This is a genomic window from Enterobacter sp. WI-ESBL-E8 (genome assembly GCF_053364895.1).
This window is the reverse complement of record NZ_JBRWXJ010000001.1, coordinates 2,053,017-2,507,369: the sequence shown is the minus strand read 5'-3', so window position 1 is coordinate 2,507,369 and position 454,353 is coordinate 2,053,017. Positions and strand designations below refer to the sequence as shown.

Genomic DNA, 454,353 nt, shown 5'->3' with positions numbered 1-454,353 from the left:
CGTGATCACTAACGCTTCCGTTGAGGTTGGTCCGGCGCTGTTTATTAGCCTGCTGATCATCACCTTATCCTTCATTCCGATTTTTACCCTTGAGGGTCAGGAAGGGCGGCTGTTTGGCCCGCTGGCCTTCACGAAAACGTACGCCATGGCGGGCGCGGCCGCGCTGGCCATTATCGTCATTCCGATTCTGATGGGGTTCTGGATCCGGGGGAAAATCCCCGCGGAGAACAGTAACCCGCTGAACCGGCTGCTGATCGCAGCCTATCATCCGCTGCTGCTTAAGGTGCTCCAATGGCCAAAAACCACCCTGCTGGTTGCGGCCTTGTCCATCTTCACGGTTATCTGGCCGCTGAGCCAGGTGGGCGGCGAGTTCCTGCCGAAGATTAATGAGGGCGATCTGCTGTATATGCCGTCAACGCTGCCGGGCGTCTCTCCGGCAGAAGCGGCGGCGCTGCTACAGACCACGGACAAGCTCATCAAAACCGTTCCTGAAGTGGCCTCTGTGTTTGGTAAAACGGGTAAGGCCGAGACCGCAACGGATTCCGCGCCGCTTGAAATGGTGGAAACCACCATTCAGCTTAAACCTGAGAATGAGTGGCGGCCCGGCATGACGATTGACAAGATTATTGACGAACTCGACAAGACCGTTCGTTTGCCTGGACTGGCGAACCTCTGGGTACCGCCGATCCGCAACCGGATAGACATGCTTTCCACCGGGATCAAAAGCCCGATAGGCATCAAGGTATCAGGGACCGTTTTGTCGGATATCGACGCCACGGCGCAGAGCATCGAGACGGTAGCCAAAACGGTGCCGGGCGTGGTGTCGGCCCTGGCTGAACGTCTGGAGGGCGGGCGCTACATTGATGTCGATATCAATCGGGAGAAAGCCTCCCGCTACGGGATGACGGTGGGCGACGTGCAGCTGTTTGTTTCATCGGCCATCGGCGGTGCGACGGTCGGTGAAACGGTGGAAGGCGTCGCGCGATACCCGATTAACATTCGCTATCCCCAGGACTACCGGAATAGCCCGAGCGCGCTGAAGCAGATGCCGATCCTGACGCCGATGAAGCAGCAAATCACGCTGGGGGATGTGGCGGATATTCGTGTCGTTTCCGGCCCGACGATGCTGAAAACGGAAAATGCCCGACCTGCGAGCTGGATCTATATTGATGCCCGCGGCAGGGATATGGTGTCGGTGGTGAACGACATTAAGACCGCCATCAGCCAGAAGGTTAAGCTGAGGCCGGGAACCAGCGTCTCTTACTCCGGGCAGTTTGAGCTGCTTGAGCATGCCAACAGGAAGCTAAAGCTGATGGTGCCGATGACGGTGATGATCATCTTCATTCTGCTCTATCTGGCGTTCCGACGCGTGGATGAGGCGTTGCTGATCCTGATGAGCCTGCCGTTCGCGCTGGTGGGAGGGATATGGTTCCTGTACTGGCAGGGCTTCCATATGTCTGTCGCAACCGGCACCGGGTTTATCGCCCTGGCCGGGGTGGCGGCTGAGTTTGGGGTGGTCATGCTGATGTATTTACGCCATGCCATTGAAGCGCATCCCGCGCTGTCCCAGCGCGAAACCTTCACCGAGCAGGGGCTTGATGACGCCCTTTATCATGGCGCCGTGCTGCGCGTGCGGCCAAAGGCGATGACCGTCGCGGTGATCATTGCCGGTCTGATGCCCATTCTGTGGGGGACCGGTGCCGGGTCAGAGGTCATGAGCCGGATAGCGGCACCGATGATTGGCGGTATGATCACGGCGCCGCTGCTATCGCTGTTTATTGTTCCTGCGGCGTACAAGCTGATCTGGTTGCGCAGGCATAAAAAGCCATAAAAAAACCCGCCGGCAACGGCGGGTTTTCTACGGGATTAATGCTCAGCGCGCCTGGCTAATAAGCTTGCGCCAGGCTCTGTTATGCAGAGTAAACAGCAGCATCTTATAGAAAGCGGTAGAGAGGATACAGCTGCCGCTCAGCCCCAGCATGATAATACTCACCAGCGCTGCGGTCAGGCTGACGCCCGGAGCAGCGCTACCGCTCAGCGCGGCCAGCAGGTAGGCTGCCGTTAATACCAGGCTTATCGCCGCCAGCGTAAGGTGTAACCGCACGGCGCGCATGCTGCCTTTGCCCATCATAAACATCGTCACGCCGTTAATGCCGGCGAACAGCAGGGCGACCAGCACAACCCACGCGAATACGCGTTCGGCCGGCTGGCCGAGTGCGGCGAGTACGCCATACCCCAGCCACAGCTGCGGAATGGCGAAACTGACAATCACCCCAAGCGTACTGACCGCCGCGGGAATACCCATGGTGTGTAGTCCCACAGGCTTACCCATTTCGTCGGCCAGCTGCGTCTTCAACTGCTGCAGCTGTGTCGGTGCGGCATGGTTTATGCAGGCGGCCACCTCGTTACAGCGTTGCAGGCGACGGGATATTCTTTTAATCATATAAATAATCAACGTTTCAGACTGTTTCCCTGGAAGCAACAAATGATTAAATTTCACCGGCAGACTTTCTCAGCACGGTAATATCCCTCTTAGGCGACTCACCAAACATCCGCGTATATTCCCGGCTGAAATGGGATAAGCTTTCGTAACCGACAGCATAGGCCGCTGTGGTGACATCGTAATGCTCATTCAGCATGAGTCGTCTGGCTTCATTGAGGCGCAGCCATTTCTGATACTGGAGCGGACTCATTCCCGCAAGCTGCCTGAAATGTCGGTGGAAAGAGGGCGTGCTCATCTGAACCCGACTCGCCAGCTCCTCGATGCGTAAAGGCGAAGCAATATGGGTCTTTAACCAGTCGATAGCTTTACCGATACGGTAGCCATGGCCGTCTACTGCTGCAATCTGTCTGAGATGATCGGACCGATCGCTCATCAAAAGCCGGTAATGTATCTCCCGTTGAATCAGCGGGCTGAGAACAGGAATGGCTTCAGGCTCGTCAAGCAATGAAAGCAGGCGGCAGAAAGGCTCCAGCAAAACATCTGTCATGGTTCCTATACCGACACCTGTTCCCGCATCGCGTTTTTTCACTGGCGGCAGGCCGCCCTGCGTAATTAATTCCATCAGCACGCGTTGATCAAGTTTATAGGCTATGCCGACGCACGGCCGAGATGCTGATGCGTGTAACACTTCCGAACTGGCTGGTAAGTCGAGAGAGGTGATCAGGAATTTTTTCGCATTATAGGTATAAGGTTCGCCTCCAACCCACATTATCTTCTCGCCGTCAGCCACCAGAACGATACTCGGTGGAACCAGGCAGCTCACTGGAGGAGCAGGTTCGTTCCGCCGGAATAATTCCAGCCCTTCGACAGCGGTGGGAAAATCGCCGGTACCGGGCGTGCGCTGAGCAATATTCCGCGAGAGTTCGTCGAGTCGTTTCTCAACGGACTTGTTTGAAATCATCTGTAACGCCTCACATTTGTTGCGTCTATGCAACCCCGTCAACTTACCTGTTATGAATACTGAAATATACAGTTTGGCCTCAGGTTAATAGGATCGAGCAAATAATACAGAGTATTTTAATAACATATTTCATTAATGATATTCAAAATAGCAACAACGCAACCCGTATCGAATTCGGTTTCTGAAATTGAATGTAAGGTTTTGATATCATGACGCTAAATTCTTCAACTCGTTTTTTTAATGGTGCACTCCTTGCCGGTGCGATGGCTCTGATTTCAACAGAATCTGCGGTTGCCCAGCCTGCACCAGGCACAGCAGACTCTTCGGCGCGTCTGGTTCAGACGTGGGATAAAACCTTCCCAAGGAGCGACAAAGTGGATCATCAAAAAGTAACGTTTAAAAACCGTTACGGCATTACGCTTGCGGCAGATGTGTATCTTCCTAAAGATCGCGGGAATAAGAAGCTTGCTGCACTTGTTATTTCCGGGCCTTTTGGCGCGGTAAAAGAGCAGGCTTCAGGCCTTTATGCCCAGACCTTAGCCGAGCGCGGATTCGTGACGCTGGCTTTTGATCCGTCTTATACCGGTGAAAGCAGTGGGGAGCCCCGCAATATCGCGTCGCCTGATATTAATACTGAAGACTTTATGGCAGCCGTCGATTTTATTGGACTGCAACCTTACGTGGATCGCGAGCGAATCGGTGTCATCGGTATCTGTGGCATGGGGGGGATTGCCCTGAACGCAGTTGCCGTGGATAAACGCGTAAAAGCCGTTGTTGCCAGCACCATGTATGATATGAGCCGCGTGATGTCGAAAGGCTACAATGACAGCGTAACACCTGAGCAACGCGAGCAGGCTCTTGAGAAGATGAGCCTCCAGCGCTGGGAAGATGCGGCAAACGGGAAACCGGCCTACCAGCCAGCTTACAATAAACTGAAGGGTGGGGAAGCACAGTTCCTCGTGGACTATGCGGACTACTACATGACCAAACGCGGATATCATCCACGAGCCGTCAACTCAGGGAACTCATGGTCCGTGACAACGCCGATGTCCTTCATGAATTTCCCGCTGATGACTTACATTAAGGAAATTTCTCCGCGTCCAATCCTGTTTGTTCATGGCGAAAAAGCGCATTCGCTTTACTTCTCCAGAACGGCATATGAAGCGGCAAATCAGCCTAAAGAGCTTCTGATTGTTAAAGATGCCACGCATGTCGATTTGTACGATCGTATGGATAAGATTCCATTCGATAACATCACGGCATTCTTCAATAAGTATCTTAATAAGCGATAACCTTCTCAGTAACCGGTGCAGTGGCCAAAAGGCCATTGCACTTTTATTATTTTGATAAAACCGATTATTACTTTGATAAAAACGGCGCTGCTCGGGAATCATTCTCAGGCAGCGCCGTTTTCGATGGACGCTTTTCACACAACGGCGCGGTTTTTACGCGTGCGCAATCACAAAAACGAACCCTGATGTTCACCTCGTTGATCTCTGGCACAAATCTTGGATTTGTCCGTAGCGATGGGCTTTTCCCGTGGCTACTTACAGGATTGATAATAAGGGGAGCATTATGTGTGCTTTGCGTTCAGCGTCGCCAGGGCGCGTGGATGGGTTGGCGAAAGTCAAAGGAACGGCCATATATGGCGATGATATAACACTGCCGGATATGCTCTACGGCGTTTGTCGCTATGCGGATATTCCCGCAGGAAAAATCGACGAGCTGGATCTTAGCGACGCGCTGGCGGTAGACGGCGTGGTGAGGATTGCCACCTGGCAGGATATTCCCGGCACGCCGGTGGTGGGCGTTATCGTTAAAGATTACCTGCCGATAGTCAAAGACGAGGTGGTCTTTCACGGCGACGTTATCGCCGTTGTCGCCGCAACCACCTATGAAGCGGCGTGCGAAGCAGCCGATAAAATCCACGTGCGCTACACGCCGTATGCGCCGCTCACCGACGTGGAAGCGGCGCTGGCGCCCAATGCACGGCGAATTCACCCGGAGCGTGACGACAATATTGCCGCGCATCACCACACCATTAAAGGCGATATCGAAAAGGGATTTGCTGACTCCCTGCATATCCTTGAACGCGAATATGAGGTCGGCTTCCAGGAACATGCCTATATTGAACCGGAAGTGGTTCTGACCTGGCTGGATCCTACTGACGGCAGCCTGATTATTTCCGGCTCTATTCAGAACCCGCACCGGGTGCGCGGCTTTGTGGCCAAATTTATGGGCTGCCCGCAGAGCCAAATCAACGTCAAGCGCGCGGTCATGGGCGGTTCGTTTGGCGGTAAGGATGACGTTATCGATCATCTTGCCTGCCGCTCGGCGCTTCTGACGCGCCTGACCGGGAAGCTGGTCAAGTTCGCCTATACCCGCGAACAGTCCATCATTGAAAGCTGCAAACGCCACCCCTACAAAATGAAATACAAAGTAGGGCTTAACGACGCCGGACGTATCCAGGCAATGAAAATCGATATTCTGGCCGACAGCGGCGGCTATGCGGCCTCATCGCCGTTTGTCACCTGGCGATCTTCCGTACAGGCGGCTGGCCCGTACGCGATCCCCAACGTGCATATCGATGTAAAGGCGGTGTACACCAATAACAGCTATACCTCTGCGATGCGCGGTTTTGGCTCGCCGCAGGTGGTTTATGCTAATGAATCATTGATGGATGAAATCGCCGAGTATCTCAATATCTCACCGGTTGAAATTCGTGAAATCAATGCATTACGTCAGGGCGATACGTCCGTGACTGGCCAGGTTTTCGATCAGCATACGGTGTCGGCATGCGAGGTGCTGAAAAAGGCGGCCGCCTCGGCGGAATTTATGGCGAAGCGTAAGCATTACCAAGTACTGAACGAGCAAGGCGGCGTGTATCGCTACGGCATTGGGTTGGCGCTCAGCTATCGCGGTTGCTCCATTGGCGCGGAAGGGGTTGATACCTCAACGGCGCTGATTCAGGTCAACGAAGATGGCAGCGTTAATCTCTCTACGTCGGTATCGGAAAACGGTCAGGGCCTACAAACCACGATGTCGCTTATCGCGGCTGAAGCTTTCGGGATAACGATGACCGACATCCACTTCAGCGAACCGCCCACCTCAGTGATTGGCGACGGCGGCTCGACCGCCGCCACGCGCGGGACGATGGTCGGCGGCGGGGCGATTCTGGATGCCGCGGAGAAAATTAAGCGGCGCATTCTGAGCGTGGTGGGCGAGAGCATCGGCGCGACATGCCTTGAAGATACCTGCTGGCAGGACGGTTTTATCATCAATAAACAGGATGATAGCCGGCGCATAGCGTTTAAAGATGCGGTCAATAAAACCAAATGGGCCAGCGTCAGCCTTACCGAGTACGGCTGGTTTGTGCCGCCGCCGATCCACTGGGATGAAGAAAAAGGCTGCGGCAGCCCGTATTTCACCTGGGTATATGGCTGCCAGGTTGCGGAAGTGCGGGTCAACACCAGCACCGGTAAGACCGACCTGCTGCACGTGACCGCCGCGCATGACGTGGGCCAGGTGCTGAACCCGGTCGGCTTTGAGGGCCAGGTATGCGGCGGCATTGCACAGGGCTTTGGCTACGCGCTGCTGGAAGATTTTAATATTGAACACGGGCAGGTGAAGTCCGAGAACTTTGACAGCTACCTGCTGCCGACCATCAAGGACATTCCCTCCATTACGGTGATCGGGGTGGAAAACCCGGATAAAGCGGGTCCGCTGGGGGCGAAAGGCATTGGCGAACCGGCCACCGAGCTGGCGGCCGCCGCCATCAACAACGCCGTAAGCTTTGCGCTGGGCACGCGTTTTAACCACCTGCCGCTGACGCTGGAGCAGGTGATTCTCGGCTATAACCTGAAAAAACCGGCGCGCCAGAGCGAGCTGATGATTGAGCAGGAGAATAAAAAGCAGGTGCTGCGGCTTACCGACGTCACGGTGACGCGGCCGAAGAGTCTGGATGAGGCGCTGGTACTGCTGAAAAGTGACGGTGTCACCGCAATTGCGGGCGGGACAGATGTCATCGTGCAGGGGCGGCTGCAAACCAAACCGGTGAGGCTGGTTGATATCTCCCGCCTCAGCGAGCTGACCGGGATAACGGAAGATCCGCAAAGCCATGAGGTGTCCATCGGCGCAGCGGTCACCTTTAACCGTATTACCGACCATCCGCTGCTGCGCGAACGCTACCCGCTGCTGGTGCAGGCCTGCCATACGGTCGGTTCTCACCAGATCCGTAACCGCGCAACCATCGGCGGCAATATCGTCAACGCCGCGCCGTGCGGCGACTCGATTCCGCCGTCGATTCTTTACGATGCCAGCATCGAACTGCGTTCCCACACCGCCGCCCGCCGCATGTCGCTGGCCGAGTTTCTGCTCTCGGGCTACAAAACGCAACGCCAGCCGGATGAGCTGCTCACTCGCGTGATTCTCCCGGCTCCGGCGCACCCTAAAGCGAAGGGGTTTTACCATCAGTTGGGGCGGCGAAACGCGCTGAACATTACCCGTCAGAGCTTAACCGCGCTGCTGGAGTTCGCTGCTGACGGTACCGTCAGCTACTGTCGGCTGGTCGACGGCGCGTTGTTCAGCAAACCGCAGCGTCTGCTTGACGTTGAGCGCTGTCTGCTGGGGCAGCGCATCACGCCGCAAACCATTGATAGCGCCTGCGAGGTGCTGGACAAGCTGATTTATGCCGCCATCGGCAAACGCTGGTCCGCCGCCTATAAGCAGCCGGTTTTTGTCAGCATGTTCCGCGACATGATGGCGCAGGCATCCGCTCAATAATCAGTGAAAGCAGGGCACCTGGCGCCCTGTCGAGGACAAAACAATGAGTGTCATTAAAGTGAAGGTCAACGGCAAACTGGTAGAAGCCAAAGTTGAAGGCAATATGCGTCTGCTGGATTTGGTCCGCAACACGCTGAAGTTAACCGCAACGAAGGAAGGCTGCTCTATTGGTGAATGCGGCGCCTGTACGGTGATGATGGACGGCAAAGCGGTCTGTTCCTGTCTGGTGCTGGCGGAACAGTGCGATGAAGCGGAAGTCACCACCCTGGAAGGGCTAAACGACAACCCGATTACGCAAAAACTACAGCATGCTTTTGTGGAGAAAGGCGGCGTACAGTGCGGCTTCTGCACGCCGGGCGTGCTGGTCAGTACGACCGCGCTGCTGCAGGAAGTGCCACAGCCGAGTGACGAACAGTTGAAAGACGTGCTGGAAGGGAACATATGTCGCTGCACCGGCTACCAGCCGATTCTTGATTCTATCCACCACGCGTTAAAGTCATAACGCGATGATGGCGCGCCGGGGAGGTTCAGACCTCCCCAACAGCGCCGTTTACGCGTGACCCTCGCTACATTCACGCAGCCGTGCTTTAAGCTTCGCATACTCTTCTGCAACGTAGCGCTCTGCCGCCGCCTGATCGGTAATCGCCTCTACCCGTACCGCGCAGTACTTATACTCCGGGGTCTTAGTGATGGGGCTGAGGTTTTCCGTGACCAGCTCGTTACAGGCGCCAATCCACCACTGGTAGGTCATGTAAATGGCTCCTTTGTTTGGCCGTTCGCTCACGTTCGCCCGGGTAATAATCCGCCCCTTACGCGAGTTCACCCACACCAGCGCCTCATTGACAATGCCTAAACGCGCCGCGTCGGCGGTGTTGATCTGCGCATACCCCGGCTCATCCGCCAGCGCAGAGAGCGCCGAACAGTTCCCGGTCATCGAGCGGCACGAGTAGTGGCCCACTTCGCGCACCGTGGAGAGCACCATGGGAAATTCCTCGGTCAATTTGTCGATCGGCGCTACCCAGTCGCAGGTGAAAAAGTGCGCCAGCCCGTCTGGCGTGGAGAAACGATCTTTGAACAGCCATGAGGTTCCCTTATCCGCTGGAGATTCATCGCGACACGGCCACTGCACGTACCCCAGCTCGCCCATTTTCTCATAGGTGGCACCGAAGAAATCCGGACACAGATGGCGCAGTTCATCCCAGATTTCCTGCGTGTTACGGTAGTGCATCGGATAACCCATGCGGGTGGCGATTTCGCTGATAATCTGCCAGTCGGTTTTCAGATCCCACTGTGGCTCCACCGCTTTATAGAAGCGCTGGAACCCACGGTCGGCGGCGGTATAAACGCCTTCATGCTCACCCCACGATGTGGAGGGCAGGATGACGTCTGCCGCAGCCGCGGTTTTGGTCATGAAAATGTCCTGCACAATTACCAGCTCCAGCGTCTCAAACGCCTTGCGCACCGCCGACAGCTCGGCGTCGGTTTGCAGCGGGTCTTCCCCCATGATGTACGCCGCACGGACTTCGCCCTGTGCCGCGCGGTGCGGCAGCTCGCTGATGCGATAGCCGGTATGCGCCGGCAGGCTCTCAACCCCCCAGGCTTTCGCGAACTTCTCGCGGTTTTCGGCCACTTTTACGAACTGATAGCCCGGATAGGTGTCCGGTAGGGCCCCCATATCGCAGGCTCCCTGTACGTTATTTTGCCCGCGAACCGGGTTGACGCCGACGCTCGCTTTGCCAAGATTGCCGGTCAGAATCGCCAGGCTGGTCAGCGCGCGCACCGTTTCGACTCCCTGATAGAACTGGGTGACGCCCATGCCCCACAAAATCGTGGCCGTTCGCGCGCTGGCGTACAGTCGGGCGCAGGCGCGAATGTCCTGCGCGCTAATGCCGGTAATCTCTTCAACCGATTCCGGCGGATAGCCTTCGACAATGTTACGGTACTCCTCAAAGCCTTCAGAACGCCGGGCAACAAATGATTTGTCGTAAAGATCCTCCGCAATAATGACGTGGCCAATGGCATTCAACAGCGCGATATTAGAGCCGTTTTTGAGCGCCAGGTGCATATCGGCGATGCGGGCGGTTTCAATACGCCGTGGATCGCAAACGATAATTTTTGCGCCATTTCGCTTCGCATTAAGCACATGGTTGGCGACGATAGGGTGAGAATCTGCCGGGTTGTAGCCGAAGATAAACACCAGTTCGCTGTTATCAATTTCAGTGATGGCATTGCTCATTGCGCCGTTACCGACCGACTGGTGCAGACCTGCAACCGAAGGGCCGTGTCAGACGCGCGCGCAGCAGTCGACGTTATTGGTACCGATAACCGCGCGGGCGAATTTTTGCATCACATAGTTGGTTTCGTTGCCGGTACCCCGCGAAGAACCGGTGGTTTGAATGGCATCAGGGCCATATTTCGCTTTAATTTCGCTAAGCCGCGTGGCGACGTAATCCAGCGCTTCATCCCACGAGACCGCTTCCAGCTTGCCGCCGCGCTGGCGGCGTATCATCGGCGTTTGCAGGCGAGGCGTCAGAATGCGGGTATCGTGGACAAAATCCCAGCCGTAATAGCCTTTCAGGCACAGCGTACCCTGGTTGTTTTTGCCCATTGCCGCCTCGGCGCGAACGATCCGCCTGTCCTCAACCACCAGCTGCAGCTTGCAGCCAGCGGCACAGTAAGGGCAGACGGTGGTCACTTTTTTCATCATGGTTCTCCAGATAAGCGTGACATCCTAAAAAAACAGCCAAAAATCAAAGCGGCTGCGTACCCCAAAGGCAATGGCCTGCTGGACGGCGGGCAGGGTCATTAACGCCAGCACCAGCAACGCCAGTATGATTCGGTTTTGCATTATTCCCCCCCGCTGTGTTGTGGCTGTTGGCCCTTCTGGACCTTGCGCAGCAGCAGCCACATACGAACGGTGCGTACCGCCATATTTCGCGCCGCGGCGCTCGGCGGCAGCGGATCGGGTTCCGGAATATCGTGAGAGATACGCAGCGGCACGCTGCCGTTGAGCGTCAGGTTGGCGACGATTGCCGTGAGCGTCCCGATGGTGATACCGCTGTGGAGGAACAGCTGCATCATCGGCGGGAACTGGGCAAACAGGTTCGGTACCAGGACCGGCATCATGCCCAGACCCAGCGTCAGTGCTACCACCATGCCATTGTTATTGTTACGGTAGTCGACCTGGCCAAGGGTACGAATACCGGAGACGGCGACCATGCCAAACATCACGATCCCGGCGCCGCCGAGGATCGGCTTTGGGATCAGCACGACAAGCGCGGCCATTTTCGAGAACAGGCCCATCAAAATGAGAATCGCCCCAGAGACCGATACCACAAAGCGGCTGCGTACGCCGGTCAGGCCGATCAGGCCGACGTTCTGCGCAAAAGCGGCATAGGGGAAAAGGTTGAAGAAGCCGCAAATGGTGGTGGCCAGCCCGCAGGTGTTCAGGCCGTTGCGCAACATGGTGGCATCCACTTTCTTACCGACGATATCGCCGGTGGCCATAATCGAGGACATGGTTTCCACCATCACCACGACCATGACCATGGACAGCAGGGCGACGGGAACGATATGAAACTCAGGGCGGGCAAACTGCATGACCGTCGGCAGATGCAGCCACGGGGTGGCGTTCACCAGGTGAAGGTCGAGCGGCTTGAAGAAGCTCCAGAGGATTGTGCCAATAATCAGCCCGATCAGCACCGCCGTGTTTTTCACCACCCCGGTGGCGAAGGTGTACAGGTTGAGAATGATGACCAGCGTAATCGCGGCCATCAGCAGGGAAAACAGGTCGCCGAAGCCTTGCATTTCCGTGCTCCCGCCGCCTATCCACCCGCCGGCCACCGGCATGATCGACAGGCCAATCAGCGTGACAATACTGCCCATCACCACCCTGGGAAAGAAACGAATCAGGCGACTAATCCACGGCGCGCAGCAGAGGATAAAAATCCCCGAGACAATTACCGAGCCGGAAATGGCACCGATACCGTACTCTTTGCCAATCAGCACCATCGGGATCAGCGCGGCGAAGGTGCAGCCCTGAATCAGCGGCAAACGGCAGCCGAGCCAGGGACGAATCCCCATCGACTGGACGATGGTTGCCGCGCCGCAGATAAACAGATCGGCGCTAATCAATAGAATGATGTGCTCGGCGGGCAGGCCAACGGCGTTGCCGACCACCAGAGGAACGGCCACCGCGCCGGCGTACATCACCAGCACGTGCTGCAGTCCGTAGAGAATCATTTGCGTTATCGGCAAAACCTCATCGACCGGCGCCGTTGAAGCCGTCGAGCGTGAGGCAGGAATGGCAGAATCTTTCATGAGGTGGTTATCTCCTTTACGACTTTCGCTCGGTTGAGAGCGGAAGTTACGATTCGAAGGCAGTTGCCTCCCTGAACTGATGTCGCCATCAGCGTGTTGCGCGCACGGCGATAACTATGCGTAAGCTGTGCCAGAATTAACCGTTTAGCGGAGCAAAGAATATTTTTGTGAATGGAGTCACGACTTGTTGAAAATAACTACGCGGTGGCGAAACAGGAATGAAAGAGGGGATAAATACCCGGGTATCACTATGAGAGTAATGCTCTCATTTTGGTATCGAATAAGATAAAAGACGCCGCCGCGGAAAAATGAGAATAATTGTTTATTTGACCTGCATCGCAAAAAATAACCCCAGCAGACGCGCAACCCAAAATGCGCCTGAATATTGCATCGCGACCCTTGATGAAAATCTGAATAATAAAAGGGAAGCCAATGAACCGATTTATTGTGGCTGATGCCACCCGCTGTATTGGTTGTCATGCCTGTGAGGTTGCCTGCGTGACCGCCCATCATCAGGATAACTGGCCGCTGCAGCGCCGCGATTTCACCCCGCGCATTCAGGTCGTTTTCCAACGTAAAGAGAGCCGTACCGCCACTTGCCACCACTGTAACGACGCGCCCTGCGTGGCGTCCTGCCCAACGGAGGCGCTCTATTTCGCTAACAACAGCATTCAGCTGAAGCAGGAAAAATGTATTGGCTGTAAGAACTGCGTCATCAGCTGTCCGTTCGGGGCTATCGAAATGGTCGCTGCCAATGAAGACGCGCCGCAGCTGGCGCAGAAATGCGATCTGTGCAACGAACACCCCAGCGGGCAACCGGCCTGCGTGGCCACCTGCCCAACGCAGGCGCTGCGCCTGATGGATGAGCAACAGCTTGAAAATATCCGCCGCGAGCGCCAGACGCGTACCGTACTCGGGCAGCCGGTGCAGCCGCGCCAGCCGCGGCTTCGTGACATATTCCTCGCTAAACCCCCTCGCGTCGGGGCGAAAAAGGTCGACGCCGCGCTGCGCAAAACGCATTTCGAGGAGATTTACTACGGTCTGGGCTGCTCAGAAGCGGATTATGAGAGCGAACGCTGCCTGAGCTGCGCGCAGAAAGCATGGTGCAACTGGACCTGCCCACTGCATAACCACATTCCCGATTTCATTCGCCTGGTTAACGAAGGAAAAATCATTGAAGCGGCGGAGCTGTGCCATCAGAGCAGCTCATTGCCGGAAATTTGTGGCCGCGTTTGCCCGCAGGATCGCTTATGCGAAGGGGCCTGCACGCTGAAAAACGAGGGGGGCGCGGTGGCGATTGGCAATCTCGAGCGCTACATCACCGACACCGCGCTGGCGATGGGCTGGCGTCCGAAGGTGGCTGGCGTGACGCCGCGCAAGGAGCGGGTTGCCATTATTGGCGCGGGGCCTGCGGGGCTGGGCTGCGCCGATATCCTGGTGCGTGCGGGGGTGCAGGTTGATGTGTTTGATAAGCATCCGGAAATTGGTGGCCTGCTGACGTTTGGCATCCCGCCCTTCAAGCTGGATAAAGGGATCCTTGGCATGCGCCGGACGATCTTCAGCGAAATGGGTATTCAATTTCATCTCAACCACGAAGTTGGGCGTGATGTCGACTTTAACGATTTGGTCGCCAATTACGATGCGGTATTCCTCGGCGTCGGCACCTATGGCCTGATGGCCGCGGGGCTGGAAGGTGAAGACGCGCCTGGCGTGATCCAGGCGCTGCCGTTCCTGATCGCCAGCACCCGCGAGGTAATGGGGCTTGAAGAGAGCGCGGAGTACCCGCTTATTAATATTCAGGACAAGCACGTGGTGGTGCTGGGCGGCGGTGATACCGCGATGGATTGCCTGCGTACGGCGGTGCGGCGCGGGGCCGCGAGCGTGACCTGCGCCTATCGTCGCGACGAACTGAGCATGCCCGGCTCTATAAAAGAGGTGGTCAACGCGCGGGAGGAAGGTGTGGAATTCCAGTTCAACGTCCAGCCGCAGTATATCCAGCGCAACCGTAAGGGGCAGGTCAGCGCGGTCGGCATGATTCGCACCGACATGGGAGAGCCCGGGCCGGATGGACGCCGCCGGCCAAGGCCGATTGTGGGCTCCGGCTTTGAGCTACAGGCGGATGTGCTGATCATGGCATTTGGTTTCCAGGCCCACGATATGCCGTGGCTACGCGGCCACGGCGTACAGCTGGACCGCTGGGGGCAAATCCGTACCGGCGGCAGCGGTCGCGGCACCACGCAAACCAGCAACGACAAGATTTTTGCCGGCGGTGACGCGGTGCACGGCGCTGACCTGGTGGTCACGGCGATGGTGGCGGGGCGTCAGGCCGCCAGTGAAATGCTGACGCTGTTTAACAGCAAGGAGGGCGCATGACCAGCTTTATCATGGCCAACCCGGCGTCCTGCATTGGCTGTCGCACCTGCGAGATAGCCTGCGCGCTGGAACATGCCACAGAACATGCGGCGTTCGCGCCGCGCTTAACGGTGCTGCGTCTGAATACGCTTAGCGTGCCGGTAATGTGCCATCAGTGTGAAAATGCCCCCTGCGTGGGGGCGTGCCCGGTGGGAGCATTAACTATGGGGGACGAGCGGGTGGAAGCCGATGCCGCTCGCTGCATCGGCTGTCAGAGCTGCGTGGTGGCCTGTCCGTTTGGCGTGATTACCGTCGAGGTAGCCAAAAATCAGGCAGTTACGATTGTGAAGTGCGATCTCTGCTACGGTCGCGAGCGCGGCCCGGCCTGTATTGACGTCTGCCCAACGGCGGCATTAAGTAAAATCACCGGCGAGGCGCTGGCGGAAATGCAAAAGCAGCGCAAGATAACCACCGCATTCTGACGTTATAGCCGGGCGTGGCCCGGCCTGATGTTGTGGTTCAGTCTAGCCCATCCATTCGTTTCCACATCTTCGCCGCCACCTTACGCGCTTCGGCAAAAATCGGCTCGCAGTCGAAGGTGAACTGGCGGTTTTCATAGACCATTACGCCGTTGACCATCACGCTGTGCACGCTGCCCGAACTCATGCCAAAGGCGATATGCCCGGCGATGTTCTCCGCCACTAACGGGGTAGGCGGCAGATAATCGCATACGGTGAGATCCGCTTTATATCCCGCGGCAATGCGGCCAAACTGCGCATTGAAGTTGCGGCTGAGCAGGGTATTACCGTTGCTGAGCGCCCGGGCAAAGCCGTCTGGCCAGAGCGGGCCACCGGCGTCGCGGTGTTTGAAGAACGCGAACTTCAGCTCTTCAAACATATCGGAACCTATGCCGTCGGTGCCCAGCGCCAGGTTACGGTAGGCGGTGAGCTTGTGGTTGTAGCCCACGTGGTTATTCATGTTCGAACGCGCGTTATGCACCAGGAAACCATCGCGTTCGTTCAGTAAGGCGATATCGGCGTCGGAGAGATACAGGCCGTGCGCGATCAGCGTCTTCGGGCCGATCAGGTCAAACTCCGCCAGGCGAACCAGCAGATCCTTAGCGTAGTGATGATGGCTATGCGAGACGTCATAGCTGTCCTCCGCCGCGTGGATATGTAGCCCGCGACCGGTCGCCTTCACCGCTTCGCTTAGCATCGATAAACCTGCATCGGTAACGGTAAAGGGCGCATGTGCGCCGATATGCGCCTCGACCAGGTATGGCGCATTCCCCGCTTCGCGCGCGCGGTCTATTTCGCGCGCAAAGCGGATATTTTCTTCGACGCTGGCCTGGAGCTCCTGCTGGCCACCGTTACGATCGGTGGTTTCAAAGCAGGTCATGCCGCGCAGGCCCACCTTCAGGAAAGCGTTACGCAGCTGGCTCAGGGAGCCGGCAATGTAGTTCGGCGAGGCATGATGATCGATGACCGCCGTACAGCCGCTGCGAATCGCCTCCATGGCGCAGATAAGCCCGCTGTAGTACAGCGACTCTTCGTCCAGCGCCCGGTCGAGCCGCCACCATAGGTTTTTCAGCGTGGAGATAAAGTCCGGGCTCGGGGCGATATTGGCCTGAATGCCGCGCGATAATCCCGAATAGAAGTGGTTGTGGGAACAGACCATTCCCGGCATCACCAGCCTGCCGCGCATCTCCTTGATTTTTGCCTGCGGGTATTGATGGCCAAGATCGGGCCCGACCGCGACGATGTTCGTATTTTCGATTACGATGTCGACGTTTTCCTGCACCATCGCCGGATAGAGTTGGGCGATAGTGGCGTTTTTTAGCAGTAGCTGACTCATACTTCAACGGCCCCCAGAAGATAGTGATGATGGCGATAGACATGGCTGATGATGCGACACATGGCTTCCAGCTGCGGTGGTATCTGATTGAACTGCCCGCCGTCGTCGAGCGTCAGCAGCCAGGTTTGAGCGTTCTGGCGAATATGGACGCGATTCCCCTCGACCAGGAAGCCCGGATTGCTGCTGTTGCTGAAATCCTGCGGCAGGCTGAAGACGGTAATTTTGTCTTTGTACGGTTTGCCCTGCCACGGACAGAACTGGGCGCAGTTGCCGCATTCGTTGCAGTAGGCGTCGAGGTGCAGCGTCTGAAAGCGGTTTTCGAAGCCGGGGACGGCAATCGACACGTTGGCGCGGTTCGGGCAAACGTCCACGCATTTACTGCACACATAGTTGCATTCCAGGCAGCGTGCGGCTTCCTGAGCGACGAATGCATCGCGATCGTCTTTGCCTACGCTGGCGACCACAATGGCGCCTTTACGCCGGTACACTTCAGCGGGATCAACCTTGTTCCAGTGCTTGTCGCCATGATGGCTGCGGATATTTTCCCGGGCCAGAATCGTCTCCGTTGCCCGACGTGCGTTGCCGATGGCGGAAACAATTGAAGACGGTCCGCGCTGTACGTCGCCAATCAGGAATACACCCGGTTTGCGGGTTTCACCCTCGGCGTTCGCCTCCGGCCAGCCGCGCGCGTCCAGCGGAATGCCCATCGCGGCCAGCGCTTCTCCATCCTGTTGTTCACCAATGGCGGTAATCAACGTGTCGACATGTAGCGTACAGGTTTCTGCTGTCTCTACCGGGCGGCGACGGCCTTTTTCATCGATATCGCCCAGCGCCATTACGCGTACGGTTAACGTACCGTCGGCATCGAATCGCTCTGGATTATTCAGGAAGCGGAAGGTGACACCATCGTGTACGGCTTCTTCATACTCTTCACGCCAGGCTGGCATCTCCTGCTGTGAACGGCGGTAGATGACGGTCGCTTGCTCAACGCCCGGTACGCGTAAGGCCGCACGGGCGCAGTCCATTGCGGTATTCCCCGCGCCAACGATAGCCACGTGCTTACCTAACTGCAGGTTATCGCCCCGGTTATATTCACGCAGGAAGGACAACGATTTACGCACGTTCGGGTTATCACCCTGGAGCTTCACGCCGCTGTTTTTATCGGTGCCGGTGCCGACCAGAACGTAGTGGAATCCCTGCTGCTGGAGCTTTTCCACCGTCAGGTGTGGGTCGCAGCCGTAGACAATATTGACGCCGTGACTCACCACAAAGTCGATATCCTGCTGGATAAGCTCTCCGGGGATGCGGAACTGAGGAATAATGTTACGCACCACGCCGCCTGCGTTAGCTTCGCGCTCGAATAACGTGACACTGTAACCTTCGCGTGCCAGGAAATACCCCGCGGCCAGACCTGCGGGTCCCGCGCCAATCACCGCGACCGGGTGCTGGGTGCCTGAACCGGCGGGTTTATGCCAGCGACGCTGATATTCATCCCAGCCTTTTTCGAGGGCGATTTTCTTCAGTTCACGAATGTTCAGCGCGCTGTCGTAGTCGAGGCGCGTACAGTTGTACTGGCACTGATGGTCGCAAATATGGCCGGTAATCGCCGGCAGCGCGTTGCGCTGATAGATAAGCTCCAGCGCGTCAACGTAGCGCTGTTCGCCCATCAGCCGAATGTACTCGGGGATATCCTGCTTGATAGCACACGCGCTGACGCAGGGAGCGACGTAGCAGTCGGTCAACGGCAGCTTTTCACCCACATCAATCCGGTCGTCCGGTTTCCAGTGCTTCTGGGTATAGGCCATGCTGACCGCTTTTTCCGCCAGCGCGTTCAGGCGCTTAACGTCAACCTGCGTCATCTGCCAGCCGTCGGCCTGTTCCAGCTCGCGCATGCATTCGCTTAGGCGCAGGTAGCCGCCGGGTTTCAGCAGATCGGTTGCCATGGTGATCGGGCGAATGCCGGTCTCGAAAATATCGCGGATGTTGAGCTGGCTCGCGCCGCCGGAATAAGAAATCGGCAGCTTGCCGTCAAACTCTCGCGACAGCAGGGCTGCGACGTTGATCGACAGCGGGAACAGCGCGCGCCCGGACATGTACATTTCGTCGCCTGGCAGCGCGCCTTTGTTGTTCACCGTACCAAGGGTGTTGGTTAACTTCACGCCGAAGCCCAGATTCTTGCTTTTAGCGAGCGACATCAGGCGCTTGAGCATCGCCAGCGCCTGGTCGATTTTCAGGTCGTGGTCAAACGACGCTTCGTTCAGACCAATATAGCCAAAGCCGCAGGTATCGAGAATTTCACGAACCCGCTTGAAGCCCAACAGCGTCGGGTTGAGTTTCACAAAGGTATTCAGCTGCTTTTCTTCCAGCATATAGCGGCAGATCGCTTCAATTTCATCCGGGGGGCAGCCGTGCATCGTAGAGAGCGTCACGCCCTGAACCAGTTTTGCCGGAATGCGGCTCGCCAGCGCGGCTTTTTCTGGCTGATGCAGTCGCAGCCAGCGGTCCAGCGTGTCCCGATACCGGGCAAATTTCGGCTGCGAACCCGCGTTCATCATGTTGTCGATAAACTGCTGCATTGGCGGCTCTTTAATGCCCTCGAGGTTATAGCCAACGCTCATATTGAAGATAAACGACTTACCGTTTTTGACCGGCGTTAGCGGCAGGATCTCCTCCAGCAGGTGCAGAATAAACCACGCCTTCAGGTACTCATCCCAGGCTTTCAGCAGGGTAAATTCAGTGGACCATTCGGTGTTGAAGCATTCGTCTTCGGCATCAATACAGGGCTTTTCCAGCTCCAGGCGATCGAGGATTTGTACCGTTTTCAGTTCGATAAACCGCCCGCCGGTGAGCCAGGAGGTAATAATGTTTTGCGCCAGCTGGGTATGCGGACCCGCAGCCGGGCCAATCGGCGTGGCGCAGGTTTCACCAAATACGCTCACCTTATGCGGGGCGTGCGCTGAATAAAACTGCTGCTCCGGAATACCAAAGATGGAACGATGATTCTGGTATTCATCAACAATACGCGTTAAGAGTTCCTCAAACGGAACGGGACGCATGATATCGCCCATAATCCTCTCCTTAGACTTACCTGTTAAATCATAGTGGTCGGTATTGCGATAATTCCGACGGGTAAGGGGAGCTCAGCAACAATCACGCCAGAAATTGAATTCATAGACGGAATGGGCGTAAAAACGTGAGGAAAGTCTAAAGTTAAAACGACTTTAAAGAGAGAGGTTGGGGCGTTGATGCGAATTCAAATCACTCAACTGAAGGGCGTTTTTTTATTTCTCAAAAACGACAGTACCCTATCAAATTGATAATATCATTTGCGCAAATCTTTATTTTCACCCTTATTGAGTCGGCTATAATCTTCCGGCGTATCAATATCGAGAACGATCGCTGGATTATTGATCGGGATCTGTCGGCAGAGGCCGGTAAGCAGCGACTGGCGTACCGATGTCTGCTGTTCTCCGCTTAAACAGCGCCGCAAATTGCTGGTGGATGTGAGGATCGGGTGCCCCGGAATCCCTCCGTAATAGGGCATCAGCGTGCCTTCGAAGCGCTGTTCCCACAGGCCATAAAAAATAGCATCGTCAAGGCACGGCAGGTCTCCGTGGGTGATAAAACAATAATCATGACGTAATGCCTGAAGACCCGCTTTTACCGAAGAATAGAGCCCCTGGCGGAAGTCAGGATTATAAACGAGCGTCATGTTCGGGACCGATGAATAACGCGCCATTAACTCTTGATGGCGAAATCCGGTCACTAAAATAATATGCGAGCAGCAGCGTCGCGCATTTTTAATACTTGCATCAAGTATTGTGCCACCTTGCCAGGGTAACATCATTTTCCATTGCCCCATCCGGGAGGACAACCCCGCGGCGGTAATAATACAATCGACCTGCATTTTTGCTCCTGAATAGAGAGATAATGCACAACATGGAAAATATACCGCACGCTGACGAGCTGTTATGTGATTTAAACGCCACTGCCGGCCCTTTGCTGATCGCCGCCGTGGGAGCAGGCGGCAAAACCAGCACCTTGTTCTGGCTGGCAGAGCTGTTTCAGCAGGCGGGGAGGCGCGTGTTGCTGACCACCACCACCCACATGTTTGTCCCCCACACGCTGCCTGTGACCCTCTGTCGCGACCCGCAGGCGCTGCCCGCCGCGTTCTGGCAGCGGCCGCTGCAGGCGTGTTTTTCCGCCTGGCTGCCGGAAGCGGGAAAGGTCAGAGGCTTCACGCCAGCGCAGCTGGATACGCTCATGGCGAGCGGCCAGCCGGACATCGTGCTGGTAGAAGCTGACGGCGCTCACGGTTTTGCACTTAAAGCGCCGGATGTGCACGAACCTTGCATCCCTTATTCCTGCTGTTGCGTAGTTGCCGTTACCGGAGCGGGGATGCTCGGGAACCCCGTTGGTCCAGCTACTGTCCACCGCTGGCCACTTTTTTCCCGCATCACCGGCGCCACGGCGCATGACGCGCTGACGTGGCCGATGCTGCATCGCCTGGTTCAGCATCAGGAAGGGGCGTTTAAAGGCGCGCCGACGGGCTGTCGGCGTATCTGGCTGCTCAACCGGCTTTCTCAAAATGAGAATTTGCAGCCTGGCAATTTGATAATGAGAAACGACGTCGACGCTATCTGGGCCGGTTCGGTCCAGTCGCGTCCGGCGATTACGCGCAGACGAGTGAGAAAGTGACTCCATTCTGGGGTAATGAAGGGATATCCATTTGAGGTTGTTATGAATATTTTCTCAGAAGCGGCAAGACTCGAAGCACAAAACCGCCCGTTCGCGCTGGCACAGATCGTCGACAGCCGTGGTTCCACTCCCCGACATTCCGCACAGATGCTGGTTCGTGATGATGGCAGCATTGTCGGCACCATCGGCGGCGGCATGGTCGAACGCCGGGTGATTGATGAAGCGCTTGATGCCCTGCGTGAAAAGGCCTCGCGCATGTTTCATGGCCGAATGACGCGCACCGGGGCCGATGCGGTGGGCTCGGACTGCGGCGGCGCGATGTCGGTATACATCAGCGTTCATGGGCTGCGTCCCAGACTGGTGTTGATTGGTGGCGGGCATGTGAATCGCGCCGTAGCGCACAGCGCTGCGCTGCTCGGTTTTGAGCTCGCGGTAGCGGATATTTATCCGGAAAGCCTCAATCCTGAACGTTTCCCGCCGTTCACCCAGTTGGTACACGCCGAGAGCTTTGGCGCGGCCGTCGATAAGCTGGCCGTTCAGCCAGATAACTATGTCCTGATCGCCACCAATAACCAGGATCGCGAAGCGCTGGATAAGCTGGCCGTACTGCCTACCGCCTGGCTGGGGCTGCTGGCCAGCCGTCGCAAGGTACAGGTGTTTTTACGCCAGCTGCGCGAAAACGGCGTCGCGGAGGAGCATATCGCCCGGCTGCACGCGCCGGTGGGCTACAACATTGGCGCTGAGACGCCGAATGAGATCGCCATCAGCGTGCTGGCGGAGATCTTACAGGTCAAAAATAACGCGCCGGGCGGGCTGATGATGGCCAGCGACTCTCCCACGCAGCCGCTAAGGGTAGCCATTCGCGGGGCGGGGGATATTGCGACGGGCGTGGCGCTGCGGCTGTGGCACGCCGGGTTTAAAGTGGTGATGCTGGAGGTGGAGAAACCGACGGTGATCCGCCGTACCGTGGCCTTTGCCCAGGCGGTTTTTGACGGAGAAATGACGGTAGAGGGCGTGACCGCGCTCCGCGTCGATTCCGTCCAGGAGGCGATTCAGGTAGCGGATAACGGTGTGATTCCCGTGTTGGTTGATCCGCTGTGTGAATCGCTGCGCGAGCTGAATCCTGGCTGCGTGGTCGATGCCATCCTCGCGAAAGAAAACCTGGGTACCCACTGCGGGCTGGCGCCGTCGGTCATTGCGCTGGGGCCGGGCTTTTGCGCGGGTATCGACTGCCATGCGGTGATTGAAACCAACCGTGGGCACTGGCTGGGTCAGGTTATCTATCAGGGCCGCGCGCAGGACAACACTGGCGTACCGGGTAACATTATGGGGCATACTGCAAAACGGGTGATCCGCGCGCCTGGCGCGGGGGTGATGCGCTCGCGCGTGAAGTTGGGCGATATCGTCGAAGAGGGCGAGGTGATTGCCACCGTCGGCGAGACGGAGATTCGGGCACCGCTCAGCGGCATGGTGCGCGGGCTGCTGAACGACGGTCTGGTGGTGGATAGTGGTTTTAAAATCAGCGATATTGACCCACGCGGCGATAAGGCTGACTACACCAGCGTATCGGATAAGGCGAGGGCGATTGGCGGTGGCGTGCTGGAGGCGCTGATGATGCTGACAAACCAGCGTATTAAACAGCAAAATCGTCGCCCGGTTGAGGCGTAAGTCAACGGCGGGGCGGCTCAAAACCCGCCCCGGCGTCACTTGTTGCGGTCGGTCGACGTTTACCCTTCGATAATCGTGCCGGTTTTTCCTTCAATACCTTCTTTCGCTTTGCTCAATACGGTAATCAATGCTTTACGCCCCGGACGAGAGCGGGCAAAGGAGGCTGCGGCCTCCACTTTCGGCAGCATAGAGCCTTTGGCAAAGTGGCCCTCGGCAATAAAACGGTCGGCATCGCCTAAGGTGAGTTTATCCAGCCACTGTTCGTTGGGTTTACCAAAGTTAATCGCCACTTTCTCCACAGCGGTCAAAATGATGAGCATATCGGCATCAATCATCGCCGCCAGCTTCGCGCTAGCCCAGTCTTTATCAATGACCGCGCTGGCGCCGCGAAGATGATTCCCCTCGCGGATCACCGGGATCCCACCGCCGCCGGCGGCGATCACCACATGGCAGGCATCTATCAACGCCTTCACCGTCTCTTTTTCAATAATATCGACAGGCTGCGGCGAGGCGACCACGCGACGATATCCGCGCCCTGCGTCCTCTTTCAGGATATCGCCTTTCAGGGCCAGCTGTTCCGCTTCTTCTTTGCTAAAGAAGGAGCCGATAGGCTTGGTTGGGTTGCTGAACGCCGGATCGTTGGCGTCGACTTCCACCTGGGTAATCAGCGTGGCGACCGGAATATGCATATTGCGCGACAACAGTTCCTCGCGCAGCGCATTTTGCAGGTCATAACCGATATAGCCCTGGCTCAGCGCCACGCACACCGACATCGGCAGCATCGGGGTATGGGCATCGGTTTTGGCGGCCGCTTCAAACGCCAGGTTGATCATCCCTACCTGCGGACCGTTGCCGTGCGTCACCACCACCTGGTGGCCGTGAGCAATCAGGTCGACGATGGCCTGCGCGGTTTGTTTAACCGCCTGCATTTGCCCGGCCAGGTCGTCGCCCAGCGCGTTTCCGCCCAGCGCGAGTACGATTTTTTTACTCATGACATCCTCTCTTTAAGATGATATTCCGCTCATGGGGATCGGAGCGGAAGAAAAAGGGGCGCGACGAAGGAAACGGCCCTGTCCGGCGACGCCGCTAAAGGTCCCGTTGCTGAAAATCACCCGGCCGTGCGACAGCGTCTGGCGAATGGAGCCCTGACAGATAAACCCTTCCCACGGTGAATAGTCGGCGTTGTCGTGCAGCATTTCGTGACGAATGGTGGTGGTGCGGAGCGGGTCGATAATCACCACGTCGCCGTCCGCGCCCGGCGCCAGCACGCCTTTTTGCGGCCACAGGCCGAACAGCTTCGCCGGGTTGGCGCTGGTAAGCGCCACAAAATGCTCGGGCGTGATGCGTCCGGTCATTACCCCGTGGGAGAACAGCAGCAGCAGACGGTTTTCTACCCCCGGCAGGCCGTTCGGGCAGCGGCTAAAATCGCCGTTCGATAAATGCTGACGCTGGGCCATCGAAAAGGCACAGTGGTCGGTGGCCATCACGTCGATCGAACCGTCGCTCACCCCGCACCACAGCGCGTCATTGTTACTGGCGTTGCGCAGCGGCGGGCTGAGCAGGTACTTCAGCGCATCCTCGCGTTCATAGCAGCGGTCATCGAGCAGCAGATACTGCGGGCAGGTTTCAACCCATACCGGCTGATGACGTGAACGCGCCAGCTTCAGATATTCCAGCCCCAGCCCGTTCGACAGGTGCACAATGTACAGCGGCGCGTTACCGGCGAGCTGCGCGAGGTTAATCATGCGGGCGATTGCTTCCGCCTCGCACTCCAGCGGCCGACTCAGGGCGTGATAGCGGGGCGCGGTTTTTCCCTGGGCCAGAAACTCAGAGCGTTTAAGGGCAATGGCCGCGTCGTTTTCCGGGTGTACGGTGGTGAGCGCGCCCGCGGCGTGCAGATGACGCATCGCCTGCAGCACATCGTCGTCGCTCAGTTTGTACTGGTAGGTTAAATAGAGCTTAAAGCTGCTGATCCCCGCATCGACCATCATCGGAATTTCATCGAGAATGGCGTGGTTGATGTGCTGAATGACGCCGTGAAAGCTGTAGTCAATCACCGCTTTGTAGGCGGCGTAGCCGCGATAGGTTTCCAGTTGGTGACGTAATCGGCAGCCTGCCGGGCCAAATCCCATATGATCGACGATGGTGGTCGTACCGCCGCAGGCAGCCGCGCGGGTGCCGGTAAAGAAATCGTCACAGCTGCGGGCCAGGCCGGTATCAATATTGAAATGGGTATGAACATCAACGCCGCCGGGCATTACGTAGCAACCGCTGGCGTCGATCGTTTCACAGGGTTGTTCAACGGTGATGTTATCGGCCAGCTGGCTAACGAGGCCGTTTTCAATCAGCAGGTCCTGCCTGGTTCGTCCGTCGGCGTTGACGACGGTGCCGTTTTTAATCAGTACGCGCATATAAACTCCAGATTCCCGCCGCGAACGGCGGGAGGAATAGCGGACTACAGTGACTCGGTGGCCAGCCAGCTCAGCGGAATAGCGGCATACATTGCGGCGCAGGTGACCAGGTGAGACTTCCAGGTTTTTTCGTTTGGCGCGTGGGCTTCGGGCTCTTTACCTGGGCCAAAACCAATCACCGGAATGCCGTGACGGCCCATGATTGAGACGCCGTTGGTGGAGAAGGTCCACTTATCCACTACCGGAGCCTTGCCGAAGAGTCCCTCATACGCGTTGCTCAGCGCGCGCACGGTGAAGTGGTTCTCTTCCACTTTCCAGGTCGGGAAGTAGCATTCGGTTGGATACACCAGCCCGGTCCACGATGGGCGGTCATAGTTGTACATGGAGACAACCGCACCGGCTTTTTGCACCGCAGGCAGGGCGCGAATTTCGTCCAGCGCACCTTCCCAGGTTTCGCCCCAGGTCAGACGACGATCGATGGAAACGGCGCAGCTGTCGGCAACCGCACAGCGGCTTGGCGAGGTGAAGAAGATTTCCGAGACGGTGAGGGTGCCTTTACCCAGGAATTCGTCGTTGCCCAGCTTATGGGAGAGATCCTGCAGCTCGTTGAGAATCGGCCCCATTTTAAAGATGGCGTTGTCGCCGCGTTCCGGCGCGGAGCCGTGGCAGCTAACGCCAGAAACATCCACGCGAATTTCCATACGCCCGCGCTGGCCGCGGTAAATCTGACAGTCGGTGGGTTCAGTACTGACCACGAACTCCGGGCGAATACCGGACTGTTCGATAATATACTGCCAGCACAGCCCGTCGCAGTCTTCTTCCTGCACCGTACCGGTCACCAGCAGGGTGTATTCATCTTCCAGCCCCAGATCTTTGATAATTTTTCCGGCGTAGACCATGGACGCCATCCCGCCTTCCTGGTCCGACGCGCCGCGCCCGCCGATGAGTTCGTCGGTTTCCATGCCCTGGTACGGGTCGAAGCTCCAGTTTTTGATATTACCGATGCCTACGGTATCAATATGCGCATCCATCGCTACCAGGCGCGGGCCGTGGCCAATATAGCCCAGCACGTTGCCCATAGGGTCGATTTCCACTTTATCGAAGCCGACTTTCTCCATCTCTTCTTTGATGCGGTGCACCACGCGTTTTTCGTCGCAGCTTTCGCTTGGGATGGCGATCATATCGCGCAGAAAGCGGGTCATGTCCTGCTGGTAGTGGTTGGCTTTTTCAACAATCAGTTTAAAAGGAATATGCTTAGCCATGAGGATGTTCTCCAGTTCTTAATTGGTAAGGGTTATTGCGCAGCCGGATGCTTGCCTTCCCAGACGATTTCCCGGTAATGCTTCACGTCGGTATCGCCTTCTGTGCTGACGATCAGCACGACGGAGCGGCTATCCAGCTGCAGCTTGTCCATCAGCGCATCGCGCTGCGGGTGGTAGTGAACGGCGGCGAGCACGCCAAGGCCGACCGCGCCGGACTCCCCGGAAATAACGCGCGGATCGTGGCCGATCGGGTTGCCCAGCACTCGCATACCGAGTGCGGAAACCGCGTCCTGACACGAGATAAACTGGCTGGCGCAGCTGCGCAGGACGTCCCACCCGAGCGGGTTGGGTTCACCGCAGGCAAGCCCCGCCATGATGGTGGCCATGTTGCCGCCGACGTTGACGATTTGCCCCTTCACCCCGGAGCGGTAGAGACAGTCGGCTAGTTCAGGCTCAACGATAACGGAATGCAGGTTATCCGCGCCGTAAACGTCGACCAGATAACCCAGTACGCCGCCGGCCAGCGCGCCCACGCCGCCCTGTAAGAAAACGTGCGTCGGGCGGGCGATGCCCATTGCCGACATCTGTTCGACGGCTTCATCAGCCAGCGTGGCGTAGCCCTGCATAATCCAGGTGGGGATTTTGGTGTAACCCTCCCATGCGGTGTCCTGGACCACCTCCCAGCCGTTTTTCTGCGCCGTCTGCATGGTGAAGCGCACGGTGTCGTCGTAGTTCATGTCGGTGACGATGCATTCCGCGCCCAGGCGTAAAATGGCGTCCACGCGTTCCTGCGCCGAACCTTTCGGCATATAAATCACCGCGTTCTGGCCAAGCTGCTGCGCTGCCCACGCCACGCCGCGACCGTGGTTACCGTCGGTGGTGGTGGCGAAGGTCATTTTCTCTTTAATGCGTGACTTCAGGCCGTCAAGCGACAGTCCGTTGATATCCAGCTGATACTTTTCACACAGCAATTGTGCAATCGCGTAAGAACCGCCGAGCATCTTGAAGGCGTTCAGGCCAAAACGCCGCGACTCGTCCTTCACCAGAATTTTGCTCACGCCGAACAGGGCGGCCAGATCATTAAGCGCGTATAGCGGCGTCGGCTGATAGCCGCTAATTTTTTGATGAAAACGGCGCGCCTGTTTCGCAGGCTGGCGCGAAAACAGCGGCGACGTTTCGCCGGTGTAAAAACGGTTATCGGCAATATCCATTTTCAGCGAGAAAGCAGACATACTCTGTCCTTATTCGTCATTACGGGGAGAGATGCTGGCCCACAGGCCAGCAGGGAAGGCTATTTGATGCGTTTTTGCGCTTCGGCCAGCAGTTGCTCCAGCAACATGCCCGGCTTCGCGTATTTACGGCAGAGGATCATGGCGGCGATGATGTACGGCTTCCAGCTGGCCTCTTTGTAGGTGGCGATACGGTATTTTTCGAATACGGCTTCGGTGACTTCGCCTTCATTGCAGGAGACGCCGGTAATATCAGCGGGCAGGCAGTGCATATACAGCGCATCGCCGTCGTGGGTTTTTGCCATCATCTCTTCGGTGCAGTGCCAGTCTTTATGCTGGGCATTCTGCGCCAGGCAGGCTTTCTCCAGCGCCTTCAGGCCGTCGCGATCGTTAGCGCGCAGTAGCTCAGTACGCTGCTCCATGACCTGATACGGCGCCCAGGATTTCGGGTAGACGATATCGGCATCTTTAAAGGCTTCCGCCATATCCGTCACCTGGCGGAAGCTGCCGCCGGACGCTTTGGCGTTGTTTTTCGCCACTTCAATCACGTCAGGAATCAGGTCGTAGCCTTCCGGGTGGGCGAGGGTGACGTCCATACCGAAACGGGTCATCAGGCCAATAATGCCCTGCGGCACAGAAAGAGGCTTACCGTAGCTTGGGGAGTAGGCCCAGGTCATAGCAATTTTCTTGCCTTTAAGATTCTCCAGCGACCCGAAGTATTCACGTAACCACGCCAGATCGGCCATCGCCTGCGTAGGGTGGTCAATATCGCATTGCAGGTTAATCAGCGCCGGACGCTGCGGCAGCACGCCTTGCTTGTAGCCATCATCCAGCGCTTCGCCAACCTCACGCATATAAGCATTACCCGCGCCAAGATACATGTCATCGCGAATACCGATAGCATCGGCGCAGAAGGAGATCATATTTGCGGTTTCACGCACCGTTTCACCGTGGGCAATCTGCGATTTTCCTTCGTCGAGATCCTGCTGCGCCAGCCCAAGCAGATTCAGCGCCGAGGCATAGGAGAAGCGGGTACGGGTAGAGTTATCGCGGAATACCGAAATTCCCAGCCCGCTGTTGAACACGTTGGTGGCGATATTTTCCGCACGCAGCGTTTTTAACGCTTCCGCGACGTCCAGCACCTGCTTGAGTTCATCCGGCGACTGTTCCCATGTCAGCAGAAAATCCTTCTCATGCAGATTCGAATTCAGCGTGTTGATTTCCTTAATCAGTTCGTTAACAGTTTTCATATTTCAATCCTGGTCGTGAATGACGGGCTTATTGATTGCTGGTTACCGCTGCGGCAAATGCCAGCGCTGATATTTCACTAACAATAAGCATGCCAATTTCAAAACGACCTGATTAACCGCGGATGAAACAGTGGAATTATGAGAGGGCTGTCACGAAAAAGTAGCCGCTGTGGCGATGGGTAATAAAAATGACGGCGAGCGGTTTTGTTATATGTTTATTTGTACAGGCTGTGTTTTCGCGAAATAAAAGACTTTCGCGAGAAAAGTGCGCCAAATTGATAAAATCATCATCAGAATTATCACATTGATATAAAAATGTGATACCGCCTCCATAATTGACGCAAGAATTGAAAAAGAGAAGGCACCTGCATCAATTATTGCTAAGGGCTGCGGTAGTATCATTACAGAGAAATAAACGTTGTCGTTCACCCAGTTAGCTTTCAGTGAGTGATATTATGATACCTTGCAGTTCGTCATCTATTTTGATGCAGATTCAGCCAACCATTCAACGTTTTGCCCGCATGCTCTCCAGCGTACTCCAGCTTGAAGTTGAGATTGTCGATAATACCCTGTGCCGCGTGGCCGGTACGGGAAGCTACGGTAAATTCCTTGGCCGCAAATTAAATACAGACTCGCGACTTCTTCGTTACATTATTGAAACAAAAAAAGAGAAGGTGGTGACCCATTCGCGTTTCGACCCCTTATGCAAAGGGTGTGAGAGTAAAGAAACCTGCAAAGAAAAGGCCTTCCTGGGTACACCGGTGATTTATCAGGAACAGTGCGTTGGCGTTATTAGCCTGATTGCCCTGACGCGCGAGCAGCAGGAAAGAATCAATGATAACATCACCGAGTTTTCCGATTATGTTCGTCACGTCTCTTCAATATTTGTCTCCCGTTTACTTGAGGATCAGAGCGGCGGCGACAATATCCAGAAAATGTTTTTAACGATGCTTGACAATATGGACCAGGGTGTACTGGTTGTCAGTCAGGAGCAGAAAGTCAAATTTGTTAATCAGGCAGCGTTAAAAATCCTTGGTGTGAGCCAGGGGAATATGGTGGGTAAAGAGATTCACTTTCGGCCTCTGACGTTCGCGCAAAACTTTATTCGCGGTCACGTTCAGCACGTCATTTCTATTGATGATAAGAAAGAGCTTATTATCGGTCAGCTGCATGCCATTCAGGATCAGTGGCTGTTTCTGATGGCGTTTCATCAATCACACTCTTCGGCAGAGATTACCGCGCCGCAGGAAGGGCCGCAGATTGAACAGATGGTCGGCGAGTGTCGCCCAATGCGGCAGTTGAAAAAGCTGATTACCCGCGTGGCGCCCAGCCCATCAAGCGTGATGATTGCCGGGGAAAGCGGAACCGGTAAAGAGGTGGTTGCGCGTGCGGTGCACAAGCTGAGCGATCGCAAAGATAAGCCGTTTATTGCCATCAACTGTGCCGCCATTCCCGAACAGCTACTGGAAAGCGAGCTGTTTGGTTATGTGAAAGGGGCCTTCACCGGCGCGTCAGCCAACGGTAAAACGGGGCTGATTCAGGCCGCTAACCATGGGACGCTGTTTCTCGATGAAATTGGCGATATGCCGCTCACTCTGCAAGCCAAGCTGCTGCGGGCCATTGAATCGCGCGAGATCCAGCCGGTAGGGGCTAGCCATCCGGTACCGGTGGATATTCGAATTATTTCCGCCACCAATCAAAACCTCGATCGGTTTATCGCCGACGGTAAGTTTCGTGAGGATCTCTACTATCGGCTTAACGTCATTCCGTTACGCCTGCCGCCGCTGCGTGAACGTCAGGATGATATTGAACTGCTGATTCACTATTTCCTGCATCTGCATACCCGTCGGCTGGAACTGGTGTACCCGGGCGTAGCGCCGGAGGTGATTACGCTGCTGAAAAGCTACCGCTGGCCGGGTAACATTCGTGAGTTGAGCAACCTGATGGAGTATCTGGTCAACGTGGTCCCATCCGGCGAAGTGATCGATATCTCGCTGCTGCCACCAAACCTGGTGAGCAGCGGTAAAACCGGCGAACGCGAAGGAGCGGCAGGGACAACGGGAGGCAGAGTCGCAAAAGAGGAGGAGGGTGTAACCGGGCTTGAAGAGATGGAACGGCAGATGATACGCGATGCCCTAAGCCGTTATAGCAACAAGAAACAGGCGGCAGACGAATTGGGTATCGGGATTGCCACGCTGTATCGCAAGATCAAAAAATACGAGCTGACCGTTAGCTAAACTCTGGTCCTGGGCTAATGGCTGGAGACAGGAACGCTTTGTCATAATAGAGGAGGAAAGACCCCAACAGATTATACGAGGCTTATCACCTCAAATATCCAATTTAACATAATATACATTATGCGCACTGACGTCTAAGTACGCTTATTGTAGCATCTCAGTCTCACCATCCCATGGTTTCAATTAAGGACCTGCACACATCCACTAAATGCATATCGACTTTCTCACTGCTCCCCGGCATGACGTTGCAATGACCTCCCGAACGAATCACCGCAGCACCCTGTTGATATAACCCTGTAAATCCTCAGACAGAAAATCAAATACCGTTTTACAGGCCTGGCTATGGCGTAAGTCCTCATGCATCACCAGCCAGACGTCGAGATGAAACGCAAAGAATTCAGGCATTATCCTCTGCAACGGCACTGGAAAATCGGCCAGCTGTACCTGACACATCCCGATCCCGGCTCCTGCGCGTATGAGGTTTAATTGTGCAATATCACTGTCAGTTCGCACGTTAAGCCGATCGCGGTTAAGCTGCGGGAATTGCTTAAGCGACTGTAAAATAAAGGGAGTTACAGTATCGAAACCCACAAGCGTATGGGTAAATAGCTCATCAATACTTTCCGGTGCACTATGTCGCGACAGATAATCCGGCGCGGCATGCAGACCTATTTCAATCTTCCCCATCCGACGCGCAATCAGTTGATCCTGCACCGGCGTGGTCATGCGGACGGCAATATCCGCTTCCCGGTTCAGTAAATCCTGAACGCGATTAGACAGAACCAGCTCAACGGCTATCTGTGGGTATGCTTCCTTTATTCTGGCGATCGCCGAAGGCAGAACCTCCGTGCCGATAATTTCGCTGGCAGCGACGCGCACCACGCCGCGTAACCCGGTTTCGCCGGAACTGAAACTGGCAGCCGACCGCTCAATCATCATGGCGGTGTTTTCCATCGTTTGCGCATGGCCTCTCAGCTCGACGGCGGCATCCGTGGCCTGCAGCCCTGTCTGCGAACGGGTAAATAGAACAAGACCAAGGGCTGATTCCAGTGCCGCAATGTGGCGCCCGGCGGTTGGCTGGGTGATGGCAAGCACGCGTGCGGCCCCTGATAAGGACCCTTCTTTCATCACGGCCAGGAAGGTGCGATACCATTCCCACGGGATATTTAGCTTCATACAAAAATGCATACCTGTTGGCTTATATTATGCAATTACATTTAGCCCGCGCGCTCATTAAGATGTCAAGCAGATATCCAACAAGGGTCTGACGATGAAAAACACAAATAAGGTATTCATACTGGGCGCAACGGGCGGGATCGGCGGCGAAATTGCCCGTAAATTGATCCGTAACGAATGGGATGTTCGCGCATTGCGCCGCAGCGTTCCGCAAAACGACGAGCACAATAAACGTATTACATGGTTAAGCGGTGATGCGCAGAATGTAAAACAGGTTGAGGCTGCGGCGTCAGGGTGTAGCGTGATTGTCCATGCCGTTAACCCGCCGGGCTATCGGAACTGGGAACAGCTGGTTTTGCCCATGCTGCATAACACCATCAGCGCAGCGGAGCGAAACGGTGCTTTAATCGTTCTTCCGGGCACGATTTATAACTACGGTCCGGATGCGTTTCCCCTCTTACGTGAAGATTCTCTCCAGAATCCTGTTACCCGAAAAGGAGCCATACGAGTGCAAATGGAGCAGGCACTCGAAGCCTATGCTCAGCGTGGCGGCAAGGTGCTGATTTTGCGGGCTGGCGACTTTTTTGGTCCCCACGCAGGCAACAACTGGTTTTCACAGGGATTGGTCAAACCGGGGCAACCACCGAAGGTAATTAGAAACCCTGGGAAAACCGGCGCAGGCCATCAGTGGGCTTATCTGCCGGATGTCGCCGAAACGCTCGCAGCACTGCTGGCGCGTCGGGATGAGCTCGAGCCGTTTGCCAGTTTCCACATGCGTGGGCACTGGGATCCTGATGGGACAGCGATGACCGCAGCCATAAAGCGTGTCGCGGAGCGTGCCGGTATTAAGGCGAAGGTAAAGTCATTTCCCTGGTGGCTTATCTCTATGATGAGCCCTTTTAACATCACACTGCATGAAATGCGGGAGATGCGCTATCTTTGGGAGCAGAAAATAGAGATGGATAATGCAAAACTTATGGCCTTTTTAGGCCATGAACCGCATACCCCTCTTACCGAGGCCGTGCATGCCACATTAGCTGGTCTGGGCTGTATTTAACATAATCCTAACCTGCACGTTTACAAAGGGTTGAAAGATGTCTGATATACTTCAGCTTTTGAAAAAAGCAGCCCTAAGCAAATGGAAATTGAATTAAATAAAAGCATTAAAGAGAGAATCTTCCATGCTGTCATTTTTGAAGTGATAGCGAACGTTATCATCGCGCTGTCGCTTGCCTGGCTGATGAACGTGTCGATACTCCAGTCAGGCTCGCTGTCCGTGATATCTGCCCTCACCGCGACGGCCTGGAATTTTGTGTTTAATAAACTCTTTGACTCGCTGCAGAAAAAACACCGCTTTCAGCGAACCTTCCTCATTCGTGCACTCCATGCGGTTGGTTTTGAAGCGGGACTGATCGTCACCTTGATCCCTGTTGCGATGGTTATGCTGAATTTAACAATGACTGAGGCATTTTTTGTTGAGATTGGGCTGGTGCTGTTTTTCCTGCCATACACGATGTTGTTTAACTGGCTTTACGACTACCTGCGCTGGACATTTGTTGGGCGGAAACGGTCAGCCATGTAGCGGTTGTGCGCTATAACGCACAATGGTAGACTGGCCCTCTTGATTGACCCTAAGCAGTGAGGCGCCGCGTTATGAAGAAACTTCTTATACTCTTCCCCGTTCTGTGCTTAAGCGGCTGCGTGGATTTGGGTAAAATTGGAACGCATCCGGAAGTGGCTTCCTTCTATATCAATCATCCAAAAAGCCAGGTTGCAGATTGCCTCATATACGCATCAGCCAGAGAACATTTATCGCTGGAATTTGATGATACCCTTCCTGACGGTAGCGAAAGATATAATCTGCAGGATAGCAATCCTACCGATGTTGCCTGGGTCGAAGTCAGTAAATTCAGCGGAAAACAGACTTCCGTAGAATTTTATTATGCGCCTCACGATCCTGGGTTGCATAAATCAATTCTGTCTATAGTGGATCAGTGTAAAAAATGAAGAGGAAGATAAAATGCGTAATCTCCTAACTAAAGGCATTTGCCTTGCGTTAGCGTTGTCCGCAGCCGGGGCGGCTCAGGCCGTTGAGAAAGAGAGCCATGGCGACAAGTTTACCGGGATCACTATTTTCGCTCAAAAAGAGTCTCAGGGAAGCCAATGGAACAGCGTAACGGGTGAAGCGAAATACATGGTCAGCTATAAGGTGACGCTGGATAACGTGTCGGGCAAAAGTATTGAGCCGGGCAAAGATAATAAAATATGTTTCTTCCTGTTTGATAAAACCGGAAAAACATTTATGAGCACCGGCATTCAACTGGAAATGTTGAAAAAATACGAACCACGGGACAACAGAACGGGCGAGGTTTATTTTGCCAGTTCAAACCCTGACGTTTTAAATATGCCATTTGTCCGTTTCGGCATGGGTAAAGACTGCATAAATTGATGTCTGTCACATTGACGCGTTATTTGGCATGTTCGATCCCCCTCTCCTTCTATACTTTTTATTTCTCACTTTTATAAGGAAGGAACAATGTTCGATCATGTGAAATTCGGCGTCAGTGATTATGAAAAAAGTAAAACCTTTTTCCTCCAGGCACTTCGACCGCTTGGCGTGGAACTCATCGATGAAGGCACGCCAGACTACGGTGTAGAAATGAGTGCAGGCGACGTTTCGCTCTGTCTTTTTCAGACCAATGAAAAACCAGCGCCTCTGCATCTGGCGTTTGTGGCCGACACGCGCCAGCAGGTCGATGCGTTTTACCATGCCGCCCTGCGCGCCGGCGGATACGATAACGGCGCGCCGGGGTTGCGGCCATACGGTGAAAATTACTATGCCGCTTTTGTCATCTCGCCTGATGGTCATAACATCGAGGCGGTGTGCCATGCGCCGGAGAGCCCGTAGCTCAACGCTTCTTCAATCACTATCTGAGGTCAACAGGACGGATACTCCCTTTTCCGATACCGCACGGATCCAGTCCTTATCGGTATTATCTTCAACCACAATAGTGTTCACAGAGGAGACATCGCCAATCACGAACGATGACGCGGTGTTTATTTTCTCCGGAGACGCCAGGACAACCGTCTCGGCGGCTCTGCCGGAAAATGCACGTTTGATGCTTGCCTCTTCAAAATCACCGGTGGTCAGCCCTGCCTCAGGGTGGATGCCGGTCACGCCCATAAAGAACAGGTCCGCATGTATATTTTCAATGCCTTCAATGGCCGCTGCGCCGACTGCGACAATCGAGTGTTTATACAATCGACCGCCGATCAGTATCACCTCGATGGAAGGACGCTCGACAAGCCGCAGGGCAATACTCGGGCTGTGCGTCACCACCGTGATGCGTAGGTCAGCCGGTAAAAACGTAATCAGCTCCGAGGTCGTCGTGCCGCCGTCGACGATAACCACCTGGCCTGATGAGATCAGCTGTGCGCCTCTGCGGGCGACCCTTTTTTTCGCATCCATCTTCACCGATTGACGCTCGGCGAATGGCGCAATAGCGGAAGATGAAGGCAGCGCGCCGCCGTGAACGCGCTGCAAACGCCCTTCTGCCGCCAGCTCGCGTAAATCACGCCGGATAGTGTCTTCTGAGACGTCGAAAAGAATGCTGAGCGCCTTAGACTGGACCTGGCCTTCGGCTTCAAGCTTTTCGAGGATCAATTGTTTTCGCTGGCTGGTGAGCATCATGAATTCCTGATGTTGTATGTTTTATCTTGAAGTTGCACGATAATGCTGTTTATGATGATTACTCTACGTAAGGAGGAACAAACGTGCAATCAAAACGTGCAGATGTGCGCATCATTAATAGTGAAACGCTGTCAGATAACTGGTACGTCCTGAAAAAATTCACCTTCGACCTGCAGCGACGCGACGGCGAATGGCAGCGTCAGCATCGGGAAGTCTACGATCGCGGGAACGGCGCGACGATCCTGCTCTACAACCGTGATAAAAAGACGGTGATCCTGACCCGCCAGTTCCGTTTCCCCGTCTTCATCAACGGCCATGAGGACGATTTGATCGAAGCCGCTGCGGGGCTGCTGGACAATATGGATCCCGAAAGCCGCATAAAAGCAGAAGCGGAAGAAGAGACCGGGTTTCACGTTTCACGCGTTCAGAAAATCTTTGAGGCCTACATGAGCCCGGGCTCCGTCACGGAAAAACTCTACTTTTATCTTGCCGAGTACCAGCCTAAAGACAGAACCGGCGCAGGCGGCGGGATCAAGGCAGAGGGAGAAGATATCGACGTGCTGGAAATGACGCTTGAAGAGGCATTACGCGGCATTGAAACCGGCAAGATTGTTGACGGGAAGACCATCATGCTGCTTTATCATGTTGCGCTCAAAGGTATTCTCTAGCCTGCCGCTCTCCGGACACCTGCCGCCGTGCAGGTGTTTGCCTGTGCTATTCTTGCAGAAGCCTGCAAAATGGAGAACCGAAGATGGCCGACTGGAACCCCTCTCTTTACCTGCAATACGGCGCAGAAAGAACGCGACCTGCCGCTGAACTCCTCGCCAGGATCCCGCTGGATGATGTTACCACCGTCGCTGATTTAGGCTGCGGGCCAGGAAACAGCACGGCGCTGTTGAGGCATCGCTGGCCGTCGGCACACATCACCGGGGTGGATAATTCCCCCGCAATGCTCGTGGAAGCACGCGCCGCGCTACCTGACTGCCACTTTGTTGAGGTCGATATCCGACGGTACAGGCCCGAACAGCCGCTGAGCCTGATTTATGCCAACGCCTCGCTGCAGTGGGTCCCTGACCATTACGAGCTTCTGCCTCACCTTGTCTCTCTGCTTAGGCTTAACGGCGTGCTGGCGATCCAGATGCCTGACAACTGGCTTGAACCCACTCACGTGGCGATGCGTGAAGTGGCGCTGGAGCAGGACTACCCTGACCGCGGCCGCGAACCTCTCCCGGGCGTGCATGCCTATTACGATATTTTGTCCGAGGCGGGCTGTGACGTGGATATCTGGCGGACAACCTATTTCCACAAAATGAGCTCGCACCAGGCGATTATTGACTGGGTAAGCGCCACCGGTTTGCGCCCGTGGCTCCAGGAACTGAATGAGAGCGAGCAGAAACGGTTCCTGAAACGCTACCATGAACTGCTCGAAGAGCAGTATCCGCTCCAGGAAAACGGGCAGATACTGCTGGCTTTTCCGCGGCTATTTATCGTGGCGCAACGTCAGCCCTGACCCGGCTATGAGCGGGCTTCTTTGAGCAGTTGCTGAATAACCTTCTCCTGCTGCTCATAATCCCCTTCGCCAAAGGCGGTGTAGCGCAGCTGCCCTTTGGCATCAAAATAGTAATGCGCTGGCCAGTACTGGTTACCGAAAGCATTCCAGATTTGATAGTTGTTATCCGTCACAACCCGATACGGCAACTGCCATTTGGTGACCGCATTTTTTACCGACGAAAGCGGTTTTTCCCAGGGATATTCCGGAGTGTGGACCCCAATCACCACCAGACCCTGCGGCTGATACCTTGTGGCCCAATCCCGCACGTGGGGAAGCGTATGCTGGCAGTTAATACAATCCCACGTCCAGAAATCGATCAGCACAACCTTGCCGCGCAACGATTCAGACGTGACAGGGTCACCGTTTATCCACCCTGTCCCACCGCTGAGCGAAGGCAACTGGCTGCTGGGCTCCGTCATCACTACCGGCTGGAGCTTCACCGGCGCGGCTGCGGGTTTCGCCAGATTTAAGAGCGCGGTCTCCAGACGGTCAGCGACGCCGTTTGCCCCTTTCAGCAGCGAGGTCATCCCCGTCGCGTTTAAGACGACCGCCGCTAACATTGCTACTCCTGCCCCCTGACGAAGTTTCACCATCAGCGCAGACTTGGCTCTTAACGGCGCCATCAGCGTGCGGCCGCCGACAGCGAGCAGGCCCAGCATCAGCGCGCATCCGCTGCCATAGGCGGCCAGCAGTGCGCCAGTGGCGATGGCCGAATGCCCCGCAATGTTAATGCTGAAAATAGCGCCCAGAATGGGCCCCGCGCAGGGAGACCAGAGCAACCCGACCGCAAGTCCGGCCAGAAAAGCCGATGCCGTGCCGCGCGTTTGCCCGCTTCGGGCGTTAAGGACGTTCCCGGCGCCGACTGCAGGGCTCGCCATGCGCTGGGCGAAGGACGGGAAAATTAAGGCCAGCGCGGCGGTAGCCAGGATCAATAGCGCGACCCAGCGCCCGACTATGGTTGCCTCCGTTATCCACTCGCTGGCGACGGTGACGACCATCGCGACCAGGGTGAACATCACGATCATCCCCGCGAGCAGTGCCAGAATATGTCGACGCTGCCCCTGAAAACCGGCGAACAGCAGTGGAATAACCGGGAGCGTACATGGGCTGAGCAGGCTTATCATCCCGCCCAGAAAAGCGATTACCAGAAACATAGTGACCTCACAAAACAAGTCCTGCGACGCTGCAGTGAGGCTATTTCATCGTTCTGATGTGTTCAGGATGTGTGTAAAAGCGCGGGATTTGTCTGGCTCTGTATCACCCCGGCCGGTAGATACAAAGCCGTACAATTAACGGCGCGGAAGCGTAATGGAGACCTGCAGCCCGCCCCCGGCGCGGTTCGCCAGGTTCAGCTTTCCATCAAGCTGGGCGGTGAGCTGCGCGGCAATCGCCAGGCCGAGCCCGGTCCCGCCGGTATCGCGGTTGCGCGATGTTTCAACCCGATAAAACGGCTGTAATACCGCCTCTAGTTCGGCCTCGGGGATCCCCGGCCCGTCGTCCGCAATGTGAATAACCACCTCGCTGTCAGACGAATCATCAATGGCTATTACGGCGCGTTCGCCGAATTTGAGGGCGTTATCCAGCAGGTTGGTCATTACCCGGCGAAGCGCCTGCGGACGCGTGACGATCGGCAGGCGGGCATTGACTGCATGAAACTGCACGTTTTTACCGATGTCCTGATAATCGCAAGCGATGCTGTTGATCCAGGCGTTCAGCTCCAGCTTCAGCGAGGTCTCTTCCAGTGATTCGGATGACCGGGCATACGCAATCCCCTCCCGCACCAGACGCGTCATGCTGTCAAGGTCGTTCAGGAGCTTGTCGCGAAGTTCTGGTTCCCCGGCCATTTCGACGCGCAGCTTCATGCGGGTAATCGGAGTCTGGAGATCGTGCGATATGGACGCCAGGATCTGCGCCCGTTCCCGGAGGTAAGACTGAATGCGCGCCTGCATCGCATTGAAGGCGTGCGCTGCCCGCTGCACCTCAAGCGGCCCTTTCTCCGTCATTGGCGTGCTGGCTGCGGGATCCAGTGAATCCACCGCGCGGGTAAACTGTGAAAAAGGCCGCACCACCTGTCGCACGGCGAACCAGGAGCATGCCGCCAGAAGCAGCAGCTGCAGGATGAGCACAGCGGGCAGCCAGCTGGCGACAGGCGGCATGCGCGGGATCAGATCAATGGTCAGCGGCGCGCCATCGCTGAGCGTCAGATGTGCCTGAATATGCGAAATGGCACCGGGAACCGCGGTAAAGCTGAGCGGGTACTGTGCCGCCAGCGTCGCTTTCAGGGTGCGGATGGCATCCTGCGAACGCTTATCCGTCGGCGCGGATCCGGGCTCACCGGTGCCCAGGATATAGCGGTAGTTACCTCGTTCAAGTCGCGGAAGCCATGCGGCGCGTTCGCTGGCCGGTAACCGGTTTAAAATGGCGACGCTGGTTGCGACATCGTTTTCCAGATTACCGAGCATCACCGTGCGGGCGCTGTGCATTCGTTCAACCATGACCAGCGTCAGGCTCAGGGCGTTAGCCAGCAGCAGACCCGGCAGCACGACCATCAGCAAACGGGCCAGCAGCGAGCGTGGCCAGAGGGTCATTCGTTAACCTCTTTGATGATGACCGGCATCGTAAAGACGTAGCCTTCGCTGCGTACGGTTTTGATATAGGCCGGCGTGCGGGCATCTTCATTCAGACGCTGTCGAACCCGGCTTACCAGCAGGTCGATGGAGCGTTCAAACAGCTCGGCGTCGCGACCCTGCGTCAGGTTGAGCAGCTGGTCCCGGGTGAGCACGCGCTGAGGATGGTCAAGGAAAACGCGCAGCAGGCGATATTCGGCACCGCTGAGCGCCACAATCACCCCTTCCGGATCGATTAAGTGCCGGGCGACGGTATCGAGCTGCCATTCACCGAACATCACCAGCCGCCCTGCTTCCGTTACCTGTAAATTGGGCGGCATCGTGCGAAAGCGCCGTAAAATGGCCTTGATGCGCGCCAGGAGTTCGCGGGCGACGAAAGGCTTCACCACGTAGTCGTCCGCGCCCATCTCCAGGCCGAGGATCCTGTCCGTCTCCTCGCTGCGCGCCGTGAGCATCAGGACTGGCAGATCTTTATGTTTGCCGCTGCGCAGCTGTCGGCATAGCGTGAGACCGTCATCGCCGGGCATCATCACGTCCAGCACCACCAGGTCGATATGCTGTTTATCCAGCACGACGCGCATCTCCTTGCCGTTGGCCGCGCCCGTGGCGCGATAGCCAGACTTGACGAGATAGTCGACAATCAGTTCACGTATATCCCTGTCGTCATCGACGACAAGGATGTGGTCAGTATGCTCCACCGAAATCTCCAGACCGAAGGGTAACGTACTGAAAATAGCACATTTCAGAGTTTATCAGCGTCGACAACGGCCTTAACGAAATCCTGCGGATCTTCCTGAGGCGGGTTGTGCCCCACGGTTGCCCCGAAGGTCCGGTGCTCATATTTGCCGGTAAATTTACCCGCATAGGCCTGCGGTGCCGGGTGCGGCGCGCCGTTGTTTCCGCCTTCGATGGTGATGGTTGGGACGGTAATGTTCGGCAAGGCGGCCAGTTTTTGCTCGTAGCCGTCATATTTCCGCTCCCCTTTTTCCAGCCCTAAGCGCCAGCGGTAGTTGCTGAGCGTCACCGCGACGTGATCCGGGTTATCGAGCGATTTGGCGCTGGCGTTAAAGACAGCATCGCTAAATTTCCAGTCAGGCGATGCCTGCGACCAGATCAGGCGAGCGAAGTCATGCGTGTTTTTGGCATAGCCTTCTGCGCCGCGCGCGGTGGCGAAATAGAACTGATACCACCACTGCTGCTCTGCTTTTGGCGGCAGCGGCTGTTTACCAATCTGCTGGCTGCTGATGAGATACCCGCTTACCGAGACCAGTGACTTCACGCGCTCTGGCCACAATGCCGCAACGATATCCGCCGTACGAGCTCCCCAGTCGTATCCCGCGAACACCGCCTGCCTGATATTCAGGGCGTCCATCAAATTCACAATGTCTTTCGCCATGGCCGAAGGCTGGCCGTTGCGCGGCGTTTTTGCTGACAGGAAGCGCGTGGTGCCGTAGCCGCGCAGCGAAGGCACAATGACCCGGTAGCCTTTTGCCGCCAGCGCGGGTGCGACCTCGGCGTAGCTGTGAATATCGTAGGGCCAGCCGTGTAGTAAAATGACCGGTTGGCCATCTTTGGGGCCGATGTCGACATAGCCGATATTCAGATCGCCGGCATTAATCTGCTGTGGATGATCAAAGGCGGCCGCGACGTTTGTGCCGGTGGCTTCGGCCTGGCAGGACATCACGGTGGCAAGCGAAACGGTCATTGCAAGGGCTGAGTAAGCAAGTTTGCTGAACATGTTGGTATCTCCGGTTGAGTACAATTCACGGGGATATAACAACACCTCAATGTATAGCGGATATGTGCGAAAGCGGGTTTATTGCAAGCCTGTGTATGCATCAGCGACGCGGATACAGTGTGATACAAACACAGGCGTTTTAGCTTAAAGAGAGAGGCGGTAGCGGACGTAGTCGTCAGCCTCGCCGTATTTGTCATAAAGTTTACGCGCCGGGTTGTTCTCCCGGGTGACCCAATACAGTTTTGCCCACCCTTCGCGCTTGCCTTCCGCTATCAGGGCATCAATGAGCGCCTTCCCGGCACCCGCTCCCCGTTCGGAGGCATCAACGAAAAGATCCTCCAGGTAGCAAACGGGGGCCGTTGACCAGGTGCCTTCGTGGAGAATGCACATCGCGAAGCCGATGACCTTTTCGTCTTTCTCTACCACGCGGCAGAACATCGGGGAATGCGCGGAGAGCGCCCTTTCCCACGTCGATACGGTAACCGACTCATCGAGAAAGCAGTCATAAAAATGGGTGTAGCCGTCCCACAGCGGTCGCCAGTGGGAGTAATCGTCTGCGCGTAAAGGTCTTACCGTGACAGCCATGCGTTCCTCACATTACACATTGATCGCCATTTCAAAACAGCGTAAATCAGCGCCCGCCATCCGCGAGTGATGATATTTTTCGCTCAGCGTAGCAAACCCCAGCTTCTGGTAAAACGACCGGGCGTTAGGCGTTGCATCGAGCGTCAGGCGGGTTATCCCCCGGCTGCGGGCCTCCTTTTTGAGCGCCTCGATAATCCGGGTCGCCATGCCTTTACCGGATGCCGCAGGCAAGGTGAATATCGCCTCCAGGCAGTGGGTATCCAGATCCAGATAGCCGGTTGCCGCAATCTCGCCCTTTTCATCTTCCACCACGTAAAATGGGTATTCAATGACCATTTGCCGGTAGCGTTCGGGCATCAGATCGGGCGTCCAGCGCGCAATGACGTCCGCGTCGTAACTGGCTTTACAGCCGTGACGGATCGCCTGATTGCGAATATTCCAGAGTATTTCGGCTTCCTGCGGCTTCGCTTTTCGTAACGTCATATCACCTCTTTAACGGCTATTTAACCGGATTTCACGTGCCAGTCTGGCAAGCCGCTGAGTGCGACAGTAGAGGGTAAACAGCACAAAGCCGCTGCTGTTCATCACTACCCGACAAAGTAACAGCGCGAAGCATGCAATGGCCAGTGGCCAAAGGCTTCCGTCATGAGAAAACAGGAGATGCAGCGCCTGAACGAGAGTCATGACCAGCAGAATGATGAACACAGCCATAAACCCCAACAATCCCGACGTCTTCCCTCGGGCCAGAAGAACGCTGATAACAATGAGCGCGCCTGTCATTAATAATGATGGTACGAAAAAGCTCGGTGCATGGTGTAAAGGTGACAACCCCCGCAACGCGCTGAGAAAAGGCAGCAGATTTAACGCAAACGCCACTAAAAACAGAGGTAACAGCGCCGCTACCGGGTAAGGATTTTGACGCGGAAGCTCGCCGAGGGGGTCAGAAAAATACTGTTTCTCTTTGCCATGCTGAAGGAGATCCTGAAAAACCCGTCCGGTTAAAAGAGCCAAAAAACTCATCAATATTTCCCCATCAAAGAAATAATGCCCATTTTTGGTAGTGAATAAACCCAGCGTGCCTCAACTGAATGTGATAGAGATGAAAATACCAGAACGCAAACAAAATCATAACGCTTAAATATGGAGATCCGCGGATGACGATACCTACCCTCACGACAGAACGCTTGCTGCTAAAACCGCTGGTTGCCGAAGATGCCGCCCAGATACAAAAGCTGTATCCGCGCTGGGAGATCGTCCGCTATATGGTCTCTTCCGTGCCCTGGCCCTACCCGGATAACGGCGCGGAAAACTATGTTAACAACGTGGCGCTGCCGGATATGGCAAAAGGGATTGCCTGGTTCTGGAGCATCCGCCGTCGCGAGGTGCCGGACGCGCTGATGGGCATGATCTGTCTGTACGATGTGGAAGATAACAACCGCGGGTTTTGGCTGGCGCCGGAGTTTCAGGGACAGGGATATATGCGCGAGGCCAGCATTGCCGCAACGGATTACTGGTTTAATACGCTGAACAAGCCCGTACTGCGCGCGCCGAAGGCCGCTACCAACAGCCGCTCCCGTCGTATTTCAGACAGTAGCGGCATGCGGCTTATCAGAACGGAACAGAAAGCGTACGTCAGCGGCATGCTCGATTCCGAGCTGTGGGAAATCACCCGCGACGAATGGAACGCCCGTCAGGTCAGCTGATAGCGCTTATCCGGCATCAGCCTTTCCGGAATGTTCTCTTCATCGTTCATCTGCAGCAGATCGCGTTCCATCATGTTGCAGATGGCGTCCAGCGGCAGGTCGTTATTTTCTGTGCCAAACGGATCTTCCAGCTCTTCCGCCAGGGTATCCAGCGAGATAAAGGTGTAAGAGATGAGGGCCGAGACAAAGGGCGTCATGTAGTGCAGGTCCACGACCAGCGCGAACGGCAGCATGATGCAGAACAGATACACCGTGCGGTGCAAAATCAGCGTGTAGGCGAACGGCACCGGCGTTGTTGCAATACGCTCGCAGCCGGAAAGGACGATAGACATATCGTTCAGACGGTTGTTCAGGCTGTGGAACAGAATGTCTGAGAGTTGCCCGTTACGCCGCCGCACGGCCAGCCACTCCCCCATGATCAGCAAAATACGGTTCGCCGGCGAGTTGGCGTCCATGACTTTACGTAAATCATCCGCAGCAAGATAGCGAGAGAGTTGCTCAGCGCTCAGTTCCCGGCGCAGGGTCATGCGCAGGCAGTTGGCGAAAGCAATCTGCAAACGGACAAACTCGCCCAGGTGCTTATCGTCTGGCAAGGTGTTTTTTACCTCGCGAAACAGCGAGCGTGCCGCTATCATCAACTGCCCCCAAAGCAGCCGGGCTTCAACGTAGCGGGAATAACAGGCGTTGTTCCTGAAACCCAGAAAGATAGCGATCGCCACGCCGAGAATGCTAAACGGCGCCACGGTAAATTTGATGCCCAGCGAGGAATACCACGGCAGCATCAGGATAACGGCGATAGAAAGCAGGAAGTTGAGCAGCAATCGGGTATAGATCTTAGGAAATACCGAACCGTGCCAGACGAAAATCAGTTGTAGCCAGTGCTGTTTAGGACGAACAATCATAGTGAGATTCAGGAAAGAAAAGAGCGCGGCTATTAAACGTGATCCCCCTCACAGTTGCAAGCATGTTAATGGAACATTGCATTTTCTCACCTGATTAGCGAAATCTGCACGGTGCTAAGGTTCGTTTTTAAAAACAGGGTAAATAGTATGTTGTAACTAAATGATATCGTATTTAAACCCGGCCGAAGCCGGGTGAACTCACTAGCAAAGCGGTTTAACCGCGACGCGCATGCCCTTCAGCAGAATGGCATCCAGGTCCAGCGTGACCTGGTCGACAAGACCGCTCACCTGCGTCAGATCCTGCTCCCAGTGCTCGCTCACGCTCAGCACCGAGTGCACCAGCTCGCGGGTGCTCAACTGGCGATCCCGGTGCTGCGCCCAAAGCTGCTGATAACGTTCCAGCCAGGACGCATCGTCCTGCACCGGATAGCTCTCCCCGTTACGCTCCGCGCGATAAAATGCGATCAGCGCCGCTAAGGCAAACGTCAGGCGCGCAGGTAATTGTCCCGTCGCCTTCTGCCCCGCCAGCAGCTGCGGCAGGATGCGAGTGCGGTATTTGGTCATGCCGTTGAGCGCGATGGAGAGCAGCTGGTGTCTGATGTAGGGGTTACGAAAACGCCCTGTGACCGCGCTGGCAAAAGATTCCAGCTCTTCACGCGGCAGATCGAGCACCGGGATAATTTCCTGATAAATCGCTTTCTCGACGAACGCGCACACCTCTGCATCGTTCATCGCCTCGCCTACCGTGTCCAGCCCCGCCTGGAAGGCGACCGGCACCAGCGCGGTGTGTGCCCCGTTCAGGATGGCGACCTTGCGCTCTTTATAGGGTTTGATGTCATCGACAATCAGCACGTTCAGCGGGTGCTTATCCAGACGAAGCTCGCGCGCAAGGGATGCCGGGCCCTGAATCACAAACAGATAGAAATGTTCGGCCGTATCAAGGAACCCATCGTGGTAACCCAGCTCCGCTTCCAGCGTGGCCACTTCATCGCGCGGGTAGCCCGTCACGATACGGTCAACCAGCGTCGAGCAGAAGCTGTTGGCGTCGTTTAGCCAGCGGGTAAAGGCGGCAGGCAGCGCCCACTCCTGCGCATAGCGCAAGACGAGTTCGCGCAACGCATCGCCGTTGTAGTCAATCAGTTCACACGGAATGATGACCCAGCCTTTGTCCGGCGCGCCGTTGAAGTGGCTAAAGCGCTCAAACAGCAGCCGCGTCAGCTTCGCCGGATAGCTCACCGCGGGGGCATCGTCGAATTTGTCACCCGCGTGGTAGCTGATGCCGGCTTCGGTGGTGTTCGAGAAAACAAACCGCATGTCCGGATTGTGAGCCAGCTTCAGAAACGCGTCATAGTCGTCGTAGACGCTGATTTCACGGTTAACGGAGCGGATAAGTCGGGCGTCGCTCACCGCCTCGCCCTGCTCATTCAGGCCACGAATAATCGTGGTGTACAATCCATCCTGCGTGCTTAGCGACGGCGGGAAGTCGCTTTTGATCGGGCGAACGATGACCACGCCGGCGTTAAGATCGGTATGTTCGTTCAGCAGGTCGATTTGCCAGTCGATGAAGGCGCGCAGGAAATTGCCTTCACCAAACTGAATGATACGTTCCGGATAGTGCGCACCGGGAAAATCACGACGGTTGAGAGTGTCCACGTTGGGTTCCTTTTATAATTAGTCATACAGCCTGATAAGATTGGTACGATAACTTATCAAAACTTAACGACCAGAAACCCTGTTTTGATCAATCCGCGGTGCGGTTGTGCAAAATAATTATAAGAACTTATAAAACACGGACGTGGCCGTCATAGCTCCGTCCGGCATCAGCGCATAGCGCGGGATCTCACCGACCTTTTGCCAGCCGGCGCGCTGGTAGAAGGTTTCGGCCCCGCTGCCGGTGGAGGTATCAAGTACCAGAACGGAGATGTTCCGGGCACGGGCCTCAACTTCAAGCGCTTCCATCAGCGCCATCGCGGCCCCTTTCCGGCGCGCTTTCTCATGAACCAGCAGCTTCGCCACGTCCGCGCGGTGCGGCTGGTTTTCCGGCTGGTCGACGATCAGCTGCACCGTGCCAATAATGCCGTCCTGCGGGTCGACGCAGGCCAGCACGAGACGCTCGTTGCGTCCTGCGCTTTCTGCCATACCGCGCCAGAAAGAGCGGGCCTTATCGAGGCTAAAGGGAAGCATAAAACTGACGGATGCCCCGCCGTTTACGCAGTTTTCGAGGATCCCGGCCAGCGTATCAAGATGGGTAAGGATTTCTTCCCGGGTGAGGGTTTTTATTTGCAGTGAGGTATTCATTGTTTTTCCTTACGTTGAATACGCTCACTCTGCATTTAACATCTTCTTAACGCAAACGGATCTGACATAGGCTTTTATTATGTCAACGGGACCGCTGGCGCTGCTGCTTCATGGCATACATCTTGTCATCGGCATCCTTCAGCCACTGGTGAAGATCGTTACCGTTATGATCGAATTCACTCAGCCCCCATGAGAACAGCAGCGACCACGGGTGAAGCTTCCGGGCGTTGTAGTTTTCCACCTGCTCGGCAAGATACTGCATCGCAATCCAGGCGCCCTGCTCGTCGGTATCCGCAAACAGCACGGCGAACTCATCTCCGCCGTAGCGCACCAGCAGATCAGCCTCGCGGAAGGAGGCGCGCATCAGCTGCGCCATGACCTTCAGCGCCTTATCCCCTTCCTTGTGGCCGTAGCGATCGTTAATTTCCTTGAAGCGATCCAAATCCAACCAGGCGAGCGTTAGCGGCTCAGCCCGGCGTCGGGCAACGGAAAGCGTGAATCTCACGAGCTGATTAAAGCCGCGACGGTTGAATAACCCGGTTAACTCATCCGTGGTCGCCGCGCTGATTGCGGCAAATTCATCTTCGGCCAGCGCGCTAAGATCGCCCAGAACGGCAAGATCGGCCGCGGAAAATTCCCGGGGCGCGTAATCAATCAGACACAGCGAGCCCACGCTTGCGCCATCGCGCAAGCGCAGCGGGAAGCCCGCATAGAAACGCACGCGAGGTTCACCGGCCACCAGCGGATTATCCGCAAAACGATCGTCCTGCAGCATATCCCCAACCACCAGCGGTGCTTCGGTGAGGATCGTATGGCCGCAAAACGAGATGTTACGCGGAACGGTGTCGGGCGCCTGACCGTCGGCCGACTTCACGATCAGTGAATGCTCGTCAATGAGGTTGACCATCGCCAGGGGTACCTGGAAGAAGCGTTTCGCCAGGCGCGTGAGCCGGTCGAATGCCGGGGAACTGTCGATCTCAAGTAGGCCCGATTCGCGCAGTGAATTCAGTCGGTCCTTTTCATTTTCAGGGGTTGCAGGTGCTTTCATAATGTCTCCTGACGTAAAGCTTTACTAAAAGCGTAGCTTAAACAGAGACATTGTCAGTGTGTTAAGCCGCTTACTATTCACGTCAATGCCTTATGACGATTAACGCAGCTCTGTTTCGCTCCCGGCGGGCGCAGCAACGTGCTCGTCCGATACCCGGGCGCTGGTGCGGTTTCGACCCGCTTTTTTTGAACGATAAAGATGATCGTCCGCTTCGGTCATCAACGCGTTGAAGACCTCGGTCAACTGCCATGACTCAGACTTTCCGCTCCCGAGGCCAATACTCACCGTAAGATGGAGCGTTTGCTGACGCCATGTAAAAGGATGATTGGCAACGGTCGTTCTGATACGTTCAGCCAGCGCGTAGCCGCTTTGCGCATCGCCAGAGTTGACCACCACTGCGAACTCTTCTCCGCCCATGCGCGCGACCATTCCGTCTTCCCCGACCACCTGCTGAACCTGGCGGGCAAACGACGCCAGTACGCGGTCCCCACACTCGTGGCCGTAGTTATCATTAATGCTTTTGAAGTAATCGATATCCAGCAGCATGACGGTCAGAAAACGCGAATGGCGGTGCGACTCTTCATGCTTAAGCGCCTCATAAAGCCCGGAGCGCGAATAGACGTGCGTTAAGAAGTCATAATCCGCCCGCAGCGAAACCTGGCGGATAAGTGAATTAATCGCTGCCATGCTCACGGACACCATCACCGGGCAGATCGCCATCGTGGCAATACCCAGCCGGGCTGAGAACATCATGGGGGTCGTAAACGGCGTCGCCACGGCAATGTTGATTACCGAGTTGGCGACCAGAATGATTTCAACTGCTCCCGTGATAAACGTCAGCAGGCAGGTCGCAGGCAGCGAGTAGCGAACCGCACACCAGATAAGCGCGGGCAGCGGAAAGGCGAGACTCCCCGCCCCGCCAATCACCACCGACGCGGCCACCGAGACGAGCAGCGCAATAACCGGTAACAGCTGCTCCAGACGTAGCCTGAATTCACGCACGGGCATGCCTATAGTGAGCATACACGGCACCACCAGCACGCCGGTTGAGAACTGCTCGCTAAACCAGTCGGCAAACAGCGGCCAGAAGGTATGACTGTCGATCCCGACCGACCCTACCGCGCCGAGCAGCGCGCAAAGCAGCGCCGCTATCAGGCAGTAGTTAAACAGGCGTAACGCGTTAAGCGGATCGGGGGTTTTCTTCAACAGCCGCCTGTCGCGCTGAACCAGCACGGCGACCACGACGATAAAGATCATGTTAGACAGGTTAATCACCACCGAGGCCATACCCCAGTTGGTCGTCACCGCGTCGTACAACAGCATCGCGACATAGCACACCGTATAGTAATGCAGACGATTCAGGTAAACATAGCGGGCGAAGATCCCTGCCATCACGCCATTCAGCGGCCAGAACAGCGACAAGGCCTCAACCAGCCGGAGTTCCGCACCCACAAAATAGAATAAGGTGGTGAGAATAAAGATCGTCGCTGCATTACGCAGCGGCGCGTCCGGTTGAAAGAACCTGAAGGCAGTGAGAGCAGAACGCATTAAATATCATTCCATATGATAGCTTATGGCAATTATTGCGGTCGTCAGCGTTGTCGGGACTAACTTAGGATGCATCTATAACACAATTACAACAGGAGCATAACTCGTCAAATTTGGGTGTTCATCTGTAACACCAGCCAATGGTGGATCACGCCGACGATGTAATGCTGCTGTTGCGCCGTGAGTGCAACCCCCGCCGGAATGCTGTGCCACTTAGCCAGGCAGCCCCGACAGCAGGTGGCCGTAGCGTGCTGGGCGATAAACACCGGATGACCGCGCATGGGAGTCTGCTTACCGTCGTTTGCGGGGTGTGCAGGCGCAAGGCGCTTTTCGACAAAATCAGCGGCATGCTGGTCAATGGTGTCGGGGCCTTTGTCCCAGCAGTACCGGCGTTCCTTCTCGCCTAAGCGAAAGCGCGAACGAAAGGTCGATCGCGCCAGGCGGGAAAAGAGAGGATCCAAATCAGACATCAGTATACGGACCGCCCCAGACGCTGGGTCAGTTTCTCCAGAACCGCCACGCCGGCGAGTGAATTTCCCGTTTCATCCAGCTCCGGGCTCCAGACCGCAATCGCCATTTCATGCGGCACAATCGCCACGACCCCGCCGCCGACGCCCGATTTCGCCGGTAAGCCGACGCGCCAGGCAAACTCCCCGGCGTTTTGATACATCCCGCTGGTTGCCATCAGCGCGTTAACCTGGCGGGCCTGTAGCGGTGATACCACTTCCTGATCGAGATGCGGCGCGTGCCCCTGGTGCGCCAGGAACAGAAACGTTTGAGCCAGCTCAACGCAGCTCATTTTCAGGGCGCAGTAATGGAAGTAGTTTTGCAGCACGGTCGCCACGTCGTTATGGAAGTTGCCGAAGGATTTCATCAGCCACGCGATGGCCGCGTTACGGGCGGAGTGTTCAAACTCAGAGCGTGCCACCAGCGGGTCGTAGGCAATATCGTCAACGCCCGAAAGCTGGCGAACAATTTCAAGCATGCGCTGGCGCGGCGCGCTGAGGCGGCTTTGCAGCATGTCGCAGACCACCAGCGCCCCGGCGTTAATAAACGGGTTTCGCGGTTTGCCCTGTTCGATTTCGAGCTGGAGCAGTGAGTTAAAAGGCTGGCCGGAAGGATCTTTGCCCACGCGCTGCCAGATCTCGTCTTCTTCATACTGGCGCATCGCCGCAACCAGACTCAGCACCTTAGAAATGGACTGAATGGAAAAACGTTCTGCCGCATCGCCGGCCTGGAACCGCTGTCCGTCGATGGTACAGATAGCAATCCCCAGCTTATTCCCGCTGACCGAGGCAAGGGCCGGAATATAGTCGGCAACCTTCCCCTTTCCCAATAACGGACGAACCTGCGCCAGAATCTCGTCCAGCATCTCATTATGGATGACCGCAGCCACACTTTGCTCCTTGCCCTCAGGCTAAAACGGGCTGCGAGTATAACAGAGGCTTATGTATTGCGTCAGGCGCTAAGACGAAAACGCGAAACGGCCTGCAATAAAAGATCGGATTGCTTTTGCAGACGTTCCGAGGCCTCCGAGGCGTCAGAGACCAGCCTGTCCGTCTGGCGTGAGACCTGATTCAGCGCCTGAAGCTGACGCGTCATCTGATGAATACTCTCCCCCTGGCTGAGCGTGGCGGTGGAGATCTCATTCAGCAAACTGCTTAAATTGCCCACCAGACCGGTGACCTGCTGCAAATTCTCCTCCATCAGGGTAACGGCGCGGGAGCCGTCCTCAATGCCCTGCAGGGAGCGGTTGATCAACGCCTGGATGGTCTGCGTCGAGTGGCTGCTCTTTCTGGCTAACAGTCCGACCTCCCGGGCGACGACGGCAAAGCCGCGCCCCTGGTTTCCGGCATGGGCAGCCTCAATGGCGGCGTTCAGCGCCAGGATGTTCGTCTGAAACGCGACGCTGTCGATCATCGCCACGATCCCGCGCATCTCTGAAGATCGGTCGACGATCGCCTGCATCGACGCATTCACGGTAGACATCATTTGGTCGCCGCCCGCAGCAGCCTGACGCGCTTCATCCGCCCGCGAGCTGGCGAGCCGGGCATAGCCGGTGTTCCCTTCCACATGGGTTTCCAGCGCCGCGATATGCGCCGTTACGTCCTCCAGCTCTTTCGCCTGGCGCGCCGACTGCTGGTACAGCTTCTGGTTACCCTGCGCGAGGGCGCCAATGTTCTCCACCATGGTGGCGGTCGCATGGCTAACCTGGGTTACCAGCTGCTGCAGGCCGTGCTGCATGGTGGCAATACTGTCGCTAAGCTGCCCGACTTCCCGGTTAAAGCGCCTGACGTCCGGCGGCGTGGCGGAGAGATCCCCCGCCGCCAGCTGGTTAATATGCGCAATGAGCCGGCGCAGCGGCGTAATCACCCACCGGGACATGCCAAACCAGACGGCAGCGGCGATGGCCAGCAGGAGCACCGGCGCAAACATAAATAACGTTTGCAGCCCGGAGAGCTGCGCCATCAGGCTTTGACGCCCCTGCATGGCCTGCTTCTCGCTTGCCTGCTGATAGCGCGCATAGTTGTCGTTAAAATCAGTCTGAAAAGCCTGAGACGGTACGGCAAAAAAAGCGTCGATGGTGTTGGTTTTCATCAGCCCTTGCGCCTGCTCCTCGATCGCGCCGTAGAAAAGCTGATAGCTGTTCACCAGGGCATCGTCTTTCGGCGGGTTCAGCGCCAGCCAGGCCTTCCACGCCTGCTGAGAAACCGCCAGCGCCTTTTGCGCGTCATCCATCAGGCTGTGCCAGCTTCCGTCGGAGCCGGTCTCTTTATCCTGCATAAACCAGACGCCGGCGCGGTTAAGCAGATCGCTTGCGGCCAGAAGGGAGACGCGGGCCAGATCCAGCCTGCTCTGCTGCTGCCAGGCCAGCAGATTGCGCTGCTCGTTGCGCTGGGCTTCGTTCAGGGAGGCGTTAAGCAGGAATGACGAGGAAAGCTGCAGCGCGGAGAAAAGGCCAATGATACAAAAGATACCCGTCAGCAGGCCAAAACGACGAGGAGTGAGACGCTGCGCAATACGGCGAAAAATTTGCGTTAGGTTCATGATTTTCTTCATTAACAATGCGTTAGACGCGTGGGAGTCTACGAAATGAAAATGACAGAACCATTGCAGAGAAATGACAACGGCCCTCGTGATGAGGGCCGAATAAATTACACGCGATCCTTCCACACCGTCTGCACGTTGCAGAACTCGTGAAGGCCAAAGTGGGAAAGCTCGCGGCCAAAGCCGCTTTTCTTGACGCCACCGAAGGCAACGCGCGCGTCGCTGGCGCTATAGCCGTTGATAAACACGCCGCCGCACTCCAGCTCGCGCGAGAATTTATCCGCAAGGGCTGCGTCAGCGGTAAAGACGGTGGCAGACAGGCCAAAGTCGCTATCGTTGGCAAGCGTCAGGGCGTGCTCCGCGTCTTTCGCAACCGTAATGGCCGCGACCGGGCCAAACAGCTCCTGGCGGAAGGCGGTCATCTCAGGCGTCACGTTGCCGAGCACGGTCGGGGCGTAATAATTGCCCTCACCGCTGATTTTCTCCCCGCCCAGCAGCAGCGTTGCCCCTTCTGCCAGCGTGGCCTGCACCTGCTGATGCAGTTCATCCCGTAGGTCGTAACGCGCCATCGGGCCAATAAAGTGCTCTTCCCGATCCGGTGCGCCCAGCTTCAGCGCAGAAATGGCCTCGACAAAACGTTGGGTAAAGGTCTCTGCGATACCCTCCTCGACGATAAAACGCTTCGCCGCGGCGCACACCTGCCCGGTATTCTGGTAGCGCCCCGCCACCGCCGCCTTCACGGCAAGATCGAGGTCGGCATCGTTGAGAACGATAAACGGATCGGAACCCCCCAGCTCAAGCACGCATTTTTTCAGCGCAGCCCCGGCCTGCGCGCCAATTGCCGCGCCGGCACGCACGCTGCCGGTGACGGTCACCGCCGCAATACGCCGGTCGTTAATCGCCTGGCTGACGCCGTCATTGGTGGCATTCACCCAGCCAAAAACGCCGGCCGGAATACCGGCGTCAGCCGCTATCTGCGCAATCAGTTCGGCCGAGCCGAGCACGTTTGGCGCGTGCTTGAGCAGATAGCTGTTTCCCGCCAGCAGGATGGGCACCGCGCCGCGCAGCACCTGCCAGAGCGGGAAGTTCCACGGCATCACCGCGAGAATCGGCCCCAGGGGACGGTATTCAATCACCGCGTTATGGTTTTCCACCAGCGTGGGTTCCGCACGCAGCATCGCCGGGCCGTGCTCGGCATACCAGTCGCACAGCGCGGCGGATTTTGCCACTTCCGCCCGCGCCTGCAGGATGGGTTTTCCCATTTCACGGGAAATCGTCTGCGCCATCTCTTCAGCGCGGTTTCGCAGCGCGGCGCCGAGATCGCGCAGCTTCTGCGCCCTGTGGGAAACGCTTTCGCGACGCCACTGGCGATACCCCGCGTCGGCCTGAGAAATGGCGCGTTCAACCTCTTCCGGCGTCGCCCACGGATACGCGGCGAGGGTTTCACCCGTTGCCGGGTTAACAGAGAGGGCATGTGTAGCAGATGAATAAGTCATGTTGTTCTCCACGTATTTCGGTTGATTGATTGTGGTCCACTCTGCTATTTCTTAAAAATGAATAATATTAACCACCTTGTTCACGAAACGAGAATGCTATGGACTTAACCCAGCTTGAAATGTTTAACGCTGTCGCGCAGACGGGCAGCATCACTCAGGCGGCGCAGAAGGTGCATCGCGTGCCGTCCAACCTGACGACCCGCATCCGCCAGCTGGAAGCTGACCTGGGCGTTGAGCTGTTTATTCGTGAGAACCAGCGTTTGCGTTTATCCCCCGCCGGGCATAACTTCCTGCGCTACAGCAGGCAGATCCTCGCCCTGGTGGATGAGGCGCGCATGGTCGTGGCAGGCGATGAACCGCAGGGGTTATTTGCCCTCGGCGCGCTGGAGAGTACCGCCGCCGTGCGCATCCCTGAAACGCTGGCGCTGTTTAACCAGCGCTACCCGCGCATTCAGTTTGCCCTTTCTACCGGGCCATCCGGGACGATGATTGACGGGGTGCTGGAGGGAACCTTAAGCGCCGCCTTTGTGGACGGGCCTCTGTCGCACCCGGAGCTGGAGGGTATGCCGGTCTACCGGGAAGAGATGATGTTGGTCACGCCTGCCGGGCAGGCGGAAGTCTCACGCGCCGCAGAGGTCAGCGGCAGCGACGTTTACGCCTTTCGCGCGAACTGCTCGTACCGTCGACACCTGGAAAGCTGGTTTCATGCGGACAGATCCACGCCCGGCCGCATTCACGAGATGGAGTCCTATCACGGCATGCTCGCCTGCGTTATTGCGGGTGCGGGCATCGCGCTGATGCCGCGCTCGATGCTGGAAAGTATGCCGGGACACCATCAGGTTGAAGCCTGGCCGCTGGCGGAAAACTGGCGCTGGCTCACCACCTGGCTGGTGTGGCGGCGCGGGGCGATGACCCGCCAGCTGGAAGCCTTTATAGCGCTGCTAAACGAACGTCTACAACCAGCGCCTTCTCCATAAACAGGCTGAGCGGATCGTCAACGTACGGGGCAAACGCCGGGCGCATTTCGTATCCGCACTGCTCGTAAAGTCGCACCGCGGCGCGCTGTTTGATGCCCGTCTCCAGCCGTACCGTATGGCAATGACGGCTCAGGGCCTCATCTTCCAGGGCGGCCAGCAGCGTCTCGCCGAGGTGCTGCCCACGATGAGCCGGATCGATGTAGACCCGCTTCATCTCCCCCGTTCCGTCGCCGTTGAGCACGATGGCCCCGCAGCCGACCGCCTGAAGCTGCTGGTCGCGAATGACCATCAGGATAAGCGAGGCTTCCGGCAGCGCAGCCAGGTCGAGCAGATGATTGCTTTCGGCGGGATAGAGTTCGCTCTGGTAGCGGTCAAGCGCCGCGATCAGGGTGAGAATGTCCGGATGACGTGCAGATGCAGAGGAAATGGAATACATGGCAGGCTCCTTGCTAGTTTATTTTTAACATAGCGCAGGCCTGCCGGGGTGCTTCATAGTATTAACTTATGTCATGACGCCAGCGTCAGCGGGATATCCAGCGCCCGAAGCTGCGCCTGCGTCGTTTCATCCAGCCTGCCGTCGGTGACGATATCCGTGAGGGTATTGAGATGCGCCACGTTAAACAGCGACCAGGCTCCGTACTTGGAGCTGTCCGCCAGCAGCACGCGACGTTTTGCATTGGCAAGTAAATCACGCTTCAGCGCGGCCTTCTCTTCCGTTGGCGAGGTTATGCCGCGGGTGATATCCCAGCCGTTGCAGCTGACAAAAGCCACGTCCGGCCAGACGTTTTGCAGCAGGCGACGCCCGTGTTCACCGATGCAGGACTGGCTCGAGTCATCAATGCGCCCGCCGATGATCGTCACCTCAATCTGGCGGAACTCCGAGAGAAACAGCGCGATGTGCAGGTCGCTGGTGATCACGCGAAGCGGCAGATGCGTCAGCTGGCGCGCGAGTTCAATCATCGTGGTACCGGCATCAAGCACAATGGCGTCACCCGCCTTAACGAAGCTCGCGGCCGCGCTGGCGATGGCGTGTTTCTCCGCCAGGCTGCGCTGCATTTTTTCATGCGTCGTGGGCTGGGAAGGAATAAACCGGTTGAGGGTGACCCCGCCATGGGTACGGCTGATCACCCCTTCCTGATCGAGCTTGATCAAGTCCCGGCGAATCGTCGCCGGCGAGGCATCGGTAATCGCCACCAGCTGATCCACCGTCACCAGATTGTGCCCTTTCAGGTAATCCATTATCTGCTCTAACCGGTTATATCCCTTCATATCATTCCCGTGTGATTTGCATAGCCAACTGAATAGACACCGTCATGCTCTCAGACTTGGCTTTACCGGTCCATGCAATATCGAACGCGGTTCCGTGGTCTGCAGAGGTACGGATAAACGGCAAGCCGGCGGTGATGTTCACCCCGTCGTAAAAGCCGAGCAATTTTAGCGGAATATGCCCCTGATCGTGATACATCGCAACGACCATGTCATACATTCCTTCGTGGCATTGCATAAATACCGTATCCGGCGGACACGGTCCGGTGACGTTTAACCCCTGCGCTTTCATCGCCGCAACGGCCGGGGCGACAATCTTGATCTCTTCATCACCAAACAGGCCGTTCTCCCCCGCATGCGGGTTAACGCCGGCAACCGCGATGCGAGGATGCTCAAACCCGACGCGCTTGAGGAAGCTATCCGCAATGCCAATCACGGTTTTTACCCGATCCTGATTGAGCGTATCAAGGAATTTGCGCAGCGCAATGTGGGTGGTGATGTGAATCACCTTCAGCTTATCGGTATACAGCACCATGGCGTAATCTTTGCTGTTGGTCAGATGCGCCAGCAGCTCGGTATGCCCCGGATAAAGGTGACCGGCCAGGTGTAGTGCCTCTTTGTTCAGGGGCGCCGTTGCAATTGCTTTCACCTCGCCCGCCATCGCCAGCTCGGTGGCGCGCTTCACGCAGCGATAGGCCAGATCCCCTGCCGCAGCCTGCACGACGCCCGGCTGGAGCGCATCGGGTTCCGCAAGCGGTTCGTCAAGCACGTTGATCACGCCAGGGGCAAAACGCGCGTCGCTCACCGCGTCGATAATCCGCATATCCGCCTGCCCGGCGATCCCTTTCTCCAGCACCCGCTGCAGCGTTCTGGCACAGCCCACCACCACCACGGGCGCCCCTGACAGCTCGCCCCCGGTGAGGGATTTGATAATGATTTCCGGGCCAATGCCGGCCGGGTCACCCATGGTTACAGCGATGATTTTAGTCACTCAGTCTCTCCTCGATAAAATGCAAAACCTCAAGCAGCGTCTCTTCCTTTCCGAAGCCCCCTGCTTTGGTCATTACCGGCCGCTGCCAGCTACAGCCCAGAAATTGTCCGACCGGTACGCACCGTGCGATGCACCCGGTGATTTCAAACCCGCGGGCATCCAGTGCCCTTGCGACGGCCATCGCCACATCGCCACCGGAGACGTACAGCGCGTCCGGCTCGTGCACCGCAAGCACCTGTCGGGTCAGCTCGCCTAAAAACGTACAGATCTTTTCGCCCAGGCCCGCGCGGGTGACGTGATGCTGCAGGCAGAGCTGCTCCACCTGATGGCGAGCCTCGAGGCCCGCGCAGGTATGTACGATGCAGTGATGCCCAGCCTGGAGCACCCGCGCAATTTCTTCGATATAACTGGCCGCGTCGCTGCGCAAAGCGTCATTCACATCAATGAATACCGACGTGACGCCCCTCTTGCCTTTAGCCCGCGTAATTTGTCGTTGAGCGATCTCACTCATCGAGCCCACCACGGCCAGCAGCTGTTTGCGTCGCGCCGGAGCCAGATGGCGGGCCAGCGCATCGCACAGCCCGGCCGAGCCCACCAGCAGCGGGGTCTGCGCGCAGCCCAGCGCGGCGGCGATAATAGCGTCCAGCTCCTCGTCGGTCTGCGCATCAACGATGATCCACTCCGTTCCCTGCGCCAGTTCGGCTGTCAGCGTTTCCACGGTCACGTTTTTAACGCTCACGTCGGTAAACAGGTCAGCTATAGCGGCAGACGGGACGGGCGTTTTGGGATCGCTGGCAAATTCGGTTTCATTCACCGGAATGCCGTTTACCAGACACCTGCCGTGCCGCGTGATGCGCCCTGCCGCAGGGTATGCCGGGGCCACGATCGCCTGGCGCTTGCCGCTTAACGCCTTCAGGGCTTGTGCTTCCGCCCCCGCGTTGCCGCGCAGCGTGGAATCCATCTTTTTGATGAGCCAGCGGGCATCTTCGATATCCGCCCCGAGCGCGGCCACCTTTTCCGCCGCCTGCGATGCCCGCAGCGCCCGGGAATCGGTGTTGACGATCAGCGCATCGGTCGGCTGGGTAAAAGGCGTATGAAACGCCACGCTGACTTTTTTGCCGCACAGCGCCAGGCTGACGCCGGCATCGTTAGCGCCGGTAAAGTCATCCGCGACGACTACCACCTCTCTGTATAGATTGTTCACTTTCATCCCCACTCCGGGTTCGCCTTTCCTGTTAATGATTATATTCAATCATGATTGATTATATGTGAGCAAGATCAAGTTAATCAGTTTGCGAATAAATTATAAATTTAGCCACACAATGACCATGAAGCGTCTTATTTGAGCGAAATCAATCATGGACACAGAGACAGGAGAAAAGCGTGGTAACAATCAACAGCACCATTATTAGCGGCGCGAATGCCATCGCCGCCATCAGGCCGTTACTGAATGATAAAGCGCAGCTTTTGCTGGTGACGGACGGTAATATTGCGCGTCTGGAGGCGGCAAAGCAGATCCGCGCAATCCTCGAAGAGAACGGCCGCCGCGTCACGATTATCGACACGGTGCCGCCTGAACCCTCCCACCACGACGTGAGCCAGCTGCTCGCCGGGCTAACGGGAACGTTTGGGCTGGTCGTCGGGCTCGGCGGGGGTAGCGTCCTGGATGTGGCCAAGCTGCTTTCCGTGCTCTGCCATCCGCAGTCACCGGGGCTGGAGAGCCTGCTGGCGGGCACAAAACCCGTGGCGCGCATCCCCTCGCTGCTGATCCCGGCCACGGCAGGAACCGGATCGGAAGCCACGCCGAACGCCATTCTGGCTATCCCGGAGCAAAACACGAAGGTGGGCATTATCTCCCACGTCCTGTTGCCCGATTACGTCGCTCTGCTGCCGGAGCTGACGACCAGCATGCCCGCGCACATTGCCTCATCCACCGGGATTGATGCCCTGTGCCATTTGATTGAGTGTTTCACCTCAACGGTCGCCAACCCGGTCAGCGATAACGTCGCGCTGATGGGCCTGTCAAAGCTGCTCAACAACATTGAAACGGCCTGTGCCGAACCGGGCAACCTGCTGGCGAAGCTGGAGATGCTGTGGGCGTCTTACTACGGCGGAGCCGCCATTGCGCACGCCGGCACGCATCTGGTTCACGCCCTTTCCTATCCGCTCGGCGGCAAATATCACCTGCCGCACGGCGTCGCCAACGCCATTCTGCTGGCGCCCTGCATGCGAGCGGTGCGTCCACACTGCGTGACGAAATTTGCGCAGGTCTGGGATTTGGTGCCCGGCGCGGAGACGTCGCTGTCAGACGAGGAGAAATCCCACGCGCTGGTGGATTACTTTGCCGCGCTGGTGCGCAGGCTCAACCTGCCGGACAACCTGGAGACGCTGGGTGTCCCGCGCGAGGACATCGCCGCACTGAGCGATGCGGCCCTTAACGTTAAGCGGCTAATGAACAACGCCCCGTGCCAGGTGAACCATGACGAAGTGCAGGCAATTTACCGGACGCTGTTTCCCCAACATTAATATCGAAGGAGTGAGAAATGCGAAACACAATCAGGGGCGTGCTGACGGCCATCGTGACCCCCTTTGACGCGGAAGGCGCGCTGAATCTGTCGGGCCTTAAGCGGCAGATTGACCGTCAGCTCAGCGCGGGCAACGGCATCTTCTGCGGCGGCACCAACGGCGAGTTCTTCGTGCTGAACGAAGAGGAAAAAATCGCCGTCACCCGTACCTGCGTAGAAACTGTTGCCGGGCGCGCACCGGTCGTGGCGCACATTGGGGAAATCTCAACCCGCGACACCATCCGTCTGGGGAAACAGATCGCCGCCCTGGGCGTCGATGCCGTATCCGTCATTACCCCTTACTTCGTGCCTCTAAAGCAGGCAGAGCTTGTCGCGCACTACACCGCGATCGCCGACGCGCTGACCGTACCGGTATTTCTGTACAACATACCGGCCCGTACCGGCAACACCATAGAGCCCGCCACCGCACGCGCCCTGGCCGAACATCCCAACATCATCGGCATCAAGGACAGCGCCGGGAGCTACGAGAGCCTGCGCGGATTCCTCAATGCGGTAAGCGACGTTGACGGGTTCGACGTGCTCAACGGTCCGGACTCGCTGATCCACCAGGGCTTCGTTGACGGCTGTTCGGCCTGCATTTCCGGGCTGGCGAACGTGGCGCCGGCGGCCATCAACGCCATCTGGTCCCGCTTTAACGCGGGTGATATCGAGGGTTCCCGCCTGGCGCAGGAGAGCGTCACGCAGCTGCGCACCGATCTGTACAGCGTGGCGTTTTCGCCTGCCGCCGTCAAAAAAGCGCTGCAGCTCATGGGAGAAGAGGTCGGCGAAAGCCGCTATGCCGTGGCGTTTAACGATAAGCAGCTTGCAGAGATACGTCGAATAGTGACAACGTCACGCATTTAACCGGCGTGGGTTTCGTCCATAAGAATACCGGGTGCCTGAGGTGCCCAGGATTCACTCGCCCTGAAGAGAGGCAAAGATGAATAATTTTACCGCTGAAGATACCCTGATCATCGTGGGCATAGTCATTGCCTACATCCTGTTCACCACCTGGCTGACCTTTCGGATCCGCAGTAAAAACTCCGGGGACTTTATGGAAGGCTCCCGCGCGATGCCAGCGTTTATCGTCGGGATCCTGCTGATGTCCGAGTATATCGGCGCTAAATCCACCATCGGCACCGCGCAGGCGGCGTTTGAAGACGGGTTCGCCGCGTCGTGGTCCGTAATCGGGGCCGCGATTGGCTTCCCGCTCTTTGGCCTGTTGCTGGTAAAGCGCATCTACAACACCGGGAAAATCACCATCTCGGGTGCGATTGCTGAAAAATACGGTAACAGCACCAAAAACATTATCTCCATCATCATGATCTACGCCCTGCTGCTGGTTAACGTGGGAAACTACGTCAGCGGCGCGGCGGCCATTTCCACGGTACTTAAAGTGAATCTTCCCGTGGCTGCCTTTATTACGGCTATTGTCAGTACCTTCTATTTCGCCTTTGGCGGCATGAAGGGCGTGGCCTGGGTTACGGTACTGCACAGCGCGCTGAAATACTTCGGCATCCTCGCCATCATGGGCTTTGCGCTGTCGAAAACCGGCGGTTTTACGCCGATGATTGAAAACATGCCGGACTTCTACTGGACCTGGGATGGCAACATCGGCGCGACGACCATTTTCGCGTGGCTGATTGGCACCATCGGCTCCATCTTCTGTACCCAGTTTGTCATTCAGGCGATTTCCTCCACCAAAGACGTGAAATCCGCCAAACGCTCAACCTGGGTCGCCTTCTTCTTCTGCCTGCCGATTGCGCTGGCCATCGCGGTAATTGGCGTGGCGGCAAAATACCTGCACCCGGAGATCGACAGCCTCTATGCGATGCCGATTTTCCTGCAGGATATGAACCCGTGGCTGGCCGGCCTGGTGACCACCTCTCTGGTGGCGTCCATCTTCGTCAGCGTCAGTACCGTTGCGCTGGCCATCGCCTCCCTGGTGGTCAAAGACTTTTACGTGCCGATGCGCAACCCGACGCCCGAGCAGGAGTTTAAGGCCACCCGCTGGATCTCCCTGCTGATTGGTTTCCTGCCGCTGATTTTTGTGCTGCTGGTCCCTGAAGTGCTGAAGCTCTCGTTCTTTACCCGCGCCATTCGCCTGTCGATTTCCGTGGTGGCCGTGATCGCGTTTTACGCCCCGTTCTTCCGCAGCACCCGCGGTGCCAATGCGGGTCTGATTGGCGCCTGCGTTGTGACCTCGGTCTGGTATCTGCTGGGCGATCCTTTCGGCATCAACAATATGTATATCGCCCTGATAACCCCAGCCGTCATCATGGCCATCGACCGCCTCATTCCGGGAAAAGCGCAGGGTAAAGCGCCAACCCCCGCTCAAAATAATGGAGTCTGATATGTCTGTAACCGTAACCCGCGACGGGATTCTTCGCCCGCAACAGGATGCTCACGTGAAGGCCGCCATGCTGCCTTCCTCTTGCCCACAAAACCACGCGGCGAACCTGCTGCCTCTGCCGGACGGCTCGCTGATGTGCGTCTGGTTTGGCGGTACCCAGGAAGGCATTGCGGATATCTCCGTATGGGGTTCACGCCTGGCGCCGGGCAGCCAGCAGTGGAGCGAAGCGGTAAAACTGTCGGACGATGCCACGCGTTCCGAACAAAACCCGGTTCTGTTCCTGGCCCCGGACAACGTGCTGTGGCTGCTGTGGACCGCGCAGGTTTCCGGGAATCAGGACACGGCCATCGTGCGCTATCGCCAGTCCAGCGATCTGGGTAAAACCTGGGGGGATATCGCGACCCTGCTCGATAAGCCGGGCACGTTTATCCGCCAGCCGATTGTCGTGCTGGACAACGGCAGCTGGCTGCTGCCGTTGTTTTACTGCCGCACGCGGCCGGGCGAGAAATGGGTCGGCAATGACGACATCAGCGCGGTAAAAATCTCCAGAGACGGTGGCAAAACGTGGCGCGACGTCGAGGTGCCGGAGAGCCTGGGCTGCGTGCATATGAACATCACCCCGCTTCGCAACGGCACCCTGGTGGCGCTGTTCCGCAGCCGCTGGGCGGACAATATTTATTACAGCCAGTCAACGGATAACGGTGAAAGCTGGTCCGTACCGGAGCCCACGGAGCTACCCAATAACAACTCGTCTATCCAGGTGACCACGCTTGCGAGCGGTGAGCTGGCGCTGGTCTTTAACGCCATGAGCGCCGCCGGCGCGCGGGAACGTCGCGCCTCGCTATATGATGAAATAGACGATGGCGACGGGCGCAAGGAGCCGGTTGTCACCCACGGTCGGGCTGCCTTCTGGGGCGCACCGCGCGCGCCGATGACCGTCGCCATTTCGCCGGACGGCGGGAAAAGCTGGCCGTGGCAACGTCATCTGGACGAGGGGGATGGCTACTGCATGACCAACAACTCGCTGGAAAAGCTCAACCGCGAATTCTCCTATCCCAGCATCAAGCAGGGTCCTGAAGGGGATCTGCATATCGCGTACACGTACTTCCGCCAGGCCATCAAATACGTGCGGGTGACGCCAGAATGGGTCAAGGAGACAGTATGATTATCGGACATCTCAACGCCCTGCCGCTGGCAGGGCTCCCGCCGGCGCTGTACGCCCTGCTTTCGCGCCCGGACTGTACGCTTAAGGCGCTCAGCGAACGCGATGACGGGCGCTGGCAGCCAGACGATGCGCCATGGTTTTGCCACGTCGGCCCGGCGCAAACCCAGCCGCGTGCCGAGCGGCACACGGAGTATCATCATCAGTGGGCGGATATCCAAATCGTGTTAGCCGGTGAAGAATACATTTACGCTGGCGCGCTTCCCGCAGGCAGGCCGGGTGACGAAGAGCGCAAGCCGGATCTCTTTATTGCTTCATCCGCCGAACACAGCGTCAGGATACGCCTGGCCGCGGGCGACTTTGCGGTGTTTTGTCCCGGTGAACCTCACCAGGCGCTGTGCGCCGCAGAGGCACCGATGACCGTGCGCAAAGCGGTGTTTAAAATTCCGCGCGCGATGCTGGAGGTCTGACATGCGCCACGCCGTCGTTACCGGAGCCAGCTCCGGAATTGGGGAGGCCATCGTTAAGCGTTTGCTGGCGGAGGGCTGGCAGGTCACCGGGCTCAGCCGACGGGCCGTGATGCCGGATACCCCCGGATTCACCTGCCTTCGCGTTGATATCACCGACCCGGACGCGCTGAGCAGCGCCCTGCACACCATCGCTACGCCCCGGGCGGTGATCCATGCCGCCGGGATGATGGCCGCCGCGCCGCTGGGCCAGCTGGAAAGCCGCGTTAGCGCGTCACTGTGGCAGCTCCACGTTCTGGCCTGTGAGGCGTTGTTTAACCATTTTGCCCCCGCAATGGCCCCGGGTGGACGACTGGTGGCGATAGGCAGCAGAACCTCCAGCGGGGCAGCAGGACGATCGCAGTATGTTGCCACCAAAGCGGCGATGGTGGGGATGGTCAGAAGCTGGGCGGCGGAACTGGCTCCTCGCGGGATCACCGCTAACGTGGTCGCGCCGGGCGCCACCCAAACGCCGATGCTCAGCGCGCCCGGGCGGGAAACCTCGCCCCCCAAATGTCCGCCAATCGGGCGTCTCATCGCGCCTGAGGAGGTGGCGGGAGTGGTGAATTTCTTGCTTAGCGACGACGCCGCCGCCATCACCGGCCAGGAGATGGTGATATGCGGCGGCGCCTCACTCGGCTAGCGCAGATAGATGCGCCCTTTCAGATACAGCGTCGCCTGGCCGCCAATCAGCACGCGGTCGCCCTTCAGCTCGCAGCGCAGGTCCCCGCCACGGTACGACACCTGGCGGGCGTTCAGTGACGTTTTACCCAGCTTTTCGCTCCAGTAGGGGATCAGCATGCTGTGGGCAGACCCGGTGACCGGATCTTCCGGCACCCCTTCTCCCGGGCAGAAGAAGCGACTGACGAAGTCATACTGCTCTCCAGGCGCCGTCACGCAGACCATTTTATCCAGCGGAAGCATCGCACCAATATCCGGCGTTAACGCTTCCACCTGCTGCTGGCTCTCCAGTACGACCATGTAATCGCGTCCAACGCGCACCTCTTTCGCCTCTGTGATGCCCAGCGCGCTAAGCAGCACCACGGGTGGGTTTTCGACAGGCTCCGTCGTCCACGCGGGGAAGTTCAGCGTCAGCCAGTCGCCGCTGCGTTTTACGGTCAGTTCGCCGACAAAGCGCGTGGTGAAGGTGATTTCGGTATGCGGATAATCAAGGTATTCGAAAATGACGTGTGATGCGGCAAGCGTGGCATGGCCGCAGAGGTTAATTTCATCCAGCGTGGTGAACCAGCGCAGCTCAAACCCGCCGTCGGTGCGCACGAAAAAGGCAGTTTCAGACTGGTTATGCTGCTGCGCCATTTTGAGCAGCGTCTCGTCAGGCAGCCACTCTTCCAGAGGACATACCGCTGCGGCGTTGCCGCCGAAGGTTTTGTCGCTGAAGGCATCCACCAGATAAAAATCAATTTCCTGCATTGTCTCTTCCTCTCTTGTTATGGCTATTTAGCGCAGAAAAACTGTGCCTTTCAGATAAAGCGTGGCCTGCCCGCCCATCAGCACGCGCGAGCCTTTCAGTTCGCAGCGTATATCGCCGCCTCGCGCTGAAACCTGGCGGGCAAACAGCGTCGTTTTACCCAGCTTCTCGCTCCAGTAGGGGATCAGCATCGTGTGCGCGGAGCCGGTAACCGGGTCTTCCGGCACGGATACGCCCGGGGAGAAAAAGCGGCTGACAAAATCGTATTCCCCCTCACCGCGCGCCGTAACGCTCACCTTATGCTCGCCAGGCGTCATTGCCGAAAAGCGCGGCGCGAGGGCTTCAACCTGCTGGCGATTGTCCAGAACAATCAGCCAGGCGCGCCCTTTACGGGCCTCAACGTAGCGGCTGATGCCCAGCGCCGAGAGCATCTCCGGCGGGGGCGTCTCTTCCTGGGGTGGGCATGCCGGGAAGTCCAGCGTCATCCACTCCCCCTCCCGGCTGACCGTCAGGCGACCAGACGCGGTATCGAAGTGGATCCGCGAATCGGGGTAGTCCAGCTCGCTAAACAGGACATGCGCCGCCGCGAGCGTAGCGTGGCCGCAGAGGTTGACTTCGGTAAGCGTGGTAAACCAGCGTAGCTCAATGCCGCCTTTGCTGCAGACGAAAAAGGCCGTCTCTGACTGATTATGCTGCTGCGCCAGTTTCAGCAAGGTCTCGTCGGGTAACCATTCCTTGAGCGGGCAAACGGCGGCCGGATTGCCGCCAAACGAGGTCTCGCTGAACGCATCGACCAGATAAAAATCAATCTCCTGCATTGTCTTACCGCCTGTTTTTATTGTGTTGTTCTTCTATATTCAATGAAAACAGCGTCCCCGGCTACCGCTTTCATAAGGTAAATATTGAGATCTGCATCACATAATGGTTGAGTTTTCGCCGTTCAACGTTTTAAGATCGTCTCCTCTTCTTTTCAGCAACGAATCTCCGACATCCCTATGACAACGAACACAGTTTCCCGCAGGGTTGCGTGGCTACGCGTGGTCACGCTGGCCATTGCCGCGTTTATTTTTAACACCACAGAATTTGTTCCGGTTGGGCTGTTGTCTGACATCGCTGAAAGTTTCCAGATGGAAACGGCTCAGGTGGGCATTATGTTGACCATCTACGCCTGGGTGGTGGCGCTGATGTCCTTGCCGTTTATGCTGCTGACCAGCCAGATAGAGCGGCGCAGGCTGCTGATCGGTCTGTTCGTACTGTTCATCGCCAGCCATGTTTTGTCGTTTATGGCGTGGAATTTTATGGTGCTGGTCATTAGCCGAATTGGCATTGCCTTTGCCCATGCGGTGTTCTGGTCGATCACCGCGTCGCTGGCTATTCGCCTGGCGCCGGCGGGTAAACGTGCTCAGGCACTAAGCCTGCTGGCGACCGGTACCGCGCTGGCGATGGTGCTGGGTCTGCCGATTGGCCGCATCGTGGGGCAATACTTCGGCTGGCGTACCACCTTCTTCGCCATCGGCATGGGCGCTCTGATTACGCTGGTATGCCTGATAAAACTGCTGCCCGCGCTGCCCAGCGAGCATTCTGGCTCGCTGAAAAGCCTGCCGCTGCTGATGCGCCGCCCCGCGCTGCTGAGCATCTACCTGCTGACCGCCATCGTGGTGACGGCCCATTACACGGCGTACAGCTACATTGAACCGTTTGTGCAGGTTGTGGCGGGCTTTAGCGCCAGCTTTGCCACCGTTTTACTGTTGATCCTCGGCGGTGCGGGCATCATTGGCAGCGTGCTGTTCGGAAAGCTCGGCAACCGCCATGCCTCCACGCTTGTGAGCAGCGCCATCGGCCTGCTGCTGGCCTGCCTGCTGCTGCTGATGCCCGCCGCGGGCAGCGAGAGCCATCTGGCGATCCTCAGCCTGTTCTGGGGCGTGGCGATCATGGTGATTGGCCTGGGCATGCAGGTGAAAGTGCTGGCTCTGGCGCCGGATGCAACGGACGTGGCGATGTCGCTCTTTTCCGGCATTTTCAATCTGGGCATTGGCGCGGGGGCGCTGGTGGGAAATCAGGTCAGCCTGCACCTGTCAATGTCGGCGATTGGCTATCTGGGCGCCATTCCGGCACTGGTGGCGCTTGTCTGGTCAGTGCTCATCTTCCGTAAATGGCCGGTGGCGCTGGAGGAACAGGGGCAGCACGGGTGAGGGTTGTTGGTGCCGGGTGGCGGCTTCGCCTTACCCGGCCTACGAAATCCGTCTTTTTGTAGGCCGGGTAAGCGAAGCCGCCACCCGGCAATCACATCAATGATAAGTCTTAATAATTTCCAGCACGCCGTTAATAATAAACTGCACGCCCATACAGACCAGCAAGAAGCCCATCAGACGGGAAATCGCCTCAATGCCGCCCTTGCCTACCCAGCGCATAATGGCGCCGGAGCTGCGCAGCGACGCCCACACGATAACCCCGATAATCGCAAAAATCAGCGGCGGCGCAACCGTCAGCACCCAGTCCGGGAAGGTTGCGCTGTCGCGCACCGTCGACGCGGAGCTGATGATCATCGCGATGGTGCCCGGCCCCGCCGTGCTCGGCATGGCAATCGGCACAAAGGCGATATTCGCACTCGGTTCGGTTTCGAGCTCTTCGGATTTACTGGCCGCTTCGGGCGACTCATGAGCCTTTTGCGCCGGGAACAGCATGCGGAAACCGATAAAGGCCACGATCAGCCCCCCGGCGATGCGCAGGCCAGGGATGGAGATCCCGAAGGTATTCATTACCACCTGGCCGGCGTAATAGGCCACCATCATGATGGCAAACACGTACACCGAGGCCATCATCGACTGATGGTTCCGCTCGGCGCTGTTCATATTCCCTGCCAGCCCGAGGAAGAGCGCCACCGTCGTTAACGGGTTAGCCAACGGCAGCAAGACCACCAGCCCAAGGCTGATTGCTTTAATTAAATCCAACATAGTGCGTTGTTGTCCTTATCCATATTTAACTCAGCAATTATAGGGGGAAAGTGTGTCATTCAGCCACGGGCGCAACGTAAGGATTATTTTCCTTGAGAAAAGATAACTGACAGTTATCTATATGATTTGAAAGACCTCAAAAAAAGTTCATGAAACGTTTTAGCAATTCGTGGCATCGGCCGACTCATTCAGTTGACTTATACTTGCCTGAGCAATAATATCTGCCGTGACTAACTACTTGCCAGGGCAACCATTGTGAAAAGCACCAGTGATATCTTTAACGACGTTGTTCCGCTGGGTCGTCTTATTCATATGGTAAATCAGAAAAAAGATCGCCTGCTCAACGACTATCTGTCACCGCTGGATATCACCGCAACACAGTTCAAAGTGCTGTGTTCCATTCGCTGCGAAGTGTGTATCACACCGGTTGAGCTGAAAAAGGTGCTCTCTGTCGATCTGGGTGCGTTGACCCGCATGCTCGATCGTCTCGTCTGCAAAGGATGGGTAGAACGAAGCCCTAACCCCAATGACAAACGCGGCGTACTGGTGAAGCTGACCAGCGATGGCGCGGCCATGTGCGAGCAATGTCATCAATTAGTAGGACAAACACTGCATCAGGAACTAACAAAAAACTTAACGGCAGATGAAGTGGCAACCCTTGAGCTCTTGCTGAAGAAAATACTGCCGTAAACAGAAAAAGAGGTATGACGATGTCCAGACGCAATACTGACGCTATCACCATTCATAGCATTTTGGACTGGATCGAAGATAACCTGGAATCGCCGCTCTCCCTTGAAAAAGTGTCAGAGCGTTCAGGTTACTCCAAATGGCACCTGCAACGGATGTTCAAAAAAGAGACCGGCCATTCATTAGGACAATACATTCGCAGCCGCAAGCTGACGGAAATTGCCCAGAAACTGAAAGAAAGCAATGAGCCGATCCTTTACCTGGCGGAGCGTTACGGATTTGAATCGCAGCAAACCCTGACGCGTACGTTCAAGAACTATTTTGACGTGCCGCCTCATAAGTACCGAATTACCAGCGTGCCGGGCGAATCCCGATACCTGTATCCGTTAAAACACTGTAGTTAATCATCGCCTGTAACAGACGTAACCGAGGAAATCATGAAAGTTACCGCCTCCGCCGCCCTCGCCTTGCTGGTGCTGTTCTCCAGCCAGACCTTCGCGGAGCAAACCCCTCGTGCAACGCAGCAAAATAATCCTGATACGATGATTTTGCCGTCAGCACATGACCAGACGCCTTATGATTTCAACCATATGGGTGCTGGTAGCGACAAATCCGACGAATTAGGCGTGCCTTATTATAATCAGCACGGCCTCTGATTCGTTTTTGCCCCGCAGACGCGGGGCTTTTTTTATGCCTTTCTTACCCGCGTCGCCCGACGCACGCGCAGGCCAAAGACATTAATGTACAGCCCGGCCATGATCAGCACGGCGCCCAGCAGCTGCAGCGCGCTCAGCGTTTCATCCAGTAACAGTGCCGCACTGGCAAGCCCCACCACCGGAACCAGCAGGGATAACGGCGCGACGCGCCAGGTTTCATAGCGGCCCAGCAGCGAACCCCAGATCCCGTAGCCCACAATGGTGGCGACAAAGGCCAGATAGACCAGCGAAAGAATGGTGGTCAGGTCGATCTCGACCAGGCTGTTGAGCATGACCTGCGGGCCATCCAGAATCCACGCCGCGACCATAAACGGTAAGATGGGGATCAGGGCGCTCCACACCACCAGGGACATCACCTGCGGGCGCGCCTCGTGCTGCATAATTAGCTTGTTGAAGATATTCCCGCAGGCCCAGCTCAGCCCCGCCGCCAGCGTCAGCATAAAGCCCAGCAGCGCCACGTGCTGACCATTCAGGCTGGCCTCTATCAGCACCAGCACGCCAAACACCGCCAGCGTAATTCCCGCCAGCTGTTTACCCTGCAGGCGTTCGCCAAACACAAACGCGCCGAGAATAATGGTAAAGAACGCCTGTGCCTGTAAGACCAGCGAGGCGAGACCGGCCGGCATACCGAACTTGATGGCGCAGAAGAGAAACGCAAACTGGCCAAAGCTAATGGTCAAACCGTAGCCCAGCAGCAGTTTTAAGGGGATTTTGGGACGGGCGACGAAGAAGATGGCCGGGAACGCAACCAGCATAAAACGTAAACCGGCCAGCATAAGCGGAGGCATGTTGTGCAGCCCCAGCTTGATGACCACAAAATTGAGTCCCCATACTACGACCACCAGCAACGCCAGCAGCCCGTCTTTACGCGTCATACCCTGCCCCTGAATTATTAATAATTTGTTAACACTTCAAGGTAACAGAAAAAAGTACGCCACGAGAAGATCATTAATTCTGGCAGTCAGGCGAAGCACTTACGGATAAATTGGGCGCTATACAAGCCCCTTATGTCGTGATACTCCTTTTAGAACACAACATAAAAAAGCATAAGCATTTGTCGGGCAGGAATATGAAACCATCTCTCAGGCGCTCAACCGCGGCGCTGCTGGCATCGTCATTGTTATTAACCATCGGTCGGGGGGCAACGCTGCCGTTTATGACCATTTATCTCACGCGCGTCTACAGCATGAGCGTCGAGAATATCGGTTATGCCCTGACGATTGCGTTGACCATTGGCGTGGTATTCAGCCTGGGGTTTGGCATTCTGGCCGACAAATTCGATAAAAAACGCTACATGCTGATCGCCATCGTGGCCTTTATCACCGGATTTGTGGCGATCCCGCTGGTGGGTAACGTCACGCTGGTGGTGCTGTTCTTTGCGCTAATCAACTGCGCCTATTCCGTTTTTTCGACGGTGCTTAAAGCCTGGTTCTCCGACGTGCTGACCTCCAGTGAAAAAGCCCGCGTTTTTTCGCTGAACTACAGCTTCCTGAATATCGGCTGGACGATCGGGCCGCCGATTGGCACCCTGCTGGTGATGTACAGCCTTCAGCTCCCGTTCTGGCTGGCGGCCTTCTGCGCCGCGCTGCCGCTGGGGTTTATCCATTTCTTTGTGCAAAAGAGCGTGGCGTTAGATTCCGCCGAGGAGAAAATGCCGTGGCAGCCGTCGGTACTGCTGAAGGACCGCGCGCTGTTCTGGTACACGCTCTCTGGCCTGCTCGCGTCATACGTCGGCGGCTCGTTCGCCACCTGCATTTCGCAGTATGTCCTGGCCGCGCATGCGGACAGTAATTTCGCCGAAAAGGTGGTCGCCGTGGTGCTGCCCGTCAACGCCGCCGTGGTGGTGACGCTGCAGTATGCGCTGGGTCGCAAGATCTCTGCCCGCAATATTCGCCCGCTGATGACCGCAGCCACCCTGTTCTTCATCGTGGGGCTGGCCGGCTTTATGCTCTCCGGTGAAAACCTGGTTTACTGGGGCATCGCTGCCGCCATCTTTACGCTGGGTGAGATTATCTATGCGCCGGGCGAATACATGCTGATCGACAACATCGCCCCGCCGGGGATGAAAGCCAGCTACTTCTCCGCCCAGGCGCTGGGCTGGCTCGGTGCGGCGGCAAACCCGATGATCACCGGTATTATCCTGACCAACCTGCCGCACTGGTCGCTGTTCGTGATTATGATGGCCGCCATTGTGGTCGCATGGCTGATGATTTTACGCGGGATGAGCGTGAAGGCGTGGTGCGAAACGCCCAACGTGGCGTAGCGCCTGTAGGCCGGGTAAGGCGGAGCCGCCCCCCGGCAACAGCAACAGCCTAGTGGTGCAGCATCTCCTCCACAACCTGCTGTTTATACATCTCGTTCGGATAATAGGTTGGCCAGTTATCCATCTCCTTCAGCAGCGCCTCGTGGGAGGTGTTGCCCATAAAGATGTGGAAATGCGAAGAGGCCTTCGGCGCGATGGTGTGGTCGCTGAACTGAACAAACTTCGGTGCCTTGCTGCCGGCATCCTTACACTCAAACAGATAGCGAACGCCCTTTTTCCCCGATGCGTAGGTCAGGATTTTGTAGCCGCTGTAATCATAGCGACAGCTGCTGACCGTTTTGCCCTTATGAAATTCTATCACGTTATTTTCGATGCCGATGGCATCCACGTCCGTCGCGTAACCCGTGCGATAATAGGCTTTTACCTGGTCGAAGGATTTGCTTTTATCCTTCCGGGCCTTTTGTTTAAAGACCGGATCCAGCGAGCCGTCCTGCAGGAAGGGATAGACGGACTGCCAGGTACCGTCCCAGTCCGACAGCGGTCTGTCCTTAACGTCTTTGTCCTCAAAGACGCCATTCGCCGCCTTTTGTTCCGCTTCGCTCATCGCGTGCCCGTGTGAATGGGCAAACAGCTGGCCGCTGACCAGCATCGCCCCCAGAGTCATGGCAAATTTCCCAATATGTGCAGCCAAAATAACACCCTCGTTCCGTTTTATAAGAACCATAATGTTATATTATAACATTTCAGATCGCAACCAGCCCGCGAACGCCCTCCTGCTCCATGTTTTCTCCTCGCCCGCGCTGAATAATGGTGCCGCGCGACATCAGCAGGTAGCTGTCGGCCAGCTCCGCGGCAAAGTCGTAAAACTGCTCGACCAGCAGGATCGCCATATCCCCCCGGTTCGCCAGGGTGCGGATCACCTGGCCTATCTCCTTAATCACCGAAGGCTGTATGCCTTCCGTGGGCTCATCGAGGATCAGCAGCTGCGGGCGGCTCGCCAGCGCGCGGCCAATCGCCAGCTGCTGCTGCTGCCCACCGGAGAGATCGCCCCCGCGGCGGTGCTTCATCTCTTTGAGCACCGGGAACAGCTGCCAGATCTCGTCCGGCACCTGCTTCGCGTCACGGGGGGAAAAGCGCGACAGCCCCAGCAGGAGGTTCTCCTCCACGGTCAGGCGCGGAAAAATCTCCCGTCCCTGCGGGACGTACGCGACGCCAGAGTGCACCCGCTGGTGCGGCTTGCTGTGGGTGATCTTTTTGCCCTGCCAGATGACCTCCCCGGTTTTCGCCGGGATCAGCCCCATCAGACACTTCAGCAGCGTGGTTTTCCCTACGCCGTTGCGCCCCAGCAGGCAGGTGACTTCGCCGGTGACGGCCTCAAAGCTCACGCCGCGCAGGATATGGCTTCCGCCGTAATACTGATTCAGTTCGTTGACCTGTAGCATCACCTCTCCTTAACGTCCCAGATAGACCTCAATCACCTGCTCGTTGGCCTGCACCTCGCGAAGCGATCCCTCCGCCAGCACGCGCCCCTGATGCAGCACCGTCACGCGATCGGCGATGGTTTCCACAAAACCCATGTCGTGCTCCACCACCATCAGGGAATGTTTCCCCGCCAGCGTTTTGAACAGCTCTGCGGTATATTCCGTTTCCGCGTCGGTCATCCCGGCGGCGGGTTCATCCAGCAGCAGCAGGTGCGGGTCCTGCACCAGCAGCATACCAATCTCCAGGAACTGCTTTTGCCCGTGCGATAGCAGCCCGGCGCGGCGGTCCCGCTCGTTGCTTAGGCGAAGCAAAACCAGCATTTCATCGATACGGTCGCGCTGTTCACCGCTGAGCGTTGCCCGCAGGCTCGCCCAGACGGATTTATCGGTTTTCATCGCGATTTCCAGGTTTTCCCACACCGTCAGCGCTTCAAAAACCGTGGGTTTCTGGAATTTACGCCCGATGCCCTGGCGGGCGATGGCCGCAGGCTCCAGCCCGGTCAGATCGACGGACTGATCGTAAATGGCCCGCCCGCTTTTTGGCCGCGTCTTGCCGGTGATCACGTCCATCAGCGTGGTTTTACCTGCCCCGTTGGGCCCAATCACGCAGCGCAGCTCGCCCACGCCGATATTCATCGTGAGATCGGTCAGGGCCTGAAACCCATCAAAATTCACGTTAATGGATTCAAGCTGAAGCACCGGATCGGTCTGCTCGCGGTAGCGGTCGCCGGGCAGCTGGCGGGTGAATAACCCTTCGGCTGGCTGCATTATTTCTCTCCCTTACGAAACAGGCCGTAGACGCCGCGCGGTAAAAACAGCGTGACGGCGATAAAAATCAATCCCAGAAACAGCTGCCAGTACTCCGGCATCGCGACGGTGAAGAAGCTCTTCGCCCCGTTGACCAGCGCCGCGCCAATGACCGGTCCCACCAGCGTGCCGCGCCCGCCCAGCGCCACCCAGATGGCGGCTTCGATCGAGTTCGTCGGCGACATTTCGCCGGGGTTGATAATGCCCACCTGCGGAACATACAGCGCCCCGGCCAGGCCGCACAGTACCGCAGAGAGCGTCCACACCAGCAGCTTGAACCCGCGCGGATCGTACCCGCAAAAGGTCAGGCGGTTTTCGGCGTCGCGAACGGCGGTCAGGATGCGGCCAAACTTGCTCTTCGCCAGAGCAAACCCGGCGCCCAGCGCCAGGAGCAGCAGCAGCACGGTTGCCAGAAACAGCGCGACGCGCGTGGTGGTTTCCGTCACCGAAAATCCGAGCAGCGTGGTGAAGCCGGTAAAGCCGTTATTGCCGCCAAAGCCGGTTTCGTTGCGAAAGAACAGCAGCATCCCGGCATAGGTCAGCGCCTGGGTCATAATAGAGAAATAGACCCCTTTGATCTTCGAGCGGAAGGCAAACCAGCCAAACACCAGCGCCAGCAGTCCGGGGACCAGCACAATCAGCACCAGCGCCCAGGCAAAATGCTGGGTGCCCCACCAGAACCACGGCAGTTCGCTCCAGGAGAGAAACGACATAAAGGCGGGCAGACCGTCGCCGGACGCCTGGCGCATCAGGTACATGCCCATCGCGTAGCCGCCCAGGGCAAAGAAAATGCCATGCCCCAGAGAGAGCATGCCGGCATAGCCCCACACCAGATCCAGCGCCACCGCCACGATGGCGTAGCAGAGGATCTTACCGAGAAGGGTCAGCATCCAGGTCGATAGCGCCAGCGGATGCGTCGCGGGCAGTAAGGCAAAAAACGGCAGTATCAGCAGGCACACCACCAGCAGGCTGCCGGCAATCTGCGTTGTGCGCGGCGCTTTACGCGCCAGCGTTAAGGTCAGCGGCTGGCTCATCAGTCAATTACCCTCCCTTTCAGCGCAAACAGTCCCTGAGGGCGTTTCTGAATAAACAGCACGATCGCCACCAGAATCAGGATCTTACCCAGCACGGCCCCCATCTGCGGTTCAAGAATTTTGTTAAAGATCCCCAGGCCAAACGCCGCGGCGACGCTGCCTGCGAGCTGGCCAACCCCGCCAAGAACGACTACAAGGAACGAGTCGATAATGTAACCCTGGCCCAGCTCCGGCCCGACGTTACCGAGCTGGGAAAGCGCCACGCCGCCCAGGCCCGCAATGCCGGAGCCAAGCCCGAAGGCCAGCATATCGACCCGGCCCGTCGGTACCCCGCAGCAGGCGGCCATGCTGCGGTTTTGCGTTACCGCGCGCACGTTCAGGCCGAGACGGGTTTTATTCAGAATGAGCCAGGTGAAGAACAGCACCAGCAGCACGAAGCCCAGCACCACGATACGGTTCCACGGCAGGGTCAGGTTGGCAAAAACCTGCACCCCGCCGGAAAGCCAGGCCGGGTTCGCCACCTCCAGGTTCTGGGCACCAAAGGTCATGCGCACCAGCTGGATAAGCATCAGGCTAATCCCCCACGTTGCCAGCAGCGTTTCCAGCGGACGGCCATACAAATGGCGAATCACGGTTCGCTCGAGTACCATCCCGATGCCCGCCGTCAGGCAGAATGCGACCGGCAGCGCGATAACGGGATAGAGCGCCAGCCACTGGGGAGCAAGCCCGGCCATCGCCTGCTGCACCATCCACGTGGCATACGCGCCCAGCATCAGCATCTCGCCGTGCGCCATATTGATGACGCCCAGCAGGCCGTAGGTAATAGCAAGACCCAGCGCCGCCAGCAGCAGCACCGACCCCAGCGACAGCCCCATAAACGCCTGGCCCAGCAGGTCACCCCACATCAGCCGATGCTGGATTTGGCTAAGGCTCTCCTGCGCGGCTGCGCGAACCCCGGCGTCAGGCTCGGTTTGTGCCTGAGTAAACGGGGTAAGCCTGGACTCCACGTCCGGATCGTCGGACTGCCCGAGCCGTTCGACCGCCCTGCGGCGCACCTCTGCCTGCGGGCTGGCAAGCTGGAGATTCGCCACCGCCAGCAGCAGCGCCTGACGCGCCACCGCGTCCGTTTCATCCTTTAGCCGCGTTTCAAGAAATGCCAGCATCGCGGGCTGGGCATCCCGCTGGAGCTGGCGCGCCGCCGCGCGCCTTTCGATTACGCTGTCACTGACGAGCTGATGGGTGGCGATGGCCGTTGCAGCAAGCACCCGCAGGCGGTTAGTCAGGCGAACGGCTTTGGTTGGCCCCGCAGCCGCCTGGCTTTCACCGAGCGGAATGACGTCGCCATTACGCTGTGCAAAGGCGTGCTTCTGCGCGTCGACGTAGAGGTTCTCCTTTTGCAGCGCCTGGAGCAGCGGCAACCTTGCCGCATCCGGCGACGCGGCCCACTGCGTCAGCAGTTCCGCCTGCTGGCTGCGGCTGGCGGCAACAAAACGATCGGCGTCCGATGCCTGCGCCATCCCTGGCAGCAGTCCGGTAAGCCATACAAGCGCGACAAGCGTGCGTATGAGGTTCATGGCTTTCTCCCTGCGGTGATGGCTTAGTTGCTGGCGGTTTTCATCGGCTGGTCGGGTTTTTTATCATTCCCGGCAATGAACGGGCTCCATGGCTGGGCGCGTACCGGCTGTTCCGTCTGCCACACCACGTTAAACTGGCCGTTGCCTTCGATTTCGCCAATCATGACCGGCTTGTGCAGGTGGTGGTTGGTGGCATCCATGGTGAGCGTAAAGCCAGACGGCGCCTTAAAGGACTGGCCGGCCATCGCCGCGCGCACTTTATCCACGTCGGTGCTGCCCGCTTTTTCCACCGCCTGCGCCCACATATGGATACCCACGTAGGTGGCCTCCATCGGGTCGTTGGTCACCACGGTATCGGCGTTCGGCAGCTTATGCGCTTTGGCATAGGCTTTATAGTCCGCCACGAAGGCCCGGTTGGTCGGGTTATCGACGGACTCAAAGTAGTTCCACGCGGCCAGGTTGCCGACCAGCGGTTTGGTGTCGATCCCGCGCAGCTCTTCTTCACCCACGGAGAACGCAACGACCGGCACGTCCGTCGCCTTCAGCCCCTGGTTAGCCAGCTCTTTATAGAACGGAACGTTGGAATCGCCGTTGATGGTCGAGACCACGGCGGTTTTACCACCGGCGGAGAATTTCTTGATGTTGGCGACGATGGTCTGGTAGTCGCTATGGCCAAACGGGGTGTAAACCTCTTCGATGTCCTTATCCTCAACGCCTTTTGAGTGCAGGAAGGCGCGCAGGATCTTGTTGGTGGTGCGCGGGTAGACGTAGTCCGTGCCCAGCAGGAAGAAACGCTTCGCCGCGCCGCCGTCTTCGCTCATCAGGTATTCCACCGCCGGGATGGCCTGCTGGTTCGGCGCCGCGCCGGTATAGAAGACATTCGGCGACATTTCCTCGCCTTCATATTGCACCGGGTAGAATAGCAGGCCGTTCAGCTCTTCGAACACAGGCAGGACGGATTTTCGTGACACCGACGTCCAGCAGCCGAACACCACCGCCACTTTGTCCTGGCTTAACAGCTGGCGCGCCTTCTCGGCAAACAGCGGCCAGTTCGAGGCCGGGTCAACTACCACCGGCTCCAGCTTCTTGCCCAGCACGCCGCCTTTGGCGTTGATCTCGTCAATCGTCATCAGGGCAACGTCTTTCAGCGGGGTTTCGGAGATCGCCATGGTGCCGGAAAGAGAGTGCATGATCCCCACCTTGATGGTATCGGCCGCCTGCACGCCGAAACTCATTCCCATAGCAACGACAGAGGCAGACAACGCGAAGGCTTTTAATAAAGTACGACGGTGCATATTTTCACTCCTGAAAAAGAACGCTGTGCGAAGACGTCCGTTACGGCGTGGACGCGGAAAAATGTCTCAGCGAAGCAGGAGCAAAAAGGATGCCAGAATGGAGAAGGCGCTATTTCAGGACGTGAAACATGGGATGTAAAGAGAACGACTCAGAATGGCACAGCGCTGCACTTTTATAATGCAGCGCCGGGAAAGCGTGATTACCAGACTTCGCTGGCGATCTGCGTCACCAGACGGACTTTGTCCCACTGCTGGGTTTCGCTCAGGCTGTTGCCCTCTTCGGTAGAGGCAAAGCCGCACTGCGGGCTGAGGCAAATTTGATCTTTCGCCACGTACTTCGCCGCCTCTTCCAGACGGGCTTTAATCCCTTCCGGGTTCTCCAGCTCGCCGTTTTTAGTGGTGATAAGACCCAGCACCACCTGCTGCTTGCCCGGGCGAACAAAGCGTAGCGGCGCGAAATCCCCGCTGCGGTCGTTATCATATTCCAGGAAGAACGCGTCAACGTTGACCGTGCCAAACAGCACTTCCGCCACCGGCTCATAGCCGCCCTCGGAGATCCAGGTTGAGCGGAAGTTACCGCGGCAGACGTGCAGGCCGATAGTCAGATCGTCCGGCTTGCCCTCCAGGGCCTTGTTCAGCACGCGGGCATAGATGCGCGCCAGCTCGTCGGCATCATCACCGCGCTCGCGGATCTGGCGGCGCTGATCGTCCGAACAGAGGTAGGCCCAGACGGTGTCATCCAGCTGCAGGTAGCGGCAACCCGCGTCGTAGAAGGCGCGGATGGCGTCGCGCCAGGTGGTCGCCAGATCGTCGAAATAGACGTCCAGGTCCGGATACACGGTCGCATCGATGTCTTTGCGACCGCCGCGGAAATGCAGCACGCTCGGGCTTGGGATGGTCATTTTCGGCTGAGCATTACCGCTGATGCTTTTCAGATAGCGAAAGTCTTCCAGCATCGGATGCTCGCCAAAGCCCAGCTTGCCGGTCACGCGCACGCCGTGGGCTTTGGTTTGCACCCCGTTAAACTGAATGCCCTGCTGTGAATCGTAACGCTCAACGCCCTGCAGGCCGTCGAAGAAGTCGAAGTGCCACCAGGCGCGGCGGAACTCGCCGTCGGTAACCACGTTCAGCCCGCACGCGCACTGCTGCTCAACGACGTGGCGGATAGCGTCATCCTCAACCGCACGAAGCTGTCCGGCGTCAATTTCGCCGCTGGCAAACTTCTGGCGAGCCTGTTTGATCGCATCCGGGCGTAAAAAACTGCCGACTACATCGGCGCGGAACGGGGCGTGGTGTCGTTGCATGGAAATCTCCTCAGCCTGCCGGCGATAATTGCCGGCAGTGATAATTCATTATTTGAAGTTTTAGACTTCTGGATGTCTAAATGTCCAAAAAAGATGTCATACCTGTCCTTTTCCGGCAAACGAGAAAATTTCACGGGTGTTGAAAAAAATTCATGTTCACAGGGCGGCGGCGGTTTCGCTGCTGGCAAAGGTGAACTTTTCATCTTCCCAGCCGGTGATGCCCCCGAGCATGATTTTGACCGGCAGCCCCAGACGCGCCAGCTTCAGCGCGGCCCTGTCCGCGCCGTTACAGTGTGGCCCCGCGCAGTAGACGACGAACAGCGTGCCTTCAGGCCATTGTGCCATGCGCGCCGCGCTAATCTGGCTCCACGGCATATGCAGTGCGCCAGGCACGTGACGGCGGGCAAACTGCTCCGGGCTCCCCACCACGTGCAGCAGCACGAAGTCCTGCTCGTGGTTGGCGATAGCGTGATGCACGTCCGCACAGTCGGTCTCGACGCTCAGGCGACGCAGAAAATGGGTGACGGCCTCCTGCGGCTCGGCAGCCGGAAATTCAGTAACATAGCTCATGTTTCTTCCTCATCTTTGGCGTTTGTGATAACACTACTCTATCCACAAATTCAGCTCGTGAATGCGCTCGCGTATGCCAGAAAACAGCAAAAAGATGACAAACTTAAGACAAACTCCCCGCCCGAAGGTGGTCGTGCTGGCGTATGACGGCCTGTGTACCTTTGAGTTTGGCGTGGCGGTGGAGATCTTCGGCCTGCCGCGTCCCGAGCTGGGAGACGAGTGGTATCGTTTTGCGGTGGCAGGCGTAGATAGCGGTGAACTTCGGGCGACGGGCGGGATCCGCATCATTACCGACGGAGATATTTCCCTGCTTGAGTCTGCCGACCTGATCGTCGTACCGGGCTGGCGGGGTCTGGATGCACCGGTTCCGGGCGCGCTCTGCAGCGCCTTACGTCAGGCCAGCGCGCGGGGCTGTCAGCTGCTGTCCATCTGTTCGGGCGTGTTTGTTCTGGCCGCCGCGGGGCTGCTGAACGGGCGCAAAGCCACGACGCACTGGCGCTACCTTGACGCGCTTAAGGCCCGCTACCCGGACATCAACGTGGTCGAGGATGTGCTCTACCAGGACGAAGGGAATATACTGACCTCCGCAGGCAGCGCGGCGGGGATCGATCTCTGTCTGCACGTCGTGCGCCGGGACTATGGAATGGAAACCGCCAACAGCGTGGCGCGTCGGCTGGTCATTCCCCCGCACAGGGATGGCTCGCAGCCGCAGCAGCTGAGCCGCCCGGTGGCGCAGCTGCGGGAAAGCCAGCGTCTGGGCCAGCTGTTTGATTTTTTGCATACGCATCTTGTTGAGCCGCACAGCGTCGACTCGCTGGCGCGTCGGGTAGGCATGAGCCAGCGCACCTTTCTTCGTCGCTTCGAGGCGGCAACGGGAACAACGCCCGCGCGCTGGTTACTCAATGAACGCCTGCTGCGGGCCAAAGATTACCTGGAAAGCAGCCGCTTAAGCATCGACAGCATCGCTGAGCAGACCGGGTTTGGGCAAGCATCGACGCTGCGCCATCATTTCCGCCAGCAGTTCGCGCTTTCCCCGGCCCAGTATCGCAAACAATTTTCACGTCCCGACGCTGCCCGCTGAGGGGGCGGTCTGGATATCGATACGTTGATGACGCAGGAATACGAAGCACCCGATGGTCACCACACACGTTTTTATCGCGGTCAGCCTTGATGGCTACATCGCCCGGGAGAATGACGACATCGACTGGCTGCTGCAGCGCGATGACCCGACAGAAGATCATGGCTATGCGGCGTTCATCGCCGACAAAGAGTGGATCGTTATGGGTCGGGGGAGCTACGAGAAGGTGTTGACCTTTGACGCATGGCCTTATGACCGCCCCGTGCTGGTGCTCTCCCGACAGCTGGCCGACACGCCCGTGCCGGCGGCGCTAAAGGGCAAAGTGCAGTTTTCCAAACTCACGCCAAAGGAGGCTCTCGACGATCTGGCCGCGCAAAACGTCCATCGCGTCTATCTCGATGGCGGCCGGGTGATACAGTCGTTCCTGCGCGAAGGGCTGGTTGCCGATATGGTTATCACCACCGTTCCGGTTCTGCTCGGGTCGGGAAAATCGCTGTTCGGCGCCCTTCCCCGGGATATCGATTTAAAGTTGGTATCGAGCCGCAGCTTCCCTTCGGGCCTGGTGCAGTCGCACTATCGTGTAACGCCATAAAGCCACGCCAGCGCCGCTGCGGGCAAAAAAAAACCGCCATTAACTGGCGGTAAATGCTTGCATGGATAGATTTGTATTTTGGTCTCTACGTCCCGACACTCCATGGCCGGGCAGCGGATCCCTTACAACCTACCACTATTCATCTTAACGAACCCTAAACAGCGCTATTAACCTGCCTGGGTATTGATTTGCAAATAACGCATCAGGCCCTGCTCCGCACTCTCTCTGGCATCATCATTGATGGCCTCAAGATAAAACGAGCGCGAAACGCCATACGGTGCTTTTTCAGACGGATATACGGCAAACTGGAATGTTTTTCCGCGCGCTTTGTGGGTACAGCCTAATTCCCAGCGTTCGTCATTAATTTTGGTGCTATTACAGTCGACGTGACCGTAATCGCTGGTTAAATAAGACCCTACGCGAGCTTCTGCAGAGTGAATATATTCCGGTTCATCATCGTTGATATAGCGAAACCCGGCGGTTGCCCCAACAGCGACCACGAGAAGCGCAAGCATCATTATTTTTTTCATTTAACAGACCCATTCCTTAGCCAGAGGATTCCTATTATATAGGATTATTCTCTAAATCTAATGTCCAATTTTGTACCAGAAATGGCGGTTAATCATCAGTAAATTAATTTTAAGAAAAATCTCACTCCGACGTAAATTCGACAAAACCTGACAATCACTTTGCGTTAATTTGAATTACCGAATAATAACACGATGGAATTATTGGCATGATAGCTCCGCGTTCTCATTCAGCGGTGAAACCATGATAAAAAAAGGGTTATGTTTCGTCATGCTTATCTGCGCGCTGTTCTCAGGCCAGATTATGGCCGGACACAAAGGGCATGAATATATATGGGTAAAGAATGTGGAGCATCAGCTTCGTCATGAAGCCGACAGCGATGAGTTGCGAAGCGAGGCAGAAGAGTCGGCGGAGGGTTTGCGCGACCACCACCTGTGGCAGAAATCGCGCAAACCGGACACGCACGTTCGGTAATTAGCTGCCCTTGCGCTTTGGCAGGGTTTTCATCAGATCGTCGGGGCTAACGGACGCCACAATGCTGCCGGGCTGCGGCATTTTGAAGATGTGGTTTTTCATCTTGCCAATCACGTGCATTTCGCAAGGACGGCAGTCAAATTTAAGGGTCAGAACTTCGTCCCCATTCACCAGCTGCATCGGGGTGGCCTTCCAGCTTTTGATATTCCCTTTCGCCTGCTTCGGACACAGGTTAAACGCAAAGCGGAGGCAGTGCTTGGTGATCATCACCGGCACGTCGCCCTTCTCTTCGTGCGCTTCATAGGCCGCGTCGATCAGCTGCACGCCGTGACGATGATAGAACGCACGGGCCTTATGGTTGTAGACGTTGGCGAGGAAGGACAAATGCGTATCCGGGTAAACGGGCGCCGGAACGGCTTCGGCTTTACGGCTGCCGCGCGGATACTGCGCCAGGCGCGCGGCATCGAGCATCTCTGCCGTTTCGCGACGGAACTGGTTAAGCAGGCTGTTCGGCACGAACAGCGCGTCCGGCAGATTCACGTCGATAGCGCGCGCATAGTAAATCGTCTGACCCAGCTTCGCCACGCCGTCCTTCAGGCTGTTAAGCGCTTTTTCCGCGTTGTTTGCCACCTCGAACAGACCGTCAAGCGTATGCGTCACGCTGATCCCGTCCTCACAGGTCATGGTCAGAATAAGCTGCTCTTCCCAGCCGCCCAGCTCAATGTCCACCGCGATGCGGCGTTCGCTGGAGGTTTTCAGCAGCGCCTGCTGCCAGTTATGATCGAGGTTACGGTTAAGCGCCGCGTTCGGCCGCGCTTTGTAGAGATCGGCCGGCATTTCGTTCGGCCACACGCGGTAGCGGTTCTCACCGGTTTTTTCCACCGTATTGGCGCGGAAGCCCACCACCTCACGCTTGATCATCACGTTAAGGCCGTCGCCGTTCGCCAGCGGCTCCGTCACTTCAACGTCAAGGTGATCTTTCGCCACCTTCAGCACTTCGCCGACCGGTAAACCGATAAACTTCGGTGAATCAAACGCGCCGATATCCCCTTTACGGGCATTCACAAAATAGTCCGTGCTGCCGCGGTGGAACGTTTTGTCCGTTGACGGAATAAAGAAATGCTCGGTACGACCGGCCGACGCGCGCGCCAGGTCGCCGCGGTCTTCAATAATGGCGTCCAGCATCTGGCGATAGTGCGCGGTGATGTTCTTCACGTAGCTCATGTCTTTGTAGCGCCCTTCAATCTTGAAGGAACGCACGCCTGCGTCGATCAGCGCGCCCAGGTTAGCGGTCTGATCGTTATCCTTCATGGAGAGCAGGTGTTTTTCAAACGCCACGACGCGTCCCTGATCGTCTTTCAGGGTATACGGCAGGCGGCAGGCCTGAGAACAGTCGCCGCGGTTGGCGCTGCGGCCCGTCTGGGCGTGGGAAATGTTGCACTGGCCGGAATAGGCGACGCACAGCGCGCCGTGGATAAAGAACTCAATCGTCGCGTCGGTCGCCTGATGAATATCGCGGATCTGATTCAGGTTAAGCTCGCGCGCCAGAACGATCTGCGAAAAGCCAACGTCGGAGAGAAACTTAGCTTTCTCTACCGTGCGGATATCGCACTGGGTGCTGGCGTGCAGTTCAATGGGGGGAATATCCAGCTCGAGCACGCCCATGTCCTGAACAATCAGGGCATCGACGCCGGTCTGGTAGAGATCGGTAATCAGACGTTGCGCAGGCTCCAGCTCATCATCATGAAGAATGGTGTTCAGGGTCACGAACACTTTCGCCCCGAAACGGTGGGCGAACGGCACCAGTTCAGCAATATCGCTCAGGCTGTTGCTGGCGTTATGGCGGGCACCGAAGCCAGGGCCGCCAATGTAGACGGCGTCTGCCCCATGAAGGATCGCTTCACGGGCAATGGCGGCGTCGCGGGCCGGGCTTAAAAGTTCAAGATGATGGGATTGCAGGCGCATACTTCGTCGTTATCCGTTATGGTCAAAATGGCGGCTATTGTAGTCAGAAGTATGCGTCAGCGAAACAGTTTTGCGTAGCCTCAGCGGGGATAATGAATCAGGGAGTGAAAATGCACCGTCCGGTCGCTGCTGTTGCGGTAGGCGTGCGGTTTATCGCCGGCAAAACGGATGCCCGAATCGGCGGAAATTGACTGCCATTCGCCGTCAATTTTCATCTCCAGTTCGCCGCTGATGACCACCACGTGTTCGATCACTCCCGCCTCGTGCGGCGTGGACTCGCTCAGGGCACCGGGTGCCAGCGTGATGGAGAAATGATCGAACCGGAGCGTCTCATCCCACGGGAAAAGCGGTTTAACCACCATCGCCTGCTGCTGCGGGTCAAACACCGCCTGGCGGTCCGCCTCCGGCGTGATGAACGTGGAAAACGGGACGTTCAGCCCTGTAGCGATTTTCCACAGCGTCGACACCGTTGGGCTGGATTCATTGCGCTCAATTTGCCCGAGCATGGCTTTTGACACGCCGGTTTCGTCCGCCAGCTTCGACAAACTCCAACCGCGCGCCTGACGCAGCGTTTTCAGCGTTGTTGCAAGATGTAGTGTGATGTCCATGTTCCCTCCTGGTGATACGTAGCATACCACTTGTACGTTATAGCGCACAGTGTTACCTTATCTCGGACGTTATAACGCACAATGGAGTTTTCATGCGCCCTTCCTCACATTTTGTTCCCACCGTACTGGCTGGGTTTGTCGCCGTTCTGGTGGGTTACGCCAGTTCGGCAGCCATCATCTGGCAAGCCGCGGCTGCGGCAGGCGCCAGCGCGCAGCAGATAGCGGGCTGGATGACCGCGCTGGGAATTGGAATGGGCGTCAGCACGCTGGCGCTTTCCTGGTGGTATAAAGCGCCCGTGCTGACCGCCTGGTCAACGCCCGGCGCGGCGCTGCTCGCCACCAGCCTGCACGGCGTGACGCTGGCTGAAACGATCGGCGTATTCATCTTTGCCAATGCGCTCATTTTACTCTGCGGCATCACCGGCTTATTCGCCCGGCTGATGAAGCTGATCCCCCATTCCCTTGCCGCCGCCATGCTGGCAGGCGTGCTGCTGCAGTTTGGCCTGCACGCGTTTGCGCACCTGGAGGGACACTTTCTGCTGTGCGGCAGCATGATTGCGGCATGGCTGATAGCAAAAGCGCTGGCCCCGCGCTATGCCATCGTGGTCACGCTGCTGGTGGGCGGTATCGTGGCATGGGCGGGCGGTGACGTTGTCACCGATAGGCTTACCCTCTCTCTGGTAATGCCTGAATTTATTGCCCCCGCCTTCACCTTTACCAGCCTGGTGAGCATTGGCGTGCCCTTCTTCCTGGTAACCATGGCTTCGCAAAATGCGCCTGGCTTCGCCACGATGAAAGCCTCCGGTTACCCGCTGGCGGTCTCGCCGCTCATTATCGTTACCGGTGGACTGGCGCTGCTGCTTTCGCCCTTTGGCGTCTTTTCCATTTGCATTGCGGCGATTACCGCCGCCATTTGTCAAAGCCCGGACGCGCACCCGGATCCCGCAAAGCGCTGGCTGGCAGCCATCGCTGCCGGCGGTTTCTATCTGCTGGCGGGGATTTTCGGCGGGTCCATTACCGGGCTGATGGCCGCCCTGCCGCTCAGCTGGATCCAGACGCTGGCCGGTCTGGCGCTGCTGGGAACCATCAGCGGGAGCTTGTATCAGGCGCTGCATCACGAAGCGGAGCGCGACGCGGCCATCGTCACGTTTCTGATGACCGCAAGCGGCGTCACGATCCTGGGGATTGGCTCGGCATTCTGGGGGCTGGTGCTGGGCGGCGTATGCTATGCCCTGTTTTCACGCGCTCGCCGCGCGTAGCTGCGACGGCGTCATGCCCGTCACGCTGCGAAAGCGGTTGCTAAAGTGGCTGGCGGAGTTAAACCCGCAGGCCAGCGCGATGTCCGTCAGCGGCGTTGAGGTGTGCTGCACCAGGGCTTTCGCTTTTTCCATTCTCCTTTGCATCACGTACTGATGCGGCGCCAGCCCCGTCGACTGGCGGAACATGCGGGCAAAATGGTATTCGCTGAGGGCGGCCTGGGCCGCCAGTTCGGCCAGCGTCAGGGGCTGGCCCAGGTTCTCTTCGATAAACGCCAGCACGTTACGCAGAACAAACGGCGATAGCCCGCCGGTGACGACCGGCAGCTTCCACTGCACGTTTGAGTAGTTTTGCAGCAGATGGGTCAGGAGCAGCGTAGAGGCCGTGCTCAGGGTGAGCTGGTTGGCGTGCTGCTGCCAGTCGCAGCCAAGCAAAAACTGGCGATACAGCGCGGTGATCTTCGGATCGCTGCCAAAAATACGTTCGTCCAGGGTCAGCGAAAGCGGCCGCTTGTCCCAGATTTTTTCGCCCACGTCGCGCAGGTGTTCATCGGTACAGTAGAGATGCACAAACGACAGATCGTCCCGGATATCCCACGTCGATTCGCTCTCTTTGGGCATCAAACAGAAACGGTCCGGCCCCCCGCCGTTCTTCCAGCCGCCCGGCGTTTTTTGGTAGCTTTCGTAACCGTCTGCCACGTACAGGCTCAGGGTATGATGGTTACTTTTTACCGTTATCGTATCGTGCTTGTTGTACCACGCTGCCAGCTGAATACCCGAATTCAGCGAGACGGTTTCCCGCAGGACTGCATTCTGTTGGCAAAGCGTTTCAAAGGTATCGTAAGCGTGAGACATAACCATTAGCGCGTGATGGACTGGAATGTCAGTCTAAGAAGAGTTGTCTTCCGTTGCCAGTCCCCGGTAAAGAAAAAAGCGCAAGATTTTGCAAGTCCACCGCAAGCGGGTGAAAGCCCTTTATAAAATGCTGCGCCATACTGCGGGCTTCGGTGGTTTGAGAAGAGAAAAATATGAACGCATTACTTTACGGACTGGTGGTCATTATCTGGGGAACCACCTGGATTGCCATTTTCCTGCAGCAGGGCCCCGTGGCGGCGCCCGTCTCTATTTTCTGGCGCTTCGCCGTCGCCAGCCTCACGATGATGGTGGTATTACTCGCCCTGCGCCGCCTGCGCAAGCTGGCGCTGCGGGATCATCTTTTTTGCATGCTCCAGGGATGCTGCGTTTTCTGCTTTAACTTCTGGTGTTTTTACACCGCGGCCTCGCACATCAATACCGGGCTGGAATCGGTGATCTTCTCCATGGCCGTGCTCTATAACGCCATTAACAGCTTTATTTTCTTCGGGCAGCGCCCACCCGCCCGTTTCTGGACGGCGGCGGCACTGGGCCTGGTGGGGATCGTCACCCTCTTCTGGGACGATCTGCTGGCCAGCGGCTGGAGCGCGTCGCTCCTGACGGGCATTGGTCTTTCCGCGCTCGGTACCTACGGCTTCTCGCTGGGCAATATGATCAGCATGCGCCATCAGCGCAGAGGCCTTGAGACCATGACCACCAACGCCTGGGCGATGCTCTACGGTACGCTGGTGATGGGCTGCATTGCGCTCTTCAGAGGCGACAGCTTCACGCCGGAGTGGACCACCAGCTACATTGGCGCGCTGCTCTATCTGGCCCTGTTTGGTTCGGTGATTGCCTTTGGCGCGTACTTCACGCTGGTGGGACGCATTGGCCCGGGCAAAGCGGCCTACAGTACGCTGCTCTTCCCGCTGGTGGCGCTCTCCATCTCCACGGTGTATGAAGGCTACGTCTGGCATTTCAACGGAATTATTGGACTCTTGCTGATTCTGGGGGGAAATATGGTGATGTTTACCAAACCCGAAACCTGGTTCAGACGCCTGCGCACGGCGTAAATAAAACGGCCTGCAATACGCAGGCCTTTTTAGGTTATTTTGCGGTCTTTTTCACATCAAACATGGTGGCGTCGGTCGCCATATCATCAACAACCTGCTTCAGCGTTGCAAAGGTCATCGGCGTATTTGCGTTATTCAGCTCTTTACCCTCGCCTTTACGCACTACCTTCATAACCGGCTTGTTGGTGGCCGCATCGATCAGCTCACCTTCAAAGTAAAGGTGGGTATCCATGGTGCGATGTCCGGTTGCCATCTGCGTACCGGCAACCACCAGCGCAACAGGCACCACTTCATAGAACTGCAGTCCCTCTTTCTGCGAACTCACCCCGGTAATGGCACCGCGGAAAATCAGGCTGTGTTTACCCGGCGTGGTGACAATCGGCTTACGGGTACCAATAGCAGTTTTCATTTTGTTATTGGTGTAATTCAGCAGCTCATCAAGCGTTTTTTGACCAATCTGTGTTGTCGGTTTAGGCGCAGGATAATAAGTAATCGGCGTCCAGATAATACTGTCGTAATTAGCTTCGTTATAAGAAGGATCAACCCAACGCAGCGTAGGTTTACCCGTCGCAGACGTCGTCTGCTGTAATCCTGAATAGTCTTTTAAAAAGCCAGAATATTGTTCGGGAGCGGCGACTTTAGAAGAACAGCCCGCCAACGCCAACAGACCAGTAAGCACTGCAACTTTAAAAAAAGTTTGAGTACGCATGATAGTTTTCCATGTTATCTGCAAGTATGCATTTGAAGTTATAGCAAAAGACTGGTGGGTTTGTTGTGACAAAAAATGATGCCGGGAGCACAAATTGCGAAAAGACTGCCCGGCCACGTGCCGGGCAGTGAAAAATTACTGATTTATATCCAGTTGCCAGAACAGATGTTTGCCAAACGGGTCGATTTCATAGCCCTTCACTTCCTTGCGCACCGGTTCGAAAATCGTCGAATGCGCAATCATCACCGCGGGCATCTGGTCATGCATGATCTGCTGAGCCTGTTTATACAGCGCCACGCGTTTATCATGATCGGTTATCGATTTCGCTTCGGCGATAATGTTATCAAACGGCTTGTAGCACCATTTCGCCGAATTTGACCCGCCGTTTGCCGAGGTGCAGGTAAACAGCGGACCAAAGAAGTTATCGGGATCGCCCGTAGCGGTGGTCCAGCCCATCAGCGCGGCCTGATGCTCTCCGCCCTTCACGCGTTTTAAATATTCGCCCCATTCGTAGGTGACGATTTTGGCCTGTACGCCGACCTTCGCCCAGTCTGCCTGAATCATCTCCGCCATGCGTTTCGCATTCGGATTATAGGGCCGCTGGACGGGCATTGCCCATAAATCGATGCTCATGCCGTTAGCAAAACCGGCCTCTTTCAGCAGCGCTTTGGCTTTTTCTGGATCGTACTCGTAGTCCTTAAGCTCGCTGTCGGCGCTCCAGACACCCGGCGGCAGCAGGTTCTTCGCCGCGGTGCCGGTACCGTGGAACACAGCGTCAATAATCGCCGGTTTATTAATGGCCATTGCCAGCGCCTGGCGAACTTTTACGTTATCCAGCGGCGGCTTTTGGGTATTGAACGCCAGGAAGCCGGTATTCAGTCCGGGCTTGCTCATCAGATTGATGTCTTTGTTGGCCTTCATGCGCGGCAGGTCGGCCGGGTTCGGGAACGGCATCACCTGACATTCGTTCTTCTCAATTTTGGCAAACCGCACGGAGGCATCCGGCGTGATGGTAAACACCAGCCTGTCCAGCTTCGATTTCCCCTGCCAGTAGTCGGCAAACGCCGTGAACAGGATGCGGGAATCCTTCTGATACTGCGTCAGCTTAAACGGCCCGGTGCCGATCGGCGCCATATCCACCTTCTCCGGCGTGCCCGCTTTCAGCATCGCGTCGGCATACTCAGCGGAAAGGATCGAGGCAAAATACCAGGCCAGATCGGCGACAAACGGCGCCTCCGGGTGCGCCAGGGTAAAGCGTACGGTATGGTCATCCACTTTATCAATGGCGGTGATCAGGCTGCCAAACTCCAGGCTTTCGAAGTTGGAGTAGCTGCCGTTCGAGACGTTGTGGTACGGATGGTTGACGTCTTTCTGGCGCATAAACGAGAAAATGACGTCATCGGCGTTAAAGTCGCGGGTCGGCGTGAAGGATTTGTTGCTCTGGAACTTAACGCCTTTGCGCAGATGGAAGGTGTAAACCTTGCCGTCGTCGCTCACCTCCCAGCGCTCTGCCAGGCTCGGCACCAGCTCCGTGGTGCCGGGTTTGAAGTCGACCAGCCGGTTATAAACCGGCACGGCGCTGGCGTCCACGCTGGTTCCCGAGGTGTACAGCTGAGGATTGAAGTTTTCCGGCGATCCTTCGGAGCAATACACCAGCGTTTTTGCGGCGACAGCGGAACTGACCGTGAGTGCAGCAAGCGCCAGCGTGAAAGTTGCGAGTTTGCTTGTCATCATTTATTCCTGTCTTTTTAATTCGACGGCTAATTAATTCTTTTGCCATTTCATAAATAACATTAAAGTGAGATGGCAAACACCCGAAAAATAAATAAGGAACAAATCACTATGGGCTCGCCGCTTTCCAGACAATTAACGCATCGTTTTTTCCGCTATCTCGCCATCACCAGCCAGAGCGATCCTAAAGTGAAAACGCTGCCCTCAACGCCGGGCCAGCACGACATGGCGCGGGAACTGGCGCAGGAGCTGGCACAGCTGGGTTTAGACGACATCGTGATTGATGAATTCGCCACGGTGACGGCGGTCAAAAAAGGCAACGTGCCCGGCGCGCCGCGCATCGGCTTTATTACCCATATTGATACCGTCGACGTGGGTTTATCACCGGATATTCATCCACAAATATTAACGTTTACCGGTGAAGATCTCTGTCTGAATAAAGAAAAAGAGATCTGGCTGCGGGTGAAAGAGCATCCCGAAATTCTGGCTTACCCGAACGAGGAGATTATTTTCAGCGACGGGACCAGCGTATTAGGCGCCGATAATAAATCTGCGGTCACGGTGGTGATGACGGTGCTGGAAAACCTGACGGCGGAGCATCAGCATGGCGATATTGTCGTGGCGTTTGTGCCTGACGAAGAGATCGGCCTGAACGGCGCCAAGGCGCTGGACCTTAAGCGCTTCGACGTCGACTTCGCCTGGACCATCGACTGCTGCGAGCTGGGCGAAATTGTCTACGAGAATTTTAATGCGGCAGCCGCTGAGATCCGCTTTACCGGCGTGACGGCGCACCCTATGTCCGCCAAAGGCGTGCTGGTGAACCCGTTATTAATGGCAACCGACTTTATCAGCCACTTCGACCGCCAGCAGACGCCGGAGTGCACCGAGGGGCGTGAAGGCTATATCTGGTTTAACGGCATTCAGGCCGGGCAGAACGAGGCCGTTCTTAAGGCCAATATCCGGGACTTCGACAAGGACAACTTTGCTGCCCGCAAGCAGCAGATTGCCGACGTTGCCGCGCGGATTGCCGCCCAACACCCGACCGCCAGCGTGGAGTATCGCATTGAAGATACCTACAGCAATATCAGCAATGCGATTGGCGAAGACAGGCGCGCTATCGACCTGATGTTTGAGGCGATGGAATCGCTCGGCATCACGCCGAAACCGACGCCCATGCGCGGCGGTACCGACGGCGCGGCGCTCTCGGCAAAAGGGTTACTCACGCCGAACTTCTTTACCGGCGCGCATAACTTCCACTCGAGGTTTGAATTCCTGCCGCTGTCGTCGTTTGAGGCGTCTTACCGCACCGCCCTGCAGCTCTGCCTGCTGGCCGCCCGTTAGGCGGGCTTGCGCGCCAGCATCGTGGCAAAGCGCAGTTTGATGCGGTTCCCGTTTTCGTCGGTGCGGTGCAGTTCGCCGGGCTCTTCGTTGTACTTGATGAGCTCCCAGCCTTCATAGTAATTGCTCAGCTCACCGCTTTTGAACGCAAACGGGAAGCCGACGGTGCAAGGATAATCCACCGTATCCATGGCGGCGACAATCAGGTTGTAGCCGCCCGGCCGGGTGCAGCGCTGCATGTTGGCGATAAGGCCCGGGATGGTGCTGGCTTCCAGGAACATCAGCACCACGGTGGAGAGAATAAAATCGTACTCGCCGTCAAAGCTCAGGCCGTTGAGATCTTTAATTGCGGTCTGAAGATTCTTAATCCCTTCTGCCGCCTTGATGCGCTCGATATTGTCGATGCTCATCGGGTTCTTGTCCCACGCGGTCACGTCGTACCCGTTGGCCGCAAGGTACAGGCTATTACGGCCGTTGCCGCAGCCCAGGTCCAGCGTTTTGCCCGGTTTAACCTTTTCCGCACTGAACAGCACTTCTGAGTGCGTACGAGTTAAGCCATATTTCTCTGTGAAGTAATTCTCATCAACGGTCATCATTTTTCCTCAGATTGCATAAGCAGTGCTTTATCAGTGCGAACCAGCAGTTTGCCCTGAAGCAGCAGAATCAATGTACGCACCAGCAGCCAGCCAATAATGGCGTTGGTGAAGATAAACAGCGGCACGGCGATGGCGTGGAAAAAGCCCGCCGGACTGCTTTGTCCCAGATGCAGACCCGTGGTTGCCAGGGCCGAGACGCCAAAGGAGAAGCTCCAGAATGAGGCATTGAACGGCTGGGACAGGGTCCATGGGATCAGGCGCAACATGAACAGCAGCTGCAGCAGGCCATAGCCAAACAGCATTTTCGCAAACGTATCCGCCTGACCGCCATTCACGCTGAACCAGGCGCTACAGGCCACCAGCGCGGGCGCCAGCTGAATCCCGAGAGACGTGCGCAGTGCGGCGGGCAGCTCTCCGGCGCTGCGAAGGCGTTGCAGAATGACCGGCTCAAGGCTGAGCCAGGAAAAGATGCCCGCGCCGAGGAAGACCAGCCCTGCATCGTGAAACCCGAGGGCGCCGCACGCCATCGCGCTGATAAAATTGTTCGCCACCGTGGGCAGATATAATCCAGGCGTGGTCGCCTCTTGCGGATGTTTCCCGCGCCATAGCCCGGCGCTTTGCCAGGCCGAGTACGCAAGCTGCACCACTACGCCAGTGCCAAACAACACCAGCGAGACCGGGCGGAACCAGGGTACAAAACCGATGGCGACCAGCATCGTCGTGGCCGGGAAAAGGCTGACAAAACTGCTCGTCACCGGGTGCCGCATCTCTGCCAGCACGCTGCGCGGGAAACGGATCGCGCGCGTCAAAAACGCGACCGTTAACAGAAACCAACATACCACCGCAAGGGCAACCAGGCTCTCCCCCGGCCAGCGCGTCACCGGCCAGAGGGTGCTGGCATAGCGCCAGGCAAAGCCCATACCGATGATGCCAAGCACCATGCCAAAATACCCGGCGGGCAAGTTAAGCGCCTGTTGGGGAGTGTTAAATTTGCTCATTAATTTTAATTTTTAAAATGTATTTTAAATGCCATTTTAAGGGGTTTCTGCAGCGGATGCCAGTACAACGAAAGGTCAAAAGTTTGCTACGTTTAGTTGAGACGCCTATCAGAGACCGCACGATGAAAAAGTACCGACTCAGCGATGAAACCCGCCTCTGGCAGTGGAAAAACGGCGAGACCTCCCACTCCGCCACGCTGCGGCAGATTATCGCCACGGCCGATTTTAACGACGTCGTGGCCGGCACAAAGGGCGGCTGGATTGACGACGAGCGCGCCCTCTCGCAGGACGGCAATTGCTGGATCTACGACGAAAACAGCGTGGTATTCGCCGGCGCAGCCGTGTCCGGCAACGCGCGTCTTACCCTGCCTTGCATCATTAGCCATGATGCGCGTATTGGCGACAGCTGCTGGCTGGACGGTGCGGAGGTGAGCCACGGCGCGCGAATAAGTGACAACGTCACCATTCAGCAATCCTGCGTGCGCGGCGAGTGCCATATTTACGGCGAGGCTCGCGTACTGCATCACAGCGTGGTCATTGCGGCCAAAGGGCTAACGCCGGACCGTGAACAGATCCTGCAAATCTACGATAAGGCGACGGTGAGCCAGTCGCGCATTGTGCACCAGGCGCAAATCTACGGCGAGGCGATGGTCAATTTTGCCTTTGTTGAGCACCGCGCCGAAATATTCGACAACGCTATCCTCGAGGGTAACGACCTGAATAACGTCTGGGTGTGCGACTGCGCAAAAGTCTACGGCAACGCCCGGGTGATAGCCGGTTTTGACGACGATGCCATCCCGACGGTGCGCTACAGCTCGCAGATTGCGGAGAATGCCGTGGTGGAAGGCAACTGCGTCATTAAGCACCACGTCCTGATTGGCGGTCAGGCATGGCTGCGCGGCGGGCCGATCATGCTGGACGATAAGGTGGTGATCCAGGGACGCGCGCGGATCAGTGGCGATGTGCTGATTGAGCATCGGGTTGAAATCACCGACGATGCGGTCATTGAAGCCTTTGCCGGCGAGAGCATTCACCTGCGCGGCGAAAAGGTGGTTAACGGCGCTCAGCGCATCACCCGCACGCCGCTGCTGGGCGCGTTATAGGGTATAAATTTTCCCGTAGAGGTTCACGTCGTCAAAGCGGCCGTTAAGGTATTCCGCTTCCCGCAGGCACCCTTCCAGCGTAAAGCCGTTGCGCAGGGCAACGCTGTTGCTGCTCTGATTCGCGACCCGACACTTAATCACAAAACGGCGGATCTCCCCGCGCTCGGCGTAGTAGCGCATAAACGCCTGCAGCGACCGAGAGAGAATGCCCTGCCCCTGGTGGTCTTCATCCAGCCAGTAGCCGATGTACCCGGCTTTGTTGGTCGGTTCAATCGTGTTGAACGACAGCACACCGACAAGCGCGTCACCCTTGAAGATCAGAAACATTTTGGCGTAGCCGCGCTGGTGCAGCATCTGGTTACTCTGCACGTTGCGGCGGGTATCGTCCTCGCTGCCCACGTGCTGCGCCCAGTCAAAGGCGGTTTGCAGCCAGGTTCTGTTTTTTACGACGAGGTTGTGCAGATCGGCGGTATAGCGATCTTCGACGGCGCGAAGTTCGATAGCGTCAGAGACCGGGATAATTTCGGATTTTGCTGCGGTCATTGCCCCTCACCCTAACCCTCTCCCACAGGGAGAGGGAATCAATCGTTAACGCATTACCCGGTCATCAACGTACTGACGTTTGTCCGGCGCTGGCGGGAAATACTGGTACAGCCAGGTTTCGCTGATGGCATCGCCCTGGCAGCGCAGGAACAGGCGCATATCCACCGGCTCCGTTGAATCCGACGTCGGGTACCAGTCAAACAGAATACGGTATCCGTCAAACGGCTCGACGTAGAGGATCTCAACCTGCTTCGCTTCACCGCTGGAGAGCGTAATCACCGGCTCGATACCTTTCGGCGCTGCGGCCTTCAGGTCGCCGCCGACGAAGTCGATGGCAAAGCGGCGGGCCCACACTTTCGGGTAATTCTCGCCCGGCGCCCAGCCTTCCGGGAACCCGCCCATACCGGTGCGGGTGGCGAAGACGTTGGCCAGCGGAGAACGCACCGGCGGCATGGCGCTCCAGTACAGGCGATATTTGAAGTCCAGCTCGTCGCCCGCCTTGACGGCTTTTTCCGGCTGCCAGAAGCAGACCACGTTATCCAGGGTTTCACCCGTCGTCGGGATCTCCATCAGGCCAACCGAGCCTTTCCCCCAGTCGTTGCGCGGTTCAACCCACAGGCTCGGACGCTTGTTATACCAGCCCATCACGTCCTGATAGTGCGAGAAATCGCGATCGAGCTGCAGCAGGCCGAACCCTTTCGGGTTTTTATCCATGTAGGCATTAAACTGCAGCTTCTGCGGGTTGTTCAGCGGACGACAGATCCACTCTCCGTTGCCGCGCCACATCGCCAGGCGATCGGAGTCATGGATTTGCGGGTGAATGGTGTCACACATGCGGCGTTCGTTATTGCCGCAGCTGAACATGCTGGTCATCGGCGCGATGCCGAGCTGCTTAATGTCCTTACGCGCGTAGAGGTGGTTTTCGACCTCCATGATCACCTGGCTCTTCTCGCAGTGGATCACAAACTTATAGGCACCGGTGATGCTCGGGCTGTCGAGCAGCGTATAGACGGTAAACGTGGTATCACCCGGCTTGACGGTTTCAAACCAGAAAGAGGTAAAGTCCGGGAACTCTTCAGGGGTGTCGGTAAAGGTATCGACCGCCAGGCCGCGTGCGGAAAGGCCGTACTGGTAGGTGTCATCCACCGCGCGGAAGTAGCTCGCCCCCAGGAAAGAGACGATATCGCGACGCGCCAGCTCCGGCGCCTTAAAGGCGCGGAAGCCTGCAAAGCCGAGATCGCTTTGCCCCTCCAGCTGTTTGGTATCTACGCTCGTTTCACCGTAGCTGAACAGCTCAGGACGGAAGTGGATCTCGCGCGCCATCGAGGTGGATTGATCCAAAGAGAACATCCGCACGCGGCGGCGGAACCCCATCCCCATATGGAAGAACTGTACGTCCAGCTGACGCCCTTCAACGTTGTTCCACAGAGACTGTTTTTCATCGTACCGGATGGCGTTGTACGCCTGCGGCGTCATGGTTGCCAGCGTATCCGGCAGCGGGCGCGGCGCGCCACCCCATGGGGTTTTCGCCAGGTCATGCGCCATGGATTGCAGTACGGAGAAGTCAAAACGACGGCTCTGACCGTCAGCGATGTCAGAGTCAGCAGCGTATGCCGCTTTGGAAAACAGGGAAGCAAGGCCGGATGTGCCGCTCAGGGCTGCCACTGCCAGCGAGCCTTTTAGAAAACGTCTGCGATTCATGCCTGGAAAAACGTCCTTATGGTCGTGTGAATGTGTTTCGCGCGCGGCGAAATGACGGCAAGAAAGAACGCACAGCCTAAACAAAAATGGTTAAGAATCCAATTGTTGGCCGGTGATTATCTGAACAAAGTGAGAAATATTTTCTGTCGACCAGAACGGCCCGAAAGTGGTGTAAAGAAAGCCTGGAAAATGTGTATAAAAATGCCCCGGTGCGACATCACTCACCGGGGCCAATGAGGCGGTTATTTTACGCTGACATCGATACCCGGGAAGTACTTATCAGCGAGTTTAGCGATCGTGCCGTCGGCACGTACTTTATCAATCGCGGCATCAAGCTGCTTTTTGGTGGCCTCGTCCCCTTTACGCAGCCCAAAACCGATCCCACTGCCGAGGATAGTGTCGTCTGACACCGGTTTGCCGATAAAGCCAAACCCTTTACCCTGCGGCTTGCTGAGGAAACCTGCCTGCCCGGCCGCGGACATCACCAGCGAGGCGTCGATACGGCCATTCAGCAGATCGCCCCAGGCCATATTCTGATCTTTATAAGACACCACGGTGACACCCTGCTTTTCCCAGTGCTCTTTGGCATAGGTTTCCTGGATGGATCCCTGCAGCACGCCGATGGTTTTGCCCTTCAGCCCTTCTGGCGTTGCCTCGACAGCCGTGCCGGCCTTGCCAACGAGCTGCGACGGAATACGGTAAATCGGCTGGGTAAAATCAATGCTCTTGCGGCGCTGCTCGGTGATGTTCATCGCCGAGTTGATGGCGTCAAATTTCTTCGCCACCAGCCCCGGGATCAGCGCATCAAATGAGGTTTCCACCCAGCTGCACTTCAGCGCAGCCGCTTTGCAAATGGCATTCCCCAGCTCAACGTCAAACCCTTCCAGCTCGCCCGCCGCATTGCGGCTCTCAAACGGCGGATATTCCGCTTCCAGACCGTAACGCAGCTCGGTGGCCGCGAAGGAGGAAAAAGTACACAGCAATCCCATGCCGACAACTAACGCGCGTAATTTCATCTACAACTCCTCAGCGTGGTTTAACCCGACACAGGGCCTGGGCACCTGCCCGTAACGTCGCCTCATCTTTCGCAAAAGAGAGACGAATCAATTTATTGTCCGTACCGTCCGCATAAAACGCCGACAGCGGGATGGTGGCAACGCCGTACTCAACGATCAGCCTTTTCACCAGCTCGCTGTCGCGCTCGTCGCTGAACTGGCTGTAGTCCGCCAGCATGAAGAACGAACCGGCGCTCGGCAACAGCGTAAACGGCGAATCGGCCAGCAGACCGTGCAGCAGATCGCGTTTGCGCTGGTAAAACGCCGACAGCGACAGCCAGGTTTGCGGGTCGACCATATGTTCAGCAAACGCGTGCTGCATTGGCGTATCGGCAGAAAACATTAAAAATTGATGGACTTTACAAATCTCGTCCATCAGTACCGCCGGGGCAACACAGTAACCCACGCGCCACCCGGTGACGTGATAGGTTTTTCCGAAAGATGAGATAATCACGCTGCGCTCCGCCAGCTGCGGGTGCGTGGCCATCCCGTGGTGCGGCTCACCGTCAAACACCACGTGTTCGTACACTTCGTCAGACAAAATAATGATGTCGGTGTTGCGCGTCAGCGCCGCCAGCTGCTGTAGATCGTCGGTGGAGAAGACCTGGCCGCTCGGGTTGTGCGGCGTATTAATGATGATCATGCGCGTGCGCGGGGTGATCGCGGCGCGAACCTCGTCCCAGTTGACGGCAAAATCCGGCACCGTGAGCCTGATGGCGATTGGGGTTGCCCCCTGCAGGCGGACAATCGGCGCATAGCTGTCAAATGACGGCTCAAAGTAAATCACCTCATCGCCCGGATGCACCAGCCCGCTAATCGCCGAATAGAGCCCTTCGCTGGCGCTGGCGGTGACCAGCACCTCGCTGGCAGGGTTATACTGCGTGCCGTAGAGCGTGGCAATTTTATCGGCAATGCGCTCTTTGAGCGGCTGCAGGCCGGTCATCGCCGCGTACTGGTTATGCCCCGCCTCCATTGCGCGGGTGACGCCCGCGATAAGCTTCGGGTCGCAGGAAAAATTCGGTGCGCCCTGAGAAAGGTTAATGGCGTTATGCTGCGCCGAGAGCTGGCCGATAACGGTAAAAATGGTGGTTCCCACATCTGGCAGTTTGGAGCGCGTTTGCACCGGCGTTCGTAAAGTCATCCTGTTACCCTTCTCATGGTCTTTGCATAACTATTCAAACAACAAGTTCGTTGCCGGGACAATCGAATTGTTGTCATAATAGCCATGAGAAAAATGCATAGCTGAGGGTTTTCCATGTCGCGCCGTTCGCTCCCGCTCAATGCCATTGACGCATTTTTAGTCACCGCGCGTCACCTGAATCTTACCCATGCTGCCGCCGAGCTTTGTCTGACGCAGGGCGCCGTGAGCCGCAAAATTGCCTCCCTTGAGGCGTGGTTTGGCTTTCCGCTTTTTGAACGCCACGCGCGCGGCTTACGCCTCTCTTCGCAGGGCAGCGCCCTGCTGCCGGAACTGCAGTCGGCTTTCGAACGCCTGCTGACCGTGGCCGATCAGGCCCGCAGCCAGCAAACCGTGATCCGGCTCAAGGCCCCCACCTGCGCGATGCGCTGGCTGGTGCCGCGCCTGCTGGAGGTGGAGCGCGAGCAGCCGGAACTGCAAATTGCGCTGACCACCACCACCGATCACAACGTCAATTTCAAAACCGAATCCTACGACGCGGCCATCGTGTTCGGCACGCACATGAGCGCGGGCGATCTGCTGTTCGAAGAGGCGCTCACCCCGGTGATAAGCCCGGTGCGCGCGGGTGCAGCGCTGGGATCGTTAACGTTTCTTCACCCGACAAGGGACAAGACAGACTGGTCGCTGTGGCTGACAAAACAGGAAGGCCCCGGCTTTGTCATGCACAAAAATCAACACTTCGACACGATGGATCTGGCGATCACGGCCGCCATTCAGGGGCTCGGCGTCGCCATTGCCGACGAAACGCTGGTGGCCGAAGATGTCCGGGCCGGAAGGCTGATACGACCCTTTGAGACGAGCATAAAAACCGGCGCAAGCTACCGGCTGGTGCTGCGCGAAACGCCTGGCGAGGAAAACGGGCTGGCGGCGTTTCGCGCGTGTTTGCTTAATCGAGGCTGACGTGGTGTTTCATCACCCGTTTAAAGAGGCTCATGCGGGCGCGCATAAAGCGGTTTTCAAGCCTGAAACCTGCATGTTTATTCACACCAATGCGTAGCAGAACGTCCCGTCCTTTGCGACACGCGGGCCAGCGCGTCGGCCCTGGCAGGCTGTCGCGACGACCGGCGTCGCGCGCAAAGCTCACCCAGTAATCGGCCACCTGGGCAGCAAACTGAAGATCCCGCGCGTTGACATACTGGCGCGAGGGTTCCACCTGGCCAAGCGTGTCGAAGACGTAGGGAACCTCGTTGCCGTGCCAGGCGCCGTTGACATAGGTGGCGTGTTCCGCTTCGGCGACATAGTCAAACCAGTAGCGCCAGCACAATCCGCCGACGCGCTGCTGGGCCTGCATCACCACATAGCCCATCGTCGTAAACGCCATGTCGCGGCACACCTGCCTGCCCAGCTCTTCATCGCCCTTCACGCCCGGATAGAGCAACTTAATCAGCCCCAGCCCGAAGCGGCGCTCCCGGCGCAGCTTCTGGATTTGCCCCGCGAGATCGATGCCAAACACCGCCATCACGCTGGCTTCGTCGCTGTTAGAGCCAATCATCACCGGCACAGGGTGCTGGCGGGCGGCGAAAAAGACGTCCAGCATGGCCTCCGGCAGAACGCAGTCTCCGGCGATGGGCGCCGGGGCCACGTTAAGCGGCGCGGTTAACGGCCAGAACACGTCGGGTGGAATGGCGCGCAGCTCCTCGGCCGTTGCGTTCTCCAGGCCAAAATGGGCGGCCAGGGCTTCTCCTTTCCGTAGCGCCTGTTCGCGCGGCGTGTCCGGCAAGGTATAGCCGCTTTGGATAATCGCCTTATGGAACAATCCCTTTGCGAGGGGCGATGCCAGCAGCGACAGCACGCTGCGCGCGCCAGCGGATTCGCCAAACAGGGTGATATTGGCAGGATCGCCACCAAACGCGGCGATATTGTCCCGCACCCATTCAAGGGCAGCTATCTGATCCAGCAGGGCAAAATTATGCACCACGCGGTCTTCTTCCCCTTCCAGAGCAGGATGGGCGAAAAAGCCGAGGTGGCCGAGACGGTAATTGAGGGTTACGACAACCGCGCCGCGCGTGGCCAGCGCTTTGCCGTTATACGGCGGCAGGCCACCGGCGCCCAGGGTAAACCCGCCCCCGTGCAGCCAGACCATAACCGGAAGCGGCTCCGCACGCTCTGTGGGAGACCAGACGTTAAGATAGAGACAATCTTCAGAAAACTGGCCCGGATCGCCGCCGCCCAGCTCCTGACAATACTCGCTGCTTTGCCAGCTTGAGGGCGAAAAAGCCGTAGCCTCGCGAAGGCCCTCCCAGCGCACAGGCGGCCGCGGCGAGCGCCAGCGCCACTCACCCACGGGCGGCTCGGCGTAAGGGATCCCGTACCACGCATGAACGTCTTTATCAGTAAAACCAGCCAGTGCGCCGCAGCGCGTTTCAACCACAGGGGCGGAAGGATTTTGCATAACGACCTTATTTTTTCCATCACACCCCAGCAGAGTAACGATTTCAGAGCAAACCGCAACGCTGTTTGCTGCGCGTTTCAGCCTCCTCATAGAGGGTAAACTCGTCATACACCGGGCAGCCGAGCGCCGCTTCAAACGCATCGCGGCTGGCATTGCCGTGGCTGCGCGCCTGGGTTTCATTCCCGAGATTGGACTGGAATATACCGGCGGCGCTGACCGGCAGGAAATCTTCATAGGTGATAGGCTGGGCAATCACCCATCCGCGCTCGATCAGGGGCTGCGGATCGTCGCCGGGACGGAACGCATGACGATGGGCTTCTCCGGCAGGCGTCAGACGGTAGCGGAAATAGGCCAGCTCCTGACGGCGCATTAACAGCTCGCTGTCCGGGAAGGCGCTAAACATCTCCCGCAGATGCAGCTGGTGCGTCAGGTTATCTTTACCGGTGCCGGCCTGGGCGAGCAGGCTATCGTACAGCTCGCGGCCTTTCGGGGTCAGCGCCACGCCGCGCTGCTCAATCTCACCGAAGCGCGCGGTGTGGGTACCCTGATGTTCACCGGCAAACAGCACCGGCTCTTCCAGCGCCTTGAAGCTGGTTTGACGCAATAAGACGGGAACCTCGCGACGCGGCGGCCCTTCAATCAGAACTTTAGGTTCAATGCCGTACTTCGGCATCAGCTCCTGCACCCGGTCAATATCCAGCGTGCGCGGCGTCAGGTGATTAATGTGGCAACCCGGGAAGCAGACCACATCGGCAATCAGGCGGTGCTCGTTGTGCAGCGCCTGATAGGTTTCCCGATCGACGGTCGCATGACGGTGCCACCGGAAGGTTTCCAGCGCTTCCTGCACAAACTCGTGCGCCTGCGCGTCAGTGAACTGCCCTTCTGCTTCATACAGGTCGAGAAGCGCCAGACAGCGCGGGGTAAAGATGTTCCGGTGAGACAGGATCTCCGCGGCACGCTCGCGCAGCGCGACGTTCTCAATCAGTTCGAGGCGCAGCAGTGAGGTAAAGATACGAAACGGGTTACGGCACAGCGCGGCATCATCAATCGGGCGAAACGCCGTGGAGTGAACCGGCACCCCTGCCTGGGAGAGATCGTAATAGCTGACCGGGTACATGCCCATAATGGCAAATATCCGTCTCAGGGTGGAAAGTTCCTCCGCCGTACCGACGCGGATCGCCCCGTGACGCTCCACGTTCAGGCGCGCAAGCTCATCGGCGTTTGCCAGATGTTCATGTAATAGTGGGTTGTTTTCCAGAACCGCCAGGTTGACGTCTGCAACCAGTTCAAGCAAGGTGCCGTACTGCGGAACTTCCTGCTGGTACATCGCCGACATAGCCTGCGAAAAGTGTTCCCGAATGTCATCAGCCGTGATGGTGTTCGCCATGATGTCATGCCTCCAGTGAATATTACCTGGAGTGTAGAGAAACCCGTTCCTTCCGGGGGGAAGAATTTCTGAATTGTGATCTTAAGACGACAGTGGTCAAACCGTGTGCTATGGGCCCTCTGAACGGGTCGTACATCAACCAACCTTTCTTCTCGTCCGCTTCTCCAGTTTTTTATAATTATTTAGGGTTCCGCTTTCTAGCTATAAAGGAGTATTTTTTGACTGCGCGCTGTCTAAAAATTAGACGGAATGAGTACCCCTTTATTTTTATCTTCATCTTTCAGCTTTTTAGCGAAAACTTAGGATTAATCTGAGCATTTGTTTACAAGTCCTTCCCGCTCATCCATATTTCCGCCCGAAGCGAAGCGTAAATTTACAAATATTTAAAAATAACGCAGCCGTGAATGACGAGTTGCATTTGACGCACACCGCACAGCGACTAGAGTTATTACTCGAACGACGAGTGATACGGAATATTTTCGTATCGAACTGACATAACCAATATATTATTGTGAGGTTTAATATGGCAGAGCATCGTGGTGGTTCCGGTAATTTCGCTGAAGACCGTGAAAAAGCATCAGAAGCTGGACGTAAAGGTGGCCAGCATAGCGGTGGCAACTTTAAAAACGATCCGCAACGCGCTTCTGAAGCGGGTAAAAAAGGAGGACAGAACAGTCACGGCGGAGGCCGTAAATCTGATAACTCCTGATCTTATTTAAAACTCTTTTAATAAAACCTGAGAGCATGCTGCGGGCTGAAAAGCTCGCAGTACCCTTTCATTATTTTACCGGAGCGTAATTATTATGAATATGAAAAGCGTCGAGGATGTCTTTATTCATCTTCTGTCGGATACCTACAGCGCGGAAAAACAGCTTACCCGCGCGCTGAGCAAGCTTGCCCGCGCCGCGTCGAGCGAGAAGCTGAGCGCAGCCTTTACCGCACACCTTGAAGAGACGCAGGGTCAAATCGAACGTATTGACCAGATTGTCGAACAGGAAGACGGCATCAAAATCAAGCGCATGAAATGCGTAGCGATGGAAGGCTTAATAGAGGAAGCCAATGAAGTCATTGAAAGTACGGAAAAGAATGAAGTACGTGATGCCGCGTTAATTGCCGCTGCGCAAAAAGTAGAGCATTACGAAATAGCCAGCTACGGTACCCTTGCCACACTTGCTGAACAACTGGGCTATAAAAAAGCCGTTAAACTTCTCGCCGAAACTCTGGAAGAAGAAAAAGAAACCGATCTTAAACTCACCGACCTGGCCGTTGGAAATATTAACCAAAAAGCGCAAAAATGACGCTGTAACACAGGTTAAATAAAATGAGCATCAGTCCCAGGACAATTAAACGGTGCCATTTAACGGCAGCTATAATATGGTTCATTCTCGCTATCCCTTCCGTAATATGGTGGAAGAACAGCGTGCTGTGGGTCATTATTATCAGTATTTACGCTAATATTGTCGGCCACTTATCTGGCTACAGTGCCGCGCGTGCCGATCAGGCTGCTGAAAGTGAGACCAAATAAGCGAACCCATTATGAGGATACAATGATGAATCACGTAGAACACTACCATGACTGGCTACGCGATGCCCATGCGATGGAAAAGCAAGCCGAATCTATGCTGGAATCCATGGCCAGCCGTATCGATAATTATCCTGATGTTCGCGCAAGAATTGAGCAACATATTAATGAGACAAAACGGCAAATTACATTGCTGGAGGAAATCCTCGACCGTAATGATATTTCTCGTTCGGTTTTAAAAGACTCAATGAGCAAAATGGCGGCGCTGGGTCAGTCCATCGGCGGCATGTTCCCTTCTGACGAAATCGTGAAGGGTTCGATCAGCGGCTACGTGTTCGAGCAGTTTGAAATCGCCTGCTATACCTCCCTGCTGGCGGCGGCCAAAAAAGCGGGCGATCTCGCTTCGGTGCCTGCTATCGAGACCATTCTGGCGGAAGAGCGTGAAATGGCCGACTGGCTGATCCGTCATATCCCGGAAACGACGGAACAGTTCCTGCTGCGTTCAGACGCGTCAGGTGTCGAAGCGAAAAAATAATCCACAGGAGAGTGAGCATGTTTCGACACGTAAAACAGTTGCAATACACGGTTCGCGTTGCTGAACCCAACCCTGGCCTGGCCAATCTTTTACTGGAACAGTTTGGCGGGCCGCAGGGCGAGCTGGCCGCCGCCTGCCGGTACTTTACGCAAGGCCTGAGCGATGACGATCCCGGCCGTAAAGATATGCTGATGGATATCGCGACCGAGGAGTTAAGCCACCTCGAAATCATCGGTACCCTGGTCGGTATGCTGAATAAAGGCGCGAAAGGCGCGCTGGCGGAAGGGGTGGAAAATGAGGCCGAGCTGTACCGGTCGATGACCGAAAACGGTAACGACAGCCACATCACCTCCCTGCTTTACGGTGGCGGCACCCCGCTGACCAACTCTGCGGGCGTGCCGTGGACGGCGGCCTACGTCGACACCATCGGCGAACCGACGGCGGATTTGCGCTCTAACGTGGCCGCCGAGGCCCGGGCGAAAATCATCTATGAACGGCTGATCAACGTGACCGACGATCCCGGCGTCAAGGATGCGCTGGCATTTCTGATGACGCGTGAGGCGGCGCATCAACTCTCCTTCGAGAAGGCGCTGCAGTCCATACGTAATAACTTCCCACCGGGAAAACTGCCGCCAATCGAGGAATTCACCAACAAGTACTACAATATGTCTGAAGGTGGAGAGGTTCGCGGAAGCTGGAACAGCGATAAACATTTCGATTACGTTGAGTCACCCCAGCCTGCCGTGGACGGCGGAGACGGCAGCGCAAGCGTGACGCTGACGACCGAACAGGCAACCCTGGTCAAGGCCATGTCTGCCCGCACGAAGTCCGATCCACACGCCGACCCGCTGACCGGCGCCGAGCTGGGTGCCGGTAAGAAAAAACCGTAATCGGTTTTGCCGGGCAGTCCTGAGCTACCCGGCAATTCTCGTGCCCCATCGTCTCAGAGGTACGGACCATGTTCGAACTCGATGCATTTCATCTGGCCAGAATTCAGTTCGCTTTTACCGTCTCGTTCCATATCCTGTTTCCCGCCATCACTATCGGGCTCGCCAGCTATCTGGTGGTGCTGGAAGGCATGTGGCTGCGCACCAGAAACGACGTCTGGCGATCGCTGTACCACTTCTGGCTAAAGATATTCGCCGTTAACTTCGGTATGGGCGTCGTGTCCGGGCTGGTCATGGCGTACCAGTTTGGTACCAACTGGAGCGGATTCTCCCAGTTCGCGGGCAGTATTACCGGTCCCCTGCTGACGTATGAAGTGTTAACCGCCTTCTTCCTGGAAGCGGGCTTCCTCGGCGTGATGATGTTCGGCTGGAATAAGGTTGGTCCGGGCCTGCATTTCTTCTCGACCTGCATGGTGGCGCTCGGCACGCTGATGTCGACCTTCTGGATCCTCGCCTCCAACAGCTGGATGCACACGCCGCAGGGCTTCACCATTCAGAACGGCCAGGTTATCCCTGAAGACTGGCTGGCAATCATTTTCAACCCCTCCTTCCCGTACCGTCTGATCCATATGGCTATCGCAGCCTTCCTGAGCAGCGCGCTGTTTGTCGGCGCATCGGGCGCCTGGCACCTGCTGCGCGGTAACGATACCCCCGCCATCCGGACCATGTTCTCCATGGCGATGTGGATGGCGCTGCTGGTCGCCCCCATCCAGGCCGTTGTGGGCGATATGCACGGCCTGAACACGCTTGAGCATCAGCCGGCCAAAATTGCCGCCATTGAGGGGCACTGGGAAAATCCGCCCGGCGAGGCCACCCCGCTGCTGCTGTTTGGCCTGCCGGATATGGAAGAAGAGCGCACCAAATACGGGCTGGAGATCCCCGCCCTCGGCAGCCTTATCCTGACGCACAGCCTCGATAAGCAGGTCCCGGCGCTGAAGGACTTCCCGAAAGAGGATCGTCCAAACTCGACCATCGTTTTCTGGTCCTTCCGCGTTATGGTTGGTATGGGGCTGCTGATGATTACCCTGGGTCTGGTCAGCGTCTGGCTGCGCTATCGCCATCGACTTTACCACTCGCGCCCGTTCCACTGGTTTGCCCTCTGCATGGGGCCCGCCGGTCTGCTGGCGCTGCTGGCGGGCTGGGTGACCACCGAAGTGGGCCGTCAGCCGTGGGTCGTCTATGGCTATCTGCGCACGATCGACGCGGTCTCGCTGCACAGCACCCTTCAGATGAGCATTAGCCTGCTGGCGTTCTTCGTCGTCTACTCGTCGGTGTTCGGCGTGGGCTATGTTTACCTCATCCGGCTGATTAAGAAAGGCCCTCAGCCTGTTGATACGCTGACGTCAAACACCTCGGGCACGCCCGCGCGTCCGCTGTCTGCCGCCGAGTCTGTTCCGGAAGAGGAGAAAATCTGATGGGCGTCGATATCTCAGTTATCTGGTTTGCCATCATCGTGTTTGCCACGCTGATGTACATCATCATGGATGGCTTTGATTTGGGGATCGGCCTGCTGTTTAACTTCGTGGGCGATGCCAGAGAGCGTGACGTGATGGTCAACAGCGTGGCGCCCGTCTGGGACGGTAACGAAACCTGGCTGGTGCTCGGCGGCGCGGGGCTGTTCGGCGCGTTTCCGCTGGCCTATGCGGTAATTATTGATGCGCTGACCATCCCCCTCACCGCGATGCTGATCGGCCTTATCTTTCGCGGCGTCGCCTTTGAATTCCGCTTTAAAGCCACGCCCTCCCACCGCAAATTCTGGGACTACTCCTTTGCCGGCGGCTCCCTGCTCGCCACCTTCAGCCAGGGGGTGGTGGTGGGCGCCGTGATTAACGGCTTCGACGTGGAGGGGCGGCGGTTCGTCGGCTCGGCGCTTGACTGGCTCACCCCTTTCAACCTCTTCTGCGGTATCGGGTTGGTCGTCGCTTACGCGCTGCTGGGCACCACGTGGCTCATTATGAAAAGCGAAGGCGCGCTGCAGGCCCGCATGCGCGAGCTGACCCGCCACGTACTGCTGGCGCTGGTGGTGGTTATCGCCGTAGTGAGCATCTGGACCCCGCTCGGCTGGCAGTACGTGGCCGACCGCTGGTTCACCTTCCCCAACTTCTTCTGGTTCCTGCCGGTTCCTCTGCTGGTCGCGCTCTTCAGCGTGCTGATCTGGCGGCTGACGCGCAACCCGGAGAGCCACGCCCGCCCCTTCCTGCTGACGCTGGGGCTGATCTTCCTCGGGTTTAGCGGGCTCGGCATCAGCCTGTGGCCGAACATTATTCCACCGCGCATCACCCTGTGGGAAGCCGCGGCGCCGCCTGCCAGCCAGCTGTTTATGCTGGTTGGGACATTACTGATTATTCCGGTGATTCTGGTGTACACCGCCTGGAGCTACTACGTCTTTCGGGGCAAGGTTTCTGATACTGAAGGTTACCACTGAGGGATGCTATGACGGACTGGCATACGCGAGCCATTATTTATCAGATTGATACCGCACTCTTTTATGATTTGAACGGCGATGGCTGCGGGGACATCGCCGGAATAGCGGCCAAGCTGCGCTATATTCGCCGCATGGGGGCGACGGTCATCTGGATCACCCCGTTTTACCTCACCCCCTTTCTCGACGAAGGCTACGACGTCAGCGACCATCTTCAGGTGGACCCCCGCTTCGGAAAACTGGCGGATATCATCGCCTTTATCGAGCAGGCCCGGGAGCTGGGCATGCAGGTCATTATCGAGCTGCTGATCCAGCACACCTCGGACGCACATCCCTGGTTCCAGCAGGCCCGCCGCAGCCCGGCGTCACCCTATCGTGATTATTACCTGTGGTCGGATAACGACGAGGACGACACGACGCCCATGTTCCCCGGCGTGGAAAAGAGCATCTGGACCTGGGACGACGAGGCGGGACAATACTATCGGCACATGTTCTATCGTCACGAGCCGGATCTGAACCTGACCTCTCCCGCGGTGCTGAAAGAGATTGAGAACATCATTCTTTTCTGGCTCAAGCTGGGCGTGTCGGGTTTTCGCCTGGATGCCGCCTCCCACCTCACCACGCAGGCGGGAAACGGTGATGAAAAAAAAGGCCTGTGGATCCTCGAACATATACGCCGTCTTATTGAGCAGCATAATCCGGAGGCGATCCTGCTGGGTGAAGTTGACGTCGAGGTGGAAACCTATCGGGACTACTTCGGCAATAATGACCGCCTGAACCTGGTGCTGAACTTCTGGCTCAACAAGTATTTCTACGTCAGTCTGGCGAAGAAAAGCGCCCGGCCGCTGCGCAATGCGGTAAAGAAAATGATCGTCCCGCCCGACTCCTGCTGTTTTGCCAACTGGCTGCGCAACCATGACGAGCTGGACCTGGAAGGGATTAGCCAGAAGGATAAGCAGTTTGTGCTCGACACCTTCGCCCCTGATGAAGAGATGAACGTCTACCAGCGCGGGATCCGCCGCCGCCTGGCACCGATGCTGAACGGCGATCGGAAGCGGCTGGCGTTCTGCCACGCCGTGCTCTTTTCCCTGCCGGGCGTCCCGGTGATGCGCTACGGCGATGAGATAGGCATGGGGGACGATCTGGAGCTGGAGGAGCGTTATGCCGTGCGCACCCCCATGCAATGGGCAGGGTCACAGGGGGGTGGTTTTTCCGCCGCCGATCCGGATAAATTTATTGCCCCGATTATCGACCACGGCCCCTACCGCTACCAGAAAATCAACGTGGCCGATTCGCTGCTCCACCGCAACTCGCTCCTGCACCGGATTATTGATATTGCCAATACCCGCTCGGAGTTTCCCGAGATTGCCGTTGCGCCGTTTCGTCTCATCACGATCGATGATGACGCGGTGCTGGGGATCTACTACGAGACCGACGAACGCAGCATCCTGACCTTCGTTAACTTCAGCGACGAGCCGGTGCAGTTCACCGCAAAGGGGATCCGCAACGCCACCTGGACCGCCTGTCTCGCGGACAAGCGCTACGATGATGCGCTGATTTGCGGCAAAACCGTTCAGCTCACGCTTGGCGGATACGGCTATCGCTGGTTCTGGACGCACCGTAGCGCGCTGCGCTAATTATTTTCGGCGGGCGAGCAGGCGCGTTAGCATAATCCCCGCCACCGCGAGAGCCCCTAGCGCCACTTTACCCGGCATACCTGAAGTGACGGACGACGCGCGGTTTTTCGCCTCGTCGGTGAAGCGGCCATGGATTTTGTGCAGGTCGTTAACCGGCCGATCGAGATAGTCCTGGCGATCCGGCGCGTTCAGATCGTCGGTCATCTGGCCTTCCCAGGCTTTTTTCACCATCAGCCGGTCAAGAAAACCGGGGAAGAGAAACTGACCGACAATCGACTGGATGGTGCTGCTGCCCACCCACAGCTCCCGTACCGGTTTTTGCGCCACCCTGAAAATAGCGCTGGCAGCGACCTCAGGCTCAAATACCGGCGGCACCGGGCGCATCGCCCAGGCGAACTTATTCCGCGCCCATTCGAACTGCGGAGTATTGAGCCCCGGCATCTGGACCATCGAAAGCTGAACCCGGCTGTTCTCATGCATCAGCTCGGTACGCACCGCATCGGTAAACCCGCGGATCGCCGCCTTGGCCCCGCAGTAGGCGGACTGCAGCGGAATGGAACGGTAGGCCAGCGCCGAACCCACCTGGATAATCACGCCCCTGTCGCGGGGAATCATCAGCTCCAGGGCGGCGCGGGTGCCGTTCACGTAGCCGAGGTACGTCACGTCAGTGACGCGGCGAAACTCGTCCGCCGTGAGGGTACGAAACGGCGCCAGGACGGCCCCCATGGCATTATTCACCCAGACATCAATCGCGCCGAGGCGATACTCAATCTCGTTAGCGGCATCCACCACCGCCTGGCTGTCGGCGACATCCGCCTGCACGGCGCGTGCATTGACGCCAAACCGCCGTAGCTCTTCCTGCGTGGAGTGCAGGCTTGCTTCATCCCGGGCGATAAGCCCCACATCGTAACCTGCCTTTGCAAAGCGCAGCGCCGTGGCTTTTCCCACGCCCGCCGTTCCGCCAGTAATCACTATGACAGCCATACAACCTCCGCGTGCGTTTAGCCGTTATTCCCGTCCGACAGCGTTGTCACCAGTTCAGCCAGCGAAAAATGCACCGCTTTTTCCACCACGTCCTGACAGTCGCCGGAAAACAGTACGGTGCGGGTTTTCGTCTGACCACATATATTCCAGGCAAAGCAGACCGTCCCCGTCGCCGTGCCATCGTCGCCCCCTTCCGGGCCTGCGTATCCGCTGATGGCGATGCTGATATCAGCCTCGGCAATGTCGCGGATACTGGCGGCCATCTCGGTGACGGTCTGTTCGCTGACGGCGGTATACCGCGCGAGCGTCTCAGGACGAACGTTGAGGATCCGCTCTTTCGCGGCATCGCTGAACACGACCAGGCCGACGTCATAAAAATCGGCGGTGTTCTCTTCCGCACACAGCGCCACCGAGAGCTTTCCTCCCGTGCAGGATTCAGCCGTGGTTAAGCGAAGCCCGAGGTCGGTTAATTTACTCGCCAGCTTTTTTGTCAGTTCACCCACGGTATTATTGTTGTCGTGAAAAAGATTGCTCATCTTGCCGCCTCTTATTTCTCGAAAGGAATGATTGAAATATGTCCATTGCGCTCAAGTATGGCATATTTGATTTTACTCATTTCCGTAATGCCATTATTCTGACGCGCTGACACCAGAATATCATCGCAAGACACATCGACTTTTTTAAGTTTATCTGCTAAAGGGACGCCGTTCTCAACCAGAATCACGGGGGTACCATCAAGGATATTCTCTACCGGGGAGAAATATTTCTTCATCAGTCCGAATATAATATCAACCACCACCAGGGTGGTAATCGTAATCATCGCGCCGGTGACGGAAAAATCTTGTCCAAGAAGCGCCTGCTGCGTGGCCTCACTAATAATCAAGAGCAAAATGAGATCAAAACTGGTCATCTGCAGCAGGGCGCGTCTCCCGGCCACTTTAAATACCACCACGAGGAACAGATAAATAGCCAGCGCGCGTAAGACCATATCCATATCAGCCTCCTACGGGTAAATAAATTGCCAGATGGTCATTTCCGGCTCGTCGTTGATGCGGATGACGGTGTTCCATTTACCGGCGATGGAAGGCGTCGTAAAGAACAACACAGAGAAGGTGTCCGTCTTTTTCAGGTTGTTGTAGACAAAATAGAGGGTATTCCCGCGGCTGAACATGCTGTCCGGCTGCGGCCAGACGCTTCCCGGCTCATACGCTTCGCTGCTCTCGCTGGTCATGCTGAGGGTATACTTTCCCTCCGTTTGCACCGGAAACGTCAGCTGCATCCGCGTCTCTGTCTCGCGTCGTCCGAAGCGTTCGTAGTTTATGGTCAGTGAGTTAGCGGAACTCGTTTTGGCCGTGTCGCTCACCATTCCGCTTGAAAACAGACCGGCAATGGCGGCGACGATAATAACCAACAGAACAATAAATCCAACCTGACGAAATGCGTATTCAAACGTCAGCAAACGATAACTTTCATCTATCCCGGGTAACTTTTCATTTTCACGCTTCATGGCCGTCGTCACCGTTCCGCTTATTATCCGATAATTTTGATTTCTAACGCGAATGTTTTTAGGACTTATCACATTTGCCACATAAAGGAATAGCAACAATACTTAATAAGTCAAGACAACCAAAATGAAGGATATCAGATGAAATTATCGCTTATTTCCGCTTTTTTGATATTTCTGGTTCCGGCCGCATGGGCAGATAATAACGGCGGGTTACAAAAAGGTGAAGCGCCGCCGCCACCGCACGCTCTCGACAGCGGATATCGCGGAACCGACGACGCGCGAATTATGACCATCGATCAGGCAAAACAACTGCACGATGGTGCAACAATTTCACTGCGCGGTAATCTTATTGACGGTAGCGGCGATAAGTTTGTATTTCAGGATAAAACCGGAAAAATCGACGTTATTATTCCCCAGGCAGTCTTCGACGGCAGAACGGTAAAACCCGATCAGATGATTAGCATCAACGGTTCGCTTGATAAAAAATCATCCCCTGCCGTCGTCCGTGTCGATCGTTTGCAGAAATAATTCAGCGAAGCGCTAACGCTGCAACTATCCATCAAATCTCACCCCTTGGCTTAAGGAGTCAGCTATGAGTGATACACACCGTAAGAACGCTTACCCGCAGCCCCCGTTCCCGGAACAGCCGCAAACGCCGCCGGGACTGGCATCCGAAATGCAGCCTGTACCCGATCACGGAGAAACAAGTTACAAAGGGCATGGCCGTCTTGCCGGCAAAAAAGCGCTGATTACCGGTGGCGATTCCGGTATTGGTCGCGCGGTGGCGATCGCCTATGCCCGTGAAGGGGCTGACGTGGCCATCAACTATCTCCCGGAAGAAGAGAAAGACGCGGTTGAAGTCATTGACCTGATCAAAGCTGAAGGCCGTAAGGCCGTCGCGCTGCCGGGGGACATCCGGGACGAAACCTTCTGTCAGAATATTGTCGAAGAAGCCGTCTCGAAACTGGGCGGGCTGGACATTCTGGTCAATAACGCCGGTCGCCAGCAGTTCCGGGAATCGTTAGAAGAGCTGACCACCGAGGATTTTGACGCGACGTTCAAAACCAACGTGTATGCGCCTTTCTGGATCACCAAGGCGGCGCTGCGCCATCTGAAAGCGTCGTCCGTTATCATCAACACCTCCTCCGTTCAGGCGGTGAAGCCCAGCCCCGTTCTGCTGGACTATGCCCAGACGAAAGCCTGTCTCGCGGTATTTACCAAATCCTTAGCCAAACAGCTGGGTCCGAAAGGCATTCGCGTTAACGCGGTCGCCCCTGGCCCTTACTGGACGGTACTGCAATCCAGCGGCGGCCAGCCGATGGAAAAAGTGAAGGAGTTCGGAGGCGATACGCCGCTGGGACGTCCCGGTCAGCCGGTGGAGATTGCTCCGCTGTACGTCACGCTGGCCTCTGATGAATGTTCCTTTACCTCCGGTCAGGTGTGGTGTTCTGACGGCGGTGACGGCGTGATCTAAACCGCTTAGCTATTCCCCCTCCGCAATGAGCAATAAATGAACAAGGACGTTCGCTTTTATCCCCTGCCGAAAAATTTGTTGTAACTCAAACAGATCAAATGTTAAAAATATTTTGCTATCAGGTTATCAAAATTAAACAACTTAACTTGTCACCCGCATCGCTCTGTTTTTAACATCGCCTATGGAAAAAAATGGTCTGTTCAGTCAGCGCATACGCTTGCGCCATTTGCATACATTTGTGGCCGTCGCTCAACAGGGAACGCTGGGGCGTGCGGCTGAAACTCTTAACCTGAGCCAGCCCGCGCTCTCGAAAACCCTCAACGAGCTGGAACAGCTTACCGGCGCCCGGCTTTTTGACCGCGGTCGGCTGGGGGCGCAGCTAACCCTCGTCGGCGAACAGTTCCTCACCCACGCCGTCAAAGTTCTGGATGCGCTCAATACCGCAGGCCAGTCCCTGCACCGAAAAGCAGAGCAGGCCAGCGAGGTCGTGCGCGTGGGAGCTCTCCCTACCGCGGCGCTGGGCATTCTTCCACCGGTCATCGGCCAGTTCCACAAGCAGCAGCGGCATACCACCATTCAGGTTGCCACCATGAACAACACCATGCTGCTCGCGGGGCTGAAATCGGGCGAGCTGGATCTCGGTATCGGCCGAATGTCCGACCCGGAACTGATGGGCGGTCTTAATTACGAGCTGCTGTTCCTGGAATCCCTGAAGCTGGTGGTGCGTCCCGATCACCCTCTTTTGCAGGATACCGTCACGCTAAGCCGCGTCACGGAGTGGCCCGTTGTGGTTTGCCCGAAAGGGACCGTACCGCGCCAGGCCGCCGAAACATTGCTTCAGATGCAGGGATGTACGCTGCCTTCCGGCTGTATCGAAACGCTTTCGGCCTCGCTTTCACGCCAGCTCACGCTGGACTATGACTACGTCTGGTTCGTCCCCTCCGGGGCGGTGAAAGACGATTTGCGTCAGGGAACGCTGACCGCCCTGCCGGTGACCGCCCCTGGCGCCGGTGAACCTATCGGCATTTTGACCCGGGTGGATACCCCGCTTTCTGTTGGTGCGCAAACGCTGCTGAGCGCCATTCGTAAATCGATGCCGGTCTGAGATCTTTCCCCACCTGACCCTCTCCGAAAGGCTGAGGGTTCTCCAGTAATTTTTTTACCTGAAGCGATGTACGCTGTCTCAGGAAAATGAATACCTTACAGCGATATCCTGGTCCGGCTGTAAATCGCCGAAGCGTTTCCGTAAGGCCGGGGCGAGGCGCAGGGATGCGCCGAGAGGGCGTGGCCTGCAGGGATGCAGGCTCATGCCCGACCCGATAGCCTGAAGGAATAAGCTGAGGGTACCGCGAAGCGGCGATTTACCGCCGGGAGCCCGGGTCGCCAGGGTGGTGGCGATTGAGCCACCCTGGCACGTTCACCGGTCATGTCGTTACAGAGTAGCAAGGAACATAAAGTGAACGGAATGACCACCTGAGCCGTATGTCCCCCCTCACCCCAGCCCTCTCCCTCAATAGAGAGGGGGTTATTTGTGCAGGCATTATTTTATGGGAAACCCTCAGCGACAGAGGGGCAAGGGAACTGCGCCGTCCTCTAATCAAATAATGCGAAATCATTCATTAACAATTGCGTAAAACAATTTAACAGTTTTATCATAGCCGCGAATTCACCAAATGGTTCGCATGCTATTTGTTTAAGGTGATTTCAACCGCATTCAATGCGCACAACACCGTAAAAAACATTATCCCCCGACAGCTTATTACCCAAATGGTACACACCAGCACAGTTCTGATACATCGGGGGGTTTAAGGAGACAGAAATGGCATTTGGCAGCGCGCCGCGCGGGATACCTCGTATTCTGCAGTGGCTTCTTGCCGGACTGATGATACTCATCGGTCTGGCCGTCGGCGGGTTGGGCTTTAAGCTCGCCACCGTGGGCGGAAGTAGTTACTTCCTGATTATGGGCGTGGTGATGGTGATTGCCGCGATCCTGATTTTCCTCAATCGCACCAGCGGGATCGTGCTTTACGGCATCGCCTTTATTGCCTCGCTGTTCTGGGCGGTAAGCGATGCGGGCTGGGATTTCTGGCCGCTCTTCTCCCGCCTGTTTACCTTTGCCGTTCTGGCCTTCCTCTGCGCCATCGTCTGGCCTTTCCTGCGCGCCGCGAATACCGGCACCGCGGTGCACAAAGCACCAGCGTTTGGGATCGCGGCCGTGCTGGCCGTGGTCATGCTGGTCAGTCTGGGGTGGATGTTTAAGCCGCAAACCCTCGTGGCGGCAAACGAGCCCGTGCCGGTTAAACCCGTTGCGCCCGGCGAGCAGCAAAAAAACTGGAAGCACTGGGGCAACACCACGCACGGCGACCGCTTCGCAGCGCTGGACCAAATTAACAAGCAAAACGTCAACGACCTGAAGGTCGCCTGGGTTGCGCACACCGGCGATATTCCGCAGAGCAACGGCTCCGGCGCGGAAGATCAGAACACCCCGCTGCAGGTTGGCGACACGCTCTATGTCTGTACCCCGTACAGCAAAGTGCTGGCGCTGGACGTGGACTCCGGTAAAGAAAAATGGCGCTACGATTCCAAAGCCACGGCGCCTAACTGGCAGCGCTGCCGCGGTCTGGGCTATTTTGAAGATAATCAAAAGGTGACAACGTCACAGGCAGACACACAGCCTGCGGCCTGCCCTCGCCGCCTGTTCCTGCCGACCACCGACGCCCGCCTGATTGCCATCAACGCGGATACCGGCAAGGTTTGTGAAGACTTTGGCGACCATGGCACCGTTGACCTCAGCGTTGGCATGGGCGAGATCAAGCCCGGGTATTATCAGCAGACCTCCACGCCGCTGGTTGCCGGGAATGTCGTTGTGGTTGGTGGACGCGTGGCGGATAACTTCTCCACCGGCGAACCGCCGGGCGTGGTGCGCGCATATGACGTTCACACCGGCAAGCTGGCCTGGGCGTGGGATCCGGGTAACCCGAACCTGACCGGCCTGCCGCCGGAAGGCCAGACCTACACGCGCGGTACGCCGAACGTCTGGTCTGCCATGTCTTACGACGCTAAGCTGAACCTGATTTACCTGCCAACCGGCAACGCCACCCCGGATTTCTGGGCGGGCGAGCGCACCGCGCTGGACGATAAGTACAGTTCTTCCATCGTCGCCGTTGACGCGACCACCGGTCAGGTCCGCTGGCATTTCCAGACCACCCACCACGACCTGTGGGACTTCGACCTGCCTTCCCAGCCGCTGCTGTACGACCTGCCGGACGGTAAAGGCGGAACCACGCCTGTGCTGGTGCAGACCAGCAAGCAGGGCATGATCTTCATGCTTAACCGCGAAACCGGTAAGCCGGTGGCGAAGGTTGAGGAACGTCCCGTTCCGGCGGGTAACGTTGAAGGTGAACGCTACTCTCCGACCCAGCCGTATTCCGTTGGCATGCCGATGATTGGCAACCAGACGCTGACCGAGTCCGACATGTGGGGAGCGACACCTGTCGACCTGCTGCTGTGCCGCATTCAGTTCAAAGAGATGCGTCATCAGGGCATCTTCACCCCGCCGGGCCTCGACCGGTCCCTGCAGTTCCCCGGCTCTCTCGGCGGGATGAACTGGGGCAGCGTCTCCGTTGACCCGAACAACAGCCTGATGTTCGTCAACGATATGCGCCTGGGGCTGGCAAACTACATGGTGCCGCGCGCTAACGTAGCGAAAAACGCCAGCGGCATCGAGATGGGTATCGTTCCGATGGACGGCACGCCGTTCGGCGCAATGCGCGAACGCTTCCTGTCGCCGCTGGGCATTCCGTGCCAGAAGCCGCCGTTTGGCACCATGTCGGCCGTTGACCTGAAAACCGGCAAGCTGGTGTGGCAGGTTCCTGTCGGCACGGTGGAAGATACCGGCCCGCTAGGCATTCGCATGCACATGCCAATCCCTATCGGGATGCCGACGCTTGGCGCATCGCTCTCTACCCAGTCCGGCCTGCTGTTCTTCGCAGGAACCCAGGACTTCTACCTGCGCGCGTTTGATACCGCCACCGGGAAAGAGATCTGGAAAGACCGTCTGCCAGTCGGCAGCCAGTCCGGCCCGATGACCTACGTGTCGCCGAAAACCGGTAAACAGTACATCATCATTAACGCCGGTGGCGCTCGCCAGTCACCGGATCGCGGTGATTACGTTATCGCCTATGCGTTACCCGATAAGAAGTAACGGATGAAAAAAGGGACCGAAAGGTCCCTTTTTTTTGCCCGGTGGCGCTACGCCTACGCGGGCCTGCAAATACAAGTAGGTCGGGTAAGGCGAAGCCGCCACCCGACACAACACGCCGCTCAGAACGTCTCCCAGTTATCCCCGGAAACCGCAGCCGCCGGACGCAGCTGCGCGTTCTTCGCCACTGGCGCAGACGTTGCCGCGCGCCCTTGCTTCGCGCCGCTCAGACGAAACGCGCCGACCGCCTCGGTCAGACGCGCCCCCTGCTCTTCCAGAGACGCCGCCGCGGCGGAGGCCTCTTCCACCAGCGAGGCGTTTTGCTGGGTGACCTTATCCATCTCGGAAATCGCCTGGCTGACCTGCACAATACCGCGGCTCTGCTCGTCGGACGCGGCGGCAATTTCCAGCATGATGTCGGTCACGCGCTTAACCGCATCGACGATCTCATTCATGGTGTGGCCGGCGGCAACCACTTCACCGGAGCCCTGGTCGATCAGCGAAACCGATTCGTTGATCAGGCTTTCGATCTCTTTTGCGGCATTCGCACTGCGGCTTGCCAGGGTACGCACTTCACTTGCCACCACGGCAAACCCGCGCCCCTGCTCGCCCGCGCGCGCCGCTTCGACCGCCGCGTTCAGCGCCAGGATATTGGTCTGGAACGCGATGCTGTTAATTACGGCGGTAATCTCAGAGATCTTCTTCGAACTGCTGGAGATATTGCCCATGGTTTTCACCACGCCGGAGACCATCTGACCGCCGCGGCTGGCTTTGCCGGAGGCATCTTCCGCCAGCTTGCTGGCATGGTGGGCGTTATCGGCGTTCTGCTTCACCGTCGCGGTGAGTTGCTCCATGCTCGCGGCGGTTTGCTCAATCGCCGCGGCCTGCTGCTCGGTGCGCGAAGAGAGATCGGTATTACCGGCAGAAATCTCGCTGGTACCGCGGTAGATCTCCTCTGCACCCTGGCGTACGGTGCCCACGGTATTTTCAAGCGAGTGCTGCATGGTTTGCAGATCGCGCGTCAGGCGGCCAATTTCGCTGCGCCCGGCTACGTCGTCCGGCATCGTCAGGTCGCCTTTGGCGATATTTTCGATACGCTTCGCGGCGCGCTGCAGCGGATTGATCACCGTGCGGCGCAGCACAACAAAGGTCATTGCCGTCAGCACCAGCGCCAGCGCAAACGCGCCCACCATAAACATCAGGCCCAGCTGCGTGCGGCTGTGCGCCTGCGCGGTCAGCGCGCTGGCACGGTCGGTACGGATCTTAATCGCCTTCAGCAGCACGGCGTTGTACGCGTCATCCAGCGGGCGCGCCGTTTCGTTTTCGTGGTTGATGATCGCTTCGAACATGCCGTTTTTGGCGAATTTCACCATCGGCTGCATGCCCGCAACATAGGCGTCGTAGCGCGCCTTGAGATCCGCATCCAGCGCCTGGCCCTCAGCGGTACGCACGGCACGATTCATATAGGCGGTAAAGCTATCCTGGGACTGCTTAATCCGCGTTTCCGCCTCGCTGATGTTCTGCTTCATGGCATCCATCTCCGCGATACGGCTTGCCGCACCGGCGTGGATCAGGTTAATACGCGCGGTTCGCAGATGGTTTGAGCTGTTCGAGAGCCCCATACGCACCTGAATTTCGGATGTGACATCCTGCTGGTCGCGATCGGCCTGCAACAGGAAATATCCAGCCAGGCCCGAGCTCAAGCCAAAGAGCAGAATAATGCCACCGAGAATGGAGGAAAACAGCGGAACCAGCCTGATGTGATGCAAGAAGCCCAGCTTGCGCTGCGCCGGCATCGAAGTAGTGTTGTCCATGACCGTCGACTCTCTTGTAGGTAAGATGCGTAAAAACACGCCTGTCAGATAGTCATCGGCACGGTTGGGATTTAGATTACGGCTAAAAACGCCGCACTGGTCACACTTTAGAGAAGATTATTAAAGAAACGCCAGCGGCTAAAACCGCTGGCAGAAGAGTTACTTGTCGCCGAAATGAATAACGGTGCGGATGGATTTTCCTTCGTGCATCAGATCGAACGCGTCGTTGATCTGCTCCAGCGGTAAACGGTGGGTAATGAACGGATCGAGCTGAATCTTCCCGGCCATGGCATCTTCAACCATACCCGGAAGCTGGGTACGGCCCTTCACGCCGCCAAAGGCGGAACCGCGCCACACGCGCCCGGTGACCAGCTGGAAGGGACGGGTTTTAATCTCCTGGCCCGCACCGGCCACGCCAATGATGATGCTCTCGCCCCAGCCCTTGTGGCAGCACTCCAGCGCGGAACGCATCACGTTAACGTTGCCGATGCATTCGAAGCTGAAATCAACCCCGCCGTCGGTCATCTCAACGATGACATCCTGAACCGGTTTGTCGTGGTCTTTCGGGTTCACGAAGTCGGTCGCGCCCATTTCACCCGCCAGCTTGAATTTCTCCGGGTTGGTGTCGACCGCGATGATCCGACCGGCCTTCGCCTGGACCGCGCCCTGAATCACCGCCAGACCAATACCGCCGAGACCGAACACCGCCACGGTGTCGCCCTCTTTGACTTTTGCCGTATTGTGCACCGCGCCGATGCCGGTGGTTACGCCGCAGCCCAGCAGGCAGACTTTATCCAGCGGCGCCTGCGGGTTCACCTTCGCCAACGAGATCTCCGCGCAAACGGTGTATTCGCTGAAGGTGCTGGTGCCCATGTAGTGATAAACAGGCTCGCCGTTATAGGAGAAGCGGGTGGTGCCGTCCGGCATCAGCCCTTTCCCCTGAGTGGCGCGAACCGCCTGGCAGAGGTTGGTCTTGCCGGATTTACAGAACTTACACTCGCCGCATTCCGCGGTGTACAGCGGGATCACGTGATCGCCGGGTTTCAGGCTGGTCACGCCCTCGCCCACTTCCACTACAACACCGCCCCCTTCATGGCCCAGCACCGCCGGGAAGACGCCTTCCGGATCGTCACCCGACAGCGTAAACGCATCGGTATGGCATACGCCGGTATGGGTGATTTTGATCAGCACTTCGCCTTTCTTCGGCGGTGCCACGTCGATTTCAACAATTTTGAGCGGCTGGCCAGGACCAAATGCAACTGCAGCGCGAGATTTCATATTGTCTTCCCCTATTGTGAGATGTGTGGGTTTATTTTAGATAAGAGCGCAGCAAATGGCCGACTTCTGCCATGCGTACGGCCCGCTGATCCGGCGTCGTTTCCCCCGTCACCAGCTCGTCTTTGAGGTGAATTTCGACCATTTCGCCCATCAGGCCATTCGCAGCCCCGCGCACGGCGGCAATTTGCTGCAGGATGGCCAGACAGGGGTCGCCCGACTCCAGCGCGCGTTCAAGGGCATCAACCTGCCCACGAATGCGGCGGACGCGAGTAAGAATACGTTTTTTATCTTCGGGTGAATGCGGCATACGCCCTCCTGATACTATAGGGGGGTATGGTATTTTAGTTACCTCATTATGTAAACCTTCCAGGTTGAGTTGCGATAACAACAGCACATCTTCGAAAATCCATCGACCACACTAATAAAACAAAAAGAACAAATAACCAACTGAAATATATAATCTTTTAATAACATTAATTGCCTAACAGAATTAAATCTCTCGTTGTCTATTGACCCTTTTATCTACAAAAGGAGTTAGCACATGACATGGAACAAACACGCAGCCGCCGTGCATGCACGCCAGAATGCCGGCATTTCATCGCAAAAACGCTGTGGGGAATTTACTCGTAAGGCCATTCGGGCAGGTGGAATTGATATAGGAAATGCACCTTACGCTAAAGACTATGGCAATAACCTTGAACGGGCAGGATTTCGTGTCTTAGGGCAAGGCGAAACATTACAGGAAGGCGATGTGGTTATTATTCAGCCTTATGATGGAGGAAACCCTGCAGGTCACATGGCGATTTATGATGGCATTAACTGGTACTCTGATTTCAAACAACGAGATATGTGGTCTGGTCCAGGATATCGTTCTGCGCGCCCTGCTTACAAAATTTACAGGAAAAACTGATGCGTTATGTTCTTTTGATAGGTCTGTTACTGACAGGATGTACATCCCAGATGGATACGCCGGAAAAACGTACTCATGATTTCTATACTTTCTACCTCACAGCCTTTGTTACTGACAGCAAAGAAGATGAGATCAATTCACCAAAAATGCGTGAGTATATCGCGCGAGATACCCTCTCCCGACTACAGAAAATTCATTCTCTCTATGAGCAGGAAATTATCGATTCCGACTATTTTACCTATACACAGGATTATGCAGCGGAGTGGATCCCTGACCTAAACGTAAGTAAAGCGATAAATTATGCGTCGGGAAAAGTTGTTAACGTTGACCTGGGTACGGGTAATGGAGAGAAGACGCAGTTAAACGTGTTTCTGCGCAATGAAGACGGTAAATGGAAAATTTATCGCGTCACCGATGCGAGCCATCATTTCGAACAGTATATTTTTGACGAGAAGGCTATTGCGGCCGCACAACGATATGCCGCCAGTATACCCTCCCCATAATCACTCTGCCTTATGCAATGCCAGGGCATTGACCTGGCATTTGTATCCGATCGCCCTTCCTGTAATGAATTTAATTAGCAAGATCGGTCAGGATTCTGGTCGACCGGTCAGGCAAAGTGGGTCATCAGGAGGATGCTATGAACGATGCAACCAATACGGCGTACCGCGAGCGCTTCACGATGATGTGCGACTATATCGCCCTCCATCTCGATGAACCGCTCACGCTGGAGAAGCTCAGCGCGTTAGCCTGCTGTTCACCCTATCATTTTCACCGTCAGTTTCTGGCGTTCAGCGGCCTGCCGCTGTATCGCTATATCCAGTGGCTTCGCCTGCGTCGCGCTTCATGGCGACTGGCGTTTAATCCACAGGATAAGGTGATTGATATTGCGCTCGATGCTGGATTCCAGAGCCCTGAATCGTTCAGCCGTGCCTTCAGAAACGCGTTTGGAAAAAGCCCGCGTCAGTTTCGGCAGCAGCCGGACTGGCTAAGCTGGCACGAGCGCGTACCGAAAATGACCTTTCAGGAGCAAAAAACGATGGAAGTTAAGATTGTCGATTTTCCCCAAACCCGAGTAGCGATGCTGCAACACCGTGGCAGTCCCAATCGGGTTAATGACAGCGCAGCGAAATTTATCGCCTGGCGTAAAGCCACTGGCTTATCGCCAGTGCGCGAAAGCAGCACGTTTGGTATAGCGTGGGACGACCCGGCGACTACGCCTGAAGAAGCTTTTCGTTTCGATATATGCGGCAGCGTTTTTGAAGCGATACCGGAAAATACGTTCGGGGTTGGCAACGGTGTAATTGATGGGGGGCGTTACGCCGTTGGGCGTCATTCTGGCTCGCTGGATAACATATCCACCACGGTATGGGCGATGTTCCGGAACTGGCTGCCCGCAAGTGGCGAAACGCTGCGTGATGCGCCTGTATTCTTCCATTACCTCAATTTTATTCACGAGGTGCCGGAACATGCGCTACAAACGGATATCTACCTGCCGTTAGATTGATTATCCCTTGTTCACCACCCTTTCTGCCGGGTAGCGCTGCACTTGCCCGGCAGTATCCTGTGTTTCATCGAATCCAGGATCGGGCATTATCTTACATTAGTAAATCTGAATAGTTTCCCTCCGAAATGCACGCATATAAATTCGAATTCAGCCATTTTCTATAGCAAAGCTAAAAGAAGCTGCCTGTAGTAACCTTTATTCTGCTGAATCGATAAGCAACATTAATAATAATGCAAAAGCCTTATGAACCTTAAACCAGGTAACGTGTTGAAATGAAATGATTTCAGTCATGATTAAATTTTCTTTAATAATCCAGGTCTATACTTAGTCTTATTTTCCGCATTCATAATCTGCAAGCGGTCAAAATCGAACCACTCCTCGTTCAAGTCAGGTAAATAACTCAAAACAATTACCGAAGCCATATTACGCAAGCTGTTGTTATATATAGATAAAAATCATGCAACCATAAAATAACGATCAATATCAATGAGTTACATCGTTGATCAATACCTGATCCCATGCTAAACCTAAATCCAGGTAAAAATATCTTATGGAGAAAAGCATGATGTCGTGGCGAGTATTAAGTTCTGTCATTTGCCCTAACACAGGAATCGTTTATTCGCACATTGTTGGTTTAAAATTATTAAGATTAATAATTTGGTACGAAAGTGACATCTATCTTTTGCCCGGAGACAGAATACATACGACAAAAAATGGAATTTTTGTAAATGGCGTATTCAACCAAATATCCCTTTATAACGTCTCGCCTTACAATGAGAACCTGTGGAATGAGATAAAAAACAAAATGGCCTGCCCTTTTAATAAAAACCTGGATGCTGAAGGCTGCTCATATGCTGAGTATTGCAATGCGCGCAAATGCCCGCACGGATTTGAGACCACCCCTTTGATAATAAGAGTTCCGCGCGATAGCTAATCATTTAATGCATTAACGATCGCTTGCGGAAGGCGCGAAGTCATTTCTTAATACGTATACCATTAATCATTTATCGCCCTGTTGTGCCAGCACCTGCAGCTGTTCCTTAAGCCAGCGGGTCGCGCCCCGCTGGCCGCTGCGTTTATGCGAGTAAATTTTCACTTCAAACGTGCGTATCGGGAACGGTAAAGCAAATATCCTGAGATCCGCTGCTGCAATCAGCTTCTCAGCGGCATACCGGGGAATTGCCATCAGCAGATCGCTTTCCGCCACGATAAACGGCGCGCTGAGCATCGACGGCGTTTTGATCGCGATTTGTCGGGTATACCCCAGTTGCTCGAGCCGCACATCCAGAACGCCCTGCTTCTCATTCCACGGCGTCACCACCAGGTGGCGGGCCGCGAGATAATCCTCCAGCGTCAGCCTCGTCCGGCTTGCGTTGCTGATGACCACATACTCATCTTCAAACCAGCCGATCTCTTCCAGTTCCGGATGGCGGATATCATCCTCGGTGCTGAAACCCAGCGCCAGATCTACCTCGCCCGCCAGCAGCTCCGTCAGCGCCGGGCTGTGCGGCAGATAGCGAAGTTCAAAACGCAAACCCGGGGCTGCAAGCTGCAGCCTTTGCATCAGGGCCGGGAAAATGCAAAGCGCGGTAAAATCCGTAATCGCAATCTGCAAGCTCTCGGTGCTGCTGGCCGCGTCAAACTCCGGCTGCGGGGCCAGCTCGTGATTAAGGAACGCCAGTGCGGAAGCAATTGAAGGCGCAAGCTGAGAGGCATACACGCTGGGGGACATGCGATGCCCCTCCCGAAAAAACAGCGGGTCATTCAGGGTGGCGCGCAAACGCGAGAGCGCATGGCTGAGGGCGGATGTGCTCATCGCCAGCTCATCGGCGGCAAGCCGAACGGAACGGTGGCGGTAGATGGCATCGAAAACGGGCAGCAGGTTTAAATCAAGGCGTCTCAGCGCAGGATGCATAATATTCATCATTTGTTGATTTCATTGCACTTAATTCTTCGGACAATACTCCGTATGCTTAACGCCATCAATCGAAACGCACGCAAAAAAACAGGATAAACAATGAGCATCACCATTCGTCAGGCTCGCCCCGAAGATGCAGCGGCGATATACGCCATGATTTACGAACTGGCGGTATATGAAAAAGCGCCGGAAGAAGTGGTTACCACGCCGGAGGAGATCCGGGAAACGCTCTTTGGCGCAGGGACTAAAACCGAGGCGTTGATCGCGGAGTTTGACGGCAAGACTGCCGGCTATGCCGTGTTCTTTACCAGCTATTCAACCTGGCTCGGACGCAACGGTATTTATATGGAAGACCTGTACGTTTCTCCGGAGTATCGCGGTAAAGGCGCGGGCAGAGCGCTGCTGAAGCATATCGCGCAGCTGGCGGTAACGCGGCAGTGCGGTCGCCTTGAATGGAGCGTGCTCGACTGGAACCAGCCCGCCATCGACTTTTACCTGAGCATTGGCGCGCTGCCGCAGTCCGAATGGGTACGCTATCGTCTTGATGGCGAAGCGCTGCTGAAATTTGCCGAATAACAGCCTTTCACTGCGCGAAGATCCCGACCGGGCGGGATCTTCCTGCGCCGCCCCCGTCCGTGCCGCCTTAAAAGATGCTGAGTCTGTGCTACCATTCCATAAATTTCATAAACATATTGCAGAACGCCATGACGACAGCCCCCTTTATCCGCCCTCAGCTCACCCTGCCAGACGGTGCCGACAAACTGCTGCTGCACTCCTGCTGCGCCCCCTGCTCGGGTGAAGTGATGGAGGCCATCCAGGCCTCGGGAATTGACTACACTATTTTTTTCTATAACCCCAATATCCATCCACAAAAGGAATACCTCATCCGCAAGGAAGAGAATATTCGGTTTGCGGAAAAACACGGCGTGCCCTTTGTTGATGCCGATTACGACACCGATAACTGGTTTGAGCGCGCGAAAGGCATGGAGTGGGAACCCGAGCGCGGCGTCCGCTGCACCATGTGCTTCGATATGCGCTTCGAACGCACGGCGCTCTATGCGGCAGAAAATGGCTTTAGCGTCATCAGCAGCTCGCTGGGGATCTCCCGCTGGAAGAACATGCAGCAGATAAACGACTGCGGCCAGCGTGCGGCAGCGCGCTATCCGGGCATGATCTACTGGGACTACAACTGGCGCAAACAGGGCGGTTCATCCCGCATGATTGAGATCAGCAAGCGGGAGCAGTTCTACCAGCAGGAGTATTGCGGATGCGTTTACTCGCTCAGGGACAGTAACCTGCACCGCAAGTCTCAGGGCCGCCCGCTTATCCGCATTGGCACCCTGTATTACGGTCAGGATGAGAATGAGAAATAACGGGTTTGCGGCATAGAGATATATCCGAAAACAGCCGCATCGGGTACCGAAATTAGCCTTTCGTCTCTCACATCTGCAAAGAGAGGCTATCCTTTAAGTATCAACACAAGGAGGCAAAAATGTCTGATTTCGGTACCGATAAAAACACCCAGTTCGCTGAAGACAAAGCAAAAAATAAACTTGATGAACTTGCAGGCTCAGCGCAGCAGCAGTTTGGTGAATTTGTAGATTCACCAAAGCACCAGGTAAAAGGCGCGGCAAAAAAATATGCGGCCCAGGCCAGCGATGCCGTTTCTGATGTTACTGAAGCGGTCAGAAATAACCCCCTCACCGGCCTCGTTGCAGCGGGTGCTGTGGGTATTGTTCTCGGCCTGTTGCTGGGTCGAAAATAAATAAAGGCCCTTCGGGGCTTTATTTTTTTCTTAGCTGAACAAGCGCACCATGCGGTCCAGCTCTTCCTCTTTCACGGCTCGCGATAAATAATAGCCCTGAAAGTTCTTGACCCCCATCGCGACTAATTTTTCAAACTTTTCCTCACTATCAACCCCCTCGGCAATGCAGTCCGTTCCCGTCATGTCGCTATAAATCTGTATCGCTTTGATCAGATTATAGTCGTTGTCATTTGCCACAAAATGCTCGACGATGTCCCTGTCCAGCTTGAGCCCGTCAAAATGTACCTGCCGCACCGGGAACATGGTCTGGTGATTAGAGAAACAGTCATCCAGAAACAATCGACACCCCGTATTGCGTAAATGCCGCATGGTTTCCGGGATCCTCTTATCCTTCGTGACGTCAATATCCTCTGCAAATTCAAAGACCAGCTTTTCGGCCCATTGTGGTTTGAGCAACATACTGATGGCTTTACGCGCCATATCCGGCAAGGCATTTCCGGAAGCCAGTCGGGGAGGAATGTTAACCGAAAAATAATATTTTCCATTATATTTATTAATCCCAGAAACGGCAGCATGAATGACTAACGCCGTCATTTTTAGCCATATCTCATAATTGGAAACATCGGTCAAAAAACTGGCTGATTTAACAATTTTACCGTTTTTATTCCAGCGAATAAGAATTTCAAACCCTACCCCTTTCTTATCACGATCGGTAATGATCTGGTAGGCAGGAAATATCTCTTTTTTATGTAATGCTTTAAAAACCTCTACTTCTTTATCCGTAAACCCTGCATTTTGACTCTGACGCTTAATGCTACCTTCCGCTTTGAAGTTGTGAGGATCGTGCAGCCAGCGTTTAATCAAGTGTAATTTCAGCACGCCTTCCTTGCGATGGGTATATACCGTTTTATTGGAAAGTGCCATTTTGTCGCAAAGTTCTTTGACCGACATACCGCGGTAGAAATGTAATAAAACGTCTACCTCTCTTCTCGTTAACCATTTTAAATTTTCTTGTGCAGAAATATCCTTATTGTAATCGCGCAAAAGGCGCGAGCGGTCCTTAAAGCCCTTATGGTACGTGTCGAAACAGCTTATAATATCAGAAATGCTGGCAATACGAATTAATGATAATTGATGGGTGTTATTTAAAAGGCTGCCCAGCGTGCGGTATAACCAGCCATCAGGTATATCACCATACAGCGTGACGCGTCGAATAACCGGAAGCGCATTAAGTACGGAAGCCAGCCGCTTCAGGCTCTCCAGAAGACCGATGATACCCTTCCCGAGAAACGTGACGATGTGAGCATTATGATTTACAAAAATATTTTCCACATCATGTGGGGATACCTCGTCTCCGTCAAAGTGAATATGCGACGCCTGTATTCCGTACTTGTTAAGCATCAGACTATATCCCTGGAACGTGAAGCCGCAGGCTGAGATGACAAATGATTGTTCATCGCAAGCCCCATTTCTGAGAGAAAATTTGTGGGTCATAACCTGCTCCTGGGCACCAAAGCGCCATTTCTAATTTTGAATGCGTAAAATTTAATGCACCTGCTGTGAATATTGATTTTAGCGTACCAATGCCGGGTAAGAAACAGTTCCCAGCGGAACATCTTTGCGTTTATCACCCAATGCCATACCACCCGCAAATATACTTTTCTTTTCAAATAACCTCGGTAAATACGTCATTCTCAGGGTATAATGAAAATTCCGAAAAAGAAGACTGGATACTTCATCTATCGGCTCATTCAAATACGAGAAAAATGCTATGGATAATCATATCTCATCCAGGGCCTTGCTACATCGAAGGGATGTCATAAAGAACAACCCGCGTTTTAGTGAGGCAATATTAGAGCACTACACAATTAATGACGCCATCTACAAAAAACAACCATTGTTCTACAAGACGATGCTGCAGGAATCACGATTCAATATTATCCTCTCCATGTGCTGTTTTATTTTTGGCAATCAGGCCGAATCCGTTTCAGAGATTAAAGAGCTGTGTTCTCGCTATAAGATAGCCAGCCCCAACAGCGTTATTGCGATCATTACGATACTCAGAACCACCGGGCGCATCCGGACCTGGCGCTGCACGGAAGACCGACGTAAAACCCGAATCGCGCCAACCGAGAAAGGGTTGAATGAACTTAAGCGTTATATGTCCGGCGCATTTTTGCCGGTGAGTATTCTTTACCCGGCATTTAATATAAATGTTAATCTGCTGGATAATGACGCATTGAGAAATAACTTCTTCCGCCGTGCGGCTGAATATCTGTTTCGGGGTTTGACGTTCAGAAAGGTGTTACCTGAAGTGGGATTATTTATCGATAAGGACGGTGGGCGAATGATTATGCTCTATATTTACCTGCAGGCCATGAAAAACAAATCCGCTCACGGTGCCGTTATTGAATATTCCGCCAGCACGCTCGCCAAAGAATTTTTTGTTTCGCGCATCCACGTCAACCGGATTATCAAATCGGCACAGGAGGCGGGCTATCTGAAAGATCGCGGTGATGGTCGGATGTCGATATACCCGGCATTTATCGAACTGGTCGAAAACTATGCCGGATTGTATTTTGCGTACGTCACGCACTACATTAACGTTGTACCTAAAGAGCGACGCCCTGTTCATCACATGACGTCAACGGTATAAGCCAGCAGGCGTTCGGCATCCCGAACGCCGTTTCCCTATCTTTCCCGCAGCGCCTCTTTGGCCTTGTTCAGCGGTTTCAGCAGATAATCCAGGATGGTTTTACTGCCGGTTTTTATGTCAACGGTGGCAATCATGCCCGGAAAGACCGGGAAGTCTTTTCCCTGCTTATTGGTCAGATGGTTGCTGTCGGTACGGATATAAACGCGATAGTAATAAACATCTCTCTTCACCTCGTCCTGCAGGGTGTCCGGGGAAATCATGGTCACTTCTCCTTCCAGCCCGCCATAAATGGAGTAGTCATAGGCCGTAATTTTTACCAGCGCTTTCTGGCCTGGATGGATAAACGCCACGTCGCGCGGCGAAATTTTCGCTTCCACCACCATCTGGTCATCTAACGGGACCAGGCTCATCAGCTTGCCGTTCGGGGGGATCACGCCGCCCACGGTGGTGACGTCAATATCCTTCACGATGCCGCGCACCGGGGCATTGAAGGTCAGCCTGGTCAGGGAGTCTTCGCGCCCTTTCATCACCGAACGCTGGGCTTCAATCTCCGCGTTGGCTTTCGCCAGCTCTTCGCGGGCGCGAACGTAATACTGGTTTTTCATCTCGGTGATTTTATTCTCAAGCTCATTTTTTTGACGCTCAAGACGTAGCACCTCAACCTTGCTCGCCGCCCCCTGCGTCACCAGCGGACGGGTGAGCGATAGCTCGCGCTGCACCAGCTCGGCGCCCTGCCGTAAGCCGGCCAGCCCTTTTTCGAGGCTTTCGCGACGGGACTGGTAGAGCGCCGTTTCCTGTTTGACCAGTTCAACGTCGTCATCCAGCTCGTCGGGGAACGCGAGTTCCGTGTCGTTTACCTCGGCCTTCAGGCGCGCGGCGGTAGCCAGCGCGGCATTCAGACGAGACTCACTCTCCAGCACGCTTGACTCAGTTTTCGTGCGGTCAAGCTGCGCGAGCTGCTGTCCGCGTTCGACAATATCGCCTTCGCGCACCATCAGGCTGTGAATAATGCCGCCTTCAAGGGACTGAATCACCTGCTCGTGAGAAGAGGGGATCACCTTGCCGCTGCCGGTCGTGACTTCATCAAGGCTGAACAGGCTTGCCCAGGCGATAAATGCCGCCAGCAGGGCGAACAGAGACCATGCCACCAGGGTAGAGCGCGGCAGGCGCGGCTCTTTCAAACGACTATTGAAACGCGAGAAATCACTCATGCCGCGCCCTCCTCAGCAACCGCCGCAGGCTTCATGGTCACGGTGCGCTGTGCGGCTTTTTGTGGCGCCATGCCGTGCTGGTGCAGGATCGCGTCGCGCGGCCCGTCCATCACCACCCTGCCGTTTTCCAGCACAATGATGCGGTCGACCAGGTCCAGAATCGGCAGGCGATGCGTCGCCACCACCAGCGTGCGGCGTTTACCCAGCCATTTGTGAAGATGCTGAATAAACTGCTTCTCGCTCATTTCGTCCAGCCAGGCGGTAGGCTCGTCCAGCAGCAGGATAGTCGGCGAGGTAATCAGGGCGCGCGCCAGCAAAAGCGCCTGACGCTGACCGCCGGAGAGGCCAGCTCCGCCCTCGTTGATGATGTAGTTCAGCCCCATTTTCTGCTTACGCACAAACTCCAGCGCGCCGCTGTTGACCAGCGCCTGATGAATCTCGTCGTCGGTAGCGAGCGGGTTGCCCATCACAATGTTGTCGCGAACGGAGCCAAAGAACAGACGGGCCTGCTGGCTGAGCAGCTGCATGTCGCGACGCACGTCGGCCGGGTCGAGGTGATTAAGGGCAATATCGTCCAGCAGAATGCTGCCCTGCTGCGGCTCTTGCATGCCCGCCAGAAGCTGCAGCAGCGTGCTTTTACCGGAGCCATTGCGCCCGAGTACCGCCACGCGCTCTCCGGCGCGGATCTGCAGCTTGCTGATGTTAAGCACGGTGAGTTTCTCTTCCTCGTCGTAGTAAAACCCCACGTCCTCAAGGGCATAGTCGCCGCGCAGGTGGGCTTTGTGCACCTTCTTGCCGTGCTGCGGATCGTCAATCGGCCGCTGCATCAAATCGTCCAGCCCCTTGCGGGCCACTTTTGCCGACTGCCAGCGCGAGAGCACACCAGAAATCTGCGACAGCGGCGCGATGGTCCGCGACGCCAGGATCGAGGTCCCGACCAGCGCCCCGGTGGTCATATCACCGCTGATGACCAGGTAACAGCCCACCAGCAGCACCACCGCGTAGACAATCGACTGCACCTCCTGCGTCCAGGTCAGCAGCAGGCCCGTCAGCCAGCGCTGCTTCATGCCGACGCTGGCGGCCACGTCGTTGGTGTTATTCCACTGGTTCTGAAAGCGCTGCTCGGCGCGCATCAGCTTGATGTCTTCAATGCCCTGCACCGCCTCCACCAGGGTGGCGTTACGAATGGCGGATTCGCGCATCCCTTCGCTGGAGAGCTTGCCCAGCGGGCGCTGCACCAGCAGGCCGGGAATGAGCAGCAGCGGTACGGCGAGCAGGACCACCAGCACCAGCGGACCGCCAATCATCCACAGAATAAAGACGAACAGCAGGAAGAACGGCAGATCGGAGAGCGCCGCAATGGTGGTGGAGGTAATCAGCTCGCGCACCGACTCCAGCTCGCGGATCTGCGCGATAAACGATCCGGTTGATTTGGAGCGCGCGCCGTTTTTGATCCGCAGCGCGTGGGCAAACACGCGTTCAGAGATACGCAGGTCGGCGCGTTTCCCCACCACGTCAGAAATATGCACGCGCAGCATGCGCATGATGAATTCAAAAACGATGGCAATCATCACGCCGCCAAACAGCACCCACAGCGTGGCTTCCGACTGCGACGGAACCACCCTGTCGTACACCTGCATGGAGAAGACCATGCCGGAAAGCGCCAGCACGTTGGCCACCAGCGCCACCAGCATGATGTCGCTGTAACGTCGCCAGTCTTTCAGCGCCAGCTGCCAGAACCAGTTTTTCTCATACGGTTTAATGTAGTCATCCACGCGGGCATCCGGCGTGGACTCGAGCGGGCGCAGCACCATCAGCCCCTTTAGCCGTGGCCCGAGCTCGTCACGCGTCAGCGTTGTCTCCAGCCCCGCGTCGCCGCTGAACTGCAGGCTGACGTTGCCTTCGCTGTCCATGCGGTTAATGACCGCAATCTGGCCGCCGGTGAATTCCGCCAGCAGCGGCAGTCGCCACGGATCGAGGGATACCGCTTCAGGCGCCACCGCACGCATCCCCAGCCCAAGCTGGCGCGCCATCTCCTCCAGCACCAGCTGGCGCGGAGACTGGCTTTCATGGTTAATCGTGACCCGAACATGCTCCGCCGAAAAGTCCAGCCGATAGTGCTTCGCGATGATGAGCATGCCCTGCAGCCAGGGTTCGTACTGTGGATGTGTCTTCATAATTTCCGGGTTAACGCAATTCGTGTAAAGAAACGCCAAAAGGCCGCGGGGATCGCTCCCCGCGGCGTTGTTTTACGCAATTAACAGCTGATGGTTCGCCAGCAGCGTCGCCAGATCCGTCTGCACGCCGTTCAGCGTCACCAGGGTGGTTGGCGAGAACTGGCCGCCGGTGCCGTCCAGATCCACCTGGATTTCGGTATTGCTGCCGTTCTGCACCACGCGGATGTAATCGGTGATATTGCCCGCGCTGCTGTCCAGCGTAGCCACGCCGTTCACATAGCTCGCCGAGCCTGTGCCGGTATAGCCGCTGTCGGAAAGCAGATCGCGCAGGTCAATGCGGTCCGTGTCCGCGGTCCCTTCCCAGGTGCCGACCGTAAAGCCGTTCACCACGTCGTGACCGTTACCGCCCGTCGCATCCGAGGCGTTGATCAGCTTATAGAGCAACGTATCGTGACCGCCGCTGCCGATGTTGAAGGTGTCGTTCCCGCCGCGGCCTTCGAACTGGTTATCACCGCTGTTGCCGGTAATGACGTCGTCGAAGTTCGAGCCGTTAATTCCCTCAATGTTGAGCAGTCGTGACGTCCCGAACCCGGTGTCCTGCGCGGTAGAGAGGCGCAGGTCAACGGTCACGCCGGAGGTCGCATTGCGGTAATCCACCACGTCCATCCCGCCGGTGTTGCTCCAGGTGTCGTAGTCGGAATGGGTATTCCAGCCGCCGGAGCCGTTATAGGTATAGGTGCCGTCCTCTGCGATAAAGGTGTCGTTATACCCGGTGCCGGTGATGGTCCCGCTGTGTCCGCCGGTGGCCGCTTCAGCCGTCAGCACGTAGCCCTCTTTGCCGTTACCCGCCTCCAGACCGCTCCAGGTGACGTTATCCGACACGCCGTTGGTGATTTTCACGATCTCTGCCGAATAGGTTTCGTTCGGATCCAGACCGTAGAAGCTCACCAGCGCGGAGGTATCGTTCGAGCCGATACCGGACTGGGCGTTGATGATCTGCGACGCCACCAGTACGCCCGCGGCGTTATACAGGTTGACCGTGTTGCCGTAGTAGGCGTTGATGCCCTCGCTGTCGACGATGTGCAGATGCATCGCGGTACCGTCAGCAATGGTTTTGCTGTTTTGCACCAGCACCACCTTGCCGTTCTGCTGCGACACCAGCAGATCCTGCGCGCCGTCCCAGTTGTAGTCCACGGCCGCCACGCCGGTGACGTTCGCCAGCCCTGAAGCCAGCTGGCTCGATGTCCAGGTGGAGCCGTAGCCGTTGTTGGTGAACAGGGTCGCCGTCTGCGAGCCGCCGTAGGTGCTGAGCTTGACGATGTCCATCTGCCCGTCGCCGTTCCAGTCCACCGCCACCGACAGATAACCCGCCGTGGCGTTAGAGGCCTCCACCGCGCTCTTGGTGGCAGAAAGCTTTCCGGTACCGTCGTTGTAGTAGATCACTCCGCCGTTGTTGTTGTAGCTGCTGCCCAGGTACAGATCCATATAGCCATCGCCGTTGAAGTCCGCCCACGTCATGGATGCCGCCGTGGTGGTATTCGAGGCGTTCCCTACAAACACGTTGGTCAGGTTTTGGCCGATGGACAGCGTCCCGTTGCCGTTGTTGTTGATCACGGTCAGCGAGTACGCGCCGCTGCGGTTGGTGTGCTGGACAATGTCTACCGTGCCGTCGTTGTTCAGATCGACGCCGGATATTTCGCGCCCGGAATCGAACTGACCGTAGAAACCGCCTTCGCCACCGGTGCCGTCCGGCGACAAAACGCCGTTGTTGTTGACCAGGTAGGTCAGGGAGTCCATACCGGCATCGCCGTACGCCAGGTCCAGATAGCCATCCCCGGTTTTATCGTAGGCAATCACGCCGCCGTACCAGATGGTGGTCCCCATCGCCAGCTGGCTGGCGTTATAGGTGCTGCCATCGTAGGTCCACATGACCTGCGTAGAGCCCGAGTAGGTGGTCTCGGTCGCGAAAATGTCCTGCGTGCCGTTACGGTCGAAGTCGGCGGCGGTCTGGCTCACCACGTAGTAGCTACGGGTGTTGGTCAGCGTATTGCCGGCATAGGTCGAGCTATCGCTGCTGGAGTAAGACTGTCCGTTAGCAATGATATTCCACAGGCCGCTGCTGTTCATGCCGAGGGTCATGGTGGAGTTGTTGCTGTTCCCTGCCGTGGTTGCCCAGTCGGTATTCACCGAGGTGGTATCTATCACCAGGCTGCCGGTCGCCGTACCGGTGGTATTGCCATTACCCGCGCTGCTCTTCACCTGCGCCGTCACGCTGTAGCTCGACACGCCCAGCGCATCGCCGTCCGGGATCTGCAGATACCAGGTGTTGTGATCTGGGTCGACCACCACCGCGCCGCCGGTCTGGGACGTGTAGGTTTTTCCGTTCACCGTCACCACCAGGTATTCACCGTTCACCAGGTCAGCGGAGACGGTACCGCTGACAATCGGCGTGGTGTCCGACGTGGTCTGCGCGGTAATCGCCGCCGTGGTGGTCGGGATGCTGGTATCAACGTTCAGCACAAAGCCGTCGGATTCCGTGTAGTTACCGGCCCTGTCGGTGACGCGCACGATGTAGGTGTGGTTGCCGTCGCTCAGGCCGTTGTCCTGGAAGGACCAGCTTGCGCTGCCGTTCATGGTCACCTGCCCGAGCAGGATCCCGTCACGATAGAGCTGCACAATTTCACCGTCGTCCGGGGCGCGGTTAAGCGTGCCGTTGATGAGCGGCGAGTTATCGTCCGTTGCCACCGCGCTGCCAAAGGTGCCCTGACGCTCGCCTTCGCCGTCGGTATAGCTCACTACGCTGCCGACCGTGGTAGGCGGCGTGGTATCCACCGTGACGACCTGAGACGCGGTAGATCCGACGTTGCCGGCCTGGTCGATAATCCGCACCTGGTAGGTGTAGTCTCCGTCAGGCAGATCGCGGGTATCGGTGTAGCTCCAGCGCAGGTTGGTGACCGTGGTATCGAGCCAGGTATTCCCGCCGTCCAGGCTGATCTGTACGCGCTCATCGCTTGCCAGCGCGCTGCCCAGCGAACCGTTGATGGTCAGCGTGGTGTCCATGGTGATGAAGTCACTCGCGGACTGGCCGGTATCCTCGCTGATGCTGTCAACGGTGATGCCGTACTGCGGCGCCTGCGTATCCACCGTTACCGCCTGCGCGGTGGTGGCCCCGACGTTCCCCGCCTGGTCGACCACCCGCACCTGGTAGTTATGGCTGCCATCGGTCAGGGTACGCGCGTCGCTGTAGCTCCACTGCGTACCGCTTACGGTCGCGTAAACCCAGGTGCTGCCGCCGTCCATACTCACCTGTACGAATTCACCCGCGCCGAGTTCTGCGCCGAGCGTTCCGTGCAGCGTGTACGAGGTCGAACTGGTCAGGAAGTCGTTATTGTCGAAGCCGGTATCCACGGTGATGTTATCCACGGTCACCGTAATCGCCGCATCCGGGGCGACCGTATCGACGGTCACCTGCTGATGAGCGCTAGCTCCTACGTTACCGGCGGCATCCACCACGCGAACGTAGTAGTCATAGGTCTGGTTACCCAGCGTGCGGCCGTCCACGTAGTACCAGCTGTTACCGGTGACGATGACGTTCTGCCAGGTATTGCCGCCGTCGATGCTGATCTGGGCGTATTCCCCGTCGGCCAGCGTTGCGCCGAGCGAGCCGTGCAGCGTCAGGGACGTATCGTTAGTGATAAAGTCGCTGCTGCTCAGGCCGGTATCGTCACTGATGCTGTCGATGGCGATCGTTTTGCTGGCGTCAGGTGCAACCGTATCAATGGTCACCACCTGGCTGGCAGTGGCACTGATATTGCCCGCGTCATCAATCACGCGCAGCTGGTAGTTGTAATCCCCGTCGGCCAGCGTGCGGCCATCAACATACGTCCAGCTCAGGCCGCTGACGCTGACGTCGATCCAGGTCACGCCACCGTCGAGGCTGATCTGCGCGTGGTCGCCGCTGCCGAGCGCCGCGCCGAGCGTTCCTTTCAGGCTGATCTGGTTGTCGCTGGTGATAAAATCGCTGCCGGACAGGCCGGTATCCTGGGTGATGGAATCGACCGTAATCGTCGTCGCCGCAGGCTTCGTCAGGTCAATCACCACGTCCTGGCTGTCCGTTGCCCCCACGTTCCCGGCGTTATCGATCACGCGCACCTGGTACTGGTACGTACCGTCCGTCAGGGTGCGGCCATCGGTGTAGCGCCAGGTGGTACCGGTCACCGTCAGGTCAATCCAGGTGGTGCCGCCGTCGAGGCTGATCTGCGCCTTCTCGTTATTACCGAGCTGTGCGGTCAGCGAGCCGTTGACGACCACCAGGCCGTCGTTGGTGATGAAATCACTCGCGCTCAGGCCGGTGTCGTTTTGCAGTGAGTCAATGCTGATCCCCATCGACGGCGCGGTCAGATCGACGGTCACGGTGTGGTTATCGCTGGCGCTGTTGCCGATGGTGTTGCTCACCTGCGCGTTAATCACGTACGAACCGCCGTCCGCCAGCGCGGTCACGTCTGCGCTTCCGACCGTATAGCTCCAGGTGCCGTCATTCTGCACGGTCGCCGTATAGGTTTTACCGTTCAGCGTAATGGTCACCGTCTGGCCCGCCGGGGCGTCGGTGGTGCCGCTGACAGCCAGCGGCGTGCCGTGCTCGGCGGCGTTGACGATATCGTCCTGCGCAAAGGTGTTAATGGTGATGGTTGGGACATCGCCGTTCAGCGTCACGTCGTGCGTTGCGCTCCCCGGGTTGCCCGCCTTATCGCTCACCGTAGCCGTAATGGTGTAATCCCCGTCGCTCAGGCCGAGGAAGTCGCGGCCCGGCACGAAGACCGACCACGAACCGTCGGCTCCAACGGTCGCCTGATAGCTGTGCCCGTTGAAGGAAACGGTCACCGTCTGGCCCTGCTCCGCCGTGGTGGTGCCGCTGACGGTCTGGCCCGCCAGCTGCTCGGCGTTGTTGACGATATCGTCATCGGCCACGGTGCTGATGGTGACGGTCGGCGCGACGGTATCCACCGTTAAGGTATGCGTGGTCTGGCCGTTATTACCCGCCTTGTCGCTCACCGACGCGGTGACCGTCAGCGCGCCTTCCCTCAGGCTGGCAAGATCGGCGGCCGGAACGTCGAGCGTCCACGTGCCGTCGTTTGCCACGGTGGCGGTGTAGGTTTTGCCGCCCAGCGTCACGGTGACGGTCTGACCCGCCTCGGCGCTGGAGGAGCCGTGAACCGTCAGCGGCTGCTGTGCTTCCGCCGCGTTCAGGACGTCGTCGCCGGACAGCGTCGCAATGCTCACGACCGGCGCAGTGGTATCCACGCTGATGGTATGCGTTGCCGAGGCGCTGTTGCCCGCGCTGTCCTGCGCCGAAACGGCCACCTGATAGCTCGCGCCGTCGGCCAGCGCGCCCACATCAGCGGCAGGAACGGTTGTGGTCCATGAGCCGTCGCTTTGAATGGTGGCCGTGTAGCTCTTGCCGTTCAGCGTCACGGTAACCTGCGTGCCGCTGGCGAACTGCGCGCTGGAGCCGTTAATCACCAGCGAGACGCCCGCCTCTGCCGCGTTGATGACGTCATCGCCGCTGAGGGTGTTAACCGTCAGCACCACGGAGGCGGTGTTGACCACCACATCATGGGTCTGGGTGCTGCTGTTGCCCGCGCTGTCGGTAATGGTCGCGCTGAGGGTCACGGTGCCGTCGGTCAGCGCAGAAATCACGCTGGCCGGGACGCCCACGCTCCACTTACCGCTGGCGTCAACGGTAGTGGTGTACTGGTTCGAACCGATGGTGATAACCACCTTATCGCCGACGTTCGCGCCGGTTGCCGTGCCGCTGACGATCTGCGCCTGCGCGTGCTCCACGCTGTTAATGACGTTATCGCCTGCCACGACGTTAAAGCTGACGGTCGGCGGCGTGGTATCAAGCGTAATCGCTTTACCCGCGCTGCCCGGGTTACCCGCGGCGTCGCTTACGCTGACCTGCACGGTGTAACCGCTGTCCGCCAGGGCGGACAGATCGGTACCAGGAACATTGACGCTCCAGACGCCGCCCTGCTGCACCTGCGTGGTATAGCTCTTACCGCCGAGCGTCACGGTCACCGTCTGCCCGACTTCCGCCGTGGTGGTACCGGAAATGGCTACGCCCGCAGCCGCCTCGCTGCCGTTAATCACGTTGTCGCCAGCGACCGTATCAATGCTTACGGTAGGCGCGGTGGCGTCAACGCTGTACTCGCGGCCCGCCGAGGCGCTGTTGCCGTGGGCGTTGGTGACGCTCACCTGCACGCTGGCATCGCCGTCCTTCAGACCCGCAAAGTCTGCAGACGGTACGGTAGCCGTCCAGTTACCGTCGGCGTCCACTTTCGCGGTGTACGTCTTGCCGCCAAAGGTGATGGTGACGGTCTGGTTTTCCTCCACGTTCGAGGTGCTGCCGGACAGCAACAGATCCGCGCCCTTCTCCGCCGCGTTAATCACGTCGTCTGTGGCAATCGCGTCGATGCTGATAGCCACTGCTGACAGATCGACAGTCACGTCATGGCTGATGGTCACCGGATTGCCCGCGCTGCTCTGGCCTGCAACGATGACGGTCACCGTGCCCGCTGCCAGGGCCCCGACGTCTGCCGCCGGGATCGCCGCGCTCCAGGTGCCGTCTGCCAGCACGGAGGCCGCATAGGTTTTGCCGTTGACGGTCACGGTAAGCGTGGTGCCCACCGCCAGCCCGTCGCTGGAACCGGTGACGATCAGGTTCTGGCCATGCTCGATGCTGTTAATCACGTCATCGCCCGCCACGGTATCAATACGCAGGCCCGGCAGGCTGGCGTCTATAGCGATTTCGCGCTCGCCCGTTCCCGTATTGCCGTGGCCGTTGGTCACCGTCGCCGACACCGTCAGATCGCCGTTGCCCAGCGCCGTCAGGACAGACTCCGGCACGTTAACGGACCAGGTCAGATCGTTCTGTACCGTCGCGGTGTACGTATTGCCACCGAGTGTCACGGTGACGGTATTGCCCGCTTCCGCGTTCGCCACTTTGCCGCTGATGGTCTGGCCCGCCGCCACTTCCGCCGCGTTGATGACGTTGTCACCCGCCACGGTGTTGATGATGACGGTCGGCAGCGCGGTATCCACCAGCAGGTTCGCGGTGTTATTCACGCTGTTGCCCACGCCGTTGGTCGCGGTCGCACTCAGGGTGTAGCTGGCTTGGCCCAGTCCCGCCAGATCCGCTGCCGGAACGGTGAGGCTCCAGGTCCCGTCTGCGGCCGTGGTTGCAGCGTACTGCTTGCCGTTGAGGGTGACGGTCACCACGGTGCCTTCCGTCAGGTTGGCGCTGGTGCCGCTCACGCTCAGGTCCTGACCTTTTTCCACCGCGTTCAGCACGTTATCGCCGCTGATGGCGTTGAAGCCCACGGACGGCAGGCCGGTATCGACGGTCACGTTATGGCTGTCGGTACCGGTATTGCCCGCCGCGTCGGTCACTGACGCAGTGACGGTCACGGTGCCGTCCTGCAGAGCAGAAATCACGTTCGCCGGTACGCCCACGCTCCAGTTACCCGCCGCGTCCAGCACGGTGGTATAAGTCTGGCCGCCGATGGTGACGGTGACCTTATCGCCCGCTGCCGCGCCGGTGGCGTTTCCGCTGATGATGTGCGCCTGAGCGTGCTCGGTGATGTTAATCACGTCATCGCCCGCTACGGTGTTGATGGTTACCGCAGGAACGGTCACGTCCACCGTCAGGTTGTGGTCAACGGAAGACGGGTTACCCGCTTTATCGCTAACTGATGCGGTGACGGTCACGCTGCCGTCGTTCAGACCCGCAAGGTCGGCCGCCGGAACGTTCAGCGTCCAGCTGCCGTCTGCGCTTACCGTGGCGGTGTAATCCTTGCCGTTCAGAGAGACGGTCACGGTCTGGCCCGCTTCGGCGGTGCTGGTGCCGGAGACGGTCAGGTCAGACTGCGCTTCGGTGGCGTTCAGAACATCGTCAGCCGCAATCGTATTAATGGTCACGGACGGCGCGGTCGCATCCACGCTGTACTCGCGGCCCGCCGAGGCGCTGTTGCCGCTCACGTTGGTGACGCTCACCTGCACGCTGGCGTCGCCGTCCTTGAGGTGTGCCAGATCCGCAGACGGCACGGTATAGGTCCAGTTACCGCTGTCGTCTACTGTCGCGGTATAGATTTTGCCGTTCAGGCTGATGGTCACGGTTTGCCCGGCTTCCACGTTAGTGGTCGCACCGGAGAGCACCAGATCCGTGCCCTTCTCCGCCGCGTTAATCACGTCGTCGGTGGCGATGGTATTGATGCTGATAGCAACGGTCGCCAGATCGACGGTCACGTCGTGGCTGATGGTAATCGGGTTACCCGCTGAACTGTCGCCGGTAACGCTGATTTTGACGGTGCCTTCCGGCCACGCGCTCACGTCGATGGACGGAACAGCCGCGCTCCAGGTGCCGTCCGCCAGCACCGTGGCTGCATAGTCTTTACCGTTGACGGTGATGGTCAGCGTCGTGCCCGGCGCCAGCCCGTCGCTGGAGCCGGTGACGATCAGGTTCTGCGCGTGCTCGATGCTGTTGACGACATTGTCGCCCGCCACGGTATCCACGCGCAGGCCCGGCAGGTTAGCGTCGATAGCGATTTCGCGCTCGCCGGTGCCGGTGTTGCCGTGGCCGTTGGTCACGGTCGCCGTCACGCTCAGGCTGCCGTTGCCCAGCGCGGTCAGCACGTCAGACGGCACGTTCACGGACCAGGTCAGATCGTTCTGCACCGTTGCGGTGTAGCTGTTTCCGCCAATGGTGACGGTGACGGTATTGCCCGCTTCGGCATTCGCCACGGTGCCGCTCAGGATCTGGCCTGCCGCCACTTCCGCCGCGTTGATGACGTTGTCGCCCGCCACGGTATTGATGGTGACGGTTGGCAGCGCGGTGTCCACCAGCAGGTTCGCGGTGTTGCTGACGCTATTGCCCACGCCGTTGGTGGCGGTCGCGTTAAGGGTGTAGTTAGCCTGACCCAGCCCGGCCAGATCCGCCGCCGGAACCGTCAGGCTCCAGGTGCCGTCCGCCGCCGTCGTCGCCGCGTAGTTTTTGCCGTTCAGGCTCACGGTCACCACGGTGCCTTCTGCGAGGTTGGCGCTGGTGCCGCTGACGCTCAGATCCTGGCCTTTTTCAACGGCGTTCAGGATGTTGTCATCGCTGATGGCGTTGAAGTTGACCGACGGCAGGCCGGTGTCGACGGTCACGTCATGGCTGCCGGTACCGGTGTTGCCCGCCGCGTCGGTGACGGACGCCGTGACGGTCACAGTGCCGTCGCCGAGGCCGGAAATCACGCTCGCCGGTACCCCCACGCTCCAGTTGCCCGCCGCATCCAGCACGGTGGTGTATGTCTGGCCGCCGATGGTGACGGTGACCTTATCGCCCGCTGCCGCACCGGTGGCGGTGCCGCTGATGATGTGCGCCTGGCCGTGTTCTGCGATGTTAATGACATCGTCGCCCGCCACGGTGTTGATGGTCACCGCAGGCGCGGTGATATCTACCGCCAGGTTGTGATCCACGGACGCCGGGTTACCCGCTTTATCGCTAACCGACGCGGTGACGGTCACGCTGCCGTCGGTTAATCCAGCCAGATCCGCCGCCGAAACGTTCAGCGTCCAGCTGCCGTCTGCGCTGACGGTTGTGGTGTAGTCTTTGCCGTTCAGCGATACGGTTACCGTCTGGCCCGCTTCGGCGGTGCTGGTGCCGGACACGGCCAGATCGCTCTTCGCTTCGGCGGCATTCAGAATATCGTCGGTCGCCAGGGTATTGATGGTTACGGACGGTGCGGTCGCATCCACGCTGTACTCACGGCCCGCCGAGGCGCTGTTGCCGTTCACGTTGGTGACGCTCACCTGCACGCTGGCGTCGCCGTCTTTCAGGCCCGCCAGATCGGCCGCTGGCACCGTGGCGGTCCATTTACCGTCGGCATCGACCGTGGCGGTGTAATTCTTGCCGCCGAAGGTGATGGTGACGGTCTGGTTTGCTTCCACGTTCGAAGTGGTGCCGGAGAGCACCAGATCCGCGCCCTTCTCGGCCGCGTTGATCACGTCGTCTGATGCAATGGCGTCAATACTGATGGCGACGTTCGCCAGATCGACCGTCACATCATGGCTGATGGAAACCGGATTACCGGCGCTGCTCTGGCCGGCAACGGTGACGGTGACCGTGCCTGCTGCGAGAGCACTCACGTCTGCCGACGGGATCGCGGCGCTCCAGGTGCCGTCTGCCAGCACGGTCGCCGGATAAGTTTTGCCGTTTACGGTCACGGTCAGCGCCGCGCCCGCCGCCAGCCCGTCGCTGGTTCCGGTGATGATCAGGTTCTGCCCGTGTTCGATGCTGTTGATCACGTCATCACCCGCCACGGTATCCACGCGCAGGCCCGGCAGGTTCGCGTCTATAACGATTTCACGCTCGCCCGTTCCGCTATTGCCCACGCCGTTGGTGACGCTGGCTGACACGGTCAAATCGCCGTTGCCCAGCGCGGTCAGAACGGATTCCGGCACGTTCACGGACCAGGTCAGATCGCTCTGCACCGTTGCGGTGTAGCTGTTACCGCCAATGGTCACGGTCACGGTGTTGCCCGCTTCGGCATTCACCACCTTACCGCTGATAGTCTGGCCGGCTGCCAGCTCCGCCGCGTTAATGACGTCGTCACCTGCAATGGTGCTGACGATTACCCCCGGCAGAACGGATTCCACGTTCACGGTGTGTGACGTGCTGGTATTGTTGCCGACGCTGTCCGTTGCCGATGCGGTAACGGTGTACAACGCTTCACCCAACGCGCCGACCTGATCTGCAGGAACGGTAGCCGTCCATTTCCCGTTGCTGTCGACCATCGCGCTGTACGCTTTGCCGTTCAGCATCACGGTCACCACTGCGCCTGTCGCCAGGCCGGAAGCCGTACCGGAGATCGTCAGATCCTGGGTTTTCTCGGTGTTGTTGATCACATCGTCACCGGAAACGGTGTCAATGGTCAGCACCGGCGCGGTCAGGTTAACCTCCACGCCGTGCGTGGCGCTGTTGCTGTTGCCCGCTTTATCGGTCAGCGCCGCGGTGATGGTGTAATCCCCGGCGGCGAGAGCGATGACGTCCGCCGCAGGCACGCCCACGCTCCAGTTGCCGGACGCGTCCAGGGTGGCGGTGTAGGATTTGTTGTTGATGGTAACGGTGACCACGTCGCCCGCCGCCGCGCCGGTCACGGACCCGGTGACAATCAGGGCCTGAACATGCTCGGCGCTGTTGATCACGTCGTCGTCGGAAACGGTGTTAATGGTCAGCTGCGGGACGGTGGTATCGACCAGCACGTCACGATCCGCTGAGGCCGGGTTGCCCGCCTTATCAGACACGGCGGCGCTGATGGTGTAGTTGCCGTCAGTAATACCGCTCAGATCCGCAGACGGCACGATCACGCTCCAGCTGCCGTTCGCTTGGACGGTAGTGGTGTAATCCACGCCGTTCAGCGTTACGGTGACGGTCTGGCCCGCTTCGGCGTTGGTCACGCCGTTAACGACCAGATCCTGCTGCGCTTCGGCCGCATTGATGATGTTGTTGTCGCTGACAATTTCAATAGATACCGTCGGCGCGGTGGCGTCCACGCTGTACTCTCGGCCTGCCGACGCGCTGTTGCCGTTCACGTTGGTGACGCTCACCTGCACGCTGGCATCGCCGTCCTTCAGGCTGCCCAAATCGGCAGACGGTACGGTCGCCGTCCAGTTGCCGCTGGCATCGACCGTCGCGGTGTACGACTTGCCGCCGAAAGTGATGGTAACGGTCTGGTTTTCTTCCACATTGGTGGTCGAGCCGGACAGCACCAGGTCCGCGCCTTTCTCCGCCGCGTTAATCACGTCGTCGGCGGCAATTGCGTCAATGCTGATGGCGACGTTTGCCAGATCCACCTTCACGTCATGGCTGATGGAAACCGGGTTGCCCGCCGTGCTCTGGCCTTCCACGGTCACGGCGATCGTGCCCGCATTCAGCGCGCTGACGTCTGCCGCCGGAATGGCTGCGCTCCATGTCCCGTCCGCCAGCACGGTTGCCGCGTAGGTTTTGCCGTTGACGGTGACCGTCAGCGCCGAGCCGCTCGCCAGCCCGTCGCTGGAGCCGGTGATAATCAGATTTTGCGTATGTTCGATGCTGTTGATCACATCGTCGCCCGCCACGGTATCGACGCGCAGGCCCGGCAGGTTGGCATCAATAGTGATGTCGCGTTCGCCGGTGCCGGTATTGCCGTGCCCGTTGGTGACGCTCGCCGTTACGGTGAGATCGCCGTTACCGATGGCGGTTAACACCGTGGACGGCACGTTGACCGACCAGCTCAGATCGTCCTGAACCGTCGCGGTATAGGTATTGCCGCCGACTGAAATAGTGACAGTGTCACCGATCGCCGCACCGCTCACTTTGCCGCTCAGGGTCTGCCCGGCAGCCACCTCCGCGGCGTTAATGACATCGTCCGTGGCGACAGGGTTGATGGTGACCTGCGGCAGCGCGCTGTCGACCAGCACGCTGTGGCCGGTGCTCGCGCTGTTGCCTGCGGTGTCGGTTACGTTCGCCGACACCACATAGCTCGCTTCACCCAGCGCAGAGACGTTTGCCGCCGGAACGGTGACGCTCCAGCTGCCGCTGGCGTCGGTGGTGGCCATATAGCTGATACCGTTCAGGGTCACCGTAATGGTGGTTCCGTCCGGCTGGTTGCTGGTGCCGGACACCAGCAAATCCTGGCCTTTCTCGGTCGCGTTGATCACGTCGTCAATCGCCAGGGTATTAATGGCAACCACCGGCGCGGTCAGGGAGACGTCAAACTCGTGCGTCACGGTGGTGCTGTTACCGGCTTTATCGGTGAGGGTCGCAGAGATCGTCTGCTCGCCGTTTGCCAGCGCACCCACGTCCGTCGCCGGAACGCCCACGCTCCAGCTGCCGGACGCATCCAGCATGGCGGTGTAGTCTTTGCCGTTAAGGCTCAGGGTAATCACGTCGCCCGCCTGCGCGCCCGTCACCTTGCCGGAGACGATCAGCGCCTGGCCGTGCTCGGCAATATTCACGATGTCGTCGCCCGCAACGATGTTGAATGAAATCTGCGGTACGGTGGTGTCGACCAGCACGGAGGCCCCCGCGCTGGCCGGGTTGCCCGCCTTATCGGCAACCGTTGCCGTCACGGAGGCATTACCGTCCACAATGCCCGCCATGTCTGCCGCAGGGACGTCGAGCGTCCAGCTGCCGTCCGCCTGCACCTGCGCGGTGTACTGATTGCCGTTGAAGGTCACGGTGACCGTCTGGCCTGCTTCGGCAGTAGAGGTGCCGCTCAGGGTCAGATCCTGCGCCGCCTCTGCCTCGTTCAGCATATTGTCATGGCTGATGGTGTTGATGGTCACCGTCGGCGCGGTGGTATCGACGCTGAATTCCTGCGCCGAAGACGCCGCGTTGCCGTTCACGTTGGTGACGCTGACCTGCACGCTGGCGTCGCCGTCTTTCAGGCCGCTCAGATCAGCTGACGGTACGGTCCAGGTCCAGTCGCCGTTGGTATCCACCGTCGTGGTGTAGGTTTTACCCGCGAAGGTGATGGTCACAGTCTGACCCGCTTCAACGTTGGACGTGGTGCCGGAAAGCACCAGGTCCTGGCCTTTTTCCGCCGCGTTGAGCACGTTATCGTCGGTTACGCTGCTGATGGTAATGGCGACAGGCGCAAGATCGACGTCCACGACGGTGCCGATAGCTACCGGGTTGCCGGAGGCATCGTGCGCGCGGGCGCTGATGTTCAGCGAGCCGTCGGTCCACTGCGAAACGTCCGCCGCAGGCACGGCCGCCTGCCAGGTGCCGTCCGCCAGTACCGAGGCAGAATAATCCTTGCCGTTAATAGTGACGGTGACGGTGCTTCCCGCCGCCAGATCGGTACTTGAACCGGACACGATCAGGTTTTGAGTGTGTTCGATGACGTTAATCACGTTATCGCCCGCCACGGTATCAATACGCAGGCCCGGGAGCTGGGCGTCAATGGAGAAGTCGAGAGAAGACGAGCCGGTATTGCCGTGCGCGTTGGTCACGCTGGCGGATACGGTCAGGTCGCCGTTGCCGAGCGCGGTCAGCTGGCTCTCGCTTAGCGGCAGGCTCCAGGTCAGATCGTCCTGCACGGTAGCGGTATACGTCTGGCCGCCAAGAACAATAGTGACAGTGTCACCTGACACCGCTTTCGTCACCTTCCCGGTCAGGGTTTGCCCTGCGGTCACTTCCGCCGCGTTGACGATATTGTCGCCCGCCAGCGTATTAATCGTCACCACCGGCAGCGAGCTGTCCACCAGCACATCGTGTGAGGTTGAGGCGCTGTTGCCGACATTATCTGTAACGCTCGCCGTCACGGTGTAATGGGCTTCTCCCAGCGCGCTTACGGCCGAGGCCGGGACGGTCACGCTCCAGTTACCGCTGGCGTCGGTGGTGGCGGTGTAGTTGATGCCGTTCAGGTTAACGGTGATGCGTGTTCCTTCAGGCTGATTGCTGGTGCCGGAGAGCAGCAGATCTTCACCCTTCTCGGTCGCGTTAATTACGTCGTCCGCCGCCAGCGTGTTGATACCGATGGCAGGCGTCACGGTATTGACCACCACATCCAGGGAGCTGCTTCCGGTATTGCCGGAGCGGTCGGTCACGGAGACGTCGATGGTCCAGGTGCCGTCCGTCAGCCCCTGCACGACAGACGCGGGCAGGCCAAGGCTCCAGTTCCCCGCCGCATCCACCACCGTGGTGTAATCGACGCTGTTAATGGTGACGGTCACCCGATCGCCCGCTGCCGCACCGGTGACGGAGCCGCTCAGGATCTGCGCCTGTGAATGGGCGAGCTGGTTGACGGTATTGGTGTCAGTGACAAAGTCGTTAATGGCCACCTGCGGTACGGTGGCGTCCACCAGCCCAACGCGGTCGGCGCTGCTGGCATTGCCCGCCACGTCGCTCACGGTTGCGGTCACGGTAACGATGCCGTCGGCCAGGGCACCGACGTCATACGCCGGCACGCTCAGCTGCCACGTACCGTCCGCCTGAACCGTGGTCTGATACGTTTTACCGTTCAGGGTCACGGTTACCGTCTGGCCGGCTTCCGCGGTGCTGGTGCCGCTTAACGCTAAATCCTGCTGCGCTTCAGCCGCGTTGATAATGTTGTCGGCGGTCAGGTTATCGAGCGTAATCACCGGCGGCAGCGTATCGACCGTAACCACGCGGGACGCGTCGGCGCTGTTGCCGCTGACGTTTGTGACGCTGACGCTCACCTGCGCGCGTCCGTCGATCAGGGTTTCCATAGCGCTGGCGGGCACGGTCAGGCTCCAGGAGCCGTCCTGCTGCACCTGTGCGGTAAAGGTCTGGTCGGCAAATTTGACCACCACGGTTTGCCCTGCCTCCACGCCCTGCGTCTGGCCGGAAAGGGTTAAGTCCGCGCCTTTTTCCGCCGCGTTCAGCAGGTCGTCGCCGGAGACGGTATCAATGGCGACCGCCACGGCGTTCAGATCGAGTTCAATCGGGTGTTCAGCCGCAACGGCATTGCCCCAGGCATCTATCGCGCTGACGCTAACCGTCATGCCGCCCGCCGTCCAGGCCTGCAGGTCCGCCGCCGGAACGCCAATCTGCCAGTTGCCGCTGGCGTTAACCGCGGTGACGTACTCAACGTTGTTAATGGTGACGACAATCTGCGTCCCCGCGGCCAGATGGGTACTGGAGCCGGTGACGCTCAGATCCTGCTGCTGTTCAATGGCGTTGATCACGTCATCGCCGGAAATGGTGTTGACGCGCAGGCCCGGCAGCTCCGCGTTGATATTGATATCACGCTCGCCGGTGCCGGTATTGCCGTGCGCGTTGGTGACGGAGGCGGTGAAGGTCAAATCGCCGTCGCCGAACGCCTGAAGATCCGCTGACGGGATTTTCACGCTCCAGGTCAGATCGCTGCCAACCGTTGCGGTGTAGCTCTTGCCGCCGACGGTGACAGAGACGGTATCGCCCGCCGCCGCGCCGGTAACGCGTCCGCTGAGGGTTTGATCGACGCCCGCTTCGGCGTTATTGACCAGGTTGTCGCCCGCAAACGTATTGATAATCACCTGCGGCAGCACGGTGTCCACCAGCAGATTCGCCTCGGCAGAGCCGCTGTTACCCACGCTGTCGGTGCCGCTGACGCTCACGGTATAAAGGGTGTTCGCCAGATTCAGCACGTCAGAAACCGGCACCTGAACCGTCCAGATACCGTTTTCAACCGTGGCCTGATAGTTAACGTTGTTTAACGTGACGGTGATGGCGCTGCCGTTCGGCAGGTTGCTGGTGCCGCTCAGGCTCAGGGGCTGCATGGCCTCCTGCGCGTTCAGGACGTTATCCTGGCTAATGGCGTCAATCGTGAATTCCGGCGGGTTGCCGCTCAGCGTCACGCCGTGCGTCGCGCTGCCGGTGTTGCCCGCGGCATCAGTGACGGAGACAGAAATCGTGTGGCTACCCTCACCGAGCGCGGCGATGACGGAGGCTGGAACGCCAACGCTCCAGCTGCCGTCGGCAAGCACCACACCGGTGAAGGTCTGTCCGCCAACGGTCACGGTCACCACGTCGCCTGCCGCCGCGCCGCTCGCCTTCCCGGAAACGATCTGCGCCTGGCCCTGCTCGCTGGTGTTCAGAATGTCGTCACCCGCGACGGTGTTGATGGTCACAACGGGAGCGGCGGTATCAATCGTGAAATCGGCGGTGGTGGAAGAACCGTTACCCGCTTTGTCGCTGACGTTGACCGTCAGGGTGTGCCCGCCGTTAGCCATCGCCTGCACTTCACCGGCAGGAAGCGTCACGGACCAGGTGCCGTCGCTGCCCACGATAGCCGTGTGATTTTTACCGTTCAGCGTGACCGTCACAATCTGGCCCGCTTCCGCATCGGTTTTACCGCTAATCGTCAGCGGCTGATTATGTTCAGCGGCGTTAATGATATTGTCCTGCGCGATTGCGTTCACGGAGAGCGCAGGCGCAACGGTATCAACGCCAATCGTCTGGCTGCCGCTCACGGTGTTCCCCGCCGCGTCTTTGCCGCTGACGTTCACCGTCCAGGTGCCGTCTCCCAGCGCCTGCGCGTCTGCCGCAGGCACCTTCACGCTCCACGCGCCGTTTGCCCCGACTTCTGCGGTATAGGTTTTTCCGTTCAGCGTGACGGTCAGCGACGTTCCCTGCGCCAGGTTTTTGCTGGCCCCGGAAAGCGTGAAGCCCGCGGACTGTTCGCTGGCGTTGATCACGTTATCGCCCGCCGTGGTGGCGAGCGTCACGGCGGCCTCGGCCGTTGAGACGGTTACGGTGATGCTACCCGCAGAGGTGGTTTTGCTGCCGTCGATCTGTACGACCGACCAGGTGTGCTCCCCGTCGGCCTGTGTCGGGAGTTTTACCGTCCAGGTGCCGTCCTTCGCGACCATGGCGCTGGCGATGGTGCTGCCGCCGCTGTCTTTAATCTGAATGGTCGCGCCCGGCTGCCCGGTACCGCTGAAGGTTGGGGTGTTGTCGTCCGTGATCTCTTTTGCACTCAGCACGCCCTGCTTGTCACCCGCATTATCCGTCAGCAAAAAGGTCGGCGTGGCGCTCTCAACCTCTTTGGTATTATCAATAACTTTCGTTTTTGTTTCGCCGTCACCGCCGTGAGCGAGCAGCGCCCCAATGGCACCGCCGCCTAACGCCGCGCCCGCAATCCAGCCCCACGGCGCATCGCTTAAGACATTTCCCTGCTCGAGGAAAGGTTCAATACTGCTAATCGGTGTGGCCTGCGCGGTGAGCTCGGTCACCGCTGCGCCTGACGCTTCCCCGGCATCGGCAAAAGAAATATGCGTGAGTTCCTGACGATCGTTGAACACCAGCTCTGACTGATTATGCGTTTCAGGATCTTCAACAAAATAGTTATTGCAGCGAATTACGCTGCCATCTTTCATATAAATGAGGAGGTCTTTCCCCTGGCGGACATAGCGCGCAACATCCTGAGCAGAACCCTGGATTTCAATCACGCTCGGCGATGAAATGGACACCGACAGATTTCCTTCGCCGGTTAATTTCGTTTTCTCCGCCGTTTTGCGAATGATGACATCAACAACTTTTACGATACTCATATTTCTCTCCTTGCAGGTGCACGGATCCCTGTGGATATGTCCACAAGATGGATGTAGCTATCCCTGGGAAAATCACCCATTATTATCAGACTTATTTCGCGCAGAATGACGCGTCTTTTTTTAACTCAAATCAGGCAATTTTTCGGCGGCGCTTTTTTCAATTCCAATAAGCGGCATAAGATTATCTATCGCAGATGCGTAATTAATCGCCGAGCTCCAGCCATCATATTCAGCCATTATTTTCGCCGAGGTAGCTTGCCATACATCCTGCTCAACGCTGAGCAGATCGTTAATGCTCCGCTTGCTCAGGGTATATTCATTTTTATAGACAGCGCGGGCGCGTAACGCATTTTCAAGCTGTAACGTGCCGGCTTCCATTCTCCCGCGCGCGCCCACCCAGTCGGCCTGAGCTACGGAGGCTTTTTGCAAAACATCAAATCGCGCCTGGTCGACCTGAGACGATGCCATGGCCCGCGCCCCTTCGGCCTGCCGCACGCGTGCGGATACCGCGCCTCCCTGATACAGCGGCGCATCAATATTGAGCTGTATCTGGTCGTCCCAGTATGAGCGGTTGTCCGACTCATAGCGGGTACGTCCGCCTTTGAGGCTTAGCGTTGGCCAGTGCTGAGATTTGGCCGTTTCCACACCATATTGCGCCGAACGTTCCATATTCTGCGCCGCCATCACCGCCGGAATCGCGGCATAATCGATGCGATTGAGCGAATCTTGTTCGACGGCAAGCGTCTCCGGCACTGGGGCGTACCTGTCAGCCTGCATACCGGTCAACACAGCAAGCCTGGCGCGGGCGCTGCTGAGCGCGGCGTTATATTGCGCGACCGTTGCCTGCATTCCGGCGATACGCGTGCGGGTCTGGAGTTCATCAGAGGTGGAGCTCACGCCTGCATCCGCCCGGAGCATGGCCAGCTGCTCAACGTTTTTCAGCGCCTGAACGTTCTCTTTCGCCGCCTGTAGCAGATCGCTATAGCGTTTCACTTCCACATAGCTGAGGGCCGTTTTCTCCGCCACATCAGAGAGCGTGCTCATTAGCTGGAAACGGTAGCTATCACGCTCAGCCGTAGACTGACTGATACTGTTGTTGGTCTTACCAAAATCGTAGACCAGCTGGGTCAGGCTCAACCCCCAGGCCGCTGAATTTCGCAGCGATCCGCTGGAATCTGTCGTCTGACTGTGGCCCGTACTTCCGTTTAAGGATATTTGCGGCATCCAGCCACTGCGCGCTTCATCTATTTGTGCCTGACCTATTCCCAGCCGGGCAGCCTGTTGACTTACAGACGGGTCGCGATCGATAGCGAAAAGAATACTCTCCTTTAACGTAATCGAGGAAACCGGAGCAAAGCCAGACTGTTCGATATTGGCGGTAGCCATATTCATGGCCAGAGAAATTAACGCCAGCGCAGTCGGAAATCTGATCAACATATAATTTCGCAATATAGTCATTTTATCTCTTTACTCTGCGTGATGCTCAAACACGTAACCCAAAAGAGGTATAGATAATCAGACAAATATCTTTTTTATCTCCCGCGTCGAATTTCAGATATAAGCTCCCCTGCCCATTTCCACAGGAAATGAGAATCAGCCAAAGCCCTATATGAATTTAGGAATTTACTTACTTTTTAAACTGGTTTGCAGCATAACAAAATGTGGTATAGGCAACTACACCCACAATGTTAATGTGGTGTTACAAATAAGAAAAATCCTGCGGTTTCTGAACAAATCCACTTAAGATGCATTTCAAATAAAATAAATAAAGTCATTGTTATTTAAATCAAATTTAAAAACCGACAGGTGGACATATTTGCGTTAATTTCAATGCGGGTCAGACACAAAGATTTTCAAAGAACTGTCAACTTACGTAATCGCCCTCACATTTGCGACATTAAATTCCATACGGCCACATAATCATAAGTTTTAATTTCGAAATTAAATTTCAAAATGAAATCTTATGCTAAAATCAGCCAACATAATGGTTATATAGCCCAAATAGTTTAGAAAAACATAACATTAACATCGTGGTTAACATTCCAGAACGCATTAATTATATTTGATCAATATAATTTTAATAATCACTCAGGGGACATTTCCCCTGTACGCTCTGTTCTAACGACGCGTTGTGCTTCCTTCTGCGACAAAATGCTGTATTATGCAAATTATTGCGACATTTTGCAGGATTACTGCCCCATGCACAAAACCGCACGTCAACGCTACGTCCTTGACATCCTCAGTGAGCAAGGCCAGGCCAGCATCACCGAACTGGCAGAAAAGCTACAGGTTTCAGCGGATACCATCCGTCGGGATCTGACCGACCTTGAAAACCAGGGTCTGGCGCAGAAGAACCACGGCGGCGCCATTGCACTCAACCTCTCCGCCATGAATCGTCAGGGCCGCAATACGCTGCTGGCGGATGCCAAACAGCGTTTAGGAAAACAGGTCGCGCAGCAGGTTCCACCGGGCTCTACCCTGTTTCTGGATGCCGGAAGCACGGTGATGGCGGTCGCCACCTTTCTTAAGGGGCCGCTTACCGTCATTACCCCTTCCCTGGATATCGCCCAGCATTTTAGCGACCGGGAAGATATTGAGCTGATCCTGCTCGGCGGGAAATGGGACCAAAAGCAGCGCCTGTTTGCCGGAAGCGCCACCTTGTCGCTGCTGTCCCGGTATCGGGCAGATATCGCCATTCTCGGGGCGTGCGCCATTCATGCCGAGCTCGGCCTGAGTGCCGGTAAAGAAGCCGATGCCGAGGTTAAACGGGCGATGCTCGCCGCCAGCCGTGAGCGCTGGATTGTCGCCGACCATCTGAAGGTCAACCGCTGCGAACCGTATCTGGTTTCCGGGCTATCCACCCTTCAACAACTCTTTTTAGATCGTCCCTGGCCCGAGCTTGGGGACCATAGCGCACTGCAGGTCACGGTGTGCGCGCAATAACGTGGAGAAGGTCATGAGTAAAGTTCAAACAATCAACGTTGCGCTGATCGGGTACGGATTTGTGGGTAAAACCTTCCATGCTCCGCTGCTCCAGTCCGTGGACGGGCTTAAGCTGGCCGTCGTCTCTTCCCGGGATGAAGAGAAGGTTAAACGCGACCTGCCGGACGTACAGGTAGTGGCGACCCCGGAAGAGGCCATTCAGCACCCTGATATCGATTTGGTGGTGATCGCCTCCCCCAACGCCACGCACGCCCCGCTGGCGACGCTTGCCCTCAACGCAGGTAAACACGTGGTCGTGGATAAGCCTTTTACCCTCGACATGCAGGAAGCCCGCGACCTGATCGCGCTGGCGGATGAAAAGCAGCTTCTGCTTTCCGTCTTCCACAACCGCCGCTGGGACAGCGATTTCCTCGGCATTAAGCAGATAATCGAGCAAGGCACGATCGGCAAGATTAAACACCTGGAGTCGCATATTGACCGCTTCCGCCCGGAAGTGCGCGTGCGCTGGCGCGAGCAGAACGTTCCCGGGAGCGGCCTGTGGTTTGACCTCGGCCCTCACCTGATCGACCAGACGCTGCAGCTCTTTGGCCTGCCGCAGTCGGTGCAGGGGAATATCGCGACGCTGCGCGACGGCGCGGAAATTAACGACTGGGCGCACGTGGTTTTAAACTACCCGGAGCACAAGGTTATTCTTCACGCGAGCATGCTGGTGGCTGGCGGTACGGCACGCTTTACCGTTCACGGGGACAAGGGCAGCGTGGTGAAGGCCAGAATCGACCAGCAGGAAGCGCAGCTGCTCTCAGGGGTTATTCCCGGCAGTGAAGCCTGGGGCGAAGACAGCGACAGCATGGTGTTCTATGGGGCTGACGGCGCGCCGCAGACGATTGCCACACCGAAAGGGGATCAGCGCCAGTATTACATCAACGTGCGTGATGCGTTACGTGGGGAAATCACCAATCCTGTCCACCCTGTTGAGGCATTAGCGGTGATGGCCGTGCTGGAAGCGGCGGTGAAATCGTCGGAGACCGGGACAACGCAGCCGCTGGCGTTAACGGCTGAAGAGCGTGCTCTGCTGCGTTAAAAAACACGCCGGGTGGCGCTGCGCTTACCCGGCCTACCATTCAGAGCCGTTTGTAGGCCCGTGCAAGCGAAGCGCCGCCGGGCAAGAGGACTACTGACGCTTTTTCGGCATCATGCGCAGGAGGGTATTATCTTTCCAGAAGTAGTGATGCATCAGCGCCGCCGCCGCGTGCAGGCCAATCACAAAATAACCCAGGTTCGCCAGCGTTTCGTGCCACTCTTTTAGCGTATCCACCAGGTCAAAATTGGATTCCGCCGCATGCGGCATCACCAGGCCAAAAGCAAACCAGTCGCTGCCACGGTTGTACATCATCACAATGCCAATCAGCGGCAGCGCAATAAACAGCAGATACACCACCAGATGCCCCAGATGCGACATGCCCGTTACCATGGCTTTAGGCTTCGGTTGAATCGGCGGCGCGCGGAATTTCAGGCGCACCAGCAGACGCGTTACCATCAGTACCAGAATACTGATACCGCAGGAGACGTGGATCATATTGATTGCCGGACGGGCGGTGCGCGGGAAGAAACCTCTGAACTCCATGGCGCAGTAGGCGACGATGATTAACAGAAACACCAGCCAGTGGATGCCGATTTGCAGGCTTGTATATTTAGTGCGCATGAGAATTCCCGATTAAAAACAGTTATCGCGCCAACATAATCCCCTTTCCTTAAAAATTCATTAACTTTTCTGTATGGTTTTTCAAATACTTCCCCCCGCATGAAGCATCTTCAATTGCCGCCCTGCCCGTCATGGTCTAAGCCTGGATGAGTTCAAACTGTCGCATCGACACGTTTACAGGAGAACACCATGAGTAAAATTGGCATTAACGGATTTGGACGCATCGGACGCCTTGTGCTTCGTCGCCTTCTTGAAACCCAGGACAGCAACACCGTCGTCGCCATCAACGACCTCACCTCGCCCAAAGTGCTGGCCTATCTGCTCAGGCATGACTCAAACTACGGTGGCTTCCCGTGGAGCGTGGATTTCACCGAAGACGCGCTGATTGTGGATGGCAAAACGATCGCGGTATACGCCGAAAAAGAGGCCAAACATATTCCGTGGAAAACCGCAGGCGTGGATATCGTCGTTGAATGCACCGGTTTTTATACCTCTGAAGAGAAATCCAGAGCGCATCTGGACGCGGGTGCCAAAAAAGTGCTGATCTCCGCGCCTGCGGGTGAGATGAAAACCATTGTGTTTAACGTGAACGACGACACCATTGACGCCAGTGACACCATCATCTCCGTCGCCTCCTGCACCACTAACTGCCTCGCCCCGCTGGCAAAAGCCCTGCACGACGCCTTTGAAATAAAAGTCGGGACCATGACCACTATTCACGCCTATACCGGTACGCAGGCGCTGGTGGATGGCCCTCGCGGGAAAGATCTTCGTGCCTCGCGCGCGGCGGCAGAGAACATCATTCCCCACACCACGGGCGCCGCAAAAGCCATTGGCCTGGTGATCCCGGCACTCAGCGGCAAACTGAAAGGCCACGCCCAGCGCGTGCCGGTGAAAACGGGTTCGGTGACCGAGCTGGTGGCAATTCTGGGCAAGAAAGTGACCGTTGAGGAGATCAATGCCGCGTTGAAAAAAGCGACCCAGGGCAATAAATCCTTCGGCTATACCGATGAAGAGATTGTGTCGTCGGACGTCATCGGCTCGCACTATGGTTCGGTGTTTGACGCCACGCAGACGGAGGTCAGCGAAGCTGGCGAGCTGCAGCTGGTGAAGGTCGTGGCCTGGTACGACAACGAGTATGGCTTCGTGACGCAGCTGGTGCGTACCCTCGATAAATTCGCAAAACTATAATCGCCATGACGGATGGTGATGCCATCCGTCATAACATACTACGCAGAAATGACTTTTTATTTTTCACGCTGTTTTTCGGATAATATTATTCACAAAATCTTTGAATTCACCACCAATCATCATTAGAACTTCTAAAATCAACTTTTAAATATAGTTGCTTTAACTTTATAAGCCATCCCAATAATATAATCACAAGACAGGCAATCACGCCCGTCACGATAAAAACCCCTCTTTATATTGTTAAGGAACAACAATGAAAAAAGTAATTTTGGCTTCTTTAATTGCACTGGCCAGCGCTTCAGCTTTCGCAGAGCCTACCGCTGTATTAAAAGTACACGGAACGTTAACTAACTCTGCCTGCTCACCTTCTATTGGTAATGGGGGCGTTGTCGATTACGGTTATATACGTCTTGGCGAATTATCCGCCACCTCGAATAACAAACTGGGTCAGAAACAGGTTCCGGTGACCATTACCTGTACGGCGCCAACCAAAGTGGGCTTTACCGTTCTTGATAACCGCGGCGACAGCAATGCGCAGCTGCCTGTGGATATTGGTGGTAACTTAAACCAGTCGGCGAAGTATTATACCTACGGCGTGGGCACCACGACCGAAGGCGTGAAAATTGGTAACTACGGCATGTGGATGACAGACATTATGGCGGATGGCAATGCGGTAGATTCTGTTGCCAACAACCACGACTGGAGCTCAGAGATCTGGAAAAAAACCGGTATTCCACGCAGCGATGCGTTTCAGACCGTTGCCTTTGCTGCAACGGGGACAACCACACCGATGGCTATCACGACGGCTAACTTTAACTTTGTCACCAACCTGACGATTCGCGATACGTCTACGCTGGCTGTTACCGACGATACCGCTCTCGATGGTCAGGCCACCATGACGCTGGTATATCTCTAATAACGTCCTTTGCTTATACCGGTTCAGCTATCGTCTGAACCGGTACTTTTATCTAAGTTAGATTCACATAACAAATAAAAGATGCTTCTTTTATTTGTCGCTTGATCACGTCTTTATTTTTTCTACAAAGCACATTCAATTTTAATAAATATACGAAAAACACAATAATAAATATTATTTGCGCCAGCTGGGTATGGATGCTTTCGCGGCGTTCATTTACCCGCCCCACATAAATCACATTCACACAAAGGAAATCAAGGATGAAAAAAGTCATTCTGGCTACGGCTATCGCACTTAGCACCACATCAGCTTTCGCAGTCCAAACGGCCGTAATGCAAGTTAAAGGAACATTAACCAACGCGGCCTGTACGGCTGAACTGGGTAACGGTGGCGTTGTGGATTACGGTTATATTCGCCTCGGTGAGTTATCTGATACTTCAAATAATAAACTTGGTCAAAAACAGATCCCGGTGACCATTAACTGCACCATGCCAACCAAGGTCGGTTTCACCGTCACCGATAACCGTGGTGACAGCAATGCACAGCTGCCAGTGGATATTGGCGGCAACCTGAATCAGACGGCTAAATATTACACTTATGGTGTTGGCCTGACGAATGAAGGGAAAAAAATTGGTAACTACGGCATGTGGATGACGGGTACCACCGCTGACGGCAAGTCGGTTGACAGTATTGCGCAGAACCACGACTGGTCCGCGACCTCATGGAAAAAAACCGGCATCCCACGCAGCGATGGATTCCAGACCGTCGCCTTTGCTGAAACCGGCACCACCACCCCAATGGCCATCACGACGGCTAGCTTTAACTTCGTGACTAACCTGGTGATTTGGGATACTTCCACCCTGGCCATTACCGACGATACCGCGCTGGATGGTCAGAACACCATGACGCTGGTTTATCTGTAATCGTTCACGCTTTATTCATACCGGGTCAGCGGCTAACGCTGGCCCGGTATTTTTTTGTGCCCGAACTCACAGCAATGAGCGGCTCGCGAGGGCATCAGTCAACGTGGCGTCGTGACGTAAGATATGCCATGCCGCGTCAACCTCCTCAGGAAACGTCACGTGCGCAATAAAATCACGCCCCGCCGGACCGTAACCGTTAGCGTCGTCACGCAGCCGCGGCAGCTCCCCCAGCACCAGCGTTAAATAGCGTTCTACCGTCCAGAGCCCTTCGTTATCGCCGGTAAACGCCAGCCCGTCTTCACTGTTTTGCAGCACAGGCGTCACGCCGGGATGACTAATCCATTCCGGCGAAACGGCTTCATCCCGGCACTCGCGGGCAAACGTTGCCATCGTGCGGCGCTGCATGGTCGGGTCCTGCACCACCAGCACGCGCCCGGCGTTCAGCCCGTGATGCCTCAGCATCGCCCAACTGAAACGCGCATTTTCACCACAGTTGGTTGACCGATCTTCTATCCATATTTTGTCTGCCGGGATCGCCCAGAACTGCCGCGCGATGTCCGCAAGGATCGCCGCCTCGGCCCGTCCTGTAGTAGGCAGCGCGTTATAGCGCGGGTGTTGCGCGACGGCGGCATACAGGAAGGGGGTGGAGTGCCCAATTCCTCCGCTTATCAGCAGCGGGACGGCCTGTTCGGCCGCTATCTGACAGGCGGCCTCAATTGCAGGGATGACCGCATTCCCTGCAAGGATCACGGCATCAACAGTCTGATGATGACGATCGTCCTGCGCAAGCCACGTGCCTACGGTGTTGACGGCATTCAGCGTCGACTCGGGCAGAGAAGGAAAAAGTGCCAGCGTCATCGTTATCTCCTTACATCATTTACGTTCAGAGTACTGCACGCGTCACGGCTGAACAGGGGATCGCTCCTGAAGCCAAAACGCCTGTCACTCTGCATTTCCTGGCATTTTATTGAAATAACCAGAAACATCCAAAAACAATTGGGTTGCACCTGCATGTTATGCTTTTGATTATCCGACATTCAAAACATCATGCCAGTCAAACCGCGTGCCAAAGCACCAGCCGCTGCTAATTTCGCCGTGATCTGACCAGTTCAGGCCCCTCCTTGCTTGCCAAATGCCCCATCCAACCCTAAGTTGCTTAACAATTTCACAACCTTTTTATTACTGCGGGTTGCACCTGAAGCGCGCCAGGTGACACCGCGTTCATCCTCTCTGCGGCGGAGCTTCAGGTCATGACACAACATGAAAGTACAACGACGGTTTTACGCAAAAACAAAAAGGTATTAATTGCCAGCCTTACCGGCAGTTCCATTGAATGGTTTGACTATTTTCTCTATGGCACCGCCGCCGCGCTGGTGTTTAACAAGATTTTTTTCCCGATGGTCGACCCGGTTATCGGGCTGATCCTCTCTTATCTTTCGTTCTCGCTCACCTTTTTTATCCGCCCTATTGGCGGTGTCCTCTTCGCCCACATCGGGGACCGTATCGGGCGCAAAAAAACGCTGGTGCTGACGCTGTCGTTAATGGGCGGTGCAACCGTCATGATTGGACTGCTCCCCACCTATGAGATGATCGGCATGTGGGCACCCGCCCTGCTGATCCTGATGCGCATCATTCAGGGTATGGGCATTGGCGGAGAATGGGGTGGCGCACTGCTGCTGGCGTATGAATACGCGCCCGAAAAACGTAAAGGCTTTTTCGGCAGCATTCCGCAGGCGGGCGTGACCATCGGTATGCTGATGGCGACCTTCATCGTCTCGCTGATGACGCTGTTCAGCGAGGAAGATTTTCTCTCCTGGGGGTGGCGCATCCCGTTCCTGCTCAGCTCAATTCTGGTCTTGATCGGGCTGTGGATCCGCAAGGACATCGACGAAACGCCGGATTTCCAGAAAGTGAAAAAATCAGGCCAGGTGGCGAAAGCGCCCCTGCGCGATACCCTGAAACACCACTGGCGCGAAGTGCTGATTGCCGCCGGTCTGAAGGTCGTCGAAACCGCCCCGTTCTATATCTTCTCTACCTTCGTGGTGAGCTATGCCACGACGACGTTGACGTACCAGAAATCGCAGGCGCTGGAAGCCGTGACCCTGGGTGCGCTGGTCGCGACCATCATGATCCCGCTGATGGGTTTGCTCTCCGATAAGGTGGGACGCCAGCGCATGTATGCAGTCAGCGTCGCCGTGCTCGGCTTGTTTATCGTACCGTGGTTCATGCTGCTCAACACCGGCACGACCTGGGGCATTGTCCTCGCCACCGTCATCGCGTTTGGCGTGCTCTGGGCGCCGGTAACGGCGGTACTGGGCACCCTCTGTTCTGAAATTTTCAGTGCCAACGTGCGCTACACCGGCATCACCCTCGGGTATCAGCTGGGGGCCGCGCTGGCAGGCGGAACCGCCCCGCTGATCGCCACCGGTCTGCTGGCGAAATACGACGGCGACTGGGTGCCGGTAGCCTGGTATCTGGCGGTGACAGTCGTAATCTCGCTCATCGCCATTTTCTGCGCCAGCCGGGTCAAACCAACACCAGCCGTCCAGGCACAACCTGACCACATCTGACCTTTCAGCGGCCCTCCCCGGGCCGCTCTTTTTGTTCAAGCGTCCTCTCAACATTTGATTAACATGCGATAATCATATTCACTTGAATTATGTTTTGCGGCAGACGTAGAATCGCGTGCCCGTTAATTCTTCAATTTTTTCAAAGGTAAACAACGTTATGCGCCTGCCCGAACGCGATCCTTATGCTCCTCGCGAGTGGCAGCCACACGAGAAACCCGCCCTGCTGGGCTCGCCTTCCACGCCGGAGCACAGCACGCCCAAACGGATTGCCTACGGCATCGTAGGCCTGCTGGTCTGCCTGACGGGCGCGCTGGGCAACGCGGTCGTCACCGCCAATCTACAAAACCTTCAGGGCACCTTCGGCGCCTGGTCTACGGAGATTGCCTGGCTGCCCGCGGTCTATGTTATGACCAACATCTCCATTAACCTGCTGCTGGTTAAGTTCCGCCAGCAGTATGGTCTGCGCGCCTTTACGGAAGGTTTTCTGGTGCTGTACGTGCTGGTCACCTTTTTCCACCTGTTCGTTAACGACCTGAGCTCGGCGCTGATGGTACGCGCCGCGCACGGAATGGTGGCCGCCGCGCTCAGCTCGCTGGGGATTTACTATCAGATCCAGGCCTGGCCTGCGAAGCATCGCCTGAAGGCGCTGACCATTGGTATCACCGGGTCGTCGCTCGCCATTCCTCTGGCCCGCCTTTTTTCAACCGAACTGCTGCAGCTGGACGAGTGGCGCGGGCTCTATTTCTTCGAACTGGGGCTGGCGCTGATCTCCCTGGCCTGCGTGATAGCCTTAAAGCTGCCGCCGGGCGACCGGCGCAAGGTCTTTGAGAAAAAAGACTTTATCACCTTCTTTTTAATGGCCCCCGGGATGGCCCTGCTCTGCGCCGTGCTCTCTTTAGGCCGTCTTGACTGGTGGTTCGAGGCCCCGTGGATCGGCTGGTCGCTGGCGCTATCGCTGGTGCTAATTGTGGCTGCCATCGTCTTTGAGCATAACCGCACCAACCCGCTGCTGAACACCCGCTGGCTGTCGAGCGGCAGCATCGTTCGTCTGGGGCTGATCATGCTGCTGATCCGTATCGTGCTGGCGGAGCAAAACACCGGCGTCATCGGCTGGCTGCAGTACGTCGGGTTACAGAACGAACAGATGACGCATCTGGCGTGGTCCATTTTCGCCGGTATCGTCTGCGGGATCGTCACCAGCTGTCTGACCATCAAGCCGACGAAGCTGGCGTGGCCGATAATCACCTCGCTGGCGCTGATGATTGTTGCCTCGCTGCTCGACAGTCAGTCCAATAACCTGACCCGGCCGGATCAGCTGATGCTAAGCCAGTTCCTGCTGGGCTTCGGCAGCGCCTTCTTCCTGGCGCCCGCCATGCTGGCCGCCATTGGCGGGGTGATCGCCGACCCGCGCAACCTGGTCAGCTTCTCGGTGATGTTTGGCATGAGCCAGAACCTCGGCGGCCTGCTGGGCTCCGCTATCCTCGGCACCTTCCAGACCTGGCGCGAGAAGTACCACTCCAGCCTGCTGGCGGACCAGCTCACCACGCTGAATCCGCTGGTCAACGAGCGGATTCAGCTTTATACCCAGATGTACAAAAGCCTGATTGGTGACAGCGCGCTGCTGGGCACCCAGGCGATAACGCAGCTGCAAACGGTCACCGCGCTGGAGGCGAATATTCTGGCTTATAACGATACTTATCTTCTGACGGCGAGTATCGCTGCCGCCACGCTGGTCTGGATTTTATGGCGCTTGCTGCGCCTGCGCATCACTGCCCGTATGGCGCTGAAGAACGCCACCGGCAACAAATAATTGAAATAGTTCTGGAGAGTTTATGAGTCAGCAGGATGCCGCCAAAGAGCAGGCCAACACCCGCAAAAATGTGCGCATTGTTTCCGTTTTCACCGCCGCTGCCATCGGTATTGTCGGCGTACTGGCGATCCTTTATGCGTGGCAGCTCCCGCCGTTCACCCGCCACGCGCAGTTTACCGACAACGCATACGTGCGCGGTCAGACGACGTTTATCAGTCCGCAGGTCAACGGTTACATCACAGAGGTGAATGTTCAGGACTTTGCGCAGGTCAAAAAAGGCGACCTGCTGCTGCAGATTGATGACCGCATCTATCGTCAGCGGGTGCATCAGGCCGAGGCGCAGCTGGCGATGAAAATTGCCGCCCTGAATAACAACCTGCAGCAGCGTAAAAGCGCCGAGGCCGTCATCGCCAAAAATGACGCTGCGCTGAAAAATGCCCGCGCCCAGAGCCTGAAAACTCAGGCGGATTTAAAGCGGGTGAAAGAGCTGACAACTGACGGCTCGCTCTCCATTCGCGAGCGCGACGCGGCGCTGGCGAGCGCAGCCCAGGGCAGCGCGGATATCGACCAGGCGAAAGCGGCGCTGGAGATGTCGCGTCAGGATCTGCAGACGGTGATTGTGAACCGCGGTGCGCTGGAAGCGGATGTAGAAAACGCCAAAGCGGCGCTGGAGCTGGCGCAGATCGACCTGCAAAACACGCGTATTGTGGCCCCGCGCGACGGCCAGCTCGGCCAGATTGCCGTTCGTCTCGGGGCGTATGTGACCGCCGGGACCCATCTCACCACCCTTGTGCCGCCGCAGCACTGGGTGATCGCCAATATTAAAGAGACCCAGCTCGCGGAGTTGCGCGTCGGTCAGCCGGTGAAATTCACCGTCGATGCCCTCAATAACAAAGCGTATCAGGGCCGCGTGGAGAGCATCTCTCCGGCGACAGGCGTTGAATTCAGCGCCATCACGCCGGATAACGCCACCGGGAACTTTGTCAAAATCGCCCAGCGTATTCCGGTGCGTATTGAAGTGCTCGGCAAGCCAGAGGCGTCCGCGCTGCTGCGTCCGGGCATGTCGGTGCAGGTGACCATTGATACGCGGGAGGCGAAGCAATGACCCTTCGCCCGATAACCGCGCTGGTGATGGCGGTCATGCTGGCCGGATGCCAGGCCGTCGATGTCAAACCGGCGCAGCCGACGCTGCAAATCCCCACGCAGTGGCGCACCGTCTCAGGCCCTGCCAGCCCGACGGAGCAGCTCTGGTGGCGCAATTTTCATGACAACAACCTGAACCGCTACGTGGACCAGGCGCTCGGGCATAACAGCGATGTCCTGATCGCCCGCGAGCGGATAAACGAGTATCAGGCGCGGGTCTTTGCGGCCGACGGCGGCCTGTTCCCCTCGCTCGACGCGGGCGTAACGGGGACGCGAGCCCGTTCGCAATCCGCCGCGACCGGGCTGCCGGTCTACGGCACGCTGTACAGAGGAAGCCTGACGGCGAGCTATGACGTTGATATCTGGGGCGTTAACCGCAGCACCTCGCGCGCTGCCGAAGCCTCGCTGGAGGCACAAAAAGCCGCCGCCGCCGCCGCGGATTTAACCGTCGCCTCGTCCGTGGCATCCGGGTATGTCACCCTGCTTTCGCTTGATGAACAGCTGCGCGTGACCCAGTCCACGCTGAAATCGCGCGAAGAGGCATTTAACCTCGCGAAGCGTCAGTTTGAGACGGGCTACAGCTCGCGCCTGGAGCTGATGCAATCGGATTCCGAACTCCGCTCAACCCGGGCGCAGGTTCCAGTGCTCCAGCACCAGATTGCACAGCAGGAGAATGCCCTGAGCCTGCTGCTGGGAAGCAACCCGGGCGACGTGGCGCGCAGCGAAAGCTTTGCGGCGCTGACGCCGCTGAAGCTGCCGTCGCAGCTGCCCTCTACGCTTCTGAACCGCCGGCCGGATATCGTTCAGGCCGAGCGACAGCTGGTGGCCGCGGACGCCTCGCTTGCCGCGTCGCGCGCCAGCCTGCTGCCGTCGATCAACCTGACCGCAACCGGATCGATTCAGGATCGCACGCTTTCAGGCCTGCTGGACAACCCGCTTCAGCTCTGGAGCGCAGGGGGAAGTATTCTCGCCCCGCTCCTTAACCGCCAGGCGCTCAACGCGCAGGTGGATATTTCTCAGTCCCAGCGCAACCAGGCGCTGTACAGCTACGAGAAAACCGTGCGTAACGCGTTTGCCGAAGTGAACAACAGCCTTGATGCCATTGCTCGATATCAGGAACAGCTGACGGAGCTGCTTGCCCAGCAGGATGTGGCCCAGGAGACCCTGCGCATTGCGCAGAATCGCTATCGCAACGGCTATTCATCCTACCTGGACGTGCTGGACGCGCAGCGCACGCTGTTCTCGGTCCAGACCAGCGTCGTGCAGGTGAAAAATAACCTGCTGCTGGCGCAAATTGATTTGTATAAAGCGCTGGGCGGCGGCTGGGCCAGTGTCTGAAAACCTGCCCGGTGGCGCTTACCCCTCAGGAGTCAATCTATGCAACAACAGTGGTCTGCAGTCGATAATTTCATGATTTCTTCGCTTATTCCTGAAGATGACGTGCTGAGTCAGGTCCTGGAAAACAACAAGCGCGCCGGGCTCCCCGAGCACGACGTTGCGGCCAATCAGGGGCAGCTGCTGGCGCTGTTCGTGCGCATGACGCAGGCGCGGCGCGTTCTGGAGATCGGCACGCTGGGTGCTTACAGCTCCATCTGGATGGCGCGCGCGCTGCCGCCGGACGGAAAGCTGATCACGCTGGAGGCCGATCCCACGCATGCCGACGTTGCGCGTCAGAATATCCACCTCGCCGGGCTAAACGAGCGTATTGAACTGATTGAAGGCCCGGCCCTGAACTCTCTTGAGAATTTCGGTGACGTTCCGCCGTTCGACCTGATCTTTATTGATGCCGATAAGCCAAACAATCCCGGCTATCTGGAGTGGGCGCTGCACTACTCCCGTCCGGGGACGTTGATCATCGGCGATAACGTGGTGCGCGAAGGCGAAGTGGTTAACGGGCAAAGCGACGACGCGCGCGTGCAGGGCGTGCGTCGGTTTATCGAGATGATTGGGGATAACCCGCGCTTAACCGCCACCGCGCTGCAAACGGTAGGGGTTAAGGGTTGGGATGGGTTTACGCTGGCAATTGTAGAACGATAACCATCCGGGTGGCGGCTACGCCTTACCCGGCCTACATATTCTCCCGTAGGCCCGGTAAGCGCAGCGCCACCGAGCAAGGGTTTTAACCAGAAATCTGTTCCATCGCCTGCAGGATACGCTTATCCGAAATCGGATACGGCGTACCGAGCTGCTGGGCAAAGAAGCTAACGCGCAGCTCCTCAATCATCCAGCGGATCGCCTGAACGTCTTCATCGTCGCGGCGCGCTGGCGGCAGCTTGTTGAGCCACTGTTGCCACGCCTGCTGCACGCTTTCCACTTTAAGCATCTGCGCGCGATCGCGGTGTGGGTCGATGGCCATCTTCTCCAGACGTTTTTCAATTGCCTGCAGATAGCGCAGCGTATCGCCGAGACGGTTGAAGCCGTTGCCGGTGACAAAGCCGCGGTACACCAGCCCCGCCATCTGCGCCTTCACGTCCGACAGCCCCAGCGCCATGGTCATATCCACGCGCCCTTTCAGGCGCTTGTTGATATTGAACACGGCGGTGAGGATCTGCTCAACCTGTTTGGCAATCTCTACCACGGTATCGTTCAGCTCCGCGCGCACCTTTTCATGAAGCTGTGCAAAGCCCTCTTCCGTCCAGACCGGGCCGCCCGCCTCGTGAATGAGTTTGTCCACGCCGCAGGAGATGCAGTCATCGATCAGGTCCAGCACCTTGCCGTACGGGTTAAAGTACAGCCCCAGCTTGGCCTTGTTCGGCAGCTTCTCGTGCAGATACTTGATCGGCGACGGAATGTTCAGCAGCAGCAGGCGACGCAGCCCGCGCCACATCATCTGCTGCTGTTCCTGCGGGTTATCAAACAGCCTGATCGCCACGCTGTCGCGTTCGTCCACCAGCGCTGGCCAGGCTTTGACCTTATAGTTGCCGCGCTTCTGCTCGTAGCTTTCCGGAAGCTGACCAAAGCTCCAGATGTGCAGCCCGCTCTGCTCGATGCCGTCGTCCGCCACCGCAGAGAGCGTCTCCTGGACTTTGCCTTTCAGGGCTTCTTTCAGCTCGCTCAGGGAACGCCCTTCCAGCAGCTTTTTGTTTTTATCGTCCACCACGCGGAAGCTGATTTTCAGGTGATCGGGCACCTGATCCCAGTTCCAGTCGTCGCGGTCAATCGTGGTGCCGGTCATGCGGCGGAACTCACGCTCCAGCGCATCCAGCAGCGGCAGCTCCAGCGGCGTGACGCGGCCTAAAAAGGCTTCCGCATAGTTCGGCGCGGGAACGAAGTTACGGCGCACCGGTTTCGGCAGGGATTTGATCAGCGCAATCACCAGCTCGCGGCGCAGGCCTGGAATTTGCCACTCAAACCCGCTCTCATCCACCTGGTTTAGCAGCGGCAGCGGAATGTGAACGGTCACGCCATCCGCGTCTGCCCCCGGCTCAAACTGATAGGTCAAACGCAGCTTGAGGTTGCCCTGATGCCAGAAGTTCGGGTAGTCGAGCTTGCTGACCGACTCCGCCCCCTCTTTAATCAGCATGCTCTTTTCGAAGTTGAGCAGGTCCGGCGTCTCTTTGCTGGCCTTCTTCCACCAGCTGTCAAAGTGGCGGGCGGAGATGGCTTCGTGGCTGATGCGCTGGTCGTAAAACTCGAACAGCGCCTCGTCGTCCACCAGAATGTCGCGGCGGCGGGACTTGTGCTCAAGCTCTTCCACTTCGGCGCGCAGTTTGAGGTTTTCGCGGAAGAAGGCGTGACGCGTCTGCCAGTCGCCTTCCACCAGCGCATGGCGGATAAACAGCTCGCGGCTGAGCGCCGGATCGATCTGGCTATAGTTCACCTTACGCGCGGCCACAACCGGCAGGCCGTAAACCGTCACTTTCTCGGTGGCCATCACCGCGCCCTGCGCGCGCTCCCAGTGCGGCTCGCTGTACGAGCGCTTAAGCAGGTGCTGCGCCACCGGCTCAACCCACTCCGGATCGATACGCGCGGCGATGCGTCCCCACAGGCGGCTGGTTTCCACCAGCTCCGCGACCATGGTCCATTTCGGCGGCTTCTTAAATAAGCCGGAACCCGGGAAGATGGAGAAACGGGCGTTGCGCGCGCCGGTATATTCCTGCTTCTCTGCGTCCTTCATCCCAATGTGGGACAGCAGGCCGGTCAGGAGTGCGATATGCACTTCGCGGTACTCCGCCGGTTCGCTGTTGACCGGGATCCCCAGCTCTTTCACCACCTGACGGAGCTGGGTGTAGATATCCTGCCACTCGCGCACGCGCAGGTAGTTGAGGAAATCCACGCGGCACTGGCGGCGGAACTGATTCGAGGAGAGCGCTTTCTGCTGCTCGCCGAGATAGTTCCACAGGTTCACGAAGGCGAGGAAATCGGACTCTTTATCGTGGAAGCGACGGTGCTTTTCGTCAGACGCCTGCTGTTTGTCCATCGGACGCTCGCGCGGATCCTGAATGGAGAGCGCCGACGTAATAATCATAGCCTCGCGCACGCAGCCGTGCTTCTGCGCTTCCAGCACCATACGCGCCAGGCGCGGGTCGACCGGCAGCTGGCTGAGCTGGCGGCCCAGCGGCGTCAGCTTATAGACCGTCGCCTGCTCGTCGGTGGTAATCGCCCCGAGCTCTTCCAGCAGACGTACGCCGTCCTGAATGTTGCGTTTGTCCGGCGCTTCGACGAAGGGAAACGCCGCGATGTCGCCCAGCCCCAGCGCGGTCATCTGCAGGATAACGGACGCCAGGTTGGTGCGCAGAATTTCCGGGTCGGTAAACTCCGGGCGCGACAGGAAATCGTCTTCGGAATAGAGACGAATACAGATCCCTTCCGACACGCGGCCGCAGCGGCCCTTACGCTGGTTGGCGGATGCCTGAGAGACCGGCTCAATCGGCAGGCGCTGGACCTTGGTGCGGTAGCTGTAACGGCTGATGCGCGCCGTGCCCGGATCAATCACGTATTTGATGCCCGGCACGGTTAGCGAGGTTTCCGCTACGTTGGTCGCCAGAACGATGCGGCGCCCACCGTGCGGCTGGAACACGCGGTTCTGCTCGCTGTTTGACAAGCGCGCGTAAAGCGGCAGAATTTCTGTGTGGCGCAGGTCGCGCTTGCTGAGCGCGTCGGCGGTATCGCGGATTTCGCGCTCGCCGCTCATGAAGATCAGAATGTCGCCCGCGCTTTCGTTGCCCAGCTCGTCAACGGCATCAAAAATGGCCTGCAGCTGGTCGCGCTCGGTATCATCCGCCTCTTCAACAATCGGGCGATAGCGCACCTCCACGGGATACGTGCGGCCTGACACCTCGATAATCGGCGCATTGTTGAAATGCTTCGAGAAGCGTTCCGGGTCGATGGTCGCGGAGGTGATGATGATTTTCAGATCCGGACGACGCGGCAGCAGCTCTTTCAGGTAGCCGAGCAGGAAGTCGATGTTCAGGCTGCGCTCGTGCGCTTCATCGATGATGATGGTGTCGTACTGCATCAGCAGGCGATCCTGCTGGATCTCCGCCAGCAGAATACCGTCGGTCATCAGCTTGACCATCGTGTTGTCGCTAACGTGGTCGCTGAATCGCACCTTATAACCGATGCAGCCGCCCGGCTCCGTCTGCAGCTCTTCGGCAATGCGGTTCGCGACGGTACGCGCCGCCAGACGACGCGGCTGGGTGTGGCCAATCAGCCCTTTGATCCCGCGGCCGAGCTCCATGCAGATTTTCGGCAGCTGGGTGGTTTTCCCCGAACCGGTTTCGCCCGCGACAATCACCACCTGGTGGTCGCGCACGGCCTCGAGGATGTCTTGTTTTTTCTGACTGACGGGCAGGTTTTCCGGGTAGGTAATCGCCGGACGCGCGGCTTCGCGCAGCACAACTTTCCCTGCTGCCTGTTCAATCTCTTTCGCCATCTCCTGGTAAATGGCCTGTTGAGCATCAGGATTTTTAACCTTCTTCACGCCGTGCAGACGGCGGGCGAAGCGCTGTTTATCGCGCAGCGTCAGAGAATCAAGCTGTTGCAGGAGCATCGGGAAGGTTAATTTTTGTTGTTCTGTCATAGCGTTAAAGGGCAGTACACGCCCTGATAAACTCTCTTTTTAATGATTGCTATAGAGTACCACATTGACGCCTTTCGCGCCTTATTCAAAAAATTCGAACATAGGCTTCGATATATTGCGCTATCTCTGTGGCAGGATTGTGAATAGAGTGTCAACAAGCAACGGGGCAACCCCCTTCAATCAAATGCAACAACAGGAATCACCCATGAGCAAAGTATTAGTTTTGAAATCCAGTATTCTGGCAGGGTACTCTCAGTCTGGTCAGCTGTCTGATTACTTCGTTGAACAGTGGCGTGAACAGCATTCTGCTGACGAAATCACCGTGCGTGACCTGGCTGCAAACCCGATTCCTGTGCTGGATGGCGAGCTGGTTGGCGCGCTGCGTCCAGGCGATGCGCCGCTGAGCCCGCGTCAGCAGGAAGCCCTGGCCCTGTCCGACGAGCTGATTGCTGAACTGCAGGCGCACGACGTTATCGTGATCAACGCCCCAATGTACAACTTCAACATCCCTACCCAGCTGAAGAACTACTTCGACCTGGTGGCTCGCGCTGGCGTAACCTTCCGTTACACCGAGAACGGCCCTGAAGGTCTGGTAAAAGGCAAACGCGCTATCGTGCTGACCAGCCGCGGCGGTATCCATAAAGATACCCCAACCGACCTGGTTGCACCGTACCTGAGCCTGTTCCTGGGCTTCATCGGCATCACCGACGTGAACTTCGTGTTCGCGGAAGGCATCGCTTACGGTCCTGAAGTGGCGACTAAAGCGCAGACCGATGCGAAAGCCGCCATCGACAGCCTGGTAGCAGCGTAAGATTTCGCCCTCTCACCGCCCGGTGGGAGGGTTTTTCTTTTCCCCCGCATTTCGTTATCATCCGCTCCCACTCTCCAGCCGGGCGGCCTGATGTCTGCGATTATTGATTCTTTTATTGCCCCACCGTGTCACGACGACATTGAGATCCTCTGGCAGGATGAACATCTGCTGCTCATCAATAAGCCTTCCGGTCTGCTCAGCCTCTCGGGCAAAAATCCGCAAAACCTCGATTCTGTCCACTATCGTCTGGTGCAAATCTTCCCCGGCTGCACGCTGGTACATCGTCTGGATTTCGGCACGTCCGGGCTGATGGTGGTTGCGCGCAATAAGGCCATCAACGCCGCGCTATGCCAGCAGTTCAGCCAGCGCAGCGTGGAGAAAGGCTACAGCGCCCTGCTTTGCGGACATCTGGAAAACGATGAGGGAGTCATAGACGCGCCGATTGCCAAAGATCCGGCGCTGTTTCCGCTGATGTCGATCTGCGCCATCAGCGGAAAGCCGGCACGCTCTCGCTACCGGGTCGTGGAGCGGTTTTATCAGGGCGCAGATCTGCCGTTAACGCGGGTGATGCTTACCCCGGAGACCGGGCGAACCCATCAGTTGCGTATTCACTGCCAGCAGCTGGGACACCCGATTCTGGGTTGCGATCTGTATGGCGGTCTTGACGTGCCGGGGGCGGAAGACGCGCCCCGGCTGATGCTGCATGCCAGCGAGTTGAATTTTATTCATCCCGTGAGCGGAGAGCCGGTTAACGCCCGTCACGCCGCCCCGTTCTGAAGGGGATTTACCACATCAAATCGTCCGGGATTTTGAAGTCCGCGTACGGATCGTCTTCATCCTGCTCTTCCTGGCTGAGCGCGCTGTTTAATACGATGCTGTCGGCATCGCGCTGGGCAATTTTGTCCGCCACCACCGCCGGGATAATCGCGTATTCACAGTCGCCGCTGGCGTTGATGACCAGGCGGGCAATCGCCAGACGGCCGTTGATCAGCTGAGCCTGGGTTTGTTTGTCGACCTCGATTTTTTTGATCAGATTACCGTCGGTGAAGTTAAAGGTGATGTTGCCCCTTGAGACGGTGATGCGGTTCATCTCAATCAGCTGCTTCACCTGCGCCTTAAACTCTTTCGCCAGCACGGCCTGCTTCTGCTGCTCGCTCAGCAGCTTGTCGCGCTCGATCTGCGCTTTCTTATTCTCTTCTACCGCTTCCCGAGCTTCACGTGCCTGAACGCGTGATTTCTTTGCCGTGCGCTGAACCTTCGCCGCCTTTTTGCTGCTGACCAGGCCCGCTTTGAGCATCTGCTCTTGTAAGGTGAGTTTTGTCATGATCTTTCTAAACCGATTGGAAATTTTGGGGATTATAGCGGGAATTGAAAGGAAATAAAAAATCCCTCCTCCCTACAGCCGCTTAACGACGACGGAAAAGTGCATATCACAGACATATCACCAGCTTCGCCCGGCGGCGCTGTGCTTGCACGGGCCTACAAACGACGCTGAATCGTAGGCCGGGTAAGCGCAGCGCCACCCGGCAAGAAAGGCAGCAATACCTCGAGCATTACACTTCATGAACTTCCCTCATGTTGCAGTGAAATTAAGTCACTTCCCCTGCGCCACGGGCTCAGGCATAAATTATGCATCGGTAACTTCTTAGCAACATGAACTTAGGATGCATAACCACAATGAGCAAAGCTTTCACATATACCCTTAAGCGCAGTTGCTTCGATGAGAATTACAACCCGTCAGAAAATACGCGTACGACCACCAACTTTGCTAACCTGGCGCGCGGGGAAAAGCGTCAGGAAAACCTGCGCAATACGCTGGTGATGATCAACAACCGCTTTAACGCCCTGGCGCGCTGGGATAACCCAAATGCCGATCGCTACGCGGTTGAGCTTGAAATTATTTCAGTCGACCTGAATATTGGCGCGAAAAAACCGTTCCCGGCCATCGAGATACTGCAAACCTATATTGTCGACAAAAAAAACAACCAGCGTATTCCCGGCATCGTCGGGAATAACTTCTCGTCTTACGTGCGGGATTACGATTTCAGCGTGCTGCTGCTGGAGCACAACAAGAACCAGCAGCACTTCAGTATTCCGGAAAAGTTTGGCGAACTGCACGGCAATATTTTCCGCCACTTTGTGAAGTCACCTGAATACAAAGAAAACTTCAGAAAAGCGCCGGTGATCTGTCTGAGCGTTTCCAGCAAGGATACCTACCGCCGCACGGGCAATCAGCACCCCATTCTCGGGATTGAGTATCAGCCGGAGGGCGAATCCTTAACGGAACAGTACTTCGCGAAGATGGGCCTGAGCGTGCGCTATTTCATGCCGGAGAACAGCGTGGCGCCTTTCGCGTTCTTCTTCACCGGGGATTTACTGAGTGATTACACCGATCTGGAACTGATCGGCACTATCAGCACGATGGAAACGTTCCAGAAAATCTATCGCCCGGAGATTTATAACGCTAACTCGGCGGCGGGGCTGTGCTATCGACCGGACCTGAACCAGCAGGATCACTCCTTCACAAAAATTGTGTATGACCGTGAAGAGCGAAGCCGCCTGGCGATTGAACAGGGTCGATTTACCGAAGAGTACTTCATTAAGCCTTACAAACACATTCTTGAGCAGTGGTCTGATAACTACACGCTTTAATTCATCAAAAAGGTCTTTTATTATGAAAACATTGCTCCCGACTTCTACCGCTGGCAGCCTGCCGAAGCCGACCTGGCTTGCACAACCTGAAACGCTCTGGTCCCCCTGGAAATTACAGGATCGGGAATTACTGGCGGGTAAACAGGATGCGCTGCGCCTGTCGCTGGATGAGCAGATCCGTGCGGGTATCGATATCGTCAGCGACGGGGAACAGACCCGCCAGCACTTCGTCACCACCTTTATTGAACACCTGAGCGGCGTGGATTTTGAGAACCGCCAGACGGTGCGCATACGTAACCGCTACGACGCCAGCGTACCGACCGTGGTCTCTGCCGTCGCAAGGCAGAAACCGGTCTTCGTGGACGATGCAAAATACCTGCGCCAGCTTACGGATAAGCCGATTAAATGGGCTCTGCCGGGGCCGATGACCATGATCGACACCCTTTACGACGCACACTATAAAAGCCGCGAAAAGCTGGCCTGGGAATTCGCCAAAATCCTCAATCAGGAAGCGAGAGAATTAGAGGCCGCAGGCGTCGATATTATCCAGTTTGATGAGCCGGCGTTTAACGTCTTCTTTGACGAAGTGAACGACTGGGGCATCGCCGCGCTGGAGCGCGCCATCGAAGGGCTGAAATGCGAAACCGCGGTACACATCTGCTACGGATACGGCATCAAGGCCAATACCGACTGGAAAAAGACGCTCGGCTCAGAGTGGCGCCAGTATGAAGAGGCCTTCCCTAAGCTGCAGACCTCTAACATCGACATCATCTCCCTGGAGTGCCACAACTCCCGCGTGCCGATGGATCTGCTGGAGCTGATCCGCGGTAAAAAAGTAATGGTCGGCGCGATCGACGTGGCAACCAACGCCGTCGAAACGCCGGAGGAAGTGGCCGATACGCTGCGCAAAGCGCTGCAGTTTGTCGATGCCGACAAGCTTTATCCGTCAACCAACTGCGGCATGGCTCCCCTCTCCCGCGAGGTTGCTAACGGCAAGCTGAGAGCCTTAAGCGCGGGCGCGGAGATCGTCAGACAGGAAATCCTGGCGAAATAACCGTCCGGTTTCCGGGTGAAGCGTTAACGGCCTCGCCCGGAGAGCCGTCATGCAAAAAGATCTCTCAGCCAGCCGTGCACGCTTTCTGAAGACAGATGCGCTGGCGCCCGCGATATCTCATTCCCGCCCCTGAGCGCCAGCAGCGCAGGCAGGCCGCGTACGCCGAGGCGGGCGGCCAGCGCCGGGTTCAGGTCAGCGTCAAGATAGCGCGTATCAAGCCGGTCGGTCAGCGGGATGACCGTCTCCTGAGCCAGAATATGCCAGAGTTTTCGGCAGTGTACGCAGCGTTCTGCGCCGACAAACAGCAGCACAGTCCCCTCCTGTTCCAGCTCGCTTTCATCCTGAACCGGCCTGAACCGGCTCTCCGCCACGCGGAACAGTTTCGGACTGCGGAGAAGCGTATCGTTATCCGTCGCGACGCACAGCGCATCGGCACCTTTACTGTAGGGCTGTACCCCGGCGACCCGAACCACGCTTTGCGCCGGGCCCGCAGCAGCCGCACCCGGCTGTCGCAGCGCTCGCACGTCCACCGGCTCAATCAGCGTCTCAACCGGCTGGCTCAGCTGCGGGATCCAGGCGTAGGGAATGCGGTACGCGCGGTACACCATATTGTTGTTCAGCGTTTTTCCCCACCAGGGAGAGATATACTCCCAGACAATTTCATGATCGCGCGTCACCTCGAAGATCCGTCCGTTTGATCCTTCGTTAATCAAGGTATTGCCGTTCTCCAGGCGCTGCATATTGCTGATGTAAGGGCTGTAGAATCGGTAGGAATCGGTCGGCTGGGGCAAGCTTGCCTCGTACGGCGAGTAGCGCCACTCGATGTCCAGCGTGACGGGGTTGATTTCCAGAATCCGCGAATAATCTCGCCAGGCGTTTTTCACGCCGTCCGCCGAGGCCGGGTTTGGCGCGCCGTACCCGGCCCAGCCGCCGTTGTCAAAGATCAGGATATTACCCGCCCCGGGCAGCCCATGGGGGATCATATGGGCGTGATGCTGGCCGATAATCCAGCCGATGTGTTTAAGCTCCGGCTTGCTGTAATCGGGCCCCAGCTGCCAGACGATGCGTCCGCTACGCTTATCAATAATGGCGATGATGTTCGACTCTCGTGCATCCCAGATAATGTTGTCGGGATGGAAGCGTTCATCTCCTGCGTCATACCATCTGTTCGGCCCGAGCGCCGACATCGAGTTGATATGCATCCAGTCGCCCATTCCGCCGCCGCTGGCGCGCATGTTGGGGTTATTGTAAAGCGCGGTGCGCGCCGCATCGTCGAAGCCCAGCTCCTCAAAATGATCGCTGCAGCGCCACTCCCACACCACGTTACCCTGCCAGTCAACTTCGATGATGGTGTCATCCAGCAGGACCTTGTCTGAAATTGCCTCGTTAACCAGGTTGGTATGGGCGAGGATCAGCGTATTGCCCCCATCGACCTGCGGCTCCAGCCCCGGCGCATAATAGCCAACCGGATTGCCAGCGCGCTGATAGTCATGATGCGCCCTCGCCATCCAGCGCGGCTCGTGGCCCGGGTCGCCGATCTTTTCGTAGCGGTCAAATTTCCAGGTGACGTTCCCCTCCCAGTCCACCTGAATCAGGTCAAGCATGTCCTGCATTCCGTAGCGCGGGTCGCGTTCGCCGCTGTGCCCGAGGATAGCCCCACCGGGCAAGATCTTGTTCGGAAAGCCGTGCAGCTCCGGCCATTCCCGCACTACCGTGCCGTTCATGTCCACCAGTACGGCACCGTGTTCAGTGGCCTGAAAAAGCGTATAGCCGCTCCAGGCGCGCGCCGGATCGTACAGCGTTGCGCCGGTGGGAAAGACGGAAGGATGTCCCATGTTATTACTCCTTAATTGAATGGTCAGGATGAGGTAATCAGGTTTCGTATCTGGCGACAGGCTGCCGCGAAGGCGGCATCGTCACGCTGGCGAGGATGAGGCAGCGCCAGGCTAATCACGTCGCGTATGCGTCCGGGGCGCGGGGAAAGCACCACGATCCTGTCCGCCAGCGCTACCGCCTCCTCAACGTCGTGAGTGACCAGCAGCGTGGTGGTGCCTTCACTCTGGTGGATGTGCAACAGCTCCTGCTGCAGGGTGTGGCGCGTCAGGGCGTCGAGCGCACCGAACGGCTCGTCCAGCATCAGAATTTGTGGGCGGGCAACCAGGCCGCGAGCAATGGCGACGCGCTGGGCCATCCCGCCGGAAAGCTGCGCGGGTAGCGCGCCCTCGAACTCGGTGAGCTGCACCCGCGCCAGCATCTCCCGCGCGCGCTGGCATTTGGCGGCACGGCTCAGTTTTTCATCCGCCAGCCCCAGCATGACGTTGTCGATAACACTCAGCCAGGGGAACAGCCGGGGTTCCTGGAACACGATGCCGCGCTCTTTGCCCACGCCGGTGACCAGCTCGCCGCTGATGCGGATTTCTCCCTGCGTCACCTCTTCAAGTCCGACCAGCATGCGCAGAAGCGTCGACTTACCGCAGCCGCTGCTGCCCACCAGCACCACCAGTTCACCGGCAGCGATGTCGAGACTAAAATTTTGCAGCGCCGTGACCTGCTGCCAGGTTTTACGCACATGTTGAAATGAGACCAGAGTTTGAGCGGTCATGATGGCTCCTGTTGGCGCCAGCGGGTGGCGCGAAGTTCCAGTAAACGTCCGGCTTTATCCAGCGCTGCGCCGGTGAGACCGACCAGCACCATGCCGCAGAGAATGGTGGGCATATCCAGCAGCTGCTGGGCGTTAATCATCAGGCTGCCGATCCCGGCGCCCGAGGACATGAAGTATTCCGCGCCAATGTTGCCAAGCCAGGCGTAGATCATCGCCAGCCGCAGCCCGGCGAAAATACCGGGTGCCGCGCCGGGAAGGATCAGCATCCGCAGGCGCGTCAGGCCGCCTAAACGCAGCACGCGCGCCACTTCGTCCAGCTGCGGGTTACGCTGCTGCACGGCCTGAAGGGTGCTAAAGAACATCGGAAAGAACGAGGCCAGGGCGATAAAGACGATTTTACCGACGTTATCGTTGCCCACCCACGCGGTCAGCAGCGGTAGCCACGCAAAAAGGGCAATATGGCGCAGCACGTTGAGCGTTGGGGTGACGATCTCGCCGGCGCGCGGCCGCAGCGCCAGCAGTAATCCGCAGAGCAGGCCACCGGCAATACCCGCCGCCCCGCCCGTAAAGGCGCGCCCGAGGCTTGCCAGTATCGCCGTCGCCAGCTCCCCGCTTGCCGCGCCCTGCATAAAGCGCCCGGCGACCGTCAGCGGCGAAGAGAACAGCGCCCCGTCAATCCATCCCCATCGGCTAGCCAGCTGCCATAGCGCCAGCAGCAGAACCGGCAGCTGCAGCGCCTGCCAGCTGGCCTGCGGTTTCCAGGCAAGACGTCCGACGGCGGGCTGGGGCCAGAACACCAGTCGGGAAAAGGCCCGATTCGCCGCCCACTCCATCAGCATGCCGCTGAAGCCCACCACCGCAATGGTGACGAAAACGATATCCAGCTGAAAAAGCTGACGCCCCCAGACCATCAGGTAGCCAATGCCCTCCGACGAGGCGAGCAGTTCAACAACGATCAGCGACACCCAGGCCTGAGAGAGCGCCAGCTGCAGGCCAGTGAACCAGCCCGGCAGGCTCGCGGGGATCACCAGCCAGCGAAGACGCTGCCAGCGGGAAAAATTCATCACCCTGGCGGCCTCGCTCAGGGTATGGGGCACGCTGGTTACCGCCTGCTGCGTGTTGATCGTCATCGGCACGATGGTGGTTTTGATGATTACCGCCAGCTTCAGGCCGTTATCGATCCCGAACAGCACCATAAACAGCGGGATCCACCCCAGGGTCGGGATTTGCGCCAGCGCGTAAAACAGCGGCTCCACGCGACGCGCCGCACCGGGAACCAGGCCGAACAGCGCGCCTAACAGCGTGCCGGCGAACGCGCCTGCCAGCAGGCCCAGCAGCAGATGCTGCAGGCTAAACGCCCACTGGGAGAGAAGGTCTCCGGCCAGGAGCGAGAGCGCCGTGTCGGCGACCACCGAAGGCGCGGGTAAAATTTGTTCCGGCATCCAGTGGCGCTCTACGGCGATGAACCACAGCAGCAGCAGTAGCGCGGGCAATATCCACGGCCAGCCGTTAAGTCGTATTTTCTGCCTTCCGGATGAGCCCGTTTTTAAAATTATCTGCGACATAGTGCTTCACGTTTAAACCCGTCATGCCGCTATAAAACCCCGCCCCGCTCCCCTCCGTCATTGCGTTACTCGAATAATCCCGATGCAACAAATGCATTTCAGCCTGCCGGACTCGCTGGCGCTGATTTAGCTCATTTTCACCTGTTCTTTGCTAATAAAAGCATTTAACAGCGGGCCGGGCGGCTCATTAGGGTGAGAAAAAAACCTCGGAGTAACTTGTTATGATGAAAGCATTTTTTAGTCGCGCTCTGCTGCCGCTGGTGGCCGCCTTCGCCCTGACGGGGAACGCCAGCGCCGAAGCGCTGCACGCCATTCGCATCGGCGTTCCGGATCAAAGTGCGGGCAGTAAGCCCTTTATTGAAGGCCCGGTCGGCATGGCGTACATCCGCCACCAGCTTGAGGCAGTGTTCAAACCTCAGGGCGTAGAAATCCAGTGGCAGTTCTTTAAGGGTGCGGGTCCGGCGGTGAATGAAGCGCTGGCAAACCAACAGCTTGATTTTGTCTACCTTGGCGATCTGGCAGCCATCATCGGCAAAGCGAACGGCCTTCCCACGCGCCTGCTGCTGGGCAGCCGCGGGTCGGAGTCTTACCTGGCGGTCACCCGCGCCTCGGGTATTAAAACGCTGGCGGATTTAAAGGGTAAACGGGTCGCGGTCTATCGCGGTACGGCGGACCAGCTGGCGTTCGACCGCGCCCTGCAAACCGCCGGGCTCACGGAAAGAAACCTGCAGGTCATTAATCTCGACTGGAATGCCGGAAAAGCGGCGCTGGCGGCGGGCCGCGTGGATGCCGTCTGGGGCGGCGTGTCTCTTCTGGCGTTGCGGGGCGATAAGATCGACGTGGTGGTAAAGAGCGGCGATTCCGGTCGTCAGAACACCACGCAGTCGGGGTTCCTGGGGACACAAACCTTTATTGACGCCTGGCCGCAGGCGACGCAGCAGATTATCGACGTGCTGGTGAAGAACGCGGCAGAAATCAGCGATCCGAACAACCGTGAAGCCTGGTCGGCAGAAATGGCACAGCAAAGCCAAATCCCCCAGGCGCTCTTCCTGGAAGAGCTCCGCCCCGACGACCTTAACTTTACCACCTCACCGCGCATCGACCCGTTCCTGACGGACAGCGTCAGCCACAGCGTTGAACAGGCGCAGGCGTCTCGCCTGATCCGCAGCGCGTTTGATGCCCGAGCGTGGGCCGAGGGAAAATTCGTCGAACAGGCGCTCATCGCGCTGAAGCTGGAAGCCCGCTGGCCGCAGTACGATGCCGAAGGACAACCGCGCTAAACCTCCTCCTGCGCCAGCAGCTGAAGCGCGTGCTGGCGGTCAACGTGGAGAATAATGTCGATCATCTTCTCGACCAGCGGCGGCTGAGTTGCATGAACCGGGGAGATAATCCCAAACCGGGTCTGCATCAGGCGCCACTCTTCCGGCAGATCGCTGAGCTCCAGCTTGACCAGGCGGTGGCTCTGCTGGCACAGCGCAAAGCCGTCCTCGCTGGCGAAGCTGACGGCGTGCGTATGGGCCAGCGTAGAAAGCAGCGCATAAATGTGGTCACACTGAATTGCCGGCGAAAAATCCTGCTGCTCGCTCAGGGTTGCCAGCACTTTGCGCACGCCGGGCGGCAAATAGGGTGCGGCAAACGGATAGCGGAGCATGGTCTGGACGGAGACGGGTCCCTCCTTCGCCAGCGGGTGATCGGCGTGGCAGATAAAGAAGCAGCGCTGCGGGCTCAGCGGCTGAACGCGAAGCTGGGGATCGAGTTCGGCCTGCCAGCTGTCGGCGACGACGAACGGATAGTGGCGAGTGGTCAGCGCCTGATGGAGGGCAAACCAGTTATCAACCTGAAACCTTACCTTCGCCTGTGGCATGCTGCGGTGGAATGCCCCCACCGCGGCGGGGATCAGCCGCGCCGACGGTGCCGGGCCGCAGCCGAACATCACTTCGCCGGTAAGCGCCTCCTCCGCCTCGCGCATCTGGCTGCTTAGCTCAACGTTCAGGGCCTGAAAGCGGCGAGCGTAAGGAAGCAGCGTTTGTCCGTGCAGCGTCAGGGTGGGCAGCTTGCTCTGGCGATCGAATAAAGGATGCCCCACGCTCTGCTCCAGCGCCTGAATGCTTCGGCTAAATGCGGACTGCGAGAGGCAAACCGCCTCCGCCGCCCGGTTAAAACTGCCGTATTCAACCAGCGCGACAAAGTTGCGAAGTTGGCGAAAATCAAGGTGCATGGCCCAATCATCCTCTGTTGATATCCCTTAACACTACTGGATGCCGGACCCGTCACGCAATCCCGGCTTGCCAGTACGGCGGCGTGCCAAAGCGCTCGACGTAATAATCAATCACCGTCCTGACGTTAAGAGGCGGATGTCGGGCATCGGGATAGATCGCCGCGATAGCCTGTTGTTCCGTATTAATCGCACACTCCAGCGCGGGCAGGAGCGGAATCAGCTCGCCGCGCTGGAGCTGCTCGCTCACCAGCCAGTCCGGAAACAGCACAATACCCATCCCGCCCAGCGCCGCGCCCAGTAACGCTTCGGCATTATTCGAGGTCATCAACGGCGTCACGGGATAGTGTGTCCACGCCTCGCCCGCCCTGCGCAGAAGCCAGCGGTTAGGCCCTGAGGAGCCGCGATAGACCAGACAGCGATGGCGGTTCAGATCGTCCGGCCCTTCAGGCGCACCGTACTTACGCACGTAGTCTGGCGACGCGGCCAGGTGATACACCTGCTGCCCGAACACCCGCGCGTGAAACGAGGAGTCCGTCAGCGCGCCAATCCGGAAGATAACGTCGGCGGCATCCCGATGCGGGTCGATAAAATCATCGGTCAGCGTCAGCTCTACGCTCAGGCGCGGATAACGTTCCGACAGGCCTGGAAGGCCGGGGGCAATGTGCTTCTGGCCGAAAAACACCGGTCCGTTAATGCGGATCGCGCCGGACGGCTCCGCCGCGCGCGCGTCCAGCTCTCGTCGCGCCTCGTCCAGGTTTTCCGCCATCGTCCGGGCATAGCGAATAAAAAGATGGCCGCTTTCCGTGGGGATGACGGCCCGGGTATTGCGGTAGAAAAGCTGTTGCCCGAGCGCATCCTCAAGCTGGTGGATCACGCGCGATATCTGCGAGGCCGATATCCCCTGCCGCCGCGCCACAGCGGAGAAGTTCTGCGCTTCATACACGTCAATGAAGATCAGCAGCGCGCGAATGTTGATGTTGCTGGCGTCAACCATTAATGCATTTCTCGCAAAGGTGTTTCCACCATTATGGCATTTTTCTCACTGGACAACCCACGTAATCTTCTTCGCCTGAAAACGGAGGAAGAAGAATGCAGTTGGTTTTGATTTTACTGGTGATTGCTGGCGGGATGGGCCTCTCCGTCGAGGCGGGACTGCTGGGCCCCCTGGGGGGAAAAGTCGGCGATTTATGGGCGACGTTCAGCATTTTTGGCGTTGGCGCCGCGCTGACGTTTCTGCTGATGCTGTTTTTCAGCCCGCGTAACAGCCCGTCATTTTTCGCACAGCCCGGCTGGCAGCTACTCGGCGGCGTGCTCGGTCCTGTGTACGTGGTCATCCTGACCGTGGCTACACCCGCCATCGGCATTGCCATGACCATGATTGGTATTCTGGCCGGCCAGGTCTTTAAAAGCCTGATCATCGACCACTACGGTCTGCTGGGTTCACCGCACAGGAAGATCAACGCGAAGCGCATTATTGCACTGGGGTTCATTATTGCGGCACTGGTTCTGGTCGCGCAGGGGTAACGTATGACACTGATTATGATTCTTCTGGCCGTATGCGGCGGCGCGACGCTGAGCATTCAGGCCGCCATTAACGGCCAGCTTGGCAGCAGCGTGGGCGTATTCAAAAGCGCCTTCCTGACCTTTTCCGTCGGTGCGCTGGTCACCGCCCTGCTCATCTTCTTTTTTGAACCCAAGCAGGCGGTCACGCTGCTGGACGTGCCGAAATGGCAGCTCCTCGGGGCGATGTTCGGCGTTCCCTACATTGTGATCATGGTGCTTGCCGTGCAGCGCATCGGCACCGCCGTCGCCACGGTGGCGGTGATATTCGGCCAGCTCGTCATGAGCATGCTGATTGATAACTTTGGCTGGTTGAACAATCCCGCTATTGCGTTTTCACCGAGCCGTCTGGGGGCGGTGGTGTGCCTGGGGATTGCCCTGTACTTCATCTACTCCAGCAGCAAAACCGGCGATGTTCGCGACTAAGCTTCCGTATTCCGGGTAAAGAACAGCGTCACCGTGGCGACGGTGACGCCAAATTTCTTCATCTCGGTTTTATTAAACAGATGGGTCTCATCCTGCAGATACATCCAGTCGTCAAACTTCAGTAGCCAGGTGCTCCCGCTGGCTTTTACGTTCATGCTGTAATGCCAGTTAAAGGCGTTGCCCGAGGCTTGCCCCGTGGCAACTCCTTCAATATCCCCTGCCGTTCCCTCGTAGCGATCGTTCCCCACGCGCCGAATATGCCATACCCGCTGCTGCTTCTCGCCGTCGTCGTAAACAAAGTGCTCATTGAGCGTCAGCGTATCGCCGATAACGTCCCCGGCGATCTCTACGTGAAAGCGGCGGAGCTGTTTACCGCTGCGATCCTGCACCATCCCCCACGCTTCGGTTTTACCCTGGAAATAGTGGAAAATATCCAGCCGCGGCTGCTGCTGGCGATACTCGCTCACCTCGGTGCTACAGCCTGCCAGCAGCATCGTCAATGCCAGCGCCATCATCAGGATACGTTTCATTTTTGGCCTCCGATTAACTGCTGACGCAGCTCAGGATATTGCGTGCGGGGATCGAGCCAAATGGCCAGAAAGCGGGTGCTGAACGCCTCCGACTGGCGCGGGCCCAGTGGAATAAACGTTTTCCGGGTGGCCGGCTCGCGATACCAGAACTGCCCCTGCCCGTCATTGAGGACAAAGGCCAGCTGCGAGCCCGGCCGGACATCCGGCCACAGCGACTGGAGCATCCGCAGCCAGGCTTCGCTTTGTGGTTCCTGCGCCAGGATCCCCTGCGCCTGCCACTGGTCGCGCGTCGCCTGGACCAGCTCATCGCGATCGATGTCGCGGGCGTAGGTAATAATCAGCGCCTGATTCGGGTTCCCCTGGCCGTAACGCCCGTCGGGGGTAAGCAGCTGAGAGGTATAGACGGTGAACGGTCCCCAGGTCAGCGTGGCGTCCCCCACCTTGCGCCAGGCGAGCCAGTCGGCCGCCTGGGCCGCGGGCATGACGATCGTTAAACAAAGCAGCAGAACCACAGCTCTCATTTTTGTCTCCCCATCAGCAGGTGGAAAAACAGCATCAGCACCAGCCAGCCCGGCGCCATCCAGCTGACGACGATAAAGGTCGGCTCCAGAAACGTGATCCCGCCCAGCCGCTCGCCGAACAGATAGGCCACCGGCCCTCCCGCGGCGGCCAGCAGGGTCAGCAGCCAGCCGGGCAACGTGGTGGTGCGCGTAAGCTGCGTCCAGACGGTGGCGAACATCAGCCACAACGCCACCATCCATAGCGGCATCAGGGACTCGCCCGTGAAGGCAATAAGCCCGGTCAGGGCCCAGAGCGCGTCCAGCAGGCTGCCTGCGGCCGCCAGCCCGATGGCGTAAAAACGGTATGCAGGCGGTAACAGCAGGCACGCCAGGATCGCCAGCGCAAGCCAGATAATCAGGCCCTGTTCGCGAAAGAGCACCACCAGCGCCCAGTAAAGATCGAACGCGACGGCCAACAGGAAGACCTGAAGGTAGCGTCTCATACGCGCTCGGCGGTGAGCTGCACCACGCTAATGGTGCGGGCGTTAAACCCGGCTTCGCAGTAGCCAAAGTAGTACAGCCACATCCGGCGGAACCGTTCATCGAAGCCGAGCTTTTCAATCTCCTGCCAGGCATGAACAAAACTCTGCCGCCAGTGGGCCAGCGTGCGGGCGTAGTCCGGCCCCATGTCGAAGAGATTGCGCACCACGAAGTCGGTGTGGCGCGTCATCAGCTCATTCATCGCGGTAATGCTTGGCAAAAAGCCGCCGGGGAAAATGTAGCGCTGGATAAAATCAACGCTTTTGCTGTAGTCGCGATAGCGCTGATCCTGAATGGTGATGGCCTGAATCGCCATCCGTCCTCCCGGACGTAGCCGCGCCTGGCAGGTGCGGAAGAACACCGGAAGATAGCGCTCCCCTACGGCCTCAATCATCTCTATCGAGACCAGCTTGTCGTACTGACCGGTGAGGTCACGATAGTCGCAGAGCAGCACCTCGACCCGATCCTGCAGCCCGGCGCGGGCGATCCGCTCCGTCGCCCAGACGTACTGCTCCTGCGAGAGCGTAGTGGTGGTCACCCGGCAGCCATAATGACGGGCTGCGTATTCCGCCATCGCGCCCCAGCCGGTACCGATTTCCAGCAGGTGATCGCCCGGACTCAGCGCCAGCTGTTCGCACAGGCGCGCCATTTTGGCCTGCTGGGCCGCCGTGAGATCCTGCTCGTCAGCGGTAAACAGCGCGCTGGAGTAGAGCAACTCTTTATCCAGAAAGTGGCCATAAAAGGTGTTGCCCAGATCGTAATGGGCCGCAATATTTTCGCGCGCCTGCGCCCGTGAGTTTCGCCGGGTCCAGTGGCGCAGCCGCTCCAGCGGCCTGCCGAGCAGGCGAAACCCTTTTTCCAGACGGCCAAGCACCTCGCCGTTAAGCGCTAGCAGTTCCAGCAGCGGCGTGAGATGCGCGGTTTCCCATTCGCCGTCCATCCAGGCTTCTGCCGCGGCCAGGCTCCCGCCCGTCAGGACGCGCCAGTAGACGCCGGGCGAGAGGATCTGCACGTCGGCGTGCAGCGCGGAGGATGCCTCGCCAAAATGAAAGGTCTGCGCCCCTTCTCGCAGCGTGAGCGAGCCGCCGCGAATGCCGCTTAACAGCCTGAAAAGCAGCCAGCGCGCGATGCGGACGTTGCGCGGGATATCGGGTTCTAGCGCAAAGACGGGATCGGTCATGAGCGTTCACTCCTGCTGACGGGATGGTTATACAGCGGCAAGCGCTTGAGCCACAGGCGCAGCGCCTGCCAGTAAATGGCGAAAACGGTTTTCAGGGTCATCAGCGGAATGCGCAGCAGCAGCGAGCGCAGCGCCGGGCGGGTCAGAGGCGCCCGGCGCAGGGCCAGCGTGGCGTCAAACACCTTCGCTTCCTGATGATTTTCAATGTGCATATGCAGCGTGTTGTCCGGGCTGTTAAAGCGCCAGTGGTAGATCATGTCCATCGGGTTGAAGGGGGAAACGTGAAACGCTTTTTCCGTGGGCTGCGCATCCTGCCCGTTGACGGCATAGTAATGACGTTCATTCCACGGCGTGTTGCGAACCTCAGCCAGCACCCAGCGCAGGGTTCCCTTCCCGTCATAACAGTAGTAAAAGTTGACCGGATTAAAATGAAATCCGAAATAGCGCAACTGCGTCAGGAGCATAACCCGCCCGTCCGGACGTTCCCCGGTCAGGCTCTCGAGCCTGCTCAGCGCGTTCTCCTTAAGCGGCGCGCCGAGCGGATAGTCCGCGTCATGGAACGAAGCGGCGGCAAAGCGATTGCGGCGCACGCCGACGGAGGCCAGCAGCGGCAGTTCATCCAGATCCAGCCAGGCCATAAACACGCTGTAGCTAAACTCATGGGTTTTCGGCTGAAGGCGGCGGTGGCGTAATACGCCGTGATAGAGGCAGCTGTTCATCTCAGTTCCCCTCTCCGGCCGCTATCGCATTGACCACGTCCAGCGCGCTGCGCACGCCATCTTCATGAAAACCGTTGTACCAGTAAGCCCCGCAGAACCAGCTCCGCCGCTGACCGTTGATCTCCCCGCGGCGCGCCTGCGCGCGCCAGCTTTGCGGGTTAAACAGCGGATGTTCATAGATAAAGCGTTGCCAGACGAAGCGTTCGTCCACCGGCGTTTCCGGGTTGAGGGTGACGCAGAACAGCGGGCTGCCCACAGGCAGCCCCTGCAGAATGTTCATGTTGTAGGTGACGCAGGCGCTGGCCTGCTCGCGATCGCTAAGGCGGTAGTTCCAGCTGGCCCACGCCCGCTGGCGCACCGGCAGCCAGCGCGGATCGCTGTGCAACACCACCTCGTTGCGCTGCCAGCCGATATCGCCCAGCACCTCGCGCTCTGCGGGGGTCGGGTCGCTAAGCATGGCCAGCGCCTGGGCGGAGTGGCAGGCAAAAATCACCTGGTCGAAGGTATGGCTGGCATCGTCGAGCTGGAGGGTGACGCCTTCCGCCTGACGTTTCACACGCTGAACAGGCGCGTTCAGGTGCAGCGTCAGACGATCGCCAAGCTTGTCGAGCATCGCGCGGATATACTCCCGCGAGCCGCCCGGGACGACGTACCACTGCGGGCGACGGGTGATATCCAGCAGGCCGTGGTGGTCAAAGAAGCGTAAAAAGAGCGGCAGCGGAAAACGCTTCATCTCCTGCAGCGAGGATGACCAGATGGCGGCCCCCATCGGCAGAATGTAATGGCGTGCAAAAAACGGCGTGAAGCCGTGCTGGTCCAGAAACGTCTGCAGCGTGGCGTTCGGGTCTACCTCACCGTCCAGCGCCGCTTTCGCCAGGCGATTGAAGCGGACAATCTCGCCCAGCAGCCGCCAGAATGTCGGATTCACCAGGTTTCGGCGCTGGGCAAACAGCGATGTCAGGGTGTGACCGTTGTACTCAAGCCCGGTCGCGGGATTGTGCACCGAAAAGCTCATCTGCGTTTTTTGCCCGCTGATGCCCAGTTCGCTGAGCAGGCCCATAAAGCGCGGATAGGTGCGATCGTTGTAGACGATAAACCCGGTATCGATCGCATAGGTGCCCTGCGGCGTCGCCACGTCAACCGTTGCGGTATGCCCACCAGGCGTGGTGCCCGCTTCAAACAGAGTCACCTGATGGTGTCCGGCCAGCCGCCAGGCGCAGGTTAGCCCGGCGATGCCGCTGCCGATAATCGCAATCTTCATGAACGCACCATCCTGCGCAGCAGCACGCGCTGCAAAAACGTGGGTAGCCCGGAGAGCAGCCGTAAAATGAAGCTAAACCCGGACGGAAACGCGATGTGCATATTCCCTGCCGCCAGCCCGGTACGGATCGCCCTGACCGCCTCGTCGACGCTCACCCTGCCCGGCATGGCAAAATCGTTTTTCCGCGTCAGGGGCGTATCAACAAAGCCCGGCGAGACAACCGTGACGGAAACGCCTTTTGGCTCCCAGTCCAGGCGCAGGCTCTCGGCAAACCAGCTCAGCGCCGCCTTGGACGCGCCGTAGGCCTCCGCGCGGGGAAAAGGCAGCCAGTGGGCCATCGAACTCACCAGGACCACGCGGTTGCCCGCAACCAGCTGCGGCTGCAGTGCCTCAAGGCAATTCACCGGGCCGAGGAAATTTGTTGCCATCACCCGCTCCACCAGCGCCGCGTCCACCACGCCCTGCTCGAGGTATTCGCAGGTCCCGGCGCAGAGAATAATCAGATCGGCATAGCTGCCGGTCAGGGCCTGGCGACAGGCGTCCCTGTTCGTCATATCGAACAGGCGAACGGTGAGATTTGGGCAGGTTTGATGCAGGGCTTCCAGGCGTGCCGGATCGCGCCCGCAGGCAATCACATGGTAGCCGTCAGCGGAATAGGATTTCGCGAGCCCGGCACCGATGCCCGAGCTTGCCCCGGTAATCAGCACCGTCTTCATGATTTGACCCTCCGCTTCACGCCACGCACCGCCCAGCCAAGCAGAGGGAGATGTTCGTAGATCATCTCTCCCGCATCGTAGTAGTCCCGCTGGTGCATGATGAGATCGTTTTCCGTCTCCACCACTGAACACCCCGGCAGTTCGAGCGGCTCTCCCCCGGCAATGCGCGGGTGCGACCAGTGCATCACCCAGGTCACAGCAAAACGGCTGTCGCTGCACAACGGCGGATCGATGGTAAAACGGCAATGCTCGACGTTAGCCAGCAGATGGGTGAAGTAGCGCTGAAGCGCGAAAATCCCGTCATGCTCGCCAAACGGGTCGATAAGCGTGGCATTTGAATGATAAAGCCCCGCCAGCGCAGACGGCGGCTGGCTATCCAGTGCGGTGTAGTACTCAACAAACCGACTCACGACAGAGGGCAAAGTGCTCATGGGTCACATCCTGGCTGTAAACAACGTGGCGTAATCGCATAATTAAAACTTACACAATTAACGTTATTTGTCCAAGTTTGTAGCGATCTATTTTTTATTTTGGTGATATATCAATATGTTGAGGCGAGATAAAAAGAGAGGGTTTTGCAGGCCGGATAAGGCATAGCCGCCACCCGGCTTAAACTTTCAGGTTATCCTTAAGGCAAACTCGCCGGGCATCTTCCAGGCTTATTCTTTTTAATTCATAAGGATGCCTGACATGAAACGTTTCTTTCTCTCCCTATTCTCCAGCCCGGAATCCTTATTGCAGGTAATGAGCCAGCAGGAAATTATTGAAGCCGTCGAAGATGGCGATCGCATCATCATCGACCAGGACGGGAACGCCTCGGTGAACTACAAAAGCAACGAGGTGCGGCAGGATTTTCTGCGTCACGTCGACACGCTGAAGAGGGCCTGATATGGGAACGGCGATATTTATGGTGCTGATGGTATGCGGGTACTGGTACACCAGCCGCGACCTGTCGACCCGCTTTAAAATCAAGCGATCCTTCGGCTGGGACGTCTATTTTCTGGTGGCGCTGTATGGCTGTATTTTCGTTCTGCAGGGCGTGATTGCCACGGGTCTGCTCTGGCTGCTGCTGCTCGGCCTTTCCGCCGCCAACAACGCTTTCCACTTTGCCTCACCGAAATATACCGACTGGCAAATCGACTTTATGAACTGGAGTTTTTTAGGCATTCAGGCACCGGTGGTCGTTATGCTGGCGTTTGCTATTCTGTTTTGCCTCTACCGCTCTAACTGGGCGGGCAGCGCCAGGCTGGACGGTGAAAGCCGGAAAAAGCTCTACAAACGCCTTGCCCAGTCGAGCGGGATAGAACAACTGCTGTACCAGTGCATGGAGCAAGGCGAGCTGGCGCAGGTCACCCTCCGGTCGAGGCGGATTTACATCGGCATGATCCACACCGCGACGCTGGAATATGAAAAAACGGCGAATATCGTGCTAATCCCGATGTTGAGCGGGTACAGGGACGAGAAGACGATGAACCTGCGCATTGAGAATAATTACAGCAGGTGGTATGCAGAGCACGACATTACGCTCGACTCAGAGCCCCGCAGCGCAATGTCATTTCGCAAGGTCATTTTACTCAATCAGATCGAGAGCCTCTCATTGTTCGATCCCGCCAGCGCCAGCGCGCTGTCGCTGGCACAGCAGGACGCGCTTTCTAAAGAGGCATCCCCATAATTCTGAGAATGCTCTGCTGAGAAGCGGTTTCGAAAACGACGTCCTTCAGGCAGAGCATGCCCTGCTTTTGGTAGAAGCGGTACGCACCCGCGTTCTGCTCAAGCACCTCCAGCCAGAAATAGGTTTTCCCCTTGCTTCGGGCCATGTCGATGATTTCGCTGAACATGACCTGCCCATAGTTCTTGCCGGTTTCAGCAGGATCGAGGTAGAGCTTGTTGAGGAGCACGCCCTGCTTGTCCGTTTCTGGAACCAGGGCCTCCCAGGTCACTTTCATGAACCCCATGGGGCGGTCGGTTTCAGCTACAAACCAGGAAACGTGGCTCTCTGCCAGGCTCCGCTCAATTACGGAAGGGGCATACTCGGCGTCCAGAAAGTCCTTCATCTCTGCGTCTGATACCCACAGATGCTGAAAATGGGCGGGATAGATGCGGTATCCCAGCTCGCTTAAAAGCGTTGAATCCGCCACGGTGGCCTGTCGAATACGAAACGTCATGGAGGGTATCCTTACTAACCGCTTTAGGTGTGATGCCGTGCGAAACGAGAAAGACAAAAACAGTTACATTCTTGCCGCATATATTATTGCGGTGAACGACCTTAAGTACAGCCCGCGTGTTATGGATCTCGCCCGACACACCAAAACGGGTGGGTGAAAACCCTCACCAGATCGCGCTAGTCTGCCTGATTTGAATGGATGACCAGGACTAACGATTAGAACGTATGGAAATTATTTTGATGCGGCATGGAGAACCCCATTACAGGGGCGCGCCAAGGGTCTCGTGCAGGGAAATGACCGAATGGATCGACAGCTATAACCTCTCTTCGACGGGCAGCGACAGGCCGCCTGAAAAGGCTCAAATTCAGGCGTACCGCGCGCTCACGTTTCTCAGCAGCCCTCTCCCGCGAGCCCTTTCATCGTTGAAAACGCTGGGGTGTGAACCGGATTTAATTGATGAGGTTTTTCGGGAAGCAGAGCTGCCGGTGTTCCGTATTCCGGGGTTACGGCTATCGCCTTTTTACTGGGCAGCGCTGTTTCGCGTTCTTTGGCTCTGCGGCCTGTCTGGCGAGGCAGAGTGCGTGAGCGTCGCAAAAGAACGTGCCGTTAAGGCGGCAGAAATCCTGGTGAATGTCGCGAAGGACTCTGACGGCCCCGTCTTGCTCATGGGGCACGGAATGATCAATCGGTTTATTGCGAAGGAACTGATCGCATCAGGCTGGAAAGAACAGACTTCCCGGGGTACCGGTTACTGGGGAGCGGGGATTTACAGCCTTGTGTAAGGGTACATACTGACACCGAGGATTTTTTCATCCTCGGCGCCTGGGTCATAGCGTCTGGCCAAGAATAACGCGATCGAACAGACGGTCTCCCAACCAGAGACGCATGCGGATGAGCATCTTTGCATACTTGCCGGCTGCATAGCGTGTACGCGGATGAGGGCTTTTAACGGCGCGGGCAACCACGTCCGCAATCACCTTCGGATCGCTGCCTCTGCCATTCCCGTATGCATTTTTGACCGATTTAGCCACCTTTTCCACGAGGCGAGCGTAAGGGCCATTTGCTGAACGTTTAACTATATTGCTGCTGACCACATCACCAAAGCCTGTCTCGATTAAACCCGGTTCAACAATCACAACCTTAATGCCAAACTCAGCCGCTTCAAGACGCAGACAGTCAGACCATCCCTCAAGCGCATGTTTCGTTGCGTGATACCAGGCTCCCAGAAGGGTGTAAATCTTACCCCCCATAGAGGTGATATTAATAATGTAACCGCTGCGTCTGGCGCGCATGGCCGGGATCAGCAGTTGCGTAAGGCGGGCCGCACCAAACACGTTAACCTCAAACTGATAGCGAGCTTCATCAATACCGATCTCTTCTACCGGTCCATAGAGCCCAAAACCCGCGTTGTTGACCAATACGTCAACCCCACCTGTCTGCGACATGATGGTGTTCACTGCAGCCAAAATGTCTTCATCACGTGAGATATCCATCCGCAGAGGGTACGCGCCAAGCTGGGCGAGATCGTGCATTTTCTCAACGCTACGGGCAGCAGCGTAAACCTGATAGCCATCCTGAATAAGACGACGGGCGATGGCTTTGCCCATACCTGACGATGCACCGGTGACCAGCGCAGTTTTTTTGTCCTGAGTAAACATAGATACCTCGGTGAGTAGACTGTGTCTAGTTTGCTCTCCTTCGACCTCATGTTAACTAGCGTATCGCGCCATGTGACTAGCAAACTGCGCCATCAGAGCGATAAATACGCGCGTGTTTACTCAAGACGCATGGTTGACCTGGCCGCTTCAGGGGTCTGGCCAGTCCAGGTCATAAATGCGCGATAGAATGAATTAGGATCTTCGAACCCCAGCAAAAATGCGATCTCATAGCCGGAAAGACGCGTATTGCGAAGATAATGGCGGGCCAGGTGTTCGCGACACGCGTTGACGAGGTTGCGGAAATTGTCCCCTTCCAGCTCAAGCCTGCGCTGCAGCATGCGCTTGCTCATTCCCAGGCGCTCCGCCGTTTTTTCGATAGTCGCTTCGTTACCGGGAATAAGTTCCAGAAGTACTGAACGTACGCGCTCAGCGGTTGAGGCCGTGTCATCTAACTGACCGAGACGACGCTGCAGTTCCGGTTCAAATACCTGCCACATTCCCTCATTTACCGTTAAAAAAGGCCGAAGCGCATCGGCTGCGGAAAAAGTGATGGCGGGATGTTCTCCGTATTGCACGTCAGTACCAAAGAAACGTGAAAAGTGGCTGTTCTGAACCACTGACGGTAGCGCAGAAACGCAGATCTTTAAGGGGGTAACCGGTTCGCGGGTTCCCAGCCGCAGAAGCTTGAGCAGGAATCCCAGCTCTGCCACCTGCAGAAACGGCGGAAGATCTGTCGCAAAAAGCCAGCGCGGTGAAACGGTCAGGTTGCCGTTGTGATCCACCTTTGTCTCCAGAACCATGGGCGCAATAAGCTGTTTATATCTGGCCAGACGCTGGACGGCCTGCATCATATTGCTGCTACACAGTGCGGCAAAGAGCGGTGGATCAAATACGTCCGCTGAGATCAGTTCAATAAGCGGAACGGGAAAGGCCGGATCGTTCGATTCGGCCTCCAGCGCGTCCCAGAAACGGATGTATTCATCCGTATCAAGCCCCCGCGCTTTTTGCACAAACAGATCGTCAGGTAATCCTGCCCTGCGAAGAATGCGTTCTGGCTCGAGCCCCGCGTCTTTCAGCAGCGTTTTCCAGCTTATATCGAGCGCGAAAGTGCGGTTATAGGCCATTTGCTCATTTCCGGTGTGAAGGTTATTGAACGCTTAGCATTATTGTTCATCAACCGATGAACGAGCGCAACGCAGTAACGAGGAGGAAAGCTTTTTAAACGGGATCTCGCCAGTCATTTTTCCCCTGTTAACCCTGATAATGCCTTCTTCAATGGTTTGATGACATCAGCTGTATTCACGCCCATTTGCGCATGAATAATTGCGCCGTCAATCAGCAGCATGATCTCGCTAACGACGCCCTCGTCAGCGGTTTTCGTCAGCAACGCAATGATTTTCTTTGTTTCTATTTTATGGTTGCGGCAAATCTCTTTAATTTCGCTTTCAATATCTTCAGATTTTGCCTCTGCGCTGGCGTTAATAAACGCGCAGCCGTGAAACTCGGGCGAAACAAACCATTCGTGAAGCGTTGCGGATAATGCATCAGACGCTGTCAGGCCTGCTTCGAGATGTCGACGCAGCGTAGTTTCAAACCAGTTAATCCATATTTCATGCCGGTACTGTAAATAGGCAAGAATAAGTAAACTTTTACTCGGAAAATGGCGATAAAACGTCACCTTCGTCACTTTCGACTCTCTAATCAGCGTATCTACCCCCGTGGCTTTGAAACCCGTGGAATAAAACAGATCGTGCGCCGTATGTAATATTTTATCCCTGACGCTGATTTTTTTATCGTTACTCATGACGGGTGTATTCACTTTTCGGCAGCCTCTAAAAGGAGTGTTGACAGCGTTATTTTTCAGGCATAGATTAGCGCAAGTAGACAGACCTGTCTACATAATAACAGACAGAGGTAATAGCAATGAACGCACGCCCTCCTTTACCGCCCTTCACGCGTGAAAGCGCCATCGAAAAAGTCAGACTGGCAGAAGACGGCTGGAATAGCCGCGACCCGGCGAAGGTCGCGCTGGCCTATACGCTGGATACTCAATGGCGCAACCGCGCGGAGTTCGCCACCAACCGTGAAGAGGCGCAGGCATTTCTGGAGCGGAAATGGAAAAAAGAGCTCGATTATCGTCTGATTAAAGAGCTCTGGGCGTTTACGGATAACCGCATCGCCGTTCGCTATGCCTATGAATGGCATGATGATTCCGGCAACTGGTTCCGCTCTTACGGCAATGAAAACTGGGAATTCGAACCGGACGGACTGATGAAGCGCCGTTTTGCCTGCGTAAACGATATGCCGATAAAAGCCGCTGAGCGACTGTTCCACTGGCCGCTGGGCAGACGCCCGGACGATCACCCCTCGTTGAGCGATCTGGGATTATAGTGTTGTCGCCAAAATAAGAGATAGCGCGCATTTCGGTGACCACCTCAGGACTACGCTATGAGCGGTTTTCAGGAGGAACAAAATATGAAAAAGCTTCTGATATGTTGTTTGTTCGGTAATACCGCAAACGCTCTTGCCAAAAAAATGCAGTCCCTGGCAGAACAAGAAGGCTCTCCACTGATGATTAGCGCTGTTGGGCTGGATAACTTCGCCAGCGTCGCCCCCGCTTTCGACGGTTTTCTTATCGCGCCGCACATTCAGTACAAACTCGATGAGATACACGCAACGGTGGGCAATACGCGTTCAATCGCCATCATTGAGAGTCTTCCCTACGCGTCGCTGGACGCGAAGAAGGTGTTGAATTTCGTGAAGGAGCAAATGCCTGAACTGGCTGCCTGACAGACAAGGCCGCATCGCTATTGCGGCCTCCTCTCCCCCGCAGACAGATAGATGCCATAGCGCGCGAAAAACAGTGATACACTTACCCCCACCTGGTTGATCGTCCCGTCTGAACGGCTCACGACGAAAATGAATGTAACCAAAATACGAAATGGTCACTCGTTGTCAATCGTAGCCCGTCACGCTAAGCTTAAATAATGACTAAAAATATGAACGCCCCATCAACGCGTGGTCCCCTTGACCACTCAGTCAGAGAGCAAATCGTCGAAGCGGCTTTTGAGCACTTCGGCCACTATGGCTATGAAAAAACCACCGTGGCCGAACTGGCTAAATCCATCGGTTTTTCAAAGTCCTACATTTATAAATTTTTCGATTCCAAACAGGCTATTGGCGAGGTGATCTGCGCTAACCGCCTGGAGTTGATTATGGCGGCCGTGCTTGCGGCCATCAAAGATTCGCCGTCAGCAAGCGAAAAACTACGCCGTCTTTTCAAAGCGCTCACCGAGGCAGGCAGCGAGCTGTTTTTCCACGATCGTAAGCTTTACGACATTGCCGCCGTTGCCGCACGCGAGCAGTGGCCGTCGACTGAACGGTATGCAGAAAGCCTGATGAAGCTTATCGAGAGCATCATTATCGAAGGCAGGCAGGCCGGCGAGTTCGAGAGAAAAACGCCGCTGGATGAGGTCACCCAGGCCATCCACATGGTGATGTGCCCTTATATTAATCCCGTACAGCTGCAGTACAACCTCGAAACGGCCCCCGCTGCTGCGGTGCTGCTCTCTTCGCTGATTTTAAGAAGCCTGGCCCCCTAATTTGTGACCATTGACTTTATTGGTCACTAGTCAGAGAATGCGGATACCGTCCTGTTACGTCGATAAGGTTTCCCCATGCTCAGGCTCACTTCTGCCCGCGTTGCCGTTTGTCTCCTGCCGTTTGCCCTGGTGGCGTGCGGCGACAATTCCGCGAGTGACGATCCGCGCGCTCGGCCACCGCTCGTCAGATCCGCCTCCGTCGAGCTTGCGAGCAATACCGCCCGCGCCTTTACGGGAGTGGTGGTCGCCAGAACGCAAAGCGATTTAGGCTTCAGGGTTCAGGGCAAAATCCTCGAACGCCTGGTGGATACCGGGCAGACCGTCAAGCAGGGCCAGCCGTTGCTGCGCCTCGATCCGGTTGACCTCAAATTACAGGCCCAGGCGCAGCAGCGCGCGGTGGATGCCGCCCGGGCGCGTGAGCGAAAAGCGTCCAGCGATGAGGCGCGCTATCGCGGCCTTGTGGCATCCGGCGCCGTATCTGCCTCGGAGTATGACCAGATCAAAGCCGCGGCCGATACGGCCAGGGCCGAGCTCAGCGCGGCCCGCGCGCGGGCTAACGTGGCGCAAAACGCCACAGGCTACGCCGTACTGCTGGCGGATTCAGACGGCGTGGTGATGGAAACGCTCGCCGAGCCTGGCCAGGTCGTCAGCGCCGGTCAGGTGGTGATCCGGCTTGCCAGAGCGGGACAGCGCGAAGCGCTTGTGCAGTTCCCGGAGACCTTGCGCCCTGACGTCGGCAGCGAGGCGCAGGCCACGCTGTATGGCAATGAAAAGCACCCGGTCACCGCAACGCTGCGCCAGCTCTCTGATTCAGCCGACGCCGCTACCCGCACCTTTGAAGCACGATACGTCCTGGAAGGCGCCCTGGCCAACGCGCCGCTGGGGGCCACCGTCACGTTGAACATTGCAGACGCGAAAGCGCAGGGCCAGGTCATGCAGGTGCCGCTGGCCTCGCTCTACGATGCGGGCAAAGGCCCCGGCGTCTGGCGCATTTCCGCTCCGCCAGCAAAGGTCGCCTGGACGCCCGTCAACGTGCTGAGCGTGGGTGAAGCTGCGGCGCAGGTCACGGGCGGCGTGAAGCCCGGCGAGAAGATCGTTGCGCTAGGCGCGCATCTTCTGCACGAGGGTGAAGTCGTCAGGCTTGCCGTACAACGCGATGCCACTCGCGCGGAGAACACGCCATGAGCGGAAGCCGCTTTAACCTGTCAGCACTTGCCGTTCGCGAGCGTTCAGTCACGCTGTTTCTGATCGTTCTCGTGACGATTGCCGGTATTTACGCCTTTTTTGGGCTTGGACGCGCGGAAGATCCGCCCTTCACCGTAAAGCAGATGACGGTGATCGCCGTCTGGCCGGGTGCCACCGCGCAGGAAATTCAGGATCAGGTTGCCGAACCGCTGGAGAAGCGCCTGCAGGAACTCAAATGGTATGACCGGACGGAAACCTATACCCGTCCCGGCATGGCCTTTATCACCCTGTCATTGCAGGACAAAACGCCGCCCGCGGAAGTGCAGGACGAGTTCTACCAGGCGCGCAAGAAGCTTGGAGACGAGTCCCAGCGTCTTCCGGCAGGCGTCATCGGCCCGATGATGAATGACGAATTCGCGGATGTCACCTTTGCCCTCTTTGCCTTAAAGGCGAAAGGCGAGCCCCAGCGGCAGCTGGTGCGCGATGCCGAAGGCCTGCGCCAGCAGCTTCTGCACGTGCCTGGGGTGAAGAAAGTAAACATTATCGGCGAACAGGCCGAACGGATTTATATCTCCTTCTCGCACGATCGTCTGGCGACGATGGGGCTCTCGCAGCAGGATATTTTCAATGCGCTTAACAGCCAGAACGCGTTAACCGCCGCGGGCGCCATTGAAACCCGGGGCGCGCAGATATTCATCCGCCTGGACGGTGCCTTTGATGAACTGCAGAAGATCCGCGATACGCCATTTGTTGCTCAGGGGAAAACGCTCAAGCTCTCCGACGTGGCAACGGTTGAGCGCGGCTACGAAGATCCTCCGACGATGCTGATACGCAATCAGCACGAGCCCGCCCTTCTGCTGGGCATCGTGATGCGTGAAGGGTGGAACGGCCTGTCGCTGGGTAAAGCGCTGGATGCGGAAACGGCAAAAATTAATGATGCCCTGCCTCTCGGCATGACCCTGACCAAAGTCACCGATCAGTCCGTGAATATCCGCTCGTCGGTTGATGAGTTTATGATCAAATTCTTCGTCGCCCTGCTCGTGGTGATGGTGGTCTGTTTTGTCAGCATGGGCTGGCGCGTGGGCGTGGTAGTGGCGGCGGCGGTCCCGCTGACGCTGGCTGTCGTCTTCGTGGTGATGGAGGCCGCGGGGATTAACTTTGACCGCGTCACGCTGGGCTCCCTGATCCTCGCCCTCGGCCTGCTGGTTGATGATGCCATTATCGCCATCGAAATGATGGTGGTGAAGATGGAGGAAGGTTACGACAGAATCAAAGCCTCAGCCTACGCCTGGAGCCATACCGCCGCGCCCATGCTGGCGGGTACTCTGGTGACGGCCATTGGCTTTATGCCGAATGGTTTTGCCCAGTCGACCGCCGGGGAATACACCAGCAATATGTTCTGGATTGTCGGCCTCGCCCTGATTGCGTCGTGGTTTGTCGCCGTGGTGTTCACCCCTTATCTGGGTGTGAAGATCCTGCCGAACATCCCGAAAGTGAAAGGCGGCCATGCCGCCATCTATAACACGCCACGTTACAACCGTTTTCGCCAGCTGCTTGGCCGCGTTATCGCCAGAAAATGGCGGGTGGCCGGCTCCGTGGTCGCCATCTTCATCCTGGCCGTGCTCGGCATGGGGATGGTGAAAAAACAATTTTTCCCGACCTCCGATCGCCCGGAAGTGCTGGTTGAGGTACAGATGCCCTACGGCACCTCGATTGCCCAGACCAGCGCCGCCAGCGCAAAAATAGAAGCCTGGCTGAGCAAGCAGCCGGAAGCCAAAATCGTTACCGCCTATATTGGTCAGGGTTCACCCCGTTTTTATCTGGCGATGGCCCCCGAACTGCCCGACCCTTCATTTGCGAAAATCGTGATCCTGACGGACAGCGAGACGTCTCGCGAGGCGCTGAAGTTCAGGCTCAGAGAGGCCGTCGCCAGCGGCCTTGCGCCCGAAGCGCGCGTGCGGGTGACGCAGCTGGTTTTCGGCCCCTACTCTCCCTTCCCGGTTGCCTGGCGCGTGTCGGGACCGGACGTCGATACCGTGCGCGGCATCGCGGATAAGGTAAAAGCCGTGCTCCAGGCAAGCCCGATGATGCGAACCGTTAACACCGACTGGGGATCGCGGGTGCCCGTTTTACATTTCACCCTCGATCAGAACCGCCTGCAGGCCACCGGCTTAACCTCCAGCACCGTCGCCCAGCAGCTCCAGTTTCTGTTATCGGGCGTGCCGATTACCGCCGTGCGGGAAGACATTCGTTCGGTAGAGGTGATGGGCCGCGCGGCGGGCGATATCCGCCTCGATCCGGCAAAAATCGAGGGCTTCACCCTTGTGGGTAATGCGGAACAGCGGGTTCCGCTGTCACAGATCGGCAAAATTGAGATCGGCATGGAAGACCCGCTTCTGCGCCGTCGCGATCGCACCCCAACGATTACCGTGCGGGGCGATATCGCCGATAACCTTCAGCCGCCGGACGTGTCAACCGCCATCATGAAACAGCTCCAGCCGATTGTTGATGCGCTGCCGGCCGGCTACCGCATCGACATGGCGGGGTCGATTGAAGAATCGGGCAAAGCCACGCAGGCCATGTTGCCGCTCTTCCCAATCATGATTGCCCTGACGCTGCTGATCATCATTCTGCAGGTGCGTTCACTTTCGGCGATGGTAATGGTGTTCCTTACTGCTCCGCTGGGGCTGATAGGCGTGGTGCCGACCCTGCTGATCTTTAATCAGCCGTTCGGCATCAACGCCCTGGTGGGCCTGATCGCCCTCTCAGGCATTCTTATGCGCAATACGCTGATTCTGATCGGGCAAATCGATCATAACCAGAAGGACGGCCTGGATCCGTTCCAGGCGGTGGTTGAAGCGACGGTCCAGCGAGCGCGCCCGGTATTACTGACCGCCATGGCCGCCGTGCTGGCGTTCATTCCCCTGACGCATTCCGTATTCTGGGGCACGCTGGCCTGGACGCTGATCGGCGGAACGCTGGGCGGGACGATAATAACGCTCGTCTTCCTGCCCGCGATGTATGCGATCTGGTTCCGGATCCGCCCTGTGGAACAACGCGTGCAGCCCACCGTGGAAAACGTGTAAACTACCATCGGTAGATAACTATATTGAGGAAAGCATGGTTGTTAAGCGCTTAAGAAAAGAGGACCGCCGCGTTCAGCTGCTGGAAGTTGCGCGTGGGATCGTCCGCCAGCAAGGCACGGAGGCACTGACGCTGGGCTATCTGGCTGAACGGGCCAACGTGACAAAGCCCATCCCCTACGACCACTTCGGCGATCGCGAAGGGCTGCTGATGGCGCTGTACCAGGATTATAGCGATCGGCAGCTGGCGAAATTCCGTGAGACGCTGGCGGTAGACAGCAAAACGCTGGAAAAGACGATCCGCTTTTTCAGCGCTGCCTATATCGATTGCGCGATAACCGCCGGGCCGGAAACCGGACCGATCGCCGCGGCGCTGTCCGGTTCCCACGCGCTGCAGACGTTCCGGGAGGCCTGCGTGGCCGAATGCGCCGACTGCCTGCGCACCGCGCTTTCTCCTTTTATCGTGCTGAAAGGTGTTCAGGGTGAAGCGGTGCTGACGGCCATCATTGGTGCCGCGGACGCGCTCAGTAGCGCCGCGGGTAACGGCGTCCTCGCCCGAAATGTGGCGGAAGATATGCTCAGCGGCGCCATCTCCGGCGTGCTGGAGACCTACGCCAATAGCACAAAATGATCGTAGAAGGCGGATTGACACCTAAATTACCAATAGTAATATAGGTGTCAGTTCACTCCCCTGTTGAGGTTGCTATGTCTGCTACAAACGTCATCAAGAATGCGCTGATCGTGACGGCTCACCCTGTCGAAAATTCGTTATCCCATTCACTGGCAGATCGCATTGCCGGAAAGCTTCGCGAACAAGGCATGCAGGTCGAGATTGCCGACCTGCATGCCGAAGGCTTTAATCCGGCCATGTCTCGCCCCGATCTGGATCTGTATCACGGTGATGCCAGCGCCCTCCCCGACGATATTCTACGCGAGCAGCAGCGCGTCGAGCGTGCGGATATGCTGGTGTTTGTCTTCCCGGTGTACTGGTGGTCGGTTCCCGCGCTGTTGAAAGGCTGGTTCGATCGCGTACTGACCCTGAACTGGGCGTATAAGGTGGCCGACGACGGCCGGATCGTGGGCAACTTACGGGATGTTTCCGTTCGCCTGATTGCCACTGGCGGTAGCGATCTCACCGGATTTGATAAACACGGCTATTCGACGGCGATTCAGACGCAGATAATCGAAGGGGTATTTGGCTTCTGCGGGTTGAAGAACGTTAAGCTCGATATCCTCTACCAGGCAGACACGGCGACGCCTGAGCAGGTTGAGGATTTCCTGCAAAGCCTCGGCAATATTAAATAATATCAGCCAGTGAACTTTATATCATCCGGGCGCAGCAGCACTGGCTCACAGCCACAGGGGAAAGCCCGGCAATCTTTGTCCATTGTCTGCCTGACTCCTTTAAACTTCATGTGCTGGCTCTGGTGCACTGAGAGCCATCAACCCCGTATTAGCCAATCCGGAAGAATTCAGAGCCATTCTGATAAAATAGAGCAGACATCCCGGCCTTCATTTAGCACTACGAGTGCAGGTGGCAGGGCGGTAGAAAATGATTTCAGGGTCACCTTCATCAAGGTTGTCTATGTAACCGCTTGGTCTGAAGCCCAACCTGACAAACAACTCCTGCATCTGCCTGTTCGACATGTTGGCGGACCCGAACAATTTCGAGTCGGTGAAAGCTGACTCGAAATGTCTAACAATTGCTGTGCCTAACCCCTGGTTACGATATTCTACGCCTACCATCACCATCTCAATAAAAGGCTGGTCAAAGAAATGGCGCGTTAATACGCCGTAAGCGACCACCCGATTATTTACCTCTGCAACACAACAGCACGCCGACCCGAGCCAGTAACGAATTTGGTCACGTCGCGCCATGCTCTCTGCGGCAACTGAGTCGATGGCGCAAAGCGCCTCATAGTCATCAATACTGGCTGAACGTACGCACATGATCTCATCTTCTCCGTAGTAGCCAACTGCAATAGTTGTCAGAGTCCGAAGTAGGCTTTCTGAAACTTAATCGCAATAAACTGTTTTTTCATTGTGTTACGGAACTCCCTTTTTATACTTGACCATCATAATAAAAAGTTGAAGACAGTTCTCTAAAGAAGAAAATGTGACATTTTAAATTTGCAATAACACGTTGCACCTACTGATGTTGGTGTATTGAAGAGAATCTCTCACCAGGGCTATAACTGGACACGATAGTTGCGTTAACAGCGAAATAAACAAAGGTCATTGCATGGTTAAGTCAGTTCAGCCAACAACCCCCCTCACCACCACCGACACCTTCGGCGGCGTGGGCGTATCTGTAGCGAACGACTGACAAACAGAACCTCATCCCCGCCAATCTGGACGGGGAAATGTGTCTCCGTTCATCACCTTCTGAATGGAGAAAGAAAATGGTTTCATCTGACAATGCTCTCTTAGTTATCGACATGCAGCAGGGACTGTTCAATGACCCGGTTTCCCCCTGTTCCGCCGATGCCGTTCTGGCAAATATCCGTTTGTTAATAGCCAAAGCGCGTCACGCGCAGGTGCCCGTCTTTTTTGCCCGCCATACCGGGCCTGATAACTCTCCGTTTTCAGAGAAGAGTCCGTTAACAAGCCTGCTACCCGAACTGGAGGTGAAGCGTGAGGTGGATGTTGTTTTCACAAAGCGCTATCCCAGCTGTTTTCGGGATACCGTATTGCAGCGTGAACTTAATCAGAGAGGCATCAAACAGCTGGTCATTGCCGGGATGAAGACAGAGTTTTGTGTCGATACCACTTGTCGGATTGCACCGGAACTGGGTTTCAGGACGGTATTGATTTCAGATGCACATACCACAATTGATAATGAATATTTATCTGCCAATGACATCATTACTCATCACAACAGCACGCTGGCAGGCCCATTCGTGACGCTGTCGACTGCCAGTGACTGGCATTTTAATACGGTCAGTTGAGTCAGCGGGATCTTGTCTATCTTGCCCGGCTCGCCTTTACGCGCGCCGGGCACCGGAGAGTATCTCTACAGGGTAAAACCACCGTCACCCACCTGCGCCTGAGCGTACCATTTCATCAGCTCGGCGGTGCCGGGCGCGTTTTCCGCCGGTGACCATGGGGCGGTATCGTGCTCAGCCACGGGCTGGTAACCGCCGTGTTTTACCTCAAAAATAACGCCGCCTTTATCAAGCGACAGCACGGCATGCCAGGTCCCTGCGTCCATCTCCAGCACCCTGCACTCTTCACCTAACACAACGCGCTGGGTCACGGTACCGTTGTCATCAAAATTCAGCACCAGAAAGCGGCCGCTAAGCGCGGTCAGCAGTTCAAACGTGTGCGGGTGGCGATGGGGACGAACATAGGTACCGGGCTCCATCGCAATGGCCAGACGCTGCACCGGGTCGCTCAGTTCAGGATGTAAATTACGATGCGCGCGTAAGCGAGGGGAATTTGCGGCCTGCTCGCTCTGTTGCTGCAGGTCACTGAAAGTAATTTGTTTCATATACACCTTTATGAATGGGGTCAGCTGACGGCAACCCGCTTGCCGCAAGACGTTATACCATTTGGAACAGTCGCTGAGCCATGGCATTTGTGAAACAAAACGCTGCCTGAGTTATCGGACTGTGGCTGTTATAAGGCTTCAAAGAATTGAGACGGACTCATCCAGCCAGCCGGGAAGATATTCTCTGTACCACTTAAGGTAGAGATTCAAATCAGGCTTTTTCCTTTCGTTCAGCAATAATACGACTTCCGTGACAATCCAGGCTTTGGCGATTGTGATTTCTCTGGCTAACCTGTCTGCAACTAAGTGCCCGGCAAAAAAACAGTAGCGTTCAGCAAGCTGTAAAATGCTTTGTCCTGTGCCCAACCCTTTTACCAGCGGGGCAAGGTCGATAGCCGGACTACCCGTACCGAACCTTTCCCAGTCAAAAAGGACCACATCGCCGTTTTCTCTTTTGCCCCAGTTACCGGCATTGGTATCCCCTGATATTAAACATTCCTGGCTGAACAAAACGCTGCCTGCCTGTTGAAAACACCGCATCTGCCGGGCAGCGCGGTTCGGCAATTTTAAAAGAGACAGGGCTTTTTCAAGCGCTGAAGCAGACCAGCCGTGGGTATGATAAATCCATGCAGGATCGGCAGAATAATTGTGAAGAGCAGAAAGTCGTCTCAAGATTTCATCACCAGCGACCTCCTCCTGGGAAACCTTGTGAGGAACGTATTCCAGCCACAGACTGCGTCGGTGTGGATCGGCGTGCAGCAGTCGAGGAGATTCAACAACGCCGCGAAGGGGTTCCGCCACGCGCTCATAAAAGCAGTATTCAACATCACTAACAGGGCATTTTTCTATTATCTGCTTGCCCTGTTGATTCGCAAAAAGGCGAACCTCTGCTTCGCCCATTCTGGATAAGTTCCCGGTAGACATACCATCCTCATACGACATATTCGGTTTCTGATCGTAAGTATAGCGTCATGTTAACAACGAGATGTTGAGTAAAACTCACACTAATTCTCACTATTTATCGTTTTTCAAACACGTTGGTCTTGAAATACCATCCGCACATCCCTGGGATATATTTATCACGTCTAAAAATAATGAATACCAAGCCTGTATGGAGCACCTATGACACTCGATGTTTTATTCCGTGTGACGAAAATTATCGCGGCACATAAAAACAGTACCGGTGAAAGTTTACATGAAATAATAAAGATTCTTTCAGCAGAAAAAGAGAGCTCAGAAGCACTGTCACCCTTTATCCATCGGCTGCATCTGCTCTCTTTCGCTCAGGGCAATCCAGGCAACGCCGAGGAGCTGCTGGCAGCGCATTTACCAAAAGATGACGGGCTCCTCCCGCTGCTTGACTTCGCGGACTGGCCCCGGGTGCGTTACGCCGCGTCGGGCGAAGTGCAGACGCCAGAATCAGAGGAGTATTTCCGTAAAATGACCTCGGCTGCTAATCTGTTACGTTCAGCGCTGATCGATGCCGAACGCGCCAAGGGAACGCCTGCGCTGTATATTCTCGATAAATTACTCAACCTGAATAGCGCCCTGCCGGAAAGATATAGAAAAATGGCAAACATTCCCTACGCGTAAATACATTTAATATGCAGGACATCCGGTAAGGAATATCCTGCATTGATATTGTTAAAGCCGTTTTTCATCGTATTCAAGACAGACGATATCCAGGGCGGGAACAACCGGCGAGTTAAGGTTAAGCCAGTTCAGCAGCCGTTCAATACTCTGCGCTCGGAGCGAATTTTTCGGCCAGACAAGATAGTAGCCGTCTCCCGTGGCGATGGCTTCCCTGAAGGGCAATGCGAGCAAGCCACTTTTCAGGGCTTCCAGCGTGAGACGAAGGTCCGCCATCGCGACGCCGTGTCCGTTCATGGCGGCCAGGCTTCCCTGCTCCAGGGTGTCGAACACTATTCCGCCGCTTACGTCGAGCCCCGGAAATAACCCCGTCCTTTTCAGCCAGCGGCGCCAGTCACGTCGGTCCGGGGAGGGATGAATAAGATCGCACTGCGGAAGATGCTGCCGGGCTGATTCAAGCAAGGATGGGGTGCAAACCGGAACAAGCCATTCACTGAAAAGCAGCTGGCTCTCTGTTGCTTCGCCAAAATAGCCATTACCGAGGAGGATCGCGCAATCGTAAGGCTCACGGCTGAAGTCAACCGTGTCGAAGTCCATCCAGACGCTGGCAATTTCGATTTTGGGTTTCGCATGGTTCTCGCGAAAGGATTTGAGAACGTTCAGAAGCCATCGCATCGTCAGGGTGCTGGGTGCCTTAAGACGCAGAAGGTGATTTTCACTTTTGAATGCGCGGCAGGCCCACTCGATGCTGGTGAAGCTTTCGCTAAGATGACCGGCCAGAATGCGCCCGGCATCACTGACCTCGACTCTCGGGCCTTGCCGCTTAAAGAGCTCACAGTCGAACCACATTTCAAGCGTCCGGACATGTCTGCTGACCGCCCCCGGCGTGATGTTGAGCGCTTCAGCGGCCTTGCTGAAGGAGTTCAACCGCGCGGCAACTTCAAACGCGCGCAGGGCATACAGTGGAGGTAAGGACATAATTTCCCTTTCGGTGAGGTTTATTCATGCTGTGGTTTTATCGGTACCCGGCGACGTATCCACCTCGTCCTCGGGCGGGAACGCCAGCAGTAACTCCCTGAGCAGGGACTCAAGCTGCGAGCGCTGTGCGTCAGATAAGTTTCTCAGCAGCGCATTTTGCGTTTGGGTATGAACGAGCAGCGCCTGTTCGATACGCTCCAGCCCGAGGGACGTCAGGCTTACGAGGGTGCTGCGCTTGTCATCGGGATCGGCAACTCGCCGGATAAGCCCCTGTTGTTCGAGGTGCGTGAGCCGGTTCGTCATCGCCCCGGAGGTGATCAGCAGCGATTTATACAGCTGCGTGGGCGAAAGACAGTACGGCTCTCCGGCGCGACGCAGCGTGGCGAGTACGTCAAATTCGCCCTCGCGAAAGCCAAACGGCGCCATGGCCTGCGCGCGTTTTTTCCCCAGATGCTTCATTAGCCTGAGCATTCGGCCAAAGATTTTCATCGACGAGGCGTCCAGTTCAGGCATGGCGCGGCTCCACTGGTCGACGACGAAGTCTACATGGTCTTTCATTTTCACCCCTGATGGCGTGGGAATTTATCGTGTTGTGCGGTACATCTTACACAAAAATACATTTTATCTTAACGTTAAGATAAATGCTCGCGGCGATTTGCCCGGGCTATTCACAACCGAAAAGGATTCCATGTTGAAACGCACGTCTCCAGTACTCTTCGCCCTTATCGCGTTTATCGTCGGGTTGAACCTGCGCCCCATTCTGGCATCTGTCGGGCCGCTTTTTTCCGTGCTCCAGCGCGAAGCGGGACTGACGGCCACACAATTCAGCCTGCTGACCACCCTGCCGGTCGCGATGATGGGTCTGGCCGCCCTGTGCGGCCCCTGGCTGTTAGCCAGAGTCGGTGCCGTCCGGGGGATCGCGATCGGTCTTTTCATCCTGCTGGTGGCCTGTTTATTACGCGGGTTGAGCGCTTCGCTGGCGGGGTTGATGGGCACCGCGTTACTGGGCGGGGCCAGCATCGGCACGATCCAGGCGTTAATGCCCGCCCTGATTAAAAAAGAGTATGCCCAAACGGCCAGCACGGTCATGTCGCTGTTCAGCACGGGCATTATGGCGGGTGCGGCACTAGCCGCCGCCAGCGCCGAACCGTTGTTTTCGTGGCTGACGCTGAAACCGGCGCTGGCCATGGCAGGCCTGTTGGCACTGCTTGCGCTGATGCTGTGGCTGGCCCTCGTAACGCGTTCGCAAAGTGAAAATACGGCCCGCGAAGCCGTTACGCTCACCGCCTCCCGGACAGGGTTACTGCTGCTCTTTTTCGGCGTCGGGACGGGAGCCTATACGCTGGTGCTCGCCTGGCTGCCTCCGCTCTATATTCAGGCGGGATGGTCCGCACGCAGCAGCGGCTATATGCTGGCCTGGCTGACGTTAACCGAGGTGGTCGCAGGGTTTGCCGTCTCCGCGCTGATTGGTAAATTCCCCGACCGCCGCGTTCCGCTGATTACGGTCCTGTTGCTGCTGCTGGCAGGATTACTGTGTCTGGTCTTTGCGCCGGGCACCACGCCGGTGTTATCAACACTGCTGCTTGGCACAGGGATCGGCGCCCTCTTCCCGCTGTCGCTCATCGTCACCTTCGATCACGCCCGCACGCCCGCGCAGGCCGGGAAGCTATTGTCTAACGTTCAGGGAGGGGGATATATGATTGCTGCGCTAATGCCGTTAATTGCGGGGATTGTTCGCGACAGCGCTGTTTCACTAACCAGCGCATGGCTGGTCATGAGCGCGGGTGTTATCCTGCTGATCGTCATCGCGCTGAAGTTTAAACCCGTCGTGAAAGCGCAACCGCGGTGAATGCGGTACCCGATTTGAGAGCCGTACTATAAATTTTCCAGCCAATTAAGGAGTGGATATGTCGCAGACGTTACCGGGAATTGATGTCTTATTTATCGCCGGCTTCGGGCCTATTTCGCAGAGCACCGACGCCAGCACCGCGTTTTATGTCCAAACGCTCGGTTTGCCGCTGAAGCCGATGGAAGGAAATGCCGACTATCTGCTCACTGAAGAGAGCCAGTTGCCGGGCGCGAAGCATTTTGCCGTCTGGCCGCTCTCACAGGCGGCAACCTCCTGTTTTGGCGAAGCGCACTGGCCCTCTGAATACCCGATACCGCAGGGATGGATTGAATACGAGGTGCAGGACCTGGATTCCGCTACCCGCATTCTGAGCGAAAAAGGCTATCGCCTGCTGGTGCACAACCGCATCGAACCGTGGGGACAGACCGTTACTCGCCTGCTCAGCCCGGAGGGCCTGCTGACCGGCCTGACAATCACGCCGTGGCTGCGCGGGTAAACGGAATTTATTGTGGCGCCGGTTACAGTGAGTCAACTGACTGCTATTTTGCATCGAGCCGGTAATGATTTAAATATTATCGGCCACCTCCTTCAGGCAGCCCAAAGTTAAATATCGCCCCTTACGTCAAATTATAAAAAAATTACCAAAACTGGCAGTTGATTCTTATTTGTGTGGCTTTTAACATTTCCCTGCAACTCATTGATTAATTTGTTTTAGGGAAATAAAAATGACAAGAAATATTGTTGCGGGAATGATGATGGCCGCGTTTTCAGGGGCGGTATATGCAGGTACCTCACAAGTCACACCGGATATTTCACCGGAAAGCTTCACGGTTTCAGCGTCCGCCGGGATGCTGAGCGGAAAATCTCACGAGATGGTTTATGACGAAGTCACAGGAAGAAAAGTTAGCCAGCTGGACTGGAAAATAAAAAATGTCGCTATTCTGAAAGGCGATATTTCCTGGGACGCGTACTCATTCTTGACGCTGAACGCCCGCGGCTGGACCTCTCTGGCATCAGGCTCAGGTCACATGGATGACTATGACTGGATGAATGCCAAACAATCCTCCTGGACAGACCATTCAAGCCATCCTGCGACCAACGTGAACTATGCCAATGAATACGATCTCAACGTAAAAGGCTGGATCTTCCAGGGCGATAATTATAAAGCGGGCATCACCGCAGGTTATCAGGAAACCCGCTTCAGCTGGACGGCGACCGGTGGTTCTTACAATTACGACAACGGCGCCTATCAGGGGAATTTCCCGGCAGGCGAACGCGGCATTGGTTATAGCCAGCGCTTCTCTATGCCGTATATTGGCCTGGCAGGACAGTACCGCTTTAATGACTTTGAATTTAACGCCCTGTTCAAATTCAGTGACTGGGTTCGCGCGCATGATAACGACGAGCACTATATGCGCGATCTGACCTTCCGCGAGAAGACTTCTGATTCCCGCTATTATGGCGCATCCGTTGATGCCGGATATTACGTGACGCCGCACGCCAAAGTTTTTGCTGAATTTACCTATAGTAGTTACGAAGAAGGTAAAGGCGGTACGCAGATTATTGATACCAATACCGGGCAGTCCGGCTCTATTGGCGGGGACGCTGCGGGAATTTCTAACCACAACTATACCATTACAGCGGGTCTGCAATATCGCTTCTAATTCAGACGTTAAAACAGACCAGGCCCCTTACGGGGCCTGAGATTGATGACAAACCCTGCCATCAACATTTTTGCCGGGTGGCGCTGCGCTTACCCGGCCTACATTTCACACCGGGCGAAACCCACAAATTGCACTGTGTCAGCAGTCTGAAATTTCGGTTTCGGGTAAATCGATGATAACCAGTGTGCCAAAGCTGCCGATTTCCACCGTATGAGGCACGCCCGCTTTGGCTATATAAAGCTCGCCCGAGCTTACAGAGATTTTTTTGCCGTTAACACTCAGTTCCAGACGACCGTCAATGACCAGTAATCCCTCGTCGTACTCATGCACCTCTTCAGTGACCGAGCGCTCATCCATTCGCAGAATTTTGAGATTTGTTTCCCCAACGCGGCCTAGTACATGAGAGCGCCAGGCCTCATTTAATGCATCTGCTTCAGTCTTAAGGTCATAAAGCGACATACGGTCGTTTCCTTTGATATTCGTATGGAGCATTTATGCCATATAAATTCTCTTTCGCTATATAACAAATCGGGGAAAACAAGGCGAAAAACAGACTAAAGAAAGGCCATCAGGCCCGCTCCAATCGAAGACGCTTAGCTTTCCAGGGCAGCCAGAATCGCTGCTTCCATTTTCTCGGGCTTTGTCATCGGTGCAAAGCGCTTGAGAGGTTCCCCGCTGCGTCCGATCAGGAACTTCGTAAAGTTCCACTTAATACGCCCGCCCAGCACGCCGGGCAGTTCGTTTTTCAGATAACGAAACAGCGGGTGCGCTTCAGTTCCATTTACCTCTACTTTCTCGAACATCGGGAAACTGACGCCGTAGTTGATGTAACAGGTTTTTGAAATATCATCGGCACCACCGGGTTCCTGCTTACCGAACTGGTTGCAGGGGAAGCCAAGCACCACCAGCCCTTGTGCCCCGTATTTCTTGTATAGCGCTTCAAGCCCGGCGTACTGAGGCGTGAAGCCGCACTGGCTTGCCGTATTCACGACCAAAACCACTTTACCCGCGTAGTCGGCCATAGGGATCGGTCGGCCATCCAGGCTGGTCGCTGTAAGTTGGTAAAAGCTAGTCATATAATGCAGAACCTGTTCTGTCCAAATCCAGGATTTGGATACAAAAATTATCGTATCGCCAAACAATTTTGACTGTACTGTAAAATATAACATGAAATTTTATTTATTCTTCACGCATGCAGCCAACACGAATTGTATAATGAGGAAACAATGGTTGCATCATTATTTTATTGTTGAATATAAATAACTTTGGTGAAAGCGCCATTACATCATAGATGTTATCTAGAATTAATCTAAAATTACTTTTAAATACAGGAGCATATGCATCATCCGCTATTACATAAACATCTTCATGGCCAAATGCCAGTTCATACAACCTTTCATCCACGAGTTCAAAATCAGTAAAATCCATTTGCGACCACAATAGCCCTTCGTTATGAAAGGGATAGCGATGAAAAGTATCTATCGCAACGCAAAGCCTTTCTCCTTCGATAATTTCAAAATCGCCACTCAACGCCGCTTGGCATTCAGAAAACAATGACATATCAACCCCTTAGAAATCTTAATTTTATCTATTATATTCTCTTAATGGGCTTGTAAATTCAAGGATGATTAAAAATTTGCGTCACATGAAACCGTTCTGGTAAATGAGGTACGGGATGAGGCAATAAAGGATCGTAATACACACCGTCGTGGCAAGCAATCCAGTGGCGCACTCCATTTTTAACATTATTCCAGCGCCCATGAAATATACCATCGATTGTAGGTTCGCTAGTCCCAGCGTGTCTTCTAAACGAAACGTTCTCTAACCCGATATACAGCAAAAATCTTTTCATTTGCGCAAGATTGACACGCTTATATTTATCGCAGAAACCATTTCCCATCGCAATTGTTAACGTTTCCTCATAACTCTTTTGCAGTAAACGGGCCATTACGGCAATACCACACCCTTCTTTTTTGCATGGCTGCATTACATGCATATAGGTCATATTAAGTTCTCCTAAGCTTGATGTTTGGCGTATGAGTAGGTCATTATTCAGAGAGGGATATTCAATTCAGTGAGGCTGCTCCTCTTTTAAACCACTCCCTCTCACTTGTTTTAGAATTCTATAATTGTTTCAATGAATAAGAATTAGAGACACTGGATCCATCGCTATAAATCTCTGTGATAATGACTTTTTTACCCTCGATAGAATATCTTACCGTACTGTCCGCCGGATCATCCCTCCAGCGACCGGTACTCTCAGGATTATCTGAAGCCCACATAACCTGATCGCCAATGAGTTTGCATTTGATTGCCCAACGGGTACCATCGTTTTGTCTGATGTAATGTACATAAGCAATGCCGGATTCAACCTTATCCAGCTGCATGATCTTATGGTCGCGGCCAAACATTGCCGCTGAAGCAGCCTTGCAAATCTCACCAACCGTGACTTCAGAAGCTTCTGCTGGCGCAGTAAATATCAGAGGGACAAGAAGTAAAAATTTTTTCATCCGAATCATCCATTTTTTATTTTCATAAATTACGTTTAACACCTATTTTATTATCGGCTCTGTGACGCATTCCTTGACAACAATAAAGCGTTGCGACGTCAAACTGGTTAAGAAACCACCACCCCGACTCAACCAGCTGTTAAATTTCTGCAACGGATTGCCTGAGGCAAATTAAGTGAGTAATATCCGCTCTTTCGGGTAAAGAAAAATGTCTGTAACCGATTCACTTCTCGCTTTCTCCTTCGCTTCACTCTTGCTCACCCTCACCCCGGGCCTGGACACGGCTCTCATTCTTCGGACAGCCTGTGCTGAAGGGGGAAAAAAAGCGTTTCAGGCTGCACTTGGCATTGATGCTGGCTGTTTTATATGGGGAGCGCTGGTTGCGCTGGGTCTGGGTGCTCTGCTGGCGGTTTCAGAACTGGCTTACACGGTGCTGAAAGTTTGTGGTGCCGCCTACCTAAGCTGGCTGGGCTTGCAGCTGCTTATACGCCCCCGGACGTCCTTCAGTCACAGCGATAGCAATGCCGCTTCCCGGGGAAACTGGTTTATCAGAGGGATGCTTGGGAATGTGCTTAATCCCAAAATGGGTATTTTCTATGTCTCTTTTTTGCCTCAGTTTATACCTGCCGGACATTCCCCTTTTCTCTGGACGTTTTTCCTCGTCGGCATCCACGTAACAATCGGGACGATGTGGTCAGCCACGCTCATCGTATCCACGCATTTTGCGTCGGCGATGTTGAAAAAAAGGCGCGTTGTCACCGCTATGGACAGGGTGACAGGAGGATTGTTTTTATGCTTCGCGGCTAAACTTGCTCTGGGTTCGAGATAAGCTCACTACGTCCGCTTCTCCCGCGAAGCGGACCTTCCACCTTACACCGCCGACTTCGGCCGTAAATTCTCGTCAAACGTCAGCCGTTTCCGCTCAGGCTCAACCTCGCGCAGCGGCTCCACCTGATGCATCGTCAGCTTGCAGCGTTCGACCAGCACCTGATACTCCCGCGTGCCCTGCTGTTTCCAGGCCAGCTCCTGCTCGCTCAGCTCGCGGATCGCTTTGGCCGGGCTGCCGATAATTAAATGGTTGGCGGGCATTTCCGCTTTCGCCTTCACGAACGCCGCCGCGCCGACGATGCTGTTTTCACCGATGACCGCGCCGTCCATCACCACCGCGTTCATGCCCACCAGCGCATTGCGGCGGATAATGCAGCCGTGCAGAATGGCGCTGTGGCCGATATGCCCGTCCTCTTCCACCACCGTGTCCTGCTCCGGGAAGCCGTGCATCACGCAGTTATCCTGAATGTTCGCACCGTCTTTCACCACGATACGACCAAAGTCTCCGCGCAGGCTGGCATTCGGGCCGACATACACGCCTTTGCCCAGAATCACGTCGCCAATCAGCACCGCCGTTGGGTGAACATAGCTCTCGTCCGGCACCACCGGCGTCAGGCCGTCAATTTGATAAACAGGCATCTTCACTCCTTATGCGCTCGTAAGACCACCAAAGCGTTGATAGTAGAGCGTGCCGGGCACGGGCAGTTCGCCGACGGAGGTTTCGCCCTTCTCGCTGACAAACGCCAGCGCCCCCGGTGCCACACGCTGATAAATATTGATGCAGAGCTGTCGGGCGCTTTGTCCCGCCCAGTGCGCAGGCAGTAACTCTTCCGGCAGCAGCGGGTCTTTCAACACCACGCGACGATAAAAGTGAATCAGTAACAGCTGGATCTGGAAGCAGCGTTCCGGCGTCAGTTCCTCCGGCGCGGCCTCTTTCAGCAGCGGCAGCAGCGGGCGGAACGAGCTGATAAACGTCTCGTACATCGCGTTTTGCTCGGTCAGCTGCCAGCACTCTTCTACCCGTGAGCGCAGTGCGGCGCGGGAGAGCGCCAGCGGCGAATGGGCTTCAAAGAAAATCACGTTTTCCGCCACGCCGGCATCGTGAAGCAGAGACTGCACGTCCGCCAGATGCTGCGACGGCGAGGCCATCAGGCTCGGCGCCAGCGTGCCAAACCCCTGCCAGATAAGCTGTTTTTTAACGTCGGCAAGGGTGTTTTTATCCAGCCCCTCGGAGAGCAGCAGTAACCATTTGCCATCCCACGCGGGCAGTTCCGCGCGGTAGATCTTGTTTTCCGCGCGACGCGTCAGGCGCAGGCCTTTATCGCTCAGACGGTAAAAGCTGCGCCGCCCGATGCGCGAGACGTCCAGCCAGCCCTCTTTGTTGAGGCGAAACAGCGCGGTACGCACGAAGCGTTCACCAAACCCCATGCCTTCCAGCAGGGCCGCCAGGCTGCCGAGCCAAATCTCACCGCCGCGATGGGAAAGCGCGTCACCGTATAACGAGGAGATAAGCGAAGTCCCGCTGACGGGAACGGAGCTGACCGCGTGCTGGATAAAGGCATCGAGTTTATTCATGTGATTCATTCTGTTGTTATTTTTGTCCTGGATGAATCATAGCATACGAATTTGGGGTGTACCCTCACCCTAACCCTCTCCCAAAGGGAGAGGGAATTTAATACACCCTCTCCCTTTGGGAGAGGGCTGGGGTGAGGTAAATTCAACCGTTGGCTGCCACTTTACGCAAATCAAACACCCGGCAGGCTTTCCCCTCCGAGCGCGGAATGCTGCCGCAGTTGACGATCGTCACGTCGGTGGAAATCCCGACCATCGATTTGATCCGGTGGCGCAGCTGGTGGCACACCTGACAGCGCTGCTCGTGGGTCAGCGTCAGGCTGCTCTCTTTCAGCTCCACCTTCACGGAAAGTGAATCAAGATGGCCGCGGCGGTTCACCTCCAGCTGGTAGTGCGGAGAGAGATGTTCGAACTTCACAATCTCCTCTTCCAGCTGCGACGGGAAGACGTTGACGCCGCGGATGATCAGCATATCGTCACTGCGACCGCTGATGCGGTCCATACGACGCATGCTGCGCGCGGTCGCCGGCAGCAGACGCGTCAGGTCGCGGGTGCGGTAGCGGATCACCGGCAGCGCCTCTTTGGTCAGCGTGGTGAACAGCAGTTCGCCCTGCTGACCGTCATCCAGCGGCGTGCCGTCGTTCGGGTTGACGATCTCCGGGTAGAAGTGGTCTTCCCAGATGGTTGGGCCGTCGACGGTTTCGATACACTCCATCGCCACGCCCGGCCCCATCACTTCGGAAAGGCCATAAATGTCCAGCGCCGTAATGCCCAGGCGTTTTTCAATTTCGCGACGCATGGCCTGCGTCCACGGCTCGGCGCCGAAAACGCCCACGCGCAGGGAACAGCCGCTGGCATCGCCGCCCATCTGGCGCTCAAGCTCTTCAATCAGGTTAAGGCAGTAGGATGGCGTCACCATGATCATGTCCGGCTGGAAATCACGGATCAGCTGGGCCTGTTTCTCCGTCTGGCCGCCGGACATCGGGATCACCGTCGCCCCTAAACGCTCGGCGCCGTAGTGCGCCCCCAGCCCGCCGGTAAATAGGCCATAGCCATACGCCACGTGAATTTTGTCCTTCGCGCTGCCGCCTGCGGCGCGCAGAGAGCGGGCCACCAGGTTGGCCCAGTTGTCGATGTCGTTTTGCGTGTAGCCAACGACGGTCGGTTTGCCAGTGGTGCCGGATGAGGCGTGAATGCGCACCACCTGCTCCATCGGCACGGCAAAGGTATCGAACGGATAGTTATCCCGCAGGTCCTGCTTGGTGGTGCACGGGAATTTACGGATATCCGCCAGCTCTTTGAAATCGTCAGGGTGAACGCCCGCGGCGTCAAACTTGCGTTTGTACATCGGCACGTTGTTATAGGCGTGGTGCAGCGTCCATTTCAGACGCTCGGTTTGCAGCGCCTGTAACTCGTCAAGGGAGGCCGTTTCAATCGGATCAAGCTTTGTTGTATTTGTCATTGTAGGGTACTCACATTGTTTTTATGCTCAAACACGCTCAAGGATCATGGCAATGCCCTGACCCACACCGATGCACATCGTACACAGCGCGTAGCGCCCGCCGCGTCGGTGCAGTTCATTGCTCGCGGCCAGCGCCAGCCTGGCACCGCTCATCCCCAGCGGGTGGCCCAGCGCAATCGCGCCACCGTTCGGGTTGACGTGTGCGGCATCATCCGGCAACCCCAGCTGACGCAGCACGCCCAGCGCCTGCGCGGCGAACGCTTCGTTAAGCTCAATCACGTCCATATCGTTAATACTGAGCCCGGCGCGCTCCAGCACCTTACGCGTGGCGGGTACCGGGCCGAGCCCCATCAGACGTGGCTCCACGCCTGCCGTTGCCATCGCCACGATCCGCGTGCGCGGGATTAACCCCTGTGCCAGTGCCATCTGCTCGCTGGCGACGATCAGCGCCGCGGCGCCGTCGTTAACGCCGGAGGCATTTCCCGCCGTGACCACCCCGTTCTTGCGGAACGGCGTTTTTAGCCCGGCGAGCTGCTCGAGCGTGGTGTCCGCGCGCGGATGTTCATCCATGCTGAACTCTGTGACCGCGCCCTTTTTACCCGGCACCTGCACCGGCACGATCTCCTGCGCCAGAATGCCGTTCTGCTGCGCCCGAGCGGTACGCTGCTGGCTGCGCAGCGCGAACGCGTCCTGATCGGCACGACTAATATTTAACAATTCAGCTACATTCTCTGCCGTTTCCGGCATAGTGTCAGTTCCGAATTGCTGATGCATGAGCGGATTCACAAATCGCCAGCCGATGGTGGTATCAAAGATTTCCGCCTGACGCTGAAACGCGGCGGTGGCTTTGCCCATCACAAACGGCGCGCGGGACATCGACTCCACGCCGCCCGCGATCAGCAGGTCGCCGTCGCCTGCCTTAATGGCGCGTGCGGCAAAACCAATCGCGTCCAGCCCCGACCCGCACAGGCGGTTAATGGTGGTCCCGGAGACCGTCTGAGGCAGACCGGCCAGCAGCGACGACATACGCGCCACGTTGCGGTTATCTTCCCCCGCCTGGTTGGCGCAGCCGTAAATCACGTCGTCAACCCGCTCGAGGTCGAGTTGCGGATAGCGGGCCAGCAGCGCGCGCAGCGGCACGGCGCCGAGATCGTCGGTTCTGACCGCAGAAAGCGCGCCGCCGTAGCGCCCCACCGGCGTTCGAACGCCATCACAAATAAATGCGTCACGCATCAGGCCTCTCCTGTCACGCTGCCGCCGATGCGGTGAGATTTCCCGCGAAAAAGGGCGACGGTTTTCTGTTGTTGGTTTTGGATCTCAATGTCGTACACGCCGGTCAGCTTGCCCTGATGCATCACCCGCGCGGTGGCGGTGAGCGTGTCCCCGGCAAAGCCCGGACGCAGAAAATCAATCGAGCAGCCTGAGGCCACCGCCGCCAGCCCCTGGCTGTTGCAGGCGTAGGCAAAGGCGGTATCTGCCAGGGAAAACAGCTGCCCACCGTGGCAGGTTTTATGGCCGTTAAGCATCTGCGGGGTGATGGTCATGGTCACCACCGCGTAGCCGTCGTCCATGTCGACGATGTCCATCCCCAGCGCCTGCGCGCAGGCGTCCCGTTCGTACATGACGCGGGCGTTATGCCAGGCGTTATGACTCATAGCTACTCTCCAGAAGCGCGCGCTGGCGCAGCAGTGAACAGGGGCGATAGCGTTCTTCGCCGTAATGGCGCTGCAGGTTCTCCAGCAGGGTCAGCAGGCGCTGCCAGCCCAGACGCTCGCCCCAGCCAATCGGGCCGCTCGGGTAGTTCACGCCGAGGCGCATGGCGGTATCAATATCCTTCTCGCTGGCGACCCCTTTTTGCAGGGCATCCAGCGCTTCGTTGGCAATCATCGCCACCGTGCGCCAGATCAGCAGGCCGGGATAATCGGCAATTTGCACCACCCGTTTTCCCTGCTGCTGCAGGTAACGGATGACTTTTTGCGTCGCGGTATGGGGGTTGCTGGCCGCCGCCGCAATGACCGCCACGTCGCCCTCCATGCGGTCAACCACCACCACCGGGCCGTTAAGACGCAGCGCCAGCGCCTGCGCGGTTTCACCCTGCGTTTCAACCAGAAACACGTCATCAACTTCGGTGACACCGTCACGTCTTTTTTCCACGCGCATCGGGCTGTAGCTGTCATTCACCGCCTTGACCCACTGCACGTCGGGTTTGCCACTCTGCCAGTCGTAAACGCCCTTCCCGCTCTTTTTGCCCAGCCGTCCCGCGAGCACCAGCTCCTGCTGCACCAGCGAGGGCAGAAAACGACGCTCCTGCCAGAAGGCGTTAAATACCGAGCAGGTCACCGCAAAGTTAACGTCCTGACCAATCATGTCGGTCAACTCCAGCGGCCCCATCGGGAAGCCGCCGCCTTCGCGCAGGGCGGCGTCAATGACTTCAGGCGCAGCCACCTGCTCTTCCAGCGCGCGCCAGGCTTCGGAATAGAACGGACGCGCAACGCGGTTAACGATGAACCCCGGCGTGGACTGGCAGCGAACGGGCTGTTTCCCCCAGTTCAGCGCCAGCTCGCACAGCGCGTCGGCCACTTCCGGTGAGGTTGCCAGCCCGCTCACCACTTCCACCAGCTTCATCACCGGCGCCGGGTTAAAGAAGTGCAGCCCCGCAACGCGCTCCGGGTGGTGCACGTCCGCCGCAATCGCGGTAATGGAAATGGAAGAGGTATTGCTGGTCAGCACCGTCTGCGGCGGGCAGATCTCAGCCAGCTGCGCGAACAGCGCCTTTTTGACGTCCAGCCGCTCGGCGGCCGCTTCAATCACCAGATCGGCCGCAGCAAGCGCGTTGATATCCGCGGCCGGAAGCAGCCTGGCAAGGATCTGGCTGCCGGCATCGGCGGAAAGTTTTCCCCGCGTCACCCGGGAGGCCAGGCGCTGGCGGATCCCGTCGATGGCGCGCGAAATCGCATCGCTGGAGATGTCGTAGAGCAGAACCTGATGGCCGTGGCTGGCCGCCACTTCGGCAATGCCGGCGCCCATCGTGCCGCTGCCAATCACGGCGACAGTGCGTATGTTCAGCATCTTATTTCCCCGTAAAGTTCGGCGCGCGCTTCGCCAGGAAGGCGCTGACGCCCTCGCGGTAGTCGTCGCTGCGCCCGGCCATGCGCTGATAGTCGCGCTCGAGATCGAGCTGAGCGTCCAGGGTGTTGGTTTCTGCGGCATTAATGGCCTGCTTGATCAGCCCCAGCCCGAAGGTCGGCTGAGAGGCAAAATGCAGCGCCATCTGCTGCGCAGTAGCGGAGAGCTGGTCGTCATCCACCACCTGCCAGATCATCCCCCACGCCTGCGCCTGTTCGGCGCTAAGCTTGTCGCCGAGCAGCGCCAGCCCCATGGCGCGTGCGCGTCCGGCCACGCGCGGCAGCAGCCAGGTGCCGCCGCAGTCCGGGACTAAGCCGAGCTTGCTGAAGGCCATCACAAAGTTGGCGGAGCGCGCGGCAATCACCATGTCGCAGCCGAGCGCCAGCGTAGCCCCCGCACCCGCCGCCACGCCGTTGACCGCGCAGATGACCGGTTTCGGCAGTTTTGCCAGGCGGCGAACCAGCGGGTTGTAAAAGGTCTCAACGGACATGCCCAGATCCGGTGCCGGGCCGTTGGGGTCGACGTTGCGGTCGTTCAGATCCTGACCGGCACAGAAGCCGCGCCCGGCGCCGGTGATCAGCAGGCAGCGAACGGTGTCATCCCGCTCGGCCTGCTTCAGGCAGTCGGCAAGCTGCTGATGCATCACGTCATTGAAGCTGTTCAGACGCTCCGGGCGGTTCAGGGTGATCGTCATTACGCCCTGTTCTACTTGACTGAGAATAAATTCCACAATTAGCGTCCTTTAAAGTCGGGAGTGCGTTTTTGTAAGAAGGCATCGATGCCTTCCCGGCGGTCTTCGGTGGCAGAAAGCAGCGTAAAAAGCTGGCGTTCCTGCGCCAGCCCGGCCTGGAGCGGCACCTCCTGAGACTGGCGCAGGGCCTGTTTCGCCGCCTGCAGCGCCAGCGGCGAATGGCGGGCCATCCGTGCCGCCTGCTTCAGGGCATACTCCAGCGTCAGCGCTGCCGGGAAAACGTCGCTAACCAGCCCGGCGCTCAGCGCCTGCTCTGCACAGATACTCTCGCCGGTCAGCACCATTTTGCTGGCAAGCGATTTCCCGACGCAGCGAATAAGACGCTGGGTACCGCCCGCGCCGGGCATAATGCCGAGCGTGATTTCCGGCAGGCCGAAACGGGCGTTGTCGCCAGCGATAACCACGTCGCACAGCAGCGCCAGCTCGCAGCCCGCGCCCAGCGCGAAGCCGTTCACGGCGGCGATCATCGGTTTAGGAAACGCGTTGATTCGCGCCCACAGCTGCGGACGGATATCGTTCAGGGTGGCAGGCAGATCTTTCTCTGCCATTTCACTGAGATCGGCCCCGGCGGCAAAGCAGCGCTCGCTGCCGTAAATCACGCAGACGGCGACGTCAGCATCCGCTGCGGCGGACTCAAGCTGCTCGGCAAGCTGCGTCAGCAGCGCGTTGTTGAGGGCATTGCGCGCCGCCGGACGGTTCAGCGTCAGCTGCAGCACGCGCCCATGACGGGTAACGGTCAGTTCTCTCATGCCATCCCCTTCGCGTCAAAATCCACGATCACGTCAGCGGTTAACGGCAGCGACTGGCAGCTCAGCACGTATCCAGCGGCCAGCTCGTCCGGCTCCAGGCTGTAGTTGGTCGCCATGTCCACCTTCCCGCGCAGCACTTTGCATTTACAGGTGGCGCATACGCCGCCCTTGCAGGCATACGGCAGATCCGCGCCCTGGCGCAGGGCGGCATCAAGGATGCTTTCGTCGTCCGCCGTCAGGGTGATTTCCCGGTCGCGTCCGTCCTGACGCACGGTCACTTTCTGGCCTTCCGCCTGCACGCTAACCGCGCGCTTAGCGGCGTTTCCGGGCGTATTAAAGCGCTCGAGATGAATGGACGTTTCCGGCATCCCCAGCGCCTTCAGCGCGGCTTCCGCGTCGTCCATCATCGCTGAGGGGCCGCAGATAAAGGCTTCGTCGTACTGGCGGAAGTTGATCAGGGTTTTTGCCAGCGCCTGCAGCTTTTCGCCGTCGATGCGGCCGTAAAGCAGGTCGCTGTCCAGCCGCTCCTGGCTGAAGATGGAGACCAGCTGCAGCCGCTGCGGGTATTTGTCCTTCAGGTCCGCCAGCGCCTGGCGGAACATCATGCTCTGGCTGCTGCGGTTGCCGTAGATCAGGGTGAGATGGCTGTTCGGTTCGGTCGCAAGCGTGGCGGAGATTATCGCCAGCATCGGGGTGATCCCGGAGCCTGCCGCAATCGCCAGATAGTGACCTTCTCGTTCAGCCCGCGGCTGGTAGCCAAACAGCCCCTGAGGGACCATCACCTCAAGCGCCATGCCCGCTTTGATCTCATCCCGGGCATAGCGGGAAAAGCGCCCGCCTTCGATGGCTTTGACCGCCACGCTGATCTCGCCCGGGGCGGTACTCCGGCAGATGGAGTAGCAGCGGCGCAGCTCGTCCCCGTCAAGCTTCGTTTTTAACGTCAGGTGCTGGCCGGGGCGGAAACGGTAGGCGTCCTGCAGCGCCTGCGGCACCGCGAACGTGATGGTCACCGCATCGCGAGTTTCCGGTTCCACTTTTGCCACTGTTAATGAATGAAACGTTGTCATGGCAGCCTCAAATACATTTGAAATAGTCGAAGGGCTCACGGCATGTATTGCAGCGGTAGAGCGCTTTGCAGGCCGTCGAACCAAATTCACTGATAAGCGAGGTGTCGGTGCTGGCGCAGCGCGGGCAGCTCACCTCGGCCGGCGCGTGCGCGTGACAGCTATGACCCACGGGCGGGCTGATGCCGTACGCCCGCAGGCGCTCACGCGCGTCGGGGGTCATCCAGTCGGTGGTCCAGGCGGGTTCAAGCTGGAGCACAATGTGCACCGGGGTAAAGCCGTGCGCGGTCATCGCGTCGCGGATCGCCCCCAGCAGGTGTTCCGTTGCCGGACAGCCCGAGTAGGTGGGCGTGAAGCCGATAACCCAGCCTTCACCCTGCGCCTTCACGCTGCGCACCATGCCTAAATCGGTGATGGTTAATACCGGCACTTCCGGGTCCGGGATCTGGCTTAACAGCGACCAGATCTCAGGAATTTGTGCTGGCGCAATGTCGACGAGGCGTTGCATAGCGTTCTCCTTTACCACTGCTGACCGGGATACGCGCGCTGGAGATACTGCATTTCTGCCAGCATCGGGCCCAGATGTTCGGTATGCAGCCCCTGTTTGCCCCCGGTGCGGTACGCCGCCTCTTCGGGCACCTGCAGGCAGGCTTCATTCAGACCGGCAAAGACTTCGCTTTCCCACGGCTGGCGCAGGAGGCGCGGGTCAACCGCCACGCCGGCGTCAATCAATTCCAGCTCAACGTCATCCGCCTCAAACAGCTCCGCCGTAAAACGCCACAGGCTGTCGATGGCCTGCTGCATTTTCTGCGCGGAGGTTTTGGTGCCATCGCCCAGGCGCACCAGCCAGCCCCGGCTAAAGCGCAGGTGGTAGCGCGCCTCTTTAATCGCTTTGGCGGCGATGGCGGCAAGCTGGCTGTCGCGGCTTTGGGTCAGCCGTTCGTACAGCGCCACGTTCCAGGCATCCATCAGGTACTGGCGGGCAATCGTGTCGGCGAAGCTGCCGTTCGGCTGCTCCACCAGCAGGACATTGCAGAACTGGCGCTCGTCGCGACCAAACGCCAGGGTGTCTTCATCTCCCTGGCCTTCAAGATCTGCGGCATAGGTCAGGAAATTGCGCGCCTGACCCAGCAGATCGAGACCGATATTGGCGAGCGCAAGGTCGATTTCCAGCTCCGGCGCGTGGCCGCACCAGGCGCCCAGACGCTGGGAGAGCACCAGACCGTTGTCGCCCAGACGCAGGGCATAGGCAGTCACTAAACTCATTCTTTGCCTCACATGTGCTCGATGCCGTCGAGGATGGTGTAAAACGTCGGGTGGCGGTAAACCTTGCTTTCCGCCGGGTCGAAGAACTCGCCGCTCTCTTCGGGCTGAGAGGCGACAATCTCGCTCGCCTTAACCACCCAGATAGAGCACCCTTCGCTACGCCGGGTGTAGGCATCGCGCGCATTTTCCAGCGCCATGCGGTCGTCGGCGGCATGCAGGCTGCCCACGTGACGGTGGGATAACCCTTGTTTGCTGCGTACGAACACTTCGTACAGCGGCCAGTAGACATTGCTCATGGTTATTTCCTCTTATGCGGCCTGACGGGCGCGCTGTTTTTCGGCGTGCGCCAGCGCGGCTTCCCGCACCCACGCGCCCTCTTCCCAGGCTTTACGCTTGGCGGCCAGGCGTTCGTGGTTGCAGATGCCGCGCCCGCTAATGACCTCTTCAAACTCCTGCCAGTCGATCTCGCCGAAGCGGTAGTGGCCGCTCTCGTCATCAAAGCGCAGGTCGGGATCGGGCACCGTCATGCCCAGCATCTCCACCTGCGGCACCGTGTTGTCGACAAAGCGCTGGCGCAGCTCGTCATTACCGAAGCGCTTGATTTTCCACGCCAGGCTGCGGGCGCTGTTCGGCGAGTTGTCGTCGTTTGGCCCGAACATCATCAGCGCCGGCCACCAGAAGCGGTTTATGGCGTCCTGCAGCATCTGGCGCTGGGCCTCGCTCCCCTGCGCCAGCGCCATGCAGGCTTCAAAGCCCTGACGCTGGTGGAAGCTCTCTTCTTTACAGATTTTCACCATCGCCCGGGCATACGGACCGTATGAGGTGCGGCACAGCGCCACCTGGTTGACGATGGCGGCACCGTCTACCAGCCAGCCGATCACGCCGATGTCGGCCCAGCTCAGGGTTGGATAGTTAAAAATGGAGGAGTATTTCATCCTGCCGTCGAGCATCTTCTGGTAGATGTCTTCCCGCGCACAGCCCAGCGTTTCCGCCGCGCTGTAGAGGTAGAGCCCGTGTCCGGCTTCGTCCTGCACTTTCGCCAGCAGGATCGCTTTTCGGCGCAGCGTCGGCGCGCGGGCGATCCAGTTCCCTTCGGGCAGCATGCCGACAATTTCGGAGTGCGCATGCTGGCCAATCTGGCGGATCAACGTCTTACGGTAGGCGTCAGGCATCCAGTCCTGAGGCTCAATCGCCGTCTCCTGCGCTATGCGCTGCTCAAACCGTTGTTCTTGCGTCACGTCATCACCTTTATGATTCGTTAGTTTGCAAATTAAAGCGTAATGCTGAATCACTTTGTTTTTTAAAAGTTACACAAAGGTTAAATACAACCCCAAGAATTGTTTCCTTGTTTTGTGATACCGCTCGCAAGGCTTTTGCTTTAGGCCTTGCAGGCAGCGCCTTTTAGCGAGGAGATTCAGCACGCCGGATCACAATGTTAACAATTCATTAAAACTCAGCTTGATTTTTATGATTCACGATCAAACTATTAATAGTGAAATCACGTAACATTTGGAGATAAGCGATGCAGCAGTTAGCCAGCTTCGTGTCCGGTACCTGGCAGTCTGGCCGGGGCCGCGAACGCACTATTCATCACGCCATCAGTGGCGAAGCGCTGTGGAGCGTGACCAGCGAAGGGCTGGACATGGCGGCCGCCCGCCGGTATGCGATTGAGCGCGGCGGTGAAGCGCTTCACGAGATGACCTTTATCGAGCGCGCTGCCATGCTGAAGGCGGTGGCAAAGCACCTGCTTGGCGAGAAAGAGACGTTTTATGCCCTGTCCGCCCAGACCGGAGCGACGAAAGCTGACAGCTGGGTCGATATTGAAGGCGGCATCGGCACCCTCTTCACTTACGCAAGCCTGGGTAGCCGCGAGCTGCCGGACGACACGCTGTGGCCGGAAGATGAGTTAATCCCGCTGTCGAAAGAAGGCGGCTTTGCGGCGCGGCACGTTCTGACCTCGAAGTCCGGCGTGGCGGTGCACATCAACGCCTTTAACTTCCCCTGCTGGGGCATGCTGGAAAAACTGGCGCCGACCTGGCTTGCGGGGATGCCCGCTATTATCAAACCCGCTACCGCTACCGCACAGGTAACGCAGGCGATGGTGAAATCCATCGTGGACAGCGGGCTGGTGCCGGACGGCGCCATCAGCCTGATCTGCGGCGGCGCGGGGGATCTGCTCGACCAGCTCGACAGCCAGGACGTGGTGACCTTTACCGGCTCCGCCAGCACCGGGCAAAGCCTGCGCGTACACCCGAATATTGTGGCGAATTCGATTCCGTTCACCATGGAGGCGGACTCCCTGAACTGCTGCGTGCTGGGTGAAGACGTCACCCCGGAACAGCCGGAGTTTGCCCTGTTCATCCGGGAAGTGGTGCGCGAGATGACCGCCAAGGCCGGGCAGAAATGTACCGCTATCCGCCGCATTATCGTCCCGCAAAGCCAGGTTGACGCCGTGAGCCAGGCGCTGATTGCGCGTCTGGAAAAGGTGGTGGTTGGCGACCCTGCGCAGGAGGGGGTGAAGATGGGTGCGCTGGTCAATGCCGAACAGCGCGCGGACGTGCAGGAGAAAGTGGAGCAACTTATCGCCGCAGGCTGCCAGATCCGCCTGGGCGGCAAAGCCGATATGCAGGCCGCTGGCGCGTTCTTCCCGCCAACCCTGCTGTTCTGCCCGCAGCCGGATGAAACCCCTGCCGTTCACGCGACGGAGGCTTTCGGCCCGGTTGCGACCCTGATGCCGTATCGCAATGCACAGCACGCGATGCAGCTTGCCCGCGCGGGCGGCGGCAGCCTGGCGGGAACGCTGGTCACCGCCGATTCGGCGATTGCCCGTCATTTTATTGCCGGTGCGGCGCGCGCCCACGGGCGTATTCAGATCCTTAACGAAGAATCGTCAAAAGAGTCCACCGGCCACGGTTCCCCGCTGCCGCAGCTGGTCCACGGCGGCCCGGGCCGCGCGGGCGGCGGCGAAGAGCTGGGCGGCCTGCGCGCGGTGAAGCACTACCTGCAGCGCACCGCGATCCAGGGCAGCCCGACGATGCTGGCCGCCATTGGCAAACAGTGGGTGCGGGGCGCAACGGTGCAGGAGGATCGCGTGCATCCGTTCCGCAAATACTTTGAGGAGCTGCAGCCGGGCGACAGCCTGCTGACGCCGCGCCGTACCCTGACGGAAGCGGACATCGTGAACTTTGCCTGCCTGAGCGGCGACCACTTCTACGCCCATATGGACAAGATCGGTGCGGCGGAGTCAATTTTTGGCGAGCGCGTGGTGCACGGCTACTTCCTGATTTCCGCCGCGGCGGGACTGTTTGTCGACGCGGGCGTCGGGCCGGTGATTGCCAACTACGGCATGGAAAACCTGCGCTTTATCGAGCCGGTTAAGCCGGGCGACACCATTCAGGTGCGTCTGACCTGCAAGCGTAAAACGTTGAAGAAACAGCGCACCGCGGAGGAAAAACCAACCGGTGTGGTGGAATGGGCGGTTGAGATCTTCAACCAGCACCAGCAGGCCGTGGCGCTCTACTCCATTCTGACGCTGGTGGCACGCCAGCGGGGTGATTTCAGCTAAGTTTCCCCCTCACCCTGACCCTCTCCCCAATGGGAGAGGAATCCCGGTAATTTTTTAACCGAAAGCGATATATGTTGCTTCAGGAAAATTAACGGCTTACAGCGATGCCCTGGTCCGGCTGTAAATCGCCGAGGCGTTTCCGTAAGGCCGGGGCGAGGCGCAGGGATGCGCCGAGAGGGCGGGCTTTACAGGGATGTTGCCTCCGCCCGTCCCCGACAAGCCGGAAGGAATAAGCCGAAGGCACCGCGAAGCGGCGATTTACCGCCGGGAGCCCGGGTCGCCAGGGTGGTGGCGATTGAGCCACCCTGGCACGTTCACAGACCATGCCGTTACAAAGTAGCAAGGAACATAAAGTGAACGGAATGACCACCAGAGCCGTATGTACCCCCTCACCCCAGCCCTCTCCCTCAAGGGAGAGGGGGTCGTCTGTGCTGACATCATTTGTGGGAAGAGGAAATGGCCTGGCATGTGATGTATCCCCGCTCTTTTTTTAACCTGGCAAGACCAACAAATAACCTGGCAGATGCAGGCAAACGCTTTTCTCATGGGCCTGTCAGGATAAGGCTGTCACAACACAATAAACACAACAAGATGAGGTCTACGATGGGAAGCAATTCTTCTTTTTCTGCCCGTAGAACGGCGCTGGCCATGGCCGTTGCGCTGTGTTGCGCCTGGCAATCCCCTGTTTTCGCCCACGGCAGCGAGGCGCATATGGTCCCGATGGACAAAACGCTGCAGGACTTCGGCGCGGACGTTCAGTGGGATGATTACGCACAGATGTTCACCATTGCGAAAGACGGTGCCTTTGTGAAGGTCAAACCGGGCGCGAAAACCGCCATCGTCAACGGCAAAACCCTCAAGCTTGAGGTGCCGGTGGTCATGAAAGGCAACAAGGCCTTTATCTCTGACAGCTTCATCAACGATGTTTTCCAGTCAGGTCTTGACCAGACATTCCAGGTCGAAAAAAGCCCCCACCCGTTAAACGCGCTAACGGCGGACGAAATTAAGCAGGCCGTTGAAATTGTTAAAGCCTCAGCGGATTTTAAGCCGAATACCCGCTTCACCCAGATTGCCCTTGCCGAGCCAGAGAAAGCCAAAGTGTGGGACTTTGTGCTTAACGGTACGCCTGTGGATTCCCCCCGCCAGGCGAAGATCGTGATGCTCGATGGAAAGCACGTTATCGAAAGCGTGGTGGATCTGAAGGATAAAAAAATCCTGCGCTGGGAACCGGTGAAAGACGCGCACGGCATGGTCCTGCTGGATGATTTCACCGCGGTGCAGCAGATTATCAACGAGAGCACAGAGTTTGCCGAGGTGCTTAAAAAGCACGGCATCACCGACCCGAAAAAAGTGATAACCACGCCGCTGACCGTCGGCTATTTTGACGGTAAAGACGGCCTGAAGCAGGAAGATCGCCTGCTGAAGGTGGTGAGCTACCTCGACGTTGGCGACGGAAACTACTGGGCGCACCCGATAGAGAACCTGGTCGCCGTGGTGGATCTTGAGCAGAAGAAAATCCAGAAAATTGAAGAAGGCGCCGTTGTTCCGGTGCCCATGACTCCGCGCCCCTATGATGGCCGCGACCGCGTAGATACGCCGAAAAAGCCGCTCGACATCACCGAACCGGAAGGCAAGAACTACACCATTACCGGCGACCGGATCCACTGGCAGAACTGGGATTTCCACCTGAGCCTGGACTCCCGCGTCGGCCCGATGATTTCGACCGTGACCTATAACGACAACGGCAAAAAGCGCCAGATTATGTATCAGGGCTCCTTAGGCGGGATGATCGTCCCTTACGGCGACCCGGACGTAGGCTGGTACTTTAAAGCCTATCTTGATTCCGGCGACTACGGCATGGGCACCCTGACCTCCCCGCTGGTGCGCGGGAAAGACGTGCCGTCTAACGCCGTGATGCTCAATGAAACCATCCCGGATTACACCGGCGCGCCGATGGAGATCCCGCGCGCGATCGCCATTTTCGAACGCTACGCCGGGCCGGAGTACAAGCATCAGGAGATGGGCCAGCCTAACGTCAGCACCGAGCGCCGCGAGCTGGTGGTGCGCTGGGTGAGTACCGTTGGCAACTACGATTACATCTTCGACTGGGTGTTCCATGAAAACGGCACCATCGGCATTGACGCCGGCGCGACGGGTATCGAAGCGGTGAAAGGCGTGCAGGCGAAAACCATGCACGATGCCACCGCCAAAGACGACACTAAATACGGTACGCTGATCGACCACAACATCGTCGGCACTACGCACCAGCACATCTACAACTTCCGCCTGGATATGGACGTGGACGGCATCAACAACAAGCTGGTGGCCATGGACCCGGAAGTGAAGCCGAATACCGCCGGCGGGCCGCGCACCAGCACCATGCAGATCAATCAGTACGATATTGATACCGAGCAGCAGGCGGCGCAGAAATTTGACCCGGGCACTATTCGCCTGCTGAGCAACACCCGCAAAGAGAACCGCATGGGCAACCCGGTCTCGTACCAGATAATCCCGTACGCGGGCGGTACGCACCCGGTAGCGACCGGCGCGAAATTTGCCCCGGACGAGTGGATCTACCATCGCCTGAGCTTTATGGACAAACAGCTGTGGGTGACCCGCTACCACCCGGATGAACTCTACCCGGAAGGTAAGTTCCCTAACCGCTCAATCCACGACACGGGCCTGGGGCAGTACAGCAAGGATAACGAGTCGCTGAACGACCAGGATGACGTGGTCTGGATGACCACCGGCACCACCCACGTGGCGCGCGCGGAGGAGTGGCCGATCATGCCGACGGAATGGGTGCATACCCTGCTTAAACCGTGGAACTTCTTCGACGAGACGCCAACGCTCGGGAAGAAAAAAGACGATAAATAACCACCTACCGGGCAATTGCCCGGTTTTTTTTGCCTCTGCAATTGAGGTTCGTCCAGGCTTGCTTATAGTTACTGATATCTCACCTGCATGATTTATCCCCCGGACGGGAAAAGACTTTATGGAAAAAAGAAAAAAAACGACACTTGAACGGGCAACCTGGCCGACGCGCCATGCCATGGTCATGCATGGACTGGCGATGAACCTGCCGTGGCTGGCTTTCGTCAACGTTAGCTTCGCCGTGATGATCCTGCTGCGACATATCCTGCTTAAGGCCGGCGATCCCCTTTATCCGACCACACCGCATCTGACGAAAATGGTCGATGCCTCAATGCTCGGGATTATTATCCTCTCTGCCGCGCTGGTCCTGATGGCCTGGCGGCGCATTGTCGGCATCAGCGCGGTGCTGTTTATCTGTAGCGCCATCTGGTCGGTAGCCTGCTTCTGGTTTATAACCCAGCTGCTGCTGCCTCACGTCTGGCCGCTGTGCGTCATTTTATTGCTCGCCGGGTTAACGGCGCTCTACTTTTACCCTGAGGGGCTAGCCGCCTTTGTGTTCCCGCTCTGGATCACCCTGCCGGTCGCAAGCTGGAGGCTCAACGACGGTCTGAACCTTCACTTCGTCGCCATCTGGAGCGTCTTTACCCTGATCCTCATCTGCGGACGTTTCATCCTGTTAAGCTGGTTTGACGAAGCCTGGCGGCGCAACCAGCAAAATCAGCTGCTGATCTCCAGGCTGGACGCGCTGGCGCATCAGGACCCGTTAACCAAAACCGCCAATCGCCGGAAAATGGAAGTGGTGCTGGAAAACGCCGTTGAGCAGAAAAAAGCCTTCTCTGTGATCATGCTGGATATCGACTATTTCAAGCGCTACAACGATACCTACGGGCATCAGGCGGGTGACGAATGTCTGACGCGCGTGGCGCGGGTGCTGAAGCAGTCGGTGCGTACACCTGAGGATGTGGTCTCTCGCTACGGCGGGGAAGAGTTTCTGGTGATTCTGTTTAATTGTCCTGAAGCCATCGCGGAAAAGGTTGCCCTGCGTATTCAGGACGGCCTGCGCGCGGAGTCTATACCGCACGGCGCCTCAACCGTCAGCGACCACGTCACCGTGAGCATGGGCATTGCGAGCATGGCGGAGGGGTTAGCCGGGACCGAGATCATCGCACGCGCCGACGCGGCGCTGTACCGGGCGAAAGAGGCCGGGCGGGATCGGGTATGCCGCTGAGACCGGCGGCTATTCCGTATGCCGCTCGGCGATCCACTTGCGGTATTGCCCGGGCGACATTCCCGTCACGCCGGTAAATGCGCGTCTGAATGCCGTGTCGTCAGCGTAACCGCAAGCCTCAGCAATCTGCCCTATCACGTTCCCCGGCTGCTCCAGGAGCCGCATCGCCTTTTCAATTCGCATGCGCGTCAAAAAGTTTTTGGGGCTTTCATTCATCTCTTCCGCCATTTTTCGGTGCAGGGTGCGGGTGGTCATATTCAGCACCCGCGCAAGCTGCTCCACGGTAATCGCCGGATTTTCATACCGGACGATGTGTTCCGCTTTCATAATCATCGGGTGTACTGAGTTTAAAAAACCAGCCGGCGCGTAAACCTGCTGAGACATCGGCTGGCTGTCAGCCACGGCCATATCGGCCGTCAGGCGCGCCAGCTTCTGCCCCGCGTGCAGACGAATGATGTGCAGCGCCAGATCAACCCACGAGAGCGGACCTCCGGAGGTGATAATCCGCGCGTCCTGCACCAGCGCCTTACCCCACACCGGTTTGCTGAGCGGATAACGCTGGCGAAAAGTGTGGTAAAGCCACCAGGTCGTGGTGCATGTCCGACCATTTAGCACCCCCGCCTCGGCGAGAACCAGCCCGCCGGCACAGGCTCCCGCCAGCATCGCGCCTTGACTATGCAGGCCCCGCAGCCATTCTCCCGCCTCGTGGACCGCCGCTGGCGAGACCGGGCGCTTTTGCTCGTCAAGCTTCATCCCGCTGACAATCACGAGATCGAAGTTTCCCCCGGTGGTAAAACTCCCGTCGGCGTCAATCAGCCGGCCCTGTGCGTCCGGAACCGGCGTCCCCTCCGCCGTGATGATGGCCGCTTCAAAAGCAGAAATGCCCTCGCCGTCCGGCTGCTGGGCAATCACCTCATTGGCCAGCCAGAACATATCGCAGAGCCCAGCCACGGCTGACTTCATGCTGCCGGGTAACGCTAAAATGCCAATTTTCATGATTCAGGCCTGAGCAGAATGTCTGATTTCGTATGTTAACCGTCATTTCGGACACTACAAGCGTCATTACACCTCTCGTTACACTGTGCTTCACCGTTACTCAGAAAATTACGTCACGCCTATGAAACCGACACGCTTGCCCGCTCTTCTCACTTTGCTGTGCCTGGCCGCGTCGCAGCCAGTGCAGGCGCGGATTAATAACATCGTCCTCGTGCACGGAGCCTTTACCGATGGTTCCGTCTGGCAGGCGGTAATCGGCCGCTTGCAGTCCCGGGGCTACCGCGTCACGGCGGTGCAGAACCCCCTGACCTCGCTGAAGGATGACGTCGCCGCCACGGAGCGCGTCATCGATCGCCAGCAAGGGGATGTCGTCCTTGTCGGGCACTCCTGGGCCGGCGCGGCGATCGCCCAGGCGGGCAATAACCCGAAGGTGAAGAAGCTGGTTTTCCTTTCCGCCCTTGCCCCCGACAGCGGAGAATCGGTCGACTCTCTTCTGACCCGACTTAACGCGCCGATGGCGGACATGCGCCCGGATAAGCAGGGATTCATCTGGCTGGACGATCCCGTCGCTTATCAGCGCGTGATGGCCAACGACCTGCCTCTAAAACGCGTAAAAGTGCTTACGGCTACCCAGCAGCCTATCGCCGCAGGCGCCTTTAGCGAGAAGGTTGAGCTCGCCGCCTGGCGTGAAAAGCCCTCATGGTATCTGCTGACCGAAGACGATCGCGCCCTCTCTCCCGGCGTCCAGCAACAGCTTGCTGGTGCCATGCACGCCACCGTCATGCGGATTAAGAGCAGCCATATGTCGATGATTTCCCATCCGGATGCCGTCAGCAAGCTTATCGAACAAGCAACCCAGCCCGACGTAAAGGAAATGAAAAAATGAAGATCCTGCATATAGATTCAAGCATTAACGGCGAGTTCTCACTTTCACGTCAGCTGACGGCAGAGGTGGTTCGCCAGCTCGCGTCAGACAAGGTGGTCTATCGTGACGTCGTTAAGACGCCCGTTGCCCACCTGACCGGCGCCGTTGCCGCCGGCTTCCGGCCGCTGCGGATAGCCACGGACGCGACGGCGGAAGACGTCCGCGAACACCGGCTGTCCGGGGAGTTGGTGAACGAGTTTCTCGACAGCGACATTATCGTGATCGGTGCGCCTATGTATAACTTCTCCGTCTCAACGCAGCTTAAAGCGTGGTTAGATCGACTGGCCCAGCCGGGAAAAACCTTCAGCTATACCCCGACGGGCCCGGTGGGACATGCGACCGGCAAGAGGATTATTGTCGTCTCCACCCGAGGGGGGATCTATCACGGTACGCCAATCGCGGACATGGATTTTCAGGAGCGATACCTGCAGAAGTTTTTTGGCTTTCTGGGCATCGACAGCGTGGAATTCGTGCGTGCTGAAGGGGCAACGCGCGGTGAGGAGATCCGCGCTAAAGGCATTGCGCAGGCGTTTGACGCTATTCCGTCCGTCATCGCCGCCTCGCTAAAATAGCCATCGGGTGAAAGCATGCCGGGTAAGCGCAGCGCCACCCGGCTTGTTTTTAATACCGCACGCACACCGATTTGGTTTCGCACCAGCCGTCCAGCCAGTCCGGGCCAAAGTCGCGTCCGGTGCCGGACTGCTTCATCCCGCCGAACGGCAGGTTGGCGTCGATCAGCGTATGGCTGTTCACCCATACGGTGCCCGCCTGCAGCCTGTCGGTATACTCCAGCGCCTTGCTGATATTCTGCGTCCAGACGCTGGCCGTCAGGCCATATTCGGTGTCGTTTGCCAGCTGGAGCGCCTCTTCCCCGTCGGAGACGCGCACCAGGTTGACCACCGGGCCAAACACCTCTTCGCGGGTCAGCCGCAGCGCGGCATCCGGGTTCACCACCAGCGTAGGCGAAACGTAATAGCCTTTGCCTTCCGGGCCACGGTTCCCGACGATCAGCTCCGCATGGCGAGACTTCGCTTCATCGAGGAAGGTCTGCACCTTGTCGCAATGCGCGCGCGACACCAGCGGGTTGATAAACGCCTCCGGGGACATGCCCGGCCCGACGCTCAGGGATTTCACCGCCTGCTCAAACCCGCTGACCAGCGTGTCAAACAGCGGCGCTTCAATATAGATGCGGGAGCTTGCCGCGCAGACCTGCCCCTGGTTCAGGAAGCTGCCGGTCATCAAGCCTTCAATCACCCACGCCGGGTCGGCGTCCTTCAGCACAATCGCCGGGTTTTTGCCCCCCAGTTCGAGGGTCACACCGGTCAGCGTGTCCGCCGCCGCGCGGGCAATGTGCTTGCCCGTTGCCGTTGAGCCGGTAAAACTGACCTTGGCAATATGCGGATGCGAGGTCAGCGCTGCGCCACACACCGCGCCACTTCCGGTCACCACGTTAAACACGCCTTCCGGAATGCCGGCTTCGCTGGCCAGCTCCGCCACGCGCAGCATGGTCAGCGGCGTGGTTTCAGACGGTTTAATGACGATAGAGCAGCCCGCGGCCAGCGCTGGCATCACTTTCCACATTCCGATCATCAGCGGGAAGTTCCAGGGCACAATCCCGGCAACCACGCCAACCGGCTCTTTGCGCGTCCACGCCTGGTAGCGTGCGCCCTGCGGCAGCGGAATGGAGAGGTCGAGCGTTTTACCCGCAATTTTGGTGGTCAGCCCGGCGGTATAGCGCATCCAGTTGAGGGTGCAGCCGACTTCAAAGGCGCGGGAAATGTTGATGGATTTGCCCTGCTCCAGCGTTTCAAGCTGGGCCAGCTCCTCGCTGTGCTGTTCAACCAGATCGGCGAAACGGAGCAGGATCCGCTCACGTTCAGCGGGTAATTTTCCGGCCCAGCTGCGGGCGACAAAGGCGCGCCAGCCGGACATAACCGCGCGGTCGACGTCATCGACGCTGGCATCGGCCGTCGAGGCAATCACCTCGCCGGTGGCCGGGTTGTAGACATTCAGCCGTTTTTCACTGTCCGACGCGGCCTGACGCCCTTCAATCCACAGGCCATGATGTCGGTCTAAAAACTGCTGCACGGCAGGCTGAATAGCCACCTGTGATTCAGACATAGGATACTCCTTCGTTATTATTCGCAGGGTGTTAATCCAGTCTAAGAGGGGTTTCGCATTCTCGCTTTTGTCTCTGTGACATTCGCTTTGCCACCTGTGACAGGCTCCGCAAATCGTGATAATTCCGTCTTATATCGCTGTCCCCGGTGAGTGTTCTTTCCTATAGTCAGCCCCAGAGCTCTGACAAAATGCAACACAAATGCAACAATGCGAAAACGTTGACGGTGCAGTGAGAGAAGCGATGGCGTGTGCAAGCGAGCAGGAACAGTATCAGCAGTGGCTGGCGCAAATTAACCAGGTTTGCGGGCGCTTTAACGCGCGTCCTCTGGACGGAAAATTCTTCGGTGAACTGGAAACCAGCTACGCGCGCAGCCTGAAGCTCAGTACCGTTACCGCTGGCGGCGTTAACCTGTTCCGCTCTCGTCAGGAGATCGTTCAGAGTAACGATGCCTGGTTCTATACCGTGTTCCAGCTAGAAGGCAGCGCGGAGATTGAACAGGACGACCGCCGCGCGGTGCTTAAAACCGGTGATATCACGCTGCTTGATGCATCGCGCCCCTGCTCAATCAACTGGCAGGAAAAATCCCGCCAGATTTCTTTGCTGGTCCCCCGCCAGATTATTGAGCAGCAGTGTCGGTTTCAGGAGATAAGCTGCGCGCTCCCCCTTTCCCGCTCGTTGCCGACGGTCCAGCTGAGCCATCGCCTGTTGATGGACAGCATGAGCAACGCCGACCTGAGTGACCGGGAGAGTGAAGCGGCGCTCGAGGCGATGGTCTGCCTGCTGCGCCCCGCTTTCCAGCAGCGCGAGCTGATTCAGCCGCGTAAGGAACGCCAGTTCCAGCACGTGGTGGCGATGATTGACGACCATATTCAGTCTGAATCTCTGCGCCCGGAATGGATTGCCGCCGAGAGCGGAATGTCCGTGCGCAGCCTCTACCGCATGTTTGCCGAGAAGGGGCTGGTGGTGGCGCAGTACATCAAAAACCGTCGTCTGGATCTCTGCGCGCAGGTGCTGCGCTCGGCCGGGGATGATGAAAAGCTGGCGGGGATTGGCTACAGCTGGGGGTTCACCGACCATAGCCATTTTTCAACGGCGTTTAAGCAGCGTTTTGGCGTCTCGCCGGGCGAATACCGCAGGCGCTACCGCTAGCTACTTCCTGAGCCATTTTCCGTTAATGCCCTTCACGTACTCGCCCGGCTGCGCGCGAGCAACCAGTTTTTGACCCGCCATTTTCGCCACTTCATCGACAGGCAAATTATTGCTGTCGGCCAGCTTCTGGTAGTTCTCCGCGCGCGCCGCGTTAATACGGCTGACCAGCGCCAGCGTTTCCGCGTCCTGTTGAATCGGGGCAATATACCCGCTGAGGGTTTCCCCCACGCGCCCCTGCGACCGCGCATCGTTTAAGGTCAGCGCAGCCGCCTGCACGTTCAACCCGACTGCCAGTAAAATCAGAGCTAATCGTTTCATGACGTCCTCAGAACAGATCGCTGCGCGATTTCAGCAGGGTTTCAACGTCTTTATCGACCTTAATATGGATCTCATGTTCGATTTTGACATTCATATTGATGGTAATCGGCTCCTTTGGCGCAGCGACTTCAATACGCGGCGTACAGCCGGTCAGTAGCGCGGCAACGGCAACGGTGAGCACACCAGCCATCTTTTTCATTGTTGTTCCTCACTTTCCTTGCCAGTCAAACTGCGGGGAGCAGGTATCGCCGCATGTTGCTCAAACCAGGTTTGCAGGTTGTCTCCAAAACGCAGGCTGCGCCAGAGGGTAAAGACATTCTCGTCATGGGTATAGTTCAGGTTGACGGAGCTGCTTTTGCCATCCACGCGGCTGGTCCCCTTGATGGTTGCCTGCATGGTTAATTCACCCAGGTTATCTAAATTGATTCTCGTCCACGAGCGCGAAATTTCCATATAGCGGAGCCAGTTAATCGCGGCGCCCGCTACCATATTATCTTTCACGATGGCGTCTGCCGTGTCTTTATCGATTCGCAGCGTCATGGGTCCCGGGTTGGTCAGCCAGCCATCTTTAACGATCCATTTTTCATTGTCCAGCCAGAACGGGAGCGCCCCGCTGACCGGGCCCGACATGGCAAACTGTTTCGGATTAACGGCGCTGATCAGTTCGCTCGAGGAGATATTGTCCACGCGCAGCAGGGCCGGATCGTGCTGCGGCATCCTCAGCTGCTGCATGGTGATCTTCCCGCCGAGGGTTTCCACCTTCACGTTGGTGAGCAGAAGCGGATTGTCCTCCGTCCAGGGATAATCCCCCTGTAAGTCGGCGGTGATGTTGCGCGCGGTCACCAGGTTTACGACTTCGCCAATGCGCAACGTGACCGGGCCGCGCGTGCCCAGGGACCAGGTCCCCTCGCTGAAGCGGAACGGCAGCACAAAATCAACTCCGTTGATCTGGTTATCCGGCATCCAGGCGCTGCCGGACTTCAGCACCCCGTGCCCACCCGCTTCAAAGCCCTGGTCGGCCGCCGCCGAGAAGGCGACCTGCGCATAGAGTTCCCCGTCGCGCAGCGTCATTTTCCAGTCCGGCGGGATCAGAGGCTGGAATACGGTGAGCGACTGTTTCGGCCACCAGGCCTGCCCGCGAAGGCGTACGCCATCCCAGCGACCGTTGACCTGCACCGGGCCGATTTTGTCCGCATGCAGGTCGCCCTTAAACTGGAATATCGTCGGGTCGGTGCCGTCGACGCTGAAGGTCAGGACCGACGGCGGCAAAAAGCTGCCGCCGGAGAAACGGGTTTGCCCGGCGTTGAGCGACAGCGCACCGCTGAAGCTCGGCTTAGCGGGATCGCGGAACCAGCGCACCGGCCGATCCAGCACCAGGCGCGGCTTGCTAACTTCCATCGTGCCGTACTGGAGCTTGTCAAAGCCGGTGGAGAGCGCCGTCAGCTCGATAAGCTTGTCGCGCCACTCGCCTTTTCCAGCAACGTCCCAGCGGGCATTCATCGGCGTAAAGCCGCCTTTCCCCCAGTAGCGCCACTGCCACAGGCCGTTGTCGGGTAAAAAGTCGTTGGCCTGTCCGTCCAGGTGGAGCTCAAAGTCGCCCATTTCGTTTTCATGGGCGCGCAGAATGGCCTGTAGACGTCCGTCCACGCCCTTCTGCGTCAGCTTCACGCCCGCCAGCGGCCAGCGGATTTCATCGATATCGAGTGAGTTGATGATGCGCCCGCGCGAGCGGAGCAGCGCGCCCGGCTCAAAGTCGAGCTGCGGTTCATACAGGCTACCGGTCAGTTTTGCCGGCAATCTGGCGTAAAGAATGAGATCGTTTTGCTTCGCCTCGCCGCTCAGGTGCAGCGGCATGTCGCTGTTTTCCATGCTGAGCCTGCCGGGACCAATATTCAGTACGGCGTTGCCTTTGCCCGCATCGCCGTGCGTCAGCACGTTCAGTCGTCCGGTCAGGGTGGCTTTCTCCAGCCCCTGCTGCCAGTTGTCGGCGCGAAGCGAAACGCGCCCGCTCAGCGGCATACCGGAAAGATCCCAGTTCCAGCGCCCGTCGCTGATATTTAGCTGTTCCGCGGTTACCTGCCACGGCAGGTCGAGCAGCGGATCGGGGTTGTCTCGCGCCATCACCACCAGCTGCCCCTGATTCTCTTCCCAGTCGAGATCGGCATCGACCAGGGACGTTAACTGTGGCACGTTAAAGGTCGCGACCGCGTGGCCCTTCACCGGTACGCCGTCCGGAACCAGCGGCAGGGTGAACTCGCCCACCAGCTTAATAGGCTGCGGTTGATCCGGAAGCTGAATATCGAACTGGCTGACGGAGAGCGTCTGGCCGCGAAGCGTTCCTTTAATGCTGACCTGCTCGCCTTTGTAGGCGATCTCCTGGCTTGAGGGGGTCAGCGACGCCTTCAGTTCGCCCTGCCACTGCTGCCAGGGGGAAAGCGTCAGACGATGAACGGTGAGCCAGGTGTTGGGCAATACCGCCTGCCACTGGGCCAGCGTTTTGGGGGCAACCGTTGACGGCGCGGACTGGGGAATTTTGCTGAGGCAGACCGAGTTTAAATCCAGCGCGCCAATATCCAGCTTCCAGCGGCTGGGATGTGACAGCGTCACGTTATTGATACGGGCAATCTCGCAGTCTTCAACCAGATAGCGGAGATCGGGGATAACCAGCGCGTGACGAGTGAGCCTCGGGCTCTCTTCGAAAGCAATGCGCGTTCCGACGGGCAGCCAGATCCCGGCGAGCGTCGGTACCCACTGTGCGAGCGTCATCAGCAGCGTCAGCGGCACCAATATGAACAGCAGTAAAAGCGCAAGTGCGGCTTTGTATTTACCCTTCATGGGCAGTTAATATCCTGATTTAGCGAAAGAATTAAGCCGACAGTGCCGATCATTGTCGCATGTTTAGCCAGTTAGTTGAAGGGAATGCCATTTTTAAGGATAGATGCTCTAGAATAATTGATAGAACTTATTGAATTCAATAATATTTTAGAAATTGTAAGATAATTTTAATCATGCTAACGTGAATGTAAAATCACTGGAGAAAGTCTTATGAAACTCGCGGTATATAGCACAAAGCAGTACGACAAAAAGTATCTGCAACATGTTAACGAGGCTTACGGGTTTGAGCTTGAATTTTTCGACTTTCTGCTGTCCGAGAGAACCGCCAAAACGGCGCACGGCTGTGAAGGTGTCTGCATCTTTGTTAACGATGACGGCAGTCGTCCGGTGCTGGAGGAGTTGAAAAAACAGGGAGTGAAATACATCGCCCTGCGCTGCGCGGGATTTAACAACGTGGACCTCGACGCGGCGAAAGAGCTGGGTCTGAAGGTGGTTCGCGTGCCGGCGTACTCCCCGGAAGCGGTCGCGGAACATGCAATTGGCATGATGATGTCGCTCAACCGTCGTATTCACCGCGCTTATCAGCGTACCCGTGACGCCAACTTCTCGCTGGAAGGGCTCACCGGCTTTACCATGTACGGCAAAACCGCCGGCGTGATCGGCACCGGTAAAATCGGCGTGGCCGCCCTGCGCATTCTGAAAGGCTTCGGCATGCGTCTGCTGGCGTTCGATCCGTACCCAAGCGCGGCGGCGCTGGATCTGGGCGTGGAGTACGTCGACCTGCCGACCCTGTTCTCGCAGTCTGACGTTATCTCCCTGCACTGCCCGCTGACGCCGGAGAACTACCACCTGCTCAATCAGGCGGCGTTTGACCAGATGAAAGACGGCGTGATGATCATCAACACCAGCCGCGGCGGATTGGTTGACTCCCAGGCCGCTATCGAAGCGCTGAAGACTCAAAAAATTGGCGCGCTGGGGATGGACGTGTATGAGAACGAACGCGATCTGTTCTTTGAAGACAAGTCTAATGATGTGATTCAGGACGACGTGTTCCGTCGCCTCTCTGCCTGCCACAACGTGCTGTTTACCGGACACCAGGCGTTTCTGACCGCCGAAGCGCTGATCAGCATTTCAGAAACGACGCTGGGGAATTTACAGCAGCTGGAAAAGGGTGAAGCCTGCCCTAACGAACTGGCTTAAGCCCAACGCCGGGTGGCGTCTATACCTCACCCGGCACGTTTATTTCCCAGCTCCGGTGAGCAACGCGCCACCAGAGCAGAACGGCCAGCAGGGCAATCGCGCTCAGTACGCTGAATGCCGTCGCAAATGAGTAGTGCCCCGCGATCGTGCCGGTTAATGCCGGACTCATGGATGCCCCAACCCCCTGCATCAGCATCACCACGCTCTGCCCGGCATTGACGTGCCCGCTCCCGCGCAACAGCACCACAATAAACGACGGAACCACGACCCCCAGGATCCCGGCGGCCAGCCCGTCGAGAATTTGTACCGGAATCATCATCAAGGGAGCGTCCGTGGACGCCGCCAGCGCCGCGCGCACCGGCATCACCAGCAGCGCCAGCATAATTAAGCGCCAGTAGCCGTAGCGCTCTATGCGATGCGAGACCCAGATGGCGACGGGGATCATCACCGCCTGAGAGATGATGACGGTGCCCGCCGCATACAGGCCGGGGTTAATCGAGGCAGGCGCCGCTGCAACCCTCATGCTCAGCATCGGCAGCAGCGCGGCGTTTGCCAGGTGGAACAGCAGCAGCGTCAGGCCGGTCACAAACAGCGCGCGGTTTTTCATCAGCACCGTAAAGCCGGGAACCGGCAGGCTCTCTGAGGATGACAACCCCCGCGCGGCATTGTTATCGATATCGCCGCTGCGAATGGCCAGCAGCGCGCACAGTGTTAGCAGCGTCGTGCAGGTCATCAGCAGGAATATCCCGCCGACGCCCCAGTACCAGGCGATGCCGCCCGCAATCAGCGCGGTAGCAAAGTTGCCGCCGTGATTGAACGCCTCATTTCTGCCCATCTGCGCGCTGAACCCGCTCTGGCCGGTCAGCCCCAGCGTAATCCCCGCAATTAGCGGCCCGACAAACGCCGCACAGATACCCGTTACTATCTGCGAAATAGCCACGATACCGCTCTGCTGACTAAACCAGAGCAGAAGCGTACTGAGGGTGATGAGCAGGCACACCAGCGCCAGCACGGTCCGCTTGCTACGTGAGGTGTCGGTGATGAACCCTGCCGGTAGCGTGGCCAGTAACCCCGCCAGACCTCCTGCCGTCATCAGTATGCCGATATCATCGGGGGTCCAGTGACGTTCGGTCAGAAAAATACCGAGAAAGGGACCTAGGCCATCGCGAACATCTGCGATGAAAAAACTGGTCAGGCATAATGCCCGCAGCGAACGAAGAGACATACTTCCTGCCTTTGCATGTTATCGCCGGTAAAAAAGCAAAATGTAGTTTATCGGATGTTTTTGAAAATCAGATGACGTCTTAAAACACTCATCCCGAACTTAAACAATTCATAACGGACGTGGCTTTTTCGCTTTACTGAACATCACTCCTGATTATACTGGCACTAAATTTATACAGGAGCTCTTCGTTGGAAAGCCATTTTATATTTGATACGAAGGTAAGCTGACGCGAATTTCTCGCTGCTTGCCTTCACGGTGGGCAGCAATCCTCTTTAAGCGATTGCATCCCGACACATAAAGTACCGCTCAATTGTGGGGCATCGCGATGTTCATGTTTACACATTCACTCTTTCCGCCACCCTCGTCCTGACATGCTACGTGTTTAGGGCGTCATGGTGTCTTTTATGAAGCACTGACGCTTATTATTTAATAATGTTAACAGGCGACAGGCTGATGTTCCCTTATATCTCTCATCTGCTCGCAGCGATGCTGCTGGGCGCAATTATTGGCGCCGAAAGACAATGGCGCCAGCGTATGGCCGGGCTTCGTACCAATGCACTGGTCGCCACGGGCGCGGCGGTGTTCATTTTAAGTTCCGTGTCCACCTCACCTGACAGCCCGGGGCGCATCGCAGCGCAGATAGTCTCCGGAATAGGATTTCTTGGCGCAGGCGTCATTATGCGCGAGGGGATGAATATCCGTGGCCTGAATACCGCCGCAACGCTGTGGTGCTCGGCCGGAATTGGCGTATTATGCGGCTTAGGGCAGTTCTGGAATGCCGCCATGGCCAGCTTGATTATCCTTTGTGCCAACATATTGCTTCGTGAAGCCGCACAGAGGATTAATCAACTGCCTGCGATCCATGAGGGCGAAAAATGCTATGTCCTGAAAATCACCTGCAGTGATGAGCATGAAGATGCGGTGCGGCAAAGTGTGCTAAGCATGGCGAAAGAGTTGACGATTAGCGTGAAAGGCATTTATTCCACCACGACGCAGGCGGAAGGAACAACCGAAATTCGGGCTGAGGTGATTACGCGCGAAGAATATCGAAAATTACTCGATCAGATTATGGGCACTATTGGCGGAAATAAAATTATTGCGTCCGTAAGCTGTCACGCAATTTGAAAAAATCGGGCGTTACAAAAGAAAATTCACGCTACTCACCCAACCCGACAGACAAAGTCTTCTCACGACTTTTTGCGCGAATTTTTTACAGGAGAATAGTTCCGGAAGTGTTAAGGACGAGTACCTTGCTGAGGGAAAGGCATCTCCCTCAGCAAGCGTTCGGTTGTTTACCCTTCCCTGTTCACGCACAGAGCAAACGGCGACTGTAAGTTTCCTATCAACCAACCATTACTGGAAGGCTCAACTCTCAGCTGGCGAACCGTTCCATCCGGGACATAAAAGAAACTGCTTTTGAAGCTCTCCTCATCGGCCGTGTCGCGGTGAGTTTTCACGTAACGCGTATCCATTATGGAGATCTCGCCGGGCCTGTTCATTTCATAACTGAACAATACTGTTCTTGAGATAATTTTAGACCCTTTATCAGAGTGAATATTTCCTGACAAGACAGCTTGACCATCATGGTTTTCGTCTAAACGAAAGACCAGATCCAACGTCGCAATGAAATCAGGATCCTGATGGTTATAGCGTAGAATCGTTGAGCAGTTAACTTTTAGAAAATTTTGATTCTGCCGTTTGTGTACATAGAACCAAACAGATAACGCCAGCACAACGAGTAGAAGTATAGCAATCAACCCTGTTTTTTTAGTGAGTGCGTTCATAACCATTCCAATAGTTATTTAGACAGGAAATGTATTTATCGTTTCTTGACGTACATCGACTGATGAAAGCTCGTCCCTTGTTGCCGTAAAGATATGACTCAGAAACCTGATACAAGAATGAGGTTCCGTCCAGACAGTCAATTCCATTGGCCTTTGCCAACTCGATGAACAAGTCTTTTTTTTGTTCAGAAAGCGATGCGGAATTTCTTTGTACAGTGTATACAGGGCACGATCCATACTTAAAGAGAAAATAAGTCTTCAATTCTCTTACCTGAGCCAAGTCTTTGGATGGAACCCTAAGCCCTAAAGTAATCAAGGTCGCGCTTATTAAAAAGACTGTCAATGCCATAGCGATCGGTAAATGTCTATATTTAACCCGCACGAGCGAGAGTTCTTTTACTACTTGCGCATCATTTTTTTCATCTTCTAACCGAGGCTCATCCTCAATAGTGGATTGAGTCTGAACCCTTACCTCGACATCACTATTAAACATAAAACCAACGCGAGGCACCGTAGTAATACACTCCTCGACAATCCCAAACTGTACGAAATGCTTTCTAAGTTCGGAAATGTATTTGTTTAGCGTGTGACTAGAAGAACGGAGACCATGAGCATCCCATACGCTATCCAGAAGTTCATTTCGCGTCAGAACCTGACCATGCTTTTCCAGAAGACATGCAAGAAGTCTGTTCATTGTCAGGGTCAGAATGACAGTAGAGCCTTCGTCTCCGGATGGCCATATAGCACCATCTTCCGAGCGATAGAAAACCCTATTATCAATCACGAAAACCATCTCTGACTCCTTATCCATGATGGTAATTGAATGGTTTCTCTCGTTTCTCCAACTTACGGAAACCCATCAGCTTCATTCTTTCATCCTAGCACAGCCAGGCTCAGCAGCAGTTCTTGCAGTAATATTGCTTGTAAATGGATTCATGCTTAGAACATTAATTTGTAATTTAACAAATTCAAGATACATATACCTGCATTGCGTTTTTGGTTGATAGGATTATTCGCAGAAGTGAATGAGCAGGTTCTTAATCTCCAGGAGTAGTCATCCGCCCTACCGCCATTCACAGTTCCGGGAACGAAGAGACAGCTCGGGTAGCGAATCCAGTAGATAAGGAGCGACATTATGATAAGCACCAAAATGCTCATGAAGGCAGAACGTTTCTTCATCAAAGCTCGTACAGTGATTAGAGAAACAATCTTATCAGCGGAACTGACTGGTGCTGAATTTGTTCCCTTCATTCAGCCCGTATATTGGGGAGATAAGATAGTAGGCGGAGAGGTTTTACTCAGAGTTCTCAAAGATGGAATTTACCACTCCCCAGAAAAGTACCTTTCAGCAATGGAATCATGTGAAGTGATTAATGATGTCACATGCAGCTTGATGTCTAATGTTAAAACCTACTTCGAAGGCTATGAAGGTACTCTACCTGATGACTTTTATCTCTCCTTCAACATCTGTGCGAGACAGTTGAACTCTTCAAGAGTTATTGAAGCAGTGACGGACTTTAAGAAAACATTCGACGGACGCATTGCTGTCACGCTGGAAATTGTCGAACGTGGAACAATGAACCTGGACGACTTTGCACTCGAGGCTATGCAGCAACTTACTGAGTCAGGTGTGCGATTTGCGATTGATGATTTCGGCAGCGGGAGTTCATGTCTTAAATATATTGAACATGCAGGTTTCTCAACAATCAAAATTGATAAATGCCTCACAATTGCCAGCAATGGATCATTAATCTATTCCGCGGTGATTGATTCCATTGTCACTCTCGCAGAGCGGCTGCAAATTCATGTCATTGCTGAAGGTATAGAAAACAAGGAACAACTATCGCTTTTGAAAGATAAAGGGGTGGATATTTTTCAGGGTTATCTATTTTCAAAACCTGTAAGCATGCACGAGTTTTGCATGCACATATAACATTTTTCAAAAGCATAAACACAGCAATTCGCAACCTTTCATGGAACAGCATTACTTAAATAACAGTAGTGCACTCAACCTATTTGTTACAGATTTAAAATTACCACCGAGGACAAATTATATATGTCAGCTAACTTTCCAAATCCTCCAGAGCTTCCGTCATGCACAGGACCGGACGGAATTCTTTATGACTTTAACTATGGCGCGCGCGTTTTGCTTCCGGAAGGAAAATGGCACGTCATCTTAATGGATGACGACAGCGGCAATATTCTCTTCAGCTGTGACTCAGAAGGCGGTTGGGTTACCAGTAATAAAAAATATTACGTCCGTTTCCGCATTCAGGTATTCCACCAGGGATCGACTAGCCCGGTCCTGGATGAAACGTTAGATATGAAGGATAAGCCCGTTGTTATCTTTTTCCCTACGGGCACGCTGGGCGACATGCTTGGCTGGTTCCATTACGCAGAGCGTTTTCGCCAGCTGCACCGCTGTCAGCTTGAGTGCGTTATGGGGCAGGAAATTATCGAGTTGCTCAGCGCGCAATATCCGGAGATCACGTTCTCCACAAAGGACCATCTGCAAACTGTAAATCCCTACGCGTCCTGGTATGTCGGCCTTTTCTTTAAGGGAGACACAACTCATCAGCCCATCGATTTCAGGAAGGTCGGCTTCCACCGCAATGCCGGCTATATCCTCGGGGTCGATCCGCGGGAGTGCCCTCCCCGACTGAAGCTGGATGCGGAAAGAAAAATAGCGGAGCCGTATGTCTGCATCGCCGCGCAGTCTACCAACCAGGCGAAGTACTGGAACAACGGCCATGGCTGGGCCGAGGTGGTTGCCCACCTTAAATCTCTGGGTTACCGGGTGCTGTGCATTGACCGCAATGCGCATTACGGCCAGGGCTTCGTCTGGAACCACATTCCTCAGGGCGCCGAAGACTTTACGGGGAATATTCCGCTTCAGGAGCGTGTGGACCTCTTAAAGCATGCGAGCTTCTTTATCGGACTGGGCAGCGGGCTGTCATGGCTTGCCTGGGCGTCCGGGATCCCTGTGGTGTTAATCAGCGGATTCAGTCTTCCCAATAGCGAGTTTTTCACCCCCTGGCGGGTATTCAGCAGCCATGGCTGTAACGGCTGCTGGGATGACACGTCTGTTGATTTTGACCACGTGGATTATTTGTGGTGCCCGCATCACAAGAATACCCCCCGACAGTACGAGTGCACGAGTCTGATAACCGGTAAACAGGTCATCGGCATGGTGGATCGTCTGCATTCAGGATTAGTTGATAAGTAAGGAAAATAAACATGAACAAGATCTACACCACAGTCTGGTGCGAGTCGCGCCAGCAGTGGATTGTTACCTCTGAACTCGCGACCGGGTCCGGTCGCCCGAAGCTGACGCCGAAGAAAAGCGCACTGGCGTTACTGCTGGGCGTCGTGCTGCTGCCTTCTGGGCCGGTCATGGCTGCGGATTATGTGGGCGAGACGGTAACGGGCATACAGGGTATTCATTCAGGAGACAGGGCCATTTCCACTACCATTAATAGCGGTGGTAGTCAGTACATCACTAGTGACGGTTATACCTCTGCTACCACCATCAACACAGGTGGCACTCAGTTAGTTTCCAATGGCGGCTGGGCCTCTAACACCACCATCAATAGCGGTGGCATTCAGCGTGTCTCCAGTGGCGGTTTGGCCAATGTCACCACCATTAAAGGCAATGGCAACCAGCACATCTACGGTGGTAGTGCCAATTCTACTACCATCATTAGCGGTGGCTTTCAGCATATCTCAAATGGTGGCACCGCCACTTATAGCACCGTTAGTAACGGTGGTGTACAGCACATCTCTAGTGGTGGCTTGGCCGCCTATGCTACCCTCGACCGTGGTAATCAGTACGTTTACAGAGGCGGCTCAGCCACCTCTACTACCATTAACAGCGGTGGTACTCAGTACATCTCAAGTGGCGGCCGGGCAACCTCTACTGATATTAAATTCGGTGGAAAGCAGCACGTTTCTAATGGCGGCCAAGCGGTTAATACCTCTATCGTTGGAATTGATGGAGAACAGCACGTTTCAAATGGCGGCACTGCCATCGACACCACCATCAACGTCATGGGTAATCAGCACGTCTCCAATGGTGGCTCTGCCACTGAAACCACAATCAGTGGTGGTGCTCAGCACGTATCCAGTGGCGGGTCTGCCACTAGTACCACCATTTATAGTGGTAATCAGCGCGTGTCCAGTGGCGGGTCGGCTACATCGACACGCATAATGAGCGGTGGTTCTCAGCTCATCTATAATGGCGGGGAGGCTACCTCTACCATCCTTGATGGTGGTAACCAGTTCGTCAGCGGAGGAACGGCCACCAGCACTACTATAAGCGCTGGTGGCCAGCTCGTCTCTAATGGCGGCCTGACCATTACAACCACGATAAACAGTGGTAGTCAGAGTATCTTCAGCGGTGGCTTTGCCACTTTTACTACAATCAATAGTGGCGGTTATCAGCACGTCTCCAGTGGTGGTATGGCCAGTGACACCACCATCAACACCTGGGGTTATCAGAACGTCTACGCTGGAGGTTCGGCGAATTCTACCACCATCGAAGGTGGTGGACAGTACATCCTCAGTGGCGGCACAGCCACTACTGCTACCATCAATAGTGGAGGCTATCAGCACGTCGAGAGTGACGGTTCAGCAACCTCTACTACTATACATGCTGATGGTGTTCAGTTAGTTTCTAGTGGCGGTTCGGCCACCTCCACTTACGTCAGTAGTGGAGGTAATCAGAACATCTCCAGTGGCGGCTCGGCCACCACCACTTACGTCAGTAGTGGGGGTAATCAGAACATCTACAGTGGCGGCTCGGCCACCTCCACTTACGTCAGTAGTGGGGGTAATCAGAACATCTCCAGTGGCGGCTCGGCCACCTCCACTTACGTCAGTAGTGGTGGTAATCAGAACATCGCCAGTGGCGGCTCGGCCACCTCCACTTACGTCAGTAGTGGGGGTAATCAGAACATCGCCAGTGGCGGCTCGGCTACTGAGACCACCATTAATGGCAATGGCAACCAGTACATATACGATGGTGGTAGTGCCAATTCTACTACCATCAACAGCGGTGGTAATCAGCACGTATCCAGTGGCGGTTCGGCTACTTCCACTACCATCAATCATGGCGGTCAGCAGGCTATATTTAATGGCGGAATGGCCATTGGCACCACAATCAGCGGTTTGGCTACAAATCTAGTATCTACCCGGCAGACTATCTACGGCGGAGGTTCTGCCATCTCAACGACCATAAACAGTGGTGGCTATCAGACCATAATGTCCGGGGGCTCAGCTACAAGTACCACCATTAACAACCATGGCAATCAGCAAGTCTCCAGTGGTGGTGTGGCCACGGACACCACTATCAATAACTGGGGCTTTCAGAATATCTACGCTGGAGGTTCGGCCACATCTACAACCATCGAGGATGGGGGCAGTCAATACGTCAATAGTGGCGGCACTGCCACCTCTACTACCATCAGTGGTGGAATCCAGTACGTTGTCAGTGGCGGTTCGGCCACCTCTACTACCATCAGTGGTGGAATCCAGTACGTTGTCAGTGGCGGTTCGGCCACCTCGACTACCATCGAAGGAGGATCTCAGCTCATCTTTAATGGCGGTGCGGCCACATCTGCCACTATCAACAGCGGCGGTTATCAGAGCATCTCCAGTGGCGGCTCAGCTTTTAAAACAGAAATAAACAGTGGCAGGCAGTATGTATACGCAGGAGGCTCGGCCTCATTTACAACCATAAGCGGTGGCAGACAGGATGTCTATGGTGGTTCGGTAACCAGCACCATCGTCAATGGTGGCCGGCAGTATGTTTATGCAGGAGGCTCGGCCACCGCTACCACTATCAATGGTGGTGGTGACATGTATATCGAGATAGGTTCTGCCACATCAACTTTCATCGATGATGGTAATCTTCATGTTTCCAGTGGAGGCGTAGCAATTGACACAACTATTGCCAATAATGGCAGGCTGCACGTAAATAGTGGCGCTAAAGTTACGGGTACTATTATCAGTGGCTGGCAGATCGTCCACGCAGGTGGATCGGCCAATCTCACATCCATTGACGGTGGTCAACAGCGAGTTTCCGGCGGTACAGCAACCTCTACAACAATCAACAGTGGTGGTTATCAGTATGTCTCCAGTGGTGGCACAACCACTGACACCACTATAAACGATGGCCAGTCCTGGCTAATGACCGGAGCGCTGGCCGACGGCAAAACCATAGTGAGCGCGGGAGGCGTACTGCTGATGAACGCAGGCTCTCTCGCAACGGACGTCAACATCCAGGGAGGCACCCTCTCTGTCAATGACCTTTCCGATGCCACATACGGTACGGACACTGCTCAGGTCGATAAGCTCACCATGGACGGCGGTAACGTCAACTTCCTGCGTAACAGCGACGGTCAATTCGCGAAGTTGACGATTATGGAGCTGAACGGCACCGGGAACTTTCTACTTAACACCTCTTTGGCTGATAAAGCCGGCAACTACGTCACGATTGAGCAGGGTACCGGTCAGTTTGGTCTTGCCGTTAATGATTCCGGTAAGGAGATATCAGACCACACTGATCTGACACTGAACCTCATCCATGAGAAAGGCGGTTACATAGACTTTGAAATGGTCACGGCGTCCGGTCGAAGTACCAGATTCGTGGACGGCGGTACGTACATGTACACCCTGTACAGCCAGCAGGATAAGGACGGCCTCACCGGCGGTAACGTCTGGTATCTGGGGGCCATGGGGAGTGGCGGCGAGAATCCAGGTGGTGAGAATCCAGGTGGTGAGAATCCAGGCGGCGAAAACCCGGGCGGTGAGAACCCCGGTGGCGAAAACCCTGGCGGTGAGAATCCGGGCGGTGAGAACCCGGGCGGTGAGAACCCGGGCGGTGAGAACCCGGGCGGTGAGAACCCTGGTGGTGAGAACCCGGGTGGTGAGAACCCGGGTGGTGAGAACCCGGGTGGTGAGAACCCGGGCGGTGAGAACCCGGGCGGTGAGAACCCTGGTGGTGAGAACCCTGGTGGTGAGAACCCTGGCGGTGAGAACCCTGGCGGTGAGAATCCGGGCGGTGAGAATCCGGGCGGTGGTGACAACGGCAACGCAGGAGGTAACGGAAATGGCGGTAAGAAGCCAATGACCACACCTGCAACTGATGCCATTCTGGCCATGTCCAATGCAGGTCTGAACGTCATCCATTCCGAGCTGGATGGCCTGCGCACGTATCGCGCGAGTCTGGATAAAACCGGACCAGAAAGCAACGTATGGGGACACTACCTCGGCAGTAAAAGTGACATTGATACAAGCAATGGCGCAGCCTATAAGTTGAGCCAGAACGGACTTGAGATCGGTGCTGATACCCGTACTGACTTTGACCGAGGCAGCGTTGTCACTGGCGCATTCATGTCCTTTAGCGATAACAAAGTGAAACATGCCCGCGGCGGTACAAGCAAAATCGACAGCTACGGTCTCGGTCTGTATGCAACCTGGTACGACGCAAGTGGGTTCTACGCTGACGGTGTAGTCAAAGGTAACCGTCTTAACAACAAACTGAGAGCAGTTATGACTAACGGAGGTAAAACCGGCGGTGACTGGAAGCAGTATGCACTCAGCACCGCCGTTGAAGGTGGTTATCAGTTCGATCTCAATGATGATATAAGCATCACGCCTTATGGACGCCTGGCATTTGTTCAGATGACCAGTGAGGAGGTAAAACTCAGCAATGGCATGAAAGGTAATACGGGCTCACCGCGTTCTGTCACAGGTGAAGCCGGTGCGAAGATTGCCGGGAAGTTCAATATTGGCTCGACTGAGTTCAAACCTTATCTGTCAGCTGCAGTGCTGCAAGAGTTTGCTAGCTCAAACGAAGTTACGATCAATGAGCGCAATCGCTTTGACAACAACGTCAAAGGCACATCAGGAAAGTACGGTCTGGGCGCTTCAGTCAATGTTGGCAAAGACGTAACCTTGTACGGTGAGGCTAATTATCGTCAGGGCAGCCAAATCGAGACACCTATCCAGGGTGTGGCCGGTATCCGTATCGGATTCTGATGTTACCAGAGGGGCCTTAGGGCCCCTTTTCACTTTGTTCTGAGATGTTCAGGTTTTTTTATGTCTCACATGATTTTGACGAAAGATGTATTTTTGAATAAAGCGCTGTCTGTCATTCTCCAGCAAGCGTCCCCCAGCAGAAAGCTTTGCATCGTAGATATTGAATCATTCAGAAGCCTGGGAGCCATTTTCAACCTTCTGAAAAGGAAGAAACTTACGGAACACCATCAGGTGATCTTCATCGGTGGCAAGGATGTCAGTTCAAGGGTTCTGCAGCCACTTGTGACGATTTACAGGAAATCCTGCTTTATCGAGTTTCGAAAACAACTCACTAGCGGGCGGATGCATTCTCCTGAGTATGTGTTAAATCACATTGCGCGCTGCAGGAGTCTCAGCATGCTTTCAGACCAGGAAAAAAAGACTCTCTTTGCCCTGCTGGATACTGATGACACTGTTGCGGCTGCAAGGAAAATTTACCTGTCACCCAAAACTGTCTATACCTACACCAATAATATAGGGCACAAACTTAACCTCAATTCGATACTTCAGGTCAGACAGTTTATTCACTCAGAATTCGAATAGCCGTTGCGTGAAAAATACAAAAAAACCGGGCGCGAGCCCGGTTCTGCTACCAGCTAACGGTAACGCTATTCGCTCAACCCGCGATTCTCCAGCATCGGTTCAATCTTCGGATCGTGCCCGCGCCAGTTCCGGTACAGCTCCGCTAAATCCGTGCTGTTACCGCGAGACAAAATCGCCTCGCGGAATTTTTGCCCGTTTTCACGCGTCAGCCCACCCTGCTCGACAAACCACTGGTAGCCATCGTCTGCGAGCATTTGCGTCCACAGGTAGGCGTAATACCCTGCCGCGTAGCCCCCGCCAAAAATATGGGCAAAATAGCTGCTGCGATAGCGCGGCGGCACGGCGGGCAGATCCAGCCCCTCTTTTTTCAACGCTGCCGCTTCAAAATCTTCCACGCTCGACACGGCCTCACCGATGCCGTGCCAGTTCATATCCAGCAGCGCGGCCCCCAGCAGCTCCGTCATGTCATAGCCCTTGTTGAAATGCGTCGCGTTGAGCATGCTTTCCCGCAGCGCGTCCGGCATCGGTTCGCCGGTTTCGTAATGGCGGGCATAGTGGGTAAACACCAGCGGGTGGCTGGCCCAGTGCTCGTTGATTTGCGACGGGAATTCAACGAAGTCACGCGGGGTATTGGTGCCGGACAGCGTGGCGAAGCGCTGGCTGGCAAACAGGCCGTGCAGCGTATGGCCAAACTCGTGGAAGAGGGTTATCACGTCGTCCCAGGAGAGAAGCGCGACGCCGCCGTTAGCCGGTTTTTGGTAATTACAGACGTTGTAGATCACCGGACGGGCAGCAAACTCGAAGGATTGCTCGACGAAATTCCCCATCCACGCCCCGCCCTGCTTGGAATCGCGTGCAAAGAAGTCGCCGTAAAACAGCGCCATGCCTTCTCCCGTATGGTCGAAAATTTCCCACACGCGGACGTCCGGGTGATAAACCGGAATATCGAAGCGCTCGACGAAGCGGATGCCAAACAGCTGGCTGGCCGCCCAGAATACGCCATCCTGCAGCACGGTGTTGAGCGCAAAATAGGGCCGGATTTGCGACTCATCGAGGGCATATTTTGCCTGGCGCACGCGCTCCGCGTAAAAAGCCCAGTCCCAGGCCTGGACGGTGAAACCACCCTGCTCGTCATTAATGACCTTCTGAATATCGGCCTGCTCGCGTTCCGCGCGGGCGCGGGCGGCAGGCACAATGCCGCGCATAAACTCCAGCGCGGCCTCCGGAGTTTTCGCCATCTGGTCGGCGGTACTCCAGCTGGCGTAATCCTCAAAGCCCAACAGGCGAGCCTGTCGCGCGCGCAGCGCCGTCAGGCGAAGGATCAGCGCGCGGGTGTCGTTTTCATCCCCTTTCTGGGTACGCGTCCAGCCTGCGTTGAACAGGTTTTCGCGCGTCTGACGATTGCGCAGCGCTGAAAGCGCGGGCTGCTGGGTGGTGTTCAGAAGCGGGATCAGCCAGCGATCGTTTAGCCCTCGCTCCGCGGCAGCCTGCGCAGCGTCAGCGATCTCAGCGGCGCTCAGCCCATCAAGCTGGTGCGCATAATCCACCACCAGCCCGCCCGTCTTATCGGCAGCCAGCAGACGCTGATTAAACTGGCTGGTCAGGGAGGCCGCCTCGGTATTCAGCGCCTTCAGCTCGGCTTTTTCTGCCTCATTCAGACGCGCGCCGGCCAGAATAAACCGCTGATACATCTCCTCTACCAGCCGGTGTGATTCGGCATCCAGCGCGGCGCGGTCCTGCCAGACGCTCTCCACGCGGGCGAAAAGCACGTCATTCAGCCAGATATCGTTCGCCAGTTCGGCAAGCTCGGTAGAGAACTGTTCCTCCAGCTCCTGCAGGTACGCATTGGTGTGCGCGGAGGTCATGGCGAAGAAAACGCTGCTGACGCGCGAGAGCAAAGCGCCGCTTTTCTCCAGCGCCAGTACGGTATTGTTGAAATCTGGGGCAGCCGTTTGAGAGATAATGGCGTCAACGTCCGCCCGCTTCTGGCGCAGGGCTTCATCGAAAGCCGGACGATAGTGGCTGTCGTTGATTTCATCAAAATGGGGAGCCTGATATGGCAACAGGCTGATTTCAAAAAAGGGATTGGTGGCCGTCATCTTTCACTCCTGAGTACGGGTATCCTCCCAGAGTAGGCCAGGCCGCCATCCCCTGCAATGCTGTCATACAAATGTTGCCTTAACGCACCCTCTGCGGCCGTGCTATGTTAGTACAACACAAAAAGCGTTGAGGAACAGTGAGATGATTATTTTAGTTACCGGGGCAACGGCAGGTTTTGGTGAAAGCATCACGCGTCGCTTCGTCGCCAACGGGCATAAGGTTATTGCGACCGGCCGCCGTCAGGAACGTCTTCAGGAGCTGAAAGACGAGTTAGGCGACAGCATCCTGACCGCGCAGCTGGACGTGCGTAACCGCGCGGCCATTGAAGAGATGATTGCCAACCTGCCCGCCGAGTGGCGCGCCATCGACGTGCTGGTCAACAATGCCGGTCTGGCGCTGGGCATGGAGCCCGCCCATAAAGCCAGCGTGGAAGACTGGGAAAACATGATCGACACCAACAATAAAGGGCTGGTCTATATGACCCGCGCGGTTCTGCCGGGCATGGTCGAGCGCAACCGCGGCCACATTATCAATATCGGCTCTACCGCCGGGAGCTGGCCTTACGCGGGCGGCAACGTCTATGGCGCGACGAAAGCGTTTGTGCGCCAGTTCAGCCTTAACCTGCGTACCGATCTGCACGGCACCGCCATTCGCGTCACCGATATCGAGCCGGGTCTGGTAGGTGGCACCGAGTTTTCCAACGTCCGATTCAAAGGCGATGACGCGAAAGCGGGCAAGACCTACGAAAATGCTAACGCGCTGACGCCGGAAGATGTCACCGAAACGGTCTGGTGGGTGGCGACGCTGCCAAAACACGTCAACATCAATACCGTAGAAATGATGCCAGTCAGCCAGAGTTTTGGCGGACTTAGCGTCCATCGTGGCTAAATGTGCCCTTCCCGGCCTGCGGGCCGGGTCTGTTTCGGGTCATAAAAGAATGGTAGTATGTTCAGGCTAACTCTCTGAGAAATGACAACTCATGGCCGCTGAATCGCAACTTAATCCCACCCAGCCTGTAAACCAGCAAATCTATCGCATTTTGCGACGTGATATTGTCCACTGCCTGATCCCGCCGGGAACGCCGCTTTCTGAAAAAGAAGTGTCCGTGCGTTTTGACGTTTCCCGCCAGCCGGTGCGTGAAGCCTTTATTAAGCTTGCGGAAAACGGTCTGATTCAGATCCGTCCGCAGCGCGGCAGCTACGTGAATAAAATTTCACTTTCTCAGGTTCGTAACGGGTGTTTCGTTCGCCAGGCCATTGAATGCGCGGTGGCGCGCCGTGCCGCGGCGCTCATCAACGATAACCAGTGTTACCTGCTGGAACAGAACCTGCATCAGCAGCGCATTGCGATTGACCGTAAGCAGCTCAACGACTTCTTCCAGCTTGATGATGAATTCCACCAGAAACTGGCGCAAATTGCGGATTGCCAGCTGGCCTGGGACACCATCGAAAACATCAAGGCCACCATCGACCGCGTGCGTTACATGAGTCTCGATCACGTCTCTCCGCCGGAAATGCTGCTCCGGCAGCATCATGATATTTTCAGCGCGCTTGAAAAACGCGACCAGGACGGCGTGGAAAAAGCGATGACGCTGCACCTGCAGGAAATTAGCGAGTCCGTGCAGCTTATTCGTCAGGAAAATAGCGAGTGGTTTAGCGAAGAGTAATATTACGCCGCCCCCTTTCGGGCGCGGCGACAGGGTTAGCGAACGACTAATACCGGAATAGTGGCGTAGCGCAGGATTGTTTCGGCATTTGAGCCCAGCAAATGCGTAGTGATGCTCGGATTTTTCGACCCGATGACGATGACGTCATATTCTCCCTCTTTGCTGAGCTTGATGATCTCATCGCGGACGTTGCCAAAGCGAACCATGCTGTGAATATTCTCAGGGGAGATATCGAACAGCCTTTTAAGCTCGTTCATTTTCTTCCCGGATTCTGCGGTCATATACTCTTCAAACTTTTTAATATCGGCATTGAATCCCCGCAGCAGAGACCGACTGCTGGCAGGCAGAATGTTGACCAGGGTAATCGAGGCGCCCTCAGCCTTCGCAAGGTTAGCCGCGTGGCGCACCGCTTTGTCGCTCAAATCCATTTCAAACACATCAACAGGCATCAAAATCTTCTTATACATAAGCCTGACTCCTTATTCCGATGAAAGGGTTATTTCCTGAACCCAGCATGACACCGGGAATATAAACCAACCCTCAACGCTTCCCTGTCGAAACTATCAGTAAAAGAAAATAACTGTCTGGTTTGTAAATTACCGTCGTGAACGGTCAGCGCCCGGCACAATAAAGAAAAAAGTGTGAGTTTGATCAAAAACAAAAAAATGAAGCGCGGACAGGCGTATTTATATGCCCCGTGAACGGCAAACCTGAAATAGCGCCGTAACGAACAGGTTAGAGAGGAGAAAATACCATGATGACATACGACCGTAACCGCAATGCAATCACCACTGGCAGCCGCGTCATGATTAGCGGCACAAACCAGTTCGGCGTGATTAAAGCGATCCACAGCGACGGTCTCAATGCCGAGCAGGTGCGTCGTAGTAAAACGGTGGAAGTGGAAGGATGCGAAGGTAAGTTCGAACCGATCGAGCTGATTCGCCTGGGCATGCACTAAACCGCGTGCAGACATGCCGCCGCGCACGGCGGCATGTGCTGAATTACCGTTGAGACACGTACTGGGCCACGGTCGCTTTCGCGCCCTTTTGCAGTAACGTCTGGTATGCCTTCATCACCGCATCAACAAAGACTGATTCCTGCGGTAATTCTTTGCCGAAGATGGCCTCGATGCCGAGCAGCGCGTTGACCCGACTTTCCCCCTCCGTACTTCCCTTCACTGCCGCCTGAATAACCGCCAACTGCGGGTCGCTCACGTCGATGGCGTTACCCTGCTCATCCACGCCGCCGACATAGCGCATCCAGCCGGCCACGCCCAGCGCCAGCAGCGGGAAAGGTTTCTGATGCACGAGGTGCCAGCGCACCGAATCCAGCATACGCTGTGGAAGCTTCTGGCTGCCGTCCATTGCAATTTGCCAGGTACGGTGGCGCAGGGCCGGGTTGCTGTAGCGGGCAATCAGCAGATCGGCATAGCGCGCTAGATCAACGCCTTTCACTTTTAAGGTTGGCGCCTGTTCGTTAAGCATCAGCGCGTGGGCGGCGACGCGGTAGTTCTCATCTTCCATGCACTCGTTGATATGCTGATAACCCGCCAGATAGCCCAGGTACGCCAGGAACGAGTGGCTGCCGTTGAGCATGCGCAGCTTCATCTCTTCAAACGGAATGACGTCTGACACCAGCTCGGCACCGGCCTTTTCCCATTCGGGACGCCCGGCGACAAAGTTATCTTCGATCACCCACTGGCGGAACGGTTCACAGGCCACCGCGGCGGGATCGCGTACGCCGGTCAGTTGTTCGATTTTATCCAGCGTTTCGGACGTAACCGCGGGCACGATACGATCCACCATGGTGGAGGGGAAGGTAACGTGGGCTTCGATCCAGTCCGCCAGCTCGCCGTCTACCGCACGAGCGTAAGCGCACGTCACGTTGCGCATCACGTGGCCATTCTCGGGCATGTTGTCGCAGGACATCACGCTGAACGCAGGCAGACCCGCCGCTTTGCGCCGCGCCAGCGCTTCCACGACCACGCCAGGCGCGGATTTTGGCTGGTGCGGGTTTTGCAGGTCGGCAACGATAAACGGGTGATCGAGCATCAGTTGCCCGGTCGCCGGCGAATGGCAGTACCCTTTCTCGGTGATGGTCAGCGAGACAATCGCCACCTGCGGTTCGCACATCGCGGCCAGCACGGTCTCGAGCCCGTCGACCTGCGCATGCAGCGCCTTTTTGACTACGCCAACCACGCGGGATGTCCACGCATCGGCGGACATTTCCGCCACGGTATAGAGCTTATCCTGCGCGTTCAGATCGGCAATCTGCTGCTCGCCGCCAATCAGGTTAACTTCACAGTAGCCCCAGTCGCTGCTGTGCTCAGCTGCGAGAATGTCGGCATACACCGCCTGATGCGCGCGGTGAAAAGCGCCAAACCCTAAATGAACAATGCGTGCTTTGAGGCTGTTGCGATCGTACTGGGGCAGCGTCGCCCTGGCCTGTAATAACGTGTTTTCCATGATTAAGACTCGTTAATTAGAAAGCTGTGGATCGCTGCCGCTTTTTGTGAAGCGGCAGCGTCTGCTGACTACACCAACTAGAATGGCAGTCGGGGTAAGAGATTGCTGCCATCCACCATACTGATACTGCCGTTTGTGATTTTGATTTATATTAACTTTTGGTCATGTGGTGTGACATAAACATCAAGCTGTGTGACAGATTTCAAAAGATATAAACCACCACCTCTCTTCTGAACTTAATGTTTTCCCCACTCCTGATACTCGCTCTCGCGCCGACGAGGCGCAGTTTCAGGCAGGGTCAACAGGCCCACCACCGAGATCGCGCCAAGGACAATCACGTAGGCCGCCATGCCATAGTAGTGGCCGTGCGTCATTTGCAATATTTTAACCGCCACCAGGCCGAGAACGCCGCTGCCAATCAGCGAGCCCACCTGCCAGATCAGCGCAATGCCGCTACAGCGGATATGGGTCGGGAACAGTTCCGGAAAATAGGATGCCTGCGGGGCATAGCACATGCTGTGGCCGAAGGTAATCACGGCAATCATCGCTATTTGCGTCAGCCAGTAGCTGTCCTGATTGATAGCCATAAAGAACGGCACGATAGCCACTACCTGCAGAAGTGCACCCATAATGTAAACCGGCTTGCGGCCAATCCTGTCGCTGAGCGCACCCATGAGCGGAATCGCAAAAATCTCCAGCAGAACAGCGACGATCATCGTTTCCATCAGGATCGTGGCGCTGAGACCGTTGGCTTTCCCGTAGGCCAGCACGATAACCGTAAACATCGCGAACGTGCAGGCTTCGATTAGCTTGGCACAAACGCCTTTTGCCACAATGCCCGGATAATCTCGTACCACTTCTATCACCGGGCGAGACTCTACGGCTTTGGTCTCACGGATTTTGGCAAACACCGGTGACTCATCGATGCGCAGACGAATAAACAAACCAACCAGCACCAGCACCGCGCTGAGTAGGAACGGAATGCGCCAGCCGTAGCTCATCATCTCTTCAGGCGTCAGGACGATGTTGAGCAAGGCAAACAAGGCCATCGGCAGCAGAAAACCCGCCGGCGCCCCCACCTGTACCCAGCTGGCAAAGAATCCGCGTCGTTTGGGCGTGGAGTATTCTGCCGTCATCAGGACCGCGCCCGCCTGTTCGCCGCCCACGCCAAATCCCTGCAGTATGCGGATCAAAATCAGTAACACCGGCGCCCAGATGCCAATTTTTTCATACGTAGGCAGAAGGCCGATACAAAATGTCCCTAGCCCGACGATCAGGATAGTCATTACCAGCGCTTTTTTACGTCCGACTTTGTCGCCGATATGACCGAACACAATGCCGCCGACAGGACGAGCCAGAAAGCCCACCGCATAGGTTGCGAAGGCGGCAAGCGTGCTAATCAGCGGGTCGCTGCTCGGGAAAAAAAGATGACCGAAAAACAGCACCGCGGCCGTGCCATAGGCAAAGAAGTCGTAATACTCGGCCGCGGTACCAATCGCCGAAGCGGTCGCCACGCGCTTGATAACAGGGGTGTTATCCACTTCATTGTTTACATCAACTGAACTCACCATGTGTTTGTTCCTGCCAAAAAGAGGTTAAATGAATCGCGTGCTGCGTTGGGATAACCCCTGCTGCGCCGTGTGTTCCGCAGCGTCTTCTGCAAGACTCAAATCACGGTCGCGCACCTCTGGCATCAGGAGCGCCGAGATCAGCCCAATCACGGAATAGGCCACCAGCATGGCAACAATGGGCCACCAGGAGCCGGTCATATTGCAGAAGATCCCCGCCAGCACCGGACCAAAGCCCACCGCCACCAGACCGCCCGCCTCTTTTGAGATAGCCATGCGGGTAAAGCGATTCCGTGAACCAAACATCTCCGCCATGGTGATATTTTCCAGCGCAAACAGCCCCAGTACGGCGAAGTTATGGATAACGATGATAGAGAGCATGATCGTTCCCGGCGCATAGCTTTTATCGACGATGATCGACAGCATCGGATAGGCGAGAATAATGGCCGAGATATTGAGGATAATGTACGGCAAACGGCGCCCAACTTTATCAGAAAGCCAGCCCAGCAGCGGGATGGAGATAAACCCGAGAATGGAGCTGATCATCAGCGCGTCGGTAGGGATGGCTTTATCGAACAGCAGCGTCTGGACCAGATACCCGGCGAGGAAGGTCTGGATCAGCCCCGAGTTACCCGCCTGACCAAACCGCAGTCCGGTCGCCAGCCAGAAGGATTTACTTTTCACCATTGAGCCCAGCGAGGTGTCCGGCACCGCGCGTTCTTCGTCATTTACTTTCTCGAAGACCGGGCTCTCTTTCAGGTTCATTCGCAGCCAGATAGCGAAAATCATCACCACAACGCTGGCGAGGAACGGCACGCGCCAGCCCCAGGCGAGCAGCTGTTCGCGGTCGAGGGCAAAGAACATAATGGCCCAGATAGCCGTTGCGCTCAGCGTCCCGCAGTTGGTGCCCATCGCCACCAGCGAGGAGATGATGCCGCGTTTTCCTTTTGGCGCATACTCCGCCAGCATGGTCCCGGCCCCGGAGATCTCGGCCCCGGCACCCAGCCCCTGAATAATACGCAGCGTTACCAGCAGAACCGGGGCGAAAATACCGATCTGCGCGTAGGTCGGCAGAACGCCAATCAGCGTGGTGCAGATCCCCATCATGGTGATGGTGATAAACAGCACCTTCTTGCGGCCGATGCTGTCGCCCATTCGGCCGAAAATAAAGGCCCCGACGATGCGCGCAATATAGCCCGCGCCGTAAGTTCCCATCGCCAGGATCAGCGCCATCGCGGCAGACTGTTCCGGGAAGAAGATCTCATGGAAGACCAGGGCCGCCCCCAGCGAGTAAAGCTGAAAGTCCATAAACTCCAGGGCGGTGCCCAGCCAGCCGGAAACGGCGGCTTTCACCAGATCGGAGGTGGTTCTTTGAGGTTGTGCTTGCGTCATAATGGCTATCTCTGAAAGGTAAGATGCGTACCACTTAGAGCCTGTCTGCGCAGGCTCTTAACCGCTTATAGGATTATTGGCCGAACGTGAGTAACACTTTGCAGCACTGCCGCTGGTCTTTCTCAAACAGTTCGATGGCGTCTGTAACGTGTTGATAGTCAAAGGTATGGGTAACCAGTTTTTCGGGGTCGATTAGCCCCTTTTCCAGCCAGTCGATGACGACCGGGAATTTGTTGGCATTCAGGCGCGAGGAGAATATCGCCAGCTCTTTGCCGGTGATGCCCTGCTGAACGACCTGGCTCGGCTCGCTGGAGAAGCCCATCAGCACGATGCGCGCCGCCGGAGAAGCGAGGGTTACCGCCTCCTGCAAAATCGTCGGATGGCAGGCAGCATCAATGATTAACGTCGGTTTAATGCCTTTTTCGTCCAGCGCGGCCTGCAGCGACTGCTCGCAGTTATTCAAGACCCAGTCTGCGCCGCTGCGCTGTGCCATCGCCAGCCGTTCGTCTATGCGGTCAACCACGATAACCTGCTTCACCTTGTAGACGCCCTTCAGCGCCTGAACGGTGACCAGCCCCATCGGGCCCGCGCCGTAAATCAGCGCAACGTCCTGTTCAGTGGGACTGGCCTGCCCAGTCACGTTGGCGGCAATAGTGAAGGGCTCAACCATGACGGCGTGTTTATCCGGGATCGCATCCGGGATGGGCCAGGCATTTTTAGCGGGCACTGCTGCATATTCGCTGAACCCGCCGTCGCGGTGAACGCCCAGCACCACCAGCGAGGTGCAGACGTTAGGCTTACCCACGGAGCACGGGTAGCAGTGCCCGCAGCTGATCACCGGATCGACCGAGACGCGCTGGCCCAGGCGCGCGCTGTCAACGCCCTCGCCCACGGCGTCAATCACGCCAAAAAACTCATGGCCGATGACGCGCGGATACTTCGCAAACGGGTTATGCCCGCGGTAGATGTGGCTGTCTGAACCGCAAATCCCGGCCAGTTTAACCTTAACGCGCACTTCACCTGCGCCCGGCAGCGGGAGTGGACGCTCTTCAATAACCAGCTGGTTCGGCTGTTGAATCACTACGCTTTTCATCGTTCGCTCCTCGTTTACCAGTTCCACAGCGTGCCGTCTTCAAGGCGGGCGACCGGCAGATAGGCAGGATCGTACGGATACTTCGCTGCCAGTTTTTCATCAAATTCGATGCCCAGGCCCGGCTTGTCGCCCGGATGCATATAGCCATTATCAAACCGCCAGCTGTGCGGGAAGACCTCCAGCATCTGTTCGGAATAGCCCATATATTCCTGCACGCCAAAGTTCGGTACCCACAGGTCGAAATGCAGCGCGGCCGCGTGGCACACTGGCGACAGATCCGACGGGCCGTGTGAGCCGGTACGCACCTGGTAGAGCGAAGCGAAGTCCGCGATGCGACGCATCCCGGTGATCCCGCCCGCGTGGGTAATGGTGGTGCGGATATAGTCGATAAGCTGCTCTTCTATAAGCTGCTTGCAGTCCCAGATGCTGTTGAACACTTCGCCCACCGCAATTGGCGTGACGGTGTGCTGGCGGATAAGACGGAAGCAGGCCTGGTTCTCCGCCGGCGTTGGGTCCTCCATCCAGAACATGCGGAATTCCTCAATGCTCTTGCCGAAGCGCGCCGCTTCGATCGGCGTCAGGCGGTGGTGCATGTCGTGCAGAAGATGCTCGTTGAAGCCGAACTGATTGCGCACCGCGTCGAACAGCTTCGGTGTGAAATCGAGGTATTTTTCGGTGGACCAGAGCTGCTCTTCCGGCCAGTCGCCTTTGGTCGCAGGCTCATAGGCCAGCCCTTTCCCTTTGGCCATACCGTAGGTGGTTTTCATGCCCGGCACGCCGCACTGCACGCGGATCGCCTTAAAGCCCATTTCTTTATGGCGGGCGTAATCTTCCAGCACGTCGTCAATGGTGTGGCCGGTAGTGTGACAGTAGACCATCACTCCTTCACGGGAGGCTCCGCCAAGCAGCTGATAAAGCGGCATGTTGGCGGCTTTGGCTTTGATGTCCCACAGCGCCATATCCACGGCGGAGATGGCCGACATGGTGACCGGGCCGCGTCGCCAGTAAGCGCCCTTATAGAAAAACTGCCAGATATCTTCAATGCGGTGCGCATCGCGGCCAATCAGCTGGGGGCAAAGGTGATCCTTCAGGTAAGAGGCCACGGAGAGCTCGCGACCGTTCAGCGTAGCGTCACCGAGGCCGACAATCCCCTCATCGGTGGTGATTTTTAGGGTGACAAAGTTCCGCCCCGGGCAGGTAACAAACACGTCAGCCGCGACAATCTTCATAATTCCTTTCCTTACATCGTTCGTTGTGATGCTGGAAATTTACCCACCAACCCTACTACCATACAAGTATAACGATCATAAAATCAGCGAACGATCACAAAATCCGGGGGCTCAGGCCCGCCCCCATCCCGCCACAATAATCAGCATACCGCACAGGGCAATCAGCGCGCCGGCCCAGTCGTACGCGCTGAGCCTGACGCCGTCCACCACGCGTAACCACAGCAGCGCCGTACAGACATAGACCCCACCGTAAGCCGCATAAACGCGGCCGCTGGCCGCCGGATGTAGCGTTAACAGCCAGACGAACAGGGCCAGCGCAACGCCCGCCGGGATCAGCAGTAATGCGCTTCCCCCCTTCTTCAGCCAGAGCCAGGGCAGGAAGCAGCCGATGATTTCGCAGAGCGCGGTGGCAAAAAAAAGCAGCGTCGTTTTAAGCATATTTCACATCAGGTGAGGATTTATTTAGACATCATACCTGATGATGCCCTTTACTTTTCCATACTTGCTCCGCGGGTATGCCGTGATTTCGCTTTGGTGTAGAATCTGTACGGGGTAACTTGATTATCTGCACCCATTTAAAAGGAAACGCTATGACCACATTAAGCAAACGCCTTTGTCTGACAGCCGTGCTGGCGCTGTCATCGTTCGCCTTTGCCGCCTCTGCGACAGCGGAAACCAGCAAGCTCATTATTGAGTCTGGTGACAGCGCGCAGAGCCGTCAGAACGCCGCCATGGACAAAGAACAATGGAATGACACCCGTAACCTTCGTCAGAAGGTTAACAAACGTGCTGAAAAAGAGTGGGACAAGGAAGATGTCGCTTTTGACGCGCGCGATAAGTGTCAGCAAAGCGCAAACGTCAACGCCTACTGGGAGCCCAATACCCTGCGTTGCCTGGATCGCCGCACTGGCCGTACGGTAGCCCCATAATGCCGGCTCCTTGCGATATTAAGCTCCGCCCGCTGGAGCGTGAAGACCTGCGCTTTGTCCACCAGCTCGACAACAATGCCAGCGTGATGCGCTACTGGTTCGAAGAGCCTTACGAGGCCTTTGTCGAGCTGTCCGATCTCTACGATAAGCACATTCACGATCAGAGCGAACGGCGTTTTGTGGTGGAGTGTGAAGGCGAAAAAGCCGGTCTTGTGGAGCTGGTTGAAATCAACCACGTTCACCGCCGGGCAGAGTTCCAGATCATCATCTCCCCTGAGCATCAGGGAAAAGGCCTTGCCTCACGGGCGGCGAAGCTGGCAATGGATTACGGATTCAACGTTCTGAATCTCTACAAGCTTTACCTGATTGTGGACAAAGAGAACGAGAAAGCGATCCATATCTACCGCAAGCTGGGCTTTATGGTGGAAGGTGAGCTGATTCACGAGTTCTTTATCAACGGTGAATACCGCAATACCATTCGCATGTGCATCTTCCAGCATCAGCACCTGGCCGGACACAAACCGTCAGGTGCCAGCCTGCTGAAACCTACCGCGCAGTGAGATGAATGACAAACCCTGTCATCAACAATCGAGTTGTCTTTCTTGCCGGGTGGCGCTTTGCTTACCCGGCCTACACTGTGCAAAATATGTAGGCCCGTGCAAGCGTAGCGCCGCCGGGCGAAGTAACCTGCGCGGCTTTACTGTCAGTAGTATTCAATCGTATTTTTGATGGTGTACTTGCGCTCAACGGCGGGTTTGACGCTATCGTCCGTGATGGTCAGATCGCAGCTCACCGGATTATTGTGGCGATCGTAGTCGCAGCTCTGCGTCACGTTGCCCAGCGGCTTGTCGTTCAGCATGCTGACTGCCGAGTAATCCATTCTCTTGCGCACGTCTTTAGACGGCGTGGCCTGGACGGAAAGATGCTGATCCCCGGAGACGGTGGTTTTGCCCAGCGGGTAGCCATCCGCATCGTAGCGATACTTCACTTCCATCTCTTTGCCGTGCGCCGCCACCACAAAACCGTTGTCGTCGGTATCCCACGTCACGCCGGCTGACGGCAGTTCTGCCAGCTGGCATTTCCCCTGCAGCTTCACTTTCCGCTGCTGGGTTTCCGCATCAAGGTAGTAATTGGCATCCAGCACCAGCGCCACGCCGGTGTTGGCCTCCAGGTCGTGCAGCTCCAGCGTATCAAAACACCCTTCCGCCGACACGGTGCCGGCAATCCGTTTGGACACTTCACCCTTCTCGTTGAACAGCGTCTGGGTAAAGTCTTTGACCGGGCCGCGCAGAGGATCAAAATCAAATTCGTTCGAAAAGCTCGCCATCTCGGGCGTAAACGACAGCGGCGCGGAGCTGTTGTCGCACCCCACCAGTGCTGCTGCCAGTAGCGTTATCGCTGCGTATTTCTTCACATTCATTACCGTACAGGGAGATTATTCCCAATCATATTAGCAAATACAGTTGTTTACACGAAGCCTGCTAAAATTAATCTCTACACAGAGAAAAGGAGCTACAGATGAAACGGTTACCCTGGATTACCGCCCTGCTGTTAATGAGTGCCTCAACGGCCGCGCTGGCGGCACCGGATTCCTGCGAGCGCGTGAAAAGCGACATTCAGCAGAAAATTATTAACAACGGCGTGCCGGAATCAGGCTTTACGCTGAGCATTGTGCCAAACGACCAGGCCGACCAGCCGGGCACGCAGGTTGTGGGCCATTGTGCTAACGACACCTTTAAAATTTTGTACACTCGTACAGGCTCCGGAGCTGGTGAAGCTCAGTAATTTACCCACAATCCCCGTTGATTTGATGAGGATTAAGATCTAATACCCCCAAATAAGTAACACTCACCCCATCATTAGCCCGGTTGTAATTACGGGAAAAATAATACGCAATTATAATGATGGGGTGAGCCATGTCCGATACTGAACATCACGGCGGAATTAGCCGTCGAACACTCGTGAAATCTACAGCCATAGGTTCTCTGGCGCTTGCCGCTGGCGGTTTGTCGTTGCCCTTTGGCGTGAAACGCGCTGCCGCCGCGGTGCAAAGCGCCATGAACGCTGCCGAAGATAGAGTGGTCTGGGGCGCCTGCTCGGTCAACTGCGGCAGCCGCTGCGCATTGCGTCTGCACGTTCGGGACGACGAAGTATACTGGGTCGAAACGGACAACACCGGCGAGGATATTTACGGTAACCATCAGGTGCGCGCCTGCCTGCGCGGACGTTCTATTCGCCGTCGCATTAACCATCCGGACCGTCTGAACTACCCAATGAAACGCGTGGGCAAACGCGGTGAAGGCAAGTTCGAGCGCATCACATGGGATGAAGCGCTGAACATCATCACCGCCAGCCTAAAAGACGTGGTGGCCAAATACGGCAACGAAGCGGTTTACATCAACTACTCCTCCGGCATTGTCGGCGGCAATATTACCCGCTCCTCTCCTTATGCTTCACTGGTGGCGCGCCTGATGAACTGCTACGGCGGTTTCCTGAGCCACTACGGCACCTACAGCACGGCGCAAATCGCCTGCGCGATGCCCTACACCTACGGCAGCAACGATGGGAACAGTACGTCCGACATCGAAAACACCAAACTGGTGGTCATGTTCGGCAATAACCCGGCGGAAACGCGCATGAGCGGCGGCGGGATTACGTACTATCTGGAGCAGGCTCGCGAGCGCTCAAACGCGCGCATGATCGTTATCGACCCGCGCTATACCGACACCGCCGCCGGACGTGAAGATGAATGGATCCCTATTCGTCCAGGCACCGATGCCGCGCTGGTGGCGGGTATCGCCTGGGTCTTGATCGACGAAAATCTGGTCGACCAGCCGTTCCTGGATAAATACTGCGTTGGCTACGACGAAAAAACGCTGCCGGAAGGCGCGCCCGCTAACGGCCACTACAAAGCGTATATTCTCGGCCAGGGCGAGGACAATACGGCGAAAACCCCTGAGTGGGCCTCCCGCATTACGGGCATCCCCGCCGATCGCATCATTAAGCTTGCGCGCGAAATTGGCTCCGCAAAACCGGCCTATATCTGCCAGGGCTGGGGGCCACAGCGTCAGGCGAACGGGGAACTGACCTCCCGCGCGATCGCGATGCTGCCTATTCTTACCGGAAACGTGGGCATCAACGGCGGTAACAGCGGCGCGCGTGAATCGACGTATACCATCACCATCGAGCGTATGCCGCTACCGGAAAACCCGGTCAAAACGCAAATTTCCTGCTTTAGCTGGACGGACGCCATCGCCCGCGGGCCGGAGATGACCGCCCTGCGCGATGGCGTGCGCGGCAAGGATAAGCTGGATGTGCCGATCAAGTTCATCTGGAACTACGCGGGAAACACCATCATCAACCAGCACTCCGATATCAATAAAACCCACGACATCCTGCAGGATGAAAGCAAGTGCGAAACGATCGTCGTCATCGATAACTTCATGACGTCGTCGGCGAAGTATGCCGATATCGTGCTGCCGGATCTGATGACCGTCGAGCAGGAAGACATCATCCCTAACGATTACGCCGGAAACATGGGCTACCTGATTTTCCTCCAGCCCGTGACCGCACCGAAGTTTGAGCGCAAGCCCATCTACTGGATCATGAGCGAAGTGGCGAAACGCCTCGGCCCGGATGTCCATCAGAAATTCACCGAAGGACGCACGCAGGAGCAGTGGCTGCAGTACCTGTATGCCAGAATGCTCGAAAAAGACCCCAAGCTGCCGTCCTATGACGAACTGAAAAAAATGGGCATTTATAAGCGCAAAGATCCAAACGGGCACTTTGTGGCTTATAAGAAATTCCGCGAGAACCCGGAAGCTAATCCGCTGAAAACGCCGTCGGGCAAGATTGAAATTTACTCCAGCAAGCTGGCGGACATTGCCGCCAGCTGGGAACTGGAAAAAGATGAAACCATCAGCCCGCTGCCCGTCTACGCCTCGACGTTTGACGGCTGGGATGCGCCCGAACGCGAGCAGTTCCCGCTGCAGCTGTTTGGCTTTCACTTCAAGGCCCGTACCCACTCTAGCTACGGCAACGTCGACGTGCTGAAGGCGGCCTGCCGTCAGGAGGTCTGGCTTAATCCTGTTGATGCCGAAAAACGCGGCATTAAGAACGGCGATACGGTGCGCGTCTTTAACGATCGCGGTGAGGTGAGAATTGAAGCGAAAGTCACGCCGCGCATCATGCCCGGCGTCAGCGCCATGGGCCAGGGAGCGTGGCACGATGCCAATATGAACGGTGACCGCATCGACCACGGGTCATGCATCAATACCCTGACCACGCACCGTCCGTCGCCGCTGGCAAAAGGCAACCCGCAGCACACCAATCTGGTGCAGATCGAGAAGGTCTAGAAAGTGAAGCGCATGACCGTGGTTTATTCTATGGTCTATAAATTGGCTTAACACAGTCGCGCGGGTGAAATCCGCGCGAGCAAGGAAGATGTAATGAAAGACGTCTCACAGCGTGAATCGTTCGCGTTTAGCGCCCGCGTACTGGGCGCGCTGTTTTATTTTTCACCCGACAGCGAGCAGGCTGCGCCGCTGGTGCAGGCTCTCACCGCTGGCGACTGGGTTCAGGACTGGCCCCTGCCGCCGGAATCGCTGCTGCCCGTTGCCGAATCCTTTGCCACGCCTGCCGATGAGCCGCTGACGGACGCCTGGCAACGGCTGTTTATTGGCCCCTATGCCCTGCCCGCTCCGCCGTGGGGCTCCGTCTGGCTCGACCGCGAATCCGTGCTGTTTGGCGACTCAACCCTCGCGCTGCGCCAGTGGATGCGGGAGAACAGCATTGCTTTTGAGATGCAGCAGAATGAGCCGGAAGATCATTTCGGTACCCTGCTGCTGCTGGCGGCGTGGCTGGCCGAGAATGGCCGCGAAGCGGAGTGCTCTCAGCTTCTTGCTTGGCACTTGCTGCCGTGGAGCACACGCTTCCTCTCGGTGTTTGTCGACAAGGCCGGGCACCCGTTTTATACCGCGCTGGGTCAGCTTGCGCAGCTGACGCTCGCAGACTGGCGTTCTGCGTTACTTATTCCGGTTGCGGAAAAGACGCTCTATCGCTAAGGGGTGTGGCTTGCTCGCGGGTGGCGAGCAAGCCTTCTACCCGAATTTGGTTTACACCTCTGCACCCGATTCACTCGCACTCTCTTTGCTTTGAATGAACCGGAGTGCCAGATAAAGATCTGGCGCAAGAATCATGTCATCATCATTCATTGTTGGCCGACTATCTTTAAACCAGCGCGTTAGTTCCGTTTTCCTGCCCGCCAGGATTAACGTCACCTGCCGAGCTTTAAGGTCGCGCTTTAACTCATTTATGGTTGCCAGGACGCTGATGTCTGAATAGGTGAAGCAAGCCACGGCATCAATAATCACCCATTTAGGCTGTAACGCTGCACCATCAACTAAGTTCAACACCCGGCGTTTAAAATAAGCCACATTAAAATAGGTCAACGGTGAGTTAAATCGATACATCAGCACGCCCGGAACCATTTTAATATCGGTTGTATTACCTAATGAGTGAATCATTCCATCTTCGTCAATTCCCAGTAAGTGCTCAGAAGGACGAAACACGGTACGAAGGAATTGTAACAGGCCAAGCAACACCGCAAGGCCGATCCCCTGGATAACGCCGATAATTAAAACGCAGCCAAACGTGAAGAAGGCCAGGCGAAATGCCTGTTTATTTCTTCGCCTCAGGTTCCATAGCCCACGTAAATCAATTAATGACCACGATGCGTACATCAGAACGATACCCAATGCAGATACCGGAATAAACTGCAGTGGCTGAGTGAAAAATATCACCACGATGCCGATGAGTAAGGCAGCGACTATGGAAACCAGCTGACTTTTCCCACCAACGGAATCATTTACCGCGGTTCGGGAATCGGCGCCACTGATAGCAAACCCCTGAGATAATCCCGACATGAGGTTTGCGATACCCAGTGCCCGGAACTCTGCATCAGCATTGATTTCATAGCCATTTTTCGCGGCGAAACTGCGGGCGGTCAGCATCAGGCTGACAAAACTGACCAAGGCCAGGTTCAGCGCCGGGATGACTAAATCACGCATGGGACCAGGCTGGAACGCTCCCCAGTGAACGACAGGTAAACCCGGCTGGAAGCCGTCTCCTCCAATGGTGGCAATACCGTACTGTTGCGCAGAGGTTCCCCATACCAGTGCCGTTGTTATGACTATGGCAATCAAAGGTGCTGGCCAGTGGCGACGATACGTTTTAATAACCATTAAAATAATTAACGTTACTAGCGATATTCCTATCGTTAATAAATGGCTGTCTGAAATTCGGCCTGGCAAAGCCATTATTTTCTCAATAACCTGGGCTTCATCTAGCTTTATCCCCAAAACCTTGCCTAATTGCCCGACAATAATCGTCACGGCTACGCCATTAAGCAACCCCGTAAGAATGGGATGAGAAAGCAGATCGGCAAGCGCGCCCAGGCGAAATTTACTGGCAAGCAGGCACCATCCGCCCATCATCAATGTCATGACGATCGTCAGCTGCCAGTGCAGTTCGGGATTTCCCGCAGAAAGAGGAAACACGACGGCCGCAATCACCGCGCAGGTCGTGGCATCAGGGCCCACAATAAGCTGACGTGAAGAGCCAAACAGTGCGTAAGCTATCATCGGTAAAACGCAGGAATACAGCCCTACTATTGCCCCAACCCCCGCCAGCTCAGCATAAGCAATAGCAACGGGTAGCGCGACAGCCGCAACGGATAACCCGGCTTTAACATCATCTTTTAGCCAGCTTTTATCGTAGGCTAACAAATTTTGTAACCCAGGCATGAAGTTCAACAATAGCTTTCCGAACACGTTATTCTCCGGACATGAATATTACCCGCGAAATGTTGGCACACTTTTAAGTGAGGTTCTGGCTTTCAAATGCTCCGGTCGGAGGCCCCGCCGCTCGGGTCCTGTAAATACTTAACTACTTTGATTGGTGTTAAACATAGTTCAAAAACGACCGATTAGCCGAAGGCGGAGCCGGCAGCCAGGTCGCCGACGCTGTGACCCGTTATTGGTAGTTGAAAAGAGATCAGGAAATACGGAAGAATATATAAATATTACTGAAACTTAAATGGATTGCGGGGTAAGAAATGGAAATGTCTCAGGCAGTAAAGAAAATCGCGATGGTGACTCTACTGGTGAACCTGGCCGCGGGATGTGCACCGCTACACCCTTCCGGTTGCCATAAGACCACTGCAACGGGTAGTTGCGGTTCAGGACGCTGGGACGATCGGGATGAATGGGGCGCGCAGGCGCGGGCAATCAGGGCGGCAATCAATGCCGAAATTGAAGAGCCGCAAAACTGGAAAGGGAAAAACTGCAGGTTGCATATTGAATTTGCTCCGGATGGCACGCCTTTAAATATCTCAACCAGCAACGGTAATAGAGCCTACTGCGAAGCGATAATGTCAGCCGCCCAAAAAGCCAAATTCCCGGCCTTCAGCAATCCGGAAGTTTATAGAGATTTTCAAAAATCCCGCTTCGACATGCGCGGATAGCTTCATGTCAGAAGCGGCCATCGGCTGAATTGAAAGTAGCCATGATGTGTTTTCATTAGTGCCGGTTACGTTAGAATGACCTCCTTGAAAACGAGAGAACCGGAGTGAATATGTTCGCTGATTTTGGGGTCGTGAATTTCTGGACTTACCTGCTTGGTGCGACGCTGATAGTCCTTGCACCAGGTCCTGAAACCATGTTTGTGATTAAAACGAGCGTTACCAGTGGCATCAAACGAGGCTTTGCTGCAATATTTTCCATTCTCCTGAGCGACGTTCTTTTGGTTCTGCTGGCATGGTGCGGCCTGGCCGCGGTGATAAGCGCTACACCAGCCTTATTTAACGCTATCAAATATACAGGCGCTGCCTATCTTTTCTGGCTCGGTATCCAGACGATACGCGCTGTATTTAAGCCCAACGACGAAACCGGTGAGGAAAAAACATCCTCAACTGCTGCCGGGGGAATCATCGGACGCGGGATGCTGGTGACCCTACTGAATCCAAAAACGCTGCTGTTCTATATCTCTTTCTTCGCCCAGTTCATAAATGCTCAGGCTGAACACTCCTGGATGGCGTTTATCATTCTTGCCGCAGTGATGTTCGCGATTACTCTCATTTATTTCGGCTTTCTCGTTTTCTGCGGCTCTTACCTGCTCAGCCGTCTGAAAGGTAACCGCAGGCTATCCGCCATCGGAAACGCGCTGGTAGGAATGTTCTTCATTGGATTTGCCGCACGACTCGCAAGCGCAACGTCATAACCGGTTAGCTAAACCGCCGTGAGGCGGTTTTTTAATGTCCTTTCGCAGGATGGAAATCTTGTCTTCGCTCAAAGCGGTATACATGAACATCACCATCTGCAAACCATACGAATATGATGATTTAACGGATATTTTTATTGAGATGGAAACTTACTATAACCCTAATCGCTGCGTTTTCATGTGTATCAGTGATGTACCCCTCACCGCGTTTCAGTGGGCAAATGTTTATCAAAGAGCTTTTTGTTTCTGCTCCTTTCAGAAGAAAAGGAATGGGGAGAAAGCTTATGGGGTTTATAGCCAACCGCGCCAAGGAGCGCGGCTGTTTGCAACTCGACTGGTTATCGGTGGCGGCAGATCCGTTGGCACAGAAGTTTTATGAATCTCTCGGTGCGCAGATTATCAAGAGCGTTAACTATCACAGGGTTTATGATCAAACATTAAATGAGCTTGCCCGCAGCGCCGACTAAAGTATTATTGAGATGATTACGTCTCAGCTTCAGGAGAATAATGCTGACAAACGCATGCTAGCTTATTCCCATCGGGATCGCGCAGATAGGCAACATAAAAATCGGGGCCGTACGCGGTACGTATACCCGGCTCGCCTTCATTCTTCCCTCCCGCAAGGAGGCCTGCTGCATGGAACCGTCTGACAAGGTCCGCGTTTTCTGCCCTGAATGCGAACATTGTCCCGTTTCCCGCCGTTGCGGGATGCCCGTCAAAAGGTGGACAAATACAAAAGCTGAACCCCTCATCCGGATTATTTTCATCTCCCCACATTGCCCACTCCTCTGTCCAGGCTGGCAGACGTGAATAGCCAAGCACTTTAATAACAGCGTCATAAAACGCCACGGAGCGCTGAAGGTCATTTGTACCTACAGTGATATAAGTCAGCATTTTTTCATATCCTTTTTGCCGTTTATCTGAGCAGACATTATACCTCAGCGTCTATGAATTAAGAGGCCAGAAAAAGGCTGCATTTGCCCCTTGTAAGAGCGTGGAGGAATGGGTTGCGGAACATGTTCTGTAAGGTCATCTCAGCCCCCCAACCCGTGACGTGAGTATCACAAGTTTCCGTATGTATGCTAAAGTTTATACTGCTGCAGCCCCAAAATTACCTCTTATAATTTCAGTACGTTAGATAGAGTGAGCGAATATGGATAATATTCCGCATAAGCAGATAGGCTGGAAAAGATACCCCGTATGGCTGTGGTGCGGAGTTTTTTATCTGATTACATTGCATTGCTCTGCAGATGAAATAAATTTGTATTCAATAAACACTGGCTCATACGTTTATCATCTGACACATAATCGCGGACAATATACGGAGAACTTTGAAAATAAATTTATATCCGTGGAGAGGAAATTCTCGGATACGTCGAAATACAGCGTGGTGCTCGGCACAATGAAAAACAGCTTCAATGACAGATGCCTGGCTGCCGGCGTAAGAAGAGATTGGGCCGGATGGGATAACGGTTGGGTTTTTAAAGGAATCTATGGCTATGTAGGTGAATTTTTCTTTGATACTTTCGATGATTGTGGCGACCACGGCTCATACCATGATTTTAAAAAAGCGACAGGAATAGGATTTTCTCCCTACATATACCATGGATTCCAGTATAATTTTACATCTTATTTTGGAATGGATGTGGGTATTATTATACCCTCCGTATTTGTCATTACAGCGCAATGGAGTTTTAGATAAATCCTTCAACCGCGAGTGCAGTGCTGTTACTGCATAATTAAAGCATGATGTTTGAGACGGTCGCCAGCAATGCGGACCGCCCCGTTCTCGGAACCGGAGCGGCTCAGATTAGCGTAAGTGCGTGCTCAAAACGTTAAGCAGCCGCAACCAACAGTCAAAAGCTATACGTCACCTTCAAACTTCCCGTAGGCGACGTCTTGCGATGCACAATCGGGCTGTCGGCGGCATCTCCCGCCAGCTGCGTCACGCCCGCTGCGGCAAGCACGCTCCAGCGTGAGGTGAGCCTGTGGGTCCAGTCAAGATTCAGCGAATACGCATAAATTCCGGCACCGGCGTCATGTCGGGCAAATCCCGATGCGGCCGACTGGGCGGCGCTGACCCCATAGTACGTTTGCATATACTTGTCGGATCCCCAGCTGCCGGTCAGCGCCAGCGTGACCGCATTATTTGGTGAAGTATAGAGCGGACTGGAAATGCCGAAGTGTACCGCCTCACCATTGTCTCTCTCAGAAACCGGAACCTCAGCCTGCAGCTGCAGATTAAGCCAGTCGGTCACCCTGTATCCCAGCCCGGGCACCACGATAGCCGAGCCTTTTATCTCGCCCATCCCACGCAGCTCGTCGCTGCCGGAGCTGATCGAATCGCTGCTCACGTCTTTATCTTTACGGCCTATGCGATAGCTCAGCGCCGCGCTGTAATCCAGGTTGCCGATGTTATTGCCGTAACCGATCCCCCGCGTGGTGCCGATAAAAAAACCATTGGCCATGGAGTAATCCACCACCTGCGCCGCGCTGACGCGGGTTTTATCTGAACCCGAATAGCGTGGCGCGACGTCCACGCCGCCCCCGAGGGTTAACACATTGCCCTGGCCCTGCTCTGCCGCCAGCGTTGGGGAGGCCAGTAGGGCCAACACGATGCCCGGTACGATGTTTTTCAGGCGGCGGCCCGGGAATAAATGGGGGAACGTACGACGCAGTTCGATGTTTCTCATTAAGGAAGTCCTTATGGATTCAAATGATGACGATGCAGGCGGTTAAACGCCAGAACGCCCATTTTGAATACTGACCCTAAGGTTCTTATGAGCCGAAAATGAAGAAAGACTGAAGCGCGCGCGGGTGCTGTAAACCGGACAGATTACCTGATACCGTTTTTTTCTTAAGATGTTCTTCATTCACTGCCGATACAGTAACTAATGTGAAAATTCTACTTATTGAAGACGACCTGGATCTCGGCAACGGCGTACGTATCGCCCTCTCAGATCAGGGATTTGACGTTATATGGGTTCGCCGGAAAGAGGATGCGCTGCATCAGCTTAACGTCTGCGTGCCCGAACTTATTTTGCTCGACCTGGGGCTTCCCGATGGCGATGGCATGAGTCTGATGACGCGCTTGCGCCATCAGCTTAAGGGGATCCCCGTTATCATCCTGACGGCGCGAGGGACGCTGCAGGATCGCCTGTGCGGGCTGGATGCGGGCGCAGACGACTATCTCGTCAAACCCTTTGTCCTCGCCGAGCTGCTGGCGAGAGTACGAGCCCTTGCGCGACGCAGCTACGGTTTTGAGAATGAGGCAATTGAAATTCGCGGGCTGTCTCTGCACGTGCCGACGCGTCGCGTGACGGTGAGCGCGCGCCACGTTGACCTGACGGCCAGTGAATACGCCCTGCTTGAAACGCTGATGTTGCGCGCAGACCGCGTGCTTACGCGACGCTTCCTGGAAGAAAGGATATTCGGCAACAAAGAAAACCTCAGCAACGCGCTCGACGTGCATATGGGTAACTTGCGGCGGAAAATCGGCGACGGCTATGTGCGAACGGTACGTGGGGTCGGGTATGTCATTGATACCGTCTCTGTCCAGAAGGTGACCGGTTAATGCGAAGCTTTTGGTATCACCTGAGACGCCCGACGCTGGTGCGGCGAATTATCATCGCCCAGATGCTGCTGCTTACCCTGCTGTGGTGTCTTTTTTTAACCTTTATTCTGTGGGAGGACCTGCGCAGCCCTCCCATTCTCACGGGCAGCAAGACGTACGAAACCCTTTTTACCCTGGTCGAACGGATGGACGAACGCCCGCAGGATCGTACCGCCGTGCTGGCAGCGTTCAGCAAAGCGTTGCGGGAGGGCTATGGCGGCGGGGAAGATCCCGCGCTGTCAATCAACTTCATCGTGCGCAAAAATAACGCGATTGTTTTTTCATCGCCTGGTGCACCAACGGGGGTAACCAATACCCGGCTGGGGGAAATGCAGCGTGTTCAGAGCGACGGCCGTACCTGGACCAGCCGAACCCTTAAATCCGCTCATTCCGACGTTGAGGTCACCCTTTTTACCCCGGCCGGCGGCTGGAACTTCTTTATCTACCTGAACTCGCGCGGGTACTACATCATGCCGCTGCTGGTCTGTATTCCTTTTCTTCTGTTCCCCGCGTGGATGTCGATCCGCATTGCGATGCGCCCCTGGAACAAGGTGGTCAATGAAATTACGTTACGCACGCCTGACGATCTCTCCCCCTTAAAAGCCGTTCCCAGGCACAGGGAGCTTCGCCAGATGGTGGACGCAATCAATGACTTCCTTGCCAGAGTGCGTGAAAGCGCTGAAAGGGAGCGGGTTTTCATTGGCGATGCCGCGCACGAGCTGCGGACTCCCCTCGCGGCAATGCGCATCAACGTGGAGGCGCTGCAGTCCTGGGTCATCAGCGAGAGCCAGCAGGAGCTGCTTGCGGGGGTTATTCGCAGCAACAGCCGCGCTGCGCGCCTCGTCAATCAGCTGCTGCTGATGATGCACAGCGAAGCGCGCATTGACACGGACATGGAGCCCGTGCCGCTGACGTCGCTCATCCAGGAGCGAATGGCCGAGCTGGAACCGTTAGCCTCTGCGCGCAGGATCGAGCTGGAATTCTTCGCTGAGGATGAAATCTGGATCGCAGGCGTCAGGGAACGCCTGATGTCGCTGGTTGATAACCTCATTGAGAACGCCGTGAAGTACAGCCCTGAGGGCGGTCGGGTTCAGGTCGACGTGCGTGCGCTCGATCGCTGCACGCAGCTGCGCGTTTCCGACGCAGGCCCCGGTATTCCGGCGGAACTACGGGAGCGCGTATTCGACAGGTTTTTCCGCGACCCGAATCAGATGCAAAGCGGAAGCGGCCTGGGGCTTGCCATCGTCAAAGCGGTGGCGCAGCAGCACAACAGCAGCGTAAACCTGAGCACTTCAGCAGAAGGCGGTCTCATGGTGACGGTCGACTTCCCAAACCGCACGCTTAGCTAAACCGAAACAGGGTGTTCGATCGCAAATGCCGCAGATTGCTTCAAAATAATTACCGTATTTGTTATATTGTTGTTTATTGCTTATTCACCTCTGCGGTGCCAAAAAGAACAAGATTCACCGCAACCCAGGATACAAAAATGCTAGATTACCGCTTCCCGACAGCTTTGCAGATGGTTCTCAGCGTAGCGATGGCGGAGCAATTAGGTGAACGTTCGACGAGTGCGATTCTGGCCTACGGCCTGGAAGCGAACCCGAGCTTCATCCGCAAATTGATGGTTCCGCTCACGCGCGACGGCATTATCGTCTCTACGCTTGGCCGCAATGGTTCTATTCATCTTGGCCGCCCGCCGGAAGAGATCACTCTGCGCGATATCTACCTTTCGGTCATCGAAGATAAAAAGCTGTGGGCGTCGCGCCCTGACGTGCCGGCCCGCTGCGTGGTCAGCGCAAACGCATGCTGGTACTTCAAGTCGATTTCCGAAGAAGCCGAGGAGGCTTCGCTGGCGGTACTGGCCCGCCATACCGTGGCAAGCGCCCTGGAAGAGGTCAAAAAGGCCGATACCAGCGGCTGCGATCCGGTGCCTGAACTTATCGCCAAGTATAAAGAAGCGCTTTAACTTTTCTTGAGTGCAAAAAAAACCGCCTTCACAGTGAAGGCGGTTTTTTATTATCTGTAACGTCCCTACGCAGGCAGAACGTCCCTTTCCTCTTTTTTCCCGCGCGTTACGAATTTACGCAGCGTCACGTAAAACACCGGCGTCAGGAATAGACCAAACAGCGTCACGCCCAGCATCCCGGAGAACACCGTGATCCCGGTGACGCCGCGCACTTCGGCACCCGCGCCGTGGCCGAGGATCAGCGGAATGGTCCCGGCAATAAAGGCGATGGAGGTCATCACAATCGGGCGTAAACGCAGGCGGCACGCCTCCAGCGCGGCCTCCATGATCCCTTTGCCCTGAATTTCCAGCTCGCGGGCAAACTCCACGATAAGAATGGCGTTTTTACAGGCCAGCCCCATCAGGACCACGAGCCCCACCTGCACGAACACGTTGTTATCGCCGCCGGTCAGCCAGACGCCGAACAGCGCGGAGAGCATCGTCATCGGCACGATGAGGATCACCGCCAGCGGCAGCGTCCAGCTTTCATACAGCGCCGCCAGCACCAGGAACGCCAGCAGCACCGCGACCGGGAAGACGATCAGCGCCGTGTTGCCCTGCGTGGCCTGCTGGAAGCTCAGGTCCGTCCATTCAATGTTCATTCCGTTCGGCAGGATCTGCTTAGACATGCCTTCCAGCTGCGTCATCGCCTGCGTGGACGAGAGCACGCGCGGGTCGGCATCGCCAATCAGATCCGCTGCAGGGTAGCCATTGTAGCGAATCACCGGGTCCGGCCCGTAGGTAGTGCTGATTTTCACCATACTGCCAATCGGCACCATTTCGCCCTGGCTATTGCGGGTGCGTAAGTTAGCAATATCCTCCACGCTGTCGCGGAACTGCCCGTCCGCCTGGGCCATCACGCGCCAGGTACGCCCGAACTGGTTGAAGTCATTCACGTACGACGAGCCCAGATAGGTTTGCAGCGTACCGAAGAGATCGGTCAGCGACACGCCCTGCGCTTTCGCCTTATCGCGATCAACCTGCACGTCCAGCTGCGGCACGTTAGCCTGATAGGTCGAGATCGGGAAATGCATCCCCGGCGTCTGCATAATCGCACCGGACATCGTATTCACCGCGTTTTGCAGCGCGCCATAGCCCAGACCGGCGCGATCCTGAATGTACAGCGAATAGCCCGACCCCTGGCCCAGCCCTAAAATCGGCGGCGGCAGGATGGAGAAGCCAAAGCCCTCCTGGATTTGCGCGATTTTCGCGTTGATCTCCGCGTTAATTTCCGCCGCGGAATGTTTACGCTGGTCAAACGGCTTCAGGCCAAAGAAGACCGTCCCGGTATTCGGCGTGTTGGTGAACTGCAGCGCATTCAGCCCCGGAAACGCGACCGCATAGTCCACGCCTTCGGTATTCATTCCAATCTCGCTCATTTTGCGGATCACCGCGTCGGTGCGCGCCAGCGAGGAGCCTTCCGGCATTTTCACGCCGCCAATCAGGTACAGTTTGTCCTGCGTCGGTATAAACCCGCCGGGCACCGCTTTGAACATCACGCCCGCCGCGCAGAGCAGCAGCAGATAAACGACAAACACCGAGCCGCGACGTCCGAGCGTTTTGCCCACCAGCCCTTGATAGCCGTTTGAGCTGCGGTGGAAAAAGCGGTTAAACGGACGGAAAAGCCAGCCGAACAGGCGATCGATAAGCCGGGTCGGAAAATCTTTCGGCGCGCCGTGCGGTTTTAACAGCAGAGCCGCCAGGGCTGGCGAAAGCGTCAGCGAGTTAATGGCGGAGATCACCGTGGAGATCGCAATCGTCACCGCAAACTGCTTGTAGAACTGACCGGTCACGCCCGAGAGAAACGCCATCGGGACAAACACCGCGCACAGCACCAGCGCAATCGCGATAATCGGCCCGGACACCTCACGCATCGCCTGATGCGCCGCCGCGAGCGGCGCCAGCCCCTCTTCGATATTTCGCTCGACGTTTTCCACCACCACGATGGCGTCATCCACCACGATACCGATGGCCAACACCAGCCCGAAGAGGCTCAGGGTATTCAGCGAGAAGCCCAGCAGGTAGAGAATGCTGAAGGTACCCACCACCGAAACCGGCACCGCGATCAGCGGAATGAGCGACGCGCGCCAGGTTTGCAGGAACAGAATCACCACCAGCACAACCAGCACCACAGCTTCCAGCAGCGTTTGCACCACCGCACGGATGGAGTCGCGAACAAATACCGTCGGATCGTAAGGTGCCGCCCACTTCATATCCGCCGGGAAGCGCGTGGACAGTTCGTCCATTTTGGCGCGCACCGCGTTAGACAAGTCGATGGCGTTCGCCCCCGGCGACTGGAAGATACCAATCCCGACCGCGTCTTTATTGTTGAGCTGGGAACGCAGCGCGTAGCTGCCGGAGCCCATCTCGATACGCGCCACGTCGCGCAGGCGAACGACCGAACCGTCCTGCGCCGTTTTCAGCACAATATTGCCAAACTCTTCTTCGGTGTGCAGACGCCCCTGAGCGTTAATGGAGATCAGGAAATCGCTCTCTTTCGGCAGCGGCTCGGCGCCAAGCTGTCCGGCAGAGACCTGTACGTTCTGCTCCTGCATCGCCGTGACCACGTCCGAAGCGGTCAAGCCGCGGGACGCCACCTTGTTGGGATCCAGCCAGACGCGCATCGCGTATTCGCCGGAGCCGAAGATCTGAATCTGGCCGACGCCTGGCAGGCGCGCCAGTTCGTCCTTCACCTTCAGCGTGGCGTAGTTGCGCATGTACAGGGAGTCGTATTTACCGTTTGGTGAAAACAGATGCACCACCAGCGTCAGCGTCGGCGACTGTTTCTGGGTGGTAATACCCAGACGCCGCACGTCTTCCGGCAGGCGCGCCTCGGCCTGCGCGACGCGGTTTTGCACCTGAACCTGCGCCTGATCGGGGTCAGTCCCCGGACGGAAGGTCACAGTGGTTACCAGCACGCCGTCCGAGCCCGCGACGGATTTCATATACATCATGTTTTCAACGCCGTTGATGGCTTCTTCCAGCGGCGTCGCCACGGTCTCGGCAATCACTTTCGGGTTGGCGCCCGGGTACTCCGCGCGCACCTGCACGCTTGGCGGCACGACGTCAGGATATTCGCTCACCGGCAGCAGCGGGATGGCGATTAACCCTGTGATAAAAATCAGAATCGACAGGACGGCGGCAAAAATCGGCCTGTCGATGAAAAAGCGGGAAAAGTCCATGGGTTGGATTCTCAGGTCAAAGGATCAGTTGAGGGCGGTGCTGGCGGTCATGGCGACGGTTTTGGCGTTCACCGGCATACCCGGCATAAACACTTTTTGTAAACCATCGATGATGACTTTATCGCCAGGGTTCAGCCCCTGCCGCACGATGCGTAAACCGTCTGCCAGACGCCCCGGCGTAATGTCGCGACGCTGCGCTTTCCCCTCTTTATCCACGATATAGACGTATTTGCGATCCTGATCGGTCAGCACCGCTTTGTCGTCGACAAGCGTGGCTTTGAATTCCGCGCTGCCCGGCAGGCGTACGCGGGCAAACAGTCCCGGCGTGAACTGACGCTGCGCGTTATCCAGCAGCGCACGCATGCGGATGGTGCCGGTGCTCGGCGTGAGCTGATTGTCCAGGAAGTCGACTTTGCCCTGATGGGGATACCCCTCCTCGCCCGTCAGGCCAATCTCAACCGGTAGCGCCGTATGGTTGCTGGACGCCCCCTGCCCGCTGCGGGCAAGATTTTGATAGTGAAGGTAGGTTGACTCGTCCACGTCAAAGTAGACGTACACCGTCTTTTGCGAGACCAGCGTGGTGAGGACGCTGGCGGTGTCACCCGCGGTGACCAGGTTACCGCTGGTGATCAGCGCCCGGCTGGCGCGGCCGTCGATAGGCGCGGTCACTTTGGTGAAGTCCAGGTTGAGCTGCGCCGCGTCTACCGCCGCCTGCGCGGCGCGAATGTCGGCCTGCGCCTGAACGGCGGCCGAGCGACGCTGCTCCCACTCTTCCCGTGAGACCAGGTGAGTATTGATCAGCTTATCGGTGCGGTTAGCCTCGCTTTGCGCCAGGCTGGCCTGCGTTTTGGCTCTCGCCAGGTTCGCCTGCGCCTGTTCCAGCGCGGCGCGATAGGTTCTGTCATCAATGGTGAACAGCACCTCTCCCTTCTTCACTTCCTGGCCGTCGGTGTAATTCACCTTATCAATATAGCCGGAGACGCGCGGGCGCAGCTGAACGCTCTCCACCGCTTCAATCCGGCCGTTAAAACTATCCCACTGGCTAATGGATTTCACGACCACGTCAGCGGCGCTGACGGCGGGTGCGGGTGGCGCGGCGTTTTGCGCGACGCTGTTATCACACCCGACGAGCAGCACGGAGAGGAACATCACCCCCAGCGCGCTCGGATAAACGTTACCCCAGGTTTTTTGCAGGCTCATTATTTTTATTCCGGTATTGGTAGCCGCCGGGCAAGACGCTGCGGGAGACGCCGCGCCACTTCCTTTGTCCGGTAGCTGGCTTAAGGCCATTTGTGTCGTTCATCGCCACAAAACTGTAACAGTTGCGAATACACTATCGCGGCGATTGTAGGAAGGCGCTTAATTAAGTGCAAGAATAATTGTTGCACTTTATGTGCTATTTGAGCCGATGTTAAAAGACCCGTTTCGGTCAGGGATTTAAATGCAACAATAAAACTTGCAATTAATACAAAAACGCGCCACCTTTAAATGCAACAGACAAAGTTACTTTTAGATATTCTGCGTGGGGGTACCCAGATGAACACTGGCGCATTTATGCATGATTTACTCGACTGGATCGACAACAACCTGGACAGCCGTTTGGACATTGAGTCCGTAGCCAGGCGATCCGGCTATTCAAAATGGCACCTTCAGCGCCTGTTCAAAGAACATACGGGCTATCCCCTCGCCGGGTACATTCGCGCGCAAAAGCTGAAAAAATCGGTTGAGCGGTTATCCCACAGCGACGAACCGATTCTGAACGTGGCGATCGCGCTGGGCTTTGACTCCCAGCAGTCCTTCAACCGCAGCTTTAAGCGTCAGTATGGTCAGGCGCCTGGGGCATGGCGGCGGAGCATGGGTGGCCCGGAAACGCAGCAGCTACGCCAGTAATGCATATTTTGCTGCAACTTCGATCTGTAGCTGTTATACTGTATATAATTACAGTATAGCGAGGTGCACGATGGCTGTTGAAACAAAATTTGTTGTCGTAAGAAAAGGTGAAGAGAAAATGACTTTTGCCAGTAAGAAAGAAGCTGACGCTCACGACAAGCTGCTTGATATGGCAGACGCATTCACCGACTGGCTGTTGCAAAGCGGAATGCAGATGGACGAAACGCAGGCTGAAAACCTTGGCCTGTATTTCGCCGAGCAGAAAGAGACCGTGCAGCATATTCTGCGTACTAGCAAGCTTCCCGATGTCACTGCCCCAGCTGCAGCGGATAAACCAGAATCCGATGCGGCTGACACGAAAAAAATCAGGGCCGTGAAAGCGGCCTGATGGTCTGAATAATCATCACCTATCCGGAAGCCGTAAGCAGATAACTGCTTACGGCTTTTTAGTCAGAAAATGAAAAGAGTCAAGGAGATGGCGTGCGGCAAGGAATGAAGGAAAAAATCATCAGGATCTGTGATGCAAAAATCACCGCTAAGGGAAGCGACGTTGGGCTCTCGTTTTATGCTTTTTTTGCTAATAAAAATGACGATCCTGAACTGCTTATGGAAGTGGCGCACTGGTGGATTATGGAAATGAAACTGGACCATTTTGAAAAGGCAGAAAAGATCAGAAAGCTCGTTTTAGCCATGTAACACCTGCGCTCAATGCAGACCTAAGCTTCAGAAGATTTCCCGCATAGTGCCAATGGCGGACGTTGGTACTTTCCTCATCGCTAATATCAATAAGTTAGAATAAATTCGCTCACATAGATTGTCTTAACCACTCACTCAGTGTGAGAGAAAAAAGCAGGCTAGGCGGCGCATCTTTCACATCATGAATCTCTTTTATGTATTGCAACCCCGCTTTGTGAAGAACTTTCTGCGATGCCACGTGATGACCCCTTACTACGGCAGATATCTCAGTCAGCTTTAACTCACCAAATCCATATCTGATAGAGCTTTTCGAAAACTCTGTTGCCAGACCTTTTCCCCATGCCTCTGTTGCGAAACGATATCCTAAATTATTAATTACGATATCCGCATAACTGCTGACGCTCAGCCCACCAAAACCAATGATTCTTTCAGGACTTTCCTGTAACGCGATTGCCCAGTTTCCAAAGCCGTGCGTTTCCCAGTGGTTGATCCAACGGGCTAAGACAGTTTGTGCATGCTGTATGTCCGGATATGGCCCTGCTGGATTAAAGGTGTTCGTAGCCGGGTCGCCATAAATTCTGAAAAGATCATCCAGGTCAGACGTCGTTACGGGGCGAAGGTGCAGTCGGGAGGATTGAAGTTGCAAAACAATTTCCTGAATAATGAGCTTATTAGCTTAGTGATAGAACTGTTTTTATAGTAAGAAAAAAGCAGGTTCGCAACACCGTGTCAGGAATGGACGCTATCGTCATTTATCATCACACCTTCTGCAGGATTGCTCTGAACATTTCCACCTCGCTATCTTTCCTGTTTGTAATAATCGCTTCCCAGGAACGCTATTTATTTATAAAGCGTGATGGCCGGTAACATTGCGGGATTGCATTGCTCTGCCCCTCGCGTAACTCCTCTGAAACCACTCTGCCAATCGTCGCTGCGCACGTCACGGCTGGGTGCATTGAAGCAACGTAAACGCTCCTGCTCTCATCCGTAAAACCAAGAACGGGATACCCATCCTGAATAACAGGACGCTCTCCTGTTGAGTACTGAATGAGAGCAGCCGACTCTGCGCCCGTGAGCCTGCTTCTTACCGCACTTTGTGCAGCCTCCACCGTTTCTCTGGCGTTGCCGCTTGCCGGGTAATCTTCTGCGGCTAATAACTCACCGTTGCGCGCTTGCCGAACCTCAATATCATCACCTGAGACGATCGTATTGACCACGCGCTGGGGGACCGTAAAGCGCAGTAATATAGCCGATGATGACAGAACCGGAACATGGATACCCACCTGCTCAGTCAGCGCTGGAATACCTGTCCCACAGGCCAGCACGACGCAATCTGCGTCCAGTTTTCCCCGAGAGGTCAGGACGCCTGTCACCCTCCCCTCCGTCATGCAAAGATCCGTAACGGTTGTTTGCGTATTTAGCACGATGCCTTTTTCACAGGCTTTTTCGAGCAATAGTCGCGTTGCGCTGGCGGCATCAATGGCACCATCTTTTGCAGCATAGCGGGCCTGTGAGGGAGGATTTATCAGGGCGGGCACAAGACGGGTAATTTCAGCCTTATCGATGAGACGTTCGCCCTGCCAGCAGGACCCGGATGCCGCGCCGTAGCTTAACGAACCACCCCATTGAATGTGAAGTTCCGGTATGTATTCTTCCAGCCTATGCCAGTCCGCAAGTGCGATGCGCCGGATAAACACGTCGGCCGCGTCATCCTTCACCACACCGGTCAGCCAGCCAAACGCGCTACCTGTCGCACCTGAGGCAGGCATAGCCTGTTCAACAAGGGTGACGTCAAATTCACCGTGGGCGAGATGCCATGCGATGGATACACCAGTGATCCCAGCACCTACGACAACGATCCTTTTTTTATGGTTCACGGTGCCCTTCTCCTGTGTGGGGAACATGTCATGCCATGATGCGAAAGTAATCTCTTACAGGGGATTTTGTAGGATTGCAAAGTTGGTGGGTACGGCGGTTCAGGACGGCGGCTTTTCAACCGCCAGGTCCCTTTCAAGTAACGAAACTGCTTCTACAACAATAAAAGTTGACGATGACTGAATTGGATCAGTGAGCGGGATACCAACAATGGGTGTAATTGTTATCAAGTCTTAGCAGGAGATTGCAGGGGCTCTTATCGACAAAAGAAAAGCGTAATCACATGTAGACTCAGCCAGGATTTCAACATTAAAGCAGTATTTACCCCCGGAGAATGCCAGATGTTTACCCATATGCGTATTGCCAAACCCGTCACAAATCTCGAAAGGTCTTTTCAGATGTACAGCCAAGGACTGGGTCTGCATAAAATTGCTGAATTCAACGATCATGACGGTTTCAATGGAATAATGTTAGGACGGGGAGACTTACAATGGCATATAGAGTTCACCTTTTGCCATAACCATCCCGTTCAACCCTTGCACACTGAAGAGGATTTACTCGTTCTTTATTATTCGGATGAAAATGAATGGATGCGTGCCTGCAAAAGAATGCTCGAGGCTGGTTTCAGAGTGTCAACGTCGTTCAACCCCTATTGGGATGTTAACGGAAAGACACTTGTTGACCGCGACGGATATAGAGTGGTCATGCAAAACAAGGCATGGGCATAACCTCAATAAATATTTCTTTGTTGCCACCACTTGCTGCAAGCTTAACGTCCGCTCCTCGCTCACAGCGGACTTTCAACGCAGGTAACTCATCCGCTAAGTCCTAGGAGCGGACGTTGCTAACACTTGAATATACTCATCCGCGGGGCCCGGTCAGCGCAATATGGCAACCTAAGGCACTGTTGTGACATCAGCTTGTAAAGTAGTATGTGTTCTTCTGCTGTTCACACTTTGGATACTCAGTGACATTGCAAGCAACCTGGCTTGAACAGCCTAAGCCTAGTGATGAAAGGGAAGGTGTTTCGATCATCGACGTCAATCCCTTTGGCGCTAATGGAGAAAAGGATCGACGACTGTTAATCAGTAAGGGCGGTGAGCCCAATGTGCTTTTACAGTTATATATACATGCCAATGAGGATGGCTGCCTGATTTCCAGCGCCTTTTGTGATTTCCTACTGAATGAATCCCAGGTGGCAATCATTTGTGGCGACCACTTTCATGTTGTTGAGATGACCACACACTCGTTCAGTAGCCATCCACTAGGTGATTACGTTGGCCATATTTATTCAGTTCCTGACATCCATTCTGACAGGCTACATAATCGGGTTCTGGTCACCACTTACTGCCACGTTTTTCTGATGGATATTGCTGCGGGCATTCTCTGGAAATCCAGGCAGTGCGCCATTGATGGCGTGATCATTACATCGATAGAGAATGAGACGGTGCTGGGCCTGGGAGAGTGGGACCCGCCAGGAGGTTGGGAACCTTTTAAGCTCGATCTTAAAACGGGTATCCCGATTTGAAGAAGGGGGCCCCCTCACGGTCTTCAGCCGGCGCGGACGTTGCATTCCAGCAATTATTGCCTTAAGAGTTAATGTTCGATTGTGATGAGGACAAACACTATGCTCCTGGAGACGCTAAAAAGACTTGAGTGCTCTCTTCATAGCAGCAGGCGGAAAGATCGGGTATGGCTTGAACAGATACTCCACGATAGATTTTGCGAAATAACACGCTCAGGTGTAGTCGTTGATCGTACTCATACTATTGAAGCGCTTTTAAGTGAAGATAATGTTCCGGCTATTCTTAGTCGTGATTACCGGCTTATCAGCGTTGGAAATAATTTCGCAATATTGCACTACAGAACTGTTAATCCAGATGGCAGTCGTGCAACCCTACGTTCTTCATACTGGGAATTTTCTGCGGACGGGCAATGGAAATTGGTATTCCATCAGGGAACGCCAGAGGCAGGGAGCGTATAGATGCCAGATACAATGTCCGCTCCTCGCTCACAGCGGACCCTCAACGCAGGTAACTCATCCGCTAAGTGCCAGAAGCGGACGGATGTTTATCCGCGAAGCTCCCTTTTTTATATACCCATAAAAATTAAGCTATTGGCCGGTGTTGCCGATATTAGTTTCTTATGATTAAACAACGGGAAGTATGAATGAATAGTTTGTTATCGAGATCACTTTCAATTGTGTTTACAACTCTGCTACTGACGGCCTGCTCTGGCGTTCGCGACAATTCTGCAAAGTCGTACACATACCACACTGAACATAGCATCGCCTGGAATATCAGCAATGCATCGGGTATGGATCCTTTTAGCGATGCCCAGGTCAGCCACTCTCAAAGCGAAATGTTCAGCCGCACGGATTACGATTTTACTTTTCCGATAGTGGAAAATGATAAATTGAATGAAGCGTCATTGCCTTTAACCCCGTTACTGCAGTATCGACCAACAGGTATGGGCGTGGAAGAGTGGCAAACCGATGGAATTCTGGCGTGGATCCCTACTGAACTGGCCCCTACCCCCGAGGCGGCATCTCTGGTGCTCTCAGATAAAATTGAATCTGCTGTGCTAGCGACCTTAAAAGAATCTAAACGCAAACATGGCGATGTCCGTAAGGGAGAGGGATATAATAACTGGTTAGGAAAATATGTGTTTCAGACCAATGAATCCCGCTATCTGGTCGTTAAATTTGCAGATAAAGATGCGGGATGTGAGCTTCCAAAAAATGGATATTATGATCCTGCAAGCCAGAATAGTCCGACCTGCGGCTTTTACACCAGCTTCCACGACGCAGAAAAAATTGTTCGTACTCCTGACTTCATAAGTGCGAATGCGACCGGGAAAAGTTATCTCGTAAGGCACGATGGGTTAAATGGAAGTCACCTCAGCCCGGTATTTATAAACAGCGCCGGTCAATCGGATGCAAAAAATCAGCGTATGAATTACGCCTTCATGCAACAAGTTAGCCGCCATCTTCCAGCGTGGGTAATTATCTACCTCTCACCCAAAGAAGATAAGGGTTTACCTGCCGTTGTATTACAGCAAGGGAAAGTGCATTTTTTCTTTCGCGAAAAATAAAGCTGATCGCATCAGCGGTTGATTTAATGTCCGCTCCGTGCCAGGAGCGGACATTGATAACATCGCAATATCTTAATTTATGGGGAGTTCATAGGAGAAAAATTATGAAGCATGAGCTATGGACAAACGAAGATGGTTTAGATTTGTTTTGTCTTGCCGGTCCAAGGGGTGACTCTGCTCGTAAATTGCTGGATCCGGACTACAGATTAGTGTGGACCTGTGACGCAGATTCCCACCTAGAAGCAATGAAAAGATATTACGAGTTCCGTAGCTGGGGAGAATATCAAACTGATTTTCCTGAACAGGATAGTAAGACCTACAAAGAAATGGGATGGGAGTAAAAAGCACAACCCCCCTAACATAGTCGCTCGGTATTCTAATGTCTTCGCGATGTCCGCTTCTTGCTCATAGCAGACCTAACGTTACCTAATCCCCCACTTCTCCACCAACGCTACCCACCACAAAACCTGGTAGCTATACAAACGCGCCAGGCTGTTACGTTAATACGCATTCCCCATATCAACGAGGAAATGCGCATGACCCCACACCCGCTACGCCAGATAATCGAATCCTGCGACCACGCCATCACAACTAAAAACTATGACGCGTTGATGGAGTACTACGCCGAAGACGCAGCCCTGGTAGTTAAGCCCGGCATGACCGTTAAAGGCAAAGAAAACATCCGCAGCGCGTTTATTGCCATCTCTGATTTTTTTCACGACCAGCTGATCGTCGAACAAGGGGAGATGCAGGTAATAGAGGGTGGCGGCAATGCGCTCGTTATCATGGAAACCGTACTGCGTTTTCCTGATGGTCAGGGTGGGATAACGGAAATGTCCCGCCGCGCAACCTATGTTTTTCGACAGGAACAGGACGGTCGCTGGCTTTGTACCATCGACAACTCCTACGGAACGTCCCTTCTGGATACGGGGAACGCATCACGGTAATCACGCTGTCAAAGGGGCGCTACCGCCCCTCCGCGCCAGCGTACTTAATGCGCAGTAATGCGCGGCTCCTTCACGAACTCAGCCAGCAGCCACACCATATCGTGCAGCAAGCCCGTAAGCTCTTTCGCTACGTGAGCGGGCAGCGTTCCACCCATAACCGCTTGCGTCAGCGCCAGTGCATAGTCCACCTGAGTAACGGTGTCCTGCCAGCAGTCCGGCACGCAGGAGTTCATTTTCTCCCCCATGATCAACTGCGCGATCAGGTCCGGCGGAAGATCGACATCGCAGAGTTCGCGCAGCTTGCGCAAAGACTGAAGGAGACGCTCGCAAAGCACGGTAAACAGCTTCGCATCCTCGATTTCGACCAGCACGCTCACCAGCGCGGCGCAGCTGTCAGCGACGTCAAAAAGATCGGCATCAGCCGGAAGCGGCCGGGAGATAAGGTGCTGAATAACGCTTTCGTCAGACGGAAAATAAGTGAGGGTTGGGATAGTAGCCATACAAGGCTTCCTTCTATATGCAGTTCATTAAGCCACCCAGTAAGTTCCTACGCTCGGGGGGTAGCGCTGACAGAGGTAGGAATACCGCCCATATAGAAAAACGGCCAGCCTTACGGCTGCTCCGCCAGCGCCACCGCAATTGTAACGGGATCGGTGCTGCCGCGACATACGAAATGTCACTATATGGTAGATACGGGTTCCTACGCCCGATTGCGGATATGCCGCAACGCAGGCACTTTACGACTCCGTAGAAATGAATAAAAGACATAACCCTTGGTTACAGAGGGTTACTTTGCGGTTTGCGAGGCGCCTTCCAGAATGACAACGCGGCCCTAAACTTTAAGGGTATCAATCACCGCTCTCGCTGGGCTTCGACTCCCAGCAGTCCTTCAACCGCAGCTTTAAGCGTCAGTATGGTCAGGCGCCTGGGGCATGACGGCGGAGTATTGGCTATCGTGAAACGTTAACCGAACGTTTTTAGGGTCAACGAACTTACCGTCGGCGGTAACATAGGCGCTATTCACCACTTCTCCACTTTCTTTGTCTGTTAAGGCAATATGCGGTGCGTCATGCAGTATGTTTTTATGACCCCACTCCATCAAAGAGAAAAGAATCGGCGCAAGGCTGCGGCTTTTGGCGGTGAGAACATACTCATACCGTTCACGCGCCCCTTCTTCCTGATAAGGGATTTTGCAAAGCAGGCCGAGTTCAGTCATTTTTTTTAACCGGTTCGCCAGCGTCTGCCTGGTGATTTTTGTATGATCCCGTATCGTTTCAAAGCGTGTTACCCCATAAAACGCCTCCCTCAGAATCAACAAAACCCATTGATCGCCAAGAAGCTCAGCGGCCGCCGCTAGCCCACAAAGCTCAGGTAATAAGTACGGTAATGATTTATTTTTTGACATGTCTTCGTTTGCCTCGTAATCTGAGTATGATTTCAAGACTCAGTTATTTAAGGAGAATACAATGCCCTTCGTAAATGTGCAAACCATTAAAGGAATGATGAATTCGGAGCAAAAAAAAGAACTGCTACGTCGTATGACTGACCTGATTGTTGAAATTGAGGGAAACGGCGATCCTGAATTCCGGCGTTCAGTATGGATCCGTATTGACGAGCATGAACCGGAACAGTGGAGTCTTGGGGGAATACAGCCCACATCTGAAATGATTGCTGCAAAATTTGCCTCACCACAGCGGTCCTGATTTATTTTTAGTCATAGCTCACCGGCGGGCAGTTTGAATGTCCGCTCTCCTGATGTTATGCCGCCCTAAATTTTCAGCGTATCGATCACAGCCCTCAGGGCGGGCGACACGTTGCGGTGCGGATAATAGAGGTACAACCCGTCCATGCGCAGGCTGTAGCGCTGCAACACCCGGATAAGCGTTCCGCGCTCTATATCGTCAGCCACCAGCTCCACCGGAACATAGGCCAGCCCAAGCCCCAGCCGGGCGGCTTCGGCTTCCATGTAGCTGTCAGACAGCGCCCATTGCCCCTCTGGCCGATGGGTGATTTTTTTCCCGTCCTGCACCAGCTCCCACTGATAGTCACTACCGTCGGCAAGCTGGTAGGCAATGCACGGATGCGCCACTAAATCCGCAGGCGTCAGGGGAAAACCGTAGCGTCTGAAGTGTTCCGGGGCAGCCACTGCGGCCATTTCCATATCAGGCGTGATACGCACGGCAATCATTCCCTGCCCCACTTCCGGCCCCAGTCTGACACCCGCATCGAACCGCTCGGCGATAATGTCGACGAAGCGGCTTTCATTCATCAGTTCCAGCCTGATGTCCGGGTATCGCTGTTTAAAAATGGCGAGCTTTGGCAGCAGACATTTGTCGATGGCGTGCTGGCTGGCATTAATGCGTACCGTACCGGACGGCGTCTGGCGGTAGTGCGCCAGCGTCGCCAGGCCCGTATCAAGCGCATCGAACGCGGACTCGGCGGTCTGATAGAGCTGCTCCCCGGCGTGGGTCAGCGACAGCTTGCGCGTAGTGCGGACTAAAAGCTGAACGCCCAGCCGCTCTTCCAGCTCACGAACCGAGCGGCTGATCCCGGACTGCGCCAGGCCGAGCCGCTGCGCGGCCGCCGTGAAGCTCCCCTCCCTTACCACCTGCATAAACAGGTACAGCTCATTGTAGTTTTCCCGCTTTGCCATCGTGACTCGCCATTTATAACAACTTGGTATTAATCCTAGCAGTTTTCGGCCCCTAATCAGCACTATTTTTGCTAACTATAATGCCTGCATCACAACAACACAGGGCACCTTTTCATGAAAACATTCACCCAAAAACTGTCCGTTGCGATGCTGCTATGTGCATCATTAAGTGGAGTGACAACAATGAGCTATGCTGAGACGACCAACCCAAACGCGCCTGTTTCGATGGTGACCACCTGGGACAAAACCTTCGCCGAGAGTGATAAAGTCGACCACCGTAAGGTGGCTTTCCAGAACCGTTACGGAATCACGCTGGTGGGCGATCTGTATCTGCCTAAAAACCGCGGCGACAGCAAGCTGGCGGCCATTGCCGTGAGCGGGCCGTTTGGCGCGGTCAAGGAACAATCCAGCGGCCTGTACGCCCAGACCCTGGCGGAACAAGGGTTTGTCACTCTGGCATTCGATCCGTCTTACACGGGCGAAAGCGGCGGCCAGCCGCGCAACGTCGCGTCTCCTGATATCAACACCGAAGACTTTAGCGCGGCGGTTGATTTCCTGGGGTTACAGAAAGAGGTTGATCGTAACCGCATCGGTATTCTTGGCATCTGCGGCTGGGGCGGTATGGCGCTGAACGCGGCAGCCATGGACACCCGCGTGAAAGCGGTCGCCACCAGCGTGATGTACGACATGAGCCGGGCGATGGGTCACGGCGTCGGCGACGGCAAAGATCGTTATTCAACGTCCGATCGCCGTGCCGTTCTGCAGTATCTGAACGCACAGCGCTGGAAAGATGCTGAGAACGGTACCTTCGCGCACGGCGGCCATGACATTTATGTCGATGAGAACGGCAAGGTGACGGCTGCGGAACGTATTCTGCCGGACGCGTTACCCGCCAACCCGAATCCGGTACTCAAGGAGTTCTTTGATTACTACCGGATGCCGCGCGGCTTCCATGCCCGCTCAGTCAACTCCACCGGCGCATGGACCGCGACAATGCCGCTGTCGTTTATGAATATGCCGCTGCTGAGCTATGCCGGCGAGATCGCTATCCCGACGCTTATCGTGACCGGTGAAAAGGCGCACTCCCGCTATTTTGCAGAAGATGCGTTTAAAGCGGTCGGCAGCAAGCAGAAGGAACTGGTGATTGTCCCGGGCGCAAACCATGTCGATCTTTACGACAACGTTGCCGGGAAGATCCCGTTCACCCGGTTTGAAGAGTTCTTCAAAACCAGCCTGAAATAAACCCCTACGCCACCCGTTCTGCGCGGGTGGCTCTTCGCGAAAAAAGACTATGTCCTCACTGAGCCATACCTCACCACAACACGCTGAACATGCGCACTGGAGCGGCGTTTTTGCCATGACCCTCTGCGTATTTGTTCTGATTGCATCTGAGTTTATGCCCGTCAGCCTGCTTACCCCTCTCGCCAGATCGCTGGAAGTCACAGAGGGGCTTGCCGGCCAGGGCATTGCCATCTCCGGCGCGCTGGCGGTTCTGACCAGCCTTTTCCTTTCCCAGCTTGCCGGGAATATGAATCGTAAATACCTTCTGCTGGGCATGACCCTGCTGATGGCACTCTCGGGGATGGTTATTGGTTTCGCCTCGAACTATCTGACGTATATGCTCGGCCGCGCCCTAATCGGTATTGCCGTCGGCGGGTTCTGGTCCATGTCTGCCGCAACGGCCATTCACCTTGTTCCCCCGCACCAGGTTGCGCGCGCGCTGGCCATTTTCAACGGCGGTAACGCGCTGGCAACGGTGGTGGCCGCCCCGCTTGGCAGCTACCTTGGCGCCACCATTGGCTGGCGCGGCGCATTTCTTTGCCTGGTGCCGGTGGCGATAGCGGCGTTCATCTGGCAGTGTTTTAGCCTGCCGGACATGCAGGGGCGTAAAAGTGGTACATCTCAGGGAAGCGTTTTTCGGCTATTCCGCCAGCCTGCGGTTTCCGTCGGTCTGATGGCCTGCGGCCTGTTCTTTATGGGTCAGTTTGCGCTGTTTACCTATTTGCGCCCGTTCCTTGAAACCGTCACCCAGGTCAGTGGAACCGGTCTGTCGCTGATTTTGCTCACCATCGGCGTCGCGGGTTTTGTGGGCACCCTGTTCGTTGCCGTGGTGCTTAATGCCGCGTTTTACGTGACGCTGATCGCGATCCCTCTGCTGATGGCCGCCATCGCAGTCGCGTTAATACTCACCGGGCATAACGTGTGGATCGTCGCCCTGCTGTCAGGCCTGTGGGGGATGCTGGCAACGGCGGCGCCAACGGGATGGTGGACGTGGATTGCGCGAACGCTGCCGGAGGATGCCGAAGCCGGCGGTGGACTGATGGTCGCGGTGATCCAGCTCGCTATTGCGCTCGGTTCAACGGCGGGCGGTATAGCGTTCGATCGCTACAGCTGGCAGACCACGTTTGCCCTGAGTGGCATCGTGCTCCTCTGTGCGGCAGCGCTGACGTTTCTGCTTTCGCGTCTTCACAAATAACGCGCCGGATGATTTTTTGACGCTTTTCTGCCTCGCTGGTGTATTGTTTTTAAACAATGACATCCAGTAAAGGACACCTGCGCAATGATCAGCATCCTCGGGAAAACCACCTCCATCAACGTTCGTAAAGTACTCTGGACCTGCGAAGAAGCGGGCATCGCTTACCGGCAGGAAGATTACGGCAGCGGTTTTGCCTCGACGGAAACGGATGCCTTCCGCGCCCTGAACCCCAACGCCATGGTCCCGGTGCTGATCGATGACGATTTCGTGCTGTGGGAGTCCAACGCCATCTGCCGCTATCTGGCGCGCAAGGCCGAACGTCACGATCTGCTGCCCGCAGAACCGCAGGCCTGCGCCAACGTTGAGCGCTGGATGGACTGGCAGGTATCGGAATTTAACACCGCCTGGCGCTATGTTTTCCCGGCGCTGGGACGTAAAAACCCGGACTTTAACGATCCCGAGCGCATTGCGGCGGGTATTAAAGAGTGGAACCACTGCGTCAACATACTGGAGAACCAGCTGCAGCGCACCGGAGCCTTTGCAGCGGGCGAGACGTTTACCCTTGCGGACGTAGTGCTTGGGCTGTCGGTGAATCGCTGGAAAATGACGCCGTTTGATAAGCCTGACGTGCCCGCGATTGAGGCCTGGTTTGAACGCCTTAACCAGCGCCCGGCGTTTTTGCGTCACGGAAATAACGGCATGATTTAACGCATTACCCACATCTTGAGAAAGGGTATTTTATTTAATTACTAAACCCGTGAAGTCGTCAGAGGGAATAATAATTAAGCCATATCCTGGACAGCCCGTTACGCCGCTTTGCTAGCCTGAATATTCAGGCAAAGTTCAACCCGGAGGTATTCTTGCTGATAAGACTCAAGAAAGAACGAACGCACCAGGAGGATCGCCGGCTTGCTCTCTGGCTGGCGACCTCTGCAGGTTTGCTGAACGCCATCGCCCTCGGGGCTTTCGGCTTTTTCCCCTCACATATGACCGGCAACACCTCTCAATTATCCAGCGAAGTCTCTTCCACCGATCTGAGCGATATTATTTTTTTCGGCTCGATTATTCTCTCCTTTGTGGCAGGCGCAATCATTGCGCGCACGATCGTGATATGGGGCATTATCCATAACGTCAGGCTGGTTTTTTGCCAGATCCTTTTTGTTGAGGGGTTATTACTGAGCGGCGTCTCTTTTTACGAAATGTATTTTCATGCCCTCACCAGCAACCGCGAGATTATTCTTTTTCTCTGCGGTCTGATGGGTATTCATAATTCCACCTCCACGCAGCTCTCCGGCGGACGGGTGAGATCGACGCATATTACCGGCACGCTGACGGACGCGGGCATATCCCTGGCCTCCGTTATGGTGGCGATGCTGCGCAGGGATTACTCCAAAGATACGGCGGCGCAAAAAAGCCAGCTGAAAACCCACTTAACCACCCTGTTCTCGTTTATTACCGGCGGTATCGCAGGGCTGCTGCTGTTCAGGTGGGTCGGGTTTAACGCCATGCTGGCGCTCGGGCTGATGCTCACGGTGGTTGCCACCGTCTCAATTATCACCGTCTCTACGCGGGTGCGACGAGTCCGTGCTGCCGTCTGAGCGCTGCAACTGCCCCAGCAGGCGCTGCATGTTGTCGTCACAGGAGATCCCATCCGGCCTGCTGGTGATGCTTGCGACCAGCGTCAGCAGCTCTCTACGGTTTTCCTCAAGCTGCTTCTGCATCGCCTCTATTTCAGCAATGCGCGTCTTAAGGGACTTGACCAGTCCCTCATGATCCCAGCGCTGCTGCGGCTGCGGCAGGAAGCGGCGTATTTGCTCAAGGGTGAACCCCGCACGCTGCGCATTGTCGATGATGTTCAGCAGCGCTGCCGCATCGGTGGAATACGAACGGTATCCGTTTCCCTGCCTGACCGGTCGCGGCAGTAAACCTTCCGCCTCATAAAACCGAATGCGAGACGGGGTAATTCCCGTCATTTTCGACAGCTCGCCAATTTTCATTTCGTCAGCTCTGGCATATTGACCTTAAAGTTAACTTTAAGCTTAAACTTTTGATACGGTCAACCGGATCGTCATCTCATCAGGGAGCTACCATGCAAACTATTCTCGGCGCCAGCGGGCAAATTGCCCGTGAACTGACCCGCGAGCTTAAACGCCAATACACCGATGATATCAGGCTGGTCAGCCGCCATCCGCAGAAAGTCAACGCCAGCGATATCACGGTGGCGGCCGATCTCCTGGATGCGCAGCAGACGCAGAAGGCGGTTAGCGGCAGCGACACGGTCTACTTTACCGCCGGTCTGCCGCCTGACTCCGCCCTGTGGGAGCGTCAGTTCCCCACCATGCTGGACAATGCGCTGGAGGCCACGCGAAAGGCGGGCGCAAGATTCGTCTATTTTGACAATACCTACATGTACCCCCAGAGCGACGCGCCGCAAACTGAAGAGACGCGCTTTACGCCCCGGGGGCGGAAAGGCAACGTGCGTGCGCTGATGGCCAACCGGGTGCTTGCCGAAATGCAGCGGGGCGACATTTCCGTCCTCATCGGTCGGGCACCGGAGTTTTACGGGCCTGAGAGAACGCAGAGCTTCACGAATACGCTCATTATCGACAGGCTGAAGCAGCACAAACGCCCGCGCGTTCCGGTCCGTGACGATACGCTTCGTACGCTCATCTGGACGCCGGATGCCAGCCGCGCGCTCGCCCTGCTGGGCAATACGCCTGAGGTCTACGGGCAGACGTGGCATTTGCCGTGCTGGGACGAAAGGCTAACGTATCAACAATTTGTGACCCTCGCCTGTGACATCTTCGGCCAAAAGGCGGATTACGTCGTGCTCGGCAAGCTGGCCTTCGCCGCGACGGCGCTGTTTTCACAGGGGGCCCGTGAAATGCGGGAGCTGTTGCCCAGGTACGACGTTGACAACCTGTTTGATTCAACGAAATTTAAGCGCCGCTTCCCTGATTTTGCCGTCACCTCCTACCGGCAAGGGCTGGAGGTAATCTGGCAGGAATGGAGAGCAGGAGACGCTAAAACCGCATAATTTCCGTGCCGCACGAACTCGTGAGTGACGCTTTAAACGTGACGGTGTCACATTCAAATCTTCTCTTTAGGACTATTCTGCCCGCCACATATCAGGCCTTACGCCATAAGGCCTGACCTGATGTTGTCACTATTTTCATAGGGTTACTGATTTCACCCCTTCGCTGGAACCCTTCCCAAACGCTTGCTATAGGTCATCTACCCCTGCCGAAACATGGCATAACAACAGGCAACCGGCGGTTGCTATAACGCATGCGCACAGGGAGACACACCGCAATGCACCCATTACTCAAACGTTCGCTGCTGTTCGTCGGCGCCATTATCGCGGTCCTCGCCCTCCTCGTCTGGGGCATCGGGCTGGAGACGATTAAGGCGCGCCAGGTTGACCTGGTTTATCTCGGGCAACAGCACATGATTCTGGTTTTCTCGTCGATGTTCTTTGCCCTGCTGGTCGGTATTCCTGCCGGTATCCTGCTGAGCCGCCCGGCCGCGCGGGGTATCGCCGAATACGTGATGCAAATCTTCAACGTCGGCAACACGCTGCCGCCGCTGGCCGTACTGGCGCTGGCGATGGTGGTGATTGGCATCGGCGATACGCCCGCCATCATCGCCCTGTTCCTCGCCTCGCTGCTGCCGATAGTTCGTAATACCTACGCCGGGCTGTGCTCGGCCCCGGCGTCGCTGCTGGAAGCGGCAAACGGGATTGGGATGACCAAATGGCAGCGTCTGCGCCAGGTCGAGCTGCCGAACGCCTGGCCGGTCATGCTCTCGGGGATCCGCATCGCCACCGCTATCAACGTTGGTACCGCGCCGCTGGCGTTCCTGATTGGCGCCAGCAGCTACGGCGAGCTGATTTTCCCCGGCATCTATCTGAACGATTTCCCGACCCTGATCCTCGGCGCGGCGGCTACCGCCCTGTTCGCCCTGATCCTCGACACCCTGCTAGCGGCGCTGGGTCGCGTGATGAGTCCCCATCTCGCTCGATAACTATAACAAGGAGCTTTTATGAGACTGTTTTCCGGCCTGACGGCGCTGTGTGCCGCGGCGCTGTTCACCAGCCAGGCAATGGCGGCCCCGCTGATTCTGGCGACCAAGAGCTTTACCGAGCAGCATATTCTCTCGGCGATGACCGTGCAGTACCTGCAAAAGAAGGGTTTTCAGGTTCAGCCGCAAACCAATATCGCCACGGTGATTTCCCGTAACGCGATGATCAATAAACAGATTGATATGACGTGGGAATACACCGGCACATCATTAATCATCTTCAACCACATCAACAAGCGCATGTCGCCGCAGGAGTCTTACGAGACGGTGAAACGCCTGGACGCGAAGCACGGTCTGGTGTGGCTCAAGCCCGCCGACATGAACAACACCTATGCCTTTGCCATGCAGCGCAAGCGCGCCGAGGCGGAACATATCAACACCATGTCAGAGATGGTGGCGAAGATTGAACAGGTTCGTAAAACCAACCCGGACAAAAACTGGCTGCTGGGCTTAGACCTGGAGTTTGCCGGGCGCAGCGACGGCATGAAGCCACTGCAGGCGGCCTATAACCTGACGCTGGATCGCCCGCAGATCCGCCAGATGGACCCCGGTCTGGTCTACAACGCGGTGCGCGACGGCTTCGTCGACGCCGGTCTGATTTACACCACCGACGGTCGCGTGAAGGGCTTCGACCTGAAGGTGCTGGAGGATGACAAAGGCTTCTTCCCGAGCTACGCCGTCACCCCGGTGGTGCGTAAGGACACGCTGGAGGCCAACCCGGGCCTGGAAGAGGCGCTCAACACCCTCTCGGCCCAGCTCAACAACGACGTTATCACCGAACTGAACAAGAAGGTGGATATCGACCATCAGTCACCGCAGCAGGTCGCCCGAGATTTCCTGCGTAGCAAACAGCTGCTGTAGGAGGCGCTATGGAGACGATTCACTACATCCTCGATAACTGGGACTACCTGCTGACCCTGACGCTGCAGCATCTGTGGCTGGTGGCGCTGGCCGTGGGCTTAGCCATTCTCATCGGCGTTCCGCTGGGCATTTTGATTGTCCGCCACAAGTGGCTGGCGACGCCGGTGCTGGGAATAGCCACCATCGTGCTGACCATTCCGTCCATTGCTCTGTTTGGCCTGATGATCCCGCTGTTTTCGCTGATCGGTCAGGGGATTGGTGCCCTGCCCGCGATTACGGCGGTGTTTCTCTACTCGCTGCTGCCGATTGTGCGCAACACCCACACCGCGCTCGACAGCCTGCCACCGGGCCTGCGCGAAGCCGGGCGCGGCATCGGCATGACCTTCTGGCAGCGTCTGCGCTGGGTTGAAATTCCGATGGCGCTGCCGGTGATTTTCGGCGGCATCCGCACCGCCGTGGTGATGAACATCGGCGTGATGGCGATTGCCGCGGTGATCGGCGCGGGCGGTCTGGGCCTGCTGCTGCTCAACGGCATCGGCGGAAGCGATATTCGCATGTTAATTGCAGGCGCGCTGATGATTTGTCTTTTAGCGATTGTGCTCGACTGGCTGCTACACCGTCTGCAGGTGGTACTGACTCCGAAGGGGATTCGATAATGATAAAACTGGAAAACCTCACCAAACAATTTTCACAGAAGCACGGCCAGACCTTTAAGGCCGTCGATAACGTCAACCTGAACGTGCCCGAAGGGGAAATGTGCGTCCTGCTTGGCCCTTCCGGCTGCGGGAAAACCACTACTCTCAAGATGATCAACCGCCTGATCGCCCCGAGCAGCGGGACGATCCTGATTAACGGCGAAGACACCAGCGGCATGGACACCGTGACCCTGCGCCGCAACATTGGCTACGTGATCCAGCAGATTGGCCTGTTCCCGAACATGACCATTGAAGAGAACATCACCGTCGTACCGCGCATGCTGGGCTGGGATAAAGCGCGCTGTAAAACCCGCGCCGAAGAGCTGATGGATATGGTGGCGATGGATCCGCACAAGTTTCTCCACCGCTATCCGCGCGAGATGTCCGGCGGGCAGCAGCAGCGTATCGGCGTCATCCGCGCCCTGGCGGCGGATCCGCCGGTACTGCTGATGGATGAACCCTTCGGCGCGGTGGACCCGATCAACCGCGAGGTGATCCAGAACCAGTTCCTGGAGATGCAGCGCAAGCTGAAAAAAACCGTCATGCTGGTCAGCCATGATATCGATGAAGCCCTGAAGCTCGGCGACCGTATCGCGGTATTCCGTCAGGGGAAAATTGTCCAGTGCGCCAGCCCCGATGAGCTGCTGGCGAAGCCGGCGAATGAGTTTGTCGGCTCGTTTGTCGGCCAGGACCGCACGCTGAAGCGCCTGCTGCTGGTCTCCGCGGGCGACGTGACCGACCAGCAGCCAACCATTACGGTGCGGGGCTCTACGCCGCTTCCCGACGCCTTTGCGATCATGGATGATAATGACATTCGTGCCGTGACGGTGGTCGACGAGAACGGCAAACCGCTGGGCTTTGTGAAGCGTCGCGAAGCGCGCAACGCCAGCGGTACCTGCGCCGACATCCTGCATCCGTTCCGCATGACCGGCAAAGCGGAAGACAACCTGCGCGTGGTGCTTTCACGCCTGTATGAGAGCAATACCAGCTGGATGCCGATCGTGGATGAGGACGGGCGCTACAACGGCGAGATTTCGCAGGACTATATTGCCGAGTACCTGAGTTCCGGCCGTACGCGCCGGGCGCTCAATATTCACAGCGACGGCTAACCTTTCCGGCCGGGCATCGCCCGGCCTTTTCGCACGCAGACCTTTTGCTAACCCCGCGATTTCCCGCCACAATATCGTATCGTCCTCGTTAAAACGCGACCCATGCAACGTCTTCATACCTACCCCGACATCCGCGCGATGTTTCGTCGCCTGCTGATTGCCACCGTCACCGGCGTGCTGGCCGCGCTGGCCGTTGCGGCGTTCCGCCACAGCATGTACCTGCTGGAGTGGCTGCTTCTCAGCAACGACAGCGGCAGCCTGGTGAATGCCGCCGCGTCGCTCTCTCCCTGGCGGCGCGCGCTGACGCCAGCCCTGGGTGGCCTGGCCGCCGGGCTGCTGCTCTGGGGATGGCAGCGGCTGAACGCCCAGCGGCCTCACGCCCCCACCGATTATATGGAAGCGCTGGAGACCGGGGACGGCCAGTTTGATTACGGTGCCAGCCTCGTGAAATCCCTTGCCTCGCTGCTGGTCGTTGCCAGCGGAAGCGCCATCGGGCGTGAAGGGGCTATGATCCTGCTCGCCGCCCTCGCCGCCTCCTTTTTCGCCCGGCGCTTTACGCCGAAATCAGAATGGAAGCTCTGGATCGCCTGCGGTGCCGCGGCCGGGATGGCCAGCGCCTACCATGCGCCCTTGGCCGGAAGCCTGTTTATTGCTGAGATTCTGTTCGGCACGCTGATGCTGGCCTCGCTCGGCCCGGTGGTTATTGCGGCAGTCGTGGCGCTTCTCACCACGCAGCTCCTGGCACCCGGTGCCGGCTCGCTCTATGAGGTCCATCTGAGCGGCACCCTCAGCGCGGCGGATTATGCCCTGCTGGTTGCCATGGGCCTGCTGGCGGGTCTCTGCGGTCCGCTGCTGATGTGGCTGATGGCATTCAGTCATTCTTTATTTTTGCGCCTTAAACTTTCGCCGCCGTGGCAGTTGGCGCTGGGCGGTTTGATCGTCGGGCTGCTGTCCCTCCTCACGCCAAAGGTATGGGGGAATGGCTACAGCGTGGTTCAGGCTTTTCTGCTCGCCCCGCCGCTGCTGACGGTGATTGCCGGGGTGTTTGTCTGTAAACTGCTGGCGGTGCTGGCAAGCAGCGGCTCGGGCGCGCCGGGCGGGGTGTTTACGCCCACGCTGTTTGTCGGCATGGCGACGGGGATGCTGTTTGCACAACTTTTCGCGCTGTGGTTACCGGGGTCTGAAACGGCGATTTTGCTGGGTCTGGCGGGGATGGCAACGCTGCTCGCCGCGACCACGCATGCGCCTATTATGTCGGCGCTGATGGTCTGTGAAATGACCGGGCAGTATTTTTTACTGCCCGGCTTGCTGGTCGCCTGCGTGGTGGCGTCCGTGCTGTCGCGGACGTTACGCCACGACTCGGTCTACGGTCAACACGCCACCGAGGGAAGAGAGATCGATGTACTGCGCTAGCTCGCGCTGCTCGGCGCGAGGCAGATAAGGCAGTTCTCCCACCAGCGGCCCCGGCAGCTTGGTGCTCAGCACGTCGATGATCTCGGCATAGTGCGCCAGGCCCGGGTTGATGCGGTTTGCCACCCAGCCAATCAGCGGCAGGCCGTCATTGGCAATCGCCTGCGCCGTCAGCAGCGCATGGTTGATGCACCCTTCCTGGATTCCCACGACCATCACCACCGGAAGCTGTTCCTGCACCACCCATTCAGACAGCGGGCGCAGGTCATTCATCAGGCTGCGCCAGCCGCCCGTGCCTTCAACCACCACGTGATCGACCTTCTCGCTCAGGTTCGCCAGGCCGTCGGACAGCAGCGGGTAATTAATCAGGCCGCTGTGCGCCACGCTGCTCTCGTCTTCGCTTAACGCAATGGGGTTGACCGCGTGATAAGGCAATTCCAGCGACGAGACGCTTTGCAGCACCAGGGCGTCTTTATTACGCAATCCCTCTGGCGTCTCTTTACTCCCTTTTGCGACCGGTTTGTACCCTGCCACGCGTTTACCGCTTGCTGCAAGAGCCTGCAGCAATGCGCGGGATACAACGGTCTTGCCGACAGAGGTATCTGTACCAGTAACAAAGAAACGCTTAAGCATGACTCACTCCACCTCTTGGGTATGCTTCGAAAATATAAACCAGGTAAATAATTCAGTGGTGGAAGTCTACGGGATGCGTGCGCTACCCGGCTTGAGATAGCGCAATTTTTCTTACATCTGCGGAAAAGAGTTAACCCTGTAACAGGCGGATCAGCAGCGAGCCGTTATACATGGCGTCTTTGACCAGCGCCGCGCCGGCCATCGTGCCCTGGTTGGAAAACTGGGTGCTTTCTACCGCAATATTTTTGCTGTAGGCGGGCAGCGACTGCTGGTGAATGCAGGCCGAGATCGCCGGGAACAGGATCTCCGCCGCCTGGCTGAGCGGCGAGCCAATGAGGATTTTTTGCGGGTTAAAGAGGTTTACCATAATCGCCAGAATGCGGCCAACGTTATTCCCCACGCCGGTAATAATGTCCTTCGCCAGCAGATCGCCCTGGCGCGCGGCGGCGCAGAGTGAATCTACCGTTAGGGGTTGGCCGTGCAGCGACGAACTCATGGACTGGCCGAGCCGCACCTGCGCCAGTTCCAGCACGCTCTCCACGCTGGCAATGGTCTCCAGACAGCCGTGGTTCCCGCAGTAGCAGCGCTTGCCGTACGGGTCGACCTGGGTATGCCCAATTTCCACCAGGCTGCTGCTTCCGGCGTGGAGAAGACGTCCGTCGGTGATCACGCCCGCCCCGACGTTATGGTCGATGACCACCTGAATCACATCCCGCGCGCCGCGGGAGGCGCCGAACAGCGCCTCCGCCATGGTCCAGGCGCTGATGTCATGCTGAATATAGACCGGCACGCCGGTGTGGTTTTTCAGTACTTCGCCCAGCGGCATCTCTTTGACGTCTTCATAAAACGGCATGCGGTGAACAATGCCATTTTCGGTATCAATAATGCCCGGCATGGTGATGGCAATCGCGGTTAAGCGCTCAAGCCGCTGCTGGTGGCGAATAAAGAAGTGATCGATGTGCGTGACAATCGCATCGAGAAGCGGTTCTTCCGCGTTGAGGGGCAGTTCAAGCCGGTCTTCCACCACCAGCTTGCTGCTCAGATCGCGCAGCGCGAGGAAGATCTCCCCCCGGCTGATGCGCAGCGACAGGTAGTGCCACGCTTCCGTCTCGACCACCAGCCCCACGGCCGGACGGCCGCGGCTGCCCGGCTCCTGAATTTCCGTTTCCTGAACCAGGTGCGCTTCCAGCATTTCGCGGACAATCTTGGTGATACTGGCGGGTGCCAGCTGTGCCAGGCGCGAAAGATCGATACGCGAAACCGGACCAAGCTGATCAATCAGGCGATACACCGCGCCAGCGTTGGTCTGCTTAATCTGATCGATATGCCCTGGCTGACTATCAGCAACCACCTCGTACTCCCTTATTTTCGAGCTTCGAAATAAACTGTGGGCTATGGTGAAGCACTTGCATGGCTGTCGTCAAATATTTACTTAGCCATGTGATTTACCGCACATTTTCGCTCACTTTTCCCTGGAAATATCACCCTAAAGAGGCGGTGATGAGCTGCTGTTTGAAGCGCTGCGCGGCATGGCTCTGTTCACGATGTTTTGACCAGACCAGCCACATCTCTGAAACGGCGTCCTCTTCGGCGATGGTCACCCAGCGCATTTCGCGCAATTGTACCCTTTTAAAGGAGGCCGGGAGAATAGACACCCCCAGCCCGGCGGCGACCAGGCCAATAATGGTCATCGCTTCCCCGACTTCCTGGGTAATGACCGGCGCAAGGTCGTAGCGGCGCATCAGCCCCAGAATATCGTCGTACAGCCCCGTCCCGACCTGCGGGTCAAAAAAGACGAACGGCTCTTTTGCCAGCTCTGCCAGCGACACCGACGGACGCGACGCCAGCGGATGATCGCGCGGGATCATGGCCATCAGCGGCTCGCGCAGAATGACCTGCCACGCCAGCGTATCCGGCAGTTGGGTATTACGCATCAGCCCCAGATCCAGCGAACCTTCGTTCAGAGGCGCGATCTGCTCGCGGGTATTGATTTCGCGCGTCTGAATGTGAACATCCGGGAAATGGCGACGAAATGACGAAAGGGTCTCCGAGACGGCGCTGATAAACGGCGCGGACGAGGTAAACCCGATTCGCAGCTCTCCCGCTTCCCCGAGATACAGCCGTTCTGCCCGGGCGGCGGCATCCTCGACCATGCTAAGGATTTGTCGGCTGTCGACGAGAAACTGCTTTCCCGCCGCCGTCAGGCTCACGCTGCGGTTGGTGCGGGCCAGAAGACGCGCCCCGACCTGCTGTTCCAGGATCTGAATCTGCTGGCTTAACGGTGGCTGAGAGATGTTCAGCCGTGCCGCCGCGCGGCCAAAATGCAGCTCTTCGGCGACGGCGACAAAGTAGCGGAGATGACGCAGCTCGATATTCATATTTTTAAAGTATCATTTGAGATTATTAATATATTAGACAGAATATTTACATTTTCCTACCCTGAAGAGGTGGTCATACCCGTCACCAGAAATCACGGGGATGTTTAAGCAAGGAAACTGTGTGAGTCGTACAACTTCCATTGATATCGATCCGGCCAGCGACATCAATGATTTACCCGCCGCATCGCAGCCGGTTCAGTTTATTAAACGTGGTACCCCCCAATTTATGCGCGTCACGCTGGCGCTTTTTTCCGCCGGTCTGGCGACCTTCGCCCTGCTCTATTGCGTTCAGCCGATCCTGCCCGTGCTTTCGCACGAGTTTGGCGTATCGCCTGCCAGCAGCAGCATTTCACTCTCAATTTCTACCGGTATGCTGGCGGTTGGCCTGCTCTTTACCGGGCCGCTTTCCGACGCCATTGGCCGCAAGCAGGTGATGGTGACGGCCCTGATGCTGGCCTCGGTCTGTACGCTACTCTCGACCATGATGACCAGCTGGCACGGCATTCTGGTGATGCGCGCGCTGATTGGGCTATCGCTCAGCGGCGTGGCGGCGGTCGGGATGACCTACCTCAGCGAGGAGATCCACCCGAGCTTTGTTGCCTTCTCGATGGGGCTTTACATCAGCGGGAACTCGATCGGCGGGATGAGCGGACGCCTGCTGAGCGGGGTGTTCACGGACTTCTTTAACTGGCGTATTGCGCTGGCCGCGATCGGGTGTTTTGCGCTGGCATCAGCCCTGATGTTCTGGAAAATTCTGCCGGAGTCGCGTCATTTCCGTCCTACCTCCCTGCGCCCGAAAACGCTGTTTATCAACTTCCGCCTGCACTGGCGCGACAAGGGGCTGCCGCGCCTGTTCCTGGCAGGCTTCCTGCTGATGGGCTCTTTCGTTACGCTGTTTAACTATATTGGCTATCGCCTGATGCTCTCTCCGTGGCACCTGAGCCAGGCGGTGGTCGGCCTGCTTTCCGTGGCGTACCTGACCGGCACCTGGAGCTCGCCGAAGGCCGGGGCGATGACCGCACGCTATGGGCGCGGCCCGGTCATGCTGTTCTTCACGGCGATGATGCTGCTCGGCCTGCTGCTGACGCTCTTCTCCTCCCTGTGGCTGATTTTTGCCGGCATGCTGCTCTTCTCCGCGGGGTTCTTCGCCGCCCACTCGGTCGCCAGCAGCTGGATTGGCCCGCGGGCGCGTCGCGCCAAAGGCCAGGCATCGTCGCTGTATCTGTTTAGCTATTACCTGGGTTCCAGCATCGCCGGGACGCTCGGCGGCGTGTTCTGGCATAGCTACGGCTGGAACGGCGTGGGCGGGTTTATCGCGCTAATGCTCTGTGCCGCACTGCTGGTGGGAGCAAGCCTTCATAAACGTCTGAGATAATAAGCCTGCGGGCTGATGCCCGGTTAGACGAGCAATGAGAAAAACGGCACCAGCGTACTGGTGCCGTTTCACGTTCAGGAATCCCAGGCCTGCTCTATCTTAGCGGCTTCAAACTGAGGAGGCGGCTTTCGGAAACGGCGCGTCAGCCATGTCAGGTAAAGGATCCCCAGTGCCGCCCAGATGAGGCCAAGCGTCAGGGACGTCGCTTCGAGGTTTATCCACAGCACGCCGACCGTTACGGCACCAATGAGCGGCAGCAGGAGATAGTGGAACCGATCTTTCCACGTTTTGTTCAGCCCCTTGCGCCGCCAGAAATGGTTGTACACCGAGAGATTAACAAACGTAAACGCCACCAGCGCCCCGAAGTTGATCAGCGCCGTCGCGGTCACGAGATCGAAGTACAGGGCCGACAGCGCCACTATCCCTACCATAATGACGTTCAGGGCCGGAGTACGCCATTTCGGATGCACGTAGCCAAACACCCGCTCCGGAAAGACGTTGTCACGCCCCATCACATACAACAAGCGTGAAACGCTGGCGTGCGAAGCCAGGCCTGAAGCGAGCGTATTCACGAACGTGGTACACAGAAACACCGACTGGAAGAGCTTGCCGCCCACGTACAGCGCAATTTCCGGCAGCGCGGCGTCCGGGTTCTTGAAGCGCGCGATCGTCGGGAAAAAGAGCTGCATGAAAAACGAGGCGATGATGAATATCAGCCCGCCATACAGTGCGGTCAGGAAAATGGCTTTGGGAATCACCCGCGCCGCGTTTGGCGTCTCTTCCGACAGCGTAGTAACCGCGTCAAAGCCGAGGAAAGAGAAGCAGACGATAGTCGCGCCGGTAATAATAGGGATCAGGTGTGCGTTCTCGCTGATAAACGGCTGGAGCGACCAGACGGTACCAACGCCCTCTCCCTTGTGCAGGCCATGCACCACGAGTATGACAAACACCACCATGATGGCGACCTGCACCAGCACAAACAGGGTGTTAAAGTTGGCGACCAAATTAACGCTCTTCAGGTTCGCCAGCGTCAGGATCGTCACAAACCCCACCACCCAGACCCACGGCGGCACTTCAGGGAACAGCGCGGAGAGGTAGATCTTCGCCAGCAGCACGTTGATCATCGGCAGGAAGAGATAGTCCAGCAGCGATGACCAGCCGACCATAAAGCCCAGGTGAGGTCCGATCGATTTCTGCGTGTAGGTGTATGCAGAGCCCGCTTCCGGGAACTGTCGTACTAATTTACCGTAGCTGATGGCGGTAAACATGACGCCAGCCAGCGCCAGGAGATACGAGGCGGGCACGTGGCCATTGCTGATTCCGGACACAATGCCGAAGGTATCAAACACGGTCATAGGGGTGAGGTAAGCCAGCCCCATCATGACCACCTGCCAGAGCTTGAGGGAGCTGCGCAGCCGGGTTCTTCCGGCCATGCCCGGCGAGTCAAGAGAGGTATTAGTCGCCATATACCGTCCCCCCCATGCTTACCGTGGTTTGCAATCGCGTTGACCTTAACGCAAACCTGCTTAGCAAAGGGGGAAGTTGTAAAGAACACACGCCATCGTACCAGCGCACCGTCTCTGGCTCACACTCACAGCAGGAGCCTGACTGGCCCCCTTCGCCCTGCGGATAGTTGAACATCTGCATCATTTCCTACCTCGTCACACAGTGTCGTTAAGAAAATCCCTGTGCCGCCTGCGCTCCATAACGCGACTCCCGGGAGATAGCTGGCGTGCCAGCGAACAGTTAGGCCAGGCTCCGCGCAGGCCGTTTGGTGATACATATGCGATGAAACAAAGCGGCCCCTTACCGGGGCACGTCATCAGGCGTTTTTCAGCATCCACTCAATTTCAGTTTCGGTAATCAGGCGTTCAAACTGCAGCAGTTCATCATTCTTGCAGGCGTGATAGACGTGGCAGAAACGTTCGCCCAGCCGCTCTCGAAGACTATCGTTTTGCATAAATTCCCACAGCGCATCGCTCTGACGAATCGGGAAAGGCAGCCCGTCCTGCTCCAGACCATTGCCTTCCACTTCTTCCTGCAGGGGTAAATCGTTATCCAGCCCATGTAAGATGCCGGCAAAAATCGCCGCCATCACCAGATACGGGTTCGCGTCTGCTCCCGCCACCCGGTACTCGACCCGGTGGTTATGGCGATCGCCGCAAGGGATACGCAGGGCAACCGTGCGATTATTGTGTCCCCATGACGCCTGCGTCGGCACGTACATTCCCGGCTGGAAACGGCGGTAGGAGTTGACATTCGGCGCCAGCAGCGCCATGGACGCCGGCATCAGGTCGATCATCCCGGCCAGCGCGCGCTTCAGCAGCGCGGAATCCTCGCCGCTGGCGTCTGCAAGCACGTTTTCGCCTCTGTTGTTCTGCATGCTGATGTGGATATGCATCCCGCTGCCCGCATGCGCTTCATACGGCTTTGCCATAAACGTGGCGTGCATCTTATGTTTTTCCGCCATCTGTCTGACGAGTCGTTTCAGCGCCAGCGCATCATCGCAGGCATCGAGCACGTTTTCCGTATGGTGCAGGTTAATCTCAAACTGGCCCGGGGAGGCCTCAGCCACTGCCCCGTCGGCGGGGATCAGCTGCAGCTGCGCCAGTTCGTCAATGTCGTTCAGCACGTCAGCAAAGTGGTTCAGGTTATCAACCGAGTAGACCTGACTCTGCGTGTTACGCACGTCGGTGCCCGGCGCGCAGGGAGGCTGCAGATAGCCCTCGGCATCGCGTTTACGGTCAAGCAAATAGAACTCCAGCTCTACCGCTACCACGGGGAACAGACCGCGCTGGCGCAGCTGCTGCCAGAGTCGGTTGAGTACGTTCCGCGGCTCAACGTCAAAGGGAGCGCCATCTTCATCGACCATGGTGAGCTGCACCTGACCAATGTACTCCGGGTCGGCGGCGGACGGCGTCAGGGTGCCCGGCACCGGTACGCAGATACAGTCCGGCTCGCCGAGCTCCTGCCCCAGGCCCGCCTCTTCCACGACGTTACCCAAAATGTCCATGGCGAAAACCGAAGCCGGGAAATAGCAGCCTTTTTCAAGCTTGCTCAGTCCGGCAACCGGGATGCGTTTGCCGCGAAAACAGCCGTTCAGGTCGGTCAGGAGGACATCAATAAACTGGGTGTCAGGATACTTTTCTAAATAGCGCTTCACTTCCTGCGTAAAGGCGCTACCCCGCCTCTCATCCGTGTGCTGCACAAAGTTCTCAACTTCTACGATATTGGTTTCCATGATTTACCACCGTTTTTGGATTTGCGTTCGCTGCTCTGGACTGTCAAATATAATGTCCACCCTATCGAATCTGTATGCAAACAAATTGTTTGTCAAATGTTAAATTAAGTTTGCAAAAGGCAGATCCCGTTGCTAGATTGAGAAAATATTGAACGAAAAGGCCGTTTAACAGGCGATAATGGCCTAAATTTAGTCCACTTTGTGAGGGCGATCATGGAAAATATAATGAACAAGCCAGTTATTGGCGTGGTGATGTGTAGAAACAGGCTTAAGGGTCATGAGACCCAGACTCTGCAAGAAAAGTACCTGAACGCCATTATTAACGCGGGGGGCTTACCTATTGCCTTACCGCATGCGCTGGCAGAGCCAGAGCTCATTACCGCTCTGCTGCCAATCCTGGACGGGATTTACCTGCCGGGCAGCCCTAGTAATGTGCAGCCGCACCTGTATGGTGAAAACGGCGATGAGCCTAACGCCGATCCCGGGCGAGATCTTCTGAGCATGGCGCTGATTGCCGCCGCGCTCGAAAGGCGCATCCCCATTTTCGCCATCTGCAGGGGGCTGCAGGAACTGGTTGTTGCAACGGGAGGGACGCTGTATCGTCGCCTGTTCGAGCAGAACGACCTGCTTGAGCACCGGGAAGATCCTGAACTGCCGGTTGAGCTACAATACGCCCCGTCTCATGAGGTTCAGGTTCAGGAGGGAGGACTGCTGTCTCAATTAATACCAGGCTGTAACACATTTTGGGTAAACTCGTTACACGGGCAAGGTGCACGAACGTTAGGACCACGGCTCCGCGTGGAGGCCCGCTCAACGGACGGGCTGGTCGAAGCGGTCAGCGTTCATGACCACCCTTTCGCCCTCGGCGTGCAATGGCACCCCGAATGGAACAGCAGCGAGTACGCCCTGTCACGTATGTTGTTTGAAGGTTTTATCACCGCCTGTCAAAGCCACATTGCCGAGAAGCAACGGCTTTGACCACTACCGTAAAGGAAATGCAACTATGAGCGATGACGGACTGGCGCCAGGGAAACGTCTGTCTGAGATCCGCCAGCAGCTGGGTCTCTCGCAGCGGCGTGCCGCCGAACTGTCTGGGTTAACACACAGTGCCATCAGCACCATTGAACAGGACAAAGTCAGTCCTGCCATCAGTACGCTGCAAAAGCTGCTGAAAGTCTATGGGCTGTCGCTCTCGGAATTCTTTTCGGAACCGGAAAAACCTGATGAACCGCAGGTGGTTATTAATCAGGACGACCTTATCGAAATAGGCAGTCAGGGGGTTTCGATGAAGCTGGTTCATAACGGAAATCCGAACCGTACGCTGGCGATGATTTTTGAAACTTACCAGCCTGGAACCACGACCGGAGAGAGGATCAAACACCAGGGTGAGGAGATCGGTACGATACTGGAAGGTGAAATAGTGCTGACCATTAATGGCCAGCCTTATCACCTGGTTGCGGGGCAGAGCTATGCCATCAATACCGGCATACCGCACAGCTTCAGCAACACCTCGGCAGGCATCTGCCGCATTATCAGTGCCCACACCCCCACCACGTTCTAATTACCACTCGGTCCCGGCGTAAGCGCGCTTACGCCGGGACAAATAAAAACGATTAATGTCGGCATTTTACGGGTTAATTCCCGGGATGCCCCACGGCTTCGTATTGCCTGAAACGGCCATGCCTTTATTTATCTGATTGCGAAAGAAAGGAGTGAATATGCATTTTCAGCACCTGACTTACTGGCAGGATAAAGCAAAAAACAGCGCCATTGAGACCCGGTTATTTATTAACGGCGCCTATTGTGACGCCGCCGATAATGCCACGTTTGAAACCGTCAACCCCGCTACCCAGCAGCCGCTGGCGAACGTGGCCCGGGGCAAGCAGGCGGACGTGGACCGCGCGGTTCAGTCCGCGCGTGAGGTATTTGAGCGCGGTGACTGGTCGCAGGCGTCTCCGGCGCAGCGCAAGGCCGTGCTAAATAAGCTCGCCGACTTAATGGAACGCCACGTCGAAGAACTGGCCTTGCTGGAAACGCTGGACACCGGTAAACCCATCCGCCACAGCCTGCGCGACGATATTCCCGGCGCGGCGCGCGCCATTCGCTGGTACGCCGAAGCGGCGGATAAAGTCTACGGCGAAGTGGCCCCTACGGGTCCGGGCGAGCTGGCGATGATCGTGCGCGAGCCGATCGGGGTTGTCGCGGCCATCGTCCCCTGGAACTTCCCGCTGCTGCTGGCCTGCTGGAAGCTGGGCCCGGCGCTGATCGCGGGCAATAGCGTAGTATTGAAACCGTCGGAGAAATCGCCCCTCACCGCCCTGCGGCTGGCCGGGCTGGCGAAAGAGGCGGGCCTGCCGGACGGCGTGCTGAATGTGATAAGCGGTTACGGCCACGAAGCGGGCCAGGCGCTGGCGCTGCATCCGGAGGTGGAAGTGCTGACGTTTACCGGCTCTACCCGCACCGGCAAGCAGCTGTTGAAGGACGCGGGAGAAAGCAACATGAAGCGCGTCTGGCTGGAGGCAGGCGGCAAGAGCGCCAACATTATCTTTGCCGACTGTCCGGATCTGGACAAGGCCGTAAGCGCGACCGCCGCCGGGATTTTTTATAACCAGGGGCAAGTCTGTATCGCCGGCACCCGCCTGCTGCTCGAAGACAGCATCGCCGACGACTTCCTGGCAAGGCTGAAGGCGCAGGCCCGCCACTGGCAGCCCGGCGATCCGCTCGACCCTGACAGCACGATGGGAATGCTCATCGACGCCGCGCACGCCGATACCGTCCACACGTTTATTCGCGAGGGAACCCGGAAAGGTACGCTGCTGCTGGACGGGCGGGAACAACCATGGCCTTCCGCAGTCGGCCCAACCGTTTTTGTCGACATCGACCCTGCCTCCCCGCTGTGCCGGGAAGAGATTTTCGGGCCGGTGCTGGTCGTCACCCGTTTTAAAACCGAAGAGGAAGCCTTAACGCTGGCCAACGACAGTGAATATGGGCTTGGCGCGGCGGTATGGACCCGCGACCTCTCCCGCGCGCACCGCATGAGCAGCCGCCTGAAGGCAGGCTCGGTCTTCGTCAATAACTATAACGACGGTGATATGACCGTACCCTTTGGCGGCTATAAGCAGAGCGGCAACGGTCGCGATAAGTCCCTGCACGCGCTGGAAAAATTTACTGAACTGAAAACCATCTGGATTGCCCTGGAGCCTCAATCATGACCGAACATACCACCAGCTACTACGCGGCCAGCGCGAACGCTTACGAACCTTTCCCGACGCTTAACGAGTCCATCAGCTGTGACGTGTGCGTGGTGGGCGGCGGCTATACCGGCCTCTCCTCCGCGCTGCATCTCGCCGAAATGGGCTACGACGTGGTGCTCCTTGAAGGGGCGCGCATCGGCTTCGGCGCCAGCGGACGCAACGGCGGCCAGCTGGTCAACTCCTACAGCCGCGATATCGACGTGATTGAGAAAAACTACGGGCCCGATGCCGCCAGAGTCCTCGGGAGCATGATGTTTGAAGGCGGGGAAATCATCCGGGAGCGTATCCAGCGCTATCAGATCCAGTGCGACTATCGTCCCGGCGGGCTGTTTGTGGCGTTAAACCATAAGCAGCTGGAGACGCTGGAGGAGCAAAAAGCCAACTGGGAACGCTACGGCAACACGCAGCTGGAGCTGCTGGACGCCAGCGCCATCCGCCGGGAAGTCGACAGCGAACGCTATACCGGCGCGCTGCTGGACCGCAGCGGGGGGCATATTCACCCGCTGAACCTGGCGATCGGCGAAGCGGACGCCATACGCCTGAACGGCGGGCGGGTGTATGAACAGTCCCCGGTGACCGCCATTCAGCACACCAGCCCGGCCGTGGTGAGCACGCAGCATGGCCAGGTGACGGCCCGCTACGTGATCGTCGCCGGGAATGCCTATCTGGGCGACAAGATAGAACCGGACCTGGCAAAACGCAGCATGCCCTGCGGCACCCAGGTGGTGACCACCGCCCCGCTGCCGGAAGAGGTAGCCCGCACGCTGATCCCCAATAACTACTGCGTGGAAGATTGTAACTACCTGCTGGATTACTACCGTCTCACCGCCGACAACCGCCTGCTGTACGGCGGTGGCGTAGTCTACGGCGCGCGCGATCCGGACGACGTCGAGCGCATGGTGATGCCAAAGCTGCTGAAAACCTTCCCTCAGCTGGCAGGCGTCAAAATCAACTACCGCTGGACGGGCAACTTCCTGCTGACCCTGTCGCGCATGCCGCAGTTTGGTCGTCTGGATAAAAACATCTATTACATGCAGGGCTACAGCGGCCACGGCGTGACCTGCACCCACCTGGCCGGACGGCTGATCTCGGAACTGTTGCGCGGTGACGCTGAGCGCTTTGATGCGTTTGCCAACCTCCCGCACTACCCCTTCCCGGGCGGTCGCAGCCTGCGGATTCCATTCACGGCGATGGGCGCGGCGTATTACAGCCTGCGCGATCGTCTTGGCGTTTGATCGTTTCGATAAAAGGGTATCTGACATGAGTAACCAGGAATTTCATCAGCGCAGACTTTCTGCCACCCCGCGCGGCGTAGGCGTAATGTGTGATTTCTTTGCCCGCACGGCGGAGAATGCCACGCTTACCGACGTGGAAGGCAACGACTATATCGATTTCGCCGCCGGGATCGCGGTACTGAATACCGGCCATCGTCATCCTGAACTGGTGGCCGCAGTGGAAAAACAGCTTCACCAGTTCACCCACACGGCCTACCAGATTGTGCCGTATGAAAGCTACGTTTCATTAGCCGAGAAACTTAACGAGCTGGCCCCGGTGCAGAGCCCGGCCAAAACGGCGTTCTTCACCACGGGCGCGGAAGCGGTGGAAAATGCCATTAAAATCGCCCGGGCCCACACCGGCAGACCGGGCGTGATTGCCTTCGGGGGAGGTTTTCACGGCCGAACCTATATGACCATGGCGTTAACCGGCAAGGTCGCGCCCTATAAGCTGGGATTTGGCCCCTTCCCGGGGTCGGTTTATCACGTGCCCTATCCCTCCGAGCTGCACGGCATCACGACGCAGGATGCCGTCACGGCGATAGAACGCCTGTTCAAAGCGGATATTGAGGCGAAACAGGTGGCGGCGATTATTTTTGAACCCATTCAGGGCGAAGGCGGATTCAACGTCGCCCCGCCAGAGCTGGTGGCCGCCATCCGCCGCATCTGTGACGAGCACGGGATCGTGATGATTGCCGACGAAGTGCAGAGCGGTTTCGCCCGTACGGGCAAACTGTTTGCCATGGAACACTACGCGGACAAGCCTGATCTGATGACGATGGCTAAAAGCCTGGCAGGCGGAATGCCGCTGTCCGGCGTGGTAGGCCGCGCCGGGATCATGGACGCGCCGGCTCCCGGCGGTCTGGGGGGGACCTATGCAGGCAACCCGCTGGCGGTGGCCGCCGCGCACGCGGTGCTGAAAATTATCGACAACGAGTCACTGTGCACGCGCGCCTGTCATCTGGGCGATCGGCTGAAAGCCACGCTGGAGGAGATTCAGGGCACCTTCCCTGCGCTCGTGGCGATAAGGGGGAGAGGATCGATGATTGCGGCGGAGTTTTTTGATCCCGAGAGCCGTGAACCTTCGGCCGCCATCGCGCAGGCGATCCAGCAAAAGGCGCTCGCCCAGGGCCTGCTGCTGTTGATCTGCGGCCAGTACGGCAACGTGATCCGCTTCCTTTATCCGCTGACCATTCCGGATGCCCAGTTCACTCAGGCGCTGGCGATCCTGCAACAGGTTATGCGCGATAAGGCCTAAGCGCCCACCGAAAACCGTCTGCCGGAATGCCGGCGACGGTTTCAACGGTGGAGGTCTGCATAGATTTCCTCCGCGTGGGAAATGTTGGGGAATTTGCTCTGTTTCATTGTATGCTCCCTGAAACACATCCCTGGCAAGAGGAAATAAGAATTGCAAAAAACATCCGCCTATCAGTCACTTGTGAAAACCTTCCAGCGCCTCTCCCGCTTCTCGCACCTCTCCTCCATCGCCAGCTGGGACATGTTCACCATGATGCCGCCCGGCGGCAGCGCCGCGCGCGGTGAGGCGCTGGCGGAGATGAGCGTCCTGCAGCACCAGATCCTGACCGATAAGAAAGTGGGCGACCTGCTGGCTGCGGCGGCAGGTGAAGAACTCATTGATGTCGAACAGGCCAACCTGCGCGAAATGACGCGTCACTACCTGCAGGCCTCGCTGCTGCCGGAATCGCTGGTAGAAGCCAAATCCCTGGCGGGCAGCAGGTGTGAGCACGCCTGGCGCACGCAGCGCCCCGCCAACGACTGGCAGGGTTTTTCCGCCAACCTGAAAGAGGTGGTCAAACTCAGCCGCGAAGAGGCTCGCCTGCGGGCCGAAGCCAAAGGCTGTACGCCGTACGACGCGCTGCTGGATATTTTTGAGCCCGACATGACCAGCGCCCGTCTGGACGTTCTGTTCGGCGATATGAAATCCTGGCTGCCGGACCTGCTGGCAAACGTGGTGGAAAAACAGGCTCAGCGGTCGTTCGTTCCGCCGCAGGGCCCCTTCCCGACCGCGACGCAGCGCGAACTGGGCCTGGAAGCCATGAAGATGCTCGGCTTCGATTTTAACGGCGGTCGACTGGACGTGAGTGCGCACCCGTTCTGCGGCGGCGTACCGGAGGACGTGCGCATCACCACGCGCTATGACGAGGATGAACTGCTCAGCGCGCTGTTTGGCGTGATCCACGAAACCGGGCACGCGCGCTACGAACAAAACCTGCCGCGCGCGTGGGCAGGACAGCCGATTGCCCTGGCCCGCTCAACCGCGATCCACGAATCCCAGAGCCTATTCTTTGAGATGCAGCTGGGACGCAGTGAAGCCTTCCTTAAACATCTTCTCCCTGCGGTGCACGCCCGCTTTGGCAGCCAGGCGGCGTTCAGCGAAGAGAACTTTATTGCCTGGAACCAGCGCGTGAAGCCGGGCTATATCCGCGTCGATGCGGACGAAGTGAGCTACCCGGCACACGTGGTGCTGCGCTATGAGATTGAGCGGGCGCTGATCAACGGCGAGATTGAGGTGGACGATATTCCCGCTCTGTGGGATGAGAAAATGCAGGCGTGGCTCGGATTATCCACCAAAGACAACTACCGCAACGGCTGTATGCAGGATATCCACTGGACCGACGGCGGTTTTGGTTACTTCCCGTCGTATACGCTGGGCGCCATGTATGCCGCGCAGCTGTTCCACGCCGCCAGCACCGCGCTGCCGGGGCTTCAGGCCTCCATCGCCGAGGGCGATTTTTCCGCCCTCTTCGACTGGCTGCGTCAGAACATCTGGCAGCACGGTAGCCGCTTTACCACATCGCAGTTAATTACCCAGGCGACGGGTGAAGATCTGAACATCCGCTACTTCCGCGAACATCTGACCTCCCGTTATTTGTAATCTGTTTGGCCGGGGGTGAGGGACCTCCAGTAAAAGAGCCGTATGTTCCCCCTCACCCACCCCTCTCCCTCAAGGGAGAGGGGTCGTCAGTGCAGGTATTATTTTCTGAGTAACCCCGGCAATGTACATATGGTTACACGCCGATACCAATCACTCACGGAAACCTCGAATTTACAGGGATATAGTTATTTCAACGGCCCCGCAGTGGGGTTAAATGAAAAACCAAATTCGAGGGTATGAGAATGAATAAAGTATTAGCTCTGGTTGTTGCCGCTGCTATGGGTCTGTCTTCTGCTGCATTTGCTGCTGACACTACCGCAACTGCTGCACCGGCTGCCGCGCCTGCTGCAACCACCACCGCTGCGCCAGCAAAAGCGGTTCACCATAAGAAACACCACAAAGCTGCAGCGAAAAAAGAAGCCGCTGCACCAGCAACCGCAGCGCCAACCGAGCAAAAAGCGCAGGCTGCCAAAAAGCACCACAAAAAAGCCGCTAAACCGGCTGTAGAGCAGAAAGCGCAGGCTGCTAAAAAGCACCACAAACACAAAAAAGCGACCAAACCAGCTGTAGAACAGAAAGCTCAGGCTGCTAAAAAGCATCACAAAAAAGCAGTAAAACACGAAGCTGCTAAACCAGCTGCACAGCCAGCTGCGTAAGAGTACAAGCTTAACCGTGCCCTTCGGGGCACGTTGGTAAACCGGCGCTGAACCGGAACAGGTTCCGCGCCGTTTTTTTTATCCGGAGGGCGTATGCTGCGACGCTATCGGTTTGAGCTGATTCTGATCCTGCTTATTTTATGCGCGCTCATCGCCAGCCGTTTTTATCTTTCCTGATTGTAGCACGCTGATTTTACTCCCACTTTCGCGCTGTCCCGTCTATAGTATTTTCATAGGGTTCACTTTTAATAATCATAATTACCCCCACCAGAGTGTGATATGCGTAAATCTGTTGTGTTGTTACTGGGAACGTTTGGTCTTTTTTCTGGATTTTCACATGCGGATGATGGCGGTGATGACACCATTAGCGCGAAAGAGCTAAAGACGCTTTTTTTCGGTCATGACGATCGGACGCGCGTCACCGATCCTACCCAGGCGCCCTGGGATGCGATAGGCCAACTGGAAACCGCCAGCGGTAACTTATGTACTGCAACGTTAATTACCCCGCAGCTTGCCCTGACGGCAGGCCACTGTCTGTTAACTCCGCCAAACGGCAAGCCGGATAAAGCGGTTGCCTTACGTTTTGTTTCGCAAAAAGGCCTCTGGCGCTATGAAATCCACGGCATTGAAGGCCGGGTTGATCCGTCTCTTGGAAAACGCCTGAAACCGGACGGTGACGGCTGGATCGTGCCGCCGGGGGCCGCCTCATGGGATTTTGGCCTGATCGTTTTGCGCTACCCGCCTTCAGGCATTACCCCGCTGCCGTTATTTGACGGCGACAAAGCCGCGCTCACCGCCGCGCTGAAAGCCGCCGACCGCAAGGTGACGCAATCGGGCTATCCTGTCGACCATCTGGATACGCTTTACACCCACACTGACTGTATTGTGACGGGCTGGGCGCAAACCAGCGTGCTTTCGCATCAGTGCGATACGCTGCCGGGTGACAGTGGTTCACCGCTGATGCTGAAAACGGATAATGGCTGGCAGCTGATTGGCGTTCAGAGCTCTGCCCCGGCGGCAAAAGACCGATGGCGCGCAGATAACCGGGCCCTGTCCGTGACCGGTTTCCGCGACAAGCTTGAAACGCTGGCGCAACCGTAAATCAGCACCTTCTGACCTGATGTAACGCCCTGATTGACTCAATCGGCATCGGCTGGCTGAACCAAAACCCCTGCAGTTGATCGCAGCCAGCCAGCCGCAGCAGCTTCATTTGCTTCTCGGTTTCGACCCCTTCTGCCACCACCGCCATGCCCAGCGCATTGGCGATACGCACCGTGCCGCTCACCAGCGCCGCCGCCTGCTCGTCGTTGTCCACCAGCCCGGCCAGCGATTTATCGATCTTGATGGTGTCGAAGTTAAAACGCCGCAAATACCCAATGCTTGAATAGCCGGTACCAAAGTCATCCAGCGCCACCGCGGTGCCCAACGCTTTGAGATTGGCTATCGCCATGCGGGCACGCTCCGGGTTTTCCAGCACATAGGACTCCGTGACCTCAAGCTGCAGCCGGTTGGCCGGGAAACGGGTGGTTTCCAGCACGCTTGCCACTTTTTCTTCAAAGGCGGGATCGCGAAATTGTGCGGGAGAAATATTCACCGAGAGCTTTAAGTCACCGTACGGCTGCAGATCCTGACAGGCCCGCTGCAGAACAAACTGGCCCAGTTTGTAAATCAGACCGCTAGTCTCCGCAATGGCGATAAAGGCATCCGGGCCAAGCGGCCCGTCCGGACGACGCGGCCAGCGCACCAGCGCTTCGACGCTGCTCATTTTCTGGCTGCGGGCGTCAATAATGGGCTGATACCAGACCTCAAACTCATCGCGATCCAGACCGAGGCGGATCTGGTTTTCAATCGCCAGCTTGCGCTCCCGGGCGCTGTTCAGCTCCGCGTCGTAGTGGGTGATACGCCCTTTCCCGCTCATTTTTGAGTGATACATGGCAATATCGGCGCGGCGAAACAGCTCGGAGCTGGTGCACTCAATCAGGGTGCCGCTGGCGATTCCGATGCTGGCGCCAATATGGATGGTGCGTTCCCCCAGTTGAACTGGGGTGTTGAGATAATCCAGCACCGATGCGGCAAACGCGGTGGCCTGTGCCTCAGCCTTGTCACCGCCGATGGTCATGGCAAACTCATCCCCGCCCATTCGCGCCAGCATTCCGCCCGGCGGCACGCGTTCATTCAGCGTTTTCGCAATCGCCACGATGAGATCGTCACCCACGCTGTGACCGTAGATGTCATTCACGTCCTTAAAGCCATCCAGATCGATAAACACCACGCTTTTGACGTCGATATCACCGCGTAAACTCACCCGGTCCAGCGCCTCGATGAGCGCACGTCGGTTCGGCAGATGGCTCAGCCAGTCCGTTCTGGCAACCAGACGCGCCTGGCTTTCTCCGCGCGCAAGCTTGTACAGCCCCACGCTGCTCACCAGAATGAAAAGCAGGATCAGCCCCGACGCCAGCACCACAATCTGCCGGATGTCAGAAGAGGCCGCCCGGGCGGCTTGCGCGCCCGGAAGCCGCGCCTGCCAGTTCAGATAGCCGACTAACTCCCCCGCCGCACTGCGCAGCGGCATGCTGCGATCGTTGATTTTGCCTGGGGAATAGCTGAGGTTATCGATCTGAAAGGTCGCTCCCAGGTCGGATAATATTTTGGCGTTCAGATGCCGGGTAATCACCAGATAGCGGCGCGTTCCGTCGGTCACCTGTAATCTTCCGACCATCGGGCGAATCAGCCCTATTCCGACAAAGGCGACACCGTGGCGCGTCTGGCTGATCCCCGAATAGATATTTTTTTCACCGGAGAGCGCTCGCCTGTGCTGGTCGATAAGCGCTTCGAGACCCTTGCCAAAGAAGTCGAGGTTTTTCTCGTAGAAGCGCTGGCTTTGAAACGAGCCCCAGATGACCCTGAAATGTTCATCAAGCACAAAGGTCCCGTCATAGAGATTGTTGATTTTAAAGCCGGCACCCCAGGTGTTATACAACCAGTCGGTATCCAGCGCGGGACGGTAGGCCTCCCGCACCGCATCGTCCCAGACGGCGTTATCAAGCACCAGAGAGGAGACGCGGTTAACCGAGGTTTGAATGGCCCCGTGCACGGAAAGCGCCGAGCGGTGTTCATCAATTTCGTTGGTTTTGGTGCTGATAAGATGCAGAGAGAGATAAAGCAGTGCGACGATGGAAATAATTAAGCCGATCCCCGCCATGAAGACCATGGCAAACAACGTTCTCGCATTGGGAATATTGCGCCAGCTTAATGTGCGATACATCAGCCATCCTCTTCACTGTTTTGCTTTTCTAAGCGTAATACAGGCAGCGAATTTCGCTGCCTGTAAATCATAGCGAGAGGTCTGTCAGGCGAGTTTTATCATGATCATGCCGGCAAGCAGCAGCATGAGGCCGATCCAGCCCTTGTTATTTAAACGCTGACCGAAGAGTACCCAGCCTGCGGCCAGCGTGGCGGCGATACCAAAACCGCCCCACAATGCATAGGCCACCGACAGGTCGATCCCTTTTACCGCCTGGGACAGGGCGCTGAACGCCCCCAGAACCGCGGCAATCGACAGCAGGCCGTATACTTTACGGCGAAAACCATCGGAGAATTTCAACAGGACGTTCGCCAGGATTTCCAGCACGATGGCAAGCCCCAGCCAGGCCGCATGAACCCACTCAAACTGTTGCATGGTTCTGCTCCTTCGGCTGTTTAGTCGGTTTACGGGTACCCGATTTAATCAGCACAATACCCGCCACCAGCGTCGTTAAGCCGGCGATCTTCATCGTTGTTAATGTTTCGTCAAATATCAGCACGCTGAACAGCGTAATCAACAAAATACCGATCCCTTCCCACAGGGCATACGCGACGCCCAGCGCGATTTTCTTCACCGCAAACGAGAGGAAAATATAGGAAAGTGAAATCATCACCAGCATTAAAATAAAACCGGTGTTGCCATCGCTGACGCTGGCCCATTTCATCGACAGCGTGCCGGTAATTTCAGCGATAATCGCCAGGGCTAATAAAATCCAGTAAAACATGATTTTCTCCTGCTTGAGAATATAATCCATCGTGGCCCGCTGCGTGCAGCAAACCAAAAAATACGAATTGAAATCAGATAGCTAAGCGCTTAGCGCCAGCTCAGGCAGAAGATATGACTATAGTGCGGTGCGCCAGTGTTGCTCACCAGAAAGCAGGAAGAAGGAGGTGGAAAATACAGCGGTTTTGTTTGAAGCGTACGTCCTGAACAGATTGTCCATAAAATTACAATTATCCGCGTTGTTGCTTCTCGTCTTTGCGGATGAAAATTGTCCTCGGTAGTTAAACACACCAAATTTGTACCATAAGCTAAGATTTTACTCAAAGTCTTTGCAATTCTTTACCCACCTCGTTTGATTTTGGTTAGTTTATTGCAGCGCCTTTCACCTTTATTATAAATATAAAGAAAATTTCGGAGTCACCATGGCTAAACCCATCATTACCCTGAACGGGTTAAAAATTGTCATCATGCTGGGCATGCTGGTGATCATACTGACAGGCGTTCGCTTTGCCGCCGACATTATTGTGCCCTTTATTCTGGCGCTGTTTATTGCAGTGATCCTGAATCCGCTGGTACAGCGCATGACGCGCCTGCGCATTCCGCGCGTGCTGGCGATCACGCTGCTCATCAGCATCATTATTGTGGCGATGGTGTTGCTGGTGGCGTATCTCGGAACCTCGCTGAACGAGCTGGCGCGCACGCTGCCGAAATACCGCTCTTCGCTGGCGATACCGCTGCTGCAGCTTGAACCCTGGCTGCAGCGCGCGGGTATCGAAGTCTCGGTTGAGGAGCTGCTGAAATATATCGACCCGAATGCGGCCATGACTATCGTCACCAGCCTGCTGGCGCAGCTTTCCAATGCCATGACGTCTATTTTTCTGCTGTTTTTAACGGTGGTATTCATGCTGCTCGAGGTGCCTCAGCTGCCGGCAAAGCTGCAGCAGATAATGGTCCGTCCGGTTGAGGGGATGGGGGCGATCCAGCGCGCCCTGGACAGCGTCTCCCGCTATCTGGTGCTGAAAACAGCCATTAGCCTGGTCACGGGCGGGGTCGTCTGGGTCATGCTACTGGCGCTGGACGTTCGTTTTGCCTTCGTCTGGGGATTGCTGGCGTTTGCGCTTAACTATATTCCCAACATCGGGTCCGTGCTGGCGGCGATCCCCCCTATCCTTCAGGTGCTGGTTTTCAGCGGGCTTTATGACGCGCTGATTCTGCTGGCCGGCTATCTGGTCATCAATCTGGTGTTCGGTAATATTCTTGAGCCACGGATGATGGGCCGGGGGCTGGGCCTGTCCACGCTGGTGGTCTTTCTATCTCTGATATTCTGGGGCTGGCTGCTCGGCCCCGTAGGGATGCTGCTCTCCGTTCCGCTGACCATCATCGTCAAGATTGCCCTGGAACAGACGGCGGGCGGGCAAAGTATCGCCGTGCTGCTGAGCGATATGAGCCATCAATAGCGGTCAGTCCGCCATCGACAGGAGGGGCTTGCAGGTCCTTCCGCCTTCGCGCCAGGCACCGATCGCCCTCCGCCATTCCGCCAGTGGGTACACCGTAACGTCGCTGTACTGGCTGGCGGGCAAGCGAAGCCAGATGCGATCGAACTCCGCGCGCCACGCCTCCGCGCTGAGCGCATCCAGGCCGTTACGGATATGGAACCACGCCACGCGCGGCACGGGCCGTTGCTGTCTGAAGGGTTGACCGCTCAGCAGCCCGTAGCAGACAAATACGCCCTGCTCGGGCATCACGCTGAGGATCGCTTCCGCAAGCGCCCCGCCGGTGGCATCGTAGACGAGGTCGCTACGCGCGGCGATGGAGCCGATCCTCTGCGCGTCATGCTGCGCGACCGGAACAATACCCATCGCCTCCAGCCTTTGCGCATGAACGGCGGAGCGGTGAATTCCGTACACCGCTTCCGCCCCCGCCTGACGCGCCCACTGCCCCAGCAGGATGGCGCAGTCAGAACCGGCAGCCGTGAGCAGAACCCGCTTTCCCCGAGGCGGGTAGCGGGTGAGCATCATCTGCGCCGCCAGCGGATTAATATAGGCCCGCGCGGCCAGACGTGCGTCGATAGCGTCCGGAACGGGAATGGCATACTCTGCCGGGCAGTCAACATAGCGCTGCCAGGTGCCCTGTCCGCGCAGCGGCAGAACGCGTTTACCCAGCAGATAATCAAACGGCGCGGGTGCCTGGATGACAACGCCGACACCTTCATACCCCGCTACCGCCGGTAGCGGAGTTCGGTGGCGATAGGCGCCAGTGATGGGGATAAGATCGGACGCGTTTACCGGAGAAAACAGCATCCGCACGCGGAGATGACCCGGCGCAAGCGCGCCCGGCGGCGCGGCTTCAGGTTGCAGAACTGATTCTGGCTCGCCAAAGTGGCGATACCACAGGGCCAGGTTTTCCATAACGATCTCACGGCTGATAGCGAAACGACTACTCGCGCCAGCCCATTGCCGGTGCGACATGCTTGAGAATGGACTCAATCACGTGCGCATTATAATCCACACCCAGCTGGTTCGGCACGGTCAGCAAGAGCGTATCAGCCTCGGCAATCGCCTCGTCCTTTTTCAGCTGCTCAACAAGCTTGTCCGGCTCTGCCGCATAGCTGCGCCCGAAAATGGCGCGCGTTTTCTCATCCAGGTAACCCACGCTATCGCTGTCGTTGCGGCTGGCGCCGAAGTACATCCGGTCGCGGTCGTCCATCAGCGCAAAAATGCTGCGGCTAACCGACACCCGCGGCTCGCGCGCGTGCCCCGCGTCTTTCCAGGCCTGACGGTACGCGCGGATCTGTTTTGCCTGCTGAATATGGAACGGCTCACCGGTTTCATCGTCTTTCAGCGTTGAGCTTTGCAGATTCATTCCCAGTTTTGCCGCCCATACCGCCGTCGCGTTTGAACCGGCGCCCCACCAGATGCGCTCGCGCAGCCCTTCTGAATAAGGCTCCAGGCGCAGCAGCCCCGGCGGATTCGGAAACATCGGCTGCGGGTTCGGTTTGGCAAACCCTTCACCGCGCAGCACTTCAAGCAGCACCTCGGTATGACGGCGCGCCATATCCGACTCGTTTTCCCCTTCCTGAGGGACATAGCCGAAATGACGCCAGCCATCAATAACCTGCTCCGGAGAGCCCCGGCTGATGCCAAGCTGCAAACGCCCGCCGGAAATCAGGTCCGCCGCGCCCGCATCCTCGGCCATGTACATCGGGTTTTCATAGCGCATATCAATCACGCCCGTCCCGATTTCGATGGTTTTCGTTTTTGCGCCAATGGCGGCCAGCAGAGGGAACGGCGAGCTAAGCTGTCGGGCGAAGTGGTGCACGCGGAAATACGCGCCGTCTGCCCCCAGCTCTTCAGCCGCCACGGCTAAATCGATGGACTGCAGCAGCGTGTCGGCCGCCGAGCGCGTGCCGGACTGCGGCGAGGGCGTCCAGTGACCAAAGGATAAAAACCCGATCTTTTTCATAACCATATGTCCCGATAATGCTTTACGTACTCGTTACTTTACGCATTACCTGCGGAGAATAAATGCCGTTTATTTAACGGAATGATTCAAATAAATTGATTGAATGGAGGGGTTCGTCATTACCATTCATAATGAGATATAATATTCCCCACTCTTTTTATGGCAGGTAAAACCGGCAATGGCTTTGATCCCCAAAAACTACGCGCGGCTGGAAAGCGGCTATCGCGAAAAAGCATTAAAAATCTATCCATGGGTGTGTGGACGCTGCTCGCGCGAGTTTGTCTATTCCAATCTGCGTGAACTCACGGTTCACCATATCGATCACGACCATACCAACAACCCGGAAGATGGCAGCAACTGGGAGCTGCTGTGCCTGTTTTGCCACGATCACGAACATTCGAAATACACCGAAGCGGATCAGTACGGTACCACCGTGGTTGCCGGCGAAGACGCGCAAAAAGACGTGGGCGTCGCCACGTTTAATCCCTTTGCTGATTTAAAAGCGATGATGAATAAGAAGAAATAATCGTTCACCGCCCATACCTGCCGTATGGGCGGCTCAGGAAAAGGATATATGCCATGGACACCCTCCGCTGCTACTGGGATACGTTTTATACCGCCTACGGTTTACTTTTCACGAGAATAATTATCCTCATACTTCTGGTCTGGCTGTGTCATGATTTTCTGCGCCGCATAAGGAAAAATGCCGCGGACGCCACAGGCCCGATCGCAGAAGCCGATGCCCGGGAGCGTTATCAATGGCGTTTTCAGCTGTGGTCATTGCGAACGGTACAGATCCTCTGCCTGCTCTCTCTTTTCTGGATGCTTATTAAGGGACTCTTTGCCTGACCCTTTATCTGGTTAAAATGTCCAGGTGATTGCGGCGGTTGCAGACCCCTCATTGCGCCGCATCACGATCGGGCTGTCATTCGCATGGTCGCCAAGCCAGGTATAGTCCGCGCTCAGAACAGTTCCCCAGTGAGCATCGAACTGATGGCTCCAGGTCAGACTGGTGTCGACGCCATAAAATCCACCCGTCGCAGCATAGCGGCGATAGCCGGTGCGGCGGCTCTGCTGCTCGCTCACCCCATACCAGGTATTCAGATAACGGCTGTCACCAAACAGGGCCGCAGACTGAAAGGCGATCGTGTCCTGGCTATTTTGTACCGGGATCAGCGTCACGGAGGCCTGATAGCTTCCCCCCTGGCTGTCCGTAAACGGCAGCGTGGCTCTGCCCTCAACGCTCACCCAGGACGCGGCCTGCCAGCCAACGGCAAGGCCGGTATTCAGGGTGGCGTCAATGTCCCCCATCCCTTTCAGGTTGTTTGCCCCCTCACGCCAGCCGGAGTTTTTATCTGCCCTTCCGAAGTCATAGCCCAGCGACTGTTCAAAATACCAACCGCTGTCGTTTTGCAGGTCATATCCCACTCCTTTTTGCGCATCAATAAAGAAAGCGCCTTTGCGTCCCTGCAGCACAGGAACCACCTGCCACACCTGCTTGTCTGAGCCTGAGTAACGCGGGGCATACTGTCCCCCCAGCCCGACGGTTAAGGAGTCGGACGCGGTGTCATCATCCGCCTGCGCGCCGGGTGCCGCGACCATCAGAAGCGGGACGGACATATACAGGACTTTTTTTATCGCTATCATACTGCTCTCCATACAGACGCTGGCGTCTCCTGAGAAAGGAACAGCCACACAATGTTGGCGCAGTATGATTTGCCAGAATCAATGAATCGTCGGGATAGTGTTAAGAAACGGTCAAGGTGAACGGATGTTGTCCAGAAGAGTGCTGATTATTGAAGATGACGCCGACGCGGCTGGCGTGCTCGAGGCCTATTTACGGCGTGAAAATTACGACGTGGCCATTACCGGAGACGGTCTTTCCGGGCTGGATATGGCGCAGCGGTGGAAACCCGACCTCATCCTGCTGGATGTGATGCTGCCGGGGCTCAACGGCACCGAAGTGCTGGCGGGCCTGCGCCGTAAAAGCGACGTACCGGTGATCATGGTTACGGCCATGGGGGATACCCCCGATCGCATTGGCGCCCTGCGCTACGGCGCCGATGATTACGTTGTTAAACCTTATCATCCGGGCGAAGTGGTAGCGCGGGTGCAGGCGGTGCTGCGGCGCAGCAGTAAAAAAGAGACAGAGGAAAAGATACTTCGCTGGCAAACGCTGGCGGTGGATGTCGCCGCCATTGTGGCGAGCGTGGATAACGGCGACGGCGCGCCTGTGATGCTCGATCTTACGCCAACAGAATTCTCTCTGCTGGCAACGCTGCTGCGCTCGCCTGCGCACCCGTTTTCACGCCAGTATCTACTGGAGCACTGCTTGCCGGAAAGCGAGGCGCTGGAGCGCGTAGTCGACACCCATATTTATAACCTGCGTAAAAAACTGGAGGCCGTCGGTATTTCCGGCGTGCTGATCAACGTTCGCGGCGTGGGTTACAGGTTCAGACAGCCATGATAAAACGCCGGCACTCCTCTCTGTGGCGCTGGATTTGCGCGCGCATCTTAGCGCTCGCCATCGGCAGCGTGATTGTCATTGCAACCTGCATGTGGCTGCGCTATGCGGTCCAGAACTACTGGATCATGGGCCGGATGCCGGCGGCGGTCCGACACGAATTTCTTACCCTCAGCCAGAACCCGCAGGCTAACCCGGCCCGCTTCCACACGATTGTGGACACCTGGTGGGGCCTGAGCTACTCCACGCCGTCCATCGCGTCGGCGGACTGGGTCACGGTGGCGCTGCTGGTGCTGGTGATGATCCCGTTTATTGTGGTGATGGGGCTAAAACACGCCCGGCCGCTGGCGCTGCAGTTCAGCCGTCTTCGCGACGCGGCAAAGGATGTCGCCGAAGGGCAGTTTGGCCGTCAGGCAGAGCTCATCAAAGATGCACCGGCGGAAATGGTCAGCTTCGCGGCGGACTTTAACTCCATGACGGGGCAACTGGCCCGCTATGAGAAAGAGCTCCGCGCCTCACACGTGGCGATGGCGCACGAGCTGCGCTCGCCTCTGACGGCCGCCATCGGGCGTCTGCAGGGCATGTTAGACGGCGTGTTTGATGCCAGCCCCGCGCAGCTGGAAATGGTGATGAAGCAGCTCCAGCACCTCAACCGTCTCACCGATGAGCTCCACCTTCTCTCTCTGGCCGACGCGGGTAACCTGGTGCTGGAGGACCAGCCGTTCTGTCTGGATGAGCTGATTCAGGAGCGGGCAGCCTGGATCGTGCCCCAGGCCGATGCGCATCATTTCAGGATAACGCTGCGTAACCCGCGCACCTGCCCCTTCCGGGGCGATGCGTTCCGGATGGGACAGGTCGTTACCATCCTTATGGAAAATGCACTACGTTACGGACGCGAAGGCGGCCACCTTGAGGTGACGCTGCACTACGCCCGCGGGCATTACACCCTCGAATTTACCGATGACGGACCGGGCGTCTCGCCCCAGTTCTTGCCGGAAATGTTTAAACGCTTTAGCCGCGAGGAGCAGTCCCGCGCGCGGCATTCCGGCGGCAGCGGCCTCGGTTTGTCCATCGCCCGGGCGATTTGTCAGGCGCATGGGGGAGAAATTAGCGCGTCATTACCGGAAACAGGCGGCCTTGCGGTGCGCATTGTATTGCCCTGGCATCCGTTCGATAATAAAAATCTCCACTCTTGATAAAGCCTTGACACAACATCGAATCTTTCTCGACGTAGCGCGCATTAAATAACGCCATTACCTTTATGGAGCGGCGTTATGTCAGACGAATTTATACTCTCTCTCCGCCACTGCCTGCATCATTTGTACGGCGTGGCGCGCACCCTTTCCTGGCTGCATTTTCTTCCCCTGGCGCTGCTTGCGCTGGCGATTTTTCCGCTGACGGGCTGCGGTGATAAACACGAAAACAAGCCTGACCCAGTGCGTACGGTGCGCTACGTCGTCGTTGGCACCGCTCAATCCCTTCCCGCGCTGGAAAGAACCGGTGAGATCCATGCCCACGATGAAACGACGCTGAGCTTTCGCACCGGGGGCCGGATACTGACGCGTAGCGTCGATATTGGTGACAGTGTCACAGCCGGGCAGCTGCTGGCCACGCTTGAAAATACGACCGGGCAAAACCAGCTCGACAGCGCCGCGGCCGACTATGAAGGCGCCAAAGCCTCTGCGCAGGTCGCCGCGCTCAACGTCAGTCGGATGCAAAAGCTCATGCCAACAGGCGCCATAGCCCGCACGCAGCTCGACAGCGCCCGGGCGGACTGGCTTGTCGCCAGCGCGCGCTTAAAAAGGAGCGAGGCCACATGGCGTAACGCGCGGGAAAGCCTGGGCTGGACGCGCCTGCTCGCCCCGCAAGCGGGCACGATCACGGCCGTGAGCGCCTCTGCGGGACAGGTTGTCAGCGACGGCCAGTCCGTGCTGACGCTGGCGACCGGTGAAGCCCGCGACGTGGCGTTTGATATTGCTACGCCCGATGCGATCCCTCCTCTGGATAAGGCGGATCTACGGGTTTCCCTCCTCAGCGACCCATCGGTACAGGCGGCTGCCGCGCTGCGGGATATCACCCCGCAGGCCGATCCTCAGACCCGCACGTGGCGCGTCAGAGCTACCCTGAAAAATCCGCCGCAGGCCATGGCGCTGGGCGCCAGCGTCACCGTGACGTTACCCTCCGCCGCCCCGCACGGGTACGCCCTTCCCGCGTCGGCGCTAACGCGTGCCGGCAACAAACCGGCGGTTTTTGTGATTACCCCGCAGGCGCGGGCGCAGCTGCGCGTGGTGGTGCCCGCCAGCTATACGGCCACCTCCGTTATGATTGCCTCCGGCCTTAAGCCCGGCGACAGGGTGATTACGGCTGGCGTGAGCACATTACGCTCCGGCGAGCCGGTGGTGCCCGGGGAGGTTCAGCCATGAGCGCAGGCGCGGAAGCGAAATTTAACCTCTCCGCCTGGGCGCTTAAGAACCAGCAAATGGTCAGCTTTTTCATGCTGCTGGTGATCGCGGTGGGCGTGTTCTGCTATGAAAAGCTGCCGCGTAACGAAGATCCGGCATTCACCATTAAAACGGCCGTCGTCTCCGCGCAGTGGCCGGGAGCATCCGTGGCGGACACCACCCGCCTGCTGACCGATAACCTTGAAAAAAAGCTGCAGGAAACGCCCTGGCTGGATTATCTCGAAAGTGAAACCCGGGCCGGACGCACCGTTATCCACGTCAACCTCCGTGACGATACGCCCCCGCAGGACGTGCCGGACATCTGGTATCAGATCCGCAAAAAAATGCAGGACATCGCCACATCCCTCCCTGAAGGGGTGCAGGGCCCTGCCGTGGACGACGAGTTTGACGACACGTTCGGCACAATCTATGCCTTTATTCCCGAGGGTTTCACCCTGCGGGAGGTGCGGGATCGCGCAGAGACACTACGTCGAGAGCTTATGTCCCTGCCGGATATGGGCAAAACCACCCTGCTGGGCGAACAGCAGGAGCAGTGGGTCCTCGCCTTTTCTCCGGCGCGTCTGGCCGGTATGGGGCTCGATATTCAGGAGGTTGCCGACGCACTCCGGGCGCAAAACGCGGTTGTCCCGGCAGGGATTATGCGTACCGGGCAGGAGAACATCGCGATAAAGGTCAGCGGGGCGCTCACCACCGAAGAGAGCCTGCGCGCCGTCACGCTGCACGTTAACAATCGCTATATTCCGCTGACCGACATTGCCACCGTCACCCGGGAAATCGCCGATCCACCGGCCCCCGCTTACCGGGTGAACGGCAAACCAGCGATCGGGCTGGCGGTGTCGATGGCGCCAACGGGCAACATGCTGCGTTTCGGCGCGGCGCTTAACGCAAAAATGGCGGCGCTCAGCGCCGGGCTGCCGCACGGTATAGAGATGGTGAAAGTCGCCGATCAGTCCGCGGTGGTCAGTGACGCGGTAAGCGGGTTTATTCGGGTGCTTATCGAAGCCGTTGTCATCGTGCTGGCAGTCTCATTTGTCTCGCTGGGTTTACGGGCAGGGCTGGTGGTGGCAACGGCCATTCCGCTGGTGCTCGCCATGACGTTTGCCGGCATGATACTCGCCGGCATCGGCCTTCAGCGCATCTCGCTCGGGGCGTTGATCATTGCCCTGGGCCTGCTGGTGGATGACGCCATGATCGCCGTCGAAACGATGGTCTCCCGGCTGGAAGCCGGTGATTCCCGCCTGAACGCGGCCACCTGGGCCTTCCGGACGACGGCATTTCCGATGCTCACCGGTACCCTGGTGATGATTGCCGGCTTTATTCCCGTTGGTTTTGCGGCCTCCAGCGCCGGTGAATACTGCTTCTCCCTGTTTGCGGTGGTGCTCATCGCCCTGCTCTGCTCCTGGGCCGTCGCGATCCTCTTTTCGCCGCTGACGGGCACGTGGCTGCTGCCGGAAAAAATCAGGCATCGCGCATCGGGCCCCGGCAGGATCGCGCGCGGTTACGGACGGCTTTTGCGCCTGGCACTGCGTCACCGGCTCGCCACGGTGCTGTTTGCGCTTGCCGCGCTGGGCCTGTCGGCGTACGGCACGACGTTTATGCAGGGCGAGTTTTTCCCCGCCTCCGACCGGTCCGAGCTGCTGGTTAGCCTGACGCTTCCGGCCAACGCCTCGCAGCCGGAAACGCTCAGACAGGTGAAAAGGCTGGAAAAGGCGCTGGCCGGCAACGGCAACATCGATCGCTACACGACCTACGTCGGGTCGGGCGCCATCCGTTTTTACCTGCCGATGGACGTGCTGCTGGAAAATGAAAATATCGCCCAGATGGTTGTGGTGGCGAAGGATCTTGCGGCGCGGGATCGCCTGCATGCGCAGCTGAACCATATCCTGGCGACGCAATTTAGCGACATCGTTACGCGCGTGTCGCCCCTTGAGCTGGGGCCTCCCGTCGGCTGGCCAATCAAATACCGGGTGAGCGGGCCGGATTATCTGCAGGTCCGGGCGCTCGCGAACCGTCTCACGGACGCAATTGGCCGTTCGCCGCTCTCCCGCGACGTTAACCAGACGGCCGGAGAGCCGGAGAGGGTCATAACCCTTGAGGTGAATCAGACGGCGGCCAGGGCGGCGGGCATATCGTCTGAGAGTCTGGCCCGCACGCTGAATACCGTCTGGTCCGGCAGCGTTGTCACCTCGGTCAGGGATAACGACCGCCTCGTTGACGTGGTGCTCCGGGCCGCGGACAGCGCGCGCCGCAGCACCGCTACCCTCTCCTCGCTCACGATTCAGGGCAATGACGGTAAAAAAATTCCGCTCAGCGCCGTCGCGACGCCGGTCTGGGGCGTGGACGATCCGGTCGTCTGGCGTCGGCAGCGTCTGCCTTTTATCACGGTGCAAACCGACCTCGCCCCGGGGCTGAGGGCAGAAGCGGTATCCGCAGCGCTGCGCCCGGCGATCGACAAGCTGCGCGCGGACCTGCCGGCCGGTTACAGCATCGAGGAAGGCGGCGCGGTTGCCGAATCGGATAAGGGGAATAGCTCCGTCTTTAGCGTTCTTCCGGTGACGCTGGTCATCATGCTGTTGCTGCTGATGCTTCAGCTGCGGCGATACTCCCGGATGCTGCTGGCGCTCCTGATGGCTCCGTTTGGTTTGCCGGGGATCGTGCTGGCTATGCTCCCCGGCGGAACGCCGATGGGGTTTGTCGCGCTGCTGGGCGTCATCGCCCTGGCGGGGATGATCGTGCGTAACGCGGTAATATTGATTAGCGAAGTTGACAGCAATCTTGCTCAGGGGATGGCAAACGATGCCGCGATTATGGCGGCCGCAGAGCACCGGGCCAGACCCATCTGTCTGACCGCCTGTGCCGCCATTCTGGGGATGATCCCCATCTCTCACCAGGTGTTCTGGGGCCCAATGGCCTATGCCATTATTGGAGGACTGCTGGCTGCGACGCTGGTGACGCTGACCGTATTGCCCGCGTCGTTTAGCCTGCTGCTACAGTGGGGGACTCAGCGCAAAGCCTCAGCGGACGGGCCGGGCTGAGCCCCCATCGCTTCCCGGCAGATTATGCGGCGGTCAGCGAAAAACGGTCTTTCAGGACATGGCGGATCTCCTCCTCCGCCAGCCGCTGCGTTTCAGTGCCGTTCGCCGTGATGGTTTTCAGCACATCGCCCAGTAAAATCTGGCGTCCTTCCGGGCGATGCTGCACCACCACCAGCTTCTGCACAAAAATAGCGTCAGGATGCGTGGAGTTAAGGTAGTTGGCCGGGACGAAATCAATCCACTCCTGGGGGGTAAGATCGAAGCCGTACTGCCGGGCCCACTCTCCCTCAACCTTCGCCTGAAGCAGATACTCGCCCTCAGCGCTACGGCTCAGTCGAAACGTGTCGAAATCCTGGGTGATATCCACATCAAGCGCGTCCAGCGCCATCGGGGCGCGGATGCCGTAACTGCCGAAGCCAAGATCGCAAAGCCACTGGCGACCCTCCACGTCCGCGATGATCGCCATATGGGTTTTCGGCCGCCGCGCCGGGTAGAACATCGGGCGCGCCGCCACGAAACGGTAAGGAATACCTAACGCCGCCAGCGCCATGGCAAAAAGCCCGTTCACCTCATAGCAGTAGCCGCCGCGCCCCCGCGTTAACACCTTATCGGCAATATCGTCCGGCGCCAGCGAGACAACTTTGCCCGCCTGCACGTCCAGATTCTCAAAGGGAACGGAAAAGAGCTGATGGCGCATCAGCGCATGCAGGGTCGCCGTGTCGGCAGCCGCCGGTCCGGTGTAGTTTATGCGTTTGAAATACGTGGAAATGTTGAAATTATCGCTGTGCATAATGCCTCCTTGTCCTGAACATGCCGGACACTATAGATGGCGCGCATCATTGGCTGTATAGTCAGTTTTATCGAAAATTAGCCTGAACAGATACCCATGTCTGCCCCGTCACCATCGTCCCCACGCTATCGCCGAATTGCCGAGATGCTGCGCCTCACGCTGACGTCCGGCGCGCTGCGCGCCGGCGACCGCATGATCTCCGCGCGTAAACTGGCCGAGCGCGAGCGCGTTAGCCTTCCGACGGCGCTGGAGGCCCTTCGCTGCCTGGAGGCTGAAGGGCTGATCGTTGCGCGGCCGCGTTCAGGTTATTACATCCGCCAGACCAGCCTCGCTCCGCGCGTGGAGCCCGCGCGTTCCCCACCAGGCCCGGTCCCCGTCACCATGTCCGCCGTGGCCCGCTCGCTGTTCAGCAGTGCAGAAGCGCGCCTGGTCCCGCTGGGCGCCGCCCTGCCCGATCCCGCCTGGCTACCGGGAGACGCGCTGCAGCGGGCGTTGCACTCTGCGGGACGTCGCCTGGACGCGCACGGGCAGAGCTATAGCCTGCCTCCGGGGCGGGGAGATTTACGCAGTAAAATTGCCGCGCGTGCCGCGCAGTGGGGAGCCCCGTTCGGCGCGGATGACCTGATTATCACCGCGGGCGCGACGCAGGCGCTGCGCCTGGCCCTTCGGGCCGTATGTCAGCCAGGCGATGTCGTGGCGATTGAACAGCCGGCCTATTTTGGTACGCTCCTGCTGCTGGAGGATTTAGGCCTGAAGGCCTTAGCGATCCCCACCGACCCTGTGGAAGGCCTGCTGCTGGAACCGCTGGCGGACGCCATTCGCTGCCACCGCCCCGCTGCCGTTCTGGCCTCGCCCACCGTGCAAAACCCGTTAGGTGCCACTATGCCCGTCGCGCGCAAGCAGGAACTGGTTGCCCTGCTTGAAGAGGCGGGTATTCCTTTGATTGAGGACGATGTTTACGGTGACCTGGTCGGCGAAGGGCAGCGTCCTCCGGCCTGTAAGGCATTCGATCGCAGCGGGAACGTGATTTACTGCAGTTCGCTGTCTAAAACGCTTGCGCCGGGCTGGCGAATCGGCTGGATTGCCGCCGGACGCTACCACGCGCAGGTCTTACAGGCCCGCATGGCCGGAGACTGGGCAGGCACGCCGCTGCTGGAAGCCGCAGCGTGCGAGATGCTGGCAAGCGGCGACTACGATCGTCACCTGCGGCGGCTAAAGCGGCGGATCGCAGAGGGAATACGCGCCGTCGTGGCGCGGGTCGAAGCCAGTTTCCCACCCGGTACGCGCATTAACGTACCCGCAGCCGGTTTTCTGCTGTGGGTGGAGCTCCCTCAGCAGGTCAACGCGCTGGAGGTGCATCGCCGCGCGCTGGCGCTGGGGATTGGCGTCAGCCCTGGCCCCCTGTTTTCCCCGGGTGCAGAATTAACGCATTTTCTGCGGCTAAACTGCGCAAACGAACCCACGCCCCGCCTGCTTAACGCCGTCGAACAGATTGGCGCGCTGTGTCACGCGCTGGCTGTTTTCACACCAGACTCTCCAGCCACTCGGTAAAGACCCGCACCTTACGGGAGAGATGGCGATGTGGGTAGAGCAGTGACAGCTTGCGGTCCGGGGAGCGATAGTCCGGCAGGACCTCAACCAGCAGGCCGCGGTCAAGGTAAGGCTGGAGAAAGAGGTTCATCCCCTGCATTAACCCCAGCCCGGCCAGGCCTGCCGCGATGTAGGCCTCGGAGTTATCCACGACAAGCTTACCGGGTAGCGCAATCTCCGCCGTGCCTTCTGGCGTGCTAAACGTCCACGGATGAATCTGTCTGCTGCTGTTGTTAATCCAGTTGATGGCCTGATGCTTCTGTAAATCATCCAGCGTTTCTGGCGTACCGTGTTTTGCCAGCCAGGCCGGGCTGGCACAGGTCGTAATTTTAATGTTCCCGATTTTCCGCGCGATATAGTCGCCGTCGTCCAGCTCTCCCACCCGCAGCACGCAGTCCAGACCATCCCGCAGCATATCCCGACGGCGGTCCGAGCTGCTCAGAATGATGTCAATCTCAGGGTGCTGGCGATAAAAATCAGGCAGGTTGGGTATTACCCGCAGCGCCGCAAAAGAGATGGGCATATCCACCCGCAGCTGCCCGTGTATTGCCCGGTCAGCGCCAAACGACTCCAGTAATTCATCCGCCTGCGCCAGCAGGGGTTTGCTCCGGCGATAAAACGCTTCTCCGTCCGGGGTCAGGCTAATTCGACGCGTGGTGCGTTGCAGCAGCCGCGTGCCGCTGTGCTGCTCCAGTAGCTGCAACGCTTTGGTGACGGCCGGGCGATGGACCTGCAAATTTTCCGCCGCCTGGGTAAGGCTCCCGGACTCGACAATCTCAATAAAAATTCTAATGGATTCAAAGAGGTTTATTTGCATAAGGGATACTTTTGCCGCGAGCAGGATAAGATTATTATTATTAATTTTATAACAGTGATGAATATTTTTGGCTATTTTTCCTAACAATCTTGCGCCCTACACTCTCCTCCATTCAAACGTAAGGGAGAGTCTGCTATGAAAAATAACCGTATCTGTCAGATCCTGGGTATCGAAAAACCTGTTATTCAGGGACCACTGTCCTGGCTCACTGACGCCCGCTTAGTCGCTGCGGTCAGCAATGCCGGCGGGCTTGGCGTGCTGGGCCCCAACGCGGGCTTAACCGCCGACACTGCGGTCTCCACGCCGGAAGAGACCGCCGAAAAAATGCGGGAAGAAATTCGTAAAACGAAGCGGCTGACCGAAAAGCCCTTTGGCGTGAACCTGATCCCCACGGCCGTTAACGACGTCTGGACAGGGCCTATCCTTCAGGTGGTGAAAGAGGAAGGCGTCAGGGCCGTGGTGTATACGGGCTATGGGGAAGGCAGCATTATTCCGGCGCTGTTCAGTGAGCTAAAAGAGGCGGGCATCGCCATCATCTACCGCGACATCAACCCCACCCCGGAAAACACCCGCCTCGCGGAAGACCTGGGCGCAGACATTATCGTTGCCACCGGTTTTGACGAGGGCGGAACCTTACCCGCCACGGCGCTTGGCACCTTTTCCATCGTGCCGCTGATTGCCGATGCCGTGAAGCACATTCCGGTGATGGCGGCAGGCGGCATAACCGATAATCGCACCGCCAGAGCGGCGCACGCCTTAGGCGCTGAAGGCGTGTTTGCCGGTTCGGTCTTTATCAGTACGGAAGAAAGCCGCGTGCCGCAGAGCGTCAAAGAGAAAATTGTTGCCGCCAACGGCCTCGATTTGCTGCTTTTCCGCACCGTGCCCCATTACTACCGCGCTCTTCCCGGCAGGCTGGCGGAAAAACTGGCGGCGATGGATAAAGCTGGCGCAAGCAACGACGCGCTGGGCAAGGCGATGGGAGGATTACGGGGCCTGCGCCTGGGCATGCTGGAAGATAACACCGATGAGGGCTATATCGCGCTCGGCACGGGGATTGGGAATATTCACAGCGTGAAAAGCGTAGCTGAGGTGGTTAATGCGTTAACGGTTGAGTAAACCCTTACCCCTGATGCTCCGGACGCTGCCCACGGGCGGCGTCCGCAAACCGTCTGCGGTTATTTTTCACATATTGAGGATTAAGCGTTCTTTAACAACAGCGTCAGGATTGGCTCTTTTTACCGCTGCCAGAAAAGCCGTGAAGTTATGATTCCAGAGGGTAAGATTGTTATAAAACTGCACCTGCTTTTCATTAGCACCGTCACGGTAAATAACAATCCAGACCCGTCTGCTATTTATCTCGGTATTCCCCGGCCCGACCTTAATGATATTAGCCAGCGCAATTTTACGGGTGGCGTTGTTTTTAACTTCATATAAAAACTGGTCATCATAAAACCATGTTTTACCTGCATTCCCGCCAAATATCGAGGGGTTGGCAGATATCTTTTTCATCCCGTTGCGGTCTGTAATGATGCGTTTTGCCTGGCGAATGCGCCTGACAAAAAATCCTGACAGGATGAAAAGCGCAATCAGGGGCAGCGCGACTGATATCATTTTTAGACTCTCGTGCATATCCCTGCCCCACCATCGATTATTCTCAACGCGTGAGTATAACGCGCCGCTCGTTGATGACAACAACCCTCACGGTCAGGGAATAATCCGCGCAGCTCTCAGCTGCGCGAACAGGCTGAAGAACATCTCATCGGTCGCCTGCATTCGCGCGAAGCCCGACCGCCGGAGCTTGCTCCCGTCACCGAACATGTCGTAATTCCAGCTAAAGACGAAATCGGCAAAATGCCCGTCGCTCAGCTGCAGAATATCCGCTTCCACCAGCCGCTCCCCGGCAAGCTCGCGCCATACGCCGCGATAGTCCGTAAACAACTGATGAAATGACAGCTTCACCGGCGGCGCAGTGTCCAGCTCAAACCAGCGTGCGATGCGCGGCCACAGCTCGCTCCAGCGCCAGATATCGCCATTGTTCACGTTGAACGCCTGATTCTGTGCCGCAGGTGACGCGGCGGCCCACAGCGTGGCTTCGGCCAGCAGACCGGCGTCAGTATGATCGACGATGCTGTGCCAGGCCTGTTCCGAACCGGGAAAACGCAGCGGTAATCCCTGAGCCTTACACAGCGAGGCGTACAGGGCGATGCTCAGCGCAAGGTTCATGGTATTGCCCGGCACCGGGCTTCCCACGACGCCCGGCCTGATGGCGTTCCAGTGCCAGCGTTTCCCCCGCTGAAACTGGCTGAGCCACGTGAGCTGCGCGGCGTTAAACTCGGCCCCCGGCACGCCGGGATCGCTTTCCCGCGCCGGGGTTTTAAACGGCCCCAGATGCGCGCCATAGACTTTGTACCCCTGCATCAGGCTTACCGTCTGCAACGGTGCCGTTTTTTCAAGCGTGCTGACAAGATTGCACAGCATGGTGACGTTTGGCTCAACCATGTCCGTCCAGCTCGCCGCGTTCGCCCAGGCGCTGTAAAAGAGATGGGTGATACCGTTCAGGTTACTGAGCTCCCGTGCGCTGTCCTGCGCGTCCAGTAAATCGACGTTCACCATCGGAATGCCGTCCGGATGGGTTACCGCGCGGCGGCTAAGGCCGATAACCTCCCACTGATGATGCAGGAGCGTGTTGACAAGCTGTCTGCCGACAATGCCGCTGGCCCCCGCGACCAGAGCGACGTTGTGTTGCTGCCTTTTATCCATGGTATTTCTCCAGAATGGGTGACAGACGCAGTGTCATATATTATTTTTTTAGCGGATATCCCTTTCATCAGATGGCACTTATCAGAAAAATCATTAAATGAATAATAAGCTCAACGCCATTTCCACGTTTCTCTGCGTTGCCGAAGCGGGCTCATTTTCTGCTGCCGCCCGCCAGAGCGGGATGAAACAGTCCGCCGTTAGCCAGCAGATCGCCGCTCTTGAGCAGGAGCTCGGCGTGGTGCTACTGCATCGTACAACGCGCACCATGAAGCTGACCGAGCAGGGAGAACGTTACCGCCGCGACATGCAGCTGCTGCTGGACGCCATGCGGGAAGCGGAAAGACGGCTGAATCCCGTTGACCACAAATTTCAGGGAAGCGTGCATATCCAGCTGCCGAGCGGCCTGGGCCAGATCGTCTTGCCCCATTTACTGGCGCTGCAACGCCTGCATCCGGAACTGCATCTGATGATTTCCCTTGATGACCGCATTGCCGATCTGGTGACGGAGGGCGTGGATGTCGCGATACGGCTGAGCAGCGAGCCCCCGCAGGCGCATGCGGCTCGCGTGCTGACGCGCATTGAGACCGCGCTGTTTGCCGCCCCCGGCTTTCAGGCGGTGCACGACGTCAGCGAGCTCGCGACGCTGCCGCACGTGCGATTTAGCGGCATCCCGCCAGATGTTCCGCTGAAGCTAATATCAGATGAGGAAACCCTCGACGTGAAGGTGAATACCGTTTTCCGGGCCAATACCAGCGACGCGCTGCTGCAGGCGCTGGAGGCAGGCATCGGGGTCGGCGGCATGCAGCGACCTCTTGCGGCCCGCGCGCTGCAGGCCGGCACGCTGGTGCCGGTATTGCCCGGCTGGCGGTTACCCGATCGCGTTCTCTATGCCGTCTACCCTGACGCCCGCTTTATTCCGCACCGCGTCCGCAGCGTCGTGGGCGTGATTGAGCAATTACTGCCTGAAATAATAAAGAAAAGCTGAACGTTGCTGCCGCAAATCGCGTGCATTTTTTAACCGCAAGGGATAGAGTATTTTCACCGTCTTCTTCTCTGTCTGGAGCACGTATGCCGGATTACCGTTTTTTCCAAAAAGGCCCGGACCTTATTGCAATTGAGAGCGCAAATACCGACGCGGCCGCTCAGCTCATCGCTCAGGGGTTTGAAAAACAGTTTGAGGAGATCGGCGCCGCGGATGAAAAAGAGGCGCTTACCCGCCTTGCGGATATCCGTAAAAATAATGATATCGATCGCCATAATTTTCTGGCCGGTGCGGGCCAAATGCCGTGGATCGGCGTGCTGACGGCCGCGGCAACCTGGCTGACGCAAAAGAAATAGCGCCACGATTACCTCGCCACCGGCAAATCGGCGTATCGCGTCGTATAGGCCGGTGACAGCATCTCACGCTTCATCGCCCAGGACTTCTCAATACCCTGCCCGGCAAACCATATCTTCCCTTTACCGGAATGGTTTACGCTGTCGATTATCTCCATCAGCGCCGCGCTGTTGGCGCGCAGACGATTATCGTCAAACAAATTAAGCTGGGCGACACCGCTGCTGAAAAAGTCTGCCAGCATCACCCCGGCTTTCATATAGCGATACCCGTCGAGCCATATCCGCCCCAGCGCCTCCGTGGCGGCACGGATGATATCCCGCGAGTCATTGGTGGGCGTCATCAGGGTGACGGAGGCCTGATTGCCGTAATAAATTTCGTTGTCCGCATGCGGGCTGGTGCGCACAAACACGCTGATAAAACGGCAATATTGATGCTCGCCGCGCAGTTTTTCTGCTGCCCGCTCCGCGTAGGCGCAAATCGCCTGATGCATCTCTTCATATTGGGTAATGCGGTGTCCAAACGAACGGCTACAGATAATTTGCTGCTTCGTGGGGGTGAACTCTTCCAGGTCAAGGCAGGGCTCGCCGCGAAGCTCGCGCGCCGTGCGTTCCAGCACCACGTTAAAATGTTTGCGAATGACCCATGAGGACGCATCCGCCAGATCCAGCGCCGTGGTAATCCCCATTGCGTTAAGCTTTTTCGTGATGCGCCGCCCTACGCCCCACACCTCCTCTACCGCAACGTTTGCCAGCAGCTTACGCTGCCGCTCGCGACCCGACAGATCGACCACGCCGCCGGTGCCGGCCCATCGCTTCGCCGCATAGTTAGCCAGCTTGGCCAGCGTTTTTGTCGGGGCAATGCCGACGCCAACGGTTAAGCCCGTATTTTTAAAGACCTGCGTGCGCATCTGGTGACCAAACGCTTCCAGCGACATGCAGTGACTGACCCCTGACACGTTCACGAACGCCTCGTCAATCGAGTAAATCTCTATTGCCGGGGCGAGATCGGTCAGCGTCTGCATCACCCGACTGCTGAGATCGGCATACAGCGCATAGTTCGAGCTAAAGACGTAAACCCGCGACGGATAGCCTTTCTCTTTGAACTTAAAATACGGCTCACCCATTTTTATACCGAACTGCTTTGCCTCCCGCGACAGGGAAATAATGCAGCCGTCGTTATTGGAAACCACCACGATGGGCTTCCCCTCCAGATCGGGGCGGAACACCTTCTCGCAGGAGGCGTAGAAGCTGTTCACATCAACCAGCGCGAACATGTTTATGCGTTTTGAGGGTGTGGGTGACAACACCGAAGATTTGCAGCTCCTCTTCGGACTGAAAGGTAATCGGCTGATAGCGGGTATTATGTGGCAGAAGTCTCAGCACCGGACGGGTCTGCAGCTCTTTCACCGTAAACTCACCGGCGACCGACGCAACGACGATATCCCCGTGTTCGGCGTTTAACGAACGGTCAACCACCAGCAGATCGCCGTCGCCGATCCCCGCCCCAATCATGGAATCTCCACTCACCTTGATAAAATAGGTCGCACTGGGGTGTCTCACTGCCAGCCGGTTAAGATCGAGACGATCCTCCACATAATCCTGCGCCGGGCTGGGGAAACCACAGGCAACACGCTCTAAAAATAAAGGTAATTCAATGCATTGGTTTGGATGATAAGAAAAGAGAGTGTCCATAATGCCTTTCTCGCCAGATACTGTATATAAATACAGTATTACGGATTATGGCCAGGGATCAAGGTCATTTCCGGAGGCAAACCCAAACGCGTTGAAGTTTGAGCGGATTTAATTTAGCTGCATCCTCTGTCCGGAACGCGCCTCATGGTTCTTCCTGGTTAGCGTGAGTAGCCCTCCTGGTACAAGTCATTTTAAAGTCATACATCAATGACTTGTTTATCACTTACAAAAAATGAATACGCATAAAATTAAATCACTACATTCTCACTTCATGTTGACTTTAAAGTCAGATAGAAGCATATTTTAGAGCACGAATTAACAAAATTTACTGGAGACCGTTTTCTATGCCAGCCCGTGATTATCCAGACAAGCGCGTTGCACGCGGTGTGGCAAAGGAGGCCGATCTCAGGATGTTGAGCGCCCGCATCGATCCCGACCTGATGGAGTACATCAGAATCACCGCCTTTGAGACGCGTAAGAGCAAGCAGGAGATCGTGGCGGAAGCATTAGCGCTTCACAGACAGAAAAGTCAGACAGGACCATAAGCACGCAAAGCCCTTCGGGCCTTGCGTCTGTCACGATCAGTCCATCAGCGAATTCAGCGTTTCCAGGGCTTCAGGCGGTAACCGCAGCTCGCCCGCCGCAAGGTTTTGCCGCAGATGCGCCACGGAAGAGGTCCCCGGGATCAGCAGGATATTCGGGGAACGTTGCAGCAGCCACGCCAGCGCAACCTGCATTGCCGTTGCGCCCAGCGAGTCGGCGACAGCCTGAAGCCCGGAAGACTGCAGCGGCGTAAAGCCTCCCAGCGGGAAGAATGGCACCCAGGCAATCCCCTGCTGCGCAAGCGTATCCACCAGCGAATCATCACCGCGATTCACAATGTTGTACATGTTCTGCACGCACACCACCGGCACCATTTTCTGCGCCTCGGCGACTTGAGAGGCAGTGACGTTGCTCAATCCAATATGGCGAACCAGCCCCTGCTGCTGTAGCTCCGCCAGCGTGGACAACGGTTCAGCGATCGATCCTTCCGCAGGACCGTGGGCGCTAAACATGATCCGCAAATTGACCACATCCAGTACGTCCAGCTGCAGGTTGCGCAGATTATCATGCACCGCCTGAGTCAGTTCCTGCGCGGAAAAGGCCGGGAGCCAGGCACCTTTGTCGTCGCGGCGGGCGCCGATTTTGGTCACGATGGTCAGATCGTCCCGATAAGGATGAAGCGCCTCGCGGATCAGCTGGTTAGTCACGTGCGGGCCGTAAAAATCGCTGGTATCGATATGATTCACACCCGCGGCCACCGCTTCACGTAACACCTCCAGCGCGGCCTGCTTATCCTTCGGAGGCCCAAAGACGCCCGGCCCCGCCAGCTGCATCGCGCCATAGCCCAGTCGTTTAACCGTCCGCGTTCCGAGCGCGTACGTCCCGCTTTTATCAATGCTGCTCATGCTGACCTTCCTCATAAAAATGATCCGGATTTACAACGGGTTCCTTCAAGGACCCTGTAGTTAAGCGCAAGTTAATTAAAGTTTAAATTCTCTACGACGATAGTAATGAAGTACCCCTGCATTTTCCCTAACGGACGACCGCTATGCTGAAAAATCTGCACGTGATTACCGGTATTATCTTTGCCCTCACCATATTCTGTCTGCTGCAAGTTGTCACGGGAGGGTTGTTCTACTCTGCCGTCAGCAACGATCGCCACAACTTCCAGAACTCTGGCGTGCTCAATGCCCAGCAGGAAAGCCTGAGCGACAGCGTGAACACGCTGGTGAAAACGCGCGTCACCGTGACCCGCGTGGCGATCCGCTACCTGAAAAACCAGCGCGATCCGGCTTCCCTTGCGGCGATCAATAAATTGCTTGGCACCGCAGGTGACTCGCTGGCAAAAGCCGAAGCCTATAACAAAGAGTGGCAGAAGCTGCCGCAGGTTAAGGGCCAGGAGGCGGCATTAACCGACGAGATGCAGAAGTCCTGGAACCAGATGCACGAAGTGATGCGTTTGTCGATTGAGTATCTGCGCGCCGACAACTATCAGGCCTATGGCGATCTGGACGCTCAGCAGGCGCAGGACGATATGGACGCGGTCTATAACCGCTGGCGCGCCGAAAACAATACCCTGCTGAAGGCCGCAACCGAAGAGAACCAGAGCAGCTTCACGCAGATGCAGTGGACGCTGGCGGCGATTTTGCTGGCCGTTATCGCGGTGCTGGTGGTTATCTGGCAGGGTTTACAACACCTGCTGTTGAAACCACTCCACTCCATTATGAACCATATTCGCGCCATTGCAGGGGGCGACCTGACGCAGGATATCGCAATCTCTGGTCGCAACGAGATGGGCCAGCTGGCCGCCGGCCTGCATGAGATGCAGCAGTCGCTGGTGACCACCGTCAGCGCCGTACGCGGAAGCACCGATTCCATCTACACCGGCGCAGGCGAAATTGCCGCAGGAAGCAACGATCTTTCCGCCCGCACCGAGCAGCAGGCGGCCTCGCTCGAAGAGACCGCCGCCAGTATGGAAGAGCTGACGGCGACGGTTAAGCAAAACTCCGATAACGCCCGTCAGGCTACGCTGCTGGCGAAGAACGCCTCTGAAACGGCCGCGCGCGGCGGTCAGGTGGTGGATAACGTGGTTCGCACCATGACCGAAATTGCCGACAGTTCGCAGCAAATTGCGCATATTACCGGCGTCATTGACAGCATCGCGTTCCAGACGAACATTCTGGCGCTTAACGCGGCGGTAGAAGCCGCACGCGCCGGGGAGCAGGGTCGTGGATTTGCGGTGGTCGCGGGCGAAGTCCGTACGCTGGCGAGCCGCAGCGCGCAGGCGGCGAAAGAGATCAAAGGGCTTATCGAGAATTCCGTCAGCCGGGTGAATACTGGTTCTGAGCAGGTTAGCGAGGCCGGCACCACCATGAAGGAGATTGTCGCCGCCGTGACCCGCGTGACCGATATTATGGGCGAGATTTCATCGGCCTCTGACGAGCAGAGCCGGGGTATTGAGCAGGTGAGCCTGGCCGTTTCGCAGATGGACAGCGTGACGCAGCAAAACGCCGCGCTGGTGCAGGAGTCCGCCACGGCGGCGGCGGCGCTGGAAGATCAGTCCGAACAGCTGCGCCAGGCCGTAGCCGCGTTTCGTCTGAACGGAAAAGAAAAAGCGGTAGCCCCACGCCCGACCAATGTGAAAACGCCACAGCTGCTGCGCCCGGCAACGACAACCGCCTCTACCGACAGCAACTGGGAAACCTTCTGAGTCACCGGCGGGCGAGAAAATCGCCCGCTAGCGGCTACGCTTGGCGTGCCGCTCCCAGTTCTCCTGTTTCGCTTCATCGGATTTGCGCAGCGAGACATAGCATGCCCCGCTGCCGCCGTGATGCGGCAGCGCCACGCAAAATGCCTGCACTTCCTCGAACTCGGTTAACCAACGCGCCAGATAGCTGCGCACCACGTTCGGATGTGAGTTCTGCTCGCGTCCTTTCCCGTGAATGATAATCAGGTTGCGTAACCCGTCGCGCCCGGCCTGACGAATAAACGAAAACAGCATCTGGCGGCAGCGTTCCGCGGGCTGGCGTAAGAGGTTTAAGCTGGCCTGGCGGGCGTATTTACCCGAGCGCAGCTTATCGATAACGCCCTGCTGTACCCCTTCGCGCTTGAACGCCAGCGGCTCTTCGAGGGGCAGAACGTCAAGAAAGTCCAGCGTCAGGAAGTTATCCAGCTGTTCATTATCCACCTCCTCGCGCGCCCGGGTATTGCGGCTGGGCTGCCAGTGGATATCCGCGCAGCGCTTCAGGGGCTGGACATCTTCCATGGCGTCAAGAAAAAAGGATTTGTCGTCAGGGTTCATGGGCATCCTCCGGCTACAGCTGAGGACGGTACTATACCTGCGCCTGAGGCAGGCCTCAATCATCGCTGTACGCCGTCGTGCGCCATAAATATTAACCCGATGAATATATATAGTATTTATTAAATGAATTTAAACATGACTTAACTAAAATTTCAGCAAAGGTACAATAAGTGATTTGTGTTAAATTTTCGTAAAATCAAATAGTCCACCCCCTTCCCTTTTTCGGGAAAGGTGTTATACCTAAATAAACCTGCTTCATGGAAATAATACTCAGGATTGGCGAAAGGACGCACTGCTGTGTGTACTGGAGGATCTGTCTGATGTCGGGCAGATCCTGTTTTTTTATGTTCTCATTTTCACGCTGCGACTATTTTTCTCGCTTCCCTTCTGAATTGCGTAATTAAAGATTCAGCAAGAGGCGTCTGACGTGAATCACGGCGCTGAATTAAATAATATGCCGCTTTTGGAAGCGATTCGACCACCGGGAGCATGACCAGGCGGTGCGCCAGCAGCGGGTCGCAGCCCAGCTCCTGCGGCAGTATGCTTAGAAAATCACTTTGCGCGACGAGGCTAATACAGGAGGAGAATGTTTCGCAGACAACGCCGATTCGCGGTATTTGCGAGCGATGATTAAATACTTCTTCCAGCTGCTTATAATAACTTCCCCGCGGCGTTGGCATTGTCCAGTTATAATGCAGCAGCTCATTAATAGAGGTTGCCCCCGTCGCCGGATGCCCTTCCCGGCAAAATACCGCAAACGGCTTTTCGAAGAGCTTTTCAAACGTAAATTCGTGGTCGTAAGGCCCCTGATAATAGGTGTTGATGGTGAAGTCCAGCTCACCCTGGCGTAATTCATTGATCATCGACACCAGCTGCCCTTCCATAATCCTCACCTTGACCTGCGGATGTTGCGCGTGAAAGCGGGTGATCACGGCGGGCATCAGGCTGCGTGAAACGCTGGCCCCCATCCCGATATTGATCTGCCCGGCCAGCTCGCCCTGCCGCTGACGGATATCATCCTGCGCCGCGCGCAGCTCTTCCAGAATCAACCTTGCGCGCTGGTAAAAGCCCTCACCGCATTCGGTCAGCGCGACGCCCTTACTCCTGCGCACGAAAAGCTGCGCCGCCATGCCCTCCTCCAGCTCTTTGATGGATTTGGTCAGCGCCGGCTGCGAAAGATTCAGCGTCCTGCTGGCACCGCGAATGCTGCCCTGACGCGCGACTTCAACAAACGCCCGGATTTGATGAAATTTAATCTGAAATGACATAGCCCGACCGATAACCGTTGTTTATCAGAGTAAAGAAACTGTCATCTACTTTAATGGAAAGGGATGTGCGAGGGTAATTCCTGAACGGTTAAAACTGTGAAAAATCGGTTAGTGATAAGTAAAAACTATCACAGCGTGAAGCAGTTCACATATTTTAATGATGACGGGAAGAGATATGAACACACTGGCGCAGTACATCCAGACCTTAACGCCGCAGCTGAGCGCATGGCGTCGCGATTTTCACCATTTTGCGGAATCCGGCTGGGTAGAGTTTCGCACCGCGGCGAAGGTCGCGGAAATCCTGGACTCGCTGGGTTACGCGCTGGCGATGGGCCGCGACGTCGTGGATGCCGAAAGCCGGATGGGGTTACCTGACGAAGCTACCCTGGCGCGCGAGTTTGCCCGCGCCCGCGCGCAAGGCGCCCCCGAGAAATGGCTGGCGCCGTTTGAAGGCGGGTTTACCGGTATTGTGGCAACTCTGGATACCGGCCGCCCTGGCCCGACCCTGGCGTTTCGCGTGGACATGGATGCCCTTGATCTAAGCGAAGCGTGCGATGAAAGCCATCGCCCGTTCCGCGACGGGTTCGCCTCCTGCAATCCGGGAATGATGCACGCCTGCGCGCACGACGGCCACACCGCGATCGGGCTGGGTCTGGCGCAGGTGCTAAAGCAGTATGAAGCGCAGCTCAGCGGTACCCTCAAGCTGATCTTCCAGCCTGCCGAAGAAGGCACCCGCGGCGCGCGCGCCATGGTTGCCGCCGGGGCGCTGGACGACGTGGACTATTTCACGGCCATCCATATTGGTACCGGCGTGCCTGCCGGGACGACGGTGTGCGGCAGCGATAACTTTATGGCGACCACCAAGTTCGACGTGAGCTTTACCGGCGTGGCCGCACATGCGGGCGGTAAACCGGAGGACGGACGTAACGCCCTGCTCGCAGCCGCGCAGGCCGCCATCGCCTTGCACAGCATCGCCCCGCACAGCGAAGGCGCGTCGCGGGTGAACGTCGGCGTGCTGCAGGCGGGCAGCGGACGCAACGTGGTGCCCGCCAATGCCCTGATCAAGGTTGAAACCCGCGGCGAAAGCGAAGCGATTAATCAGTATGTCTTCGAACGCGCGCAGGCGGTTATTAACGGCGCGGCTGCACTCTACGGCGTTAAGGCAGAGATGCGCCTGATGGGTGCCGCCACCGCCAGCTCGCCGACGCCGGCGTGGGTGGATTATCTGCGCGAACAGGCGAGCCAGGTTTCCGGGGTTGTTCACGCCATCGATAAGGTGAAGGCGCCAGCAGGCTCCGAAGACGCCACGCTGATGATGGCCCGCGTGCAGCAGAACGGCGGCATGGCCTCCTATATGGTGTTTGGCACGGATTTGAGCGCCGGACATCACAACGAAAAATTCGACTTCGATGAGCAGGTCATGACTATCGCTATCGAAACGCTGGCGCGGACTGCGCTCAATTTCCCGTGGACGCGAGGTGTGTAATGCAGGACAACTACGCTTTTATTGCCGATGCGATCGACACGCGATGTCGCACGTTAACCGACATTGCCGACGAGATCTGGGATCATCCTGAAACCCGCTTTGAAGAGTTCTGGTCAGCCGCGCGGCTCGCCAGCGCGCTGGAGGCCGAAGGCTTCACGCTGACACGAGAGGCCGGCGGCATTCCAAACGCCTTTATCGCCAGTTTCGGCAGCGGGAAACCGGTTATCGCCCTGCTCGGCGAATACGATGCGCTGGCAGGGTTAAGCCAGCAGGCGCACTGTGCGACCGCGCAATCCGCCACGCCGGGGGCAAACGGCCACGGCTGCGGGCATAACCTCTTAGGCACCGCGGCACTTGCGGGGGCAGTGGCGGTGAAAAGCTGGCTGGAGCAGCACGGCGGCAGCGGGACGGTGCGTTTTTACGGCTGCCCCGGCGAAGAAGGCGGCTCCGGGAAAACCTTTATGGTACGCGAAGGCCTGTTTGACGACGTCGACGCCGCCGTCACCTGGCATCCGGAAGCCTTCGCCGGGATGTTTAACGTCAGCACGCTGGCGAATATTCAGGCCGCCTGGCGCTTTCACGGCGTGGCGGCGCATGCGGCCAACTCTCCCCATCTGGGGCGCAGCGCGCTGGATGCCGTAACGCTGATGACCACCGGCACAAACTTCCTCAACGAACACATCATCGAGAAAGCGCGCGTCCATTACGCCATTACCGATACCGGCGGGATTTCGCCCAACGTGGTGCAGGCGCAGGCCGAGGTGCTGTACCTGATCCGCGCCCCTGAGATGGCCGATGCGCAGCAAATCTACGAACGTATCGAGAAAATCGCCCAGGGCGCGGCGATGATGACCGAAACCACCGTCGAGTGCCGCTTTGACAAAGCCTGCTCCAGCTACCTGCCGAACCGCACGCTTGAGGCGGCGATGTATCGCGCCCTGCAGCACTACGGCACGCCGGCCTGGACGGAGGAAGAACGCGACTTTGCCCGCGAGATCCGCGCCACGCTGACGCCAGACGATCTGCAAAACAGCCTCAAGAATATTGCCGCAACGGGGGGTGAAGCCGGAAAAGCCTTTGCGCGTCGTCATCAGCAGACGCTGCTGGTGGATGAAGTCGCCCCCTATGCCATCACCGACAACGTGCTGGCGGGTTCAACCGACGTGGGCGACGTCAGCTGGAAAATGCCGGTCGCCCAGTGCTTCAGCCCCTGCTTTACCGTCGGCACGCCGCTGCACACCTGGCAGCTGGTGGCGCAGGGGCGTACCTCCATTGCCCACAAAGGCATGCTGCTGGCCGGAAAAGTGATGGGTGCGACCGCGCTCAATCTGCTGCAGGACGCAGCGCTGCTGAAAAAATGCCGTGAAGAGTTCGAACAGCAATTACAAGAAAAACCGTACGCGTGTCCGATCCCTCAGGGCGTGACACCGTCACCTTTAAAATAAAAAAACACAACACAACAACACAACACAACACTCCCGAGGAACGCCCATGAGTATGTCATCCATACCTTCGCATTCCCCATCCGGTAAGCTCTATGGCTGGGTTGAGAGGATCGGCAATAAAGTGCCGCACCCTTTCCTGCTTTTTATCTATCTGATTGTGATTTTGATGGTCGCCACCGCCGTACTCTCCGCCTTTGACGTGAGCGTGCGCAGCCCGGCCGACGGTAGCCTGGTGGCGGTGAAAAACCTGCTCAGCGTTGACGGGCTGCACTGGTTTTTACCCAACGTGATTAAGAACTTCAGCGGTTTCGCCCCGCTGGGCGCCATTCTGGCGCTGGTGCTGGGCGCCGGTCTGGCGGAACGCGTGGGCTTGCTGCCCGCGTTAATGGTGAAAATGGCCTCTCACGTCAGCGCACGCTACGCGAGCTATATGGTGCTGTTTATCGCCTTCTTCAGCCACATCTCCTCCGACGCCGCGCTGGTGATCATGCCGCCGATGGGGGCGCTGATTTTCCTCGCCGTCGGGCGTCACCCCGTGGCGGGCCTGCTGTCGGCGATTGCCGGCGTGGGCTGCGGCTTTACCGCTAACCTGCTGATCGTCACCACCGACGTGCTGCTCTCCGGCATCAGCACGGAGGCGGCGAAAACCATCGATGCGGCCATGCACGTCAGCGTGATCGACAACTGGTACTTTATGGCCAGCTCGGTGATTGTTCTGACGATTGTCGGCGGGCTGATTACCGATAAGATCATCGAGCCGCGGCTGGGTAAATGGGAAGGCCGTAGCGATGAAAAGCTGGAAACCCTGAGCAAAGAGCAGCGCTTCGGCCTGCGCGTGGCCGGCATCGTATCGCTGGCCTTTATCGCGCTGGTGGCGCTGATGGTGGTGCCGGAAAACGGCATATTACGCGATCCGGTAAAACATACCGTCCTGCCCTCGCCGTTTATCCAGGGCATTGTGCCGCTGATTATTCTTTTCTTCTTTGTCGTCTCGCTCGCCTACGGTATCGCCACCGGCAAAATCCGCCGCCAGGGCGATCTGCCGCAGCTGATGATCGAGCCGATGAAGGAGATGGCGGGTTTTATCGTGATGGTGTTCCCGCTGGCGCAGTTTGTGGCCATGTTTAACTGGAGCAACATGGGCAAGTTTATGGCCGTGGGCCTGACCGACGCGCTGGAGGCGGCCGGGCTGAGCGGCGTGCCCGCGTTTGTCGGCCTGGCGCTGCTGTCATCCCTGCTGTGCATGTTTATCGCCAGCGGCTCCGCCATCTGGTCGATTCTGGCCCCGATCTTCGTGCCGATGTTTATGATGCTGGGCTTCCACCCGGCTTTCGCGCAGATCCTGTTCCGCATCGCGGACTCCTCAGTCATTCCGCTGGCGCCGGTTTCGCCATTTGTTCCGCTGTTCTTAGGCTTCCTGCAGCGCTATAAACCGGAAGCCAAACTGGGTACCTACTATTCGCTGGTTTTACCGTACCCGCTTATCTTTTTAGGGGTATGGCTGGTGATGCTGGTCGCATGGTATCTTGTCGGCCTGCCGATTGGGCCGGGGATCTACCCAAGGCTGAACTAAAGGAATGAGGATGCTGAGATTACTCGAAGATAAGATTGCGACGCCGCTTGGGCCGCTGTGGGTGATCGCCGACGAGCAGTTTTGCCTGCGCGCCGTTGAGTGGGAAGAGCACAGCGACCGCATGGAAGAACTGCTCGCTATTCACTACCGCTCCCAGGGGTATGAACGTATCCACGCCACCAACCCGGGCGGACTGAGCGACAAGCTGGCGGCGTACTTCGAAGGCGATCTTAGCATCATTGACACCCTGCCCACCGCCACGGCAGGCACGCCTTTTCAGCGCGAAGTGTGGCAGGCGCTGCGGGCCATTCCCTGCGGACAGGTCATGCATTATGGGCAGCTCGCGGAGCAGTTAGGTCGCGCAGGCGCTGCACGCGCAGTGGGTGCCGCGAACGGCTCTAACCCGGTCAGTATCGTGGTGCCCTGCCATCGCGTTATTGGCCGCAACGGCACCCTGACCGGCTATGCCGGTGGGGTACAGCGAAAAGAGTGGTTACTGCGTCACGAAGGGTATCTCTTGCTCTAGATCCCAGGCTTTTTGTGCTTAATTTTCTTCCGGTTAGGCTAAAAATCCATAATCAAGCTGTGGAATTTCAAGAAGATGGCGACACGTTGCCGTCTCTTGTCCTTATTGAGGGTTTGTCAGGCTTACGTACTTACCAAAAAGATGTTAAAATTGACCAATATCAATTAAGGCTTGAGCAAACCTATGATCCCGGAAAAGCGAATTATACGACGCATTCAGTCTGGCGGTTGTGCTATCCATTGCCAGGATTGCAGCATCAGCCAGCTCTGTATCCCGTTTACCCTGAATGAGCATGAACTCGATCAGCTTGATAATATCATCGAGCGCAAAAAGCCTATTCAGAAAGGGCAGACGCTGTTTAAAGCGGGAGACGAACTGAAATCGCTCTATGCTATCCGCTCTGGCACCATCAAGAGCTATACCATCACCGAACAGGGCGACGAACAGATCACCGGCTTCCATCTGGCGGGTGACCTGGTGGGCTTTGATGCTATCGGCACGGGCCACCACCCAAGCTTTGCTCAGGCACTCGAAACCTCGATGGTTTGCGAAATCCCGTTTGAAACCCTGGACGATCTGTCCGGCAAGATGCCTAACCTGCGTCAGCAGATGATGCGTCTGATGAGCGGTGAGATCAAAGGCGATCAGGACATGATTCTGCTGCTTTCCAAAAAGAATGCAGAAGAGCGCCTGGCTGCGTTTATCTACAACCTCTCCCGCCGCTTCGCCGAGCGTGGTTTCTCGCCGCGTGAGTTCCGTCTGACCATGACGCGTGGCGATATCGGTAACTACCTGGGCCTGACCGTGGAAACCATCAGCCGTCTGCTGGGTCGTTTCCAGAAAAGCGGAATGCTGGCCGTTAAGGGTAAATACATCACAATCGAAAACGGTGAAGCGCTGGCCGTTCTTGCCGGGCATGCCCGCAACGTGGCATAACGCCCCACCGGTGTCCTGTCAGACCGATAAATTTTCATGATTTATTGGTCTGGCATATATACACCTTCGTTATTCGACATTTTCACCGCAGCACGTCCCCGCACAGCACCCGAAAGGTTCTCGTTGAGGTTATGAATTGAGAGAAAGTTTGTTTTTCGTTTCAGTCGTGATTGCCTCAGTGACCTTTATCTTCATCTGGATCATGCTTGTTGGCCCAATGAAGGGGGAGGAAAAAACCTACGTTCAGGATTCCACGACCTTTGCGATAGCGGTGATGGTGCTGCTGTTTATTGCGTTTATCGCGGTCACCGCGACTGTGCTGTTCCTCTGATAATTTTTCATGAATTATTGATCTCGCAAAAACTCCCCTCTGTTTCATTCAGGATATATAGGTTACTCTTTTAATTACAGACTGTGGTGACAGTAGTAAGGAGACCTGTATGGCCAAGTATCAAAACATGCTGGTAGCTATCGATCCTAATCAGGACGATCAGCCGGCATTACGACGTGCTGTGTATTTGCATCAACGGATTGGTGGCAAAATCAAAGCGTTTTTGCCGATCTATGACTTCTCGTATGAGATGACCACCCTTCTGTCGCCTGACGAGCGCACCGCTATGCGTCAGGGCGTCATCAGCCAGCGTACCGCGTGGATCCGTGAACAGGCTAAATATTACCTGGAAGCGGGCGTACCCATTGATATCAAAGTGGTCTGGCACAACCGACCTTTCGAAGCCATCATCCAGGAAATCGTTGCCGGTGGGCACGACCTGCTGCTGAAGATGGCGCACCAGCACGACAAGCTGGAATCCGTGATCTTCACCCCGACCGACTGGCATCTGCTGCGTAAATGCCCCTGCCCGGTCTGGATGGTGAAAGACCAGCCGTGGCCTGAAGGCGGGAAAGCCGTCGTGGCGGTCAATCTCGCCAGCGAAGAGGATTATCACAATTCGCTGAACGAAAAGCTGGTGAAAGAGACAATCCAGCTTGCTGACCAGGTCAATCACACCGAGGTGCATCTGGTTGGCGCCTACCCGGTCACCCCGATCAATATCGCCATTGAGCTGCCTGAATTTGACCCGAGCGTGTACAACGATGCGATCCGCGGTCAGCACCTGCTGGCCATGAAAGCGCTGCGTCAGAAATTCAGTATTGATGAGAAAATGACCCACGTAGAAAAAGGGCTGCCTGAAGAGGTCATCCCGGATTTAGCCGAACATCTGCAGGCCGGGATTGTGGTGCTGGGTACCATAGGCCGGACCGGCATTTCTGCCGCGTTCCTCGGCAATACCGCTGAACAGGTGATCGACCATCTGCGCTGCGACCTGCTGGTTATCAAGCCGGATGATTACCAGACACCGGTTGAGCTGGACGATCCGGAAGACGATTAACCAGGAAGATGAAAAAAAACCGTCGGGGATCCGGCGGTTTTTTTTGCCGGGTGGCGGCTTCGCCTTACCCGGCCTACGGGTTTGGTAAACCCGGTAAGCTTGCGCCACCGGGCTTTACCCTGTCAGAGTGATTTCAGAATCGCATCCACGCTGGCTTTAGCATCGCCAAACAGCATATGGGTGTTCTCTTTGAAGAACAGCGGGTTCTGTACCCCGGCATAGCCGGTATTCATGGAGCGTTTAAAGACAATCACGTTCTGCGCCTTCCACACTTCCAGAACCGGCATCCCGGCGATTGGGCTACCCGGATCGTCCTGTGCAGCAGGGTTAACGGTATCGTTGGCGCCAATGACCAGGACCGTGTCGGTATCAGAGAAATCATCGTTGATTTCATCCATTTCGAGCACGATGTCGTACGGCACTTTCGCTTCCGCCAGCAGCACGTTCATGTGGCCAGGCAGACGCCCTGCCACCGGGTGAATACCAAAGCGAACCTTGATCCCGCGCGCGCGCAGCTTCTCTGTGATCTCTGCGACCGGATACTGCGCCTGCGCCACCGCCATGCCGTAGCCCGGGGTGATAATGACCGTGTGAGAGTTTTTCAGCATGTCTGCGGTATCTTCCGCAGAAATTTCACGGTGCTCACCCACTTCTTCATCCGCGCTGGAAGAAGCCCCGTCGGTCCCGAAGCCACCGGCGATTACGCTGATGAACGAACGGTTCATCGCCTTACACATGATGTAAGACAGAATCGCACCCGAAGAGCCCACCAGCGCACCGGTGACGATCAGCAGGTCATTGCTCAGCATAAAGCCCGCCGCCGCCGCCGCCCAGCCGGAGTAGGAGTTCAGCATTGAGACGACCACTGGCATATCCGCGCCACCGATGGACGCCACCAGGTGCCAGCCAAACGCCAGCGCAATGATGGTCATTACCAGCAACGCCAGTACCTGCAGGCCCACGCTTTCGGTACGTACGAAGACCACCAGCAGCACAAACGAAACCACCAGTGCCGCCAGGTTAAGCTTATGACGGTTTGGCAGCATCAGCGGTTTAGAGGAGATCTTCCCGCGCAGTTTGCCGAACGCAACAATGGAGCCGGTGAAGGTAACCGCACCGATGAAGATACCGAGGAACACCTCCGTCAGGTGAATGTTCACCAGAATCGGTTCCAGACCCGGCGTGTGGTACAGGTAGCTGTTGAAGCCCACCAGCACCGCGGCCAGACCCACGAAGCTGTGCAGAATGGCCACCAGCTCCGGCATCTCGGTCATTTCTACGCGTTTTGCCAGGCGAATACCAATCGCGCCACCGATGATCATCGCCACCAGGATCCACGCCACGTTGCCGGTGTCCGGCCCGAAGATGGTGGCAATCAGCGCAATCGCCATCCCGGCGATACCAAAGTTATTTCCCTGCTGAGACGTTTCGTGTTTGGAAAGCCCCGCCAGACTGAAAATAAACAGGATTGCAGCAACAATGTATGCGGCTGTCACTAATCCTCCAGACATATGCTACCCCTTAGCCTTTACGAAACATTTTCAGCATGCGCTGAGTCACGGTGAAACCACCGAAAATATTGATACTGGCGATCAGCACCGCGATAAAGCTCAGGAAGCTGATCCAGCCGCCGTGACCAATCTGCAGTAACGCCCCCACGACGATGATCCCGGAGATGGCGTTGGTTACCGACATCAGCGGCGTATGCAGCGCATGGGAGACGTTCCACACCACGTAGTAGCCCACAACGCAGGAGAGCGCGAAGACGGTAAAGTGGCCAAGGAACTCTTTCGGCGCGACGTCAGCCAGCCAGCCGAACAGAATAATCACCAGCGCCATGATCGCGTATTTGCGCCACGGGGAAGCCGATTTGGCGGGTTCTTTAGGCTCTGGCGCCGCTTTTAGAGCAGCCTGAGGCTGGGCAGAAACCTGAATCGGTGGCGCAGGCCAGGTGATTTCACCTTCACGGACCACGGTGACGCCGCGCACCACTACATCGTCAAAATCAACGGTGATATTGCCGTCTTTCTCTTTGCAAAGCAGCTTCAGCAGGTTGACGAGGTTAGTACCGTACAGCTGAGAAGACTGCGTAGGCAGGCGGCCCGGCAGGTCGGTATAACCGATCACCTTCACGCCGTTAGCGGTCGTGGTAACCTGATTCGGCACGGTATATTCGCAGTTCCCGCCGTTTTGCGCGGCCAGGTCGACGATCACGCTGCCCGGCTGCATGGAATCAACCATCTCACGGGTGATCAGCTTCGGCGCAGGTTTACCCGGAATCAGCGCGGTGGTAACAATAATGTCGACCTCTTTTGCCTGGGCGGCGAAGAGTGCCATTTCGGCTTTGATGAACGCTTCGGACATCACCTTCGCGTAACCGTCACCGCTGCCTGCTTCTTCCTTAAAGTCCAGCTCAAGGAATTCGGCGCCCATACTCTGGACCTGTTCCTTCACTTCCGGACGGGTGTCAAACGCGCGCACGATAGCGCCCAGGCTGTTTGCCGCACCGATGGCGGCAAGACCCGCCACGCCCGCACCAATCACCATCACTTTTGCCGGCGGAACTTTACCCGCGGCGGTGATTTGACCGGTAAAGAAGCGACCAAACTCGTGAGCAGCTTCCACAATGGCGCGATAGCCAGCAATGTTTGCCATGGAGCTCAAGGCATCCAGCGACTGCGCGCGCGAAATACGCGGCACGGAATCCATCGCCATCACCGTCACGCCGCGGGCCGCCAGCTTCTCCATCAGCTCAGGATTTTGCGCAGGCCAGATAAAGCTCACCAGCGTCGTCCCCGGATTCAGCAGCGCAATCTCACTCTCTTCCGGTGCGTTTACCTTCAGTATAACCGGCGACTGCCAGACGTCAGCACCGTCCACCACTTCCGCGCCAGCCTGGATAAAGGCCTCGTCATCGAAACTCGCCAGCTTGCCCGCGCCGCTTTCAACCGCGACGGTAAAACCCAGTTTTAGCAGTTGCTCCACCGTTTTCGGTGTTGCCGCTACGCGGGTTTCATTGGCTAACCGTTCTTTTGGTACCCCAATACGCATAGTTTTCCCTTCCATCGGTTTTTGATGATGGTTTATCGATAAATGCCCGCGGTTTGTATCAATTTTCACCGTCGCGTGAGCGACGAGATATGATTAACCCCGGAAAATAAAACAGTAACAAACTGTCTATAACCTACTGAAAATAGCGCCCGCGATCTACCGCCAGAAAACACTATTTCTTACTTTATCTGTGAAAAATAAGCGATCGGTGTCACTGACAGTGATATTTACCTTAAATTCATCGCCGGAACCGATAAATCGCGCAAACGAAGCGGTAAAAACATGATATAGCGCCATGAGAGAACAAGTTATTAACATTAAATTAACTTGTAAAAGTCATATGCTTTATCAGTTTTACTTGTCAAACGCCTGTTTTTTCAACATATCACTAAATGTTATCGAATTCGGTGATTGAGTGAGCACAGGCTGTGAAAAATGGCGCAGACAGCGACGGGTTTTAAATGCAATAATCGGGACCGTCTCAAATTAACAACAATACCAGTACATGGTTTGCGCAAGGCGAAGGATTATTTTTATGAAGCTTAAGAACACACTCCTGGCGTCCGCACTTCTTTCCGCGACCGCCCTGTCTGCGAATGCCGCAACAGAGTTAACGCCGGAGCAAGCGGCAGCGTTAAAACCTTTTGACCATACGGTCATTGTGGGTCGTTATAATTCTATTGGCGATGCCGTCGCCGCTGCATCAAAAGCCGCTGATAAAAACGGGGCGGCCTCGTTTTACGTTGTGGACCAGTCTGATTACGGCAACAGCGGTAACCAGCGCGTGACCATTGCGCTGTTCAAAGACAATGCGCCAAAAGCTGACGCACCGAAAAACCGCGTGATCAACGGCGTGGTTGAGCTGCCGAAAGATCAGGCGATTGAGCTGGAACCTTACGACACCGTCACCGTTCAGGGCTTCTATCGCAGCCAGCCTGAAGTGAACGATGCCATCACCAAAGCCGCGAAAGAGAAAGATGCATACGCTTTCTACATCGTGCGTCAGGTCGATGCTAACCAGGGTGGCAACCAGCGTATTACCGCGTTCATCTATAAAAAAGATGCGAAGAAACGTGTTCTGCAGAGCCCGGATGCCATTCCGGCTGATTCAGAAGCCGGTCGCGCAGCGATAGCGAAAGGCGGCGAAGAAGCGAAGAAAGTGGAAATTCCTGGCGTAGCAACCTCTGCTGCACCAAGCGCTGAAGTGGGCCGTTTCTTTGAAACGCAATCCACGAAAGGCGGCCGCTATTCCGTTACTCTGCCAGACGGCACCAAAATTGAAGAGCTGAACAAAGCCACTGCTGCGCAGATGGTGCCGTTCGACAGCATCAAGTTTACCGGCAACTACGGCAATATGACGGAGGTCTCCTATCAGGTCGCGAAGCGTGCGGCGAAGAAAGGGGCGAAGTATTACCATATCACCCGCCAGTGGCAGGAACGTGGTAACAACGTGACCATCAGCGCCGATCTGTACAAGTAACAAAATCGTTTACGAAAGGCGGCGCAATGCCGCCTTTTTTGTTACTTTTTTTGAATTTCTGCCCCACGTCATTGCATGCTTTCGTTACACTCCGTAAAATCCCGCGCCTTAGTGTGATCCACCATTTTTATGCGCCTGTGCGAAATAATTATTCTGGATTTGGACCTTTCATAACAGGAAGCCAATGGAAAAGAAACTTGGCCTGAGTGCTCTGACTGCACTCGTTTTAAGCTCAATGCTGGGTGCGGGCGTATTCAGTTTGCCGCAGAACATGGCGGCCGTTGCAAGCCCTGCCGCGCTGCTCATTGGCTGGGGCATTACGGGGGTTGGGATATTGCTGCTGGCCTTCGCCATGCTGCTGCTCACCCGCATTCGCCCGGATCTGGACGGCGGCATATTTACCTATGCACGTGAAGGTTTCGGCGAGCTGATTGGCTTCTGTTCCGCGTGGGGGTACTGGCTGTGTGCCGTTATCGCCAACGTCTCCTATCTGGTCATCGTCTTCTCGGCGCTGAGTTTCTTTACCGATACGCCTGAGCTACGCTTCTTTGGCGACGGAAATACCTGGCAGTCTATTGTGGGCGCCTCGGTATTGCTGTGGTTCGTCCACTGGCTGGTGCTGCGTGGCGTGCAAACGGCCGCCAGCATTAACCTGGTGGCAACCCTCGCGAAACTGGTTCCGCTTGGCCTGTTCATCGTTCTGGCGTTTATTGCGTTCCATCTCGACGTGTTTACGCTCGATTTCAGCGGCATGGCGCTGGGCGTCCCTGTCTGGGAGCAGGTGAAAAACACGATGCTGATAACCCTGTGGGTGTTTATCGGCGTTGAAGGCGCGGTCGTGGTTTCGGCCCGGGCCCGAAATAAACGTGATGTCGGTCGCGCCACGCTGCTGGCCGTGCTTGCTGCGCTGGGCGTGTATCTGCTGGTGACGCTGCTGTCGCTGGGCGTGGTAGCGCGTCCTGAACTGGCTGAAATGCGTAATCCGTCAATGGCAGGGCTGATGGTGAAAATGCTCGGTCCCTGGGGCGATGTGGTGATTGCTGCGGGACTGATCGTCTCAGTTTGCGGGGCTTACCTGAGCTGGACCATCATGGCGGCTGAGGTGCCGTTCCTGGCCTCTACGCATAAAGCGTTTCCGCGCCTGTTTGCCCGTCAAAACAAAAACAGTGCGCCGTCGGCCTCACTCTGGCTGACCAACATCAGCGTTCAGGTTTGTCTGGTGCTGATCTGGCTCACAGGTTCAGACTATAACACCCTGCTGACCATCGCCTCGGAAATGATTCTGGTACCCTATTTCTTAGTGGGTGCGTATTTGTTAAAAATTGCCTCACGCCCGGCGCATTATGTCGTGGGTGTCGGAGCCTGTATTTACGGCCTGTGGTTGTTGTATGCTTCCGGCCCTATGCATCTGCTGCTGTCGGTGGTGTTGTATGCCCCGGGTCTGCTGGTGTTTATCTACGCCCGCCGCACGCATCAGCTGGAGAACGCGCTGAAACGCCGTGAAATGGCATTAATTGGAATGTTATTGGTTGCTGCCGTACCGGCAACCTGGATGTTAATGGGATAGCATCGTCTTTCCCATTGTTGAACTGCAAAGGAGAATACGATGGGAAATGCACAGCTTCGCCCAATACTGATTACCGGTGGAGGCCGCCGTATCGGCCTCGCCCTCGCCCATCATTTTCTCAACCTTCGTCATCCGGTTATTGTCAGCTACCGTACGGAATATCCGTCAATTGAGGGGTTGCGCAAAGCCGGGGCGGTTTGCATTCAGGCTGATTTTTCGACCGATGACGGCATTCTGGCCTTTGCGGAAAAGGTGAAATCCACCACGCCGGGGCTGCGCGCCGTGATCCATAACGCCAGCGCCTGGCGGGCCGAAAAACCCGGTACCTCACTCAGCGAAACGCTCTCCGCCATGCTGCAGATCCACGTTAATGCGCCTTATCTGCTTAACCACGCGCTGCAGGATCTGCTGCGCGGCCATGGGCATGCAGCGGGGGATATCATCCACTTCACCGATTATGTGGTGGAGCGCGGGAGCGACAAGCACATCGCCTATGCGGCCAGTAAAGCCGCTCTGGATAACATGACGCGCTCGTTTGCCCGCAAGCTCGCGCCCGAGGTGAAGGTGAATGCCATCGCCCCAGCGATGATTTTGTTTAACGAAAACGATGATGCGGAGTATCGCCAGCAGGCGCTGAATAAGTCGCTCATGAAAATTGCCCCGGGCGAGAAAGAGGTAATCGACCTTGTGGATTACCTGCTCACCAGCTGCTACGTCACCGGCAGAACGTTTGCCGTGGACGGCGGCCGACCGCTGCGCTAGTGAAAGCGGCTCCAGAAGAAAATTAACACCCAAGCGCTGAGCCCCCAGCAGACCACCGCCCCGCTCAGCGCCAGGGGAAGACGCAGGAAACCGGTGAAATACCACAGCGAAAGCAGATAAAGAAAATAAGGGATGATAGACCACATGCCAAACACGATGGTCGTGCGTAACGCTTCCGTACCGCGCTCAGATGCCACAATATAGTGGGCGATAAGCGCAAAGGTCGGGAAGAGTGGGATTAGCCCGGCAATATAGTAATTTTTCGTTTTTGCCAGAACGCCAATCAGTAACACCACCAGCGCACCCAGCGCGGCTTTGATCGCCAGCCCCATACTTTTTCCTATAACAATCAAATAACAATATGAGCCAGAATAACGTAACCGGCGTTAATTTTGAAAGATTAATGGAAGGTTAAGGTTCCGCGGTGTATGTTGGCTTTTTTCACGAAAACAGACGTTGTATGAATAAGATTGTTTATGTTGAAGACGAACCCGAAGTCGGGCAATTGATCGCGGCCTATCTGGGTAAGCATGATATGGACGTCATTGTTGAACCTCGCGGCGATCGTGCCGAAGAGGTGGTCGTCCGTGAAAACCCGGATCTGGTGTTGCTGGATATCATGTTGCCAGGAAAAGACGGCATGACGCTCTGCCGCGACCTGCGCGCCCGCTGGGATGGCCCTATCGTACTCCTCACCTCCCTGGACAGCGATATGAACCATATTCTGTCGCTGGAGATGGGGGCCAATGACTACATTCTGAAAACCACACCGCCTGCCGTTCTGCTTGCCCGCCTGCGCCTCCACTTACGCCAGCACGCCAGCGTTGAACGCGAAGCGCCCGCACCTTCTCTGACGCCGCATAAAGCGATGCGTTTTGGTACGCTGTCGATTGATCCGATCAACCGCCAGGTTCTGCTTTCCGGCGAGCTTATCCCACTCTCAACCGCAGACTTTGACCTGCTGTGGGAGCTGGCAACGCATGCCGGGCAAATCATGGACCGTGACGCGCTGCTGAAAAACCTGCGTGGGGTAAGCTATGACGGAATGGATCGCAGCGTCGACGTTGCGATTTCGCGCCTGCGCAAAAAACTGCAGGATAACGCCACCGAGCCCTATCGCATCAAAACCGTGCGTAATAAGGGCTATCTGTTTGCCCCGCACGCCTGGGAAACCTGATCGCGTCCCCCCCATAACATAACCTGCGCGAAAAGAAGGCATTACGCGATAATGCCCTTCTTTCGCGCGTTTATTTTTACGTTTACGCAACAATTAGCTTGCTAAGCCCGCGAACTATTCCATAATTACCTTCTCGACTCTCCTTTCTTCAGCTCGTCACGCTCTTGCGACCGTTTTACTCATTTTCGCCGTGAAGCTTTCACGACATCTCTCCCATAAATCTTGAAATGAGGATTTAAGCCCATGAAATATGTATAGCTACAGTCAGGTAGAAGCTATCAAAACCAGTCTTGAATGGATTGTTAATCAGGCAACGCTTGGCCATTCCACTCCCTCACGCGCCGATCAAAAAGCGCTCTTTGATCTCCTTGAACTCATCCAGTCTTACGAAATTCTCCTGGATTTAATTAACGAATTCGGGACCGATGTGATCGATACGCACATTGCGGAAGGCCTGGACGTAACTGAAAAACTCATCGCCAAGGTAAAAAACAGCGCGAAAGCCATGTAACACGTTCAACAGACATGAAAAACGCGAAGGCTTTTCATGTATATTCTGCATATAGCGTTTTTTCGGTGAGATCCAATGAAAAAGCTGTTTGTGCAGTTTTAGTGTGCAGAAAATTCTCAACTCATTGAAATGGCTTTATTTGTCATGGTATCAGTGAGTTAGCCATAAACGTTTAACGGACATATACGGACATGCACGGTCTTTTTGATGCCCCTATCGGTGTCCCTTCTTTCAAAATGCCCCCAAATTTGCCCCCAATACTCCCCTGTTTTGCGTAGCTCCTTCCGGGTTCGCAACACTCTGCTTTACGTCTCTCTATCTGATCAGCATGGTCGCCACGAATTCGTTTGTAAGACTTAACCAGCGCACCTCTTTTTCTCCCTGCCCTATACTTTCAGTCTGATATCTGGCTGGAGGTTTCTATGTGTGGACGCTTTGCACAAGCCCAAACCCGTGAAGAATATCTGGCATACCTCGCAGATGAAGCCGATCGAGACATCGCATACGACCCTGAGCCGATTGGACGTTACAACGTGGCTCCAGGCACGAAGGTCCTGTTGCTAAGCGAACGAAACGAGCAGTTACATCTTGATCCTGTATTCTGGGGTTATGCCCCGGGATGGTGGGATAAAGCGCCCCTGATTAATGCGCGCGTCGAAACGGCGGCCACCAGCAGAATGTTTAAACCTCTATGGCAACATGGCCGGGCGATCTGCTTCGCCGATGGATGGTTCGAGTGGAAAAAAGAAGGTGACAAAAAACAGCCCTACTTCATTCACCGTGCCAATGGCCAACCAATATTTATGGCAGCGATCGGCAGCACACCATTTGAGCGTGGTGATGAAGCTAAGGGTTTTCTTATAGTGACATCGGCAGCGGATAAAGGTCTGGTCGACATTCACGACCGCCGACCACTTGTTTTGTCACCAGAAGCGGCACGTGAGTGGATGCGGCAGGATATTGGTGGGAAAGAAGCTGAAGAGATCGCAGCCGACGGCACTGTGCCAGCTGAGATGTTTATCTGGCATGCAGTGGCCCGTGATGTTGGAAATGTAAAAAATCAGGGGAGAAAATTGATAGAACAAACAAATATATAATCTGCCGTACTTTTGATGCGCACTTTATATTTGGTTAAATATTATCTTATTTTAAGAAAGAAATATATTTGCAGCCATCGAACCACTAAATCCATTTATACGATAGAATTCAACACCAACACCTGGCTTTAACGTTTGGCTTTCACTATTACTTAATGCAGAAACATGTAAAAAAACATCTTTTCTGCAATCAGATGGGATAATCAATCCCTTTCCGCTCTTGAAGTCAAAACTTTTGACAATTCCTGTCATTTTACGAGTCAAATATTTTCCTAATGGTAATCCAGATTTGACTATACAGGATTAGTTAATAATAGCTAATCCTATTTTAACGGCCTTCTGGAAGGCTAAAATAAAATTTGCTTAATCATTCAACACGTGCCTTAATGGTTTGACTGATTCGTTGCGATGATGAATCTAACTTTTCCAAAAGCCGTTCTCATAACCAGGTGTTATCTCTGATACCTCCTCCTCTTGAGTCCATACATATACCAGCATACGTTTCTTATCATGAGCTTGCTTGTCAGTTTGAAATGTTCAAACGGAGTTTGTATGTCATCTAAAATCATAGGTCTTGTTAAGTGGTTTAACGAAGATAAGGGGTTTGGTTTTATCTCCCCACTCGATGGAAGTAAAGATGTTCTTGTTCACACTTCTTCCCTGCTGGGAGAAACATTTAATACTCTATTTGAAGGACAAAAAGTCAAATTCGCTATCATAGCTGGAACTAAAGGTCCAATCGCTGCCAATGTAACACTTTGCGATAGATAATTTTTAGATGTTTTACTTAAGCCAGCATGACTTTATCAGTGAAAGGTGATGTTCGGTTACTCACATCATTACAACAGGCCAGCATATTTACTTACCATCAAGTTTGCTGACCGATGTGATGAAATGCAGGACTGCTGCATGAACAGTCTCAAAGCAGAAGCTAACTGCTTATAAAATACTAAAGTGCGTAAGAGGTTAGGCAGCCTCCAAAAGCATCACTTCTTATTTTTTAATAATTTTTTAGACGCGCTGGGAAGATTTGAATAAAGCACAGCAGTATGGGCACACCAATTGAGCCCCCTTTTGTACACGATTGTAACTATGTTCGGAATCTTTTGTGCAGTTTGGACAAGGACATTTTACTAAATAATTTCGGCGGAATTGAGTGTTTTTACGTGCAGACATAGACTTCTCCGGTTCAAATGGACCGTTACAGTACATGTTAAGGCAGTATAATGCTTGTTTTAATTTCGAAAGAGGCCAAAAAAATGAACAAACAGACCCCTTTCGAACACCTGCAGGGGCAAAAAAAACCTCAAAATACATGGTGATATATGAAAAAAGTAATCATTTTTTTTAATGGTAAGCCAAGTAAAGTTATCACTGTGCTTAAAGGTGTGACATCAATACGCGAAGAATATCCTAATGGAGAAGTGATAAACCTTCAAATAATGTCAGCAGGCTTTCCTTCTTTAACAGGTGACCATGAAGTGGTCTATGTGGCATCAGATCGAGAGCTTACCTCTCAGGAAATATTAGATGCGGCGCAGAAGTATCTTTGACGCTAGGGATTCAACACCAACATTCATGAAATAATTATTATAACTACGTTTCATTATTATAGCCTGTTTAACGCAGGCTTTTTTTACCCCAATACAGACATTTATAGTTAAGACATGTGCATTCAACACCATGGCAATATAACTTCATTGCTGAAGCAACTATAAGGCTTCCATGAAAATCCTACATTACACAGTATTAATAGTTGTTGAAGCCCAATCCTCAGATAATAATATCAACCCTCTTATCTTGGATCTCTTGCATGACCGAAACTATTCAAGTAAGTCAAACCGAGGCGTTAAACTTCCACCCCATGCATTCGTTGGTTCAGAGGGTCAGGCAGTTTTAGAGTGGGAGTCTGAAAAAGATGGAGCAGAAACACTAAAAAAAAGACTCTACCAGATGTTGCATCGAATTATACGTTTAGAAGAATGTCCCACAGCAATTTTTCTAATGATTTGCCCAGAAGATAAAACATTAACCTTTGTCTCAAGACTTAAAGTAAAAAAATGAACATCGATGTTTTAACCTTCACCATCTGAAAAAACTTTGACCATGCAAACTGCGAAAAAATCATGAGACACATCAGTAAATACTGTATCATTTGCTATGCATTGCTGTTACATTCGCTTTAATGATGAATCCTCCTCAGCGGCAGGGCTAATTAACCTGATGATTTGTATATTAAGCGGCTCATCGTGAATTTCTGAAGCAGCGAGTCATGAGTGGTTAGTTCAATGACTCACCGGGAGGCACCCGGCATCATATCCGTAAGCCCCTGTATAATTGCAGGGGCTTATTTACATTTCTTAAGCATAGTCGTAGACATATTACTGTTAATACTCGTAGCTGATAATTAGTTTCGAATGAATGGACCGTTTAAAGTATCATCTAACCTTTATTAGGTCTGAATATCTCGTAGTATATCGTGGAGATAACATATCCCGTTTCATCTGCCACTGTTGCTGTATGCCCTGCCCGGCAAAATAAAGCGTTCCCTTTCCATCTTTCGCGTTCAGATAATCCAGAACTTCCATCAACCTTTCGCTACCAGCACGCGGCGTGTTTTCGTCGAACAGGTTCAACTGAGCCACGCCTTGGCTGAAAAAATCTCCCAGCAAGATTCCAGCCTTTTGATAGCGATGGCCATCCTGCCAGATTTTGTCCAGGCACTTTACCGCGGCGTTGATGATATCGCGGGAATCCTGAGTGGGTGTGAGAAGCTTCATGGACGCACTGTTACCGTAATAGGGCTCGTTAAGCGCAAAGGGAGAGGTTTTCACGAACGCAGAGATAAAGCGGCAGTACTGATGCTCACCCCGAAGTTTTTCAGCGCCACGGGCCGCATAGCTGCAAATAGCCTGGCGCATCTGCTCATAGTCCGTGACGCGTTCCCCAAATGACCGACTGCAGACGATTTCCTGCTTTGCTGGCGCAAACTCCTCCAGATCAAGACAAGGCTCGCCGCGCAACTCCCGGACCGTTCGCTCGAGTACCACGTTAAAGTGTTTACGGATAATCCATGTGCTTTGTTCTGAGAGATCCAGAGCCGTTTTAATGCCCATGGCGTTAAGCTTCTTACTTATGCGGCGGCCAACGCCCCAGACATCCTCTACGGGTACCAGGGCAAGTAGTCGGCGCTGGCGATCGATATTCGATAAATCAACTACTCCGCCAGTCTGCAGCTGCCATTTCTTTGCGGCGTGGTTGGCGAGTTTAGCGAGTGTTTTTGTCTGGGCAATGCCAACGCCAACGGTGAGGTGCGTACGCTTCAGAACCGTAGCGCGGATCTCCTTGCCGTACTCGGTCAGGTCCCGGCAATTGCGAACGCCAGTCAGGTCGCAAAAAGCTTCATCGATACTGTAAATTTCGACGCGGGGGCTCATTTCCTCAAGCGTCGTCATTACCCGGTTCGACATGTCTGCGTACAGCTCGTAGTTGCTGCTGAAGCAAACAACCCCAGCGCGCCGAAATAAGTCCTTTTGCTTGAAGAAAGGCTCTCCCATTGTAATTCCAGCGGCCTTGGCCTCGGCACTGCGTGCGATTACACAGCCATCGTTATTCGAGAGAACGACAACCGGGCGCCCTCTCAGGTCAGGCCTGAATACGGTCTCGCATGATGCGTAGAACGAATTCACATCACAGAGCGCAAACATACTCAGCTCGCCGATTTGACGATGAAAGTAACAACGCCGAAAACGTCCAGCGTATCTTCGCTGCCTACAACAATCGGACTGTAGGCGCTATTCATTGGGATGAGTTGGACTGTCGGGCGTAGCTGCAGGCGTTTAACAGTAAATTCCCCTTCCACCGCGGCGATGACAATGTCACCGTGCTCAGCTGTGCGCGAGCTGTCCACCACCAGCAGATCACCATCGCTGATCCCAGCTTCTATCATTGAGTCGCCGGCCGCCTTAACGAAATATGTTGAGCTAGGGTGGGAAACCAGTAACTCATTGAGATCGATACGCTGTTCAACGTAATCTGCCGCAGGGCTTGGGAAGCCACACTGCACTAAGTCACTGAAAAGCGGGACAGCAATAATTTCTCGCAGTTCTGTTGGCCTGATGAATTCCATTGCACACCTCAAATACTGTTTTTATATACAGTAGTTTCATTTGAGTATGCACGCAAGACAGAGGGTCTGTCATGAATGCTTAAAGCTTCGCCGTTTCGTTTCTAAGTTTCTATGTCGCTTCGAATTATGAATTTTGTAAATTTTATGGGCGCAGCTCTATGTGAGCAGATTTAAGCCTGTTTTCAAGCGCGGAACTTTTTATAAAGCGTGCATACGGCAACGTCATAAATTATCGCTACCTGCTTCCTGTCCAGTCCGTTCGCAATCATTCGGCCCCCCGAGTCCACCAACAACCTGGACGTTTCCTACTGCTGTTCCGACGTCCTTTGTCGCGCTACTTCCTAAACCGACATTTAAAAAATTTCACGATCCTGACTGCTAGGTCAGCTCCCCATCTGCATTTGTCCCTTTGTTATTGTTTAAATTTTCTCCGTTGATAATCTCGTCGATTTGCAGTTTCAACCCTTTTACAGCAGCAATCAGATAGCCGATCAGTCCCATATAATCGGCAACAAGATAATCTGTAGCTTCATCATGAATAACCAGGTCGGGGATCACTAAATCGAGATCTTGCGCAAGCGCGCCAGCGGTTAATCTCTTTGAATCTGCATTCTTATAGCGGAACGTGTAACCATCAAGCGCGGCTATCTTTTCCAGAGCCTCCGCAGGTTCGATGATGTTCACTTCCTCTTTTGCGTTCCAGTCTGACGTAAGAGTAACGCCATTGGCCTGAACCGCCCCTTTCGCGTTAATTGTTCCATTTCGTGTATTGATGTACACGGCCGGCTTGCCTTCCTGAACACCATTAGTTGGTGATGTGTACGCGGTGCAGAAACCAATCCCGTACCATGAATAAAGGTTGATGTTAGATGCATTATTGAAGTCAGCGGAGTCAACGCCTGCGTGAACTCCACGGACCCCAGCGCCTGTTGGTGCCGTTGCACTTGCGGCAGATGGAACGGTAATAGCACCTGATGCAAACCCTGCATCCCCGTTGAAAATATGTTTCCCACCTGAAGAGAAGTAGCTATTACCATTGACCCTAAGAGCAAAACCTCCAGCTGGATTTACAGTTACATCACCATTCTGGTTTAGTGTTACAGATGAATTTCCAACGTCAGAATAAATATTAATGTCATCAGTCTGAGAGCTACCCTTCCCAAACCAAAACATTCTCGTACCGTCGGATTTGTAAGAAGAAAGGAAATTAAGAGCATTTTCACTTGACTGAATCAACCTTATTTTTTCCGGGGGGGTACCCGATAAAATTAATGAACCAAAGGTTATAGCATCCGCAGTTCCGAGGCCGAATGATTCCCGTGCGTCGGATTCGGTAGTTGCGCCCGTTCCACCGTCTTTAACCGCCAGCGCTCCGTTGGTGCCTTTCTGCAGCAATTTCCCGATACCTGGAATGCTGACGGAAACTCCATTGATCGTTACTGTGATGCTCTGGTTTGCCGAGGTCGTTGCGAACGTCTCCCACGCGCCAATGTTCTCGTCATACTCTTTGATGAGCTGCGACATGGCCTGGGCCAGGCCGTCGACAGAGATAATGTCCGACACAAGGATTCCATACTTCTGACCGCTCAGCGCAGGGGAAGCAGCGGGCGTAACCGTCATTGACGTGGCGCTGTTCACGGCTGAAATCTGGAACATCTGCACCGGGTTAGACATGACGATAATCGTCTGGCCAGCGCGGACCTGGCTGGCGGGTGCCGTCCAGTTCGTGCCGGTGCCGGTTGCGGTATTTCCGTTAATTGCAATGGTGCCGGTGTTATAAAGCATGAACTACCTCACGATAATAACGATCGTTAAAAGCGATCAATCATGTAAAATTGATCGCTCATATCAATCTGACTATTTTTTAAACTCAAATAAAATGGAAGTTACCGCATAAACAGGAATGTTGAAATGAAACTTTTATTTCCTGCAGCGCTTTTGCTGTTGGCTGGATGTACGAACAAACACACAGAAAACACATTCCATATGGATTACCCGGTGGATGCCGCTCGTTTATCACTGGGTGGTGATATTCACGTAAATATCGACTGTGCCACCAGAGAGGTGGAGGTTATCTCAGACAGTAGCAACGGAATATTCAGCCGCCATATTAATAAACGGTTAAGTAATATTTGCTATAAAAAAACGGATAAGCTGGATGTTGTTTATCGCTTTAATTCAGCAAAGGGCGTGAAACAAGATATGATCGCGACTCATTACCCGCGCGTTTCTCCCGTGTCAAATTCCAACAAACTGAGCGATGGGGATTCTTAGGCCCCGTCCCTGAAACGTCTGGCTCCAGTTGCGCTGATTTTTTGATATATATATGCCCTGCAGCTGTGAGCCAGTCCATTTGAGCACCACACCTGAATAACCGACAACCGTACCATCGTCGCTGAGATTCCCCGGGCAGTTGTTTACCAGAATCCAGGGGTTGAAGCTTAAACTGACTGAAAAGGTATTGTTCTGCAGGTCATAGTTCGCTGGTACGTCAAAGAACCCAACAACTCTCGGCATCTTAGAGGCTGATGCTGCACTCCAGATAAGGCTGCCGGCACTATCAAACACATCGAGATAGCCGCTCTGGATGCCAATATTTCGCGCAGTTCGGATCATGCTACCCGCATTATCTTCCAGCATATCAGCACCAGGAAAACCGTATTTGTTCGTACCCAGCTGCAGCCACCTTAAGCGCCCGTCATTCCAGAATGCCTGAGGAGTGCCGCCGAGTGTGCTGCCATCGCCAAACGGGCTATCAACACGGTAAAAGCCTTTGTCGGTTACGGCCCCCAGCGCGCGCTGATCGTAAAACAGAGTCGACCTGTTTTGCGAGTCCACCAGCAGTTTCCCGGCGCTGTTGTAAACTTCGAATCCGCTCATTGAAAGTTATAAACCTCAACATTGAGAGTGATTGCTGAACTTCCACCCGTGGGGAGATAGTAGAGAGTAAAGCCGCCGTTATAAGCGCGGCAAAAATACTCGTTTACAGTCACTCCAGTTGAAACGATTGTGACAAACGTCCCGTCCTGCGTTGCGCCAGAAAAAACGACATTTTTTGACGTCTCTCCTGAAGCAAGCGAAACCGTTGCGCTGCCCATGTAACGGATCGCGTAATCGCTTAAATCCACTGCAACCCGCCCTGCACTATCCCAGCACTGCAAACCCTGTGGCATTACCATAACCCCATTCTGACGCGCAGCACGTTGTTGCTGTCGTAGATGCGAATGAGAGTGCTGGATATCAGCATCCTCCCGCCCCCGGCCACACCGTTAATTTCGAACGTCCCTCCCTTATCAAGCTTCCAGCCTGCAGAACCAGCCACATAGTTATTCGACTGGATATAGTTGCCGATTTTGGCGTTCTCAATGGTGCCGTCCTGAATGAAGCTGGCCCGGATGAATGTCTGCCCGTTCTGGATCACGAACGGCAAAGCCACGCTGTTTCCGGCTGCCGTGGTGACGGCGAAGCGGTCAGCCAGGAAGATAACCTGCGACTGCATGCCGGATGGCGTATTCTCCACGCCGATCCCCATCCCCGCGGCGTAATACTGCCCGTTGCTGGAGACACCAACCTTGATGTTGTACATCGCTTTCAGGTCGCCGTTTACGTTCGCTATTGCCTGAGCGTTAGTTGTGATGGCTGAGGTATGCCCGTTCACCGTCGCCGTTATGCCGTTTATCTGCGTGGCCGTAGCCTGCTGATAGTCGGAGAACGTCTGATTTAGGCTGTTGATGGATGCCTTGTTGCCGTTGACGTCCGTCTGCAGGCTCAGCAGAGAGCGCGCCGTTGCCTCCTTCTCGTTAACGATTACCTCATCAATACGATCCAGCTGCGCACTGTTACCGGCGACCGAAGCCGACAACGATTTACGCGTGGCCACCTGCGCCAGCCCGTTTTGGATAATGGCAATGGCTGAGTTCTTCACCCCGCCTGTCATGCCGTCCATAGACACGCTAATGCTGTCGATTCGCTGGCCAAGGGCGGTATCAGCAGTCGCAACGGTCTGCTCGAGCTCTGAAAGAGAAGACGATACTTCACCGACCGTGCTCGAAAGCTCATTAACGCTGGTCTGAACCGTCCCGACGTCCTGAGCATTTTTGGCGATATCCTTCGCCTGCTGCTCCAGTTCGTCGTTGGCCTGTTTGATATCGTTAGCCATACCAGCAATTTTTTCGTTGCTGTCCACCGCGTTCTCGATCAGGTCTTTGAAGGTATCCGAGTCTTTAATCTCCTCCAGGATCACATCGGTGATGTCGGACACATCGATACTGGCCTGACCGCGCACCCATTCTGTGTAACCTGATTCGTTGCCGCTGCGGTCCACCAGCTGCGCTCGGTACCAGAAAATCTGCCCAGCCTTAAGACCCATCTGCTGATATTTGCGCTGCGGGTAAGGCACATCGGCCAGCAGCATCGCATCGTCCTCGGTACCGGTCAGGCTGTACTGAATTTCCGTCTTCAGCGTGTCGTCGGTATTCGCCGGGAATCCCCAGTTCAGCTCGATGCCGAAAACCACATTTTCAGAAGCAATGAAGCCAACCGGCTTCGGTGGGTTGCCCACTTTACCCGTCAGCGTTTTCTCTTCTGAATAGCCCCATCCGGACGAGATTTCTGCGGCATTGATTGCGCGCACGCGCACCAGGTAGCTCCCGGCATAAATCCCCGGGACGTCGAATGATGTGGTGGAGCTGCGCGGCACGTTAACCCAGTTCCCGTCGTTGCGGCGCCATTGCGCTTCATAGGCGATAGCGTTCTGCGCCTGGTCCCAGCTCACGCGCATCGTTTCGATGCTGATATTTTGCTGCACCACGGAAAACGAGCTGATCACGATGTTCTCAGGCGACGACTGGTTGCCCGGCGGGATCACGCTCACCGGCCGCTGGTCAATGATGGCTCCGGTATCAATGCGATCGAATTTATCCGGATCGTGATTTGCACCGACGATTGTGAACGTGCCGTCGTTATTATCAGTTACCGTAATAACGCGATACTGCTGTGCGTAGAGCTCATCAGACTCAATGACCCATACGGCCTCAGCCATAGGCATTTCACTGTAAGCGGTCGTAACGGTCACTTTATTGCCCGTTATCGACTGAATGGTGCGTGACTGTGAAACACCCGATGGAAGATTGACAATCATCCTGTCGGCTGCCGAAGCATCCGGAGCCCTGTCCAGCGTCAGCACGCGACCATTCACCGCAGAGATACGGCCGCCCAGGTCGCGCCCGGAGAGATTTCGGTCCGCTACAGCGATTACATAGCCAGGCTGTGGAATGTTGCCATCTTCCCCTACATTGAAAGTAACAACGCGATCTTTGTTGTTGGTGAGGATCCCCCATCGCCCTTTGCGATTTGCTTCCGACTGACGGGTACAACCGATCGCAGTTATCTCAAGCTGATTAAACCCATATCGCGCAACTAGCGCCTGCTCAAAAACAGGCTCCATCGCATCAGAATAAGCGTTATCAGGATCAGACCAAGACACCAACGCATTGGTGTAACGGTTCTTTGTGGTGGTGCTGGAATAGGTAAAGCGCCCATCAATAACGTTCGCATGCGTGTATGTAAAATCTACATCTCTCGGCATGTCCGCCAGCGCCACAATCTGGTCATCACCCCAGTAGGTCATCCCACGGAAGATTGCAGCGAAATCACGCAGGACCGTATAAGCGTCGTTGCGTTCCTGAATGTAGACGTTGCAGGTATAACGTGGTTCGGTACCACTTCCGCCTTTGCCATCCGGTACCATTTGATCGCAATATTGTGCAACCTGGTAGAGCGTCCATTTATCTATGTTGGCCGTTGTAAGACGATCCCCAAGTCCGAAACGGTCGCTAACCACCAGGTCGTAGAAAATCCATGCAGGGTTATCGGTCCAGGCCCATTTAAATTTCCCAGCCCACGTACCGCTATAAGTGCGGGTTTCGGGGTCGTAAGTATCCGGTACGCGGATAACGCGGCCGCGGGGCTCGCAGGAGATCTGGGGGATAGAGCCGTTAAACTGGCTGGAATCGAATTCGATATAAAGCAGCGCTGTGTTTGGATATCGTAACTTGGCGTCAATCACCTCAGTGAAGCTCTGCAGTGTCATCGTGTCGCCGATCTTCGCGCTGTTGGCGTCAGAGGTAATCTTACGTAGGCGTATTGTCCAGGTGCTGCCAGCCTGCGGTAAATCGATACGGTGGCTGCGCTCATAACCAGACGTTGTTTTGCCGGTCACGCTGGTATTGAGTACCGTCTGCCATGTTCCGCCGTCCGTCTGCAGGTCAATCGTATAATTAACCGAGTAGCCGACCAGATCGCCGTCGTCCTCCTGTTTGAAAAGCGAAGGCCATTTAAGACGCAGGCGAACCGCTGAAAGCTGCGTATTGGTAAACGTGCGCGTCCACGCTGTAGAGCTCGATACCTCAGTTCCTACGCTGACTTCGTTTTCGGTACCGGGTATGCCCTGAATATATTTTTGCGCCTGAGTTCCCGCGCGAAACTCCCACGTCACGCCGCTGAAGTTTTGGGAGCCGTCGGCATTCTCCAGAGCCGTTCCGTCCAAGTAGATATCTTTCGCCGTCAGCTGCCCTGCAAATTCGCCCTCTCCCAGCGCAACGAGGATTTTTGCCTTCGCTACAGATTGCAGATCATCAGGCTGTTCGGTAGGGGTTCGGGAACTGGAGCTGCCGCCCTTGCGGCCTTTTATAGCGATTGCAGTTGCCATATTGCACCCATAAAAAAACCACCCGAAGGTGGCCTGAAAGAAGGTATTTATTTATTGCTGATCTTCAACATAAATCCCGGCAGAAATAATCGCGCCACCGATTCGCCGGCGACCATACAGGAGCGGTACCGGATTCCCCTGGGCTGTCGTATTTGTGATTCCACCAAAGGCATAACTGGCCTTGTTGTCCGCCGATTGCTTGCTGGCGAGTCCGGTTGTCTGCGGTGAGAGCATCTGCACAATGCCGCCCAAGGCCATTGCCCCACCGATCTGGAACATAATGTTACTCGCAGCGATACCTACGCCTGGCATCCAGATTGCCGCCGCGACTAATGCAGCGCCGAGGATGGTCTGGAAAATCCCTCCTCGCTTACTCCCAACGATAACTGGTGCTATGCGAATATCAGCCGAGCTCTGATCTAAGACGATTTCTTCATTGTTCAGGTTACGCTTATCACTGAAAACGGCATAGGTGAGGCCACGCTGCGCACTAGTATTAAGAAAACGCTCGAAGCCCGGGACTATCACACACAATGCGCGGATGGCTTCTTTTGGTGAGGCTACAGATAAACGATATTCACGACCGAATGTGGCACCTAGCACGCCGTACAATCGAATTGTGCGGACCGGCTCAACATTGAGTAATGCTGCCATTTTTCCCCCATAAAAACTGTCACAGGCGGTTATCAGAAACAGTCTTTAAAGCGCAGTATTTTCATTGTGCGCTCACGCCAGTAACCGCCAAACGGTACGCGCTGGCTCAGATGCCCATAAAGGTGATGCAGTAGCATGTTGCCTTCCAGTAGAATCCCCGCATGATTCCACTTATCGGCCTGGACCTGCATGATCACCATATCGCCTGGTTTCGGCGGCCCGTCGAATTCACGGAATCCGCACTCGTACCAGCAATCCTGATAAAAGTTGTCCGGATAATCCTTTTCCCACCAGGGATAATCGACCCGGTAGTCGTGGAGCTCGATACCATGCGTTTGCCGGAAGTAGCTCATTACCAGCCCCCAGCAGTCGAAGTGACCAAGTACAAAGGGACGCTCCAGCAGCGGCAGTTCTCCGCGTGGCTGGATGGTGCGTAAATCTCCCTCCGGCCAGCTCACAATGTGCCACGGCAAAAGCGTTGCATCGCATTGCGCTTTATCCAGTTCGCTAGGTTGCGTTGTGGCATCCGGGTGACTGTGAGCGATGGCTATGACCTTCCCCCAGTCCTCAGCAGTTGCATAGTCTTCGGGGCAAAGGACAAAATTGTCCTCCGGCGCCGCGGCAAGATTCCGGCACGGGAAATAACGTTCAACACGGCTTTTCTGCGCCACCACGCCGCAGCACTCGCGAGGATACTCAGCTGCTGCATGGGCCATAATCGCATCGATGGTTTTCTGACGCATATCAGCTCCTGATCAAAGACGTGCCCGGGAACCCACCGAACGGCAGTTCGTTGCCGTCTCCATGCCGGAGCTTACAGGCCGTAAGCGTGCCGTTGCATTCGTCCAGAGAAGGGTCGCTCACCGGGTTGTTATTTCTATCGAAATAGCGTGTTCCGGCATAGTCGCAGCCGTCGCCGGTGCGATATTTATTACGCATGCACCATGTGCATAGAGAGTGCAGCTGGCGAGTGGGGATCATTAGTCCCTGTAAATCCATCGGACTGGTCAGCACAAACTCAATACTTTCACCAGGCAATTCACTATTTTTGCCATCGATGTAGAAAACCCGTTTCCTTACCTGGAGAGGATCGGCTGTCGGATTACCATCGGTAAAATTGCGCGCATCAAGGTAATGACTGAAAGTATCGTGAATCGTGACCTTGGCCTTCAACATGTCGTCATAAGCAAGGCACAATGCTGTAATTGAACTGTCGATATTGGCAACCGTCAGGGTTGGCTGGGCGCTGTTGCCGTCGGTAGAGGCTTCAAGCCCTTCGATTTGATACGGCCAGGCGGCATATTCCTCCCCCTGCCACCAGATGCTTTTCGCCTTCAGCTTTGATTCATCACCACCAGCGGCGGCGATTTCTTCTTCCGTGTGCGGGAGGTTGTACGCGTGAAATCGCAGTACATCATCAACTCCGAACGTAGAGCCATCAACTTCGATAAGCCGGACTTTATTGCCGGGCTCCAGGCTTTGATAGTCTGCTGTGATCATGGTGCGTACGCCTGTTTGAATGTTGCGGAAATGGTCAGAACATTGCTGGATAAGGGCTGTGACTTGATTGATTCAACCTCAATCCGGTAAAGCCCAGTCTCGCCAACTGGCGATGTCCAGATGAATGACTTTGTGACGTGAGAACGAAAGAACTTCAGGGCCTGAAGCATGTCCGGTTTTTTCCCCGTGAGTGTGACCGGCCATGACTGCTTTTCAGGGTTAATACCTTCCCCGGCAATCTGCTCATAGCCGTCGCCAAAGGTTGCAGACCGGGTTTTAAGGCTGAACGACCCTTCCATTCCCGCCTGTATCTGTGTTCGCCAGGTGAATCTTTCGATTGCCATGCTTTCTCCGGGCATAAAAAAACCCGCCGGAGCGGGTTAACGTGTTTTTGATGCATTCCAGATAAGCCCGCCGGGTCGCAACTGCTTCGCGATACCTTCACGGACAGACTGATCAATGGTCTGTTTGTAGGCTCGGGAAATTGCGTCATCATTCCCGGATGATTGCTGCTGGGAATTTTGGTTTTGCACCACTACAGATGTTTGGACATTTACGCCACCAGCAGCGGATGATTGCAGACCATACATGGGCGCGGTTCCTACATAGCCGCCAGTGGCATAGCCCTGGGCACTATTCATCAGAGAGTAAAGGTTTCCCACTCCAAGCGCGCTGGTAGCCTCTTTGGTGAAAACAAACTCCCCGCCGTGAACCACACCCTTCGGTTGGTATTTACCACCATCACCGGTGTAGCCACCACTATCGAATCCCGGCACCAGACCGCCACCAGAGAAACCAAAGAACGCACCGATACCCGTACCACCAAAGGCTGACTTCATTCCATTAACCAGAGCCAGTTGAGTCAGCATCTGGGCGATGCCCTTCAGGAAGGTATTCAGGAAGTCTGAGAAGTTAGATTTGCCAGTAGTAAAAAAGTCGGTGAGCGTGCTGGCCATCCCGGTGAACGCATTGCTGGTAATCGTCTGCACTTGCGAGTAAACATTGGTCGCGCTGTCCTCAAATTCAGCCCAGCCCTTTTTCGCGCCAGTCAGCCAGTCGCCACGTAACCGATCCTCTGCATCATAGTAATCATTCGCCGCTTTAAGCTGCTTCTGATAGCCCTCGTCGTCAAGCGTGCCGCCGGAGTTGATCCAGCCAGCGGCAAGCTGACTTTTCGCGAGTTCACGTTGTGCCTGACGGTCACTCATCCCGGCACCGTTCACTAATGCAGCCTGCTTCTCTGCCATCTGCGTGACGTATTTCTGCGTGGTATCCATTCGCTTGTTCAGCTGTTCCTGTGCGGTAATCTGATCACCTAACAGGGCTTTCTGGCGAGCCAACTGAAGCACCTGGTCTTTACTTGCCAGCAGGGATTGTTCCTGCTTTGTCAGTGAACGTGAACGCGAGGCCTCCTCCAGCACCTGAAATTTCGCTTCAGTCGTCCACAGGTCTTTGCGCTGCTGGCTGATAGTGTCGTTCAGCCCTTTATGCTGCTGCAGCGCGCGTAACTGTGCCTGAAGCGCCAGTAGCTCTGCCTGGGCAGCATCCGTGCTGCGATCGCCAGCCGATAAAGTTCCCGGCTTTCCGGTTTTGGTCTTTTTACCAAAAGAAGCGACTCCTTCCCGATCCTTCTGGGTGGTTGCGGTACTTATCTTTCTGGTCGTATCGAGGTATTTACCTGCACTGATATCAGTCGCATCCCAGTCTTTTTTCAGCTGAGAGACGCTGTCACCATATGCGCCGGCCATTTGTTCGTTATAGTCCTGCCATCCCTGCAAAGTATCTGTTTTCGCCCAGTCGGGAACGAGGTTAATCGCGGCAGCGATAGAGGAAGAAATGATCTGGTTCAGCTTCTGGAAAACGATCGCAACGCTGTAATAAATTGCGTTGAATTCCTTCAGTGTGTTTGATGCCAGCTCAGCTACCCACTGACCGATACTCTGCATGGCCTCAGACGCCCAGCCCTTGATATCCAGCCACAGGCGACCAAACGGCGTCAACGAGTCGTAAGCCTGTTCACCACGTTTTGCCATCGTATCGCCAAACAGGTCCATAGCCTGCGTAACGGCCGCGGTCTGGTCCTTTTGCTTTATCAGATTGTCAACATGCTTAAGTTGTGAAACGGTCAGGAAATTATATTGTTCGTTGAGACTCTGCAGCGCTTTAACAGGGTCTTTTTCGATATCCTTATAGGCTTTGGTGATGTCCTGCGCCGAGACTATACCGGTCTGAACCGCCAGCGCCGTGGAGCCCGCTGCTTTTTCAAGTTGCTGCTGTGTCAGCGCTCCCATGCCAACCAGCTCAGTCATCAAACTCTGAACGGTTCCTACAGTAGCGCCAGTAGAGGCAGCAATGGACTGGGAGGAAGCCACTACCTGGAGCGCTGACGTGCCTGCAATGTTGCCAGTCCTGATAATGGCCTTGTTAATTTCGTCGTAGGCTGTGAAGTAGTCCGCTCCCGCTTTTGCAGCAATCAGAACAGCACCGGCCAGGCCACCAATGGCCACTCGGGCAGGAGTAACCATCGACAACATCGCTTTGAGAGCATTGCCTACACCGCCAAACGAATCGCGCAGCTGGCCGCCCTGCTGAATGGCTACCATATAAACCGGCATACCGGACGCCAATGAAGTTACGATGTCGGTCATTTGCATTGGTAGATAACGCATCGCGTTGCGGTATTGTCCCGCGCTGATCGCTCCTGACTTCCACGCTTCCTCCTGCTCTTTCAGTCGGACGATCATCGGTGCAGCACGATCGGACACGCCAAGTTGGGCTGCTTTTAGCTCTAACAGTTCTGCGCGCGTTTTCCCGATTGCTTTGACCTGCTCTTCTAGCGAATCGATAAAGGTTTTGCCCGCCGCAGCTGCGCGCTGCGCTGCCTGTGCCTGTTCAATGCGAGCCCGCCCCTCTGCGGTCTCAGACTCCATGACCTGCGCCAGTTTAGCTCGGGTCGTCTCAAGCACGCTGTTGTAGCGAGTAAAGTCTTCATCCCCTACCAGCCCTTTGCCGCGAAACTTCGCCAGGCTTTCCTGAATCGTGTCCAATTCATCCAGCGCCTTGTTTACGGGGCTGATTTTATTCAGTAGATTCTGCAGTTCCTGCCGCTGTTGCTTGAGGCTTTCGCTGTTTTTCTTCTGGTTATCGATACCGGTGCGGAACGTACTATTCAGGTCATCCGCTTTACCTGCCGCGGCGGACGCGGTCTCCTGAAAGCGATCCAATGCCTGGTTACCACGCTCCAGCTCACTGGTATTTACACGCAGGGAAATCGTGGCGATATCGGACATAACCATCTCCGTGTATAGCTAATAATCTAATGATGCATTGAATTTGAAAAGAAATTAACTAATTATTGAAGCAACAGCGGCCCCCAAATTAGGAGTAAAAGTGATTAAAAAAGCTCTAGCCTTGTGTGCACTTGTACCTTCTGTATCTTTCGCTTCAGTAAATCTGGAGTCAAATATGCGCGAAGCAATGGCATCTGCAGATTGTCTGGCATATCTGACCATAATTTATGAGAACACACATAAAGCTGATGGGCCTGCAACCAAAAAGCATGCAGAACGTTATGTTTTATCAATGAAAAAAGTACTTTCCGATCCTGAGGGGAAAAAACACCTCAAGGAAGGATTATATTCACGCTCAGGTATAGATTTTGATAATGACTTCTATGCTGGAGTTATTTTCTCGGGTACTGTTTCAGATATTAGGCAGTCAATTAAAGACTCCATCCCTTTGGATAAGTCTTCCTCCCTTCCTTACCAAACACTCAAGGAAAAATGGTCAGAAGAAGCGAAGCAACGATACAACAACGCTAATTGTGACTTGCTCAAATCATTCTAGATTGAGCGAGCAGTAGGTTCGCTTAAATTGACAAATACCCTACTCTGATCGTTTATGGATAACGCACAAAGCTGCGTTCTCCATTACCCGGATGTCCGACAGCGCGGTTGCCTCGTCGTCGACGTTGTGCAGACGCATCACCCAGGGCAAAACGTTATAGTCGAGCCCGGACACGCCGCCCATTCCCGTTCTCCATTGCGTACTGACGGCCTGAAACACCAGGAATGAAGGCCATACATCTGGCCAGACGTCAATGTATTGATCGTCGTAGTCATCCGGCGTAAGCCCATAGGGTGCCAGGTCTGCCGCTGTGGGTTCAGGCGTATAGAATGCAGAGGCAACCGCTATTAGTTTTTTTCGCGCTGCCCCATTAGTTCGCGATAGTAGGTTTCAGGGATAGCCTTCATTGCAGCCGGATAGTTTTGCAGCAGCACCGACAGATTTTCCGCGTTGAATGCATCGGGGAGCGCCCAGCCAGAAATAATTTCCATCAGAAAATCAGTGGCAGTTTTGCCTTCCAGTTTTTCCAGATCAGCCAGCTCTTTAAGTGGCTTATGATTAAACGTGAAGGTCAGTACACCATCCTCATCGCCAGCGCGCGGGATCGTGACGTTGGCCTTGAAAGTTGGTTTGGGCTGAAGGGTGAATTTAGTCGCCATCGTTGCCTCTTAGTAAAAAAAACCTCCATGGAGGAGGCTCAGATTTTCGTTATGCCCGGCTTATGCCGCGGCGCCTGTGATTTTATAGAACGTCATCGCTGGCGATTGCAGGTTCAGCACGACGCTTACCGTTTCGACCTCGTTGACCGCCGTGGTCGGCGTGTCGTCAAAAGATGCCGTGGCCGCCCAGTAACGGTTCTCCTTCGCCTTCGGCACGTACATGTACGCCGCCACAGTCTCTTCGTCTTCGTCCAGTTGGCGCAGCAGCGGATAAACAGGGAGAGTTGAGTCGTGAGCAATTGAGTAAGTCTGAGAGACAGCGGATTTAAAGGTGTTCAGGTTGCGCTGGCGATCATCGCTGAGGAACTGAATCTGCGTGGTGTTCTGATCACCACCAGATTTCGATACCTCAGTGATTTGTGGCAGTTCGGTCCATTCTTCAATTTTGCGAATAGAGCCGGAACCGCCGCCGGCCGCGTATTTGTTTTTGTTGGTGGTATTGATGTTGCGAAGAGTGACAGCATTCTCCGCAATCGCGTCGATTTTCGCGATAACGTTATCAATACCCGACCAGTTGCAGTTCACGTGAACGATATCGCCAACCACAATATCATCCGCGGCGCTGACGGTGACCACCGCGTGCTCAGCATTCGTCGCGCCGGTGAAAGTAATGGCCGGGCCGTAGCCCGATGCCAAATAGACATGAGAGCCGTTAGGCAGTGCAAAGCCCATAATGGTTACTCCTTCAGAAACGGGAAAACCGGCTCAAGGCCGGTCAGTTGTGGGACATCACAGAGGGAATCAGATGGTAATGTCTGCCCGATAATTCAGGCTGACAGGTACGGTGTAGGACACAGGTGTAGGGACGCCGCGGAATATGCCAGGCGCGCTGCTAATCCAGCAGCTAAAGTCTTTGCCTGCAATTTCCAGCCCCTCGGGGAACAATTCTGCTACTCTGCCCGCCAGGGCAACGACGGAGGTACGGCCGGAGCCGGCTGGCGCCACGACATTAATCTGGTACACGCCAGAATAAGTCCGGCAGCGCAAACCGAGATCGATTGTTCGCGGCGTAACGGGCATATCGTGAACGGCCAGGTACATCTCGTTAGCTGGAGGTGTAAACGGCACGTTCTCCCATGCAACCGAAACGCCCTCGGCATCGGCCCAGGCACCCAGTCTGGCGGCTAGCGCAGATGCAATATCAGGAATCACTTAATTACCTCCCTGACAGCTTCCCCAAAGAAGCGTTGAAACTCTGCTGCAGTTATGCGGACCATGCCGCCCGGAGCCTGTGTGGAATGCCCCATTTCAAGCGGGTAGGCATAGGGCACGTTGTTGCAGAAATAAATGGCCTTCATCCCGACTTTGAAGAGCGACAGCGTGTAGTTCCCGGCCGCTTTTGTCAGGTCGCCGGTCTTGTCTATTCGCCCTGTCTCGTCAGTCGTTGGCGCATCAAACGATATCTGCCAGTTACCTCGAAAGCGTCCGCCCGTATACCCCGGCGGTGCTTTGATGTCCATCCCATCCACCACCCGGGCTTTTTTCTTCAGTCGCCCGGTTTTGGTCAGGTTGTCGGGATTGGCGCGCTGCGCTTCGTTATGGTCGTAAACAGTGCGATTATAGGAAACGGCTGTCTGGTTAACTTCCCACAACTCCGGGTTGCCCACTGGGGACATCACCACCAGCTGGTTAAGAATTTTGATTCCGACGGCGCGCACCACTGCTTCCTGATTCGTTTTTGCCTTGTTAACGAAAGCCGTGATTTCAGCCAGGAAAGCCGCGTTCTCGCCCATGCTAAGCCCTCAGTTGCGCTTTGTAGCAGAGCACCAGCACGGCAGGTTTTGCCGGGTTCGGTTTGACAACACGGTAGGCTGTGCCGTCAATATCAACCACATCACCGATTTTAATTTCCTGCTCAGCGGTGAATACGATCTGCACGTCGCCGTTAACGATGACCGTTCCATCAATTTCGCCTGGCGCGTATTCGGTCTTCACGCCCACAGCAGTAAAACGGACCGCTTCAGTTTTATGCTCAACGCCGCCGATAACCGTTACCAAGCCTTTACGGGTGACGTTGTACGTCGCGCCGTTCTGCCTGAGCATGCGGGTCGTTCTGGCCTGCATACGTTGGTAATCAATCGCCATATCAGGCCCTCTCTGCAAATGCATTAATGGCGTAACCACGACCACCAGCAAGGTCGCCCAGCAGCGCCATAACGGCAGGATAAGACGGCGCAAATACTTCGCCATCTGCGACCGCATAGGTCAAGGTGACAGCACCTTCCACACGTTCAGTTTTCACAGCGGCTTCGCGCACGCTGGAGAGTAGATCGCCGTCGATTGCCTCTACCGCCAGCATGCACTGCGCGGTTATAACCTGCCGTGGAACTTCATCAGGCGGGAAATCATGTTCATCCAGAACGACATTCACGCGTGGCCAGGCCAGAGCCTGTCTCGGGTCAGCTTTGGAGCCAACCCAGTCCAGCCCTTCCAGGTAATCCATGGCCTTAATCAACAAAGGTGTGAGTTTGTCAGGCAGTTCAATGCCGCGTATTTCCGCAAATGAGGCAAGATCCTCTTCACTGGCGTAGCTGTTGGCATCAGGAGAGGTGATATCGGTATTGATCATCGAATCATCCTGTTTATGGGGCTTTCGCCCCATTCGTTATTCTCCGGCAGGCGCAGTGAAGGTGATCTCATCAGTGGTTTTCGCCACTCCTTCAACCGTGCCGGTTACCGTGAAGGTGCCAGCAACGTCTGATGTGAGTTTCACCGTTGCACCACCAGCAGAGCCTGTTTGAGAACTGGCCGTGCTAAGCGTGCCACCTGTGGACGTCCACGCGACGGTTTTACCGGATACACCGGAGCCATTCAGCGTGTACTTCAAAGAAACAGTTACCGCGTCTGTGCTGTCAGCGGTTGCGGAGGTTTTATCCGTTGACAGCGTTACTCCCCCACTGCGGATGCCAATTTAATCAGCACGCCAGCCGTAGATTTGTTGCTGGTGAAGTGCTTCTTCCAGTTACCTGCAGTGCCGATTTTGGTCAGGTCTGGGTTATCGCCTTTGGAGGTATCCCAGCTGTAACCCAGCAGGTCGACATTCACCACGCCTTCAGCGCGGTATCCGATAGCCAAGTTTTCCTGGTCGTTGATGTCGTAGGAACGGAAGCCCGGCGCCTGAGACTCGGTGACGGTTACCGCTCCGGCCACCAGCCCAAGGATCGCATCCGCGTCCATGGTATCGGTAACCAGCACCGGTTTACCCAGGGTGCCTGGCTGCCCGCCGTAAACCACCACGCCCGCTTCTTCGTAGATTTTGTTGGCGATCGCCTCATCCACGATGTCGAAGTAGGTGGCAGAGTGCATCACGAACAGCACCACGCGGTTAAACTTGTCCCCGTATTTGCGCAGGCCGCGCGTCAGGGTCTTTTTACCGTCGGTCTCAATGTCGGCGGTTACGACCATGTCGGCGTTAGCACCAATCGCCGCAGTCAGCGCCTTCAGGCCGTACTTAACGTAGCCCTCAAGTGTCGCGTCAGCCACATCAGTGCCGATCACTTCGGAGAACTCGTCTACAGAGCGGCCGCGGCGTTTGAAAGCCTCTTCGGTGGTTTCGTACGGTCCGTATTTCCACGGTGCTTTGACAGATACGGCTTCACCGGCACCAATCTTTTTGCCCGTCACTTTATCGGTGGAGTTCACGTCACGCGATTCAATGGAGCCACCAACTTTGTAGAAAGCACGCTTACGAAAATCGCCTTCGATCAGTTCGTTATCCAGCAAAATCGCACCGTTGGAGGAAGCGTTGAACACTTCCAGATTATCCTGGCGGCGCTCAAGAAAAGCGGTCTGGGCCAGGTCATCATAAATAACCAGGTCAGTATTAACAGTCGTTGCCATGGTTTAAAACCCTTATTTCGGAAGTTTGAGGAAGGCCTGCTGGCCATGCTTGCGGATGTAGTCCGCTTTGTCGCTGGCGCTCATTTCGGAACGTTTCAGGCTGCCACCGCCGTTTGGCTTGTGTCCGCCTGCGCCGGTGCCTTCGGCGCGCGGGAACAGGTGTGGAGCCGTCTCCTTAAGAGACTCCGCCCACTCAAGCGGGCTTAGTGGGGTTTTGCCATCTTTCCCGAACAGAACATCGCCATTTGCATCAACTGCTACGGCCTCACCTTCGTCGTTGAGCTGGAATGTGCCTTTGGCACGTAGGATCAAGTCGTCGGATGCTTCCGGCAGCGCGCCTGTCTTCGCGGCTGCAGCTCGGATTGCATCACCCAGGACGCGGTCCCGGAATTTGTTGGAGAACGCTTCGGCTTTGTCCGCGCGGTCATTTGCTGCTTTAATCTTTTTATCGACATCAGCACGCAGTCGCTCGGTGCGCTTATCGAGCACCTCATCAATTTTTCCGGCGGCGATAAGCTTCGCCTCTTCGTCGTCAGAAAAACGCTGCAAGATGCCGCGCACCGCGTCTGGATCGATACCTTCAAATCGGGACAGGTTTTCCTTCTGCTGTTTAATAGTGCCCAGCAGTTCGCTATTTTTCGTTTTGAGGCCAGTGACTTCACTGGTCACGCGCTCATCAATCAGCTTCTGGATTTCAGGAGTGATTTCGATACCACCGCCACCGCCGCCCTCACCGCCGCTTTCAGGTGCGTAATATTTCAGAAGCATGTTTCGAATTAACATAATTTCCCCTCGGGATTTTGCCGGGCCTCGCCCATAAAAAAGCCCCGGCGGATGCCAGGGCGTGGAGTAAGATGTGATTGTTAGTTGTCTGTGCCTGAGAGCTGCTTCAAACGTTCCAGGCTGATCCATTCGCCTTTGTCAGTGAACATATCAGCCAGGTCGATTTCACCCGCGCGGAACAAACGACCACGCTCGGCACCCAGAACCTGATCCTGCCTTTGAGCTGGCTGACGCGCGAGCCATTCAAGATACGTGGTTTTAGCAGGTACCTGCCCATCCATGCTGGCACGAGTGCCCTCGTCCATCTCATCAATATCAATGCCGAGTTCGCGCCAGGACTTGATAATCAGGGTTTCAGTAGAACGGCAACAGAAATGAATTTTCCCGGGCCCTTGCAGGTAAGGTACTTTGTGCCCGATCGGTTTATTATCCAGGGTGTAGCGCAGCAGGTCGCGAATGATGCAGTCGTGGCTGGTTTTATTGTCCAGTGTAGACAGCCACTGCTTACCCTTCACGATGTCACTGTTGGCGCTGGTGAAGCTGTTGCGCGCGGTGGCAGCCAGATGATTAACGGCTGTTTTAGCGATGCTTGCGGCGTTTGCCCTGCTCATCTGAAGCGCGCCGTCGCGATAGTCTTTATTGGCATGACCGCGCACGCTTCGGGAGATGGATTCAACCGTGTCGCCAGCAAGATAGCCACGGCGTACAGCGTTTACGATCCGCGCCAGCCTGTCCGATTCCAGATTCTCCGCCCACTCACTCAGCAGGCGCCCCTGAAATGGCTGAGCCATCGCCGCGGCATAAACCATATCGGCGGTGATTCCCTGTAGCGGGTAGCGTGCCAGCACCTGTGAGGGAAGAAGGGAATCGAACAGGCTCAGCTGATAACTGACCTCATTCCTGGAAAGCGCAAGCAGTTCCCCTTCCAGCCCGGACTGCATCGAAGCGACAGCCTGATGGTTAAGTTCGCGTACGCTGCCGAGCAAGCTTTCCAGACGTGTAACCGTGAAGCTATCAGCCGGGAGCCGATCCAGTGCATCCAGCAGACGGGCAGACAGTTCTGCGTCCGTCTCGTTGAGCAGCTTCACCATCCGGTTAGCGACACCCGTCGCATAGCGGCTAATCCAGACGGAATGGGCAATGGCCTCATCCCGCAAACTTTCGTTGACTGTTGCCATCTCAGCCCCCGGTCAATGAGGGCGCCTGATTGCGGAGCGCATCAATCACATCATCCGGGCTGTCTGCCGGGTTGATGAGGTCGAGTTTCTGAAGTGCCCGAATCATATCGCTATCGCGCAGCGCACCGGACTGCCAGGCGTTCACAATGGCGGTAACCATCCCGGATTCTGCAACCTTCGCGATGAATTCCTGGTTGATGGTGTAGCTCGTCGATTCGTCCTTAATTCCGAGGTATTTAGCACACCAGCCCAGCGCCAGCGTATAAGCCTCGGAAACGTTGGAAACGCAGATACCCAGCACCGATGTTGATGATGTCTGCTCACCGCTTGCCTGCGTTGCAGTCTTCGCCGTGGCGTTCTGCTCAATCAGTCGGGCGCCCAACTGCACCATGTAATCGCGTTTGCTGTCCATGGCCTCTTTAGCCAGCATGTTCGGCTGCGCCTGGGCATAGCCAAACGAGCCATCTTTGGGAAGCATTAGCGGTGAACGGGAACCAATTTTTACTCCGGTCTTCTCAAGGTGATCTCGCCAGCCGGTATCAAGACCAGTCATATACGGCTGCACCTGGCCACAGAACCACACGCTGTCTTCATAGTCAGCACTGTTACGGTAATGACCGTGGTTTATTTCCACCAGCGCAGCCAGCGGCGAGTCATCGATAGTGGGATCGTTGTTCTGGGCGCCGACAAAAGTGAACGGGATTTCATCCCAGTATTCCTTCCCTTTAGGCTTCGGATGATATTCGCTGTCGACGACATAGGTTCCGCTTGCAGTGCCACCTGCCCGGCGCCATACGCGGCAGATAAACTTCCCTTCTTCCAGCGCCAGCTCGCGGTACTGGATTTCATCCTTGTAAGCGTAACCATCCGGCTCTTCTACGCATTCGCGCAGGACCACCAGCACCAGTTGATCGCGCCCATTGATACGCTTCGTCCGCCAGTTAATGATGTTCTCTGCCGGGTAGCGGAGGATGATCGCCTCATCGGAGGCATCTGCGTAATCGACATAAAGCCCCTCTCGCGCAACCTCCAGCACGTTCTCGGTCACCAGCTGCGACTGCTGGTAAATACTGGTGCCGGCCCCGTCAGCATTGTCTAACAGATATTTGATCTTCTCCGGGCCGTTAAAGGTGGGATCCTTTCGATATGCCATGCCAAGCATGCCGATTTTAGTGTTGCCGGCAATGGCATAGAACACCGCGCGACTCAGATAGTCTTCGTTGCGTTTGCGGTTACGCGTGGATTTATCGGTTGGGTCGAGATACGGCAGATATTTATTACCCGCCGCTTTTACGGCCTCAGCCCCTTTGCAAAAGTCCCTGTATTTCCGCCAGGCAGCAGAAGCCGCCCGGTGTTCTGGTCGAACCCAGGTGATGTCGTCGTTTGCCATATCAGAAAGTGGTGTCCATGGTGATTGAGTATGCCGGTTTCACGATCGGGTAATCCTTCACGATGAAGTACCCACCAGCATCATTGGGGTGATCGTTATCAGCTGATTTGTCCGGTTCGCCATTGACCGCCCAGATCTGCTGCTCGAGGCTCTCGGTATAAACCGGGCAGTTTTGCACGTTCACCAGATAGCGGCGCTCGCCGTTGGCGTTGCAGAACATGGCGTTCATCGAGTTGATGCGGTCTTTAACCGGCGGGTTGGCATCATCAACGATGACGCTGAAGCCGGCATCGTTAAGCTGAGCAATATCGGTCTTGCTGGCGTTCTGGGATTTACGGGAATCGCCTGAGGCATCCGGATAGATGTAAATCTCCCGGCTCTTTACGTAGCGACCGTCCTCATAGCGCCAGAACTCTTCCTGAATGCGCTTAATCATCGCCGGCGTGTCGTAGACCTTCACGAGTTCACGAACCGCACGCGGTAACCCGTTCCTCTTTACGTGAACTATTGCGGCCATTTTTCCTACGTTGAAGTCCATACCAATGAAGAGCGGATCCCCATCCTGAATCTCGTCAGTACAGTTATTCAGCTTACGGTTGAACTTGTGGTAAATGGTCCCGCTATTGAGGTTCGTGAACTTCCCGCGCAGATAGGCCTGAATCAGTTCATCAGGATAAGAGCTCAGCAACGACGGGATGTAATCCGAGGGCAGGTTCTTCGCATTGTCGAACGTGCTGGCCTGAATCAGTCCATACAGGGCCGCGAGCTCCGGCTTTTCACGCACCGCCTTTACGAACTGCTGGTAGACGAATTTGAACCCTTCCGGCGTGGTCGTGACGTCAATACCGTTACGCAGACCATCAACCTTGTAACGCATACGGGCGATGATTTTTCGCCACGCCTGCTGCGCTTTGGCAGCCGCCATGACGTCCAGCTCATCCACCATCGCGTTACCGATTTTAAAGCCGACGATCGAGCCGGGCTTCTCCATCGAGCGGCAGATTGTGGTCCCGCGGAACCGTCGCCCCTCGTAGAAGTGAACCTCTTTGTTCCCCTCGTTGATTTTGACGCTCAGGCCCCAATCAAAGGCCACCTCTTCAATCGTGGGGTAAAATATGTCACGAATCTGCGGGTACGTCGGCGCGAAATAACCCTGGTTGATTTTAGGGTGCTCCCACATCCCCTTACAGATGCCGCCACAACCCACCCACGTCTTACCGGAACCGAACCCGGCAACATAGGCTTTGAATTTGTGCTGCATCGCGAGGAAGCGTGCCTGAGGAATGTTAAGTGTCGGGCTGATCCCCATCGTCTGCCCTCGCATCCACTACGTTGATATTGATCTGCACTGGAGTTGGTTCATCGTCCTCACCATCACCGGCCAGCTCTTTACGGAGTTTCTCGACCTCAAGCTGCCGTCGTTCGATTTCAATCTGCTGCAGTCGCTGCGCAAACTCACTATCGACCAGGCCCAGGCGCTTCATTACCGCTTCGAACATTCGCTCACGGCTGATGGCCGTAATCTCCACACCACTCTTCCCCAGCTTGACGCCGGAGTAAGCCAGCGCAGCATCAGGGGAAAGTTTCCTTGTGTCAGCGAAGTAAGGCTGGCCAATGCCATCACCGTTGCAGCGTGGGCATTCAGGGTTAGGCTCTCGGTTGTGGTCGTAACCGTACCCGCCGGAATCTTCGGGTTCACGTCTGTCACGCTCAACGGCCTCAAGTCTTTTCTCTTCGAACTCCACGGCATCACGCCACTGATACTGGTGAGCGAAACCCCAGCAGTAACGACACGCACCGCGGCGATACTGCGAAAGCTGATTTGCATCGAAGGTAGCGAGCTGCCACATCTGTGCGAGGACTTCATCGGCACTGCCAAGCGTGCGCTCAATGGAGGCTTTTTGCTGCTGCGCAATTGCCTGCGCAACGTTAGGATTCGCTATTAGCTGACGACCATAGTTTGGGTCACTATAGCCAGCACGTGCAGCGGCTGCCGTGGCGTTATTATCCTTCAGGTATTCAGCAATAAAGTGCTTTACCTTCGCGCTTAGCTTTATAGCCACCAGCTCATCTGCGCTTTTATCATTCTGCGCAGTGCGCACTATCTTTTGCGGGTAAATTTTTGTATTTTGCGCAGCAGTTTTCTTGATATAGCGGCGAGCAGTTACATAATTAAGATTATGTGCCTCGCACCATTTCTTAGGGGATATGCCAGTAGCAGCGTGATCAGACAGGAACCGCTTCTGCAGCTCGCCCCAGTCCGGCTTAGCCATTATTACCTCTAAACTAAATGAACTTTATACGTCACTCATAGCTTCAGTGTTTGAAGCAAGGAAGTATTTTTCTCAAAGAAATCTTGAAATGAGGATTTAAGCTTATGAAATATGTATAACTATGATGATGTTCACAAAATCAAGGCCAATCTCGAGTGGATAGTGCATCATGCCTCTGCCCGGTCACATTTGCGCACTGAGCATGACCAATTAGTGATTTCCGATCTAATGGAACTCATCCAGACTTATGAAACTCTTCTAGACCTTGTAAGCAAATTTGGTGCTTCCGTCTTAAATTCGGAAATCATAGCGGGCCTATCAATCACAGAGGAATTCATTGCTAAAGTTAAGAGGAATGAGGGTGCGATGTGAGCGACAAACACACTGTGAGACGATTGATTCGTGTATTGAAGCTTCAAACTGGTGGATTACAGTTTGAAGCTTGGGTTATTTAATTGCCGTACAGCCGATTGAAAAGCGCATTTTTCATCGCATCAGAATCAATCGGATCCAGGTTTAACCAAGTCAATGTCTCACGATTCTTTTCTACATTGAAATCAGAAAACACACCATGGATATCACCGCTATCAGGTGAGTAAAGAACAGCAATATTCTGTTCTGGACAACTATGAGGTTTACACCCTGACAGGGCAATATACTTTTTCCCTGCAACCGTAACTTCGGTTGATGGCGTGCTTGTGCCACCACTTTTCACCCATGCAGGAAGTTTGCTTTTACTAATAAGCTGGGAGTAGCTTTTAGAGGTACTTTTTGCACTGGCGAAGTCATAAAGATACTGCCCCTCGTCAGCAACAGCACTGAACGAAACCAAAGCCATAGCAGCGAGAATCACTTTACCTTTCATATTATTCCTCAATCCATAAAGACACCTCAACTCTATACCTTTGCAGTCGCTATGTCAGCCCTATGGATAATCAGAGCATTTGAAGTTACTGCCCGGCCCAAATGATTAGGTAAGGATTATCTTAATCACTAGCGCTTATGCTTGTTGATTACTGCCTGACTGCCAGACTGTTCAGGACTCTGATGCGGAGAATGCCAACTCCAGGGAATCATCGATAAAAAGAGCAAGTGAAACTGAGACTCCTTTAGCTCTCCTTGCGAGGGCTTTTTTTTGGAATCACCCAACCTATCAGGTTGCGCTTAAAATTTTTGATAATGCTAGTGTCCAAGAGCGAGATAGTGATAGAACCTTACGGATGAGGCTCTATTTCAGACATTGCTCTTTGATATAGTCCTGCAAATATCCGACCTGCTTTGTCACTGTGACGATTCTTTCTCTGAGGGTGAAATAATCCCGTTCAGCGGAGTCAGTAAGTCTGGGGCCGGAAGCATCGCCCACGCCGCTGGCGCCGGCCGTTCCGTTCGCGGGACATCTGGCGTTGACGTGCAGCCCACACTTACCAGAGTTAACGCAACGCTGAAGATCTTCAAGCTGAGATTTCGCATCAGCTAATTCCTTCGTGTATTTGGCATCCAGTGCAGCGACATCTCGCTGACGGGTCTGCATGTCTTTGATGGTGGCGTTCGCCAGGCTGAGTTTCTCAGTGGCTTTATCGCGCTGGTCTTTATAAGCGATGGCGTTGTCGCGGTAGTGGTTAACCGCCCAGGCCATGAAACCCAGCAGACAGATAAAGACAGCGCAGATGATGGCTGTTAAACGGCTCATTTCTGGCCCCACTCGCAAACTTCCCGCTCAATCTCACGACGGGTGATCAGCCCCTTCCACTGTTTTCCACCGGCATACGTCCAACGCTGCAGTTCGTTGCATGCACCCGGAATATCACCGGCATTCAGTTTCTTCAGCAGCGTCGATCTGCTAAACGCTCCAGTTCCCACGTTGTAAGTGAAGGAGTAAAGCGCAGCCTGGGTAGGCTTAGGAATATTAACCTTAATTAGCGGGTCGATAGCATTTGCCACCTTACGCAGATCTGATTCCAGCAAGGCGTCACATTCCTTATCGGTGTATCGGTGACCGCGGCGAACGTCTGCACCTGTGTGACCGTCACATACAGTCCAGACGCCGACAACATCCTGATAAGCGTAATACCGACGTCCTTCAAGACCATCTGCATTGCCCAGCATGACAGCAGCAATAGAGATTGCACCGGTTCCGCCAACAATGGCGCCCACCAGCTTATTCCTAAGTGTCGGGTTCATCTCGGCTCCTGCTGCGGCGGTTGTCTTCACGGATCTTGAAATAGAGGTTTGTCAGGTACGTCATCACTGCAATGATGATACCCACCAGCACGCCGATAGCGTTCCACTGCTCGGGACTGTAGGCATTCAGCATGCCGTTTAGGATGCTACCGGCTGAAGCGCCGTATGCAGCACCGGTGGTTAGTTTGTCCATGCGACACATACTCTCACCTCGCTTTGTGCGGGTGCTGAATTTGAGAATAAAAAAAGCCCGCTCTTTTGAAGCGGGCCAATGAGTTAACTATTTGTAAGGTAGGTGTGAGTGAAACCAATACCTCAGTAGTGAGACTGTATCGACTGATTCACATTAGTATCAGGAGAACCACCGGGCATTCAGTAACTTCTCACGACTTAAAGAGTAGCAGTAGTTTTCCAAGCCATAAAAAAAGGCCTGCGTTTTATGGCAGGCTCTCAAGGAATTTTAATCTTTTATTGTTGTTGTCATGGTGCCGGGTGCCTCCCGGTGACCCTACCCCAGTCAGCAAGGCCGCGTGCATACCTGCAGAGCGCAGTTGACTGGAACGCCCTTTCGCTTAGAAAGGATTCACCACATGCATAAATTACTCATGAAGCATTCACCCGGTCAATACTATTCAACATTCGCAAAAAAAAAGCCTGCTCGGACAAGCAGGCATAAATAGCTAAGTTGGCAATAACTGAGGGAGTGGTGCCGGGTGCCTCCCGGTGGAAATGATCACAGCATTCATTCCCGCGCGCTGGTTAGACACTCTGGAGAAATGTCCTGCTGAACCGCCCCTCCGCTTAGGGGGATCCACCACTAAAACGCTTTCAGAAACATCCATTCTGCAGGATGCTTAAGAAGCATATGTGCAGTATGAAGAATCTGCCACGTAATCAAATGAATATATTCATTTGAATGGTACAGGAAGAGGGCCTTCAATCACCTCGGCCTCTCCGTTATCGCAGATGTCGTCACCCTGTGTCAGATGCCAAATACCATTAAAAATAAGTCCCGTCTCAAGGTCTTCAGTAACGCCATTGCTGTAGTAAGCAACCTGAATCCTGCCGTTGTGCTGAATCCAGTAGTAACCTTCTTGCATGATCATCTCCTTAACATGATGAGATGAGTATATTGCTGAGTTGAGATGAATGGCGTTAGATATACTCAGGATTTATTTCTGTCATGAGGATAGGACTTCCTCATCACTGTCGCCGAACTACTCAGTCAGATCTCATTCATCTCAGATACTTCAAACTGAAAGACATAGGGATCAGAAAGAAGCTCAAATTGCTCATCGTCTGGATAGGTTACCGCTACGTGGTAATTTTCACCTGCGAAAGCCTTAATGGATGAGAGATCACGCCAATAAGTTGCCAGAAAGAAATGCTCCCATTCTCCCTGTCGTTCACGCCGTACGTATGCACCTTGGTTGCCATTAACACTTTTAGAGTGCTTAACTCCCGTTAATTCAAGATGCGCAGCAAACCCATCACCGTGTCGTACTGGTACGCAACCATGCCATGTTCTTACAATCATACCCCTCCATTAAATGTCTGAAAGTGAATTTATATTCACATTATCATAATATTTAATCTCTTTGGGGGTTTTAAAATGCATTCTGACGTCATAAAAAAGCCCCACGGGGTTAACCGCAGGGCTTTAAACGAAGGCAATAACCCATCGTTAGAGCAAAATTACCACAGATTCGGGAAAAGTAAATAGTTCACGATAAATTCACGCCCTATTTTGTAATCTGCTTAAGCTGCGTTTCAGCCCAGGCCTCTTCGATATCAAACTTGGTGATGAGCTGGTCGTAGAATGGCTTAACAGACTTCTTCCAGGTATCGAGGCTGATTGCATCCGTTATCTGGCACACCGCGGCGTAAGCCTCAGTGGAAGGAATTCGTTCATACCCCCGCCCGCTGCAGCGCTTACAGTCAGCCAGAACCGGCACACCCTGCTGTTCAGTAAGAATCTGATTAACGGCTTTCCCGCGTCCATGGCAATCTCTACAGGCACAACTAACGACCTTCTTGCCCTTACACTGAGGGCAGAGAACGCGTGCAACCTCCCTGACCTGCCTGTGCACCTCATAGTCGGAAGGACGAATATCTTCGACGCCCATGTGCAAAGACATCTTCACGAACTTCTTCTCTCTTGCCGGCGTGTGAGACTTCATGCTGAATACCTCAGCGTCAATGAACCCATTTCCATTGCAGCCATCGCACTGCTTCACGCTGGCGGCGCTGCGGGAATAGTCCTCGAACGCGAAGGTGGCCAGCTGATGCATCACCAGTGGTTTAGTCTCTGCATCAAGCTTCCGTAATGCCGCAACACGGTCGCACTTGGTCAGCGCGTACTGGGCCAGGAGCTCGATCGCCCTCTCACGGTCATTGTTGCTGATCCCCATCTTCCCGAGAAAAGCGCTGTAACCCAATGCAGCCCTTTCCTGGATCATGCCCATGGCTGCCATGATGTCCGTTCCGGTCAGTGAGTCGGGGGCCGTTGCACGCGGAGAGTCGCTAATCATTGTCGATTTTGCGAAGTGATATTTGAGGGTGTTTTCGAGATTCATGCGGTCTCCAGCTCGGTAATGGTGAGTTCTAATTTCCCGCCCTTAACGACAGGCATTTTCACAACGCGATAGTCGATAACCTGGCTGTCATCCAGCCAGAATCCCGCCTTGGTTAAAGCGTCGAATGCAGCTTTCTGCAGGTTATCCAGATCGCGGCGCCGGCGGTCGGGCATGTAACATTCAATGCGGATTTTGAGTGGTGCGGCCGTCCGGATATTAAGCCGGGCGCTTCGAATGACATTGGCCACCTCATAGCGATACGCGACACCATCAGCACTGATATGCGTGCGCCCGCGGTTGTGCCGGTAATACCGATTGTTGCTCGGCGGCCAGGGCAAAATAATTTGATATGTCTTCACGTTCACCCCCACATCCGGTTTCGCCAGCGGCTATCCGGGCGGGCTGGTGTATTTGAGGTCGGCAGGAATGCACTGACAGTCCAGGTCACGTAATCCTGGTTTAGGCTGCGCTCAACGCGCACGCCGCGCGCTTTGTAACGCTTGACCAGTTCGTCGGCCTGTTCGGTGCTGCAATCGGTATGATGGAACCAGGTCTTCTTCATCCCCATTACCCCGCAAAGCCAAGCAGCTGCGCGGCGACATTTTCTGCCTCATCACGACTGCGGAATGAACGGGACAGGACCCAGCGCCAGAGGACATCAAGCGCAGCTTTATAGAGTTGTTGAAACTCGAGCTCGTCCATATTGGCAAACGAGATACTGCGAGGATGCTTTTTGAGTGTTCCGTCTGGCAGCTGAATGGCATCAAAGTGCCCTGCCTCGACGATCACCCATGAGCGGTATGCATCGAAAGATTTGCACAGGCTAATGCCATTCGTGACGCGCCGGTAAGCAACCTGCTCAAGATACTGTTCAGCAGCATCGATAAGCGCGCCCTCATTCCCGCCATAAGAAGCCAGGAATTTTGCGTAGCCGGTGATCAGCTTCCTCTCGTTACTCGAGATAGCCCCGCCGGTTGGTTCCCAGTATTCAAAACCGAGATTGAGAAGCGCGAAAAAGCGCCGGTGAGATGCCGGATTTCGTACCCGCCTGAACTCGGCGACAAGAACATCGCCGAGCCGGGTTTTGGATTGCAGAATATCGCTGGTCTCGGGCGTTGCCGGGATCAGTATTCCTGAGTGGTGTTTGATAAGTTGTAATTCTAGCGCCATGGTTCTCTCCGTGGCGCATCAGGTATAGGGTGTTCAGGCCTATGAAAGAATAATATCAGACGGTGGTGTAACTCGGTACCCCAGCCGTTTAGCAAATTGCATAAATCCGTTGAGAGTGAATATTTCTTCCTCTTCGAGCAACGGTCGTAATGAAACTATTCCATTTACTCGATAAACCAGATATCTCCCTTCCGCCGGGAAGCTATAGATAACTGCTTTATCGGCCCTTCTGACCACGTCGTACCATTGATCATCTATATTAAAGGCATCTGTACTACACACTATTTCCCCCAGAGCGACTTATTGACGCGGTAAACAGTAATCGGGAACAGCCAGGGGAACGCAAACAGCGATACTCTTTGAAACTGCTCCAGTAAAAATCACGCGATTAATAAAACCACTCGTCCGCGCTTTCCCAAGTCTCCTGCACGATATGTTCGACCTCTTTCTTGTCGCCCCCGAAAACAGTCAAACCGTCATTACTGGCAGGTTTAATGGTAAGCTGGCATTCATCGAACTGTTTGCTGAGTCTTTTCAGCAGTTCTGACTCGAGCGCAGATATAGCTCCATCAGGAAGTATCTTCATGCGATCAATGGTTAGCTCGATTTTCATTTTTCCCTCCGCGATGAAACACTGTATGCATATACAGTGTATGTATAAACGTATCTCACGGATTTTGCAACAAATAAAAGGCACAAAAAACAAACCATGATCTTCGTTACAAGCTTGATACCACTGGTTATGCAATGACTCACTACCATCTCAACCAATACGAAATCTTGACGCACTTTGAGTTAATTCGATACGATTGCGCCCTCCGAACGGTTCCCATTATTTTATTCCAAGAACAAGTCGTGCGAAGAATTTATAGAGAAATAATGGGTCAACATCTCGTTTAAACTAAGCAAAGTAACTTTTCCGAGACGGATTTTGATTGCATATATCGCTGGTCTCGGGAATGCTCAGGATTAGAATACTTGTATAGTACTTGATAAGTTAAAGGGCAAGCGCCATTATTTTTCTTCGGATGCATAAGACATAGGTTGTTCAGACCTATGTAACAATATTATCAGATGGAAGAATGTGCTGGTAGTACAGGGTTTTGACAAACTTCATGAACGCGTTAATGATTAAAATATCATTAACCGTAATCACTTGACGTTATAAGATAAATCTGTTTTATGATCAGACAGGAATCATCCAGTATCAGAGAAGCCATATATTACTGCTTTATGGGCCCATCTGGCGACACCAACCGATGGGAGCATGAATTGTAAAATATCGAAATAAATGACTCTTCCCATCTGAGCGATAAATTGATAATTTTTATCGTTCCCTGTAGCAGTTATAAGGACTGAATTAAGTAAGACTTTTAAAACCAACATTAAAAAACTCGGCATTTAATAATTGTCAAGACTTACTTAATTACCGTTTAAATGCTTCAAGATACTTTACTATTTTTGATACTACCACAATTGAGAGCATAAGTTGAACGCAAATATATATTTTTATTACTCACCTAAATTGATAGGTAAAATTTTAAAATGGTAACTGCGAAAATTGTATAGTCATTGGTGAATTTCAATACCGGATGTATACTGCATCCGGTATTGTAGGGAAATTCATCTATGAGGCATCACGAAAAACGCAAGTAATCTCTTTTGGATTTTCTTTCCATATATGATCAAAACCACTCGAAAGCATCACTTCTATTTTCCCTTCAGGACTTTCAATGAGTAAATATCGGTCATGACAATTAATATATTTTTGATTCGTATTAGTTTGGACATTCCATTCTGGATGAACACTACGTGCAAATTCATTATTTATTTTGCTACCATTGCTAGGCGCAGTTATATCCGCTGCAATTTCGCAAAACTCAATGATAAGAGGTTTTTTTGGTAGCACTGAGTGAAATAAACTACATGTATTCTCCCAGTTCTTGGCGAAATAATTATCGCAAATGGTAACTTTCCTTGCATTTTCACAAAGCAATTTAAGATAACTTTTCAAATGAACTCGATTATCTGAAGGACTCAAGGTTACTGTCACTTGATTATTTACCATCCCTTTTCTGTAATGCACATAAGGGAGTTGCAGACTTTTATCTTCGGTTAAAATAATTTTCAATAACGACTTTGATGCCAAAGTGACTAGATCGTCATCGCTTTCAGGTCTATTTGCAAGCTCTGACAAATATTGTCTATACTCTGCATCAGGTATATTCATACCTAAGTTCTTGGCTGCAACCCATTGTTTTTTATTAGTTAAATAGGGCAAGACAAGTTTTTTATGTAGCCTTTTAACTTTATTTTTGTCATCCATATTTTCGTATGCAACCAATAATGGAGTATCCAGCACCATCTGATAAGCCATTCCGTTACCTCATCTGCATCAAATCATCTAAAGTCGCGTCAAAAAAACCTAAAGGAAACCCGGTAACTTTACCATTTAGGTCAGTGAATTTTCCGTTTTCATTAATTTTTAACGAAATAAAATCTTCATCAACTTCTGGTTTGTAATGTAAAACAACTTCTTCTTCCTGAATTTCGTCTTCGTATACCAGAAAAGCAAGCTTGTTAATTAAGTGTTCACAATGAGTTTCTACTATGACCTGAATTCCTTTACTTGCAATGAAAGCTAGAAATACAGCTAAGTGCGCTTGTGCTTTGGGGTGCAACTGAATTTCAGGATTTTCCAGAAGAATTAGATCCCCCTTTTTAGCCATAAGGCATAGGAGTAATACTTTTGCGATATAACTCATCCCCGCGCCCAAATTCAATGGCGAAACATTTCCCTCAAGCTCTTTAATGGTAAAAGCGACTTTAACTTGGTCACCAACTTTTTCAGTGACTAATTCAGATGTCGTTCCTGTAATTAATTTCAACCAATAGGATAATTGATAGGCCAAAGTAGTCGATTCGCTAGCTTTCACAAGATAGTCTGGCACTGGCAAATGCTTCATTTTATCAAACGTTGAAAAGAGGTACTCACCAGCCCCTCCTACACGACGTTCTGAAACTGGAACTAATTCTTGGGCGCCTAAACGGTTGGCGTTCAAATAAAGCAATTCCGGTTCATTGCCAATAACTCTAGGCTCATATTGATAGCCAAGCCGACTAATAATATCTATACCTTCTGCATTAAGCGATAATGTGTGAGAATTCTTTTCAGAGTCATGCACATCTATGCTTATAGCTTTCGCATTTATTTTTTTATTTCTTATAACTGCAAAATCAGCTAAGAAACGTGTGACATCCTCCATACTATATTGATTTACTGAAGCACTATGCTTAATTAATAACATCAGAGCCTGTAACACACTCGATTTCCCGGAAGAGTTAGTCCCGGTTAATATGGTTAAAGGAGCAAGCCCAAGATTAGTCGAGTCCAAACTTTTAAAACCTTTTATACTAATGTGTGTAAGCATCTTTTATCCTTCCTATCATTTCTCGAGCAAATTCAAATCGCATATTTACGTACTCAGTGGTATCTATAGCACCGGAAAAAATGCCTATATCATCAAAATTCTTTTTATACTGTTCTACGAATGCTTTTAAATCAGTATCTTTCGGCAAAAGCTCTAGCTTAATTTGGCTAAACACCATGACCAAAACTTCAAATAGTCCCATATTTATCGGTCGTCGTTTTGCACCCGTTTTGGACGTGAATCGAAAAGCTTCAGTTCCTACTGAATAAAAAACGTTCATCATTCCGCGCATACAGGCTTTTTCAGCTTTATCAATTAGTTGCTCGTCGGCTTTTGTATTTACAAACTTCATCACCGAAGCAAGGAAAGCATCTATGTCCGAACGGAACTCAATTTCAGGTAACATTCCGCCAATCAATAAATAAAAAGCTACGAAGCGCAATACTAAATAGCGATCTCGCATTCTGTCATCTTTTACACCATCGCCAGTAGAAAGTTTAAATGCAGTACTTTCTGCCAACCGTTCTATCAAACGTGTCGCCTGTCCCTGATATAAAGCATGACGCATTTCCTGTTTGTTAAGATTCATACCGCTCCGGTTAACACGTTCAAAAATATTAAACTTCACATATTCTGGCGTCGGAGGTTGAATAACATAGGAGTGTAATTGGCAGTCCTCTAATTTCGCTTGCAGTAAAGGAGGTATCGCCGAGAAATATTTCCCTCTTAAATTAGGTAACATAGAAAGTTCAGTCAATGCAAATTCATTATTGATATAACGTTTCAAGGCAGAAATACGCTGTTTACCATCAATAATTTGACGTGTGCCATTTTCATCTTCAAAAAGATAAATCAGCGGAATCGGAATACCCATTAAGATAGATTCTATCAACTCAGATTGACGCTTACGGTCCCAGACATCTTTACGCTGAAAATCCGGTGCCAATACAAGCTGTCCTCGACTCTCACGCCGGAGCAACTCAAAGACACTCGATTGTTCTTTAGCAATCCTAACTTCAGTGTCAGTACCCATCTGATGCGGATGTGATGTTAACTCGAGTCCTTCTTGATCCTCGAGTTCAGTAGTATCGTTTTCAACATCCGCATTATGCATACTTAGATCGCCTTCTATGAAATTCTAGTATAATTTTTCCACACTTAAAGGCTCTGACTCCAGAGCTCCTATCATGTTCAATTATACCCTAACTCGCTATCTTACTGCGACCTTAGAAGCAGTATATGTATTTCAATTAACAAGATGATAGACTTTCAAACATTTCCCCACTTCCTGTAGTAGTCGCATGTATCTCGAACATGGTATGCGAATGATAAGCAGGTAGCCCGCTGCGGAAATGCGGTACCCCCGCCTTTAGCTGAGGTTGAGGTAAGGGCTAACCTACTGGATCCTTGCATGGAAAGTGAGATAGCTACCTGATGATAATCAATTTTCGCGTGGAAGCGTCATTGTGGGGCATACTTCACGCCGCGGTAGTCTCTGTCGATGATTTACCACTCAGGGAAGCCCTGCGCCCGGTATAGCTCATGTGGCTGCAGCATGCGCATGCCAATATCTCCGCTGCGGTATACCACGCCTTCGATGGTCTCCAGCGCAGTGCTGTCCGGGCCGCAGTATATGCGCAGGAACTCAAGCGCCAGTTGCGCACGCTGCTCGTCGTACCCGTTCACGGCAAGCAGCGGTTTCACATCCCCTGCCTGCCCCGCCTGCGGTAAATATCGCCATTGGCTGGGGTTGCGCTGCTCTTTCCAGCAGCTTAAGTGAAACTTCTAGGGATGAAATGTCATCGATGCGTGGCGATTGTTGAAGGACATTCTGTTGGCTAATTATCAACAGACTTTTATAGAGAGTGAAAACTTTGAATTACACGACTCAAAGGTCTTGGAAAAAGAGTGTTAACGGTTAAGGATGTTAGCTATGTGTTACACGCAACCTATAAAACAAACACCAGTAGTTGACGATTCTTACGCAGATTGCGCGATATCATGTTGCGCAATTCTGACCTTTCATTGAAGAAATCATCACTCGATCAAATTTTGAATTTTTTTTCTTAATTATTGACATGTCTTCCAGGCCTTACGGTACGAGGACTTAGCCTTTTTTACCCTTTCACAACCTCAATTTAACGTCAAAATCAACCCTTGTGCTGAAAAGATTCCTTACTAGAATACTCATCATATAGCGCAAATATTTTTTGCAAGCCCTATATGTAGTATTTAAACATTTAAATTTTTACGGCCTGCCGGAAATGAAAAAACCCGGCTGATTAGACCGGGTTCTTCAATCGGTAACTGGAGGTGAGAACTCCACTTACCGTGCCAAATGTATCTGGCGACTACTGATACAGCAACTGCAAAGGCAAGCCCAGGGGTATTTGCGGCGAGGCGCGATGAACAAAGAGGAAGCGGCATGGCATTGCTCCTGCTGATCTTTAAACTCGCGCCCCCGGTGACGGCCATCATTACGGCCCTGCTGGGATACTTCAAAGACCGCTAACCCTAAGCCCAGGAGGCTATTATGGTTGCATTGCTGTTGAAAATCGTACCGCCGATGTTCGTGATCATTAACGCGATCATCGAGTACGTAAACCAGCGCCCTTAAGCCTGGTTTGAAAAGGCCCGGAGTAGTGGGCCTTATTAACTTCGTTACAGCAGCTCATCTGGGATTGGTTTCACACCTGAGCTTTCAATGAACTGGATTATCTCCTGCCCAGTTGTGCTCCGACCAATGGCTACCGCATAGACGTGCCCGTTATGCGGAAAAAGGTCAACCTCAAACGTTTTGAGGGGAGTGCCTTGGCTTCCATGGCCAGCAGCCTGAACGGTAACTTCTCCTACAAGCAACTTTTGTTTGGGATAATCGTCCGTCTTGATCTCCCCATCGAGACCACGACCAATGAATAGATATTCAACTTTCACCTTCCATCCTCCTGCTTCTGATAAACCGAATCGTTGCCTTTCAGCTGAGTGATAGAACGTTACCGATAATACCGTAGACGCTCAATAAAATACTCTCGGTACTGCTTGTTCTCGGGCCACCTACTCTGCGATAACCGCTATGTTCAACCGCTCTTTATACGCCACTCAGGAGGACGCTAGGTCAACGTTAACCTTGTCACGCTCTTCCTGTGGCTTTGCAGCAATATTCCAGTCATACATTAGTCAGCAGTTCTCCCGCGCCAGCGTTTGTTACTTTCTGAGATTCGATCCGTATCGACGGACTCGACCTCACCTTCGGAAAATCTAATAGCATTTGCTTTATTTAGCGCAGCCCTGGCTTCTTCTTCGGCCTTACTGAAATGCACCTTCTTTTTTCCCCTGAAACTGCCAACGCGGATTTTGGAAGAGGTATGGGCCTTGTGCTTGCTAATCCGTAACTGTGCCGCTAAATGGGCTTTTGCCTCGGTTCGATTCGCAGGTTTCTTCTTGACCAATTCAAGGTCTAATTGGTACTGCTGCTCAGCACTTAGCTTCTTCGGCTTCATGATGTCACTCTCAAACAAAGTCCGTTTATCATAGAATAAAAGGCCCCTAAGGGCCTTGATTTATATCTATTCGGATTTTCATCAGCTTGTTTTTCACTTCCCCTCCTGCTGCGATGCTGCTGGAAGTGGCATCTAGAGAGTGATTTCGTCTTCCCAGACAAATTCCTCCGCGAAACCCCGACCTTCAAGCCGAGGAGGAAAGGAGGTGGTTTTCCTGCTAACTGTTTTTTGCATAATCACATTTTCCTCTTTAGTATGTGAAACCATGAAACGTGCATATAAATACCGGTTTTACCCGACACCAGAGCAGGCTGAGCTATTAGCTCAGACGTTCGGTTGTGTACGTTTTGTCTACAACTCCATCCTCCGCTGGCGTACCGATGCATACTACGAGCGAAAGGAAAAGATCGGCTATCTACAGGCCAATGCTCGCCTTACGGCGCTCAAAAAAGAGTCTGAGCACGCCTGGCTTAACGAGGTTTCCTGTGTACCTCTTCAGCAGTCTCTGCGCCACCAACAAGCTGCCTTTGCTAACTTCTTCGCCGGACGTGCCGCATATCCGGCCTTCAAAAGCAAACGGTACAGACAAGCCGCTGAGTTCACTGCGAGCGCGTTTAAATACCGTGACGGCAAGTTGTACATGGCAAAGAGCAAGTATCCATTAGACATTCGCTGGAGCCGTAAGTTACCTTCAGCACCGTCAACCGTTATCATTTCCAGAGATTCCGCTGGCAGGTACTTCGTTTCCTGTCTGTGTGAATTTGAGCCGGTATTAATGCCTGTTACCGCTAAAACTGTCGGCATTGATGTTGGCTTAAAAGATTTATTCGTCACTGACAGCGGATTCAAAACCGGCAATCCCCGCCACACGGATAAACATGCGAAGCGACTGGCATTGCAACAGCGCAGGTTGAGCAGGAAGAAAAAAGGCTCAAAGAACCGCGCCAAAGCACGCTTACAGGTCGCCCGACTCCACGCAAAAATCGCCGATTGCCGGATGGATAACCTGCATAAGTTGTCCCGCAAACTGATTAACGAAAACCAAGTTGTTTGCGTCGAATCCCTAAAAGTGAAAAACATGATTCGCAACCCGAAGCTGTCTAAAGCTATAGCTGACGCAGGCTGGAGCGAATTTGTTCGCCAGCTACAGTACAAAGCGGAATGGGCAGGACGTAGCGTTGTCGCTATCGACCAGTATTTCCCTTCTACCAGACGTTGTAGCTGTTGCGGCTTCACCATGAAAAAAATGCCCCTTGATGTTCGTAAATGGACTTGCTCTGAGTGCGGAGTAGCCCATGATCGTGACATTAACGCGGCGCGTAATATTAAAGCTGCCGGGCTGGCAGTATTAGCCCACGGAGAGCCTGTAAATCCTGAATCGCAGCACGCGGCTTAGGTTCGGCTCGTTGAAGTGGGAATCCCCGTCCTTCAGGGCTGGGAGTAGTCAAGACTGCACTCCTTTGCGAATTTGAGCGGCGAACTCATAGGCGGCATCCGGCAGAGAACGGTAATAAGCCTTAGGCAGAACAAATTCGCGGTACGTCGCCCGCCCCATTTTTCCAGTGCTTGAATTACGGTTTCCATGGGAACTCCTATCAGATTAATCCAGCGCTTTTGCGTTGTTCGTATTGAGCCTTCAGCATTTCTGCTGGCGTAGGTCCGCTTGCTTTAGCGGGAGCGGCGATCGCGCGGCGAACTGGTGGGATGGGCTTACCTTCAGAGACACGTTTCTCCCAGTCTGCGAGACATTTTGCGGCCGCCTGGTGCAACTCCTTTTCTGTCATCTGGCGATCGGTTCCTCGGTGCCGCAACTCGAGGCAGATATGGTAATAAACCGGCTTCGGCCAGGGATACTGCTCGCTGCTCGGGTACCGGAACACCAGCTTGCGCCACTTCCAGTATTCAGCCATCACATCAGCGACGGTGATTCCCAGTACGCTGCGCCCTTCCCTGCACCAATTGATGAACTGGCCTGGCGAAGGCAGGAATGGGCGCTCCTGGCGCCGTACCATGCGCATGCCCGCTTCAACCTGCTCCAGAGTGGTGATCCCGTTTTCTTTGAACGCCAGCACCCACTGGCGGCGAATTTCATTCACGTCTTCCTGGCTGCGATTAACCAGGCTTGCAGGAAAGGCGGCCGCCAGCTGGACGAATAGCCCGTTGATAATCTGCGCCACCTGCTGCGTGTGTTCGCGCTCGGTATACTGCTCAGGCATGTTGTGCGCCACGCGGCGAGCCTGTTCCCGGTCAAAATTGCGAATGCTCTCGGCAAGATTTTTCATTCCAGCACCCCGTCAATCCAGTCGGTGTTATGCAGGTCAATGCCGCCCCGGGATGGCTTTGCCGTTCCGGTTGCGCGCAGCCGCTTGGTGGTGAGCTGATCCCACTGTTTTCGCAGACTCGAGGGGCTCAGGATGTTGTCTTTCCAGAATTCGTCCCGGTTAGCCCACTGGAACAGGTCACAGATTTCGTAGTGAGTACGATTGTCCTGGACACGCATCAGCCTGATGGTGTTTGCCCATTCAGCCCAGTTTGGCTCAGATAGCGATGCGTTGACGGTGAGAAGCCTGTCGTAAATCCAGCGAGCGGCCTTGAGGTCGTCAGCGGATCCCCATGATTTACCTGCCGGGGTGTATATCCCGGCGGCAGCTTCTGGATGGCGAGAAAGAAACTTTTGAGTTTTCTGGTTTCGGGATTCGTCAGAATTCCGAGACGAGGATATTTTATTATTGTTCTTGTTATAGTCTTGGGTGTCTACCGTTTCCGGGAAGGTTTTTCCCGTTTTCGGTAAAACTTTTCCCGATTTCGGGAAGACTTTTCCCGTTTTCGGTTTGTCTAAAATCCAGGCGGAAAGGTCAGTATTTATACCGACCGTTTTCATCACGCCCTGCTTATGACTGAAGATAATTTTGCGATCTGCGAGCGATTTGAGCGCATCCGAAACGTGGGAATCACTCAGCCCTGTAAGCTCGGCAATCACCGTGTTCGTAACGCGGTCCTGTTTCTTGTTCCAGCCGTAGGTAAGCCAGATCACTGCTTCAAAACACTGTCACTCCCGGCCTGACATTCTCAGACGAGGCTTTAGCTGTTGGATCTCGTTAGCGACCTTGGTATACCCATTCGACAGGTCGGCCATACGACCTCCCGGTTGTTCGGTTCTGTGGGGGAAATTGATAATTTCAGCTGTGTTTGACATACTTAGCTCCGCAATTACACTCCGTTTTTGCACCTGAAAGTCGGTTCTGTTAGCGCAGACCGGCTTTCGCCTTTTCTGAAGTCTTCACATTGCCCCCAGCATGGTTGTCACCATCGCCAGCAGCGGCGCAGTAAGGTCCGGATCGACACGGAACATCTCAAATATCCCCTCGCCTAACTCCTTCAGCTTTTCCTTCTTCGGTGCATCAAGCATCAGAGCTTGCTTCGCCTCACTCACCTCTTTTTCCAACCTGGCCATCCGGTAGGCAAACGAGTCGTTCTTTACGACACGGTCGCGGTACCGAATCGGTAATACAGACATGATCGCTGGCAACAGCTGTTCGACGTTCTTTCGATACGATGCGGAGTCTTCTTTGTTGTCCAACCAGCGGAACAGCTTCACGTTCCAGACATCGGCCTGGCCTGAGAAATCCACTCCATCAAGTTGAAATTCTTCCGCTGCTTCCTGGATCTGAAGTGCAACAGCTACGCGCCCTTCTGCCGCCGCCCAAGCTCGTACCGCTGAGCAGATATCGCGATGATCGATATCCTTCACTGCCGATTCGCTTTGATGACACTGGAATATCAGGGGATTAGAGGAAGCTCTGCTACTCTGTTGAAATAAAACAGTTTGCATTGTTAAGGCTCCTGTTTAGGTAAACCATCAGTGGGATTTGGGTAGAGATCTGGGCGTAGTTCGTGGGGCGTTACGCCAGTGGCCGCGTAGATTTTTAGGACCCGGTCAGCAGGCACCACACCTTGATACCGATTTTTCCAGCGGCTGACTGACATCGGCTTGATGCCCAGCATGGTTGCGAGATTTGTGGCTGTACCAGCGGACTTAATGGCTTTTGTTAACCCGTTCATCGTTGTCTCCGATTTGAATACATTTAAATTAAGCCTAAGACTTAATTTATTGTCAAGCCTGAGGCGAATTTTCAAGTTTAAGCAAAAGGCTTATTCTTCTAATCATGAAAGAGAAAACCGTACTTAATCCGATACTTGTTGAGCGCCTATCTGAGCTGAACGGACGCGGCATGACCAAATCTGATATGGCTAGGGTTGCTGGGGTAACCCCGCAGTCTGTGAACGGCTGGTTTAAAAAAGGCGTGATCAGCAAGAATTCCGCTCTCGCTGTCGCAGATGCAGCTGGTGTATCAGTGCCGTGGTTACTTGGTGAGGATGTCGGCGAGAAAGACGGGCTTAAGCCTGACGAACAACGCCTGCTGGAGCTCTATCGCCAGCTACCGGAAGAAGAGCAACAGAACATGCACCGCATCTTCGCACTTCGCCTGAAAGAGCTGGATGAAATGTATGAGAAGTACATGAAGGGAAGAATCAGATCTCAAGGAGATTGAGTTTGGTTTGTTAAAAATGGAGAAAGGTCGCTTTTTTGGGGGCCTTCAGTTAACTTGGGCACCACAGCAAAGGGTAAATAAATCATATGGATAACTTGGATTTAGTGCTTTCTGGGCAACAGATAAACCTTGAGTTGTATCCTGTAAAGGAGGCTGACATTGATGGCATCCAAATGGGTGTTATGAACGATGGTTCCCCATTTTTAACATTACGTGGTCTGGCTAGGCTGTGTGCGGTTGACCATGCCCCATTACTTCGATTTACCTCTAATTGGGCTGAAGAAAGAACCAAACCAAGAGGGTTAATTGTTGATGCCTTATTAAAAAAGAACGGTCTAAATCTTCAGCAACTTTATACCAAAGGCGTTATTCAAGGCACTGAAGCGAATATATTTCCTGATTCCGTGTGTATGGCAATCTTGGAATATTATGCATTTGAAGCAAACCATTCTGGGCAAGCTATTGCCCAAGACAACTTTCGTAAGTTAGCTGGCTCTCAGTTAAGAAGATTTATTTACTTAAGCGTTGGGATAGATCCTGATAACCCTCAGCGAGGGGCTCTAGAATGCTTCCATGAACGCCTACTTATGAACGACCAGGTTCCTTTTGGATTCTTTTCTGTATTCAGAGAAATGGCGGATCTTTCACTGAAAATGGTTAAAGGTAACTTCGATTTTGGACCAACAGCTATTCCTGATATTAGCGTTGGCACTATGTGGTCAAAACATTGGGTGAGTAACTGTCTGGACGAAAAATATGGTTCAAGGACAAAACATCCTCATGTTTATCCTGACTGGTTCCCGCAGCATAAAGCAGGCCCTGTAGATGCGTGGATTTATCCGGACGACGCTTTAGGTGAATTCCGCCGATGGATGCAAAAAGATTATATTCCTAACAGGTTTGGAACTTATTTAGTCAAAAAGGCAGCTGATGGGACCATTCCTCGAATCGATGCAGCTAAGATAATCGATGCGGTAATAAAGCCACAGCTACCAAAAACGCATTAAATCCAAACCCGGCCACCGCGCCGGGTTTTTTATACTTTCTCCCACCAGCTCCGCCGTTAACCCCCTGCCCTGAACCACCCTATCCCGTCCTTAGCGTCTGGATTTTTTTGCCTGCAATCTGCAGAACATCACGATTAAGCCTGAAACTTACAATCAAATTACGCCGCAAGCTTGACACGGATTAAGCCCCAGGCTTAATATGCAATCACCAAGACGCACTACGAACCACCAAGGCAGGACGCCCACGAAGTAGCCGCCGACGGCATATGAAGAGTCGGATGAGGTGGAGATATTAACGCGCATCAGGTGTAAACGTTCCGCTGGCCGGCGATAAGGCAAACGAGGCTGAGATGAAAGGAAATACGAAGAAAACAGGCATGTACGGATTTGCTGCATGCTGGGCACGCAACGACATCACATCACAAAAACCCCTCGAGCTTCCAAGCTCCCGTCAAGACGGAGGCAAGGGTTTGAAGAGCCCTGAATACAAGCACTCACGTCTAGCTATGGAAAGATTTAACAAGGCAGGCGGAATTCCTCGCGGCAAAGCCGCTGCAAAAATGAGCCGCCTGGGATATCGAAGTGAAAGTCTCAAAGACTTTATTCGAGATTTTCGATAAGTCTCAGTGGAGTCACTGCTTCCGCAGGGATCAAACTTGCCGGGAAGTAATTATCAGTAACGATTTTGGTTAAACGGTTAATGACCCTTGGTGCTGGATTATCAATTAAAAGCGAGTGTACAGACTCTGAAAGTTTGAACCATCCGTCCTTTTCACACGTATAGATATAACAGGGTACTGAGGTCTTGAGAGTTGGGGAAAGGGTCTGATGCTTCGAAACAATAGCTTCATTTTGACAAATCGGGCACGGAACTACTTTTCCATTCATTGTTAAGTCCTTGCTGGCTGTGTGAGAGCTGACAGCATACCACCGAGCCTGAAGTGGTGAAAAGACAGGCATTAACAGGAGATCAATATGATTGATTACGCACGCAAACCGGGACGGCAGCAGGCTGTAAAGCTGAACTTCTTCGAGGTGATTCTTCGCCGCTTGTGCTACCTGCTGGCGCAAATGGGGAATCCAGATGTGTAACTCAACGAAATGCGGGTACTGCGGGAAGCCGGTTGAACCGGGGGAAATAGTCAAAAGTACCCTTCTCTATCGCAACGGCGCACAGCTGGCGCGCAAAGAAAAAGAATACTGCTCTGAGCGTTGTGCTTCGTACGACCAGATGGCCCACGAGGCATAACGTAAAAGCCGCGCAAGGCGGCCCATACGTCCGGTGCTCCCGACCAAAGTTACACCGGAATACTACTTAAAAAACCAAAGTTCACCCAATGGGCGCTATCTCTGGCCCGGGGATCTTACATCCAAAAAAGAGGATCTCACATGGAATTTTTCTATGTAGTGAAGGCTACGCAGAAATCTGGCAAAGAAGACGCAGTGATTTGGTTCACTGCTAAATCAGAAGCCCGTGCCAACCTGCAGCTCGATGTCGAGCTGGAAGATGCTGGTATTGAAACCGGCCGCGGTAAGGATTACTCAAAACCGGTTCGCACCGATTTCCCTGTTTACAACGATCTGCCTGAAGAAAGCACCGTGGATTACACCTGGTGCAAACGCTATGAACTGCAGGACGATGGGCGCACCTGGCTGCCAAAGGCTGGTGCACTGTCTACTGGAGCCGAGATCAACACTGCTGCACCGGAAACGACTGTTAAAGTCGAAACTACCGTCGAGAGTGTCCCGCTTGAAAACCGCACTCCCGCGGTCCGTTTTGCCGTCCACCTGACCAGTGACAAATACCAGTCACATATCACTAAAGAGCAGCAGCTGGCTGCCAGCGAAATGTCACTGGATGAAGGCAATACCTATCTCAAGAACCTTCTGCTGGCGAAGAACGACATCCCTGAAGTTGACGAACTCAGCCTGAATGCTGAGTGGAAACTCGTACAGGCGATAAAGCAGATCTTCGCACCAGATGAAACACACGAAGCTGAAGTTATCGCTGCATTCATGGCTGACTGGGCGAGAGCAGATGCCGGCAACCGCAATCAGTTAGTTGAAGAGTGGAGAAGCGGAAAGCTTAATCTTCTCAAATCAGAAATCACCAGCGTGACCGGCGTTACTACCGATCAGGATCCAGAACCTGATAACGGTATCCAGATTGACGAGAATGATGACGAAACCACTCGTTATCCAGTCGTTCGTATGCCCTTCCGCAAGCAGCTACTCGCCCAGTTCACCGCCGACGAACTGCGCCACCACTTAACCCGCGAAGAATACGAAGGTATCAGCGCTCTGGAGATGGACACTGATAACAGCTATGTCCAGAACCTGCTGCTGGCGGCAGAAAACTGCGAAGAGGTGAAGGGTTACGATACCAAAGACCTATGGCGCTATACCGACGCCATTCGCAAGGTGTTCAGCCAGGAGAAGCGCCACGAACTCGCTTTGGTTCTCCGTTTTACCAGAATCTGGGCGGCGACCGATTACATTGACCGCGGCACTCTGGTTCGCAAATGGGCGGAAGGTAATCGCATTTCTGAAGTTGGCACCTCTGCACCTTTAGAACCAGAAAAACCAGAAAAACCAGAAAAACCAGAAAAACCAGAAACTACCAAATCCTATAAACGCGCGGTTGCCCAGAACATGGCGAACCTGAGCATTGAGATCGCGATTGCTCAGCTGTACCCAGATGCAGTACCGGGACAAATCAACCGTACGCAACTCCTGGCCGCCAAAGAACTCGCTGACAAAAAAGATGAGTCGCACACCAAGGCGCTCAAGGTTCTTGGTAAAACTACCGACATCCTCGACTACGACGCCAACAGTATTTTTGGCGTTACCCGCGCTATTTCATGGTCTGGGGAAGAAAGCACAACCGAACTGCGTAGCCAGGTGCGCGAGTGGTTTACGGCGAACGGCATCTATGAAAGCGGTGAGCGCTCTAAAGGCTATCCAGAATGGAGTGAAGACTCCCGCACGGTTCGTCATTCCGCAGTGGAAGAACAAATTACATCCCGCCAACCACAGGTTGCCAACTTTGGTGGCGGCGCGTTCTCCATCGATGGCCTGATTGGTGGAAATACCGATCCGGTCATCAATACCTCCTCAAATGAAGTCGAAAAAACTGAAAACACAGCGGAGACCACCAGCGATGTGCAGATGGAAACGACTCAGCCAGAGAAAGTCGAAAATACTGTTCCGGTACAACCAGGCGAAGGCGCTGATGCAGCTAATACGCAAGCAGTTACCGTAGCGCCGGAAGAGCAGCAGTCAGAGCGAGTAATCGAATACCCGGCTTACTTCGAGCCTGGCCGCTACGAAGGTCTGCCGAATGATGTTTATCACGCAGCAAACGGTATTAGCTCAACCCAGGTAAAAGATGCCCGCGTCAGCCTGATGTACTTCAACGCGCGCCATGTGGCTAAAACCATCCCGCGCACAGCATCCAAAGTGCTGGATATGGGAAATCTGGTGCACGCCCTTGCACTGCAGCCGGAAAACCTCGAAGCAGAGTTCAGTGTAGAACCTGAGATCCCGGAGGGTGCTTTCACCACCACCGCAACTCTGCGCAAGTTCATCGACGCTTACAACACCAGCCTGCCGGCGCTGCTAAACGCTGACGAGATTAAAGCGTTGCTTGAAGAACATAACGCGTCCCTTCCTGCTCCAGTGCCGCTTGGTGCCAGTCTGGAAGAAACGGCTCAAAGCTATATGGCTCTCCCAGTTGAGTACCAGCGTATTGAAGAAGGCCAGAAGCAGACAGCAACAGCAATGAAGGCATACATCAAAGAGTACAACGCCACCCTGCCCATGCCGGTTAAAACCAGCGGCAGCCGTGATGCGCTACTTGAGCAATTAGCGTTCATTAATCCTGATTTGGTGGCACAGGAAGCGCAGAAACCAACGCCGTTGAAAGTGTCCGGCACCAAAGCAGACATGATCCAGGCAGTTAAGTCGGTTAAGCCCGATGCCATATTCGCCGACGAACTGCTGGATGCCTGGCGCGACAACCCTGGCGAAAAGATTCTGGTTACCCGCCAGCAGCTGGCCACAGCGCGGGCAATTCAGTCAGCACTACTGGCGCACCCGACCGCGGGCATGCTGCTAACACATCCAAGCCGCGCCGTAGAAGTGAGCTATTTCGGTTTCGACGACGAAACCGGATTAGAAGTGCGTGTACGCCCTGACATCGAGATTGAACTGGACGGCGTGCGCATCGGTGCTGACCTGAAAACCATCAGCATGTGGAATGTGAAGCAGGAAAGCCTGCGCGCCAGGCTGCATAGGGAAATCATTGACCGGGACTACCACCTCAGTGCGGCAATGTATTGCGAGACCGCAGCGCTGGACCAGTTCTTCTGGATTTTCGTCAACAAAGACGAGAACTACCACTGGATCGCCATCATCGAGGCGTCCAACGAACTGCTGGAACTGGGCATGCTCGAGTACCGCAAAACGATGCGCGCCATTGCAACCGGATTCGACACGGGCGAATGGCCAGCGCCGATCACTACCGATTACACCGATGAACTGAACGACTTCGACCTGCGCCGCCTCGAAGCGCTGCGTGCTCAGGCTTAAGGGGGATTTATGCATAACACAAACGTTACCGTTGCTGACCAGAATACCGTTATTAACTCCAACGTGGCTTTGTTCGATTCCCAGTATCTGAACGCCATCAGCACGTTCGCGCAGATCATGGCGCAAGGAACCGCGACCGTTCCTAAACACCTTCAGGGTAATCAGGCCGACTGCATGGCTGTAGCGATGCAAGCAGCACAATGGCAGATGAATCCCTTTGCCGTGGCGCAGAAAACGCACCTGATTAACGGTGTGCTCGGGTATGAAGCGCAGTTGGTTAATGCCGTAATTTCACGCAGCGGCGTGCTGGCCAGCCGTTTTGAATATGAATGGTACGGGCCATGGGAAAAGGTTGTTGGGAAATTCCATATCCGTAAAGGCGACAAAGGCGAATACCGCGTCCCGGGCTGGCCCCTGGCTGACGAAGCCGGGATCGGCATTATTATCCGCGCAACCCTGAAAGGTGAAGATCAGCCAAGGGAGCTCGATTTGCTGCTAGCTCAGGCCCGAACCCGAAATTCTACACTTTGGGCTGACGACCCCCGCCAGCAGCTTGCGTACCTGGCCGTCAAACGCTGGGCGAGACTGTTCTGCCCGGATGTGATTCTGGGCGTTTATACCCCGGATGAACTGGATGATCGCCGTGAAGAACGAGAGGTAAATCCCGCACCGGCGCAGCACGTTAGCCTCGCTGATATTTCAGGTGACAACGTCACTACGACTCAAACGGCTCAGGAATCAGCTCAAAATATTGATGCACTTGCTGATGATTTCCGTGACCGCATCGAGGCCGCTCAGGATGTGGACAGCGCTAAAGCTCTGCGCGCAGATATTGAAACCGTGAAAGCAACACTGGGTTCTGCCCTGTTCACTGAGCTGAAAAACAAGGCCGTGAAGCGTTATTACCTGGTTGATGCACGGAACAAAGTCGAAGCAGCCATCAATTCCTTGCCACCTTCAGATGAGCCCGATGCAGCTGAGCGGTTCGCAGAAGTAGAGCGCGTTCTTGCATCGTCGAAACGTCATCTGGGCGACGAACTGCATAGTCAGTTCAGCATTACCCTGGCGGATATGAAACCGGAATACATGGACTAACGAGATCGGGAGGGGAAACCCTCCCTCAAGGAGAAGAAATGCGACTGATTAATCGAGGCAGTAAGCAATCCCCTTTAGCTCGCCAGGCATGTGAAATCGCACTCGCAGCCCACCAGCAAAGATATGGTGACTATGGGCGTAGCAAGATGAAAGAGACCTATACGGTGAAAGTGGAAGGCGTGAAGGTCTGGGTTGAAGTGGTCAACTGCAAGGCAAGCTACGTGGCCACTGCAATGACCGGCATGCGCCGACTGCGTTCCCTGCCCGGCCAGGCAAACTGAAACTGAAATATCAACGACTAAAGACCGGCATATCTATACTCATGCCGGTTACCTGAGGTGAACTATGTCGCAGGTAATTTACGATTCAGAATGGGGCGTTGCTTCAAAACTAAAAGAGAAGACAGGCCTTACCGATCGTCAGATTAAAAGCTATCGCCAAACCTCCTGGGTAGAAGGTGTTCATTTTAAGAGAATCCCATTGGATGGAAGCAGCTCCGAAGAGCGAGGACTTGTCTGGTACAACATCCCAAACATTAACAGGTTTGTGAAGGAGGCATAATGGCTGCAATGCCAACGGGTGTTGAGATCCATAACAATAAAATACGAATTAGTTTCAAGTTTCAGGGCGTTAGATGCCGAGAAACATTGAAAGGATGGATCGTAAATGCTTCGAATCTCAAAAAAGCCGGGAATCTAAGGGCCAAAATTGTTAGCGAGATTCAGCTGGGCACTTTTGACTACCGGGGCGTGTTTCCGGAGTCAAAGGTAGCAGCAAAGTTTTATGCATCTAAAAATATTACGACGTTCGCCGAACTTGCATCAGCCTGGTATGAAAACCATAAAATCGATCTCTCCCCCAATGCCACAAGAAGCTATGGGATAGCTGTAAGAACGTTAACAAAACTAATCGGCCCTGATACGCTGGTTGCATCCATCACCAACAGCGACATTCTGGGCTGGAGAAAGGAATTACTGACTGGCGAGACCAACTATGCTCCCGAAAAGAGGAGAAATAAAACCGGCCGCGCCGTTAGAACAGTAGATTATTATCTGGCCATCCTGCGACAAATCCTCGACTATGCGGTTAAAAATAAAGTCATTTCATATCAACCATATGTCGGAATAAAAAGGCTTCGCAAAGGGCAAACAAAACCAGATCCGCTTCTGAGACATGAGTTTGAGCAGTTGAAAGAGACTGCTCCGGCTCAGCAGAAAAACATGTGGCAATTTTTCGCTTATACCGGCGTTCGGCCCGGGGAGCTTTGCGCTCTTGCCTGGGAGGATATCGATCTTAATTCCGGCGAAGCTACGATTGCACGCAATCTAACTCAGGAAGGTTTGTTTGGACCACCCAAAACCGAAGCTGGATACCGGACGATAAAGTTACTGGAGCCGGCTCTGGAGGCTTTGCGAGCTCAAAAGGAACTTACCGGGAGTGCCCCTAAGGTACCAATCACTTTTCACCACCGGGAGTTCGGTAAAACGGAAACGCAGAAACTGCACTTTGTGTTTATGCCTCGACCTCAGAAAGGCAAGCAAGCTGCGTACTATTCAGTCAGCTCAATTGTGTCACTATGGGACATTACAGTAAGACGATCGGGCATTCGCCGCAGGCGCCCCTATCAGCTGCGTCATACATACGCTTGCTGGATGTTGTCGGCAGGTGCTAATCCTGCTTTTATAGCGAATCAGATGGGTCATGAGAATGCAGAAATGGTCTTCCATGTATACTCTGCGTGGATAAATGCTCTCGATAGCGATCAGGTATCATTTTTGAATCAGCGCTTTGGCGGATATGCAAATGCCCCTATAGTGCCCCTGAAGGTTAAAGAAAAGTAGTTAACTATTTGATTTTCCGGTGATATTTAATGAAAAAGCTGTTTGTGCAGTTTTATCTTTTGCTGTTTGTCTGCTTCCTGGTCATGACCATGCTGGTCGGGCTGGTGTATAAATTTACCGCCGAACGTGCGGGCAGGCAGTCTCTGGATGACCTGATGAAAAGCTCGCTGTATCTGATGCGCAGCGAGCTGAGAGAGATCCCACCCCACGACTGGGCTAAAACCCTGAAAGAGCTGGATCTGAACCTGTCGTTCGATTTACGCATCGAGCCGTTGAAAGATTTCGTGCTGGATCCGCCCGCCATGCAGCGTCTGCGCGATGGGGACATCATCGCGCTGGATGAGAAATATACCTTTATCCAGCGAATTCCGCGCAGCCACTACGTGCTGGCCGTCGGGCCGGTGCCCTATCTCTATTATTTGCATCAGATGCGTCTTCTGGACATGGCGCTGATGGCCTTTATCGCCATTTCGCTCGCGTTTCCGGTCTTTATCTGGATGCGTCCGCACTGGCAGGACATGCTGAAGCTCGAATCCGCCGCGCAGCGTTTTGGCGAGGGGCATTTCACCGAGCGTATTCACTTCGACAGCGGCTCCAGCTTTGAACGTCTGGGCGTGGCCTTTAACCAGATGGCCGATAATATCAATGCCCTTATCGCCAGCAAGAAGCAACTCATTGACGGGATTGCGCACGAGCTGCGTACCCCGCTAGTTCGCCTGCGCTATCGTCTGGAGATGAGCGAGAATCTGACGGAAGCGGAGTCTCAGGCCCTTAACCGCGATATTGGTCAGCTTGAAGCGCTGATCGAGGAGCTGCTGACCTACGCGCGTCTCGATCGTCCGCAGAACGAACTTAACCTCAGCACGCCGGACCTGCCTGACTGGCTGCAAACCCACATTGATGATGTCCAGAGCGTGAACCCGCAGCGCACGCTGTTGACCCGCGTCACGCCGGGCGATTACGGCGCGCTCGATATGCGCCTGATGGAGCGCGTGCTGGATAATCTGATCAACAACGCCATGCGCTACAGCGAAAGTACGCTCCAGATTGGCCTGGATTTGCAGGGCAACCAGGCCAGCCTGACGGTTGAGGATGACGGACCGGGGATTGCCCCGGAAGCCCGCGAAACCGTGTTTGAACCGTTTGTCCGCCTCGATCCGAGCCGCGACCGCGCCACCGGAGGATGTGGCCTGGGGCTGGCAATTGTCTACTCTATCGCGCAGGCAATGGGCGGCACGGTGCATTGCGAGGAGAGCGAGCTTGGCGGCGCGCGCTTCTGCTTTAGCTGGCCGGTATACCATAATATCGCCCTTCCCGTTCCTGCCTGACCTAAACCGCACGCTGGCCTGACCCGGCGTGCTGTGCTATATGATAAGTATGTTGTAACTAATGAGAGTGTTTATGGCAACCTACGATCTCATCGAAAGGCTGAACAGCACCTTTCGCGAAATAGAGCACGAGCTACTTACCCTGACCGAACGTTTGCAGACCTGCCGCCTGCTGGCCGCGCGCGTCTTTACCCTGCCCGACGTGGTCAAAGGGGCCGAGCACGATCCGCTGGATACCATCGAGGTGAAACAGCATATCGGTAGCGCCGCACTAGAGCTTGCGATGAAACACTATCGCCACCTCTTTATCCAGCAGCAGTCAGAACAGCGCAGCAGCAAGGCGGCCGTGCGCCTGCCTGGCGTGATCTGCCTGCAAACCGATGCCGCAGCGCGCGAGGCGCTGGAAAACCAGATTGCCCACATCAACGCCCTGAAAGCGACGTTTGAAAAGATCGTCACCGAAGAGTCGGGCCTGGCCCCTGCCGCCCGGTTTGAGTGGGTGCACCGCCAGCTTCCGGGGCTAATTACCCTGAATGCCTACCGCACGCTGACGGTACTGCACCACCCCGCCACGCTGCGCTTCGGCTGGGCGAACAAGCACATCATTAAAAACTTCACCCGGGATGAGGTTCTGGCGCTGCTGGAAAAAAGCCTGAAGGCGCCGCGCACCGTCGCACCGTGGTCGCGTGAGCAGTGGATCGAGCGCCTGGAGCAGGAATATCACAGCATCGCTTCACTGCCGGCGGATACGCGGCTCAAGATCAAGCGCCCGGTGAAGGTTCAGCCCATCGCCCGCGTCTGGTATTCCGGCCAGCAAAAACAGGTGCAGTACGCCTGCCCGACGCCCCTGATTGCGCTTTATGATGCCGATAAGGGAGCCATCGTGCCGGATATTGGCGAGCTGTTGAATTACGATGCTGAAAATGTTCAGCACCGTTACAGACCTCAGGCGCAACCGCTACAGCTGATTATTCCGCGGCTGCACCTGTACGTGGCGGGATGACTATTGCAGACTGCCGACCATCGCTTCCGGGCGTACCCAGGCGTCAAACTCTACCTCCGTCAGATAGCCCAGCGCCAGGGCGGAGGCTTTCAGCGTTAGCCCCTCTTTATGCGCTTTCTTGGCAATCTCGGCGGCCTTGTCGTAGCCGATATGGGTATTGAGTGCGGTCACCAGCATTAATGACTCATTCAACAGCTGGGTGATGCGCTCGCGGTTTGGCTCAATGCCCACCGCGCAGTGCTCGTTAAAGCTCTCCATCCCGTCCGCCAGCAGACGAATCGATTGCAGAACGTTGTGGATCACCATCGGGCGATAGACGTTCAGCTCGAAGTTGCCGGATGCGCCCCCCATATTGACGGCTACATCGTTGCCCATTACCTGACAGCAGAGCATGGTCATGGCTTCGCACTGGGTCGGGTTAACCTTACCCGGCATGATAGAGCTGCCCGGCTCGTTTTCCGGAATGCTGATTTCACCGATACCGCAGCGTGGACCGGAGGCCAGCCAGCGCACGTCGTTGGCGATTTTCATTAATGATGCTGCCAGCCCTTTCAGCGCGCCGTGGGTATGAACCAGCGCATCGCAGGTCGCCAGGGCTTCGAACTTATTAGGTGCGGTGACAAACGGCTGCCCGGTGATGGCTGCAAGCTCCTCAGCCACGCGCACCGCGTATTCAGGATGGGTATTTAGCCCGGTACCGACCGCCGTACCGCCGAGCGCCAGCTCCGCCAGATGCGGCAGGCTGTACTCAATATGCTTCAGGTTATGTTCCAGCATCGCCACCCAGCCGGAAATCTCCTGGCCGAGCGTCAGCGGCGTGGCGTCCTGCAGGTGCGTACGACCAATTTTAACGATGTCGCGGAAGGCCTGCGCCTTCTCGTTGAGCGTGGATTTGAGCACGTTGAGCTGGGGGATAAGCTGCTCGCGGACAGCGATCACCGCCGCCACGTGCATCGCCGTCGGGAAGACGTCGTTAGAGCTCTGGCTTTTGTTCACGTCATCGTTCGGGTGAACCTTGCGCTCCATGCCGCGCACGCCGCCCAGCAGCTCACTGGCCCGGTTTGCCAGCACTTCGTTCATGTTCATATTGCTTTGAGTGCCGGAACCGGTCTGCCAGATGGCGAGGGGGAATTCGTCGGGATGCTTGCCCGCCAGCACTTCGTCGGCGGCATTGATAATGGCGGTGGCCTTGTCTGCCGCCAGCAGGCCCAGATCCTGGTTTACTTTCGCGGCTGCACGTTTGGTGAGCGCCAGCGCCTGGATCAGCGAGACGGGCATTTTTTCGGTCGAAATACGGAAATGTTCCAGCGAACGCTGGGTTTGCGCGCCCCAAAGCTTGTCGCCCGGAACCTCGATTGCGCCCATAGAGTCTTTCTCATGGCGTACCGTTGTCATTACTTTCTCCTTGATAACACTGTCGGGATTGCTCACATGCTTAAGGGATAAGTATTGATGACTTCTGAGAAACGTTATGGCGCTTTGTGCGCTCTTTTTGGCGTCGGGTGGCGCTGACGCTTACCCGACCTACCGAACACGTAGGCCGGGTAAGGCGCAGCCGCCACCCGGCAATTTACAGAATTACTTCACGCAGGCCGAACACTGAGAAGATTGGATCTGTTTGAAGAAGTCGTTACCTTTGTCATCCACCAGGATAAACGCCGGGAAATCTTCCACTTCAATTTTCCAGATAGCCTCCATACCCAGTTCCGGGTATTCCACGCACTCGAGGCTCTTGATGCTGCCCTGCGCCAGCACCGCAGCCGGGCCGCCGATGCTGCCGAGGTAAAAGCCGCCGTGCTTGTGGCAAGCGTCCGTCACCTGCTGGCTACGGTTGCCTTTCGCCAGCATGATCATGCTGCCGCCGTTGGCCTGCAGCTGGTCAACGTACGAGTCCATACGGCCAGCCGTGGTGGGGCCTAACGAGCCAGAGGCATAGCCTTCAGGCGTTTTCGCCGGGCCCGCGTAGTAGATCGGGTGATCTTTAATGTACTGCGGCAGCCCTTCGCCGCTGTCCAGACGCTCCTTCAGCTTCGCATGTGCGATGTCGCGGCCCACGATAATCGTGCCGTTCAGGGAGAGACGGGTCGAGACCGGATACTGCGAAAGCTGCGCCAGGATCTCTTTCATCGGACGGTTCAGGTCAACGCGAACCGCTTCGCCCTCGCCCGCTTTACGCAGCGCTTCCGGGATGTATTTGCCCGGGTTGTTTTCCAGCTTTTCGATCCAGATGCCGTCGCGGTTGATCTTCGCCTTGATGTTGCGATCCGCAGAGCAGGACACGCCCATCCCGACCGGGCAGGATGCGCCGTGACGCGGCAGACGGATCACGCGCACGTCGTGGGCAAAGTATTTGCCGCCAAACTGCGCGCCGAGGCCCAGATTGCGCGCTTCTTCCAGCAGCTCCTGCTCAAGCTGAACGTCGCGGAACGCCTGGCCGTGCTCGTTACCTTCGGTGGGCAGACCGTCGTAGTATTTGGTTGAGGCCAGCTTCACGGTTTTCAGCGTGCTTTCCGCCGACGTACCGCCAATCACAAAGGCGATATGGTACGGCGGGCACGCCGCGGTGCCGAGCGTGCGCATTTTCTCAACCAGGTAGTTCTTCAGCTTGCCCGGGGTGAGCAGCGCTTTGGTTTCCTGGTAGAGATAGGTTTTGTTGGCTGAACCGCCGCCTTTGGCGATACAGAGGAATTTGTACTCGTCACCGTCCACGCTGTAGAGATCGATCTGCGCAGGCAGGTTGGTGCCGGTGTTGACCTCTTTATACATATCCAGCGCCGCGTTTTGCGAATAGCGCAGGTTGTCTTCGATGTAGGTGTTGTAAACGCCGTGCGCCAGCGCCGCTTCATCACCGCCGCCGGTCCAGACGCGCTGGCCTTTTTTACCGACGATGATCGCCGTGCCGGTATCCTGGCAGGTCGGCAGAATGCCTTTTGCCGCGATATCGGAGTTACGCAGGAACTGCAGAGCAACGTATTTATCGTTTTCGCTGGCCTGCGGGTCGCTCAGAATATCGGCAACCTGCTGCTGGTGCGCAGGACGGAGCATAAACGACGCGTCGTGGAATGCGTGCTGCGCCAGCAGCGTCAGCGCCTGCGGATCCACCTTGAGGATCTCTTGTCCTTCAAACTCAGAGACGGAGACATGATCGCGGGTTAACAGGTAATACTCGGTCCGATCCTTACTGAGGGGGAAAGGATCCTGATAATGGAAGGGTTTATTCGACATTGTTCTCTCACTTACTGCTTCGGTCTGTTTATTCAGGGCAGATGTTCCGCTGCCCGGCTTAAAAGCGAGTCAGCTTATCCTACACAATTTTTTAACAAAAACTGAGACTAGTACGACTTTTTACATCCACAGGTTACTTCCATGTGGTTTATTGCTTTAATACCCGGAGTGAATTCCTTAATTGAATCAGGGCTTGATAATGCAAAAACTCATTAACTCGGTGCAAAACTACGCCTGGGGAAGTAAAACTGCGTTAACGGATCTCTACGGTATCGCCAACCCGAATAACCTGCCGATGGCAGAACTGTGGATGGGTGCGCACCCGAAGAGCAGCTCAAAAGTTGAAGATGCCAGCGGCCAGGTACGCAGCCTGCGCGACGCGATCGACGCCGATAAAACCGCGCTGCTGGGCGACAAGGTTGCTCAGCGCTTCGGCGAACTGCCGTTCCTGTTTAAAGTGCTGTGCGCCGACCAGCCGCTCTCCATCCAGGTTCATCCGAACAAGAAAGCCTCTGAAATTGGCTTTGCGAAAGAGAACGCGGCGGGTATTCCGTTAGACGCCGCCGAGCGTAACTACAAAGATCCTAACCATAAGCCGGAGCTTGTTTTTGCGCTGACCCCATTCCTGGCGATGAACGCGTTCCGCGAATTTTCAGAGATCGTTTCTCTGCTGCAGCCGGTTGCCGGCGCGAACAAGGCTATTGCCCACTTCCTCGAAAACGCCAATGCTGAAGGCCTGAGCCAGCTGTTTGCCAGCCTGCTTAACATGCAGGGTGAAGAGAAATCCCACGCGCTGGCGGTGCTGAAAGCGGCGCTGAACGCGCAGCAGGGTGAGCCGTGGGACACCATCCGCCTGATTTCTGAGTTCTACCCGGACGACAGCGGCCTGTTCTCCCCCCTGCTGCTGAACGTGGTGAAGCTGAACCCGGGCGAAGCGATGTTCCTGTTCGCAGAAACCCCGCACGCCTACCTGCAGGGCGTGGCGCTGGAGGTGATGGCCAACTCCGACAACGTGCTGCGCGCGGGCCTGACGCCGAAATACATCGACATCCCTGAGCTGGTTGCCAACGTGAAGTTCGTGGCGAAACCTGCCGCAGAGCTGCTGACGCAGCCGGTCAAAAACGGCGCAGAGCTGGACTTCCCGATCCCGGTTGAGGATTTTGCCTTCTCACTGCACGACCTGAGCCAGACAGAAACGACCATTGCGCAGGAGAGCGCGGCGATCCTGTTCTGCGTTGAGGGCGAAACTTCTCTGCATAAAGGTAGCGAGCGTCTGGTGCTCAAACCGGGCGAGTCGGCGTTTGTTGCGGCGAATGAGTCTCCGGTGAGCGTAAGCGGTACCGGTCGCCTGGCTCGCGTTTTTAATAAGCTATAGGCACTTACTGAATTTTTTAACAACTCTTGCTAAGCTAGTGTCAGGCTTTATATCTCCGGGCGGTTTTTACCGCCTGGTTTCATTTTAGGGATAGTCGCAATGAAAAAATCGGTCGTAGCGGTTGGAGTGATTGTAGCGTTAGGCGTGGTCTGGACGGGTGCCTCCTGGTTTACCGGGAAACAGCTGGAAGGTCGTCTGGCGGAAATGGTGGCGCAGGCGAACGGAGAGATTAAGCGCAGCGCGCCGGAAGCGGGTCTTGAGCTAAGCTACCAGAATTATCAGCGCGGCGTGTTCACCAGCCATATGCAGGTGGTAGTGAAGCCGGCGGCAGGTAATCAAAATGGCTGGCTGAAACCGGGCCAGAGCGTGGTGCTGGACGAGGTGGTGAGCCACGGTCCGTTCCCGCTGGCGCAGTTAAAATCGTTTAATCTGATCCCATCAATGGCGTCCGTTCATACCGTGCTGGTGAACAACGACCTGACCAAACCGCTGTTTGACCTGGCGAAGAATGAATCACCTTTCGAGATCGACACCCGCATCAGCTATGCCGGTGACACCAGTTCCGATATCGCTCTGAAAGCGCTGAACTACGAGAAAGAGAATGAGAAAGTCGCCTTTAGCGGCGGTCACTTCAAGCTTGACGCTGACCGCGACGGAAACGTCTTCTCCCTGACGGGTGAAGCGGAAAGCGGTCTGGTCAATGCCGTGAACGAATATAACCAAAAAGTTCAGCTCACCTTCAACAATCTGAAAGCCGACGGCAACAGCCGAATGACCGATTTCAAAGAGCGCATCGGCGACCAGAAACTGTCTCTCGACAAGGTTGCCATTGCGGTTGAAGGCAAAGAGATGGCCGTGCTGGAAGGCATGGATATCAACGGCACATCCGACGTTTCCAAAGACGGTAAGAGCATCAACACGCAGCTGGACTACACCCTGAAGAGCCTGAAGGTACAGAATCAGGATCTTGGTACCGGCAAACTTTCGCTGAAGATCGGCAATATCGACGGCCAGGCGTGGCACGAATTTAGCCAGAAATACAGCAAAGAGAGCCAGGCGCTGCTGACCGATGCCGCGCTGCAGCAGAACCCGGAGGTGTACCAGCAGCAGGCCATGGCGGTGCTGTTCAACAACCTGCCTATCCTGCTGAAGGGCGAGCCGGTGGTAACCGTTGCGCCGCTGAGCTGGAAGAACAGCAAAGGCGAAACCAGCTTTAACCTGTCTCTGTTCCTGAAAGATCCGGCAACCGCAACGGGTGAACCTCAGACGCTGGCGCAGGAAGTGGATCGCAGCGTGAAGTCGCTCGACAGCAAGCTGACCATCCCGATGGATATGGCGACCGAGTTTATGACCCAGATTGCGAAGCTGGAAGGCTACGGTGATGAAGACGCCGGCAAGCTGGCGAACCAGCAGGTGAAAGGCCTGGCGGCGATGGGCCAGATGTTCCGCATCACGAAGGTGGACAACAACACGATTTCCACCAGCCTGCAGTATGCCAACGGCCAGGTGACGCTCAACGGCGATAAAATGCCGCTGGAGGACTTCGTCGGGATGTTTGGTATGCCGACGCTGGGCATGCCGGAACCGGCTGAACCCGCAGCGCCAGCCGAACCGGCAGCGCCGCAGCAGTAAACAACAAAACCCCTCGCATGAGGGGTTTTTTATTGCCCGTTAAATTTTCCATCCCGTCAGGAAATCCAGCAGCAGCGCGTTCACTTTCTCCGGCTGCTCCTCCTGCGGCAGATGACCGCACTCGTCAATACCGTACGCCCGCAGGTTATCCGCCATTTCGGCCCAGACGCTTTGCATATCGAAGAGCTTGCCAACCGCGTGAAAGTCATTGCCCCAAAGCGACATTACCGGGCAGGTAATTTTCACGTCAGCGTCTGCCAGATCCTGCGCCACATCCTCTGCGTTGGCGCGATAGTCAGCCATTGCGCCCCGCACGGCACCCGGCGCCTGATACGCACGTACATAGGTGTCAAACGCCTCGCCGCTGATGGTAGACGGGTCGTAGGTCCAGTCCGAGAAAAAGTGGCGCAGCCATACGTTTTCTCGACCCGCAATCAGGGCTTCCGGCAGGTCGGGCACAAGATGAAACAGGAAGAACCAGTATGCACGCGCAATTGAAGCATTCAGATCGCGCGCCACGATACGCGTTGGCACGTTGTCCATCACCACCAGGCGGTCAAGTAACTCGGGATAATCTTTCGCAAAGCGGGTCGCAACCCGCGCCCCGCGATCGTGCCCTATCAGCACCACTTTCTCCAGACCCAGCACCCGCATCAGTTCACGGATGTCACGCGCCATGTTCCGTTTATCATAGCCGGAGGCCGGTTTATCCGTTTCCCCATATCCGCGGAGATCGGGCGCAATCACGCGATAGTGGCGGGATAAAACCGGCATCTGATGGCGCCAGGCATAGTTTGTCTCTGGAAAACCATGCAAAAGAATAACCGGCGCGCCTTCACCCTCTTCGACCACAAACTGACGGATACCGTTTGCCGTTACGGTGTAACTTTTCATGCGGATAACCTCACTTTATTTCAGCAGAGGCACATGGGCTGCGCGTTGATAAGGACCGTAATTTACCGGATTCCAGCGGTAGCCCTGCTGCCAGGCGGTGATATGCCCGATACCCGGGAAAGGCAGATGCGCCGCGGCCATCAACTCGCCGTCTTTCGCCAGCGCGTTAAATTCCTGCGCGCGGGATGATACGGCTTTTTTCGGTTCGACATCGAAACGAATAGACACTTCAGGATGCGGGAACTGGACGGCAGGAGCATGTATCAGATCTCCAGTGAAGTTAATAGCCGTTCCCTGTGAAGCAAACCGATAAACGGTGCTGCCGGGCGTATGGCCAACGGCATAGGCCGTCTGGACTTCAGGAATAGGCGAAGCGGGCGGGACAAAGGTTTTGAGATGTCCGGCTGCTTTATACGCAGCCAATGCATTCCTGGCGATAGCGAAATAGGGTTTCGCATTCGCAGGCGCGCTCGCTTCCTTAGCCGGATCGAGCCAGTAATCGGCCTCCCCCTGCGGCACATAAACGGTCGCATTGGGGAACAACGCCTTACCGTCCGCATCGCTCAGGCCACACACGTGGTCAAGATGAAGGTGGGTCAGGAAAATCGTATCGACCTGCTCAGGGCGATAACCTGATGCGTTCATATTGCCGATGAGCTGGCCGGCCGTTTCCGCCATGCAGTGCCCGCCCCCGCTGTCAATCATGACCAGGTGTTTACCGGTATTCACCAGAAAGGCGTTGAAGGCGGTAGGCATGCGCTCGGCATCAATTTTTTGTTGTGCCAGCAGTTTGCGAACCGCGTCGGGTGAAAGGCCTTGCAACAGCGTGGGCGAAAGATCGTTATAGCCGTCGAACAGCGCCGTCACCTCGTACTCCCCTACGGCAAGGCGATAATAGCCGGGGACCTGCTGTTTCATCTGCGCGGGTGCATCTGCCCACGTTGCGCTCGCAAACAGCAGGCCGCTCAACGCCAGAACCGTTTTCAACTTTTTCATTTTCACTCCACATTCATGTTTATCAGGATGTGAAGAGACTATGGCAGCGTAACGACAAATAATGTAGATATGTAATTTGATAAGTCAGCATAACGAAAAACGAGATAATGAGACTGGAAGATATTGAAGTTTTTGTTGAAGCCGTCAGGGCGGGTAGCCTCGCCGGCGCCGCGCGTCGGCTCTCCATGAGCGCCATGGCCGCGTCGCGCGCCCTGACTCATCTCGAAGCGGAGCTGGGGGTTCGGCTGGTACACCGCACCACGCGTTCGCTCTCGCCCACCAGCGACGGAGATATTTTTCTCCCTCACGCGCAGGCGCTACTGGAAGATAAAAGCAACGCGCTTGCCGACCTGTTTCCCGACGGGACCCACCTTTCCGGACGCCTGCGCATTACCGCCTCAGCGGGGTTTGGCCGGAAGATTGTGGCTCCCATGCTGACCCGGTTCATGCAGCAGCATCCCGCCCTGCAGGTCGATTTACTCGCCACCGACGAACAGGTTGATATTGTCGGCAAAGGCATAGACGTGGCGTTGCGCATTGCGCCGCTGCGCGATAACCGGCTCGTTGCCCATCGCCTGTGCCATAACCCTCGCGACCTCTGCGCCAGCGCGGAGTATCTGGCAGCAAACGGTTATCCAAAATCGCTTAACGACCTGGCGGCACATAGCTGTCTGACCACGTCAGACACGGTCCACTGGTCTTTCGAACAGGGCGAACAGCGCTACAAACAGAAGGTATCGGGACGATTCTCCGCGAACTCTGTCGAGGCCATTTTCGAAGCCTGCCTCGGCGGGATGGGCATCGCCAATCTATCTCGCTGGTACGTAGAACCGGCGTTCAGAGAGGGGAAACTGGTACGCATCGTCCTGGAGGATGCCCAGCCGGAATCACTGGCCGTGTGGGCGGTTTATCCGACCTCCCGCCTGATCCCGGCAAAAGCACGAAAGTTTGTGGAAGCCCTTGAAGCCGAGCTGCTGCTCAACCCGCTTACGCAAAATACCTGAGGTTATTTCACCGTCACTAGCCGCGCCGCCACAATCTGGTGCCCGGCCTGGACATCCGTATTGTCGATGCGCTGCATGATTCTGTCCGCCAGCGTGTAGCCCATCTCCCGCGCGGGGGTCGTGGCCCAGACGATCGGGAGATCGTCCAGCGCGTTTTCGCCGACGTCGGCGAATGCCCCCAGCGCCACCTGATGGCCGAAGAACGTTTCTACCCCACCCTCGCCGCTCTGGCGTCCGGCGCGGATCAGGCCAAACCAGGCGCCCATGGCAATCACGTCGTTATAGCAAATCACGGCGCTGATCGTCGGGCTGCTTCGCAGCAGCGCGCCTATCGCTTCCGCCGCTTTCTTCTGGCTGGATTCACACTCCACGACCCATTCGCTGTGGAACGGCAGGCCGTATTTAATCAGCGTCGCGCAGTAGCCGCCTACCCGCTCGGCGCGCGTCAGGGATGAGCTTTTCCCGCCCAGCCAGGCGATGCGCTGATGCCCGCGACGAATAAGATGTTCGGTCAACATTTGCGCGGCCTGCATGTTATCCGGTCGCAGCGTATCGGCCTCGTCCAGGTAGCTGGCGCGTGAAGCAAACACCAGCGGTACGCCTTTTTCGGCGGCTCGCTCGCACAGCTCGCTGCCCACGCACGACGCCCCGGCGACGATCACCCCGTCTACCCCCTGGTTTAGCAGCATATCGAGCCGGGAGAGGAGCTGTTCGGCCTCGCGCCCGCCGTGCAGCAGAAAGACCATTCGCCCCTGCGCTTCAAGCGCTTCGGTTAACCCTGCGGTCAGCTCCGCATAGAACGGTGACGTCAGGTCGCGGACAATCAGGCCAATCACCCCGCTTTGCCCGCCGCGCAGCGCCGACGCCTGGCGATTACGCACAAAGCCCAACTGCTCAACCGCCTCGTTAACCCGCTGGCCGGTTGCGGGCGAGATACGCCCTTTCCCGCTCAGCACCAGAGAAACGGTGCTGACGGAAACCCCCGCCGCCAGCGCGACATCGTTGATGGTGATTTTTTTCGCTACAGCCATGTGTCGGCGTGACTCCCTGAAATGAGATCGGTAAAACGTTTTATCAATACGTTATCTTTATACTACCAGTCAAAGCCTGAGAATGTGATTTAGCGCGCACTAAACTTTGATAAAACGTTTTATCTTCTCGCAGCATTGAGGCAGACAAACTGATTTTAACAATAAAGGAGTCGTTTTATGACGGCGAAAGCAGCACAAAAAATATCGCTGTGGGAATTTTTCCAGCAACTGGGTAAAACCTTTATGCTGCCCGTGGCACTCCTCTCGTTCTGCGGGATCATGCTCGGGATCGGCAGCTCGCTAAGCAGTAAAGACGTCATCACGCTGATCCCGTTCCTCGGCGCGCCCGCGCTGCAGGCGATCTTTATCTGGATGAGTAAAGTCGGCTCCTTCGCCTTCAGTTTCCTGCCCGTCATGTTCTGTATCGCTATCCCGCTGGGCCTGGCGCGCGAGAACAAAGGCGTCGCGGCGTTTGCCGGGTTTGTGGGTTACGCGGTAATGAACCTTGCGGTCAACTTCTGGCTCACCGCAAAAGGCATTCTGCCTACCACCGATGCTGCGGTGCTGAAAGCCAACAACATTCAGAGCGTAATTGGCATTCAGTCTATTGATACCGGGATACTCGGGGCGGTGATCGCCGGGGTGATCATCTGGATGCTGCACGAGCGCTTCCACAATATCCGTCTGCCGGATGCCCTGGCCTTCTTCGGCGGCACCCGCTTTGTGCCAATTGTCACCCTGGTGGTGATGGGCCTGTTTGGTTTGATCATTCCGCTGATCTGGCCTGTCTTCGCGATGGGCATCAACGGCATTGGCCGCATCATTAACGGTGCGGGAGACTTTGGTCCGATGATCTTCGGCACCGGCGAGCGCCTGCTGCTGCCGTTTGGCCTGCAGCATATCCTGGTGGCCCTGATTCGCTTCACCGAAGCGGGCGGTACCATGGAGGTGTGCGGTCACGATGTGAGCGGCGCGCTGACCATCTTCCAGGCGCAGCTGAGCTGCCCGACCACCCACGGCTTCTCCGAAAGCGCAACCCGCTTCCTGTCTCAGGGTAAAATGCCGGCCTTCCTCGGCGGCCTGCCCGGCGCCGCGCTGGCGATGTACCACTGTGCACGCCCGGAAAATCGTCATAAAATTAAGGGCCTGCTGATCTCCGGTGTGATCGCCTGCGTCGTGGGCGGTACCACTGAGCCAATCGAATTCCTGTTCCTGTTCGTTGCGCCGGTGCTGTATCTGATTCACGCCGTGTTAACCGGTCTGGGCTTTACCGTGATGGCGGTGCTGGGCGTCACCATCGGAAACACCGACGGCAACGTGATCGACTTCGTGGTGTTCGGGATCCTGCACGGCCTGTCCACCAAGTGGTACCTGGTGCCGGTCGTGGCGGCTATCTGGTTCGCGGTGTACTACGGCATCTTCCGCTTTGCAATCACCCGCTTTAACCTGAAAACACCGGGTCGTGATGCGGATACCGCCACCAGCGTAGAACAAGCGGTTGCCGGGACCGTGGGTAAATCCGGCTACAACACCCCGGCCATCCTGGCGGCGTTGGGCGGTGCGGATAACATCACCTCTCTGGATAACTGCATTACCCGCCTGCGTCTGTCGGTGGCAGATATGTCGAAAGTCGATACCAACGCCCTGAAAGCCAACCGGGCTATCGGCGTGGTACAGCTTAATCAGCACAATTTGCAGGTGGTCATCGGCCCGCAGGTGCAGTCAGTGAAGGATGAGCTGGCCACCCTGATGCGAACAGTTGAAGCCTGATGCCTCAACCCCCTCGCCATGAGGGGGTTTTACGTTAAGGAATAAAGCATGTTTGATTTCTCAACCGTCGTGGATCGTCACGGCACCTGGTGTACGCAGTGGGACTACGTTGCGGACCGCTTTGGTGCAGCCGATTTGCTACCCTTCACCATCTCCGATATGGATTTCGCTACCGCCCCCTGCATTACCGACGCGCTGCATGAACGTATTAATCACGGCGTACTGGGTTACAGCCGCTGGAAAAATGACGAGTTCCTGGCCGCCATCGCGCACTGGTTCCAGCAGCGCTTTAACAGCCGGATTGATACTGAAAGCGTTGTGTATGGGCCTTCCGTCATCTATATGGTTTCCGAGCTGATACGGCTCTGGTCAACCCCTGGCGACGGCGTGGTGGTCCACACCCCGGCATATGATGCCTTTTACAAGGCCATTGAGGGCAATGCGCGTCACGTTGTGCCCGTTGAGATGCAAAAACAGCCGGCAGGCTGGCAAGGAAATATGGCTGCCCTTGAAGCCGCCCTGGCGAAACCCGAAAACAAAATTTTGCTGCTGTGCAGCCCGCAAAACCCCACCGGCAAGGTCTGGACGCGGGATGAACTGACGCACATGGCGGAGCTGTGCGCACGCTATGACGTGGCGGTTATCAGCGATGAAATCCATATGGACATGGTGTGGGGCGAACATCGTCACACGCCGTGGAGCAAAGTTGCGCGCGGCAAATGGGCGCTTCTTACTTCCGGCTCGAAAAGCTTTAATATCCCGGCGCTCACGGGCGCTTACGGCCTGATCGGCGATGAAGAGAGCCGAAACGGCTACCTCAGCGCGCTAAAAGGCCGCGACGGGCTCTCTTCCCCCGCCGTGCTGGCGCTGACGGCGCATATCGCTGCCTATCAGCAGGGAGCGCCGTGGCTGGATGCCTTACGCCATTATCTCGAAGAGAATTTGTCGTATATCGCTCGCGAATTAAACGGCGCTTTTCCGAATCTGAACTGGCAGCCGCCGGAAGCGACCTATCTGGCCTGGATTGACCTGCGTCCGCTGAACGTTGACGATCGGGCTCTGCAAAAGGTGCTGATCGAGCAGCAAAAGGTCGCCATCATGCCGGGATATACCTACGGAAAAGAAGGAAACGGTTTTGTGCGGCTTAACGCCGGCTGCCCGCGCAGCAAGCTGGAACAAGGGGTTCAGCGCCTGATTGCCGGCATTAACACGCTCCTGTAATCAATTTGCGCAACGGAATATTCCCTTGCGCAAATAGCTTTTTACCCCGTTTTGTTTTTATAATATGGCGCACTTTAACCAGAAAAGAGTGCGACCATGATTGATACACGCCTGCCTTTAACTGATATTCATCGTCACCTTGACGGTAACATTCGTGCCCAAACCATCCTCGATCTTGGCCGCCAGTTCAATTTAACGCTTCCCGCTCAGACGCTTGAGTCTCTGATCCCGCATGTACAGGTGACATCTAATGAACCGGACCTGGTCAGCTTCCTGAGCAAACTCGACTGGGGCGTGAAGATGCTGGCGTCCCTTGATGCCTGCCGCCGTGTGGCGTTTGAGAACATTGAAGATGCGGCCCGCAACGGCCTGCATTACGTTGAGCTGCGCTTCTCGCCGGGCTATATGGCAATGACCCACAACCTGCCCGTTGCGGGCGTGGTAGAAGCGGTCATTGAAGGCGTGCGTGAAGGCTGCAAGACCTTCGACGTTCAGGCCCGCCTGATCGGCATTATGAGCCGCACGTTCGGCGAAGCCGCCTGTCTGCAGGAGCTGGAAGCGCTGCTGGCCCATCGCGATGCCATCACCGCCGTCGACCTTGCCGGCGATGAGCTGGGCTTCCCGGGCAGTCTGTTCCTCTCCCATTTCAACCGCGCGCGCGATGCCGGCTGGCACATTACCGTGCATGCGGGTGAAGCGGCGGGCCCGGAAAGTATCTGGCAAGCCATCCGCGAGCTGGGCGCCGAGCGCATCGGTCATGGCGTGAAGGCGGTCGAAGATCGCGCCCTGATGGATTTTCTGGCGGAGCAGCGTATCGGGATTGAGTCGTGTCTGACGTCCAACATTCAGACCAGCACCGTCGCCTCACTTGACAAGCACCCGCTGAAAACCTTCCTCGAGCACGGCGTGCTGGCCTCGCTGAACACGGACGATCCGGCGGTACAGGGGGTAGATATTATCCACGAGTACAACATCGCCGCGCCGCAGGCGGGTCTGAGCCGCGATCAAATCCGCCAGGCGCAGATCAACGGCCTGGAAATTGCCTTCCTGACGCCTGCAGAGAAGCAGGCGCTGAAAGATAAAGTGGCTCGCGGTTAAGCATTTGCCGGGTGGCGGCTACGCCTTACCCGGCCAACATACATATTTAAACCTTATGCCAGACAGAGCGTGGCGCGATGTTTGGCAGATTCGATGCCCAGCTCAATCAGCTCCATGATCTGAATCGCCTGGCTGGCCGGAACCGGATTCTCCCCCGTTCCGTTCAGCGCATCGCGAACGGCCGCATAATACGCCGGATAATTCCCCGGGATTGTCAGCAGCGTTTCCTCGACCATCTCCTCACCTTCCACCCGCGTCACAACGCCGTCGCGCATGTCATAGCCCCAGTCTTCCTGCGGCAAGCGTTCGCCGTTTTTCAGGCGGTCCTCCTGCGGATCGAGACCAAACTTCACGTAGCTCCCGCGCGTGCCGTGAATAATGTACCGGGCCGACTCGGCGGCCGCGACCATCGTGCCGTGCAGCACAATCCGCCGCTGCGGGTAACTTAATACAGCGTGGAAGTAATCGGTTGTCTGCGCCCCCGGCCTGAGCTGGGCCAGATCGACCGTCATGCTCACCGGCAGACCAAAAAGATTTACGGCCTGATCCAGCAGATGCGGGGCTAAATCGTACCAGATGCCGCTGCCCGGCCCGGCCTGCTCGCGCCAGCGGTTGCGAACCTGCGGGCGGAAACGGTCGAAGTGCGATTCAAAAAAGGTAATCTCCCCTAACGTTCCTTCGCTCAGCAACGCTTTCACGGTCAGAAAATCGCTGTCCCAGCGGCGGTTGTGGAAAACCGACAGCAGCCTGCCCAGACCTTTTGCCAGCGCGTCCAGCTCGCGCGCCTGCGACAGCGTGACGGTAAAGGGCTTATCGACAACCACGTGCTTACCGGCTTCCAGCGCGGCCTTTGCCAGCGGAAAGTGGATATCGTTCGGCGTGGGGATAACGATTAAATCAATATTCGGATCGTTGAAAAGATGTTTAGGCTCAGAGACAACCGGCACGGAAGGCCAGTCGGCATGAACTTTAGCGGCATCGCTGCTGGATACCGCCGCCAGCGCCATCCCCGGCGTACCGGCTATCAGAGGCGCATGAAACGTTTTGCTCGCGTAGCCGTATCCAATTAGCCCGACGCGGATATTATCACTCATAGTGCCATCCTCTTTTATGACGTTCTTATTTCATACTGGCTAGTCTGGCTTTACCACAGATTAATAATGAGCCATATGACGTAAAATAGCAGGTTGTACCGGCTGTTTTTGTTACATAGTATTAACCTGCTGATTTTGTTTAAGGGAACCGTTCCCAAAGCCCTTGCCGCCGGGAAGCGCTCGCTGTAACATTTGCACCCAGTATTTATGGATAAAGTACAATTACGAATTATGACGTCAATAATTAATCGAATCATTGAATTAGCGGGATGGATTGTTCTTGGGGTATCGGTCATTTTGCTCGGCGTTGCCAGCCATATCGATAACTACCAGCCGCCGGAGCCTGTCACTGTCGCCCAACCTAAGTAACCGGTTACCGCAATAAAGAGTGACATAATATGTCAGTTACGTATTGCCAGCCCTGGTGAACACGGTTAACCTTCTCTTCCAGGCATCGTCTGATGCCTGAATTTCAGCAAAGAAAACTCCTAATTTCGTCACGTTACCTGAGTGGGCTGTTTACGTCTTTATTAATCCGTTTATTATTCGAACAAATTACCTTAACGGGTATTACTCACTTTTATATGGAAACTTATTAATATGACAGTTCAGGACTATTTATTAAAATTTCGCAAGATCAATTCGCTTGAGAGCCTGGAAAAACTGTTTGACCATTTGAACTACACCCTGTCGGATAATCAGGACATCATTAATATGTATCGCGCAGCTGACCATCGCCGTGCGGAGCTGGTCTCCGGCGGCCGTTTGTTCAACGTGGGCGAAGTGCCTAAATCCGTATGGCGTTACGTTTTATAAGAAAGTAGCCATCCGCGCGAAATGTTATATACTCTCCGCCCTGCAAACTGGCTGTACAACATTTCGCGCAGATTATGGGAGAGTTCATGACCGCAACGCCTGGAGAACGCATTGGAGGCTGGTTAATCGCCCCGCTGGCATGGCTGCTGGTTGCTTTATTAAGCGCATCACTTGCGCTGCTGCTGTATACCACCGCGCTGGTTACCCCTCATGCTATCCAGACCCTGATGTCGCAAAGCGTGCTGAATATTGCGCTGTGGTTTGTGTCTTTCGTTTTCGCGATAGGGATGTGGTACTACACGCTGTGGCTGACCATCGCCTTCTTTAAGCGCCGCAAGAGCGTGCCTAAGCACTACATTATCTGGCTGCTGATTTCGGTCCTGCTGGCGGTGAAGGCGTTTGCTTTTTCGCCCGTTTCTGACGCCCTGGCCGTTCGCCAGCTGCTTTTCCCGTTGCTGGCCGCCGCGCTGCTGGTGCCCTACTTCAAGCGTTCGACGCGGGTGAAAAAGACCTTCGTGAACCCGTAATAACCCTACAGATAACCTGTTGTCGCCTGCGTGGGTTTGTCCGATAATAGGCGGCTTTTTTATTTCAGGCTAAATAATGACCGATTACTTACTGCTCTTTGTCGGCACCGTGCTGGTGAACAACTTCGTTCTGGTGAAGTTCCTTGGCCTGTGTCCGTTTATGGGCGTTTCCAAAAAGCTGGAAACGGCTATGGGTATGGGGCTGGCGACAACCTTCGTTATGACGCTGGCGTCCATCTGCGCGTGGTGGATCGATACCTGGATCCTCATCCCGCTGGGGTTAACCTATCTCCGTACGCTGGCCTTTATTCTGGTTATCGCGGTGGTGGTGCAATTTACCGAAATGGTGGTGCGCAAAACCAGCCCGGCGCTCTATCGCCTGCTGGGTATCTTCCTGCCGCTGATCACCACCAATTGCGCCGTGCTGGGCGTGGCGCTGCTGAACATCAACCTTGGCCATAACTTTATGCAGTCGGCGCTGTATGGTTTTTCTGCGGCAGTCGGTTTCTCGCTGGTCATGGTGCTGTTCGCCTCTATTCGCGAACGCCTGGCAGCAGCGGATATTCCAGCGCCCTTCCGCGGTAACGCGATTGCGCTGGTGACCGCAGGTTTAATGTCTCTGGCCTTTATGGGCTTTAGTGGTCTGGTGAAGTTGTAATGAATGCTATCTGGATTGCCATCGCCTCTATCAGCGTTTTGGGGTTGGTGTTTGGCCTTATCCTGGGTTACGCCTCCCGCCGTTTCGCGGTAGAGGACGACCCTGTTGTTGAGAAAATCGACGAGCTTTTGCCGCAAAGCCAGTGCGGGCAGTGTGGCTACCCCGGCTGCCGCCCCTATGCCGAAGCGGTAGGCATTCAGGGTGAAAAAATTAACCGCTGTGCGCCCGGTGGCGAAGCGGTGATGCTGAAAATTGCGGCCCTGCTTAACGTCGATCCGCAGCCCGTTGACGGCGATGCAGAGGTGCAGGAGCCGGTACGCGCCCTGGCCGTGATCGACGAAGCGAACTGCATCGGCTGCACCAAATGTATTCAGGCCTGCCCTGTTGACGCCATTGTTGGCGCAACCCGCGCCATGCACACCGTAGTGGCGGATCTGTGCACCGGCTGTAACCTCTGCGTGGCCCCCTGCCCGACGCAATGTATCGAGCTGCGCCCGGTTGAAACGACTACCGAAAGCTGGAAGTGGGATCTTCAAACCATTCCGGTTCGCAATATTCCTGTGGAACAACATGCTTAAGTTATTTTCTGCTTTCAGAAAAGAGAAGATTTGGGACTTTGACGGCGGTATTCATCCACCGGAAATGAAAACCCAGTCCAACGGCACCCCGCTGCGTCAAATTCCTCTGGCGACGCGCTACGTCATGCCGCTCAAGCAGCACATCGGTGCCGAGGGTGAGCTGTGCGTGAAAGAAGGCGATACCGTGCTTCGCGGCCAGCCGCTGACCTTTGGTCGCGGACGTATGCTGCCGGTACACGCCCCGACCTCCGGTAAGGTGGCGGCCATCGCCCCTCATACGGTGGCTCATCCGTCAGCGCTCTCAGAACTGAGCGTAATTATTGAAGCCGACGGTGAAGACCGCTGGATCGATCGTGACGGCTGGAGCGACTACCGCTCCCACAGCCGCGAAGCGCTTATCGAGCGAATTCATCAGTTCGGCGTGGCCGGCCTGGGTGGCGCAGGCTTCCCAACCGGGGTCAAGCTGCGCGGCGGCGGCGATAACATTCAGACGCTGATTATTAACGCCGCCGAATGCGAACCGTACATCACCGCCGATGACCGTCTGATGCAGGATTGTGCCGCCCAGGTGGTGGAAGGTATCCGCATCCTCGCGCACATTCTGCAGCCGCGGGAAGTGCTGATTGGTATCGAAGACAATAAACCGCAGGCTATCTCTATGCTGCGCGCCGTGCTGGCCGGTAGCCATGATATCAGCCTGCGCGTCATTCCAACCAAGTACCCCTCTGGCGGCGCAAAACAGCTGACGCAAATACTCACCGGCAAGCAGGTTCCGCACGGCGGACGCTCTTCGGATATCGGCGTGCTGATGCAGAACGTCGGCACCGCGTATGCCGTGAAGCGCGCGGTGATTGACGGCGAGCCGTTAACCGAGCGCGTCGTGACGCTGACCGGTGAATCGGTCTCACGCCCGGGTAACGTCTGGGCGCGTCTGGGTACGCCGGTGCGTCATCTGCTGGAACAGGCTGAATTCTGCCCGGGCAGCGACCAGATGGTGATCATGGGTGGCCCCCTGATGGGCTTTACCCTGCCGTGGCTCGATGTGCCGGTAGTTAAAATCACCAACTGTCTGCTCGCGCCTTCACCGACCGAGATGGGCGAAGAGCAGGAAGAGAAAGGCTGCATTCGCTGTAGCGCCTGCGCCGATGCCTGCCCGGCGGATCTGCTCCCGCAGCAGCTGTACTGGTACAGTAAAGGCCAGCTGCACGATAAAGCAAAAGCCCATAATCTGGCCGACTGCATCGAGTGCGGTGCCTGCGCGTGGGTCTGCCCAAGCAACATTCCGCTGGTGCAATATTTCCGCCAGGAGAAGGCTGAGATTTATGCCATCTCGATGGAAGAAAAACGCGCCGCGGAAGCGAAAGCGCGCTTTGAAGCGCGTCAGGCGCGACTCGAACGCGAAAAAATCGCCCGTCAGGAGCGCCATAAGCAGGCCGCCGTTCAGCCTGGCGAGAAAGATCAGGATGCGATTAACGCCGCGCTGGCGCGCGTTCGCGAGAAAAAAGCGACCGCGGCGCAGCCTGTTGTTATTCCGGTAGGTGAGAAACCTGATAACAGCGAAGCGATTGCCGCGCGTGAAGCACGCAAGGCCGCAGCGCGCGCCCGTCAGGCTGAAAAAGCGCAAACGGCCGAGGCGGGTGCTGAAGTCGATCCGCGTAAAGCCGCCGTTGAAGCGGCGATTGCCCGCGCCAAAGCCCGCAAAGCCGGAGAGCAGCAGGTGGTCGTCGAACAGGAAGCGGTCGATCCACGCAAAGCCGCCGTTGAAGCGGCAATAGCTCGCGCCAAAGCCCGAAAAGCCGCGCAGCAGGCACCAGCGGCAGAATCAGAAGCAGAAGCACCACCGGTCGACCCGCGCAAAGCCGCCGTCGAAGCGGCAATTGCCCGCGCCAAAGCCCGTAAGGCAGCGCAGCAGGAAGAGCAACCGCAGGCCGCCAACGATGACCCGCGTAAGGCCGCCGTTGCCGCCGCCATCGCGCGCGTTCAGGCGAAGAAAGCCGCACAGAAAGCAGTTAACGAGGATTAAATGGTTTTCAGAATCGCAAGCTCCCCTTACACCCACAATCAGCGCCAGACGTCGCGCATTATGATGCTGGTCTGCCTGGCGGCACTGCCGGGCATTGCCGTCCAGTGCTGGTTTTTCGGCTGGGGAACCCTGTTCCAGATAATCCTGGGCTGTGCCAGCGCTCTGGCGGCGGAAGCCCTTGTGCTCAAGCTGCGCAAGATTCCCGTTGCCCGCATTCTTGCCGACAACTCCGCGCTGCTGACCGGCCTGCTGCTGGCCATCAGTATCCCGCCGTTTGCACCGTGGTGGATGGTGGTTCTCGGGACCGTTTTCGCCGTGATCATTGCCAAACAGCTGTATGGTGGCCTGGGCCACAACCCGTTTAACCCGGCGATGATTGGCTATGTGGTGCTGCTGATCTCCTTCCCGGTGCAGATGACCAGCTGGCTGCCGCCGCACGAGATTGCGGCCACGGTTCCGGGCTTTATGGATGCCCTGCACGTTATTTTCACCGGCCATACGGCGCTCGGCGCTGATATGAACGCGCTGCGTATGGGCGTGGACGGCATTAGCCAGGCTACGCCTCTCGATACGTTTAAAACGTCCCTGCATGCCGGGAACAGCGTTGAGCAGATTATGAAATCTGCTATCTACAGCGGCATGCTGGCCGGTGCTGGCTGGCAGTGGGTCAACCTGGCGTATCTGCTGGGCGGGCTGTTCCTGCTGCAGCAAAAAGCCATTCGCTGGCATATTCCGGTCAGCTTCCTCGTGACGCTGACGGTCTGCGCCACGCTGGGATGGGTATTCTCTCCTGAATCACTTGCCAGCCCGCAGATGCACTTGCTCTCTGGGGCGACCATGCTGGGCGCCTTCTTTATCCTGACGGATCCGGTTACGGCATCAACGACTAACCGCGGGCGCCTGATCTTCGGCGCGCTGGCTGGGCTTCTGGTATGGCTCATCCGCAGCTTTGGCGGATACCCGGACGGCGTGGCCTTTGCCGTCCTGCTCGCCAACATTACCGTTCCGCTCATCGACTATTACACGCGTCCGCGCGTGTACGGCCATCGCTAAGGGTTTTGCCATGCTAAAAACGATGCAAAAACACGGCGTCACGCTGGCTGTCTTCGCCGCGGTTCTGACGGGCCTGACGGCCCTGGTCAATGCGTTGACTAAAACCACGATAGAAGAGCAGGCCACGAAGCAGCAAAAAGCGCTGTTCGATCAGGTGATCCCGTCCGATTTCTACGATAATGACCTGCAAAAAAGCTGCTTTGTGGTAGACGCGCCGCAGCTTGGGAAAGGTACGCACCGCCTCTTTATCGCCCGCAAAGGCGATAAACCGGTAGGCGCGGTCATGGAAGCGACGGCGCCCGACGGCTATTCCGGCGCCATTCAGCTGCTCGTCGGCAGCGATTTCTCGGGCACGATACTGGGCACCCGCGTGACGGAACATCATGAAACGCCGGGTCTTGGCGACAAAATTGAAACCCGCCTGAGCGACTGGATCCTGCACTTCGCCGGTAAAGTTATTCATGGCGAAGGGGATACCGCGTTTGCGGTGAAGAAAGACGGCGGCGAGTTCGACCAGTTCACCGGCGCGACCATCACGCCGCGCGCGGTGGTGAACGCCGTAAAACGAGCCGGGCTGTATGCTGAAACGCTGCCCGCGCAAATCAACAATCTTCCGGCCTGTGAGGAGTAATCATGAGCCAGGTTAAAGAAGTTATCGTCCAGGGATTGTGGAAGAACAACTCCGCGCTGGTACAGCTTCTGGGGATGTGCCCGCTGCTGGCGGTGACGTCCACCGCCACCAACGCGCTCGGTCTGGGTCTGGCGACCACGCTGGTGCTGACCCTGACCAACCTCTCCATCTCTGCCCTGCGCCGCTGGACGCCGTCGGAAATACGTATTCCGATTTACGTCATGATCATTGCATCGGTGGTCAGTATCGTCCAGATGCTGATTAACGCCTACGCGTTCGGCCTGTACCAGTCGCTTGGGATCTTTATTCCCCTGATCGTCACCAACTGTATCGTGGTCGGTCGTGCGGAAGCCTTCGCGGTGAAAAACAGCCCGGCCATGTCGGCGCTGGATGGTTTTTCCATTGGCATGGGCGCCACGTGCGCCATGTTCGTGCTGGGCTCGCTGCGCGAGATCCTAGGGAACGGTACGCTGTTTGACGGCGCGGACGCGCTGCTCGGCGGCTGGGCCAAAGCGCTGCGCATTGAAGTGTTCCATACCGATACGCCATTCCTGCTGGCTATGCTGCCGCCTGGCGCGTTCATTGGCCTTGGCATGATGCTGGCGATAAAATACCTGATTGATGAAAAACGTAAGCGCCGCGCGGCAGAGCGCAGCGTCCAGGAAGGGATACCCGGGAAGGCCACATGAATAAAGAAAAGCGCATTGCGATCCTGACCCGTCTGCGGGACGAGAACCCGCACCCGACGACGGAGCTGAATTTTACCTCCCCGTTTGAGCTGCTGATCGCCGTGTTGCTCTCTGCACAGGCTACCGACGTGAGCGTCAATAAAGCAACCGCCCTGCTCTATCCGGTTGCCAATACGCCGAAGGCCATGCTGGAGCTGGGCGTGGAAGGCGTGAAGTCCTACATCAAAACCATCGGCCTGTTTAACAGCAAAGCCGAGAACGTCATTAAGACCTGTCGGATCCTGCTCGAGCAGCACGGGGGCGAAGTGCCGGAGGACCGCGCAGCGCTGGAAGCCCTACCTGGCGTGGGGCGCAAAACGGCGAACGTGGTGCTTAACACCGCGTTTGGCTGGCCCACTATCGCCGTTGATACGCATATTTTTCGCGTGTCTAACCGGACGAACTTTGCGCCGGGGAAAAATGTCGAGCAGGTCGAAGAGAAGCTGTTAAAAGTGGTCCCCGCCGAATTTAAGGTTGATTGCCATCACTGGCTGATTCTGCACGGGCGTTATACCTGCATTGCCCGTAAGCCTCGCTGCGGCTCCTGCATTATTGAAGATCTCTGCGAATACAAAGAAAAAGTCTATTCCTGATTATCCAACCCCTTACCAAAAGAAGGGTAATCGCATGCTCTTCTTTTGGCCGTTATTTGTTCGACATTCAATTCCCCTGACCTGTCACTTGTTCGGTCGTTTAACGCTCAAACAGGTTAATAGTTTTTTCATAGCCAAAAATTTCTATACATCTGTGATCGCGATCACCCTGATAACTTCATGTTGATTTTTTGTTGTCAAAGTCTACCTAAACCCTCTGTGGCATAAGATATCTCCGACTAAAAACCGAAGATAAGACCAGTGTTTTTTCAGATTATGGGCTATATGACTGGAACAAACGGCAAATAGCAGAACATATCGCCAAAAGCCGGTAATGAAGGGTAATTACCAGACGAAAAAACTACCTTTACTCATCGTATGAAATTTAACGCTGAATAACATTTATGTGAACCGACGATTATACCACTCCAGATATATGTAACAGATTATTACAAACGTATTGCCAGATGGGACAGGATAGTGAACATTACCCGCCGTTTCTCCTCCCAATATAACTATAAGGCGGATGGGCTACGGCCTTCACGCGATGAACACCCCCGTTAATATGGGATGTAAAAAAAGAGGTATATGTGTCGACTGCAAACAATAAACCAACAGATGAAAGCGTGAGTCTTAACGCTTTTAAACAACCTAAAGCGTTCTATCTCATCTTCTCAATCGAGTTATGGGAGCGTTTTGGTTATTACGGCCTGCAAGGGATCATGGCGGTTTACCTGGTAAAACAGCTGGGTATGTCCGAAGCCGATTCCATCACCCTGTTCTCTTCCTTCAGTGCTCTGGTGTACGGCCTGGTCGCTATCGGCGGCTGGCTGGGTGATAAAGTTCTCGGAACGAAACGCGTCATCATGCTGGGTGCCATTGTCCTGGCGATTGGCTATGGCCTGGTTGCATGGTCAGGGCACGATGCCGCTGTGGTGTATATGGGTATGGCGACGATTGCCGTCGGTAACGGTCTGTTCAAAGCGAACCCGTCTTCCCTGCTCTCTACCTGCTATAACAAAGACGATCCGCGTCTGGACGGTGCATTCACCATGTACTACATGTCCATTAACATCGGTTCGTTCTTCTCTATGCTGGCAACCCCATGGCTGGCGGCGAAATTCGGCTGGAGCGTGGCGTTCGCGCTGAGCTTCGTCGGTATGCTGATCACCGTGGTGAACTTCCTGTTCTGCCGCAGCTGGGTTAAAGATTACGGTTCAAAACCGGACTTCGAGCCTGTGCACATGGGCAAACTGCTGGCGACCATCGTGGGCGTGGTGATCCTTGCCGCAATCGCTACCTGGCTGCTGCACAACCAGGGTATCGCACGTGCGGTTCTGGGCGTGGTTGCACTGGGTATCGTGGTTATCTTTGCGAAAGAAGCATTCGCCATGCAGGGGGCTGCCCGTCGCAAGATGATCGTGGCGTTCATTCTGATGCTGGAAGCGATTATCTTCTTCGTCCTGTACAGCCAGATGCCAACCTCTCTGAACTTCTTCGCGATTCGTAACGTTGAGCACTCTATTCTGGGCATCGCGTTCGAACCCGAGCAGTATCAGGCGCTGAACCCGTTCTGGATCATGATCGGTAGCCCGATTCTGGCCGCTATCTATAACAAGATGGGCGATCGTCTGCCGATGCCGCACAAGTTCGCTATCGGCATGGTGCTGTGCTCCGGCGCGTTCCTGGTGCTGCCGCTGGGTACCAAATTTGCCACCGACGCGGGTATCGTGTCCGTTAACTGGCTGATCCTGAGCTACGCGCTGCAGTCTATCGGCGAGCTGATGATCTCCGGTCTGGGTCTGGCAATGGTTGCACAGCTGGTTCCACAGCGTCTGATGGGCTTCATTATGGGTAGCTGGTTCCTGACCACGGCCGGTGCGGCAATTATCGCCGGTAAGATTGCGAACCTGATGGCTGTGCCGGAAAACGTCACCGACCCGCTGGTCTCTCTGAGCGTCTACGGTACCGTGTTCATGCAGATTGGTATCGCTACTGCGGTTATTGCTGTCCTGATGCTGCTGACCGCTCCGAAACTGAATCGTATGACTCAGGATGACGACAAAACAGCTGAAGCGACCAAAACCGCTACCGCGTAATATTATTGAGAAACGACGAGCCGCTAATGCATATTAGCGGCTTTTTTTTTATCCTTTCGCGCACTAACATAGCTGAAACCTCAGCAAAAAGGAGTTACCGATGAAACTGTTCTACAAACCGGGCGCGTGCTCTCTTGCTTCCCATATCACCCTGCGCGAGAGCGGCAAAGATTTCACGCTGGATGGCGTTGATCTGATGAAAAAACGTCTGGAAAACGGCGATGACTATCTTGCCATTAACCCGAAGGGACAAGTTCCGGCGCTCTTGCTGGATGATGGTACTCTGCTGACCGAAGGTGTCGCGATTATGCAGTTCCTGGCCGATAGCGTGCCGGATCGCCAGCTGCTGGCGCCGGTCAGCACGATTTCGCGCTACAAGACGCTGGAATGGCTGAACTACATTGCGACCGAACTGCACAAAGGCTTTACGCCGCTGTTCCGTCCGGATACGCCGGAAGATTTCAAACCAACCCTGCGTGCCCTGCTGGAGAAAAAGCTCCAGTACGTCAACGCATCGCTCAAGGACGATCAGTGGATTGGCGGGTCGCGCTTCACGATTGCCGATGCGTATCTCTTCACCGTGCTGCGCTGGGCGCGCGCGGTTAAGCTGAATCTCGAAGGGTTAGACCATATCGCATCGTATATGAAACGCGTGGCGGAGCGCCCTACGGTGGCTGCGGCGCTGAAAGCGGAAGGGTTGAACTAACCGAGCGGCCTGTGTTGCCGGGTGGCGCTGCGCTTACCCGGCCTACAAATTCCGTAGTCCCGTGCAAGCGCAGCGCGGACGGTGTCTAAAGCTGCGTTGCGCTGAAATAGTGCTCCGGCTTCGCGATACGATCCTGTGCCGCAACCACCTGCAGTTCATATTCCTGCATCGCTTTCGTCGCAATCATGATTTCATACACTGCCGCTGTGACATGCTCCAGCGCGTCGCGCAGCGTTGCCCCCTGCAGCAGTTTAACCAGCAGCAGACCGCTGGTGACATCACCAACTCCTACCGGCTGCCGCACGCCAAAATCCACCAGCGGACGGCTGATATGCCAGGCGTCGTCTTTCGTCACCAGCAGCATCTCAAAACGTTCCTGGCTCATCCCCGCGCGCGCGAGGTGTTTTACCAGTACAACCTCTGGCCCCTGGGCTATCAGCTCACGAGACGCGCTTACCGCCTCTTCCACGCTGTTCACCGGACGCTCGCAGAGAATTTCCAGCTCGACCAGGTTTGGCGCAATGATATCGCTGGCGGGCAGCGCATGGCGGACGTGGAACTCGGCAACGCCAGGTGCCACGATGCAGCCTTTTTCCGGATGCCCCATGACCGGGTCGCAGAAGTATTTTGCCGACGGGTTTGCTGCTTTCACCTGGCGGACGATGCCGAGGATATGCTCCCCCTGCTCCGCCGAGCCCAGGTAACCGCTCAGTATGGCGTCACAGCGCTTGAGCTGGTCGATATCGGCAATCCCCTGCACAACCTCGGTGAGGTGCGAAGGCGGCATCACGCAGCCGGTCCATTTGCCGTACTGCGTGTGGTTGGAAAACTGCACGGTATTGAGGGGCCAGACGTTGACGCCGAGGCGGCGCATCGGGAATTCCGCTGCGCTATTGCCAGCATGTCCAAAAACAACGTGGGACTGAATGGCGAGGATGTTCTTCATTTTTTGCTTACCAAACCCTGAAAAAACAAAAAGGGGCGTGGTTTCCCACGCCCCTCGAGACTGTTAATTATTTCCAGCAGACAAGGCAGTAATTTTTCTTACCGCGACGCAGCAGAGTGTAGCGGCCATACAGACGGTCGCCGTCAACGAAGGTGTATTCCGGGTCAGCCTGTTTTTCACCGTTGATGGTGATCGCGTTAGAGGCGATGGTTTTACGCGCCTGACCGCGGGAAGGCTGCAGCTCAGAGTCCACCAGCGCCTGCATCAGGTCCGCCCCTTTTTCCATCTCAACCATTGGCACGCCGTCCTGCGCCAGCTGTTCGAAGTCCGCTTCGCTCAGATCGCTCAGGGTACCGTTGAACAGGCTTGCTGTAATGCGTTTTGCCGCGGCCAGACCGTCTTCACCGTGGACCAGTTTGGTCACTTCATCCGCCAGCACGTACTGAGCACGTGGCGCTTTACCGCTGTTCTTGTCTTCTTCTTCCAGAGCATTGATTTCTTCAATGTCCATAAAGGTGAAGAACTTCAGGAAGAGGTAAACATCGGCGTCCGCCGTGTTGATCCAGAACTGGTAGAATTTGTACGGGCTGGTTTTCTTCGGATCGAGCCATACCGCGCCGCCTTCAGTTTTACCGAATTTGGTGCCGTCTGCTTTGGTGATCAGCGGAACGGTCAGACCAAAGACCTGGTTCTGATGCAGGCGACGAGTCAGATCGATACCGGAGGTAATGTTACCCCATTGGTCAGAACCGCCAATCTGCAGGGAAACACCGTGCAGTTTGTTCAGGCAGGCAAAGTCATACCCCTGCAGCAGGTTGTAAGAGAACTCGGTGAAGGAGATACCCTGGTCGTCACGGTTCAGACGCTGCTTCACGGCTTCTTTGTTAATCATCTGGTTAACAGAGAAGTGCTTGCCGATGTCACGCAGGAAGGTCAGCACGTTCATGCTGCCAAACCAGTCGTAGTTGTTTGCGGCAATCGCGGCGTTATCACCACAGTCGAAGTCGAGGAACGGTGCAACCTGTTTGCGGATCTTATCCACCCACTCCTGCACGGTATCTTCGGTATTCAGCTTACGCTCGGCGGCTTTAAAGCTTGGGTCGCCAATCAGACCGGTCGCGCCGCCCACCAGGGCAACAGGCTTATGGCCTGCCATCTGGAAGCGTTTCAGGCATAACAATGGAACAAGATGCCCCAAATGCAAGCTGTCAGCGGTGGGATCGAAGCCGCAATAGAGCGCGATCGGGCCTTGCGCCAGTCGCTCTGCTAACGCTTCCTCGTCCGTCACCTGGGCCACGAGGCCCCGCTCTTGCAATTGTTTAATCAAGTTACTGCTTGCCATCAAATTCTCCATGTATAAACGACTGCACCTTTGCCGGTACACGACTTTTCGCCTGATGCGAAAGGACCATAGAATAAAGCGCAAGCGCGGTGTGCGCTAGCGCTTAAATCAACAAATTTCGGGGATTACGGTGCCAGTCTGTCGATTTTCCAGCCGCCATTCTCACGCTGGTATAAAAAGCGGTCGTGCAGGCGATGTTCGCCGCCCTGCCAGAACTCCATCTGCTCAATCGGGATACGGAAACCGCCCCAGAAACTCGGCAGAGGAATTTCACCCTGCTGGAACTTCTGCTTTAGCTCGAGGAATTTACTTTCCAGCACGCCGCGGGCAGAAATGCGGCTGGACTGTTTTGATACCCAGGCGCCAATCTGGCTGTCACGCGGACGGCTGTGGAAATATTTCACCACTTCCAGCGTCGAGAGACGTTCCGCTTTGCCTGTCACCATCACCTGACGTTCCAGCATGTGCCAGGGGAACAGAAGACTGATACGCGGATTGTTTTCTAAATGATGCGCTTTGCGGCTGCCCAGGTTGGTATAGAACACCAGTCCTTTCTCGTCATAATGCTTGAGCAATACGATGCGCTGATACGGTTGGCCGTTTTCATCTACCGTCGCGACAACCATCGCCGTTGGGTCGGCAAGTTTCGCTTCGCAGGCCTGCTTCAGCCAGCGTTCAAAAAGCACGAGGGGTTCAGCGGGAAGGTCCTGACGGCGCAGGCCGCCTTTGGTGTATTCACGGCGCAGATGCGCAATTTGCTGCAGTTCGTCGTTATCTGACATGGCGTTAGCTGACATTGAGATTGGGTGGCGCTATTGTGCGCCGCCCCTGTGAAAATCTCAACGCTTCGGGTTTTCGAGCTGGCAATTATTCAGCACAATACGGTCGCGTTTGTAGACCGTGGCGCTGTCGCCTTTTGACCAGAACACATAGATACCGTCGGTATAGCGCGCGCCGGAGGCCGACATCCCCTGCTTCAGCGTCAACAGCTTATTGTCGTAAACAAAGCTGGCTTCCTGGCGCGGATTATTCAGCTTCACGGTCAGCGGTTTTTCGTCGCAGCGATACTCCAGCGTATCGGTCTGCATGCGCTCAACGAGTTGGTTATAGACGCTGCATCCTGACAGCAATAAAGGGGCGGCAATAAGAAGAAGTTTTTTCATGGGCGTATTCCGAAGACTTTCCTGGTCCTGGAGGGCATGCCTGCCCTCCTGTTTCATTCCATTCTAACGACGACGCGCCGCGCTGAATTTCAGTTAACTCTGATTATGACGCGGATTGGCCGGGAAGATCGCCCCGAGAACGCTCGCCTCGTGCGCGCCGGTTACCGAGGGCAAGTTGCCCGGCAGTCCGGCAATGGTGCGCCAGGCAAGCCAGGCGAAGGCCAGCGCTTCCATGTCATCCCCACTGATGCCGGCTTCATCGGTCGTCGATACTTCGGTACCCGGCAGTAGCCCTGCCAGACGCGCCATCACCAGCGGGTTGCGGCTTCCGCCACCGCACACCAGCAGGCGTTCACATCCGCCGCTGAGAAGCACCTGTTCGGAGATCGACACGGCCGTGAGCTCAGCAAGCGTCGCCTGAACATCCTGCGGCGCGAGTGCCGGGAATGGCGCCAGCTGGCGCTCAAGCCAGCTTAAATTGAAGTATTCACGTCCCGTGCTTTTCGGCGCCGGTAAGGCAAAATAAGGATCGCTCAGCATGGACTGCAACAGCGGGATAATCACTTTCCCCTCGCTCGCCCACTCCGCGTTTTTATCATACGGCTGGCCGCACTGACGCCAGATCCAGGCATCCATCAGCATATTGCCGGGGCCGGTATCGTACCCGCGGACCGGCTGCCCCGGGATAAGCATCGACAGATTAGCAATCCCGCCAATGTTGAGCACCATCCGCCGCTCTGTTGGGTGTGCCAGCAACGCCTGATGGAACGCCGGGACCAGCGGCGCCCCCTGACCGCCAAGCGCAATGTCGCGACGGCGAAAATCGCCGACCACCGTGACGCCCGTTTTCGCCACAATCTGGTTGTTATCGCCGATTTGCAGCGTATGCGGGGCATCGCCGACGGGCTCATGCCAGACCGTTTGTCCGTGACATCCAATGGCCACTACATCCTGCGGACGAAGATGTTCTTTTTGCATCAAAGCCTGCACCGCATCCGCAAACAGCGCCCCCAGGCGAACATCGAGTTGTCCAAGCTGGGAGAGGGTCAGCTGCTGCCCCTGACAGATACTCAGAATATCCTCTTTCAGTGAAATGGGGATTGGCCAGGTCAGGCTCGCCTGCTGCGCCACCATGTTTTCGTCAATGGCGGCCAGAACGACATCTACTCCATCCAGACTGGTGCCTGACATCACCCCAATGTAGCGACCCGATTTCATGCGCTTTCCTTACGTTGCGTGGGCTAAGGATATCCACTCAACCATAAACGGCGCCGCTTTGCCATCCGGCGATAATATTTTTTAACAATGTCAGACGGGTAGCACGGGCGGATCCTGTTTATGTCTCGTTAAGTCAAATTCAAGTACAATTTTCCTATTGTTAGTGCAAAGATATGAACTATGGCCCCTTATGCCATATAATTTAGCCATTACGGATGCCCCCGATGGGGCGTTTTTGGTGAACAGGAGATTCAAATGATTTTACGTGTACTGGGCGTTTCGCTGATTGGTTTAACTCTGGCTGGCTGTGTGAACGACAGTTCACTCTCTGGCGACGTTTACAGCGCTTCTGAAGCGAAACAGGTTCAGAACGTGACTTACGGTACCGTTGTTAACGCACGCCCTGTACAGATTCAGGGTGGCGATGAAAACAACGTGATGGGCGCCATCGGCGGCGCCGTTCTGGGTGGTTTCCTGGGTAACACCGTTGGCGGCGGTACTGGCCGCTCTCTGGCGACGGCCGCAGGCGCCGTTGCAGGTGGTGTAGCGGGCCAGGGCGTTCAGGGTGCGATGAACAAAACTCAGGGCGTAGAGCTGGAAATTCGTAAAGACGACGGCAGCACTATCATGGTTGTACAGAAACAAGGCAGCACCCGCTTCTCTGCAGGCCAGCGTGTTGTTCTGGCAAGCAACGGTAGCCAGGTGACCGTTTCCCCACGTTAATAAAAAGTGGATGTGGTCATTCGACCACATCCATTTACAATATATATCACTCTCACAAATATATTTACAAAATACATTCACCCCATCAATTATTAATCACACCGTATATTGTTTCTGCGCAAAGTATTTATTGCACTAATTGTTTAGACTGTTCGCAATTACCTTTTCTTCATTGATCATAATTTTGTCAGAAACCAATATGCTTGCGAACCGTCGTTCTCAAAAGAGTCGTTATATCGCGTTCTGCCTCGGCTGCATTGTTGTCATCGGGATATTACAAACTCTATTTTTAAAACTCGTTGAACGGGTTCCTTCCTTTTCACCGCTTTTATTCCCTACGCTCATCATTTTCTTGCTGGTGTTTCACCTGTTTATTGCCTGTTTTATGGCGATGAAATACTGGTGTGACAGAAGACGCATATATCTGATAGCGATCGCTTTCGCCTTTGCCGGTTCGGCATTGCTGATGGTTGGAACGCTGTCCAGCTTCCCAGCCTGGCTCGACCTCTATCAGTTCAACGTCGTGAACTACAACGATGCGATGATCTACTATATGTTCCGCCATCTTTTAATGGCGGTGCTGATAATCATTGCAGCAATACTCTATACCACGCGCGATTATCCCGTTTCCCGGCTGGCGCATATCTCCATTGTGAGCGGTGCATTTCTCTTTACCGCCTGCACAGTGGGCCTGGCCTGGATCTATTCCAGCCATTCACCACTGTTATCCATTGACCTGGTTGATAACGAAACCCGTCAGTTTATGGTTCTCTGGAGCCAGTTCATTAATATTTCTTTAATTGTCCTGTGGGTGGTGACATTAGCAACGCTGA

The 454,353-nt window shown here is 56.0% G+C and carries 438 protein-coding genes and 6 pseudogenes (2 of these 444 running past the window's edge); 211 read left to right on the top strand and 233 right to left on the bottom strand.

The window, feature by feature from the left end:
- Window positions 1-1,831, top strand: partial view of a Cu(+)/Ag(+) efflux RND transporter permease subunit SilA gene (gene silA / locus ACWHWP_RS12040; RefSeq protein ID WP_447856672.1) — the 3' portion only. Its footprint begins 1,310 nt before the window's first position; only the last 1,831 of its 3,141 coding nucleotides appear in the window; its start codon lies beyond the left edge, outside the window; its stop codon occupies window positions 1,829-1,831.
- Window positions 1,832-1,873: 42 nt separating this feature from the next.
- Here silA and ACWHWP_RS12035 read toward each other — a convergent pair whose 3' ends face one another.
- Window positions 1,874-2,443 carry a hypothetical protein gene (locus ACWHWP_RS12035; RefSeq protein WP_447855667.1) on the bottom strand — a complete coding sequence of 190 codons (570 nt, stop codon included), beginning with the start codon at window positions 2,441-2,443 and terminating at the stop codon, window positions 1,874-1,876.
- Window positions 2,444-2,489: 46 nt separating this feature from the next.
- Window positions 2,490-3,404: an AraC family transcriptional regulator N-terminal domain-containing protein gene (locus ACWHWP_RS12030; RefSeq protein ID WP_447855666.1), complete on the bottom strand. Its 915-nt coding sequence runs from the start codon at window positions 3,402-3,404 to the stop codon at window positions 2,490-2,492.
- A 209-nt stretch (window positions 3,405-3,613) separates the two neighbouring features.
- Here ACWHWP_RS12030 and ACWHWP_RS12025 point away from each other — a divergent pair, with 209 nt between their 5' ends.
- The 3 genes from ACWHWP_RS12025 to ACWHWP_RS12015 all read left to right on the top strand — a co-directional run bounded on the left by ACWHWP_RS12025 (window position 3,614) and on the right by ACWHWP_RS12015 (window position 8,688).
- Window positions 3,614-4,696, top strand: coding sequence for an alpha/beta hydrolase (locus ACWHWP_RS12025; RefSeq protein WP_165602450.1), 1,083 nt, complete (start codon window positions 3,614-3,616; stop codon window positions 4,694-4,696).
- Window positions 4,697-4,979: 283 nt separating this feature from the next.
- Entirely contained in the window at window positions 4,980-8,186 is a 3,207-nt protein-coding gene (locus tag ACWHWP_RS12020; RefSeq protein WP_447855665.1) for a molybdopterin cofactor-binding domain-containing protein, read from the top strand.
- A 43-nt stretch (window positions 8,187-8,229) separates the two neighbouring features.
- Window positions 8,230-8,688 (top strand): (2Fe-2S)-binding protein, encoded by a 459-nt coding sequence (locus ACWHWP_RS12015; protein ID WP_059310065.1) that lies wholly within the window; start codon window positions 8,230-8,232, stop codon window positions 8,686-8,688.
- Between the two features lie 48 nt (window positions 8,689-8,736).
- On the opposite strand, the gene fdhF is transcribed toward ACWHWP_RS12015, so the two are convergent.
- The gene (gene fdhF, locus ACWHWP_RS12010; RefSeq protein WP_447856670.1) at window positions 8,737-10,890 is read right to left on the bottom strand and encodes a formate dehydrogenase subunit alpha; all 2,154 of its coding nucleotides are present in this window, start codon (window positions 10,888-10,890) and stop codon (window positions 8,737-8,739) included.
- A 143-nt stretch (window positions 10,891-11,033) separates the two neighbouring features.
- Window positions 11,034-12,506, bottom strand: a complete 1,473-nt coding sequence (locus ACWHWP_RS12005) for a nucleobase:cation symporter-2 family protein (protein WP_059310068.1) — start codon at window positions 12,504-12,506, stop codon at window positions 11,034-11,036.
- 432 nt (window positions 12,507-12,938) lie between these two features.
- On the opposite strand from ACWHWP_RS12005, the gene ygfT reads away from it, so the two are divergent.
- Complete coding sequence (gene ygfT, locus ACWHWP_RS12000) at window positions 12,939-14,879, top strand: formate-dependent uric acid utilization protein YgfT (RefSeq protein WP_447855664.1); 1,941 nt, start codon at window positions 12,939-12,941, stop codon at window positions 14,877-14,879.
- Window positions 14,876-15,340, top strand: coding sequence for a 4Fe-4S dicluster domain-containing protein (locus ACWHWP_RS11995; protein ID WP_447855663.1), 465 nt, complete (start codon window positions 14,876-14,878; stop codon window positions 15,338-15,340). The genes ygfT and ACWHWP_RS11995 overlap by 4 nt, the downstream gene beginning before the upstream one ends.
- A 37-nt stretch (window positions 15,341-15,377) precedes the next feature.
- Here the strand turns inward: ACWHWP_RS11995 and ssnA are convergent, their stop codons facing one another.
- The 3 genes from ssnA to ACWHWP_RS11980 all read right to left on the bottom strand — a co-directional run bounded on the left by ssnA (window position 15,378) and on the right by ACWHWP_RS11980 (window position 20,619).
- Window positions 15,378-16,712 carry a putative aminohydrolase SsnA gene (gene ssnA, locus ACWHWP_RS11990; protein WP_447855662.1) on the bottom strand — a complete coding sequence of 445 codons (1,335 nt, stop codon included), beginning with the start codon at window positions 16,710-16,712 and terminating at the stop codon, window positions 15,378-15,380.
- Window positions 16,709-19,780 (bottom strand): putative selenate reductase subunit YgfK, encoded by a 3,072-nt coding sequence (gene ygfK / locus ACWHWP_RS11985; RefSeq protein WP_447855661.1) that lies wholly within the window; start codon window positions 19,778-19,780, stop codon window positions 16,709-16,711. The genes ssnA and ygfK overlap by 4 nt, the downstream gene beginning before the upstream one ends.
- A 254-nt stretch (window positions 19,781-20,034) precedes the next feature.
- The gene (locus tag ACWHWP_RS11980) at window positions 20,035-20,619 is read right to left on the bottom strand and encodes an NTP transferase domain-containing protein (protein ID WP_447855660.1); all 585 of its coding nucleotides are present in this window, start codon (window positions 20,617-20,619) and stop codon (window positions 20,035-20,037) included.
- A gap of 32 nt (window positions 20,620-20,651) precedes the next feature.
- On the opposite strand from ACWHWP_RS11980, the gene yqeC reads away from it, so the two are divergent.
- Window positions 20,652-21,410: a selenium cofactor biosynthesis protein YqeC gene (gene yqeC / locus ACWHWP_RS11975; RefSeq protein WP_063430234.1), complete on the top strand. Its 759-nt coding sequence runs from the start codon at window positions 20,652-20,654 to the stop codon at window positions 21,408-21,410.
- A gap of 42 nt (window positions 21,411-21,452) precedes the next feature.
- Window positions 21,453-23,078: a selenium-dependent molybdenum cofactor biosynthesis protein YqeB gene (yqeB, locus tag ACWHWP_RS11970; protein WP_447855659.1), complete on the top strand. Its 1,626-nt coding sequence runs from the start codon at window positions 21,453-21,455 to the stop codon at window positions 23,076-23,078.
- A 59-nt stretch (window positions 23,079-23,137) separates the two neighbouring features.
- On the opposite strand, the gene arcC is transcribed toward yqeB, so the two are convergent.
- Genes arcC through ygeW form a run of 5 tightly spaced genes read right to left on the bottom strand, consistent with a single transcriptional unit; the run spans window position 23,138 to window position 29,230 of the window.
- The gene (gene arcC / locus ACWHWP_RS11965; protein ID WP_059310075.1) at window positions 23,138-24,070 is read right to left on the bottom strand and encodes a carbamate kinase; all 933 of its coding nucleotides are present in this window, start codon (window positions 24,068-24,070) and stop codon (window positions 23,138-23,140) included.
- A gap of 12 nt (window positions 24,071-24,082) precedes the next feature.
- Complete coding sequence (hydA, locus tag ACWHWP_RS11960) at window positions 24,083-25,489, bottom strand: dihydropyrimidinase (protein WP_447855658.1); 1,407 nt, start codon at window positions 25,487-25,489, stop codon at window positions 24,083-24,085.
- Between the two features lie 44 nt (window positions 25,490-25,533).
- Window positions 25,534-26,751 carry a YgeY family selenium metabolism-linked hydrolase gene (locus ACWHWP_RS11955; RefSeq protein ID WP_032647245.1) on the bottom strand — a complete coding sequence of 406 codons (1,218 nt, stop codon included), beginning with the start codon at window positions 26,749-26,751 and terminating at the stop codon, window positions 25,534-25,536.
- A gap of 32 nt (window positions 26,752-26,783) precedes the next feature.
- On the bottom strand, window positions 26,784-27,983 hold the full coding sequence (gene dpaL, locus ACWHWP_RS11950) for a diaminopropionate ammonia-lyase (RefSeq protein ID WP_447855657.1): 1,200 nt from the start codon (window positions 27,981-27,983) through the stop codon (window positions 26,784-26,786).
- A 59-nt stretch (window positions 27,984-28,042) separates the two neighbouring features.
- Window positions 28,043-29,230, bottom strand: a complete 1,188-nt coding sequence (gene ygeW, locus ACWHWP_RS11945; protein WP_447855656.1) for a knotted carbamoyltransferase YgeW — start codon at window positions 29,228-29,230, stop codon at window positions 28,043-28,045.
- Window positions 29,231-29,685: 455 nt separating this feature from the next.
- Between ygeW and ACWHWP_RS11940 the strand changes: the two genes are divergently transcribed.
- Window positions 29,686-31,467: a sigma 54-interacting transcriptional regulator gene (locus ACWHWP_RS11940; RefSeq protein WP_447855655.1), complete on the top strand. Its 1,782-nt coding sequence runs from the start codon at window positions 29,686-29,688 to the stop codon at window positions 31,465-31,467.
- 267 nt (window positions 31,468-31,734) lie between these two features.
- Here the strand turns inward: ACWHWP_RS11940 and ACWHWP_RS11935 are convergent, their stop codons facing one another.
- Window positions 31,735-32,643 carry a LysR family transcriptional regulator gene (locus ACWHWP_RS11935; protein ID WP_447855654.1) on the bottom strand — a complete coding sequence of 303 codons (909 nt, stop codon included), beginning with the start codon at window positions 32,641-32,643 and terminating at the stop codon, window positions 31,735-31,737.
- Window positions 32,644-32,737: 94 nt separating this feature from the next.
- Between ACWHWP_RS11935 and ACWHWP_RS11930 the strand changes: the two genes are divergently transcribed.
- The 5 genes from ACWHWP_RS11930 to ACWHWP_RS11910 all read left to right on the top strand — a co-directional run bounded on the left by ACWHWP_RS11930 (window position 32,738) and on the right by ACWHWP_RS11910 (window position 35,551).
- Window positions 32,738-33,700, top strand: a complete 963-nt coding sequence (locus tag ACWHWP_RS11930) for an NAD(P)H-binding protein (protein WP_447855653.1) — start codon at window positions 32,738-32,740, stop codon at window positions 33,698-33,700.
- Window positions 33,701-33,781: 81 nt separating this feature from the next.
- Window positions 33,782-34,225 (top strand): PACE efflux transporter, encoded by a 444-nt coding sequence (locus tag ACWHWP_RS11925; RefSeq protein WP_447855652.1) that lies wholly within the window; start codon window positions 33,782-33,784, stop codon window positions 34,223-34,225.
- Between the two features lie 71 nt (window positions 34,226-34,296).
- The gene (locus ACWHWP_RS11920; RefSeq protein ID WP_447855651.1) at window positions 34,297-34,650 is read left to right on the top strand and encodes a hypothetical protein; all 354 of its coding nucleotides are present in this window, start codon (window positions 34,297-34,299) and stop codon (window positions 34,648-34,650) included.
- 13 nt (window positions 34,651-34,663) lie between these two features.
- On the top strand, window positions 34,664-35,092 hold the full coding sequence (locus ACWHWP_RS11915; RefSeq protein WP_447855650.1) for a DUF4354 family protein: 429 nt from the start codon (window positions 34,664-34,666) through the stop codon (window positions 35,090-35,092).
- Window positions 35,093-35,179: 87 nt separating this feature from the next.
- Window positions 35,180-35,551, top strand: a complete 372-nt coding sequence (locus ACWHWP_RS11910; RefSeq protein ID WP_059310083.1) for a VOC family protein — start codon at window positions 35,180-35,182, stop codon at window positions 35,549-35,551.
- 12 nt (window positions 35,552-35,563) lie between these two features.
- Here ACWHWP_RS11910 and ACWHWP_RS11905 read toward each other — a convergent pair whose 3' ends face one another.
- Window positions 35,564-36,331, bottom strand: a complete 768-nt coding sequence (locus ACWHWP_RS11905) for a DeoR/GlpR family DNA-binding transcription regulator (RefSeq protein WP_059310084.1) — start codon at window positions 36,329-36,331, stop codon at window positions 35,564-35,566.
- Between the two features lie 86 nt (window positions 36,332-36,417).
- Between ACWHWP_RS11905 and ACWHWP_RS11900 the strand changes: the two genes are divergently transcribed.
- Both ACWHWP_RS11900 and tam read left to right on the top strand, forming a co-directional pair.
- Window positions 36,418-37,002, top strand: coding sequence for an NUDIX domain-containing protein (locus ACWHWP_RS11900; protein ID WP_059310085.1), 585 nt, complete (start codon window positions 36,418-36,420; stop codon window positions 37,000-37,002).
- 83 nt (window positions 37,003-37,085) lie between these two features.
- Window positions 37,086-37,844, top strand: coding sequence for a trans-aconitate 2-methyltransferase (gene tam / locus ACWHWP_RS11895; RefSeq protein WP_447855649.1), 759 nt, complete (start codon window positions 37,086-37,088; stop codon window positions 37,842-37,844).
- A 5-nt stretch (window positions 37,845-37,849) separates the two neighbouring features.
- Here the strand turns inward: tam and ACWHWP_RS11890 are convergent, their stop codons facing one another.
- The 7 genes from ACWHWP_RS11890 to ACWHWP_RS11860 form a co-directional block, all read right to left on the bottom strand.
- Window positions 37,850-39,040 carry a cytochrome c biogenesis protein/redoxin gene (locus ACWHWP_RS11890; protein ID WP_447855648.1) on the bottom strand — a complete coding sequence of 397 codons (1,191 nt, stop codon included), beginning with the start codon at window positions 39,038-39,040 and terminating at the stop codon, window positions 37,850-37,852.
- Between the two features lie 135 nt (window positions 39,041-39,175).
- The gene (locus ACWHWP_RS11885) at window positions 39,176-40,474 is read right to left on the bottom strand and encodes an ATP-binding protein (RefSeq protein ID WP_447855647.1); all 1,299 of its coding nucleotides are present in this window, start codon (window positions 40,472-40,474) and stop codon (window positions 39,176-39,178) included.
- Window positions 40,471-41,211 (bottom strand): response regulator, encoded by a 741-nt coding sequence (locus tag ACWHWP_RS11880; protein WP_447855646.1) that lies wholly within the window; start codon window positions 41,209-41,211, stop codon window positions 40,471-40,473. The genes ACWHWP_RS11885 and ACWHWP_RS11880 overlap by 4 nt, the downstream gene beginning before the upstream one ends.
- Before the next feature lie 44 nt (window positions 41,212-41,255).
- On the bottom strand, window positions 41,256-42,251 hold the full coding sequence (locus tag ACWHWP_RS11875) for an alpha/beta fold hydrolase (RefSeq protein ID WP_447855644.1): 996 nt from the start codon (window positions 42,249-42,251) through the stop codon (window positions 41,256-41,258).
- Between the two features lie 144 nt (window positions 42,252-42,395).
- Window positions 42,396-42,836, bottom strand: a complete 441-nt coding sequence (locus tag ACWHWP_RS11870) for a GNAT family N-acetyltransferase (RefSeq protein ID WP_059310091.1) — start codon at window positions 42,834-42,836, stop codon at window positions 42,396-42,398.
- Between the two features lie 12 nt (window positions 42,837-42,848).
- Entirely contained in the window at window positions 42,849-43,319 is a 471-nt protein-coding gene (locus ACWHWP_RS11865) for an N-acetyltransferase family protein (protein WP_447855643.1), read from the bottom strand.
- 9 nt (window positions 43,320-43,328) lie between these two features.
- On the bottom strand, window positions 43,329-43,856 hold the full coding sequence (locus ACWHWP_RS11860; protein ID WP_447855642.1) for a hypothetical protein: 528 nt from the start codon (window positions 43,854-43,856) through the stop codon (window positions 43,329-43,331).
- Window positions 43,857-43,990: 134 nt separating this feature from the next.
- On the opposite strand from ACWHWP_RS11860, the gene ACWHWP_RS11855 reads away from it, so the two are divergent.
- Window positions 43,991-44,539, top strand: a complete 549-nt coding sequence (locus ACWHWP_RS11855) for a GNAT family N-acetyltransferase (protein ID WP_447855641.1) — start codon at window positions 43,991-43,993, stop codon at window positions 44,537-44,539.
- Here ACWHWP_RS11855 and ACWHWP_RS11850 read toward each other — a convergent pair.
- From ACWHWP_RS11850 to sad, 9 genes are all read right to left on the bottom strand, one after another.
- Window positions 44,527-45,441 carry a bestrophin family protein gene (locus ACWHWP_RS11850; RefSeq protein ID WP_447855640.1) on the bottom strand — a complete coding sequence of 305 codons (915 nt, stop codon included), beginning with the start codon at window positions 45,439-45,441 and terminating at the stop codon, window positions 44,527-44,529. The genes ACWHWP_RS11855 and ACWHWP_RS11850 overlap by 13 nt on opposite strands.
- Window positions 45,442-45,642: 201 nt before the next feature.
- Entirely contained in the window at window positions 45,643-47,094 is a 1,452-nt protein-coding gene (locus tag ACWHWP_RS11845; protein WP_447855639.1) for a tagaturonate reductase, read from the bottom strand.
- 117 nt (window positions 47,095-47,211) lie between these two features.
- Window positions 47,212-47,739 (bottom strand): GNAT family N-acetyltransferase, encoded by a 528-nt coding sequence (locus ACWHWP_RS11840; RefSeq protein WP_447855638.1) that lies wholly within the window; start codon window positions 47,737-47,739, stop codon window positions 47,212-47,214.
- Window positions 47,740-47,821: 82 nt separating this feature from the next.
- On the bottom strand, window positions 47,822-48,787 hold the full coding sequence (locus tag ACWHWP_RS11835) for a sensor domain-containing diguanylate cyclase (protein WP_059310098.1): 966 nt from the start codon (window positions 48,785-48,787) through the stop codon (window positions 47,822-47,824).
- 99 nt (window positions 48,788-48,886) lie between these two features.
- Window positions 48,887-50,335 carry a diguanylate cyclase domain-containing protein gene (locus ACWHWP_RS11830; RefSeq protein WP_447855637.1) on the bottom strand — a complete coding sequence of 483 codons (1,449 nt, stop codon included), beginning with the start codon at window positions 50,333-50,335 and terminating at the stop codon, window positions 48,887-48,889.
- Window positions 50,336-50,442: 107 nt separating this feature from the next.
- Window positions 50,443-50,805 carry a DUF4186 domain-containing protein gene (locus ACWHWP_RS11825; protein ID WP_059310100.1) on the bottom strand — a complete coding sequence of 121 codons (363 nt, stop codon included), beginning with the start codon at window positions 50,803-50,805 and terminating at the stop codon, window positions 50,443-50,445.
- On the bottom strand, window positions 50,805-51,731 hold the full coding sequence (gene glsB / locus ACWHWP_RS11820; RefSeq protein WP_059310101.1) for a glutaminase B: 927 nt from the start codon (window positions 51,729-51,731) through the stop codon (window positions 50,805-50,807). Before glsB ends, ACWHWP_RS11825 begins: the two co-directional genes overlap by 1 nt.
- A gap of 62 nt (window positions 51,732-51,793) precedes the next feature.
- Window positions 51,794-53,383: a methyl-accepting chemotaxis protein gene (locus ACWHWP_RS11815; RefSeq protein WP_447855636.1), complete on the bottom strand. Its 1,590-nt coding sequence runs from the start codon at window positions 53,381-53,383 to the stop codon at window positions 51,794-51,796.
- A gap of 107 nt (window positions 53,384-53,490) precedes the next feature.
- Window positions 53,491-54,879, bottom strand: coding sequence for a succinate-semialdehyde dehydrogenase (gene sad, locus ACWHWP_RS11810; RefSeq protein WP_447855635.1), 1,389 nt, complete (start codon window positions 54,877-54,879; stop codon window positions 53,491-53,493).
- 98 nt (window positions 54,880-54,977) lie between these two features.
- On the opposite strand from sad, the gene ptrR reads away from it, so the two are divergent.
- A complete protein-coding gene (ptrR, locus tag ACWHWP_RS11805; protein WP_059310103.1) occupies window positions 54,978-55,856 on the top strand; it encodes a putrescine utilization regulator PtrR in 879 nt (292 codons plus the stop codon).
- Here the strand turns inward: ptrR and ACWHWP_RS11800 are convergent.
- The 4 genes from ACWHWP_RS11800 to dtnK all read right to left on the bottom strand — a co-directional run bounded on the left by ACWHWP_RS11800 (window position 55,810) and on the right by dtnK (window position 59,323).
- Window positions 55,810-56,292: a GNAT family N-acetyltransferase gene (locus ACWHWP_RS11800; protein ID WP_063428187.1), complete on the bottom strand. Its 483-nt coding sequence runs from the start codon at window positions 56,290-56,292 to the stop codon at window positions 55,810-55,812. The two genes, ptrR and ACWHWP_RS11800, sit on opposite strands and share 47 nt — an antisense overlap.
- Window positions 56,293-56,363: 71 nt before the next feature.
- The gene (locus ACWHWP_RS11795) at window positions 56,364-57,125 is read right to left on the bottom strand and encodes a DeoR/GlpR family DNA-binding transcription regulator (protein ID WP_028017416.1); all 762 of its coding nucleotides are present in this window, start codon (window positions 57,123-57,125) and stop codon (window positions 56,364-56,366) included.
- 1 nt (window position 57,126) lies between these two features.
- Window positions 57,127-58,113 (bottom strand): D-threonate 4-phosphate dehydrogenase, encoded by a 987-nt coding sequence (locus ACWHWP_RS11790; protein WP_447855634.1) that lies wholly within the window; start codon window positions 58,111-58,113, stop codon window positions 57,127-57,129.
- The gene (gene dtnK, locus ACWHWP_RS11785; protein ID WP_447855633.1) at window positions 58,106-59,323 is read right to left on the bottom strand and encodes a D-threonate kinase; all 1,218 of its coding nucleotides are present in this window, start codon (window positions 59,321-59,323) and stop codon (window positions 58,106-58,108) included. Before dtnK ends, ACWHWP_RS11790 begins: the two co-directional genes overlap by 8 nt.
- Window positions 59,324-59,496: 173 nt before the next feature.
- Here dtnK and ACWHWP_RS11780 point away from each other — a divergent pair, with 173 nt between their 5' ends.
- The 6 genes from ACWHWP_RS11780 (at window position 59,497) to ACWHWP_RS11755 (ending at window position 65,341) form a co-directional block, all read left to right on the top strand.
- A complete protein-coding gene (locus ACWHWP_RS11780) occupies window positions 59,497-60,639 on the top strand; it encodes an iron-containing alcohol dehydrogenase (RefSeq protein ID WP_447855632.1) in 1,143 nt (380 codons plus the stop codon).
- A gap of 17 nt (window positions 60,640-60,656) precedes the next feature.
- Window positions 60,657-61,541, top strand: a complete 885-nt coding sequence (locus tag ACWHWP_RS11775) for a dihydrodipicolinate synthase family protein (RefSeq protein WP_447855631.1) — start codon at window positions 60,657-60,659, stop codon at window positions 61,539-61,541.
- 76 nt (window positions 61,542-61,617) lie between these two features.
- Window positions 61,618-63,030, top strand: a complete 1,413-nt coding sequence (locus ACWHWP_RS11770; protein ID WP_264438671.1) for a sodium:solute symporter family protein — start codon at window positions 61,618-61,620, stop codon at window positions 63,028-63,030.
- Between the two features lies 1 nt (window position 63,031).
- On the top strand, window positions 63,032-64,195 hold the full coding sequence (locus tag ACWHWP_RS11765; protein ID WP_447855630.1) for a sialidase family protein: 1,164 nt from the start codon (window positions 63,032-63,034) through the stop codon (window positions 64,193-64,195).
- Window positions 64,192-64,662, top strand: a complete 471-nt coding sequence (locus ACWHWP_RS11760; protein WP_447855629.1) for a YhcH/YjgK/YiaL family protein — start codon at window positions 64,192-64,194, stop codon at window positions 64,660-64,662. Before ACWHWP_RS11765 ends, ACWHWP_RS11760 begins: the two co-directional genes overlap by 4 nt.
- Before the next feature lies 1 nt (window position 64,663).
- A complete protein-coding gene (locus tag ACWHWP_RS11755; protein ID WP_447855628.1) occupies window positions 64,664-65,341 on the top strand; it encodes an SDR family NAD(P)-dependent oxidoreductase in 678 nt (225 codons plus the stop codon).
- On the opposite strand, the gene ACWHWP_RS11750 is transcribed toward ACWHWP_RS11755, so the two are convergent.
- A complete protein-coding gene (locus ACWHWP_RS11750; protein ID WP_447855627.1) occupies window positions 65,338-66,129 on the bottom strand; it encodes a PhzF family phenazine biosynthesis protein in 792 nt (263 codons plus the stop codon). The two genes, ACWHWP_RS11755 and ACWHWP_RS11750, sit on opposite strands and share 4 nt — an antisense overlap.
- A 27-nt stretch (window positions 66,130-66,156) precedes the next feature.
- Window positions 66,157-66,945 (bottom strand): PhzF family phenazine biosynthesis protein, encoded by a 789-nt coding sequence (locus ACWHWP_RS11745; RefSeq protein ID WP_447855626.1) that lies wholly within the window; start codon window positions 66,943-66,945, stop codon window positions 66,157-66,159.
- Window positions 66,946-67,122: 177 nt separating this feature from the next.
- On the opposite strand from ACWHWP_RS11745, the gene ACWHWP_RS11740 reads away from it, so the two are divergent.
- Window positions 67,123-68,319: a sugar transporter gene (locus ACWHWP_RS11740; RefSeq protein ID WP_447855625.1), complete on the top strand. Its 1,197-nt coding sequence runs from the start codon at window positions 67,123-67,125 to the stop codon at window positions 68,317-68,319.
- 96 nt (window positions 68,320-68,415) lie between these two features.
- On the opposite strand, the gene ACWHWP_RS11735 is transcribed toward ACWHWP_RS11740, so the two are convergent.
- The gene (locus ACWHWP_RS11735; protein WP_023311775.1) at window positions 68,416-69,081 is read right to left on the bottom strand and encodes a MarC family NAAT transporter; all 666 of its coding nucleotides are present in this window, start codon (window positions 69,079-69,081) and stop codon (window positions 68,416-68,418) included.
- A gap of 255 nt (window positions 69,082-69,336) precedes the next feature.
- Between ACWHWP_RS11735 and marR the strand changes: the two genes are divergently transcribed.
- The 3 genes from marR to marB are packed head-to-tail and all read left to right on the top strand — an operon-like array spanning window position 69,337 to window position 70,424.
- Window positions 69,337-69,771 (top strand): multiple antibiotic resistance transcriptional regulator MarR, encoded by a 435-nt coding sequence (gene marR / locus ACWHWP_RS11730; RefSeq protein ID WP_025756418.1) that lies wholly within the window; start codon window positions 69,337-69,339, stop codon window positions 69,769-69,771.
- A 20-nt stretch (window positions 69,772-69,791) separates the two neighbouring features.
- Window positions 69,792-70,172 carry an MDR efflux pump AcrAB transcriptional activator MarA gene (marA, locus tag ACWHWP_RS11725; protein ID WP_008502237.1) on the top strand — a complete coding sequence of 127 codons (381 nt, stop codon included), beginning with the start codon at window positions 69,792-69,794 and terminating at the stop codon, window positions 70,170-70,172.
- A gap of 33 nt (window positions 70,173-70,205) precedes the next feature.
- Window positions 70,206-70,424: a multiple antibiotic resistance protein MarB gene (marB, locus tag ACWHWP_RS11720; RefSeq protein ID WP_047348538.1), complete on the top strand. Its 219-nt coding sequence runs from the start codon at window positions 70,206-70,208 to the stop codon at window positions 70,422-70,424.
- A 32-nt stretch (window positions 70,425-70,456) separates the two neighbouring features.
- Here marB and eamA read toward each other — a convergent pair whose 3' ends face one another.
- Window positions 70,457-71,359: an O-acetylserine/cysteine exporter gene (gene eamA / locus ACWHWP_RS11715; protein WP_447855624.1), complete on the bottom strand. Its 903-nt coding sequence runs from the start codon at window positions 71,357-71,359 to the stop codon at window positions 70,457-70,459.
- Window positions 71,360-71,553: 194 nt separating this feature from the next.
- Here eamA and ydeE point away from each other — a divergent pair, with 194 nt between their 5' ends.
- Entirely contained in the window at window positions 71,554-72,747 is a 1,194-nt protein-coding gene (gene ydeE / locus ACWHWP_RS11710; RefSeq protein WP_447855623.1) for an efflux MFS transporter YdeE, read from the top strand.
- Between the two features lie 49 nt (window positions 72,748-72,796).
- Here ydeE and zinT read toward each other — a convergent pair whose 3' ends face one another.
- The 8 genes from zinT to ACWHWP_RS11670 all read right to left on the bottom strand — a co-directional run bounded on the left by zinT (window position 72,797) and on the right by ACWHWP_RS11670 (window position 80,812).
- Window positions 72,797-73,438 carry a metal-binding protein ZinT gene (gene zinT / locus ACWHWP_RS11705; RefSeq protein ID WP_447855622.1) on the bottom strand — a complete coding sequence of 214 codons (642 nt, stop codon included), beginning with the start codon at window positions 73,436-73,438 and terminating at the stop codon, window positions 72,797-72,799.
- 52 nt (window positions 73,439-73,490) lie between these two features.
- A complete protein-coding gene (gene urtE / locus ACWHWP_RS11700) occupies window positions 73,491-74,189 on the bottom strand; it encodes an urea ABC transporter ATP-binding subunit UrtE (protein ID WP_059310118.1) in 699 nt (232 codons plus the stop codon).
- 9 nt (window positions 74,190-74,198) lie between these two features.
- Window positions 74,199-74,996, bottom strand: coding sequence for an urea ABC transporter ATP-binding protein UrtD (gene urtD, locus ACWHWP_RS11695; RefSeq protein WP_059310119.1), 798 nt, complete (start codon window positions 74,994-74,996; stop codon window positions 74,199-74,201).
- The gene (gene urtC, locus ACWHWP_RS11690) at window positions 74,996-76,069 is read right to left on the bottom strand and encodes an urea ABC transporter permease subunit UrtC (RefSeq protein WP_059310120.1); all 1,074 of its coding nucleotides are present in this window, start codon (window positions 76,067-76,069) and stop codon (window positions 74,996-74,998) included. The genes urtD and urtC overlap by 1 nt, the downstream gene beginning before the upstream one ends.
- Window positions 76,069-77,643: an urea ABC transporter permease subunit UrtB gene (gene urtB, locus ACWHWP_RS11685; RefSeq protein WP_447855621.1), complete on the bottom strand. Its 1,575-nt coding sequence runs from the start codon at window positions 77,641-77,643 to the stop codon at window positions 76,069-76,071. Before urtB ends, urtC begins: the two co-directional genes overlap by 1 nt.
- 23 nt (window positions 77,644-77,666) lie before the next feature.
- Entirely contained in the window at window positions 77,667-78,938 is a 1,272-nt protein-coding gene (gene urtA / locus ACWHWP_RS11680; RefSeq protein WP_447855620.1) for an urea ABC transporter substrate-binding protein, read from the bottom strand.
- 200 nt (window positions 78,939-79,138) lie between these two features.
- Window positions 79,139-80,242 carry a cobalamin-independent methionine synthase II family protein gene (locus ACWHWP_RS11675; RefSeq protein ID WP_063428157.1) on the bottom strand — a complete coding sequence of 368 codons (1,104 nt, stop codon included), beginning with the start codon at window positions 80,240-80,242 and terminating at the stop codon, window positions 79,139-79,141.
- A 156-nt stretch (window positions 80,243-80,398) separates the two neighbouring features.
- On the bottom strand, window positions 80,399-80,812 hold the full coding sequence (locus ACWHWP_RS11670; protein WP_059310124.1) for a rhodanese-like domain-containing protein: 414 nt from the start codon (window positions 80,810-80,812) through the stop codon (window positions 80,399-80,401).
- A gap of 73 nt (window positions 80,813-80,885) precedes the next feature.
- Between ACWHWP_RS11670 and ftrA the strand changes: the two genes are divergently transcribed.
- Together ftrA and ACWHWP_RS11660 are read left to right on the top strand one after the other, a co-directional pair.
- Complete coding sequence (gene ftrA, locus ACWHWP_RS11665) at window positions 80,886-81,893, top strand: transcriptional regulator FtrA (protein ID WP_447855619.1); 1,008 nt, start codon at window positions 80,886-80,888, stop codon at window positions 81,891-81,893.
- Between the two features lie 52 nt (window positions 81,894-81,945).
- Window positions 81,946-82,482: a dihydrofolate reductase family protein gene (locus ACWHWP_RS11660; protein ID WP_447855618.1), complete on the top strand. Its 537-nt coding sequence runs from the start codon at window positions 81,946-81,948 to the stop codon at window positions 82,480-82,482.
- A 167-nt stretch (window positions 82,483-82,649) separates the two neighbouring features.
- Here the strand turns inward: ACWHWP_RS11660 and ACWHWP_RS11655 are convergent, their stop codons facing one another.
- Window positions 82,650-83,012, bottom strand: a complete 363-nt coding sequence (locus ACWHWP_RS11655; protein ID WP_059310127.1) for a hypothetical protein — start codon at window positions 83,010-83,012, stop codon at window positions 82,650-82,652.
- 241 nt (window positions 83,013-83,253) lie between these two features.
- On the opposite strand from ACWHWP_RS11655, the gene ACWHWP_RS11650 reads away from it, so the two are divergent.
- Window positions 83,254-83,484, top strand: coding sequence for a DUF2554 family protein (locus ACWHWP_RS11650; protein ID WP_447855617.1), 231 nt, complete (start codon window positions 83,254-83,256; stop codon window positions 83,482-83,484).
- Here the strand turns inward: ACWHWP_RS11650 and ACWHWP_RS11645 are convergent, their stop codons facing one another.
- Entirely contained in the window at window positions 83,485-85,449 is a 1,965-nt protein-coding gene (locus ACWHWP_RS11645; RefSeq protein WP_059310129.1) for a peptidase U32 family protein, read from the bottom strand.
- Window positions 85,450-85,529: 80 nt separating this feature from the next.
- Window positions 85,530-86,057, bottom strand: a complete 528-nt coding sequence (locus ACWHWP_RS11640) for a helix-turn-helix domain-containing protein (protein ID WP_447855615.1) — start codon at window positions 86,055-86,057, stop codon at window positions 85,530-85,532.
- A 92-nt stretch (window positions 86,058-86,149) separates the two neighbouring features.
- Between ACWHWP_RS11640 and ACWHWP_RS11635 the strand changes: the two genes are divergently transcribed.
- Window positions 86,150-87,316 carry a benzoate/H(+) symporter BenE family transporter gene (locus ACWHWP_RS11635; RefSeq protein WP_063956305.1) on the top strand — a complete coding sequence of 389 codons (1,167 nt, stop codon included), beginning with the start codon at window positions 86,150-86,152 and terminating at the stop codon, window positions 87,314-87,316.
- Here ACWHWP_RS11635 and ACWHWP_RS11630 read toward each other — a convergent pair.
- On the bottom strand, window positions 87,296-88,168 hold the full coding sequence (locus ACWHWP_RS11630) for a helix-turn-helix transcriptional regulator (protein ID WP_047348556.1): 873 nt from the start codon (window positions 88,166-88,168) through the stop codon (window positions 87,296-87,298). The two genes, ACWHWP_RS11635 and ACWHWP_RS11630, sit on opposite strands and share 21 nt — an antisense overlap.
- Window positions 88,169-88,341: 173 nt before the next feature.
- Here ACWHWP_RS11630 and ACWHWP_RS11625 point away from each other — a divergent pair, with 173 nt between their 5' ends.
- Complete coding sequence (locus ACWHWP_RS11625) at window positions 88,342-89,238, top strand: DMT family transporter (RefSeq protein ID WP_047348557.1); 897 nt, start codon at window positions 88,342-88,344, stop codon at window positions 89,236-89,238.
- Window positions 89,239-89,272: 34 nt separating this feature from the next.
- Here ACWHWP_RS11625 and ACWHWP_RS11620 read toward each other — a convergent pair whose 3' ends face one another.
- Together ACWHWP_RS11620 and ACWHWP_RS11615 are read right to left on the bottom strand one after the other, a co-directional pair.
- Complete coding sequence (locus tag ACWHWP_RS11620; protein WP_047348558.1) at window positions 89,273-89,947, bottom strand: DUF3313 domain-containing protein; 675 nt, start codon at window positions 89,945-89,947, stop codon at window positions 89,273-89,275.
- A gap of 135 nt (window positions 89,948-90,082) precedes the next feature.
- Entirely contained in the window at window positions 90,083-91,678 is a 1,596-nt protein-coding gene (locus ACWHWP_RS11615) for an ABC transporter substrate-binding protein (protein WP_447856667.1), read from the bottom strand.
- A gap of 111 nt (window positions 91,679-91,789) precedes the next feature.
- Here ACWHWP_RS11615 and pepT point away from each other — a divergent pair, with 111 nt between their 5' ends.
- The gene (pepT, locus tag ACWHWP_RS11610; RefSeq protein WP_059310133.1) at window positions 91,790-93,019 is read left to right on the top strand and encodes a peptidase T; all 1,230 of its coding nucleotides are present in this window, start codon (window positions 91,790-91,792) and stop codon (window positions 93,017-93,019) included.
- On the opposite strand, the gene tehB is transcribed toward pepT, so the two are convergent.
- Together tehB and tehA are read right to left on the bottom strand one after the other, a co-directional pair.
- Window positions 93,016-93,609 (bottom strand): tellurite resistance methyltransferase TehB, encoded by a 594-nt coding sequence (tehB, locus tag ACWHWP_RS11605; protein WP_072250534.1) that lies wholly within the window; start codon window positions 93,607-93,609, stop codon window positions 93,016-93,018. The genes pepT and tehB overlap by 4 nt on opposite strands.
- On the bottom strand, window positions 93,609-94,610 hold the full coding sequence (gene tehA / locus ACWHWP_RS11600; protein ID WP_447855614.1) for a dicarboxylate transporter/tellurite-resistance protein TehA: 1,002 nt from the start codon (window positions 94,608-94,610) through the stop codon (window positions 93,609-93,611). The genes tehB and tehA overlap by 1 nt, the downstream gene beginning before the upstream one ends.
- Before the next feature lie 122 nt (window positions 94,611-94,732).
- On the opposite strand from tehA, the gene ydcK reads away from it, so the two are divergent.
- Window positions 94,733-95,713, top strand: coding sequence for a YdcK family protein (gene ydcK, locus ACWHWP_RS11595; protein WP_059310136.1), 981 nt, complete (start codon window positions 94,733-94,735; stop codon window positions 95,711-95,713).
- On the opposite strand, the gene rimL is transcribed toward ydcK, so the two are convergent.
- From rimL to ACWHWP_RS11575, 4 genes are all read right to left on the bottom strand, one after another.
- On the bottom strand, window positions 95,708-96,256 hold the full coding sequence (gene rimL / locus ACWHWP_RS11590; protein WP_447855613.1) for a 50S ribosomal protein L7/L12-serine acetyltransferase: 549 nt from the start codon (window positions 96,254-96,256) through the stop codon (window positions 95,708-95,710). The two genes, ydcK and rimL, sit on opposite strands and share 6 nt — an antisense overlap.
- A 45-nt stretch (window positions 96,257-96,301) precedes the next feature.
- Window positions 96,302-97,957, bottom strand: a complete 1,656-nt coding sequence (locus ACWHWP_RS11585; protein WP_059310138.1) for a glucan biosynthesis protein D — start codon at window positions 97,955-97,957, stop codon at window positions 96,302-96,304.
- 242 nt (window positions 97,958-98,199) lie between these two features.
- On the bottom strand, window positions 98,200-98,973 hold the full coding sequence (locus ACWHWP_RS11580) for a transporter substrate-binding domain-containing protein (protein WP_025756391.1): 774 nt from the start codon (window positions 98,971-98,973) through the stop codon (window positions 98,200-98,202).
- A 10-nt stretch (window positions 98,974-98,983) separates the two neighbouring features.
- On the bottom strand, window positions 98,984-100,153 hold the full coding sequence (locus ACWHWP_RS11575; protein ID WP_063428142.1) for a pyridoxal phosphate-dependent aminotransferase: 1,170 nt from the start codon (window positions 100,151-100,153) through the stop codon (window positions 98,984-98,986).
- A 114-nt stretch (window positions 100,154-100,267) separates the two neighbouring features.
- On the opposite strand from ACWHWP_RS11575, the gene ACWHWP_RS11570 reads away from it, so the two are divergent.
- Window positions 100,268-101,110: a LysR family transcriptional regulator gene (locus tag ACWHWP_RS11570; RefSeq protein WP_059310140.1), complete on the top strand. Its 843-nt coding sequence runs from the start codon at window positions 100,268-100,270 to the stop codon at window positions 101,108-101,110.
- Here the strand turns inward: ACWHWP_RS11570 and ACWHWP_RS11565 are convergent.
- Together ACWHWP_RS11565 and hglS are read right to left on the bottom strand one after the other, a co-directional pair.
- The gene (locus ACWHWP_RS11565; RefSeq protein ID WP_447855612.1) at window positions 101,097-102,602 is read right to left on the bottom strand and encodes a carboxylesterase/lipase family protein; all 1,506 of its coding nucleotides are present in this window, start codon (window positions 102,600-102,602) and stop codon (window positions 101,097-101,099) included. The two genes, ACWHWP_RS11570 and ACWHWP_RS11565, sit on opposite strands and share 14 nt — an antisense overlap.
- A 43-nt stretch (window positions 102,603-102,645) precedes the next feature.
- A complete protein-coding gene (gene hglS / locus ACWHWP_RS11560; protein WP_447855611.1) occupies window positions 102,646-103,989 on the bottom strand; it encodes a 2-oxoadipate dioxygenase/decarboxylase HglS in 1,344 nt (447 codons plus the stop codon).
- Window positions 103,990-104,512: 523 nt separating this feature from the next.
- On the opposite strand from hglS, the gene ACWHWP_RS11555 reads away from it, so the two are divergent.
- From ACWHWP_RS11555 to ACWHWP_RS11520, 8 genes are all read left to right on the top strand, one after another.
- On the top strand, window positions 104,513-104,698 hold the full coding sequence (locus ACWHWP_RS11555) for a con-10 family general stress protein (protein WP_004150795.1): 186 nt from the start codon (window positions 104,513-104,515) through the stop codon (window positions 104,696-104,698).
- A 94-nt stretch (window positions 104,699-104,792) separates the two neighbouring features.
- Window positions 104,793-105,287, top strand: a complete 495-nt coding sequence (locus tag ACWHWP_RS11550) for a YciE/YciF ferroxidase family protein (RefSeq protein WP_023311678.1) — start codon at window positions 104,793-104,795, stop codon at window positions 105,285-105,287.
- 23 nt (window positions 105,288-105,310) lie between these two features.
- Window positions 105,311-105,514 (top strand): hypothetical protein, encoded by a 204-nt coding sequence (locus ACWHWP_RS11545; protein WP_013096662.1) that lies wholly within the window; start codon window positions 105,311-105,313, stop codon window positions 105,512-105,514.
- Between the two features lie 25 nt (window positions 105,515-105,539).
- A complete protein-coding gene (locus ACWHWP_RS11540) occupies window positions 105,540-106,046 on the top strand; it encodes a ferritin-like domain-containing protein (protein WP_047348571.1) in 507 nt (168 codons plus the stop codon).
- A 17-nt stretch (window positions 106,047-106,063) separates the two neighbouring features.
- The gene (locus tag ACWHWP_RS11535) at window positions 106,064-106,936 is read left to right on the top strand and encodes a manganese catalase family protein (protein WP_059310143.1); all 873 of its coding nucleotides are present in this window, start codon (window positions 106,064-106,066) and stop codon (window positions 106,934-106,936) included.
- A gap of 68 nt (window positions 106,937-107,004) precedes the next feature.
- Entirely contained in the window at window positions 107,005-108,408 is a 1,404-nt protein-coding gene (locus ACWHWP_RS11530) for a cytochrome ubiquinol oxidase subunit I (protein ID WP_429052741.1), read from the top strand.
- Window positions 108,408-109,418 (top strand): cytochrome d ubiquinol oxidase subunit II, encoded by a 1,011-nt coding sequence (gene cydB, locus ACWHWP_RS11525; protein ID WP_059310145.1) that lies wholly within the window; start codon window positions 108,408-108,410, stop codon window positions 109,416-109,418. The genes ACWHWP_RS11530 and cydB overlap by 1 nt, the downstream gene beginning before the upstream one ends.
- A gap of 8 nt (window positions 109,419-109,426) precedes the next feature.
- A complete protein-coding gene (locus ACWHWP_RS11520) occupies window positions 109,427-111,052 on the top strand; it encodes an alpha-amylase family protein (protein ID WP_447855610.1) in 1,626 nt (541 codons plus the stop codon).
- Here ACWHWP_RS11520 and ACWHWP_RS11515 read toward each other — a convergent pair whose 3' ends face one another.
- From ACWHWP_RS11515 to ACWHWP_RS11500, 4 genes are read right to left on the bottom strand one after another with little or no spacing between them, the layout of a single operon-like run.
- Window positions 111,053-112,036, bottom strand: coding sequence for an SDR family oxidoreductase (locus ACWHWP_RS11515; RefSeq protein WP_447855609.1), 984 nt, complete (start codon window positions 112,034-112,036; stop codon window positions 111,053-111,055).
- Window positions 112,037-112,053: 17 nt separating this feature from the next.
- A complete protein-coding gene (locus tag ACWHWP_RS11510) occupies window positions 112,054-112,572 on the bottom strand; it encodes a 2-oxo-tetronate isomerase (protein ID WP_447855608.1) in 519 nt (172 codons plus the stop codon).
- A gap of 11 nt (window positions 112,573-112,583) precedes the next feature.
- Window positions 112,584-113,030 (bottom strand): DUF421 domain-containing protein, encoded by a 447-nt coding sequence (locus ACWHWP_RS11505; RefSeq protein WP_059310149.1) that lies wholly within the window; start codon window positions 113,028-113,030, stop codon window positions 112,584-112,586.
- Between the two features lie 9 nt (window positions 113,031-113,039).
- Window positions 113,040-113,543 carry a hypothetical protein gene (locus ACWHWP_RS11500; protein WP_447855607.1) on the bottom strand — a complete coding sequence of 168 codons (504 nt, stop codon included), beginning with the start codon at window positions 113,541-113,543 and terminating at the stop codon, window positions 113,040-113,042.
- Between the two features lie 138 nt (window positions 113,544-113,681).
- On the opposite strand from ACWHWP_RS11500, the gene ACWHWP_RS11495 reads away from it, so the two are divergent.
- The 4 genes from ACWHWP_RS11495 (at window position 113,682) to ACWHWP_RS11480 (ending at window position 119,221) form a co-directional block, all read left to right on the top strand.
- A complete protein-coding gene (locus tag ACWHWP_RS11495) occupies window positions 113,682-114,071 on the top strand; it encodes a YdeI family stress tolerance OB fold protein (RefSeq protein WP_008502282.1) in 390 nt (129 codons plus the stop codon).
- 64 nt (window positions 114,072-114,135) lie between these two features.
- Window positions 114,136-115,017: an SDR family oxidoreductase gene (locus ACWHWP_RS11490; RefSeq protein ID WP_447855606.1), complete on the top strand. Its 882-nt coding sequence runs from the start codon at window positions 114,136-114,138 to the stop codon at window positions 115,015-115,017.
- 181 nt (window positions 115,018-115,198) lie between these two features.
- Window positions 115,199-116,122, top strand: coding sequence for a LysR substrate-binding domain-containing protein (locus tag ACWHWP_RS11485; protein ID WP_059310152.1), 924 nt, complete (start codon window positions 115,199-115,201; stop codon window positions 116,120-116,122).
- Window positions 116,123-116,836: 714 nt separating this feature from the next.
- Window positions 116,837-119,221: a glucose/quinate/shikimate family membrane-bound PQQ-dependent dehydrogenase gene (locus ACWHWP_RS11480; protein WP_447855605.1), complete on the top strand. Its 2,385-nt coding sequence runs from the start codon at window positions 116,837-116,839 to the stop codon at window positions 119,219-119,221.
- 119 nt (window positions 119,222-119,340) lie between these two features.
- On the opposite strand, the gene ACWHWP_RS11475 is transcribed toward ACWHWP_RS11480, so the two are convergent.
- The 3 genes from ACWHWP_RS11475 to ACWHWP_RS11465 form a co-directional block, all read right to left on the bottom strand.
- On the bottom strand, window positions 119,341-121,032 hold the full coding sequence (locus tag ACWHWP_RS11475) for a methyl-accepting chemotaxis protein (protein ID WP_447855604.1): 1,692 nt from the start codon (window positions 121,030-121,032) through the stop codon (window positions 119,341-119,343).
- A gap of 159 nt (window positions 121,033-121,191) precedes the next feature.
- Window positions 121,192-122,310, bottom strand: a complete 1,119-nt coding sequence (locus ACWHWP_RS11470) for an S-(hydroxymethyl)glutathione dehydrogenase/class III alcohol dehydrogenase (RefSeq protein WP_059310155.1) — start codon at window positions 122,308-122,310, stop codon at window positions 121,192-121,194.
- Between the two features lie 31 nt (window positions 122,311-122,341).
- Window positions 122,342-122,617 (bottom strand): metal/formaldehyde-sensitive transcriptional repressor, encoded by a 276-nt coding sequence (locus ACWHWP_RS11465; protein ID WP_003857256.1) that lies wholly within the window; start codon window positions 122,615-122,617, stop codon window positions 122,342-122,344.
- A 234-nt stretch (window positions 122,618-122,851) separates the two neighbouring features.
- On the opposite strand from ACWHWP_RS11465, the gene ACWHWP_RS11460 reads away from it, so the two are divergent.
- From ACWHWP_RS11460 to iraM, 4 genes are all read left to right on the top strand, one after another.
- Window positions 122,852-123,220, top strand: a complete 369-nt coding sequence (locus ACWHWP_RS11460) for an NlpC/P60 family protein (RefSeq protein WP_059310156.1) — start codon at window positions 122,852-122,854, stop codon at window positions 123,218-123,220.
- Window positions 123,220-123,723 carry a YbjP/YqhG family protein gene (locus ACWHWP_RS11455; RefSeq protein WP_447855603.1) on the top strand — a complete coding sequence of 168 codons (504 nt, stop codon included), beginning with the start codon at window positions 123,220-123,222 and terminating at the stop codon, window positions 123,721-123,723. The genes ACWHWP_RS11460 and ACWHWP_RS11455 overlap by 1 nt, the downstream gene beginning before the upstream one ends.
- A gap of 137 nt (window positions 123,724-123,860) precedes the next feature.
- Entirely contained in the window at window positions 123,861-124,727 is an 867-nt protein-coding gene (locus tag ACWHWP_RS11450) for an AraC family transcriptional regulator (RefSeq protein ID WP_059310158.1), read from the top strand.
- 550 nt (window positions 124,728-125,277) lie between these two features.
- On the top strand, window positions 125,278-125,661 hold the full coding sequence (iraM, locus tag ACWHWP_RS11445; RefSeq protein ID WP_321221029.1) for an anti-adapter protein IraM: 384 nt from the start codon (window positions 125,278-125,280) through the stop codon (window positions 125,659-125,661).
- A 66-nt stretch (window positions 125,662-125,727) separates the two neighbouring features.
- On the opposite strand, the gene ACWHWP_RS11440 is transcribed toward iraM, so the two are convergent.
- Complete coding sequence (locus ACWHWP_RS11440) at window positions 125,728-126,654, bottom strand: LysR family transcriptional regulator (protein ID WP_447855602.1); 927 nt, start codon at window positions 126,652-126,654, stop codon at window positions 125,728-125,730.
- 90 nt (window positions 126,655-126,744) lie between these two features.
- Here ACWHWP_RS11440 and ACWHWP_RS11435 point away from each other — a divergent pair, with 90 nt between their 5' ends.
- The 3 genes from ACWHWP_RS11435 (at window position 126,745) to ACWHWP_RS11425 (ending at window position 128,410) form a co-directional block, all read left to right on the top strand.
- A complete protein-coding gene (locus ACWHWP_RS11435) occupies window positions 126,745-127,221 on the top strand; it encodes a GNAT family N-acetyltransferase (RefSeq protein WP_059310160.1) in 477 nt (158 codons plus the stop codon).
- A 128-nt stretch (window positions 127,222-127,349) separates the two neighbouring features.
- Window positions 127,350-128,018: an epoxyqueuosine reductase QueH gene (locus ACWHWP_RS11430; protein WP_047348588.1), complete on the top strand. Its 669-nt coding sequence runs from the start codon at window positions 127,350-127,352 to the stop codon at window positions 128,016-128,018.
- 119 nt (window positions 128,019-128,137) lie between these two features.
- Entirely contained in the window at window positions 128,138-128,410 is a 273-nt protein-coding gene (locus ACWHWP_RS11425) for a DUF883 family protein (RefSeq protein ID WP_047348589.1), read from the top strand.
- Between the two features lie 30 nt (window positions 128,411-128,440).
- Here ACWHWP_RS11425 and ACWHWP_RS11420 read toward each other — a convergent pair whose 3' ends face one another.
- Window positions 128,441-129,904 (bottom strand): EAL domain-containing protein, encoded by a 1,464-nt coding sequence (locus tag ACWHWP_RS11420; protein ID WP_447855601.1) that lies wholly within the window; start codon window positions 129,902-129,904, stop codon window positions 128,441-128,443.
- 277 nt (window positions 129,905-130,181) lie between these two features.
- Between ACWHWP_RS11420 and ACWHWP_RS11415 the strand changes: the two genes are divergently transcribed.
- Window positions 130,182-131,066, top strand: coding sequence for a hypothetical protein (locus ACWHWP_RS11415; protein WP_063956268.1), 885 nt, complete (start codon window positions 130,182-130,184; stop codon window positions 131,064-131,066).
- A 35-nt stretch (window positions 131,067-131,101) separates the two neighbouring features.
- Here ACWHWP_RS11415 and ACWHWP_RS11410 read toward each other — a convergent pair whose 3' ends face one another.
- The 5 genes and pseudogenes from ACWHWP_RS11410 to ACWHWP_RS11390 all read right to left on the bottom strand — a co-directional run bounded on the left by ACWHWP_RS11410 (window position 131,102) and on the right by ACWHWP_RS11390 (window position 153,990).
- Complete coding sequence (locus ACWHWP_RS11410) at window positions 131,102-132,277, bottom strand: HlyD family type I secretion periplasmic adaptor subunit (RefSeq protein WP_059310164.1); 1,176 nt, start codon at window positions 132,275-132,277, stop codon at window positions 131,102-131,104.
- Window positions 132,274-134,454 carry a type I secretion system permease/ATPase gene (locus ACWHWP_RS11405; RefSeq protein WP_447855600.1) on the bottom strand — a complete coding sequence of 727 codons (2,181 nt, stop codon included), beginning with the start codon at window positions 134,452-134,454 and terminating at the stop codon, window positions 132,274-132,276. Before ACWHWP_RS11405 ends, ACWHWP_RS11410 begins: the two co-directional genes overlap by 4 nt.
- A gap of 72 nt (window positions 134,455-134,526) precedes the next feature.
- Window positions 134,527-150,003 carry an Ig-like domain-containing protein gene (locus tag ACWHWP_RS11400; RefSeq protein ID WP_447856665.1) on the bottom strand — a complete coding sequence of 5,159 codons (15,477 nt, stop codon included), beginning with the start codon at window positions 150,001-150,003 and terminating at the stop codon, window positions 134,527-134,529.
- An 18-nt stretch (window positions 150,004-150,021) separates the two neighbouring features.
- Window positions 150,022-152,532 (bottom strand): annotated as a pseudogene (locus tag ACWHWP_RS11395) (Ig-like domain-containing protein); the annotation flags it as partial.
- Window positions 152,533-152,652: 120 nt separating this feature from the next.
- On the bottom strand, window positions 152,653-153,990 hold the full coding sequence (locus ACWHWP_RS11390; protein ID WP_059310167.1) for a TolC family outer membrane protein: 1,338 nt from the start codon (window positions 153,988-153,990) through the stop codon (window positions 152,653-152,655).
- A 741-nt stretch (window positions 153,991-154,731) separates the two neighbouring features.
- Here ACWHWP_RS11390 and ACWHWP_RS11385 point away from each other — a divergent pair.
- Window positions 154,732-155,475 (top strand): DeoR/GlpR family DNA-binding transcription regulator, encoded by a 744-nt coding sequence (locus tag ACWHWP_RS11385; RefSeq protein WP_063429758.1) that lies wholly within the window; start codon window positions 154,732-154,734, stop codon window positions 155,473-155,475.
- 13 nt (window positions 155,476-155,488) lie between these two features.
- Entirely contained in the window at window positions 155,489-156,556 is a 1,068-nt protein-coding gene (locus tag ACWHWP_RS11380) for an oxidoreductase (protein ID WP_447855598.1), read from the top strand.
- 90 nt (window positions 156,557-156,646) lie between these two features.
- On the opposite strand, the gene cybB is transcribed toward ACWHWP_RS11380, so the two are convergent.
- Window positions 156,647-157,177 carry a cytochrome b561 gene (gene cybB / locus ACWHWP_RS11375; protein ID WP_429052784.1) on the bottom strand — a complete coding sequence of 177 codons (531 nt, stop codon included), beginning with the start codon at window positions 157,175-157,177 and terminating at the stop codon, window positions 156,647-156,649.
- Between the two features lie 189 nt (window positions 157,178-157,366).
- On the opposite strand from cybB, the gene gap reads away from it, so the two are divergent.
- The 3 genes from gap (at window position 157,367) to ACWHWP_RS11360 (ending at window position 160,207) form a co-directional block, all read left to right on the top strand.
- The gene (gene gap, locus ACWHWP_RS11370; protein WP_447855597.1) at window positions 157,367-158,368 is read left to right on the top strand and encodes a type I glyceraldehyde-3-phosphate dehydrogenase; all 1,002 of its coding nucleotides are present in this window, start codon (window positions 157,367-157,369) and stop codon (window positions 158,366-158,368) included.
- Between the two features lie 253 nt (window positions 158,369-158,621).
- Window positions 158,622-159,284 carry a DUF1120 domain-containing protein gene (locus ACWHWP_RS11365; RefSeq protein WP_447855596.1) on the top strand — a complete coding sequence of 221 codons (663 nt, stop codon included), beginning with the start codon at window positions 158,622-158,624 and terminating at the stop codon, window positions 159,282-159,284.
- A 260-nt stretch (window positions 159,285-159,544) separates the two neighbouring features.
- Complete coding sequence (locus tag ACWHWP_RS11360; protein ID WP_063956262.1) at window positions 159,545-160,207, top strand: DUF1120 domain-containing protein; 663 nt, start codon at window positions 159,545-159,547, stop codon at window positions 160,205-160,207.
- A gap of 66 nt (window positions 160,208-160,273) precedes the next feature.
- Here the strand turns inward: ACWHWP_RS11360 and ACWHWP_RS11355 are convergent, their stop codons facing one another.
- Window positions 160,274-161,065: a YdcF family protein gene (locus ACWHWP_RS11355; RefSeq protein ID WP_447855595.1), complete on the bottom strand. Its 792-nt coding sequence runs from the start codon at window positions 161,063-161,065 to the stop codon at window positions 160,274-160,276.
- A 392-nt stretch (window positions 161,066-161,457) separates the two neighbouring features.
- On the opposite strand from ACWHWP_RS11355, the gene ACWHWP_RS11350 reads away from it, so the two are divergent.
- The 5 genes from ACWHWP_RS11350 (at window position 161,458) to ACWHWP_RS11330 (ending at window position 167,767) form a co-directional block, all read left to right on the top strand.
- Window positions 161,458-162,777, top strand: coding sequence for an MFS transporter (locus ACWHWP_RS11350; protein WP_059310174.1), 1,320 nt, complete (start codon window positions 161,458-161,460; stop codon window positions 162,775-162,777).
- A gap of 157 nt (window positions 162,778-162,934) precedes the next feature.
- Window positions 162,935-164,587, top strand: coding sequence for an MFS transporter (locus ACWHWP_RS11345; RefSeq protein WP_059310175.1), 1,653 nt, complete (start codon window positions 162,935-162,937; stop codon window positions 164,585-164,587).
- 22 nt (window positions 164,588-164,609) lie between these two features.
- Window positions 164,610-165,692: an HlyD family secretion protein gene (locus ACWHWP_RS11340; RefSeq protein ID WP_447855594.1), complete on the top strand. Its 1,083-nt coding sequence runs from the start codon at window positions 164,610-164,612 to the stop codon at window positions 165,690-165,692.
- On the top strand, window positions 165,689-167,068 hold the full coding sequence (locus ACWHWP_RS11335; protein WP_447855593.1) for an efflux transporter outer membrane subunit: 1,380 nt from the start codon (window positions 165,689-165,691) through the stop codon (window positions 167,066-167,068). The genes ACWHWP_RS11340 and ACWHWP_RS11335 overlap by 4 nt, the downstream gene beginning before the upstream one ends.
- Before the next feature lie 39 nt (window positions 167,069-167,107).
- Window positions 167,108-167,767, top strand: a complete 660-nt coding sequence (locus ACWHWP_RS11330) for an O-methyltransferase (protein ID WP_059311328.1) — start codon at window positions 167,108-167,110, stop codon at window positions 167,765-167,767.
- 82 nt (window positions 167,768-167,849) lie between these two features.
- Here the strand turns inward: ACWHWP_RS11330 and hrpA are convergent, their stop codons facing one another.
- Window positions 167,850-171,752, bottom strand: coding sequence for an ATP-dependent RNA helicase HrpA (hrpA, locus tag ACWHWP_RS11325; protein ID WP_447855592.1), 3,903 nt, complete (start codon window positions 171,750-171,752; stop codon window positions 167,850-167,852).
- A gap of 205 nt (window positions 171,753-171,957) precedes the next feature.
- Here hrpA and azoR point away from each other — a divergent pair, with 205 nt between their 5' ends.
- On the top strand, window positions 171,958-172,563 hold the full coding sequence (gene azoR / locus ACWHWP_RS11320) for an FMN-dependent NADH-azoreductase (RefSeq protein ID WP_059311330.1): 606 nt from the start codon (window positions 171,958-171,960) through the stop codon (window positions 172,561-172,563).
- Between the two features lie 90 nt (window positions 172,564-172,653).
- Window positions 172,654-173,340 (top strand): RluA family pseudouridine synthase, encoded by a 687-nt coding sequence (locus ACWHWP_RS11315; RefSeq protein ID WP_447855591.1) that lies wholly within the window; start codon window positions 172,654-172,656, stop codon window positions 173,338-173,340.
- Window positions 173,341-173,347: 7 nt separating this feature from the next.
- Here ACWHWP_RS11315 and ACWHWP_RS11310 read toward each other — a convergent pair whose 3' ends face one another.
- Window positions 173,348-173,887 (bottom strand): DUF2058 domain-containing protein, encoded by a 540-nt coding sequence (locus ACWHWP_RS11310; protein WP_023327414.1) that lies wholly within the window; start codon window positions 173,885-173,887, stop codon window positions 173,348-173,350.
- Between the two features lie 353 nt (window positions 173,888-174,240).
- On the opposite strand from ACWHWP_RS11310, the gene ACWHWP_RS11305 reads away from it, so the two are divergent.
- Both ACWHWP_RS11305 and ACWHWP_RS11300 read left to right on the top strand, forming a co-directional pair.
- Window positions 174,241-175,215, top strand: a complete 975-nt coding sequence (locus ACWHWP_RS11305; RefSeq protein WP_447855590.1) for a DUF1852 domain-containing protein — start codon at window positions 174,241-174,243, stop codon at window positions 175,213-175,215.
- A gap of 22 nt (window positions 175,216-175,237) precedes the next feature.
- Window positions 175,238-176,269 carry a methionine synthase gene (locus tag ACWHWP_RS11300; RefSeq protein WP_063429734.1) on the top strand — a complete coding sequence of 344 codons (1,032 nt, stop codon included), beginning with the start codon at window positions 175,238-175,240 and terminating at the stop codon, window positions 176,267-176,269.
- Window positions 176,270-176,316: 47 nt separating this feature from the next.
- Here the strand turns inward: ACWHWP_RS11300 and ACWHWP_RS11295 are convergent, their stop codons facing one another.
- From ACWHWP_RS11295 to ACWHWP_RS11285, 3 genes are read right to left on the bottom strand one after another with little or no spacing between them, the layout of a single operon-like run.
- Window positions 176,317-178,104: an aryl-sulfate sulfotransferase gene (locus ACWHWP_RS11295; protein ID WP_447855589.1), complete on the bottom strand. Its 1,788-nt coding sequence runs from the start codon at window positions 178,102-178,104 to the stop codon at window positions 176,317-176,319.
- A 23-nt stretch (window positions 178,105-178,127) separates the two neighbouring features.
- Complete coding sequence (locus tag ACWHWP_RS11290) at window positions 178,128-178,871, bottom strand: ABC transporter ATP-binding protein (protein WP_063429730.1); 744 nt, start codon at window positions 178,869-178,871, stop codon at window positions 178,128-178,130.
- Window positions 178,868-180,436 carry an ABC transporter permease gene (locus ACWHWP_RS11285; RefSeq protein ID WP_059311337.1) on the bottom strand — a complete coding sequence of 523 codons (1,569 nt, stop codon included), beginning with the start codon at window positions 180,434-180,436 and terminating at the stop codon, window positions 178,868-178,870. Before ACWHWP_RS11285 ends, ACWHWP_RS11290 begins: the two co-directional genes overlap by 4 nt.
- 221 nt (window positions 180,437-180,657) lie before the next feature.
- Between ACWHWP_RS11285 and ACWHWP_RS11280 the strand changes: the two genes are divergently transcribed.
- Window positions 180,658-181,716: an ABC transporter substrate-binding protein gene (locus tag ACWHWP_RS11280; RefSeq protein ID WP_447855588.1), complete on the top strand. Its 1,059-nt coding sequence runs from the start codon at window positions 180,658-180,660 to the stop codon at window positions 181,714-181,716.
- Here ACWHWP_RS11280 and ACWHWP_RS11275 read toward each other — a convergent pair.
- Together ACWHWP_RS11275 and ACWHWP_RS11270 are read right to left on the bottom strand one after the other, a co-directional pair.
- Window positions 181,713-182,654 (bottom strand): LysR family transcriptional regulator, encoded by a 942-nt coding sequence (locus ACWHWP_RS11275; RefSeq protein ID WP_447855587.1) that lies wholly within the window; start codon window positions 182,652-182,654, stop codon window positions 181,713-181,715. The genes ACWHWP_RS11280 and ACWHWP_RS11275 overlap by 4 nt on opposite strands.
- A gap of 52 nt (window positions 182,655-182,706) precedes the next feature.
- The gene (locus tag ACWHWP_RS11270) at window positions 182,707-183,648 is read right to left on the bottom strand and encodes a LysR substrate-binding domain-containing protein (RefSeq protein ID WP_447855586.1); all 942 of its coding nucleotides are present in this window, start codon (window positions 183,646-183,648) and stop codon (window positions 182,707-182,709) included.
- 95 nt (window positions 183,649-183,743) lie between these two features.
- Here ACWHWP_RS11270 and ACWHWP_RS11265 point away from each other — a divergent pair, with 95 nt between their 5' ends.
- Together ACWHWP_RS11265 and ACWHWP_RS11260 are read left to right on the top strand one after the other, a co-directional pair.
- Window positions 183,744-184,178, top strand: a complete 435-nt coding sequence (locus ACWHWP_RS11265; protein ID WP_047075294.1) for a DMT family transporter — start codon at window positions 183,744-183,746, stop codon at window positions 184,176-184,178.
- A gap of 3 nt (window positions 184,179-184,181) precedes the next feature.
- The gene (locus ACWHWP_RS11260; RefSeq protein WP_063429726.1) at window positions 184,182-184,640 is read left to right on the top strand and encodes a DMT family transporter; all 459 of its coding nucleotides are present in this window, start codon (window positions 184,182-184,184) and stop codon (window positions 184,638-184,640) included.
- On the opposite strand, the gene ACWHWP_RS11255 is transcribed toward ACWHWP_RS11260, so the two are convergent.
- The 8 genes from ACWHWP_RS11255 to ACWHWP_RS11220 are packed head-to-tail and all read right to left on the bottom strand — an operon-like array spanning window position 184,637 to window position 190,517.
- Window positions 184,637-185,170 carry a DUF3833 domain-containing protein gene (locus tag ACWHWP_RS11255; RefSeq protein WP_063429724.1) on the bottom strand — a complete coding sequence of 178 codons (534 nt, stop codon included), beginning with the start codon at window positions 185,168-185,170 and terminating at the stop codon, window positions 184,637-184,639. The two genes, ACWHWP_RS11260 and ACWHWP_RS11255, sit on opposite strands and share 4 nt — an antisense overlap.
- A complete protein-coding gene (locus ACWHWP_RS11250; protein WP_059311343.1) occupies window positions 185,167-185,691 on the bottom strand; it encodes a hypothetical protein in 525 nt (174 codons plus the stop codon). The genes ACWHWP_RS11255 and ACWHWP_RS11250 overlap by 4 nt, the downstream gene beginning before the upstream one ends.
- The gene (locus ACWHWP_RS11245) at window positions 185,688-186,173 is read right to left on the bottom strand and encodes a DUF2878 domain-containing protein (RefSeq protein WP_047348620.1); all 486 of its coding nucleotides are present in this window, start codon (window positions 186,171-186,173) and stop codon (window positions 185,688-185,690) included. The genes ACWHWP_RS11250 and ACWHWP_RS11245 overlap by 4 nt, the downstream gene beginning before the upstream one ends.
- On the bottom strand, window positions 186,170-187,390 hold the full coding sequence (locus ACWHWP_RS11240) for an SAM-dependent methyltransferase (RefSeq protein ID WP_059311345.1): 1,221 nt from the start codon (window positions 187,388-187,390) through the stop codon (window positions 186,170-186,172). Before ACWHWP_RS11240 ends, ACWHWP_RS11245 begins: the two co-directional genes overlap by 4 nt.
- Entirely contained in the window at window positions 187,387-188,109 is a 723-nt protein-coding gene (locus tag ACWHWP_RS11235; protein WP_447855585.1) for a DUF1365 domain-containing protein, read from the bottom strand. Before ACWHWP_RS11235 ends, ACWHWP_RS11240 begins: the two co-directional genes overlap by 4 nt.
- Window position 188,110: 1 nt before the next feature.
- Complete coding sequence (locus ACWHWP_RS11230) at window positions 188,111-189,370, bottom strand: NAD(P)/FAD-dependent oxidoreductase (RefSeq protein ID WP_447855584.1); 1,260 nt, start codon at window positions 189,368-189,370, stop codon at window positions 188,111-188,113.
- On the bottom strand, window positions 189,367-190,086 hold the full coding sequence (locus tag ACWHWP_RS11225) for an SDR family NAD(P)-dependent oxidoreductase (protein ID WP_447855582.1): 720 nt from the start codon (window positions 190,084-190,086) through the stop codon (window positions 189,367-189,369). The genes ACWHWP_RS11230 and ACWHWP_RS11225 overlap by 4 nt, the downstream gene beginning before the upstream one ends.
- Window positions 190,083-190,517 carry a nuclear transport factor 2 family protein gene (locus ACWHWP_RS11220; RefSeq protein WP_059311349.1) on the bottom strand — a complete coding sequence of 145 codons (435 nt, stop codon included), beginning with the start codon at window positions 190,515-190,517 and terminating at the stop codon, window positions 190,083-190,085. The genes ACWHWP_RS11225 and ACWHWP_RS11220 overlap by 4 nt, the downstream gene beginning before the upstream one ends.
- Before the next feature lie 259 nt (window positions 190,518-190,776).
- Here ACWHWP_RS11220 and ACWHWP_RS11215 point away from each other — a divergent pair, with 259 nt between their 5' ends.
- Window positions 190,777-190,974 carry a hypothetical protein gene (locus tag ACWHWP_RS11215; RefSeq protein WP_023335609.1) on the top strand — a complete coding sequence of 66 codons (198 nt, stop codon included), beginning with the start codon at window positions 190,777-190,779 and terminating at the stop codon, window positions 190,972-190,974.
- Window position 190,975: 1 nt separating this feature from the next.
- Complete coding sequence (locus tag ACWHWP_RS11210) at window positions 190,976-191,758, top strand: hypothetical protein (protein ID WP_063429712.1); 783 nt, start codon at window positions 190,976-190,978, stop codon at window positions 191,756-191,758.
- Here the strand turns inward: ACWHWP_RS11210 and ACWHWP_RS11205 are convergent.
- Window positions 191,739-192,251 carry an N-acetyltransferase family protein gene (locus ACWHWP_RS11205; protein ID WP_447855581.1) on the bottom strand — a complete coding sequence of 171 codons (513 nt, stop codon included), beginning with the start codon at window positions 192,249-192,251 and terminating at the stop codon, window positions 191,739-191,741. The genes ACWHWP_RS11210 and ACWHWP_RS11205 overlap by 20 nt on opposite strands.
- 239 nt (window positions 192,252-192,490) lie before the next feature.
- On the opposite strand from ACWHWP_RS11205, the gene ACWHWP_RS11200 reads away from it, so the two are divergent.
- On the top strand, window positions 192,491-193,033 hold the full coding sequence (locus tag ACWHWP_RS11200) for a phosphoglycerate mutase family protein (protein ID WP_059311402.1): 543 nt from the start codon (window positions 192,491-192,493) through the stop codon (window positions 193,031-193,033).
- Window positions 193,034-193,078: 45 nt separating this feature from the next.
- On the opposite strand, the gene ACWHWP_RS11195 is transcribed toward ACWHWP_RS11200, so the two are convergent.
- From ACWHWP_RS11195 to ACWHWP_RS11185, 3 genes are all read right to left on the bottom strand, one after another.
- On the bottom strand, window positions 193,079-193,909 hold the full coding sequence (locus tag ACWHWP_RS11195; protein WP_447855580.1) for an oxidoreductase: 831 nt from the start codon (window positions 193,907-193,909) through the stop codon (window positions 193,079-193,081).
- 116 nt (window positions 193,910-194,025) lie between these two features.
- Window positions 194,026-195,033 (bottom strand): AraC family transcriptional regulator ligand-binding domain-containing protein, encoded by a 1,008-nt coding sequence (locus ACWHWP_RS11190; RefSeq protein WP_447855579.1) that lies wholly within the window; start codon window positions 195,031-195,033, stop codon window positions 194,026-194,028.
- Between the two features lie 113 nt (window positions 195,034-195,146).
- Window positions 195,147-195,713, bottom strand: coding sequence for a TetR/AcrR family transcriptional regulator (locus ACWHWP_RS11185; protein WP_063429706.1), 567 nt, complete (start codon window positions 195,711-195,713; stop codon window positions 195,147-195,149).
- A 119-nt stretch (window positions 195,714-195,832) separates the two neighbouring features.
- Here ACWHWP_RS11185 and ACWHWP_RS11180 point away from each other — a divergent pair, with 119 nt between their 5' ends.
- The 7 genes from ACWHWP_RS11180 to ACWHWP_RS11150 all read left to right on the top strand — a co-directional run bounded on the left by ACWHWP_RS11180 (window position 195,833) and on the right by ACWHWP_RS11150 (window position 203,084).
- The gene (locus ACWHWP_RS11180) at window positions 195,833-196,300 is read left to right on the top strand and encodes a nuclear transport factor 2 family protein (protein WP_047348631.1); all 468 of its coding nucleotides are present in this window, start codon (window positions 195,833-195,835) and stop codon (window positions 196,298-196,300) included.
- Window positions 196,301-196,384: 84 nt separating this feature from the next.
- Window positions 196,385-196,699: a PTS sugar transporter subunit IIB gene (locus tag ACWHWP_RS11175; RefSeq protein WP_059311403.1), complete on the top strand. Its 315-nt coding sequence runs from the start codon at window positions 196,385-196,387 to the stop codon at window positions 196,697-196,699.
- Window positions 196,700-196,896: 197 nt separating this feature from the next.
- Complete coding sequence (locus tag ACWHWP_RS11170; protein WP_059311356.1) at window positions 196,897-197,511, top strand: TetR/AcrR family transcriptional regulator; 615 nt, start codon at window positions 196,897-196,899, stop codon at window positions 197,509-197,511.
- A 75-nt stretch (window positions 197,512-197,586) separates the two neighbouring features.
- The gene (locus ACWHWP_RS11165; RefSeq protein ID WP_447855578.1) at window positions 197,587-198,696 is read left to right on the top strand and encodes an efflux RND transporter periplasmic adaptor subunit; all 1,110 of its coding nucleotides are present in this window, start codon (window positions 197,587-197,589) and stop codon (window positions 198,694-198,696) included.
- Window positions 198,693-201,782: an efflux RND transporter permease subunit gene (locus ACWHWP_RS11160; RefSeq protein ID WP_447855577.1), complete on the top strand. Its 3,090-nt coding sequence runs from the start codon at window positions 198,693-198,695 to the stop codon at window positions 201,780-201,782. Before ACWHWP_RS11165 ends, ACWHWP_RS11160 begins: the two co-directional genes overlap by 4 nt.
- Window positions 201,783-201,816: 34 nt before the next feature.
- Complete coding sequence (locus ACWHWP_RS11155) at window positions 201,817-202,410, top strand: TetR/AcrR family transcriptional regulator (protein ID WP_447855576.1); 594 nt, start codon at window positions 201,817-201,819, stop codon at window positions 202,408-202,410.
- A gap of 74 nt (window positions 202,411-202,484) precedes the next feature.
- Window positions 202,485-203,084 carry an NAD(P)H-dependent oxidoreductase gene (locus tag ACWHWP_RS11150; RefSeq protein WP_447855575.1) on the top strand — a complete coding sequence of 200 codons (600 nt, stop codon included), beginning with the start codon at window positions 202,485-202,487 and terminating at the stop codon, window positions 203,082-203,084.
- A 207-nt stretch (window positions 203,085-203,291) separates the two neighbouring features.
- On the opposite strand, the gene ACWHWP_RS11145 is transcribed toward ACWHWP_RS11150, so the two are convergent.
- Window positions 203,292-203,729 carry a GNAT family N-acetyltransferase gene (locus ACWHWP_RS11145; RefSeq protein ID WP_447855574.1) on the bottom strand — a complete coding sequence of 146 codons (438 nt, stop codon included), beginning with the start codon at window positions 203,727-203,729 and terminating at the stop codon, window positions 203,292-203,294.
- A 452-nt stretch (window positions 203,730-204,181) separates the two neighbouring features.
- Between ACWHWP_RS11145 and ACWHWP_RS11140 the strand changes: the two genes are divergently transcribed.
- Window positions 204,182-204,727: a cysteine hydrolase family protein gene (locus tag ACWHWP_RS11140; protein ID WP_059311362.1), complete on the top strand. Its 546-nt coding sequence runs from the start codon at window positions 204,182-204,184 to the stop codon at window positions 204,725-204,727.
- A gap of 65 nt (window positions 204,728-204,792) precedes the next feature.
- Here the strand turns inward: ACWHWP_RS11140 and ACWHWP_RS11135 are convergent, their stop codons facing one another.
- Window positions 204,793-205,269 (bottom strand): WbuC family cupin fold metalloprotein, encoded by a 477-nt coding sequence (locus ACWHWP_RS11135; RefSeq protein ID WP_059311363.1) that lies wholly within the window; start codon window positions 205,267-205,269, stop codon window positions 204,793-204,795.
- Window positions 205,270-205,407: 138 nt separating this feature from the next.
- Entirely contained in the window at window positions 205,408-206,193 is a 786-nt protein-coding gene (locus tag ACWHWP_RS11130; protein ID WP_447856663.1) for a phosphotransferase family protein, read from the bottom strand.
- Window positions 206,194-206,391: 198 nt separating this feature from the next.
- Here ACWHWP_RS11130 and ACWHWP_RS11125 point away from each other — a divergent pair, with 198 nt between their 5' ends.
- On the top strand, window positions 206,392-206,862 hold the full coding sequence (locus tag ACWHWP_RS11125) for a hypothetical protein (protein WP_447855573.1): 471 nt from the start codon (window positions 206,392-206,394) through the stop codon (window positions 206,860-206,862).
- A 51-nt stretch (window positions 206,863-206,913) separates the two neighbouring features.
- Here ACWHWP_RS11125 and ACWHWP_RS11120 read toward each other — a convergent pair whose 3' ends face one another.
- Together ACWHWP_RS11120 and ACWHWP_RS11115 are read right to left on the bottom strand one after the other, a co-directional pair.
- On the bottom strand, window positions 206,914-207,837 hold the full coding sequence (locus tag ACWHWP_RS11120) for a LysR substrate-binding domain-containing protein (protein ID WP_059311366.1): 924 nt from the start codon (window positions 207,835-207,837) through the stop codon (window positions 206,914-206,916).
- Between the two features lie 24 nt (window positions 207,838-207,861).
- Complete coding sequence (locus ACWHWP_RS11115; protein WP_059311367.1) at window positions 207,862-208,395, bottom strand: MarR family winged helix-turn-helix transcriptional regulator; 534 nt, start codon at window positions 208,393-208,395, stop codon at window positions 207,862-207,864.
- A gap of 130 nt (window positions 208,396-208,525) precedes the next feature.
- On the opposite strand from ACWHWP_RS11115, the gene ACWHWP_RS11110 reads away from it, so the two are divergent.
- From ACWHWP_RS11110 to ACWHWP_RS11100, 3 genes are all read left to right on the top strand, one after another.
- A complete protein-coding gene (locus ACWHWP_RS11110) occupies window positions 208,526-209,686 on the top strand; it encodes an MFS transporter (protein WP_059311368.1) in 1,161 nt (386 codons plus the stop codon).
- A gap of 58 nt (window positions 209,687-209,744) precedes the next feature.
- Window positions 209,745-210,182: a VOC family protein gene (locus ACWHWP_RS11105; RefSeq protein ID WP_447855572.1), complete on the top strand. Its 438-nt coding sequence runs from the start codon at window positions 209,745-209,747 to the stop codon at window positions 210,180-210,182.
- A gap of 229 nt (window positions 210,183-210,411) precedes the next feature.
- Window positions 210,412-211,350, top strand: coding sequence for an omptin family outer membrane protease (locus ACWHWP_RS11100; protein ID WP_447855571.1), 939 nt, complete (start codon window positions 210,412-210,414; stop codon window positions 211,348-211,350).
- 138 nt (window positions 211,351-211,488) lie between these two features.
- Here the strand turns inward: ACWHWP_RS11100 and ACWHWP_RS11095 are convergent, their stop codons facing one another.
- The 5 genes from ACWHWP_RS11095 to ACWHWP_RS11075 all read right to left on the bottom strand — a co-directional run bounded on the left by ACWHWP_RS11095 (window position 211,489) and on the right by ACWHWP_RS11075 (window position 213,860).
- A complete protein-coding gene (locus tag ACWHWP_RS11095) occupies window positions 211,489-211,809 on the bottom strand; it encodes a cupin domain-containing protein (protein ID WP_059311371.1) in 321 nt (106 codons plus the stop codon).
- 134 nt (window positions 211,810-211,943) lie between these two features.
- On the bottom strand, window positions 211,944-212,426 hold the full coding sequence (locus tag ACWHWP_RS11090; protein WP_059311372.1) for a glutathione peroxidase: 483 nt from the start codon (window positions 212,424-212,426) through the stop codon (window positions 211,944-211,946).
- A 103-nt stretch (window positions 212,427-212,529) separates the two neighbouring features.
- On the bottom strand, window positions 212,530-212,910 hold the full coding sequence (locus tag ACWHWP_RS11085) for a CDI toxin immunity protein (protein WP_447855570.1): 381 nt from the start codon (window positions 212,908-212,910) through the stop codon (window positions 212,530-212,532).
- A gap of 58 nt (window positions 212,911-212,968) precedes the next feature.
- The gene (locus tag ACWHWP_RS11080; RefSeq protein ID WP_131797885.1) at window positions 212,969-213,355 is read right to left on the bottom strand and encodes a hypothetical protein; all 387 of its coding nucleotides are present in this window, start codon (window positions 213,353-213,355) and stop codon (window positions 212,969-212,971) included.
- A 118-nt stretch (window positions 213,356-213,473) separates the two neighbouring features.
- The gene (locus ACWHWP_RS11075; RefSeq protein WP_059311374.1) at window positions 213,474-213,860 is read right to left on the bottom strand and encodes a hypothetical protein; all 387 of its coding nucleotides are present in this window, start codon (window positions 213,858-213,860) and stop codon (window positions 213,474-213,476) included.
- 208 nt (window positions 213,861-214,068) lie between these two features.
- Here ACWHWP_RS11075 and ACWHWP_RS11070 point away from each other — a divergent pair, with 208 nt between their 5' ends.
- Window positions 214,069-214,689, top strand: coding sequence for a LysE family translocator (locus ACWHWP_RS11070; protein WP_447855569.1), 621 nt, complete (start codon window positions 214,069-214,071; stop codon window positions 214,687-214,689).
- Window positions 214,690-214,730: 41 nt separating this feature from the next.
- On the opposite strand, the gene paaY is transcribed toward ACWHWP_RS11070, so the two are convergent.
- The 13 genes from paaY to paaA form a co-directional block, all read right to left on the bottom strand.
- Window positions 214,731-215,327: a phenylacetic acid degradation protein PaaY gene (paaY, locus tag ACWHWP_RS11065; RefSeq protein ID WP_063431462.1), complete on the bottom strand. Its 597-nt coding sequence runs from the start codon at window positions 215,325-215,327 to the stop codon at window positions 214,731-214,733.
- Between the two features lie 9 nt (window positions 215,328-215,336).
- Window positions 215,337-216,272 carry a phenylacetic acid degradation operon negative regulatory protein PaaX gene (paaX, locus tag ACWHWP_RS11060; RefSeq protein ID WP_025757961.1) on the bottom strand — a complete coding sequence of 312 codons (936 nt, stop codon included), beginning with the start codon at window positions 216,270-216,272 and terminating at the stop codon, window positions 215,337-215,339.
- Window positions 216,273-216,405: 133 nt separating this feature from the next.
- Complete coding sequence (gene paaK / locus ACWHWP_RS11055) at window positions 216,406-217,722, bottom strand: phenylacetate--CoA ligase PaaK (protein ID WP_047348647.1); 1,317 nt, start codon at window positions 217,720-217,722, stop codon at window positions 216,406-216,408.
- A gap of 27 nt (window positions 217,723-217,749) precedes the next feature.
- The gene (gene pcaF / locus ACWHWP_RS11050) at window positions 217,750-218,955 is read right to left on the bottom strand and encodes a 3-oxoadipyl-CoA thiolase (RefSeq protein ID WP_447855568.1); all 1,206 of its coding nucleotides are present in this window, start codon (window positions 218,953-218,955) and stop codon (window positions 217,750-217,752) included.
- Window positions 218,955-219,377, bottom strand: a complete 423-nt coding sequence (gene paaI / locus ACWHWP_RS11045) for a hydroxyphenylacetyl-CoA thioesterase PaaI (protein ID WP_063431466.1) — start codon at window positions 219,375-219,377, stop codon at window positions 218,955-218,957. Before paaI ends, pcaF begins: the two co-directional genes overlap by 1 nt.
- Window positions 219,367-220,791: a 3-hydroxyacyl-CoA dehydrogenase PaaH gene (gene paaH / locus ACWHWP_RS11040; RefSeq protein ID WP_447855567.1), complete on the bottom strand. Its 1,425-nt coding sequence runs from the start codon at window positions 220,789-220,791 to the stop codon at window positions 219,367-219,369. Before paaH ends, paaI begins: the two co-directional genes overlap by 11 nt.
- Window position 220,792: 1 nt before the next feature.
- Entirely contained in the window at window positions 220,793-221,581 is a 789-nt protein-coding gene (gene paaG, locus ACWHWP_RS11035) for a 2-(1,2-epoxy-1,2-dihydrophenyl)acetyl-CoA isomerase PaaG (RefSeq protein WP_447856661.1), read from the bottom strand.
- Window positions 221,581-222,348 carry a 2,3-dehydroadipyl-CoA hydratase PaaF gene (gene paaF / locus ACWHWP_RS11030; protein WP_447855566.1) on the bottom strand — a complete coding sequence of 256 codons (768 nt, stop codon included), beginning with the start codon at window positions 222,346-222,348 and terminating at the stop codon, window positions 221,581-221,583. Before paaF ends, paaG begins: the two co-directional genes overlap by 1 nt.
- Window positions 222,345-223,415, bottom strand: a complete 1,071-nt coding sequence (paaE, locus tag ACWHWP_RS11025; RefSeq protein WP_447855565.1) for a 1,2-phenylacetyl-CoA epoxidase subunit PaaE — start codon at window positions 223,413-223,415, stop codon at window positions 222,345-222,347. Before paaE ends, paaF begins: the two co-directional genes overlap by 4 nt.
- 7 nt (window positions 223,416-223,422) lie before the next feature.
- Window positions 223,423-223,920, bottom strand: coding sequence for a 1,2-phenylacetyl-CoA epoxidase subunit PaaD (gene paaD, locus ACWHWP_RS11020; RefSeq protein ID WP_059311382.1), 498 nt, complete (start codon window positions 223,918-223,920; stop codon window positions 223,423-223,425).
- Window positions 223,921-223,931: 11 nt separating this feature from the next.
- Window positions 223,932-224,678, bottom strand: coding sequence for a 1,2-phenylacetyl-CoA epoxidase subunit PaaC (gene paaC, locus ACWHWP_RS11015; RefSeq protein ID WP_447855564.1), 747 nt, complete (start codon window positions 224,676-224,678; stop codon window positions 223,932-223,934).
- Window positions 224,679-224,686: 8 nt separating this feature from the next.
- On the bottom strand, window positions 224,687-224,974 hold the full coding sequence (paaB, locus tag ACWHWP_RS11010) for a 1,2-phenylacetyl-CoA epoxidase subunit PaaB (protein ID WP_447855563.1): 288 nt from the start codon (window positions 224,972-224,974) through the stop codon (window positions 224,687-224,689).
- A gap of 12 nt (window positions 224,975-224,986) precedes the next feature.
- Window positions 224,987-225,916 (bottom strand): 1,2-phenylacetyl-CoA epoxidase subunit PaaA, encoded by a 930-nt coding sequence (gene paaA / locus ACWHWP_RS11005; RefSeq protein WP_047348655.1) that lies wholly within the window; start codon window positions 225,914-225,916, stop codon window positions 224,987-224,989.
- A gap of 284 nt (window positions 225,917-226,200) precedes the next feature.
- Here paaA and paaZ point away from each other — a divergent pair, with 284 nt between their 5' ends.
- The 3 genes from paaZ to ACWHWP_RS10990 all read left to right on the top strand — a co-directional run bounded on the left by paaZ (window position 226,201) and on the right by ACWHWP_RS10990 (window position 232,345).
- A complete protein-coding gene (paaZ, locus tag ACWHWP_RS11000; protein ID WP_252000716.1) occupies window positions 226,201-228,243 on the top strand; it encodes a phenylacetic acid degradation bifunctional protein PaaZ in 2,043 nt (680 codons plus the stop codon).
- A gap of 603 nt (window positions 228,244-228,846) precedes the next feature.
- Window positions 228,847-231,120 (top strand): primary-amine oxidase, encoded by a 2,274-nt coding sequence (gene tynA / locus ACWHWP_RS10995; RefSeq protein WP_447855562.1) that lies wholly within the window; start codon window positions 228,847-228,849, stop codon window positions 231,118-231,120.
- A 118-nt stretch (window positions 231,121-231,238) separates the two neighbouring features.
- The gene (locus tag ACWHWP_RS10990) at window positions 231,239-232,345 is read left to right on the top strand and encodes a GGDEF domain-containing protein (RefSeq protein WP_447855561.1); all 1,107 of its coding nucleotides are present in this window, start codon (window positions 231,239-231,241) and stop codon (window positions 232,343-232,345) included.
- A 9-nt stretch (window positions 232,346-232,354) separates the two neighbouring features.
- Here the strand turns inward: ACWHWP_RS10990 and ACWHWP_RS10985 are convergent, their stop codons facing one another.
- Window positions 232,355-233,341, bottom strand: coding sequence for a GlxA family transcriptional regulator (locus tag ACWHWP_RS10985; RefSeq protein WP_447855560.1), 987 nt, complete (start codon window positions 233,339-233,341; stop codon window positions 232,355-232,357).
- A gap of 121 nt (window positions 233,342-233,462) precedes the next feature.
- Here ACWHWP_RS10985 and ACWHWP_RS10980 point away from each other — a divergent pair, with 121 nt between their 5' ends.
- Together ACWHWP_RS10980 and ACWHWP_RS10975 are read left to right on the top strand one after the other, a co-directional pair.
- Complete coding sequence (locus tag ACWHWP_RS10980; RefSeq protein ID WP_063431487.1) at window positions 233,463-234,227, top strand: alpha/beta fold hydrolase; 765 nt, start codon at window positions 233,463-233,465, stop codon at window positions 234,225-234,227.
- Entirely contained in the window at window positions 234,224-234,838 is a 615-nt protein-coding gene (locus tag ACWHWP_RS10975; RefSeq protein WP_447855559.1) for an FMN-dependent NADH-azoreductase, read from the top strand. Before ACWHWP_RS10980 ends, ACWHWP_RS10975 begins: the two co-directional genes overlap by 4 nt.
- A gap of 49 nt (window positions 234,839-234,887) precedes the next feature.
- Here ACWHWP_RS10975 and ACWHWP_RS10970 read toward each other — a convergent pair whose 3' ends face one another.
- Window positions 234,888-236,387, bottom strand: a complete 1,500-nt coding sequence (locus ACWHWP_RS10970) for an aldehyde dehydrogenase family protein (protein ID WP_063431491.1) — start codon at window positions 236,385-236,387, stop codon at window positions 234,888-234,890.
- Window positions 236,388-236,628: 241 nt separating this feature from the next.
- Between ACWHWP_RS10970 and feaR the strand changes: the two genes are divergently transcribed.
- Complete coding sequence (gene feaR, locus ACWHWP_RS10965) at window positions 236,629-237,537, top strand: transcriptional regulator FeaR (protein ID WP_059311391.1); 909 nt, start codon at window positions 236,629-236,631, stop codon at window positions 237,535-237,537.
- Here feaR and ACWHWP_RS10960 read toward each other — a convergent pair whose 3' ends face one another.
- Genes ACWHWP_RS10960 through ACWHWP_RS10950 form a run of 3 tightly spaced genes read right to left on the bottom strand, consistent with a single transcriptional unit; the run spans window position 237,538 to window position 240,690 of the window.
- The gene (locus tag ACWHWP_RS10960; RefSeq protein ID WP_059311392.1) at window positions 237,538-237,855 is read right to left on the bottom strand and encodes a YdbL family protein; all 318 of its coding nucleotides are present in this window, start codon (window positions 237,853-237,855) and stop codon (window positions 237,538-237,540) included.
- Between the two features lie 7 nt (window positions 237,856-237,862).
- Complete coding sequence (locus ACWHWP_RS10955) at window positions 237,863-238,054, bottom strand: YnbE family lipoprotein (RefSeq protein WP_014169918.1); 192 nt, start codon at window positions 238,052-238,054, stop codon at window positions 237,863-237,865.
- On the bottom strand, window positions 238,051-240,690 hold the full coding sequence (locus tag ACWHWP_RS10950) for a YdbH family protein (protein ID WP_447855558.1): 2,640 nt from the start codon (window positions 240,688-240,690) through the stop codon (window positions 238,051-238,053). The genes ACWHWP_RS10955 and ACWHWP_RS10950 overlap by 4 nt, the downstream gene beginning before the upstream one ends.
- A 210-nt stretch (window positions 240,691-240,900) precedes the next feature.
- On the opposite strand from ACWHWP_RS10950, the gene ACWHWP_RS10945 reads away from it, so the two are divergent.
- Complete coding sequence (locus tag ACWHWP_RS10945; RefSeq protein WP_047348665.1) at window positions 240,901-241,890, top strand: 2-hydroxyacid dehydrogenase; 990 nt, start codon at window positions 240,901-240,903, stop codon at window positions 241,888-241,890.
- A 19-nt stretch (window positions 241,891-241,909) separates the two neighbouring features.
- On the opposite strand, the gene ACWHWP_RS10940 is transcribed toward ACWHWP_RS10945, so the two are convergent.
- On the bottom strand, window positions 241,910-243,115 hold the full coding sequence (locus tag ACWHWP_RS10940) for an MFS transporter (protein ID WP_447855557.1): 1,206 nt from the start codon (window positions 243,113-243,115) through the stop codon (window positions 241,910-241,912).
- A gap of 453 nt (window positions 243,116-243,568) precedes the next feature.
- On the opposite strand from ACWHWP_RS10940, the gene ACWHWP_RS10935 reads away from it, so the two are divergent.
- The gene (locus ACWHWP_RS10935) at window positions 243,569-244,240 is read left to right on the top strand and encodes an MgtC family protein (protein ID WP_059311396.1); all 672 of its coding nucleotides are present in this window, start codon (window positions 243,569-243,571) and stop codon (window positions 244,238-244,240) included.
- A gap of 167 nt (window positions 244,241-244,407) precedes the next feature.
- Here ACWHWP_RS10935 and ACWHWP_RS10930 read toward each other — a convergent pair whose 3' ends face one another.
- Window positions 244,408-244,899, bottom strand: a complete 492-nt coding sequence (locus tag ACWHWP_RS10930) for a hypothetical protein (protein ID WP_447855556.1) — start codon at window positions 244,897-244,899, stop codon at window positions 244,408-244,410.
- Complete coding sequence (locus ACWHWP_RS10925) at window positions 244,883-245,692, bottom strand: winged helix-turn-helix domain-containing protein (protein ID WP_447855555.1); 810 nt, start codon at window positions 245,690-245,692, stop codon at window positions 244,883-244,885. Before ACWHWP_RS10925 ends, ACWHWP_RS10930 begins: the two co-directional genes overlap by 17 nt.
- A 342-nt stretch (window positions 245,693-246,034) precedes the next feature.
- Between ACWHWP_RS10925 and ACWHWP_RS10920 the strand changes: the two genes are divergently transcribed.
- The 4 genes from ACWHWP_RS10920 (at window position 246,035) to ACWHWP_RS10905 (ending at window position 253,521) form a co-directional block, all read left to right on the top strand.
- A complete protein-coding gene (locus ACWHWP_RS10920; RefSeq protein ID WP_447855554.1) occupies window positions 246,035-246,832 on the top strand; it encodes an EAL domain-containing protein in 798 nt (265 codons plus the stop codon).
- A gap of 123 nt (window positions 246,833-246,955) precedes the next feature.
- Complete coding sequence (locus ACWHWP_RS10915) at window positions 246,956-248,125, top strand: autotransporter strand-loop-strand O-heptosyltransferase (RefSeq protein ID WP_447855553.1); 1,170 nt, start codon at window positions 246,956-246,958, stop codon at window positions 248,123-248,125.
- An 11-nt stretch (window positions 248,126-248,136) separates the two neighbouring features.
- On the top strand, window positions 248,137-252,939 hold the full coding sequence (locus ACWHWP_RS10910) for an AIDA repeat-containing protein (RefSeq protein ID WP_447855552.1): 4,803 nt from the start codon (window positions 248,137-248,139) through the stop codon (window positions 252,937-252,939).
- Window positions 252,940-252,999: 60 nt separating this feature from the next.
- Entirely contained in the window at window positions 253,000-253,521 is a 522-nt protein-coding gene (locus ACWHWP_RS10905; protein ID WP_447855551.1) for a helix-turn-helix transcriptional regulator, read from the top strand.
- A 65-nt stretch (window positions 253,522-253,586) separates the two neighbouring features.
- Here ACWHWP_RS10905 and dcp read toward each other — a convergent pair whose 3' ends face one another.
- Window positions 253,587-255,620: a peptidyl-dipeptidase Dcp gene (gene dcp, locus ACWHWP_RS10900; RefSeq protein WP_447855550.1), complete on the bottom strand. Its 2,034-nt coding sequence runs from the start codon at window positions 255,618-255,620 to the stop codon at window positions 253,587-253,589.
- Between the two features lie 142 nt (window positions 255,621-255,762).
- On the opposite strand from dcp, the gene ydfG reads away from it, so the two are divergent.
- The gene (gene ydfG, locus ACWHWP_RS10895; RefSeq protein WP_063431503.1) at window positions 255,763-256,509 is read left to right on the top strand and encodes a bifunctional NADP-dependent 3-hydroxy acid dehydrogenase/3-hydroxypropionate dehydrogenase YdfG; all 747 of its coding nucleotides are present in this window, start codon (window positions 255,763-255,765) and stop codon (window positions 256,507-256,509) included.
- A 91-nt stretch (window positions 256,510-256,600) separates the two neighbouring features.
- Window positions 256,601-257,287 carry a GntR family transcriptional regulator gene (locus ACWHWP_RS10890; protein WP_047348670.1) on the top strand — a complete coding sequence of 229 codons (687 nt, stop codon included), beginning with the start codon at window positions 256,601-256,603 and terminating at the stop codon, window positions 257,285-257,287.
- Between the two features lie 35 nt (window positions 257,288-257,322).
- Here ACWHWP_RS10890 and ACWHWP_RS10885 read toward each other — a convergent pair whose 3' ends face one another.
- The gene (locus ACWHWP_RS10885; RefSeq protein WP_059311321.1) at window positions 257,323-257,754 is read right to left on the bottom strand and encodes a universal stress protein; all 432 of its coding nucleotides are present in this window, start codon (window positions 257,752-257,754) and stop codon (window positions 257,323-257,325) included.
- Between the two features lie 287 nt (window positions 257,755-258,041).
- Between ACWHWP_RS10885 and ydfZ the strand changes: the two genes are divergently transcribed.
- Complete coding sequence (ydfZ, locus tag ACWHWP_RS10880) at window positions 258,042-258,245, top strand: putative selenium delivery protein YdfZ (protein ID WP_025757991.1); 204 nt, start codon at window positions 258,042-258,044, stop codon at window positions 258,243-258,245.
- A gap of 43 nt (window positions 258,246-258,288) precedes the next feature.
- On the opposite strand, the gene ACWHWP_RS10875 is transcribed toward ydfZ, so the two are convergent.
- From ACWHWP_RS10875 to ACWHWP_RS10850, 6 genes are all read right to left on the bottom strand, one after another.
- Window positions 258,289-259,752: a mannitol dehydrogenase family protein gene (locus ACWHWP_RS10875; protein WP_447855549.1), complete on the bottom strand. Its 1,464-nt coding sequence runs from the start codon at window positions 259,750-259,752 to the stop codon at window positions 258,289-258,291.
- Window positions 259,753-259,988: 236 nt separating this feature from the next.
- Complete coding sequence (locus tag ACWHWP_RS10870) at window positions 259,989-261,323, bottom strand: MFS transporter (RefSeq protein WP_059311319.1); 1,335 nt, start codon at window positions 261,321-261,323, stop codon at window positions 259,989-259,991.
- A gap of 24 nt (window positions 261,324-261,347) precedes the next feature.
- Window positions 261,348-262,712 (bottom strand): MFS transporter, encoded by a 1,365-nt coding sequence (locus ACWHWP_RS10865; RefSeq protein WP_063431505.1) that lies wholly within the window; start codon window positions 262,710-262,712, stop codon window positions 261,348-261,350.
- A gap of 73 nt (window positions 262,713-262,785) precedes the next feature.
- On the bottom strand, window positions 262,786-263,805 hold the full coding sequence (locus tag ACWHWP_RS10860; protein WP_447855548.1) for a Zn-dependent oxidoreductase: 1,020 nt from the start codon (window positions 263,803-263,805) through the stop codon (window positions 262,786-262,788).
- A 14-nt stretch (window positions 263,806-263,819) separates the two neighbouring features.
- Window positions 263,820-265,034: a D-mannonate dehydratase ManD gene (manD, locus tag ACWHWP_RS10855; protein WP_059311316.1), complete on the bottom strand. Its 1,215-nt coding sequence runs from the start codon at window positions 265,032-265,034 to the stop codon at window positions 263,820-263,822.
- 111 nt (window positions 265,035-265,145) lie between these two features.
- Window positions 265,146-265,472 carry a YnfA family protein gene (locus ACWHWP_RS10850; RefSeq protein WP_023330304.1) on the bottom strand — a complete coding sequence of 109 codons (327 nt, stop codon included), beginning with the start codon at window positions 265,470-265,472 and terminating at the stop codon, window positions 265,146-265,148.
- 152 nt (window positions 265,473-265,624) lie between these two features.
- Between ACWHWP_RS10850 and ACWHWP_RS10845 the strand changes: the two genes are divergently transcribed.
- Window positions 265,625-265,963 (top strand): DUF1283 family protein, encoded by a 339-nt coding sequence (locus tag ACWHWP_RS10845; protein ID WP_047348677.1) that lies wholly within the window; start codon window positions 265,625-265,627, stop codon window positions 265,961-265,963.
- Window positions 265,963-266,523 carry a spermidine N1-acetyltransferase gene (gene speG, locus ACWHWP_RS10840; protein WP_059311315.1) on the top strand — a complete coding sequence of 187 codons (561 nt, stop codon included), beginning with the start codon at window positions 265,963-265,965 and terminating at the stop codon, window positions 266,521-266,523. Before ACWHWP_RS10845 ends, speG begins: the two co-directional genes overlap by 1 nt.
- A 143-nt stretch (window positions 266,524-266,666) precedes the next feature.
- Here speG and ACWHWP_RS10835 read toward each other — a convergent pair whose 3' ends face one another.
- Window positions 266,667-267,383, bottom strand: a complete 717-nt coding sequence (locus ACWHWP_RS10835; protein ID WP_047348679.1) for a YnfC family lipoprotein — start codon at window positions 267,381-267,383, stop codon at window positions 266,667-266,669.
- Window positions 267,384-267,481: 98 nt separating this feature from the next.
- Here ACWHWP_RS10835 and ACWHWP_RS10830 point away from each other — a divergent pair, with 98 nt between their 5' ends.
- From ACWHWP_RS10830 to dmsD, 3 genes are all read left to right on the top strand, one after another.
- Complete coding sequence (locus tag ACWHWP_RS10830; protein ID WP_047348680.1) at window positions 267,482-267,748, top strand: DUF1161 domain-containing protein; 267 nt, start codon at window positions 267,482-267,484, stop codon at window positions 267,746-267,748.
- A gap of 131 nt (window positions 267,749-267,879) precedes the next feature.
- Complete coding sequence (gene ynfE / locus ACWHWP_RS10825; RefSeq protein ID WP_447855547.1) at window positions 267,880-270,318, top strand: selenate/tellurate reductase subunit YnfE; 2,439 nt, start codon at window positions 267,880-267,882, stop codon at window positions 270,316-270,318.
- A 93-nt stretch (window positions 270,319-270,411) separates the two neighbouring features.
- Window positions 270,412-271,026 carry a Tat proofreading chaperone DmsD gene (gene dmsD / locus ACWHWP_RS10820; protein ID WP_063956147.1) on the top strand — a complete coding sequence of 205 codons (615 nt, stop codon included), beginning with the start codon at window positions 270,412-270,414 and terminating at the stop codon, window positions 271,024-271,026.
- Window positions 271,027-271,077: 51 nt separating this feature from the next.
- Here the strand turns inward: dmsD and ACWHWP_RS10815 are convergent, their stop codons facing one another.
- On the bottom strand, window positions 271,078-272,793 hold the full coding sequence (locus ACWHWP_RS10815; RefSeq protein ID WP_447855546.1) for a SulP family inorganic anion transporter: 1,716 nt from the start codon (window positions 272,791-272,793) through the stop codon (window positions 271,078-271,080).
- Between the two features lie 284 nt (window positions 272,794-273,077).
- Here ACWHWP_RS10815 and ACWHWP_RS10810 point away from each other — a divergent pair, with 284 nt between their 5' ends.
- From ACWHWP_RS10810 to ACWHWP_RS10800, 3 genes are all read left to right on the top strand, one after another.
- Window positions 273,078-273,485: a cell envelope integrity TolA C-terminal domain-containing protein gene (locus ACWHWP_RS10810; RefSeq protein WP_252000713.1), complete on the top strand. Its 408-nt coding sequence runs from the start codon at window positions 273,078-273,080 to the stop codon at window positions 273,483-273,485.
- A gap of 110 nt (window positions 273,486-273,595) precedes the next feature.
- Entirely contained in the window at window positions 273,596-274,240 is a 645-nt protein-coding gene (leuE, locus tag ACWHWP_RS10805; protein WP_447855545.1) for a leucine efflux protein LeuE, read from the top strand.
- Window positions 274,241-274,377: 137 nt separating this feature from the next.
- The gene (locus ACWHWP_RS10800; protein WP_447855544.1) at window positions 274,378-274,707 is read left to right on the top strand and encodes a GNAT family N-acetyltransferase; all 330 of its coding nucleotides are present in this window, start codon (window positions 274,378-274,380) and stop codon (window positions 274,705-274,707) included.
- Between the two features lie 16 nt (window positions 274,708-274,723).
- On the opposite strand, the gene ACWHWP_RS10795 is transcribed toward ACWHWP_RS10800, so the two are convergent.
- Window positions 274,724-275,134 (bottom strand): VOC family protein, encoded by a 411-nt coding sequence (locus ACWHWP_RS10795; protein WP_059311309.1) that lies wholly within the window; start codon window positions 275,132-275,134, stop codon window positions 274,724-274,726.
- A 259-nt stretch (window positions 275,135-275,393) separates the two neighbouring features.
- On the opposite strand from ACWHWP_RS10795, the gene ACWHWP_RS10790 reads away from it, so the two are divergent.
- Window positions 275,394-275,942 carry a hypothetical protein gene (locus ACWHWP_RS10790; protein ID WP_235836414.1) on the top strand — a complete coding sequence of 183 codons (549 nt, stop codon included), beginning with the start codon at window positions 275,394-275,396 and terminating at the stop codon, window positions 275,940-275,942.
- A 154-nt stretch (window positions 275,943-276,096) separates the two neighbouring features.
- Here ACWHWP_RS10790 and ACWHWP_RS10785 read toward each other — a convergent pair whose 3' ends face one another.
- Window positions 276,097-276,933 carry a MipA/OmpV family protein gene (locus ACWHWP_RS10785; RefSeq protein WP_059311308.1) on the bottom strand — a complete coding sequence of 279 codons (837 nt, stop codon included), beginning with the start codon at window positions 276,931-276,933 and terminating at the stop codon, window positions 276,097-276,099.
- Between the two features lie 203 nt (window positions 276,934-277,136).
- Between ACWHWP_RS10785 and ACWHWP_RS10780 the strand changes: the two genes are divergently transcribed.
- The 3 genes from ACWHWP_RS10780 (at window position 277,137) to ACWHWP_RS10770 (ending at window position 279,819) form a co-directional block, all read left to right on the top strand.
- On the top strand, window positions 277,137-277,814 hold the full coding sequence (locus ACWHWP_RS10780; protein WP_059311307.1) for a response regulator: 678 nt from the start codon (window positions 277,137-277,139) through the stop codon (window positions 277,812-277,814).
- Window positions 277,814-279,202, top strand: coding sequence for a sensor histidine kinase (locus ACWHWP_RS10775; protein ID WP_447855543.1), 1,389 nt, complete (start codon window positions 277,814-277,816; stop codon window positions 279,200-279,202). Before ACWHWP_RS10780 ends, ACWHWP_RS10775 begins: the two co-directional genes overlap by 1 nt.
- Window positions 279,203-279,339: 137 nt before the next feature.
- Complete coding sequence (locus ACWHWP_RS10770; protein ID WP_047348690.1) at window positions 279,340-279,819, top strand: RrF2 family transcriptional regulator; 480 nt, start codon at window positions 279,340-279,342, stop codon at window positions 279,817-279,819.
- Between the two features lie 65 nt (window positions 279,820-279,884).
- Here the strand turns inward: ACWHWP_RS10770 and oqxB are convergent, their stop codons facing one another.
- Both oqxB and ACWHWP_RS10760 read right to left on the bottom strand, forming a co-directional pair.
- Window positions 279,885-283,040: a multidrug efflux RND transporter permease subunit OqxB gene (gene oqxB / locus ACWHWP_RS10765; RefSeq protein ID WP_447855542.1), complete on the bottom strand. Its 3,156-nt coding sequence runs from the start codon at window positions 283,038-283,040 to the stop codon at window positions 279,885-279,887.
- Window positions 283,041-283,064: 24 nt separating this feature from the next.
- Complete coding sequence (locus ACWHWP_RS10760) at window positions 283,065-284,240, bottom strand: efflux RND transporter periplasmic adaptor subunit (protein WP_059311304.1); 1,176 nt, start codon at window positions 284,238-284,240, stop codon at window positions 283,065-283,067.
- Between the two features lie 336 nt (window positions 284,241-284,576).
- Here ACWHWP_RS10760 and ACWHWP_RS10755 point away from each other — a divergent pair, with 336 nt between their 5' ends.
- The 3 genes from ACWHWP_RS10755 (at window position 284,577) to ACWHWP_RS10745 (ending at window position 285,626) form a co-directional block, all read left to right on the top strand.
- A complete protein-coding gene (locus ACWHWP_RS10755; RefSeq protein ID WP_047348693.1) occupies window positions 284,577-284,930 on the top strand; it encodes a helix-turn-helix domain-containing protein in 354 nt (117 codons plus the stop codon).
- Between the two features lie 70 nt (window positions 284,931-285,000).
- On the top strand, window positions 285,001-285,318 hold the full coding sequence (locus ACWHWP_RS10750; protein ID WP_059311303.1) for a YebG family protein: 318 nt from the start codon (window positions 285,001-285,003) through the stop codon (window positions 285,316-285,318).
- Window positions 285,319-285,410: 92 nt separating this feature from the next.
- A complete protein-coding gene (locus ACWHWP_RS10745) occupies window positions 285,411-285,626 on the top strand; it encodes a DUF6500 family protein (protein WP_264438793.1) in 216 nt (71 codons plus the stop codon).
- Between the two features lie 109 nt (window positions 285,627-285,735).
- Here the strand turns inward: ACWHWP_RS10745 and ACWHWP_RS10740 are convergent, their stop codons facing one another.
- Both ACWHWP_RS10740 and ACWHWP_RS10735 read right to left on the bottom strand, forming a co-directional pair.
- Window positions 285,736-286,272 (bottom strand): GNAT family N-acetyltransferase, encoded by a 537-nt coding sequence (locus ACWHWP_RS10740; protein ID WP_063431525.1) that lies wholly within the window; start codon window positions 286,270-286,272, stop codon window positions 285,736-285,738.
- 190 nt (window positions 286,273-286,462) lie between these two features.
- Window positions 286,463-287,503, bottom strand: a complete 1,041-nt coding sequence (locus tag ACWHWP_RS10735; RefSeq protein WP_242658893.1) for an NAD(P)/FAD-dependent oxidoreductase — start codon at window positions 287,501-287,503, stop codon at window positions 286,463-286,465.
- Between the two features lie 339 nt (window positions 287,504-287,842).
- On the opposite strand from ACWHWP_RS10735, the gene ACWHWP_RS10730 reads away from it, so the two are divergent.
- From ACWHWP_RS10730 to ACWHWP_RS10705, 6 genes are all read left to right on the top strand, one after another.
- A complete protein-coding gene (locus tag ACWHWP_RS10730; protein WP_063431529.1) occupies window positions 287,843-288,229 on the top strand; it encodes a VOC family protein in 387 nt (128 codons plus the stop codon).
- A gap of 239 nt (window positions 288,230-288,468) precedes the next feature.
- Window positions 288,469-289,029 carry a hypothetical protein gene (locus ACWHWP_RS10725; RefSeq protein ID WP_063431531.1) on the top strand — a complete coding sequence of 187 codons (561 nt, stop codon included), beginning with the start codon at window positions 288,469-288,471 and terminating at the stop codon, window positions 289,027-289,029.
- Window positions 289,030-289,113: 84 nt separating this feature from the next.
- The gene (locus ACWHWP_RS10720) at window positions 289,114-289,485 is read left to right on the top strand and encodes a nuclear transport factor 2 family protein (RefSeq protein WP_447856659.1); all 372 of its coding nucleotides are present in this window, start codon (window positions 289,114-289,116) and stop codon (window positions 289,483-289,485) included.
- A gap of 185 nt (window positions 289,486-289,670) precedes the next feature.
- Window positions 289,671-290,594, top strand: coding sequence for a hypothetical protein (locus ACWHWP_RS10715; protein ID WP_131797886.1), 924 nt, complete (start codon window positions 289,671-289,673; stop codon window positions 290,592-290,594).
- A gap of 104 nt (window positions 290,595-290,698) precedes the next feature.
- Window positions 290,699-290,935, top strand: a complete 237-nt coding sequence (locus tag ACWHWP_RS10710; protein ID WP_063431535.1) for a hypothetical protein — start codon at window positions 290,699-290,701, stop codon at window positions 290,933-290,935.
- A 195-nt stretch (window positions 290,936-291,130) separates the two neighbouring features.
- Window positions 291,131-291,541, top strand: a complete 411-nt coding sequence (locus tag ACWHWP_RS10705) for a YybH family protein (RefSeq protein WP_063431537.1) — start codon at window positions 291,131-291,133, stop codon at window positions 291,539-291,541.
- 44 nt (window positions 291,542-291,585) lie between these two features.
- On the opposite strand, the gene ACWHWP_RS10700 is transcribed toward ACWHWP_RS10705, so the two are convergent.
- Window positions 291,586-292,041: a hypothetical protein gene (locus tag ACWHWP_RS10700; protein WP_045619785.1), complete on the bottom strand. Its 456-nt coding sequence runs from the start codon at window positions 292,039-292,041 to the stop codon at window positions 291,586-291,588.
- Between the two features lie 358 nt (window positions 292,042-292,399).
- On the opposite strand from ACWHWP_RS10700, the pseudogene ACWHWP_RS10695 reads away from it, so the two are divergent.
- Window positions 292,400-292,477 (top strand): annotated as a pseudogene (locus tag ACWHWP_RS10695) (helix-turn-helix domain-containing protein); the annotation flags it as partial.
- Here the strand turns inward: ACWHWP_RS10695 and ACWHWP_RS10690 are convergent.
- Window positions 292,443-292,946: a winged helix-turn-helix transcriptional regulator gene (locus ACWHWP_RS10690; RefSeq protein WP_063956130.1), complete on the bottom strand. Its 504-nt coding sequence runs from the start codon at window positions 292,944-292,946 to the stop codon at window positions 292,443-292,445. The pseudogene ACWHWP_RS10695 and the gene ACWHWP_RS10690 overlap by 35 nt on opposite strands.
- Before the next feature lie 61 nt (window positions 292,947-293,007).
- Here ACWHWP_RS10690 and ACWHWP_RS10685 point away from each other — a divergent pair, with 61 nt between their 5' ends.
- On the top strand, window positions 293,008-293,244 hold the full coding sequence (locus ACWHWP_RS10685; RefSeq protein WP_021241201.1) for a tautomerase family protein: 237 nt from the start codon (window positions 293,008-293,010) through the stop codon (window positions 293,242-293,244).
- Window positions 293,245-293,309: 65 nt separating this feature from the next.
- Here ACWHWP_RS10685 and ACWHWP_RS10680 read toward each other — a convergent pair whose 3' ends face one another.
- On the bottom strand, window positions 293,310-294,194 hold the full coding sequence (locus tag ACWHWP_RS10680; RefSeq protein ID WP_059311290.1) for a LysR family transcriptional regulator: 885 nt from the start codon (window positions 294,192-294,194) through the stop codon (window positions 293,310-293,312).
- A gap of 114 nt (window positions 294,195-294,308) precedes the next feature.
- On the opposite strand from ACWHWP_RS10680, the gene ACWHWP_RS10675 reads away from it, so the two are divergent.
- The 4 genes from ACWHWP_RS10675 (at window position 294,309) to ACWHWP_RS10660 (ending at window position 298,268) form a co-directional block, all read left to right on the top strand.
- Window positions 294,309-295,436, top strand: a complete 1,128-nt coding sequence (locus ACWHWP_RS10675) for an alpha/beta hydrolase (protein ID WP_063956128.1) — start codon at window positions 294,309-294,311, stop codon at window positions 295,434-295,436.
- A 49-nt stretch (window positions 295,437-295,485) separates the two neighbouring features.
- Window positions 295,486-296,670: an MFS transporter gene (locus tag ACWHWP_RS10670; protein WP_063956126.1), complete on the top strand. Its 1,185-nt coding sequence runs from the start codon at window positions 295,486-295,488 to the stop codon at window positions 296,668-296,670.
- An 84-nt stretch (window positions 296,671-296,754) separates the two neighbouring features.
- Entirely contained in the window at window positions 296,755-297,378 is a 624-nt protein-coding gene (locus ACWHWP_RS10665) for a glutathione S-transferase family protein (protein WP_063431550.1), read from the top strand.
- Between the two features lie 152 nt (window positions 297,379-297,530).
- Window positions 297,531-298,268 (top strand): YoaK family protein, encoded by a 738-nt coding sequence (locus ACWHWP_RS10660; protein ID WP_059311286.1) that lies wholly within the window; start codon window positions 297,531-297,533, stop codon window positions 298,266-298,268.
- Here ACWHWP_RS10660 and ACWHWP_RS10655 read toward each other — a convergent pair.
- On the bottom strand, window positions 298,218-298,667 hold the full coding sequence (locus ACWHWP_RS10655; protein WP_447855541.1) for a MerR family transcriptional regulator: 450 nt from the start codon (window positions 298,665-298,667) through the stop codon (window positions 298,218-298,220). The genes ACWHWP_RS10660 and ACWHWP_RS10655 overlap by 51 nt on opposite strands.
- 92 nt (window positions 298,668-298,759) lie before the next feature.
- On the opposite strand from ACWHWP_RS10655, the gene ACWHWP_RS10650 reads away from it, so the two are divergent.
- The 6 genes from ACWHWP_RS10650 to clcB all read left to right on the top strand — a co-directional run bounded on the left by ACWHWP_RS10650 (window position 298,760) and on the right by clcB (window position 304,828).
- Entirely contained in the window at window positions 298,760-299,707 is a 948-nt protein-coding gene (locus tag ACWHWP_RS10650; protein WP_447855540.1) for an NAD-dependent epimerase/dehydratase family protein, read from the top strand.
- Between the two features lie 275 nt (window positions 299,708-299,982).
- Complete coding sequence (gene osmY / locus ACWHWP_RS10645) at window positions 299,983-300,693, top strand: osmoprotectant ABC transporter permease OsmY (protein ID WP_447855539.1); 711 nt, start codon at window positions 299,983-299,985, stop codon at window positions 300,691-300,693.
- Between the two features lie 18 nt (window positions 300,694-300,711).
- Window positions 300,712-301,611, top strand: a complete 900-nt coding sequence (gene osmX, locus ACWHWP_RS10640) for an osmoprotectant ABC transporter substrate-binding protein OsmX (protein ID WP_059311282.1) — start codon at window positions 300,712-300,714, stop codon at window positions 301,609-301,611.
- A gap of 8 nt (window positions 301,612-301,619) precedes the next feature.
- The gene (gene osmW / locus ACWHWP_RS10635; protein WP_014169860.1) at window positions 301,620-302,267 is read left to right on the top strand and encodes an osmoprotectant ABC transporter permease OsmW; all 648 of its coding nucleotides are present in this window, start codon (window positions 301,620-301,622) and stop codon (window positions 302,265-302,267) included.
- Complete coding sequence (gene osmV / locus ACWHWP_RS10630; protein WP_059311281.1) at window positions 302,267-303,415, top strand: osmoprotectant ABC transporter ATP-binding protein OsmV; 1,149 nt, start codon at window positions 302,267-302,269, stop codon at window positions 303,413-303,415. The genes osmW and osmV overlap by 1 nt, the downstream gene beginning before the upstream one ends.
- A gap of 102 nt (window positions 303,416-303,517) precedes the next feature.
- Window positions 303,518-304,828 carry a voltage-gated ClC-type chloride channel ClcB gene (gene clcB / locus ACWHWP_RS10625; protein ID WP_447855538.1) on the top strand — a complete coding sequence of 437 codons (1,311 nt, stop codon included), beginning with the start codon at window positions 303,518-303,520 and terminating at the stop codon, window positions 304,826-304,828.
- Here clcB and bioD read toward each other — a convergent pair.
- The 3 genes from bioD to ACWHWP_RS10610 form a co-directional block, all read right to left on the bottom strand.
- Window positions 304,763-305,458, bottom strand: coding sequence for a dethiobiotin synthase (bioD, locus tag ACWHWP_RS10620; RefSeq protein WP_047348715.1), 696 nt, complete (start codon window positions 305,456-305,458; stop codon window positions 304,763-304,765). The two genes, clcB and bioD, sit on opposite strands and share 66 nt — an antisense overlap.
- 130 nt (window positions 305,459-305,588) lie before the next feature.
- The gene (gene mlc, locus ACWHWP_RS10615) at window positions 305,589-306,809 is read right to left on the bottom strand and encodes a sugar metabolism global transcriptional regulator Mlc (RefSeq protein ID WP_047348716.1); all 1,221 of its coding nucleotides are present in this window, start codon (window positions 306,807-306,809) and stop codon (window positions 305,589-305,591) included.
- Between the two features lie 130 nt (window positions 306,810-306,939).
- Window positions 306,940-307,836 (bottom strand): LysR family transcriptional regulator, encoded by an 897-nt coding sequence (locus ACWHWP_RS10610; RefSeq protein ID WP_063431555.1) that lies wholly within the window; start codon window positions 307,834-307,836, stop codon window positions 306,940-306,942.
- A gap of 121 nt (window positions 307,837-307,957) precedes the next feature.
- Between ACWHWP_RS10610 and ACWHWP_RS10605 the strand changes: the two genes are divergently transcribed.
- Entirely contained in the window at window positions 307,958-309,211 is a 1,254-nt protein-coding gene (locus tag ACWHWP_RS10605) for an MFS transporter (RefSeq protein WP_063431557.1), read from the top strand.
- Window positions 309,212-309,285: 74 nt separating this feature from the next.
- Here the strand turns inward: ACWHWP_RS10605 and ACWHWP_RS10600 are convergent, their stop codons facing one another.
- The 3 genes from ACWHWP_RS10600 to ACWHWP_RS10590 form a co-directional block, all read right to left on the bottom strand.
- Window positions 309,286-310,677 (bottom strand): APC family permease, encoded by a 1,392-nt coding sequence (locus ACWHWP_RS10600; protein ID WP_059311276.1) that lies wholly within the window; start codon window positions 310,675-310,677, stop codon window positions 309,286-309,288.
- Window positions 310,667-310,852, bottom strand: coding sequence for a YmjE family protein (locus ACWHWP_RS10595; protein ID WP_429134810.1), 186 nt, complete (start codon window positions 310,850-310,852; stop codon window positions 310,667-310,669). Before ACWHWP_RS10595 ends, ACWHWP_RS10600 begins: the two co-directional genes overlap by 11 nt.
- A 181-nt stretch (window positions 310,853-311,033) precedes the next feature.
- Window positions 311,034-312,452, bottom strand: a complete 1,419-nt coding sequence (locus tag ACWHWP_RS10590; protein ID WP_447855536.1) for a glutamine synthetase family protein — start codon at window positions 312,450-312,452, stop codon at window positions 311,034-311,036.
- Window positions 312,453-312,665: 213 nt separating this feature from the next.
- Here ACWHWP_RS10590 and puuD point away from each other — a divergent pair, with 213 nt between their 5' ends.
- The 9 genes from puuD (at window position 312,666) to ACWHWP_RS10545 (ending at window position 321,633) form a co-directional block, all read left to right on the top strand.
- Window positions 312,666-313,430 (top strand): gamma-glutamyl-gamma-aminobutyrate hydrolase, encoded by a 765-nt coding sequence (puuD, locus tag ACWHWP_RS10585; RefSeq protein ID WP_063956729.1) that lies wholly within the window; start codon window positions 312,666-312,668, stop codon window positions 313,428-313,430.
- Window positions 313,431-313,455: 25 nt separating this feature from the next.
- A complete protein-coding gene (puuR, locus tag ACWHWP_RS10580; protein WP_047348722.1) occupies window positions 313,456-314,013 on the top strand; it encodes an HTH-type transcriptional regulator PuuR in 558 nt (185 codons plus the stop codon).
- Between the two features lie 157 nt (window positions 314,014-314,170).
- The gene (gene puuC / locus ACWHWP_RS10575) at window positions 314,171-315,664 is read left to right on the top strand and encodes an aldehyde dehydrogenase PuuC (RefSeq protein ID WP_447855535.1); all 1,494 of its coding nucleotides are present in this window, start codon (window positions 314,171-314,173) and stop codon (window positions 315,662-315,664) included.
- Window positions 315,661-316,941: an NAD(P)/FAD-dependent oxidoreductase gene (locus ACWHWP_RS10570; RefSeq protein ID WP_447855534.1), complete on the top strand. Its 1,281-nt coding sequence runs from the start codon at window positions 315,661-315,663 to the stop codon at window positions 316,939-316,941. The genes puuC and ACWHWP_RS10570 overlap by 4 nt, the downstream gene beginning before the upstream one ends.
- A 25-nt stretch (window positions 316,942-316,966) precedes the next feature.
- Complete coding sequence (puuE, locus tag ACWHWP_RS10565) at window positions 316,967-318,238, top strand: 4-aminobutyrate transaminase (protein WP_059311272.1); 1,272 nt, start codon at window positions 316,967-316,969, stop codon at window positions 318,236-318,238.
- A gap of 150 nt (window positions 318,239-318,388) precedes the next feature.
- Window positions 318,389-319,876 carry a carboxypeptidase M32 gene (locus tag ACWHWP_RS10560; protein ID WP_447855533.1) on the top strand — a complete coding sequence of 496 codons (1,488 nt, stop codon included), beginning with the start codon at window positions 318,389-318,391 and terminating at the stop codon, window positions 319,874-319,876.
- A 242-nt stretch (window positions 319,877-320,118) separates the two neighbouring features.
- Window positions 320,119-320,532 (top strand): acid resistance repetitive basic protein Asr, encoded by a 414-nt coding sequence (gene asr, locus ACWHWP_RS10555; RefSeq protein WP_059311270.1) that lies wholly within the window; start codon window positions 320,119-320,121, stop codon window positions 320,530-320,532.
- Between the two features lie 93 nt (window positions 320,533-320,625).
- The gene (locus ACWHWP_RS10550) at window positions 320,626-320,709 is read left to right on the top strand and encodes a small membrane protein YdgU (protein ID WP_023617729.1); all 84 of its coding nucleotides are present in this window, start codon (window positions 320,626-320,628) and stop codon (window positions 320,707-320,709) included.
- A 102-nt stretch (window positions 320,710-320,811) separates the two neighbouring features.
- Window positions 320,812-321,633 (top strand): trypsin-like serine peptidase, encoded by an 822-nt coding sequence (locus tag ACWHWP_RS10545; RefSeq protein ID WP_447855532.1) that lies wholly within the window; start codon window positions 320,812-320,814, stop codon window positions 321,631-321,633.
- Between the two features lies 1 nt (window position 321,634).
- Here the strand turns inward: ACWHWP_RS10545 and ACWHWP_RS10540 are convergent, their stop codons facing one another.
- The 4 genes from ACWHWP_RS10540 to ACWHWP_RS10525 all read right to left on the bottom strand — a co-directional run bounded on the left by ACWHWP_RS10540 (window position 321,635) and on the right by ACWHWP_RS10525 (window position 324,848).
- A complete protein-coding gene (locus ACWHWP_RS10540; RefSeq protein ID WP_059311269.1) occupies window positions 321,635-323,797 on the bottom strand; it encodes a bifunctional diguanylate cyclase/phosphodiesterase in 2,163 nt (720 codons plus the stop codon).
- Window positions 323,798-323,881: 84 nt separating this feature from the next.
- Entirely contained in the window at window positions 323,882-324,211 is a 330-nt protein-coding gene (gene mdtI, locus ACWHWP_RS10535) for a multidrug/spermidine efflux SMR transporter subunit MdtI (RefSeq protein WP_059311268.1), read from the bottom strand.
- Window positions 324,198-324,560: a multidrug/spermidine efflux SMR transporter subunit MdtJ gene (gene mdtJ / locus ACWHWP_RS10530; protein ID WP_059311267.1), complete on the bottom strand. Its 363-nt coding sequence runs from the start codon at window positions 324,558-324,560 to the stop codon at window positions 324,198-324,200. Before mdtJ ends, mdtI begins: the two co-directional genes overlap by 14 nt.
- A gap of 117 nt (window positions 324,561-324,677) precedes the next feature.
- Complete coding sequence (locus ACWHWP_RS10525) at window positions 324,678-324,848, bottom strand: protein YdgV (protein ID WP_431732514.1); 171 nt, start codon at window positions 324,846-324,848, stop codon at window positions 324,678-324,680.
- Between the two features lie 133 nt (window positions 324,849-324,981).
- Here ACWHWP_RS10525 and ACWHWP_RS10520 point away from each other — a divergent pair, with 133 nt between their 5' ends.
- Window positions 324,982-326,016, top strand: coding sequence for an AI-2E family transporter (locus ACWHWP_RS10520; RefSeq protein ID WP_059311266.1), 1,035 nt, complete (start codon window positions 324,982-324,984; stop codon window positions 326,014-326,016).
- Window positions 326,017-326,019: 3 nt separating this feature from the next.
- On the opposite strand, the gene ACWHWP_RS10515 is transcribed toward ACWHWP_RS10520, so the two are convergent.
- Entirely contained in the window at window positions 326,020-326,967 is a 948-nt protein-coding gene (locus tag ACWHWP_RS10515; protein WP_447855531.1) for a zinc-dependent alcohol dehydrogenase family protein, read from the bottom strand.
- Window positions 326,968-326,995: 28 nt separating this feature from the next.
- A complete protein-coding gene (locus ACWHWP_RS10510; protein ID WP_047349067.1) occupies window positions 326,996-328,021 on the bottom strand; it encodes an LLM class flavin-dependent oxidoreductase in 1,026 nt (341 codons plus the stop codon).
- A gap of 178 nt (window positions 328,022-328,199) precedes the next feature.
- Here ACWHWP_RS10510 and yajD point away from each other — a divergent pair, with 178 nt between their 5' ends.
- Together yajD and ACWHWP_RS10500 are read left to right on the top strand one after the other, a co-directional pair.
- Window positions 328,200-328,547, top strand: a complete 348-nt coding sequence (gene yajD / locus ACWHWP_RS10505; protein WP_006808895.1) for an HNH nuclease YajD — start codon at window positions 328,200-328,202, stop codon at window positions 328,545-328,547.
- Between the two features lie 53 nt (window positions 328,548-328,600).
- Window positions 328,601-328,870, top strand: coding sequence for a hypothetical protein (locus tag ACWHWP_RS10500; protein ID WP_063431576.1), 270 nt, complete (start codon window positions 328,601-328,603; stop codon window positions 328,868-328,870).
- 12 nt (window positions 328,871-328,882) lie between these two features.
- On the opposite strand, the gene ACWHWP_RS10495 is transcribed toward ACWHWP_RS10500, so the two are convergent.
- Window positions 328,883-329,668 (bottom strand): MipA/OmpV family protein, encoded by a 786-nt coding sequence (locus ACWHWP_RS10495; protein WP_063431578.1) that lies wholly within the window; start codon window positions 329,666-329,668, stop codon window positions 328,883-328,885.
- 124 nt (window positions 329,669-329,792) lie between these two features.
- On the opposite strand from ACWHWP_RS10495, the gene ACWHWP_RS10490 reads away from it, so the two are divergent.
- From ACWHWP_RS10490 to ACWHWP_RS10475, 4 genes are all read left to right on the top strand, one after another.
- Window positions 329,793-330,488 (top strand): response regulator, encoded by a 696-nt coding sequence (locus ACWHWP_RS10490; RefSeq protein ID WP_047348735.1) that lies wholly within the window; start codon window positions 329,793-329,795, stop codon window positions 330,486-330,488.
- Window positions 330,485-331,681 carry a sensor histidine kinase gene (locus ACWHWP_RS10485; RefSeq protein ID WP_063431580.1) on the top strand — a complete coding sequence of 399 codons (1,197 nt, stop codon included), beginning with the start codon at window positions 330,485-330,487 and terminating at the stop codon, window positions 331,679-331,681. Before ACWHWP_RS10490 ends, ACWHWP_RS10485 begins: the two co-directional genes overlap by 4 nt.
- 78 nt (window positions 331,682-331,759) lie before the next feature.
- Window positions 331,760-332,908: an efflux RND transporter periplasmic adaptor subunit gene (locus tag ACWHWP_RS10480; protein ID WP_063431582.1), complete on the top strand. Its 1,149-nt coding sequence runs from the start codon at window positions 331,760-331,762 to the stop codon at window positions 332,906-332,908.
- A complete protein-coding gene (locus ACWHWP_RS10475) occupies window positions 332,905-335,982 on the top strand; it encodes an efflux RND transporter permease subunit (protein WP_447855530.1) in 3,078 nt (1,025 codons plus the stop codon). Before ACWHWP_RS10480 ends, ACWHWP_RS10475 begins: the two co-directional genes overlap by 4 nt.
- A 22-nt stretch (window positions 335,983-336,004) precedes the next feature.
- On the opposite strand, the gene ACWHWP_RS10470 is transcribed toward ACWHWP_RS10475, so the two are convergent.
- Complete coding sequence (locus ACWHWP_RS10470) at window positions 336,005-336,772, bottom strand: arylamine N-acetyltransferase family protein (protein ID WP_063956104.1); 768 nt, start codon at window positions 336,770-336,772, stop codon at window positions 336,005-336,007.
- 96 nt (window positions 336,773-336,868) lie between these two features.
- On the opposite strand from ACWHWP_RS10470, the gene ACWHWP_RS10465 reads away from it, so the two are divergent.
- The gene (locus tag ACWHWP_RS10465; RefSeq protein WP_447855529.1) at window positions 336,869-338,323 is read left to right on the top strand and encodes an aminotransferase-like domain-containing protein; all 1,455 of its coding nucleotides are present in this window, start codon (window positions 336,869-336,871) and stop codon (window positions 338,321-338,323) included.
- On the opposite strand, the gene ACWHWP_RS10460 is transcribed toward ACWHWP_RS10465, so the two are convergent.
- Window positions 338,295-339,179, bottom strand: a complete 885-nt coding sequence (locus tag ACWHWP_RS10460) for a LysR family transcriptional regulator (protein ID WP_447855528.1) — start codon at window positions 339,177-339,179, stop codon at window positions 338,295-338,297. The genes ACWHWP_RS10465 and ACWHWP_RS10460 overlap by 29 nt on opposite strands.
- Window positions 339,180-339,314: 135 nt before the next feature.
- Here ACWHWP_RS10460 and ACWHWP_RS10455 point away from each other — a divergent pair, with 135 nt between their 5' ends.
- Entirely contained in the window at window positions 339,315-340,295 is a 981-nt protein-coding gene (locus ACWHWP_RS10455; protein WP_447855527.1) for an NAD(P)H-dependent flavin oxidoreductase, read from the top strand.
- Window positions 340,296-340,361: 66 nt separating this feature from the next.
- Here ACWHWP_RS10455 and ACWHWP_RS10450 read toward each other — a convergent pair whose 3' ends face one another.
- Both ACWHWP_RS10450 and ACWHWP_RS10445 read right to left on the bottom strand, forming a co-directional pair.
- Entirely contained in the window at window positions 340,362-340,808 is a 447-nt protein-coding gene (locus tag ACWHWP_RS10450; protein ID WP_447855526.1) for a hypothetical protein, read from the bottom strand.
- 75 nt (window positions 340,809-340,883) lie between these two features.
- Window positions 340,884-341,939, bottom strand: coding sequence for an SDR family oxidoreductase (locus ACWHWP_RS10445; protein WP_447855525.1), 1,056 nt, complete (start codon window positions 341,937-341,939; stop codon window positions 340,884-340,886).
- A gap of 97 nt (window positions 341,940-342,036) precedes the next feature.
- Here ACWHWP_RS10445 and ACWHWP_RS10440 point away from each other — a divergent pair, with 97 nt between their 5' ends.
- Both ACWHWP_RS10440 and ACWHWP_RS10435 read left to right on the top strand, forming a co-directional pair.
- Window positions 342,037-342,924: a LysR family transcriptional regulator gene (locus ACWHWP_RS10440; RefSeq protein WP_063956096.1), complete on the top strand. Its 888-nt coding sequence runs from the start codon at window positions 342,037-342,039 to the stop codon at window positions 342,922-342,924.
- Between the two features lie 83 nt (window positions 342,925-343,007).
- Window positions 343,008-343,277, top strand: a complete 270-nt coding sequence (locus ACWHWP_RS10435; RefSeq protein WP_059311259.1) for a hypothetical protein — start codon at window positions 343,008-343,010, stop codon at window positions 343,275-343,277.
- 8 nt (window positions 343,278-343,285) lie between these two features.
- On the opposite strand, the gene umuC is transcribed toward ACWHWP_RS10435, so the two are convergent.
- Window positions 343,286-344,548: a translesion error-prone DNA polymerase V subunit UmuC gene (gene umuC, locus ACWHWP_RS10430; RefSeq protein ID WP_063956093.1), complete on the bottom strand. Its 1,263-nt coding sequence runs from the start codon at window positions 344,546-344,548 to the stop codon at window positions 343,286-343,288.
- Entirely contained in the window at window positions 344,532-344,966 is a 435-nt protein-coding gene (gene umuD, locus ACWHWP_RS10425; RefSeq protein ID WP_059312350.1) for a translesion error-prone DNA polymerase V autoproteolytic subunit, read from the bottom strand. The genes umuC and umuD overlap by 17 nt, the downstream gene beginning before the upstream one ends.
- A 344-nt stretch (window positions 344,967-345,310) precedes the next feature.
- On the opposite strand from umuD, the gene ACWHWP_RS10420 reads away from it, so the two are divergent.
- Window positions 345,311-345,511: a hypothetical protein gene (locus tag ACWHWP_RS10420; protein ID WP_059312351.1), complete on the top strand. Its 201-nt coding sequence runs from the start codon at window positions 345,311-345,313 to the stop codon at window positions 345,509-345,511.
- Between the two features lie 36 nt (window positions 345,512-345,547).
- On the opposite strand, the gene ACWHWP_RS10415 is transcribed toward ACWHWP_RS10420, so the two are convergent.
- The gene (locus tag ACWHWP_RS10415) at window positions 345,548-346,414 is read right to left on the bottom strand and encodes an aldo/keto reductase family oxidoreductase (RefSeq protein WP_447855523.1); all 867 of its coding nucleotides are present in this window, start codon (window positions 346,412-346,414) and stop codon (window positions 345,548-345,550) included.
- A 143-nt stretch (window positions 346,415-346,557) separates the two neighbouring features.
- Here ACWHWP_RS10415 and tcp point away from each other — a divergent pair, with 143 nt between their 5' ends.
- A complete protein-coding gene (tcp, locus tag ACWHWP_RS10410; RefSeq protein ID WP_063432006.1) occupies window positions 346,558-348,219 on the top strand; it encodes a methyl-accepting chemotaxis citrate transducer in 1,662 nt (553 codons plus the stop codon).
- Window positions 348,220-348,246: 27 nt separating this feature from the next.
- On the opposite strand, the gene smrA is transcribed toward tcp, so the two are convergent.
- Both smrA and ACWHWP_RS10400 read right to left on the bottom strand, forming a co-directional pair.
- Complete coding sequence (gene smrA / locus ACWHWP_RS10405; protein ID WP_059312354.1) at window positions 348,247-348,810, bottom strand: DNA endonuclease SmrA; 564 nt, start codon at window positions 348,808-348,810, stop codon at window positions 348,247-348,249.
- 356 nt (window positions 348,811-349,166) lie between these two features.
- A complete protein-coding gene (locus ACWHWP_RS10400; protein ID WP_063432008.1) occupies window positions 349,167-350,078 on the bottom strand; it encodes a LysR family transcriptional regulator in 912 nt (303 codons plus the stop codon).
- A gap of 175 nt (window positions 350,079-350,253) precedes the next feature.
- Between ACWHWP_RS10400 and ACWHWP_RS10395 the strand changes: the two genes are divergently transcribed.
- The 7 genes from ACWHWP_RS10395 (at window position 350,254) to uspE (ending at window position 357,435) form a co-directional block, all read left to right on the top strand.
- Window positions 350,254-351,564 (top strand): M20 family metallo-hydrolase, encoded by a 1,311-nt coding sequence (locus ACWHWP_RS10395; protein WP_063432010.1) that lies wholly within the window; start codon window positions 350,254-350,256, stop codon window positions 351,562-351,564.
- Complete coding sequence (locus ACWHWP_RS10390; protein ID WP_447855522.1) at window positions 351,564-353,009, top strand: M20 family metallopeptidase; 1,446 nt, start codon at window positions 351,564-351,566, stop codon at window positions 353,007-353,009. Before ACWHWP_RS10395 ends, ACWHWP_RS10390 begins: the two co-directional genes overlap by 1 nt.
- 46 nt (window positions 353,010-353,055) lie before the next feature.
- A complete protein-coding gene (gene abgT / locus ACWHWP_RS10385; RefSeq protein ID WP_447855521.1) occupies window positions 353,056-354,582 on the top strand; it encodes a p-aminobenzoyl-glutamate transporter in 1,527 nt (508 codons plus the stop codon).
- Window positions 354,583-354,592: 10 nt separating this feature from the next.
- Window positions 354,593-355,108 carry a methylated-DNA--[protein]-cysteine S-methyltransferase gene (gene ogt, locus ACWHWP_RS10380; protein ID WP_047348755.1) on the top strand — a complete coding sequence of 172 codons (516 nt, stop codon included), beginning with the start codon at window positions 354,593-354,595 and terminating at the stop codon, window positions 355,106-355,108.
- Window positions 355,109-355,291: 183 nt separating this feature from the next.
- Window positions 355,292-356,044, top strand: a complete 753-nt coding sequence (gene fnr / locus ACWHWP_RS10375; RefSeq protein WP_006174991.1) for a fumarate/nitrate reduction transcriptional regulator Fnr — start codon at window positions 355,292-355,294, stop codon at window positions 356,042-356,044.
- A 148-nt stretch (window positions 356,045-356,192) separates the two neighbouring features.
- Complete coding sequence (locus tag ACWHWP_RS10370) at window positions 356,193-356,375, top strand: hypothetical protein (RefSeq protein ID WP_235836410.1); 183 nt, start codon at window positions 356,193-356,195, stop codon at window positions 356,373-356,375.
- 109 nt (window positions 356,376-356,484) lie between these two features.
- Window positions 356,485-357,435, top strand: a complete 951-nt coding sequence (gene uspE, locus ACWHWP_RS10365) for a universal stress protein UspE (RefSeq protein ID WP_047348757.1) — start codon at window positions 356,485-356,487, stop codon at window positions 357,433-357,435.
- Window positions 357,436-357,557: 122 nt separating this feature from the next.
- Here the strand turns inward: uspE and pntB are convergent, their stop codons facing one another.
- Window positions 357,558-358,946 carry a Re/Si-specific NAD(P)(+) transhydrogenase subunit beta gene (gene pntB / locus ACWHWP_RS10360; RefSeq protein WP_059312357.1) on the bottom strand — a complete coding sequence of 463 codons (1,389 nt, stop codon included), beginning with the start codon at window positions 358,944-358,946 and terminating at the stop codon, window positions 357,558-357,560.
- 10 nt (window positions 358,947-358,956) lie between these two features.
- The gene (pntA, locus tag ACWHWP_RS10355; protein WP_447855520.1) at window positions 358,957-360,486 is read right to left on the bottom strand and encodes a Re/Si-specific NAD(P)(+) transhydrogenase subunit alpha; all 1,530 of its coding nucleotides are present in this window, start codon (window positions 360,484-360,486) and stop codon (window positions 358,957-358,959) included.
- 535 nt (window positions 360,487-361,021) lie between these two features.
- On the opposite strand from pntA, the gene ydgH reads away from it, so the two are divergent.
- The 3 genes from ydgH to folM all read left to right on the top strand — a co-directional run bounded on the left by ydgH (window position 361,022) and on the right by folM (window position 364,295).
- A complete protein-coding gene (ydgH, locus tag ACWHWP_RS10350; protein WP_047348760.1) occupies window positions 361,022-361,966 on the top strand; it encodes a DUF1471 family protein YdgH in 945 nt (314 codons plus the stop codon).
- Between the two features lie 184 nt (window positions 361,967-362,150).
- On the top strand, window positions 362,151-363,533 hold the full coding sequence (locus tag ACWHWP_RS10345) for an amino acid permease (protein WP_447855519.1): 1,383 nt from the start codon (window positions 362,151-362,153) through the stop codon (window positions 363,531-363,533).
- A gap of 39 nt (window positions 363,534-363,572) precedes the next feature.
- Entirely contained in the window at window positions 363,573-364,295 is a 723-nt protein-coding gene (folM, locus tag ACWHWP_RS10340) for a dihydromonapterin reductase (RefSeq protein ID WP_047348762.1), read from the top strand.
- Here the strand turns inward: folM and ACWHWP_RS10335 are convergent.
- The gene (locus tag ACWHWP_RS10335; protein ID WP_047348763.1) at window positions 364,292-364,627 is read right to left on the bottom strand and encodes a GlpM family protein; all 336 of its coding nucleotides are present in this window, start codon (window positions 364,625-364,627) and stop codon (window positions 364,292-364,294) included. The two genes, folM and ACWHWP_RS10335, sit on opposite strands and share 4 nt — an antisense overlap.
- A 128-nt stretch (window positions 364,628-364,755) precedes the next feature.
- Here ACWHWP_RS10335 and rstA point away from each other — a divergent pair, with 128 nt between their 5' ends.
- The 3 genes from rstA to ACWHWP_RS10320 all read left to right on the top strand — a co-directional run bounded on the left by rstA (window position 364,756) and on the right by ACWHWP_RS10320 (window position 367,080).
- Window positions 364,756-365,472 (top strand): two-component system response regulator RstA, encoded by a 717-nt coding sequence (gene rstA, locus ACWHWP_RS10330; protein ID WP_059312360.1) that lies wholly within the window; start codon window positions 364,756-364,758, stop codon window positions 365,470-365,472.
- Window positions 365,473-365,722: 250 nt separating this feature from the next.
- On the top strand, window positions 365,723-365,983 hold the full coding sequence (locus ACWHWP_RS10325; RefSeq protein WP_447855518.1) for a hypothetical protein: 261 nt from the start codon (window positions 365,723-365,725) through the stop codon (window positions 365,981-365,983).
- Window positions 365,984-366,405: 422 nt separating this feature from the next.
- A complete protein-coding gene (locus ACWHWP_RS10320) occupies window positions 366,406-367,080 on the top strand; it encodes an SOS response-associated peptidase (RefSeq protein ID WP_447855517.1) in 675 nt (224 codons plus the stop codon).
- A 51-nt stretch (window positions 367,081-367,131) separates the two neighbouring features.
- On the opposite strand, the gene ACWHWP_RS10315 is transcribed toward ACWHWP_RS10320, so the two are convergent.
- Window positions 367,132-367,344 carry a cold shock domain-containing protein gene (locus tag ACWHWP_RS10315; RefSeq protein ID WP_447855516.1) on the bottom strand — a complete coding sequence of 71 codons (213 nt, stop codon included), beginning with the start codon at window positions 367,342-367,344 and terminating at the stop codon, window positions 367,132-367,134.
- Window positions 367,345-367,632: 288 nt separating this feature from the next.
- On the opposite strand from ACWHWP_RS10315, the gene ACWHWP_RS10310 reads away from it, so the two are divergent.
- The gene (locus ACWHWP_RS10310; RefSeq protein WP_042719078.1) at window positions 367,633-367,851 is read left to right on the top strand and encodes a cold shock domain-containing protein; all 219 of its coding nucleotides are present in this window, start codon (window positions 367,633-367,635) and stop codon (window positions 367,849-367,851) included.
- A 240-nt stretch (window positions 367,852-368,091) separates the two neighbouring features.
- On the opposite strand, the gene ACWHWP_RS10305 is transcribed toward ACWHWP_RS10310, so the two are convergent.
- The gene (locus tag ACWHWP_RS10305; RefSeq protein WP_447855515.1) at window positions 368,092-368,256 is read right to left on the bottom strand and encodes a YnfU family zinc-binding protein; all 165 of its coding nucleotides are present in this window, start codon (window positions 368,254-368,256) and stop codon (window positions 368,092-368,094) included.
- Between the two features lie 149 nt (window positions 368,257-368,405).
- On the opposite strand from ACWHWP_RS10305, the gene ACWHWP_RS10300 reads away from it, so the two are divergent.
- Window positions 368,406-368,633: a hypothetical protein gene (locus ACWHWP_RS10300; protein WP_025910815.1), complete on the top strand. Its 228-nt coding sequence runs from the start codon at window positions 368,406-368,408 to the stop codon at window positions 368,631-368,633.
- Window positions 368,634-368,805: 172 nt separating this feature from the next.
- Window positions 368,806-369,144 (top strand): hypothetical protein, encoded by a 339-nt coding sequence (locus ACWHWP_RS10295; RefSeq protein ID WP_160513529.1) that lies wholly within the window; start codon window positions 368,806-368,808, stop codon window positions 369,142-369,144.
- A gap of 374 nt (window positions 369,145-369,518) precedes the next feature.
- Here ACWHWP_RS10295 and ACWHWP_RS10290 read toward each other — a convergent pair whose 3' ends face one another.
- The 4 genes and pseudogenes from ACWHWP_RS10290 to ACWHWP_RS10275 all read right to left on the bottom strand — a co-directional run bounded on the left by ACWHWP_RS10290 (window position 369,519) and on the right by ACWHWP_RS10275 (window position 372,994).
- A complete protein-coding gene (locus ACWHWP_RS10290) occupies window positions 369,519-370,787 on the bottom strand; it encodes a Y-family DNA polymerase (protein WP_059312363.1) in 1,269 nt (422 codons plus the stop codon).
- Between the two features lie 2 nt (window positions 370,788-370,789).
- Window positions 370,790-371,209, bottom strand: coding sequence for a translesion error-prone DNA polymerase V autoproteolytic subunit (locus tag ACWHWP_RS10285; RefSeq protein WP_059312364.1), 420 nt, complete (start codon window positions 371,207-371,209; stop codon window positions 370,790-370,792).
- A gap of 182 nt (window positions 371,210-371,391) precedes the next feature.
- Window positions 371,392-371,484: pseudogene (locus ACWHWP_RS10280) on the bottom strand (helix-turn-helix domain-containing protein); the annotation flags it as partial.
- Between the two features lie 103 nt (window positions 371,485-371,587).
- Window positions 371,588-372,994 carry a tail fiber domain-containing protein gene (locus ACWHWP_RS10275; protein ID WP_447855514.1) on the bottom strand — a complete coding sequence of 469 codons (1,407 nt, stop codon included), beginning with the start codon at window positions 372,992-372,994 and terminating at the stop codon, window positions 371,588-371,590.
- A 126-nt stretch (window positions 372,995-373,120) separates the two neighbouring features.
- On the opposite strand from ACWHWP_RS10275, the gene ACWHWP_RS10270 reads away from it, so the two are divergent.
- Window positions 373,121-373,483, top strand: a complete 363-nt coding sequence (locus ACWHWP_RS10270) for a hypothetical protein (protein WP_447855513.1) — start codon at window positions 373,121-373,123, stop codon at window positions 373,481-373,483.
- Here ACWHWP_RS10270 and ACWHWP_RS10265 read toward each other — a convergent pair.
- The 8 genes from ACWHWP_RS10265 to ACWHWP_RS10230 are packed head-to-tail and all read right to left on the bottom strand — an operon-like array spanning window position 373,448 to window position 383,362.
- Complete coding sequence (locus tag ACWHWP_RS10265; protein ID WP_447855512.1) at window positions 373,448-374,089, bottom strand: hypothetical protein; 642 nt, start codon at window positions 374,087-374,089, stop codon at window positions 373,448-373,450. The two genes, ACWHWP_RS10270 and ACWHWP_RS10265, sit on opposite strands and share 36 nt — an antisense overlap.
- On the bottom strand, window positions 374,086-374,337 hold the full coding sequence (locus ACWHWP_RS10260; protein ID WP_447855511.1) for a hypothetical protein: 252 nt from the start codon (window positions 374,335-374,337) through the stop codon (window positions 374,086-374,088). The genes ACWHWP_RS10265 and ACWHWP_RS10260 overlap by 4 nt, the downstream gene beginning before the upstream one ends.
- A 44-nt stretch (window positions 374,338-374,381) precedes the next feature.
- Window positions 374,382-377,918: a host specificity protein J gene (locus tag ACWHWP_RS10255; protein ID WP_447855510.1), complete on the bottom strand. Its 3,537-nt coding sequence runs from the start codon at window positions 377,916-377,918 to the stop codon at window positions 374,382-374,384.
- 51 nt (window positions 377,919-377,969) lie between these two features.
- Window positions 377,970-378,572, bottom strand: a complete 603-nt coding sequence (locus tag ACWHWP_RS10250; RefSeq protein ID WP_370972276.1) for a tail assembly protein — start codon at window positions 378,570-378,572, stop codon at window positions 377,970-377,972.
- Window positions 378,573-378,604: 32 nt separating this feature from the next.
- Complete coding sequence (locus ACWHWP_RS10245; RefSeq protein ID WP_370972278.1) at window positions 378,605-379,315, bottom strand: C40 family peptidase; 711 nt, start codon at window positions 379,313-379,315, stop codon at window positions 378,605-378,607.
- A gap of 1 nt (window position 379,316) precedes the next feature.
- Window positions 379,317-380,072: a phage minor tail protein L gene (locus ACWHWP_RS10240; protein ID WP_370972280.1), complete on the bottom strand. Its 756-nt coding sequence runs from the start codon at window positions 380,070-380,072 to the stop codon at window positions 379,317-379,319.
- Window positions 380,069-380,416: a phage tail protein gene (locus tag ACWHWP_RS10235; protein WP_370972282.1), complete on the bottom strand. Its 348-nt coding sequence runs from the start codon at window positions 380,414-380,416 to the stop codon at window positions 380,069-380,071. Before ACWHWP_RS10235 ends, ACWHWP_RS10240 begins: the two co-directional genes overlap by 4 nt.
- A 36-nt stretch (window positions 380,417-380,452) precedes the next feature.
- The gene (locus ACWHWP_RS10230) at window positions 380,453-383,362 is read right to left on the bottom strand and encodes a phage tail tape measure protein (RefSeq protein WP_447855509.1); all 2,910 of its coding nucleotides are present in this window, start codon (window positions 383,360-383,362) and stop codon (window positions 380,453-380,455) included.
- A 100-nt stretch (window positions 383,363-383,462) separates the two neighbouring features.
- Between ACWHWP_RS10230 and ACWHWP_RS10225 the strand changes: the two genes are divergently transcribed.
- A complete protein-coding gene (locus tag ACWHWP_RS10225; RefSeq protein ID WP_447855508.1) occupies window positions 383,463-383,918 on the top strand; it encodes a hypothetical protein in 456 nt (151 codons plus the stop codon).
- 39 nt (window positions 383,919-383,957) lie between these two features.
- On the opposite strand, the gene ACWHWP_RS10220 is transcribed toward ACWHWP_RS10225, so the two are convergent.
- The 33 genes and pseudogenes from ACWHWP_RS10220 to ACWHWP_RS10060 all read right to left on the bottom strand — a co-directional run bounded on the left by ACWHWP_RS10220 (window position 383,958) and on the right by ACWHWP_RS10060 (window position 406,959).
- Window positions 383,958-384,218, bottom strand: coding sequence for a DUF1799 domain-containing protein (locus ACWHWP_RS10220; RefSeq protein ID WP_447856658.1), 261 nt, complete (start codon window positions 384,216-384,218; stop codon window positions 383,958-383,960).
- A 47-nt stretch (window positions 384,219-384,265) separates the two neighbouring features.
- Window positions 384,266-384,577, bottom strand: a complete 312-nt coding sequence (locus ACWHWP_RS10215) for a phage tail assembly chaperone (protein WP_447855507.1) — start codon at window positions 384,575-384,577, stop codon at window positions 384,266-384,268.
- Between the two features lie 60 nt (window positions 384,578-384,637).
- Window positions 384,638-385,309, bottom strand: a complete 672-nt coding sequence (locus tag ACWHWP_RS10210) for a phage tail protein (RefSeq protein ID WP_447855506.1) — start codon at window positions 385,307-385,309, stop codon at window positions 384,638-384,640.
- A 69-nt stretch (window positions 385,310-385,378) separates the two neighbouring features.
- The gene (locus ACWHWP_RS10205; RefSeq protein ID WP_370972288.1) at window positions 385,379-385,789 is read right to left on the bottom strand and encodes a DUF4128 domain-containing protein; all 411 of its coding nucleotides are present in this window, start codon (window positions 385,787-385,789) and stop codon (window positions 385,379-385,381) included.
- Window positions 385,786-386,370, bottom strand: coding sequence for a hypothetical protein (locus ACWHWP_RS10200; RefSeq protein ID WP_370972290.1), 585 nt, complete (start codon window positions 386,368-386,370; stop codon window positions 385,786-385,788). The genes ACWHWP_RS10205 and ACWHWP_RS10200 overlap by 4 nt, the downstream gene beginning before the upstream one ends.
- Window position 386,371: 1 nt before the next feature.
- Window positions 386,372-386,722, bottom strand: coding sequence for a hypothetical protein (locus ACWHWP_RS10195; protein WP_447855505.1), 351 nt, complete (start codon window positions 386,720-386,722; stop codon window positions 386,372-386,374).
- Window position 386,723: 1 nt separating this feature from the next.
- Window positions 386,724-387,206: a DnaT-like ssDNA-binding protein gene (locus ACWHWP_RS10190; protein ID WP_370972609.1), complete on the bottom strand. Its 483-nt coding sequence runs from the start codon at window positions 387,204-387,206 to the stop codon at window positions 386,724-386,726.
- 36 nt (window positions 387,207-387,242) lie between these two features.
- Complete coding sequence (locus tag ACWHWP_RS10185; RefSeq protein ID WP_447856656.1) at window positions 387,243-387,521, bottom strand: Ig-like domain-containing protein; 279 nt, start codon at window positions 387,519-387,521, stop codon at window positions 387,243-387,245.
- A gap of 2 nt (window positions 387,522-387,523) precedes the next feature.
- Window positions 387,524-388,477: a major capsid protein gene (locus ACWHWP_RS10180; protein ID WP_370972292.1), complete on the bottom strand. Its 954-nt coding sequence runs from the start codon at window positions 388,475-388,477 to the stop codon at window positions 387,524-387,526.
- 12 nt (window positions 388,478-388,489) lie between these two features.
- Window positions 388,490-389,260 carry a hypothetical protein gene (locus ACWHWP_RS10175; RefSeq protein WP_119937802.1) on the bottom strand — a complete coding sequence of 257 codons (771 nt, stop codon included), beginning with the start codon at window positions 389,258-389,260 and terminating at the stop codon, window positions 388,490-388,492.
- Window positions 389,261-389,340: 80 nt separating this feature from the next.
- A complete protein-coding gene (locus tag ACWHWP_RS10170) occupies window positions 389,341-390,438 on the bottom strand; it encodes a hypothetical protein (protein ID WP_447855504.1) in 1,098 nt (365 codons plus the stop codon).
- 1 nt (window position 390,439) lies between these two features.
- On the bottom strand, window positions 390,440-391,828 hold the full coding sequence (locus ACWHWP_RS10165) for a DUF4055 domain-containing protein (RefSeq protein WP_447855503.1): 1,389 nt from the start codon (window positions 391,826-391,828) through the stop codon (window positions 390,440-390,442).
- A gap of 1 nt (window position 391,829) precedes the next feature.
- The gene (locus tag ACWHWP_RS10160; RefSeq protein WP_447855502.1) at window positions 391,830-393,137 is read right to left on the bottom strand and encodes a terminase large subunit domain-containing protein; all 1,308 of its coding nucleotides are present in this window, start codon (window positions 393,135-393,137) and stop codon (window positions 391,830-391,832) included.
- Window positions 393,115-394,101 carry a terminase small subunit gene (locus ACWHWP_RS10155; RefSeq protein ID WP_447855501.1) on the bottom strand — a complete coding sequence of 329 codons (987 nt, stop codon included), beginning with the start codon at window positions 394,099-394,101 and terminating at the stop codon, window positions 393,115-393,117. The genes ACWHWP_RS10160 and ACWHWP_RS10155 overlap by 23 nt, the downstream gene beginning before the upstream one ends.
- Window positions 394,102-394,552: 451 nt before the next feature.
- Window positions 394,553-394,966 carry an Ivy family c-type lysozyme inhibitor gene (locus ACWHWP_RS10150; protein WP_119937797.1) on the bottom strand — a complete coding sequence of 138 codons (414 nt, stop codon included), beginning with the start codon at window positions 394,964-394,966 and terminating at the stop codon, window positions 394,553-394,555.
- 363 nt (window positions 394,967-395,329) lie between these two features.
- Window positions 395,330-395,791: a lysis protein gene (locus ACWHWP_RS10145; protein WP_095449126.1), complete on the bottom strand. Its 462-nt coding sequence runs from the start codon at window positions 395,789-395,791 to the stop codon at window positions 395,330-395,332.
- On the bottom strand, window positions 395,788-396,282 hold the full coding sequence (locus ACWHWP_RS10140; protein ID WP_048979553.1) for a lysozyme: 495 nt from the start codon (window positions 396,280-396,282) through the stop codon (window positions 395,788-395,790). Before ACWHWP_RS10140 ends, ACWHWP_RS10145 begins: the two co-directional genes overlap by 4 nt.
- The gene (locus tag ACWHWP_RS10135) at window positions 396,266-396,484 is read right to left on the bottom strand and encodes a class II holin family protein (protein ID WP_447855500.1); all 219 of its coding nucleotides are present in this window, start codon (window positions 396,482-396,484) and stop codon (window positions 396,266-396,268) included. Before ACWHWP_RS10135 ends, ACWHWP_RS10140 begins: the two co-directional genes overlap by 17 nt.
- 706 nt (window positions 396,485-397,190) lie before the next feature.
- Entirely contained in the window at window positions 397,191-397,382 is a 192-nt protein-coding gene (locus tag ACWHWP_RS10130; protein WP_119937796.1) for a hypothetical protein, read from the bottom strand.
- 125 nt (window positions 397,383-397,507) lie between these two features.
- Complete coding sequence (locus ACWHWP_RS10125) at window positions 397,508-397,819, bottom strand: hypothetical protein (protein ID WP_072049799.1); 312 nt, start codon at window positions 397,817-397,819, stop codon at window positions 397,508-397,510.
- 205 nt (window positions 397,820-398,024) lie between these two features.
- Window positions 398,025-398,858 carry an antitermination protein Q gene (locus tag ACWHWP_RS10120; RefSeq protein WP_447855499.1) on the bottom strand — a complete coding sequence of 278 codons (834 nt, stop codon included), beginning with the start codon at window positions 398,856-398,858 and terminating at the stop codon, window positions 398,025-398,027.
- A complete protein-coding gene (rusA, locus tag ACWHWP_RS10115) occupies window positions 398,855-399,217 on the bottom strand; it encodes a crossover junction endodeoxyribonuclease RusA (RefSeq protein WP_447855498.1) in 363 nt (120 codons plus the stop codon). The genes ACWHWP_RS10120 and rusA overlap by 4 nt, the downstream gene beginning before the upstream one ends.
- Before the next feature lie 2 nt (window positions 399,218-399,219).
- Window positions 399,220-399,426 (bottom strand): hypothetical protein, encoded by a 207-nt coding sequence (locus ACWHWP_RS10110; RefSeq protein WP_063149571.1) that lies wholly within the window; start codon window positions 399,424-399,426, stop codon window positions 399,220-399,222.
- Complete coding sequence (locus tag ACWHWP_RS10105; RefSeq protein WP_447855497.1) at window positions 399,426-400,028, bottom strand: DUF1367 family protein; 603 nt, start codon at window positions 400,026-400,028, stop codon at window positions 399,426-399,428. Before ACWHWP_RS10105 ends, ACWHWP_RS10110 begins: the two co-directional genes overlap by 1 nt.
- Before the next feature lie 39 nt (window positions 400,029-400,067).
- A complete protein-coding gene (locus tag ACWHWP_RS10100; RefSeq protein WP_252054421.1) occupies window positions 400,068-400,310 on the bottom strand; it encodes a hypothetical protein in 243 nt (80 codons plus the stop codon).
- 106 nt (window positions 400,311-400,416) lie between these two features.
- Entirely contained in the window at window positions 400,417-400,641 is a 225-nt protein-coding gene (locus ACWHWP_RS10095) for a DinI family protein (RefSeq protein WP_210870698.1), read from the bottom strand.
- A 1,014-nt stretch (window positions 400,642-401,655) separates the two neighbouring features.
- Complete coding sequence (locus ACWHWP_RS10090) at window positions 401,656-402,405, bottom strand: hypothetical protein (protein WP_210870695.1); 750 nt, start codon at window positions 402,403-402,405, stop codon at window positions 401,656-401,658.
- A gap of 4 nt (window positions 402,406-402,409) precedes the next feature.
- Window positions 402,410-403,459 (bottom strand): AAA family ATPase, encoded by a 1,050-nt coding sequence (locus ACWHWP_RS10085; protein WP_248244294.1) that lies wholly within the window; start codon window positions 403,457-403,459, stop codon window positions 402,410-402,412.
- Window positions 403,443-404,573, bottom strand: a complete 1,131-nt coding sequence (locus ACWHWP_RS10080) for a DUF262 domain-containing protein (RefSeq protein ID WP_210870689.1) — start codon at window positions 404,571-404,573, stop codon at window positions 403,443-403,445. The genes ACWHWP_RS10085 and ACWHWP_RS10080 overlap by 17 nt, the downstream gene beginning before the upstream one ends.
- A 395-nt stretch (window positions 404,574-404,968) precedes the next feature.
- Window positions 404,969-405,206, bottom strand: a pseudogene (locus ACWHWP_RS10075) (DNA cytosine methyltransferase); the annotation flags it as partial.
- A gap of 914 nt (window positions 405,207-406,120) precedes the next feature.
- Window positions 406,121-406,393 (bottom strand): hypothetical protein, encoded by a 273-nt coding sequence (locus tag ACWHWP_RS10070; protein WP_210870683.1) that lies wholly within the window; start codon window positions 406,391-406,393, stop codon window positions 406,121-406,123.
- 59 nt (window positions 406,394-406,452) lie between these two features.
- Window positions 406,453-406,633, bottom strand: a pseudogene (locus ACWHWP_RS10065) (DNA polymerase III subunit theta).
- Entirely contained in the window at window positions 406,633-406,959 is a 327-nt protein-coding gene (locus ACWHWP_RS10060; RefSeq protein WP_248244295.1) for a hypothetical protein, read from the bottom strand. The pseudogene ACWHWP_RS10065 and the gene ACWHWP_RS10060 overlap by 1 nt, the downstream one beginning before the upstream one ends.
- Window positions 406,960-407,224: 265 nt before the next feature.
- On the opposite strand from ACWHWP_RS10060, the gene ACWHWP_RS10055 reads away from it, so the two are divergent.
- Complete coding sequence (locus ACWHWP_RS10055) at window positions 407,225-408,355, top strand: RNA-guided endonuclease InsQ/TnpB family protein (protein WP_323634485.1); 1,131 nt, start codon at window positions 407,225-407,227, stop codon at window positions 408,353-408,355.
- Between the two features lie 199 nt (window positions 408,356-408,554).
- Here ACWHWP_RS10055 and ACWHWP_RS10050 read toward each other — a convergent pair whose 3' ends face one another.
- The 4 genes and pseudogenes from ACWHWP_RS10050 to ACWHWP_RS10035 all read right to left on the bottom strand — a co-directional run bounded on the left by ACWHWP_RS10050 (window position 408,555) and on the right by ACWHWP_RS10035 (window position 411,021).
- Window positions 408,555-409,241 carry a replication protein P gene (locus tag ACWHWP_RS10050; RefSeq protein ID WP_447855496.1) on the bottom strand — a complete coding sequence of 229 codons (687 nt, stop codon included), beginning with the start codon at window positions 409,239-409,241 and terminating at the stop codon, window positions 408,555-408,557.
- A pseudogene (locus tag ACWHWP_RS10045) lies at window positions 409,238-410,155 on the bottom strand (replication protein). The gene ACWHWP_RS10050 and the pseudogene ACWHWP_RS10045 overlap by 4 nt, the downstream one beginning before the upstream one ends.
- Before the next feature lie 84 nt (window positions 410,156-410,239).
- The gene (locus ACWHWP_RS10040) at window positions 410,240-410,791 is read right to left on the bottom strand and encodes a toxin YdaT family protein (protein WP_447855495.1); all 552 of its coding nucleotides are present in this window, start codon (window positions 410,789-410,791) and stop codon (window positions 410,240-410,242) included.
- A 2-nt stretch (window positions 410,792-410,793) separates the two neighbouring features.
- A complete protein-coding gene (locus ACWHWP_RS10035) occupies window positions 410,794-411,021 on the bottom strand; it encodes a transcriptional regulator (protein WP_125913605.1) in 228 nt (75 codons plus the stop codon).
- A gap of 104 nt (window positions 411,022-411,125) precedes the next feature.
- Between ACWHWP_RS10035 and ACWHWP_RS10030 the strand changes: the two genes are divergently transcribed.
- From ACWHWP_RS10030 to tus, 11 genes are all read left to right on the top strand, one after another.
- Window positions 411,126-411,512, top strand: a complete 387-nt coding sequence (locus tag ACWHWP_RS10030; RefSeq protein ID WP_125913604.1) for a helix-turn-helix domain-containing protein — start codon at window positions 411,126-411,128, stop codon at window positions 411,510-411,512.
- An 86-nt stretch (window positions 411,513-411,598) separates the two neighbouring features.
- On the top strand, window positions 411,599-412,519 hold the full coding sequence (locus ACWHWP_RS10025; protein WP_166714704.1) for a hypothetical protein: 921 nt from the start codon (window positions 411,599-411,601) through the stop codon (window positions 412,517-412,519).
- A gap of 350 nt (window positions 412,520-412,869) precedes the next feature.
- A complete protein-coding gene (locus tag ACWHWP_RS10020) occupies window positions 412,870-413,139 on the top strand; it encodes a hypothetical protein (RefSeq protein WP_047352476.1) in 270 nt (89 codons plus the stop codon).
- 464 nt (window positions 413,140-413,603) lie between these two features.
- A complete protein-coding gene (locus ACWHWP_RS10015) occupies window positions 413,604-413,768 on the top strand; it encodes a YdaE family protein (RefSeq protein WP_047352475.1) in 165 nt (54 codons plus the stop codon).
- Between the two features lie 140 nt (window positions 413,769-413,908).
- Complete coding sequence (locus tag ACWHWP_RS10010) at window positions 413,909-417,109, top strand: RecE family exodeoxyribonuclease (protein WP_447855493.1); 3,201 nt, start codon at window positions 413,909-413,911, stop codon at window positions 417,107-417,109.
- A 9-nt stretch (window positions 417,110-417,118) separates the two neighbouring features.
- The gene (locus ACWHWP_RS10005; RefSeq protein WP_447855492.1) at window positions 417,119-418,204 is read left to right on the top strand and encodes a RecT family recombinase; all 1,086 of its coding nucleotides are present in this window, start codon (window positions 417,119-417,121) and stop codon (window positions 418,202-418,204) included.
- 38 nt (window positions 418,205-418,242) lie between these two features.
- On the top strand, window positions 418,243-418,485 hold the full coding sequence (locus ACWHWP_RS10000) for a DUF4060 family protein (protein WP_048979543.1): 243 nt from the start codon (window positions 418,243-418,245) through the stop codon (window positions 418,483-418,485).
- Window positions 418,486-418,549: 64 nt separating this feature from the next.
- Window positions 418,550-418,765: an excisionase family protein gene (xisR, locus tag ACWHWP_RS09995; protein ID WP_047647992.1), complete on the top strand. Its 216-nt coding sequence runs from the start codon at window positions 418,550-418,552 to the stop codon at window positions 418,763-418,765.
- The gene (locus ACWHWP_RS09990; protein ID WP_447855491.1) at window positions 418,765-420,045 is read left to right on the top strand and encodes an Arm DNA-binding domain-containing protein; all 1,281 of its coding nucleotides are present in this window, start codon (window positions 418,765-418,767) and stop codon (window positions 420,043-420,045) included. The genes xisR and ACWHWP_RS09990 overlap by 1 nt, the downstream gene beginning before the upstream one ends.
- A 29-nt stretch (window positions 420,046-420,074) precedes the next feature.
- Entirely contained in the window at window positions 420,075-421,373 is a 1,299-nt protein-coding gene (rstB, locus tag ACWHWP_RS09985) for a two-component system sensor histidine kinase RstB (RefSeq protein WP_047348766.1), read from the top strand.
- A gap of 73 nt (window positions 421,374-421,446) precedes the next feature.
- The gene (gene tus / locus ACWHWP_RS09980) at window positions 421,447-422,376 is read left to right on the top strand and encodes a DNA replication terminus site-binding protein (protein WP_059312005.1); all 930 of its coding nucleotides are present in this window, start codon (window positions 421,447-421,449) and stop codon (window positions 422,374-422,376) included.
- On the opposite strand, the gene fumC is transcribed toward tus, so the two are convergent.
- Window positions 422,377-423,771, bottom strand: coding sequence for a class II fumarate hydratase (fumC, locus tag ACWHWP_RS09975; RefSeq protein ID WP_447855490.1), 1,395 nt, complete (start codon window positions 423,769-423,771; stop codon window positions 422,377-422,379). It lies immediately after the preceding gene.
- A gap of 183 nt (window positions 423,772-423,954) precedes the next feature.
- Window positions 423,955-425,601 carry a class I fumarate hydratase FumA gene (gene fumA / locus ACWHWP_RS09970; RefSeq protein WP_447855489.1) on the bottom strand — a complete coding sequence of 549 codons (1,647 nt, stop codon included), beginning with the start codon at window positions 425,599-425,601 and terminating at the stop codon, window positions 423,955-423,957.
- A 199-nt stretch (window positions 425,602-425,800) separates the two neighbouring features.
- Between fumA and manA the strand changes: the two genes are divergently transcribed.
- Both manA and ACWHWP_RS09960 read left to right on the top strand, forming a co-directional pair.
- Complete coding sequence (gene manA, locus ACWHWP_RS09965) at window positions 425,801-426,976, top strand: mannose-6-phosphate isomerase (protein ID WP_447855488.1); 1,176 nt, start codon at window positions 425,801-425,803, stop codon at window positions 426,974-426,976.
- Window positions 426,977-427,075: 99 nt separating this feature from the next.
- A complete protein-coding gene (locus tag ACWHWP_RS09960) occupies window positions 427,076-428,608 on the top strand; it encodes a YdgA family protein (RefSeq protein WP_059312009.1) in 1,533 nt (510 codons plus the stop codon).
- Between the two features lie 39 nt (window positions 428,609-428,647).
- On the opposite strand, the gene ACWHWP_RS09955 is transcribed toward ACWHWP_RS09960, so the two are convergent.
- Together ACWHWP_RS09955 and ACWHWP_RS09950 are read right to left on the bottom strand one after the other, a co-directional pair.
- Window positions 428,648-429,502: an alpha/beta fold hydrolase gene (locus ACWHWP_RS09955; protein WP_063429063.1), complete on the bottom strand. Its 855-nt coding sequence runs from the start codon at window positions 429,500-429,502 to the stop codon at window positions 428,648-428,650.
- Between the two features lie 15 nt (window positions 429,503-429,517).
- Window positions 429,518-430,498, bottom strand: coding sequence for an MBL fold metallo-hydrolase (locus tag ACWHWP_RS09950; protein ID WP_063429065.1), 981 nt, complete (start codon window positions 430,496-430,498; stop codon window positions 429,518-429,520).
- Window positions 430,499-430,605: 107 nt separating this feature from the next.
- On the opposite strand from ACWHWP_RS09950, the gene ACWHWP_RS09945 reads away from it, so the two are divergent.
- On the top strand, window positions 430,606-431,502 hold the full coding sequence (locus ACWHWP_RS09945; protein WP_063429067.1) for a LysR family transcriptional regulator: 897 nt from the start codon (window positions 430,606-430,608) through the stop codon (window positions 431,500-431,502).
- 2 nt (window positions 431,503-431,504) lie between these two features.
- On the opposite strand, the gene ACWHWP_RS09940 is transcribed toward ACWHWP_RS09945, so the two are convergent.
- Entirely contained in the window at window positions 431,505-432,533 is a 1,029-nt protein-coding gene (locus tag ACWHWP_RS09940) for a Mal regulon transcriptional regulator MalI (protein ID WP_447855487.1), read from the bottom strand.
- Between the two features lie 177 nt (window positions 432,534-432,710).
- Here ACWHWP_RS09940 and malX point away from each other — a divergent pair, with 177 nt between their 5' ends.
- The 3 genes from malX (at window position 432,711) to add (ending at window position 436,622) form a co-directional block, all read left to right on the top strand.
- Window positions 432,711-434,303: a maltose/glucose-specific PTS transporter subunit IIBC gene (malX, locus tag ACWHWP_RS09935; protein WP_059312013.1), complete on the top strand. Its 1,593-nt coding sequence runs from the start codon at window positions 432,711-432,713 to the stop codon at window positions 434,301-434,303.
- A 48-nt stretch (window positions 434,304-434,351) separates the two neighbouring features.
- Complete coding sequence (locus ACWHWP_RS09930) at window positions 434,352-435,524, top strand: MalY/PatB family protein (protein WP_063956062.1); 1,173 nt, start codon at window positions 434,352-434,354, stop codon at window positions 435,522-435,524.
- A gap of 96 nt (window positions 435,525-435,620) precedes the next feature.
- Window positions 435,621-436,622: an adenosine deaminase gene (gene add / locus ACWHWP_RS09925; protein WP_447855486.1), complete on the top strand. Its 1,002-nt coding sequence runs from the start codon at window positions 435,621-435,623 to the stop codon at window positions 436,620-436,622.
- 53 nt (window positions 436,623-436,675) lie between these two features.
- Here the strand turns inward: add and ACWHWP_RS09920 are convergent, their stop codons facing one another.
- Window positions 436,676-437,716: an oxidoreductase gene (locus ACWHWP_RS09920; RefSeq protein WP_447855485.1), complete on the bottom strand. Its 1,041-nt coding sequence runs from the start codon at window positions 437,714-437,716 to the stop codon at window positions 436,676-436,678.
- A 243-nt stretch (window positions 437,717-437,959) separates the two neighbouring features.
- Between ACWHWP_RS09920 and blr the strand changes: the two genes are divergently transcribed.
- The 12 genes from blr (at window position 437,960) to gstA (ending at window position 448,128) form a co-directional block, all read left to right on the top strand.
- On the top strand, window positions 437,960-438,085 hold the full coding sequence (gene blr / locus ACWHWP_RS09915; protein WP_168112406.1) for a division septum protein Blr: 126 nt from the start codon (window positions 437,960-437,962) through the stop codon (window positions 438,083-438,085).
- A gap of 231 nt (window positions 438,086-438,316) precedes the next feature.
- Entirely contained in the window at window positions 438,317-438,532 is a 216-nt protein-coding gene (gene ydgT, locus ACWHWP_RS09910; RefSeq protein ID WP_013096896.1) for a transcription modulator YdgT, read from the top strand.
- An 86-nt stretch (window positions 438,533-438,618) separates the two neighbouring features.
- On the top strand, window positions 438,619-439,059 hold the full coding sequence (locus tag ACWHWP_RS09905) for a DUF2569 domain-containing protein (protein ID WP_047348777.1): 441 nt from the start codon (window positions 438,619-438,621) through the stop codon (window positions 439,057-439,059).
- A gap of 76 nt (window positions 439,060-439,135) precedes the next feature.
- Window positions 439,136-439,717: an electron transport complex subunit RsxA gene (gene rsxA, locus ACWHWP_RS09900; protein ID WP_008500564.1), complete on the top strand. Its 582-nt coding sequence runs from the start codon at window positions 439,136-439,138 to the stop codon at window positions 439,715-439,717.
- Window positions 439,717-440,295, top strand: a complete 579-nt coding sequence (rsxB, locus tag ACWHWP_RS09895) for an electron transport complex subunit RsxB (RefSeq protein ID WP_028012918.1) — start codon at window positions 439,717-439,719, stop codon at window positions 440,293-440,295. The genes rsxA and rsxB overlap by 1 nt, the downstream gene beginning before the upstream one ends.
- A complete protein-coding gene (gene rsxC / locus ACWHWP_RS09890) occupies window positions 440,288-442,318 on the top strand; it encodes an electron transport complex subunit RsxC (RefSeq protein ID WP_447855484.1) in 2,031 nt (676 codons plus the stop codon). Before rsxB ends, rsxC begins: the two co-directional genes overlap by 8 nt.
- Window positions 442,319-443,371: an electron transport complex subunit RsxD gene (gene rsxD / locus ACWHWP_RS09885; protein ID WP_429053000.1), complete on the top strand. Its 1,053-nt coding sequence runs from the start codon at window positions 442,319-442,321 to the stop codon at window positions 443,369-443,371.
- A gap of 10 nt (window positions 443,372-443,381) precedes the next feature.
- Window positions 443,382-444,002: an electron transport complex subunit RsxG gene (gene rsxG, locus ACWHWP_RS09880; protein WP_047348780.1), complete on the top strand. Its 621-nt coding sequence runs from the start codon at window positions 443,382-443,384 to the stop codon at window positions 444,000-444,002.
- A gap of 2 nt (window positions 444,003-444,004) precedes the next feature.
- Entirely contained in the window at window positions 444,005-444,691 is a 687-nt protein-coding gene (locus ACWHWP_RS09875; RefSeq protein WP_447855483.1) for an electron transport complex subunit E, read from the top strand.
- Entirely contained in the window at window positions 444,688-445,323 is a 636-nt protein-coding gene (gene nth, locus ACWHWP_RS09870; RefSeq protein ID WP_042719087.1) for an endonuclease III, read from the top strand. Before ACWHWP_RS09875 ends, nth begins: the two co-directional genes overlap by 4 nt.
- A 590-nt stretch (window positions 445,324-445,913) precedes the next feature.
- On the top strand, window positions 445,914-447,422 hold the full coding sequence (gene dtpA / locus ACWHWP_RS09865; protein WP_447855482.1) for a dipeptide/tripeptide permease DtpA: 1,509 nt from the start codon (window positions 445,914-445,916) through the stop codon (window positions 447,420-447,422).
- A gap of 100 nt (window positions 447,423-447,522) precedes the next feature.
- Window positions 447,523-448,128: a glutathione transferase GstA gene (gene gstA, locus ACWHWP_RS09860; protein WP_059312020.1), complete on the top strand. Its 606-nt coding sequence runs from the start codon at window positions 447,523-447,525 to the stop codon at window positions 448,126-448,128.
- A gap of 85 nt (window positions 448,129-448,213) precedes the next feature.
- Here the strand turns inward: gstA and pdxY are convergent, their stop codons facing one another.
- The 5 genes from pdxY to anmK all read right to left on the bottom strand — a co-directional run bounded on the left by pdxY (window position 448,214) and on the right by anmK (window position 452,797).
- The gene (pdxY, locus tag ACWHWP_RS09855; protein WP_252000700.1) at window positions 448,214-449,074 is read right to left on the bottom strand and encodes a pyridoxal kinase PdxY; all 861 of its coding nucleotides are present in this window, start codon (window positions 449,072-449,074) and stop codon (window positions 448,214-448,216) included.
- Window positions 449,075-449,141: 67 nt separating this feature from the next.
- On the bottom strand, window positions 449,142-450,416 hold the full coding sequence (gene tyrS, locus ACWHWP_RS09850; RefSeq protein ID WP_447855481.1) for a tyrosine--tRNA ligase: 1,275 nt from the start codon (window positions 450,414-450,416) through the stop codon (window positions 449,142-449,144).
- A 125-nt stretch (window positions 450,417-450,541) separates the two neighbouring features.
- Window positions 450,542-451,198, bottom strand: coding sequence for a pyridoxamine 5'-phosphate oxidase (gene pdxH, locus ACWHWP_RS09845; RefSeq protein ID WP_024909355.1), 657 nt, complete (start codon window positions 451,196-451,198; stop codon window positions 450,542-450,544).
- A 57-nt stretch (window positions 451,199-451,255) separates the two neighbouring features.
- On the bottom strand, window positions 451,256-451,579 hold the full coding sequence (gene mliC / locus ACWHWP_RS09840) for a C-type lysozyme inhibitor (RefSeq protein WP_047348787.1): 324 nt from the start codon (window positions 451,577-451,579) through the stop codon (window positions 451,256-451,258).
- A 93-nt stretch (window positions 451,580-451,672) separates the two neighbouring features.
- On the bottom strand, window positions 451,673-452,797 hold the full coding sequence (gene anmK / locus ACWHWP_RS09835; protein WP_447855480.1) for an anhydro-N-acetylmuramic acid kinase: 1,125 nt from the start codon (window positions 452,795-452,797) through the stop codon (window positions 451,673-451,675).
- Between the two features lie 255 nt (window positions 452,798-453,052).
- On the opposite strand from anmK, the gene slyB reads away from it, so the two are divergent.
- On the top strand, window positions 453,053-453,520 hold the full coding sequence (gene slyB, locus ACWHWP_RS09830; protein ID WP_008500578.1) for an outer membrane lipoprotein SlyB: 468 nt from the start codon (window positions 453,053-453,055) through the stop codon (window positions 453,518-453,520).
- A gap of 199 nt (window positions 453,521-453,719) precedes the next feature.
- Window positions 453,720-454,353: the start of an MASE4 domain-containing protein gene (locus ACWHWP_RS09825; protein ID WP_447855478.1), read on the top strand. The gene runs 728 nt beyond the window's last position; only the first 634 of its 1,362 coding nucleotides appear in the window; it begins with the start codon at window positions 453,720-453,722; its stop codon lies beyond the right edge, outside the window.

Bases quoted from the DNA above. Each gene is read 5' to 3' on its own strand.
- ACWHWP_RS11940 (WP_447855655.1), top strand. From the start codon at position 29,686: ATGATACCTTGCAGTTCGTCATCTATTTTGATGCAGATTCAGCCAACC.
- dcp (WP_447855550.1), bottom strand. From the start codon at position 255,620: ATGACGGCCACCAATCCCTTTTTTGAAATCAGCCTGTTGCCATATCAG.
- ptrR (WP_059310103.1), top strand. From the start codon at position 54,978: ATGGACTTAACCCAGCTTGAAATGTTTAACGCTGTCGCGCAGACGGGC.
- ACWHWP_RS11250 (WP_059311343.1), bottom strand. From the start codon at position 185,691: ATGAGAGCTGTGGTTCTGCTGCTTTGTTTAACGATCGTCATGCCCGCG.
- mdtJ (WP_059311267.1), bottom strand. From the start codon at position 324,560: ATGTTTTACTGGATTTTATTAGCCCTGGCGATTATCGCTGAAATTACC.
- ftrA (WP_447855619.1), top strand. From the start codon at position 80,886: ATGCCAGAAAACAGCAAAAAGATGACAAACTTAAGACAAACTCCCCGC.
- ACWHWP_RS11410 (WP_059310164.1), bottom strand. From the start codon at position 132,277: ATGAGTGATTTCTCGCGTTTCAATAGTCGTTTGAAAGAGCCGCGCCTG.
- osmY (WP_447855539.1), top strand. From the start codon at position 299,983: ATGCACCCATTACTCAAACGTTCGCTGCTGTTCGTCGGCGCCATTATC.
- ACWHWP_RS11825 (WP_059310100.1), bottom strand. From the start codon at position 50,805: ATGTCTGATTTGGATCCTCTCTTTTCCCGCCTGGCGCGATCGACCTTT.
- ACWHWP_RS10595 (WP_429134810.1), bottom strand. From the start codon at position 310,852: ATGTTCAACTATCCGCAGGGCGAAGGGGGCCAGTCAGGCTCCTGCTGT.
- ACWHWP_RS11420 (WP_447855601.1), bottom strand. From the start codon at position 129,904: ATGACCCACAAATTTTCTCTCAGAAATGGGGCTTGCGATGAACAATCA.
- ACWHWP_RS11265 (WP_047075294.1), top strand. From the start codon at position 183,744: ATGCAGTTGGTTTTGATTTTACTGGTGATTGCTGGCGGGATGGGCCTC.
- ACWHWP_RS10570 (WP_447855534.1), top strand. From the start codon at position 315,661: ATGACCGAACATACCACCAGCTACTACGCGGCCAGCGCGAACGCTTAC.
- paaC (WP_447855564.1), bottom strand. From the start codon at position 224,678: ATGAGTTTAGTGACTGCCTATGCCCTGCGTCTGGGCGACAACGGTCTG.
- ACWHWP_RS11180 (WP_047348631.1), top strand. From the start codon at position 195,833: ATGAACGCACGCCCTCCTTTACCGCCCTTCACGCGTGAAAGCGCCATC.
- ACWHWP_RS10215 (WP_447855507.1), bottom strand. From the start codon at position 384,577: ATGGCGACTAAATTCACCCTTCAGCCCAAACCAACTTTCAAGGCCAAC.
- ACWHWP_RS10445 (WP_447855525.1), bottom strand. From the start codon at position 341,939: ATGGATAAAAGGCAGCAACACAACGTCGCTCTGGTCGCGGGGGCCAGC.
- ACWHWP_RS09960 (WP_059312009.1), top strand. From the start codon at position 427,076: ATGAAAAAATCGGTCGTAGCGGTTGGAGTGATTGTAGCGTTAGGCGTG.
- ACWHWP_RS11675 (WP_063428157.1), bottom strand. From the start codon at position 80,242: ATGCAACGACACCACGCCCCGTTCCGCGCCGATGTAGTCGGCAGTTTT.
- gstA (WP_059312020.1), top strand. From the start codon at position 447,523: ATGAAACTGTTCTACAAACCGGGCGCGTGCTCTCTTGCTTCCCATATC.
- fumC (WP_447855490.1), bottom strand. From the start codon at position 423,771: ATGACAACGGTACGCCATGAGAAAGACTCTATGGGCGCAATCGAGGTT.
- ACWHWP_RS11500 (WP_447855607.1), bottom strand. From the start codon at position 113,543: ATGAAGCGTGAAAATGAAAAGTTACCCGGGATAGATGAAAGTTATCGT.
- mliC (WP_047348787.1), bottom strand. From the start codon at position 451,579: ATGAAAAAACTTCTTCTTATTGCCGCCCCTTTATTGCTGTCAGGATGC.
- ACWHWP_RS11070 (WP_447855569.1), top strand. From the start codon at position 214,069: ATGTCTGTAACCGATTCACTTCTCGCTTTCTCCTTCGCTTCACTCTTG.
- ACWHWP_RS10490 (WP_047348735.1), top strand. From the start codon at position 329,793: ATGTTGTCCAGAAGAGTGCTGATTATTGAAGATGACGCCGACGCGGCT.
- ACWHWP_RS11405 (WP_447855600.1), bottom strand. From the start codon at position 134,454: ATGAAGACACATCCACAGTACGAACCCTGGCTGCAGGGCATGCTCATC.
- ACWHWP_RS11915 (WP_447855650.1), top strand. From the start codon at position 34,664: ATGCGTAATCTCCTAACTAAAGGCATTTGCCTTGCGTTAGCGTTGTCC.
- ACWHWP_RS10710 (WP_063431535.1), top strand. From the start codon at position 290,699: ATGAAGCATGAGCTATGGACAAACGAAGATGGTTTAGATTTGTTTTGT.
- ACWHWP_RS11830 (WP_447855637.1), bottom strand. From the start codon at position 50,335: ATGCGTTCTGCTCTCACTGCCTTCAGGTTCTTTCAACCGGACGCGCCG.
- ACWHWP_RS10290 (WP_059312363.1), bottom strand. From the start codon at position 370,787: ATGTTTGCGCTCTGTGATGTGAATTCGTTCTACGCATCATGCGAGACC.
- bioD (WP_047348715.1), bottom strand. From the start codon at position 305,458: ATGCTTAAGCGTTTCTTTGTTACTGGTACAGATACCTCTGTCGGCAAG.
- ACWHWP_RS11200 (WP_059311402.1), top strand. From the start codon at position 192,491: ATGCGGCATGGAGAACCCCATTACAGGGGCGCGCCAAGGGTCTCGTGC.
- ACWHWP_RS12025 (WP_165602450.1), top strand. From the start codon at position 3,614: ATGACGCTAAATTCTTCAACTCGTTTTTTTAATGGTGCACTCCTTGCC.
- ACWHWP_RS10030 (WP_125913604.1), top strand. From the start codon at position 411,126: ATGAAAGAGAAAACCGTACTTAATCCGATACTTGTTGAGCGCCTATCT.
- ACWHWP_RS09875 (WP_447855483.1), top strand. From the start codon at position 444,005: ATGAGCCAGGTTAAAGAAGTTATCGTCCAGGGATTGTGGAAGAACAAC.
- ACWHWP_RS11400 (WP_447856665.1), bottom strand. From the start codon at position 150,003: ATGACGGTTAGCGTCAGCGCGATAGATGCCTGGGGCAATGCCGTTGCG.
- sad (WP_447855635.1), bottom strand. From the start codon at position 54,879: ATGACTTATTCATCTGCTACACATGCCCTCTCTGTTAACCCGGCAACG.
- ACWHWP_RS10865 (WP_063431505.1), bottom strand. From the start codon at position 262,712: ATGACGCAAGCACAACCTCAAAGAACCACCTCCGATCTGGTGAAAGCC.
- ACWHWP_RS11295 (WP_447855589.1), bottom strand. From the start codon at position 178,104: ATGGGACATCCTTCCGTCTTTCCCACCGGCGCAACGCTGTACGATCCG.
- hrpA (WP_447855592.1), bottom strand. From the start codon at position 171,752: ATGACAGAACAACAAAAATTAACCTTCCCGATGCTCCTGCAACAGCTT.
- hglS (WP_447855611.1), bottom strand. From the start codon at position 103,989: ATGGCGAACACCATCACGGCTGATGACATTCGGGAACACTTTTCGCAG.
- arcC (WP_059310075.1), bottom strand. From the start codon at position 24,070: ATGAGTAAAAAAATCGTACTCGCGCTGGGCGGAAACGCGCTGGGCGAC.
- ACWHWP_RS11390 (WP_059310167.1), bottom strand. From the start codon at position 153,990: ATGACTATATTGCGAAATTATATGTTGATCAGATTTCCGACTGCGCTG.
- ACWHWP_RS10775 (WP_447855543.1), top strand. From the start codon at position 277,814: ATGCGAAGCTTTTGGTATCACCTGAGACGCCCGACGCTGGTGCGGCGA.
- folM (WP_047348762.1), top strand. From the start codon at position 363,573: ATGGGAAATGCACAGCTTCGCCCAATACTGATTACCGGTGGAGGCCGC.
- paaY (WP_063431462.1), bottom strand. From the start codon at position 215,327: ATGCCTGTTTATCAAATTGACGGCCTGACGCCGGTGGTGCCGGACGAG.
- ACWHWP_RS10015 (WP_047352475.1), top strand. From the start codon at position 413,604: ATGTGTAACTCAACGAAATGCGGGTACTGCGGGAAGCCGGTTGAACCG.
- fumA (WP_447855489.1), bottom strand. From the start codon at position 425,601: ATGTCGAATAAACCCTTCCATTATCAGGATCCTTTCCCCCTCAGTAAG.
- ACWHWP_RS10590 (WP_447855536.1), bottom strand. From the start codon at position 312,452: ATGGAAACCAATATCGTAGAAGTTGAGAACTTTGTGCAGCACACGGAT.
- ACWHWP_RS10275 (WP_447855514.1), bottom strand. From the start codon at position 372,994: ATGCTTTATAACACCGGCACCATTGCAATTAACGGAAATACCGCAACC.
- urtA (WP_447855620.1), bottom strand. From the start codon at position 78,938: ATGCACCGTCGTACTTTATTAAAAGCCTTCGCGTTGTCTGCCTCTGTC.
- umuC (WP_063956093.1), bottom strand. From the start codon at position 344,548: ATGTTCGCGCTGGTTGATGTGAACAGCTTCTACGCCTCCTGCGAGAAG.
- ACWHWP_RS11480 (WP_447855605.1), top strand. From the start codon at position 116,837: ATGGCATTTGGCAGCGCGCCGCGCGGGATACCTCGTATTCTGCAGTGG.
- ACWHWP_RS11385 (WP_063429758.1), top strand. From the start codon at position 154,732: ATGCACAAAACCGCACGTCAACGCTACGTCCTTGACATCCTCAGTGAG.
- anmK (WP_447855480.1), bottom strand. From the start codon at position 452,797: ATGAAATCGGGTCGCTACATTGGGGTGATGTCAGGCACCAGTCTGGAT.
- ACWHWP_RS10920 (WP_447855554.1), top strand. From the start codon at position 246,035: ATGATAAGCACCAAAATGCTCATGAAGGCAGAACGTTTCTTCATCAAA.
- ACWHWP_RS11475 (WP_447855604.1), bottom strand. From the start codon at position 121,032: ATGGACAACACTACTTCGATGCCGGCGCAGCGCAAGCTGGGCTTCTTG.
- ACWHWP_RS10155 (WP_447855501.1), bottom strand. From the start codon at position 394,101: ATGGCTAAGCCGGACTGGGGCGAGCTGCAGAAGCGGTTCCTGTCTGAT.
- tyrS (WP_447855481.1), bottom strand. From the start codon at position 450,416: ATGGCAAGCAGTAACTTGATTAAACAATTGCAAGAGCGGGGCCTCGTG.
- ACWHWP_RS10230 (WP_447855509.1), bottom strand. From the start codon at position 383,362: ATGTCCGATATCGCCACGATTTCCCTGCGTGTAAATACCAGTGAGCTG.
- ACWHWP_RS11110 (WP_059311368.1), top strand. From the start codon at position 208,526: ATGTTGAAACGCACGTCTCCAGTACTCTTCGCCCTTATCGCGTTTATC.
- ACWHWP_RS11815 (WP_447855636.1), bottom strand. From the start codon at position 53,383: ATGAACCTAACGCAAATTTTTCGCCGTATTGCGCAGCGTCTCACTCCT.
- ACWHWP_RS11205 (WP_447855581.1), bottom strand. From the start codon at position 192,251: ATGACGTTTCGTATTCGACAGGCCACCGTGGCGGATTCAACGCTTTTA.
- ACWHWP_RS11995 (WP_447855663.1), top strand. From the start codon at position 14,876: ATGACCAGCTTTATCATGGCCAACCCGGCGTCCTGCATTGGCTGTCGC.
- ACWHWP_RS11765 (WP_447855630.1), top strand. From the start codon at position 63,032: ATGTCTGTAACCGTAACCCGCGACGGGATTCTTCGCCCGCAACAGGAT.
- ACWHWP_RS11415 (WP_063956268.1), top strand. From the start codon at position 130,182: ATGGATAATCATATCTCATCCAGGGCCTTGCTACATCGAAGGGATGTC.
- ACWHWP_RS10890 (WP_047348670.1), top strand. From the start codon at position 256,601: ATGGCCGCTGAATCGCAACTTAATCCCACCCAGCCTGTAAACCAGCAA.
- slyB (WP_008500578.1), top strand. From the start codon at position 453,053: ATGATTTTACGTGTACTGGGCGTTTCGCTGATTGGTTTAACTCTGGCT.
- dmsD (WP_063956147.1), top strand. From the start codon at position 270,412: ATGAAAGACGTCTCACAGCGTGAATCGTTCGCGTTTAGCGCCCGCGTA.
- rsxG (WP_047348780.1), top strand. From the start codon at position 443,382: ATGCTAAAAACGATGCAAAAACACGGCGTCACGCTGGCTGTCTTCGCC.
- ACWHWP_RS10925 (WP_447855555.1), bottom strand. From the start codon at position 245,692: ATGGTTTTCGTGATTGATAATAGGGTTTTCTATCGCTCGGAAGATGGT.
- ACWHWP_RS10685 (WP_021241201.1), top strand. From the start codon at position 293,008: ATGCCCTTCGTAAATGTGCAAACCATTAAAGGAATGATGAATTCGGAG.
- paaI (WP_063431466.1), bottom strand. From the start codon at position 219,377: ATGAGTCATAACGCCTGGCATAACGCCCGCGTCATGTACGAACGGGAC.
- rstB (WP_047348766.1), top strand. From the start codon at position 420,075: ATGAAAAAGCTGTTTGTGCAGTTTTATCTTTTGCTGTTTGTCTGCTTC.
- ACWHWP_RS10675 (WP_063956128.1), top strand. From the start codon at position 294,309: ATGAAAACATTCACCCAAAAACTGTCCGTTGCGATGCTGCTATGTGCA.
- ACWHWP_RS11755 (WP_447855628.1), top strand. From the start codon at position 64,664: ATGCGCCACGCCGTCGTTACCGGAGCCAGCTCCGGAATTGGGGAGGCC.
- ACWHWP_RS10470 (WP_063956104.1), bottom strand. From the start codon at position 336,772: ATGCACAGCGATAATTTCAACATTTCCACGTATTTCAAACGCATAAAC.
- ACWHWP_RS10755 (WP_047348693.1), top strand. From the start codon at position 284,577: ATGAACACTGGCGCATTTATGCATGATTTACTCGACTGGATCGACAAC.
- paaX (WP_025757961.1), bottom strand. From the start codon at position 216,272: ATGAATCACATGAATAAACTCGATGCCTTTATCCAGCACGCGGTCAGC.
- ACWHWP_RS10460 (WP_447855528.1), bottom strand. From the start codon at position 339,179: ATGCAAATAAACCTCTTTGAATCCATTAGAATTTTTATTGAGATTGTC.
- ACWHWP_RS10970 (WP_063431491.1), bottom strand. From the start codon at position 236,387: ATGTCTGAATCACAGGTGGCTATTCAGCCTGCCGTGCAGCAGTTTTTA.
- ACWHWP_RS10090 (WP_210870695.1), bottom strand. From the start codon at position 402,405: ATGGCTTATCAGATGGTGCTGGATACTCCATTATTGGTTGCATACGAA.
- ACWHWP_RS10990 (WP_447855561.1), top strand. From the start codon at position 231,239: ATGGAAAAAAGAAAAAAAACGACACTTGAACGGGCAACCTGGCCGACG.
- ydeE (WP_447855623.1), top strand. From the start codon at position 71,554: ATGAAACCATCTCTCAGGCGCTCAACCGCGGCGCTGCTGGCATCGTCA.
- ACWHWP_RS11240 (WP_059311345.1), bottom strand. From the start codon at position 187,390: ATGACCGATCCCGTCTTTGCGCTAGAACCCGATATCCCGCGCAACGTC.
- pntB (WP_059312357.1), bottom strand. From the start codon at position 358,946: ATGTCTGGAGGATTAGTGACAGCCGCATACATTGTTGCTGCAATCCTG.
- ACWHWP_RS11460 (WP_059310156.1), top strand. From the start codon at position 122,852: ATGACATGGAACAAACACGCAGCCGCCGTGCATGCACGCCAGAATGCC.
- ACWHWP_RS10110 (WP_063149571.1), bottom strand. From the start codon at position 399,426: ATGGGGATGAAGAAGACCTGGTTCCATCATACCGATTGCAGCACCGAA.
- ACWHWP_RS11775 (WP_447855631.1), top strand. From the start codon at position 60,657: ATGCGAAACACAATCAGGGGCGTGCTGACGGCCATCGTGACCCCCTTT.
- ACWHWP_RS11285 (WP_059311337.1), bottom strand. From the start codon at position 180,436: ATGTCGCAGATAATTTTAAAAACGGGCTCATCCGGAAGGCAGAAAATA.
- ACWHWP_RS11890 (WP_447855648.1), bottom strand. From the start codon at position 39,040: ATGTTTCTGGTAATCGCTTTTCTGGGCGGGATGATAAGCCTGCTCAGC.
- ACWHWP_RS10300 (WP_025910815.1), top strand. From the start codon at position 368,406: ATGAAAAAAGTAATCATTTTTTTTAATGGTAAGCCAAGTAAAGTTATC.
- ACWHWP_RS11280 (WP_447855588.1), top strand. From the start codon at position 180,658: ATGATGAAAGCATTTTTTAGTCGCGCTCTGCTGCCGCTGGTGGCCGCC.
- puuD (WP_063956729.1), top strand. From the start codon at position 312,666: ATGGAAAATATAATGAACAAGCCAGTTATTGGCGTGGTGATGTGTAGA.
- rsxB (WP_028012918.1), top strand. From the start codon at position 439,717: ATGAATGCTATCTGGATTGCCATCGCCTCTATCAGCGTTTTGGGGTTG.
- ACWHWP_RS10985 (WP_447855560.1), bottom strand. From the start codon at position 233,341: ATGAAAATTGGCATTTTAGCGTTACCCGGCAGCATGAAGTCAGCCGTG.
- ygfT (WP_447855664.1), top strand. From the start codon at position 12,939: ATGAACCGATTTATTGTGGCTGATGCCACCCGCTGTATTGGTTGTCAT.
- ACWHWP_RS10850 (WP_023330304.1), bottom strand. From the start codon at position 265,472: ATGCTTAAAACGACGCTGCTTTTTTTTGCCACCGCGCTCTGCGAAATC.
- puuE (WP_059311272.1), top strand. From the start codon at position 316,967: ATGAGTAACCAGGAATTTCATCAGCGCAGACTTTCTGCCACCCCGCGC.
- manD (WP_059311316.1), bottom strand. From the start codon at position 265,034: ATGAAGATTGTCGCGGCTGACGTGTTTGTTACCTGCCCGGGGCGGAAC.
- paaD (WP_059311382.1), bottom strand. From the start codon at position 223,920: ATGCAACGCCTCGTCGACATTGCGCCAGCACAAATTCCTGAGATCTGG.
- pdxH (WP_024909355.1), bottom strand. From the start codon at position 451,198: ATGTCAGATAACGACGAACTGCAGCAAATTGCGCATCTGCGCCGTGAA.
- ACWHWP_RS10135 (WP_447855500.1), bottom strand. From the start codon at position 396,484: ATGTGTCGCATGGACAAACTAACCACCGGTGCTGCATACGGCGCTTCA.
- ACWHWP_RS11155 (WP_447855576.1), top strand. From the start codon at position 201,817: ATGGTTGTTAAGCGCTTAAGAAAAGAGGACCGCCGCGTTCAGCTGCTG.
- umuD (WP_059312350.1), bottom strand. From the start codon at position 344,966: ATGGACACTCTCTTTTCTTATCATCCAAACCAATGCATTGAATTACCT.
- tehA (WP_447855614.1), bottom strand. From the start codon at position 94,610: ATGAGCAAATTTAACACTCCCCAACAGGCGCTTAACTTGCCCGCCGGG.
- ACWHWP_RS11850 (WP_447855640.1), bottom strand. From the start codon at position 45,441: ATGATTGTTCGTCCTAAACAGCACTGGCTACAACTGATTTTCGTCTGG.
- ACWHWP_RS10180 (WP_370972292.1), bottom strand. From the start codon at position 388,477: ATGGCAACGACTGTTAATACTGACCTGGTTATTTATGATGACCTGGCC.
- paaB (WP_447855563.1), bottom strand. From the start codon at position 224,974: ATGAGCAATGTCTACTGGCCGCTGTACGAAGTGTTCGTACGCAGCAAA.
- ACWHWP_RS10960 (WP_059311392.1), bottom strand. From the start codon at position 237,855: ATGAAACGATTAGCTCTGATTTTACTGGCAGTCGGGTTGAACGTGCAG.
- ACWHWP_RS10930 (WP_447855556.1), bottom strand. From the start codon at position 244,899: ATGAACGCACTCACTAAAAAAACAGGGTTGATTGCTATACTTCTACTC.
- ACWHWP_RS10835 (WP_047348679.1), bottom strand. From the start codon at position 267,383: ATGAATGTGAAGAAATACGCAGCGATAACGCTACTGGCAGCAGCACTG.
- ACWHWP_RS11955 (WP_032647245.1), bottom strand. From the start codon at position 26,751: ATGGCTAAGCATATTCCTTTTAAACTGATTGTTGAAAAAGCCAACCAC.
- ACWHWP_RS10020 (WP_047352476.1), top strand. From the start codon at position 412,870: ATGAAAGGAAATACGAAGAAAACAGGCATGTACGGATTTGCTGCATGC.
- ogt (WP_047348755.1), top strand. From the start codon at position 354,593: ATGCTGAGATTACTCGAAGATAAGATTGCGACGCCGCTTGGGCCGCTG.
- ACWHWP_RS10335 (WP_047348763.1), bottom strand. From the start codon at position 364,627: ATGGGGCTGGCGATCAAAGCCGCGCTGGGTGCGCTGGTGGTGTTACTG.
- ACWHWP_RS10095 (WP_210870698.1), bottom strand. From the start codon at position 400,641: ATGAAAATCGAGCTAACCATTGATCGCATGAAGATACTTCCTGATGGA.
- xisR (WP_047647992.1), top strand. From the start codon at position 418,550: ATGTCGCAGGTAATTTACGATTCAGAATGGGGCGTTGCTTCAAAACTA.
- ACWHWP_RS10950 (WP_447855558.1), bottom strand. From the start codon at position 240,690: ATGAAGGGTAAATACAAAGCCGCACTTGCGCTTTTACTGCTGTTCATA.
- ACWHWP_RS11160 (WP_447855577.1), top strand. From the start codon at position 198,693: ATGAGCGGAAGCCGCTTTAACCTGTCAGCACTTGCCGTTCGCGAGCGT.
- puuC (WP_447855535.1), top strand. From the start codon at position 314,171: ATGCATTTTCAGCACCTGACTTACTGGCAGGATAAAGCAAAAAACAGC.
- asr (WP_059311270.1), top strand. From the start codon at position 320,119: ATGAATAAAGTATTAGCTCTGGTTGTTGCCGCTGCTATGGGTCTGTCT.
- ACWHWP_RS10250 (WP_370972276.1), bottom strand. From the start codon at position 378,572: ATGGCAGCATTACTCAATGTTGAGCCGGTCCGCACAATTCGATTGTAC.
- ACWHWP_RS11520 (WP_447855610.1), top strand. From the start codon at position 109,427: ATGACGGACTGGCATACGCGAGCCATTATTTATCAGATTGATACCGCA.
- ygfK (WP_447855661.1), bottom strand. From the start codon at position 19,780: ATGGGCGATATCATGCGTCCCGTTCCGTTTGAGGAACTCTTAACGCGT.
- ACWHWP_RS11530 (WP_429052741.1), top strand. From the start codon at position 107,005: ATGTTCGAACTCGATGCATTTCATCTGGCCAGAATTCAGTTCGCTTTT.
- ACWHWP_RS09945 (WP_063429067.1), top strand. From the start codon at position 430,606: ATGAGACTGGAAGATATTGAAGTTTTTGTTGAAGCCGTCAGGGCGGGT.
- ACWHWP_RS11580 (WP_025756391.1), bottom strand. From the start codon at position 98,973: ATGAAATTACGCGCGTTAGTTGTCGGCATGGGATTGCTGTGTACTTTT.
- ACWHWP_RS11115 (WP_059311367.1), bottom strand. From the start codon at position 208,395: ATGAAAGACCATGTAGACTTCGTCGTCGACCAGTGGAGCCGCGCCATG.
- ACWHWP_RS09955 (WP_063429063.1), bottom strand. From the start codon at position 429,502: ATGAAAAGTTACACCGTAACGGCAAACGGTATCCGTCAGTTTGTGGTC.
- abgT (WP_447855521.1), top strand. From the start codon at position 353,056: ATGAGTATGTCATCCATACCTTCGCATTCCCCATCCGGTAAGCTCTAT.
- ACWHWP_RS11190 (WP_447855579.1), bottom strand. From the start codon at position 195,033: ATGGCCTATAACCGCACTTTCGCGCTCGATATAAGCTGGAAAACGCTG.
- ydcK (WP_059310136.1), top strand. From the start codon at position 94,733: ATGAAAAAGTACCGACTCAGCGATGAAACCCGCCTCTGGCAGTGGAAA.
- ACWHWP_RS10055 (WP_323634485.1), top strand. From the start codon at position 407,225: ATGAAACGTGCATATAAATACCGGTTTTACCCGACACCAGAGCAGGCT.
- azoR (WP_059311330.1), top strand. From the start codon at position 171,958: ATGAGCAAAGTATTAGTTTTGAAATCCAGTATTCTGGCAGGGTACTCT.
- ACWHWP_RS11225 (WP_447855582.1), bottom strand. From the start codon at position 190,086: ATGAAGACGGTGCTGATTACCGGGGCAAGCTCGGGCATCGGTGCCGGG.
- ACWHWP_RS10705 (WP_063431537.1), top strand. From the start codon at position 291,131: ATGACCCCACACCCGCTACGCCAGATAATCGAATCCTGCGACCACGCC.
- add (WP_447855486.1), top strand. From the start codon at position 435,621: ATGATTGATACACGCCTGCCTTTAACTGATATTCATCGTCACCTTGAC.
- ACWHWP_RS11175 (WP_059311403.1), top strand. From the start codon at position 196,385: ATGAAAAAGCTTCTGATATGTTGTTTGTTCGGTAATACCGCAAACGCT.
- ACWHWP_RS12035 (WP_447855667.1), bottom strand. From the start codon at position 2,443: ATGATTAAAAGAATATCCCGTCGCCTGCAACGCTGTAACGAGGTGGCC.
- paaZ (WP_252000716.1), top strand. From the start codon at position 226,201: ATGCAGCAGTTAGCCAGCTTCGTGTCCGGTACCTGGCAGTCTGGCCGG.
- ACWHWP_RS10160 (WP_447855502.1), bottom strand. From the start codon at position 393,137: ATGGGGATCAGCCCGACACTTAACATTCCTCAGGCACGCTTCCTCGCG.
- ACWHWP_RS11080 (WP_131797885.1), bottom strand. From the start codon at position 213,355: ATGACCTATATGCATGTAATGCAGCCATGCAAAAAAGAAGGGTGTGGT.
- ACWHWP_RS10395 (WP_063432010.1), top strand. From the start codon at position 350,254: ATGAACACACTGGCGCAGTACATCCAGACCTTAACGCCGCAGCTGAGC.
- ACWHWP_RS10130 (WP_119937796.1), bottom strand. From the start codon at position 397,382: ATGCAAGAAGGTTACTACTGGATTCAGCACAACGGCAGGATTCAGGTT.
- malX (WP_059312013.1), top strand. From the start codon at position 432,711: ATGACGGCGAAAGCAGCACAAAAAATATCGCTGTGGGAATTTTTCCAG.
- ACWHWP_RS10690 (WP_063956130.1), bottom strand. From the start codon at position 292,946: ATGTCAAAAAATAAATCATTACCGTACTTATTACCTGAGCTTTGTGGG.
- ACWHWP_RS11100 (WP_447855571.1), top strand. From the start codon at position 210,412: ATGACAAGAAATATTGTTGCGGGAATGATGATGGCCGCGTTTTCAGGG.
- ACWHWP_RS10940 (WP_447855557.1), bottom strand. From the start codon at position 243,115: ATGTCTCTTCGTTCGCTGCGGGCATTATGCCTGACCAGTTTTTTCATC.
- oqxB (WP_447855542.1), bottom strand. From the start codon at position 283,040: ATGGACTTTTCCCGCTTTTTCATCGACAGGCCGATTTTTGCCGCCGTC.
- ACWHWP_RS10600 (WP_059311276.1), bottom strand. From the start codon at position 310,677: ATGGCGACTAATACCTCTCTTGACTCGCCGGGCATGGCCGGAAGAACC.
- ACWHWP_RS11565 (WP_447855612.1), bottom strand. From the start codon at position 102,602: ATGCAAAATCCTTCCGCCCCTGTGGTTGAAACGCGCTGCGGCGCACTG.
- ACWHWP_RS11165 (WP_447855578.1), top strand. From the start codon at position 197,587: ATGCTCAGGCTCACTTCTGCCCGCGTTGCCGTTTGTCTCCTGCCGTTT.
- ACWHWP_RS11640 (WP_447855615.1), bottom strand. From the start codon at position 86,057: ATGGACATCACACTACATCTTGCAACAACGCTGAAAACGCTGCGTCAG.
- ACWHWP_RS10785 (WP_059311308.1), bottom strand. From the start codon at position 276,933: ATGAGAAACATCGAACTGCGTCGTACGTTCCCCCATTTATTCCCGGGC.
- ACWHWP_RS10770 (WP_047348690.1), top strand. From the start codon at position 279,340: ATGCTAGATTACCGCTTCCCGACAGCTTTGCAGATGGTTCTCAGCGTA.
- ACWHWP_RS10400 (WP_063432008.1), bottom strand. From the start codon at position 350,078: ATGTCATTTCAGATTAAATTTCATCAAATCCGGGCGTTTGTTGAAGTC.
- ACWHWP_RS11235 (WP_447855585.1), bottom strand. From the start codon at position 188,109: ATGAACAGCTGCCTCTATCACGGCGTATTACGCCACCGCCGCCTTCAG.
- tynA (WP_447855562.1), top strand. From the start codon at position 228,847: ATGGGAAGCAATTCTTCTTTTTCTGCCCGTAGAACGGCGCTGGCCATG.
- ACWHWP_RS10845 (WP_047348677.1), top strand. From the start codon at position 265,625: ATGACCACATTAAGCAAACGCCTTTGTCTGACAGCCGTGCTGGCGCTG.
- ACWHWP_RS11465 (WP_003857256.1), bottom strand. From the start codon at position 122,617: ATGCCGCATTCACCCGAAGATAAAAAACGTATTCTTACTCGCGTCCGC.
- ACWHWP_RS11660 (WP_447855618.1), top strand. From the start codon at position 81,946: ATGGTCACCACACACGTTTTTATCGCGGTCAGCCTTGATGGCTACATC.
- osmV (WP_059311281.1), top strand. From the start codon at position 302,267: ATGATAAAACTGGAAAACCTCACCAAACAATTTTCACAGAAGCACGGC.
- ACWHWP_RS10235 (WP_370972282.1), bottom strand. From the start codon at position 380,416: ATGGCAATCGAAAGATTCACCTGGCGAACACAGATACAGGCGGGAATG.
- ACWHWP_RS10170 (WP_447855504.1), bottom strand. From the start codon at position 390,438: ATGGCAACAGTCAACGAAAGTTTGCGGGATGAGGCCATTGCCCATTCC.
- ACWHWP_RS11210 (WP_063429712.1), top strand. From the start codon at position 190,976: ATGGGAACGGCGATATTTATGGTGCTGATGGTATGCGGGTACTGGTAC.
- urtB (WP_447855621.1), bottom strand. From the start codon at position 77,643: ATGAACCTCATACGCACGCTTGTCGCGCTTGTATGGCTTACCGGACTG.
- ACWHWP_RS10265 (WP_447855512.1), bottom strand. From the start codon at position 374,089: ATGAGCGGATTCGAAGTTTACAACAGCGCCGGGAAACTGCTGGTGGAC.
- ACWHWP_RS11835 (WP_059310098.1), bottom strand. From the start codon at position 48,787: ATGAAAGCACCTGCAACCCCTGAAAATGAAAAGGACCGACTGAATTCA.
- ACWHWP_RS11330 (WP_059311328.1), top strand. From the start codon at position 167,108: ATGCAACAACAGTGGTCTGCAGTCGATAATTTCATGATTTCTTCGCTT.
- ACWHWP_RS09950 (WP_063429065.1), bottom strand. From the start codon at position 430,498: ATGAAAAAGTTGAAAACGGTTCTGGCGTTGAGCGGCCTGCTGTTTGCG.
- ACWHWP_RS10935 (WP_059311396.1), top strand. From the start codon at position 243,569: ATGTTCCCTTATATCTCTCATCTGCTCGCAGCGATGCTGCTGGGCGCA.
- ACWHWP_RS11485 (WP_059310152.1), top strand. From the start codon at position 115,199: ATGGAAAAAAATGGTCTGTTCAGTCAGCGCATACGCTTGCGCCATTTG.
- ACWHWP_RS11635 (WP_063956305.1), top strand. From the start codon at position 86,150: ATGCGCCCTTCCTCACATTTTGTTCCCACCGTACTGGCTGGGTTTGTC.
- ACWHWP_RS10105 (WP_447855497.1), bottom strand. From the start codon at position 400,028: ATGGCGCTAGAATTACAACTTATCAAACACCACTCAGGAATACTGATC.
- ACWHWP_RS10000 (WP_048979543.1), top strand. From the start codon at position 418,243: ATGCGACTGATTAATCGAGGCAGTAAGCAATCCCCTTTAGCTCGCCAG.
- ACWHWP_RS10550 (WP_023617729.1), top strand. From the start codon at position 320,626: ATGCTGCGACGCTATCGGTTTGAGCTGATTCTGATCCTGCTTATTTTA.
- ACWHWP_RS11735 (WP_023311775.1), bottom strand. From the start codon at position 69,081: ATGTTGGATTTAATTAAAGCAATCAGCCTTGGGCTGGTGGTCTTGCTG.
- ACWHWP_RS11290 (WP_063429730.1), bottom strand. From the start codon at position 178,871: ATGACCGCTCAAACTCTGGTCTCATTTCAACATGTGCGTAAAACCTGG.
- ACWHWP_RS11515 (WP_447855609.1), bottom strand. From the start codon at position 112,036: ATGGCTGTCATAGTGATTACTGGCGGAACGGCGGGCGTGGGAAAAGCC.
- ACWHWP_RS11870 (WP_059310091.1), bottom strand. From the start codon at position 42,836: ATGGCTGTCACGGTAAGACCTTTACGCGCAGACGATTACTCCCACTGG.
- ACWHWP_RS11980 (WP_447855660.1), bottom strand. From the start codon at position 20,619: ATGCAGGTCGATTGTATTATTACCGCCGCGGGGTTGTCCTCCCGGATG.
- ACWHWP_RS11430 (WP_047348588.1), top strand. From the start codon at position 127,350: ATGACGACAGCCCCCTTTATCCGCCCTCAGCTCACCCTGCCAGACGGT.
- nth (WP_042719087.1), top strand. From the start codon at position 444,688: ATGAATAAAGAAAAGCGCATTGCGATCCTGACCCGTCTGCGGGACGAG.
- ACWHWP_RS11550 (WP_023311678.1), top strand. From the start codon at position 104,793: ATGAATATGAAAAGCGTCGAGGATGTCTTTATTCATCTTCTGTCGGAT.
- ACWHWP_RS11340 (WP_447855594.1), top strand. From the start codon at position 164,610: ATGAGTCAGCAGGATGCCGCCAAAGAGCAGGCCAACACCCGCAAAAAT.
- ACWHWP_RS10945 (WP_047348665.1), top strand. From the start codon at position 240,901: ATGAAACTCGCGGTATATAGCACAAAGCAGTACGACAAAAAGTATCTG.
- ACWHWP_RS10255 (WP_447855510.1), bottom strand. From the start codon at position 377,918: ATGGCAACTGCAATCGCTATAAAAGGCCGCAAGGGCGGCAGCTCCAGT.
- ACWHWP_RS11645 (WP_059310129.1), bottom strand. From the start codon at position 85,449: ATGCGCCTGCAATCCCATCATCTTGAACTTTTAAGCCCGGCCCGCGAC.
- paaE (WP_447855565.1), bottom strand. From the start codon at position 223,415: ATGACAACGTTTCATTCATTAACAGTGGCAAAAGTGGAACCGGAAACT.
- ACWHWP_RS11495 (WP_008502282.1), top strand. From the start codon at position 113,682: ATGAAATTATCGCTTATTTCCGCTTTTTTGATATTTCTGGTTCCGGCC.
- ACWHWP_RS11575 (WP_063428142.1), bottom strand. From the start codon at position 100,153: ATGACTTTACGAACGCCGGTGCAAACGCGCTCCAAACTGCCAGATGTG.
- ACWHWP_RS10010 (WP_447855493.1), top strand. From the start codon at position 413,909: ATGGAATTTTTCTATGTAGTGAAGGCTACGCAGAAATCTGGCAAAGAA.
- ACWHWP_RS10125 (WP_072049799.1), bottom strand. From the start codon at position 397,819: ATGATTGTAAGAACATGGCATGGTTGCGTACCAGTACGACACGGTGAT.
- ACWHWP_RS10310 (WP_042719078.1), top strand. From the start codon at position 367,633: ATGTCATCTAAAATCATAGGTCTTGTTAAGTGGTTTAACGAAGATAAG.
- ACWHWP_RS11875 (WP_447855644.1), bottom strand. From the start codon at position 42,251: ATGTTCAGCAAACTTGCTTACTCAGCCCTTGCAATGACCGTTTCGCTT.
- ACWHWP_RS11535 (WP_059310143.1), top strand. From the start codon at position 106,064: ATGTTTCGACACGTAAAACAGTTGCAATACACGGTTCGCGTTGCTGAA.
- ACWHWP_RS11085 (WP_447855570.1), bottom strand. From the start codon at position 212,910: ATGTCATTGTTTTCTGAATGCCAAGCGGCGTTGAGTGGCGATTTTGAA.
- ACWHWP_RS11450 (WP_059310158.1), top strand. From the start codon at position 123,861: ATGAACGATGCAACCAATACGGCGTACCGCGAGCGCTTCACGATGATG.
- ACWHWP_RS11865 (WP_447855643.1), bottom strand. From the start codon at position 43,319: ATGACGTTACGAAAAGCGAAGCCGCAGGAAGCCGAAATACTCTGGAAT.
- ACWHWP_RS10870 (WP_059311319.1), bottom strand. From the start codon at position 261,323: ATGGTGAGTTCAGTTGATGTAAACAATGAAGTGGATAACACCCCTGTT.
- ACWHWP_RS11545 (WP_013096662.1), top strand. From the start codon at position 105,311: ATGAGCATCAGTCCCAGGACAATTAAACGGTGCCATTTAACGGCAGCT.
- ACWHWP_RS11860 (WP_447855642.1), bottom strand. From the start codon at position 43,856: ATGAGTTTTTTGGCTCTTTTAACCGGACGGGTTTTTCAGGATCTCCTT.
- ACWHWP_RS10650 (WP_447855540.1), top strand. From the start codon at position 298,760: ATGCAAACTATTCTCGGCGCCAGCGGGCAAATTGCCCGTGAACTGACC.
- ACWHWP_RS10680 (WP_059311290.1), bottom strand. From the start codon at position 294,194: ATGGCAAAGCGGGAAAACTACAATGAGCTGTACCTGTTTATGCAGGTG.
- urtC (WP_059310120.1), bottom strand. From the start codon at position 76,069: ATGAGCCAGCCGCTGACCTTAACGCTGGCGCGTAAAGCGCCGCGCACA.
- ACWHWP_RS10545 (WP_447855532.1), top strand. From the start codon at position 320,812: ATGCGTAAATCTGTTGTGTTGTTACTGGGAACGTTTGGTCTTTTTTCT.
- osmW (WP_014169860.1), top strand. From the start codon at position 301,620: ATGGAGACGATTCACTACATCCTCGATAACTGGGACTACCTGCTGACC.
- ACWHWP_RS10140 (WP_048979553.1), bottom strand. From the start codon at position 396,282: ATGAACCCGACACTTAGGAATAAGCTGGTGGGCGCCATTGTTGGCGGA.
- pcaF (WP_447855568.1), bottom strand. From the start codon at position 218,955: ATGCGTGACGCATTTATTTGTGATGGCGTTCGAACGCCGGTGGGGCGC.
- clcB (WP_447855538.1), top strand. From the start codon at position 303,518: ATGCAACGTCTTCATACCTACCCCGACATCCGCGCGATGTTTCGTCGC.
- ACWHWP_RS10210 (WP_447855506.1), bottom strand. From the start codon at position 385,309: ATGGGCTTTGCACTGCCTAACGGCTCTCATGTCTATTTGGCATCGGGC.
- ACWHWP_RS10760 (WP_059311304.1), bottom strand. From the start codon at position 284,240: ATGAGCCTGCAAAAAACCTGGGGTAACGTTTATCCGAGCGCGCTGGGG.
- ACWHWP_RS11630 (WP_047348556.1), bottom strand. From the start codon at position 88,168: ATGTCTCACGCTTACGATACCTTTGAAACGCTTTGCCAACAGAATGCA.
- ACWHWP_RS11855 (WP_447855641.1), top strand. From the start codon at position 43,991: ATGACGATACCTACCCTCACGACAGAACGCTTGCTGCTAAAACCGCTG.
- feaR (WP_059311391.1), top strand. From the start codon at position 236,629: ATGGCGTGTGCAAGCGAGCAGGAACAGTATCAGCAGTGGCTGGCGCAA.
- rsxA (WP_008500564.1), top strand. From the start codon at position 439,136: ATGACCGATTACTTACTGCTCTTTGTCGGCACCGTGCTGGTGAACAAC.
- ACWHWP_RS10955 (WP_014169918.1), bottom strand. From the start codon at position 238,054: ATGAAAAAGATGGCTGGTGTGCTCACCGTTGCCGTTGCCGCGCTACTG.
- ACWHWP_RS10795 (WP_059311309.1), bottom strand. From the start codon at position 275,134: ATGCTGACTTATATCACTGTAGGTACAAATGACCTTCAGCGCTCCGTG.
- ACWHWP_RS11310 (WP_023327414.1), bottom strand. From the start codon at position 173,887: ATGACAAAACTCACCTTACAAGAGCAGATGCTCAAAGCGGGCCTGGTC.
- ACWHWP_RS10435 (WP_059311259.1), top strand. From the start codon at position 343,008: ATGCCGGATTACCGTTTTTTCCAAAAAGGCCCGGACCTTATTGCAATT.
- ACWHWP_RS11585 (WP_059310138.1), bottom strand. From the start codon at position 97,957: ATGAATCGCAGACGTTTTCTAAAAGGCTCGCTGGCAGTGGCAGCCCTG.
- ACWHWP_RS10790 (WP_235836414.1), top strand. From the start codon at position 275,394: ATGGATAATATTCCGCATAAGCAGATAGGCTGGAAAAGATACCCCGTA.
- ACWHWP_RS10120 (WP_447855499.1), bottom strand. From the start codon at position 398,858: ATGAATCTCGAAAACACCCTCAAATATCACTTCGCAAAATCGACAATG.
- ACWHWP_RS11910 (WP_059310083.1), top strand. From the start codon at position 35,180: ATGTTCGATCATGTGAAATTCGGCGTCAGTGATTATGAAAAAAGTAAA.
- ACWHWP_RS10975 (WP_447855559.1), top strand. From the start codon at position 234,224: ATGAAGATCCTGCATATAGATTCAAGCATTAACGGCGAGTTCTCACTT.
- ACWHWP_RS11435 (WP_059310160.1), top strand. From the start codon at position 126,745: ATGAGCATCACCATTCGTCAGGCTCGCCCCGAAGATGCAGCGGCGATA.
- ACWHWP_RS11130 (WP_447856663.1), bottom strand. From the start codon at position 206,193: ATGTCTACCGGGAACTTATCCAGAATGGGCGAAGCAGAGGTTCGCCTT.
- ACWHWP_RS10465 (WP_447855529.1), top strand. From the start codon at position 336,869: ATGTCTGCCCCGTCACCATCGTCCCCACGCTATCGCCGAATTGCCGAG.
- ACWHWP_RS11620 (WP_047348558.1), bottom strand. From the start codon at position 89,947: ATGCGTACTCAAACTTTTTTTAAAGTTGCAGTGCTTACTGGTCTGTTG.
- ACWHWP_RS11145 (WP_447855574.1), bottom strand. From the start codon at position 203,729: ATGTGCGTACGTTCAGCCAGTATTGATGACTATGAGGCGCTTTGCGCC.
- ACWHWP_RS10655 (WP_447855541.1), bottom strand. From the start codon at position 298,667: ATGAAAATTGGCGAGCTGTCGAAAATGACGGGAATTACCCCGTCTCGC.
- cydB (WP_059310145.1), top strand. From the start codon at position 108,408: ATGGGCGTCGATATCTCAGTTATCTGGTTTGCCATCATCGTGTTTGCC.
- ACWHWP_RS10905 (WP_447855551.1), top strand. From the start codon at position 253,000: ATGTCTCACATGATTTTGACGAAAGATGTATTTTTGAATAAAGCGCTG.
- ACWHWP_RS12005 (WP_059310068.1), bottom strand. From the start codon at position 12,506: ATGAAAGATTCTGCCATTCCTGCCTCACGCTCGACGGCTTCAACGGCG.
- ACWHWP_RS11885 (WP_447855647.1), bottom strand. From the start codon at position 40,474: ATGACCCTCTGGCCACGCTCGCTGCTGGCCCGTTTGCTGATGGTCGTG.
- ACWHWP_RS11745 (WP_447855626.1), bottom strand. From the start codon at position 66,945: ATGCAGGAGATTGATTTTTATCTGGTCGATGCGTTCAGCGAGACCTCG.
- ACWHWP_RS10700 (WP_045619785.1), bottom strand. From the start codon at position 292,041: ATGGCTACTATCCCAACCCTCACTTATTTTCCGTCTGACGAAAGCGTT.
- ACWHWP_RS10320 (WP_447855517.1), top strand. From the start codon at position 366,406: ATGTGTGGACGCTTTGCACAAGCCCAAACCCGTGAAGAATATCTGGCA.
- ACWHWP_RS10200 (WP_370972290.1), bottom strand. From the start codon at position 386,370: ATGGGCGAGAACGCGGCTTTCCTGGCTGAAATCACGGCTTTCGTTAAC.
- ACWHWP_RS10515 (WP_447855531.1), bottom strand. From the start codon at position 326,967: ATGGAAAACCTGGCCCTGTGGTATCGCCACTTTGGCGAGCCAGAATCA.
- ACWHWP_RS11840 (WP_447855638.1), bottom strand. From the start codon at position 47,739: ATGAATACCTCACTGCAAATAAAAACCCTCACCCGGGAAGAAATCCTT.
- ACWHWP_RS11335 (WP_447855593.1), top strand. From the start codon at position 165,689: ATGACCCTTCGCCCGATAACCGCGCTGGTGATGGCGGTCATGCTGGCC.
- ACWHWP_RS10175 (WP_119937802.1), bottom strand. From the start codon at position 389,260: ATGTTAATTCGAAACATGCTTCTGAAATATTACGCACCTGAAAGCGGC.
- ACWHWP_RS10455 (WP_447855527.1), top strand. From the start codon at position 339,315: ATGAAAAATAACCGTATCTGTCAGATCCTGGGTATCGAAAAACCTGTT.
- ACWHWP_RS12020 (WP_447855665.1), top strand. From the start codon at position 4,980: ATGTGTGCTTTGCGTTCAGCGTCGCCAGGGCGCGTGGATGGGTTGGCG.
- ACWHWP_RS11650 (WP_447855617.1), top strand. From the start codon at position 83,254: ATGATAAAAAAAGGGTTATGTTTCGTCATGCTTATCTGCGCGCTGTTC.
- ACWHWP_RS10720 (WP_447856659.1), top strand. From the start codon at position 289,114: ATGAGGACAAACACTATGCTCCTGGAGACGCTAAAAAGACTTGAGTGC.
- ygeW (WP_447855656.1), bottom strand. From the start codon at position 29,230: ATGAAAACTGTTAACGAACTGATTAAGGAAATCAACACGCTGAATTCG.
- ACWHWP_RS11345 (WP_059310175.1), top strand. From the start codon at position 162,935: ATGCGCCTGCCCGAACGCGATCCTTATGCTCCTCGCGAGTGGCAGCCA.
- pdxY (WP_252000700.1), bottom strand. From the start codon at position 449,074: ATGAAGAACATCCTCGCCATTCAGTCCCACGTTGTTTTTGGACATGCT.
- ACWHWP_RS11150 (WP_447855575.1), top strand. From the start codon at position 202,485: ATGTCTGCTACAAACGTCATCAAGAATGCGCTGATCGTGACGGCTCAC.
- rsxC (WP_447855484.1), top strand. From the start codon at position 440,288: ATGCTTAAGTTATTTTCTGCTTTCAGAAAAGAGAAGATTTGGGACTTT.
- marA (WP_008502237.1), top strand. From the start codon at position 69,792: ATGTCCAGACGCAATACTGACGCTATCACCATTCATAGCATTTTGGAC.
- ACWHWP_RS10325 (WP_447855518.1), top strand. From the start codon at position 365,723: ATGTATAGCTACAGTCAGGTAGAAGCTATCAAAACCAGTCTTGAATGG.
- ACWHWP_RS09930 (WP_063956062.1), top strand. From the start codon at position 434,352: ATGTTTGATTTCTCAACCGTCGTGGATCGTCACGGCACCTGGTGTACG.
- ACWHWP_RS11275 (WP_447855587.1), bottom strand. From the start codon at position 182,654: ATGCACCTTGATTTTCGCCAACTTCGCAACTTTGTCGCGCTGGTTGAA.
- ACWHWP_RS09990 (WP_447855491.1), top strand. From the start codon at position 418,765: ATGGCTGCAATGCCAACGGGTGTTGAGATCCATAACAATAAAATACGA.
- yqeB (WP_447855659.1), top strand. From the start codon at position 21,453: ATGAATATTTTCTCAGAAGCGGCAAGACTCGAAGCACAAAACCGCCCG.
- ACWHWP_RS11935 (WP_447855654.1), bottom strand. From the start codon at position 32,643: ATGAAGCTAAATATCCCGTGGGAATGGTATCGCACCTTCCTGGCCGTG.
- ACWHWP_RS11490 (WP_447855606.1), top strand. From the start codon at position 114,136: ATGAGTGATACACACCGTAAGAACGCTTACCCGCAGCCCCCGTTCCCG.
- pntA (WP_447855520.1), bottom strand. From the start codon at position 360,486: ATGCGTATTGGGGTACCAAAAGAACGGTTAGCCAATGAAACCCGCGTA.
- ACWHWP_RS11105 (WP_447855572.1), top strand. From the start codon at position 209,745: ATGTCGCAGACGTTACCGGGAATTGATGTCTTATTTATCGCCGGCTTC.
- ACWHWP_RS11220 (WP_059311349.1), bottom strand. From the start codon at position 190,517: ATGAGCACTTTGCCCTCTGTCGTGAGTCGGTTTGTTGAGTACTACACC.
- ydgH (WP_047348760.1), top strand. From the start codon at position 361,022: ATGAAGCTTAAGAACACACTCCTGGCGTCCGCACTTCTTTCCGCGACC.
- rimL (WP_447855613.1), bottom strand. From the start codon at position 96,256: ATGACCGCAGCAAAATCCGAAATTATCCCGGTCTCTGACGCTATCGAA.
- ydfZ (WP_025757991.1), top strand. From the start codon at position 258,042: ATGATGACATACGACCGTAACCGCAATGCAATCACCACTGGCAGCCGC.
- urtE (WP_059310118.1), bottom strand. From the start codon at position 74,189: ATGCTACAGGTCAACGAACTGAATCAGTATTACGGCGGAAGCCATATC.
- ACWHWP_RS11270 (WP_447855586.1), bottom strand. From the start codon at position 183,648: ATGGTTGACGCCAGCAACATCAACATTCGCGCGCTGCTGATCTTCATT.
- dpaL (WP_447855657.1), bottom strand. From the start codon at position 27,983: ATGTCTGCTTTCTCGCTGAAAATGGATATTGCCGATAACCGTTTTTAC.
- ACWHWP_RS10415 (WP_447855523.1), bottom strand. From the start codon at position 346,414: ATGAGCAGCATTGATAAAAGCGGGACGTACGCGCTCGGAACGCGGACG.
- ACWHWP_RS11360 (WP_063956262.1), top strand. From the start codon at position 159,545: ATGAAAAAAGTCATTCTGGCTACGGCTATCGCACTTAGCACCACATCA.
- ACWHWP_RS10025 (WP_166714704.1), top strand. From the start codon at position 411,599: ATGGATAACTTGGATTTAGTGCTTTCTGGGCAACAGATAAACCTTGAG.
- ACWHWP_RS10665 (WP_063431550.1), top strand. From the start codon at position 296,755: ATGATCAGCATCCTCGGGAAAACCACCTCCATCAACGTTCGTAAAGTA.
- ACWHWP_RS10480 (WP_063431582.1), top strand. From the start codon at position 331,760: ATGTCAGACGAATTTATACTCTCTCTCCGCCACTGCCTGCATCATTTG.
- ACWHWP_RS10450 (WP_447855526.1), bottom strand. From the start codon at position 340,808: ATGCACGAGAGTCTAAAAATGATATCAGTCGCGCTGCCCCTGATTGCG.
- ACWHWP_RS11505 (WP_059310149.1), bottom strand. From the start codon at position 113,030: ATGGATATGGTCTTACGCGCGCTGGCTATTTATCTGTTCCTCGTGGTG.
- ACWHWP_RS11655 (WP_059310127.1), bottom strand. From the start codon at position 83,012: ATGAAAAAAATAATGATGCTTGCGCTTCTCGTGGTCGCTGTTGGGGCA.
- ACWHWP_RS11800 (WP_063428187.1), bottom strand. From the start codon at position 56,292: ATGTATTCCATTTCCTCTGCATCTGCACGTCATCCGGACATTCTCACC.
- ACWHWP_RS10295 (WP_160513529.1), top strand. From the start codon at position 368,806: ATGAAAATCCTACATTACACAGTATTAATAGTTGTTGAAGCCCAATCC.
- ACWHWP_RS11925 (WP_447855652.1), top strand. From the start codon at position 33,782: ATGGAAATTGAATTAAATAAAAGCATTAAAGAGAGAATCTTCCATGCT.
- ACWHWP_RS11315 (WP_447855591.1), top strand. From the start codon at position 172,654: ATGTCTGCGATTATTGATTCTTTTATTGCCCCACCGTGTCACGACGAC.
- ynfE (WP_447855547.1), top strand. From the start codon at position 267,880: ATGTCCGATACTGAACATCACGGCGGAATTAGCCGTCGAACACTCGTG.
- ACWHWP_RS10345 (WP_447855519.1), top strand. From the start codon at position 362,151: ATGGAAAAGAAACTTGGCCTGAGTGCTCTGACTGCACTCGTTTTAAGC.
- ACWHWP_RS11750 (WP_447855627.1), bottom strand. From the start codon at position 66,129: ATGCAGGAAATTGATTTTTATCTGGTGGATGCCTTCAGCGACAAAACC.
- ACWHWP_RS11090 (WP_059311372.1), bottom strand. From the start codon at position 212,426: ATGACTAGCTTTTACCAACTTACAGCGACCAGCCTGGATGGCCGACCG.
- ACWHWP_RS10050 (WP_447855496.1), bottom strand. From the start codon at position 409,241: ATGAAAAATCTTGCCGAGAGCATTCGCAATTTTGACCGGGAACAGGCT.
- ACWHWP_RS11255 (WP_063429724.1), bottom strand. From the start codon at position 185,170: ATGAAACGTATCCTGATGATGGCGCTGGCATTGACGATGCTGCTGGCA.
- ACWHWP_RS11135 (WP_059311363.1), bottom strand. From the start codon at position 205,269: ATGAAACAAATTACTTTCAGTGACCTGCAGCAACAGAGCGAGCAGGCC.
- ACWHWP_RS11425 (WP_047348589.1), top strand. From the start codon at position 128,138: ATGTCTGATTTCGGTACCGATAAAAACACCCAGTTCGCTGAAGACAAA.
- ACWHWP_RS10730 (WP_063431529.1), top strand. From the start codon at position 287,843: ATGTTTACCCATATGCGTATTGCCAAACCCGTCACAAATCTCGAAAGG.
- puuR (WP_047348722.1), top strand. From the start codon at position 313,456: ATGAGCGATGACGGACTGGCGCCAGGGAAACGTCTGTCTGAGATCCGC.
- osmX (WP_059311282.1), top strand. From the start codon at position 300,712: ATGAGACTGTTTTCCGGCCTGACGGCGCTGTGTGCCGCGGCGCTGTTC.
- ACWHWP_RS10670 (WP_063956126.1), top strand. From the start codon at position 295,486: ATGTCCTCACTGAGCCATACCTCACCACAACACGCTGAACATGCGCAC.
- ACWHWP_RS10190 (WP_370972609.1), bottom strand. From the start codon at position 387,206: ATGATCAATACCGATATCACCTCTCCTGATGCCAACAGCTACGCCAGT.
- ACWHWP_RS10040 (WP_447855495.1), bottom strand. From the start codon at position 410,791: ATGCAAACTGTTTTATTTCAACAGAGTAGCAGAGCTTCCTCTAATCCC.
- ACWHWP_RS11795 (WP_028017416.1), bottom strand. From the start codon at position 57,125: ATGAAGGGATATAACCGGTTAGAGCAGATAATGGATTACCTGAAAGGG.
- ACWHWP_RS11930 (WP_447855653.1), top strand. From the start codon at position 32,738: ATGAAAAACACAAATAAGGTATTCATACTGGGCGCAACGGGCGGGATC.
- ACWHWP_RS10390 (WP_447855522.1), top strand. From the start codon at position 351,564: ATGCAGGACAACTACGCTTTTATTGCCGATGCGATCGACACGCGATGT.
- ACWHWP_RS11365 (WP_447855596.1), top strand. From the start codon at position 158,622: ATGAAAAAAGTAATTTTGGCTTCTTTAATTGCACTGGCCAGCGCTTCA.
- smrA (WP_059312354.1), bottom strand. From the start codon at position 348,810: ATGAACCCTGACGACAAATCCTTTTTTCTTGACGCCATGGAAGATGTC.
- ACWHWP_RS11305 (WP_447855590.1), top strand. From the start codon at position 174,241: ATGAGCAAAGCTTTCACATATACCCTTAAGCGCAGTTGCTTCGATGAG.
- leuE (WP_447855545.1), top strand. From the start codon at position 273,596: ATGTTCGCTGATTTTGGGGTCGTGAATTTCTGGACTTACCTGCTTGGT.
- ACWHWP_RS10610 (WP_063431555.1), bottom strand. From the start codon at position 307,836: ATGAATATCGAGCTGCGTCATCTCCGCTACTTTGTCGCCGTCGCCGAA.
- ACWHWP_RS10150 (WP_119937797.1), bottom strand. From the start codon at position 394,966: ATGAAAGGTAAAGTGATTCTCGCTGCTATGGCTTTGGTTTCGTTCAGT.
- tus (WP_059312005.1), top strand. From the start codon at position 421,447: ATGGCAACCTACGATCTCATCGAAAGGCTGAACAGCACCTTTCGCGAA.
- yqeC (WP_063430234.1), top strand. From the start codon at position 20,652: ATGGAAAATATACCGCACGCTGACGAGCTGTTATGTGATTTAAACGCC.
- ACWHWP_RS11670 (WP_059310124.1), bottom strand. From the start codon at position 80,812: ATGAGCTATGTTACTGAATTTCCGGCTGCCGAGCCGCAGGAGGCCGTC.
- ACWHWP_RS11120 (WP_059311366.1), bottom strand. From the start codon at position 207,837: ATGTCCTTACCTCCACTGTATGCCCTGCGCGCGTTTGAAGTTGCCGCG.
- ssnA (WP_447855662.1), bottom strand. From the start codon at position 16,712: ATGAGTCAGCTACTGCTAAAAAACGCCACTATCGCCCAACTCTATCCG.
- ACWHWP_RS11625 (WP_047348557.1), top strand. From the start codon at position 88,342: ATGAACGCATTACTTTACGGACTGGTGGTCATTATCTGGGGAACCACC.
- eamA (WP_447855624.1), bottom strand. From the start codon at position 71,359: ATGACGCGTAAAGACGGGCTGCTGGCGTTGCTGGTGGTCGTAGTATGG.
- ACWHWP_RS11540 (WP_047348571.1), top strand. From the start codon at position 105,540: ATGAATCACGTAGAACACTACCATGACTGGCTACGCGATGCCCATGCG.
- ACWHWP_RS11170 (WP_059311356.1), top strand. From the start codon at position 196,897: ATGACTAAAAATATGAACGCCCCATCAACGCGTGGTCCCCTTGACCAC.
- ACWHWP_RS11350 (WP_059310174.1), top strand. From the start codon at position 161,458: ATGACACAACATGAAAGTACAACGACGGTTTTACGCAAAAACAAAAAG.
- ACWHWP_RS09940 (WP_447855487.1), bottom strand. From the start codon at position 432,533: ATGGCTGTAGCGAAAAAAATCACCATCAACGATGTCGCGCTGGCGGCG.
- paaK (WP_047348647.1), bottom strand. From the start codon at position 217,722: ATGACAAATACAACAAAGCTTGATCCGATTGAAACGGCCTCCCTTGAC.
- ACWHWP_RS11245 (WP_047348620.1), bottom strand. From the start codon at position 186,173: ATGAGACGCTACCTTCAGGTCTTCCTGTTGGCCGTCGCGTTCGATCTT.
- fnr (WP_006174991.1), top strand. From the start codon at position 355,292: ATGATCCCGGAAAAGCGAATTATACGACGCATTCAGTCTGGCGGTTGT.
- rsxD (WP_429053000.1), top strand. From the start codon at position 442,319: ATGGTTTTCAGAATCGCAAGCTCCCCTTACACCCACAATCAGCGCCAG.
- ydfG (WP_063431503.1), top strand. From the start codon at position 255,763: ATGATTATTTTAGTTACCGGGGCAACGGCAGGTTTTGGTGAAAGCATC.
- ACWHWP_RS10715 (WP_131797886.1), top strand. From the start codon at position 289,671: ATGAATAGTTTGTTATCGAGATCACTTTCAATTGTGTTTACAACTCTG.
- cybB (WP_429052784.1), bottom strand. From the start codon at position 157,177: ATGCGCACTAAATATACAAGCCTGCAAATCGGCATCCACTGGCTGGTG.
- ACWHWP_RS10035 (WP_125913605.1), bottom strand. From the start codon at position 411,021: ATGAACGGGTTAACAAAAGCCATTAAGTCCGCTGGTACAGCCACAAAT.
- ACWHWP_RS11920 (WP_447855651.1), top strand. From the start codon at position 34,297: ATGAAGAAACTTCTTATACTCTTCCCCGTTCTGTGCTTAAGCGGCTGC.
- ACWHWP_RS10885 (WP_059311321.1), bottom strand. From the start codon at position 257,754: ATGTATAAGAAGATTTTGATGCCTGTTGATGTGTTTGAAATGGATTTG.
- ACWHWP_RS11195 (WP_447855580.1), bottom strand. From the start codon at position 193,909: ATGTTTACTCAGGACAAAAAAACTGCGCTGGTCACCGGTGCATCGTCA.
- ACWHWP_RS10540 (WP_059311269.1), bottom strand. From the start codon at position 323,797: ATGTATCGCACATTAAGCTGGCGCAATATTCCCAATGCGAGAACGTTG.
- uspE (WP_047348757.1), top strand. From the start codon at position 356,485: ATGGCCAAGTATCAAAACATGCTGGTAGCTATCGATCCTAATCAGGAC.
- ACWHWP_RS10270 (WP_447855513.1), top strand. From the start codon at position 373,121: ATGAAACTTTTATTTCCTGCAGCGCTTTTGCTGTTGGCTGGATGTACG.
- ACWHWP_RS10485 (WP_063431580.1), top strand. From the start codon at position 330,485: ATGATAAAACGCCGGCACTCCTCTCTGTGGCGCTGGATTTGCGCGCGC.
- ACWHWP_RS10980 (WP_063431487.1), top strand. From the start codon at position 233,463: ATGAAACCGACACGCTTGCCCGCTCTTCTCACTTTGCTGTGCCTGGCC.
- ACWHWP_RS11470 (WP_059310155.1), bottom strand. From the start codon at position 122,310: ATGAAATCTCGCGCTGCAGTTGCATTTGGTCCTGGCCAGCCGCTCAAA.
- rstA (WP_059312360.1), top strand. From the start codon at position 364,756: ATGAATAAGATTGTTTATGTTGAAGACGAACCCGAAGTCGGGCAATTG.
- ACWHWP_RS10195 (WP_447855505.1), bottom strand. From the start codon at position 386,722: ATGGCGATTGATTACCAACGTATGCAGGCCAGAACGACCCGCATGCTC.
- ACWHWP_RS11300 (WP_063429734.1), top strand. From the start codon at position 175,238: ATGAAAACATTGCTCCCGACTTCTACCGCTGGCAGCCTGCCGAAGCCG.
- ACWHWP_RS11740 (WP_447855625.1), top strand. From the start codon at position 67,123: ATGACAACGAACACAGTTTCCCGCAGGGTTGCGTGGCTACGCGTGGTC.
- mdtI (WP_059311268.1), bottom strand. From the start codon at position 324,211: ATGCAACAGTTTGAGTGGGTTCATGCGGCCTGGCTGGGGCTTGCCATC.
- ACWHWP_RS10080 (WP_210870689.1), bottom strand. From the start codon at position 404,573: ATGCATAATGCGGATGTTGAAAACGATACTACTGAACTCGAGGATCAA.
- ACWHWP_RS11095 (WP_059311371.1), bottom strand. From the start codon at position 211,809: ATGTCGCTTTATGACCTTAAGACTGAAGCAGATGCATTAAATGAGGCC.
- ACWHWP_RS11555 (WP_004150795.1), top strand. From the start codon at position 104,513: ATGGCAGAGCATCGTGGTGGTTCCGGTAATTTCGCTGAAGACCGTGAA.
- ACWHWP_RS11440 (WP_447855602.1), bottom strand. From the start codon at position 126,654: ATGATGAATATTATGCATCCTGCGCTGAGACGCCTTGATTTAAACCTG.
- ACWHWP_RS11760 (WP_447855629.1), top strand. From the start codon at position 64,192: ATGATTATCGGACATCTCAACGCCCTGCCGCTGGCAGGGCTCCCGCCG.
- ACWHWP_RS10060 (WP_248244295.1), bottom strand. From the start codon at position 406,959: ATGAAGCCGAAGAAGCTAAGTGCTGAGCAGCAGTACCAATTAGACCTT.
- paaF (WP_447855566.1), bottom strand. From the start codon at position 222,348: ATGAGAGAACTGACCGTTACCCGTCATGGGCGCGTGCTGCAGCTGACG.
- ydgT (WP_013096896.1), top strand. From the start codon at position 438,317: ATGACAGTTCAGGACTATTTATTAAAATTTCGCAAGATCAATTCGCTT.
- ACWHWP_RS11615 (WP_447856667.1), bottom strand. From the start codon at position 91,678: ATGACAAGCAAACTCGCAACTTTCACGCTGGCGCTTGCTGCACTCACG.
- ACWHWP_RS10165 (WP_447855503.1), bottom strand. From the start codon at position 391,828: ATGGCAAACGACGACATCACCTGGGTTCGACCAGAACACCGGGCGGCT.
- ACWHWP_RS11355 (WP_447855595.1), bottom strand. From the start codon at position 161,065: ATGACGCTGGCACTTTTTCCTTCTCTGCCCGAGTCGACGCTGAATGCC.
- ACWHWP_RS12015 (WP_059310065.1), top strand. From the start codon at position 8,230: ATGAGTGTCATTAAAGTGAAGGTCAACGGCAAACTGGTAGAAGCCAAA.
- ACWHWP_RS11380 (WP_447855598.1), top strand. From the start codon at position 155,489: ATGAGTAAAGTTCAAACAATCAACGTTGCGCTGATCGGGTACGGATTT.
- tcp (WP_063432006.1), top strand. From the start codon at position 346,558: ATGCTGAAAAATCTGCACGTGATTACCGGTATTATCTTTGCCCTCACC.
- ACWHWP_RS10915 (WP_447855553.1), top strand. From the start codon at position 246,956: ATGTCAGCTAACTTTCCAAATCCTCCAGAGCTTCCGTCATGCACAGGA.
- iraM (WP_321221029.1), top strand. From the start codon at position 125,278: ATGGAGAAAAGCATGATGTCGTGGCGAGTATTAAGTTCTGTCATTTGC.
- hydA (WP_447855658.1), bottom strand. From the start codon at position 25,489: ATGCGCGTACTGATTAAAAACGGCACCGTCGTCAACGCCGACGGACGA.
- pepT (WP_059310133.1), top strand. From the start codon at position 91,790: ATGGGCTCGCCGCTTTCCAGACAATTAACGCATCGTTTTTTCCGCTAT.
- ACWHWP_RS11455 (WP_447855603.1), top strand. From the start codon at position 123,220: ATGCGTTATGTTCTTTTGATAGGTCTGTTACTGACAGGATGTACATCC.
- ACWHWP_RS11230 (WP_447855584.1), bottom strand. From the start codon at position 189,370: ATGAAGATTGCGATTATCGGCAGCGGCATCGCCGGGCTAACCTGCGCC.
- ACWHWP_RS10520 (WP_059311266.1), top strand. From the start codon at position 324,982: ATGGCTAAACCCATCATTACCCTGAACGGGTTAAAAATTGTCATCATG.
- ACWHWP_RS11215 (WP_023335609.1), top strand. From the start codon at position 190,777: ATGAAACGTTTCTTTCTCTCCCTATTCTCCAGCCCGGAATCCTTATTG.
- ACWHWP_RS11125 (WP_447855573.1), top strand. From the start codon at position 206,392: ATGACACTCGATGTTTTATTCCGTGTGACGAAAATTATCGCGGCACAT.
- ACWHWP_RS11905 (WP_059310084.1), bottom strand. From the start codon at position 36,331: ATGCTCACCAGCCAGCGAAAACAATTGATCCTCGAAAAGCTTGAAGCC.
- ACWHWP_RS11075 (WP_059311374.1), bottom strand. From the start codon at position 213,860: ATGAAAAAATTTTTACTTCTTGTCCCTCTGATATTTACTGCGCCAGCA.
- ACWHWP_RS10830 (WP_047348680.1), top strand. From the start codon at position 267,482: ATGAAACGGTTACCCTGGATTACCGCCCTGCTGTTAATGAGTGCCTCA.
- ACWHWP_RS12030 (WP_447855666.1), bottom strand. From the start codon at position 3,404: ATGATTTCAAACAAGTCCGTTGAGAAACGACTCGACGAACTCTCGCGG.
- ACWHWP_RS10440 (WP_063956096.1), top strand. From the start codon at position 342,037: ATGAATAATAAGCTCAACGCCATTTCCACGTTTCTCTGCGTTGCCGAA.
- ACWHWP_RS10240 (WP_370972280.1), bottom strand. From the start codon at position 380,072: ATGATCACAGCAGACTATCAAAGCCTGGAGCCCGGCAATAAAGTCCGG.
- urtD (WP_059310119.1), bottom strand. From the start codon at position 74,996: ATGCAGCCAGCCGAAGGGTTATTCACCCGCCAGCTGCCCGGCGACCGC.
- ACWHWP_RS11140 (WP_059311362.1), top strand. From the start codon at position 204,182: ATGGTTTCATCTGACAATGCTCTCTTAGTTATCGACATGCAGCAGGGA.
- ACWHWP_RS10245 (WP_370972278.1), bottom strand. From the start codon at position 379,315: ATGCGTCAGAAAACCATCGATGCGATTATGGCCCATGCAGCAGCTGAG.
- ACWHWP_RS11510 (WP_447855608.1), bottom strand. From the start codon at position 112,572: ATGAGCAATCTTTTTCACGACAACAATAATACCGTGGGTGAACTGACA.
- ACWHWP_RS10145 (WP_095449126.1), bottom strand. From the start codon at position 395,791: ATGAGCCGTTTAACAGCCATCATCTGCGCTGTCTTTATCTGTCTGCTG.
- ACWHWP_RS09920 (WP_447855485.1), bottom strand. From the start codon at position 437,716: ATGAGTGATAATATCCGCGTCGGGCTAATTGGATACGGCTACGCGAGC.
- ACWHWP_RS11570 (WP_059310140.1), top strand. From the start codon at position 100,268: ATGTCGCGCCGTTCGCTCCCGCTCAATGCCATTGACGCATTTTTAGTC.
- tehB (WP_072250534.1), bottom strand. From the start codon at position 93,609: ATGACCGTTGATGAGAATTACTTCACAGAGAAATATGGCTTAACTCGT.
- ACWHWP_RS10810 (WP_252000713.1), top strand. From the start codon at position 273,078: ATGGAAATGTCTCAGGCAGTAAAGAAAATCGCGATGGTGACTCTACTG.
- speG (WP_059311315.1), top strand. From the start codon at position 265,963: ATGCCGGCTCCTTGCGATATTAAGCTCCGCCCGCTGGAGCGTGAAGAC.
- ACWHWP_RS10305 (WP_447855515.1), bottom strand. From the start codon at position 368,256: ATGTCTGCACGTAAAAACACTCAATTCCGCCGAAATTATTTAGTAAAA.
- ACWHWP_RS10475 (WP_447855530.1), top strand. From the start codon at position 332,905: ATGAGCGCAGGCGCGGAAGCGAAATTTAACCTCTCCGCCTGGGCGCTT.
- ACWHWP_RS10085 (WP_248244294.1), bottom strand. From the start codon at position 403,459: ATGCTTACACACATTAGTATAAAAGGTTTTAAAAGTTTGGACTCGACT.
- ACWHWP_RS11260 (WP_063429726.1), top strand. From the start codon at position 184,182: ATGACACTGATTATGATTCTTCTGGCCGTATGCGGCGGCGCGACGCTG.
- ACWHWP_RS11185 (WP_063429706.1), bottom strand. From the start codon at position 195,713: ATGAGTAACGATAAAAAAATCAGCGTCAGGGATAAAATATTACATACG.
- ACWHWP_RS10285 (WP_059312364.1), bottom strand. From the start codon at position 371,209: ATGGAATTCATCAGGCCAACAGAACTGCGAGAAATTATTGCTGTCCCG.
- paaH (WP_447855567.1), bottom strand. From the start codon at position 220,791: ATGCTGAACATACGCACTGTCGCCGTGATTGGCAGCGGCACGATGGGC.
- ACWHWP_RS10495 (WP_063431578.1), bottom strand. From the start codon at position 329,668: ATGATAGCGATAAAAAAAGTCCTGTATATGTCCGTCCCGCTTCTGATG.
- ACWHWP_RS10750 (WP_059311303.1), top strand. From the start codon at position 285,001: ATGGCTGTTGAAACAAAATTTGTTGTCGTAAGAAAAGGTGAAGAGAAA.
- ACWHWP_RS10510 (WP_047349067.1), bottom strand. From the start codon at position 328,021: ATGAAAAAGATCGGGTTTTTATCCTTTGGTCACTGGACGCCCTCGCCG.
- ACWHWP_RS10005 (WP_447855492.1), top strand. From the start codon at position 417,119: ATGCATAACACAAACGTTACCGTTGCTGACCAGAATACCGTTATTAAC.
- dtnK (WP_447855633.1), bottom strand. From the start codon at position 59,323: ATGAAAGTGAACAATCTATACAGAGAGGTGGTAGTCGTCGCGGATGAC.
- tam (WP_447855649.1), top strand. From the start codon at position 37,086: ATGGCCGACTGGAACCCCTCTCTTTACCTGCAATACGGCGCAGAAAGA.
- ACWHWP_RS10875 (WP_447855549.1), bottom strand. From the start codon at position 259,752: ATGGAAAACACGTTATTACAGGCCAGGGCGACGCTGCCCCAGTACGAT.
- gap (WP_447855597.1), top strand. From the start codon at position 157,367: ATGAGTAAAATTGGCATTAACGGATTTGGACGCATCGGACGCCTTGTG.
- ACWHWP_RS09905 (WP_047348777.1), top strand. From the start codon at position 438,619: ATGACCGCAACGCCTGGAGAACGCATTGGAGGCTGGTTAATCGCCCCG.
- ACWHWP_RS10860 (WP_447855548.1), bottom strand. From the start codon at position 263,805: ATGAAAAGCGTAGTGATTCAACAGCCGAACCAGCTGGTTATTGAAGAG.
- ACWHWP_RS11770 (WP_264438671.1), top strand. From the start codon at position 61,618: ATGAATAATTTTACCGCTGAAGATACCCTGATCATCGTGGGCATAGTC.
- marB (WP_047348538.1), top strand. From the start codon at position 70,206: ATGAAAGTTACCGCCTCCGCCGCCCTCGCCTTGCTGGTGCTGTTCTCC.
- yajD (WP_006808895.1), top strand. From the start codon at position 328,200: ATGGCTTTGATCCCCAAAAACTACGCGCGGCTGGAAAGCGGCTATCGC.
- ACWHWP_RS10910 (WP_447855552.1), top strand. From the start codon at position 248,137: ATGAACAAGATCTACACCACAGTCTGGTGCGAGTCGCGCCAGCAGTGG.
- manA (WP_447855488.1), top strand. From the start codon at position 425,801: ATGCAAAAACTCATTAACTCGGTGCAAAACTACGCCTGGGGAAGTAAA.
- ACWHWP_RS10500 (WP_063431576.1), top strand. From the start codon at position 328,601: ATGGACACCCTCCGCTGCTACTGGGATACGTTTTATACCGCCTACGGT.
- ACWHWP_RS10420 (WP_059312351.1), top strand. From the start codon at position 345,311: ATGCCAGCCCGTGATTATCCAGACAAGCGCGTTGCACGCGGTGTGGCA.